The organism is Burkholderia sp. AU44665 (assembly GCF_030504405.1).
GTDB lineage: Bacteria > Pseudomonadota > Gammaproteobacteria > Burkholderiales > Burkholderiaceae > Burkholderia > Burkholderia semiarida.
On the sequence record NZ_JAUJRI010000001.1, the window covers coordinates 683,835 to 1,142,141 of the forward strand.

Annotated in this window: 395 protein-coding genes, 12 pseudogenes and 1 riboswitch (1 of these 408 cut by a window edge); of the genes and pseudogenes, 188 read left to right on the forward strand and 219 right to left on the reverse strand. The window is 67.6% G+C overall.

The genetic code is table 11. The features are described from left to right. Positions 1–1,059, forward strand: the 3' portion of a protein-coding gene (locus QZM15_RS03015; RefSeq protein ID WP_302105771.1) for an acid phosphatase. The gene continues 606 nt to the left of window position 1, outside the view; 1,059 of the gene's 1,665 nt are visible here — the last part of the coding sequence; the start codon falls outside the window, past its left edge; it ends in the stop codon at positions 1,057–1,059. Between the two features lie 96 nt (positions 1,060–1,155). On the opposite strand, the gene QZM15_RS03020 is transcribed toward QZM15_RS03015, so the two are convergent. Together QZM15_RS03020 and QZM15_RS03025 are read right to left on the reverse strand one after the other, a co-directional pair. Further along, positions 1,156–3,021, reverse strand: a complete 1,866-nt coding sequence (locus QZM15_RS03020) for a phosphoenolpyruvate carboxykinase (GTP) (RefSeq protein WP_302105772.1) — start codon at positions 3,019–3,021, stop codon at positions 1,156–1,158. Positions 3,022–3,643: 622 nt separating this feature from the next. Beyond that, the gene (locus QZM15_RS03025; protein WP_302105773.1) at positions 3,644–5,230 is read right to left on the reverse strand and encodes an isocitrate lyase; all 1,587 of its coding nucleotides are present in this window, start codon (positions 5,228–5,230) and stop codon (positions 3,644–3,646) included. Positions 5,231–5,633: 403 nt separating this feature from the next. Here QZM15_RS03025 and QZM15_RS03030 point away from each other — a divergent pair, with 403 nt between their 5' ends. From QZM15_RS03030 to QZM15_RS03055, 6 genes are all read left to right on the forward strand, one after another. Further along, positions 5,634–6,155, forward strand: coding sequence for a YbaK/prolyl-tRNA synthetase associated domain-containing protein (locus QZM15_RS03030; protein WP_059639510.1), 522 nt, complete (start codon positions 5,634–5,636; stop codon positions 6,153–6,155). Then, the gene (locus tag QZM15_RS03035; protein ID WP_059574349.1) at positions 6,152–6,790 is read left to right on the forward strand and encodes a transcriptional regulator; all 639 of its coding nucleotides are present in this window, start codon (positions 6,152–6,154) and stop codon (positions 6,788–6,790) included. The genes QZM15_RS03030 and QZM15_RS03035 overlap by 4 nt, the downstream gene beginning before the upstream one ends. A gap of 51 nt (positions 6,791–6,841) precedes the next feature. Beyond that, positions 6,842–7,816: a threo-3-hydroxy-L-aspartate ammonia-lyase gene (locus QZM15_RS03040; RefSeq protein WP_302105774.1), complete on the forward strand. Its 975-nt coding sequence runs from the start codon at positions 6,842–6,844 to the stop codon at positions 7,814–7,816. Positions 7,817–8,117: 301 nt separating this feature from the next. Next, positions 8,118–8,311: riboswitch (cobalamin riboswitch) on the forward strand. A gap of 214 nt (positions 8,312–8,525) precedes the next feature. Next, the gene (locus QZM15_RS03045) at positions 8,526–10,454 is read left to right on the forward strand and encodes a TonB-dependent receptor (protein ID WP_302105775.1); all 1,929 of its coding nucleotides are present in this window, start codon (positions 8,526–8,528) and stop codon (positions 10,452–10,454) included. Positions 10,455–10,582: 128 nt separating this feature from the next. Continuing rightward, on the forward strand, positions 10,583–11,134 hold the full coding sequence (locus QZM15_RS03050) for a TetR/AcrR family transcriptional regulator (protein WP_302105776.1): 552 nt from the start codon (positions 10,583–10,585) through the stop codon (positions 11,132–11,134). Between the two features lie 22 nt (positions 11,135–11,156). Beyond that, complete coding sequence (locus QZM15_RS03055) at positions 11,157–12,158, forward strand: alpha/beta hydrolase (RefSeq protein ID WP_302105777.1); 1,002 nt, start codon at positions 11,157–11,159, stop codon at positions 12,156–12,158. A gap of 125 nt (positions 12,159–12,283) precedes the next feature. Here the strand turns inward: QZM15_RS03055 and QZM15_RS03060 are convergent, their stop codons facing one another. Next, entirely contained in the window at positions 12,284–12,916 is a 633-nt protein-coding gene (locus tag QZM15_RS03060; RefSeq protein WP_060968881.1) for a LysE family translocator, read from the reverse strand. Between the two features lie 116 nt (positions 12,917–13,032). Here QZM15_RS03060 and QZM15_RS03065 point away from each other — a divergent pair, with 116 nt between their 5' ends. Further along, the gene (locus tag QZM15_RS03065) at positions 13,033–13,494 is read left to right on the forward strand and encodes an Lrp/AsnC family transcriptional regulator (protein ID WP_060968880.1); all 462 of its coding nucleotides are present in this window, start codon (positions 13,033–13,035) and stop codon (positions 13,492–13,494) included. A 173-nt stretch (positions 13,495–13,667) separates the two neighbouring features. Here QZM15_RS03065 and QZM15_RS03070 read toward each other — a convergent pair whose 3' ends face one another. The 5 genes from QZM15_RS03070 to QZM15_RS03090 form a co-directional block, all read right to left on the reverse strand. After that, positions 13,668–14,459 (reverse strand): DUF2182 domain-containing protein, encoded by a 792-nt coding sequence (locus QZM15_RS03070; protein WP_302105778.1) that lies wholly within the window; start codon positions 14,457–14,459, stop codon positions 13,668–13,670. Next, positions 14,456–15,100: a DUF1326 domain-containing protein gene (locus QZM15_RS03075; RefSeq protein ID WP_302105994.1), complete on the reverse strand. Its 645-nt coding sequence runs from the start codon at positions 15,098–15,100 to the stop codon at positions 14,456–14,458. The genes QZM15_RS03070 and QZM15_RS03075 overlap by 4 nt, the downstream gene beginning before the upstream one ends. Positions 15,101–15,267: 167 nt before the next feature. Next, a complete protein-coding gene (locus QZM15_RS03080; RefSeq protein ID WP_302105779.1) occupies positions 15,268–15,567 on the reverse strand; it encodes a hypothetical protein in 300 nt (99 codons plus the stop codon). 78 nt (positions 15,568–15,645) lie between these two features. Continuing rightward, complete coding sequence (locus QZM15_RS03085) at positions 15,646–15,780, reverse strand: hypothetical protein (RefSeq protein ID WP_257220614.1); 135 nt, start codon at positions 15,778–15,780, stop codon at positions 15,646–15,648. 7 nt (positions 15,781–15,787) lie between these two features. After that, positions 15,788–16,036: a hypothetical protein gene (locus QZM15_RS03090; protein WP_059585077.1), complete on the reverse strand. Its 249-nt coding sequence runs from the start codon at positions 16,034–16,036 to the stop codon at positions 15,788–15,790. Positions 16,037–16,139: 103 nt separating this feature from the next. Here QZM15_RS03090 and QZM15_RS33965 point away from each other — a divergent pair, with 103 nt between their 5' ends. Together QZM15_RS33965 and QZM15_RS03095 are read left to right on the forward strand one after the other, a co-directional pair. Further along, entirely contained in the window at positions 16,140–16,382 is a 243-nt protein-coding gene (locus QZM15_RS33965; RefSeq protein ID WP_367033534.1) for a hypothetical protein, read from the forward strand. A 151-nt stretch (positions 16,383–16,533) separates the two neighbouring features. After that, the gene (locus tag QZM15_RS03095) at positions 16,534–17,904 is read left to right on the forward strand and encodes an MFS transporter (RefSeq protein WP_302105780.1); all 1,371 of its coding nucleotides are present in this window, start codon (positions 16,534–16,536) and stop codon (positions 17,902–17,904) included. 195 nt (positions 17,905–18,099) lie between these two features. Here QZM15_RS03095 and infA read toward each other — a convergent pair whose 3' ends face one another. The 3 genes from infA to QZM15_RS03110 all read right to left on the reverse strand — a co-directional run bounded on the left by infA (position 18,100) and on the right by QZM15_RS03110 (position 19,667). Then, entirely contained in the window at positions 18,100–18,363 is a 264-nt protein-coding gene (gene infA, locus QZM15_RS03100) for a translation initiation factor IF-1 (RefSeq protein ID WP_006483034.1), read from the reverse strand. Between the two features lie 465 nt (positions 18,364–18,828). Then, on the reverse strand, positions 18,829–19,032 hold the full coding sequence (locus tag QZM15_RS03105) for a cold-shock protein (protein WP_006483056.1): 204 nt from the start codon (positions 19,030–19,032) through the stop codon (positions 18,829–18,831). Between the two features lie 281 nt (positions 19,033–19,313). Further along, positions 19,314–19,667: a type II toxin-antitoxin system VapC family toxin gene (locus QZM15_RS03110; protein ID WP_230943795.1), complete on the reverse strand. Its 354-nt coding sequence runs from the start codon at positions 19,665–19,667 to the stop codon at positions 19,314–19,316. 161 nt (positions 19,668–19,828) lie between these two features. On the opposite strand from QZM15_RS03110, the gene QZM15_RS03115 reads away from it, so the two are divergent. Then, on the forward strand, positions 19,829–20,869 hold the full coding sequence (locus QZM15_RS03115; RefSeq protein ID WP_302105781.1) for an acyltransferase: 1,041 nt from the start codon (positions 19,829–19,831) through the stop codon (positions 20,867–20,869). 318 nt (positions 20,870–21,187) lie between these two features. Here QZM15_RS03115 and QZM15_RS03120 read toward each other — a convergent pair whose 3' ends face one another. Next, entirely contained in the window at positions 21,188–21,604 is a 417-nt protein-coding gene (locus QZM15_RS03120; protein WP_179231777.1) for a type II toxin-antitoxin system VapC family toxin, read from the reverse strand. Then, positions 21,591–21,827 (reverse strand): hypothetical protein, encoded by a 237-nt coding sequence (locus tag QZM15_RS03125; protein WP_059585143.1) that lies wholly within the window; start codon positions 21,825–21,827, stop codon positions 21,591–21,593. Before QZM15_RS03125 ends, QZM15_RS03120 begins: the two co-directional genes overlap by 14 nt. A 491-nt stretch (positions 21,828–22,318) precedes the next feature. Here QZM15_RS03125 and QZM15_RS03130 point away from each other — a divergent pair, with 491 nt between their 5' ends. Together QZM15_RS03130 and QZM15_RS03135 are read left to right on the forward strand one after the other, a co-directional pair. Further along, entirely contained in the window at positions 22,319–23,596 is a 1,278-nt protein-coding gene (locus tag QZM15_RS03130; protein WP_367033536.1) for an acyltransferase, read from the forward strand. Between the two features lie 100 nt (positions 23,597–23,696). Continuing rightward, a complete protein-coding gene (locus QZM15_RS03135) occupies positions 23,697–25,085 on the forward strand; it encodes a DHA2 family efflux MFS transporter permease subunit (RefSeq protein WP_302105783.1) in 1,389 nt (462 codons plus the stop codon). Positions 25,086–25,094: 9 nt separating this feature from the next. On the opposite strand, the gene QZM15_RS03140 is transcribed toward QZM15_RS03135, so the two are convergent. Beyond that, positions 25,095–25,475, reverse strand: coding sequence for a DUF4377 domain-containing protein (locus QZM15_RS03140; protein ID WP_302105784.1), 381 nt, complete (start codon positions 25,473–25,475; stop codon positions 25,095–25,097). A 296-nt stretch (positions 25,476–25,771) separates the two neighbouring features. Between QZM15_RS03140 and QZM15_RS03145 the strand changes: the two genes are divergently transcribed. Continuing rightward, positions 25,772–26,968 carry a tyrosine-type recombinase/integrase gene (locus QZM15_RS03145; RefSeq protein WP_302105785.1) on the forward strand — a complete coding sequence of 399 codons (1,197 nt, stop codon included), beginning with the start codon at positions 25,772–25,774 and terminating at the stop codon, positions 26,966–26,968. 133 nt (positions 26,969–27,101) lie between these two features. Here the strand turns inward: QZM15_RS03145 and QZM15_RS03150 are convergent, their stop codons facing one another. The 7 genes from QZM15_RS03150 to QZM15_RS03180 form a co-directional block, all read right to left on the reverse strand. Next, a complete protein-coding gene (locus tag QZM15_RS03150; RefSeq protein ID WP_059585069.1) occupies positions 27,102–27,320 on the reverse strand; it encodes a YXWGXW repeat-containing protein in 219 nt (72 codons plus the stop codon). A gap of 58 nt (positions 27,321–27,378) precedes the next feature. Next, on the reverse strand, positions 27,379–28,542 hold the full coding sequence (locus QZM15_RS03155; RefSeq protein ID WP_302105786.1) for a DUF1501 domain-containing protein: 1,164 nt from the start codon (positions 28,540–28,542) through the stop codon (positions 27,379–27,381). Next, positions 28,539–29,933, reverse strand: coding sequence for a DUF1800 family protein (locus tag QZM15_RS03160; protein ID WP_302105787.1), 1,395 nt, complete (start codon positions 29,931–29,933; stop codon positions 28,539–28,541). The genes QZM15_RS03155 and QZM15_RS03160 overlap by 4 nt, the downstream gene beginning before the upstream one ends. 220 nt (positions 29,934–30,153) lie before the next feature. Further along, positions 30,154–30,657 carry a periplasmic heavy metal sensor gene (locus tag QZM15_RS03165; protein ID WP_060310889.1) on the reverse strand — a complete coding sequence of 168 codons (504 nt, stop codon included), beginning with the start codon at positions 30,655–30,657 and terminating at the stop codon, positions 30,154–30,156. After that, entirely contained in the window at positions 30,654–31,073 is a 420-nt protein-coding gene (locus tag QZM15_RS03170) for a hypothetical protein (RefSeq protein WP_060310888.1), read from the reverse strand. Before QZM15_RS03170 ends, QZM15_RS03165 begins: the two co-directional genes overlap by 4 nt. Next, the gene (locus QZM15_RS03175) at positions 31,070–31,855 is read right to left on the reverse strand and encodes an RNA polymerase sigma factor (protein ID WP_124862045.1); all 786 of its coding nucleotides are present in this window, start codon (positions 31,853–31,855) and stop codon (positions 31,070–31,072) included. Before QZM15_RS03175 ends, QZM15_RS03170 begins: the two co-directional genes overlap by 4 nt. Positions 31,856–32,081: 226 nt before the next feature. Then, entirely contained in the window at positions 32,082–32,381 is a 300-nt protein-coding gene (locus QZM15_RS03180; RefSeq protein WP_059639951.1) for a YXWGXW repeat-containing protein, read from the reverse strand. 321 nt (positions 32,382–32,702) lie between these two features. Here QZM15_RS03180 and QZM15_RS03185 point away from each other — a divergent pair, with 321 nt between their 5' ends. Then, complete coding sequence (locus tag QZM15_RS03185; protein WP_302105788.1) at positions 32,703–34,388, forward strand: metallophosphoesterase family protein; 1,686 nt, start codon at positions 32,703–32,705, stop codon at positions 34,386–34,388. A gap of 126 nt (positions 34,389–34,514) precedes the next feature. Here the strand turns inward: QZM15_RS03185 and QZM15_RS03190 are convergent, their stop codons facing one another. Further along, positions 34,515–34,799 (reverse strand): hypothetical protein, encoded by a 285-nt coding sequence (locus QZM15_RS03190; RefSeq protein ID WP_226222912.1) that lies wholly within the window; start codon positions 34,797–34,799, stop codon positions 34,515–34,517. A gap of 158 nt (positions 34,800–34,957) precedes the next feature. On the opposite strand from QZM15_RS03190, the gene yddG reads away from it, so the two are divergent. Beyond that, on the forward strand, positions 34,958–35,902 hold the full coding sequence (gene yddG, locus QZM15_RS03195; protein ID WP_226222914.1) for an aromatic amino acid DMT transporter YddG: 945 nt from the start codon (positions 34,958–34,960) through the stop codon (positions 35,900–35,902). Positions 35,903–35,968: 66 nt separating this feature from the next. Here the strand turns inward: yddG and QZM15_RS03200 are convergent, their stop codons facing one another. Beyond that, positions 35,969–36,601, reverse strand: a complete 633-nt coding sequence (locus QZM15_RS03200) for a LysE family translocator (protein WP_226222921.1) — start codon at positions 36,599–36,601, stop codon at positions 35,969–35,971. Between the two features lie 117 nt (positions 36,602–36,718). Then, entirely contained in the window at positions 36,719–37,615 is an 897-nt protein-coding gene (locus tag QZM15_RS03205) for a LysR family transcriptional regulator (protein ID WP_226222923.1), read from the reverse strand. Positions 37,616–37,836: 221 nt separating this feature from the next. On the opposite strand from QZM15_RS03205, the gene QZM15_RS03210 reads away from it, so the two are divergent. Together QZM15_RS03210 and QZM15_RS03215 are read left to right on the forward strand one after the other, a co-directional pair. Then, complete coding sequence (locus QZM15_RS03210; RefSeq protein ID WP_059585062.1) at positions 37,837–38,094, forward strand: hypothetical protein; 258 nt, start codon at positions 37,837–37,839, stop codon at positions 38,092–38,094. A gap of 288 nt (positions 38,095–38,382) precedes the next feature. Further along, the gene (locus QZM15_RS03215) at positions 38,383–38,682 is read left to right on the forward strand and encodes a DUF4148 domain-containing protein (protein ID WP_059585061.1); all 300 of its coding nucleotides are present in this window, start codon (positions 38,383–38,385) and stop codon (positions 38,680–38,682) included. A gap of 83 nt (positions 38,683–38,765) precedes the next feature. Here the strand turns inward: QZM15_RS03215 and QZM15_RS03220 are convergent, their stop codons facing one another. Both QZM15_RS03220 and QZM15_RS03225 read right to left on the reverse strand, forming a co-directional pair. Continuing rightward, entirely contained in the window at positions 38,766–40,535 is a 1,770-nt protein-coding gene (locus tag QZM15_RS03220) for a GGDEF domain-containing protein (RefSeq protein WP_059585060.1), read from the reverse strand. Beyond that, entirely contained in the window at positions 40,532–41,662 is a 1,131-nt protein-coding gene (locus tag QZM15_RS03225) for a PotD/PotF family extracellular solute-binding protein (RefSeq protein WP_302105789.1), read from the reverse strand. Before QZM15_RS03225 ends, QZM15_RS03220 begins: the two co-directional genes overlap by 4 nt. Before the next feature lie 239 nt (positions 41,663–41,901). Between QZM15_RS03225 and QZM15_RS03230 the strand changes: the two genes are divergently transcribed. The 3 genes from QZM15_RS03230 to QZM15_RS03240 all read left to right on the forward strand — a co-directional run bounded on the left by QZM15_RS03230 (position 41,902) and on the right by QZM15_RS03240 (position 44,073). Then, entirely contained in the window at positions 41,902–42,156 is a 255-nt protein-coding gene (locus QZM15_RS03230; protein ID WP_302105790.1) for a hypothetical protein, read from the forward strand. Next, positions 42,153–43,586, forward strand: a complete 1,434-nt coding sequence (locus QZM15_RS03235) for a PLP-dependent aminotransferase family protein (protein ID WP_302105791.1) — start codon at positions 42,153–42,155, stop codon at positions 43,584–43,586. Before QZM15_RS03230 ends, QZM15_RS03235 begins: the two co-directional genes overlap by 4 nt. Before the next feature lie 97 nt (positions 43,587–43,683). Further along, a complete protein-coding gene (locus QZM15_RS03240) occupies positions 43,684–44,073 on the forward strand; it encodes a hypothetical protein (protein WP_059585056.1) in 390 nt (129 codons plus the stop codon). Between the two features lie 67 nt (positions 44,074–44,140). Here the strand turns inward: QZM15_RS03240 and QZM15_RS03245 are convergent, their stop codons facing one another. The 4 genes from QZM15_RS03245 to QZM15_RS03260 all read right to left on the reverse strand — a co-directional run bounded on the left by QZM15_RS03245 (position 44,141) and on the right by QZM15_RS03260 (position 49,867). Further along, positions 44,141–45,421, reverse strand: a complete 1,281-nt coding sequence (locus tag QZM15_RS03245; RefSeq protein ID WP_302105792.1) for a virulence factor family protein — start codon at positions 45,419–45,421, stop codon at positions 44,141–44,143. Beyond that, positions 45,418–48,012, reverse strand: a complete 2,595-nt coding sequence (gene mprF / locus QZM15_RS03250; RefSeq protein WP_302105793.1) for a bifunctional lysylphosphatidylglycerol flippase/synthetase MprF — start codon at positions 48,010–48,012, stop codon at positions 45,418–45,420. The genes QZM15_RS03245 and mprF overlap by 4 nt, the downstream gene beginning before the upstream one ends. A 426-nt stretch (positions 48,013–48,438) precedes the next feature. Continuing rightward, complete coding sequence (locus tag QZM15_RS03255) at positions 48,439–48,873, reverse strand: hypothetical protein (RefSeq protein ID WP_302105794.1); 435 nt, start codon at positions 48,871–48,873, stop codon at positions 48,439–48,441. 79 nt (positions 48,874–48,952) lie between these two features. Further along, positions 48,953–49,867 (reverse strand): LysR family transcriptional regulator, encoded by a 915-nt coding sequence (locus tag QZM15_RS03260; RefSeq protein ID WP_302105795.1) that lies wholly within the window; start codon positions 49,865–49,867, stop codon positions 48,953–48,955. 109 nt (positions 49,868–49,976) lie between these two features. On the opposite strand from QZM15_RS03260, the gene QZM15_RS03265 reads away from it, so the two are divergent. Both QZM15_RS03265 and QZM15_RS03270 read left to right on the forward strand, forming a co-directional pair. After that, positions 49,977–50,414 (forward strand): heme-binding protein, encoded by a 438-nt coding sequence (locus tag QZM15_RS03265; protein ID WP_059585052.1) that lies wholly within the window; start codon positions 49,977–49,979, stop codon positions 50,412–50,414. Positions 50,415–50,418: 4 nt separating this feature from the next. Further along, positions 50,419–51,195 (forward strand): SDR family oxidoreductase, encoded by a 777-nt coding sequence (locus QZM15_RS03270; protein ID WP_059585051.1) that lies wholly within the window; start codon positions 50,419–50,421, stop codon positions 51,193–51,195. A 44-nt stretch (positions 51,196–51,239) separates the two neighbouring features. On the opposite strand, the gene QZM15_RS03275 is transcribed toward QZM15_RS03270, so the two are convergent. From QZM15_RS03275 to QZM15_RS03290, 4 genes are read right to left on the reverse strand one after another with little or no spacing between them, the layout of a single operon-like run. After that, positions 51,240–55,427 (reverse strand): bifunctional nitrate reductase/sulfite reductase flavoprotein subunit alpha, encoded by a 4,188-nt coding sequence (locus QZM15_RS03275; RefSeq protein WP_302105796.1) that lies wholly within the window; start codon positions 55,425–55,427, stop codon positions 51,240–51,242. Between the two features lie 16 nt (positions 55,428–55,443). Continuing rightward, positions 55,444–55,788 carry a nitrite reductase small subunit NirD gene (gene nirD / locus QZM15_RS03280; protein ID WP_059585049.1) on the reverse strand — a complete coding sequence of 115 codons (345 nt, stop codon included), beginning with the start codon at positions 55,786–55,788 and terminating at the stop codon, positions 55,444–55,446. 37 nt (positions 55,789–55,825) lie between these two features. Beyond that, a complete protein-coding gene (gene nirB, locus QZM15_RS03285; protein WP_302105797.1) occupies positions 55,826–58,399 on the reverse strand; it encodes a nitrite reductase large subunit NirB in 2,574 nt (857 codons plus the stop codon). Positions 58,400–58,420: 21 nt separating this feature from the next. Next, positions 58,421–59,749 carry an MFS transporter gene (locus QZM15_RS03290; RefSeq protein WP_302105798.1) on the reverse strand — a complete coding sequence of 443 codons (1,329 nt, stop codon included), beginning with the start codon at positions 59,747–59,749 and terminating at the stop codon, positions 58,421–58,423. Between the two features lie 655 nt (positions 59,750–60,404). On the opposite strand from QZM15_RS03290, the gene cobA reads away from it, so the two are divergent. The 6 genes from cobA to QZM15_RS03320 all read left to right on the forward strand — a co-directional run bounded on the left by cobA (position 60,405) and on the right by QZM15_RS03320 (position 65,508). Then, positions 60,405–61,166 carry a uroporphyrinogen-III C-methyltransferase gene (gene cobA / locus QZM15_RS03295; RefSeq protein WP_302105799.1) on the forward strand — a complete coding sequence of 254 codons (762 nt, stop codon included), beginning with the start codon at positions 60,405–60,407 and terminating at the stop codon, positions 61,164–61,166. 120 nt (positions 61,167–61,286) lie between these two features. Then, positions 61,287–61,883 carry an ANTAR domain-containing response regulator gene (locus QZM15_RS03300; RefSeq protein ID WP_124657819.1) on the forward strand — a complete coding sequence of 199 codons (597 nt, stop codon included), beginning with the start codon at positions 61,287–61,289 and terminating at the stop codon, positions 61,881–61,883. Positions 61,884–61,888: 5 nt separating this feature from the next. Next, positions 61,889–62,938, forward strand: a complete 1,050-nt coding sequence (locus QZM15_RS03305; RefSeq protein ID WP_059585044.1) for a CmpA/NrtA family ABC transporter substrate-binding protein — start codon at positions 61,889–61,891, stop codon at positions 62,936–62,938. Positions 62,939–63,071: 133 nt separating this feature from the next. Beyond that, positions 63,072–63,671: a uracil-DNA glycosylase family protein gene (locus QZM15_RS03310; RefSeq protein WP_302105800.1), complete on the forward strand. Its 600-nt coding sequence runs from the start codon at positions 63,072–63,074 to the stop codon at positions 63,669–63,671. A gap of 80 nt (positions 63,672–63,751) precedes the next feature. Continuing rightward, positions 63,752–64,693 carry a helix-turn-helix transcriptional regulator gene (locus tag QZM15_RS03315; protein ID WP_226222942.1) on the forward strand — a complete coding sequence of 314 codons (942 nt, stop codon included), beginning with the start codon at positions 63,752–63,754 and terminating at the stop codon, positions 64,691–64,693. Positions 64,694–64,809: 116 nt separating this feature from the next. Next, on the forward strand, positions 64,810–65,508 hold the full coding sequence (locus tag QZM15_RS03320) for a fumarylacetoacetate hydrolase family protein (protein WP_099317518.1): 699 nt from the start codon (positions 64,810–64,812) through the stop codon (positions 65,506–65,508). Positions 65,509–65,560: 52 nt separating this feature from the next. On the opposite strand, the gene QZM15_RS03325 is transcribed toward QZM15_RS03320, so the two are convergent. From QZM15_RS03325 to QZM15_RS03350, 6 genes are all read right to left on the reverse strand, one after another. Further along, entirely contained in the window at positions 65,561–66,100 is a 540-nt protein-coding gene (locus tag QZM15_RS03325; protein WP_302105801.1) for a DUF4303 domain-containing protein, read from the reverse strand. 126 nt (positions 66,101–66,226) lie between these two features. Then, positions 66,227–67,438, reverse strand: coding sequence for an MFS transporter (locus QZM15_RS03330; RefSeq protein ID WP_302105802.1), 1,212 nt, complete (start codon positions 67,436–67,438; stop codon positions 66,227–66,229). 241 nt (positions 67,439–67,679) lie between these two features. Further along, entirely contained in the window at positions 67,680–69,266 is a 1,587-nt protein-coding gene (locus QZM15_RS03335; RefSeq protein ID WP_302105803.1) for a trypsin-like peptidase domain-containing protein, read from the reverse strand. Positions 69,267–69,629: 363 nt separating this feature from the next. Next, positions 69,630–70,532 (reverse strand): hypothetical protein, encoded by a 903-nt coding sequence (locus tag QZM15_RS03340; protein WP_302105804.1) that lies wholly within the window; start codon positions 70,530–70,532, stop codon positions 69,630–69,632. 45 nt (positions 70,533–70,577) lie between these two features. After that, positions 70,578–71,423, reverse strand: a complete 846-nt coding sequence (locus QZM15_RS03345) for a CPBP family intramembrane glutamic endopeptidase (RefSeq protein WP_302105805.1) — start codon at positions 71,421–71,423, stop codon at positions 70,578–70,580. A 366-nt stretch (positions 71,424–71,789) separates the two neighbouring features. After that, positions 71,790–73,268, reverse strand: coding sequence for a PLP-dependent aminotransferase family protein (locus tag QZM15_RS03350; RefSeq protein WP_302105806.1), 1,479 nt, complete (start codon positions 73,266–73,268; stop codon positions 71,790–71,792). Between the two features lie 180 nt (positions 73,269–73,448). Here QZM15_RS03350 and QZM15_RS03355 point away from each other — a divergent pair, with 180 nt between their 5' ends. After that, the gene (locus QZM15_RS03355) at positions 73,449–74,651 is read left to right on the forward strand and encodes a GNAT family N-acetyltransferase (protein ID WP_302105807.1); all 1,203 of its coding nucleotides are present in this window, start codon (positions 73,449–73,451) and stop codon (positions 74,649–74,651) included. Between the two features lie 23 nt (positions 74,652–74,674). On the opposite strand, the gene QZM15_RS03360 is transcribed toward QZM15_RS03355, so the two are convergent. Then, positions 74,675–75,157, reverse strand: coding sequence for a DUF3331 domain-containing protein (locus tag QZM15_RS03360; RefSeq protein WP_099317524.1), 483 nt, complete (start codon positions 75,155–75,157; stop codon positions 74,675–74,677). Positions 75,158–75,358: 201 nt separating this feature from the next. Between QZM15_RS03360 and QZM15_RS03365 the strand changes: the two genes are divergently transcribed. The 4 genes from QZM15_RS03365 to QZM15_RS03380 all read left to right on the forward strand — a co-directional run bounded on the left by QZM15_RS03365 (position 75,359) and on the right by QZM15_RS03380 (position 79,465). After that, on the forward strand, positions 75,359–76,099 hold the full coding sequence (locus QZM15_RS03365) for a GNAT family N-acetyltransferase (protein ID WP_099317525.1): 741 nt from the start codon (positions 75,359–75,361) through the stop codon (positions 76,097–76,099). 345 nt (positions 76,100–76,444) lie between these two features. Further along, a complete protein-coding gene (locus QZM15_RS03370; RefSeq protein WP_059585032.1) occupies positions 76,445–77,509 on the forward strand; it encodes a 2,3-butanediol dehydrogenase in 1,065 nt (354 codons plus the stop codon). A gap of 333 nt (positions 77,510–77,842) precedes the next feature. Next, the gene (locus tag QZM15_RS03375; protein ID WP_059585133.1) at positions 77,843–78,499 is read left to right on the forward strand and encodes a VC0807 family protein; all 657 of its coding nucleotides are present in this window, start codon (positions 77,843–77,845) and stop codon (positions 78,497–78,499) included. 99 nt (positions 78,500–78,598) lie between these two features. Then, complete coding sequence (locus tag QZM15_RS03380; protein ID WP_302105808.1) at positions 78,599–79,465, forward strand: CPBP family intramembrane glutamic endopeptidase; 867 nt, start codon at positions 78,599–78,601, stop codon at positions 79,463–79,465. A 27-nt stretch (positions 79,466–79,492) separates the two neighbouring features. Here the strand turns inward: QZM15_RS03380 and QZM15_RS03385 are convergent, their stop codons facing one another. From QZM15_RS03385 to QZM15_RS03405, 5 genes are all read right to left on the reverse strand, one after another. Further along, positions 79,493–80,473, reverse strand: coding sequence for an aldo/keto reductase (locus QZM15_RS03385; protein ID WP_302105809.1), 981 nt, complete (start codon positions 80,471–80,473; stop codon positions 79,493–79,495). A 159-nt stretch (positions 80,474–80,632) separates the two neighbouring features. Next, positions 80,633–81,304, reverse strand: a complete 672-nt coding sequence (locus QZM15_RS03390; RefSeq protein ID WP_059639557.1) for a MarC family protein — start codon at positions 81,302–81,304, stop codon at positions 80,633–80,635. Between the two features lie 138 nt (positions 81,305–81,442). Further along, the gene (locus QZM15_RS03395) at positions 81,443–82,243 is read right to left on the reverse strand and encodes an enoyl-CoA hydratase-related protein (RefSeq protein ID WP_302105810.1); all 801 of its coding nucleotides are present in this window, start codon (positions 82,241–82,243) and stop codon (positions 81,443–81,445) included. A gap of 39 nt (positions 82,244–82,282) precedes the next feature. Beyond that, positions 82,283–83,605: a phenylacetate--CoA ligase PaaK gene (gene paaK / locus QZM15_RS03400; protein ID WP_059585028.1), complete on the reverse strand. Its 1,323-nt coding sequence runs from the start codon at positions 83,603–83,605 to the stop codon at positions 82,283–82,285. 54 nt (positions 83,606–83,659) lie between these two features. Then, the gene (locus QZM15_RS03405) at positions 83,660–85,216 is read right to left on the reverse strand and encodes a 3-hydroxyacyl-CoA dehydrogenase (protein WP_302105811.1); all 1,557 of its coding nucleotides are present in this window, start codon (positions 85,214–85,216) and stop codon (positions 83,660–83,662) included. A gap of 547 nt (positions 85,217–85,763) precedes the next feature. Between QZM15_RS03405 and QZM15_RS03410 the strand changes: the two genes are divergently transcribed. Next, positions 85,764–86,852 carry a calcium:proton antiporter gene (locus QZM15_RS03410; protein ID WP_059639561.1) on the forward strand — a complete coding sequence of 363 codons (1,089 nt, stop codon included), beginning with the start codon at positions 85,764–85,766 and terminating at the stop codon, positions 86,850–86,852. Positions 86,853–86,994: 142 nt separating this feature from the next. Here QZM15_RS03410 and QZM15_RS03415 read toward each other — a convergent pair whose 3' ends face one another. After that, entirely contained in the window at positions 86,995–87,903 is a 909-nt protein-coding gene (locus QZM15_RS03415; RefSeq protein WP_059585024.1) for a LysR substrate-binding domain-containing protein, read from the reverse strand. 113 nt (positions 87,904–88,016) lie between these two features. Between QZM15_RS03415 and QZM15_RS03420 the strand changes: the two genes are divergently transcribed. Together QZM15_RS03420 and QZM15_RS03425 are read left to right on the forward strand one after the other, a co-directional pair. Beyond that, positions 88,017–88,955, forward strand: a complete 939-nt coding sequence (locus tag QZM15_RS03420; protein ID WP_302105812.1) for a 2-hydroxyacid dehydrogenase — start codon at positions 88,017–88,019, stop codon at positions 88,953–88,955. 64 nt (positions 88,956–89,019) lie between these two features. Beyond that, positions 89,020–90,384, forward strand: a complete 1,365-nt coding sequence (locus QZM15_RS03425) for an MFS transporter (protein WP_302105813.1) — start codon at positions 89,020–89,022, stop codon at positions 90,382–90,384. Positions 90,385–90,409: 25 nt separating this feature from the next. Here the strand turns inward: QZM15_RS03425 and QZM15_RS03430 are convergent, their stop codons facing one another. Next, positions 90,410–91,378 (reverse strand): LysR family transcriptional regulator, encoded by a 969-nt coding sequence (locus tag QZM15_RS03430; protein ID WP_059585023.1) that lies wholly within the window; start codon positions 91,376–91,378, stop codon positions 90,410–90,412. A 364-nt stretch (positions 91,379–91,742) separates the two neighbouring features. On the opposite strand from QZM15_RS03430, the gene QZM15_RS03435 reads away from it, so the two are divergent. The 4 genes from QZM15_RS03435 (at position 91,743) to QZM15_RS03450 (ending at position 96,077) form a co-directional block, all read left to right on the forward strand. Then, positions 91,743–92,918, forward strand: coding sequence for an HPP family protein (locus QZM15_RS03435; RefSeq protein ID WP_099317532.1), 1,176 nt, complete (start codon positions 91,743–91,745; stop codon positions 92,916–92,918). Between the two features lie 125 nt (positions 92,919–93,043). Further along, on the forward strand, positions 93,044–93,457 hold the full coding sequence (locus QZM15_RS03440; RefSeq protein WP_059585021.1) for a MarR family winged helix-turn-helix transcriptional regulator: 414 nt from the start codon (positions 93,044–93,046) through the stop codon (positions 93,455–93,457). Between the two features lie 14 nt (positions 93,458–93,471). After that, the gene (locus QZM15_RS03445; RefSeq protein ID WP_059585020.1) at positions 93,472–95,259 is read left to right on the forward strand and encodes a chloride channel protein; all 1,788 of its coding nucleotides are present in this window, start codon (positions 93,472–93,474) and stop codon (positions 95,257–95,259) included. Between the two features lie 485 nt (positions 95,260–95,744). Next, on the forward strand, positions 95,745–96,077 hold the full coding sequence (locus tag QZM15_RS03450) for a hypothetical protein (protein ID WP_179231799.1): 333 nt from the start codon (positions 95,745–95,747) through the stop codon (positions 96,075–96,077). A 90-nt stretch (positions 96,078–96,167) separates the two neighbouring features. Here the strand turns inward: QZM15_RS03450 and QZM15_RS03455 are convergent, their stop codons facing one another. Both QZM15_RS03455 and QZM15_RS03460 read right to left on the reverse strand, forming a co-directional pair. Further along, entirely contained in the window at positions 96,168–96,488 is a 321-nt protein-coding gene (locus QZM15_RS03455) for a pyrimidine/purine nucleoside phosphorylase (protein ID WP_040140021.1), read from the reverse strand. A gap of 173 nt (positions 96,489–96,661) precedes the next feature. After that, a complete protein-coding gene (locus QZM15_RS03460) occupies positions 96,662–97,564 on the reverse strand; it encodes a LysR substrate-binding domain-containing protein (protein WP_059585018.1) in 903 nt (300 codons plus the stop codon). Positions 97,565–97,745: 181 nt separating this feature from the next. Here QZM15_RS03460 and QZM15_RS03465 point away from each other — a divergent pair, with 181 nt between their 5' ends. The 3 genes from QZM15_RS03465 to QZM15_RS03475 all read left to right on the forward strand — a co-directional run bounded on the left by QZM15_RS03465 (position 97,746) and on the right by QZM15_RS03475 (position 101,083). Beyond that, positions 97,746–98,930 (forward strand): M20 aminoacylase family protein, encoded by a 1,185-nt coding sequence (locus QZM15_RS03465; protein WP_124657836.1) that lies wholly within the window; start codon positions 97,746–97,748, stop codon positions 98,928–98,930. 42 nt (positions 98,931–98,972) lie between these two features. Further along, positions 98,973–100,301 (forward strand): MFS transporter, encoded by a 1,329-nt coding sequence (locus QZM15_RS03470; protein ID WP_059585016.1) that lies wholly within the window; start codon positions 98,973–98,975, stop codon positions 100,299–100,301. 239 nt (positions 100,302–100,540) lie between these two features. Continuing rightward, positions 100,541–101,083 (forward strand): cysteine hydrolase family protein, encoded by a 543-nt coding sequence (locus tag QZM15_RS03475; RefSeq protein ID WP_302105814.1) that lies wholly within the window; start codon positions 100,541–100,543, stop codon positions 101,081–101,083. A 29-nt stretch (positions 101,084–101,112) separates the two neighbouring features. Here QZM15_RS03475 and QZM15_RS03480 read toward each other — a convergent pair whose 3' ends face one another. The 7 genes from QZM15_RS03480 to QZM15_RS03510 form a co-directional block, all read right to left on the reverse strand. Then, positions 101,113–101,403 (reverse strand): hypothetical protein, encoded by a 291-nt coding sequence (locus QZM15_RS03480; RefSeq protein ID WP_180278242.1) that lies wholly within the window; start codon positions 101,401–101,403, stop codon positions 101,113–101,115. Further along, positions 101,400–103,433 (reverse strand): hypothetical protein, encoded by a 2,034-nt coding sequence (locus QZM15_RS03485; RefSeq protein ID WP_124862140.1) that lies wholly within the window; start codon positions 103,431–103,433, stop codon positions 101,400–101,402. The genes QZM15_RS03480 and QZM15_RS03485 overlap by 4 nt, the downstream gene beginning before the upstream one ends. Positions 103,434–104,109: 676 nt before the next feature. Continuing rightward, positions 104,110–105,216 carry a porin gene (locus QZM15_RS03490; RefSeq protein ID WP_099317540.1) on the reverse strand — a complete coding sequence of 369 codons (1,107 nt, stop codon included), beginning with the start codon at positions 105,214–105,216 and terminating at the stop codon, positions 104,110–104,112. A 63-nt stretch (positions 105,217–105,279) separates the two neighbouring features. Further along, on the reverse strand, positions 105,280–105,699 hold the full coding sequence (locus QZM15_RS03495; protein ID WP_060310849.1) for a DoxX family protein: 420 nt from the start codon (positions 105,697–105,699) through the stop codon (positions 105,280–105,282). 173 nt (positions 105,700–105,872) lie between these two features. Further along, positions 105,873–107,150: a cytochrome c gene (locus QZM15_RS03500; protein ID WP_059585013.1), complete on the reverse strand. Its 1,278-nt coding sequence runs from the start codon at positions 107,148–107,150 to the stop codon at positions 105,873–105,875. Positions 107,151–107,152: 2 nt separating this feature from the next. Continuing rightward, the gene (locus QZM15_RS03505) at positions 107,153–108,772 is read right to left on the reverse strand and encodes a GMC family oxidoreductase (protein WP_059585012.1); all 1,620 of its coding nucleotides are present in this window, start codon (positions 108,770–108,772) and stop codon (positions 107,153–107,155) included. Then, complete coding sequence (locus QZM15_RS03510; protein ID WP_059639572.1) at positions 108,772–109,275, reverse strand: sugar dehydrogenase complex small subunit; 504 nt, start codon at positions 109,273–109,275, stop codon at positions 108,772–108,774. Before QZM15_RS03510 ends, QZM15_RS03505 begins: the two co-directional genes overlap by 1 nt. Positions 109,276–109,585: 310 nt before the next feature. Between QZM15_RS03510 and QZM15_RS03515 the strand changes: the two genes are divergently transcribed. The 3 genes from QZM15_RS03515 to QZM15_RS03525 all read left to right on the forward strand — a co-directional run bounded on the left by QZM15_RS03515 (position 109,586) and on the right by QZM15_RS03525 (position 118,697). Then, positions 109,586–115,630 carry an alpha-2-macroglobulin gene (locus QZM15_RS03515; protein ID WP_302105815.1) on the forward strand — a complete coding sequence of 2,015 codons (6,045 nt, stop codon included), beginning with the start codon at positions 109,586–109,588 and terminating at the stop codon, positions 115,628–115,630. Positions 115,631–115,640: 10 nt separating this feature from the next. Beyond that, positions 115,641–117,884 carry a penicillin-binding protein 1C gene (gene pbpC / locus QZM15_RS03520; RefSeq protein WP_302105816.1) on the forward strand — a complete coding sequence of 748 codons (2,244 nt, stop codon included), beginning with the start codon at positions 115,641–115,643 and terminating at the stop codon, positions 117,882–117,884. A 123-nt stretch (positions 117,885–118,007) separates the two neighbouring features. Then, on the forward strand, positions 118,008–118,697 hold the full coding sequence (locus QZM15_RS03525; RefSeq protein WP_059585008.1) for a hypothetical protein: 690 nt from the start codon (positions 118,008–118,010) through the stop codon (positions 118,695–118,697). A 29-nt stretch (positions 118,698–118,726) separates the two neighbouring features. Here the strand turns inward: QZM15_RS03525 and QZM15_RS03530 are convergent, their stop codons facing one another. Together QZM15_RS03530 and QZM15_RS03535 are read right to left on the reverse strand one after the other, a co-directional pair. Beyond that, entirely contained in the window at positions 118,727–119,248 is a 522-nt protein-coding gene (locus QZM15_RS03530) for a GNAT family N-acetyltransferase (RefSeq protein ID WP_059585007.1), read from the reverse strand. 21 nt (positions 119,249–119,269) lie between these two features. Then, complete coding sequence (locus tag QZM15_RS03535) at positions 119,270–120,517, reverse strand: multidrug effflux MFS transporter (protein WP_059585006.1); 1,248 nt, start codon at positions 120,515–120,517, stop codon at positions 119,270–119,272. 294 nt (positions 120,518–120,811) lie between these two features. On the opposite strand from QZM15_RS03535, the gene QZM15_RS03540 reads away from it, so the two are divergent. Continuing rightward, positions 120,812–121,354 carry a hypothetical protein gene (locus QZM15_RS03540; RefSeq protein WP_124862158.1) on the forward strand — a complete coding sequence of 181 codons (543 nt, stop codon included), beginning with the start codon at positions 120,812–120,814 and terminating at the stop codon, positions 121,352–121,354. Positions 121,355–121,429: 75 nt separating this feature from the next. Here the strand turns inward: QZM15_RS03540 and QZM15_RS03545 are convergent, their stop codons facing one another. Then, positions 121,430–122,326, reverse strand: a complete 897-nt coding sequence (locus QZM15_RS03545) for a glutamate/aspartate ABC transporter substrate-binding protein (protein WP_059585004.1) — start codon at positions 122,324–122,326, stop codon at positions 121,430–121,432. A gap of 418 nt (positions 122,327–122,744) precedes the next feature. Between QZM15_RS03545 and QZM15_RS03550 the strand changes: the two genes are divergently transcribed. After that, positions 122,745–124,415: a S8 family peptidase gene (locus tag QZM15_RS03550; protein ID WP_302105817.1), complete on the forward strand. Its 1,671-nt coding sequence runs from the start codon at positions 122,745–122,747 to the stop codon at positions 124,413–124,415. Positions 124,416–125,130: 715 nt separating this feature from the next. Continuing rightward, positions 125,131–127,896, forward strand: coding sequence for a magnesium-translocating P-type ATPase (gene mgtA / locus QZM15_RS03555; RefSeq protein ID WP_302105818.1), 2,766 nt, complete (start codon positions 125,131–125,133; stop codon positions 127,894–127,896). Positions 127,897–128,005: 109 nt separating this feature from the next. On the opposite strand, the gene QZM15_RS03560 is transcribed toward mgtA, so the two are convergent. Both QZM15_RS03560 and QZM15_RS03565 read right to left on the reverse strand, forming a co-directional pair. Further along, positions 128,006–128,290 (reverse strand): transcriptional regulator, encoded by a 285-nt coding sequence (locus QZM15_RS03560; protein WP_124862172.1) that lies wholly within the window; start codon positions 128,288–128,290, stop codon positions 128,006–128,008. Positions 128,291–128,361: 71 nt separating this feature from the next. Further along, positions 128,362–129,237, reverse strand: coding sequence for a LysR family transcriptional regulator (locus QZM15_RS03565; RefSeq protein WP_059585000.1), 876 nt, complete (start codon positions 129,235–129,237; stop codon positions 128,362–128,364). Between the two features lie 51 nt (positions 129,238–129,288). Between QZM15_RS03565 and QZM15_RS03570 the strand changes: the two genes are divergently transcribed. From QZM15_RS03570 to QZM15_RS03595, 6 genes are all read left to right on the forward strand, one after another. Next, complete coding sequence (locus tag QZM15_RS03570) at positions 129,289–129,567, forward strand: hypothetical protein (RefSeq protein WP_302105819.1); 279 nt, start codon at positions 129,289–129,291, stop codon at positions 129,565–129,567. Positions 129,568–129,774: 207 nt separating this feature from the next. Further along, a complete protein-coding gene (locus QZM15_RS03575) occupies positions 129,775–130,857 on the forward strand; it encodes a serine hydrolase (protein WP_302105820.1) in 1,083 nt (360 codons plus the stop codon). Positions 130,858–130,901: 44 nt separating this feature from the next. Then, complete coding sequence (locus tag QZM15_RS03580; protein ID WP_301738346.1) at positions 130,902–131,135, forward strand: hypothetical protein; 234 nt, start codon at positions 130,902–130,904, stop codon at positions 131,133–131,135. Between the two features lie 84 nt (positions 131,136–131,219). Next, complete coding sequence (locus QZM15_RS03585) at positions 131,220–131,663, forward strand: MarR family winged helix-turn-helix transcriptional regulator (RefSeq protein WP_124862181.1); 444 nt, start codon at positions 131,220–131,222, stop codon at positions 131,661–131,663. 67 nt (positions 131,664–131,730) lie between these two features. After that, positions 131,731–132,294: an isochorismatase family protein gene (locus tag QZM15_RS03590; RefSeq protein ID WP_302105821.1), complete on the forward strand. Its 564-nt coding sequence runs from the start codon at positions 131,731–131,733 to the stop codon at positions 132,292–132,294. Further along, the gene (locus QZM15_RS03595) at positions 132,291–133,745 is read left to right on the forward strand and encodes a DHA2 family efflux MFS transporter permease subunit (RefSeq protein WP_302105822.1); all 1,455 of its coding nucleotides are present in this window, start codon (positions 132,291–132,293) and stop codon (positions 133,743–133,745) included. Before QZM15_RS03590 ends, QZM15_RS03595 begins: the two co-directional genes overlap by 4 nt. Before the next feature lie 37 nt (positions 133,746–133,782). On the opposite strand, the gene QZM15_RS03600 is transcribed toward QZM15_RS03595, so the two are convergent. Continuing rightward, the gene (locus tag QZM15_RS03600) at positions 133,783–134,382 is read right to left on the reverse strand and encodes a LysE family translocator (RefSeq protein WP_226223004.1); all 600 of its coding nucleotides are present in this window, start codon (positions 134,380–134,382) and stop codon (positions 133,783–133,785) included. A 96-nt stretch (positions 134,383–134,478) separates the two neighbouring features. Between QZM15_RS03600 and QZM15_RS03605 the strand changes: the two genes are divergently transcribed. Next, entirely contained in the window at positions 134,479–135,354 is an 876-nt protein-coding gene (locus tag QZM15_RS03605; RefSeq protein WP_302105823.1) for a LysR substrate-binding domain-containing protein, read from the forward strand. Between the two features lie 49 nt (positions 135,355–135,403). Here the strand turns inward: QZM15_RS03605 and QZM15_RS03610 are convergent, their stop codons facing one another. Then, entirely contained in the window at positions 135,404–137,122 is a 1,719-nt protein-coding gene (locus QZM15_RS03610) for a SulP family inorganic anion transporter (RefSeq protein ID WP_302105824.1), read from the reverse strand. 454 nt (positions 137,123–137,576) lie between these two features. Here QZM15_RS03610 and QZM15_RS03615 point away from each other — a divergent pair, with 454 nt between their 5' ends. Further along, the gene (locus QZM15_RS03615) at positions 137,577–138,818 is read left to right on the forward strand and encodes a mechanosensitive ion channel family protein (protein ID WP_302105825.1); all 1,242 of its coding nucleotides are present in this window, start codon (positions 137,577–137,579) and stop codon (positions 138,816–138,818) included. Between the two features lie 36 nt (positions 138,819–138,854). Here QZM15_RS03615 and QZM15_RS03620 read toward each other — a convergent pair whose 3' ends face one another. Both QZM15_RS03620 and QZM15_RS03625 read right to left on the reverse strand, forming a co-directional pair. After that, positions 138,855–140,276 (reverse strand): PLP-dependent aminotransferase family protein, encoded by a 1,422-nt coding sequence (locus QZM15_RS03620; protein ID WP_302105826.1) that lies wholly within the window; start codon positions 140,274–140,276, stop codon positions 138,855–138,857. A gap of 170 nt (positions 140,277–140,446) precedes the next feature. Continuing rightward, positions 140,447–141,499 (reverse strand): RNA-guided endonuclease TnpB family protein, encoded by a 1,053-nt coding sequence (locus QZM15_RS03625; RefSeq protein ID WP_124862198.1) that lies wholly within the window; start codon positions 141,497–141,499, stop codon positions 140,447–140,449. Between the two features lie 92 nt (positions 141,500–141,591). On the opposite strand from QZM15_RS03625, the gene QZM15_RS03630 reads away from it, so the two are divergent. Together QZM15_RS03630 and QZM15_RS03635 are read left to right on the forward strand one after the other, a co-directional pair. Further along, positions 141,592–143,916: an FdhF/YdeP family oxidoreductase gene (locus tag QZM15_RS03630; RefSeq protein WP_226223010.1), complete on the forward strand. Its 2,325-nt coding sequence runs from the start codon at positions 141,592–141,594 to the stop codon at positions 143,914–143,916. Positions 143,917–143,928: 12 nt separating this feature from the next. Next, positions 143,929–144,849 (forward strand): bestrophin family protein, encoded by a 921-nt coding sequence (locus QZM15_RS03635; RefSeq protein ID WP_302105827.1) that lies wholly within the window; start codon positions 143,929–143,931, stop codon positions 144,847–144,849. A gap of 24 nt (positions 144,850–144,873) precedes the next feature. On the opposite strand, the gene QZM15_RS03640 is transcribed toward QZM15_RS03635, so the two are convergent. Further along, positions 144,874–146,904, reverse strand: a complete 2,031-nt coding sequence (locus tag QZM15_RS03640; RefSeq protein WP_302105828.1) for an FUSC family protein — start codon at positions 146,902–146,904, stop codon at positions 144,874–144,876. Between the two features lie 146 nt (positions 146,905–147,050). On the opposite strand from QZM15_RS03640, the gene QZM15_RS03645 reads away from it, so the two are divergent. The 4 genes from QZM15_RS03645 (at position 147,051) to QZM15_RS03660 (ending at position 152,253) form a co-directional block, all read left to right on the forward strand. Then, positions 147,051–147,953 (forward strand): LysR family transcriptional regulator, encoded by a 903-nt coding sequence (locus QZM15_RS03645; protein ID WP_226223015.1) that lies wholly within the window; start codon positions 147,051–147,053, stop codon positions 147,951–147,953. Between the two features lie 400 nt (positions 147,954–148,353). Continuing rightward, entirely contained in the window at positions 148,354–149,913 is a 1,560-nt protein-coding gene (locus QZM15_RS03650) for a DHA2 family efflux MFS transporter permease subunit (protein WP_226223017.1), read from the forward strand. Positions 149,914–150,199: 286 nt separating this feature from the next. Next, positions 150,200–150,532 carry a sugar ABC transporter ATPase gene (locus QZM15_RS03655; RefSeq protein WP_226223019.1) on the forward strand — a complete coding sequence of 111 codons (333 nt, stop codon included), beginning with the start codon at positions 150,200–150,202 and terminating at the stop codon, positions 150,530–150,532. Between the two features lie 131 nt (positions 150,533–150,663). Then, entirely contained in the window at positions 150,664–152,253 is a 1,590-nt protein-coding gene (locus QZM15_RS03660; protein ID WP_302105829.1) for an ABC transporter substrate-binding protein, read from the forward strand. 112 nt (positions 152,254–152,365) lie between these two features. Here QZM15_RS03660 and QZM15_RS03665 read toward each other — a convergent pair whose 3' ends face one another. The 4 genes from QZM15_RS03665 to QZM15_RS03680 form a co-directional block, all read right to left on the reverse strand. After that, complete coding sequence (locus QZM15_RS03665; RefSeq protein ID WP_302105830.1) at positions 152,366–153,673, reverse strand: Nramp family divalent metal transporter; 1,308 nt, start codon at positions 153,671–153,673, stop codon at positions 152,366–152,368. Positions 153,674–153,770: 97 nt separating this feature from the next. Then, on the reverse strand, positions 153,771–155,027 hold the full coding sequence (locus tag QZM15_RS03670) for an oxalate decarboxylase family bicupin (protein WP_059639599.1): 1,257 nt from the start codon (positions 155,025–155,027) through the stop codon (positions 153,771–153,773). A gap of 337 nt (positions 155,028–155,364) precedes the next feature. Continuing rightward, a complete protein-coding gene (locus tag QZM15_RS03675; RefSeq protein ID WP_226223022.1) occupies positions 155,365–156,699 on the reverse strand; it encodes a type II toxin-antitoxin system HipA family toxin in 1,335 nt (444 codons plus the stop codon). A 3-nt stretch (positions 156,700–156,702) separates the two neighbouring features. Beyond that, on the reverse strand, positions 156,703–156,951 hold the full coding sequence (locus tag QZM15_RS03680) for a helix-turn-helix transcriptional regulator (RefSeq protein WP_226223024.1): 249 nt from the start codon (positions 156,949–156,951) through the stop codon (positions 156,703–156,705). A gap of 249 nt (positions 156,952–157,200) precedes the next feature. Here QZM15_RS03680 and sapR point away from each other — a divergent pair, with 249 nt between their 5' ends. The 13 genes from sapR to QZM15_RS03745 all read left to right on the forward strand — a co-directional run bounded on the left by sapR (position 157,201) and on the right by QZM15_RS03745 (position 170,800). After that, positions 157,201–158,088: a sap1 transcriptional regulator SapR gene (gene sapR, locus QZM15_RS03685; RefSeq protein ID WP_302105831.1), complete on the forward strand. Its 888-nt coding sequence runs from the start codon at positions 157,201–157,203 to the stop codon at positions 158,086–158,088. A 16-nt stretch (positions 158,089–158,104) separates the two neighbouring features. Continuing rightward, complete coding sequence (ddpX, locus tag QZM15_RS03690) at positions 158,105–158,668, forward strand: D-alanyl-D-alanine dipeptidase (RefSeq protein WP_226223028.1); 564 nt, start codon at positions 158,105–158,107, stop codon at positions 158,666–158,668. Positions 158,669–158,733: 65 nt separating this feature from the next. Then, on the forward strand, positions 158,734–160,335 hold the full coding sequence (locus QZM15_RS03695) for an ABC transporter substrate-binding protein (RefSeq protein WP_226223029.1): 1,602 nt from the start codon (positions 158,734–158,736) through the stop codon (positions 160,333–160,335). A gap of 10 nt (positions 160,336–160,345) precedes the next feature. Beyond that, positions 160,346–161,416 (forward strand): ABC transporter permease, encoded by a 1,071-nt coding sequence (locus QZM15_RS03700; protein ID WP_226223031.1) that lies wholly within the window; start codon positions 160,346–160,348, stop codon positions 161,414–161,416. A 66-nt stretch (positions 161,417–161,482) separates the two neighbouring features. Beyond that, positions 161,483–162,397 carry a nickel transporter permease gene (gene nikC / locus QZM15_RS03705; protein WP_302105832.1) on the forward strand — a complete coding sequence of 305 codons (915 nt, stop codon included), beginning with the start codon at positions 161,483–161,485 and terminating at the stop codon, positions 162,395–162,397. Position 162,398: 1 nt separating this feature from the next. Then, positions 162,399–163,313, forward strand: a complete 915-nt coding sequence (locus QZM15_RS03710) for an ABC transporter ATP-binding protein (protein WP_226223034.1) — start codon at positions 162,399–162,401, stop codon at positions 163,311–163,313. Then, positions 163,310–164,086, forward strand: coding sequence for an ABC transporter ATP-binding protein (locus QZM15_RS03715; protein WP_226223036.1), 777 nt, complete (start codon positions 163,310–163,312; stop codon positions 164,084–164,086). The genes QZM15_RS03710 and QZM15_RS03715 overlap by 4 nt, the downstream gene beginning before the upstream one ends. Before the next feature lie 409 nt (positions 164,087–164,495). After that, on the forward strand, positions 164,496–165,047 hold the full coding sequence (locus QZM15_RS03720) for a fimbrial protein (protein ID WP_226223038.1): 552 nt from the start codon (positions 164,496–164,498) through the stop codon (positions 165,045–165,047). A 112-nt stretch (positions 165,048–165,159) separates the two neighbouring features. Beyond that, positions 165,160–165,900: a molecular chaperone gene (locus tag QZM15_RS03725; RefSeq protein ID WP_226223040.1), complete on the forward strand. Its 741-nt coding sequence runs from the start codon at positions 165,160–165,162 to the stop codon at positions 165,898–165,900. A 186-nt stretch (positions 165,901–166,086) separates the two neighbouring features. Next, on the forward strand, positions 166,087–168,684 hold the full coding sequence (locus tag QZM15_RS03730; protein ID WP_226223042.1) for a fimbria/pilus outer membrane usher protein: 2,598 nt from the start codon (positions 166,087–166,089) through the stop codon (positions 168,682–168,684). 9 nt (positions 168,685–168,693) lie between these two features. Next, complete coding sequence (locus QZM15_RS03735) at positions 168,694–169,695, forward strand: fimbrial protein (RefSeq protein WP_226223044.1); 1,002 nt, start codon at positions 168,694–168,696, stop codon at positions 169,693–169,695. Positions 169,696–169,844: 149 nt separating this feature from the next. After that, positions 169,845–170,099, forward strand: a complete 255-nt coding sequence (locus tag QZM15_RS03740; RefSeq protein WP_006478831.1) for a GlsB/YeaQ/YmgE family stress response membrane protein — start codon at positions 169,845–169,847, stop codon at positions 170,097–170,099. Between the two features lie 365 nt (positions 170,100–170,464). Continuing rightward, entirely contained in the window at positions 170,465–170,800 is a 336-nt protein-coding gene (locus QZM15_RS03745) for a type 1 fimbrial protein (RefSeq protein ID WP_124657852.1), read from the forward strand. A gap of 25 nt (positions 170,801–170,825) precedes the next feature. Here the strand turns inward: QZM15_RS03745 and QZM15_RS03750 are convergent, their stop codons facing one another. The 3 genes from QZM15_RS03750 to QZM15_RS03760 form a co-directional block, all read right to left on the reverse strand. Continuing rightward, the gene (locus QZM15_RS03750; RefSeq protein ID WP_124657853.1) at positions 170,826–171,698 is read right to left on the reverse strand and encodes a LysR substrate-binding domain-containing protein; all 873 of its coding nucleotides are present in this window, start codon (positions 171,696–171,698) and stop codon (positions 170,826–170,828) included. A gap of 106 nt (positions 171,699–171,804) precedes the next feature. Beyond that, on the reverse strand, positions 171,805–172,704 hold the full coding sequence (gene bla, locus QZM15_RS03755; protein WP_124657854.1) for a class A beta-lactamase: 900 nt from the start codon (positions 172,702–172,704) through the stop codon (positions 171,805–171,807). A 208-nt stretch (positions 172,705–172,912) separates the two neighbouring features. Beyond that, positions 172,913–173,806, reverse strand: a complete 894-nt coding sequence (locus QZM15_RS03760; RefSeq protein ID WP_124657855.1) for a peptidoglycan DD-metalloendopeptidase family protein — start codon at positions 173,804–173,806, stop codon at positions 172,913–172,915. A 495-nt stretch (positions 173,807–174,301) separates the two neighbouring features. Here QZM15_RS03760 and QZM15_RS03765 point away from each other — a divergent pair, with 495 nt between their 5' ends. The 3 genes from QZM15_RS03765 (at position 174,302) to QZM15_RS03775 (ending at position 178,296) form a co-directional block, all read left to right on the forward strand. After that, positions 174,302–175,198, forward strand: a complete 897-nt coding sequence (locus QZM15_RS03765) for a LysR substrate-binding domain-containing protein (protein WP_059584965.1) — start codon at positions 174,302–174,304, stop codon at positions 175,196–175,198. Between the two features lie 46 nt (positions 175,199–175,244). Continuing rightward, entirely contained in the window at positions 175,245–175,631 is a 387-nt protein-coding gene (locus QZM15_RS03770; protein WP_060311673.1) for an ester cyclase, read from the forward strand. Between the two features lie 502 nt (positions 175,632–176,133). Continuing rightward, positions 176,134–178,296, forward strand: a complete 2,163-nt coding sequence (locus QZM15_RS03775) for a hypothetical protein (protein WP_302105833.1) — start codon at positions 176,134–176,136, stop codon at positions 178,294–178,296. Positions 178,297–178,379: 83 nt separating this feature from the next. On the opposite strand, the gene QZM15_RS03780 is transcribed toward QZM15_RS03775, so the two are convergent. Beyond that, a complete protein-coding gene (locus QZM15_RS03780; protein ID WP_302105834.1) occupies positions 178,380–179,120 on the reverse strand; it encodes a sulfite exporter TauE/SafE family protein in 741 nt (246 codons plus the stop codon). 131 nt (positions 179,121–179,251) lie between these two features. Then, complete coding sequence (locus tag QZM15_RS03785; protein ID WP_302105835.1) at positions 179,252–180,253, reverse strand: aldo/keto reductase; 1,002 nt, start codon at positions 180,251–180,253, stop codon at positions 179,252–179,254. A gap of 141 nt (positions 180,254–180,394) precedes the next feature. Here QZM15_RS03785 and QZM15_RS03790 point away from each other — a divergent pair, with 141 nt between their 5' ends. Continuing rightward, positions 180,395–181,306 carry a LysR family transcriptional regulator gene (locus tag QZM15_RS03790; RefSeq protein WP_089465608.1) on the forward strand — a complete coding sequence of 304 codons (912 nt, stop codon included), beginning with the start codon at positions 180,395–180,397 and terminating at the stop codon, positions 181,304–181,306. Between the two features lie 40 nt (positions 181,307–181,346). On the opposite strand, the gene QZM15_RS03795 is transcribed toward QZM15_RS03790, so the two are convergent. Next, entirely contained in the window at positions 181,347–182,501 is a 1,155-nt protein-coding gene (locus QZM15_RS03795) for a porin (protein ID WP_060310814.1), read from the reverse strand. A gap of 381 nt (positions 182,502–182,882) precedes the next feature. Between QZM15_RS03795 and QZM15_RS03800 the strand changes: the two genes are divergently transcribed. From QZM15_RS03800 to QZM15_RS03810, 3 genes are all read left to right on the forward strand, one after another. After that, the gene (locus tag QZM15_RS03800) at positions 182,883–183,980 is read left to right on the forward strand and encodes an OpgC domain-containing protein (protein WP_226223056.1); all 1,098 of its coding nucleotides are present in this window, start codon (positions 182,883–182,885) and stop codon (positions 183,978–183,980) included. A 61-nt stretch (positions 183,981–184,041) separates the two neighbouring features. Then, positions 184,042–184,977 (forward strand): esterase family protein, encoded by a 936-nt coding sequence (locus QZM15_RS03805; protein WP_059639615.1) that lies wholly within the window; start codon positions 184,042–184,044, stop codon positions 184,975–184,977. A gap of 187 nt (positions 184,978–185,164) precedes the next feature. Continuing rightward, positions 185,165–185,923: an SDR family oxidoreductase gene (locus QZM15_RS03810; protein ID WP_302105836.1), complete on the forward strand. Its 759-nt coding sequence runs from the start codon at positions 185,165–185,167 to the stop codon at positions 185,921–185,923. A gap of 106 nt (positions 185,924–186,029) precedes the next feature. Here QZM15_RS03810 and QZM15_RS03815 read toward each other — a convergent pair whose 3' ends face one another. Continuing rightward, a complete protein-coding gene (locus QZM15_RS03815; RefSeq protein WP_302105837.1) occupies positions 186,030–186,404 on the reverse strand; it encodes a hypothetical protein in 375 nt (124 codons plus the stop codon). Positions 186,405–186,721: 317 nt separating this feature from the next. Here QZM15_RS03815 and QZM15_RS03820 point away from each other — a divergent pair, with 317 nt between their 5' ends. The 5 genes from QZM15_RS03820 to QZM15_RS03840 all read left to right on the forward strand — a co-directional run bounded on the left by QZM15_RS03820 (position 186,722) and on the right by QZM15_RS03840 (position 194,398). Further along, positions 186,722–187,645, forward strand: coding sequence for a LysR family transcriptional regulator (locus QZM15_RS03820; protein WP_302105838.1), 924 nt, complete (start codon positions 186,722–186,724; stop codon positions 187,643–187,645). A gap of 21 nt (positions 187,646–187,666) precedes the next feature. Beyond that, entirely contained in the window at positions 187,667–188,341 is a 675-nt protein-coding gene (locus QZM15_RS03825) for a response regulator transcription factor (protein WP_302105839.1), read from the forward strand. 154 nt (positions 188,342–188,495) lie between these two features. Beyond that, complete coding sequence (locus tag QZM15_RS03830) at positions 188,496–191,750, forward strand: efflux RND transporter permease subunit (RefSeq protein WP_302105840.1); 3,255 nt, start codon at positions 188,496–188,498, stop codon at positions 191,748–191,750. Continuing rightward, on the forward strand, positions 191,740–192,945 hold the full coding sequence (locus QZM15_RS03835) for an efflux RND transporter periplasmic adaptor subunit (protein ID WP_059639622.1): 1,206 nt from the start codon (positions 191,740–191,742) through the stop codon (positions 192,943–192,945). Before QZM15_RS03830 ends, QZM15_RS03835 begins: the two co-directional genes overlap by 11 nt. Further along, positions 192,938–194,398, forward strand: coding sequence for an efflux transporter outer membrane subunit (locus QZM15_RS03840; protein ID WP_302105841.1), 1,461 nt, complete (start codon positions 192,938–192,940; stop codon positions 194,396–194,398). Before QZM15_RS03835 ends, QZM15_RS03840 begins: the two co-directional genes overlap by 8 nt. A 90-nt stretch (positions 194,399–194,488) precedes the next feature. Here the strand turns inward: QZM15_RS03840 and QZM15_RS03845 are convergent, their stop codons facing one another. After that, on the reverse strand, positions 194,489–195,664 hold the full coding sequence (locus QZM15_RS03845) for a porin (protein ID WP_302105842.1): 1,176 nt from the start codon (positions 195,662–195,664) through the stop codon (positions 194,489–194,491). A 323-nt stretch (positions 195,665–195,987) separates the two neighbouring features. Here QZM15_RS03845 and QZM15_RS03850 point away from each other — a divergent pair, with 323 nt between their 5' ends. Together QZM15_RS03850 and QZM15_RS03855 are read left to right on the forward strand one after the other, a co-directional pair. Further along, the gene (locus QZM15_RS03850) at positions 195,988–196,260 is read left to right on the forward strand and encodes a DUF4148 domain-containing protein (RefSeq protein WP_059584951.1); all 273 of its coding nucleotides are present in this window, start codon (positions 195,988–195,990) and stop codon (positions 196,258–196,260) included. Between the two features lie 108 nt (positions 196,261–196,368). Continuing rightward, positions 196,369–196,509 carry a hypothetical protein gene (locus QZM15_RS03855; RefSeq protein WP_302105843.1) on the forward strand — a complete coding sequence of 47 codons (141 nt, stop codon included), beginning with the start codon at positions 196,369–196,371 and terminating at the stop codon, positions 196,507–196,509. A gap of 75 nt (positions 196,510–196,584) precedes the next feature. On the opposite strand, the gene QZM15_RS03860 is transcribed toward QZM15_RS03855, so the two are convergent. The 4 genes from QZM15_RS03860 to QZM15_RS03875 all read right to left on the reverse strand — a co-directional run bounded on the left by QZM15_RS03860 (position 196,585) and on the right by QZM15_RS03875 (position 199,880). After that, on the reverse strand, positions 196,585–197,268 hold the full coding sequence (locus QZM15_RS03860) for a response regulator transcription factor (RefSeq protein WP_059639624.1): 684 nt from the start codon (positions 197,266–197,268) through the stop codon (positions 196,585–196,587). A 58-nt stretch (positions 197,269–197,326) separates the two neighbouring features. Continuing rightward, positions 197,327–198,658, reverse strand: coding sequence for a HAMP domain-containing sensor histidine kinase (locus tag QZM15_RS03865; RefSeq protein ID WP_226093950.1), 1,332 nt, complete (start codon positions 198,656–198,658; stop codon positions 197,327–197,329). A 79-nt stretch (positions 198,659–198,737) separates the two neighbouring features. Then, positions 198,738–199,415 (reverse strand): response regulator transcription factor, encoded by a 678-nt coding sequence (locus QZM15_RS03870; RefSeq protein WP_059639975.1) that lies wholly within the window; start codon positions 199,413–199,415, stop codon positions 198,738–198,740. Between the two features lie 255 nt (positions 199,416–199,670). After that, positions 199,671–199,880, reverse strand: a complete 210-nt coding sequence (locus tag QZM15_RS03875; protein WP_059639626.1) for a hypothetical protein — start codon at positions 199,878–199,880, stop codon at positions 199,671–199,673. Between the two features lie 265 nt (positions 199,881–200,145). Between QZM15_RS03875 and QZM15_RS03880 the strand changes: the two genes are divergently transcribed. Together QZM15_RS03880 and QZM15_RS03885 are read left to right on the forward strand one after the other, a co-directional pair. Then, positions 200,146–200,451 (forward strand): DUF4148 domain-containing protein, encoded by a 306-nt coding sequence (locus QZM15_RS03880; protein ID WP_302105844.1) that lies wholly within the window; start codon positions 200,146–200,148, stop codon positions 200,449–200,451. Positions 200,452–200,868: 417 nt separating this feature from the next. Continuing rightward, positions 200,869–202,038, forward strand: coding sequence for a porin (locus QZM15_RS03885; RefSeq protein WP_302105845.1), 1,170 nt, complete (start codon positions 200,869–200,871; stop codon positions 202,036–202,038). Between the two features lie 209 nt (positions 202,039–202,247). Here QZM15_RS03885 and QZM15_RS03890 read toward each other — a convergent pair whose 3' ends face one another. Then, positions 202,248–203,249, reverse strand: a complete 1,002-nt coding sequence (locus QZM15_RS03890) for a zinc-binding dehydrogenase (protein WP_302105846.1) — start codon at positions 203,247–203,249, stop codon at positions 202,248–202,250. Between the two features lie 135 nt (positions 203,250–203,384). On the opposite strand from QZM15_RS03890, the gene QZM15_RS03895 reads away from it, so the two are divergent. After that, entirely contained in the window at positions 203,385–204,269 is an 885-nt protein-coding gene (locus QZM15_RS03895; RefSeq protein ID WP_302105847.1) for a LysR family transcriptional regulator, read from the forward strand. A gap of 145 nt (positions 204,270–204,414) precedes the next feature. On the opposite strand, the gene QZM15_RS03900 is transcribed toward QZM15_RS03895, so the two are convergent. Further along, on the reverse strand, positions 204,415–205,332 hold the full coding sequence (locus QZM15_RS03900) for a LysR family transcriptional regulator (protein WP_302105848.1): 918 nt from the start codon (positions 205,330–205,332) through the stop codon (positions 204,415–204,417). 117 nt (positions 205,333–205,449) lie between these two features. On the opposite strand from QZM15_RS03900, the gene QZM15_RS03905 reads away from it, so the two are divergent. Next, positions 205,450–206,223, forward strand: coding sequence for an alpha/beta fold hydrolase (locus QZM15_RS03905; protein ID WP_059584943.1), 774 nt, complete (start codon positions 205,450–205,452; stop codon positions 206,221–206,223). Here QZM15_RS03905 and amiE read toward each other — a convergent pair. Beyond that, positions 206,213–206,332, reverse strand: a pseudogene (gene amiE, locus QZM15_RS03910) (aliphatic amidase); the annotation flags it as partial. The gene QZM15_RS03905 and the pseudogene amiE sit on opposite strands and share 11 nt — an antisense overlap. A 7-nt stretch (positions 206,333–206,339) precedes the next feature. Between amiE and QZM15_RS03915 the strand changes: the two are divergent. The 4 genes and pseudogenes from QZM15_RS03915 to QZM15_RS03930 all read left to right on the forward strand — a co-directional run. Then, positions 206,340–206,456, forward strand: a pseudogene (locus tag QZM15_RS03915) (LuxR C-terminal-related transcriptional regulator); the annotation flags it as partial. 650 nt (positions 206,457–207,106) lie between these two features. After that, positions 207,107–208,522 carry a sugar porter family MFS transporter gene (locus tag QZM15_RS03920; RefSeq protein ID WP_302105849.1) on the forward strand — a complete coding sequence of 472 codons (1,416 nt, stop codon included), beginning with the start codon at positions 207,107–207,109 and terminating at the stop codon, positions 208,520–208,522. A 55-nt stretch (positions 208,523–208,577) separates the two neighbouring features. After that, positions 208,578–209,306 carry an HAD family phosphatase gene (locus QZM15_RS03925; protein WP_302105850.1) on the forward strand — a complete coding sequence of 243 codons (729 nt, stop codon included), beginning with the start codon at positions 208,578–208,580 and terminating at the stop codon, positions 209,304–209,306. Positions 209,307–209,335: 29 nt separating this feature from the next. Next, the gene (locus tag QZM15_RS03930; protein WP_302105851.1) at positions 209,336–210,865 is read left to right on the forward strand and encodes a mannitol dehydrogenase family protein; all 1,530 of its coding nucleotides are present in this window, start codon (positions 209,336–209,338) and stop codon (positions 210,863–210,865) included. Here the strand turns inward: QZM15_RS03930 and QZM15_RS03935 are convergent. Together QZM15_RS03935 and QZM15_RS03940 are read right to left on the reverse strand one after the other, a co-directional pair. Further along, complete coding sequence (locus QZM15_RS03935; protein ID WP_302105852.1) at positions 210,854–212,806, reverse strand: FUSC family protein; 1,953 nt, start codon at positions 212,804–212,806, stop codon at positions 210,854–210,856. The two genes, QZM15_RS03930 and QZM15_RS03935, sit on opposite strands and share 12 nt — an antisense overlap. A 100-nt stretch (positions 212,807–212,906) precedes the next feature. Then, positions 212,907–214,004: a branched-chain amino acid aminotransferase gene (locus QZM15_RS03940; RefSeq protein WP_060310796.1), complete on the reverse strand. Its 1,098-nt coding sequence runs from the start codon at positions 214,002–214,004 to the stop codon at positions 212,907–212,909. A gap of 183 nt (positions 214,005–214,187) precedes the next feature. Between QZM15_RS03940 and QZM15_RS03945 the strand changes: the two genes are divergently transcribed. Then, positions 214,188–214,646, forward strand: coding sequence for an Lrp/AsnC family transcriptional regulator (locus tag QZM15_RS03945; protein WP_060311668.1), 459 nt, complete (start codon positions 214,188–214,190; stop codon positions 214,644–214,646). 205 nt (positions 214,647–214,851) lie between these two features. Here the strand turns inward: QZM15_RS03945 and QZM15_RS03950 are convergent. The 7 genes and pseudogenes from QZM15_RS03950 to QZM15_RS03980 form a co-directional block, all read right to left on the reverse strand. Next, positions 214,852–214,968 (reverse strand): annotated as a pseudogene (locus tag QZM15_RS03950) (porin); the annotation flags it as partial. Positions 214,969–215,254: 286 nt separating this feature from the next. Continuing rightward, positions 215,255–217,627, reverse strand: coding sequence for a dockerin (locus QZM15_RS03955; RefSeq protein WP_367033563.1), 2,373 nt, complete (start codon positions 217,625–217,627; stop codon positions 215,255–215,257). Continuing rightward, complete coding sequence (locus tag QZM15_RS03960) at positions 217,605–219,902, reverse strand: LamG-like jellyroll fold domain-containing protein (RefSeq protein ID WP_302105853.1); 2,298 nt, start codon at positions 219,900–219,902, stop codon at positions 217,605–217,607. Before QZM15_RS03960 ends, QZM15_RS03955 begins: the two co-directional genes overlap by 23 nt. 373 nt (positions 219,903–220,275) lie before the next feature. After that, a complete protein-coding gene (locus QZM15_RS03965; RefSeq protein ID WP_059639638.1) occupies positions 220,276–221,466 on the reverse strand; it encodes a M20 aminoacylase family protein in 1,191 nt (396 codons plus the stop codon). Between the two features lie 85 nt (positions 221,467–221,551). Further along, positions 221,552–222,886: a DUF3100 domain-containing protein gene (locus QZM15_RS03970; RefSeq protein ID WP_059584932.1), complete on the reverse strand. Its 1,335-nt coding sequence runs from the start codon at positions 222,884–222,886 to the stop codon at positions 221,552–221,554. A gap of 48 nt (positions 222,887–222,934) precedes the next feature. Continuing rightward, entirely contained in the window at positions 222,935–224,452 is a 1,518-nt protein-coding gene (locus QZM15_RS03975) for an aldehyde dehydrogenase (RefSeq protein WP_302105854.1), read from the reverse strand. Positions 224,453–224,506: 54 nt separating this feature from the next. Further along, complete coding sequence (locus tag QZM15_RS03980; RefSeq protein WP_302105855.1) at positions 224,507–225,379, reverse strand: NAD(P)-dependent oxidoreductase; 873 nt, start codon at positions 225,377–225,379, stop codon at positions 224,507–224,509. 143 nt (positions 225,380–225,522) lie between these two features. Here QZM15_RS03980 and QZM15_RS03985 point away from each other — a divergent pair, with 143 nt between their 5' ends. Further along, the gene (locus tag QZM15_RS03985; RefSeq protein ID WP_059584929.1) at positions 225,523–226,431 is read left to right on the forward strand and encodes a LysR family transcriptional regulator; all 909 of its coding nucleotides are present in this window, start codon (positions 225,523–225,525) and stop codon (positions 226,429–226,431) included. A 160-nt stretch (positions 226,432–226,591) separates the two neighbouring features. On the opposite strand, the gene QZM15_RS03990 is transcribed toward QZM15_RS03985, so the two are convergent. After that, entirely contained in the window at positions 226,592–227,686 is a 1,095-nt protein-coding gene (locus QZM15_RS03990; protein ID WP_059639641.1) for a TrkA family potassium uptake protein, read from the reverse strand. A gap of 60 nt (positions 227,687–227,746) precedes the next feature. Next, entirely contained in the window at positions 227,747–229,081 is a 1,335-nt protein-coding gene (locus QZM15_RS03995) for an FAD-binding oxidoreductase (RefSeq protein WP_302105856.1), read from the reverse strand. A gap of 212 nt (positions 229,082–229,293) precedes the next feature. On the opposite strand from QZM15_RS03995, the gene QZM15_RS04000 reads away from it, so the two are divergent. Further along, complete coding sequence (locus tag QZM15_RS04000; protein WP_059584926.1) at positions 229,294–229,941, forward strand: hypothetical protein; 648 nt, start codon at positions 229,294–229,296, stop codon at positions 229,939–229,941. Between the two features lie 175 nt (positions 229,942–230,116). Here QZM15_RS04000 and QZM15_RS04005 read toward each other — a convergent pair whose 3' ends face one another. Then, positions 230,117–230,326 (reverse strand): hypothetical protein, encoded by a 210-nt coding sequence (locus QZM15_RS04005; RefSeq protein WP_059584925.1) that lies wholly within the window; start codon positions 230,324–230,326, stop codon positions 230,117–230,119. Positions 230,327–230,801: 475 nt separating this feature from the next. Between QZM15_RS04005 and QZM15_RS04010 the strand changes: the two genes are divergently transcribed. Together QZM15_RS04010 and QZM15_RS04015 are read left to right on the forward strand one after the other, a co-directional pair. Continuing rightward, entirely contained in the window at positions 230,802–231,656 is an 855-nt protein-coding gene (locus QZM15_RS04010; protein ID WP_059584924.1) for a helix-turn-helix domain-containing protein, read from the forward strand. Between the two features lie 123 nt (positions 231,657–231,779). Continuing rightward, on the forward strand, positions 231,780–233,453 hold the full coding sequence (locus QZM15_RS04015) for an ATP-dependent helicase (protein WP_124657875.1): 1,674 nt from the start codon (positions 231,780–231,782) through the stop codon (positions 233,451–233,453). Between the two features lie 51 nt (positions 233,454–233,504). Here the strand turns inward: QZM15_RS04015 and QZM15_RS04020 are convergent, their stop codons facing one another. Beyond that, the gene (locus tag QZM15_RS04020) at positions 233,505–235,064 is read right to left on the reverse strand and encodes a methyl-accepting chemotaxis protein (protein WP_302105857.1); all 1,560 of its coding nucleotides are present in this window, start codon (positions 235,062–235,064) and stop codon (positions 233,505–233,507) included. A 146-nt stretch (positions 235,065–235,210) separates the two neighbouring features. Then, positions 235,211–236,209, reverse strand: coding sequence for a quinone oxidoreductase (locus tag QZM15_RS04025; RefSeq protein ID WP_302105858.1), 999 nt, complete (start codon positions 236,207–236,209; stop codon positions 235,211–235,213). Positions 236,210–236,340: 131 nt separating this feature from the next. Here QZM15_RS04025 and QZM15_RS04030 point away from each other — a divergent pair, with 131 nt between their 5' ends. The 4 genes from QZM15_RS04030 (at position 236,341) to QZM15_RS04045 (ending at position 239,816) form a co-directional block, all read left to right on the forward strand. Then, positions 236,341–237,213 (forward strand): LysR family transcriptional regulator, encoded by an 873-nt coding sequence (locus tag QZM15_RS04030; protein ID WP_099317919.1) that lies wholly within the window; start codon positions 236,341–236,343, stop codon positions 237,211–237,213. Positions 237,214–237,293: 80 nt separating this feature from the next. Then, positions 237,294–237,854 (forward strand): GNAT family N-acetyltransferase, encoded by a 561-nt coding sequence (locus QZM15_RS04035; RefSeq protein ID WP_060310781.1) that lies wholly within the window; start codon positions 237,294–237,296, stop codon positions 237,852–237,854. 9 nt (positions 237,855–237,863) lie between these two features. Then, positions 237,864–238,712, forward strand: a complete 849-nt coding sequence (locus QZM15_RS04040; protein ID WP_302105859.1) for a MerR family transcriptional regulator — start codon at positions 237,864–237,866, stop codon at positions 238,710–238,712. A 123-nt stretch (positions 238,713–238,835) separates the two neighbouring features. Continuing rightward, complete coding sequence (locus QZM15_RS04045; protein ID WP_059639649.1) at positions 238,836–239,816, forward strand: sulfonate ABC transporter substrate-binding protein; 981 nt, start codon at positions 238,836–238,838, stop codon at positions 239,814–239,816. Between the two features lie 79 nt (positions 239,817–239,895). On the opposite strand, the gene speB is transcribed toward QZM15_RS04045, so the two are convergent. Then, positions 239,896–240,864, reverse strand: coding sequence for an agmatinase (gene speB / locus QZM15_RS04050; RefSeq protein ID WP_226231317.1), 969 nt, complete (start codon positions 240,862–240,864; stop codon positions 239,896–239,898). A gap of 359 nt (positions 240,865–241,223) precedes the next feature. On the opposite strand from speB, the gene QZM15_RS04055 reads away from it, so the two are divergent. The 5 genes from QZM15_RS04055 (at position 241,224) to QZM15_RS04075 (ending at position 246,512) form a co-directional block, all read left to right on the forward strand. Beyond that, positions 241,224–241,895, forward strand: a complete 672-nt coding sequence (locus QZM15_RS04055; protein ID WP_302105860.1) for a lysoplasmalogenase — start codon at positions 241,224–241,226, stop codon at positions 241,893–241,895. 246 nt (positions 241,896–242,141) lie between these two features. Beyond that, positions 242,142–243,722 (forward strand): NAD(P)/FAD-dependent oxidoreductase, encoded by a 1,581-nt coding sequence (locus QZM15_RS04060; protein WP_302105861.1) that lies wholly within the window; start codon positions 242,142–242,144, stop codon positions 243,720–243,722. 21 nt (positions 243,723–243,743) lie between these two features. Beyond that, positions 243,744–244,667 (forward strand): SDR family oxidoreductase, encoded by a 924-nt coding sequence (locus QZM15_RS04065; RefSeq protein ID WP_059584915.1) that lies wholly within the window; start codon positions 243,744–243,746, stop codon positions 244,665–244,667. Further along, positions 244,664–245,569 carry a metal-dependent hydrolase gene (locus QZM15_RS04070; RefSeq protein ID WP_059584914.1) on the forward strand — a complete coding sequence of 302 codons (906 nt, stop codon included), beginning with the start codon at positions 244,664–244,666 and terminating at the stop codon, positions 245,567–245,569. Before QZM15_RS04065 ends, QZM15_RS04070 begins: the two co-directional genes overlap by 4 nt. 4 nt (positions 245,570–245,573) lie before the next feature. Beyond that, the gene (locus QZM15_RS04075; RefSeq protein ID WP_302105862.1) at positions 245,574–246,512 is read left to right on the forward strand and encodes an alpha/beta fold hydrolase; all 939 of its coding nucleotides are present in this window, start codon (positions 245,574–245,576) and stop codon (positions 246,510–246,512) included. Here the strand turns inward: QZM15_RS04075 and QZM15_RS04080 are convergent. The 3 genes from QZM15_RS04080 to QZM15_RS04090 form a co-directional block, all read right to left on the reverse strand. After that, positions 246,473–247,027, reverse strand: a complete 555-nt coding sequence (locus QZM15_RS04080) for a putative glycolipid-binding domain-containing protein (protein WP_275905782.1) — start codon at positions 247,025–247,027, stop codon at positions 246,473–246,475. The genes QZM15_RS04075 and QZM15_RS04080 overlap by 40 nt on opposite strands. 246 nt (positions 247,028–247,273) lie before the next feature. Further along, positions 247,274–247,690 carry a type II toxin-antitoxin system VapC family toxin gene (locus QZM15_RS04085; protein ID WP_302105863.1) on the reverse strand — a complete coding sequence of 139 codons (417 nt, stop codon included), beginning with the start codon at positions 247,688–247,690 and terminating at the stop codon, positions 247,274–247,276. Beyond that, positions 247,681–247,935 carry a type II toxin-antitoxin system Phd/YefM family antitoxin gene (locus QZM15_RS04090; RefSeq protein WP_302105864.1) on the reverse strand — a complete coding sequence of 85 codons (255 nt, stop codon included), beginning with the start codon at positions 247,933–247,935 and terminating at the stop codon, positions 247,681–247,683. The genes QZM15_RS04085 and QZM15_RS04090 overlap by 10 nt, the downstream gene beginning before the upstream one ends. A 457-nt stretch (positions 247,936–248,392) precedes the next feature. Here QZM15_RS04090 and QZM15_RS04095 point away from each other — a divergent pair, with 457 nt between their 5' ends. The 4 genes from QZM15_RS04095 to QZM15_RS04110 all read left to right on the forward strand — a co-directional run bounded on the left by QZM15_RS04095 (position 248,393) and on the right by QZM15_RS04110 (position 255,295). Continuing rightward, positions 248,393–249,283: an urea transporter gene (locus tag QZM15_RS04095; RefSeq protein WP_302105865.1), complete on the forward strand. Its 891-nt coding sequence runs from the start codon at positions 248,393–248,395 to the stop codon at positions 249,281–249,283. After that, positions 249,261–250,034, forward strand: coding sequence for a class II aldolase/adducin family protein (locus QZM15_RS04100; protein ID WP_302105866.1), 774 nt, complete (start codon positions 249,261–249,263; stop codon positions 250,032–250,034). The genes QZM15_RS04095 and QZM15_RS04100 overlap by 23 nt, the downstream gene beginning before the upstream one ends. A 65-nt stretch (positions 250,035–250,099) precedes the next feature. Continuing rightward, positions 250,100–250,288, forward strand: coding sequence for a 4-oxalocrotonate tautomerase (locus QZM15_RS04105; protein ID WP_011547447.1), 189 nt, complete (start codon positions 250,100–250,102; stop codon positions 250,286–250,288). A 165-nt stretch (positions 250,289–250,453) separates the two neighbouring features. Further along, on the forward strand, positions 250,454–255,295 hold the full coding sequence (locus QZM15_RS04110; RefSeq protein ID WP_302105867.1) for an NAD-glutamate dehydrogenase: 4,842 nt from the start codon (positions 250,454–250,456) through the stop codon (positions 255,293–255,295). Between the two features lie 22 nt (positions 255,296–255,317). Here QZM15_RS04110 and QZM15_RS04115 read toward each other — a convergent pair whose 3' ends face one another. The 6 genes from QZM15_RS04115 to QZM15_RS04140 all read right to left on the reverse strand — a co-directional run bounded on the left by QZM15_RS04115 (position 255,318) and on the right by QZM15_RS04140 (position 260,270). Continuing rightward, a complete protein-coding gene (locus QZM15_RS04115; protein WP_124657884.1) occupies positions 255,318–256,178 on the reverse strand; it encodes a class I SAM-dependent methyltransferase in 861 nt (286 codons plus the stop codon). Positions 256,179–256,185: 7 nt separating this feature from the next. Further along, positions 256,186–256,536: a glyoxalase/bleomycin resistance/extradiol dioxygenase family protein gene (locus tag QZM15_RS04120; protein ID WP_124657885.1), complete on the reverse strand. Its 351-nt coding sequence runs from the start codon at positions 256,534–256,536 to the stop codon at positions 256,186–256,188. 1 nt (position 256,537) lies between these two features. After that, on the reverse strand, positions 256,538–256,714 hold the full coding sequence (locus QZM15_RS04125; protein ID WP_124657886.1) for a ribbon-helix-helix domain-containing protein: 177 nt from the start codon (positions 256,712–256,714) through the stop codon (positions 256,538–256,540). A 100-nt stretch (positions 256,715–256,814) separates the two neighbouring features. Further along, positions 256,815–257,645 carry an arylamine N-acetyltransferase gene (locus tag QZM15_RS04130; RefSeq protein ID WP_302105868.1) on the reverse strand — a complete coding sequence of 277 codons (831 nt, stop codon included), beginning with the start codon at positions 257,643–257,645 and terminating at the stop codon, positions 256,815–256,817. 126 nt (positions 257,646–257,771) lie between these two features. After that, positions 257,772–258,458, reverse strand: a complete 687-nt coding sequence (locus tag QZM15_RS04135; RefSeq protein WP_059639661.1) for a hypothetical protein — start codon at positions 258,456–258,458, stop codon at positions 257,772–257,774. Between the two features lie 327 nt (positions 258,459–258,785). Next, complete coding sequence (locus QZM15_RS04140; protein ID WP_302105869.1) at positions 258,786–260,270, reverse strand: amidase; 1,485 nt, start codon at positions 260,268–260,270, stop codon at positions 258,786–258,788. Between the two features lie 360 nt (positions 260,271–260,630). Between QZM15_RS04140 and QZM15_RS04145 the strand changes: the two genes are divergently transcribed. The 3 genes from QZM15_RS04145 (at position 260,631) to QZM15_RS04155 (ending at position 262,415) form a co-directional block, all read left to right on the forward strand. After that, the gene (locus tag QZM15_RS04145) at positions 260,631–261,065 is read left to right on the forward strand and encodes a universal stress protein (RefSeq protein WP_060968762.1); all 435 of its coding nucleotides are present in this window, start codon (positions 260,631–260,633) and stop codon (positions 261,063–261,065) included. 476 nt (positions 261,066–261,541) lie between these two features. Beyond that, on the forward strand, positions 261,542–261,790 hold the full coding sequence (locus tag QZM15_RS04150) for an adhesin (RefSeq protein ID WP_302105870.1): 249 nt from the start codon (positions 261,542–261,544) through the stop codon (positions 261,788–261,790). 151 nt (positions 261,791–261,941) lie between these two features. Further along, a complete protein-coding gene (locus QZM15_RS04155) occupies positions 261,942–262,415 on the forward strand; it encodes a nuclear transport factor 2 family protein (RefSeq protein WP_059584899.1) in 474 nt (157 codons plus the stop codon). 24 nt (positions 262,416–262,439) lie between these two features. Here the strand turns inward: QZM15_RS04155 and QZM15_RS04160 are convergent, their stop codons facing one another. Next, positions 262,440–263,225 (reverse strand): BPL-N domain-containing protein, encoded by a 786-nt coding sequence (locus QZM15_RS04160; RefSeq protein ID WP_260427699.1) that lies wholly within the window; start codon positions 263,223–263,225, stop codon positions 262,440–262,442. A gap of 372 nt (positions 263,226–263,597) precedes the next feature. Here QZM15_RS04160 and acnB point away from each other — a divergent pair, with 372 nt between their 5' ends. Then, positions 263,598–266,183, forward strand: a complete 2,586-nt coding sequence (acnB, locus tag QZM15_RS04165) for a bifunctional aconitate hydratase 2/2-methylisocitrate dehydratase (RefSeq protein ID WP_124657890.1) — start codon at positions 263,598–263,600, stop codon at positions 266,181–266,183. Positions 266,184–266,329: 146 nt separating this feature from the next. Here acnB and QZM15_RS04170 read toward each other — a convergent pair whose 3' ends face one another. Then, positions 266,330–266,731, reverse strand: a complete 402-nt coding sequence (locus QZM15_RS04170) for a PPC domain-containing DNA-binding protein (protein ID WP_302105871.1) — start codon at positions 266,729–266,731, stop codon at positions 266,330–266,332. A gap of 316 nt (positions 266,732–267,047) precedes the next feature. Between QZM15_RS04170 and QZM15_RS04175 the strand changes: the two genes are divergently transcribed. Further along, on the forward strand, positions 267,048–267,950 hold the full coding sequence (locus QZM15_RS04175; RefSeq protein ID WP_302105872.1) for a hypothetical protein: 903 nt from the start codon (positions 267,048–267,050) through the stop codon (positions 267,948–267,950). Positions 267,951–268,119: 169 nt separating this feature from the next. Then, positions 268,120–269,046, forward strand: coding sequence for an ADP-ribosylglycohydrolase family protein (locus QZM15_RS04180; protein ID WP_302105873.1), 927 nt, complete (start codon positions 268,120–268,122; stop codon positions 269,044–269,046). 122 nt (positions 269,047–269,168) lie between these two features. Here the strand turns inward: QZM15_RS04180 and QZM15_RS04185 are convergent, their stop codons facing one another. From QZM15_RS04185 to QZM15_RS04255, 15 genes are all read right to left on the reverse strand, one after another. After that, positions 269,169–269,717, reverse strand: a complete 549-nt coding sequence (locus QZM15_RS04185; RefSeq protein ID WP_302105874.1) for a GNAT family N-acetyltransferase — start codon at positions 269,715–269,717, stop codon at positions 269,169–269,171. Positions 269,718–269,886: 169 nt separating this feature from the next. Beyond that, positions 269,887–271,287, reverse strand: coding sequence for an MFS transporter (locus tag QZM15_RS04190; protein WP_059639668.1), 1,401 nt, complete (start codon positions 271,285–271,287; stop codon positions 269,887–269,889). 38 nt (positions 271,288–271,325) lie between these two features. Then, positions 271,326–272,570 carry an NAD(P)/FAD-dependent oxidoreductase gene (locus tag QZM15_RS04195; protein ID WP_302105875.1) on the reverse strand — a complete coding sequence of 415 codons (1,245 nt, stop codon included), beginning with the start codon at positions 272,568–272,570 and terminating at the stop codon, positions 271,326–271,328. Continuing rightward, a complete protein-coding gene (locus QZM15_RS04200) occupies positions 272,567–273,529 on the reverse strand; it encodes a VOC family protein (protein WP_060968756.1) in 963 nt (320 codons plus the stop codon). Before QZM15_RS04200 ends, QZM15_RS04195 begins: the two co-directional genes overlap by 4 nt. Positions 273,530–273,547: 18 nt before the next feature. After that, complete coding sequence (locus QZM15_RS04205) at positions 273,548–275,038, reverse strand: aldehyde dehydrogenase (RefSeq protein ID WP_302105876.1); 1,491 nt, start codon at positions 275,036–275,038, stop codon at positions 273,548–273,550. A gap of 72 nt (positions 275,039–275,110) precedes the next feature. Continuing rightward, positions 275,111–275,938 (reverse strand): aspartate dehydrogenase, encoded by an 828-nt coding sequence (locus QZM15_RS04210; protein WP_302105877.1) that lies wholly within the window; start codon positions 275,936–275,938, stop codon positions 275,111–275,113. Further along, a complete protein-coding gene (locus QZM15_RS04215; protein WP_099317602.1) occupies positions 275,931–277,598 on the reverse strand; it encodes a thiamine pyrophosphate-binding protein in 1,668 nt (555 codons plus the stop codon). The genes QZM15_RS04210 and QZM15_RS04215 overlap by 8 nt, the downstream gene beginning before the upstream one ends. Beyond that, positions 277,591–278,388, reverse strand: a complete 798-nt coding sequence (locus QZM15_RS04220; RefSeq protein ID WP_059639673.1) for an SDR family oxidoreductase — start codon at positions 278,386–278,388, stop codon at positions 277,591–277,593. Before QZM15_RS04220 ends, QZM15_RS04215 begins: the two co-directional genes overlap by 8 nt. A 79-nt stretch (positions 278,389–278,467) precedes the next feature. Next, positions 278,468–279,325, reverse strand: a complete 858-nt coding sequence (locus QZM15_RS04225) for an IclR family transcriptional regulator (RefSeq protein WP_302105878.1) — start codon at positions 279,323–279,325, stop codon at positions 278,468–278,470. Beyond that, complete coding sequence (locus tag QZM15_RS04230; RefSeq protein WP_302105879.1) at positions 279,322–280,218, reverse strand: alpha/beta fold hydrolase; 897 nt, start codon at positions 280,216–280,218, stop codon at positions 279,322–279,324. Before QZM15_RS04230 ends, QZM15_RS04225 begins: the two co-directional genes overlap by 4 nt. Positions 280,219–280,236: 18 nt before the next feature. Beyond that, positions 280,237–280,764, reverse strand: coding sequence for a cupin domain-containing protein (locus QZM15_RS04235; RefSeq protein ID WP_034180369.1), 528 nt, complete (start codon positions 280,762–280,764; stop codon positions 280,237–280,239). 34 nt (positions 280,765–280,798) lie between these two features. Beyond that, complete coding sequence (locus tag QZM15_RS04240; protein WP_104012701.1) at positions 280,799–281,569, reverse strand: SDR family oxidoreductase; 771 nt, start codon at positions 281,567–281,569, stop codon at positions 280,799–280,801. Further along, complete coding sequence (locus tag QZM15_RS04245; protein WP_302105880.1) at positions 281,562–282,632, reverse strand: aromatic ring-hydroxylating dioxygenase subunit alpha; 1,071 nt, start codon at positions 282,630–282,632, stop codon at positions 281,562–281,564. Before QZM15_RS04245 ends, QZM15_RS04240 begins: the two co-directional genes overlap by 8 nt. A 60-nt stretch (positions 282,633–282,692) precedes the next feature. Then, positions 282,693–283,004 carry a recombinase-like helix-turn-helix domain-containing protein gene (locus tag QZM15_RS04250; protein WP_059584880.1) on the reverse strand — a complete coding sequence of 104 codons (312 nt, stop codon included), beginning with the start codon at positions 283,002–283,004 and terminating at the stop codon, positions 282,693–282,695. Between the two features lie 2 nt (positions 283,005–283,006). Next, entirely contained in the window at positions 283,007–283,324 is a 318-nt protein-coding gene (locus QZM15_RS04255; RefSeq protein WP_059584879.1) for a non-heme iron oxygenase ferredoxin subunit, read from the reverse strand. Positions 283,325–283,770: 446 nt separating this feature from the next. Here QZM15_RS04255 and QZM15_RS04260 point away from each other — a divergent pair, with 446 nt between their 5' ends. Beyond that, positions 283,771–284,850 (forward strand): porin, encoded by a 1,080-nt coding sequence (locus tag QZM15_RS04260; protein WP_059639679.1) that lies wholly within the window; start codon positions 283,771–283,773, stop codon positions 284,848–284,850. Positions 284,851–284,957: 107 nt separating this feature from the next. On the opposite strand, the gene QZM15_RS04265 is transcribed toward QZM15_RS04260, so the two are convergent. The 5 genes from QZM15_RS04265 to QZM15_RS04285 all read right to left on the reverse strand — a co-directional run bounded on the left by QZM15_RS04265 (position 284,958) and on the right by QZM15_RS04285 (position 289,391). Further along, a complete protein-coding gene (locus QZM15_RS04265) occupies positions 284,958–285,851 on the reverse strand; it encodes an IclR family transcriptional regulator (RefSeq protein ID WP_059584877.1) in 894 nt (297 codons plus the stop codon). A gap of 286 nt (positions 285,852–286,137) precedes the next feature. After that, on the reverse strand, positions 286,138–286,617 hold the full coding sequence (gene tecA, locus QZM15_RS04270; protein WP_059639681.1) for a type 6 secretion system effector deamidase TecA: 480 nt from the start codon (positions 286,615–286,617) through the stop codon (positions 286,138–286,140). A 365-nt stretch (positions 286,618–286,982) separates the two neighbouring features. Beyond that, the gene (locus tag QZM15_RS04275; protein WP_059585120.1) at positions 286,983–287,189 is read right to left on the reverse strand and encodes a hypothetical protein; all 207 of its coding nucleotides are present in this window, start codon (positions 287,187–287,189) and stop codon (positions 286,983–286,985) included. A 303-nt stretch (positions 287,190–287,492) separates the two neighbouring features. Then, a complete protein-coding gene (locus tag QZM15_RS04280) occupies positions 287,493–288,092 on the reverse strand; it encodes an alpha-ketoglutarate-dependent dioxygenase AlkB (RefSeq protein ID WP_060310749.1) in 600 nt (199 codons plus the stop codon). A gap of 153 nt (positions 288,093–288,245) precedes the next feature. Beyond that, on the reverse strand, positions 288,246–289,391 hold the full coding sequence (locus tag QZM15_RS04285) for a metallophosphoesterase (protein ID WP_302105881.1): 1,146 nt from the start codon (positions 289,389–289,391) through the stop codon (positions 288,246–288,248). A gap of 148 nt (positions 289,392–289,539) precedes the next feature. On the opposite strand from QZM15_RS04285, the pseudogene QZM15_RS04290 reads away from it, so the two are divergent. From QZM15_RS04290 to QZM15_RS04315, 6 genes and pseudogenes are all read left to right on the forward strand, one after another. Next, positions 289,540–289,908 (forward strand): annotated as a pseudogene (locus QZM15_RS04290) (LysR family transcriptional regulator); the annotation flags it as partial. Positions 289,909–290,284: 376 nt separating this feature from the next. After that, the gene (locus QZM15_RS04295; RefSeq protein WP_059584872.1) at positions 290,285–290,578 is read left to right on the forward strand and encodes a hypothetical protein; all 294 of its coding nucleotides are present in this window, start codon (positions 290,285–290,287) and stop codon (positions 290,576–290,578) included. After that, entirely contained in the window at positions 290,575–291,624 is a 1,050-nt protein-coding gene (gene mdtN, locus QZM15_RS04300; RefSeq protein WP_302105882.1) for a multidrug transporter subunit MdtN, read from the forward strand. The genes QZM15_RS04295 and mdtN overlap by 4 nt, the downstream gene beginning before the upstream one ends. Beyond that, positions 291,605–293,647 (forward strand): FUSC family protein, encoded by a 2,043-nt coding sequence (locus QZM15_RS04305; RefSeq protein WP_302105883.1) that lies wholly within the window; start codon positions 291,605–291,607, stop codon positions 293,645–293,647. The genes mdtN and QZM15_RS04305 overlap by 20 nt, the downstream gene beginning before the upstream one ends. Next, entirely contained in the window at positions 293,634–295,178 is a 1,545-nt protein-coding gene (locus QZM15_RS04310) for a TolC family protein (protein WP_124859968.1), read from the forward strand. Before QZM15_RS04305 ends, QZM15_RS04310 begins: the two co-directional genes overlap by 14 nt. Before the next feature lie 302 nt (positions 295,179–295,480). Further along, complete coding sequence (locus QZM15_RS04315; protein WP_059639689.1) at positions 295,481–296,188, forward strand: MgtC/SapB family protein; 708 nt, start codon at positions 295,481–295,483, stop codon at positions 296,186–296,188. Between the two features lie 48 nt (positions 296,189–296,236). Here QZM15_RS04315 and QZM15_RS04320 read toward each other — a convergent pair whose 3' ends face one another. Further along, positions 296,237–296,956 carry an autoinducer binding domain-containing protein gene (locus QZM15_RS04320; RefSeq protein WP_059584867.1) on the reverse strand — a complete coding sequence of 240 codons (720 nt, stop codon included), beginning with the start codon at positions 296,954–296,956 and terminating at the stop codon, positions 296,237–296,239. 73 nt (positions 296,957–297,029) lie between these two features. On the opposite strand from QZM15_RS04320, the gene QZM15_RS04325 reads away from it, so the two are divergent. From QZM15_RS04325 to QZM15_RS04335, 3 genes are all read left to right on the forward strand, one after another. Further along, a complete protein-coding gene (locus tag QZM15_RS04325; protein WP_059584866.1) occupies positions 297,030–297,473 on the forward strand; it encodes a DUF4902 domain-containing protein in 444 nt (147 codons plus the stop codon). A gap of 209 nt (positions 297,474–297,682) precedes the next feature. Next, a complete protein-coding gene (locus QZM15_RS04330; protein WP_059584865.1) occupies positions 297,683–298,291 on the forward strand; it encodes an acyl-homoserine-lactone synthase in 609 nt (202 codons plus the stop codon). Between the two features lie 51 nt (positions 298,292–298,342). Then, on the forward strand, positions 298,343–299,107 hold the full coding sequence (locus QZM15_RS04335) for a hypothetical protein (protein ID WP_059639691.1): 765 nt from the start codon (positions 298,343–298,345) through the stop codon (positions 299,105–299,107). A 205-nt stretch (positions 299,108–299,312) separates the two neighbouring features. Here QZM15_RS04335 and QZM15_RS04340 read toward each other — a convergent pair whose 3' ends face one another. Beyond that, entirely contained in the window at positions 299,313–299,603 is a 291-nt protein-coding gene (locus QZM15_RS04340) for a hypothetical protein (RefSeq protein ID WP_302105884.1), read from the reverse strand. A 299-nt stretch (positions 299,604–299,902) separates the two neighbouring features. Here QZM15_RS04340 and QZM15_RS04345 point away from each other — a divergent pair, with 299 nt between their 5' ends. Next, positions 299,903–300,289 (forward strand): VOC family protein, encoded by a 387-nt coding sequence (locus QZM15_RS04345; RefSeq protein ID WP_302105885.1) that lies wholly within the window; start codon positions 299,903–299,905, stop codon positions 300,287–300,289. A 280-nt stretch (positions 300,290–300,569) separates the two neighbouring features. Here the strand turns inward: QZM15_RS04345 and ribA are convergent, their stop codons facing one another. Beyond that, positions 300,570–301,220, reverse strand: coding sequence for a GTP cyclohydrolase II (ribA, locus tag QZM15_RS04350; RefSeq protein ID WP_059584856.1), 651 nt, complete (start codon positions 301,218–301,220; stop codon positions 300,570–300,572). Between the two features lie 177 nt (positions 301,221–301,397). On the opposite strand from ribA, the gene QZM15_RS04355 reads away from it, so the two are divergent. Next, a complete protein-coding gene (locus QZM15_RS04355; protein ID WP_012339746.1) occupies positions 301,398–301,859 on the forward strand; it encodes a CBS domain-containing protein in 462 nt (153 codons plus the stop codon). Positions 301,860–302,016: 157 nt separating this feature from the next. Here QZM15_RS04355 and QZM15_RS04360 read toward each other — a convergent pair whose 3' ends face one another. After that, entirely contained in the window at positions 302,017–302,346 is a 330-nt protein-coding gene (locus QZM15_RS04360; RefSeq protein ID WP_059584855.1) for a DUF4148 domain-containing protein, read from the reverse strand. Between the two features lie 514 nt (positions 302,347–302,860). Between QZM15_RS04360 and QZM15_RS04365 the strand changes: the two genes are divergently transcribed. Then, on the forward strand, positions 302,861–303,259 hold the full coding sequence (locus tag QZM15_RS04365; protein WP_027781009.1) for a GreA/GreB family elongation factor: 399 nt from the start codon (positions 302,861–302,863) through the stop codon (positions 303,257–303,259). Positions 303,260–303,434: 175 nt separating this feature from the next. Here QZM15_RS04365 and QZM15_RS04370 read toward each other — a convergent pair whose 3' ends face one another. Continuing rightward, a complete protein-coding gene (locus QZM15_RS04370; protein ID WP_059584854.1) occupies positions 303,435–304,517 on the reverse strand; it encodes a porin in 1,083 nt (360 codons plus the stop codon). Between the two features lie 581 nt (positions 304,518–305,098). Between QZM15_RS04370 and QZM15_RS04375 the strand changes: the two genes are divergently transcribed. Further along, positions 305,099–305,470, forward strand: a complete 372-nt coding sequence (locus QZM15_RS04375; protein WP_081103981.1) for a YXWGXW repeat-containing protein — start codon at positions 305,099–305,101, stop codon at positions 305,468–305,470. Between the two features lie 222 nt (positions 305,471–305,692). Here QZM15_RS04375 and QZM15_RS04380 read toward each other — a convergent pair whose 3' ends face one another. Then, positions 305,693–306,079, reverse strand: a complete 387-nt coding sequence (locus QZM15_RS04380; protein ID WP_060310718.1) for a helix-turn-helix domain-containing protein — start codon at positions 306,077–306,079, stop codon at positions 305,693–305,695. A gap of 324 nt (positions 306,080–306,403) precedes the next feature. Here QZM15_RS04380 and QZM15_RS04385 point away from each other — a divergent pair, with 324 nt between their 5' ends. Then, positions 306,404–306,880 carry a nuclear transport factor 2 family protein gene (locus tag QZM15_RS04385; RefSeq protein WP_059639697.1) on the forward strand — a complete coding sequence of 159 codons (477 nt, stop codon included), beginning with the start codon at positions 306,404–306,406 and terminating at the stop codon, positions 306,878–306,880. Between the two features lie 158 nt (positions 306,881–307,038). Here QZM15_RS04385 and QZM15_RS04390 read toward each other — a convergent pair whose 3' ends face one another. From QZM15_RS04390 to QZM15_RS04415, 6 genes are all read right to left on the reverse strand, one after another. Continuing rightward, entirely contained in the window at positions 307,039–308,289 is a 1,251-nt protein-coding gene (locus QZM15_RS04390) for an MFS transporter (RefSeq protein ID WP_059584851.1), read from the reverse strand. Between the two features lie 291 nt (positions 308,290–308,580). Continuing rightward, positions 308,581–309,228 (reverse strand): glutathione S-transferase family protein, encoded by a 648-nt coding sequence (locus QZM15_RS04395; protein WP_302105886.1) that lies wholly within the window; start codon positions 309,226–309,228, stop codon positions 308,581–308,583. A 264-nt stretch (positions 309,229–309,492) separates the two neighbouring features. Then, positions 309,493–309,948: a MarR family winged helix-turn-helix transcriptional regulator gene (locus QZM15_RS04400; RefSeq protein ID WP_059639700.1), complete on the reverse strand. Its 456-nt coding sequence runs from the start codon at positions 309,946–309,948 to the stop codon at positions 309,493–309,495. Between the two features lie 158 nt (positions 309,949–310,106). Beyond that, positions 310,107–311,630, reverse strand: a complete 1,524-nt coding sequence (locus tag QZM15_RS04405; protein WP_302105887.1) for an efflux transporter outer membrane subunit — start codon at positions 311,628–311,630, stop codon at positions 310,107–310,109. After that, positions 311,627–314,800 (reverse strand): efflux RND transporter permease subunit, encoded by a 3,174-nt coding sequence (locus QZM15_RS04410; RefSeq protein ID WP_302105888.1) that lies wholly within the window; start codon positions 314,798–314,800, stop codon positions 311,627–311,629. The genes QZM15_RS04405 and QZM15_RS04410 overlap by 4 nt, the downstream gene beginning before the upstream one ends. Before the next feature lie 13 nt (positions 314,801–314,813). After that, positions 314,814–315,980, reverse strand: a complete 1,167-nt coding sequence (locus QZM15_RS04415) for an efflux RND transporter periplasmic adaptor subunit (protein WP_124657907.1) — start codon at positions 315,978–315,980, stop codon at positions 314,814–314,816. 79 nt (positions 315,981–316,059) lie between these two features. Here QZM15_RS04415 and soxR point away from each other — a divergent pair, with 79 nt between their 5' ends. Next, entirely contained in the window at positions 316,060–316,539 is a 480-nt protein-coding gene (gene soxR / locus QZM15_RS04420; RefSeq protein WP_059639703.1) for a redox-sensitive transcriptional activator SoxR, read from the forward strand. A 24-nt stretch (positions 316,540–316,563) separates the two neighbouring features. Here soxR and QZM15_RS04425 read toward each other — a convergent pair whose 3' ends face one another. Next, complete coding sequence (locus QZM15_RS04425; RefSeq protein ID WP_302105889.1) at positions 316,564–317,325, reverse strand: SDR family NAD(P)-dependent oxidoreductase; 762 nt, start codon at positions 317,323–317,325, stop codon at positions 316,564–316,566. A gap of 108 nt (positions 317,326–317,433) precedes the next feature. Between QZM15_RS04425 and QZM15_RS04430 the strand changes: the two genes are divergently transcribed. Beyond that, on the forward strand, positions 317,434–318,345 hold the full coding sequence (locus QZM15_RS04430; RefSeq protein WP_302105890.1) for a LysR family transcriptional regulator: 912 nt from the start codon (positions 317,434–317,436) through the stop codon (positions 318,343–318,345). Positions 318,346–318,369: 24 nt separating this feature from the next. Here QZM15_RS04430 and QZM15_RS04435 read toward each other — a convergent pair whose 3' ends face one another. Continuing rightward, entirely contained in the window at positions 318,370–319,023 is a 654-nt protein-coding gene (locus QZM15_RS04435; RefSeq protein ID WP_059584843.1) for a TetR/AcrR family transcriptional regulator, read from the reverse strand. A gap of 146 nt (positions 319,024–319,169) precedes the next feature. On the opposite strand from QZM15_RS04435, the gene QZM15_RS04440 reads away from it, so the two are divergent. Together QZM15_RS04440 and QZM15_RS04445 are read left to right on the forward strand one after the other, a co-directional pair. Further along, positions 319,170–320,462 carry an NAD(P)/FAD-dependent oxidoreductase gene (locus QZM15_RS04440; RefSeq protein ID WP_226231269.1) on the forward strand — a complete coding sequence of 431 codons (1,293 nt, stop codon included), beginning with the start codon at positions 319,170–319,172 and terminating at the stop codon, positions 320,460–320,462. Between the two features lie 44 nt (positions 320,463–320,506). Continuing rightward, a complete protein-coding gene (locus QZM15_RS04445; RefSeq protein WP_059584841.1) occupies positions 320,507–320,896 on the forward strand; it encodes a DUF3331 domain-containing protein in 390 nt (129 codons plus the stop codon). Between the two features lie 3 nt (positions 320,897–320,899). Here QZM15_RS04445 and QZM15_RS04450 read toward each other — a convergent pair whose 3' ends face one another. Beyond that, positions 320,900–322,228 (reverse strand): dicarboxylate/amino acid:cation symporter, encoded by a 1,329-nt coding sequence (locus QZM15_RS04450; protein WP_059584840.1) that lies wholly within the window; start codon positions 322,226–322,228, stop codon positions 320,900–320,902. A gap of 153 nt (positions 322,229–322,381) precedes the next feature. Continuing rightward, positions 322,382–324,133 carry a gamma-glutamyltransferase gene (gene ggt, locus QZM15_RS04455; RefSeq protein WP_302105891.1) on the reverse strand — a complete coding sequence of 584 codons (1,752 nt, stop codon included), beginning with the start codon at positions 324,131–324,133 and terminating at the stop codon, positions 322,382–322,384. 373 nt (positions 324,134–324,506) lie between these two features. Here ggt and QZM15_RS04460 point away from each other — a divergent pair, with 373 nt between their 5' ends. Beyond that, a complete protein-coding gene (locus QZM15_RS04460) occupies positions 324,507–325,385 on the forward strand; it encodes a MurR/RpiR family transcriptional regulator (protein WP_089465643.1) in 879 nt (292 codons plus the stop codon). A gap of 121 nt (positions 325,386–325,506) precedes the next feature. On the opposite strand, the gene tssJ is transcribed toward QZM15_RS04460, so the two are convergent. The 8 genes and pseudogenes from tssJ to QZM15_RS04500 all read right to left on the reverse strand — a co-directional run bounded on the left by tssJ (position 325,507) and on the right by QZM15_RS04500 (position 334,863). Beyond that, a complete protein-coding gene (gene tssJ, locus QZM15_RS04465; protein ID WP_226225317.1) occupies positions 325,507–325,782 on the reverse strand; it encodes a type VI secretion system lipoprotein TssJ in 276 nt (91 codons plus the stop codon). 38 nt (positions 325,783–325,820) lie between these two features. Beyond that, positions 325,821–326,730, reverse strand: a pseudogene (locus QZM15_RS04470) (transposase). 282 nt (positions 326,731–327,012) lie between these two features. Next, complete coding sequence (locus QZM15_RS04475; protein ID WP_302105893.1) at positions 327,013–327,633, reverse strand: hypothetical protein; 621 nt, start codon at positions 327,631–327,633, stop codon at positions 327,013–327,015. An 11-nt stretch (positions 327,634–327,644) separates the two neighbouring features. After that, on the reverse strand, positions 327,645–329,990 hold the full coding sequence (locus tag QZM15_RS04480; protein ID WP_302105894.1) for a peptidase M23: 2,346 nt from the start codon (positions 329,988–329,990) through the stop codon (positions 327,645–327,647). A 4-nt stretch (positions 329,991–329,994) separates the two neighbouring features. Next, positions 329,995–332,345: pseudogene (locus QZM15_RS04485) on the reverse strand (type VI secretion system Vgr family protein). A gap of 536 nt (positions 332,346–332,881) precedes the next feature. Beyond that, a pseudogene (locus QZM15_RS04490) lies at positions 332,882–333,737 on the reverse strand (AAA-associated domain-containing protein); the annotation flags it as partial. Next, a pseudogene (locus QZM15_RS04495) lies at positions 333,731–334,573 on the reverse strand (ABC transporter permease subunit); the annotation flags it as partial. The pseudogenes QZM15_RS04495 and QZM15_RS04490, both read right to left, overlap by 7 nt. 80 nt (positions 334,574–334,653) lie before the next feature. Further along, on the reverse strand, positions 334,654–334,863 hold the full coding sequence (locus QZM15_RS04500) for a phosphate transporter (protein ID WP_302105895.1): 210 nt from the start codon (positions 334,861–334,863) through the stop codon (positions 334,654–334,656). A gap of 254 nt (positions 334,864–335,117) precedes the next feature. Here QZM15_RS04500 and QZM15_RS04505 point away from each other — a divergent pair, with 254 nt between their 5' ends. The 4 genes and pseudogenes from QZM15_RS04505 (at position 335,118) to QZM15_RS04520 (ending at position 337,927) form a co-directional block, all read left to right on the forward strand. Then, positions 335,118–336,062: a metallophosphoesterase gene (locus tag QZM15_RS04505; protein ID WP_302105896.1), complete on the forward strand. Its 945-nt coding sequence runs from the start codon at positions 335,118–335,120 to the stop codon at positions 336,060–336,062. A 19-nt stretch (positions 336,063–336,081) separates the two neighbouring features. Then, entirely contained in the window at positions 336,082–336,423 is a 342-nt protein-coding gene (locus tag QZM15_RS04510; RefSeq protein ID WP_302105897.1) for a cupredoxin family copper-binding protein, read from the forward strand. Positions 336,424–336,517: 94 nt separating this feature from the next. Then, a pseudogene (locus QZM15_RS04515) lies at positions 336,518–336,676 on the forward strand (transcriptional regulator); the annotation flags it as partial. 111 nt (positions 336,677–336,787) lie between these two features. Further along, positions 336,788–337,927: a patatin-like phospholipase family protein gene (locus tag QZM15_RS04520; protein ID WP_302105898.1), complete on the forward strand. Its 1,140-nt coding sequence runs from the start codon at positions 336,788–336,790 to the stop codon at positions 337,925–337,927. 40 nt (positions 337,928–337,967) lie between these two features. Here QZM15_RS04520 and QZM15_RS04525 read toward each other — a convergent pair whose 3' ends face one another. The 3 genes from QZM15_RS04525 to QZM15_RS04535 all read right to left on the reverse strand — a co-directional run bounded on the left by QZM15_RS04525 (position 337,968) and on the right by QZM15_RS04535 (position 340,353). Continuing rightward, positions 337,968–338,279, reverse strand: coding sequence for a 3-phosphoglycerate dehydrogenase (locus QZM15_RS04525; protein ID WP_302105899.1), 312 nt, complete (start codon positions 338,277–338,279; stop codon positions 337,968–337,970). Positions 338,280–338,337: 58 nt separating this feature from the next. After that, positions 338,338–339,543 carry an alpha/beta hydrolase gene (locus QZM15_RS04530; RefSeq protein ID WP_302105996.1) on the reverse strand — a complete coding sequence of 402 codons (1,206 nt, stop codon included), beginning with the start codon at positions 339,541–339,543 and terminating at the stop codon, positions 338,338–338,340. 99 nt (positions 339,544–339,642) lie between these two features. Beyond that, positions 339,643–340,353, reverse strand: coding sequence for an HAD family hydrolase (locus QZM15_RS04535; RefSeq protein WP_302105900.1), 711 nt, complete (start codon positions 340,351–340,353; stop codon positions 339,643–339,645). A gap of 503 nt (positions 340,354–340,856) precedes the next feature. On the opposite strand from QZM15_RS04535, the gene QZM15_RS04540 reads away from it, so the two are divergent. The 4 genes from QZM15_RS04540 (at position 340,857) to QZM15_RS04555 (ending at position 345,208) form a co-directional block, all read left to right on the forward strand. Next, positions 340,857–341,846, forward strand: coding sequence for a D-2-hydroxyacid dehydrogenase (locus QZM15_RS04540; RefSeq protein WP_302105902.1), 990 nt, complete (start codon positions 340,857–340,859; stop codon positions 341,844–341,846). Positions 341,847–341,922: 76 nt separating this feature from the next. Next, the gene (locus QZM15_RS04545) at positions 341,923–343,230 is read left to right on the forward strand and encodes an MFS transporter (RefSeq protein WP_302105903.1); all 1,308 of its coding nucleotides are present in this window, start codon (positions 341,923–341,925) and stop codon (positions 343,228–343,230) included. A gap of 48 nt (positions 343,231–343,278) precedes the next feature. Continuing rightward, positions 343,279–344,067: a class II aldolase/adducin family protein gene (locus QZM15_RS04550; RefSeq protein WP_302105905.1), complete on the forward strand. Its 789-nt coding sequence runs from the start codon at positions 343,279–343,281 to the stop codon at positions 344,065–344,067. A gap of 241 nt (positions 344,068–344,308) precedes the next feature. Next, on the forward strand, positions 344,309–345,208 hold the full coding sequence (locus QZM15_RS04555) for a LysR family transcriptional regulator (RefSeq protein WP_302105906.1): 900 nt from the start codon (positions 344,309–344,311) through the stop codon (positions 345,206–345,208). A 192-nt stretch (positions 345,209–345,400) separates the two neighbouring features. On the opposite strand, the gene QZM15_RS04560 is transcribed toward QZM15_RS04555, so the two are convergent. The 8 genes from QZM15_RS04560 to QZM15_RS04595 all read right to left on the reverse strand — a co-directional run bounded on the left by QZM15_RS04560 (position 345,401) and on the right by QZM15_RS04595 (position 355,346). Then, positions 345,401–346,402 (reverse strand): LysR substrate-binding domain-containing protein, encoded by a 1,002-nt coding sequence (locus QZM15_RS04560; protein ID WP_302105907.1) that lies wholly within the window; start codon positions 346,400–346,402, stop codon positions 345,401–345,403. Positions 346,403–346,840: 438 nt separating this feature from the next. Next, positions 346,841–348,334 (reverse strand): aldehyde dehydrogenase, encoded by a 1,494-nt coding sequence (locus tag QZM15_RS04565; RefSeq protein ID WP_302105908.1) that lies wholly within the window; start codon positions 348,332–348,334, stop codon positions 346,841–346,843. Positions 348,335–348,350: 16 nt separating this feature from the next. Then, positions 348,351–349,682, reverse strand: coding sequence for an FAD-binding oxidoreductase (locus QZM15_RS04570; protein ID WP_302105910.1), 1,332 nt, complete (start codon positions 349,680–349,682; stop codon positions 348,351–348,353). Between the two features lie 6 nt (positions 349,683–349,688). Beyond that, positions 349,689–350,576, reverse strand: coding sequence for a dihydrodipicolinate synthase family protein (locus QZM15_RS04575; protein WP_302105911.1), 888 nt, complete (start codon positions 350,574–350,576; stop codon positions 349,689–349,691). A 162-nt stretch (positions 350,577–350,738) separates the two neighbouring features. Then, positions 350,739–352,034: a serine hydroxymethyltransferase gene (glyA, locus tag QZM15_RS04580; protein WP_302105912.1), complete on the reverse strand. Its 1,296-nt coding sequence runs from the start codon at positions 352,032–352,034 to the stop codon at positions 350,739–350,741. 103 nt (positions 352,035–352,137) lie between these two features. After that, positions 352,138–353,019: a glycine betaine ABC transporter substrate-binding protein gene (locus QZM15_RS04585; RefSeq protein WP_302105913.1), complete on the reverse strand. Its 882-nt coding sequence runs from the start codon at positions 353,017–353,019 to the stop codon at positions 352,138–352,140. Between the two features lie 153 nt (positions 353,020–353,172). Further along, positions 353,173–354,060 (reverse strand): proline/glycine betaine ABC transporter permease, encoded by an 888-nt coding sequence (locus QZM15_RS04590; RefSeq protein WP_302105914.1) that lies wholly within the window; start codon positions 354,058–354,060, stop codon positions 353,173–353,175. After that, positions 354,057–355,346: a glycine betaine/L-proline ABC transporter ATP-binding protein gene (locus QZM15_RS04595; protein ID WP_302105915.1), complete on the reverse strand. Its 1,290-nt coding sequence runs from the start codon at positions 355,344–355,346 to the stop codon at positions 354,057–354,059. Before QZM15_RS04595 ends, QZM15_RS04590 begins: the two co-directional genes overlap by 4 nt. 609 nt (positions 355,347–355,955) lie before the next feature. Between QZM15_RS04595 and QZM15_RS04600 the strand changes: the two are divergent. Next, positions 355,956–356,545: pseudogene (locus QZM15_RS04600) on the forward strand (dimethylsulfonioproprionate lyase family protein). 126 nt (positions 356,546–356,671) lie between these two features. Here QZM15_RS04600 and QZM15_RS04605 read toward each other — a convergent pair. The 3 genes from QZM15_RS04605 to QZM15_RS04615 are packed head-to-tail and all read right to left on the reverse strand — an operon-like array spanning position 356,672 to position 360,202. Beyond that, on the reverse strand, positions 356,672–357,826 hold the full coding sequence (locus QZM15_RS04605) for a porin (RefSeq protein WP_302105916.1): 1,155 nt from the start codon (positions 357,824–357,826) through the stop codon (positions 356,672–356,674). Positions 357,827–357,860: 34 nt separating this feature from the next. After that, on the reverse strand, positions 357,861–358,832 hold the full coding sequence (locus QZM15_RS04610; protein ID WP_302105918.1) for an aliphatic sulfonate ABC transporter substrate-binding protein: 972 nt from the start codon (positions 358,830–358,832) through the stop codon (positions 357,861–357,863). Between the two features lie 47 nt (positions 358,833–358,879). Further along, on the reverse strand, positions 358,880–360,202 hold the full coding sequence (locus tag QZM15_RS04615) for an LLM class flavin-dependent oxidoreductase (RefSeq protein ID WP_302105919.1): 1,323 nt from the start codon (positions 360,200–360,202) through the stop codon (positions 358,880–358,882). Positions 360,203–360,344: 142 nt separating this feature from the next. Here QZM15_RS04615 and QZM15_RS04620 point away from each other — a divergent pair, with 142 nt between their 5' ends. The 3 genes from QZM15_RS04620 to QZM15_RS04630 all read left to right on the forward strand — a co-directional run bounded on the left by QZM15_RS04620 (position 360,345) and on the right by QZM15_RS04630 (position 363,132). Beyond that, a complete protein-coding gene (locus QZM15_RS04620) occupies positions 360,345–361,397 on the forward strand; it encodes a LacI family DNA-binding transcriptional regulator (protein ID WP_302105920.1) in 1,053 nt (350 codons plus the stop codon). 283 nt (positions 361,398–361,680) lie between these two features. Continuing rightward, entirely contained in the window at positions 361,681–361,989 is a 309-nt protein-coding gene (locus tag QZM15_RS04625; protein WP_302105921.1) for a helix-turn-helix transcriptional regulator, read from the forward strand. Positions 361,990–362,070: 81 nt separating this feature from the next. Next, positions 362,071–363,132 (forward strand): alkene reductase, encoded by a 1,062-nt coding sequence (locus QZM15_RS04630; protein WP_302105922.1) that lies wholly within the window; start codon positions 362,071–362,073, stop codon positions 363,130–363,132. Between the two features lie 18 nt (positions 363,133–363,150). Here QZM15_RS04630 and QZM15_RS04635 read toward each other — a convergent pair whose 3' ends face one another. Next, the gene (locus QZM15_RS04635; protein ID WP_302105923.1) at positions 363,151–363,675 is read right to left on the reverse strand and encodes a GNAT family N-acetyltransferase; all 525 of its coding nucleotides are present in this window, start codon (positions 363,673–363,675) and stop codon (positions 363,151–363,153) included. Positions 363,676–363,772: 97 nt separating this feature from the next. On the opposite strand from QZM15_RS04635, the gene QZM15_RS04640 reads away from it, so the two are divergent. Further along, positions 363,773–364,384, forward strand: coding sequence for a LysE family translocator (locus QZM15_RS04640; RefSeq protein ID WP_302105925.1), 612 nt, complete (start codon positions 363,773–363,775; stop codon positions 364,382–364,384). 21 nt (positions 364,385–364,405) lie between these two features. Here the strand turns inward: QZM15_RS04640 and QZM15_RS04645 are convergent, their stop codons facing one another. Further along, positions 364,406–365,326 (reverse strand): phosphatidylinositol-specific phospholipase C, encoded by a 921-nt coding sequence (locus QZM15_RS04645; RefSeq protein WP_155644486.1) that lies wholly within the window; start codon positions 365,324–365,326, stop codon positions 364,406–364,408. A 6-nt stretch (positions 365,327–365,332) separates the two neighbouring features. Between QZM15_RS04645 and QZM15_RS04650 the strand changes: the two genes are divergently transcribed. Continuing rightward, positions 365,333–366,364 (forward strand): LacI family DNA-binding transcriptional regulator, encoded by a 1,032-nt coding sequence (locus tag QZM15_RS04650; protein ID WP_302105926.1) that lies wholly within the window; start codon positions 365,333–365,335, stop codon positions 366,362–366,364. Positions 366,365–366,396: 32 nt separating this feature from the next. On the opposite strand, the gene QZM15_RS04655 is transcribed toward QZM15_RS04650, so the two are convergent. The 11 genes from QZM15_RS04655 to QZM15_RS04705 form a co-directional block, all read right to left on the reverse strand. Continuing rightward, a complete protein-coding gene (locus tag QZM15_RS04655; protein WP_302105927.1) occupies positions 366,397–367,257 on the reverse strand; it encodes a carbohydrate ABC transporter permease in 861 nt (286 codons plus the stop codon). Next, complete coding sequence (locus QZM15_RS04660) at positions 367,254–368,123, reverse strand: carbohydrate ABC transporter permease (RefSeq protein ID WP_302105928.1); 870 nt, start codon at positions 368,121–368,123, stop codon at positions 367,254–367,256. The genes QZM15_RS04655 and QZM15_RS04660 overlap by 4 nt, the downstream gene beginning before the upstream one ends. Before the next feature lie 40 nt (positions 368,124–368,163). Continuing rightward, positions 368,164–369,408: an ABC transporter substrate-binding protein gene (locus QZM15_RS04665; RefSeq protein ID WP_302105929.1), complete on the reverse strand. Its 1,245-nt coding sequence runs from the start codon at positions 369,406–369,408 to the stop codon at positions 368,164–368,166. Between the two features lie 302 nt (positions 369,409–369,710). Then, positions 369,711–370,919, reverse strand: coding sequence for a porin (locus QZM15_RS04670; RefSeq protein WP_302105930.1), 1,209 nt, complete (start codon positions 370,917–370,919; stop codon positions 369,711–369,713). Positions 370,920–371,090: 171 nt separating this feature from the next. Then, positions 371,091–372,029, reverse strand: coding sequence for a helix-turn-helix domain-containing protein (locus tag QZM15_RS04675; protein WP_059584816.1), 939 nt, complete (start codon positions 372,027–372,029; stop codon positions 371,091–371,093). Between the two features lie 69 nt (positions 372,030–372,098). Continuing rightward, on the reverse strand, positions 372,099–372,695 hold the full coding sequence (locus QZM15_RS04680) for a DUF3156 family protein (RefSeq protein ID WP_059584815.1): 597 nt from the start codon (positions 372,693–372,695) through the stop codon (positions 372,099–372,101). Further along, complete coding sequence (locus QZM15_RS04685) at positions 372,692–374,194, reverse strand: APC family permease (protein ID WP_302105932.1); 1,503 nt, start codon at positions 374,192–374,194, stop codon at positions 372,692–372,694. The genes QZM15_RS04680 and QZM15_RS04685 overlap by 4 nt, the downstream gene beginning before the upstream one ends. Before the next feature lie 230 nt (positions 374,195–374,424). Continuing rightward, positions 374,425–375,765, reverse strand: a complete 1,341-nt coding sequence (locus QZM15_RS04690) for an aspartate aminotransferase family protein (RefSeq protein ID WP_302105933.1) — start codon at positions 375,763–375,765, stop codon at positions 374,425–374,427. 70 nt (positions 375,766–375,835) lie between these two features. Then, on the reverse strand, positions 375,836–377,338 hold the full coding sequence (locus QZM15_RS04695; RefSeq protein WP_124859929.1) for an aldehyde dehydrogenase family protein: 1,503 nt from the start codon (positions 377,336–377,338) through the stop codon (positions 375,836–375,838). A 169-nt stretch (positions 377,339–377,507) separates the two neighbouring features. Then, positions 377,508–378,236, reverse strand: a complete 729-nt coding sequence (locus QZM15_RS04700; RefSeq protein ID WP_089465650.1) for a LuxR C-terminal-related transcriptional regulator — start codon at positions 378,234–378,236, stop codon at positions 377,508–377,510. 170 nt (positions 378,237–378,406) lie between these two features. Further along, positions 378,407–379,288, reverse strand: coding sequence for a neutral zinc metallopeptidase (locus QZM15_RS04705; protein WP_302105935.1), 882 nt, complete (start codon positions 379,286–379,288; stop codon positions 378,407–378,409). Between the two features lie 445 nt (positions 379,289–379,733). Between QZM15_RS04705 and QZM15_RS04710 the strand changes: the two genes are divergently transcribed. The 5 genes from QZM15_RS04710 to QZM15_RS04730 all read left to right on the forward strand — a co-directional run bounded on the left by QZM15_RS04710 (position 379,734) and on the right by QZM15_RS04730 (position 384,571). Beyond that, on the forward strand, positions 379,734–380,525 hold the full coding sequence (locus tag QZM15_RS04710) for an SDR family NAD(P)-dependent oxidoreductase (RefSeq protein WP_089465651.1): 792 nt from the start codon (positions 379,734–379,736) through the stop codon (positions 380,523–380,525). Between the two features lie 102 nt (positions 380,526–380,627). Beyond that, positions 380,628–381,653 (forward strand): LysR family transcriptional regulator, encoded by a 1,026-nt coding sequence (locus tag QZM15_RS04715; RefSeq protein WP_060310686.1) that lies wholly within the window; start codon positions 380,628–380,630, stop codon positions 381,651–381,653. Positions 381,654–381,752: 99 nt separating this feature from the next. Then, positions 381,753–382,442, forward strand: a complete 690-nt coding sequence (locus QZM15_RS04720; protein WP_302105936.1) for a DUF4286 family protein — start codon at positions 381,753–381,755, stop codon at positions 382,440–382,442. Between the two features lie 58 nt (positions 382,443–382,500). After that, positions 382,501–383,820, forward strand: a complete 1,320-nt coding sequence (locus QZM15_RS04725) for an MFS transporter (protein ID WP_059639725.1) — start codon at positions 382,501–382,503, stop codon at positions 383,818–383,820. A gap of 49 nt (positions 383,821–383,869) precedes the next feature. Continuing rightward, positions 383,870–384,571, forward strand: coding sequence for a DUF2848 domain-containing protein (locus QZM15_RS04730; protein ID WP_226225333.1), 702 nt, complete (start codon positions 383,870–383,872; stop codon positions 384,569–384,571). A gap of 365 nt (positions 384,572–384,936) precedes the next feature. Here QZM15_RS04730 and QZM15_RS04735 read toward each other — a convergent pair whose 3' ends face one another. Further along, complete coding sequence (locus QZM15_RS04735; RefSeq protein ID WP_302105938.1) at positions 384,937–385,914, reverse strand: NAD-dependent epimerase/dehydratase family protein; 978 nt, start codon at positions 385,912–385,914, stop codon at positions 384,937–384,939. Between the two features lie 99 nt (positions 385,915–386,013). On the opposite strand from QZM15_RS04735, the gene QZM15_RS04740 reads away from it, so the two are divergent. Next, complete coding sequence (locus QZM15_RS04740) at positions 386,014–386,916, forward strand: LysR family transcriptional regulator (protein ID WP_059584793.1); 903 nt, start codon at positions 386,014–386,016, stop codon at positions 386,914–386,916. 85 nt (positions 386,917–387,001) lie between these two features. Here the strand turns inward: QZM15_RS04740 and QZM15_RS04745 are convergent, their stop codons facing one another. After that, complete coding sequence (locus QZM15_RS04745; RefSeq protein ID WP_302105940.1) at positions 387,002–387,874, reverse strand: LysR family transcriptional regulator; 873 nt, start codon at positions 387,872–387,874, stop codon at positions 387,002–387,004. A 144-nt stretch (positions 387,875–388,018) separates the two neighbouring features. Between QZM15_RS04745 and QZM15_RS04750 the strand changes: the two genes are divergently transcribed. Further along, complete coding sequence (locus tag QZM15_RS04750; RefSeq protein ID WP_302105941.1) at positions 388,019–389,479, forward strand: MFS transporter; 1,461 nt, start codon at positions 388,019–388,021, stop codon at positions 389,477–389,479. A gap of 90 nt (positions 389,480–389,569) precedes the next feature. On the opposite strand, the gene QZM15_RS04755 is transcribed toward QZM15_RS04750, so the two are convergent. Further along, positions 389,570–389,767 (reverse strand): oxidoreductase-like domain-containing protein, encoded by a 198-nt coding sequence (locus QZM15_RS04755; protein WP_060310679.1) that lies wholly within the window; start codon positions 389,765–389,767, stop codon positions 389,570–389,572. 167 nt (positions 389,768–389,934) lie between these two features. On the opposite strand from QZM15_RS04755, the pseudogene QZM15_RS04760 reads away from it, so the two are divergent. Further along, a pseudogene (locus tag QZM15_RS04760) lies at positions 389,935–390,356 on the forward strand (RidA family protein). 77 nt (positions 390,357–390,433) lie between these two features. Here the strand turns inward: QZM15_RS04760 and creD are convergent. The 4 genes from creD to QZM15_RS04780 all read right to left on the reverse strand — a co-directional run bounded on the left by creD (position 390,434) and on the right by QZM15_RS04780 (position 394,995). Next, positions 390,434–391,828, reverse strand: a complete 1,395-nt coding sequence (gene creD, locus QZM15_RS04765) for a cell envelope integrity protein CreD (protein ID WP_124657917.1) — start codon at positions 391,826–391,828, stop codon at positions 390,434–390,436. A gap of 105 nt (positions 391,829–391,933) precedes the next feature. Further along, the gene (creC, locus tag QZM15_RS04770; protein WP_124859911.1) at positions 391,934–393,403 is read right to left on the reverse strand and encodes a two-component system sensor histidine kinase CreC; all 1,470 of its coding nucleotides are present in this window, start codon (positions 393,401–393,403) and stop codon (positions 391,934–391,936) included. Positions 393,404–393,418: 15 nt separating this feature from the next. Next, the gene (gene creB / locus QZM15_RS04775; RefSeq protein WP_059584780.1) at positions 393,419–394,132 is read right to left on the reverse strand and encodes a two-component system response regulator CreB; all 714 of its coding nucleotides are present in this window, start codon (positions 394,130–394,132) and stop codon (positions 393,419–393,421) included. Between the two features lie 149 nt (positions 394,133–394,281). Continuing rightward, complete coding sequence (locus tag QZM15_RS04780) at positions 394,282–394,995, reverse strand: SDR family NAD(P)-dependent oxidoreductase (RefSeq protein WP_059584778.1); 714 nt, start codon at positions 394,993–394,995, stop codon at positions 394,282–394,284. Between the two features lie 406 nt (positions 394,996–395,401). Here QZM15_RS04780 and QZM15_RS04785 point away from each other — a divergent pair, with 406 nt between their 5' ends. After that, positions 395,402–396,109, forward strand: coding sequence for a dihydrodipicolinate reductase (locus QZM15_RS04785; protein ID WP_302105943.1), 708 nt, complete (start codon positions 395,402–395,404; stop codon positions 396,107–396,109). Between the two features lie 95 nt (positions 396,110–396,204). Here the strand turns inward: QZM15_RS04785 and QZM15_RS04790 are convergent, their stop codons facing one another. Then, positions 396,205–397,014 carry an SDR family oxidoreductase gene (locus QZM15_RS04790; protein ID WP_302105945.1) on the reverse strand — a complete coding sequence of 270 codons (810 nt, stop codon included), beginning with the start codon at positions 397,012–397,014 and terminating at the stop codon, positions 396,205–396,207. Then, on the reverse strand, positions 397,011–397,844 hold the full coding sequence (locus tag QZM15_RS04795; protein WP_302105946.1) for a molybdenum cofactor biosynthesis F family protein: 834 nt from the start codon (positions 397,842–397,844) through the stop codon (positions 397,011–397,013). Before QZM15_RS04795 ends, QZM15_RS04790 begins: the two co-directional genes overlap by 4 nt. A gap of 170 nt (positions 397,845–398,014) precedes the next feature. Here QZM15_RS04795 and QZM15_RS04800 point away from each other — a divergent pair, with 170 nt between their 5' ends. The 3 genes from QZM15_RS04800 (at position 398,015) to QZM15_RS04810 (ending at position 400,677) form a co-directional block, all read left to right on the forward strand. Continuing rightward, the gene (locus QZM15_RS04800; protein WP_302105948.1) at positions 398,015–398,809 is read left to right on the forward strand and encodes an AraC family transcriptional regulator; all 795 of its coding nucleotides are present in this window, start codon (positions 398,015–398,017) and stop codon (positions 398,807–398,809) included. A 185-nt stretch (positions 398,810–398,994) separates the two neighbouring features. Then, positions 398,995–399,927 carry a DMT family transporter gene (locus QZM15_RS04805; RefSeq protein WP_302105949.1) on the forward strand — a complete coding sequence of 311 codons (933 nt, stop codon included), beginning with the start codon at positions 398,995–398,997 and terminating at the stop codon, positions 399,925–399,927. 201 nt (positions 399,928–400,128) lie between these two features. Beyond that, positions 400,129–400,677: a hypothetical protein gene (locus QZM15_RS04810; RefSeq protein WP_059584770.1), complete on the forward strand. Its 549-nt coding sequence runs from the start codon at positions 400,129–400,131 to the stop codon at positions 400,675–400,677. A gap of 93 nt (positions 400,678–400,770) precedes the next feature. Here the strand turns inward: QZM15_RS04810 and QZM15_RS04815 are convergent, their stop codons facing one another. Next, the gene (locus QZM15_RS04815) at positions 400,771–400,905 is read right to left on the reverse strand and encodes an entericidin A/B family lipoprotein (RefSeq protein ID WP_006485835.1); all 135 of its coding nucleotides are present in this window, start codon (positions 400,903–400,905) and stop codon (positions 400,771–400,773) included. A gap of 231 nt (positions 400,906–401,136) precedes the next feature. Between QZM15_RS04815 and QZM15_RS04820 the strand changes: the two genes are divergently transcribed. Continuing rightward, entirely contained in the window at positions 401,137–402,432 is a 1,296-nt protein-coding gene (locus QZM15_RS04820) for an aspartate carbamoyltransferase (protein WP_059584768.1), read from the forward strand. A gap of 71 nt (positions 402,433–402,503) precedes the next feature. Here the strand turns inward: QZM15_RS04820 and QZM15_RS04825 are convergent. Beyond that, positions 402,504–402,725 (reverse strand): annotated as a pseudogene (locus QZM15_RS04825) (hypothetical protein); the annotation flags it as partial. A 179-nt stretch (positions 402,726–402,904) separates the two neighbouring features. On the opposite strand from QZM15_RS04825, the gene QZM15_RS04830 reads away from it, so the two are divergent. From QZM15_RS04830 to QZM15_RS04865, 8 genes are all read left to right on the forward strand, one after another. Then, positions 402,905–405,148 (forward strand): TonB-dependent siderophore receptor, encoded by a 2,244-nt coding sequence (locus tag QZM15_RS04830; protein WP_302105951.1) that lies wholly within the window; start codon positions 402,905–402,907, stop codon positions 405,146–405,148. A 3-nt stretch (positions 405,149–405,151) separates the two neighbouring features. Continuing rightward, the gene (locus QZM15_RS04835; RefSeq protein ID WP_226225360.1) at positions 405,152–405,907 is read left to right on the forward strand and encodes a tetratricopeptide repeat protein; all 756 of its coding nucleotides are present in this window, start codon (positions 405,152–405,154) and stop codon (positions 405,905–405,907) included. After that, positions 405,904–406,587, forward strand: a complete 684-nt coding sequence (locus QZM15_RS04840; protein WP_089465666.1) for a Fe2+-dependent dioxygenase — start codon at positions 405,904–405,906, stop codon at positions 406,585–406,587. The genes QZM15_RS04835 and QZM15_RS04840 overlap by 4 nt, the downstream gene beginning before the upstream one ends. An 85-nt stretch (positions 406,588–406,672) precedes the next feature. Further along, complete coding sequence (locus QZM15_RS04845) at positions 406,673–406,912, forward strand: type II toxin-antitoxin system Phd/YefM family antitoxin (RefSeq protein ID WP_021158157.1); 240 nt, start codon at positions 406,673–406,675, stop codon at positions 406,910–406,912. Next, entirely contained in the window at positions 406,909–407,304 is a 396-nt protein-coding gene (locus QZM15_RS04850; RefSeq protein ID WP_059585115.1) for a type II toxin-antitoxin system VapC family toxin, read from the forward strand. Before QZM15_RS04845 ends, QZM15_RS04850 begins: the two co-directional genes overlap by 4 nt. A 133-nt stretch (positions 407,305–407,437) precedes the next feature. Next, the gene (locus tag QZM15_RS04855; protein WP_302105952.1) at positions 407,438–407,680 is read left to right on the forward strand and encodes a M15 family metallopeptidase; all 243 of its coding nucleotides are present in this window, start codon (positions 407,438–407,440) and stop codon (positions 407,678–407,680) included. 102 nt (positions 407,681–407,782) lie between these two features. Beyond that, a complete protein-coding gene (locus tag QZM15_RS04860) occupies positions 407,783–408,367 on the forward strand; it encodes an NTP transferase domain-containing protein (RefSeq protein WP_059584758.1) in 585 nt (194 codons plus the stop codon). A 171-nt stretch (positions 408,368–408,538) separates the two neighbouring features. Continuing rightward, the gene (locus QZM15_RS04865) at positions 408,539–408,679 is read left to right on the forward strand and encodes a hypothetical protein (protein ID WP_012339712.1); all 141 of its coding nucleotides are present in this window, start codon (positions 408,539–408,541) and stop codon (positions 408,677–408,679) included. Positions 408,680–408,730: 51 nt separating this feature from the next. Here QZM15_RS04865 and QZM15_RS04870 read toward each other — a convergent pair whose 3' ends face one another. The 8 genes from QZM15_RS04870 to panE all read right to left on the reverse strand — a co-directional run bounded on the left by QZM15_RS04870 (position 408,731) and on the right by panE (position 418,003). Next, positions 408,731–409,489, reverse strand: coding sequence for an SDR family oxidoreductase (locus tag QZM15_RS04870; RefSeq protein WP_302105953.1), 759 nt, complete (start codon positions 409,487–409,489; stop codon positions 408,731–408,733). Beyond that, positions 409,486–411,033, reverse strand: a complete 1,548-nt coding sequence (locus tag QZM15_RS04875) for an FGGY-family carbohydrate kinase (RefSeq protein ID WP_302105955.1) — start codon at positions 411,031–411,033, stop codon at positions 409,486–409,488. The genes QZM15_RS04870 and QZM15_RS04875 overlap by 4 nt, the downstream gene beginning before the upstream one ends. 29 nt (positions 411,034–411,062) lie before the next feature. After that, complete coding sequence (locus QZM15_RS04880) at positions 411,063–412,151, reverse strand: alcohol dehydrogenase catalytic domain-containing protein (protein ID WP_059639746.1); 1,089 nt, start codon at positions 412,149–412,151, stop codon at positions 411,063–411,065. Positions 412,152–412,197: 46 nt separating this feature from the next. Further along, entirely contained in the window at positions 412,198–413,211 is a 1,014-nt protein-coding gene (locus tag QZM15_RS04885; protein WP_059584751.1) for an ABC transporter permease, read from the reverse strand. After that, positions 413,198–414,718, reverse strand: a complete 1,521-nt coding sequence (locus QZM15_RS04890) for a sugar ABC transporter ATP-binding protein (RefSeq protein WP_302105956.1) — start codon at positions 414,716–414,718, stop codon at positions 413,198–413,200. The genes QZM15_RS04885 and QZM15_RS04890 overlap by 14 nt, the downstream gene beginning before the upstream one ends. Before the next feature lie 62 nt (positions 414,719–414,780). Then, positions 414,781–415,725, reverse strand: coding sequence for a substrate-binding domain-containing protein (locus QZM15_RS04895; protein WP_302105957.1), 945 nt, complete (start codon positions 415,723–415,725; stop codon positions 414,781–414,783). 120 nt (positions 415,726–415,845) lie between these two features. Further along, positions 415,846–416,805 (reverse strand): AraC family transcriptional regulator, encoded by a 960-nt coding sequence (locus QZM15_RS04900; protein WP_099317658.1) that lies wholly within the window; start codon positions 416,803–416,805, stop codon positions 415,846–415,848. Between the two features lie 250 nt (positions 416,806–417,055). Then, the gene (gene panE / locus QZM15_RS04905; protein WP_089465671.1) at positions 417,056–418,003 is read right to left on the reverse strand and encodes a 2-dehydropantoate 2-reductase; all 948 of its coding nucleotides are present in this window, start codon (positions 418,001–418,003) and stop codon (positions 417,056–417,058) included. Between the two features lie 247 nt (positions 418,004–418,250). Between panE and QZM15_RS04910 the strand changes: the two genes are divergently transcribed. After that, positions 418,251–419,804, forward strand: coding sequence for a methyl-accepting chemotaxis protein (locus tag QZM15_RS04910; protein ID WP_060310662.1), 1,554 nt, complete (start codon positions 418,251–418,253; stop codon positions 419,802–419,804). An 18-nt stretch (positions 419,805–419,822) separates the two neighbouring features. Here the strand turns inward: QZM15_RS04910 and QZM15_RS04915 are convergent, their stop codons facing one another. Then, complete coding sequence (locus QZM15_RS04915) at positions 419,823–420,500, reverse strand: response regulator transcription factor (RefSeq protein WP_060311651.1); 678 nt, start codon at positions 420,498–420,500, stop codon at positions 419,823–419,825. Positions 420,501–420,877: 377 nt separating this feature from the next. Here QZM15_RS04915 and QZM15_RS04920 point away from each other — a divergent pair, with 377 nt between their 5' ends. Further along, the gene (locus QZM15_RS04920; RefSeq protein WP_059584743.1) at positions 420,878–421,369 is read left to right on the forward strand and encodes a hypothetical protein; all 492 of its coding nucleotides are present in this window, start codon (positions 420,878–420,880) and stop codon (positions 421,367–421,369) included. A 27-nt stretch (positions 421,370–421,396) separates the two neighbouring features. Here the strand turns inward: QZM15_RS04920 and QZM15_RS04925 are convergent, their stop codons facing one another. From QZM15_RS04925 to QZM15_RS04940, 4 genes are all read right to left on the reverse strand, one after another. After that, on the reverse strand, positions 421,397–421,903 hold the full coding sequence (locus QZM15_RS04925; RefSeq protein WP_059639752.1) for a hypothetical protein: 507 nt from the start codon (positions 421,901–421,903) through the stop codon (positions 421,397–421,399). A gap of 126 nt (positions 421,904–422,029) precedes the next feature. Next, entirely contained in the window at positions 422,030–423,427 is a 1,398-nt protein-coding gene (locus tag QZM15_RS04930) for a sigma-54 dependent transcriptional regulator (RefSeq protein WP_060968693.1), read from the reverse strand. A 134-nt stretch (positions 423,428–423,561) separates the two neighbouring features. Further along, complete coding sequence (locus QZM15_RS04935) at positions 423,562–424,146, reverse strand: hypothetical protein (protein ID WP_302105958.1); 585 nt, start codon at positions 424,144–424,146, stop codon at positions 423,562–423,564. 155 nt (positions 424,147–424,301) lie between these two features. Then, positions 424,302–425,699, reverse strand: coding sequence for a chemotaxis protein CheA (locus tag QZM15_RS04940; protein ID WP_256940230.1), 1,398 nt, complete (start codon positions 425,697–425,699; stop codon positions 424,302–424,304). Here QZM15_RS04940 and QZM15_RS04945 point away from each other — a divergent pair. Further along, a complete protein-coding gene (locus tag QZM15_RS04945; RefSeq protein WP_226093905.1) occupies positions 425,689–426,000 on the forward strand; it encodes a hypothetical protein in 312 nt (103 codons plus the stop codon). The genes QZM15_RS04940 and QZM15_RS04945 overlap by 11 nt on opposite strands. On the opposite strand, the gene QZM15_RS04950 is transcribed toward QZM15_RS04945, so the two are convergent. The 5 genes from QZM15_RS04950 to QZM15_RS04970 all read right to left on the reverse strand — a co-directional run bounded on the left by QZM15_RS04950 (position 425,984) and on the right by QZM15_RS04970 (position 430,166). After that, positions 425,984–426,265, reverse strand: a complete 282-nt coding sequence (locus QZM15_RS04950; protein WP_089465675.1) for a hypothetical protein — start codon at positions 426,263–426,265, stop codon at positions 425,984–425,986. The two genes, QZM15_RS04945 and QZM15_RS04950, sit on opposite strands and share 17 nt — an antisense overlap. 71 nt (positions 426,266–426,336) lie before the next feature. After that, positions 426,337–426,927 (reverse strand): hypothetical protein, encoded by a 591-nt coding sequence (locus QZM15_RS04955; protein WP_089465676.1) that lies wholly within the window; start codon positions 426,925–426,927, stop codon positions 426,337–426,339. Positions 426,928–427,038: 111 nt separating this feature from the next. After that, entirely contained in the window at positions 427,039–427,362 is a 324-nt protein-coding gene (locus tag QZM15_RS04960; RefSeq protein ID WP_059585110.1) for a hypothetical protein, read from the reverse strand. Between the two features lie 363 nt (positions 427,363–427,725). Then, entirely contained in the window at positions 427,726–427,995 is a 270-nt protein-coding gene (locus QZM15_RS04965) for a hypothetical protein (RefSeq protein WP_179231784.1), read from the reverse strand. 1,247 nt (positions 427,996–429,242) lie between these two features. Next, positions 429,243–430,166: an AraC family transcriptional regulator gene (locus tag QZM15_RS04970; protein ID WP_059584731.1), complete on the reverse strand. Its 924-nt coding sequence runs from the start codon at positions 430,164–430,166 to the stop codon at positions 429,243–429,245. Between the two features lie 180 nt (positions 430,167–430,346). Here QZM15_RS04970 and QZM15_RS04975 point away from each other — a divergent pair, with 180 nt between their 5' ends. From QZM15_RS04975 to QZM15_RS05005, 7 genes are all read left to right on the forward strand, one after another. Continuing rightward, entirely contained in the window at positions 430,347–430,808 is a 462-nt protein-coding gene (locus QZM15_RS04975; RefSeq protein WP_006480868.1) for a (2Fe-2S)-binding protein, read from the forward strand. Positions 430,809–430,810: 2 nt separating this feature from the next. Beyond that, positions 430,811–433,021, forward strand: coding sequence for a xanthine dehydrogenase family protein molybdopterin-binding subunit (locus QZM15_RS04980; protein ID WP_060968688.1), 2,211 nt, complete (start codon positions 430,811–430,813; stop codon positions 433,019–433,021). 448 nt (positions 433,022–433,469) lie between these two features. Next, entirely contained in the window at positions 433,470–433,868 is a 399-nt protein-coding gene (locus QZM15_RS04985; RefSeq protein ID WP_089465678.1) for a winged helix-turn-helix domain-containing protein, read from the forward strand. A 391-nt stretch (positions 433,869–434,259) separates the two neighbouring features. Continuing rightward, a complete protein-coding gene (sctQ, locus tag QZM15_RS04990; RefSeq protein ID WP_302105962.1) occupies positions 434,260–435,417 on the forward strand; it encodes a type III secretion system cytoplasmic ring protein SctQ in 1,158 nt (385 codons plus the stop codon). 3 nt (positions 435,418–435,420) lie between these two features. Next, positions 435,421–436,095: a type III secretion system export apparatus subunit SctR gene (sctR, locus tag QZM15_RS04995; protein WP_302105963.1), complete on the forward strand. Its 675-nt coding sequence runs from the start codon at positions 435,421–435,423 to the stop codon at positions 436,093–436,095. Continuing rightward, positions 436,095–436,877: a lytic transglycosylase domain-containing protein gene (locus QZM15_RS05000; protein WP_302105964.1), complete on the forward strand. Its 783-nt coding sequence runs from the start codon at positions 436,095–436,097 to the stop codon at positions 436,875–436,877. Before sctR ends, QZM15_RS05000 begins: the two co-directional genes overlap by 1 nt. A gap of 276 nt (positions 436,878–437,153) precedes the next feature. Further along, positions 437,154–450,716, forward strand: coding sequence for an LWXIA domain-containing protein (locus QZM15_RS05005; protein WP_302105966.1), 13,563 nt, complete (start codon positions 437,154–437,156; stop codon positions 450,714–450,716). A gap of 66 nt (positions 450,717–450,782) precedes the next feature. Here the strand turns inward: QZM15_RS05005 and asnB are convergent, their stop codons facing one another. The 7 genes from asnB to QZM15_RS05040 all read right to left on the reverse strand — a co-directional run bounded on the left by asnB (position 450,783) and on the right by QZM15_RS05040 (position 458,277). Further along, entirely contained in the window at positions 450,783–452,750 is a 1,968-nt protein-coding gene (gene asnB / locus QZM15_RS05010) for an asparagine synthase (glutamine-hydrolyzing) (protein ID WP_099317667.1), read from the reverse strand. Positions 452,751–453,016: 266 nt separating this feature from the next. After that, positions 453,017–454,048: an EscU/YscU/HrcU family type III secretion system export apparatus switch protein gene (locus QZM15_RS05015; RefSeq protein ID WP_060310650.1), complete on the reverse strand. Its 1,032-nt coding sequence runs from the start codon at positions 454,046–454,048 to the stop codon at positions 453,017–453,019. A 16-nt stretch (positions 454,049–454,064) separates the two neighbouring features. Next, the gene (gene sctT, locus QZM15_RS05020) at positions 454,065–454,874 is read right to left on the reverse strand and encodes a type III secretion system export apparatus subunit SctT (protein ID WP_059584718.1); all 810 of its coding nucleotides are present in this window, start codon (positions 454,872–454,874) and stop codon (positions 454,065–454,067) included. Then, positions 454,868–455,554, reverse strand: coding sequence for a hypothetical protein (locus tag QZM15_RS05025; RefSeq protein WP_059639762.1), 687 nt, complete (start codon positions 455,552–455,554; stop codon positions 454,868–454,870). Before QZM15_RS05025 ends, sctT begins: the two co-directional genes overlap by 7 nt. Next, complete coding sequence (sctN, locus tag QZM15_RS05030) at positions 455,547–456,923, reverse strand: type III secretion system ATPase SctN (RefSeq protein WP_059584714.1); 1,377 nt, start codon at positions 456,921–456,923, stop codon at positions 455,547–455,549. The genes QZM15_RS05025 and sctN overlap by 8 nt, the downstream gene beginning before the upstream one ends. Next, positions 456,920–457,549 (reverse strand): type III secretion system stator protein SctL, encoded by a 630-nt coding sequence (sctL, locus tag QZM15_RS05035; RefSeq protein WP_059639764.1) that lies wholly within the window; start codon positions 457,547–457,549, stop codon positions 456,920–456,922. Before sctL ends, sctN begins: the two co-directional genes overlap by 4 nt. After that, on the reverse strand, positions 457,531–458,277 hold the full coding sequence (locus QZM15_RS05040; protein WP_302105997.1) for a SctK family type III secretion system sorting platform protein: 747 nt from the start codon (positions 458,275–458,277) through the stop codon (positions 457,531–457,533). The genes sctL and QZM15_RS05040 overlap by 19 nt, the downstream gene beginning before the upstream one ends. Positions 458,278–458,307 lie beyond the last annotated feature (30 nt).

Below are 458,307 nucleotides of genomic sequence, written 5' to 3' on the forward strand. Positions count from 1 at the left end.
CGGCTGTGGAATCTCGCACGGCAATACACGCTGTGCGACAACTTCTTCATGGCGGCCTTCGGCGGCTCGTGGATGAACCACATGTTCCTGATCTCCGCGCAGCCGCCGCTGTATCCGGACGCGCACAAGCATCCGCATGCGGCGAAGCTGTTGTCGAAGGTCGAAGGCGACGATCCGGCCGGCACGCGCCTGAAGCTCGCCGACGATTCGCCCGCGTCCGCGCTCGACGGCCCGCCGAAATTCGCGGTCGACGGCCCGCTGACGCCGGACGGGTACGGCGTGAACACGATGGCGCCGCCGTACCAGCCGAGCTACGTGCCGCCGCCCGATCCGGGCAACGCCGCGTATGCGGATCCGGCCGACCATCGCGTGATGCCGCCGCAGGGCTACGCGACGATCGGCGACCGCCTGTCGGAGAAGAACATCGACTGGGCGTGGTACAGCGGCGCGTGGCAGTACGCGCTCGATCATCGCGACACGGGCACGGTGCCCGACTTCCAGTATCACCACCAGCCGTTCAACTACTTCGCGAACTACGCGCCCGGCACCGAAGCCCGCCGCAAGCATTTGCGCGACGCGGGGCTCGGCGACGAACCGTCGACCAACCACTTCATCGCCGACATCGACGCGGGGCGCCTGCCTGCCGTCACGTTCTACAAGCCGCAGGGCAACCTGAACATGCACGCGGGCTATGCGGACATCGAATCGGGTGACCGCCACATCGCAACCGTGATCGACCATATCCGGCGCGGGCCGCAATGGGAACACACCGTGATCGTGATGACGCACGACGAGAACGGCGGCTGGTGGGATCACGTCGCGCCGCCGGTCGGCGATCGCTGGGGCCCCGGCTCACGGATCCCGGCGCTCGTGATCTCGCCGTTCGCGAAAAAGGGCTTCGTCGATCACACGCTGTACGACACGAACTCGATCCTGCGCTTCATCAGCCGCGTGCACGGCCTCGCGCCGCTCGACGGCGTGGTCCGGCGCGACAACGCGTTCGCCGCGCGCGGCGCGACGCCGCCGGGCGATCTGACGAACGCGCTCGATCTCGGCTGACAACCGGTCGATCGCGTGAAACGACGACGCCCCGGGCCACGCGACGGTGGCCCGGGGCGTTCATACCGCTTCCAGAGGTGGCGTCGATGCCGCTCGTCAGCCGCCGATTCGCTGCTCGATCTTCTTCATCGTGTCGCTCATCTCGGCGGGCAAGCGCAGCTTCAGCATGTCGAACAGCGCCGCGTGCAGCTTCAGTTCCTCGCGCCATTCGTCCGCGTTCATCGACGTCACCGCATCGAATTGCTCGCGCGTGAAATCGAGGCCGTCCCAGTGCAGGTCCTCATACGCAGGCGACACGCCGAACGCATGCTCGCCGCCGCCGCCGGTGCCTTCGAGACGATCGAGCATCCACTTCAGCACGCGCATGTTCTCGCCGAAGCCCGGCCACACGAACTTGCCATTCGCATCCTTGCGGAACCAGTTCACGCAATAGATCTTCGGCAGCGTCGCGCCGGCGGCCTCGAGCTGCTGGCCGAGTTTGAGCCAGTGCGCGAAATAATCGCTGACGTTGTAGCCGCAGAACGGCAGCATCGCGAACGGATCGCGGCGCACGACGCCCTGCTGGCCGACGGCCGCCGCGGTCGTCTCGGAGCCCATCGTCGCGGCCATGTACACGCCTTCGACCCAGTCGCGCGCTTCCGTGACGAGCGGCACCGTCGTCGAGCGGCGGCCGCCGAAGATGAACGCGTCGATCGGCACGCCGGCCGGGTTTTCCCAGTCGTCGTCGATCGACGGGCACTGCGCGGCCGGCGCGGTGAAGCGCGAATTCGGATGCGCGGCCTTGCGGCCGGTTTCCTTGCCAATCTCGGGCGTCCACGGATTGCCCTGCCAGTCGGTCAGCTTCGCGGGCGGCGTGTCGGTCAGCCCTTCCCACCACACGTCGCCGTCTTCCGTCAGCGCGACGTTCGTGAAGATCACGTTTTCCTTCAGCGTGGCGATCGCGTTCGGGTTGGTCTTTACGCCGGTACCCGGCGCCACGCCGAAGAAACCGGCTTCCGGGTTGATCGCATACAGGCGGCCGTCGCGGCCCGGCTTCAGCCACGCGATGTCGTCGCCGATCGTCGTGACCTTCCAGCCGTCGAAGCCCTGCGGCGGGATCAGCATCGCGAAGTTGGTCTTGCCGCACGCGGACGGGAACGCGGCCGCGACGTGATACTTCTTGCCGGCCGGCGACGTCACGCCGAGGATCAGCATGTGTTCCGCGAGCCAGCCCTGATCGCGGCCCATCGTCGACGCGATGCGCAGTGCGAAGCACTTCTTGCCGAGCAGCGCATTGCCGCCGTAGCCCGAGCCGAAGCTCCAGATCTCGCGCGTTTCGGGAAAGTGCACGATGTACTTCACCGGATTGCACGGCCACCGCACGTCCTGCTGGCCGGCTTCGAGCGGATGGCCGACGCTGTGCACGCACGGCACGAAATCGCCGTCCTCGCCGAGCACGTCGTACACGTCGCGCCCCATGCGCGTCATGATCCGCATGTTCACCGCGACGTACGGGCTGTCAGACAACTCGACGCCGACGTGCGCGATCGGCGAGCCGAGCGGGCCCATCGAGAACGGCACGACGTACAGCGTGCGGCCGCGCATCGCGCCGCGGAACAGACCGTTGAGCGTCTCGCGCATTTCGGCCGGATCGATCCAGTTGTTGGTCGGACCGACGTCGTCGCGCGAAGCCGCGCAGATGAACGTGCGATCCTCCACGCGCGCGACGTCAGACGGATCGGATTGCGCGAGATACGAGTTCGGGCGCTTCGCCGGGTTCAGGCGCGTGAGCGTGCCCTGGTCGACCATCGCCTGGCACAGCGCGTCGTATTCTTCCTGCGAACCGTCACACCACACGACGCGCTCGGGCTCCGTGAGCGCCGCGATGCGCGATACCCAGTCGATCAGCTCGCGATGCTTGACGAAGGCCGGCGGAGCGATCAGCGGGCCATGCGTTGCTTCGGCCAAAGTGTTTTGCGACATGGGGATGTCTCCAGATTATTGGGCGGGGGATGGGGGATGCGGGGTGAACCCGCGAGATGGGAATGCGTGCGGAGCGCAGGGAGCGGCAGCGCGCAGCAGAACGGGACGCGCGAGTGGAGCGCGCGTCGATGCCGCGATGCGGGCGAGAGAAGGTGATGTCTCGTATATAAGCGTGCGAACGCGAGTTTCGCCATGCAAGCAACCTGCCATACAACTCCATGTCGGCCAGCATACCATCGCCGTTATTGGGCGGGCGTTGCGTTGCAGCAAGAAACCCGCTGCGCCGGCTCGCCGGCATGCGCGTTGCAGGCAGGTTCTTTTTACGGCGTCGTCGCACACCCTTTGGGGACGAAACGCGTGTGACGACCGCCCTGCAAGGGTTTCGCACGAGCGGCAATTTCAACCTGCCGCTTGGGCAAACGAACAACGCGAACACACGCCGTGCGAATCAGCGTTTTCGCTACTCAGGCAAACCCTGAATCAGTTGCGTACACAAACATCCTGTTCGAATCGCGATAGACGCCCCCGCTCGAAACGAGGTGCCGGGCAATCACGCGCTCCACGCGTCGAATGAAAAAAAGCCAACCCGTCACGGATTGGCTTTCTGCCGCGGATATGACGATTACGCGAACTGGTTCATCGTGTTGTCCTTGCCCGCTGCCTTCAGCGCCGCTTCGCCGCTGAAGTATTCCTTGTGATCGTCGCCGATGTCCGAACCGGACATGTTCTGGTGCTTCACGCACGCGATGCCCTGACGGATTTCCTTGCGCTGCACGCCGGCCACGTAGCCGAGCATGCCCTGGTCGCCGAAGTATTCCTTGGCCAGGTTGTCGGTCGACAGCGCGGCCGTGTGGTACGTCGGCAGCGTGATCAGATGGTGGAAGATGCCTGCTTCACGCGATGCATCGGCCTGGAACGTACGGATCTTCTCGTCGGCGAGCTTGGCCAGTTCGGTGTCGTCGTATTCGACGCTCATCAGTTGCGCACGGTCGTAAGCCGACACGTCCTTGCCTTCGGCCTTCATCGCGTCGTAGGCCTGCTGACGGAAATTCAGCGTCCAGTTGAACGACGGGCTGTTGTTGTACACCAGCTTCGCGTTCGGGATCACCTTGCGGATCTCCCTGACCATGCCGCCGATCTGCGCGATATGCGGCTTTTCGGTTTCGATCCACAGCAGGTCGGCGCCGTTCTGCAGCGACGTGATGCAGTCGAGCACGCAACGCGCTTCGCCCGTGCCGGCGCGGAACTGGAACAGGTTGCTCGGCAGGCGCTTCGGACGCAGCAGCTTGCCGTCGCGCTTGATGACGACGTCACCGTTGCCCAGCTGATCGGCCGACAGCTCCTCGCAGTCGAGGAACGAGTTGTATTGATCGCCCAGGTCGCCCGGCTGGTTCGTCACGGCGATCTGCTTGGTCAGGCCGGCGCCCAGCGAATCGGTACGCGCGACGATGATGCCGTCGTCCACGCCCAGCTCCAGGAACGCGTAGCGAATCGCGCGGATCTTCGCGAGGAAGTCCTCGTGCGGCACCGTGACCTTGCCGTCCTGGTGGCCGCACTGCTTCTCGTCCGACACCTGGTTCTCGATCTGGATGCAGCACGCACCCGCTTCGATGAACTGCTTGGCCAGCAGGTAGGTCGCCTCCGCGTTGCCGAAGCCGGCGTCGATGTCGGCGATGATCGGCACGACGTGCGTGACGTGGTTGTCGATCTTTTCCTGGATCGCGGCCTTGGCAGCCGGGTCCTTCGCGGCATCCAGCTCGCGGAACAGGCCGCCCAGCTCACGGGCGTCGGCCTGGCGCAGGAACGTGTACAGCTCGCGGATCAGCGCGCTGACCGAGGTCTTTTCGTGCATCGACTGGTCCGGCAGCGGGCCGAACTCCGAGCGCAGCGCGGCGACCATCCAGCCCGACAGGTACAGGTAGCGGCGTTCGGTGCTGTTGAAGTGCTTCTTGATCGAGATCATCTTCTGCTGGCCGATGAAGCCGTGCCAGCACCCCAGCGACTGCGTGTACTTGGACGGATCGGCATCGTACGCGGCCATGTCGGCGCGCATGATCTTCGCGGTGTACTTCGCGATGTCCAGGCCGGTCTTGAACTTGTTCTGGGCACGCATGCGGGCCGCATACTCGGGGCTGATGGCGTTCCACGCGCTGCCGTGGTTTTCCTTCAAGCCAGCCACTGCCTTGATGTCGTCTTGATATTGGGACATGTCTATCTCCTGGGAACGAAGCGCATTTGAGTAAAGAGTTCAGCGTGCCCGCCGCGTGTGACGAAGCGAACTGCATGGACTCAATAGTAATCCCGCCCGGCAACATTTCGGTCAAGTCTTATATAAGACATAAGATATAAATTTTTGTTGTTTTTCAATGAGATAGCCACGCGTTTTTGCGATGCAAAACACGGTTTCAAGCGGCGGTAAAACGCCGCGGCGGGAAGCCGATGCGAATTCCGCGATATGAAATCTCCTTTCGGCTGCTGGAGAACGGGCCGCGCGGGCAAGGCCGGACAGCGACGACTGCTCTCCCCTTTGTCATGGCTGCGACAAAACGTCTATACTTGGACAATTCTTTGATCCACGCGCGTCTGCGCCTCTGCTTGCCTCCCGGAGCGCCATGAACGACTCTCCCGTTTTCGACACGCTTTGCGAACTGCTGACTACCTCCGGCGCGCGTTTCCGCGTGCTCGAGCATCCGGCGGAAGGCAAATCCGACGCGATCGCCGCGCTGCGCGGCACGCGCCCCGAACAGGGCGCGAAGGCGATGCTCTGCACGTTCAAGGACGGCGGCGACGCCACCGCGCTCGCGGTGATTCCCGGCCACCTGAAGATCGACTTCCGCAAGGTCGCCGATGCGGTCGGCCGGCGCAAGGCGACGCTCGCCTCGCCCGACCTCGCGGCCGCCGTCACGCGCTGCGTGATGGGCGCCGTGCCGCCGTTCGTATTCGATGCGAACGTGACGCTCGTCGTCGATCCGGCGCTGGTCGAGCGCAACGCCGAGATCGCGTTCAACGCGGGCCGCCTCGACCGCTCGGTCGTGCTCGACACGGCCGACTACGTCCGGATCGCGCGCCCGCTGCTGGCCGACATCACGCGCCCCGAGACGACGGACGCGCCCGCCCCGCAGGAGCACGCATGAGCACGAACCGCAAACCGCTGCTGTCGGAGCAGGCATCGCTGATCGAGCAGGTGCAGCGCATCGCCGAAGGGCTCGGCGAGATGTTCGCGCCGTTCACCGAGGTCGTCGTGCACGACCTGCGCACGCCCGAGCACGCGATCCTCGCGATTCACAACAACCTGTCCGGGCGCGCGGTCGGCGACCCGGCGACCGAACTCGGCCTCGCGCGCATCGCCGACGACGATTTCCCGCAGGTGCTCGCGAACTATCCGAACCGCTTCGCCGACGGCCGCACTGCGAAAAGCACGTCGATCGGCATCAAGGATTCGACCGGGCGCTACGTGGCCGCGCTGTGCCTGAATGCCGACGTCACGCTGTTCCGCGGCTTCCAGGGCATGCTGAGCCAGTTCTGCCGCACGGACGGCGAAGCCGTCGTCGAAACGCTCGACCCGGCCGGCGCGGACGCGATCCGGCAGCGCATCGACGCCTTCGCGACACGCCTCGCGACGACGCCGCGCGAGCTGAAGACCGACCAGCGCCGCGAGCTGATGCACACGCTGAAGGCGGACGGCTTCCTCGAGGTGCGCCGCGCGATGGAAATCGTGTCGCAGCATCTCGGCGTGTCGCGCGCCACCGTCTACAACGATGCGAAGTGACGCGGCGCGCCCCGCATTCCAATTGACTGACTTTTTCGACCCCGAGCGACCATGAATTCTCCGACTCTCCCCACGTACGACGACGTCGCCGCCGCCGCGGCCCGGCTCGAAGGCCATGCGCACCGCACGCCGGTGATGACGTCGCGGACGATCGACGACGCGCTCGGCGCGCAGGTGTTCTTCAAGTGCGAGAACCTGCAGCGCATGGGCGCGTTCAAGTTCCGCGGCGCGTTCAACGCGCTGTCGCGCTTCGACGCGGAACAGCGCCGCCACGGCGTCGTCGCGTTCTCGTCGGGCAACCATGCGCAGGCGATCGCGCTGTCGGCGCGCATCCTCGGCATTCCCGCGACGATCGTGATGCCGCAGGACGCGCCGGCCGCGAAGATGGCCGCGACGCGCGGCTACGGCGGCAACGTCATGACCTACGACCGCTACACCGAGGATCGCGAGCAGATCGGGCGCGAGCTCGCGGAAAAGCACGGGCTCACGCTGGTTCCGCCCTACGATCACCCGGACGTGATCGCCGGCCAGGGTACCGCGGCCAAGGAACTGTTCGACGAAGTCGGCCCGCTCGACGCGGTGTTCACGCCGCTCGGCGGCGGCGGGCTGCTGTCGGGCACCGCGCTCGCCACGCGCGCGCTGTCGGCGCAAGCGAAGCTGTACGGCGTCGAGCCCGAAGCCGGCAACGACGCGCAGCAATCGTTCCGGTCCGGCACGATCGTGCACATCGACACGCCGCGCACGATCGCCGACGGCGCGCAGACGCAGCACGTCGGCAACCTCACGTTCCCGATCCTGCGCCGCGACGTCGACGACATCCTGACCGCGACGGATGCGGAACTGGTCGACTGCATGCGCTTCTTCGCCACGCGCATGAAGCTCGTCGTCGAGCCGACCGGCTGCCTGGCGTTCGCCGCGGTGCGACGGATGAAGGACGCGCTGCAGGGCAAGCGCGTCGGCGTGGTGATCAGCGGCGGCAACGTCGATCTCGAGAACTTCTGCGCGCTGGTGTCGGCACCGGCCTGAGCGTCACGGCGCGCATGAAGATCCTGTCATGCGCGCACCGCCCCGCCTCCACGTCGCGCCAGGTTTCGCGCCGCGGACTGATTACGTCGTCGTCCCGAAGTCGGTCTGAAGGCGTCTTCATGAATACGCGCGCGATCGCCGCCGCCCGGGCGCGACGGCATGCGTTGGAACCCGACCATTTCTTCAGACCTGAAACGCCGCCCGGGCACCTCGAACGCAAGCATCCGGAAAGCCGACACCGGGTAATGACGTTTTTTCGCATCCGCGCGCCCGGACGATTGACGTGCCCGACCGCGCGCCATTACCCTTGCGCGCTGATGGTTCCCAGGGATGGGATCAAAAGGGAACGCAGGCGAGGCGACGTCTCGAATCTGCGGCTGCCCCCGCAACTGTGAGCGGCGAATCCGTGCCACCGCATGCCACTGGGAAACCGGGAAGGCCCGCACGGATGGCGACCCGCGAGCCAGGAGACCTGCCATCGACCCGAGGTCCAGCAGCCGCACCGGGCGGGGTGTCCCGATGTGCAAGCACCGCCGTTGGCGGCCGCCCGTTGCATGGACGACCCGACCTCAGGATCCGTCAGATGTCCATCGTTCCCGAATCCGCTTCCCGGCCGGAAGCGTCGCCCCGACGCGCCGTCGGCATGCATCCCCTGCCGGCCCCCGGCTCACGATCGCCGTACACGTCACACGCTTTGTCCCGCTGTCTCATGAACCTTCGTCACCTGCTTGCCACGTCCGCCGCCACCGCGCTGCTTTCCCCGCTCGCCCATGCGGCCGGCGACGCGGCGCCTGCGCAGCCCGCGGCACCGGCGTCAGCCGCGGACCTGCCCGCGATCAGCGTGACCGACACGCGGCACCTGCCCGAATCGTTCGACCGGCGCTATGCGTCGACGCAGGTGCTCACGCGCGAGGATCTCGACCGGCTGTCGCCGGCCGACCCGAGCATCACGCAGGCGCTCGCGACGCTGCCGGGCGTGACCGTCTCGCAAAACGGCGGGCCCGGCTCGTCCGCGTCGGTCAGCATCCGCGGCTCGTCGGCGAGCCAGGTCGCGGTGTTCATCGACGGCATCCGGATCGGCTCGCCGACCACCGGCATCGCGCCGTGGGCCGACCTGCCGACCGAAGCGTTCGAGCGCGTCGAGGTAATCTCCGGCCCGGCCGCCGCATCGTTCGGCAACAACGCGATGGGCGGCGTCGTGCAGCTCTTCACGCGCCGCGCCGCCGACCAGCCGAACCAGACCACCGTGTCGTTCGGCGGCGGTTCGAACAAGACGTTCGACACGCAGTTCCGCACGTCGGGCACGGTGCCGTCGACCGGGCCGCTGGCCGCGCTCGGCGGGCTCACCTATTCGCTCGGGCTGCACGACTACAACACGGCCGGCATCGATGCGACGCGGCCTTTCTTCTACGGCCACGAAGATGGCCGCAATCCGTATCACGCGCAGGATCTCGACGCGCGGCTCGGCTATGCGCGCGACAACTGGTCGATCTCGACGTTCGCGCTGTACCACCGCTCCGATCTGTCCTACGACAACAGCGGCTACGCGAATCGCGAACGCGATCACCAGTTGACGACCGGCGTCGCATTCCATCTCGACATCACGCCCGATACGCAGTTCGACCAGTCGTTCGGCTATGCGAACGATCGCCAGTTCATCTACGCGGACAACCCGGCCCTCGCGACGGACCAGATCAATTCGCAGCGCATCAGCACGTCGACGTCGCTGACCCATCAGGCGCACGGTTTCCACCTGTTCGGGCTGCCGCTGTCGGGCGAATCGAAGCTCGCGTACGACTTCACGCGCGAACAGGCGTTCCTGCCGGTCGACATTCCCGGCGGCGTGCCGACGCGCAACGATTCCGCGTTCTCGCTGCACCAGTCGGCGACGCTCGGCAACGTGACGATGTTCGTCGCCGGCCGTCACGAGATCATCGCCGGGCAAGCAGTGAACACCGGCAACGCCGCGCTGTCGTGGGCGATCACGCCGGTCTATACGGCGCGCATGTCGTACGGCAATGCGTTCCGCCTGCCGACGTTCAACGACCTGTACTACCCGGGCTACGGCAATCCGAGCCTCAGCCCGGAACGCAGCACGTCGGTCGAGGCCGCGCTCGACGCGAACACGGCGTACGGCACGTTCACCGCGGCGATCTACGACACGCGCGTCAACAACCTGATCGCGTACAACCCGGCGACGTTCTCGCCGATGAACATCGGCCGTTCGCACATTCGGGGCATCGACCTGTCGTACAAGGGAACGATCGGCCGCTCGACGCCGGTGAGCGTCGCGGTCGGCATCCTGAATCCGCAGGACGAGACCAACCAGACCTGGCTCAGCCGCCGGCCGCGCCAAACGGTCAGCCTGAACGTCGACCACACGTGGGACGAACTGAAGCTGCACGCGCTGAGCACAGGCGCGTCGCTGCTGTACGGCGGCTCGACGTTCGACGACCCGGCCAACCGGCAGTATCTGGCGTCGTACCTGACGGTGAGCCTGCGCGCGTCGTACCGGATCAACTCGCACCTGACGGTGTCGGCGTCGCTGTCGAACCTGTTCGACCGGCAGTACATGACCGCGTACGGCTACAACACGCTCGGGCGCACCGCGTTCGGCAAGGTCAGCTATACGTTCTGACGGCCCCACGCAGCGGAGCGGCGCGCCACACCGGCACGCGCGGAAAATTGACAGCACGGCAAAAGCTAATAAAATTAGTTTTTTGACTAACCCGCATAGCATTCGTCATGGCGCGTGCCGGCATTACCGTGGACAAGCTCGTCGAAGCCGGCGCGCAGCTCGCCGATGAAACCGGCTTCGAGCAACTCACCGGCGCAGCGCTCGCGCGGCATTTCGACGTCAAGCTGGCGAGCCTGTATTCCCATGTCGCGAGCTTCGACGATCTCAAGAGCCGGATCGCGCTGTTCGCGCTGCAGGAGCTGGCCGAGCGCGCCGCCGACGCGCTGGCCGGCCGCACCGGCAAGGACGCGCTGGCCGCGCTCGCCAATGTCTATCGCGACTACGCACGTGCGCATCCGGGCCGCTTCGCGGCCGCGCGCCATCCGGTGAGCGGCGGGCGCGCCGCCGCAAGCGCGGGCGGGCAACTCGTCAGGATGACGGCAGCGGTGCTGCGCAGCTACGGCTTGCCCGATAGCGAACAGGCGCATGCGATCCGCCTGCTCGGCGGTTTCTTCATGGGCTACGTGACGCTCGAAAGCGCCGGCGGCTTCTCGCACAGCGCGCCGGAATCGGACGTGTCGTGGGCACGCAGCCTCGATGCGCTCGACGTGATGCTGCGCCACTGGCCTTCGGCCGCATGACGTACCGAACGGAATCCAAGCAATGAAAGACAAACCCGACGGCGTCGTGCTGCCGAGCCGTGTCGTGCCCTTCCCGACCTCGATCAGCGACGAAGCACGCGCCGCGCTGCAACGCCTGACCGGCGACGACGGGGTGCCGCTGAATGCGTTGCACGTGATGCCGGCGCCGGACGACATCGACGCATGGATGCGCGTGAAGGCCGGTGCCGACGCGCATTACACGGCCGCGGTCGAGCAACTCGCCGGCTATTTGCGCTCGAGCGTCGAGACGATCCGCGTCGGCGATGCGGACCTGCATGTCGCGACACCCGACGCCGCGGCTTCCGGCGCCTGCGCCTACATCGATCTGCATGGCGGCGCGCTGGTCGTCGGCGGCGGCGCCGCGTGCCGCGCCGGCGCGCAGATGCAGGCCGACCGGCTCGGCATCCGCTGCTACGGCGTCGACTACCGGATGCCGCCGGAACACCCGTATCCGGCCGCGCTCGATGACTGCATCGCCGCCTATGCTTACGTGCTGGCGCATCACGCACCGGAAAACGTCGTCATCGGCGGCCGCTCCGCCGGCGGCAATCTCGCCGCCGCGATGGTGCTGCGTGCCCGCGACGAAGGCTTGCCGCTGCCTGCCGCCGTCGTGCTGCTGTCGCCGGAAGCCGACCTGACCGAATCCGGCGACAGCTTCGAGACCAACCGGCTCGTCGATGTCGTGCTGCCGGCGCCGCTGATGGCGAACAACCTGCTCTACGCGAACGGCGCCGATCTCGCGCATCCGTACCTGTCGCCGCTCTTCGGCGATTTCGCTGCCGGCTTCCCGCCGACCTTCATCCAGAGCGGCACGCGCGACCTGTTCCTGTCGAACGCCGTGCGCCTGCATCGCGCGTTGCGGCGCGCGCAGGTGCCGACGGAGCTGCACGTGTTCGAGGGCATGCCGCACGGCGGGTTCATGGGCGCGCCGGAGGACATCGAGCTGAGCCAGGAAATCGCGCGCTTCGTGCATGCGCACTTGAATCCGCACGGATCGAATTGAGCCGGCGATCGACGGACGAGCACACAAGGACGACAACGGCATCGGCCGGATCGCCGGCTCCCCGGATCGAATGCGGCAAATCCCGCGGGTGACGCGATCCGGTCGCCCCGCGCCGCGCCGTGCACCTAGATGAGCCCGCGCACGCCCGCGGCGAGCTGGATCGCGCCGAATACCGCGACGACGGCCGCCGACGCGCGCGACAGCCCGTGCATGAACGCGAACGACAGCTTCGTGCGCAGCGCGGCGGTCGCGCTGCTCAGGCACAGCCACCACGTGGCCGAGCCGACGAACACGCCGGCGACCATCCACGCCACTGTCGCCCACATCGCGCCTTCCCGTGCCCCCGGCAGCGGGCCGAGCGCCGCGAAGATCCCGACGAACGACACGATCGTCATCGGGTTCGACAGCGTGAGGCCGAACGTCGTCAGGAAATCGCGCAGGACGGTCGTCCGCGGCAAGTCGCGTGGCCCGGCCGGTGCGGCCGGCGCCTGGCGCGCGATGGTCCACGCGAGCCACACGAGAAACGCGCCGCCGCCGATTTTCAGGCCGACGGTCAGCATCGGAAATGCGGTGACGATGCCCGCGACGCCCAGCGCGCCGAGCAGGCCGTAAATCGCGTCGGCGCACGCGGCGCCGATGCCCGTCGCGAATCCCGCCTGGAAACCGCGGCTCAGGCTGCGCTGAATGCACAGCATGCCGATCGGGCCGACCGGCACCGCGATCGACAGCCCCATCACGACGGACTTGATGAACAGCATCGCCTGCTCCTTGCGACATTCGGTGGATCGAACAGGCATCGTAGGGAAAGTCCGGCCCTCGCTGAATGGGATTTTTAAGGAAGAATGGCGGCTCTACCTTAAAAACGCCCGCCGCGATGGACGATCTGGACTGGAAGATACTGGCGCTGTTGCAGGACAACGGGCGCATCAGCTATACGGAGCTCGCGCGCCGGGTTCACCTGTCGGTGCCGGCGGTGACGGAGCGCGTGAAGCGTCTTGAAGCAGCCGGCGTGGTCGAAGGCTATACGGCCCGGATCAATCCGTCCGCGGCCGGCTATCCGGTGAGCGCGCTGATCGGCATTACGGTGCCGCAACCGGCGAAAGCGAAGTTCCTCAAGCTGCTGGAGACGATTCCCGAAGTCGTCGAATGCCATCACGTGACGGGCGCGGATTCGTATGTGATGCGGTTCGTCGCCGTCAGCATGGCCCATCTCGAACAGTTGATCGAACGCATCAACCTGTACGGCGAAACGCGCACGTCGATCGTGATGTCGACGCCGCTGCCCGCGCGCGGGCTGGCACGGCCGGCGGCAAGGGCCGATATCGTCAGGAAATGAACGAGCGCGGGCCGCCCCGCCGCCCGCGGCGGCCCCACGACCGTTGACCACGGTCGCCGGTGTGGTACCGACGACACGGGCGACCATGCCGGAAATCGGCGCCGCGCGGGCCCTCGGTTACGTAGCACGTGCAGAGAAAAACCGACGGCGTCGCTCCGTGCACGCGCCGCACCTCACACGATCAACGTCACACCGGCCCACGCGATCAGCACGACACCCAGCACACGGCCGATACGATCGCCGCCGGGCAGGACCTTTTCCACGAACACGAACAGCGACAACGCGACGATCCACACGACGTTCATCACGCCGCCGACGAACAGCAGCGCCATCAGCAACCAGCAGCAGCCCACGCAAACCGCACCATGCCGCGCACCCAGCAGGAAACTGCCGGCAACGCCCGGACGCCAGTGCGCGACCAGGAACGCCGCCGGCGCGCGGCATTGCCGCAGACACGCGCGTTTCAGCGGCGAGAATTGATAGAACCCGGCCAGCGCCAGCACGAGGGCGGAAAGAAGCGCGCTCTTCGACCACAGCATCATCGCGGAGATCAGCCCGGCCGGCTGCAGCAGCGCCTGAAGCAGCGCGGCGCCGATCGAGAACGCCAGCCACGTCGTCAGATAGCCGGCCAGCAGCGCCACGGACGTGAACGCCGATCCCGCCGCTCCGTCGCCGTGCTGCCGCAGCACGCGCCGGTACAGCATCACGAGCGGGGCGGCGCCGGGCGTCATCATCGCGATCATCATCACCCACCACATCGCGATCACGGTCGGCAGCGACGGATCCATGCTGCCCATGCCGTCCGCCAGGCGATGCGGAAACAGCGCGACGGTCGTCATCTCCCGCGCCGACATGCCGGTTCCCGCACCCGTCCACAGATAGAACCAGCACAGGCCGACGAGCGCGGCCATGCCGAGCAGCGTGACGACTCGCTCGCGCGCGAGCCAGGTATCGACCGGCGTCATGCCGCGGCGCGATGCCGAACCAGCCCGTGGTTGTTCAGATGCAGCCGCGCGAATTGCGCATAGGTTCCGTCGAGATTCAGCGCGATGTTGCCCTGCGAGCGCCCCGTGCCCGAACCGATCTCGGCCAGCTCGTATTCGAAACCGTGCGGCAGGTCGATCCGCACGCGGTGCTCGTCACCGGTCACCGGATTGCGGATGGGTTCGCCGGCCGCGTCGAACACACCGTCCACGTGGATCCGGCCGCGCCGCGCATCGACATCGACGTCGAAATCGATCTTCGTGAAGATCGGCTCGAACGCGTGCTCGAGCGTCGACGCATACACGGAAAACATCGTCGCGAACGGATCGGTATCCTGACCGGTCATGATCTTCAATACGGCGTCGCGCTGCGCCGGACTGGCGCGCTCGTCGACGACCGGCTGGCAATTGCCGTGGCCTTCGTGAACGGCGCCCGGCCACTGGAACACCACCGCGATCCTGACGCCGTCGAGCACCACGTCGCCGTAATGTCCGCTGTCGATCGAAATCGCGCCCATCGCTTCGCAGTTGCCGTTGGTCGGCAGCGCATTGAACTGGCAAGGGCAACCGTATGAGCAATTGCAACTGATCATTTCGGTGCCCTGAATCTCCCACGGCGTCATGGCTCCACCTCGCGCTCTGAAACAAACGAACGCTTCGAATCTAGTGCACGCAATGGGGGAAAGCAACGCGGTCATGGCGGCGTGAAAACCCTGCGTTCCGGCCTCACGTAAGACGTTTCGGGAGGCGCTCGCCGGGCTGTTGCGAAAACCGTCGCGCCGCCCCGTTCTCACACGAACAGCGACGCGACGATCGCACACCACACCGCACCCGCGCCGCACAAAAACACGCGTCGCGCGACGAACATTCGCGACTCGTCGTCGGGCGTTTTCATTGGCGATGTTGCGAGAAACGGCACGCTGGCAAGGCACGCGAAACCCGCCAGCGCGGGCACGATCACGACGAAGTCGCCGTATCGCCAGGGCAGCGCTTCGTGCAATCCCCAGTAGCCGAGAAACAGCATGCCCATCGAGAACATCGTCGCCGCGGCCGAGCTGAGCGCGACCACCGATCCTGTCGGAAATTGCACGTGAACCTCCCCTCGCGCAGTGCGCGATGCGACGCCTGTCGCCGGAGATCGCCATGATGTCGCGCGCCGGCCGCGGAATCAGGCGTTCGTTTCGGGCCCGAATGCGTCGAGCGCGCCGGCTTCGCTCGCGAGCCCATGCGCGTTGTCACGAATTGACAGATTCGATCCGGTCGAGCGGGATGTCGAGCCTGCTTGATCGAGCAGCACGTGCATGACGTCGCTAACCCGGCTTCTTCGCGCCCTGCGCAACGGAAATCCACCCGACCACCGCCGCGGCGACCCAGCAACAGGTGATCATCAGGTCCAGATCCATCCAGCCCTCGAAATTCGTGCTGTTTTCGAAACTGCAGCGCTGATGGCCCCTGACCCACATGCAGCCGCTGATCAACTGCTGGATGTGCATGTAGACGCTGTACACGGCAACGGCCGAAGCGATGACGGCGACCCGCAGGCTTATGCTCTTTTTCATTGACGCTGAAGGCGTGGGATGATCTCGCGACGATCTTAAGCCAATGGCGAGGCGCGACGCAATCGATCCGGTATCGGCGCCGGTGGTGTACGCGGTGTCATGCATGCCATCGGCAGCGTACGGCGAAATCGTCGCCACCGAGTCGTTGCGCGCGATCGCGCCGGTCACGCTCGGAAACATCGACGCATTCGCTGAAGCACGGTTGCGCGCCCGACGGCAATCGCGCATCGGTGTTCATCAAAACCGATGGGCTCGGCGATTATCTTGCCTAAGTACGCGGACAACCATGCCGATGAAAACGCTCGTCGTGGTATGCGACCGGATGAGGGTAGACGCAGGCCGTTGACGCACTCGCGATCCTGAACGCGTGTGGCGACCGGAGCGCATGCGCAGGTGCGGGCATGGCGCTTGCACCGCGTGATGCCCTCGCCTGCTGACATGACGCTGGCAGCAGGCCGCGCTCAAGGTTGCACGAGCGCCTGCCGAGGAACGCCGCCATGACCGATACCGCCGCACTCGCCGACCACGCCCCCAAACGCCGCGGCGTGACGCTGCTCACGCTATGCATCGCCGTGCTCGTCGCCCAGGTCGATACGGCCGTCGTCAATCTCGCGACGCGCGCGATCGGCGCCTATTTCCATGCCGGTGTCGGCGCATTGCAGTGGGTCGTCGACAGCTACAACCTCACGTACGCGGTGTTGCTGCTGACGGGTGGCCTGCTCGCCGACCTGTACGGGCGCCGCCGCATCTTCATGGCCGGCACGACGATCTTCACGATCGCGTCGCTGCTGTGCGCGCTGGCGCCGTCGGTGTCGGTGCTGATCGCCGCACGCGCGCTGGCCGGCGTCGGCGCCGCGTTGTTGCTGCCGGCATCGCTTGCGATCGTGCGCGTCGTGTGGCGCGACCCGGTCGAACGCGGTCGAGCGCTCGGCATCTGGGCCGCATGCAATGGCGTCGCGATGGCGATCGGCCCGACGCTCGGTGGCGTGTTGATCCGGCACTTCGACTGGCGCAGCATCTTTTTCGTCGTCGTGCCGCTGAGCATCGCCGCGATGCTGCTCGCGGTCCCGGCCGTGCCCGAGTCGTCCGATCCGCACGGCCGGCATTTCGACGGCGCCGCGCAAGTCGCGGGCGCCCTCGCGCTCGGCGCGCTCGCGTATGCGGCGATCGTGTTCCGCGAAGCGCCGGCCGCATGCGCGATCGCCGGCTGCATCGCGATTGCGTCGTTCGTCGCGTTCGTGGCGATCGAGCGCCGCCACGGCGAAGCCGCCCTGGTACCGCTCGATATTTTCCGGATCGGCGCGTTTCGCGGCGCGATCGCCGCGACCACCGGCATGACGTTCGGAATGTACGGTGTGCTGTTTCTGCTGCCGCTGACGTGGCAGAGCGTCGGCCGCCTCGATTCGATCGGCGCGGGCCTTGCGCTGTTGCCGATGGCGCTCGTGTTCGTCGTCGTATCGCCGTGGTCGGGGCCGCTTTCCGAGCGCATCGGCACGCGCGCGACGACGGCCGGCGGTGTCGCGGTGATCGCAAGCGGACTCACTGCGATCGGCGCGTCGGCGGACGCGTCGAGCCTGTTCGGCGCAGAAATCGGCCTCGCGTTGACGGGGCTGGGGATGGGAATCGCGACGGGCCCGTTGATGACCGTTGCGGTCGGCGCCGTCGACGCGGCGCGCTCGGGCACCGCCAGCGCGCTCGTCAACGTCGCGCGGATGACTGGCGCGACGCTCGGGATCGCGGTGCTCGGCACGGCATTCGCCGCCATGCACGGCGGCGCGACCGGCCTGCGGGTGGCGATGTTCGCCGGCGCGGCGGTTCAATTGACGGGCGCGGCGGTGGCGGCAGTTGCCGTACAGCGGTCGGCATGACGCGTGACATGCGCGCTCGGCACACGCGGCGCCGGTAAAGGCGGGAGAAACAGAAGAAGCCGCGAGAAGAAGCCGCGGCGCGACAGCGCCGCCGACTACCGACGAACGGCACGCCGCGTGCCGTTCATCCGGTTCGTCCGGCCACGAGACCGGACGGGGAACGATAGGTGCGCGCTGCGCACCTATCGTGGCCGCTTAGCGGCGCGGCTGGCCGCTTCGCGGCGGACGCGGGGAATTCGCGTCCTTGTGCCGGAAGTTGATGCGGCCCTTGGTAAGGTCGTACACCGACAGTTCCAGCGTCACGCGATCGCCCGCGAGAATGCGGATGTGGTTCTTGCGCATGCGGCCCGACGCGTACGCGCCGACCACGACACCGTTTTCCAGCGTGACACGGTATTTGCTGTCCGGCAGCACTTCGTCGACGATTCCGTCCAGTTCCAGCAGTTCTTCTTTTGCCAAACCAATTCCTCCAGACAAGGTGATTGACCGCGGCCGCGGCGACTGCCCGGCGCCGGCTCCCGCAAACGGGACGGCGGCCGGCAAGCGGCCGGGATCGGTTCGTTCAGACGGGCCCTCGGGCCAGTCTTGCGATCGGTGCCCGGCGCGTTGCGACGTTCGGGCGGTCGGTGGCTGCGGCGCCAGCGGCGCCGCGCAAGTCGGGACCGCGCCAGCTACGGCATGGCGGCGGTCTGCTCGGGTTGATGCGTTCAAGCGGTGATGCGCTCGCGAAACGGCATGCATTTCACGAGGGCGTTGCGTCGCATGCGGTCAGGCATGCGATGAGGGAGGCGTCACGACCGATGCATCGTGAATGTCGCGATGCATCGGTCGTGCGCATCGGAACGCACAGGCTGCCGTCGAGCGGCGCCCGCGCGATACGCTATCCGGCAGCGGTCGCCGATGGGCGACCGATGCCGATGCGGCTTACTGCGGCGTGATGTTCGACGCTTGCAGACCCTTCGGGCCGCGCTTCACTTCGAAGCTGACCTTCTGGCCTTCGGCCAGGGTCTTGAAGCCCGTGCCGCGAATTTCCGAGAAATGGGCGAACAGATCGTCGCCGCCGTTGTCCGGGGAAATGAAACCAAAGCCCTTGGTTTCGTTGAACCACTTGACGGTACCGGTATCCACAAATACTTCCTTAATACAAATGACGAATGATGAAGATGCGCCCGTGACGGGCACAGAAAGAATCAAAGAGGGAGAGACCAACGACTGCCGCACGGTGTGCGGCCAATGATGAGCAATCGAACTTCTTGACGACTTCGGTCTCGGACACTACGCGGTCGCGGCCGTTTCGTCAAGTTCTTTTGGTGCAGCGCACAAGCGCGGACCCTCGGGCGCTGCGCCGGATGCCGGCCGGCCAAGGGCGCTACATCGTCTGTTGGGACGGGAGGACCGCCCCTGCGACGCTAGTCGAATGGATTCAGCAGCCGGACGCCGGTGCGCGCGAAATCGTCGACGTTGCGCGTGACGACCGTCAGATCGTTAATCAGCGCGGTGGCCGCGATCAGCTTGTCGAGCTCATGCGTCGGATCCGGCACGCGCAAATGCCCCCACATCTGGCTGGTCTCGACATCGACCGGCAGGATGTTCGGCGCATAGCCGGACAGGATCATCGCCACCCAGGCCTCGAGCGCCGACGCCTGACTGTGATCGCCGCGATGACGGATCAGGTCGACACCGCGCCGCAGCTCGGCCACCGTCACGACCGACAGGTAAAGCGGGCTCGCGTCGGCTTCGGCCTGCCTGAAGAACGCCCGCACGCCACGGTTGGTTCGCTTGCCCTTCCTGTGATGTCGTCTTGGCTCAAAAATTCCAGTCGGACACTGCGCCTTGCAGTCAGTAAAATCAAGCATTTGTCATATGCTTCTGAACGGCATGCCTGCTGGTTACCATATGTGCCGGAAAGACCGGAAACCTTACCATGACCTCCAATAACCAAAACGCCTTCACCTTCCTGCGTCTGTTGGCCGCATATGCAGTGATCGTCACCCACAGCTACGTCGTGCTCGGACTGCCGCATGACTGGCTTGAGGCGCATGGCTTCCCGCAGTTCAGTGAGTTCGGTGTGAGCGCGTTCTTCGCGATCAGCGGGTACCTTGTGTGTAAGTCGCTGCAACGGAACCCGAATTCGATCGTCTATCTGCGCAACCGCGCGCTGCGCATCTTCCCGGGCCTGGCGGTTTTGCTACTGCTGACGATCTTCGTCGCCGGCCCGATCATGACGCATACGTGGTTGCCTGAGTGGCTCGAATACATGACGAACCTGTCGATGTACCAGCTCGTCCCGACACTCCCCCACTTCTTCGCGACGAACCCGGTTCCCGTCATCAACGGCTCGCTCTGGACGTTGTCGCTCGAGGTAACGTGCTATCTGATGCTGCTTGGCGTATCGTGGGCCGGAGCATTGAACTGGAAGGGGCTATTGCTGATGCTGGTCGGCTGTTACGTGGCGCTGATGGGTGATTTGCTCTGGCAAGGGAACAATTTGATCGGCGTGAACACCTTCCAGCTTTCTCGCCTTGGCGTGTTCTTCTGGGGAGGAGCGTTTCTCGCGACCGTAACCTTGCCGCGTAGCTGGATCCTGTGGACAGCTTCGGTCTTGCTGGCCCTGCTGCCCTTCTATCTGTTCGCGTCCCATTCAGACTGGAAGATCAGGGCGTACGCCTTCAACCTGCTGCTGCCGTTCGTTGTCATTTTCGCGGCGGAACGCCTGCCCAGGCTGGCCTTCCTGAACCGCTTCGACATTTCGTACGGCGTTTATATCTACGCGTTCCTCGTGCAACAGATTCTGGTATGGCACTTCGGAACCGGCATCGGCCCGACCAAGCTATCTCTTTTCACCGTCGCGATCGTCACCCCACTCGCCGCTGCTTCGTGGTTCCTCGTAGAGAAGCCAGCGCTCGCGCTGAAAAGCAGATTCGCCGGCTTTCGGAGGAAAGACGTGCAAACGTCTTCTGCATAGCAGTGCCACGCATTGACGCGCGACACCTCGACGACATAACCCGCGCACGGACGTCGATCATGCCGGCCGCCTCCTGATTCATATCCGTTGTTCGTGAAGGATTCTGGCCGGGCCGATGTGGCGTTACATCGTCTGTCGGGGACGAGGAAAGCGAGCGCTAAAAGACGAGGATTGCTGCGCGAAAGGCACGCCGGAGGCGTTTCGATGCTCGGAGCGTGACATGTAGCTGCCGTGTTGGCCCTGCCACGGGAGCCGGCGTCGGGCGTGCCGACCGCCGCCCGTCCCGGCTTCTCGGGATGGTGGACCGCCCCTGCGACGCTAGTCGAATGGATTCAGCAGCCGGACGCCGGTGCGCGCGAAATCGTCGACGTTGCGCGTGACGACCGTCAGATCGTTAATCAGCGCGGTGGCCGCGATCAGCTTGTCGAGCTCATGCGTCGGATCCGGCACGCGCAAATGCCCCCACATCTGGCTGGTCTCGACATCGACCGGCAGGATGTTCGGCGCATAGCCGGACAGGATCATCGCCACCCAGGCCTCGAGCGCCGACGCCTGACTGTGATCGCCGCGATGACGGATCAGGTCGACACCGCGCCGCAGCTCGGCCACCGTCACGACCGACAGGTAAAGCGGGCTCGCGTCGGCTTCGGCCTGCCTGAAGAACGCCCGCACGCCACGGTTGGTTCGCTTGCCCTTCCTGATTTCGCTGATGACGTTCGTATCAATCAAAAACACGGCCGACCTCGCCTGAATCCTGAACACGTTGGAAATCCGCGTCTTCGCCAACCTCCGGCATGCTCATCAGCACCTGCGCGAATGTCCGCCGCTTCGGCCGACCGAGCGCTTCGGCCAGAATGGCTCGATGTTCGGCCTCGGCGCTCCTGCCGTTGGCCGCTGCCTGCTCACGCAGGCTTTGAACGATAGTGTCATCCACGTTACGCACCAGAAGATTTGCCATGAGTACCTCCATCCAGATTTGCTATCAATGATAGCGTCACGAGGGTAAATTGCAAGCGTTGCTATCACCCTTGTAACCGGATGGACACGGGAGTCGACGCGAACCCGCGGCAACGGACGGCGAGCATCCGCCCCCTTTCGCCGCTGGCCCGACGCATCGACCTGCTGTCGCTCAAGGTAAGCCGGAGCGGGACGATGTGGAAGCCGGCCGAACGGCCAGTGTGGCGCCCATCGATCACGATGCGCGTTGGCCCGCGAGGAACGCAATTTGCGGCGCAGCCCTCGTCGGCGACATGCGCGACGACCGCGGCCCGTCGCGTCGATTCGCGCTGAAACATCGTGTTGCATAACCGGCCGCGGGCATCGCTATCGTTTGATACCATCAGACCACAAGACCGGCGATCGAACGCCGTGCGAAGCGCGCAGAAGACCTTGCATCGACGCGGACCCTCCGTGCCTGAAATCCCGATCCAAGACACGAGACGCTCTTCAGTGGACCTTGTTACGCCAACGCTGGAAACCCTCTTCTCCCCGACACCCGACAAACTCTACTTCCCGGCCTGCCTTGCGGCCGTGGCGATCATCGCGTGGCTCGTCGCCCGACACGTGCCGTTCTACCGATCGGCCGTCGACAAGTCGCTGTCGATGCGCTATCGCAATCTCGACGGTTTCCGCGGCATCCTGGCCACCTCCGTGGTCTTTCATCACTTCGCGTGCAACCAGGCGTTGCTGTCGACCGGCGTCTGGGGCGCCGGCACCGAATTCCTGCGCAATCTCGGGACGATCCCCGTCGCGATGTTCTTCATGGTCACCGGGCTGCTGTTCTGGGAACGTGCATGCCGAGGCACGCTCGACGTGCGGACTTTCTTCGTCGGACGCGTGCGGCGCCTCGCGCCGCTCTATCTGTTTTACGCGGCCGTCATCGGCGCATGCACGCTTTACTGGTTTCCCCGCAACGCCGTCGGCGCACCGACGCAGTTGCTGGCCGACCTGCTCAAGACCGTTTCGCTCGGCTGGTTCGGCGCGTTCCCGATCAACGGAGCGGAGCGCACGCCCTATCTGAGCGGCGTCTGGTGGACCCTCGCCTACGAATGGCGGTTCTACGTCGCCGTTCCGTTTCTCGCGTGGTTCGTCGCCACGCGTGCGTGGCGCAAGCTGCTCGCGCTCGCGATCGTCACGGCCTGCGCCGCGCTGTACGGGCCGCCGGGCGGCATGGCGCTGCTGTTCGCGTTCGGCGCCGTGGCCTACGAGGTGTCGCGACATCCCGCGATCCGCGCGCGGCTGGCCACGAAACCGGCGGCAACCGTCGCGCTGCTGATCCTCGCGACGTCTCCGTCCCCGGCCGAACGCTATTCGATCGAAGGCGCGCTGCCGCTGCTTCCGGTGTTTCTCTGCATCGCCAGCGGAAACACGTTCTACGGCGTGCTCAAGACCCGGCCGCTCGCGCTGCTCGGCACCACCAGTTTCAGCATCTACATGATCCACATGGTGATCGTGTACATGATCATCCATGCGTTCAACAAGTTCGTTTTCCCGATCAATTCGGCCGGCGACTCGGGCATCTGGGCGCTCGCACTCGCATGCGCGCTGATTGCCGTCCTGTGTGCGCTGCTGACTTACCGCTACGTCGAGCATCCGTTCATCGCCACGCGCAACGACGCACGCCCGGCTCGCCGCGCGCCCGAGCGAACGCGCGTCCGCCGCATCGAGCACCGTCCGTCCGACGATGAACATGTCGTCGATGCGGTCGGCGAGACCGCTTCCCGATGACGAGCGGAATCGGTACCATCGGGCGACCGACGTCCGGCCGCCGCCGTCCGACCATGCAGCGGCGCCGCTCACGCCGGACTTCCGTACCATCGATTTCGCCATGTCCCGGGAACCCACACATTCCGCGCTGCTCTGGATCGTCGCCGCTGCCTTCTTCATGCAGTCGCTCGATACGACGATCGTCAACACGGCGCTGCCTTCGATCGCCCAAAGCCTGCATGCGTCGCCGCTCGCGATGCAGCCCGTCGTGGTCGTCTACACGCTGACGATGGCGATGCTCACGCCGGCATCCGGCTGGCTCGCCGACCGGTTCGGCACGCGCCGCGTGTTCTCGGTCGCGATCCTCGTGTTCGTGCTCGCGTCGATCGGCTGCGCGGCGTCGCACACGCTCGGCCAGCTCGTCGTCGCGCGCGCCGTGCAGGGCATCGGCGGGTCGATGCTGCTGCCGATCGGGCGGCTCGCCGTGCTGCGCCGCGTGCCGGGCGAACAGTACGTCGCGGCCATCGCGTTCGTGTCGATCGCCGGGCAGCTCGGCCCGATCGTCGGGCCGACGCTCGGCGGCTGGCTCACACAGGCGATTTCGTGGCACTGGGTGTTCATCGTCAACGTGCCGGTCGGTGTGGTCGGCTTCATCGCCGTGCAGCGCTACCTGCCGCACGACCAGGCGACGCAGCCGCCGCCGTTCGACTTCGTCGGCTGTGCGTTGCTGTCGGCCGCGATGATCGCGCTGTCGCTGGCGATCGACCCGCCGATGTCCGCGCATCGCGCCGCGTGGGCGGCCGCGCTCGCCGGGCTCGGGCTGGCGAGCGCGCTCGCGTACCTGCCTCACGCGCGACGACGCACGCAGCCGCTGTTCCGCCTCGGGCTGTTCCGCGAGCCGAACTTCGGGTCGGGGCTGCTGGGCAACCTGCTGTGCCGGATCGGCACGAGTTCGGTGCCGTTCATGCTGCCGCTGCTGATGCAGGTGCAGCTCGGCTATACGCCGCTGCGATCGGGGCTGATGATGCTGCCGGCCGCGATCGCGGGCGTCATCGCGAAGCGGTGGATCGCGCCGCTCGTGAAGCGCTTCGGCTATGCGGCGTTTCTGGTCGTGAATACGGGGATCGTCGGCTGCGCGATCGCGGGGTTCGCGCTGGTGTCGGCGCGGCCCGCGCCGATGCTGGAAGGTGCGCTGCTGATCGTGTTCGGCGCCGCGAATTCGATGCAGTTCGCGGCGATGAACGGCGTGACGCTCAAGGGGCTGTCGCATGCCGACGCCGGCAGCGGCAACAGCCTGTTCACGATGATGCAGATGCTCGCGATGGGTTTGGGCGTGTCGATCGGCGGCGGGCTCATCAACCTGTTCGCCGCTTATCGGGGCTCGACGGCGCACGGGTTCATGCTGTCGTTTGCCTGCATGGGTGCGGTGACGCTGCTGTCGTCCGTCGTGTTCCGGCGGATCGATACGGCCGCGCCGGCGGCCGGTACCGCGGCGCGCCCTTCCGCGTGATCGCGGCCGTCAGTTCACCTGGCGGCGCTCGACGACGCGCTTGAGCACCCAGCGGATCGACGAAGCGTCGGCCGGCGGCCGCGCGACGCGGTATTCGTCGACTTCGAGCGTGTACAGGTAGCCGGGCTGGTACGCAAACCCCTCGATTCCCGCGTACCACAGGCTCCATGGTTCGCCCGGGCTGCTGCGCACCTGCAGGCACTCCATCGGCGCGACGCCCGTGCAGCGCGCGGACTGCGGCGCGACGTAGACGGTTTTGGTCACCGGCTCGCCGTCGGCCGGGCGAGCGGCATTCGGCGCGGTGGCCGCCGCGTCGGTCTGGCATCCGGCGACGAGCATGCTGCCGGCAATGGCGGCCGCGCCAAGCAGCGTTCGGGTCTTGTGAATCATCGGGCATGCCTCTGGGAGCTTTGCAGGGCCAATTAGACGAGCCACCCGGCGAGAAGGTTCACCAACACCTTGCAGAACGCGTTCGGCCATTCCGGTTTGTCGGATGTCGCGTGCGAGCCGATACGTTACCGCCTCCCGGGCCCGCGGCGTGCATCGTCACCGGCCACGCGATCGCCATCGACGGCCGCTTCACCGGGTAGTGATCGTGTACCATCGACGCTTCCCGATACGCTTTGGCGCGCTGCCTTCGTTCGCCCGGCCACGCCCGCGCGGCTCGCGCGGCGCGTTTCCTTCGCATGACGTCATCCGCTTCGTCCGACACCGCGCTGCGCCCGCTGCCGATCGATACGCTCGCCGTGCCGGCCGCACTCGACGGACGCACGGGCACCAACCGCTCGGGCAGCGCGCATCCGCAGATCGCCGCGACCAACGACCTCGACGCCGTGCGCGCGTGGCTCGCCCGCTTCGTCGATACGCCGACCACCTTCCAGAACTACCGCAAGGAAGCCGAGCGCCTGCTGTTGTGGGCCGTGATCGCGTGCGGCAAGCCGCTGTCGTCGCTCACGCACGAGGATCTCGTCGTCTACCGGCAATTCCTGCTCGCGCCTGCGCCGGCCGACCTGTGGTGCGCGAACGGCGGCCGCAAGCATCCGCGCGACAATCCGCGCTGGCGGCCGTTTTACGGGCCGCTGTCGGCGGCCAGCCAGCGACAGGCGCTGGTGATCCTGAACGTGATGTTCTCGTGGCTCGTGCAGGCCGGCTATCTGGCCGGCAACCCGCTCGCGTTGTCGCGACAGCGGCAGCGCCGGCCCGCGCCGCGGGTCACGCGTCATCTCGGGCAGCCGCTGTGGCAATCGGTGAAGGACGCGATCGCCGCGATGCCGCGCGACGATGCCCGCGCATGCGTCCATGCGGATCGCGCACGGTGGCTCTTCACGCTGCTGTATCTCGGCGGGCTGCGCATCACCGAAGCAGCCGATACGACGATGGGGCAGTTCTTCTGCCGGCGCGACGCGAGCGGGCACGAGCGCTGGTGGCTCGACGTGACGGGCAAAGGCGGCCGGCAGCGGCTCGTGCCGGCCACCGACGAGATGATGGCCGAGCTGTCGCGCTACCGGCGCGCGCATGGCCTGCCCGCGCTGCCGCGTGCCGGCGAACCGACGCCGCTCGTGCTCCCGGTCGGCCAGACGCGCAAGCCGCTCACGCGCGCGGCGCTGCACCGGATCGTGAAGCAGGTGTTCCGGTACGCGGCCGATCGGCTGCGCGCGAACGGCGAAGCCGGCGAACAGGCGGCGCGCGTGCTCGAACAGGCGTCCGCGCACTGGCTACGCCACAGTGCAGGCTCGCACATGGCCGACGGCCGCGTCGACCTGCGGCTCGTGCGCGACAACCTCGGGCATGTGTCGCTCACGACGACGAGCCAGTATCTTCACGCGGACGACGACTGGCGGCATCGCGAGACGGAGGAAAAGCACCGGATCGGGTGGGACTGAACACCTGGCCGGCGCACCGCGACTCGGTGAACGAGGTCGAGCCCGCCCCAAACGCGTCGTGGTTGCACTTCGCACGATTGCTTGCCGCACGCATGTCGAGCTCGCCGCGCGACGCGTCGACACGCGTGCCGTGTCAGTACACGGCGACCCAGTGCCCCGGCACCCACGCCCAGTGATTGCCGGCCCACCGGTAATGCCCCTTCGCCCACCGATAGCCGGGCGCGGGCGGCGGCGGCGCCACCTCGACGACGGGCGCGGGCTGGGGTGGCCGCACGGGCTCGACCACGCAGGCGGACATCAGCGCGGCACTTGCGCTCACCAGCATGGCCAGCGAAACGGATCGGATCTTCATTGTCGATTTCTCCCTGTTGTGTAATGGGTTGATCGGGCCGCGCGCGGCATGCACCGCGTCACGCGCCCCCGCGAATCAGGCCGCTCATCGGCCGTGTCGCGCCGCTTTCCGCGAACAACGCGGACGCGGTGCGGCGCGGGTCGAGCCCAAGGCTGTCGGCGGCCGCGCCCGCGATCAGCGCGTCGAGCGACGCGGTCGGTTTCAGGTCGCGCCCTTCGTACAGGTCGCCGGGCCGCAGCCCCGGCCAGTCGGCGATCACACGCCCGCCTGCGACCGCGCCGCCCGCGAGCATCGCGACCGACGCCTGCCCGTGATCGGTGCCGCCCGTGCCGTTCGCCGCGGCCGTGCGGCCGAACTCGGTCGCGACCAGCACCGTGGTCTGCTGCCATGCCGGCCCGAGGCCGTCGCGCAGTGCGGCGAGCATCGTATCGAGCGCCTTCAACTGATTCGCGAGCCGCGCGTTCTGCGCGCTGTGCGTATCCCAACCGCCCGTCTCGATCATCGCGATCCGCGGCCCGTCGTCGCGCGCGAGAAACGTCGCGGCGAGCTTGCCGACGCCGGCCGGGTCCTGCCGCGCATGCGCATCGCCGGCGAGGCCGCGCGCTTCCATCGCCGACTGCCACAACGGGCCGAGCTGTGCGTCGGCTTCGTAGAGCGCCGACACGCGCGTGAGCAGATCGTCCGGCGCGGCCGGCAAACCGGACGGCGCATACGACGCGGCCTGCACCGTGCCGCGCAGCGCAAGCGGCACGGTCGGCGCGAACGCGATTGCGCTGTCGCGCGTCGCCGGCAGCAGCGCGGCGAGCCGGTTCAGCCAGCCGTCCTTCACCTGGTACGGCGCACGGCCGCCCGTTTCGAGCACGTTCTGGCCGTCGAAATGCGAGCGGTCGCGATACGGCGACGCGATCGCATGGACGAACAGCGCGTGGCCGTCGCGGTACAACTGCGCGGTCTGCGCGAGCGACGGATGCAGCGCGAACGTGCCGTCGAGCCGCGTCGCCGCCGCCGTGTCGATCGCGAGCGGGCCGCGCAGCGACGCATACGCGGGCTCCGCATACGGGACGACGATGTTCAGGCCGTCGGCCGCGCCGCGCTGGATCACGAACACGAAGCGCCGGTCGGTTTCGACATTCGCGAATACGATCCGCGGCGCGACGAGGATCGCGCCCGCGCCGGCGGCGGCAACGCTGAGGAATTGTCGGCGGGACAGTGCCATGGTCATCTCCGTTGGAAATCGGGCGACACGAGCAGCAGCGCGAGCGACGTCGTCGCGCTTTCGGCGCGCGCGAGCGCGGTCGCGGTCGGCGCGCTCATCGAACCGGCGAGCAGCGTGTCGCCGAGCGTGCGCGGGTCGAGCCGGTCGCCCGTACGCGCGGCGAGACGCTGCGCGATCTCGACGCGGCGCACGAGCGCGTCGGGCGCGGCCCAGCTCGCGGCGACGTCGTCGTAGCCGGCCGGCGAGCCCGGCCGCCACACCGGCTGGCCGAGCTGCGCGAGCAGCGGCGCGGCCTTGAGATCACCCGTGTCGCGCCAGCCGAGCCCGCGCAGCGACGATACGGCCCACTCCCACGGCGTCTTGAACTTGCGGTTGACCGGCGCCCACGAATCGGGCGCATCGACGAGCGCGCGATAGACGGTCGGCAGATCGCCGCCGCTCGCGGCGAATGCGCGCGCGAGCCGGTCGGTCAGCGCGGGCGGCGGGTTGTCGGCGACGAAATGACGAGCAAGCTGGAACGCGATGTGCCGGCCCGTCGCCTCCGAACGCGCGAGGTCATGCAGGATCGCGCGCGCCTGCGCTTCGCCCGGTTGATCGTAGGTGCGGCCCATCACCGTGCGCGTGCCCGGTTCGTGCAGATTCGGGCGAAACACGAATGCGCCGGGCGCCGCATCGCCCGGCTGCGGCCCGCGCCCGCCGGCGATGCTCCAGCCGGTCAACGCACGAGCGAATTCCGTCACGTCGGCTTGCGTGTAACCGGTACGCACGCCGAGCGTGTGCAGCTCCATGATTTCGCGCGCGAGGTTCTCGTTGAGCCCGCGCTTCGCCGACGGATTGCGTGCCTGCGCACGCAGCGCGGCCGGGCTGTCGGGGCCGACCGAGCGCGCCTGATCGAGGAACACCTGCATCGCGGGATGCTGCTCGACGGCGACGAGCATGTCCTCGAACCGGCCGAGCACGTGCGGACGGATCGCGTCGCGTTCGAACGCGCCCGCATACGCGGCCACCTGCCCCTTGTCGACCGATACCGCGAAATGGTTCGCCCAGAAATGCACGAGACGTTCGACGAACGGCGCGGACGTGGTCAGCGCGCTGTTCATGCGCGCGGCGACGGCGCTGCGATACGCATCGTAGCCGTCGCGGCGGATCGATTGCGCGGTCGCGCGCTTCGCGGCCGCGTCGTCGCCCGTCATCGCGTTGCGGATGTTCGCGAAGCGCGTGGCAAGCGTGACCGCGTCCGGCTCGCCGGCCCATGCGGCGGGCCGCGCGTCGTAGCGGTCGAATTGCGCGACGAGTGCCGCCTTCGGCTCGGCGGGCGGTGCTTCGTCGGCCCGTGCGCCGAGACCGAAACGGTTCAGCGCGATCGCGGCCGGCGTGGCGTCGTTCGGATGGTCCATGACGGGCTCTCTTGCGGTGCGTACTCACGTTCAACGCAAGCACACCGGGAAATCCGTCGCGGGGCGGGAAAATATTTTTCGTGATCGGGGAAACGCCGGGCGGAAATCTCGCCGCACGGCGGCGCACATCGTCGACGGACAACGCCCGGGCAATGCGCCGGAACCGGCACACGCATGACGCGCGAGCAATACGCGGAGTCGCGTGCCGCCCGCGCGCGGCTTACTCGCTCGCCGATGCGTCCGGCTTCTTCCGCAGCTTCGGCGGCAGACGCCAGTTGCCGCTGTGCTGCAACCCGTCGACGAACTTCACGCGCTCGTCGGGCGTCAGCGTTGCCGCGAAATCGACGACGCTGCGCTCGACCTGCGCACGCATCGCGGTGTCGGCCGCGCGCGTGCGCTCGAGCGCCGCATCGATCGCCGCGCGATCGAGTTGCGGCGCGGCGAGCAGGTCCAGCACGGTAATCCGGCCGTCGCGCCCTTCGCGCGCGAAATCGCGGCCGCTCTTGCGCGCCGCCTTCAGCGCGGCGGCGAACTCGCGCTGCCGCGCATCGGGCAATTCGTCCGCCGCGAAACGCAACGCCGTGCGCTGCGCGGGCGTGCCGCCCGCATGCAGGTCGCGATGCGTCGAGAACCATTGATATGCGCCGCCGCCGATCGCGCCGAGCATGAACACGTTCAGCACGACCGAGCCGACGAGGGTGAGTTTCCAGCCGCGTTCGGTCATTCGTCGCTCCCGTCCACGCTCGGGCTGCCGAACGTCGTCGTCAGATAGCCCGGCTCGTGCGGCGCCGGCGGCGCGCTGCCGAGCATCAGCATCGACACGGCCACCGCGCCCGCGAGCGCACCGGCCAGGCCAACGCCCGCGAACGCCGCGCCCGACCACCATACGGCGCCGCGCCGGCGTGCGCGCCGCGGCGCGGGCGCCGTCGCGACGATGCGCTCGACGAGCGACGGCGCCGGCGGCTCGACCGTATCGCACGCGAGCCACGCATCGAGGTCGGCCGCATCGTCGAGCGCCAGCAGCGCGTCGCGCGGGTTCGCGTGCGCCCACGCCTCGGCGGCCGCGCGCTCGGCGGCCGGCCAGCGCCGCGCGTCCGAGCCGTACGCGGCGACGATGGTGCGAAATCGTTCGGGTGTCATCGCTTGTCCTCGCTAGGTGGGTCGCCGGCCAGTTGCGCGCGCAGATTGCGCCGCGCACGGGCGAGCAGGCTTTCCAGCGCATCGACGGTGATGCCCATCAGGTTGGCCGCTTCCACGTTCGACATTTCCTGATAGTACTGGAGCACCAGCGCTTCCCGCTGCCTCGGCGGCAATGCGGCCAGCGCCTGCCGCACGCGCGCGTCGCGCGAACGCAGTTCCGCATGCGCGGCCGGCTCCGGTTGCGTGTCGGGCACGTCGGGCAGCGTATCGACGAGCTCCTCGCGCCGGCCGCGCAACCGGTCGTAGCACAGGTTCAGCACGACGCGATGCAGCCACGTGTCGAAGCGGGCTTCGCCTTCGCGCCAGCGCGGCGCCTGGTTCCAGATTCGCAAGAACGTCTCCTGCGCGACGTCCTCGGCTTCGTTCCGGTCGCCGAGCATGCGCGTCGCCAATGCGAGCAGCCGCGGCAGCTTGCGCGCGACGAGCACGCGCACCGCCGATGAATCGCGCGCGCCGACGCGCGCGACGAGTTCCGCGTCCGGATCGCGGTCGCCGCGATCGTTCAACGCCGCCGGCTCCGTCGAGCGGCGCGCGAGCGCTGCACTGTCACGGCAGAGGGAACCGCCGCCCGGCTGAAGCTCATCGTGGTGCTCTCCTTGCATGCGTCGGGCCGGCGCCGGACGGCGCCATGCCGCCCGTTCGTCAACGCCGCGCGCGTCGCGCCCGACATGGCACACGGTGTCGGCCATATCCGTTTCATCGACGTCCGGTTCGCGCCGCATGTCGATCCTGTCAGCCAGCCGCGCGAGCGTCGGCCGGCGCGATCAATATACGACGACCGGCGCGGGCCGGTAATACACCGACCGGGCCGGCACCACGACGCAGCCGGCCAGCACGATGGCTGCGGCCGCCACGATCACGATGGTTCGAAAAGGCATCGCTTCGGCTCACGATATTGCGTGGAAAATCCGCTGCGCCGGCATCGCATGCCGGGCGGCGGCCTGCGCGTCAGGCCCAGTGACCCGGCACCCAGCGCCAGGCCGGGCCGCGCGCGGCCCAGTGTCCGGGCACCCAGTGGTAACCGACCCGCACGACCTGCCAGTGGCCCGGAATCCATACGTAGCGGCCTTGCCGCCAGTGCCAGTGGCCCTGATCCCATACGTAACCCGCACGGGGCGCCGGCATCACTTCGACGCGCGGCGGTGGCGGCGCGTAAGGCGCGACGATGACGGCCTGCGCGAATGCCGCCGACGCCGCAAGCGCGGCCACGCATCCGGCAGCCAATCGCAACGGAACGGAAAGTTTCATGAAAGACTCCGAAATAACGGGCATCGACCAGAAGCGGTCGTTCATGCGTTAAACGGAGCAGGCAGGAGAAATCCGTCGCGGTGTCGGCAAATAATTTCGGAGACAGCGAACGGGCGCGGGAGCAGATCGGAGGCCGCGACACGCACCCTTGCACATCGACCGCCGCAGACGCCGGGTCGCGGTACTGTCACACCGCGGCAAAACTGCCCTTCGACAATGCATGCGACCGGGATCCCGCTCGTTTCCGGCCCAGGCCCCGGCCGTGCTCGCGCATGGCCGCACGGTTCCCCACCTCGCGCCCCATCAACGAAAACACCGACCATGTCGAACCAGGACACTCTCCCTGACCAGCCGAACGAGCCGGCCGCCTCCGTGTCGCGTCGCGGCTTCCTGAAACTCGCCGGCGTCTCCGGCCTCGCCACCGCCGCCGGCGGGCTCGCGGCTGCCCGCGCCGGCGCGTCGAACCCGGACGGCACGCCCGAACAGGTTCACCTGACGTGGGGCAACGACCCGACGTCCGAAGTCGTGATCTCGTGGGCGTCGCTCGCGCCGGCCGTGAACCCGCGCGCGCGCATCGTCGCCGACGGCGAGCCGGCGCGCACCGTGCACGGCGTCCAGCGCCTGTACACCGACGGCCTGAACGGCGAAACGGTGTTCACGTACCACGCGCGCGTGCACGGGCTGAAGCCGGATACGCGCTACCGCTACGAGATCACGGCCGACAACGACAGCCATGCCGCGCAGCCGTTCTCCGCGAATTTCTCGACCGCGCCGCGCGGCCGCGCACCGTTTCGTTTCACGAGCTACGGCGACCTCGCGACGCCGAACGGCGCGTGGGTGCTGTCGTCGCCGCAGAGCCGCTTCGCGGTGCAGGCGGTCGAGCAGTTCCAGCCGCTGTTTCACCTGCTGAACGGCGACCTCTGCTACGCGAACCTGAACCCCGCGCACCAGCCCGACGTCTGGCGCGATTTCGGCAACAACAACCAGACGTCGGCCGCGAATCGCCCGTGGATGCCGTGCCCCGGCAACCACGAGATCGAATTCAACAACGGTCCGCAGGGGATCGACTCGTACCTCGCCCGCTACACGCTGCCGGAGAACGGCACGCACTTCCCGGGCCGCTGGTACAGCTTCCGCGTGAGCTCGGTGCTGTTCGTGTCGCTCGACGCCGACGACGTCGTGTACCAGGATGCCGCCGCGTTCGTCGGCGGCCCGGCGCCGCTCGTGCCGGCCGCGAGCACCGGCCGCCCGCCGATCGAGCCCGGTACGTCGTTCTATGTGCGCGGCTACAGCAACGGCGAGCAGACACGCTGGCTCGAACGCACGCTGCGGCACGCCGCGCATGACGACGACATCGACTGGATCGTCGTGCAGATGCACCAGGACGCGCTCAGTTCGTCGAAGACGGGCAACGGGTCCGACAAGGGCATTCGCGAAGCGTGGCTGCCGCTGTTCGACCGCTACGGCGTCGATCTCGTACTGTGCGGCCACGATCACGACTACGAGCGCAGCTACCCGGTGCGCGGCTGCAATCACCGCGCGGGCGTCGACGCGAAGACCGGCGAAGTGGTCGAAACGCTGCAGCCGCGCCCGGTCGGCTCGAACGATCCCGACCGCACGACGTTCGACACGAGCCACGGCACGATCCACCTGATCCTCGGCGGCGGCGGCACCAGCGCGCCGCTCGACGTGTACGGCGAAAACCCGTCGACCGGCTTCGCGCAGGCGAAGGTGTTCACGAAGCCGAACCGGCCGGTGCCGGGCACCGCGCCGAACACGTTCGTGCGCCAGCCGGCCGATGCGCTCGAGGATGCGATCTGGTCCGCGCGCCGCGATACGGGCACCGGCTACGGCATCGCGGTGTTCGACCACGATCCGGGCAAGCCGGGCGGCCACACGACGATCACGATGCGCTACTACCATGCGCCGGGCGCCGATCAGCAGCCGACCGCGCAATACGAGCTGTTCGAGACGATCGAGCTGAGCAAGAAGCGGCACGAGCGGTGATCGCCGCGTCGGGCGCCCGCTGCGGCGGACGTCCGACGCGTTGCCGTCGAGAACGGAATACCCCGGCGCGAGTTAGACTGCCCGCCTCGCACACCGCCCCATGCAGATGAGTTTCGAATACCGCATTCACACGCCGCCTTCGGCCGCCGCATTCGATGCCATCGCCATGTGCCGCGACAAGCGCATGGCGACGTCGACGTCGATCCACACGAACGGCGGCTTGAAGTTCGCGATGCGGCCGGCGGCTGGCCGCTGATCGATCTGTCGATCGACGAAGCCGGTTTCCTCCTTGTCACCACGCTCGGCCCGATGCGAACGCGATGCTCGACTCGATCGACCCGCGTTGTCGGAAATTGGCGCACCGTGGCGCATCGACGACGCGTGATCGGTTCGCGCGACCGAATCCGTCATACATGCCCGTGCGGCTGCAACGCCGCAACGGCCGCGCCCCCGTAAAATGCGCGTTTCCGGCGGAACCTTCGCTTGGTACCGCTGCTCGCGACAACAGCACGCGCGAGCCGACCCGAATCATCCGAAATCGAATGGGCATGTTGAAACACGCAGCAAGCATGAAAGGCAAGAACCAGGCAACGCTCCTCGGGCTCGGCGCGGTGCTGTTATGGGCGTCGGTGGTCGCGCTCGTTCGCGGGGTCAGCGAAAGCCTCGGCGCGACCGGCGGCGCGGCGATGATCTATACGGTGGCGTCCGTGCTGCTGCTGTTCTCGATCGGCTTCCCCGACCTGAGCCGATTCCCGAAAAACTATCTGCTCTGGGGCGGGCTGCTGTTCGTGTCGTACGAGGTATGCCTGTCGCTGTCGATCGGCTATGCGCGCAACGGTCAGCAAGCGATCGAAGTCGCGATGGTCAACTATCTGTGGCCGAGCCTCACGCTGGTCGCCGCCATCGTGTTCAACAAGCAGCGCGCGAACCTGCTGGTCGTGCCGGGCGTCCTGCTGTCGATGCTCGGCATCTGCCGGGTGCTCGGCGGCGACCAGGGGCTCGATCCGGCCGGCATGCTGCGCAACGTCGCGGACAATCCGCTCAGCTACGGGCTGGCGTTCTTCGGCGCGCTGATCTGGGCCGGCTATTGCACGGTGACCGCGCGCCTCGCCGACGGCAGGAACGGCGTCACGCCATTCTTCATGCTGGTCGCCGCGGTGCTCTGGATCAAGTTCGCGATCGAAGGCGGCGGCGCCATGACGTTCAGCTGGCACGCGGTCGTGTATCTCGTGCTGGCCGCGTCGGCGCTCGGCTTCGGCTATGCGGCCTGGAACACCGGCATCATGCACGGCAACGTGACGATCATCGTCGGCGCATCGTACTTCACGCCGGTGCTCGCCGCTGCCCTCGCCGCGATGCTGCTCGATGCGCCGCTGTCCGCCGAATTCTGGCAAGGCGCGTCGATGGTGTGCGGCGGGTCGATCCTGTGCTGGCTCGCGACACGCGGCCGGCGTCGTGACAAGGCCAAGCCCGTGCGGACGAGCAAGCAGGCCGAGGGCAATTGCCACGGGTGACGATGGCCGGGGCATTGACGGCAGGCCGGATCGCGACCGGCCGTGCTCGGAGCCGCGTCCACCGCGCTAGCTTCGCGATTCGAGCGCGATCCGCATCGCCAGCCCGGCCAGCACCGTCCCCATCAGCCAGCGCTGAACCGCCGCCCAGAGCGGCCGCCCCGCGAGAAAGCCCGCGATCGAACCGGCCGCGCACGCGATCAGCGCGTTGACGCTGACGCTCACCGCGATCTGCACGCAGCCGAGCGCGAGCGATTGCGCGAGCACGCTGCCGTGCCCCGGCACGATGAACTGCGGCAGCAACGACAGGTACATCACCGCGATCTTCGGGTTCGCGAGGTTCGTGATGAAGCCCATCGCGAACAACCTGATGCGGCTGTCGTGCGGCAACTCCCTGACCTGAAACGCGGAGCGCCCGCCCGGCTTCAGCGCCTGCCACGCGAGGTAGGCGAGATACAGCGCGCCGGCAACGCGCAGCGCATCGTACGCATACGGCACGGTCATCACCAGCGCGGTGATGCCCACTGCCGCGCAGACCATGTAGAACACGAATCCCAGCGCGACGCCGCCGAGCGACACCAGCCCGGCGCGGCGGCCTTGGCAGATCGAGCGCGAAACCAGATAGATCATGTTCGGTCCGGGCGTCAGCACCATGCCGAGCGACACGAGTCCGAACGCAAACAGGGTGGGCAAGGCAGGCACGGCACGCTCCTTCAGGGCGACGATCACGAGGTGCGAACAATGTATTGCATCGCGGCCGTCGTCGGCATGAATAAACTGCAAGCGGCCCATGAGCGCCGTTCATCTTGCGGCCGGCCGCTACCTGCCCTTTTTCGCGCGCGTGCGAATCGTCTTTTCCGCTTTCGCACGTTGCGCGTCGACGAGCCGCACGAACGCGTCGGCGACCGCGTTGCCGGCGGTATTCCACGCCAGCCGCACGGACCGATGCAGCCGCGGCGACAGGGCCAGCACGCGGCCGCCGAACGGTGTGTACGTGAGCGTGATGCGCGGCACGATCGACACGCCCATGCCGGCTTCAGCCATCGACAGGATGGTGCGCATCTCGACCACGTTGAACGCCGCCCGAAGCGGCGCGCCGCCGCGCGCGAAGTAATCCGCGATCACCGGCCCGCACCCGGCCTTCGAGAAGATGAACGGCGCCGCGGCCAACTGCCTGGCCGACACGCTCTTGCGGCCGGCGAACATGTCGGCGGCCGCCACCGCGACGAAATCCTCGTCGAGCAGCGGCAGGTTGTGCGCGAACGTCTTCGTGCCGGCCACCACGCCGACGTCGGCCGTCCCGTCGTCGATCCACCCTTCGACTTCGCTGTCCGTGCCTTCGAGCAGCACCGCCGATACGCCCGGGTGCATCGCCTTCAACGCCTCGAGCGCGGGAACGACGAACGCCAGCGAGACGCTCGGCAGCGACGCGACCACCAGCTTTCCTTCGAGCTTGCCGCGCGCCAGGCTGAACTGCTGACGCAGCATCTGCGCTTCCCGCACCACGCTCTGCACATACGGCCACAGGCGTTCGCCGGCCGCCGTCAGGACGACCGGCTGCCGGTCGCGCCAGAGCAGCTTGATCTGCGTGATGTCCTCCAGCTCCGTCAGCGCGTGGCTGATCGCGGATTGGCTGCGGCTGAGCCGGTCTGCCGCGGCCGTCAGCGAGCCGAGCTCCACCACCGCAGCCAGGGCCTGCAACTGGGCAAGCGTCATCGGGTTTCCTTGTTCGAGGGCATGTATTCTGTGCATGGTATGCCGCGTTCTCTTGAATTATATTGAACCGGCCCTGCGGTCAGGCAGCGGACAGCCACGCGTCGCCACGCCGCACCATTCGATGATGCACTTCAATCCGACTGAACGACTGCCACGCCCGGCGCCGCCGGCGTCCGGCACCACGTCCTGCTTCATTCCCGAAGACGCGCTAGACTAGCCGGATGGAACAATGCCGTTATTGCCTGAGAATCCGCGATGAATGGGATTGCCACGGCGACGAATGCCGCCGGGCAATCGCCAAGGCGCTGCGCCGGCAGCGCGCGGGCCTGCCGATGGTCCCCGATCGCATCCGCAACGAGTTGCCGTCCGGCGCGCCGACCCAGCAAGTGATCGCGGTCCTGTCGCGCCAGCGGCTGCGCGCGCGTCGCGGCAACGAGGAGCGCCGCGAGCGCAAGGAAATCGACGACGACGGGGTCTGAGCCGGCACCCTGGCGCGAGCCGTGCCGCCGCGCGACGGTCGCCGGCCCTTCGACGCCCGGGCGCCCGCGCCCGCGCGACATCCCGCCCTTTCACTCTCCCGCCACTCCGTTCAATCCCCGTAATACAGCGTGGGGACAGAAGGGGTTCGGTCGCGGCATTGTTACCGCGAAAGCAACGATCTTTCACTCAAATTCACGTTTACCCTAGGTGACCCCGCGCCTACGATGTATTCAACCGCTGACGACATGGCGTCGAACGCGGAAAGCCAATAAACACCGGAGGTCATCATGAAATCGCTCGTTTCCGCAGTCGCAGCCGCCGTCGCCCTGTCCGCCTCGTTCGGCGCATTCGCACAAAGCACCGTGACCCGTGCCCAGGTGCGCAATGAACTGGTCCAGCTCGAAAACGCCGGCTACAAGCCGAGCCAGTCGAGCCCGTACTACCCGGCCGACGTCCAGGCCGCGGAAGCCCGCGTGCGCGGCGTCGACAACAGCGGCTTCGGTTCGCAACCGGCCGCGACCGGCGAGAGCGGCGCACCGGCCGTGCGGGTGCAAAGCCGGCACGACTCGGTCTACTTCGGCCATTAAGCGCGCCGCCGCGCGCCCTGCGCGCGCAGCCCGCACGGCGAAGAGCCCGTCCCGCGACGGGCTCTTCGCGTTTCGGCCCGCCGTCAGCGGCCGCCCGACGCGACGCGGCCGGTCTCGTCCGGCGCGCTGCCCCGAATCAGATCCTGGTAGCGCACGCATGCGCGCTGCGCGGACGCCTTGGCCGCGTACATCGCCGCGTCGGCCTTGACGAGCAGTTCCTCGGCCGACGCGCCGTCCGCGGGGAACTCGCTGACACCGATGCTCGCCCCGACGGCCACGCGCCGTTCGTCGAACTCCAGTTCCTCGGCCATCACGATCTGGATGCGCGTCGCGACATCGCCGATCACCGCCGGCGAATGCACGTCCGAGAGCAGCACGATGAATTCGTCGCCGCCCAGCCGGGCCACCATGTCGCCGCTGCGCAGCACGTGGGTCAACCGCTTCGCAACGGTGACCAGCGTGCGATCGCCGGCCGAGTGTCCGAGCTGGTCGTTGATCTGCTTGAACCCGTCCAGGTCGACGAACATGACGGCCAGCCCTTCGCGTACCGCGGCCGCGTGCCGGATCGCGGCGTCCAGATGCTCCATGAACAGCATACGGTTCGGCAGCGCGGTCAGCGGATCGTGGCCGGCGAGATGCGTGAGCTCCTGCTGCTTCGCGCGCAGCATCGCGACCTGCGTGCGGATCTCGACGCGCATGCTTTCGAAACAGCGCGCGAGCACGCCGATCTCGTCGGCACGCTCGACCGGCAGCCGCTCGGCGGCCGGATCGTCGAACACATGCGTCGCCGCGCGCGCAAGCGTCTGCAACGGCCGCGTGATCGCACGCGCGAACAGGATCGCAAGGATCACCGCGAGCATGCTCGATACGAGCACCATCCTGACGATCCGTTCGCCCAGCATGCCGGCCGGCGCGAGCACGTCGCCCAGCGGGCGGGCCATCCCGAGCACGACGAAGCGGTTGCCGTCGTCGTGCCCGAACGGCGTACGCACGAACGCGAACATCTGGCCCGGCGCCTCGTCGGGCTGCGCGAGGCCGTTGAGCGTCACGTTCGTGCGCGCACTGTCGAACAGCGCGCGCGTGGCCGCGAAGCGATCCTGCATCAGCACGCGCCGGCCGCGATCGAAGCCGAACGTCTGTGACGAATCGGGATGCACGAGAAAGTCGCCCCACTCGTTCGCGAGATAGACCCCGTAGTCTCGCGGCAAGTCGCGTTCGAGCCGGTCGAACACGCGCGACAGCTCGACGTCGACGACGAGCGCGCCGACCGTCTGGCCCGACGCGTCGACCACCGGCGTCCCCACGCGCAGGATCGGCAGCCCTTGCGCCGCATGCGCGCCCGTCTCGTGATTGATCGCGATCGGCGACAGGTAGATATGACCGGGCGCCATCGCGAGCGTATCGAATACGTAGGAAAACTGTCCTTTCTCCTGGAATACGCTTTCGGGCAGCACGACGATGCCGCGCGCATCACGATCGAGGCGAATGCGTTCGATCCCGAAATGCCCGCTCGCGATCAGGCGGATCTGCAGGTATTCCGGATGATTCCTCATGAAGCTGTAATACACCTGCTCGAGCCGCATGCGGCTCGCGTTGTCCGGGTGGTCGGTGCCCGCGACGAACGCGGACGACGGCAACTGCGCGAGCACGAGCGCATCGTCGGCCACGTCGGCGAGCGCGGTCGTGAAGCGCTGGCCGAGCAATTGCGTCGACATCAGCAGGCTGTGCTGCGCTTCCTGCACGAGCATCGCGCGGTTGGCGCGATACGCGTAGTAGCCGGTCGTGCCGGACGCGATCACGCCGATGCATGCGAACAGCACCGACAGCTTCGACGTGAGCCCGAGCCGGATCATTTTCCGAACTGCTCCGGCCGGTCGCCCGACACGATGCGGCTCCACAGCGATTCGCGGCGCGCGATGTCCTCCACGGGCTGAATCCAGACGAGATGCTGGCGCCCGGTCTCCACGCCGCGAGGCGGCTCGAGCGTGTTCGCGAGACCCTGGCGCTCGGTGAGCAGCGTGCCGATCGCCGGTTCGAGCATGTAGTTGATCCACGCGAACGCGAGCTGGGAACGTTGCGCGCCGCGCGTGACGGCCCAGCAGTCGAGCCATGCCAGCGCGCCTTCGTCCGGGATCACGTAGCCGACGTCCGCGCCGGCGCGACGCAACTGCTCGACCTGCTGCGTGCCGTAGTTGCCGAACATCAGCGCTGCGCGATGCTGGACAAAGAGCGCGGTCGCCTCCTCGGGCAGCGTGTAGTACGTCAGCAGGTTGCGGCGCAGGTCGATCAGCTTGCGGGCGACGGCAAGCGTCTGCGCAGGCGACAGGCGGAACGGGTCGGGATAGCCGAGCGCCAGCGCCGTAAACGAGAAATTGTGCTGCGCGCTGTTGAAGTCGAGCACCTTGCCGCGGTAACGCGGATTCCACAACTCGCGCATCGAGCGCGGCGCGGCCGGCACCTGCTTGCGGTCGTAGATCAGCCCCATCGACGAATACGTGAACGGAATCGCGTAGGACGCGCCGTCCTGCACGAGGCCGCCGATCGTCGCGAGCTGCTGGAAATTCGGCAACTGCCGCCGCCGGTTCGGGACGCGCGGCAGGTCGATCGGTGCGAGCAGGTGTTCGTGCGCATAGCGCTGGATCTCGGCCGTATTCGCGGCCAGCACGTCGTACGGGGGCGGCGATGCGCTGTGCATGCGCGCCCACAGCGCTTCGTCGGAATCGACCAGCGTCACCTCGACGCGCACATGAAACTGCGCCTCGAATGCGCTGACGATATCGCTGTCGGCATAACCGGGCCACGCCAGCACGCGCAGCACGTTGTCGTTGGCGGTTTCGGGAGAGGCGGCGAAGGTGGGCGGCACGGGCGCCAGCAAGCCCAGCGTCAATATGACGAGCAGCGCGCGCACGGCGCCGCGTGCGCGCCTGTGTGCGCCGATTCCCCTGATCAATCGGACCCCGCGTGACTCGCCCCGCTGCATTCGACTGTCCTTTTTCGGGTCGATGCGATATCCCGCAACGAGACCATAAAACGCAGGGGCACGCAATCGGAACAAGCCGCACATCGCGCACGCTCGCTGGCGTCACGGCTGAACGCAACCTAATTACACGGGCCCGCGCCGCGCCGCACCCCGACGCCCGCGGACGTCGCATCGCTCTTCGGTATCCAGAACTTCGCGGGCAATTTCGCGCGATCTCCATCACGGCCTGCATCTGCGTGATGAAGATCGCGAAAAGCACGTTCGTGGTGGCCGACGCGCTGCCGTATCGGCTCATCGTCGGCACGGTTGAACCGCCGCCGCGCGGCGGCGGCAAGCGACATGTCGAGCCGAAAGCGGCCCGACGCAGCAGGACGGCACGGCCGCCGCCCTGCGCTTTCCTTTTCGGGCCGCGCATCGGACAATGGGCCGCGCCCGCCGGCGCGGCGCCGCTGCGGCCCGCGTGCGGCGGCGACGCGCTCCGCCCACGCCGATGAAACGCTACGAAACCCTCGCCCACACGATCGCCGACGACATTCGCAACGGCAACCTTGCCGTCGGCACGCGCCTGCCGTCGCTGCGGCAGATCATCGCGCAGCATGGCGTGAGCCAGTCGACGGTGTTTCGCGCGTATTACCTGCTCGAACAGTGGGGGTTGATCCGCGCGCGCGAACGCTCCGGCTACTACGTCGCGCCGGGCGCGCAACCGGCCGCGAGCCCGGCGGCGAAGCGCCGTACGCGCCGCGTCGGCGCCACGCGCAAGGTCGACATCAGCAACCTCGTGTTCTCCGTGCTCGATGCGGCCACGCAGCCGGGCATCGTGCCGCTCGGGTCCGCGTTCCCGGCGCCGCAACTGTTTCCGCTGCCGCGTCTGGCGAAGTCGCTCGCGCAAGCTGCGCGGCTCGTGAGCCCGTGGAGCACCGTCGTCGACCTGCCGCCCGGCAGCGAAGCGCTGCGCCAACAGATCGCGCGGCGCTATCTCGCCACCGGCATCTCGCAGCCGATCGACGAAATCGTCGTCACGAACGGCGCACTCGAAGCACTGAACCTGTGCCTGATGGCCGTCACGCGGCCCGGCGACGTCGTCGCCGTCGAAGCGCCCGGCTTCTATGCGGCGCTGCAGGCGATCGAGCGGCTCGACCTGCGTGCGGTCGAGATTCCCGTCGATCCGCGCACGGGCCTCGATCTCGATGCGCTCGCGAACGCGCTCGACCGGCACGACATCCGCGCGTGCTGGTTCATGACCAATTTCCAGAATCCGACCGGCGTCACGCTGTCCGCCGAAAAAAAGCGCGCGCTCGTCGACCTGCTCGCGGCGCGCGTGGTGCCGCTGATCGAGGACGACGTGTACGGCGAGCTGCATTTCGGCCCGCACTACCCGCTGCCCGCGCGCGCGTTCGACCGTCATGGCCTCGTGATGCACTGCAGCTCGTTCTCGAAGACGCTCGCGCCCGGCTACCGGATCGGCTGGGCCGCCGCCGGCCGGTTCGCGGAGAAGGTGCAGCGGCTCAAGCTGATGACGACGCTGTCGGCCAGCATTCCGGCGCAGGCCGGCATCGCGAACTATCTCGAGCACGGCGGCTACGACCGGCACCTGCGCAAGCTGCGCGGCGCGCTGCACGCGCAGCTCGACCGGATGGACGACGCGCTGCGGCGCTGGCTGCCGGCCGGCGTCGAATGGGTACGGCCCGACGGCGGGTATTTTCTGTGGCTCGCGTTTCCCGACGCGATCGACGCGATGGAACTGCATCGCCAGGCGATCGCCCGCGGCATCAGCTTCGCGCCGGGGCCGCTCTTTTCGGCCGCGCACGGCTTCGAGCGCTGCGTGCGCGTGAACTTCGGCCATCCGTGGAGCGGCGACATCGAGCGCGCGATCCGCGTGCTCGGCGAACTGGTCGCGCAGCCGCCGGTCCGCAAGGCAGGCTGATCGCACACGATGCGCGCGGCGCGGGGCGCGTCACGGCCATGCAGCCAGGCCGCACGCGGGTTACATTGCAGGTCCTGCCGCCCTTTCCCGATTGCCCATGAGCCCACTGCCTTACGTCGATCACGACGCGCTGCTGAAACTGACGGCCGAAGCCGCGCATGTCACGCAGCCGTGCGCATGCACGAGGACCTCGCTCGCCGGCTGGACGACCCTGCCGCTGTCGCTGCCGGACACGCAACTGACCGAAGTGGCCACGCTCGTCGCGCCGGGCGAGGCCGAGCCGACCTATGCGGAATATCATCCGGCCGGCACGCGCTACGCATCGGACGACGCACCGATCGCGCCGCGCCATTTCCCGTACAACCGCTGCACCGTCAGCCGCTGCCGCACGTGCGGCCGCCTGTTCCTGCGCTACCAGGAAGGCGGCGGCTACTTCATCGACCAGCGCATCCGCGCACTCGATCCGGCGCTCGTCGTCGACGCTTGACCTCGGAACGCGATGAACCGCAAGCAAACCGGCGGGCGCCCGACGTCACGCGGGCGCCCGCCGGCGTTCAGCGCGCCGCCGTCGCCTTGCCGAACCCGCCGAGGATCTTCTTTTCGAGCGCGATGTAATCGCGGCCGAAGTGGTGATCGCCCTGCGTCTTGATCACGTCGGCGCCCGTGTTCGCGAGCGCCGGGCACATCGTGTCCGTCTCTTCCGCGCCATAGAAGCACTGCACGAGCGCCGGCGGCACCTTCGCGATCTCCGGCGCGACCTTCAGCGCGTTGTCGCTGGCGGGCATGCCGAGCCAGCCCGTCACGCGGATCTGGAAATCGGCGGACGGCGCGAAGCCGAGCAGCGACATCACCACGACCTTGTCGCGCAGGTCGGCCGGCAGCCGGTTGTACGCGAACGGCATCACGTCGGCGCCGAACGAGTAGCCGACCAGCGCCACGCGGCTCGCATGCCAGCGCGCCATGTAGGTGCGCATCACGCGAGCCAGATCGCGGCTCACCTGCGCGGGCGGCTTCTCGCTCCAGAAATAGCGCAGGCTGTCGATGCCGACCACCGACACGCCGTCGCGCCGCAACGCCTCGGCGATCGTCTTGTCGAGATCGCGCCAGCCGCCGTCGCCCGAGATCACGATCGCGAGCCGGTCGCTGCCGCCCTTGGCCGGCAGCTCGACGAGCGGCAGGTCCGATACGTCGAGCTCGTCGCTGCTGGTGGTGTCGCGCAGGTGCGACGTGACGAGCGACACGAGCTTCACGGTGTCGCCCGCCGCCGCCGTTTCGACGAAGCCCGGCATCGCGCGGCGCACGATCGTCGGATCGGGCGGACACGGCTTGAAGCGCGGATCGAGCTTCGCGGCCGGACCGACCGCGACGACACCGGCGATCGTGTTCTCCGGCGCCATCGACAGGATCTGCTTCGCGATCGCGCCGCCCTGGCCCACGCCCGCGACGATCGGCGTGAAATAGCGCGACGACTGCGCGAGACGTTCGAGCTGATGGCTGACCGCCTCGGCGTCGCCGTCGAGGTGGTGGCAGGCCTCCTGCTTCGCGGCGAGATTCGCCGCGTAACGCGCGGAATCGACGCCGACCGTCATCGCACCGGCTTTCGCGAGCGCGTCGGCCGCCTGCTGATCGGCGGCATGCCAGCCGGCCTCACGCGAGAACAGCACGACGAAACCACGCAGCGGCCCGCTTGGCTTCGTCACGATCACGGGCCCATAGCGGCCGCCGGACACGGTTTCGGCTTTCACTGCGGCCGGCTGCGCCGCGCAGGCGGCGCCGGCCAGCATCATTCCCGCGCAGGCGGCTGCCGCCCGCGCGATTCCCTTCGTCAACATCATGAACGCCGACCTCCAGCCAGCAATGACAGATCCGCGAGCGTGACGAACACGCCGACCGAGCCCGAGGCCGCGAGATAACGCGGCTCCCAGTGCGGTTCGAACTTGCTCTTGAAAGCGCGCAAGCCGCGGAAGTTGTAGAAGCGGCCGCCGAAGCGCCAGACCATCAGGCCGAGCCGGTGGAACGGCGACGGCATCTTCGCCGCGCCCATCCCCGAGAACGGCGCGATACCCAGGCTCAGCTTGCGGAACCCCGCTTCCTTCAGATGCAGCGCGAGCTGCGTAAACAGATACTCCATCGCGTACGGCGAAGCGTCCGGCAGATGGCGCATCACGCCGACCGTCGCCTCGGTGTTGAGGTCGGTCGTCATGAACGTGACGAACGCGATCGGCTTGTCGGCCTGCCGCACCAGCATCACCGATTGCGTCGCGAGATAGCCATCGTGGAACGCGGCCACCGAGAAGCTCTTCTCGCGCGCATCGCGGCTGTCGAGCCAGCCGTCGGAGATGTCGCGCAGCGCGGGCAGCGCGGCCGGCACGTCGTCCGGCGCGATCACCTCGACCGTCAGCGCATCCTTGTCGCCGCGGCGCAGCGCGTAGCGCAGGTGCGAGCGGTTCGATCCCTTCAGGTCGAACCGGTCGAGCGCGATATGCGCTTCCTCGCCCAGCTTCATCAGCGTGAGCCCCGCGTCGAGATACAGCGGCAGCGCGTTCGCGCGCACCTGGTAGAACGCCGCGCGACCGCTGTGCGCATGCGCGAGCGCGATGAACTTGCTGATCAGCGCCGGCCACTCTTCGCGCGGCCCGACAGGGTCGTGGAGCGCGGCCCACGTGCGGCCGTTCTTCGCGTACATCAGGAACGCGCGCCGCGACTCCGAGAACAGGAACGACTTGTCGCCCATCAGCGCGAGGCCCGCGTCGCTGCATTCCTGCGCGCGGATGATCTGCTCCGCGTCGACCAGATCCTGCGCCGCGGGCTTCACGAAACGCCCGGGCGCCGGGCGCAGCAGTTGCCACAGCGCGAACAAGGCAACGAACACGCCGGCGGCGAGCGTCGCGCGCAGCGCCCGCGGCGCGCGCGCATCGAACGAGAAATGCGACCACAGCTCGCGCGTGTACGGCACGTCGCGGAACGCGAAGAACAGCACCCACACGGCCAGCATCAGCACCAGCGCCACCGACACGAACCAGCTCACGGTGAAGCGCTCGGCGAGCAACGACGAATGACGGTTGAACCGGCGGCGGCTGACGAGCAGCAGCACGAGCAGCGTGCCGAGCACGCCGGCCTCGACGAACGCGAGGCCCTTGGCCAGCGACAGCGCGAGGCTCGCGAGCGTCAATGCGAAGGTCATCCACCACGCACCGTCGAGCCGGCGCAGCAGCCCGCGCGCGACGAACAGCAGCGCGACGCCGAGCACGCTGCAGATCACCTGCGAGCCTTCGAGCACCCACAGCGGCACGATGTGGCGCAGGATCGCGATCCGGTGCCAGAACGCGGGCGTCGCGCTCGAGATCACCAGCATCCCGCCGACCGCGAACGTCACGAGGCTCAGGAACACCGGCGCGAGCTGCGACACGCGCGCGGCCTGCCGCGTGACGAGCCGGCGCCGCAGCGCGCGGCCTTCGAAGCCGGCCAGCAGGCCGGCCGACAGCACGAGCGGCACGCCGAAATAGATCGCGCGATACGCGATCAGCGCGGCGACCATTTCGTGCGCGGGCACTTCGCGGCCGAGCGTGAAGACCATCGCCGCTTCGAACACGCCGATCCCGCCCGGCGTATGGCCGATCATCCCGAGCAGCAACGCGGCGGCATAGACGGTAATGAAGGTCGGGAAGCCGACGGGCGCCGCCGGCAGCAACACCCACAGCGTCAGGCCCGCGGCGACGATGTCGAGCACCGCGTAGACGACTTGCGCGACGAGATCGCGCCGCGCCGGCACGTCGAACGACAACCATTTGAAGCGCGTGACGACCGGGCGCGCGGCGCTGCCGCACAGCCCGACCAGCGCGGCGAGCACGACGAGCAACGCGGCCCCCGTCCACGTGAGCACGCCGGGCGCGACGTGCAGCATCGCGGCGAGCGCCTCCGGCACGCAGACCATGCCGACCGCCGTCATCAGCACCATCGCGAGCGCCAGCGTGCCGCTCGTGAACACCGTCATCCGGCCGATCTGGGCAGGCGTGACGCCCGACACGCCGTACACGCGGGCGCGCACCGCGCCGCCCGTCAGCGCGCCGAAGCCGGTCGCGTTGCCGAGCGCGGAGCCGGCGATCGCGCCGATCCACAGCGCGACGCGCGGCACCCTGGCCGCGACGTAGCGCAGGCCGACCGCATCGCGGGCGACGAGCGCGAGATAGCTGAGCGCCGTCGCGGCGAGCGACGCGCTCCACTCGCCGACGGACATGTGACGCAACTGGCGCATCACCGACCGGTAGTCGACGGATTCCGACAGGTGCTGGAAAACCACGATCAGCAGCAGGCCGATACCGAGCGCGAGCAGCGGCGACAGCACGCGCTCGTTGCGGATCAGCGCCCGGGCACGGGCGATCACCGCCGCGGCAGGGCCGGGCGAACCAGGGTGGCGGGAAGACATAACGTGTTCAGTGGTGGTGCATAGCGTGTCGCGGCGCGGGTGGGCCGGGCGGCGACGAAAATCTCGTTGTTCTGCGTGGGCGGCCGGCCAGGACGAGGGCGGGCGGCGCCGAAACCAGAATTTACGAGTATACGGAACTTATATTACAAAATCTTTCATGTTCGCTTTGTGCGAATTTGTGATGTCTTGCGCATCAAAACCGCATAGAAATACGGCGCTCCACGAACGCAGGTGCGCATCATACCGGGAACCGGGGCGGTTTTTTCATCGGATGAACGCGTTGTGATCCATTTCGGAGAAATCTGCCGCGCCAAGCGCGGACAGTGAGGACGAAAACGCGACGGCGCCGCGCGTTTCGGAATGGGAACGAGTCGATCCGGTGCGCCCGCGCGGCGCACCGTCGGTGCGGAACTACGCTCCCGTACGCTATTTCGCCCGCTCATGCTCGCCCAACCCGATCGCCTTGTAATCGTAGGTCGGGTAGAACTCCGTCCGGTACGCGCCCCAGGCCGTGTCCTCGAGCACGCGATTGACCTCGCGCAGCCGCGACGCCGGCAGCCGCAGCACGACGATCTGCCCGATGCCCATCGTGACCGTCCAGCTCACCACCTCGACGCCCGGCGGCGGGAATGCCTTGTAGAACCCCTGCTTCGCGAGTTGCGCATTCAACTCGGCAAGCGGGCGGGATTGGTCGTGTTTCAGGAACACCGTCAGCAGCACCGCATTGTCGGGCGTCGCGACAGCCGTGCCGGCCGGCACCGTCGACGTCTGGCCAATGGCCGGTGCGCCGGAAATCGCGACGGCCGCCACCGCCGCGGCAATCACGAGCGTTCGAATCGGAAAATGCGGAAATATGGTCATCGCGCGACTCCATGGCTTCGTGGCTGGAGCCGCCATCATGCGCCGCCGGATCCATTGCTGCAGCGAACGGCCGCTGCGCTTACGCCGCGCCCGCGCCGTCACGCTCGCGCAGCACGTCGATGAACGCGCGCAGCTTGGCCGGCACGTGCTTGCGGTTCACGTAATACAGCCACATCGGCGGCAGCGTCCGGCACGCACCGGGCAGCACCTCGACGAGCGTGCCGTCGCGCAGGTCCTGCTCGATCCGCTCGCGCACGAACGCGAACGCGATGCCGACCCCGGCGCGCGCCGCGTCGATCACCGCATCGTCGTCGTTCGTCACGAACACGCCGTCCGGATCGAGATCGACGTCGCGTCGCCCGTCGTGCAGCAGCCATTTGTGCAGGCGTCCGCTTTCCGAAAACCGGAAACGGATGCACGCATGCCGCGCGAGCGCGGCAATCGACTCGGGCGTGCCGTGCCGGGCAAGATAGGCCGGCGACGCGACCAGCGCACACGTCAGCGCAGGCGCGATCCGCACGCCGATCATGCCCGGCTGTAGCCGGTCGGCCAGGCGGATTCCCGCATCGAAGCCGTCCTTCGCGATGTCGACGAGTTCGTTCTCGTAGCGAATTTCGAGCCGGACTTTCGGATAGCGCTCGCGGAACGTCGCGAGCACCGGCGCGATCACGAGCAAGCGCGCGAGCGGCAGCGCGGTCACGCGCAGCAGCCCGTTCGGCTCGCTGCACGCATCCTTCAGTTCGTCGCGTGCCTGCATGACCTGCCGGTACGCGGGTTCGGTCTGCCGCCAGTAGCGCTGGCCGGCTTCCGTGAGACTCACGCCGCGCGTGCTGCGGTTGAACAGCTTCACGTTCAACTCGCCCTCGAGCTGCCCGATCGCAAGGCTGACGGCGGCCGGCGTCAGGCCCAGTGCGGCGGCGGCGCGCGTGAAGTTGCCGGCCGTCGCGACGGTCATGAACACGTGCAGCCCGCCCATCGGATCGCGTCTGCTCATCGCCTGCCCCATCATTAAAAAAACTTGAAACTGCTTCCAGCGGAATGCGGATTCTCCCATATACCGCAACTGCCTACACTGGCCCTGTCGTCTTATCGGAGCCCCTCGCATGAACCCGCTCACCGCCGCACTGCCGCTCGCCGTCGCCCGCCGCACGATCGACGCGGCGCTCGCGCATGCCGCATCGCTACAGATGGCCGGCGTCGCGATCGCCATCGTCGATGCCGGCGCGAACCTGCTCGCGTTCGTGCGCACCGACGGCTGTTTTCTCGGCGCGATCGATCTCGCGCAGCGCAAGGCGCTGACGGCGGTGCGCTTTCGCGCGTCGACCGGCGCGCTCGGCGCGATGTCGGGCGACGGCCCGCTGCGCGGCATCGAGCACAGTCACGGCGGGCTCGTCACGTTCGGCGGCGGCGAACCGCTCGTCGACGGCGACGGGCGCTGCGTCGGCGCGATCGGCGTGTCGGGCGGCAGCGTCGACGAAGACACCGCGATCGCACAGCACTGCCGCGACCTTTTTCAGGCAACCCTTCACACCACAAGGTAAGCAGATGGCACAGAAACGCATCCTCATCACCGGCGCGGGTACCGGCTTCGGCCGCGAAGTCGCGCTGCGGCTCGCCGCGCGCGGCCACGACGTGACGGCCGGCGTACGCACGGCCGTCGAGCTCGACGCACTGGCGGACGATGCCGCGCAGCGCGGCACCGCGTTGCGCGCGGTGAAGCTGGACGTCACGTCGGCCTACGATCGCGCCCGCGCCGCCGAATTCGACATCGACGTGCTCGTGAACAACGCGGGGGTGGGCGAAGCCGGCGCGCTAGTCGACCTGCCGGTCGAGATCGTTCGCGAGTTGTTCGACGTCAACGTGTTCGGGCCGCTCGAACTCACGCAGCAGATCGCACGCGGGATGCTCGCGCGCAAACACGGCAAGATCGTGTTCGTGTCGTCGATCGCCGGGCTGATCACTGGGCCGTTCACCGGCGCGTATTGCGCGTCGAAGCACGCTGTCGAATCCGTGGCCGAGGCGATGCATGCGGAACTCGCGCCGCACGGAATCCAGGTCGCGGTCGTGAACCCCGGCCCGTACCGCACCGGCTTCAACGACCGGATGATGGAAACGATACGTCGCTGGCACGATCCGGCCGCGCATACCGTGACGCCCGCGCGGCTGACGTTCCCGCTCGAACAGCACGACCCGGAGGAAATGATCGCGAAGATGGTCGACGTGATCGACGGCGACGGCGGCGCGTTCCGCAACCTGCTGCCGGCGGCGTCGGAAGCGTTCGTGCGCGCCGAGCAGGCGCGTGCGTGGGAGCGGCGGCAGTAAGCCGCCGGAGAAGCGGCGGCCCTCCCGCCCGCCGCTCGCGCGATTCAGTACACGTCGCGCATGTAGCGCCGCGCCTTCGAAAGCCGCGCGACGTAATCGTTCGCGGCTTCGTCCGACATGCCGCCATGCTCGGCGACGATCGCCTTCAGCGCCGTATCGACGTCCTTGGCCATGCGCGCGGCGTCGCCGCACACGTAGAAGTGCGCGCCCTCCTCCAGCCATGCGAACAGCTCGGCGCCCTGCTCGCGCATCCGGTCCTGCACGTAGACCTTGTCGGCCTGGTCGCGCGAAAACGCGAGATCGAGCCGCGTCAGGAAGCCGCTTTCGTGCATCTCGCTCAGCTCGTCGCCGTAGTAGAAATCGGTCCGCGCATGCTGCTCGCCGAAGAACAGCCAGTTGCGCCCGCGCGCGCCGCGCGCCCGCCGCTCGTGCAGGAAGCCGCGGAACGGCGCGACGCCGGTGCCCGGGCCGACCATCACGATCGGCACGTCGCCGTTCACCGGCGGCCGGAAATGCGCGGACTTCTGCACGAACACGGGCACGCGGCCGTCGTCCGCGCGATCGGCGAGGAACGTCGACGCGACGCCTTTGCGCGCACGCCGGCCGTTGTGATAGCGCACGGCCGACACGGTCAGGTGAATCTCGCCCGCGTGCGCGCTCGGGCTCGACGCGATCGAATAGAGGCGCGGCTGCATGCGCTTGAGCATGCCGACCAGCTCCGCGCCCGACAGTTCGACCGGGTATTCGTGCAGCACGTCCGCAAGCTGTTGCCCCCACAACCATTGCTTCAGGTCGCTCTTGCGATCGTCACCGAGCAGCGACTTCAGCGCGCCGTTCGCGCTGCGCGACGCGATGAAGGCCAGCGTGTCCGGATGCGGGCGCGTGATGTCGAAGTGGCGCGCGAGCGCATCGCCGAGCCGGATGTCGCCGACGCCCGGCACCGACACCGGCGCATCGGCCTTCAGCGCGGTGACGGACAGCAGTTCGTCGACCAGTTCGGGGCAGTTGGTCGGCCATACGCCGAGCGCGTCGCCGGTTTCGTATTCGAGATTCGCGCCCTGGGTCGACAGCGATACGTAGCGCGTGTCCTTCGCGGCGCCCGGGCGGTTCAGCCGCAGGTTCGCGACGAGCTTCGACGGCGCCGGATGCGCCTTCGTCGGCACCAGCCCCGACGGACTCATCCCGCCGGACGGCACCGCGTGCAGCGCGGCATCGGCCTCCTTGATGCGCGCGACGACGCGTTCGAGCCACTGATCGGCATCGTGCTGGAATTCGACGTCGCAATCGACCCGCGCGCACAGGCGCGCCGCGCCGAGTTCCGCGAGGCGCGCGTCGAGCCGGCGGCCGTGGCCGCAGAACTGGTCGTAGTTGCGGTCGCCGAACGCGAGCACCGCGAAATGCACGCCGTCGAGGCGAGCGGCGCCGCCGGCCTGCAACGCGTCCCAGAATTCGCTGCCGTTGTCGGGCGCATCGCCGTCGCCGAACGTGCTCGTCATCAGCAGCACGTATTGCGCACCGGCGAGCGACGCGACCGGATAGTCGGACATGCACGCCGTGCGGATCTCGAAGCCGGCGTTCATCAGCTTCGTCGCGTAATCCTCGGTCAGCGATTCGATGTTGCCGGTCTGCGACGCCCACAACAACGTGACCTTCGGGCGCGGGCGCACGATGCGCACGCCGCCGGCCGCGGCGGCGTCGGCCGGCAGCGCGGGCGCCGCCGCGCTCTGCGCGCCGGCAGGCAGCGCGCGGCTGAACAGGCCGGCGAGCATCCCGTCGAGCCAGAACCGCACGGGCGGCGTCAACGGCGCGCCGGCCGGCAGCACGGGCACGCCGCCGTCGCGACGGCCGACGCTCGCCTTCAGCCCGCCGACGAGGCCGGCCACGTACAGCCGCTCGGCGTCGGTCAGCGGCGGCGGCGCGAGATCGGCGACGCCGAGCGCGGCCGCGAAAGTGTCGATGTCTGCCATGTCGAATTCCTGTGAAGCCGTGATCGGCGAGATCGCAGGCGCGGGCGGTGCATCGTCCGCGCCTGCGTCGACGCGCGCCGTGTCGTCGTCGGCCGACGCGAACGCGTCCGTGTCGACGCGCGTGAGCGCGACCGCGCAGTATTTCAGTTCGGGTTGCTGCGATTCCGGGTCGATCGCGTCGTTCGTCACCGCGTTGATGCACAGGTCGTCGCCGTACACGTCGTTCCAGTGCATCGGCGCGAAGCAGTTGCCGCGCCGCACGCGCTCGGTCACGACGGCCGGCAACACCGCGCGGCCGCGCGCCGAACGGATCTCGACGCTGTCCTTCGCGGCGATGCCGAGCGCGCGCGCATCGTCCGGGTGCAGTTCGACGAATGGACGCGGGTTGAGCTTGTTCAGCATCGCGACCTTGCCCGTCTTCGTCATCGTGTGCCACTGATGCTGCAATCGCCCGGTGTTCAGCACGATCGGGAACGTGCCGTCGGGCAGTTCGGCCGGATCGACGTGCGGTCGCGCGAAAAAGCGCGCCTTGCCCGACGGCGTCGGGAACGCGAGGCGCGGCGCGGCGCGGCCGTCGGCCGCCGCGCGCGGCGTCTGGCTCACACCGTCGTTCAGGTAACGGATCGGGTGCCGCTCGCGCGCGGTGCCCGGCGCGACCGGCCATTGCACGGGCCCGTCGCGCAGCGCCGCATGGCTCGCGCCGCGCAGGTCGTAGCCGGTCGCCGGATTCGAGAAACGGACGATCTCGTCGAACACGTCGGCCGCCGACGCATAGTCGAACGCGTCGCCAAAGCCCATCGCGCGCGCGACTTCCGCGACGATGCGCCAGTCCGGCAGCGCATCGCCGGGCGGCGCGACCGCCGCGCGCATCAGCGTCATGTTGCGCTCGGAGTTGATCATCACGCCGTCACCCTCGGCCCACAGCGCGCCGGGCAGCAGGATGTCCGCATAGCGGTTGGTCTCGGTATCGAGGAACGCGTCCTGCGCGATCACGAGCTCCGCCGCCTGCAGCCCGGCGATCACGTTGCGCCGGTTCGGCACGGTCGCGACCGGGTTCGTGCAGACGATCCAGCATGCCTTGATGTCGCCGGCCGCCATCCGCTCGAACAGGTCGACCGTACCGTTGCCGGTGTCCTTGCGCAGCGTGCCGGCCGGCACGCGCCACAGGTTCTCGACGAAGCGGCGGTCGTCGTCGGACGCCACCGAGCGCTGGCCCGGCAGCCCCGCGCCCATGTAGCCCATCTCGCGCCCGCCCATCGCGTTCGGCTGGCCGGTCAGCGAGAACGGCCCGCTGCCCGGGCGGCAGATCTTGCCGGTCGCGAGGTGCAGGTTGCAGATCGCGTTGGTGTTCCACACGCCGTGCGTGCTCTGGTTGAGCCCCATCGTCCAGCAGCTCATCCATTCCTGCGCGTCGCCGATCCATTGCGCGGCCGTGCGGATGTCGGCCTCGGCAAGCCCCGTGATCGCAGCGACGCGCTCGGGCGTGTAGTCGGCGAGGAACGCGGGCATCGCGTCCCAGCCTTCGGTGTATGCGTCGATGAACGCGGCGTCGGTGCGCCCGTTCGCATGCAGCAGGTGCAGGAGCCCGTTGATCAGCGCGAGATCGGTGCCGGGCCGGATCTGCAGGAACAGGTCGGCCTTGTCGGCCGTGCCGGTGCGGCGCGGATCGACGACGACGAGCTTCGCGCCGGCCTTCACGCGATCCATCATCCGCAGGAACAGGATCGGGTGACAGTCGGCCATGTTCGCGCCGATCACGAAGAACAGGTTCGCGCGATCGAAATCGTCGTACGACCCGGGCGGGCCGTCCGCGCCGAGCGACTGCTTGTAGCCGGTGCTCGCGCTCGCCATGCACAGGCGCGAGTTCGACTCGATGTTGTTGGTGCCGACGAAGCCCTTCGCGAGCTTGTTGACGAGATACTGCGCCTCGATCGACATCTGCCCCGACACGTAGAACGACAGCGCATCGGGCCCATGCGCGTCGAGCACCGCGCGCAGGCGGCGCGCGGTCTCGGCGATCGCGTCGCGCGCCGGCAGCGGCACGAGGTCGTCCTCGCGCGCGCGGCGCACGAACGCACGGTCGAGCCGGCCCGAACGGCGCAGCGCGACGTGCGCCGACGAACCCTTCGTGCACAGCCGCCCGAAGTTGGTCGGATGGTCGGCGTCGCCGGATACCTTGACGACTTCGCCGTCCTCGACGTGCAGCACCATCCCGCAGCCGACGCCGCAGTACGGGCACACGCTCTTGACGGGGGTGGCGGTCATGCGTGCTCCGGCGGGCTCAGGCCGCGACCCACACGAAACCGTCCTCGACCCGCGACGGATACGCGCTCACCGACTGCTCGGGCGCTTCCAGGCATTCGCCGGTACGCAGGTCGAAGTGCTGCTTGTACAGCGGCGACGCGACCACGACGCGTTCGCCGAGGCTGCCGATCAGCCCGCGCGACATCACGGCGGCCTGCGACACGGGATCGACGTTGTCGATCGCGAACACGCCGCCGTCGGGATGCGCGACGTGAAACACCGCGACCTGCTCGCCGTTGACGAGCGCGCACACGCCGGTGTTCGGCACGATGTCGTCGAGCGGACACACGCGGGTCCAGGACAGCGGAAGACGGTCGTTCATGATGGGCTCCTTGCTCGGTTACGGATGTCGGTCGGGGTCAGACGGTCGCCGGCTCGGCGACGACCGGAATCGCCACGGGCTTGCCGCCCGCGCGCTCGGCGGGCGTCGCGGGCCGGATCTGGCCGCGCGTCTCGACGAATTCGATGGTCGTGTCCGGCGCGTCGCTGTTCACGAAGTGGCGGAAGCGCTTGCGCGTGTCCGGATCGGTGACGGCCCGCTTCCATTCGCACTCGTAGGTGTCGACCACGTGCTGCATGTCGGCCTCGAGCTCGGCCGCGATCGCGAGCTTGTCGTGCACGACGACGTCGATCAGGTAGTCGAGGCCGCCTTCGAGGTTGTCGCGCCACACGCTGGTGCGCTGCAGACGGTCGGCCGTGCGCACGTAGAACATCAGGAAGCGGTCGATGTAGCGGATCAGCGTCGCGCGATCGAGGTCGGACGCGAGCAGTTCCGCGTGGCGCGGCTTCATCCCGCCGTTGCCGCACACGTACAGGTTCCAGCCCTTCTCGGTCGCGATGATGCCGACGTCCTTGCCCTGCGCTTCCGCGCACTCGCGCGTGCAGCCGGACACGCCGAACTTGATCTTGTGCGGCGCGCGCAGCCCCTTGTAGCGATTCTCCAGGTCGATCGCGAGGCCGACCGAATCGTCGACGCCGTAGCGGCACCACGTCGACCCGACGCACGACTTCACGGTGCGCAGCGCCTTGCCGTACGCGTGCCCCGATTCGAAGCCGGCCGCGATCAGTTCCTCCCAGATCGACGGCAACTGCTCGACGCGCGCACCGAACAGGTCGACGCGCTGGCCGCCCGTGATCTTCGTGTACAGGCCGTATTTTTTCGCGACCTGGCCGACCGCGATCAGCCCTTCCGGCGTGACCTCGCCGCCCGGCATGCGCGGCACGACCGAGTACGTGCCGTCGCGCTGGATGTTCGCGAGGTAGTAGTCGTTCGAATCCTGCAGGCCCGCGTGCTCCTTCTTCAGCACGAACTCGTTGAAGCACGACGCCAGGATGCCCGCGACGGCCGGCTTGCACACGTCGCAGCCGAGCCCGCGGCCGTGCCTGGCGAGCAGTGCGTCGAACGTCGTGATGCGCTCGACGCGGATCAGGTGGAACAGCTCCTGCCGCGAATACGGAAAGTGCTCGCACAGATGGTTGTTGACCGCGAGGCCCTGCTTCTTCATCTCGGCCTTCATGATCTGCGTGACGAGCGGCACGCAGCCGCCGCACGACGTGCCGGCGCCCGTGCACGTCTTCAGCGCGCCGAGGCTCGTCGCGCCGTCGGCCACGGCCGCGCAGATCTGCGACTTCGACACGTTGTTGCACGAGCAGATCTGCGCACCTTCCGGCAGCGCGTCGACGCCGAGCGCCGGCTTCGCCGCGCCGTCCGACGACGGCAGGATCAGGAATTCCGGCGACTCGGGCAGCTCGATGCGGTTCAGCATCATCTGCAGCAGCGTGCCGTACTCGGCCGCGTCGCCGACCATCACCGCGCCGTGCAGGAACTTGCCGCAGTCGGACACCACGAGCTTCTTGTAGACCTGGCGGCGCTCGTCCGCGTACTGGTAGGTGCGGCTGCCGGCCGTCGTGCCGTGCGCGTCGCCGATGCTCGCGACGTCGACGCCCATCAGCTTCAGCTTCGTGCTCATGTCGGCGCCGGCGAACGCGGCGTCCGCCGCTTCGGCGGCGTCGCCCGCGAGCTGTTTCGCGACCACGCGCGCCATGTCGTAGCCGGGCGCGACGAGGCCGTACACCGTGCCGTTCCACGCCGCGCATTCGCCGATCGCGTAGATGTCGGCGTCGCTCGTGCGGCACGCGTCGTCGATCGCGACGCCGCCGCGCGGGCCGATCTCGAGCCCGCATGCGCGGGCCAGTTCGTCGCGCGGCCGGATGCCGGCCGAGAACACGATCATGTCGGTGTCGAGATGCGAGCCGTCGGCGAACACCATCCGGTGCGCGCCTTCGTCGCCGTCGACGATCTCGAGCGTGTTCTTGCCGGTATGCACGGTCACGCCGAGCGCCTCGATCTTCGCACGCAGCATCCGGCCGCCGCCGTCGTCGACCTGCACGGCCATCAGCCGCGGCGCGAATTCGACGACGTGCGTGTCGAGCCCCATGTCGCGCAGCGCCTTCGCGCATTCGAGGCCGAGCAGCCCGCCGCCGATCACGACGCCGCGCCGGGCCTGCGCGCCGCACGCCTGCATCGCTTCGAGATCCTCGATCGTCCGGTACACGAAGCAGCCCGCGCGATCGCGGCCCGGCACCGGCGGCACGAACGGACGCGAGCCGGTGGCGAGCACCAGCTTGTCGTACGCGAGCGTTTCGCCCGACGCGAGCGTGACGGTATGCGCGGCGCGGTCGATCGACGCGACTTGCGCGTTCAGGCGCAGGTCGAACCGCGGATGGCGCTCGAAGAAGCCGGGTTCGACGAGCGACAGGTCGTCCGCCGACTTGCCCGCGAAGAATTCGGACAGGTGCACGCGATCGTAGGCCGCGCGCGGCTCCTCGCCGAGCACGGTCACGTGCGGCGCGCCCGCCGTGCCGGCTTGCGCCGCGACGCATTCGAGGAGCTTGTGGCCGACCATGCCGTGGCCGATGACGATGAGTTTCATGATGACGGTTCCTTCGGTCGATCAGTTCGCGGCGTTGGCGGCGGCGGCCAGCGCGCGATCGCGCAGCTCGGCTTCGCGCGCCTTGTGTTCTTCGCTGAAGCGCACGGCCATCGCGCAGAGCGCGGTCGCGGTGACGGCGAGGCCGAGCAGGCTCAGCGTGTGCTGCACGTCGCCGACGCCCTTCAGCAGGAAAGCCGCGGCCACCGCGCCGACGTTGCCGCCCGCGCCGACGATCCCCGCGACGCCGCCGAGCGCCTTGCGGTCGATGAACGGCACCAGCGCGTAGGTCGCGCCGCAGGCCATGTGCGTGAAGAGGCCGAAGGTCAGCATCGCGACGAGTGCGATGCCGACGCTTTGCGCATGCGAGAACCAGATCAGCCCGAGCCCTTCGCCGACGATCAGCGCGCACAGCAGCGCCGCCCGCACGTCGAGGCTGCGGCGCGCCGCGATCTTGTCGGACAGCCAGCCGCCGAGCGCGCGGGCGAACAGCGCGAGCAGCCCGAACATGCCGGCCGCGAGGCCCGCGTCCTTCAGCGACAGGCTGAAGTGATCGACGTAGTACAGCGCGGCGATGTTGTGGATGAACACCTCGACGCCGAAGCACGCGCCGTACGTGACGAACAGCATCCACACGCGATAGTTGCCGCACGCGGCGAAGAAGCTCGCCCAGCCGCCCTTCTTGCCGCTGTCGACCGTCACGCCTTCCTTGCGCAGCTCGACGAAATCGCCTTGCGGGCAGTCCTGCGTGAAGCGCCAGTACGCCCAGGCCATCACGAGCATCGCCACGCCCGGCACGATCAGCGCGACGCGCCACGACGAATCCTCGCCGAAGCCGAGCATCAGGCCGGCGGCGACCAGCAGCGGCATCAGCGCCTGCGTCGCGCCCGCGCCGGCATTGCCCCAGCCGGCCGTCGTCGCGTTCGCGGTGCCGACCACGTTCGGCGCGAACATCACCGACGTGTGGTACTGCGTGATCACGAAGCCCGCGCCGATCGCACCGATGCCGAGCCGGCAGATCAGGAACCACAGGTAATCGTGCGTGAACGACACGGCGAACACGGGAATCGCGCCGAGCAGCAGCAGCCCGGCATACACGCGGCGCGGGCCGAAGCGGTCGCACAGCGGGCCGACCAGCAGCCGCACGGCGATCGTCGCGGCCACCGCGGCGATGTTGATGTTGGCGACTTGCGCCGCCGTGAGATGGAATTCGCGTGCGATCAGCGGCATCAGCGGCGCGCATGCGAACCACGCGAAGAAGCATACGAAGAACGCCATCCACGTCAGGTGGAACGCGCGCATCGGCGCGGTGCGGAGGCTGAAGAGATCGATACGGGTAGCTTTGTCGGTCATGTCATCCGCCAAACGAAAAACGGCGTCCTGCGCACCGGTCTCGTCGAGACCCGATGCGTAGGACGCCGTTGCCCATGAAGCCCGTTGCCGGGCGCGTCGGTATTCGGTGCTGCAAGCGAATCGCCGTTGATCCGCCCGAACCAGCTTACGCAAGCGACGTGCCATGTCGGCGTCAATCGCGCCGCGAGCCCCGCCGCACAAGGCGCACCGGGCATCGGGCGCGTCACCGCGGCGTGCGGCGCGCTCTCCGTCGCGATGCACCGAGGCACAGATGTGGTGCGCTGCAGCACTGTCGCCGTGCGGGACGCGGTGCGCGCTGACGGGGCACGATGCACGCCGATGCGGCATGGCGACTGCTCGCGCGCAGCGAGCGCATGCATGCCCGCGGCCATCGCACGGTGCGCCGCGCCGCGCAAAGGCCGCGTCGTCGCGCCGGCTGGCCCGGATATTGCTGAATCTTCGTCACACCGGCAACGGCGCCGGTGGGCAGTCCCCGCAAACCCGGCCCCCCGTTCACGGCGGGCCCGTCAGGACAACGGCGTCCCCTCCGTGCAAGGCACGGCCGGATGCCGGTGCGTTTCGACCGCCCGCCGCCGCCGAGCAACAACGCGACATCAGACCGCCGCAGCGATGCGATGCGGCACAGGAACACGACATGACGACAGGCAAAGTCACGCTGCTGGGCGCCGGGCCCGGCGATCCCGATCTCCTCACGCTGAAGGCGGTCAAGGCGCTGGCCGCCGCCGACGTGCTGCTGCTCGACGATCTCGTCGCGCCCGGCATCGTCGAACTCGCGCCGCACGCGCGCGTGATCCGCGTGGGCAAGCGCGGCGGCTGCCGCTCCACGCCGCAGGCGTTCATCGAGAAACTGATGCGCCGCTACGCGCTGCGCGGCGCGCACGTGGTGCGCGTGAAAGGCGGCGACGCGCTGCTGTTCGGGCGCGCCGGCGAAGAGCTCGCGACACTGCGCGCGGCCGCGATTCCGGTCGAGATCGTCAACGGCATCTCGTCGGGCTTCGCCGCCGCCGCGAGCCTCGGCATCTCGCTCACGCACCGCGAGCACTGCCAGGGCGTCACGTTCGTTACCGCGCACCGCCAGGACCACGGTGAACCCGACTGGGCACGGCTCGCGGCCACCGGCACCACGCTCGCGATCTACATGGGGATGAGCCGCGTCGACCGGATCGCGGCAGGCCTGCTCGCCGCGCTCCCCGCGTCGACGCCGGCGGCGGCCGTGCAATGGGCCGGCACGCCCGACGAACGCCGCTGGACCGGCACGCTCGGCACCCTCGCGCGCGGCGTCGAAGCCGCGCGGCTCGGCAGCCCGGCCGTGATCCTCGTCGGCGGCGCGATCGGCGAAGCGGCCGCGCAAGGTGCGGACGCGGCAGCCGGCGCGGCCCTTGCGCGGGCCGCCTGACATGCACGGCATCGCGCGGCTTCGGCCGCTCCCCGTTCCGTTCAACACCGGCCGCGCGCGCGGCCGGCATGCATCGTTCGCCCCTTGCGCCGACGCGTCACTGCTCCTGTTGCCCGCCTCATGAGTTCGTCCGCCCCGCCCGCCCGCCTGCGCGTGCTGCTCGTCACCGATACCGACAAGCCGATCGGCGAACTCGGCGACGCGCTCGCGCGCCTCGGCTACGAGATGCTGAACGACGTCGCGACGCCCGCGCGCCTGCCGGCGGCCGTCGAGGAGCAACGTCCCGACGTCGTGATCATCGATACCGATTCGCCGTCGCGCGATACGCTCGAGCAACTCGCGGTCATGCATGCGACCGCCCCGCGCCCCGTGCTGATGTTCAGTCACGACGCCGACCAGGCACTGATCCGCGCGGCGGTCGGCGCGGGCGTCAGCGCGTATCTCGTCGAAGGGTTGTCGGCCGAGCGTCTCGCGCCGATTCTGGAAGTCGCGCTCGCGCGCTTCTCGCACGACGATGCGCTGCGCCGCCGGCTGGCCGACGTCGAGCGCGAACTCGAGGAGCGCAAGCTGATCGACCGCGCGAAACGCGTGCTGATGGACCAGCGCAAGCTGTCCGAACACGATGCGTATGCGGCGCTGCGCAAGCGCGCGATGGATCAGGGCCTGCGCATCGTCGACGTCGCGCGACAACTGCTCGACGCGTCACCCCAGTCATGAGTGCCATGAATACCTCACCTCCCGCCGCGCCGGAACGCGCGCATCTTCGCCTCGGGTTCGTCGCGCTCAGCGACGCGGCCCCGCTGATCGTCGCGCAGCGCCTGAACCTCGGCGCGCGCCATGGCCTCACGCTCGAATTGAGTCGCCAGCCGTCGTGGGCGGCCGTGCGCGACAAGCTGCTCAGCGGCGAGCTCGACGCCGCGCATGCGCTGTACGGGCTCGTCTGCGGGCTGCAGCTCGGCATCGGCGGCCCGCAGGCCGACATGGCCGCGCTGATGGTGCTGAACCGCAACGGCCAGGCGATCACGCTGTCGCGCGGCCTCGCCGACGCTTACCGCGAAACCGCCAGCGTGCGCACCGCGTTCGCGACGCTCGGCCGCAAGCCGCTGCTTGCTCAGACTTTCCCGACCGGCACGCATGCGATGTGGCTGAACGCGTGGCTCGCGTCGCACGGCATCGATCCGCTGCGCGACGTGCGCAGCGTCGTGATTCCCCCGCCCGAGATGGTCGCGGCGCTCGCGGGCGGCGAGCTCGACGGCTTCTGCGCGGGCGAGCCGTGGCACGCGGTGGCCGAAGCATGCGGCGCGGGCCGCACCGTCGCCGTCACGAGCGAGATCTGGCCCGATCATCCGGAGAAGGTGCTCGCGACCCGGCGCGACTTCGTCGCGCTGTATCCGGCCACCGCGCGCGCACTGGTCCGCACGCTCGTCGATGCATGCGCGTGGCTCGACAGCGCCGCGCACCGCCGCGAGGCGGCCGACTGGCTCGCGTCGCCCGACGCGCTCGGCGTGCCGGCCCGGCTGATCGCGCCGCGCCTGCTCGGCGACTACGGCGCGGGGCCGTTCGCCACGCCGCCGCTGCCGATCCGCTTCCACGACGGCGGCACGGTGAACCGGCCCGATCCGCGCGAAGGCGTGTGGTTCCTGTCGCAATACCGGCGCTGGGGCATGCTCGACGGTTCGCACGACGACGCGCGTATCGCCGCGGCGATCGCGCAGACCGCGTTGTATGATGCTGCGGTCGCCGAAGGCGCGGCAGGCCCGTCGCGAGCGTGAGGTCCGAAGCCGGACGCACGAGGCGGGCGGCTCGCCCGCCCGGGCCGCTCCACGCCGGGCCGGCCGTCCGGCCGCTGCCTGCCCGTGCCGCGCGGCCGACACCGCGTTGCTACTCCGTCCCCGCTCCGAATCGATGCCGAAACCCACGCGCACGCCGCTCGACGTGCTGCTCACCGAAATCCGCGCGTGCCGTGCATGCGAGGCCGACCTGCCGCTCGGCCCGCGCCCGGTCGTGCGCGCTCATCGCGACGCACGCATCCTGATCGTCGGGCAGGCGCCGGGCGCGCGCGTCCATGCGAGCGGCATCCCGTGGGACGACGCGAGCGGCACGCGGCTGCGCGACTGGCTCGGCGTCGACACCGACACCTTCTACGACGAGACACGCTTCGCGATCGTGCCGATGGGCTTCTGCTACCCGGGCCGCGGCGCGAGCGGCGACAACCCGCCGCGCCCCGAATGCGCGCGACTGTGGATCGACCGGCTGCTGGCCGAACTGCCGTCGATCCGGCTCACGCTGCTGATCGGCCAGTACGCGCAGCGGCATTTCCTGCGCGACACGCGCAAGGCGACGCTGACCGACACCGTGCAGGCCTGGCGCGACTACGGCCCCGCCCTCCTGCCGCTGCCGCATCCGTCGCCGCGCAACCAGGCGTGGTTCAAGCACCATCCGTGGTTCGACGCCGAGGTCGTGCCCGAACTGCGGCGCCGGGTCGCGCGGCTCGCTGCGGGCTGACCGCGCGAGCGCCCGTGCCCGTCGCGCCCGGTTCGCTGTACCATCGCGGCTCAACCGCGTCACGAACAGCAGAATCCTTCATGCCCTCCACCGCCCCGCCGCGCCTGTACGGGATGCCCGAACGCAGCGACCGGCTCGATTTCTACATCCGCGACCAGGCGTCGCGCCAGGCGATCACCGAGCCGCACCGGCACGCGTATTTCCAGATCCAGTTCAACCTCGGCGGCGACACCGAGCAGCGCATCGGCGGCGTCACGCGGCCGTTTCCGCGCGGCGCGCTCGCGTTCGTGCTGCCGCACCGCGAGCACCTGATTCCGCATCCGGAAGGCGCGCACTTCATCGTGATCAACTTCAGCCAGGCGTTCCTGCGCGCCGATCTCGACGTCGATCCGCTCGATCTCGAGGACGTGCCCGCGCACCGCTTCCCCGAGCTGACGCCGTTCCGCTTCCAGGAGCACCTCGATTTCATCCTGACCGGCGACACGTACGACGAAGCGCGCCGCCTCGCGCTGTGCATGCTCGATGCCGATCGCGTGCGCACGTTCGGCTCGACCACGTTGCTGCGCGGCTACCTGCTGCAGCTGATCGGGCTCGTCTGCACGCAGTACGCGGGCGCGCTCGACAAGCTCGCGCAGCGCGGCGCCCAGCGCGCCGGCCGGCGCGACGCGCTGGCCCGCGTGCTGCGCCACGTGCGCGCGAACCTGACCCGCGAGGACCTCACGCTCGCGGCGACCGCCGAAGCCGCGTTTCTCTCCCCGAACTACCTCGCGCACCTGGTCCGCAAGGAAACCGGCAGCACCTTCACCGATCTCGTGACCGAGCGCCGGATCGCGCTCGCGCAATCGCTGCTGGCCCACACCAGCCGGCGCATCGCGGACATCGCGCGCTCGGTCGGCTTCCGCGACGAAGGGTATTTCGCGCGGCGTTTCCGCGCGCGGGTCGGCGTGTCGCCGAAGGCGTACCGCGACGCGAACGCCGCGCCGCCCGGCGGCGACGACACGCCGTCGGCCGCCGACGCGTAGTTTTGTCCCGGTAAAACGCAGTTGCGTCGCATCCGCACGCACGCGCGTCGGGTATCGTTGCACGCATGCCGGCCGGTGTGCCGGCCCTCCGTCTTCCTACCGAACGAGGCCCTCCAATGTCCGCCTATGTCATCGACGCCGCCGAGCGTCCTTCCGTCGAAGTCGAACAGTCGTCCGCGCGCTTTCCGGTGCGCCGCGTATTCTGCGTCGGCCGCAACTATGCCGACCATGCCCGCGAAATGGGCGCCGACCCCGACCGCGAACCGCCGTTCTTCTTCACGAAGCCGGCCGACGCGATCGTCCCGGCCAGCGGCACGGTCGCCTATCCGCCGCTGACGAACGATCTCCATCACGAAATCGAGCTGGTCGTCGCGATCGGCAAGGACGGCCGATCGATCGACCCGGCCGACGCGCTGTCGCACGTGTGGGGCTACGGCGTCGGCGTCGACCTCACGCGCCGCGACCTGCAGGCCGACGCGAAGAAGCTGAGCCGGCCGTGGGACTGGGCGAAGGGTTTCGACGCGTCGGGCCCCGTGACCGCGCTGCGGGCGGCGGCGGCCACCGGCCACCCGGCGACCGGCCGGATCTGGCTCGCGGTCAACGGCGACACGCGCCAGCAAGGCGACCTCGCCGACATGATCTGGCCCGTGCCCGACGTCATCGCGTACGTGTCGCGCTCGGTCGAGCTGAAGGCCGGCGACCTGATCTTCACCGGCACGCCGGCCGGCGTCGGCGCGCTGCAGCCGGGCGATCGCGTGACGGGCGGCGTCGACGGCGTCGCGACGTTCGAATTCGTGGTCGGCGCGAAGCCGTAATGCCGTTTGCGGGGCGGCCGGCCGGGGCCGCCCCGCGAGATCCCGATGCCGGTCAGTCGTAGCGGCGCAGGAAGGCGTCGGCGACGGCCGGCGGATTCAGCGCTTTCGCCGACGCGTTTTCCAGCGCCTCGGCCGCGTCGTCGTCGCTGATCGACACGAACAGCGTGAGGGCCGCCCTGGCGTCGCCCGTGCCGAACACGCCGTCGCGATCGAGCAGCCGCAATGCCGCGATCATGTCGGCGTGCAGTTGCCGGGAAAATTCCGTGAAGCGCGACTGGACGAACTGCGGGCTCAGCACTTCGTCGGCCAGCCTGCCGCAGATCGCGTTGAACGGCGACGCCTCGGCCGCCGCGTACGCCCACTCGGACACGCCCCACACGAACCGCGGATCGTCGTCCGCGACCGCCTGTTGCGCGCAAATCCGGCGCAGCCCTTCGACCGAATTGGCGGCCGGCACCACCGTCATCGCGCCGCTGTCGGTGTACAACGCAAACGCATAGAAATGCTCGTCCGGGTGCAACGCGCGGAGCGCCCTGAAGGTCGCCCTCGCGGCATCGGCAATGTCCCGCTGGAAATCAGAAAAGTCGCTCATCGCATCCTCGTCCAGTCGCCCTTCTCGCTCGCCGGGACACGCGGCGCGCCGATCGTGCGTCATCTCCCGGCATGCGGCGGATTGTCCGCCATTCGGCCGCGCGCCGGTACCGGGGCGCACCCGCGCTCACCGCGCGGCGTCCCGTCCGTCGAATGCGCGCACGCACACGGCGGCCGCCAGCGCGATCGCCGCCGACAGCAGCATCATCGCGAGCGGCAGGTAGCCCGCGTTGGCGGGGGTCAGCAGCGCGCCCGTCAGCGCCGACAGCGCGGCGCCGCCGCCGATCGTCATCGCGCCGGCCAGCCCCGACGCGCTGCCCACCAGCGCCGGGCGCACCGACACCGCGCCCGCATGCGCGCCGGGATTGCTCAGTCCGTTGCCGAAGCCGACCAGCACGCACGGCCCGAACCACGCAAGCGCGTGCGTCGCGCCGCCGATCATCAGCGCAAGCCCGATCAGCGGGCCCGCGCACGCGACGACCCGCCCGCACAGGATCGTCGTGGCCAGCGCATGGCGGCGCGCGACCCGCGCGGCCAGCAAGCTGCCGCCCACGAAACCGGCCGTCATCGTCCCCATATAGAAGCCGAGTTCCGCCGACGCGATGCCGAACCGCGTTTTCGCGGCGAGCGGCGCACCGGCCAGGAATGCATAGAACGCCCCCGTCGAAAACGCCATGCACAGCGCATAGGCCCAGAAACGGCGCGCACGTAGCAGCGCCGGATACGCGCGAAGCTGCTGCGCGAAGCTCGACGGCCGGCGCGTATGGGTTTCGACGAGATCGAACGTGCACCAGCCGAACAGCGCGATGCCGACTGCGCCGAGCAACCAGAAGCTCGCGCGCCAGCCGACCGTCTGGTCGAGCGCGCCGCCGAGCGTCGGGCCGAGCATCGGCGCGAACGCGGCGGCCATCGCCGCATAGCCGATCCGGCTCGCCGCGCGCGCGTCGCCGACGGTATCGCGGATCGCCGCCATCGACACGGGATAGACCGACGTGATCGCCGCCTGCATCAGCCGGCAGACGAGAAACACGCGGATATCGGCCGCCATCGCGCAACCGAGCGAACCAAGCGCGAACAGGGCGACGCTCGCCAGCACGACCGGCCGCCGCCCGAACCGGTCCGACAGCGGCCCCGTCACGAACTCGAGCGACGCGGCCACCGCCGCATACCCGCCGAGCGACAGCGCGACGAGCGCATAGTCGGTGCGCAGGTCGCGCACGATAGCCGTCAGCGACGGCAGGAACAGGCTCAGCGGCAGGACCGACAGCGCGCACAGCATGATCAGCGTGGCGTGCCGCGGCGACGCCGGGGCGGAAGCGGTCGACGGGTTCGATGGCAAGCGGATGCCCTCCCGCGCACGGGCCGCGCGGCCGTGCGCAACGCAAAAAAAAAGCCCCCGAACGAGTCGGGGGCGCATGGGTACCGGCGCGATCCCGCTACCGGGCCCTGCGCCTGTGGACTACTACGATCAAGCAAGCCGTTTTCATGCCGAATGGCTCCTGAATGTCATGAATGCGTGGCGGCGAACCGCCAGCGATATCGGCCGATGTTAGGCGGACCACACCAGCCGCGTCAACGCCCTAACGCGCGCGCACCGAGACGAACTTCCGCGCGTTGTTGCGCTGGATCAGCACGGCGATCACGCTGCCGCCGTTCGCTTCGAGCGACGGCACGTCGTCCGGCGTCTCGAGCAGCGTGTCGTTGAGCGCCAGCACGACGTCGCCCGGCTGGATGCCCGCGCGCGCGGCCGGGCCGTGCACCGCGTCCACCATCATTCCGACCGCGAGCCCCGTCGAACGGCGCTCGTCATCGCTCAACGCGTGCATCGTCAGCCCGAGGCGGTCGCCGTGGTCGCCTGCTTCGCCCGCGGCCGGCCCCGGCCCCAACCGTGCAGCGGCCTTCGGCGCGGCCGTGCCGATTGTCGCGGCCGGGCTGCCGGCCGCATCGTCGGCGCCGACGATCGTCAGCTTCACCGGCGCACGGTTGCGGATCACGCGCAGCGGCGCCTTCGCGCCGGGCGGCAGCGCGGCGGCCAGGTCGTCCAGTTCCGCCGAGCGGCCGATGGCCTTGTCGCCCATCTTCACGATCACGTCGCCGGGCTTCAGCCCGGCCGCGGCGGCCGGCGAGCCGGGCGCGACGCCGTTGACGAGCGCGCCGGCCGGACGCGGCAGCCCGAACGCCGCGGCCAGACCGACGCCGACGTCCTGCACGTCGACGCCGAACGCGTTGGCCGACGGCGGCGCGCCCGGGGCGGGCGCCTGAGCCGGCTGCGCCTGCATCTGCGCCTGCTGTTGCGCGCGCAACTGGGCGCGCACCTTGGCCGCGAATGCGATCGGGATGGCGAACGTCGTGCTCGCGTAGCGGTCGGCGCCCGTATAGACCTGCACCGCGATGCCGATCACGTCGCCCGCGCGATTGAACACGGGGCCGCCCGAGTTGTCCGGATTCGGCGCGATGTCGGTCTCGAAGAACGGAAACGCGCTGCCGTCCGGCAACCGGCGCGACGTCGCGCTGACGATGCCGGCCGTGACCGTGTTGCCCGATCCGTCCGGCGCGCCGATCGTCATCACCGGCTCGCCCGCGCGGACTTTCGACGAATCGCCGACGCGCACGAACGGCAGCTTCGTCGCGTCGACGTGCAGCACGGCGACATCGCTTTGCGGATCGACGGCCAGCACCGTCGCCTTGAATTCGCGGCGGTCGGTGAGGCGCACCGTCACGTCGGTCGCCTCGTCGACCACATGGGCGGACGTCAGGATCAGGCCATCGGCGCTGACGATGAAACCCGAGCCGCTGCCGGACACCGCGCGCGGCGCCGGATCGGGCGCCTGCGCCTGCGGCCCCTGCGCGGCCGGCGGCGCGCCATGTCGGAAGAACGCGGCGAGCGGATCGTCGGGATCGAGGGCGGCAAAGGCCGGGCCGCCGGTTTGCGGATCGGGGGTGGCGGCCATGACGGTCACGACCGCCGGGCCGTAGCGCTCGACGATCGCCGGGAAGTCGACCGGCATCGCATAAGGCGCGGCGGGCGGCCGCGCCTTCATCGCCGGCGGTGCGGCGTGCGGCGCGAGCGTGCCGGCAACGGCGGCGGGCGACGGCAGGATTCCGGCGAACACGCCCCCGATCAACGCGGTGCGAAGCACGGCGCGAGCAAGCGTCTGGCAAACCACGGCGCACCTCCCCCGGCAGCCGCGACGCCGCCCTGCGCGAGACGCGCAGGCGTCCGACAAGCACCGGTACACCCAACCATTTATAGCGCAAGCGCCGGTTGGGACATACGAATCGAAACCCGTATGCCGGAAGGTGTCGCGGTGGTGGAACCGCGACGGCGTTCGTTTCGAACAAACTGCGCGGTTCGTCAATCCGAATATTCACCACGCATCGCTCACTGTGCGCGTCGCCGCCACCTCATCGTCGCGGTCCGCGGCCACCCATTTGCCGGTCGCGCATTGCCGACAGACCGCATGCGGCGCACAAACAGCGAACGGTTCGTCATCGGCCTCCTTCCGTCGACGAACCGGCATCGACTCGAGTCAGTGACACGACAACACCACGACCCCGCCAACGCCTTGCGTGTTCGGCACCGCCGCCGTGTAGCCGACGGCAACGAGCGGCTGAGCCGCGTCATGTCCGACGACGATCGATTGAATCGTCGCGGGCCCGGCGGTCTTCAACACGCCGTTCAACGGCACCTGCGTGTACGTCAACCCGTATTGCGCGCTCCCGAGCTTGATCGACAAGTCCAGCGTGGTGAGCATGCGCGTGACCGGATCGAGCGTGGCCGAAGCCGACACGAGCGTCCCGTTCGTGCCGCCCTCGTTGCTCGCCACCGTGTCGGCGATCACCTGCGTACACGAAAGTGGGCCGCCCGTCGCGGGCAACGACAGCGGCGTGCCGACCGCGTAGTGCACGCCCTGCGTATCGGCATAGGTATTGCCGTCGGTATCCATCGCGCGATTCCACCGGCCGATCGCCACATCGGTGCCGACGCCCTGGATCTCGGTCACGGCCCCGTGGTCGAGTCCGAGGCAGTCGGTCGCCGCCGCCGACGACGCCAGCGTCGTAAACGCGCCGCTTCCCTGCTGAACCAGGCTCGTTGCCGGCACATCGGCCGCCGTCATGTTGCGATTCTTCGCCCACTCGCTCGGCAAATTCGGCACCACGAGCACCGCGAGCTGGCCGTTGTTCGCCGCGACCGGCGACGCAGCGCCCGAATAGCTGAAGCTGCCGTTCGGGCGGCAGGCCGTGGGGACGGACGGCTGGGCAGGCGCGCCCGGCGCCGGCGTTGCGGGCGACGGGACCGTCGGCGTTCCCGCCGTGTCGTTGTTCGACGCGTTGCTGCCCGTTTTGGCCGCGCCACCGTCATCGCCGCCACATGCCGTCAGCATCAACACAGTACTCGCCAGCCCCACCAGACAGACTTGCTTGCCCCGCATGCTTCACCTCGTTTGCTCGTTGTAGAAACCCGTCACCGCGCGCGTTCAGTTCGCGCCATCGTTGTTTGCCATACCGGCCGGCGCCATTCGCAGCGCATCGACCGACTTGACCAGCCCCCATGCGCCGACACCGCCCAACGCAAGCGCGCCGAACCACCAGGAAGCCGGCCAGATCTCGAGCAGGCTCTCCTTGGCAAGGACGAACGGCGATTTCAGCGCGACGATCACCACGGCCGTGTTGTAGCAGGCATGAATCAACATGCCCGGCAACAGCGATCGGGTAGCCGCATAGAGTTTTCCGATCAGCAAGCCGAGTCCGAATGCGAGCACGAACTGATAGACGTTCATATGCGCAAGACCGAACACCGCGGCCGAATGGGCGATAGCCGTTCCCTCCGGATACTGTCGCAGGAAGCTGCGCAGCATCACGCCGCGAAACAGCATCTCTTCGAGTAGCGGCGCAATCACGCAGGTCAATACGATCAGGCCGAGCCCGCCGTTGACATACACTTCCCGGGCTTCATCGCGGCTGCCGCTCCACGAGAAAAACTGCCCGATGCCGACTTCCAGCACGCTCATCGCCACCACCAATGCCGGCGTAATCAGCACGACGGGCACGAAAAATCGCCCGATCGTCGTTCGCCAGGAATCGACGCCATCGTGCAGCAAGCGACGGTAGGTGAATTTGCCGTGATGAAGCAGCACCGTAAATACGAGCCCATTCGCGAGCACGCGCCCGATACTGACGATCGCCATCGGTTGCAGGCCGGCGCCGCGACCGGCCGACCAGATGATCGAGTTCGTCACATACTCGACCATGTTCAGCACGACGACGATAAAAAACGCTTCCAGCAGATTCGGGAAGCAATAGCGGCTTGAATCCGATTTCATGTCGTTCTATACGGTTTCGCAGGCGGCATATGCGGTGGTCGCGCACTCGGATGCCTGCGGCCGATCTCGTCGCGATCGGCATTGTTATTTATTGGAGCACTCGGCCGACGCGACTCATCGCGGCCTGCGTTCTCCGATATCCAGTGACGGCACAAAAGTAACCGTTTGTTACGGAGCGAAATCGTCGCTCATCGCAGGAGCCGTGACAAGCGACATTGACCATTTTTTACGATGGAAAAGACAAAACTTTCGATTCAGGCTGCGCGATCGGAAATCGACAATATCGAGATATCGGCCGGATTTTTAAAATATTGAATGATTTGCGGCCCGCCATGGCCTTTAAAGCGCCGGTATTGAATCCACCCGTCACGCATGACTCGCGCCCACCCGCTCCGCGATCGCCGACACCACCCGCAACATCGGCTCGAACGCATCCGCGGACGTATTGCCGAAACCGAGCACGAGCCCGTTGCCGGCCCGCCCCGCATCGATCGCGAAACCCGACAGCGCAAACGGCCCGATGCCGTGCGCGCGCGCCGCTTCGACGATCGCGCGATCGCGATAACGCGCCGGCAGCCGCAGCGCGAGATGCAGCCCGCAGGGGCCGCCCTCGACCTGGTGCGGCACGCTCAGGCTGCTGTCGAGCGCGGCGAGCAGCTCACGCCGCCGGTCGCGATACAGCCGGCGCATCCGGCCGAGATGCCGGCCGTACTCGCCCGTCTCGATGAAATCGGCGAGCGCGAGCTGCACATGGCGCGTCCCGCCGCGCAGCATCTCCGGCAACGCCGGCCGCACGGCGGCCAGCAGCGTGTCGGGCAGCACGAGAAACCCGATCCGCAGCGCCGGAAACATCGTCTTGCTGAACGAGCCGAGATAGACCACCGGCGAATCGGCCGCGAGCCCCTGCATCGCGCCGATCGGCTCGCCGGTGTGACGGAATTCGCTGTCGTAGTCGTCCTCGATGATCCATGCGCGATGGCGGCGTGCCGCATCGATCAGCGCCAGCCGGCGCGAGATCGACAGCACCGCGCCGGTCGGGAACTGGTTCGACGGCGTCGTGTAGACGAGGCGCGGCGGCCGCTCGCGCCAGTCGTCCGGTTCCGCGCGCAGCCCTTCCGCGTCGACGGGCATCGGCACGACGTCGAGGTCGGCCGCCTGCATCGCGGAGCGCGCGCCGCGATAGCCGGGCTCCTCGACCCACACCGTATCGCCCGGATTCGTCAGCAACTGCGCGCACAGCGCGATCGCGCCCTGTGCGCCTTCGGTGATCGCGATCTGCTCGGGATCGCAGCGCACGCCGCGCGTGACGGCCAGGTGGCGCGCGATCGATTCGCGCAACGCGGGCTCGCCGAGCGGATCGCCGTACGCGAGCAGATCGCGGCCGGCGCGGCGCAATGCGCGATCGATTGCATGCCGCCACGCGTCCACCGGGAAATGCGACAGCGCGGGCACGCCCGGCCGGAAGCCCTCCGATTCGCCGGTGCCGACGAGGCTCGGGCGAATCCGGCCGAGCCGCTGCGCGACGGCTGGCGGCGCGGCACGCCGGCGCGGCGGCGCCGGCCGCGACAGCCCGACGACCCGCGTGCCGCGACGGTCCGACTGCAGGAAACCTTCGGCGACGAGCTGCTCGTATACGGCGGCCGTCGTATTGCGCGACACGCCGAGCGTGTCGGCCAACGCGCGCGTGCCGGGCAGCCGCGTGCCGGCCGGCATCGCGCCGCCGAGAATCGCGTCGCGCAAGCGGCGCAGCAGCTGGCGCTGCAGCGACGGGGCGCCGGGCGTACGCGCCAGCGGCGCATCGAGCGGCAGCGACGGCGTGTCGCCGGGAGGAAAGGCAGTCGTCATCGGAACATCGCGGCGTGAAGAGGTCGGAACGGGACGGATGGTGAGCGGCGTACGGCTGGCGGCCACCGACCGTGGCACCATAAATTTACCGCACGCTGGCGCTTCTCATGGTACCTCGCCGGGACTACGATCGTCTGCATGCCGGCATGTCGCCGGCCGCCAACCGAAGCGAGATCGACCTTGCCCACGCTCACCAACGCTTTCCAGCAGCCCATCGGCCAACCCGTTCCCGACTGGTCCGCGCGCCCGCGCCCCGAGCGCATCGCGCTCGAAGGCCGCTACTGCCGGCTCGAACCGCTCGACGCCGAACGCCACGCGGCCGATCTGTACGCCGCGTACGCGCAGGCGCCCGACGGCCGCGACTGGACCTATCTGGCGCACGGCCCGTACGCCGACGCGTCCAGCTACCGCGACTACGCGCGCGGCGCGCAGGCGAGCGCCGATCCGCTGCACTACACGGTGATCGATCGCGCCACGGGCCGCGCGGTCGGCACGCTCGCGCTGATGCGCATCGATCCGGCCAACGGCGTGATCGAGGTCGGTTCCGTCACGTTCTCGCCGCTGCTCAAGCGCACGCCGGTATCGACCGAAGCGCAGTTCCTGCTGATGAAGTATGCGTTCGATACGCTCGGCTACCGCCGCTACGAATGGAAGTGCGACGACCTGAACGCGCCGTCGCGCAAGGCGGCCGCGCGCCTCGGCTTCCGCTACGAGGGCACGTTCCGGCAGGCGATGGTCTACCGCGGCCGCAATCGCGACACCGCGTGGTTCTCGATCATCGACGGCGAATGGCCGGACGTCCGCGCCGCGTTCGAAGCCTGGCTCGCGCCGGAGAATTTCGACGCCGAAGGCAACCAGCGCCAGTCGCTCACCGCGATCCGCCACGCGCAGGCCAACGCGCGCGACGCGGCCAGCCGCGCGAACGACGCGACGCGCGTCACGGTGCGCCCGCTCGTCGCCGCCGACGAAGCCGCATGGCGGCCGCTGTGGCAGGGTTACCAGACGTTCTATGACACCGCGCTGAGCGACGCGGTGTTCGCGACCACATGGGCGCGCCTGATGGATCCGGACGAGCCGATGTTCGTGCTCGGCGCGTTCGATGCGTCGGGTGCGCTGGTCGGGATCGTGCACGCGATCTACCACCGCTCGTGCTGGACCGAAGCGCCGTACTGCTACCTGCAGGATCTGTACACGGCGCCCGACGCGCGCGGCCAGGGCGCGGGCGGCGCGCTGATCGAGGCCGTGTACGAACGGGCCCGGGAAGCCGGCGCGAGCCGCGTGTACTGGCTCACGCACGAGACCAACACGACCGCGCGCGCGCTGTACGACAAGCTCGCGAACAACGCCGGCTTCATCCAGTACCGGCACGATCTGAAGAAATGACGTCGCTCCCCGACGGCCGATGTTCAGCCATGAACATCGGCCGGATGGCGTGCGCCACCGTCTTCCGGCGCGCCATCGTGCGCCGCACCGGCCACGCCCGGCACCGCGGCCGGACAGATCATCTCGTCGCCATTGGCCGGCACGGGCCGCCGCACCGGCCGGAACACCGGCTCGCCCGGCTCGATCGGCTGCCCGGACAGCGCGCAGCGCCCGGGCTGCAACGCGACGCGCAGGCGCCAGCGCTGCTCGCCGTAATGACACCGGCCGCTCTCGACCCAGCGCACCAGCAGCGCGTCGTCGCCCGCCTCCAGCACCGTGACGAACAGTTGCGGGCGCAACGGCGACGCCGCGGCGGCCGCGTGCTCCGGAATCGGCGTACGGCCGATCGTCACGAGCGGATGCGCGACCGCGCCGCCGCGCGACGGCATCGCATCGTCTTCGTCCAACGCCGACGCGTCGCACGACAGGTCTTCTTCGCAGATCGGGCTTTCCATGGTGTTGAGCATGCTTGGCGGCCGCGTGCAACGGGATGCCGCACGCGAGCGCAATCGGACTGGCGCACATGATACAAATTGAAGTTAACTTCAAGTAAAGAGGTAGCCTGCGCAACGGTCCGTTTCGGCGATCGCGGCAATGGCCGGCGCGACACGCGACGGCATCCTGGTCTAAGCTGGCGCCTTCGCCCTGACAACGCCGCGCCCCTACGCATGCCGACCGCCTCCCCCGCCCCGGCCACGCTGTTCCCGCTCGACGAAGCCTGGTCCGATTTCCCCCGCCGCAAGGCGGCCGTACGCGCGTTCATCGCCGGGTACTGCGCCGCGCGCGACCGGCGCGACGCGCCGCTGCACGACGGCCCGGACGGCCATGTCGTGCAGTTCGACCGCGCGATGGGCCGGCCTTTCGAGCATTTCATGATCGAGGGTGCGCCCGAATCCGGCGCCGGCCCGTTTGCCGTCGGCGCGTGGATCACGCGCTACGGCGCGGCACCGCTGCCGCCCGCGCTGCGGGGCAGGACGCGCCGGCTGACCGACGAGCATTTCATGGCCGCCGATATCGACGGGCTGTCCGGCGACGACGCGCTCGCGCAAGCGCTGGCCTGCGACACGCCGGACGCGATCCAAGCGTTCAACACGAGCGGCGCCTTCCCGCCATTCCAGCCGAATCCCGCCGCGTTCCTGTTCGCGCACCGGCTCGACGGGCAGATCGCGGCCACCGCGCGCTACGGCTTCGCGTCGCCCCGCGATATCGTCGTCGACCGCGTCGGGACGGCGGACGCATACCGGCGCCGCGGCCTCGCAACGCAACTGCTCGCCGCGATCGTCGCGCACGCGCGGCACCGCGGTGCGCGCCGCGTGTGGCTCATCTCGACCGAAGCCGGTCAGCCGCTGTACCGCGCCGCCGGATTCACGTCGCTCGCCGCGGTTGCCGTGGACGAAGTGCTCGCCTGAACGCGAAGCGGGCAACGCCCCCGTCACGTTCGTCTCGCGATTCGTCTCATCACGGTGAGACGAACGTCCCGCCGTCTCACCCCGCCCGCCGTTTCGCTATCGCAGCAGAGCCGACGCTCCGTTTCTTCCGAATCGTTGCCGGCCGCCGGAAAGCGACATGGTGCAACGCACGCCACGCGTGCTTGCGCTTGCCATGCACAGCCCTGATTCACGCTGGCCCCGTTCCTGCATACCGGTCGATCGCGCAATCGCGCGACGGGCGCACCGGCAGCATTGCCGCGCACCCGACGACAACCCGACGGAGACAGCAACGTGAGTACACCGGCATCGATCACCCCGCCCAGCATGAAGGCCGCCGTCTGGCATGGCCGCCACGACATCCGCGTCGAAGAGGTTCCCGTTCCGCAGCGCCCGCCCGCGGGCTGGGTGACGATTCGCGTGCATTGGTGCGGCATCTGCGGCTCCGACCTGCACGAATACGTCGCCGGGCCCGTGTTCATCCCGGTCGACGCGCCGCACCCGCTGACCGGCCTGAAGGGCCAGTGCATCCTCGGCCACGAGTTCAGCGGCGAGATCGCCGAGTTGGGCGCGGGCGTGTCGGGCTTCGCGGTCGGTGACCGCGTGACGGCCGACGCGTGCCAGCATTGCGGCACCTGCTGGTACTGCCGGCACGGGCTGTACAACATCTGCGAGAACCTCGCGTTCACCGGGCTGATGAACAACGGCGCATTCGCCGAATACGTGAACGTGCCGGCCGAGCTGCTGTACAAGCTGCCCGACGATTTCCCGACCGAGGCCGGCGCGCTGATCGAACCGCTCGCGGTCGGGCTGCACGCGGTGAAGAAGGCCGGCAACATCGTCGGGCAGACCGTCGTCGTGGTCGGCGCGGGCACGATCGGCCTGTGCACGATCATGTGCGCGAAGGCCGCGGGCGCCGGGCGCGTGATCGCGCTGGAAATGTCGGCCGCGCGCAAGCAGAAGGCGCTGGAGGTGGGCGCGAGCGTCGTCATCGATCCGAAGACGTCCGATGCGATCGCCGAAGTCAGGGCGCTGACGGGCGGCTACGGCGCCGACGTGTCGTTCGAATGCATCGGGCACACGGCCACCGCGAAGCTCGCGATCGACGTGATCCGCAAGGCCGGCAAGTCGGTGATGGTCGGCATCTTCGAGGAACCGGCGCCGTTCAACTTCTTCGACATCGTGTCGACCGAGAAGGAAGTGATCGGCTCGCTCGCGTACAACGGCGAATTCGCGGACGTGATCCGCTTCATCGCGGACGGCCGCATCGACGTGCAGCCGCTCATCACCGGGCGCATCGCGCTCGGCGACATCGTCACGCGCGGCTTCGAGGAACTGGTGAACCACAAGGACCGCAACGTGAAGATCATCGTCCAGCCGGCCGTCTCCTGACCGCACGCGCGCGCCCGCGGCATCCGCGGCATCGATTCGCGCCGCGGCGCGCAGGCCGCCGCTATGCCGTCGTAGCGTCGCCCCTGCGCCGGCGGCGCGCGTGATTCCGCCTCCCTTTCCCGCGTGGCGTGGCGCGCAACCCTCATCACCCCGGTCCGGGGCAGCCGTCACGCCGCGTTCCATCCGGACGCGGCACGCGGAAACATTCACAACCCCGAGCCCCGCGCGATTCTTCGATATACTGGACCGAACCCTTTTCAGGGCATTGTCGAGGCAACCGGGGGCGACCACGCCTTTCGCGCGTTCGCCCCGACCTGCGTGGGATGGCGCACCGTGAAACCGCGAGCCGGACTGATACTCGAACTCTTCGTCAACCTCGTGCTGCCGTGGGTAGCCTATCGGGTCGCGCATCCGTATTTCGGCGAAACCGGCGCGCTGTACGCGTCCGCGGTTCCGCCGATCGTCTGGTCGATCGTCGAATTCATCCGCTCGCGCCGCATCGACGCGGTGGCGGCCATCGTGCTGCTCGGCATCACGCTGTCGATCGTCGGGATGGCGTTCGGCGGCAGCCCGCGCACGCTGCTGATGCGCGAATCGATCGGCTCGGGCACGATCGGCATCGTGTTCCTGCTGTCGCTGTTGCGCGAACGCCCGCTGATCTACTATCTGGCCCGCGCCACCGTGGCCCGCGAGATGGACGGCGGCGCCGCGCACTTCGAAGCCGTCTGGGACGCGCAGCCGGGCCTGCGGCAGATGCTGCGGCTGATGACGTTCGTGTGGGGCGCGATCATGACGCTCGAGATGCTGCTGCGCTGGTGGATGGTCGCCAACTGGCCGGTCGAACGCGTACTCGTCGTGTCGCCGGTGATGGGCTACACGGTGTTCGGCTGCCTGCTGCTGTGGACGTTCTGGTATCGGCGGCGGATGCGCGTGCGCAACAGCGTCGACATCCCGGGCCGCGGCGGCGTCACGGAAACCGCCGGCCGCTGACACGCGGTGCGCCGGCTGCCCGGCCGATGCCGCCCGGCCGCGTTTCACGGCGCCTGCTGTATGATGCGCGGCGTCTCGTCCGCCCATCCGTTTCCCGTCATGTCCCTTTCGCTCCTTCCGTGTGCCACGATCTGGATCGCCCTGTTCGCGGCCGCCGCATTCGCATGGCACCGCCCGCTGCACGGCCTGAGCATCGGCCTCGCCGTGCTCGGCTATGCGGGTGCGCTCGCATTCGGCCAGCTTGCGCCGATCACGCTGGCGCCGTTCGCGCTGCTGATCGCGGCCGCGTGGGGCGTGCTGCCCGAGCGCCCGCTCGCGGTGCGCATCGTGGCGCACCTCGTCTTCGCCGCGCTGGCGATCGCGCTGAGCCTGCACCTGATTCCGGGCTTCCACAATCCGCGCGTGATCGGGCCGATCCGCTTCACGCCGGACGCCGCGCCATTCACGATGTACCTGAACTTCGACAAGCCGCTCGTCGGGCTGTGGCTGTTGTGGGTGCTGCCGTGGGTCGCCCCCGGCGTCGCGCTGGCGCGCGCGCTGCGCACCGGCGTCGTGGCGGCCGTCGCCACGGCCGCCGCGTGCCTGGCCGGCGCGCTCGCGTTCGGGATGGTCGGCTGGGCGCCCAAATGGCCGCCGTCGGGCTGGCTGTGGCTCGTGAACAACCTGTTGCTGGTGACGCTCGCCGAGGAAGCGCTGTTTCGCGGCTACGTGCAAGGCGGGCTGACACGCATGTTCCGCGCGTACTCGTGGGGCCCGTGGGTCGCGCTCGCGGCCGGCGCGGTGCTGTTCGGCGCCGCGCACGCGGCGGGCGGCTGGCAATGGATCGTGCTCGGCACGGTGGCCGGCGTCGGCTACGGCCTCGCGTGGCGGCGGGGCGGACTGCTCGCCGCCGCGCTCGCGCACGCGGGGCTGAACGTCGTCCACTTCGGCCTGTTCACCTACCCGATGCTCGCCGCCGCGCACTGAACGCGGCGCAGGTACCGCCGCCGTCGCTCAGTTGAACCCGGCGACCGCGTGCGGCACGTACGGGCGTTCGAGCGTGGCGATTTCATCGTCGGTCAGCTTCAGCGCGAGCGCGCCGAGCGCATCGTCCAGTTGCCGCGGCTTCGAAATGCCGACGATCGGTGCGGTCACGCCGCGCTTTTGCGCGACCCACGCCAGCGCGACCTGCGCCCGCGGCACGTTGCGCGCGGCGGCGATCGCCGCGACGGCCTCGACGACCGCCTTGTCGGCGTCGGCCGTGGCGTCGTACAGCCGCTGGCCGACGTCGTCCTTCTGCTGCCGTTCCGACGATTCGTCCCAGTTGCGCGTCAGGCGCCCGCGCGCGAGCGGGCTCCACGGAATCACCGCGATGCCTTCGTCCGCGCACAGCGGCAGCATTTCGCGCTCTTCCTCGCGATACAGCAGGTTCAGGTGATTCTGCATGCTGACGAAGCGCGTCCAGCCGTTCTGCTTCGACGTGTGCAGCGCCTTCGCGAATTGCCACGCGAACATCGACGAGGCGCCGATATAGCGCGCCTTGCCGGCCTTCACGACATCGTGCAGCGCCTCGAGCGTCTCCTCGATCGGCGTGCCGTAGTCCCAGCGGTGAATCTGGTAGAGGTCGACGTAGTCGGTGCCGAGCCGCTTCAGGCTCTGATCGATGTCGGTCATGATCGCCTTGCGCGACAGGCCGGCGCCGTTCGGCCCCGGCCGCATCCGGTAGAACACCTTGGTCGCGATCACGACGTCGTCGCGCTTCGCGAAATCGCGCAGCGCGCGGCCGACGATCTCCTCGGACGTTCCGTCCGAATACATGTTCGCGGTGTCGAAGAAATTGATGCCGGCCTCGACCGCCTGCTGGATGATCGGGCGGCTTTCCGCTTCCGGCAGCGTCCACGGATGCGTGCCGCGCGACGGCTCGCCGAACGTCATGCAGCCCAGCACCAGCTTCGACACGTCCAGCCCGGTCGACCCGAATTTCACGTATTCCATTGCACGCCTCGCCAATCAGGTGGGGATTGCGGCCGGATGCGCGCCGCGCATCCGCCAGACGTCGCATGGTATCCCGCATGCCGCGAACGCGCATGACCGCGCGCCGCGTGCAGGCTGCGTGAAAGGAGGCCCCTTGAAGGATGAACCGGGTGGCCCCGGTTATCTGGCCTGGTCGGCGAGCGGTTGCAGGAACGCGGAGAAGCCGGTCAGCATGATCTGCACGCCGATGCACAGCAGCAGGAACGCCGACACGCGTTTCGCGACCTTCGTCCCTTCGCTGCCGAGGTAGCGCGCGAGCAGCGCGGAGCGGCTGTAGACCTGCCAGATCACGAGCGCGACGAGCACGGACACGGCGATCGACACGATGCTCGACAGCGCGAACTCCGACAGCTTGTGCGTGCGGTTCGCGTTCAGCGCGATCGCGGTCGCGATCGAGCCGGGGCCGACCGTCAGCGGCATGGTCAGCGGGAAGAACGCGCGCGTCATGATCGCGTTCGCGTCGATCGGCTTGACCGGCGTGTCGCCGCCGCCCGGCCCGTCCGGTTCGTTCAGCATCTGCCAGCCGGCCACGGCAACCGCGAAGCCGCCGCCGATCCGCAGCGCTTCCATCGAGATCCCGAAGAAATGCAGCACCGGCGTGCCGGCGAAGAAGGCGACCATCAGCACGACGAACGCATTGAACGCGACCTTCCGCGCGAGCAGATCGCGTTCATGCGCGGTGAGCGCCTCGGTCCGCTCGAGAAACAGGAACGCGATGCCGATCGGATTGATGATGCCGATCAGGCCGGTAAAGCCGAACAGGATCTCGGAGACAAGGCGGTTGACGATCATCGTGCGAAGCATCGGTCGGGACGGGGCCGGCAGCGCGCCGGGGGTCACGCATTGTAGTGCAAGCGCCCGTGCCCGAGACGCAAAATGCGGCAGCCCCCGGTTTCCGCGTCGATCGCCGTGGATGTTCGTCGCGCAGCCTTATTCGGCGCCCGTCTCCCACGCCGGCGGCCGCTTCGCGAAGAAGGCCGCGAAGCCTTCCTTCGCTTCCGGCGTCGCCCGCACGCGGGAGATCGTCTGCGCGGTGAACGCCGCGCGCTCATCCGACGGCGGGTACTCGCCGATCGCATCGAAAAAGCGCTTGATCTCCATCAGCGCGTGCGGGCCGTTGCGGCCCAGTTCCGCGAGCGTCCGCTCGAGCGTGTCGTCCAGCGCATCGAGCGGCACGGCCTGATGAATCAGCCCGATCGCGACGGCTTCGGCGGCCGCGAGCTGCGTCGCGGTCAGCGCGAGACGGCGCGCCTGGCGTTGCCCGACCGCCTCGACCAGATACGGGCCGATCACGGCCGGCAGGATCCCGAAGCGCGCCTCGCTGACCGAAAAGCGCGCGTGGTCGCTCGCAATCACGATGTCGCACGCGGCGCACAGGCCCACCCCGCCGCCGAACGCGTGGCCCTGCACGCGGGCGACCGTCGGTTTCGGACATTGCCGGATCGCGCGCATCATCGCGGCGAACCGCTCGGCGTCGCGCAGGTTCGCGGCCGCGTCGTTCGCGCTCGCACGCTGCATCCACTGCAGGTCGGCGCCCGCGCAAAATGCGCGGCCGTCCGAACGCAGCACGATCGCGCGTACGTCGTCGCGCCGGCCGAGCGTCGCGAACGCGTCGGTCAGCTCCGCGATCATCGTCTCGTCGAACGCGTTCAGCACGTCGCCGCGCTGCAGCGCGACGGTCGCGATACCGCGCGCATCGACCGTGACGGCCAGGGTCTTCAATCCATCCATCGAACAGGTTTCCTCGGGTAGAACGGCATCCATCGGCAATCAGGCGGCCTGGCGGCGATCGATCACGCGCCGCGCCTTGCCGGTCGCGCTCGCGGGAATGCCGCCGGCCGCGAGCACCGTCACGCCGGACGACACGCCGACCATCGTCTTGATCCGGTGCTGCAGCTCGCGCGCGAGCGCCGCGCGATCGGCGTCGGAAACGGACGCCGCCGCCTCGGAGCGCAACTCGACTGCGAGGTCGAGCCGGTCCATGTGACCGTCGCGCGACAGCGTGATCTGGAATTGGCCCGACAACTGCGGCAGCGCGACGACGATCTCCTCGATCTGGCTCGGGAACACGTTCACGCCGCGCACGATCAGCATGTCGTCGGAGCGGCCCGTGATCTTCGCGAGCCGGCGCATCGCGCGCGCGGTCGGCGGCAGCAGCGCGGTGAGGTCGCGCGTGCGGTAGCGGATCACCGGCATCGCCTCCTTCGTCAGCGACGTGAACACGAGCTCGCCCTGGCTGCCGTCGGGCAGCACTTCGCCGGTGACCGGGTCGATGATCTCGGGGTAAAAATGGTCCTCCCAGATCACCGGGCCGTCCTTCGTCTCGACGCATTCGCACGCGACGCCCGGGCCCATCACTTCCGACAGCCCGTAGATGTCGAGCGCGTCGATGCCCGCGCGCGTCTCCACTTCGTCGCGCAGCGCCTGCGTCCACGGTTCGGCGCCGAAAATGCCGATCTTCAGCGACGATTCGGCCGGGTCCATCCCCTGCCGCACCATCTCGTCGATCAGGTTCAGCATGTACGAAGGCGTGACGAGGATGATCTTCGGCTCGAAATCGCGAATCAGTTGCACCTGCTTCTCGGTCTGCCCGCCGGACATCGGCACGACCATGCAGCCGAGCCGCTCCGCGCCGTAGTGAATCCCGAGACCGCCGGTGAAAAGCCCGTAGCCGAACGCGTTGTGCAGCGTATCGCCCGGGCGGCCGCCGGCCGCGCGGATCGAGCGCGCGGTCACGTTCGCCCACGTATCGATGTCGCGCGCGGTGTAGCCGACGACCGTCGGCTTGCCGGTCGTGCCGCTCGACGCGTGCACGCGCACGACCTGCTCGCGCGGCACCGCGAAGAGGCCGAACGGATAGTTGTCGCGCAGATCGCTCTTGGTCGAGAACGGGAACTTCGCGAGATCGGCGAGCGACTTCAGATCGTCAGGATGCACGCCTGCCGCATCGAACGTGCGCCGATAGTGCGGGACGTTGTCGTACGCGTGGCGCAGCGACCACTTGAGGCGGTCGAGCTGCAGCGCCTGCAGTTCGTCGCGGCTGGCGGTCTCGATCGGCTCGAGGGCGGCGGCGGGGTGCGTCGGGTGAGTCATCGGGGGCTCCTCCAATGGAGTGATGTCGTTATCGTGTTCGAGGTGACGAGGCGGTCACGACCGGAACGTGCGGCCGGCCGCATGCAGCGCGGCGAGCCGCGGCGACACGCGATAGCGGTCCTCGCCGTAGCTCGCTGCCAGGTTCGACAGCACGCGGTGCACGCGGCCGATGCCGATCGCATCGGCCCACGCGAGCGGGCCGCACGGGTAGTTCACGCCCTTCTCCATCGCGAGGTCGAGATCGGCCGGCGAGCACACGCCCTGGTTCACCGTGTCGGCGGCTTCGTTCGCGAGCATCGCGACGGTGCGCATCGCGACCATGCCCGGCACGTCAGCCAAGCCGACGACGCGAAAGCCCGCCTGCTGAAAGAGCCCGACCGCATCGGCGTACGCGGCGTCGCCGCACTGGAGCGCGCGCGTCAGCGCGACGAGCCCGGCCTGAGCGTAATCGCGTGCGAGGTCGACGAGCACGAGATCGGCCACGCCGGTTTGCGCGGCGCGCGCCGTGGCCGTCCGGCCGTCGGTCAGCGCGATCGACGCGCGGCCGGCCGTTGCGAGCAGTTCGTCCGGCTGCACGCCGGCCTGCCGGACGCCGTCGATACGTTCGGCCAAGCGTGCGTGCAACGCGGCGGCCGGGCCGTCCTGCGCAAACAGCACGACGTCGGCCGGCGCGGCGCGCGGCGGTTCGAGATCGGGGGCGGGCGGCGGCGCGCCGTCCGCATACGAATAGAAACCGCGCCCGGACTTGCGCCCGAGAAAGCCCGCGTTCACGAGTTCCTGCTGGATCAGCGACGGCGTGTAGCGCGGGTCGTTGAAGTACGCGCGGAACACCGACTCGGTCACCGCGAAGTTCACGTCGTGGCCGATCAGGTCCATCAGCTCGAACGGCCCCATCCGGAAGCCGGCGGCTTCGCGCATCACCGCGTCGATCGTGGCCGGCGCGCCGCCCTGCTCGTTCAGCACGCGCAGCGCCTCCGCGTAATACGGCCGCGCGACGCGGTTCACGATGAAGCCCGGCGTCGATTTCGCCATCACCGGTTGCTTGCCCCATGCAGCGGCGGTCGCAACGAGCATCCGGGCGATATCGGGCGCGGTCGCGAGCCCGCTGACCACCTCGACGAGCGCCATCAGCGGCGCCGGATTGAAGAAATGCAGGCCGGCGACGCGCTGCGGCACGCGCAGCCCGGCCGCGATCGACGTGATCGAGATCGACGACGTGTTGGTCGCCAGCACGCACGCGTCGTCGACATGGCGCTCGAGGGTCGCGAAGATCTCGCGCTTCACGTCGAGCCGTTCGGCCGCCGCCTCGACGATCAGCGCGGCGCCCGCGAAATCGGCCAGCGCGTGCACCGCGCGGATCCGGTTGCCGGCCGCGTCGGCCTGCGCCGGTTCGAGCCGGCCCTTCTCCGCCAGCCGCGCGAACTGTGCACGGATGCCGGCCAGCGCCTTGTCGCAGGCCGCTTCGTTCAGGTCGTACAGCAACACCGGATGGCCGGCCGCCGCCGCGACCTGTGCAATGCCCGCGCCCATCGCGCCGGCCCCGATCACGCCGACGACGGCCGACGGCGCCAGCGCGCCCGAGTTCACCGAATGTGCAGAGGAAACAGCCATCGCTTGCGATCCGTCATGAAGTGGAAGTGCGAGCGATTATAAACCGACCGGTCGGTAGATTTATGTCAGGGTGCGCCCGAATGTGCCTTGCAAGAGACCATGACGAAAACCGCAACGACAAAAAAATCGAAAGAGCGCGGCACTTTTTGCAAACCGAAAGGTCAATGTAAGCGCTCGAATATGAGATAGCGACCCCGCAACGCCTGATAAAATTCGACAAATTGCCGGATTGAAGGGGGAAACGCGTGTCGCGCCGTCACCGCCGTCCATCGCCGGCCGTCCTTATGGGGGCGAATCGAGCCACCGGCCCGCGCGTCGCCACCTATGCTTGTCTCGCTGTCCGCAGGCAGCCGCATCGAACCGTTTCGTCCCGCGACGGGCCTCGGCCCGCCCGCGCCCCTCGCCGCGTCGCGGCAGCGAACCCGGGCAGCGCCATTGCGCGCTGCCGCCCTTCGGTTTCATCGTCCTCGTTCGGCGGATAGTACGGCCGGGCTTCATCAACCCGTGACGGCGCGTCGCGCGCCGCCACTCGCATAAGGAAACCCTCATGCCGCTCTCGTCCAACCAGCTCCCGCGCTGGACCCTCTGGGCCCCGCTTGCCGCCTGGCTGGTGCTCGCGCTGTCGCGCGTCGTGCCGGCCGAAGGCCTCGTCATCGCGGTGTTCGCGGCCGCGCTCGCCGGCGCCGTGTTCTCCGCCGTCCACCATGCGGAAGTCGTCGCGCACCGCGTCGGCGAACCGTTCGGCACGCTCGTGCTCGCGGTTGCCGTGACCGTCATCGAAGTCGCGCTGATCGTGTCGGTGATGCTCGGCGCGGGCCCCGAGAAATCGGGCCTTGCCCGCGACACCGTGTTCGCCGCCGTGATGATCATCTGTAACGGCATCGTCGGCATCTGCCTGCTGGTCGGCGCATGGAAGCACGGCGAACAGGATTTCCAGGGGCGCGGCGCGAGCAAGGCGCTCGCGGTGCTCGCGTCGCTGTCGGTGCTGTCGCTCGTGATGCCGAACTACCTGAACGCCGCGCCGGGCCCGTTCTTCTCGAAATCTCAGCTTGCGTTCGCCGGCGTCGCGTCGCTCGTGCTGTACGGCGCATTCGTGTTCGTGCAGACCGTGCGCCACCGCGACTACTTCCTCGCCGAGCACGACAGCGCCAACGAAGCGGTGCACGCGGCGGCGCCGAGCAACCGCACCGCGGCCATCAGCATGGTGCTGCTGTTCGCGAGCCTCGTCGCGGTCGTGCTGCTCGCGAAGCTGCTGTCGCCGGCCGTCGAGCACGCGGTGCTGAAGCTCGGCGCGCCCGAAGCCGCGGTCGGTATCGTGATCGCCGCGCTCGTGCTGCTGCCGGAAGGGCTCGCGGCCGTCACCGCCGCGCGTGCGAACCGGTTGCAGACCAGCATGAACCTCGCGCTCGGGTCGGCGCTCGCGAGCATCGGGCTCACGATTCCGACCGTCGCGGCCGTGTTCATCTGGGTCGGCCAGCCGCTCACGCTCGGGATCGGCGCGATGGAAACCGTCCTGCTCGCGCTCACGCTGCTGGTCAGCACGCTCACACTGAGCCAGGGGCGCACGACGGTGCTGCACGGCGTCGTGCACGTCGCGCTGTTCGCCGCGTACCTGTTCCTGTCGATCACCCACTGACGGGCCTGTGCCGCGGCCCGGCGGATGCGCTCCGCCGGGCCGCGTGCACGTCTTCGAGCCCCGCCCTCATCCCTCCCTTCACGCCGCCGTCAGCGGGCCGCCATCGCACGTCGCGCCACGCGGAACGGGCGAGCAAGCGCCGCTAGACGCCCGCGTCGTCCGTGCTTTCGGTCAGAAACCGCTCGACCATCGCGTTGAACACCGGCAGCGCCGGGTTGTCGTTGTCCGCGCGCCAAGCGAGATACAGCTCCGCCGCCACGTTGACGCCCGCGAGCGGCCGGAACACCACGCCGTCGACATGAAGCTCGCGCGCCGACGCCGGCACCAGCGCCGCGCCGAGCCCCGCGCGCACGAGGCCGAGGATCGTATGCGTCTGGCCGACGTAGTGCAGGTAGTTCGGCAGCCGCCCGGCGCCCGCGAACATCCCCGAGATCATGTCGTGGAAATACTTGCCCTCGTTCGGCGAATACGCGATGAACGGCTGCCGGTCGAGCTCGTCGGGGCCGATCTGCTCGTAGGCCGCGAGCGGCGCGCCTTCCGCGACCGCGACGAGCATCGGCTCGCGCTGCACGAGCCGGTATTCGAGCGGCTGGCGCGCGGCGCGCTGGCGCACGAAACCCGCGTCGAGCATCCGCGACGCGAGCGCGTCGATCTGCACGGTCGACACCATCTCCCGCAGTTCGACGTCGACGTCCGGCAGCGCGTGCGCCGCATGCGCGAGCAGCACCGGGATCATCCGGTACGCACTGACGGCCGTGAACCCCAGCGTGATGCGCCCGGCCCCGCCGTGCGCGACACGCTGCGCGGCCTGCTCGGCCCGCGCGGAGAATTCGAGGATGTGCCGCGCATCGCGCAGGAAGCGCTCGCCGGCCGCGGTCAGGCTGACCTGCCGGCTGCTGCGCTCGAGCAGCGCGATGCCGAGCGCGTGCTCGAGCAACTGAATCTGCCGGCTGAGCGGCGGCTGGGTCATGAAGAGCCGCCGGGCCGCGCGGCCGAAATGCAGCTCTTCGGCAACCGCGACGAAGCAGCGAAGTTGGTGCAGTTCAATCATTCAAATCTTGAATCAATCGATAGTCTTTTGATGTTAGACGCATATCGATGCGATTTCTATACTCGGTTCCACCTGATGCGCGGCCCGCGCCGCGCACGACGACCGAGACCTTCATGACCATCGACATCCTGCTGACCCAGCCGCTCCCCGACGCGATCGACGCCGAACTCGCCGCCCGCTACACCGTGCACCGGCTGTATGCGGCCGAGCAACCGGAAGCACTGCTCGATCGCGTGGCGCCGCGAATTCGCGGCGTCGTGACGGGCGGCGCGAACGGCCTGTCCGCCGCGCTGATGGAGCGGCTCGGCGCGCTCGAGATCGTCGCGATCAACGGCATCGGCACCGACGCGGTCGATCTCGATCGTGCCCGGGCGCGCGGCATCCACGTGACGACGACGCCCGACGTGCTGACCGACGACGTCGCCGACATGGCGCTGGGGCTGATCCTGATGACCCTGCGCGACCTCGGCGCCGGCGAGCGGATCGTGCGCGCCGGCCGCTGGGGCAAAACGACCCAGCCGCTCGCGACGCAGGTCACGGGCAAGCGGCTCGGCATCGTCGGGCTCGGCCGCGTCGGACGCGCGATCGCGCAGCGCGCGCGGGCGTTCCGGATGCCCGTCAGTTACTTCGGGCCGTGCGAGCATCGCGACAGCGGCTATCGCTTCGTGCCCGACCTCGCCGCGCTCGCGCATGACAGCGACGTGCTCGTGATCGCGGCCTCGGCCGATCACGGCAACGTGCTCGTGACGGCCGACGTGCTCGCCGCGCTCGGCCCCAAAGGATTCCTGATCAACGTCGCGCGCGGCAAGCTGGTCGACGAAGCCGCGCTCGTGCGCGCGCTGGCCGACGGCACGATCGCCGGCGCCGGTCTCGACGTGTTCGCGAACGAACCGCACGTGCCGGCCGCGCTGCTCGAACTCGACCGCGTCGTCGTGCAGCCGCACCGCGCGAGCGCCACGCATGAAACGCGCGAGGCAATGGGCCGCATCGTGCTCGCGAACCTCGCCGCGTGCTTCGCGGGCCAGCGCCCGCCGACCAGCGTCACGCACTGAGCGCGGCGCCGCCCCTTCCATTACGACACGGATGCCTCCGCACGACGGAGGCCAGGAGACACGCATGTCCAATCGATCCAGCGGCGCCGCCGTCGCCGCCTCGCCCGCCGCATCGCGCACGATCGGCCGCGTCCGTTATGCGGTCCTCGCGCTGATTTTCGCGGTTACCGTCGTCAACTACGCGGACCGCGCGACGATGTCGATCGCCGGCACCGGCGTCGCGCACGACCTCGGGCTCACGCCCGTGCAGCTCGGCGTCGTCTTTTCGGCGTTCGCCTGGGCCTATGCGATCGGCCAGATTCCGGGCGGCTGGCTGCTCGACCGCTTCGGCGCAAGGCGCGTGTACGGCCTGAGCCTGTTGCTGTGGTCGGTATTCACGATGCTGCAGGGCACGGTCGGCGCGTTCGCCGTGCACGGCGCGGCCGCGACGCTGGCGCTGTTCGTCATGCGCTTCATGCTCGGGCTCGTCGAATCGCCGGCGTTTCCGGCCAATTCGCGGATCGTCGCATGCTGGTTCCCGACGGCCGAACGCGGCACCGCGTCGGCCTTGTTCAATTCCGCGCAATACATGGCCGTCGTGCTGTTCACGCCGGCCATGGCATGGCTCACGCATGCGCTCGGCTGGGAACACGTGTTCCTGTGGATGGGGCTGCTCGGCATCGCGCTCGCCGCGCTGTGGTTCGCGTGGTATCGCGAGCCGCACGGCCACCCGCGCATGACGAACGCGGAGCGCGACTACCTGCGCGCCCACGGCGCGCTCGTCGATCTCGAGGCGAACCGTATGCGCGAGCGGCCGCGCGCGTCGTGGCACGACGTGTCGCAACTGTTCCGCCACCGGAACCTGTGGGCGATCTACATCGGCCAGTACTGCATCACGGCGCTCACCTACTTCTTCATCACGTGGTTTCCGATCTATCTGATCAAGGGGCGCGGAATGACGATCATGGAAGCCGGCTGGGTCGCCGCGCTGCCGGCGATCTGCGGCTTCACGGGCGGCGTGCTCGGCGGCGTGCTGTCGGACTGGCTGATCCGGCGCGGCATGCATCCGTCGAAGGCACGCAAGACGCCGTTCGTCGCGGGGATGGCGATGGCGACGCTGCTCGTGCTCGCGAACGGCGCATCGTCGAACGCGGCCGTGATCGCGCTGATGACGGTCGCGTTCTTCGGCAAGGGGCTCGCGGCGGTCGGGTGGGCCGTGCTCGCCGACACGGCGCCGGAAGGCATGGTCGGGCTGAGCGGCGGCGTCTTCAACGGCCTCGGCAACATCGCCGGGATCGTCACGCCGCTCGTGATCGGCTACTTCGTCGCCAGCACGGGTTCGTTCGCCGGTGCGCTGTGGTTCGTCGCCGCGCACGGGCTGATCGGCATGGCCGCGTACGGGTGGCTCGCGGGCCGCTTCGAGCGGATCCGCATCGCGCCAGCCGCATGAACGCCGCGGCGGCACACCGGCGCGGTCACGCGCGCAGGCGGCCGCCCGGCATGTGCTCCGTCGTCAGCCGGTCGAGCTCGCGCAGATCGTTTTCCAACGCGGGCGTGAGCGTCGTACGCAGGTGATCGAGGAAGGTCCGGATCTTCGCGTCGAGATAGCGGCGCGTCGCATAGACGGCATAGACGCTCACCGTCTGCAGCCGGTACGCCGGCAGCACGCGGATCAGGCGCCCTTCGCGGATATCGTCGAGCACCGTATACAGTGCCACGCACGCGATCCCCCGCCCGGCACGCACCGCGACGCACAGCGCGTCCGGCACGTTGACCTGGAACGGCGCCGGCTGCAGCTCGTAGACGGTTTCCTCGCCGTCGCCGCGCTCCAGGCGCCATTCGCTGGCCGGCGACGCGGGCGTGTCGAGGCGCAGGCACACGTGGTTCGGCAGGTCGTCGGGCGTCTGCGGCGTGCCGTGCCGCGCGAGGTATTCGCGCGATGCGACGAGCACGCTGCAGCTCGTGCCGCAGATCTGCGCGACATAACCCGAATCGGGCAACTGCGACGCCGTCACGATCGACACGTCGTAGCCCTCCTCGACCAGATTCGGCATCCGCTGCGCCAGCGTCAGCTCGACCGACACGTCGGGGTTGTCCTCCTGGTACCGGACGATCGACGACACGACATGACTCTTCCCGAGCCCCGTCATCGCATGAATGCGCATCTTGCCGCTCGGCCGCAGCAGCGCGTTGCGCGCCTCCGCGTTCGCGTAGTCGAGCTCCGCGAGGATCGATTTCGCGCGCTCGAAATAGCGCTCGCCGCTTTCGGTCAGGCCGAGATGGCGGGTCGTGCGATGCAGCAGGCGCGTCTGTACGTGGGCTTCGAGATTCGAGACCGCGCGCGACACCTGGGCGGTGGTCGCGTCGATTTCCTTCGCGACCGCGGTAAAACTGCCGGCTTCGACAACGCGCACGAACAGGCGCATGTTTTCGAGCATGTCCATTGAATTGGCTTGGGGAGAGTCAGTGGGGAGACGTCGGCGGCGCTCGCGTCAGGTGGGTAACGGAACGCGGGCGCGAAGAGCCACGTCGAATCGAGCGCCGTGCCGGGGAGAAGGCGGGAGAGCGGGCATCGAGGACAGGGTTCTGGCATGACGGGGGAATCGAGTGCGCCGAATTGTACGCCGCTGCGGACAAATTTGCGCGGTTACGCGGGCACAAGCTCCCATCCGATGAAAGGTTTTTGCAAGACTCATGCATCACGCGCGGCCAACGCGCCTGATGCGGCGCGACAATTTGTATCACAACGCGATATAATCCCGCGCTTGTCGCCGCGCCTCCGCGTTGCCGTTTTTACCGCTTACCCCCATGTCGCCAGGCTCCTACCCGTCGCGCCGCACGTTGCGGCAATGGCTGCACAGCTTCATTCCCCACCCGATGGCACTCGGCTGGCGCGAACGCCTGCGCTCGTGCACCGGCGCGCTCGTGGGCATTGCGACGGTCGGCGTCACGATGCGGCTATTGCCCGGCGTGCCGGGCCTCGTGCCGCTGCTCGTCGCGCCGATGGGCGCGTCGGCCGTACTGCTGTTCGCGGTGCCGGCAAGCCCGCTCGCGCAGCCGTGGTCGATCATCGGCGGCAATCTCGTCGCGGCGACGGTCGGCGTCGCGTGCGCGCAATGGATCGCCGATCCGGTCACGGCCGCCGCGGTCGCAATCGCCTGCGCGATCGGCGGGATGTTCGCGCTGCGCTGCGTGCACCCGCCGTCGGGCGCCGTCGCGCTCACGGCCGTGGTGGGCGGCCCCGCGATCCATGCGCTCGGCTTCGGCTTCGTCCTTCAGCCGATCGCGCTGCAATCGGCGATCCTGCTGTCGGCCGCGCTCGTCTATCACGCGCTGACCGGGCACCGCTACCCGCACGGCGGCGTGCGCCCCGAAGCGAAACCGCAGGCCGGCGCCGCCGCGCCGGCGCGCGGCGGCTTCACGCGCGGCGACCTCGACGCGGTGCTCAAGCGCCGCGGCGAATGGCTCGACGTCGATCCGGACGATCTCGAAACGCTGCTGCGCGAAACCGAAATGCAGGCTTATGCGCGCACGTTCGGCCAGTTGAAGTGCGCCGACCTGATGACGAAGAACGCGATCGAGGTCGCGCCGTCCACGTCGATCACGGCCGCGCTCGCGCTGCTCGACCGCCACCGCGTGAAGGCGCTGCCCGTGGTCGACGGCGAAGGCCGCCTGACCGGCATCGTCACGCGCGCCGACCTCACGCGCCCGTTGCGCCGTTCGACCCCGCTGTGGCAACGCCTGTCCGCACGATTGCCGCGATCGTTCGGCGGCCAGCCCGCGAGCGTCGCGTCCGTGATGACGCGCGACGTCGCGGCGGTGCCGGAAACGATGCCGATCACGGCGCTCGTGCCGTTGTTCACGCATTCGGGCCACCACCATATTCCGGTCGTCGATGCGTCGCGCCGGCTCGTCGGCATCATCACGCAGACGGATCTCGTCACGGGCCTTTATCGGCAGACCCAAATGCTCGAGGCCGCGTAGCGCACGCCCCGTCACTGTCCGCGGAACGCGAAACGTGAAACGCGCCCGTTCCGCCCGATTTCGTCCATTTATATCACGTTATGATATATTTACCGCCACCGTAACCGAATGCCCGACCGCCCCCGATGAACGATACCCGACGCGCACTGACGAAAAGCGATTTCCAGCAACTGTCCGAGTTCCGCTACCAGATGCGCCGCTTCGAGCGCTTCTCCGAACGTGCCGCGCAAAGCGAAGGCGTGACGCCGCTGCAATACCTGCTGCTGCTGCACATCAAGGGCTATCCGCATCGCGAATGGGCGACCATCGGCGAACTCGCGGAACGCCTGCAGGCGCACCACCACGGCGTCGTGGCGCTGGTGACGCGCTGCGAAGCGCTCGGACTCGTGAAGCGCAAGCCGAGCGAAGCCGACCGCCGCCAGGTCGAAGTCCATCTTGAAGCGGCCGGCGAAACGCTGCTCGCCCGTCTCGCGGCCATGCATCGTGCCGAGCTGAAGTCGCTCAAGGGCACGTTCCAGGTTCCCCAAATCGATTACTGACCCCTGCCACTCCGATGAACGCACCGCACAAACGCGATTTCTCGACCAACGAACGCCTGCCCAGGATCGCGTTGCTTGCCGCCGGGATCGGCCTGCTCAGCACGCTTGCCGCGTTCGTGCTGTTGAGCCTGATCCACCTGTTCACGAACCTGTTCTTCTTCCAGCAACTGTCGTTCGCCGACCGTTCGCCCGCGAACAACACGCTCGGCGCATGGGTGATCGCGGTGCCGGTGATCGGCGGGCTGATCGTCGGCTTGATGGCGCGTTTCGGTTCGGAAAAGATCCGCGGCCACGGCATTCCCGAGGCGATCGAGGCGATCCTGTTCGGCAAGAGCCGGATGTCGCCGAAGGTCGCGATCCTCAAGCCTCTGTCGTCCGGCGTCGTGATCGGCAGCGGCGGCCCGTTCGGCGCCGAAGGCCCGATCATCATGACGGGCGGCGCGCTCGGCTCGCTGATCGCGCAATGCGTGCACGTGACCGCCGCCGAGCGCAAGACGCTGCTCGTCGCCGGTGCGGCCGCCGGCATGACGGCCGTGTTCGGCACGCCGGTGGCCGCCGTGCTGCTCGCGGTCGAACTGCTGCTGTTCGAATGGCGTCCGCGCAGTTTCCTGCCGGTCGCGCTCGCGTGCGCGGTGGCCGGTTTCGCCCGTGCGGTGTTCTTCGGCGTCGATCCGCTGTTTCCGCTGACGACGGCCGCGCCGACGCCCGTCGCGCTGCTGTCGTGCATCGTCGCGGGCGTGCTGTCGGGCCTGCTCGCGTGCGGCTTGTCGGCCGCGCTCTACCGCGTCGAAGACGCCTTCGCGAAGCTGCCCGTGCACTGGATGTGGTGGCCGGCGATCGGCGCGATCGCGATCGGCGTCGGCGGCTGGCTCGAGCCGCGCGCGCTCGGCGTCGGCTACGACGTGATCGGCGACCTGCTGCACCAGCACATCGCGCTGAAGATCGCGCTCGCACTGCTGATCGTGAAGGCCGTGATGTGGGTGATCGCGCTCGGCTCGGGTACGTCGGGCGGCGTACTGGCCCCGCTGCTGATGCTCGGCGCCGGTCTCGGCACCGTGCTGTCGCCGGTACTGCCGGGTGGCGATCCCGCGCTGTGGCCGCTCGTGTGCATGGCCGCGACGCTCGGTGCGACGCTCGGCGCCCCGCTCACCGCGATCGTATTCGCCTTCGGTCTCACGCACGACACCAACGCGCTGCTGCCGCTGCTCGCGGCGACGCTCGTCGCGCACGGCTTCGCGACCATCGCGATGAAACGCTCGATCATGACGGAAAAGATCGCGCGCCGCGGCTACCACATCTATCGCGAATACGGTGTCGATCCGCTCGAGCGGCACGACATCGGCGAAGTGATGACGTCGGCCGACCGGCTCGTCGCGATCGACGGCGCGGCCACGCTCGATACCGTCGAAGCGCAATACTTCGGCGCGAAACAAACGCACCGTGCGTACCCGGTCGTGCAGCACGGCCGGCTGCTCGGCCTCGTCGATCGCGCGACGCTCGATGCACAGCGCGCGCAGGCCGGCGCCGACACGCCGATCTCGGCCGCGTTCGCCGAGCGCGCACCGGCCGTCGCGTTCGCGCACGAAACCTGCCGTGTCGTCGCGTCGCGCCTTGCGATGCTCGGCCTCGAACGCCTGCCGGTGGTCGCCGACGAGCAATCGCTGCGCATCACGGGCATCGTGTCGCGCAGCGACCTGATCAAGCCGGCGCTCCAGCACTTCGACGACGAACAGAAGCGCGAGCGCTTCCGCCCGGTCGTCCCGGCCAATCTGCGCGACGTCGGTTCGCGCAAGGCCGGCTGACATCACCCGCGTGCGCGGCGCTCTGCCGCGCGCATCGCTTCCTCGCCTCGCACTGCTCCACGATGCGGCGCGCCCGTGGCGCGCCGCATCGCCTCACTCCGTTGCTTTCGCCCGTTTAAAGTTGGTTAACAATCCGGCCGACGAAAGTTTGTCATCATCGTGCTCATGCGACGGGGCCATCCATCAGCCATTCCACTTCGTCATCCGATAAAGAGTCGCGGCGCGGCATGCGCACACATGCCGGCCGCCGCGGCCGTCACGTCACCACACCACGACCGGGCAGCGCGCCGACCGACGCATGACGTCGAGCCGTACACGACGCATGCCGCGCCGCAGCAACATGCGCAGCATTCGAGGCGCCGTTTGGCAAGCGCGTTAACAACTTGTTTCGGAATGACCGGAACCGTGCGTGCCCAACGCGATCTCACTTGCACGCAGCACTGCTGCGCATCCCACTCAATCAATCACGACTCGAGGGAGATAACGTGAACGTGAAATACTTACCGCTCATCGCATTGACCGTGGCAATTTCTGCTCATGCGGCCGAACCCGCCGTGCAGAACGTGGGACAAAGCCAGAAAGCAGCGCCGGACGTCTCGGCATGCATCGCCAAGACCTGGGCCGACAAGTCGCAACAACAGGTGATCTCGCAAAACGTGCTGGCCAACGGCCTCGCGACCGACGTGTACGCACCGGGCCAGCAGCCGCCGAACGGCGCCGCCGCGATGGTTCGTCCGTCGTGGAAGCCGGATGCGAAGACGTGGGTCGGCGTGCGCGGCGACGCAGCGGCCGCCGGCGACATCAGCGCCTGCCTGTAACGAAGGCTGGCGCACCGGATGGCCTTGCGCCATCCGCTTGCAACGGGCCCCGCTTCGGCGGGGCTTTTTCTTTGCCGCGCGAAAAGCGCGTTACAGGTAGCTGCACACGTAGTCGAGCGTCTCGATCACCTCGATGTCGAAGCGGCTTTTGCCCGGCACCGAGAACGATTCGCCGGCGCCGTAGGTCTGCCATTCGCTGCTGCCGTCGAGTTTCACGCGGCACTTGCCGGCCTGCACTTCCATCAATTCGGGCGCATCCGTGCCGAAGTTGAGCGCGCACGGCAGGATCACGCCGAGCGTCTTGCGCGTGCCGTCCGGGAAGAGCACGGTATGCGACACGCACTTGCCGTCGAAATAGACGTTCGCGCGCTTGACGACCGATACGTTGTCGAATTGGGTTGCACTGGTCATGTGATGCCTCTGATTGCTGGATGCCGGATGGCGATGGATTTGAAGGCCGGCCGAAGCGGCGGGCCGGCCGCTATGATACCGGCTCGCGCGGCGGGCGCCGCAATGGTACGCGGCCAGCGCGTGCCGGGCCCAGGATCGTCAGGATCACTACGCGATCCGCGCAAGGCGCCCTTTCATCGCAGCCCCTTGCGCCGCGCGGAATCGCGCAGGCAATCGAGCAGCATCGCCGCGGCCGGCGTCAGCGGGCTGTCGCGGCGCGTGACGACCTGCACCGATACGCCCGGCAAGCGCTCGCGAATCGGCAGCACCGCGAGCTGGTCGCGCGCCCATTCGCCTTGCAGCAATTGTTCCGGCATCGATGCGATCAGGTCGCAACCCGTCATCAGGCTGTGCGCGAGACCGAAGCTCGGGCATTCGACGACACGCGCCGGCACCGGCAGCCCGTACGCGACGAACGAGTTGAACAGCACCTGCGTCGAGCTTTCCGGCGACGGATTCATCAGCCAGTCGGCCTCGACGAGATCGGCGAGCGACGTGGCCGACGCGAGCGGATGCCCTTTGCGCGCGACGATCAGCGAACGGCTCGCATAGAGCTCCGCATGATCGAACTCGGCCGCCAGCAGTTCGGGCACGACGACCACCACCGCAAAATCGAGCGAACCGTCGTGCAGGCGCGGCAGCGCGACACCGGGAAACCCTTCGATCAGGTTGACGCGCGCCACTGGAAAGCGGCGCCGGAACGCACGAAACGCGTCGGGCAGGATCGTGACCGCCGCCGCCGGCGTGATCGCCGCCGAGACGGAACCCGTCATCGCCCCCTGCGCCTGCTCGATGTCGTCGCGGGCGCGCTGCATTTCGGCGACGATCAGCCGCGCGCGCACCTGCAACTGCTGGCCGAACGCGGTGAGTTGCACGCCGCGCGCGGTGCGCACGACGAGCGATACGCCGAGCGCGATCTCCAGTTCCTTGACCGCCTTCGTCAGCGCGGCCGGCGACACGTTCAGGCGCCGCGCGGCCGCGCGAATGCTCCCTTCCTCCGCGGCGGTGACGAACGCTTTCAGCTGATGGTATTTCATGGGGCGATGCGTGATCCGTGGAAACCCTGTGCGCCGTGCCGCGCAGGGGTTCAGGGTATTCCCGAGCGGCAACCGACGGTGTGCACCAAAGCAATTTAGCAGCTTCTGGTACGCAAAAGAAATTTATATGCTTGGTCGTCATATGCGCGTCAAATGCCCCACCAGCCCCACTGGAGAGACCATGCTGCAAGCCGTGAACCCCGTCATCCCCGGCATCGCCGCGATCGCCCCCGAGCTCGTCGAAGTACGCCGCCGCATCCACGCCCATCCCGAACTCGCATTCGAAGAGACGCTCACGAGCGACCTCGTCGCCGAGCTGCTCAGCGGCTGGGGTTACGACGTGCATCGCGGCATCGGCAAGACGGGCGTGGTCGGCGTGCTGCGCGAAGGGCAAGGCACGCGCACGGTCGGCCTGCGCGCCGACATGGACGCGCTGCCGCTCGCGGAAACCACGGGCCTGCCGTACGCCAGCCGCCATGCGAACAAGATGCATGCATGCGGCCATGACGGCCATACCGCGATGCTGCTGTGCGCGGCACGCCACCTCGCGGCCACGCGCCAGTTCTCCGGCACGCTGAACCTGATCTTCCAGCCGGCCGAGGAAAACTTCGGCGGCGCGAAGGCGATGATGGACGACGGCCTGTTCGACCGTTTCCCATGCGACGCGATTTTCGCGATCCACAACATGCCGGGCCGCGCGGCCGGTGACATGGCGTTCCGCACCGGCGCCGCGATGGCGTCGGCCGACCGCGTGACGATCACGCTGCGTGGCGTCGGCGGCCACGGCGCGATGCCGCATTTCGCGCGCGATCCGATGTCGGCCGCAGGCAGCATCATGGTCGCGCTGCAGACGATCGTCGCCCGCGAGGTCGATGCGCAGCATGCGGCCGTGATCACCGTCGGCAGCGTGCAGGCCGGCGAGACGTTCAACATCATTCCGGAAACCGTCGTGATGAAACTGTCGGTGCGCGCGCTGAACGCGGACGTGCGCGCCCTGCTCGCGCGCCGCATCGAAGCGCTTGCGAAAGGCCAGGCGGAAAGCTTCGGCGTCACCGCGGAAATCGACTACGACTACGGCTATCCGGTACTCGTCAATCACGCGGAACCGACCGCGTTCGCGGCCGGCATCGCGCGCCAGATGCTCGGCGCGGAACGCGTCGAAACCGAAGCGGCGCCGCTGATGGGCAGCGAGGACTTCGCATTCATGCTCGAGGCGCGCCCCGGCTGCTACGCGTTCATCGGCAACGGAGTCGGCAGCAAGGGCGGCTGCATGGTGCACAACCCCGGCTACGACTTCAACGACGACATCCTCGCGATCGGCGCGAGCTACTGGGTTCGCGTCGCCGAAGCCTGGCTCGCGGCCTGAACGCCCTTCACCACGCAGTTTCGCGCTAACCGGGGGAACCCCATGGAAACGTCCGCCCTTCCGTTCGCCGGCACGCCGGTCGATGCCCGCGCCGCCGCGAGAAAACGCCGGCTGATCGCGGCCGCCGCCGTCGGCAACGCGCTCGAGTTCTACGACTTCACCGTCTACAGCTTCTTCGCGATCCTGATCGGCAAGCTGTTCTTTCCGGTGCATTCGTCGTTCGGGCAACTGATGCTCGCGGTCGCGAGCTTCGGTGTCGGCTTCGTCACGCGTCCGCTCGGCGGGCTCGTGATCGGCATGTATGCGGACCGCGCCGGCCGCAAGAAGGCGATGATCCTCACGCTGCTGCTGATGGCGCTCGGCACCGCGACGATCGCGGTCGCGCCGACCTTCGCGCAGATCGGCATCGCCGCGCCGCTGCTGCTCGTGCTCGCCCGGTTGCTGCAGGGCTTCGCGTCGGGCGGCGAAGTCGGTGCGTCGACGACGTTGCTGCTCGAACAGGCGCCGCAGCATCGGCGCGGTTTCTATGCGTCGTTCCAGTTCTCGAGCCAGGGGCTCGCCGCGCTCGCGGGCGCGCTCACCGGCGTCGCGCTGACGTCGACGCTGACGGCCGCGCAACTCGAAAGCTGGGGCTGGCGCGTGCCGTTCATCATCGGCACGCTGTTCGTGCCGCTCGGCTACTGGCTGCGCAAGACCGTCGAGGAAGTGCCTGCGGCCGCGCCTGCTGCTGCCGCGCATGCATCCGGGGAAAAGGTCGCGTCGCTACCGCTCGCCGACGTGCTGCGTCATCACGGCAAGGCCGTGTTCGCAGGCCTCGGCGTGACGATCGGCGGCACGTCGATCCACTACATCATCGTGTTCTACATGGCGATCTACGGCGTGCAGGTGCTGCACCTGCCGACGTGGCTGTCGATGACGGCCGGCTGCGTCGCCGGGGCGATCCTGATGCTCGTGACGCCGATCGGCGGCCATCTGTCCGACGTGTACGGGCGCAACCGGATCGTCTGGTGGACGCGCATCGTGCTGATGGCCGCGATCTACCCCGCGTTCATCGCACTGAATCGCTGGCCGGGCGCCGCGTCGCTGCTGTCGATCATCGCCGCGCTGTCGATCGTGCATGCGATCAACATCGGCGCGACGGGGGCGATGCTCGGCGAGTTGTTTCCGCGAGCGGTGCGGGCGACCGGCGGTGCGCTCGTGTATAGCGTGGGCGTCGCGATCTTCGGCGGCTTCGCGCAGTTCTTCGTCACGTGGCTGATCGCGGCGACCGGCAATCCGAATGCGCCGGCGTGGTATGCGATCGGGTGTGGTGTCTTCACGCTGCTCGCGATTCGCTGCATGGACGAGAAGGCGGGGAAGGCGCTCGATTGAGCGTTGGGGGGATGCGCGATGTGCGAAGCGTCATTGACGTCGCGCGCGCCCATCGGGCATCATTGACCAATGCACAACGCCACGATCACCCTTTCGACGACCACGCGCACGACCGCCTTCGGCGGGCCCGTGCGGCGAGTGCGCACAGGATCGTAGCGTCACCGATTCCACAGGCCCCGCCGGTTCCGGACGGGGTCTTTTCGTTTCTCCGTCTGCATCGGCCACTCAGGAGAAACGCCATGTCCGAAGCCCCTTCCCCGAAACGCGCACTGCTCGTGATCGACATGCAGGTCGGGTTGTTCCACGGCCCCGATCGTCCGTATGACGGCGAACGCGTGCTGGCCAACATCAATCGGCTGATTCGCCGCGCGCATGAAGCCAGTGCGCCCGTGTTCGCCGTGCGCCACATCGGCCCGGCCGGCCCGCCGATCGCGCCCGATGCGCCGCTGGCCGCGCTGCTGCCGGAGCTCGCTATCGATACGGCGCGCGACATCGTGTTCGACAAGACCCGGCCGAGTTGCTTCGCAGGCACGCGGCTCGCCGAGTGGCTGCACGCGGCTGGTATCGGAGAAATCGTGATTGCCGGGATGAAGACGCAGTACTGCGTCGATACCGCGTGCCGTGCGGCCACCGATCTCGGGTTTCGCGCGGTGCTCGTTGCCGATGCGCATACCTGCATGGACACGCCCGCGCTGCCGGCCGAGCGGATCGTCGCGCATCACAATGCAACGCTTGGCGGGCCGTTCGCGGTGCTCACGCCGACTGAGGCCTGCCTGTTCTGAGGCAAGGCGCGAGACGAGCCGTAAAGGCCTCAGCAAAACCCCATCGCGCGCGTCGCCTTGATACACGACGATGCGTCGCGAACTGAAACAACTTTCCTCGAGAACGTCACGTCTCCGGACAGAAATTGGCTGAGCCGTTGGTCGAAGTGATATGAAAACTTGATCAGGTCGATGGTGTTCCGGAAGGTTTCCTTGGGCAGCTTGCCCTTCATCACCGAATGAATAAAGCGCTTGATCAGATGTAGCGCTCTCACGCGAAACGAAACCTCCACCCTCAAGATCAATGAACACTTGACGAGCAGCGTCCGCTCCGCTTTCACGCCGTTTGCCGATCGTTCCTCGATGTATATGCATCCAACTCGAGCGCGTACTCATATTCTGAGTAAAAATCCCGCAGAGGCGTCATCATACGTCGCGTGCGCTGTAGCTCTTTTGCGAAGTCCTCGTTGCTGCTCGTGCGTTCGAGAATGAGAAGCAGTTGAAATACCGAGAGACTCCAGGAAGTAGAGAAGGGAAACGGTGTGTCGAAGACAGACTCCTTCGCGCGACTCGCTGCATCTTTCAGCTTGCGAAACCAGTCATGCAGAGCATCGAACTCCTTTTGTCGCTTGGAGTTTATTGCGATGAATTGATTAACGCATCCCGCAAACAGGAACTTTTGCAAGAATGGCCGATCGTGAAGGCTTCCAAGATCGCCACGCGTTATTGATAATTTGAGAACTTCCCGTGATCCTAGGGTAAGCGGCGCTGCCGACGTCCCTTGATTCAACGTTATCGTGCCCTGCTCCAGAAGCACAGCGTGTCGCTCCATCGCTTGCGCTTGCGGTCGCACGACCGCCTGCCCGAGGTCTGACAGGGCCGCGACGTCATCGCCGGATCGTGCTTGTCGTCGCAACATCTTGCTCTTCAACTCGAAAACGATCACGTGGTTCGCCGTCTCTACAACCGCATCACATTCGCCTTTCGATCCGTTCGCCTGGTATTCGCCGTGCAGCACAGAGACGCCATGTTGCTCGAGTTTTACGCGAACGAAGTCCTCAAATAGCGGACCGACAACTTTCTCGTCAAAGCTGCCTTTCTTCCAATTTTTTCGACACCATTGCAGCGCCGCATTGACCGTGGCGCGAGCCGCGAGCGGCGGGATCTGCATGAAAAACGTACCGTTGTTCAGTAGCAGCGGGTGAAACGCCGCATCTACAGCGTTGTCCTCTGGCGGAAACGTCAGAGATTGGTTGGCGCCCGATACGTGCGTGAATACGTTGAGGAGCAGGTTCGCAGCGGGCGTAAGATCCAGATTTGTCGCAAACGCAATGCTTTCCGGCGGGACTCGGACAAACTCCTGCGTCACGCCATCTGCGCACGCCCGCTCGCATGCTCGCAAGATAACTCTGGCAGCCGCCAGTATCTGGGCCGACGTCGTGCCATGCTCGTCTTTCAGCTCGGCTAGTGGCTTCTGGGATATCGTCCATTCCAGATACTCACGCGCGTGGGCGGGTTTCGCTTGCGTCAAAAGAAACGTTGCATCGTATACGATTGACTTTTGCATGATGCGGACCATGTCCACATTTCTCGCAAACGCCAATTCGAAAGTTCCCACCGACAGGTCGAGCATCGCAGTTGCCCAAGTCACAAGGTCAACAAGCTCGGCAAGCATAGCTTCAGGAGAGGGCGCGGTCGGGGCCAGCGAAAAGTATCGCAAGCCGAGTTGGTACAAATACGCCAATGGCAGGTCGGGCTGCGCGTTCACTTGAATGGTTTGACCATTGCGCCCAAGCTTGTATCGACCTGTTACCGCACTATACGTACGCGCAATTGCGCCCGCTGCACTTGAAGCCAGAATGGCACCCAGAGAGGCCGATTTTCGCTCAATATCTTCTGCAAGCCGCCGCGTCTCGGCCGGGGATATGTGCATTCCTCCATCGACCGGCAGATCGATCTGATAGCCCGACTTCCTCAGTCCATTGATGGCTATCGAGAGGCAATTCACGCGCGCGTTTGACTGCCATACCAGATCGACTGGCAGTCCACTTTGGCTCGCCGCATACACTGCTGCGAGCTCCACGGCGCGCTCCCAGTTGCTAGTCACGTCAGGATAATCCCCTCGTTGACGAAGCGCCTGTTGGACTGCCTCAGCTACCCCGAGGTATGGATCTGCAGGTTCCTGCTCGCACAAAAATCGCACTCCGAGATCGTCGACGATGCGGACGAGCTCAGATAGCGCCTGATCACTCTCTTTCGCGGTAAAGCATGCGCGGATTTGTTCGAGCAGCTTGTCGCCTTGACTATTCACCGCACCCGACGACGTGGTGATGTGGGCGTCGACCAGCGACTTAAATGTCTTCAGATCCATAGCGTTGGAATTGTCCTGTCAGAGTCATTTGATTTGGATCAACGCAGCGACACCGTAGATCCTCCCTGATTGCTTTCGCGTCGGAGTAGCAACCGTCAGATTGTCTCGCCGATTTCGAGGAAACCAGATGATTATGGAGCAGATGCAACAGATCGCCCTGCGGCAACGGCGACCGTCCACGATATAGTCTGAATCAGACTGCGCTTTCATTAGGTCGGTAGTGCTGCTTTTGAGATACAAACCGGCCACTCAAATAACGACACTGTAGGATAGGCGTGTGCCCGTTATTGGCCGTTCTAAGACACCCCAGTAGCCGCTTGCACTGCAGCACCTTCTCAGCGTAGCCCTCTGCTAAATCAACCGCGGAGTGCAGATACCTGAATTTCAGCTTGCAAAAAACGTCAACGAATGTGAATCTACCAAGCGGTCTTTATCGGTATATCGGTAGTGGTGTGATACCCCGCAGCCGGTCATCCGGCCATCAGATCAGCTACAAAACGGCGGACGACCAACCTGCCGTTTCCATGCAGGATCAATTCCCCAAGTCCGCCCGCTGTCGGTCATGATGCGTCGACACCAGTACGCACGCACCTCAACGCCCCAACAAGCCCCCTAAACGCAAAAAGGCACGGACCTTCATCGCCCATGCCTTTTTCCCCTACACGAACCACCTCATTCAGAACGTGTGCATCATCCCCACATACGCGCCGGTCTGCGACTCGCCCGTCATCGGACTCGTCCCTGACGTCGCATCGCGCGGCGACGCAATCAGCGAAAAGTTCGAATTGCCGCCATTCCGCACATACGCGACCGTCCCATACAGGAACGTGCGTTTCGACAGGTTGTACGTGGTGCCGAGCACGTACATGATCGCGTGACCCGACGGATCGTGCGACGCATCGCCGCCGCCGTCGCCCACCTTCACGTAGTACCCGCCGCCCGTCACCGCCCATTGCGGCGTCGCCGTATACGTCGCACCGAGCCAGTAATGATCGGCACGATCGGCCACCCCCGCCGGGCTGTCCGGCGCCTGGTAGTGCGTATACGCCCCCTGGATCTTGAACTTCGACACCTTCACGTTCGCCCCGACGAAGTACTCGCGCGACGCGGTGAAGATGTTGCTGAACTTGCCGTTGTTGTCGCGCAGTTCGTCGTAGATGCCGCGCACGTCGAGCACCGGCGAGTGGTACGAGATCATGATCCCGTCCGAGCGGCCGAAATCGTCGGCCGCACCGTAGTTGAACCCGCGCGACTGGTTGCCGAACGCGTATTGCGCCTGCACGTCGAAGCCGCCGATCACCGGGCTGTGATATTCGATGTTGTTGCTGCTTTGCGGCCAGTTGCGGCCACGCACGAGCGACGCCGACGAAAACGCCTGCTGGACGAACGGATCGAATTCCCACACGCCGTCGCTGTCGATGAACAGGTTGCGGCCGGCCTGCAACTGGCCCCACGTGTCGCTCTTCAGCCCGACGTATGCGCGCCGTGACCACATGCGCCCGCCGCCCGTCTGGCCGTTCATCACCTGGAACGCGGTTTCCAGGTTGAAGACCGTCGACAGCCCGCCGCCGAGATCCTCGACGCCCTTCAGCCCGAACATGCTGGTGCCCCAGTCGCCGCTTTCCGCGCTCCAGCGCGTGCCGCTGCCGCCGTTCGGCTTCGCGATGTGGTTCAGGTATTCGACGCCGCCGTCGATCCGGCCGTACAGCGTGACGCTCGTCTGTGCAAACGTAACCGCCGGCGTGGCGGCCGCAATCAGCCATGCGAAGTATTTGAGTCGCAAAATGATGCCCCCTCGAAGTCTCGACCGTCCGACGCGCGCCCCATGCACGCGCCTCGGGTCTGCTTAGCCGCGATCGATCGAAAAACGTCCGGGGCCGGCCGCGCAGAGCGCGAGCAAGCCGCCCGAGATCGCGATGTTCTTGTAGAAGTGAATCATGTTGTTGATCTGCTCGCCGCCCGTCATCGTCCAGTAGTGATGGCCGATGATGCCGGTGCCGATCGTATACAGCGCAAGCAGCAGCGCGAGCGCGCGCGTCTGGAAACCGACGAGGATCGCGATCCCGACGAACAGCTCCATCACGACGGAGATCGCCGCCGAGATGATCGGCGCCGGTGCGCCCTCGCTGCCCATGAACGCGATCGTACCGGAGAAGTCGACAATCTTCTTCCAGCCGAACATCACGAACAGGATCACGAGCAGAATGCGGGACAGCAGCAGCAGCACATCGCGCTGGGACGCGAGAAACGGTTGATTCGGTGTCATGGTGTGATCAACGAAAACGATGCGCGCAACCGCACGCACCGGATTGCCTGTGAACCGGAGCGGGCGGCCACCCGCGCCGCCCGCTCCGCTCTGCAACAACCGGCATCGGGGCCCGCCCGATGTGCTGTGCTCCTCCTCTTTTATGTTGTCGCCCTGCTTCGTCGCGCGCCGCGTCAGCGCAGCTTCGCGACGTCCTGCTCGGTCACCTTCGCGGCCGGATTGCCGAACTGCCCGGTCAGGTAGTTCGTCAGCGCGGCGATCTGCGCGTCCGACAGCTCGTGGCGGAACGCCGGCATCCCGACGTCCTCGCTACCGGCCTTGCGCTGCACGCCGTTCAGGATCACCTGCACGAGGTTGGTCGGATTCGACGCGCCGACCGTCGAGTTGTGGAACAGCGGCGGGTAGTAACCGTCCGGCGTGCCCTTGCCCTGCATCTGGTGACAGGTCGCGCAGTTGCCGAGATACAGCCGCGCCGGGTCGATACCCGACGACGCGAGCGCGACGCCGCGCAGCTTCAGGCCGTCCTCGGCCGGCTTGCCCCACGACGAGCGCGACTGCTTCGCGTCGCCGCTGGCCACGGCCGGCACCGTACGGATGTACGTCGAGATCGCGCCGATGTCGGCTTCGGTCATCTTCGAGAAGCTGTGCTCGATCGCCTCCGCCATCGGGCCGGCTGCCTGCGCGAGGCCCGGCACGCTGCCGGTGCGCAGGTACTGGACGAGCTGCTGCTGCGTCCAGCCGCCGATCCCCGCGTTCGGGTCGGACGTGATGTTGTAGCCGTCCCAACCCGCGAGCACCGAGCCCGACAGGAAGCTCCCGCCCGTTTCGTCGAGCGACTTCTCCTGCATCGCGATGCCGCGCGGCGTGTGGCACGTGCTGCAGTGCGCGAGGCCCTGCACGAGATACGCGCCGCGGTTCCATTCGGCGCTCTGCTCGGGCTTCGGCTGGTACACGCCGTCCTTCAGGAACAGCCAGTTCCAGATCTTCAGCGGCCAGCGCATGCTCAGCAGCGCGGGGATCTCGTTCTTCGGCGGCGCCTGCTTGACCGGTTCGACGCCGTGCATGAAGTACGCGTACAGCGCCCGCACGTCGTCGTCGTTGATCTTCGCGTACGACACGTACGGCATCGCCGGATACAGGTTGTCGCCGTTCTTCGACACGCCGTGACGCACCGCGCGCTCGAAATCGTCGAACGTCCAGTTGCCGATACCCGTATCGGGATCGGGCGTGATGTTGCTCGTATAGATCTTGCCGAGCATCGGCACCGGCATGCCGAGACCGCCCGCGAACGGCTTGCCGCCTTTCGCGGTGTGGCAGGCCATGCAGTCGCCGGCGACCGCGAGGTATTCGCCGCGCTTGACCTGCGCCGGATCGGCCGAATCGGCCGCGCGTGCGAGGCCGGGCAACGCAAGGCAGCCGGCCAGGAGGAAGGTGAGAGTAGATTTCCGCACGGTCAGACTTCCTTCTTCAGCGTGTCCGACATCCGCAGCGCGAGCGCCGCGATCGTCAGCGTCACGTTCACCGTACCGACGGTCGGCATCGTCGAGCTGCTCGAGATGAACAGGTTCGGATGGTCGAACGTGCGGCAGTCCTTGTCGACGACCGAGTCGCGCGCATCCGCGCCCATGATCGTCGCGCCGGTGATGTGGTTGTTCGGCGCGAACTCGTCGTTGAAGACGACGTCGGTGCCGCCGAGCACCTTCGCGGCCGTCGCGTAGACCTCGCGCGTGTGCACGGCGCCGCGCTTCACGTAATCGTCGATCGCATACGTGATCTCCGGGCGCGGGATGCCGATCGCGTCGGTGGCCGTCTTGCTCGGCACGATGCGGTTCTCGGGCTGCGGCAGGATTTCGTGAAAGCAGTCGAACTGCACGTAGCGCGCGGAACGGTCGCGGATCTGCGCGTCGAGTTCCTCGTGCTTCATCAGCTTGCCGGCCTTGAAGATCTTCTGCGTCTCCTGATTGATGCGCGACATGTTCGACAGGTGGATCTTCTTCGCGGCTTCGGTCGCGCGGAACGGGCCGTCGCGGAAACCGATCAGCGACGTCATCTCCTGCGGGCCGCGGCCCGGCCACAGCTTCTCGCTCGCGTAGAACGACACGCCGGTGCCGGGGTGGTCCATCAGGTTGCGGCCGACCATGTCGGAGCTGTTCGCGACGCCGTTCGGGAAATCGCGGTTCGCGGACATCAGCAGGATCTTCGGCGTCTCGATGCCATTCGCGGCGAGCACGAAGTACTTGCCCTCGACGCGATGGTCGGCGCCCGTCTTGTCCTTGTAGATCGCGGCGACGATGCGCTTGTCCGGCCCGGTCTCGAGCTTGTAGACCACCGCGCTGTCGATCAGCTTCGCGCCGGCCTGCTCGGCCTTCTCGACGTGGACGATGCCGTTGTACATCGCGCCGATCGGGCAGATCGGCATGCAGTTGTTGTTCCCGCAACAAGTCGGCCGGCCGTCGTACGGGCGGCTGTTGCGCGCGACGGGCTCGGTCACCACGTGGAACTTCGGGTCGTAGCCGTTCAGCGCGCTCTTGATGGTCTGCTCGTTGAACGACAACGGCAGCGGCGGCATCGGGTACGCCTGCTTGCGCGGCGAGTACAAATCTTCCTCGGGGCCCGGGCCCCACACGCCGAGCTCTTCCTCGGCACGCTGATAGTAATGCTCGAGATCGTCGTACTGGATCGGCCAGTCGCGGCCGACGCCGTACACCGTCTTCATCTTGAAGTCGTTCGGGATGAAGCGCCACGCCGACGCGGCCCAGTGCCACGTCGTGCCGCCCACCGCGCGGATGTACTGCGAGTTGAACTTGTGCTCGCCCTTCAGGATCAGGTAGTCGTTCGGCGGGCCGTATTCCGGATGCGGGGCCCACGGGCTCGACGGGTACGGCGCCATGAAATCGGTCTTGTCGGGCTGGTTGCGAAAGCGCTCGACGATTTCCCAGCGCGGCATGCGCGGGCCGGCTTCCAGCAGGATCACGGACTTGCCCGCCATCGCGAGCTGGTGCGCGACGATCGCGCCGGCGACACCGGACCCGACGACGACGATGTCGGCCTTTTGCGTATCGGTATCGGCCATCAGGCTTGCCTCTCGATCGGTTTTTCGGCCCAGAAGCCGGGTTTGTTGGGGCAATACGAAGGGATCACGAGGGTATCGGACACCACGCTGAACATTAATGCTTCTTCGTAGGTAATCACGACGTCGTCGACGATGCCGAGATACCACGCGCCGAGAATCGTCAATGCGAGCGATTCCTGGTCGGGATTCAGCGAGCCGGATGCGAGCGCGCCGGCAAGTTGCGGCAGGCTGTCGGCCGTCTTGAACGAGCCCTTCTGCAAGGCCTGCAGATAGCGCTGACCGGTCACGCGGCTCAGCCCTTTCTTGCCGGTCAATGCTTCGGAAAGCGTCATGAACGTATCGAGCGGCGCGGTGCCGGGATCGTCGGCCAGGGCCCGCAACGCCAGCGAGCCGGTGAGGCCCGCCGCCGTCAGCGCCAGTGCGCCCTGCAGCCATTGACGCCGCGTGATGCCGGTTGCGGCTGCGTCGTCACGACGCGATTGGGGGGTGTTGTCGTTGTGCATGTTTCCTTCTCTCGAACACCGGATTCGGGAAAACCACGCTTGATATTTCTCAAACATTGGCGCGGACCTGAAATGTACGCGCACAAATCGAATCGAACAATCTTTTTATAGTTCATTAAATGTTCCGCAATCCGGCGTAATCGACATTTCGCTGCATTTTTGTGTCGTCGACGCGACAAATCTGCGGCACGCCTGCCCGTGTCGCGCGCCGACCACACACTGCCCCTGCACGCCGCGCTGCGCGCGCACGGCGGTCGGTTAGAATCCCGTGCAATCAAACAGAAAGCTTCCCTCCGAGGGCAATCGAGCGATGAAGCAACGCGACAAGCACAACAAAGAAATCGACCAGACCAACCACACGGCCCGCCTGCTCTGGCGCATCGGCGCCGTCGCGGCGCTCGGCGGCGCCACGGCGCTGTCGCTGCATGCGGGCGCGGCGCGCACAGTGAGCGTGTCGCCGCAAGGCACCGTCACCGAAGTCCGGCAGAGCGTCGTCAAGTTCGACGAACCGATGGTCGCCTTCGGCTCGGCCTCCGCGCCGAATCCGGCGCGCATGACCTGCAACGATTCGACGGCCGCGCGCGGCCAGGGCCACTGGCTCGACGACAAGACGTGGGTTTACGATTTCGAAAGCGACCTGCCGCCCGGCGTGCGCTGCTCGGTCGCGCTCAACGACACGCTGCGCTCGGTCGCCGGCAACGCGGTCAGCGGCCCCCGTCGCTTCACGTTCCAGACGGGCGGCCCGTTTCCGGTATCGGTGCGCCCCGGCTCGCGCGAGATCGAGGAGCGGCAGGTCTTCGTGATGAAGCTGAACGGCCCGGCCGAGCCGCGCTCGGCGCTCGCGAACATCTGGTGCGAAGCGGCCGGCATCGGCAACCGCATTCCCGTCATGGCGGCCGACGACGAGACGCGCAACGCGCTGCTCGATCACTTCGGCTGGAAGAAGGAGGCGGCGCGCGTGCTGACGCTGTCGTGCTCGCAGGCGCTGCCCGCGAGCGCGAAGATGCAGCTCGTGTACGGCAAGGGCGTCGCGAGCCCGAGCGGCATCGCGAACGACACCGAACGGCGCTTCGATTTCACCGTGCGCGCACCGTTCGCCGCGAGCTTCTCGTGCGAACGCGAGAACGCGAAGGCGCCCTGCACGCCGCTGCGCCCGCTCACGCTGTCGTTCAACGCACCGATCTCGCGCAAGCAGGCCGAAGCGATCAAGCTGCGCGGCCCCGACGGCTCGCTGTCGCCCACCTTCGCGGCCGACGATCGCAGCGAGGAAGTGACGACCGTCACGTTCAACCCGCCGCTGCCCGCGCAGGCCGGCCTGACCGTCGAGCTGCCGTCCGGCCTGCACGACGTGACCGACCGGCCGCTGTCCAATGCCGACCTGTTCCCGCTCGCGACGCGCACCGCGCCGATGCCGCCGCTCGCCAAATTCTCGTCGGGCACCTTCGGGATCGTCGAGCGCTTCGCCGAACCCGATACGCCCGCGCTGGTGCCCGTCACGTTGCGCAACGTCGAGGCCGACCTGCATATCGCCGGCCTCAATGCAGGCGGCGCGCAATTCGCGAACCTGAAGGTCGAGAACGACACCGCGATCCGCCAATGGATGCGCACCGTCGATCGCTTCGACAACTGGTCGATGACGGCCGGCTCGATCGACGACCAGATTCCCGGCCTGCTGGAACGCAAGGGCCAACACCCCGTGTACGTGCCGCTCGAGGCCGGCGAAAAGCAGCCCGCGCCGAAGAACCGCCGCATCGACGTGCGCTCGCTGTCGCTGCTGACGGGCGAGCCCGGCGCGCAGGTGCTGACGCTGCCGAAGGCCGACCCGAAGACGCTGCGCCCGTTCGAGGTGGTCGGCGTGCCGATCGACAAGCCCGGCTTCTACGTGCTCGAACTCGCGTCGCCCGCGCTCGGCCGCTCGCTGCTCGCGAAGCCGTCGAGCATGTACGTGCGCACCACCGTGCTCGTCACGAACCTCGGCGTGCACCTGAAACAGGGCCGCGAGAACAACCTCGTGTGGGTCACGACGCTGGACAAGGGCAAGCCGGTGCCGAACGCGCAGATCCGCGTGTCGGACTGCAACGGCGACGAAATCGCGGCCGGCAAGACCGACGCGCAGGGCCTGCTGAAGATCGACGGGCCGTTCGAGCCGAAGCGCGCGTGCAACGCGTCGGAAACCTTCAACGACTATTTCGTATCGGCGCGCGTCGACGATCCGAAGACGGGCCCCGACATGGCGTTCGTCAGCTCGGGCTGGAACCGCGGGATCGAATCGTGGCGCTTCAACGTGCCGACCGACACCGACAGCGCGCCGACCGTGCGCGCGCATACGGTGTTCGACCGCACGCTGCTGCGCGCCGGCGAAACCGTGTCGATGAAGCATTTCATCCGCACCGAGACGCTGCAGAGCCTCGCGTTCCCGTCGCAATACCCGACGCGCGTGACGATCCGCCATCTCGGCACGGGCCAGACCTACAAGCTGCCGCTCACGTGGGCGGCCGACCACAGCGCGGACTCGCAGTTCACGCTGCCGGCGGCCGCGAAGCTCGGCGAATACGGCGTCGAGCTCGAAGGCGGCCCGGAAGATGCGCCGACCGCCACTTACTACAGCGGCAGCTTCCGCGTCGAGGCGTTCCGCCTGCCGGTGCTGAAAGGCTCGATCGGCGCGCGCGACGCGCAGAAGAGCCCGCTCGTCGCCGTGAAGGAAGCGCCGCTCGCGGTGCAGATCGACTACGTGTCGGGCGGCGGCGCATCGAACCTGCCGGTGCAGGTGTCGGCGCTGATGAAGTGGGCATCGCCGCCGTTCGCCGATCGTTTCGAGGATTTCAGCTTCACGCCGTATCGTCCGGACACGAACGACGGCAACGCCGACGACGATGCGCAGGACGGCGACAACACGTCGTCGGCATCGAGCAACGATCCCGACGCGACGAAACTGATCGCCGACAAGCTGCCGCTGACGCTCGACCGCAACGGTGCGGGCACGGTCACGCTCAAGGGCCTGCCCGACGTCGACGCACCGAAGCGCATCGCGCTGGAGGCGACGTTCGCCGACCCGAACGGCGAAGTGCAGACGATCCGCGGCGACACGATCCTGTGGCCGGCCGCGGTGGTGGCCGGCATCAAGGCCGGCCGCTGGGTGTCGGTCGGCCAGCGCGTGCCGGTGCAGGCGCTGGCGGTCGACCTGCAGGGCAAGCCGCGTGCGTCGGTGCCGATCGAGATCAAGGGCGTGGCTCGCATCACGACGTCGTCGCGCAAGCGCATGGTCGGCGGCTTCTATGCGTACGACAACAAGAGCGATACGCGCGACCTCGGCGTGCTGTGCTCGGGCAAGACCGACGACAAGGGCCGCATGGCCTGCGACGCGACGCTCGGGCAGGCCGGCAACGTGCAACTGATCGCGGTCGCGAAGGACGGCGACGGCCGCACGTCGAATGCGTCGACGTCGGTATGGGTCACGCGCGAGGACGAACTCTGGTTCGGTGGCGACAACACCGACCGGATCGACGTGATCCCCGAGAAAACGTCGTACGAACCGGGCGAAACGGCCCGCTTCCAGGTGCGCATGCCGTTCCGCTACGCAACCGCGCTCGTCGCGGTGGAGCGCGGCGGCGTGATGGAAACGCACATCGTCGAGCTGAACGGCAAGAACCCGACCGTCGACCTGAAGGTCGGCGAATCGTGGGGGCCGAACGTCTACGTATCGGTGCTCGCGCTGCGCGGGCGGATTCGCGAGGTGCCGTGGTACTCGTTCTTCACGTGGGGCTGGAAGGCGCCGGTCGAATGGGCGCGCGCGTTCTGGCGCGAAGGCCGGCACTATGAGGCGCCGACCGCGTTCGTCGACCTGTCGAAGCCCGCGTTCCGCTACGGGCTCGGCGAGATCAAGGTCGGCACCGGCGTGCATCGCCTCGGCGTGACCGTGACGACCGACGCAACGCGCTACACGGTACGCGGCAAGGCGCAGGCGCACGTGAAGGTCACGCTGCCGAACGGCCAGCCCGCACCGGCCGGCACGCAGATCGCCATCGCGGCCGTCGACGAGGCGCTGCTCGAACTGATGCCGAACAACAGCTGGGACCTGCTCGATGCGATGCTGCGCCGGCGCGCATACGGCGTCGAGACGGCCACCGCGCAGATGGAGATCGTCGGCCGCCGCCACTTCGGCCGCAAGGCCGTGCCGGCCGGCGGCGGGGGCGGCAGCGCGCCGACCCGCGAGCTGTTCGACACGCTGCTGCTGTGGAACCCGCGCGTGACGCTGGATGCCAACGGCAGCGCAACCGTCGAGGTGCCGCTGAACGACGCGCTCACGCGCTTCCGGATCGTCGCGATCGCGGCGGTCGGCCCCGACCGTTTCGGCACGGGCAGCACGTCGATCCGCAGCACGCAGGATCTGCAACTGATCTCCGGCCTGCCGCCGCTCGTACGCGAAGGCGACGCGTTCCGCGCGCAGGTCACGCTGCGCAACACGACCGACCGCGCGATGCAGGTCGTCGTGACGCCGCGCGTGACGGGCCTCGACGTCGCGCCGCAGACCGTGTCGCTGGCGGCGAATGCGGCGACCGAGGTCGCGTGGACGGTCACCGTGCCCGAGCAGGCGCTCGATGCGGCCGGTGCGCTGAACTGGCGCATCGAGGCGGCCGAGCAAGGCGGCAAGCGCGCGTCCGATGCACTGGCTGTCGCGCAGAAGGTGGTGCCCGCGCTGCCGGTCACGGTGCAGCAGGCGACGCTCGCACAGGTCGACGGCACGTTGACGGTGCCCGTCGCGGCCCCGGCCGGCGCGGTCGGCAACGCGCAAGGCATACCGCGCGGCGGCATCGCCGTATCGCTGCAGTCGAAGCTCGCCGACGGCCTGCCCGGCGTGCGGCGCTGGTTCGAGCGCTATCCGTACCGCTGCCTCGAACAGCAGACGTCGCGCGCGATCGGGCTGCGCGACCCCGCGCAATGGCAGGCGCTGATCGCACGCATGCCCGTCTACCTCGACAGCGACGGCCTGGCGAGCTACTTCCCGCCGTCGTCCGACGATTCGCACCACGGCAGCCCGACGCTGTCGTCGTACCTGCTCGTGGTGTCCGACGAAGCCAGCCGCCTCGATCCGCGCTTCGCGCTGCCGGAAGACCTGCGCACGCAGCTCGAGGCCGGGCTCGCGCGCTTCGTCGACGGCCGCATCGAGCGCAACGCGTGGGCGCCGCGCCAGGATCGCGACCTGCGCAAGCTCGCCGCGATCGAGGCGCTGTCGCGCTACGGCGCCGCACAGGGCCGCATGCTCGGTTCGATCGAGATCGCGCCGAACCAGTGGCCGACGTCGGCGGTGATCGACTATCACGCGATCCTGACGCGCGTGAAGGACATCCCGCAACGCGACGAGAAACGCGCGCAGGTCGACCAGATCCTGCGGGCGCGCCTCACGTACCAGGGCACGCAGCTCGTGTTCTCGACCGCACGCGACGACGACCTGTGGTGGCTGATGACCAGCAACGAGACCAATGCCGCACGTCTCGCGCTGGAATTCGCGGGCGACCCGGCATGGAAGGATGAAATGCCGCGCGTGACCGCCGGCCTGCTCGCGCTGCAACGCCAGGGCGCGTGGCAGACGACGACGTCGAACGCGCTCGGCCTGCTCGCGGTCGAGCGCTTCTCGCGTACCTACGAGAGCACGCCGGTCGCCGGCGCGACGAAGGTGGCGCTCGGCGGCGACGCGCGCTCGATCTCGTGGTCGCAGCCGGCATCGGCCGCGCCCGCCGATACGCCCGCGTCGGCCACGCCCGCGACCCGCGCGGCCGCCGCGCGCAGCGTGCTGATGCCGTGGCCGCGTGCGTCGCAGGGGCCGGCCACGCTGTCGGTCACGCAGGACGGCACCGGCCGCCCGTGGGCGACCGTCGAGAGCCTCGCGGCCGTGCCGCTGCGCGCGCCGTTCGCGGCCGGCTACCGGATCACGAAGACCGTCACGCCCGTGTCGCCGGCCGTCAACGGCGTGCTGACGCGCGGCGACGTCGTGCGCGTGCATCTCGACATCGATGCGCAGAGCGACATGACGTGGGTCGCCGTCAACGATCCGATCCCGGCCGGCGCGACGATCCTCGGGTCGGGCCTCGGCCGCGATTCCGAAGCCGCGACGCAGGGCGAGAAAACGCCCGACGGCGCATGGCCGACGTTCATCGAGCGCGACTTCGACGGCTACCGCGCGTATTACGACTATTTGCCGAAGGGCAAATTCTCGGTCGAGTACACGGTGCGGCTGAACAACGTCGGCACGTTCGGGCTGCCGCCGACACGTGTCGAGGCACTGTATGCGCCGTCCGTGTACGGCCTGTGGCCGAACCCGCCGATGACCGTGAAGCCGGCCGACGCGGGCAAGTAACGAGACCGCGATGATCGATCTGGCTTTGCCGCGGCCGGCGCGTTTCGCCGGCCGCGTATTCGTCGCCGTCGTGCTGGCCGCCCCGCTCGTCGCGCATGCGCTGCCCGGCTACGACGACGTGCGCCGCACCTGGCGCAGCTCCGACTGGGTGCTGCTCGCGCGCGACGGCACGCCGCTGCAGCGCACGCGCGTCGACCTCACCGAGCGGCGCGGCGACTGGGTATCGCTCGCCGACGTATCGCCCGCGTTCCGCGAGGCGATCGTCGTGTCCGAGGACAAGCGCTTCTACGAACACAGCGGCGTCGACTGGCGCGGCATTGCCGGCGCCGCGTGGGGCAACCTGTGGAACGAGCGCACGCGCGGCGCGTCGACCGTCACGATGCAGCTCGCGGGGCTGCTCGGCGATTCGCCGCGCCGCTCGGGCCAGCGCTCGCTGCCGCAGAAGGCCACGCAGGCCGTGAACGCGCTGTGGCTCGAACGCAGTTGGCGCAAGGACCAGATCCTCGAGGCCTACCTGAACCTGGTGCCGTTCCGCGGCGAGACGATCGGGCTCGGCGCGCTGTCGCAGGTGCTGTTCGGCAAGGCGCCGTCGGGCCTCGACGCGCGCGAGGCCGCGATCGCCGCCGCACTCGTGCGTGCGCCCAATGCGGCGCCGGCGAAGCTCGCCGAGCGCGCATGCCGGATCCTTCGCGACATGCAGGCCGGGCAGGCATGCGCGTCGCTCGACGGCTACGTGCAGCTCGTCACCGCACGCCCGGCCAATGCCGTACGCGACGAGGGCGCCGCCCTCGCCCCGCACTTCGCGCGGCGCATCGCGGCCGAGGTCAGGCCGGCGGCCGGCGCGCAGGTCCGCACGACGCTCGACGCGCCGTTGCAGCGCTTCGCGCGCGACACGCTGATGCGCGCGCTGACCGAACTGAACGCACCCGCGCACCGGCGCAACGTGCAGGACGGCGCGGTCGTCGTGATCGACAACGCGACCGGCGAGATCCGCGCGTGGGTCGGCTCGTCGGGGGCGCTGTCGAGCGCGCGCGACGTCGATGCCGTGCTCGCGCCGCGCCAGGCCGGCTCGACGCTCAAGCCGTTCCTCTACGCGCAGGCGATCGACGAAAAACGACTGACCGCCGCGTCGCTGCTCGACGATGCGCCGATCAACCTTGCCGCCGGCGGCGGCCTGTACATTCCGCAGAACTACGACAAGGATTTCAAGGGCTGGGTGAGCGTGCGCAGCGCGCTCGGCGGCTCGCTGAACGTACCGGCCGTGCGCGCGCTGGTGCTCGTCACGCCGCACCGCTTCGCGCGCACGCTGACCGCGCTTGGCCTGCCGCTCGCGCAGGAAGGCGATTACTACGGCTTCAGCCTCGCGCTCGGCAGTGCGGACGTCACGCTGCTGTCGCTGACCAACGCCTACCGCGCGCTCGCGAACGGCGGCGTCGCGCGCAAGGTCGTCGACCTGCCGGCCGCCGCACCCGCGCCGGCATCCGGCGCATCGGCGCCTGCGCGGCCGGACGCCGGTACGCGCGTGTTCAGCGAGGCGGCCAGCTTCGTCGTGACCGACATCCTGTCCGACAACAACGCGCGCGTGCGCACGTTCGGCTTCGACAACCCGCTCGCGACGCGCTTCTTCTCGGCGGTCAAGACCGGCACGAGCAAGGACATGCGCGACAACTGGACGATCGGTTTCACGTCGCGCTATACGGTCGGCGTGTGGGTCGGCAATGCGGACGGCTCGCCGATGTGGGACGTGTCGGGCGTCACGGGCGCGTCGCCCGTGTGGTCGGCCGTCGTCGGCTACCTGCACCGCGACCTGCCGAGCCGTGCGCCGCGTGCGCCGGCCGGCGTGGAGACGCGCCGGATCGCGTTCGAGCGCGACATCGAGCCGGCCCGCAACGAATGGTTCGTCGCGGGCACGGCGGTGGACACGATCCGGCTCGCGGCGCCCGCCACGCCGAGCAAGGACGGCGCGCGGGCGCCGCTGACGATCGGCGCGCCGACCGACGGCACGATCTTCGCGATCGATCCGGACATTCCGCCGAAGAACCAGCGGATCTGGTTCGAACGCTCGGCCGGGCGCGCGACGAAGTTCGCGTGGCGGCTCGACGACAAGGTGATCGGGCACGCAGACCGCGTCGCGTGGCTGCCGTGGCCCGGCAGGCACCGGCTCGAACTCGTCGATGCGCGCGGCAACGTCGCCGATGCGATCGGCTTCGAGGTGCGCGGCGCGTTCGCGAAGCCGGCCGCGCGCAAGCCGTGAGGCGGCGGGCCGGTCTTGCTGGCCGGCTGCATTCGCTTTTACGCCGGTTCACGACATAGAATTACAGTAGCGCCGCATTCCCGATGCGCACCGGTTGCCTCATTCTCTCGATCGCCCGCGACCATGAACCTTCGCCTTACGCGCTTCACCCGCCCCGCGCTGGGCGCATTGTGCGTCGCAACACTCGCCGCCCTCCAGGCCTGCAACGGCGAAGCCTGCTTCGGCGTCGACGCGTGCTTCAACGACAACACGCAAACCGTCTCGCTGTCAGGCACGGCCGCGACGGGCGACGCGCTCGCGAGCGCGCAGGTGGCCGTCAATTGCGCGGCGGGGTCGGCCACGACGCTGACGGACGGCGGCGGCAACTACCGGGTGACGCTCAACGCCGCGCTGCCATGCGTCATCACCGTGGCGGCGGGCGGCGCGAGCCTGCATTCGCTCGCCTACGCGGGCGGCACCTTCAATACGACGCCCGAGACCGAGCTGATGCTCGTCTATCTCGCGGCGCAACTCGGAACGAACACGGCCGGGCTGATCGGCAATTTCCAGGGCACCCTGCGCTACCAGCGGGCGATGAACAGCCCGGACACCGTGCAGGCCGCGCAATCGGCCGTGGTGACGAACCTGCAGCAACGCTATGCGGTCACGCTGGCCGCACCGGCGTTCCTGACCACGTCGTTCGTGGTCGGCCAACCGGGCGTCGACAGCGATCTCGTCGCGCTGGCCAAGGCTGGGGCGATCGATTCGAACGGACTGCCGGATCCGGTTGCCGTGTCGCTGTTGCAGCAGGCCGGCGCCGCGCATCCGCTGTAAGGAACACGAGACGGGGCAGGAATCGACCGTCAGGCGTTCGCTTCGCGCGCGTCGTCGGCCAGCAGCGCCCAACGCTCGTGGTCGCGCCATTCGCCGCCGATGCGCAGATAGCGCGGCGAAAACCCCTCTTGCCTGAACCCGAGCCGCCGAACCAGCGCGATCGACGCATGGTTGCCGGGCTGGATATTCGCTTCGAGCCGGTGCAGCCCGAGTTCGCGGAACGCGACGTCGACCGCCGCGCGCACCGCGTCCGTCATCAGCCCCTGGCGGCTGAGATTCGCCATCCCGTAGTACCCGAGATAAGCGCTCTGAAACACCCCGCCGACGATCTCGTTGAGATTCACCACGCCGACCACCGCGCCCGACGCCCGCTCGCGCGCGACCAATCCGACGTTCGGCCCCGTCAGGCAGCGGGCGAACCATTGATCGAACCCGGTCTGGTCGATGAACGAATCGACCCACGGCAAATGGTGGCTCCGGCTCGCGCGGTTGGCGGCGATGAGGTCGGCGGCGTCGGACCGGGCGACGCGATTCAGCAGGATCCGGTTCATCAGTCGGTCGCGAGCCGGCGCTTACGCCGCCTCGCCGCTCCCGCACACGACCGGCGCCACCTGCTGCCGCGACAGATGGCGCAGCAGCTTCGTCACCATCCATACGACGATGAACGACAACGCGACGAAGAACACCGCAAGCGGCGTCAGCACGTGAATCGACACGAAACCGGCCAGGCCCATCATCGCGGACGACACGAGCAGCAGCGCGCAGCCGAGAATCGCGCTCGTCAGGCCGGCGATATGCGGAAACAGCGAATTGCCCTTGGCCATCAGCGTCGGATACATCGCGCCCGCGCAGAAACCCATCACGAGCACCGGCGTCGCGAGCGTCCACACGCGCAGGCCGACGCTCAGCGCCAGCACCAGCATCGCGATCGACGCGCCCGCCATCACGCGCGCGCCGATGCGCAGCCGCTGCTCGGCGCTCGGCAGCCCGCGGCCGTGGATCCGGTTCGACAGGCCGCCCAGGAAATACATGAGGCCGATGCCGAGCGCGAGGTAGCCGAAGAAGGTCGGCGGCTTGTGCAGCGTGGTCTGCACCATGAACGGCCCGACGATGTTGAACACCAGCAGGATGCTGTAGCACAGCCCCTGTGCGAGGAAGCAGCTCTGGAACACGGGGCTCGCCAGCACCTTGCCGGTGTTCGCCATCAGCGTGCGCGGCTCGAGATGCACCGGCTTCGGCAAGGTTTCGCGGTAGCGCCACAGCAGCGCCCACATCGCCAGCGAGTAGACCAGCAGGAACACGAGGCACGCGCGCCAGCCGAACCATTCCTGCAGGTGCGCACCGATCACCGGCGCGATGATCGGCGCCAGCCCCCATGCGATCGACATGTACGTGAACGCATGCATCAACGCCTGGCCGGAGAACGAATCGGTGATGATCGCCTTCGCCAGCAGGTTGGTGGTCGCGATCCCGAAGCCCTGCAGGCAGCGCGCGAGCACGAACGTCTCCAGGTTCGGCGCGCCGAGCGACAGCAGGCAGCCGATCGTGTAGATCACGAGCCCGAACGCGAGCACGCGCTTGCGTCCGTACGCATCGGCAATCGGCCCGAAGATCAGTTGGCCGAGCGCGTAAGCGGCCATGTAGCCGGAAACGCTCGACTGGATCGCCTGCGGCGTGGTCGCGAACGAACGTGCCATGTCGGGCAGCGCGGGCACGTAGATGTCGATCGCGAGTTGGCCGGCGGACGCGAACAGGCAGATCAGGAACAGCAGGAAGCGCGGCGAATTCGACTCGCGCGCCGGAGTGAGCGTGGCGTTCATGACTGGGAAAGAGGTCGGGCAGCAGTGCCGCGACGTCAATGTTCGCGTGGCGAACATGCGTGCGGGGGTGGCGAATTCCGTATTGTGCCTGTTGTTGCACCGGGCGACAGGATTCCCCCTGGCGCGGGCGAGGTTGAATGCCGATCGCGGCACGTCCCGACATGCGCCGATCGGGCCGGCGGGCGGCGATTTTAATGTTGATTTAAGCCGACGGCCGCATTGTTTCGGGTGGCTCACTCCGTGAGCCGTACGTCATTGTTGATTCGATCAGTCTCGTTCGATGGAGATACGAAGATGCGATTCCGTTCGTATATGGCGGCGGGCGCGCTGGCGCTGGTGCCCGTGTTCGCGCTGGCCGGGCAAGCCGGCGCGGCGGCCGCCGCCCAACCGATGTTCGTCAATGTCAACGGGCAGGCCGTGCCCGTGAAGGCCGAAACGCGGGTCGTCCAGACGGCCGTCGGCCCGATGAAGGTCAGCACGTGGAGCTGGCACAGCCCGCAAGGCGGCGCGAGCTTCGAGATGCAGACGGCGTCGTCGGGCGCCATGCCGTCCGCGGCGGCGTTGCGGCAAATCCAGGCCGCGCAGTACCGGATGCAGGCGGCGCAAGCGCAGATGGTCGCGATGCAGCAGCAGATGATGGCGCTCCAGCACATCGCGCTCGCCAACGCGTTCGCGATGCCGATGCCGCAGCCCGTCGGGTTCGCGATACCGGCGTGGGCCGCGCCTCAACCGGTGCTCGTCATCGTCCCGGCGCAGCCGCCGATGCCGTCGGCGGCCCCGGCAACGCCGGCCGCTCCCGTCGCACCGGCCGCACGCGGCCCGGAAATCAAGGCCTGACGCGGTTCGCGCCACTCGGCGCGCCGCGCCCGAACCGCCGGCACGTGCCGGCGGTTTTTCTTTGAGACGGCCGGATCAATACTGCGCCTGATCCGTCGGATTCTTGAACAGCTGCTTCATCTCCGGCGACAGCGGATAGTTGAGGCTCACGCCCTTCGGCGGAATCGGCCGCATGAACCACTGATCGTAGAGCTTCTCGGCCGCGCCCGAAGTCTGCATCTTCGCGATCACGCCGTCGACGACGCGCTTGAACGCCGGATCGTCCCTGCGCATCATGCATGCGTAGTTTTCGTGAACGAGCGGCGTGCCCGCGACCGTATACGCGCCCGGGTTGCGGTCCTTCGCGATCTCGCCGTACAGCAGCGGCTCATCCATCACGAACGCCACCGCGCGGCCCGTCGTGACGTTCATGAACGCTTCGGCGTGATCCTTCGCGCTGATGATCGTCATGTTCATCGCCTTCTCTTCGTTGAGCTTGCGCAGCAGGCGCTCGTCCGACGTGCCGGCCGTCGTCGCGACCGTCTTGCCGGCCAGGTCCGCGAAGTCCTTCACGCCCGAATCCTTGCGCGTGCTGAAGCGAATGCCGTACAGAAAGATGCTGTTCGAGAACGCGGCCTGCTTTTGCCGTTCGAGCGTGTTCGTCGTCGATCCGCATTCGAAGTCGATCGTCCCGTTCTGCAGCAGCGGAATGCGGTTCTGCGACGTGATCGGGATTTCCTTCACCGCGAGGTTCGGCAGGTTCAGATCCGTCTTCAACTGGTCGATGATGCGCGACGCGATGTCCCGCGAGTAGCCGATGTTCTTCTGCTGATTGTCCGAATACGAGAACGGCACCGACGACTCGCGAATGCCCAGCGACACGACGCCCGTGTCCTTGATCTTCTTCAGCGTACCGGTAAGGGCCTGCGCGTGCGCGGCGCCGGCCAGCGCACAGGCCAGCGCGACAGCCAGCCAACGGAAGCGGTGATCCATGCTTTTCTCCTGAAGAAACCTTGATCGAATCGCGATCCTACGCCCGACAAAATTCGCCCCGCATCGGGGAAAGCGTCAAGCGCCCTCAGTCGCGCGCCTCACCGTGAGGCATCGTTTCCGCGACGCGCAAAAGCGCCTGCGGCGCACGTTTCGCCGGGCCCGCTGCCTGCAATCTTGCACCCCATGAACAGGTCGCCCGTTCCAAACGCGCGTTCATGCTGCAAGACAGCATCGCAACCGTTTGCGTGTCGCGCCTTTTTCGCACAAAACATACTCAAGAAGCCGCCTCATCAGCCGTTACCCAATGCATGGCGCGTCGCAGCAGCGCTGCGTGCGCCCGACAAGAACAAGGTCCGGTTTATGCCGGACCAGGCACCACCGCCGGCACGACGGTTATCTACGAGGATCGACTTTCAACATGAAAGCCAAACGCTTCAATTTCGCGCTGGCCCGTTCGGCCCATGCGCGCATGCTCGCCGGTATGCTGTCCGCCGCCGCGCTCCTGCCCCTCGCCGGTTGCGGCGGAGGCGGCGGCGGCGGCAGCGACCCGTCTCCGTCCAACGCGTCACCTGCACCGGCGCCCACGCCGACGCCCGCTCCCACGCCGGCACCCGCGCCCGCCCCGACCAACCCGCCGGCGTCGTCCGGCGGCAATGCGTGCTCGTCGCAGCAGGCCGCGGTGCAGATGGCCGCGCAGACGGCGCCGGTCGAGCCGCCGGTCGATCACCTCATCGTCAAGCTGAAAACGCTGACGGCCACGCGTGCGATGGCGGCCGTCGACGACGGTTCGCGACTCGACGCGGTGATCCAGCGCGCGATGACGCGCTGGACGGCGCCGGTGACCAGCAGCGCACGCGCGTACGCGAGCAGCATCGCGCAAACGCCGGTGAACGTGCAGGTCGAGCGAACGATCTCGAACGGCGCGGCCGTGCTGTCGCTCGGCCAGCGCATGGCCGCCACCGATGCCGCCGCGCTCGCACAGGCGTTCGCGGCCGACAGCGACGTCGACTACGCGGAACCGGATCACCCGATGCAGATCCGCGACACGCCGAGCGACCCGCTCTACAACCAGCAGTGGTACCTGTCCGATCCGACCGCCGGCATCAACCTGCCGCCCGCATGGAACGTGACCAAGGGTTCGCCGACCGTCGTCACGGCCGTGCTCGATACCGGCTACCGGCCGCACGGCGACCTCGTCGGCAATCTGATACAGCAAGGCTACAACTTCATCAGCAACATCAATACCAGCAACAACGGCTCGAGGCGCGGCCCGGACGCAACCGATCCGGGCGACTGGGTCACGCAGCAGGAACTCGACGACGTCAACGGCCCGTTCTATCACTGCGCGAGCCAGCCGAGCAACAGCAGCTGGCACGGCACGCGCGTGATGGGCGTGATCGGCGCGACCGCCAACAACGGCACCGGCGTCGCCGGCGTGTCGTGGCTCGGCCAGATCCTGCCGGTGCGCGTACTCGGCAAGTGCGGCGGCGTGACGAGCGACATCGCCGACGGCATGCGCTGGGCAGCCGGCATTCCGGTGTCCGGCGTACCGACGAACCCGCGCCCGGCGAAGATCATCAACCTGAGCCTCGGCGGGGTCGGCGCGTGCAGCACGACGTTCCAGCGGGCGATCGACGACGTGACCGCGAAAGGCGTGACCGTGATCGTCGCGGCCGGCAACGACGGCCTGTCGACCGGGCTCGACCAGCCCGCGAACTGCCGCGGCGTGATCACCGTCGGCGCGACCGACGCGACGGGTCGACGCGCATCGTTCAGCAACTTCGGCGCCGACGTCGCGCTGAGCGCACCGGGCGTCAACATCCTGTCGACGTCGAACGCCGGCACGACGACGCCGGGCTCGGACACCTATGGCCCCGCGACCGGCACCAGCCTCGCGACGCCGCAGGTGACGGGGGTTGCCGCGCTGATGCTGTCGGTGAACGGCAACCTCACGCCCGCGCAGATCATGCAGAAGCTGCAAGGCGGCACGCGCGCGGCGAAGCTCTCGGCCGGCACGTCGTGCACCGCGATGCCGGCAGGCTCGGGCATCCTCGATGCAGCGGCCGCCGTCGCGACCGCGAACCAGTAACCGGCATCTCGTTCGACGCGGCCGCGCGCATGCCGACAAGGTGTGCGCGCGGCTGTTTCATTGCGGGTTGTCGGGCGCGACCGCGAACATGCACCCACGCGATCAAGCATCTCGAAATAACGCTCGACAAAAGGGTTGACGCTTCGCACGACGAGCCATTACCATCGCCCCCGTCTAGTTACATGGAGTGTTCTGTGAACACCGATGCGAGTTGTAGTTGGTGCATGACCAACTTGACTGCTGCCTGAGGAAAACGCGCAGAGCCTCGTCTTCTGCCGCATCCCGGGAAGCAGGATGCGGCGCCCTTCCGGCCTGACTACCGGCCCGATCTCCCGCCGAATTTTCGATGTTGTCGAATGCACGCGACGCGCCGTCGCGCGTGTGCGTTCGTGCCGCGCGCGGCGCCAGCCGCGTGCGCCCTCCGTTCGCGTGCCGTCCGGCCGCGCGCCTCGTTGCGCGCGCCGCTGCCGATCGCCCGTGCCGACCATTCGCAACCGACAGGAGTGCAGATGAACTCAGACGACAGTAGTCGATTACCGCTCGCCGGTGCGACGCCGCGCATCGACACGCCGTGCGCCTCGCGCGCGCCGGCGAGCGTTCCCGCCTTTACCGATCCACAGCCGATCGCGCCTGACGCGACGCGGCGGGGAGCGTTCGTGCGTCGATAACGTCACGGCCGCTCCCCGCCCGCCGCCTCGTGCGCAAGGAGCGACTCATGACGACACGACACAACACCTCGCACAACAAACAGCGCGGCTTCATCAAGGCCGGCGCCGGCCAGCAGAACGAACCGCGCATCATGCGCGCCGCGCGGGAAGCGGCCCGCCCGCTCGAAGACACGCTGAAGTCGCTGCGCACCAGCACGCGCGGCCTCACCTACGACCAGGCCGCCGACCGCCTGCAGCATGACGGCCCGAACGAAATCGCGCACGACAAGCCGCCGCACTGGACCCGCCAGTTGCTGCTCTCGTTCCACAACCCGTTCGTCTACGTGCTGCTGGTGCTGGCCGCGATCAGCTTCTTTACCGACGTCTACTTCGCGGCGCCCGACGATCGCGATTACGTCGGCATGACGATCCTGCTGACGATGGTCACGATCAGCGCGCTGCTGCGCTTCGTGCAGGAATTCCGTTCGCTGCGCGCGGCCGAGAAGCTCAAGGCGATGGTCCGCACGACGGCCACCGTGCAGCGCGCGGTGACCGATGCGGCCGAGCCGTCGCGCCGCGAAGTGCCGATGCGCGAGGTCGTCGTCGGCGACATCGTGCATCTGTCCGCCGGCGACATGATCCCCGCCGACGTGCGCCTGCTCGCGTCGCGCGACCTGTTCATCAGCCAGGCCGTGCTGACCGGCGAGGCGCTGCCGGTCGAGAAGTACGACACGCTCGGCGCGGTGGCCGGCAAATCCGCGGGCGCGCCCGCGGCCGGCGCGGCCAACGACGCACCGGCGTCGCTGCTCGATCTCGAGAACGTCTGCTTCATGGGCACCAACGTCGTCAGCGGCACGGCGACGGCGGTCGTCGTCGCGACCGGCGAGGACACGTACTTCGGCTCGCTCGCGCGCAACGTCGTGAGCCACAAGCGCATCGAGACGAGCTTCGACCGCGGGGTGGCGAGCGTGAGCTGGCTGCTGATCAAGTTCATGTTCGTGATGGTGCCGATCGTGTTCATGATCAACGGCCTGACCAAGGGCGACTGGCTGAGCGCGCTCACGTTCGCGCTCGCGGTGGCCGTGGGCCTCACGCCCGAGATGCTGCCGATGATCGTCAGCGCGAACCTCGCGCGCGGCGCGGTCGCGATGGCGCGCCGCAAGGTCGTCGTCAAGCGGCTGAACTCGGTGCAGAACTTCGGCGCGATGGACGTACTCTGTACCGACAAGACCGGCACGCTCACGCAGGACAAGATCATCCTCGAACACCACCTCGATCTGTCCGGTCACAAGAACGAGGACATCCTGCGGCTCGGCTGGCTGAACAGCTTCCACCAGAGCGGCCAGAAGAACCTGATCGACATCGCGGTCGTCGCGCGCGCCGACGAGATCGGCGAACGCGTGAAGCCGCAGGGTTACAAGAAGATCGACGAACTGCCGTTCGATTTCGTGCGGCGCCGCCTGTCGGTCGTCGTCGAGGACACGCGCGGCACGCATCTGCTGATCTGCAAGGGCGCGGTCGAGGAAATGCTGGCGGTCTCCACGCACGTGCAGGACGAAGATGGCGTGCGCCCGCTCGACTTCGTCGCGCGCAAGCGATTGCTCGAACAAGCCACCGCGTACAACGAGGACGGCTTCCGCGTGCTCGTGCTTGCGACGCGCACGATCCCGCGCGGCGACGAACGCGCGCAATACCGCACCGCCGACGAACGTGATCTCGTCGTGCGCGGCTTCCTGACCTTCCTCGATCCGCCGAAGGAATCGGCCGCGCCGGCGCTCGCCGCGCTGCGCGAGAACGGCGTCGCGGTGAAGGTGCTGACGGGCGACAACGCGACCGTCACGATGAAGGTGTGCCGCCAGGTTGGCCTCGCCCCGGGCAAGCCGATGCTCGGTACGGAAATCGACGCGCTCGACGATGCGACGCTCGCGCAGGCGGTCGAACGCACGACCGTGTTCGCGAAGCTCACGCCGCTGCAGAAGGCGCGCATCGTCAAGGCGCTGCAGGCAAACGGCCACACGGTCGGCTTCCTCGGCGACGGGATCAACGATGCGCCCGCGCTGCGCGACGCGGACGTCGGCATCTCGGTCGACAGCGGCGCCGACATCGCGAAGGAAACCGCCGACATCATCCTGCTCGAAAAGAGCCTGATGGTGCTGGAGGAAGGCGTGATCAAGGGCCGCGAGACGTTCGGCAACATCCTGAAGTACCTGAACATGACGGCCAGCTCGAACTTCGGCAACGTGTTCTCGGTGCTCGTCGCCAGCGCGTTCCTGCCGTGGGAGCCGATGCTCGCGACGCAACTGCTCGTGCTGAACCTGATCTACGACACGTCGCAGATGCTGCTGCCGTGGGACAGGATGGACCCCGAGTTCCTGAAGAAGCCGCGCAAGTGGGAAGCCGGCAACATCGGCCGCTTCATGCTGTGGGTCGGGCCCACGTCGTCGGTGTTCGACATCACGACGTACATCCTGATGTGGACCGTGTTCGGCGCGGGCGCGCTGTATCACCTGAACGGCGGCGCGAGCGGCCAGATCGTGATGAATTCGGGCTGGTTCATCGAGAGTCTCGTGTCGCAGACGCTCGTCGTGCATCTGCTGCGCACGCAGAAGATCCCGTTCCTGCAAAGCACGGCGTCGCTGCCGGTGCTGCTGTCGACCTTCACCGCGATCGCGATCGGCTGCTGGCTGCCGTTCTCGCCGTTCGCGGAGGCGATCGGCTTCATGCACCTGCCGGGCACCTACTGGCTGTGGCTCGCCGCGACGATGGTCGGCTACATCGTGCTCGCGCAGATCGTCAAGACGATCTACGTGCGCCGCTACAAGCAGTGGTTCTGATGTCGCACCGATGACGGCGTGCCGGCCCGTGCACTACCCGCGCGGGCCGCACGACCCGACCTGCCGTCGTTCGGTGACGAACGGGCCGCCTCAGCGGCCCGTTTTTCATTCATTGGGCGTCGTTCGCGCCGAACAGTTGCGCGCACACCGCGCGCCCTTCGTCGGTCAGCGCCGCGCTGCCGGTACCGTCCTCGTTCAACGTCGTCGCGCTCAGGCCTGCTGCGTCCAACTGCGTGAGCACGCGCCGCAGCGTGCTCATCGGCAGTTGCGTGCGCTTCGCGATCTTCGGCAGCGACCACGTCTTGCCGGCCGGATCGTTCGCGGCTTCGTTCAGCGTCGCGAGCGTGGCGACGAGGGCGGGATCGAGCGGGGATTCGTCGGATTCTGAAGTCATCGGTTCGGGTTCGTCGGCCGGCGTCGGGCCGGCATGCATGGAGAAAACGATCGCGGACACTATACGCCGCGTCACGCGCCCTTGAGCGCCGCGCGCATGAACGACACGAAACGCGCGGTGACGGGATCGTCGCGCTCGGACCGCCATGCGAGCCCCACGCGCCACTTCGCGTCCCGGCCGTCGAGCGGCAGCACCGTCGCGTCGCGCAGCAGATACCGCGCGCTCGACGGGATGAACGCGACGCCAACGCCGGCCGCGACCGACGTCAGCACCGACTGCACGTCTTCCGCCTGCTGCATCACGTGCGGCACGAAGCGGCGCTCGACGCACCACCGGTCGATCTGCGCGGCCAGCCCCGGGCCGCGCGCACGCTGCAGCGCGATGAAGCCGATTTCATTGAGCACGTCGAGGTTGGCCGGCACGCGCTTGAAGCCGAGATGCGGCGGCACCGCGAGCGCGAGCGCCTCGTCGGTCACCTTGAACGACGACAAGCCTTCGTCGGAAGGCAGGCGCAGGAAACCGGCGTCGAGCTTGCCGGCGCGCAGCCGGCGCGTCTGTTCGGACGACGACAGGTCGCTCAGCGTCACCGCGATACCCGGATTGCAGCGACGGAATTCGGCGATCAGTTTCGGCACGAGCGTCAGCACCGACAGGCAGATGCCGAGCCGCAAATGTCCGCGCTGCCCGCTCGTCGCTTCCCGCGCACGCGCCAGGATTTCGTCGGCATCGCGCACGAGCGCCTGCGCGTCGGGCAGGAAGCGTTCGCCGAACGGCGTGAGTTCCGCGCCATGCCGGCCGCGCTCGAACAGCTTGCCGCCGAGGCTCGCCTCGAGTGCGCCGATCTGCTTGCTGAGCGCGGGCTGGCTCATGTGCAGTGCATCGGCCGCACGGCTGAAATGGCACAGCTCGGTGACCGTCAGGAACGTGCGCAGCAGTTTCAGTTCCATTCTTTCGTGGAATCATAACGATTGAAATATTCATTTTACCGATCGAACGCAATGGCGTTCAATACGGACATGCCCTTCCCGGAACCCACTTTCATGTCCGTCGATCAAGCTGCCGACTGTGTAGCCGAGCCACCATGCGAGGTCGCGGACGCAAACGCATGCGTCGTCGCCGCCGATACGCGCGCACCGAAACGCCGTACCGAACCCACCGACGGGCGCAGCCGCCGCTTTCGCTTCGGCGATGCGCTGGACGACATGCCGCCGCGCGCGGTGACGGGTTCGATCGCGGTCACTTTTGCGGTCGTGTCGCGGCGAAACTGGCCGCGCTGACCCGCACATCTGCTCGCCTTCTGTTCGCGTTCTGTCCCACGCGCACCGCTGCCCGACAATTCGAAAACGATCGGAATCCTCCCGTATCGCGCGTCATTGCGCGTCATCGAATCGTCATCGCTCCGCGATCGACCGTATAATTTCCCGCACCCGCCGACCGCCCATGCATCCGCGCAGCCGCATCGCGCGTGAAAAGGAGACTTTCGCTTGACCGGCCTCATCGCGCGCGTGCCTCGCGCCCGGATCACCCTGATCCTCGCCCTGCCGTTCCTGCTGCTGGCATTCGCCACGAATGCGTCCGCGCAGCGCGTGCAGCCGCATCGCACCGCGCATGCGCAGCCGCATGCACACACGAAGGTCGTCAAGAGGCAACCCCATCGCAAGAAAAAGGCCGTCAAGCATCGCCGCTCGCGCGTGACGCATCAGGCGGCCAAACGCCACGCGGCACCCGCGCCGCAGCAGCGGCGCGCGAAACGCACGACCGCCGTGCGGCCGCGCCCGGCCGCGAAACCGACATTGCTCGCCAGCTGCGGCTACACCCCGCGCGCGGTCGGGACGCTGCATTCCCGCGCGGCCTACGTGCTCGACGTCGATTCCGGCACGCCGCTGCTGGCGCGCAACGCACGCACCGTGCGGCCGATCGCGTCGATCTCGAAACTGATGACGGCCGTCGTCGCGCGCGACGCCGATCGGCCGCTGAACGGCGTGCTGCGCGTGACCGCACGCGACCGCGACACGATCAAGTTCACCGGTTCGCGCCTGCAGGTCGGCTCGGAACTGTCGCGCCGCGAGATGTTCCATATCGCGCTGATGTCGTCGGAGAACCGCGCGGCCGCCGCGCTGAGCCGCGACTACCCGGGCGGGCGCGCGGCGTTCGTCAAGGCGATGAACCGGAAAGCGCGCCAGCTCGGCATGCGGCATACGCACTTCCGCGAGCCGACCGGCCTGTCGCCGCACAACGTGTCGACGGCGGAAGACCTCGCGCGGCTCGTCGGCGCGGCCGCGCGGGATCCGCTGATCCGCTATTTCTCGACCGATCTGTCGACCACCGTGCGCCCCGGCGACGGCGAACTCGTGTACGTGAATTCCGACCCGCTCGTGCGCTACCGCCGCCTGCCGATCCGGCTGCAGAAAACCGGCTTCATCAACGAATCGGGGCACGGGGTCGTGATGCGCATGCGCGTGAAAGGCCGCCGCGAAACGGTCGTGCTGCTCGGCGCACCGACGCGTGCCGGCGTTTCGAGCGACGCAATCAGGATCCATCGCTGGCTGTCCTGTTCGATCCAGTAAACGCGTACGGGCAGCCGGCGCGTTCACGCCACGGGAGCGACGCCATGCAGCACGAATACCGCTTCAACGCATTCGGCCGGCTGCTCGCCGTCGTGCGCACGGACGGCCGCTGGGCCGTATTCGATCTCGGCGCCGAAGGCAAACGGCGCCCGGCCAATCTGCAGATTCCATCCGCGCTCGCCGCGGACGAACTCGGCCAGTACCTCGGCGATCTGCTGCACGAAAACGCGACCCCGCGATACAGCGAAGTCGTGCCGGTCGTGCATCGGCGCACGTAATCGCGTGCTGACGGTGTCGCCAGCCGGCGATCAATTCGACAGCTAAACTTGCAAGTTTAGCTGTCGTGTCCTAAGATTCGCCGCATGAACCCGCCACGCAAACCCGGCGTTTCCGCCGAAACCGTCGCCGCCGACCTGACCCTCGCGGTCGGCCAGCTCATCCGCCGGCTGCGCTCCGAGGTCGATTCCGGAGGGCTCGGCATGTCGCAGACGAGCGCGCTCGCGCGGCTCGATCGGCACGGGCCGATGACGACCGCCGATCTCGCGCGCGCCGAAGCGATGAAGCCGCAGTCGATGAAGGCGATCCTCGCGAGCCTCGAGGAAGACGCGCTCGTCGAGCGCGAGCCGCATCCGACCGACGGACGCCAGATCCTGTTCAAACTCACCGCGGCCGGCCTCGACGCGCGGCGCAAGCGCAATGCCGCGAAACACAAGTGGCTCGGCGCGGCGATCGAACAACTCGATCCGCAAGACATCGACACGCTCGCCGCGGCCATCCCGCTGATCCGCCGCATCGGTGAGCAATGAACCCGGCCGGTGCGCCGCTCGGCATGCGCGCGCCCGGCTTTCTTCGCCCTTTCCCCGGAGCCCCATCATGAGCGCAACCCGTCTCGACACGAACACGGCGCTGGTCGTCATCGACCTGCAGAAAGGCATCGTCGCCCTCCCCACCGCGCACCCGGTCGCACCGGTGATCGCGCACGCCCGCGAACTGCTCGACGCATTCCGCAGCCGTGGCCTGCCGGTCGTGCTGGTCAACGTCGCGGGCGGCGCGCCGGGCCGCACCGAGCAACCGCCGCGCACGGCGCAACTTCCCGCCGACTGGACCGAACTCGTACCCGAACTGAACCACCAGCCAGGCGACCACGTGGTGACGAAGCACACCTGGGGCGCCTTCACCGGCACCGGTCTCGACGCGCATCTGAAGGCAGCCGGCGTCACGCAGATCGTGCTGGCCGGCGTCGCGACGAGCATCGGCGTCGAATCGACCGCGCGGCAGGCGCACGAACTCGGCTATCACGTGACGCTCGCCGTCGACGCGATGACCGACCTCAATGCCGACGCGCACGTCAACAGCGTCGAGCGGCTGTTCCCGCGCCTCGGCGAGACGGGCACGACGCAGGACATCGTCGCGCTGCTCGACCGGCGCGGCGCGTGAGCGCCCCACGCATCCGGCCGGCACCGGGCCGCGCGCCCGGCCGGCTCGATCCGTCGATCTGGAAAGTCAGCGCGGTCGCGACGCTCGGTTCGCTGCTGTCGCAGCTCGATGCGACGATCGTCAACGTGTCGCTGTCGAGCCTGGCGACCGACCTGCATGCGAGCCTGTCGACGATCCAGTGGGTGACGAGCGGCTACCTGCTCGCGCTGACGCTGGTGCTGCCGCTGAGCGGCTGGCTCGTCGACCGCATCGGCGCGAAGGCGCTGTACCTGTGGTGCTTCTCGGCGTTCACGCTGACGTCGGCGCTGTGCGGGCTCGCGTGGTCGGCGCCGTCGCTGATCGCGTTTCGCGTGCTGCAAGGCGTCAGCGGCGGCTTGCTCGCGCCGATGGCGCAGATGATGATCGCGCGCGTCGCCGGCCAGCAGATGGCGCGCGTGATCGGCTACGCGGCGGTGCCGGTGCTGCTCGCGCCGATCCTTGGCCCGGTCGTGGCCGGCGCGATCCTGCAACACACGTCGTGGCGCTGGCTGTTTCTGGTGAACCTGCCCGTCGGCGCGCTCGCGCTCGCACTGGCAGTACGGTTCCTGCCCGGCGACCGGGACCATGCGCCGCGGCGCGAACTCGACTGGATCGGCCTCGCGTTGCTGTCGCCGGGCCTCGTGCTGTTCCTGTACGGCGTCGAGCGGATCGGCTCGATGCCCGGCATCGCGGCGGTCGCAGGCTCGGCGCTCTTGCTCGTCGCGTTCGTGCGCTTCGCGCGCCGCCAGGGCGAGCGTGCGCTGATCGATCTCGCGCTGTTTCGCTCGCGCGTGTTCGGCGCGGCAGCCGGCACGCAGTTCCTGTCCAACGGCGCGCTGTATGCAGGCCAGATGCTGATCCCCGTGTTCCTGATCCAGGCGTGCGGGCGCTCGCCGGGCGAAATGGGCTGGCTGCTCGCGCCGCTCGGGCTCGGCATGCTCGTCACCTATCCGTCGATGGGCGCGCTGACGAGCCGGTTCGGCGTCCGCCGGCTCGCCGCCGGCGGCGCCTTGCTCGCACTCGTCGCCACGCTGCCGCTCGTGTTCCTCGCGCTGACCGGCTACGATCCGCTCGTGCTCGTACCGGCGCTGTTTCTGCGCGGCATGGGCCAGAGTGCGATCGGCGCACCGTCGATCGCCGCCGCGTATGCGTCGGTCGAGCGCCGCAACCTGCCGATGGCGACCACGTCGCTCAATATCGTGCAGCGGCTCGGCGGCCCGACGTTCACGACGCTATGCACGCTGTTTCTCGCGTGGCGGCTGCAGGCCGAATCGGTCGCGGCGGGCGGCACGCAGGCCGTCGCGTATGCGTGGGCGTTCGGCCTGCTGTGCGCGCTGCATGCGGCGAGCTTCGTGACGACGCTGCGGCTGCCGTTGCGCTCGGCCGGTGCGGGCGCCGGCAACCGACGGGCCCGCAACGCATCGGCCAGGTGACGCTGAACACGGGCCGTGCCGCGTGCGCGGCCTTTCGCTACGGCAGCCACATCGGCACGATCGACGCCGCGAGCAGCACGCCGAGCCCTGCATTCAGCCAACGCCACTGCCGCTCCGTGCGCAACACGCGCGCGAACAGCAGCCCGGCAAAACACCACAGCGACAACGACACCATCGCGGCCACGCCGAATGCAAGGCCGAGCAGCACGCCGAGCCGCGCCGGCCCCGACGCGAGCGCCGCGAACGACGCGGCCGCGCCGAGCGTCATCGCCCAGCCTTTCGGGTTGTGCCACAGCATCCACACGCCGCTGACGAACCCTTGCGGCCGGTGCACGTCGGCATCGAGCCGCGGCTTGCCGCCACGTCCGATGCGCACGGCGAGCCACATCAGGTACGCCGAACCGGCCGCCCTCATCGCGAGCTGCAACGCCGGCAGCGCGAGCAGCACACTGCCGAGCCCGGCGGCGGCCGCCGCCGCCATCGACGCGAGGCCCGCCGCGATGCCCGCCATCAGCGGCAGCGAACGCCGATAGCCGAAATGCGCGCCCGATGCGGTCGCGAGCGTCGTCGCGCCGCCCGGCGTCACGGTGGACACGATCACGAACAGCACCAGCGGCAGATAGTCGTGAAGCGGCACGAAGGCTCCCGGTCGTCGTTATTGATGCCCCTTTTTTACCTGTGATTCCGGCATTACGACAGCGAAAGCTTTTTATGCCTTGCATTAGCATTCATAATGCGACGCATGGCACGCAATCTCGACCTCGCGCTGCTACGCGCATTCGTCTCGGTGGCCGATCATCGCAGCATGACGGCGGCCGGCCACGCGCCGCACCTGACGCAGGGCGCGATCAGCCAGCAGGTCGCGCGGCTCGAAATGCTGTCGGGCCCGCTGTTCGTCCGCGAGCATCGCAATCTGCTGCTGACGGCGGCCGGCGAGCGGCTGCTCGAACAGGCGCGCCGGCTGCTCGCCGTCCACGATGCGCTGCTCGCCGACCTGAGCGCCGGTGCGGTGGAAGGCGCGGTGCGTCTCGGTGCGCCGCAGGACCTGGTCGGCACCTGTCTCGCGCCGATCCTGAGAAGCTATGCCCACGCGCATCCGCAGGTCGCGCTCACGCTCGTGTGCGCGGCATCGCCGGAGCTGCGGCGCGGGCTCACGCACGGTGACCTCGACGTCGCACTGATCGAGGCGCCGGTCGGATCGTCGAGCGGCGAGTGCATCGCCGTCGACCGGCTGGTGTGGGTCGGCGCGAAAGGCGGCACCGCGCACCGGCACTCGCCGCTGCCGGTATCGATGGTCGCGCAGACCTGCGCATTCCGCCCGACGGTGCTCGATGCACTGCGCGGCTGCGATCGCCCGTGGCGCACCGTGTTCGAGAACGGCAGCTTCGATGCCACGGCCGCGACCGTGCGCGCCGATCTGGCCGTGACCGTCTGGCTCGCGTCCACCGTGCCGCCCGATCTCGACATCCTGCCGGCCGGCAGCGGCCTGCCCGCCCTGCCGAATTTCTCGATCAACCTGCACGTGCCGCGCGGCCAGCACACACCGGCCGCGACGGAACTGGCCCGCTGCCTGCGCAACGGTTTCGCACGGCTGCGCGCGCTCGCGTAGCGTCGCCGCGCCAGGGCCTGTCCATGCCAATGACAGGCTTGCGCAGGCCCTACACCGTGCCCGGCTCCTGCGGCGCGGGCGTCGTGCCCGCCGCCTCCAGCGCCTGATGCAGCGTGGCAAAGATGCACGACGCGCCGACCACGTCGGTGATCCCGTGACGATCCATGTCCGCGCGCAGATAGCGGCTCACGCGCCCGAACAGCACGCCGACGCCGCGCGCATGCAGCGTCGCGACGAGATCGATCAAGGTCCGCGCGGCCGAATAGTCGATATCGGTGATCGCGCCCGCATCGACGACGAACCAGCGCGGCGGCACCGGCGCCGCGTCGACGAGCGCGGTCACTTCGGCAGCGAACAAGTGATCGTTCGCGAAGAACAGGTCGGAGCCGAACCGGTAGACGATCAGCCCGGGCGCCGTCATCGCGCCGCGCCGTGCGGGCACCGGCTGCCACCGCCCGTTGCCGGCGACGGGTTCGAGCACCATCGTATGCGGCTGGTAGCTGTGACGCACGTGCCGCATCAGCGACAACGCGACGGCCAGCAGGATGCCCTGCTCGACGCCGACGGTCACGACGGCCGCGGCCGTGATCAGCGCGAGCGTGAATTCGCCGGGACTTTCCTGGCGGATTGCCGTGAGGCTGCGCACGTTGATCAGCCCGAGCGCGATCGTGAACACGATGCCCGCCAGCACCGCGTGCGGCAGGTACTGCAGCGTCGGGCTGAAGAACAGCAGCACGACGGCGACGACCGCGGCGAACGCGAGATGCCCGATCTGGCTGCGCACGCCCGCGCCGTCGGCCATCGCCGTCTGCGTCGGGCTGCCGTTGACGACGAACGCACCGCCGAGCGCCGCCGCCGCGTTCGCGGCCGCGAGCCCGAGGATGTCGGCATTGGTGTCGACGTCCTCGCCATACTGCTGCGCGAACACGCGCGCGGCGGCCGCGCTCTGCGCGATGATCATCACGAAGCACGAAGCGGCGACCGGCACGAGGTCGAGGCACTGCTGCCACGTGACGGACGGCCAGCGCAGCGGCGGCAGCCCGCCCGCCACGGGCCCGATCACCGCGATGCCGTGCGCGGCGAAGCCGAACGCGGCGCTCGCGGCGATGCTGCCGGCGACCGCGATCATCGGCATCGGCACGCGCGGCAGGAACCGCTTGCACACGAGAATCGCGACGACGACGAGCGCCGCGAGCGCGAGCGTCGGCCGGTGCGCGTGAACGAGGTGTGTGACGACGTAGTCGAGTTGCGCGAGGCTGCGCGACGCCGGGTACGGCACGGACAGGCCGAGCATGTCGCCGAGCATCGCGATCGACACCTGCACGCCGACGCCGGCGAGGAAGCCGACCAGCACCGTGCGCGACAGGAAATCGGCGAGAAAGCCGAGCTTGAAGATGCGCGCGAGCAGCAGCATCGCGGCGGTCAGCAACGCGACCATGCCGGCCAGCGCCGCATAGTCGGCGCTGCCGGCCGGCGCCATCGACGACAGCCGGCTCGCGAAAATCGTCGCGGTCGCGGAATCGGCGGCGACGACGAGATGGCGTGATGCGCCGAAGCACGCGAACGCAACGAGCGGCAGGAACACCGTATAGAGCCCCGTGACGGCCGGCATGCCGGCGATGCGCGCGTAGCCGAGCACCTGGGGGATGTCCATCGACGCGAGCGACATGCCCGCGAAGATGTCGCGGATGGCGCCCCCGCGACGGACCGGGAGGATGCCTTTCAGCAGCCGCACGCGCGACGGACGGCTTTCGTTGGAATCTTGCATGCGTGAAATGCGTCAGGTCGAAGTGACGGGAGCCACGAACGGGTGCGCGACGGTGTTGCCTGTCGCTCACCGTCGCCGGACGGACTGCGCGCCAATGCGAACGGCATGCCGGCAGCGCCTGCGACGTTCGCATGATTGCATGGATCGCCCATCGAGCGCATCGACGCGCGAAGGCCTGCGTCATGACGTCCAGCCGATCGCCCTCCTGCGTCCGCCATGCCGGGCAAGCGGCTCGCACGTCAGCGTGCGGTGATGCGGATTGCCTCCTCCTTCACGTCGATGCAGAGGATACCTGCGCAATGGTGAGCCGATACGGGAGCCGCTCGACATGTATTTGCGATACGCATCCGGAACCCGATGGCACAATCACGGTTCCTTTTTCATATGCCCTTCACCGGGCGCGCGCCGCGTCGCGGCGCCGATTCAACGCACAAGAAGGACCCAGCCTGCCCCTATGACCCTGAACGAATTCTGGCTTTCGCCGCTCGTCGGCATCGTCGTCCTGCTCGCCGCCGCCGGTGCAATCACCGCCGTCGTCCATTTCCTGCTGTTTCGCGTGGTCGCGCGGCTCGCGCGGCTGTCCGCCACGCGCGTCGACAACGCGCTGTTCGAATTCGGTGCCTTCAAATGGTTGAACCGCATCGTCCCGTTCGTCGTGATCAAGCTCGGGCTCGGCGCGGTGCCCGGCGTTCCCGGCTTCGTCGTGCAGGTCGTCGACAAGGTGCTGTTCGCGTTGATCGTGTTCCTCGTGACGATGACCATCAGCGCGACGCTGTCCGCACTCGAACATACGCACCGCACGTCCCGACGCGACCAGCCGCGGCTGTCGCTGAAAGGCGCGATGCAGCTCGTCAAGCTCGTGATGTTCATCACGGCCGCGCTCGTCGTGATCGGCGACGCGACCGGCAAGCAGATCGGCCTGCTGCTGTCCGGCATCGGCGCGATGTCCGCGGTGCTGATGCTGATCTTCAAGGACACGCTGCTCGGCCTCGTCGCCGGCGTGCAGCTGTCGTCGAACGACATGCTGCGGATCGGCGACTGGATCACGATGCCGTCGGCCGGCGCGGACGGCACGGTCATCGACATCACGCTGAACACCGTCAAGGTCGCGAACTTCGATCACACGATCATCACGGTGCCGACCTGGAAACTGATCACCGAGAGCTACCAGAACTGGCGCGGGATGACCGAAGCGGGCGGTCGCCGCATCAAGCGCGCGCTGTTCGTCGATGCGACGAGCGTGCGCTTTCTCACGAACGACGAGATCGAACGGCTCGAACGCCTGACGCTGCTGAAGGACTATCTGGCGGACAAGGTCGATGCGATCGAGCAATGGAACGGCACGCTCGGCGCGGCCGGCGAGTGCCCGGCGAACCGCCGCCAGCTGACGAATCTCGGCACGTTCCGCGCATACGTCGCGAACTACCTGAAGGGCCATCCGCGCATCCGCCGCGACATGATGAACATGGCGCGACAGTTGCCGCTCACGGCCGAAGGCATCCCGCTCGAGCTGTACTGCTTCACCGATACGACGACATGGGTCGACTACGAGACCATCCAGGCCGACCTGTTCGACCACCTGATCGCGGTGCTGCCCGAGTTCGGGCTGCGCGTGTATCAGCATCCGTCGGGCTTCGACATGCGGCAGATGGTCGACGCCGCGCAAGCCGGGCCGCACACGCGGCGCGCGGCCTGATACCGGCGGCGGCGGCCGGCCGCCGCGCGGCAACGCTCAGCGCGCCGCGCACTCCGACGCGAGCCGCCCCAGCACCTTCAGCGCGTCCTCGATCTGCCGCGACCACGGGTAGCTGTAGTTGAGCCGGATGAAGTGCCGGTAATCGGTGCCGGCCGAGAACATGTGCCCGGGCCCGACCGTGATCCGCTGCGCGAGCGCGAGCGTGTACAGCTTCATCGCATCGACCCGCGGCGGCAGCTCGACCCACAGCACGTACCCGCCCTGCGGCTGCGACAGCCGCGTGCCTTCCGGGAAGAAACGCCGCACCATCGCGCTCATCAGGCTTGCCTGCTGCGCATACAGCTTGCGCATGCGCCGCAGATGAAAATCGTAGCCGTCGTGTTTCAGATACTCGGCGATCGCGAGCTGCTCGATCGCGGGCGTCGCGAGCGTGTTCAGGAATTTCAGCTTCTCGACCTGGTCCCGGTAACGGCCCGGCATCGCCCAGCCGATCCGGTAGCGCGGCGACAGGCTCTTCGTGAACGACGCGCAATGCAGCACGAGCCCGTCGCGGTCGAACGACTTCAGCGCGCTCGGCGCCGTGTCGCCGAAGTGCAGCTCGTGATAGACGTCGCTCTCGATCGCCGGCACGTCGTGCTTCGCGAGCAGCTCGACGAGCGCGCGCTTGCGCGCATCGGGCATCTGGAAGCCGAGCGGATTCTGGAAATTCGGCATCACCATGCATGCGGCGATGCGCTCGCGCGCGAGGACCCGCTCCAGCGCGTCGAGATCGATGCCGTCGCCCGGGTGCGTCGCGACTTCCAGCGCGCGCATGCCCATCCGCTCGATCGCGTGCAGCATCGCGTAGAACGTCGGCGACTCCACCGCGATCGTGTCGCCCGGTTTCGCGACCGCCTGCAGGCACAGGTTGATCGCCTCGGTCGCGCCGATCGTCATCACGATCTCGCCCGGCTCGACCGCGACCCCGCGCTCCGCATAGCGCCGCGCGATCTGGCGAATCAGCTCCTGGTTGCCCGGCGGCAGATCGTCGATCACGCCCCAGCGCGTGCGGCGCCGCCCGATCGCCTGCGCATAGCGCGCGAGGCGCTGCACCGGAAATTGCGATGCGTCGGGGTACGGCGAGCCGAGCGGCACCGCGTCGTCGCGCGCGATCGAGCGCAGCGTCGACAGCACGAGCCGGCTCACGTCCACGGCCGACGGCTCGGCGGCCGGCGCGGAGACATGCAGCTCGGCCTCGGCCGGCGCCGCCGTGCGCGCCCGCACGAAATAGCCCGACTGCGGCCGGCTCTCGATCAGGCCGCGGCTTTCCAGCACGAGGTACGCGCGCAGCACGGTCGTGACGCTGAGCTGCTGCTGCCGGCTCGCGTGCCTCACCGACGGAATCCGCTCGCCGGGCCGGTACACGCCCCGCTCGATCTGCGCCTGGAGATCGTCGGCCAGTTGTTCGTAACGCTTCACGCGCCTCCCTTTCAACTTCCCTTCAGCAACACAGTTGCGATCCGCACGGGATGAATGGCCGAAACTGTACTCTTTTTTGAAGTGAACAGGTGTACACACAGCCGCACGGGCGCCGCGCGTACTCTGCACGCATCGACCCCGACACCCGGCATCTTGACGTCGTCCACCGCCTAAAGGCTGTGGATTCCCACACCTGGCGATGCACGCCCGCATCGGAGAATGTTCAGCGCAGCGTTGGTATCCCGATCATGCAAGACACCACAGCCACCACAAGCCCACTCTCTTATTCGCAGTCCCGCGATACCTTTCGGCCGCGTCGTGCTGTCTTTCGACCCGCACGACGAACAGGACTGGGTAGAACCGCTTTCGTCGACTTCCTCGAACGTGGCCCCGTGCGCGATCGCTTTGTAGCGGAGCTTGTTCCGGAAGGACGACCAGGATGCGTCGTAGACGCTCTTCGCCATCCTGGTTCTGGCGAGTTTGACGGCAGATACGTTGCCGACCGCGATGTAATCGAAGCGCCGCACCAGATCGAGCGCAAGCTTATGTTGGAAATCAGCACGCGCATTCGCGACCTTGGCGTGCAGCTTCGCGATATGCCTTTTGTGCTTTCGCGCCCGTTGCGCTTTCGCCAGCTTTTCCGCCGCTCGTCGACCGAACCGGTCATTGGGCAGTTTCTCGCCGGTCGAAAGTGTGGCGAAGTCTTTCAGGCCGAGATCGATGCCCACACCGGAACGGATCGGTCGAGCCTGAACATCGGACATCTCGATCGCGATGTTGAGAAACCAGTTGCCGCGCGCATCCTGCGCAAAGTTGGTTCCATCCTTGATCTTGCCTTCAGGAAGCGGTCGGCTGTTGAATACGCGGAAGGTGTTGCCGGCGAAACGAAACGCGTCGCCTTCACGCTTCAGGTCGCGGCCTTTCAGCGGCACCCAGCCGAGCGATTTCCTGCCGCGATAGCGCAGGTAGGGCCGACGGTGCTGACTGCGCGACTTCGCATATTGCTCGCACGTCGCGTTGATCGTGCCGGAATGAATACCAAGTTCCTTGCTACTCCCGGTCGTCAGCACGTTCAGGTCAAAACCGGTCGGCCACTTCTTGCTCCACTTGAGCGCGTGCTTCTGCGTGTCGTTGCAGAAGTTCCAGACGTAATTCACCGCACGGCTCTGCTTGTTGAGCAGTCCGTTGAGCGACTTCACGCGGTAACGGTAGACGAGGACCATACCGGTGATCCTATCCCGTGGAAGAAGCTGCCTGTCAACCGCACGCCTTTCCTTCCCGCCATCAATGGCCGGGTTTCTCTGAGCAAATTCTGATGAAAAAGAAATCCGCCACCGCGCGCATCGAACCGTACACCCACCCGGCCGCCGGCTGGGGCGCGCTGAAAGCCGTCACGATCAACCTGATCAAGGAAAAGGTCGCCGGCGGCAACTACCGGACGCTGCTGCGCCAGAACCAGCCGGACGGCTTCGACTGCCCCGGCTGTGCGTGGCCGGACCGCCAGCACGCCTCGACGTTCGAATTCTGCGAGAACGGCGTGAAGGCCGTGGCCGCGGAAGCGACGAGCAAGCGCGTGACGCCCGAATTCTTCGCCGCGCACACGGTGACCGAACTGCTCGAACAGTCGGATTTCGAGCTCGAACAGCACGGCCGGCTCACCGATCCGATGGTGTACGACGCGCGGACCGACCGCTACGTGCCGATCGCGTGGGACGACGCGTTCGCGCTGATCGCGCGCCACCTGCGCGCGCTGCCCGACCCGAACCAGGCCGCGTTCTATACGTCCGGCCGCGCCAGCAACGAGGCCGCGTTCCTCTATCAGTTGTTCGTGCGCCTGTACGGCACCAACAACTTCCCCGACTGCTCGAACATGTGCCACGAGGCGACGAGCCGCGGGCTGCCGGCGTCGGTCGGCGTCGGCAAGGGCACGGTCACGCTCGACGATTTCGAGCATGCGGACATGCTGCTGATCTTCGGCCAGAACCCCGCGACCAACCACCCGCGGATGATGGGCGAGCTGCGCGAGTGCGCGAAGCGCGGCGCGACGATCGTGTCGATCAACCCGCTGAAGGAGCGCGGGCTCGAACGCTTCGCCGATCCGCAAAGCCCGCTGGAGATGCTGACGATGTCGGGCACGAAGATCGCATCGACGTTCATCCAGCCGACGATCGGCGGCGATTTCGCGCTGATCAAGGGAATGGCCAAGCGCGTGCTCGAACTCGACGACGCCGCGCGCGCGGCCGGTGCGCCGCGCGTCATCGACACCGCATTCATCGACGAGCACACGGCCGGTTTCGACGCGTTCGCCGACGATCTGCGCGCCGAAAGCTGGTCCGCGCTGACCGCCGAAAGCGGCGTGCCGTACGAGCAGATCGACGCGCTTGCGCAGCGCTATGCGCGCAGCGAACGCGTGATCGCGACGTGGGGGATGGGCATCACGCAGCACAAGCATTCGGTCGCGACCGTGCAGATGCTGACCAACCTGATGCTGATGCGCGGCAATATCGGTCGCCCCGGCGCGGGCCTGTGCCCGGTGCGCGGCCACTCGAACGTGCAGGGCAACCGCACGGTCGGCATCGAGGAAAAGCCGTCGCAGGCGTTCCTCGACCGGCTCGGCCACGTGTTCGATTTCGAACCGCCGCGCCACCACGGCTACGACGTCGTCGAGACGATCGAAGGGATGCTCGACGGCCGCGTGAAGGTGCTGATCGGTCTCGGCGGCAACTTCGCGATGGCGACGCCCGACACGCCGCGCACGTGGGAAGGCATGCGCCGCTGCGAACTGTCCGTGCACATCACGACGAAGCTGAACCGCAGCCACCTGATCCACGGCCGCGACGCGCTGATCCTGCCGACGCTCGGCCGCACCGAGATCGACCTGCAGGACAACGTCGCGCAGGGCGTGACGGTCGAGGATTCGATGAGCATGGTCCACGTGTCGTACGGGATGAACAAGCCGGCGTCGCCGAACCTGATGTCGGAGCCCGCGATCGTCGCGCACATGGCGCACGCGCTGTTCGGCAGCGGCAAGATCGACTGGCTCGCATACAAGGACGACTACGCGAAGATCCGCGATGCGATCGAGGCGACGCTCGACGGCTTCTACGACTACAACACGCGCATCGCACGGCCGGGCGGCTTCCACCTGCGTGTGGCGTCGCGCGACCGCGAGTGGCTGACGCCGACGGGCAAGGCGAACTTCATCGCGCATGCGCTGCCGACCGACACGCCGATCCAGCGCGCCCGCGCGCTGCACGGCGAGCGGCTGATGACGCTGATGACGACGCGCTCGCACGACCAGTACAACACGACCGTGTACGGGCTCGACGACCGCTATCGCGGCGTGTTCGGCCAGCGCCGCGTGGTGTTCGTCAACCGCGACGATCTCGCGATGCTGGGCCTTGCGGCCGGCGACTGGGTCGACATGGAAACCGTGTGGCACGACGGCATCGAGCGGCGCGCGGCGGGCTTCCTGCTCGTCGAATACGACATCCCGCGCGGCTGCATCGGCGCGTACTACCCGGAAACCAACCCGCTCGTGCCGCTCGACAGCGTCGGCGACGTATGCAACACGCCGACGTCGAAGTCGGTGCCCGTGCTGCTGCATCGCGTGGCCGCGCCGGCCTCGATCGTCGCCTGACGGAGCGCGACGATGATCGTTCGTCCGCGCGAGCACTGGCTGCGGATGCTGCTCGTCTGGAACGGCTCGGTGCTGCCGACCATCCTGCCGCAGCTCGTGCTGACGCTCGCGATCAGCCTCGTCGCCGTGTGGGGCGGCGGCCGCGTGCTCGGCGAGAAGGTGCCGCTGAACCCGACGCCGTTCACGCTGATCGGCCTGACGCTCGCGATCTTCGCCGGGTTTCGCAACAATGCCAGCTACGAACGCTATCGCGAGGGTCGGCAGTTGTGGGGCGGCGTGCTGACCGCCACGCGCACGCTGGTGTCGCAGGCGCTCTGCTACGGCGCGCTCGACCGTGACGACGCATCGCGCCGCGCGTTCGTGCGCACGGTCGTCGCGTTCGTCTACGCGCTCAAGCATCAACTGCGCGGCACCGATCCGGCCGCGGACCTGCGCGCGCTGCTCGACGGCGCCACCCATGCGCGCATCGAAGCTTCCCGGTTTCGTCCGGTCGTCATCGTGCATGCGCTGCGCGAAGCGTTCGCCGCGCGCGCCGATGCGGGCCAGCTCGCCGACACGCGGCTGTGGATGCTCGATGCGCGCCTCGACGAGCTCGTCGCGATGGTGAGCGGCTGCGAGCGCATCGCGTCGACGCCGATTCCGTTTTCATACGACGTGCTGCTGCACCGGACCATCTACGCGTATTGCGTGCTGCTGCCGTTCGGTCTCGTCGATTCGATCGGGGCGGCGACACCCTTCGTCACGGTTTTCGTCGCCTATACGCTGATCGCGCTCGACGCCATTGCGCATGCGATCGCCGAGCCGTTCGGCGACGGGCCGAACCATCTCGCGCTCGATGCGATGACGCGGCAGATCGAGCGCACGCTGCTCGAACTGAACCGCGAGCCGCTGCCGGCCGAAGTGACGCCCGGCCCGTCGTACCGCCTCACCTGACCCGCCTCGCCTGATTCGCGCCGCTCAATCGCGGTGGCCACGCAGGAAGCCGCCGTGCTCGGCGGCCGCGTCCGCGATCCGTCGCAGCAGGACCACGCCGTTCAGCAACGCATGCGCGGTGTCGCCGTCGCGCGCGGCCACGCGACGGCGCAACAGGCGGGCCGCGGCGTCGCAGGTCTGTTCGAGCCGCGCGAAATCCGCCCGTGCGAAGCGAGCGCGCACCGCCGCCGCCGCGCGGCGCACGGCCGGTTCGCGCGTGGCCAGTTCGGCGAGCGACAGCAGGCTGTCGCCGAGCCCCCAGATCGCGAGCAAGTCGCGCATGTCGCGCTCGATCAGCGTCTGCGGCAGGCTGCCCGAGAAACCGAGCTCGCGCGCGAGACGGTCGGCCGTGCGGCTCAGCCATGCGCTGGCGGGCCACGCACGCGGATCGCGCGCGATGGCGGCCAGATCGCGGCGCACCGCGCGATGCAGGCGGCGCCGGCTCGTGCCCGGATCGCCGGGAAACACCAGCGCGAAGATCAGCGCACCGAACGCGATGCCGAGCAGCGTCGCGAGCGCGCTGTTCAGGAACGCGGCGTCGCCGATGCGCGTCGTGTTGTCCGGCGACGTGAAATTCCAGAAGAAGATCGAGAACGCGCTGCCCATTGCAGCCGTGCGCGGATGACGCATTACGATCCCGGTGCCGATCAGGAACACGCCGAGGATGTAGGCGAGCATTTCGAAGCCCGATACCGCCGGCAGCAGAATGAAGTTGCAGACGACGCCCGCGATCGCCGCGCACGCGGTGCCTTTCAGGAAACCGACGGCCGCGCGCACCGAGTTCGGACGGGTCGAGAACAGCGCGCCGACCACGGCCGTGATCGCGACGAAGCCGCCGCCTGACGGCCACGCCGTGAAAATCCAGATCGCCGACGCGGCCAGCACCGCGATGAACGCCCGGATGCCGTTGTGCCACGCGAGCACCGGATCGCGGTGGAACGCGTAGCGCACCCGCGAAGGCGGCAGCTCGGGCTGGTCGAGCAGCGCCCGGCTCGCAAAGGCGCGCTCGAACCCGCCGAGCAGCGCCGCCAGCCGGTCGAGCGTGAGCAGGCGCGACGTGTCCGGCGCAGCCGGCGCGGCGGCCTCGGCGCGCAGCGCGTGGTCCACGCGTGCGCGCAGTGCGGCCATCCGCGGCTCCCTGTCGCCCGATGCGGCGATTCCGTCGAGCACGCGCGCGGCCTCGTCGACCAGCGGCTCCGGCGCATCGTGCGCGCGCGCCGCGTGCTCGCGGATCGCCTGCGCCGCCGCCTGCGCCGTCAGCACGCCGAGCGCCGCCGCGCGCAAATGGCCGATCGCGCCGCGCACCGGCGGTGCGCCGGCCGCCGCATATTCCGCCGCGGTGTCGAGTTCGAGCGCGTCCGCGAACAGCCGGTGCACGGCCGCGTCGTTCGGCTCGCGGCGCAGCGCGCCCGCGCCAACCGCCACCGCGTGCTCGAGATAGCGCGCGAGCCGCGTCCGGACATCCTGCAGCGGCGCGCCCGGCGCGAACACCGTGTCGAACAGCGCAGCGCACAGGATGCCGACCACCACGTACAGGAACCGCGCGACCGCGATATCGAATGCGTGCAGCGGCGCCGATACCGCGTCCATCGCGATGATCGCGGCCGTATAGCCGGCGAGCACCGCCGCATACGCGCGGAAATTCCGCTGGAACGTCGCGACGCCCGCGCACAGGCCGATCCACGCGGCAAGCGCCGGCAGGAACAGCTCGGGGGTCTGCGCGAACGCGCCGGTCAGCGCGAGCGCGACGGCCGCCCCGATCGCGGTGCCGAGAATCCGGTACTGACTCTTCGACAGCCCCATCCCGCGGCTGCCCTGCGCGACGATCCACACGGTCGACGCAGCCCATTTCGGATCGTCCAGATTCATCCGGAACGCGATATAGAGCGCGAGCAGCGACGCGGCCGTATTGCGGAGTGCGAAGGCAAGCGCGCCGGGCGGCAGCGTCGGCCGCGCGTCGCGCAGCGCGGCCCGGACGGCCGCGAGCGGCGGCATGCTGGGGAAGGCGAATTTCATGCGGCGAGCATACGGTCGCGCGCCGGCCGCCACTACGGGGCAGCGGCGGGATGCGTTATTGCGCCGGGCGGGATAATCGGCTCGACCTGCAGCGATCCGGCCCGCGACGGTAAGATGCGCGCAGGCCGAACACTGAAACGAATCGCATGGACCTCGAGAGCATCCGGATATTCCTGCGCGTGGTGGAACGCGGCAGCTTCACCGCCGCCGCCACGCAACTCGACATGCCGCTCAGCCGCGTGAGCCGCAAGGTCAGGCAGCTCGAGGACGACCTCGGCGTCCAGCTGCTGTACCGCACGACGCGCCGCGTGTCCGTCACCGAAGCCGGGCGCGACTATTACGAACGCTGCCTGCGCGCCGAGGAGATCCTGCTCGACGCGGACCGTCAGGTGCGCGCGCTGCGCACGGAACCCGAAGGCACGCTACGCGTGCTGGTGCCCTACGCGATCGGCCTGTTCGAACTGGAACCGGCGCTCGCCGAGTTTCGCCGGCGCTACCCGCTGGTCCAGCTCGTGCTGATCTACGACAACAGCGCGCTCGATCTCGTCGAACACGGCTTCGACGTCGCGCTGCGCACCGGCGTGCTGACGGATTCCGGCTATGTCGCGCGCTCGCTCGGCTGGTCGCACGCGAAGTTCGCGGCCAGCCCGCACTATCTCGACCGCGCCGGCCGGCCGCATACGCCGCAGGATCTCGCCGATCACGACATCCTGTTCGTCGGCCGCGACACGCCCGGCCTGACGCTACGCCTCACCAACGCGGCCGGCGACGTCGCCGACGTGCCGGTGCGGCCCGTGCTGATCTCGAACGAATCGGTCACGGTGCTGCACCAGGCCGCGAGCGGCGGCGGCATCGCGCTGATTTCGACCCACTTCACCACAGGGCGGATCGCGAGCAACGAACTCGAAATCGTGCTGCCCGACTGGCATCGCACCGACGACGTCGAGCTGCACGCGCTCTACCCGAAGCGCGCGACGCTCGACAGCAAGGTGCGCGCGTTCGTCGAGTTCCTGACGGAAGTCTTCACCGCGTGGCGAACCGCGCCGTAGGCGCCCGTCATCGATGCACGGCCATGACATTATTGCGGCGCAGGAAAGGAATTAATGAGCACGCGAGCGTTGATCGCCGCTCACCGCATCGGTAGCCTGTGGCGATGAAAAACCATCACACACGCTACGGCAGCCACGTGAGCGCTGCCCGCCGACGCGTCACGCGCGTCGCGCCCTCCTGACCGGCCTGCCTGCTTGCCGAAGCCGTCACGGCTTCGCCGATCCGATTGAACGCCTGAACCGCAACGCTGCGCGCGAGCGGCCCTCCGCTTGCCGGGCCGCTCGCATGCCGTGCGTGTCGCCCGCATCGCGGCTCGCCCGCGCAGGCGCCGCACGCGCGTGCGCGGCAGCCGCCGGCACGTGCGCCCCGCCGGGCCACCTTTCATCACGCAGGAACACCATGTCATCTCCGTCACCCCAGGCGCCGCTGTCGGGCGGCAAGCTCGTCATCGGCACGATCGCGGTATCGCTCGCCATGTTCATGAACGTGCTCGATTCGTCGATCGCGAACGTCGCGATCCCGACGATCTCGGGCGACCTCGGCGTATCGGTCGACGAAGGCACGTGGGTGATCACGATCTTCGCGGCCGCGAACGCGGTGTCGATTCCGCTGACCGGCTGGCTGACGCAGCGCTTCGGCCAGGTACGCCTGTTCGTCATGTCGATCCTGCTGTTCGTGTTCGCGTCGTGGCTGTGCGGGATCGCGCCGAACCTGCCGACGCTGCTCGCCGCGCGGATCCTGCAAGGGGCGGTCGCGGGGCCGCTCGCGCCGCTGTCGCAGGCGCTGCTGCTCGGCGCGTGGCCGCGGCAGAAGTCGTCGACGGCGCTCGCGCTGTGGTCGATGACGGCGCTCGTCGGCCCGATCGCGGGGCCGTCGCTCGGCGGCTGGATCACCTACGACTACAACTGGTCGTGGATCTTCTACATCAACATTCCGGTCGGCTTCTTCGCGGCGGCCGTCACGTGGTTCGTGTTCCGCGATCGCGAATCGGCCACGCGCCGCCTGCCGATCGATACGGTCGGCCTGCTCCTGCTCGTGCTGTGGGTCGCCTCGCTGCAGATCATGCTCGACAAGGGCAAGGATCTCGACTGGTTCAATTCGCCCGTCGTCGTGGCGCTGGGCATCGTCGCGCTGATCGGCTTCGCGTTCTTCCTCGTATGGGAGCTGAACGAGGCCAACCCGATCGTCGACCTGCGGCTCTTCACGCAGCGCAACTTCGCGGGCGGCACGATCGCGATCTCCGTCGCGTACGGGATGTTCTTCGGCACGCTCGTGCTGCTGCCGCAATGGATGCAGGGCTATCTCGGCTACCGCGCGGTCGATTCGGGGCTCGCCACCGCGCCGCTCGGGGTGTTCGCGATCCTGCTCACGCCGGTCATGGGGCGGCTGCTGCCGCGCACCGATCCACGCTATCTCGCGACGCTCGCATTCGTCGGCTTCGCGGTCGTGTTCATGATGCGCACGACGTTCTACACCGACGTGTCGCGCTGGGATCTGGTGCTGCCGACGCTGCTGCAAGGCATTCCGATGGCGATGTTCTTCGTGCCGCTGACGTCGATCATCCTGTCCGGGCTGCCGCCGGACAAGATTCCGGCCGCGGCCGGCCTGTCGAATTTCGGCCGCACGTTCTGCGGCGCGGTGGGCACGTCGCTGATCAGCAATGCGTGGAACGACCGCACGATCCTGCACCACGTGCGGCTCACCGAACAGGCGAGCGTCACCAATCCGGTCTTCACGCAACAGCTCGACACATCCCGTTCGCTGCTGCACCTGAGCCCGGATTCGGCACTCGCGTTCTTCAATGCGTCGGTCGATTCGCAGGCAGCCGTGATGGGATTGAACGACATCTTCTACGTGTCGGCGATCATCTTCATCGCGATCATCCCGCTGATCTGGATCACGAAACCGGCGCGCTCGGGCGGCGGCGATGCCGATGCGGCGGCGGCCGGCGCGCATTGATCCGCAGGCGCGGCGGCGCCGGCCCCCACGCCGGCAGCGCGACGACCTGGCGATCCGCCGGTCACGACGACAACGGAAGCAAGCGCCCGTCCGGCAGCGGGCGCGGGTTGTATCGAATCGTTTCAACGCGCCAACGGCGTCAAATGCTGCGGGTATACTCCGTCGTCAGCCGCCTGTTGCATCGTCGTCCGTCAAAAGCGGCCGGATTCCGGGCGGTTTCGTCGCGAAGCTTCGCGTTTCGCCACCCCGCGCCCCAGCCTCGATACGAGACACCCGACGACCGACCATGAAACGATTCCTGCTGCTCCTTCCCGCCGCCCTGCTCGCCGCCTGCGGTTCCGCGCCCTCGTCCGATTCGGCCGGCTCGGGTGCCGCGCCGATGATTTACGTGTCGTCGCAACGTCCCGCCTACGCGATCGCCAACTGCCTCGACAGCCGCCTGTCGGGCACCGAACAATCGCAGCACAACGGCGTGACCGACATCGCCGTCGGCTCGAATTCGTACTTCGTCACGCTGACGCCGTCGGGCAACGGCTCGGTGATCAAGGTCGTGCGCGGCTCGGGCAACGAACCGGCCGAGGAAGCGATGCGCTTCGCGGTCGCGCGCTGCGCGATCTGACGCCCTTCGGCGCCGGGCGCCCGCCCGGCCTGCCTGCCGCTGCGCGCCCACCGGCGCACCCGCCGAATATTTTCATCCGGGTGCCCGTCGATGAGAGAATCGCACCACGATTCCCTTTCGATGGAGCCCGCATGAAGCACCTGCTGTCCCGGCTGTTCGTCAGCGCCGCGCTCGTCGCGCTTGTTCCGGCGCTGCCGGCGCAGGCAGCCACGCCGCCCGGCATCTTCGTCGTCGCCACGCAGCTCGGCGAATTCACGACCCTGGATCCGAGCGGGATCTACGAGCTGGTGCCGTCCGAATACGTCGCGAACACCTACGAACGGCTGGTGCGCGTCGACCTGAAGAACCCGACGCGCTTCGACGGACAGATCGCGCAGTCGTGGACGGTCGGCGCCGACGGCGTGACCTACACGTTCAAGCTGCGCCCGGGCCTCACGTTCCATTCCGGCAACCCGGTCACCGCCGACGACGTCGCGTGGTCGCTGCAGCGCACCATCCTGCTGGACAAGGGGCCGGCCGGCGTACTCGCCGATCTCGGCCTCACGAAGGCGAACGTGACGCAAAAGGTGCGCGTAGTCGATCCGCAAACCGTCGTGCTCGAAACCGACCGCAAGTACGCGCCGAGCTTCGTGCTCAACGTGTTGAGCGCGTGCCCGGCCTCGGTCTTCGACAAGAAGCTGCTGCTGTCGCACCAGCAAGGCAACGATTTCGGCAGCGGCTGGCTGCGCACCAACGACGCGGGCTCGGGCCCGTACCAGCTCGTCAAGTGGACGCCGAACGAGAGCATCGTGCTGCAGCGCTTCGACACATACCGCACGCCGTACGCGATGAAGCGCGTGGTGCTGCGCCACGTGCCGGAAGCGTCCGCGCAACGGCTGCTGCTGGAGAACGGCGACGCCGACGCCGCGCGCAACCTGAGCCCCGACAGCCTCGCCGCGCTGTCGAAGGCCGGCAAGATCAAGATCGCGTCGTGGCCGGTGTCGGCCCTGCTGTACCTGAGCCTGAACACGAAGAACCCGAACCTCGCGAAGCCCGAGGTGCAGCAGGCGATGAAGTGGCTCGTCGATTACGACGGCATCCAGCGCAACATCGTCAGCACGACCTACAAGGTGCATCAGACCTTCCTGCCCGAAGGCTTCCTGGGCACGCTGAACGCGCGGCCGTACAAGCAGGACGTCGCCAAGGCGAAGGCGCTGCTCGCGAAGGCCGGCTTGCCGAACGGTTTCGACGTGACGATGGACATGCCGAACGACTATCCGTACCTCGAGATCGCGCAGGCGCTGCAAGCGAACTTCGCACAAGGGGGCATCCGCGTGAAGCTGATCCCGGGTGACGCCAAACAGGCGATCGGCAAGTACCGCGCACGCCAGCACGACATCTTCGTCGGCGAATGGTCGCCCGACTACATGGACCCGAACAGCAATGCGCGCGGTTTCGCGTGGAATCCGGACAACTCGGACCAGTCGCCGACCAAGATGCTCGCGTGGCGCAACAGCTGGGACATTCCGCAACTGACGAAGGACACCGAGGCCGCGCTCATCGAGCCGTCGCCCGCGAAGCGCGCGCAGCGTTACGAAGCGCTGCAGAAGGCCGTGCTCGCGAACTCGCCGTTCATCATCATGTTCGAGAAGGTCGTGCAGGTCGCCACACGCCCGGGCGCGACCGGGCCGGAAATCGGGCCGATCAACGACCTCGTGTCATACCGGACGCTCGCGAAGTAATCGCGGCCGCCCGCGCTGGCCGCGACGCGCGTCGGCGGCCGGCAGTGCCACGCGATCCGGCGGCCGCGCGAGGCGCCGGACATGCGGCCGCAGGCGGCCGGCCCGCACCCGTTCAATTGAATGCCGCCCATACCAGGTACGCATTCAGCCCGACGATCACGACCGTCGCCGCGCCGGCGACGATCCGCAGCGGCATCCGCATCGCGTAAGCGCCCATCACGTCCGTGCGCGCCGACAGCAGAAGCAGCGCGATCATCGGCATCGGCAGCACGAAGCTCAGCACGACCTGGCTGGCCACCATCGCGCGCGTGACGTCGCAGCCCAATGCCACCACCACGAACGCGGGCGCGATCGTCACCGCGCGCCGCACCCAGATCGACATGCGGCGGTGGATGAAGCCCTGCATCACGACCTGCCCCGCCATCGTGCCGACCACCGAGCTCGACACGCCCGACGTCAGCAACGCGACGAGAAACAGCGCGCCGGCCGCCGGCCCGAGCACCGGGATCAGCGTGTGATAGGCGTCGCCGATGTCGGTCATGCCCGGCGCGGCCGCATGAAACGCGGACGACGCCATCATCACCATCGCGAGATTGACGAACCCGGCGAGCCCGAGCGCGACCACGACCTCGCGGTTCGAGAAACGCACGAGCCGCCGCCGCTCGCCGTCGTCGCGCGGCGCGGTGCGATCCTGCGTGAGGCCCGAATGCAGATACAGCGTGTGCGGCATGATCGTCGCGCCGATGATGCCGACCGCGATCGTCAGCGCCGCATGATCCGGAATCTGCGGGACCACCAGATGGAACGCGGCCGCATGCCAGTCCTGCGGCGCGATCAGCAGTTCGCCGAGATAGCACGCGCCGATCACGCCGACCAACGCTGCGATCGCCGCCTCCAGCGGCCGGAAGCCGCGTTTTTCGAGCGCGAGGATCGCGCAGGTCGCGAACGCGGTCGCGATCATCCCCGCGAACAGCGACAGATGGCACAACAACCCGAACGCGAGCGCGCCGCCGAGGAATTCGGCGAGATCGGTCGCCATCGCGGCGATCTCCGACGCCACCCACATGCCCCACACGACCGGCGCGGGGAAGCGGTCGCGGCACAGCTCGGCGAGATTGCGGCCGGTCACGATGCCGAGCTTCGCCGACATCGCCTGGAACAGCATCGCGATCGCGTTCGCGGCCAGCACGACCCACAGCAGCCGGTAGCCGTACGCGGCGCCGGCCTGGATGTTGGTCGCGAAGTTGCCGGGATCCATGTAGCCGATCGATGCGATCACGGCCGGGCCGACGAACGGCAGCAACGCGGCGACGCCGGTGCGGCGCCCTTCCAGCGCGGCACGCGCCGCGCCGTCGGTCTGCTCGGTGGACAGTCCCGGCAGCGCAAAGCCGCCGGCAGGTTTGCTCGGGACGGGAATCATGGCAAGTATTCCGTTCGAATGAGGACGGCTGATTCAGGGATCGCGCCCCGCCACAACCAGCATGCCGCGTGCCGGCCATGGCAGGACGCCGGCGGCGTCACAGCGGCACGACGTCGGGACGGTTGCGCGGAAACCGTGCGATCACGTCCGGCGCGATGTTCAGGTGCGCTTCGACGAGCTTCGGCGGCGTGTGCGCGAGCCAGTCGGACAGCGACACCTCCGCATAGCGGTCGGTCTTGAAGATCTCGAGGAATACGAGGTCGGTCTTGCCGGTGTTCTGCACGTAGTGCCCGAGGCTCTTCTTCACGTAGCCGACGTCGCCCGCGCGGAAGTCGGCCGTCTGCGCCTTCGGCCCCGTGTCGAACACGGTCATCCGCGCCTCGCCTTGCAGGTAGTACTGCCATTCGTCGGCGTTCGGGTGCCAGTGCAACTCGCGCATGCCGCCCGGGTGCACGGTGACGAGCGCCGCCGCGACGGTCGTGGACACGTTGAAGTTGGTGCTGTCCGCGATCCGCACCTCGCCGCCGCGCGTCTTCCTGACCGGTTTCATGTCGCCGAGCGAAAAGACGAACGGATGCGGCGGCGCGCCCGCCGACGCGGCCGACGCACGCTGCGCGTCCGCAAGCGGGCCCGGTTCGTCGCCCTGGAAGATCCACAGGTTGTCGAGCGGCACGTTCCGGAACGCATCGGCCGGCACGCCGAAGTTCAGCGCGAGCACGTCGGGCGGCGTATGCGCGATCCAGTCGGTCAGCAACAGCGTGTTGAATTCCGATGCGCGGCCGTTATCGAATGCGAGCAGGAATTCGGCGCCGTCGCTGCCGATGCCCTGCAGCGAATGCGGCAGGCCGGGCGGGAAATACCAGAGGTCGCCGGTCTTGACGTCCTGCACCGACGGCCGCCCGAGTTCGTCCAGCACCGTGATCCGGCAGCGGCCGTCGAGCATGATCGCCCACTCGGCCTGCTGGTGCCAATGCATCTCGCGAATGCCGCCGCGCGTCAGGCGCATGTTGACGCCGGAAATGGTTTCGGAAATCGCGAAATCGTCCTGTGTGACTTCGCGCGCCCATCCTCCATTCTGAATGCGTTTATGCGCATTATTGAAAGACGCCCAGAATAACGGCATCCCGTTGATATCGGTGGCCGGCGGATCCTGAAAAGACGGGAATTGATTGGCGATGGCCGGATTTTTAGGCCCCGGGTCGGTCAGGCTCTGGCGGTTGCGCGCATTCACCGCGCCTTCCGGCGGGCTGTCAGGGTTACCGAACGAGGCGGCCTTGGCCGTTACCGCGATGCCCGCGGCGGCAATCGCGCCGGCCGTACTCGTCAACATCTTGCGTCGAGAAAGATTCGTCATGATTTCCTCTTCATTCGTGCAATCGAGATAATTTCCATTACGGAATACTTGCCGCTTTTTCGAATTACCGAAAATCAAACATCCCGTGACGCAAGTTAAATACAAAACGACCTAAAAATTAAATGAATTATTGAGCTTGATTGATGATTTAAACTGATCGACTTTAATTTTGTAATTATTGCGATGCAGCAGAGGATAAATGGAGGCAAACAGCGCTCGATATGCGCGCCGCGCGATTGCCGCCCGATGCCATCGATTCGGGTTTCCTGGCGCGCAAACCGGAACGGAAAATGCGGATGCGCCGGCTTTCACCGGCCCGGAGCGGAACCGGGACCGGTCACTCCCGCGGCATGTCGGCGAGTCGTTGCGCGGCGAAGCGCAATCCGCCGAGAATGCGTTCGGCGATCCTCGCCGGAAATCCGGCCGGCAACGTCGCGCCGACCGATTCGATCACCTGCGGCGTCATCGCAACGAGCCGTTCGACGATCGGTGTCGCGATATCGCCAAGCAGGCAATGCTCCGCCATCGCAGTGAAGTGCCGGCGCGTGATATCGCGCATCGCGTAGTGCTTGCGCTTGCCGTGCATCGCCATCGCGAGCTTCGCCTTGTGCCACGACCACTGGTTCGCGCCATCTCCCTCGACCGGCCAGATCGACATCACGTCGTAGAGCGGTGTCAGACGGAAGCGGCCGCCCGGCAGCAGGCGCAGACTGAAGTTCTTCGCATGCCCGTCCGGTGCGGCAAGCATCCAGAACACCACCAACGCGGTGAACAACGTGTCGAGGTCGGCCTGCGCCGTTTCCGACCGGCGCAGGATGCCGGCCAGATCGGGCACCCCGGGGCCACCCTGCGATTCGTATTTCAGATGCGGCGGCACGCCGAGCGCCTGACAGAAATCTTCTTGCGGCAAGCGCAACAGCCAGCCGCCGTCACGATGCAGCGCGCGATCGAAGCGCGCGACCGACAGCACCTTGTGTTCGCCGAAACGCACGATGTCGGCCTCCGCCGTCGGCAGGCCGAACGCACGCAGGATCGCGAGGCACAGCCATTCGTTTTCGACGGATGTCGTCAGATCCGCACGCTTGTTGCCGACCAGCCCGAGCGGCAACTTGAGAATATGCGTCGTCGGGGTCGCGCCATGCGGACGCATCCATCGCCCGTCGTGAAACAGCAGCGCGGTCTTTTCCTGCGCGCCAGCCAGCGACAGGCGAAAATCGTCGTCGTCCTGCGCGCCGCCCGCCGCCCCGCTCGCCTGATCGAGCACGCGCGCCACGTCGTCGTCGGACAACGACGTGCCGTCGATCCGGTCATGGCCGGCCGGGGTTTCATCCTCGCCGAGCAACTGCACCGCGCCGACGCAGTCCCGGCCGAGCGCGGCGAGCAGATCGAACGGCTCGATCGTCGCCGTGCCGAACCGGGATGCAAGCCGGCGCCGGATCGCGTCACTGTCGGGCAGCAGATTGTCGAAGTAGTGATTGACGCGCGCGCCGCGCAACGGCGCATCGCCGACGCCGAACGGCAGCGACAACGACAGCGGGCGGCCGACGTCCGACTGTTTCCAGCCGGCGTCGTACAGCAGTTCCATGTCGCCGCGTGCGGGAATCCGCCAGATTCCCACCCGCAAGCCGTTGGCCCAGATCGATAGCGCGCGGCCGTGCGATTTGCGTCCCATCGATTACCACTCGACATTGGCAGCGTCGCGCCCGTCCTTCGTGCGGATGCTGAGCTCGAGACCATACAGCGCGGTCAATTCGAGCAACTGCTTGAGCGACAGGCTTTCGGTGCGGGTCGTTTCGAGCGACGACAGGCGCGATTGGCCGACGCCGATGCGCGCCGCCGCTTCGGCTTGCGTCAGCCCCTTGGCCTGACGCGCGGACGACAGGATTTCACCCAGTTGCACGGGGGTATTGACGATGAGATTCACGGGGTGGGCTCGGTATGCAATCAATGCAGTATATCTCTGTCAGGCATAACCGCAAATTATTTCTGCCAGGAATAAATGCACGATAGGCCTATCAGCAATAACAGCGATCCAGCCCTGTTTCTCCGGTCGATGTCGTTGCCTGCCCCTATCATCGTGAGCCAGCCATAGTTTTTATTCGCTGGCGCCAATGATTTTGGTTTTGTCAGATAGATGACATCGAATCATCAAATGACAACGATCTAACAACCGATGACCTGCGCCTTCGCCCACACCGTCGAATCCCGCTTCGCCGAGCTGACGCCGACCGCCAAGCGCATCGCGAGCTACATGCTCGCGAACCTCGATCGGCTCGGGCTCGAGACGGCCGATCAGATCGCGCAGCAGACTGGTACCAGCGGCATTTCGGTCGGGCGTTTCCTGCGCAGTGTCGGTTATCGGAATCTCGACGACCTGAAACGCGAACTGCGCGGCGGCGGCGATCGCCCATGGATGATCACCGACCGGCTCGACGAATACCGTCGCGTCACCGGCACGCAGCCGGCCGAACGCAACGACAGCGACGACGGCCGCGACGGCACGCTCGCGTCGTCGCTCGAGCGCGAGCTCGACGCGATCCGCCACGTGTACCGCCTGGCCGAAGGCCCGGTGTTCGCGCAGGTGGCCGACCGGATCGCCGATGCAGACGCCGTATTCATCCTCGGCATCCAGTCGACGCGCGGCATCAGCAACGCATTCAGCAGCTACCTCGAATACCTGCGTCCGCGCGTGTTCTATTCCGACGGCCAGTCGGGCTCGTACGTCGATTCGCTGAACTCCGAATTCGAGCGGCCGTACTGCATCGTCACCGACACGCGCGCCTATTCGCGCAGCGCGCGCCGCTATTGTCAGGCGGCCGCCGAGCGCGGGCAGCCGTTCGCGCTCGTCACCGATCTGTATTGCCCGTGGGCGCGCGAATGGCCGGCCGATCTGCTGCAGGTGAAAACCGACGTCGGCCAGTTCTGGGATTCGCTCGCGCCGCTCACCTGCCTGTTCAACCTGCTGATCACCGCCGTGGTCGACCGCCTCGGTCCCGCGATCGACCGGCGCGTCGCGCGCAACCGCGAACTGCAGCGCACATTCGACCAATTCGAATCCTGAGCGAACCGGACCGCCGATGAACCCTCACCGCCTCGTCGAAATCACGCCCGCCACGCATCGCGTCGACATCGATCTCGTTTACGCGACCGAGCGCAACCTGACCGGCAAGCCGATCTACCGCCACGCGCACTGTCTGCTGCTCGAGCCGGCCGAAGCCGCGCTGCGCCGCGCGGTCGACGTCGCCGCGCAGGCCGGCTTCACGCTGCGCATCTACGACGCCTACCGGCCGCCGCAGGCGCAGCAGGTGCTGTGGGATTTCCTGCCCGACCCGAACTTCGTCGCCGATCTCGGGCGCGGGTCGAACCACAGCCGCGGCACCGCGCTCGACCTGACGCTCGTCGGCGCGAACGGCGAGCCGCTCGACATGGGCACCGGCTTCGACGAGATGGTGGCCGCGTCGGGTCACTTTCACGCGGGGTTGCCCGAGCCCGTGCAACGCAACCGGCTGCTGCTGCTCGGCGTGATGCACGCGGCCGGCTTCGCGCACATCGACAGCGAGTGGTGGCACTACGAGCTGCCGGGTTCGCACGCGTTGCCGCCGATCGACAATGCGGCGAGCGGCCCATGGCGCCTGATGTGACGACGCCGCACGCCCCCTTTTTCCTGCACGTTCAACGACTCAAACGACAGATGGAGAAGCGCCCCATGAAATTCCCGACCTCCCGGCTCGTCGCGGCGCTGGCCGCCGCGTCCCTGCTCGCCGCCGTTCCGCTTTCCGCCGCCCGCGCGGAAACGCCGAAGGACATGTTCGTGATGGCCACGCTGCTCGACGAATTCACGACGCTCGATCCCGGCGAAATCTACGAGCTGGTGCCGGAGGAATACGTCGCGAACACGTACGACCGGCTCGTGCGCGTCGACCTGCGCGATCCGTCGAAATTCAACGGCGACGTCGCGCAGTCGTGGACCGTGAGCCCCGACGGGCTGACCTATACGTTCAAGCTGCGCTCGGGCCTCAAGTTCCACTCGGGCAACCCGCTGACGGCCGACGACGTCGCGTGGTCGATCCAGCGCGCGGTGCTGCTCGACAAGGGCCCGGCCGCGGTGCTGACCGGCATCGGGCTCACGAAGGCGAACGTCGCGGCGAACGTGAAGAAGATTGACGACCAGACGGTGTCGATCACGACCGACCACAAATACGCGCCGACCTTCGTACTGAACGTGCTCGGCTCGTGGCCCGCTTCGGTTGTCGACAAGAAATTGTTGCTGTCGCACCAGCAGGGCAACGACTTCGGCAACGCGTGGCTGAAGACCAACGAGGCCGGCTCCGGCGGCTACAAGCTCGTCAAATGGTCGCCCAGCGACAGCATCGTGCTGCAACGCTTCGACGGCTACCGGCTGCCGCTCGCGATGAAGCGCATCGTGCTGCGCCACGTGCCTGAAGCCGCGAGCCAGCGCCTGCTGCTGGAAAACGGCGACGTCGACGCGGCGCGTGACCTGAGCCCGGACGATCTCGCGTCGGTCGTGAAATCGGGCAAGGCGAAGGTATCGGCCTCGCCGCAGGCGACGCTGCTGTATCTCGGCCTGAACACGAAGAACGCGACGCTCGCGAAGCCCGACGTGCAGGAAGCGCTGAAGTGGCTGGTCGACTACGCGGGCATCCAGGCCAACGTCGTGAAGACGACCTACAAGGTGCACCAGACCTTCCTGCCCGAAGGCTTCCTCGGCACGCTGAATTCGAACCCGTACAAGCTCGACGTCGCGAAGGCGAAGGCGCTGCTCGCGAAGGCCGGCGTGCCGAACGGCTTCTCGGTGACGATGGACGTGCGCAACGACTATCCGTACACGGAAATCGCGCAGGCCGTGCAGGCGAACTTCGCACAGGCGGGCGTCAAGGTGCAGTTGATCCCCGGCGACAACAAGCAGACGCTCGCGAAATACCGCGCACGCCAGCACGACATCTACATCGGCGAATGGTCGGCCGACTACATCGACCCGCACAGCAACGCGCAGGGTTTCGCATGGAATCCGGACAACGGCGACAAGTCGAGCTATAAGATGCTGGCCTGGCGCAACACCTGGGACATTCCGCAACTGACGAAGGAAACCGACGCCGCGCTCGCCGAGCCGACCGCCGCGCAACGCGCGCAGCGGTACCAGGCGATGCAGAAGGAGATGCTCGCGCGCTCGCCGTTCGTGATCATGTTCGAGAAGGTCGCGCAGGTCGCGACGCGGCCCGGCGTGAGCGGGCTCGAAGTCGGGCCGATCAACGATCTCGTGTCGTACCGTAACCTGAAGAAGCAATAAGATTCGCCGCATGTCGACTCCCGCCTCCTCCCTCGAAGCACTGCGCACGCTGCCCGCGCGGCGCCCGGCCGTACGCTGGGCGCTGCGCGTGCTGCGCTGGGCGCTCACGCTCGCCGTCACGTTCGCGGGGCTGCTCGCGCTGACGTTCGTGATCGGCCGCAAGGTGCCGATCGATCCCGTGCTCGCGATCCTCGGCGATCGCGCGTCCGCCGACGCGTACGCGGCCGAACGCATCGCACTCGGCCTCGACAAGCCGCTCGTCACGCAGTTCCTGATCTACGCGCGCGACGTGCTGCACGGCAATCTCGGCATGTCGCTGCTGACCGCGAACCCGGTGCTCGACGACATCAAGCGCGTGTTTCCGGCCACGCTCGAACTCGCGACGATCGCGACGCTGATCGGCATCGCGATCGGCGTGCCGCTCGGCGTCGCGGCCGCGGTGAAGCACAACCGCGCGATCGACCACGTCGCGCGCTTCGTCGGGCTGATCGGCAATTCCGTGCCGGTGTTCTGGCTCGGGTTGATGGGGCTGCTGCTGTTCTATGCGCGGCTGCACTGGGTCGGCGGCCCCGGCCGGCTCGACCCGGTGTACGACGGCATGGTCGATCCGCGCACCGGCAGCCTGCTGCTGGATGCGGCGCTCGCGGGCGAGTGGGACGTGTTCCGCAACGCGGTATCGCACATCGCGCTGCCGGCCGCGATCCTCGGCTACTACTCGGTCGCGTATCTGAGCCGCATGACGCGCTCGTTCATGCTCGACCAGCTGAGCCAGGAATACATCGTCACCGCGCGCGCGAAGGGCCTGTCCGAGCGCCGCGTGATCTGGCGGCATGCGTTCGGCAACATCATGGTGCCGTTGCTCACCGTGATCGCGCTCACGTACAGCAACCTGCTCGAAGGCTCGGTGCTGACCGAGATCGTGTTCGCGTGGCCGGGGCTCGGCTCGTACCTGACCGGCGCGCTGCTGAACGCCGACATGAACGCGGTGCTCGGCGCGACGCTCGTGATCGGCGCGATGTTCATCACCGTCAACCTGCTGACCGACGCGCTGTACCGCGTGTTCGATCCGCGTGCGCGCTGAGGGCCGCTTCGACATGACCGTTTCCATCCTGCTTGTTGCTCCACCCATGCCGAAGGCCACCCGACCATGAATGCCGAGCGTCTCACCCTGCGCGCGTGGCTGCTTTCCGATGCGCCCGCGTCGCGTTCGCAGGCCGCGTTCGGCCTCGCGTACCGACGCTGGCGCCGGTTCGCCACGAATCCGCTCAACCTGTTCGGGCTCGCGATCCTGCTTGCGCTGATCGTCGTCGCGATCGTCGGCCCGCTGATCATGCCGCACGATCCGCTGCGCCAGGTGCTGTCCGACCGGCTGCTGGCGCCCGGCTCGCCGTCGCACTGGTTCGGCACCGACCAGCTCGGCCGCGACATCCTCTCGCGGCTGATCGCCGGGTCGCGCCTGACGCTCGGCATCGCGCTGCTCGTCGTCGTGATCGTCGTACCGATCGGCCTGCTGATCGGCACGACGGCCGGCTATTGCGGCGGCTTCGTCGACAGCGTGCTGATGCGCATCACCGACATCGCGCTCGCGTTCCCGAAGATCGTGCTCGCGCTCGCGTTCGCGGCCGCGCTCGGGCCCGGTGTGATCAACGCGGTGGTCGCGATCTCGATCACCGCGTGGCCCGCGTATGCGCGGCTCGCGCGCGCGGAGACGATCCGCATCGCGCAGGCCGACTACATTCACGCCGCGCGGCTGCAAGGCGCATCGGGCCCGCGCATCCTGCTGCGCTACATCATGCCGCTGTGCATGTCGTCGGTGATCGTGCGCGCGACGCTCGACATGGCCGGCATCATCCTGACCGTCGCGGGCCTCGGCTTTCTCGGCCTGGGTGCGCAACCGCCGAGCCCGGAATGGGGCTTCATGGTCGCGTCGGGCCGCAACGTGCTGCTCGACGCATGGTGGGTCGCGACGCTGCCCGGCATCGCGATCCTGCTCGTGAGCCTCGCGTTCAACCTGCTCGGCGACGGGCTGCGCGACGTCTTCGATCCCCGCCATGGAGCGTGACATGCCGATGAACTCCACCACCGCACCCGCGCCGCTCTGCGAGATCGACGGCCTGAAGATCGGCTTTCGCGGGCACGACGGCGTCGTCACCGACGCGGTGCGCGACCTGTCGCTGACGCTCGCGCCGGGCGAACGGCTCGGCATCGTCGGCGAATCGGGTTCCGGCAAATCGCTGACGGGCCGCGCGCTGCTCGGCCTGCTGCCCGACGCCGCGCGCTGCTCGGCCCGCACGATGCGCTTCGCGGGCCACGACCTGCTCGCGATGTCGCCGCGCGAACGCCGGCGCCTGTGCGGCAGCCAGATGGGGATGATCCTGCAGGACCCGAAGTATTCGCTGAACCCGGTGATGACGGTCGCGAAGCAGATGGGCGAAGCGTTCCGGCGGCACGAGCCGGGCTTGCGCGGCCGTGCGCTGCGCGAGCGGATCGTCGACGCGCTCGCGGCCGTGCAGATCCGCGACCCGGCGCGCGTCGCCGATGCGTATCCGCACGAGTTGTCGGGCGGCATGGGCCAGCGCGTGATGATCGCGATGATGGTGTCGACCGGCCCGCGCCTCTTGATCGCCGACGAGCCGACCTCCGCGCTCGACGTCGCGGTGTCGATGCAAGTGCTCGCGGTGCTCGACGCGATGATCGCGCGGCACGGCACGGGCCTGATGTTCATCAGCCACGACCTGCCGCTCGTGATGTCGTTCTGCGATCGCGTTGCGGTGATGTATGCGGGCCGCGTGGTCGAAACCTGCGCCGCGCGCGACCTGCGCGACGCATCTCATCCCTATACGCGCGGGCTGCTCGCGGCGAACCCGCCGCTCGCGAACCCGCCCGATGAATTGCCCGTGCTGCGGCGCGATCCGGCGTGGCTCGACGCCGCACCGCCGGCCATCGCGCCCGCCAATCGACAGGAGCCCACACGATGATCGACGTCGATCACGCATCGATTCGTTTCCCGACCCGCACGGGTCACGTCGACGCCGTCCGCGACGCAAGCTTCGCGGTGCGCGACGGCGAGGTGTTCGGCCTGGTCGGCGAATCGGGTTCCGGCAAGTCGACACTGCTGCGTGCGCTGACGGGCCTCGTGCCGCTCGCGTCCGGCAGCCTGTCGATCGACGGCCGCCCGGTGGGCGGCACGCCCGATCGCGCGTTCCGCCGCCACGTGCAAATGGTGTTCCAGGATCCGTATGCGTCGCTGCATCCGCGTTTCACGGTCGACCAGACGCTGCGCGAGCCGCTGTCGATCCATGGGATCGACGACGCCGATGCACGGATCGCCCGCGCGCTCGCCGAGGTCGGCCTCGGCCCGACGTTCCGCTTCCGCTATCCGCACCAGTTGTCGGGCGGCCAGCGCCAGCGTGTCGCGATCGCGCGCGCGCTGATCGTCGAGCCGCGCGTGCTGCTGCTCGACGAACCGACGTCCGCGCTCGACGTATCGGTGCAGGCCGAGATCCTCAACCTGCTGCGCCGCCTGCATCGCGAACGCAACCTGACGATGATCCTCGTCAGCCACAACCTCGCGGTGATCGGCTTCCTGTGTCAGTGCGTCGCGGTGATGCAGCACGGCGAGATCGTCGAACAGCTGCGGATCGACGACGTGCGGGCCGGGCAGGTCGCACGCGACTACACGCGCACGCTGCTGCGCGCGACCGAAGGCTATCGCCGCCTGGATCCGGCAATCGACGCGCCGGCAGCCTGACACGCGGCGCGCGACGATGGTACGACGCTGCGCGCGCCCGTGCGCGCAGCGCGTGACATGACCCGAGCGCAATACGATATGCCGGCCGCTCTCATGCTCCGCCGGCCGGTTATTCCAATTCCAGTCCGCTTCGAATAGCGCGACCGCCGAAATCGGCCCGTCGACCGCTTTGCGGCATCGGCATGCTCCCACGCACGCCCCTCCTCCCGCCGGCGCTCCCGCCCCTCCGCCTGCTACCGACTCCGGAAAATTAATTTAGTACGAGTACGAGGCGAAATCCCTATAGATTAGTACCAGTCAAATTACAATTTCCTTTCATAAAACTCATAATTTCATCCGAAACGCGCCATTGGGAGATTTAAATTCAATCCGCGCTTTCTGAAACCGACGTTTATTTGGAGATTTAAATATGCAAATCATCAAGCGCTGCGCAATCCCGTTTCTGCTCGTCGCCGCCGGCACGGCCTTTTCGTCCGCGGCCCACGCGGCGGACGGCAGCGTCACCTTCCGCGGCAACATCATCGCGTCGACCTGCAGCGTCGAGGGGGGGCAGGACCTCACCGTCCCGCTGCCGCCGGTCAGCACCAGCGCGCTCGCCAATGTCGGCTCTGTCGCCGGCCGCAGCGGGTTCTCGCTTGCGCTGACGGGCTGCACGGTCGGCGACAACAACCCGGTGAAGGTCGGCGTCGTGTTCGAGAACGGCTCGAACGTCGATCAGTCGACCGGCCGGCTGACGGTCGACCCGGGCACCGAGGCCGCCGAAGGCGTCCAGATCAACGTACTGGATTCGCAGCAGAAGCCCATCCCCATCGGCGCGCAAACCGGCGCGAGCACCGAGAGCGTCGACATCGGTGCCGACGGCAAGGCGAAGCTGAACTACTTCGCCGAGTACTACGCCGCAGGCGCCGTGAAGGCCGGCGACGTCACTTCGCGTGTCGAGTACTCGCTGATCTATCAGTAAGGACACGTGCGTGGAGATCGCCGCTCCGGCGATCTCCGCCCGTCACGCCGCGCGACGCGGAAACCGCGGTTTCCGCCCGTTTCCCGTCCCAACGATCCGAGTCCACACGCCCATGAAATTGTTGAAGCTCTTCCGCACGCTGACCCTCGCCGTCGCCGCATTCGCGTCGCACGCCGACGCGAGTGTCGTGATCGCCGGCACGCGCGTGATCTTCCCGTCCAGCGAGCGCGAAGTCACGATCCAGCTCACGAACGACAACAAGCGTCCGGCGCTGGTGCAGGCATGGCTCGACGATGGCGACAGCCGCGCATTGCCGGAGAACATCGACGTGCCGTTCACGCTGACGCCGGCGATCTTCCGGATGGAAGCCGGCAACGGGCAGACGCTGCGTCTCGTGCATACCGGCGAACCGCTTCCCGCCGACCGGGAATCGCTGTTCTGGCTGAACGTGCTCGAAGTGCCGCCGAAGGCGGCCGCGACCGAGGCCTCCAATCGCATCCAGCTAGCGTTCCGCTCCCGCATCAAGATCATGTATCGCCCAGCCGGGCTGGCCGGCAACGTGGACGATGCGCCCATGCAGGTCGACTGGCGCGTGGTTCGCGTCGACGGCGGCTATGCGCTCGAGGCCAGCAATCCGACGCCGTTCGTCGTCAATTTCGCCAACGTGCTGCTGAAGTCGGCCGGGCGCAAGCACGACGCCGGCATGGGCTACGTGCTGCCGCGCAGCACCCAACTGTTCCCGATCAAGGATCTCGCCGCCGCTCCCACCGCAGGCGCGACGGTCGAATTCGGCAGCATCAACGACTGGGGCCGGGCAACCGACCTCGAACGTCCGGTCAGCGTCGCACCGTAACGCGACCGAGGCTGTCACCGCGCACCCACCGCGGTGCAGACCGCTTCACGTCTTTTCGTCCGCCGTCGTTTCGACTGTCCCGACGACCGGCACGGACATCCCGGACTTGTCATTGGCCGCCGCAGCGCCGCGCAACGCGCCTGCCGAACGCGCCCTCTCGATCCGAAAACTTGTGGAGTACTACACATGACCCCGACCCGACCGTCGCGCCGCGGCGCGGCCGATATGCCACGCGTCAAGCCGATCCATCTGCTGGTGGCGGCCTGCGTCGCCGCGTGGTCCGCCGATGGCCGCGCGACGACGCGGGCCGCGGCCGAAGCCACGCTCGCGCACGTCGAGTTCGACGGCGCGTTCCTGCAAAACCGCCTGGGCAAGCATTTCGACGTGTCGCGTTTCGAACAGCGCAACGTGACGGCCCCTGGCGTGTACACCGTCGACGTTCATGTCGGGCCCGACTGGATCGGCCGCCACGACGTGCGCTTCGTGGCGGTGCCGGATTCGGGCGATGCCCGGCCGTGCTTCGGGCGCGCGCTGCTCGAGCGCGTCGGCGTCGACTTCGGCAAGCTCGGACCGGACGTCGTCGCACAGCTGGCCGATGGCGGCGCCTGCCTGCGACTCGAACAAGTCGTGCCCGGCGCCAGCACCGCATTCGACTTCGAGCGACAGACACTGCGGTTGTCGATCCCGCAGGCGTCGCTCGTGCGCAAGGCACGCGGCTACGTGAGCCCCGATCAATGGACCGCCGGCGAAACCGTCGGCCTGCTCGGCTACAACTTCAATCTCTATACGTCGAAAGTCAGCGGCCATACCGCGCAGACGCAAGGCTATCTCGGCCTGAACGGCGGCGTGAACCTCGGCAACTGGCGCTTTCGCCACGAAGGCTCCTATTCGTGGTCGTCGCGCGGCGAGAGCCGGTATCAGGGCCTCGCGACCTATCTCCAGCGCGACCTGCCGTCGCTGTCGTCGCAACTCCTCATCGGCGAAAGCTACACGTCGGGCGAATTGTTCGATTCGACGCAGTTCCGCGGCGTGCGCCTGTCGACCGACGACCGGATGCTGCCCGACTCGCTGCGCGGCTATGCGCCCGTGGTACGCGGCATCGCGAACAGCAACGCGAAAGTGACGATCCGCCAGAACGACGTAACGATCTACGAGACGACGGTCGCGCCCGGCAATTTCGAAATCGACGACCTGTACCCGACCGGATATGGCGGCGACCTGCAGGTATCGGTCGAGGAGGCCGATGGCTCCGTGCACGCGTTCTCGGTGCCCTACGCCGCCGTGCCGATGTCGCTGCGGCCGGGGATCGGCCGCTACAGCTTCGTCGCGGGCACGCTGCGCAATCCCCGCGGCTCGAGCCAGCCGGTGTTCGCGCAGGCCACGTACCAGCGCGGCCTGACCAATCTGCTGACGGCCTACGGCGGCGTCACGCTCGCCGGCGGTTATGCGTCGGCGATGCTGGGCGGCGCGTTCAATACGTCGTTCGGCGCGTTCGGCGCGGACGTCACGCATGCGCTGACCACGATTCCCGGCGCGAAGCGCTACAGCGGGTCGAGCGTGCGCGTCAGCTATGCGAAGTCGATCGATGCGACCGGCACCGATATCGCACTCGCCGCGTATCGCTATTCGACGGACGGCTATTTCGGCCTCAACGATGCGATGCAGGCGCGCGACGCCGCGCGCGACGGCACCTCGGCCTGGTCGGTCTGGCGCCAGCGCCATCGCGCGTCGCTCGTGCTCACGCAGCGCCTGGGCACGAACGGTGGGCGCATCGATGCCACGGCATCGACCGTCAACTACTGGAACCGCTCCGGATCGGACGTCAACTACTCGGTCGGCTATACGAACCAGTTCCGCAACGTGTCGTACAGCCTGACGGCCACGCGGCAGCGCAATGCCGGCGGCGACATGGGCACGCTCTATTACGCCAGCGTCACGATCCCGTTCGGTCGCGAGCGTCCGATGACCGTTTCGGGCAACGTATCGCGCGACACGCTCGGCCGCACGCGGTTGCAGTCGACGCTGTCCGGTTCGCTCGGCGACGACCACGCGCTGTCGTACAGCGTCAGCGCGAACCACGCGTCCGGAACGAATTCGACCACGGACGGCAGCGCCAACGTCACCTACCGCACGCGCCTGGCGGAACTCAGCGCGAGTGCGGGCGCGAGCACGGACTTCCAGCAGGGCTCGCTCGGCGTGCGCGGCGCACTGGTCGCGCACCGCGGCGGCATCACGTTCTCGCAGCCGGTATCCGAGACCTTCGCGATCGTCGAGGCGCCCGGTGCGGCCGGCGCGCGCGTCACGAACGCAGCGGGCGTCAAGGTCGACGGCAACGGCTACGCGGTCGTGCCGTACCTCACGCCATACAGCCTCAATACGATCGCGCTCGACCCGAAGGGCATCCCGATGGATGTCGAGTTGAAGGAAACCAGCCGGCAGATCGCGCCGCGCGCCGGTGCGGTCCCGCTGATCCGGTTTGCGACCGACACCGGCCGCGCGGCGCTCGTTCAGGCGCGCCAGGCCGACGGCAAGCCGCTGCCATTCGGCGCTGCGGTGCATGACGAGACCGGCAAGGAGGTCGGCGTCGTCGGCCAGGCGAGCAAGATCTTCGCGCGCGGGCTCGCCGACAGCGGTTCGCTGACCGTTCGGTGGGGCGCCGATTCCCGCTCGGTCTGCCGGATCGCATACGACCTTCCCGTCGCGAAACAGCGCCGGCAAGCGTCGGGCATCCAGACCGTGAAGAGCATTTGCCAGCCCGATTCGACGACCGCCGACACTCAGTAAGGAATCCCTATGTCCCACTTCCGTCAAGCGTCCGCAGTGACCCGATTCACGATCCCGTCAGGCATGGTTCGCACGCGCAAGGCGTGTGCCGGCGTTGCGCGACGCGCATCCCGCATGGTCGCTGTCGCCGCGACGCTTCTCCTTGCCTCCGCGGCATTCGCGACCGATGCGGCCGCCGGCCTCTATGCATTCGGGCAGGCAACCGTTTCCAGCCCTGGAAACGCCGCGCCAGGCGCGGTCGTCGCGCGTCATTACTTCACGCCGCAAGACGTTTGCGGCGCGAGCACCTGCCAAATTACGAGCACCAAGATGTATCCCAAAGGCAATGCATCGGAGTCCAACGGCCCCGATCTGGAAACCAACGTGTCCGGCCTGTCGACACGCATGATCATCGACGGCAACGTCGCCGTCTCGTCGACGAAGGCGACGTTGCGCAACACGCTCGAAATCGTGCTGTTTCGCGACAGCCGGCAACCGCAGAACGGGTCGCTCAATTCCGGCTTCATCAGCAACTATTACACGATCAATTACAAGGCCGGCTTGCTCGGCGCGTCGAACCCGGTCTACCTCGCCGCCAAGGTCGACTTCATCGACGGAACCTGCTCGATTCCCGACCAGACCGTCACGCTGCCGCCCGTGCAGCACCACGTGTTCAACGGCGTGGGTTCTACCGCTGGCGCGACGGATTTTCAGGTGCAGTTGAACAACTGCCCGGCCGGCTATAACCGGATCGGCTACCAGTTGGCCCCGCTGGACGACGTGGTCGCCGGTACGCCCGGCGGGATGCAGTTGCGCCCGGATGCCACAGCCAGTGGCGTCGGCATCCAGATCGCCGACGCCTCGACGGGCCAACCGCTGGCGCTGAGGAAATCGCACACCGTGACGGGCTACAACCGGGCCACCGGCGGATCATCGTCGATCCAGCTGCGCGCGTCCTACCTGCAAACGGGCGCGAAGGTCGGCGGCGGTTCGGTTCACGCCGCGGCGCAGGTTCTGCTCGACTACCAATGACCGATGCGCCGCCGCCGTGACATCCCCGCGACGCGGCGGCATGCGATACTCGGCACGCCACGCGCGGATTCGCCGCCGCAGGGAACCCCGGTGCGCCAGGCGAGTCCATTTCCTTTCGTCAACAACTCAACAGCAATAGGGAGGCGTTCATGCTGCAATTCATCGAAACCCTGGTGGTCGGGCTCATCGTCGGCCTCCTCGCCCGCGCGCTCAAGCCCGGCGACGACAAGATGGGCATCCTGATGACCGTCGTGCTCGGCGTCGTCGGCTCGCTGGTGGCCGGCTATGTCGGCCGCGCGGCCGGCTGGTATGCGCCGGGCCAGGGCGCCGGCTGGATCGCGTCGATCATCGGTGCGATCGTGCTGCTCGTGGTCGTGGGTGCGATCCGCAAGCGCGCAGGCTGAACACCGCGCACGCCGCTTCAGGGCAAAACGGCCGCTCGTCACACACGAGCGGCCGTTTTCCTTTGGTGAATCGTCATCCCCGGGATTGGGCGAATCGTTGAGCCCTCAACGATTTACCCGCGAATGCCGCATTCATTGACGTGCCTCACTCGAGCTTACGTCATCGGCAATACCCCGACTTGCGGCCGCACAATTTTGAGATAAATTGATTGAAGGAACACGGCGTCGTTTGTTCGTCGTCGTTATTTCCGGTTTCTCACTCAAGAGGTTCGATGAAATTGCCGTTTACGCATACAGCATCGCAGCGTTGACGGACTGCCATTCGAGCGGCCTCGCTGCGACGCGCTTCCTCTCTGGAGCCTGTCATGAAGCATCGCCTGTTTGCCGCCTCGGTTGCCCTGGCTGCCTCGCTTCTGGCCTCGTCCTCGTCATTTGCCGCCGGCACGGGCGGCATCATCCACTTCACCGGCATGATCGTCGAGCCGCCCTGCTCGTTCGCGCTCGACACGGCCAACGCCGCGCATGCGCAGGTGCGGCCCGACTGCCCGCGCCCGGCGAGCGGCCAAGTCGCGTTCGTCGACGCGGCCAGCCTGCGCACGATCAAGACCACGACCTTTACGCAGACCTCGCGCGCAATCGTTTTACCTGATCGTCCGGGCAACGCGCAGGCGCCGATGATCGCCGTCGTGACTTACCAGTAGAAGCCACCGCTGGAACCGCCGCGCGTCAGTCGCGATGGCGCGCGATCCAGTCGCTGAACGCGCGAATCTTCTGCTGGCTGCCGAGGTTCTCGGGGTAGACGAAGAAATAGCGCGCGCCCGTCTCGAGCACGATGTCGAATGGCCGTTCGAGCCGGCGCGCGCTGACGTCGTCGTCGACGAGCGTCACGTCGCCGATCGCGACGCCGAAGCCCTGCATCGCCGCGTTCGTCGCGAGATCGAGCGTGTCGAACGTCGGCCCGCGCGCGGGATCGACGCCACGCTCGCCCGCATGGTCGAGCCATGCACGCCAGTCGCGGTGGTCGCGCGTCGGATGCAGCAGCGTATGGCGCGCGAGATCGCCGACCGCTTCGAGCGGCGACGTCTGCCGCAACTCGGGCGCGCAAACGGGTGTCAGCCGCTCGTCGAACAGCGGCAACGCGACGACGCCCGGGCCGGGCGAGGTCCCGTAGACGATCGCCGCATCGAACGGTTCGCTCGAGAAATCGACGACGTGCTGCCACGCGGTCGTGATCTGCACGTGGAGATCGGGATGTTCGCCCTGGAAGCGCATGATGCGCGGCAGCATCCAGCGCATCACGCAGGTCGGCACCTTCAGCGCGAGATCGGTGCGCTGCCGCGTGAGCTTCATCGAGATGTCCTCGATCCGCGCGAAGCTCTCGTCGACCACCGGCAACAACTGCTCGCCCTCCGCCGTCAGCGTGAGGCCCTTCGCATGCCGCCTGAACAGCGGAAAACCGTAATGCGCCTCGAGCGTCTGGATTTGCCGGCTCACCGCGCCCTGCGTGATGCACAGCTGCTCGGCCGCGCGCGTGAAGCTGCGGTGGCGAGCCACCGTCGAGAAGATCTGCAGCGCGTGCAGGGGCGGAAGTCGGCGCATGGCGAACGGGAAACAGGAAACGGCGCGGATGGACCGCGCGCCGACGCCGGCGCGCGCTGACCGACACGATAAGCCAAACGCCGGCTTTGCGCGAGACGCCGGACGCTCAGGCCGTCGCGGTGAGCGCGCCCGCCGCGAGGCGCGCCGCCGATGCGACGACGTCCGCGCGCGCCGCGGCAGTCGCCTCCGGCTGCGTAAACGACACGGCCATCACGATCGGCGCGCGCGACGGCGGCCACAGCACCGCGATGTCGGTCGTCGTACCGTAGCCGCCGGTGCCGGCCTTGTCGGCGACGCGCCAGCCGGGCGGCACGCCCGCCGCGATGCCGGTCGCGCCGCGTGCGCCGCCGACCATCCATTCCGTCAGTTGCGCGCGCTGCGGTTCGCGCAGCGTGTCGCCGAGCAGCAGCCGCTGCAGCGTGTCGACCATCGCGACCGGCGTCGACGTGTCGCGCTCGTCGCCGGGCGCGGCCTGGTTCAGCTCGGGTTCCCAGTGATCGAGGCGGAAGGTGGTGTCGCCGCTCTCGCGCGCGAACGCCGTGACGGCCTGCGGGCCGCCGAGCACGCCCATCAGCAGGTTGCCCGCGCCCTTGTCGCCCGACTGCAGCATCGCCGCGCACAGCTGCGCGATCGTCATGCCTGTGTCGACGTGGCTTTCCGTAATCGGCGAGCCGGACACGATTTCATAGCGGCGGTACAGAATGCGGCGCGGCAGCAGCGATGCGTCGAGCGAGCCGCGCGCGAGCATCGCGGCGGCCGCCATGACCGCATACGTGCCGCACAGCGGGAAACGCTCGCGCGCGTGGTGCGCGATACGCACGCCGTTCGACGTATCGAGCGCGGCGACGCCGAGCCGCCCGTTCGAGGCTTTTTCGAGCGCGGCGAGTTCGGCTTGTGCGGTGTGGGCGCGCCCCTGGTCGGCGACCGGCGCGGACGTGCACGCGGCGACGAACGGCGCGGCAACGGCGGCAAGCAACAGCGAGCGGCGTGTCGGAGAGTGTTCCATGGATGAGATCTGTTCTGTCGGAAACGGTGGCGCGAAGCGACGCGGCCGCGCATCGGCGACGCGAGGCCGTTCACGCCGACGGCCGGCTCGCGACGGCATTCGCCGCGCATCCCCGAAAGACGCCCGTCGGCCCGCGGTGGCGGGATTCGCATGAACAAACCCTAGCGTAGCAGCGACCGCCGTCGCGTTCCAGCGCGACGGCCCCGCTTCACCCTTGCGACGAAGGCAGGTACGGCATCGGATTCACCGGCTTGCCGTCGCGTCGCACCTCGAACAGCAGCGCGACGCGCGAGTTGTCGAGGTCGCCCATCTCGGCGATCGCGTCGCCCTGGTGCACGATGTCGCCGGTCTTCACGAGCAGCTTGCGGTTGTGTGCGTAGGCGGTCAGGAAATCCGCGTTGTGCTGGACGATGATCAGGCTGCCGTAATCGTTCAGGCCCGTGCCCGCATACATCACGCGGCCGTCGGCCGCGGCGCGGACCGGGTCGCCCGGCCGGCCGGCGATCTGGATGCCGCGGTTCTGCCCGGGCCGGAACCCTTCGACGATCTTGCCGTTCGCGGGCCACTTGAGCGCGACGCCGCCCGCATGGCGCTTCGTTTCCTTGACGACCTGACGGTCGTTCGCAGTCGACGCGCCGGCTGGCGAAGTGGCCTGCGAAGTGGTCTGCGAAGTGGCCTGTGCAGTTGCCTGCGAAGTGGCCTGACTACCCGCCGCACCATTGCTCGCGACGGCCTGCGTGCCAGCCCCGCCCGCGGGCGGCAGCGGCTGCTGCTTGACGATGCGCAGCACCTGCCCGATGCGCAGCCTGCCGTTCGCGGCCATCTTGTTCCAGGTGCGCAAGTCGGCCACGCTGCAATCGTTCGCGGATGCGATGCCCGTCAGCGTGTCGCCGCGCTTCACGACGTACTTCCGTGCGACGAGAATCGGCGCGGGCGGCATCGTGGCGGCCACCGGCGCGGCGGGCGGGCTCGAATCGGAAGGCTGCCCCGCCAGCGTGTCGCTCGGCGCAACGGACTGCGTACTTGCACAACCGGCCATGACGAGCACGGCGGCCAGGCCCGACAGCCACGCCGCCTTGCGGTGAATCTCGCGCGTTTTCATGGACGATCCGACTCCGGTTTGACAATCTTTCAAGCATCTCAAAAACGGAACGGCCGACGTGTAACCGGATGCAAACAATGATGACAAACGATCACGGAGCGGATGCCGGCCGGCATGCGTTACCGGTAATACGGTCCGATCCGGAAAAACTTGATGGTCCTTTCGGAGAAAAACGGAAGAATTTTCGTCGCAAAAAACTATGGCAACTCCATTTTCATAGACAAACGCGCGACGTTCATCGCAACCATGCGACGAATTGGGCCCCGGCCCACGCGACGCCGACGCACAGGAACAGCAGATGCAGCGCGATCTTGAACGACACGCCCCATGACGAATCGATCCGCATGACGGGCTCCCCGGTTGATGTGCGTTCATGATCGGCCATCGATCGCGCCCCGGAAATGCGGAAGCGGCGAACCGGGTCTCAGGCCAACCCTGAGACCGCCGCCGCGGTTCCTGCTAACTTATCGGCCATTCCCCCATCGCCTTGCCATCATGCGCTTCGACCTGACCGACCTGCGGCTCTTCCTGAACATCTGCGAGGCCGGCACGATCACGAGCGGCGCCGAACGCACGCACATCACGCTGCAGGCGGCGAGCGAGCGCATTCGCGGGATGGAGGACGAACTGGGCGTGCCGCTGCTGCACCGGACCAAGTCGGGCGCGCAGGCGACCGATGCGGGCCGCGCGCTCGAACACCACGCGCGCACCGTGCTGCAGCAGATCGATCACATGCGCGGCGAACTGCAGCAATACGGCCAGGGGCTGCGCGGCCATATCCGGCTGCTGTGCAACACCGCATCGCTGAGCGAATACCTGCCCGACGCACTGGCCGATTACCTGCCGCGCCATCCGAAGCTGTCGATCAGCGTCGAGGAGCGCTCGAGCCAGGAGATCGTGCATGCGATCCGCAACAAGACGGCCGAGATCGGCATCGTCGCCGATTCGGTCGGCCTCGGCGGGCTCGAACAAAAGCCGTTCCGCGAAGACTGGCTGATCGTCGTCGTGCCGGCCGCGCATCCGCTCGCGTCGCACGACAAGATCGCGTTCGACGACATCGCGGGCGAAGACTTCATCGGCCTCACCGACGGCAGCGCGCTGCAGGTGCATCTCGCCGACCAGGCGCGCGCGCTCGGCAAGCGGATCCGCTATCGCGTGCAATTGAAGAGCTTCGACGCGATCTGCCGCGTGATCGCGAGCGGCGTGGGCATCGGCATCGTGTCGCGGCATGCGGCCGAGCGCGCGATGCAGACGATGGACGTGCGGCTCGTCGAGTTGTCCGATCCGTGGAGCCATCGGAAACTGACGCTCTGCGCGCGGTCGTTCGACGCGCTGCCGAAGTACACGCGCGAGTTCGTCGCGTTTTTGTCGGGCGCCACGCCGCCGCGGTAACGCGCACCACATTCGACTCACCCGATCGACATACGGAGACATGGCCATGACCGACACCGATCTCGCCACCCGCTATCGCGCGTATATCGACTGCCTGAACCGGCAGGACTGGCCGTCGCTCGGCGAATACGTATCCGACGACGTGATTCACAACGACCGGCCGCTCGGCCTCGCCGGTTATCGCGCGATGCTGGAACAGGACTTCCGCGACATCCCCGATCTGCGTTTCGAGATCCGGCTGCTCGCGTGCGAGCCGCCGCGCGTCGCATGCCGCCTTCGCTTCACGTGTTCGCCGAAAGGGACGTTCATGGGGCTCGCCATCGACGGCCGCAAGGTCACGTTCGCGGAGAACGTGTTCTACGAATTTCACGAAGGCAAGATCCGCCAGGTGTGGTCGGTGATCGACAAGGCGGCGATCGAAAAGCAGCTTTGACGTCGTCGGAACGGCAGGCCGTCGCGCGCGACGGGCGGTGGCCGACGGCCGCTCATACGCATTGCGATTCTTACGGATAACGTTTTCTCTCTTCACACATCGGGAATCCGTTTCCACGCGTTGCGGCCGCGCGCCGCTTCCAGGCCGTTGTCGCGTCCAATGTCCGCTGGATCAGCGACGAGAATCCCGGCGTTTTTCCCGTAATCCGACTCCCCCCTTCCGCACCATTCCTCTCGGCCATTCGGGTTTCTACCGGCGCATCCGACGTGAAAGTTCATTGACATCACGTCGTTCGATGCCTAAATTTGGAAAACGTTTTCCACCGATCGAGCGCGACGCCAGTCACGGCCCGCGCCGGGGGAACGCTCGCCCGCTCGATGTGTGATTCAGGCCATCCGTCTTCAGGGAATCAGGATTGCAAGGCGGAAGCCGGGTACGGGCCCCGAGTGCGGCAACGGCGACCCGTGCCCGTCCTTCATCACTATTCGAAACTGGAGACACCATGCATCCGCGCAGCAGATTCGCGCTCGGCGCCGCGCTCAGCGCCCTTTCCGTCGTGCTCGTCACCGCGTGCGGCGGAAACGACGTAACGGACACGCCGGCGCCGCCCCCTTCGTCCACCCCGCCCGCGCTCGCGCCAAACTCGCTGCAGGCGCTCGTCTATGGCGCGCCCGACACCAGCGTGCCGGCCGGCACGAACGTTCCGGCCACGATGATGGGCCAGATGCGCGCGCTGTTCGACCTGATCCGGAAATCGCCCGACTTCACGCAGGTCGTGATGGATCTCGGCGACGGCACGCCCGTCCACGTGCTCGACACGAACACCGGCGACAAATTCCTGCCCGGCAAGCTCGCGCTCGGCCTGTCGTACATCCTGATCGACATGAAGGCGAAGAACGACCCGCAATACGCGAGCTACCTCGCGACGTACCAGACGATCACGACCGCGATGATGGCGCAGTCGGGCGGCAACTACGCGTATGCGAACACGTCGTGGGGCGAGTACTACTACCTCGTCGCGCTGAACAACCTGAAGGCCCACGGGATGCTCAACGAAGTCTTCAGCGACGCGATGCTCGCGACGCTGCAGCAGCGGCTTACCTTCTGCGACATGTTCGGCCCCGATGCGAGCGGCAAGACCAGTACGTGCCCGGCCGCCGGCACGCCGATCGACATCGCGTCGCTCAACACCGCGCAGAACTACTATGCGGTGTCCTACGGCATCGCCGGGCTGCGCCAGAAGCTCGGCTGGAGCAGCCCGTCGTTCGCGTCGAAGACGGATCCGGCCGTCGCGACGATGAGCGCGCGCGATGCGCTGCTGTACACGCTGACGAACCACATCCGCAACGACTCGTCGGGCGGGTTCTCCGACGAAGCGTCGAACACGCACACGACCTACTACGACCAGGCGCGCTTCGACCGCTACAGCACGCTGCTGATCGGCGAAGTGGTCGAGCGCACGTTCGAGATGGGCAACGAAGCGAACCTCACGCCGGAGCTGAAGGGCTATCTGCGCAAGTCGGTCGATCTGATCCTGCCGCAGTTGAACACCGACGGCCAGGGCTTCAACTACGGCCGCTCGATCGGCCCGTACGGCGATTCCGCGTTCATGGAAGTGCTGACGGCCGCGGCCAATGCCGGCGTGCTGACCGATCGCGAGAAACAGGTCGCGTATGCATTCATCTACCAGGCCGCGCGCCGATTCGACACGTACTGGTACGACCCGGCGCTGCCGACGCCGTCGGTGAACATGTGGGTCAAGGGCCGCGGCACCGATACGTATCGCGGCAAGCCGCGCGTGATGGGCGAGAACTTCAGCCTGCTGCACCAGTATCTGTACGTGAACGCGTGGTGGAACAAGCTCGGCTTCGGCGGCCAGCCGCCGATGGCCGATGCGGACTACCGCGCGTGGCTCGACGCGCTGCCGCGCTACACGCTCACCTGGTACAACCAGCCGGGCGACGCCGCGCATCCGTACAGCGCGGCGCTGCTCACCGTGCGCGACGGCCGGCGCGTGATCAACCTGAATCTCAGCCAGGCGCCCGACTACAACGCGTACACGCCGTATTACCCGGTGCCGTTCTCCGACAAGCTGATCTATGGCACGACCGACCTCGGCTATGCGCTGCTGCTGCCACAGGTGACGTACAACGCGAAAACCTACATTCCCGTCACGTACTACAAGAACCTGAACGTGCAGCAGAGCAACGGCCAGGTGATCGTGTCGTTCGATACGACGAAGTTCCGGCTCGCGTCGAAGAACGCGGCCTACACGACGGATCTCGACCTGCAGGTGCACACGGTGCTGACGTTCGCGCACGGCATGATTTCGCGCACCGATACGCTGAGTTCGGGCACGCTCGCCGGCAACCTCGCGGTGGAGACGGACTTCACGTCGTTTGCGGATTTCGCGTCGACGCAGGCCAATGGCGACGGGATGTCGGTGACGTACGCGAACAGCGCGGCGACCGGCTATGCGACGTCCGGCTTCGACAGCTGCGCGCTGTCCGCCTTCGACACGGCGAACGGCACGACGAATCCGCTGTCGACGACGCCGATCGGGCAACTGCATTCGAACTTCGCGTGCACGACGAAGCCGTTCGCGCTCGGCGCGGGCGCGTCCCGCACCGTCGGGTGGACGCTGAGGTACGCCGATCCGGCGTAAGCGGCACGACCACCACCTCGTGACCGTTCCCAAAGCCGGTTGCCGAAACCGGCTTCGGGATCATTCAGCGTTCGGGCGCACGTTCACCCCCACCCCGACCCCGCCATATACGCGCCGAGCATGATCAGCCCGACGAAGAAGCAACGCTTGAACATCTTCTCGCTCATCACGCGCCGCGCATATTGGCCGCCGGCCATTCCCGCCAGCGCGGGCACGAGCGCGAGCGCCGACACGCCGAGATCGACCGTCTGCAATGCGCCCGTCACACGCAACTGCAGGCCGAGCACGATCGTCGACGCGGTAAACGACAGCCCGAGCGCCTGGATCAGATCGTCCTTGGACAGCCGCAGCGCCTGCAGGTACGGCACGGCCGGCACGACGAACACGCCGGTCGCGGCCGTCACGACGCCCGTCAGGTAGCCGACCACGGCCGACAGCCATTTTTCGTGGCGCCCCGGCGCGGGCAGCCGTGCGGCCGCCAGCCCCCATAGCCCGTAAAGCACCAGTACCACGCCGAGCGCCGCGTGCGTCCAAGTGCTGCCGGCCGCAAGCGCCGGCAACCCGCCCGTCAGCGTGCCGACCGTCAGGCCGGCGAGCAGCGGCCACAGCCGGCGCAGCAGCGCGCCGAACGACGGGCCGAGCCACAGCTGCCACACGTTGGTGATGAACGACGGGACGAGCAGCAGACTTGCCGCGGCCGACGGCGGCATCGCGAGCGTCAGCAGCCCCATCGCGATCGTCGGCAGCCCGAGCCCGATCATGCCCTTCACCGCGCCGGCCAGCAGGAAAACCAGCACGACGATCGTCAGCGTATGCATTTGCATGGAGGCATTCCGTCCGTTGAGTACGGCGCCGATGGTGCCTGCCTGCCATGCCGCCCGCCATCTGGTTTTGCCTGAGGCTGGCTCGGGCTCGCCGGACGGAGCGCTCAGGCGCGTCGATCCGGCCCCGTGAATCACCCCCGGCCCTGCTCGCTGTCGAGGTGCGCCATCTGCGCGGCCGGATAACGCTCGCCGGCAGCCGCCCCGGCGGGGACCGCCGCTTCGATACGCGTGAGATCTTCGACCGTTAGTTGCAATTCAGTCGCCAGCAAACCGTCCTGCAATTGCGTGCGTTTGCGGGCGCCGACCAGCGGCACGATGTCGGCGCCGCGCGACAGTACCCACGCGATCGCGACCTGCGCCGGATTGCTGCCCTTCTCGTCGGCGATCGCGCGCAGCGCGTCGACGAGCGCGAGGTTGTGCGCGAGATTCTCGCCCTGGAAGCGCGGGCTCGCCGCGCGGAAATCGCGCTCGCCCTGCCGCGCCGCCGTCCAGCGCCCGCCGAGCAGCCCGCGCGACAGCACGCCGTAGGCCGTCACGCCAATGCCGAGCGCGCGGCACACGGGCAGGATCTCGGCCTCGATCCCGCGCGACAGCAACGAGTACTCGATCTGCAGATCGGCGATCGGCGCGACGGCGGCCGCGCGGCGGATCGTGTCCGCGCCGGCTTCGGACAGCCCGATATGGCGCACGTACCCGGCCTTCACGAGATCGGCGATCGCGCCGACCGTTTCCTCGATCGGCACCGCCGGATCGACGCGGGCCGGGCGATAGATGTCGAGGTAATCGGTGCCGAGCCGCTTCAGCGAATACGCGACGAAGTTCCGGATCGCCGCGGGCCGCGCGTCGTAGCCGGCAAACCCGCCGGCCGGATCGCGAAGCGCGCCGAATTTCACGCTGATCCGCACCTGGTCGCGCGTACGGCCGCGCAGTGCGTCGCGAATCAGCATCTCGTTGTCGCCCATCCCGTAGAAATCGCCGGTGTCAAGCATCGTGATACCGTGGTCGAGCGCCGCGTGCAGCGTCGCGATGCTTTCGTCGCGATCGGCCGGCCCGTAGAAATCCGACATCCCCATGCAGCCGAGCGCGATCGCCGATACCTGCGGGCCCGTGCGGCCCAGTTGACGCATGTCCATGTCCGTTTCCTTCAAATGGTGAGTGGATGGAACGGATTCTGGCCGCGTGACGCCGCGCGATAAACGCGAAACGCTCCACCAAACCATTCGACGCTGATTAACAATGGAGCCTGTTCCTTTCCCGCCAAGGTTCTCGCCCGCATGGACCATCTGCAAGCAATGCGCATCTTCGCGCGCGTCGCCCATCTCGGCAGCTTCACGAAAGCGGCCGAGCAACTCCAGCTGCCGCGCCCGACGGTCAGCAACGCCGTCCAGTATCTGGAAAAGCACCTGAAGGTCCGGCTGCTGCAGCGCACGACGCGGCGCGTCGCGCTGACCGCCGAGGGCGCGACCTACTACGAGCGCTGCGTGCGGTTGCTGGCCGATCTCGACGACGCGGAAACGCTGTTCGAGGACGCCGGCGCGTCGCCGCGCGGCGTGATCCGCGTCGACCTGCCCGAACGTTTCGCGCTGAATCACGTGATTCCGGCGCTGCCGGATTTCCACGCGCGCTACCCCGACCTGCGCATCGTGATCAGCACGACCGACCGCTTCGTCGATCTCGTCGCGGACGGCATCGACTGCGCGGTGCGGGTCGGCGTGCTGTCCGACACGTCGCTCGTCGCGCGGCGCGTCGGCGAGATGGCCCAGATCAACTGCGCGTCGCCCGCCTATCTCGCGCGCCACGGCACGCCGCGCTCGCCGGACGATTTGCCGGACCACGTCGCGGTCGGTTATTTTTCGAGCCGCACGGGCCGCGAACTGGACTGGGAATATGCGGACATGGATTCGGGCGAGATGCGCACCGTCAAAATGCACAGCGTCGTGTCGGTCAACAGCTCGCAGGCGTATCTCGCGTGCTGCGTCGCGGGCCTCGGGCTGATCCAGGCGCCGCGCGACGGGCTCGCGCCGCTGCTCGCCGACGGTTCGCTGGTCGAGGTGCTGCCGGAATGGAATGCGGCGCCGCTGCCCGTGGCGGTGGTGTTCCCGACCGGCCGGCACCTGGCGCCGCGCGTGCGGATCTTCGTCGACTGGCTCGCGCAAACGCTCGGCGGCACGCACCGGGCGGACTGACGGCGGCCGTGCCGGGACATGCGCGCCGACGGCGGCGCACTCAGAACTTGTGGCGGATCGCGGCGCGCACCGAGAACTGGTTCGACGACGACGACGGGCCGTCCGTCCCGACGACGTAGCCGCCGTCGGCCGCCGTGCCCGTCTTGTCGCCGGCCACCTTCTGCCACGCGCCCTGCAGGTACACGTCGGTGCGTTTCGACAGGCTGTAGTCGGCCATCAGGCCGACCGTGTGGTACTTCGGCTTGAACGAGCCGGCCGCGGCGTCGTACTTGCCGTCCGTGTACACGTACTGCGCGCCGAGGTAGAAATCGGGCGTGAGCTGGTACTTGCCGTTGACCTCGAAGTTCTGGAACTTCGTCGCGGTCAGCCCGAGGCCGGCGAACGTCGACGCCGGCAGGTAGACCGTCGATACCGGGTTCTTCACGTCGGTCTTCGTATAGACGAAGCCGACCGTGGCCGGGCCGAACGTATAGTTGACGCCGCCGCCGAAGATGCGCAGCCGATCGGCGACGAAGTTCGCGTCGTCGGCCGCGATCGCGCCCGCGTTGCCGATGCCCGGATTGTTCGCCTGCAGGTAGGCGGCGGCGACCTGCAGCCCGGCGAGCGAATACTGCGCGCCGATGCTGTACTGGCGGTTGTTCGAGAAGCCCGTGCTGTTGCTGAAGCTGTACGTGCCGCCCAGCGTCAGGCCGTTCCAGTCGGGGCTTGCGTACTTGACCGTGTTGTTGACGCGAAACGAGTTGTCCGTGTTGTCGTTGTCGAACGGGTGCGAGAACAGCGTGCCGCCCCAGTTGCCGTTCGCGGTCAGCGGCGCGAGATAGTCGACGACGGAATCGTACTGGCGGCCGAAGGTCAGCGTGCCGAAGCGCGACTCCGACAGCCCGACGAACGCCTGACGGCCGAACATGCGGCCGCCCTGGCCGAGCCGGCCGTTATTCACGTCGAAACCGTTTTCCAGCGTGAAGATCGCCTTCAGCCCGCCGCCGAGATCCTCGCTGCCCTTCAGGCCCCACCGGCTACCCTGCGCATAGCCGCTCGCGAGCTGGTAGTTGGTCTTTCCGACCCCATTGACGTTGACGTTGTTCGTGTAATTGAAGCCTTCGTCGATCAGGCCGTACAGCGTCACGCTGTTCTCGGCAAAGGCCGGCGCGGCGCAAGCGGCGAGCGCGGCGGCAAAAATGGCGTGCTTCTTCATGACGAATCTCCGGAGCCGGGGGCCGGGCGGGCCAAACGCCCGGCGCATGTTCGATCTGTTGTATGTGTGGCCCGCAGGGCGGACGACGCGGTGTGCGGCCGCGTGAGGACAAAATGGTGTCACGTCGGAAATCGTCCGTCCATCGGGTACCGGTCATCGCGCGCAAAGCGTTGCGCTCGTCCAACTGCCGGGTTGCGCGCACGGCCCGACCGCGCTTGTCGGCGGCGGCAGGCCGGCCCGCCATCCGCGTAAACCCGATGGGCGCCGCATCGGTGGCACAATGCGCATCCGTTCGCCATTTCTTCACGAAGTCATGCTTGACCCCGATTCATGCGCGGCGCGTGCCGGCCGTGCCCGCGGCTCGCGCCGAAAGGCGCTCCGATGACCGCGCCGGCCCGGGCCGGCCGCTACGCCGAGCTCGATTTCTTCCGCGGCCTCGTGCTGCTCGTCATCGTCGTCGACCACATCGGCGGCAGCATCCTGTCGCGCGTGACGCTGCACGCGTACGCGCTGTGCGACGCGGCCGAGGTGTTCGTGTTCCTCGGCGGCTTCGCGACCGCCATTGCGTACAACTCGCTCGCCGAGCGGCACGACGAAGCCGCCGCGCGCCAGCGCTTCATCCGGCGTGCGTTCGAGATCTACCGCGCGTTCCTCGTGACGGCCGGCCTGATGCTGCTGATCACCGCCGCGCTGAATGCGCTGGCGATCGACGGCCCGAACATGCCGACCAACGATCTCGACGGGCTGCTGCACAAGCCGCTCGCCGCGCTGCGCGACATCCTGCTGTTCCGCCGCCAGCCGTACCTCGCGTCGGTGCTGCCGATGTACGCGTTCTTTGCGCTGCTCGTCCCGCTCGCGCTGCCGCTCGCGCGCACGCAGCCGTGGCTGATGCTCGCGTTCAGCGCATCGCTGTGGTACGCGGCGCCGCACGTCGCGCGCTTCTTGCCGACCGTCGAAGGCGCGCCGTGGGATTTCAACCCGTTCGCGTGGCAGTTCCTGTTCGTGCTCGGCGTGATCGCGCGCTGCCAGCCCGTCTACCAGACCCTCGCGCCCAGGCCGCAGGGCTGGCTGCTGACGGCCGCGTCGCTCGCGGTCGTCGCGGCCGGCGCATACTACCGGCTGCGCATCGAGCCGTTCCCGACCGATCCGTCGATCAAGCAGAACCTCGGCGCGCTGCGACTCGTGAACTTCCTCGCGATCGCGTGGCTCGCCGCCAAGCTCGTGCACCTCGGCTGGATGAAGAAGGTCGCGCACGCGATGCCGTGGATCGGCACGATCGGCCGGCAGGGACTGCTGTGCTTCGTCGCGGGCACCGGCATCTCGCTCGCGGTCGATTCGCTGCTCTACCAGGCGACCGAAGGCTATCTCGACGTGCCGCTCGGGCTGGCCGCCGACGCCGTCGCGATCGGGCTGCTGTATCTCGTCGCCAAACTCTACGGGCCGCTCGTCGCGCGGCTGCCGTTCCGTTCGCGGCCATGACGCGCCGCGCCGTCATGCGCCGCTGCGACGATAGCCGGCGCCTCTCCTGAAACGATTCGCCATGCGCCGACTCGCCCTTCCGTTCGCCCTCGCCCTGATCGCCGGCGCCATCGCCACCGCCCATGCCACGCCGCCCACGCCCGGGCCCTCGGTATCGCCCGCGCCGCCGGCCGTGCAGACCGCGACGACGCCGTCGGCCGCGCAGGAGCCATCCGTCAATCCGGGCAGCAGCGTCGTGCTGCGCACGTTCCGCTCCCCGTCGCTGAAACGCGACTGGTCGTACACGGTCTACCTGCCGCCCGGCTACAACCCGGAAGGCGCGCGCTACCCGGTGATGTACCTGCTGCACGGCAACGCGGGCAACGCCAACGACTGGGTCACGCAGGGCCGGCTGCAGGCCACCGCCGACACGCTGATCGAACGCCACGACATCCCGCCCGTCGTGATCGTGATGCCGCAGGGCGGCACCGACTGGTACGTCGACCGCAAGGAGAAGATGCAGAGCGCGTTCCTCAACGACCTGCTGCCGGAAGTCGAAGCGCACTTCGCGGTGTCGAACCAGCGCGCGGGGCGCGCGATCGGCGGCGTGTCGATGGGCGGCTTCGGCGCGCTGCGCTTCTCGCTGCTCGAGCCGGGGCTGTTCTGCGGCGCGATGCTGCTGAGCCCCGCGATCTATGCGAACGAGCCGCCGCTCAATTCCGCCGCGCGCTACGTCGGCGTGTTCGGCGACCGGCAGTTCGATCCGCGCGTATGGCACGAGCTCAACTACCCGGCGCTGCTGCGCGGCTATTTCGCGCGCAACTGGCGCGTGCCGATGTTCATCGCGGCCGGCGACGACGACCTGACGATCCAGGCGGAATCGAGCGTGCTGTACACACAGCTGCGCCGGGCGCAGAACCCGGCCGAGCTGCGCATCGTCGACGGCGGGCATATGTGGGACGTGTGGCGCGGGTTGCTCGGGCCGGGGTTGAAGTATGCGCTGGAGTGTGTGAAGTGACGGCCGGCGGGGCGTTGCTCCGCCCTGCCGCTCGCTCGGCTCCCCGTTGAGCGAAAGCCACGGTATCCAGCGTGCGTTTCACGATGTCGCTTGAATCCGTACCCGCCGCATTTCGACTACATTGCCAAAGTGGCGATGCCATCGGTCGTCGCCTGCCTCCCCTACTCGACCCGCAGGAAATCAAGCCATGTCTGACTCGAAGAAATTCGCCGCCGTCACGGGCGCCGGCTCCGGCATCGGTCGCGCAGCGGCCGTCGCGCTCTCCCAGGCCGGTTTCACCGTCGCGCTGCTCGGACGCACGGAGGCGTCGTTACGCGAAACGCGGGACGCCATCCGCACCGCCGGCGGCGACGCGCAGGTATTTCCCGCCGACGTGACCGACGAAGCATCGGTCGACCACGCGTTCGCGCAGATCGCACGGCAATTCGGCCGGCTCGACGTCCTGTTCAACAACGCCGGCCGCAACGCCCCGGTCGTTTCCCTCGGCGACTACGAACTCGACGTATGGAACAGCGTCGTCGCGACGAACCTGACCGGCGTCTTTCTGTGCGCGCGGGCCGCGTGGCGGCTGATGAAGGCGCAAACGCCGCAGGGTGGCCGAATCATCAACAACGGCTCGATCTCGGCGCACGCGCCGCGCCCCGACACGATCGCGTACACGGCGACCAAGCACGCGGTGACCGGGATCACCAGGTCGCTCGCGCTGGACGGTCGCCGGTACAACATCGCGTGCGGCCAGATCGACATCGGCAACGCGGCCACGTCGCTCACGGAACGGATGACGCAAGGCGTCCCGCAAGCGGACGGCAGCCTGGCGCCGGAAGCGCGAATGGACGTCGCGCATGTCGCGAACGCGATCGTCCAGATGGCGAATCTGCCGCTCGATACGAACATCCTGAACATGACGATCATGGCGACCGCGATGCCGTTCGTCGGTCGCGGGTAACACGCGCCGCGGTCCGCGCCGGAAGGCAGCGTTCACGTACGGGCGGCGACCGCACCGCGCCGTCGCGACGTCGCTGAAGGCCAGCCCGTCGCGACGCAGATTGGTTTCAGTGAGGCAGGCCGATCGCCTGCCGCTCGTCCTCGAGCAGTTGCGTCAACGAACCGTGCAACCGCTCAACGCTGTGCGGCGGTAGCGCGAAGCTTGCCCAACCGAGCCCGCTGTGACGCAGCAACAGCACCGCGCCGCCCTGCAGCGGATGGCGTTCGGCATACCAGCAGGGGTCCATTTCGGTCACGAATGGCTGCTCGTGCGGCGGACGTTCCGGCACCGCGGGCCGCATCGACGCGCGCAGCAGGCTCAAGTACTGGATGACTGCGTCCACGTCTTCCGGATCGAGTACTGCCGCGCCACGCTCGATCGACATCAGCACGACGAGCTTGCCGTGCTCCTCGATCATCTTGATGCTCAACGGTTGTGCCATCTTCGTCGTCCTTGCCGCGGTTACGAGATCTCATTATCGACCTCGGTACAGGCTGGCCGCCTGAAGATTTGTGATCCATGCATGAATCTTTTTTTAGAAATCTTCAGAAAGCGCGTCGCGCTGTCGTCCATCCGACTCCACCGCTTTCTAAACGAAATTTCATCCGGCCAGCACCGTTTTTTTAGCGTCCCGCCCCCGCGTGCCTTCCATAATGGATTCGCTGCCCGCCCCCGCAGGCGCAGCGCGATGCGTCGACGCAGCCCGCCGAAGACGGACGCGCCGCCCCGTATTTCCGGCAAATCCACTCCTCGCCGATCATGAACCAACTGCAAGCGATGCGTGTCTTCACGCGTGTGGTCGAGTTGTCGAGCTTCAGTCTCGCCGCACGTCAGCTCGGCATGTCGGCCGCCGCGGTCACGCGCAGCGTCGGCATGCTCGAGGCCCATCTGAACATGCGCCTGTTGAACCGGACCACGCGCAGCCTGTCGCTCACCGAGCCGGGCCGCGAATATCTCGACGGCTGCCGCGCGATCATCGAGAAGCTCGACGAGATCGAATCGAACCTCGCGCAGGTCAATCGCGATCCGCACGGTACGCTGCGCATCGCCGCGTCGGCCACCTCGGTTGCGGCCGGGCTGTGCACGCTGCTGTCCACGTATCGCATCGCGCATCCGCGCGTGCGATTCGACGTGACGACGTTCGATATCCAGGTCGACATGGTGGAAGGCGGCTACGACGTGTGCTTCTGTGACGATCACCGCCTCGTCAACTCGACCTTCGTGTCGCGGACGTTGACGAGCGTGCGCGACGTGGTCGTCGCATCCCCCGACTACCTCGCGCGGCACGGCACGCCTGTCGAGCCGGTCGAACTGAATACGCACAGCCTGCTGACCGTGTCGAACGGCGCCGCGCGCAACTGGGAGTTCTCGGCTACCGACGGCGCCTGCCGCATCTATACCGGCAATGCGCTGGCATCGACCAGCAACACGATGGTGCGGATCGCGGCACTCAATCACATGGGTATCGCGCAATTGCCGCATCCGCTCGTGGCCGACGATCTCGCACGCGGCACGTTGGTGCCGATTCTCGAACGCTACGAAGCGAACGGCGGCCGGCGCCGCATCTCGATGCTCTACCCGAGCCGCAATTATCTGTCCACGAAAGTGCGCAGCTTCATCGACTACGTGGTCGACCACTATCGCACGCCCGGGCGCATCGCCATGCAGCTTGCCGCTGCGTGACTTCGTCGGGTCGCGCACGCCATGGCACATATCCTGACGATCGAAGACGATCCGCTGACCGCGGATCGCATCGCGCACTCGCTGCGTGCCGAAGGCCACCAGATCGACGTCGCGCGCACCGGCCGAGACGGCATGGCCCGCGCGATGAGCGCGCACTACGACGTCGTGACGCTCGATCGCATGTTGCCCGACCTCGACGGGCTGACGATCCTCGCGACGATGCGCGGCGTCGGCCTCGATACGCCGGTGCTCGTGATGAGTGCGATGTCCGACGTCGATCAGCGTATCCAGGGGCTGCGCGCCGGCGGCGACGACTACCTCGTCAAGCCGTTCTCGCTCGAAGAAATGTGCGCGCGCATCGACGTGCTGATTCGCCGGCGGCCGCGCGGCACGCACGTCGACACGGTGCTGCGCGCCGGCGAGCTGGAACTCGACCTGGTGCGGCGACGCGCGACGCTCGGCGTGCACGAGCTCGCGCTGTTGCCGACCGAATGCCGCGTGCTCGAATTCATGATGCGCAACGCCGGCCGCGTGCTCACGCGCACGATGATCTTCGAAGCCGTGTGGGGGTGCCGTTTCGATCCCGGCACGAACCTGATCGACGTGCACGTCGGCCGCCTGCGCAAGAAGGTGAACCGGCCAGGCGCGGCGCCGCTGATCCGCACGATCCGCGGCTCGGGCTACCTGCTCGGTTGAGTCCGTCCGCCACTTAAAACTTGTTTCATCTTTTTAGCGACCCGCTGTTAGGGGCTGCTCCGCAGAATGCGGTCATCGGATACGCATCGGTATTTTCCCGAAGACGCGCACGTCCGGCTCTTCTTCACGACGCTTTTGAACGGAGCAGCACCTCATGCTGAAAATTGTCCGGCTCGCGCTCACGCGGCCCTATACGTTCGTCGTACTGGCGCTGCTGATCCTGATCGCGGGCCCGCTCGCGGCGATCCGAACGCCCATCGACATCTTTCCGGACATCCGCATTCCGGTGATCAGCGTCGTGTGGAACTACGCCGGCCTGCAGCCGGATGACATGTCCGGACGCGTGATCACGTACTACGAGCGCACGCTCGGCACGACGGTGAACGACGTCCAGCATATCGAGTCGCAATCGTTCCGCGGCTACGGCATCGTGAAGATCTTCTTCCAGCCGACCGTCGATATCCGCACGGCGACCGCGCAGGTCACGTCGATCTCGCAGACCGTGCTCAAGCAGATGCCGCCCGGCACCACGCCGCCGCAGATCCTCAACTACAACGCGTCGACCGTGCCCGTGCTGCAGATCGCGCTGACCAGCAACACGCTCGACGAACAGAAGCTGGGAGATTACGCGGTCAACTTCATTCGGCCGCAGTTGCTGTCGGTGCCCGGCGTCGCGATTCCGACGCCGTACGGCGGCAAGACACGCGAAGTACAGATCGACCTCGACCCGCAGGCGCTGCAGTCGAAAGGGCTGTCGGCGCAGGACGTCGCGCACGCGCTCGCGCAGCAGAACCAGATCATCCCGGCCGGCACGCAGAAGATCGGCCGCTTCGAATACAACATCAAGCTCAACAACAGCCCGCTCTCGCTCGACGCGTTGAACGACCTGCCGATCAAGTCGGTCGGCGGCACGACGATTTATATCCGCGACGTCGCCCACGTGCGCGACGGCTACCCGCCCCAAGGCAACATCGTGCGCGTGGACGGCCGCCGCGCGGTGCTGATGAGTATCCTGAAGAACGGCTCCGCATCGACGCTCGACATCATCGCCGGCGTGAAGGCGAAGCTGCCGCTGGTCGAACAGACGCTGCCGCCGGGCCTGAAGCTCGTCACGATGGGCGACCAGTCGACCTTCGTGAACGGCGCCGTGAGCGGCGTGGCGCGCGAAGGCATTATCGCCGCCGCGCTGACCTCGCTGATGATCCTGCTGTTCCTCGGCTCGTGGCGCTCGACGCTGATCATCGCCGCGTCGATCCCGCTGGCCGTGCTGTCGGCAATCGCGCTGCTCGCGGCCACCGGCGAGACGCTCAACGTGATGACGCTCGGCGGCCTCGCGCTCGCGGTCGGGATCCTCGTCGACGATGCGACGGTGACGATCGAGAACGTGAACTGGCACCTCGAACAGGGCAAGGACACGCGCACCGCGATCGTCGACGGCGCGAAACAGATCGTGATGCCGGCACTCGTCTCGCTGCTGTGCATCTGCATCGTGTTCGTGCCGATGCTGATGCTCGACGGCATCTCGCGCTTTCTGTTCGTGCCGATGGCCAAGGCGGTGATCTTCTCGATGGTGTCGTCGTTCGTGCTGTCGCGCACCTTCGTGCCGATGCTCGCGCAATACCTGCTCAAGCCGCACGCATCGGCCGGCCACGCGTCGGGCGAACTGGCCGCGGTGATGGATCCGCACGCGGGCCATGCCGGCGCGCACGAGGTCCCGCCGTCGCGCAATCCGCTGGTGCGCTTCCAGCGTGCATTCGAGCGCCGCTTCGAAGCCGTGCGCGCGTCGTACCGGATCCTGCTGGGCCTCGCGCTCACGCGCCGCAAGCCGTTCGTCGTCGCCTTCCTCTGCATCGTGGCCGCGTCCTTCCTGCTCGCACCGTCGCTCGGTCGCAACTTCTTCCCGACCATCGACTCCGGCGAGATCGCGCTGCACGTGCGCGCGCCGGTCGGCACGCGTGTCGAGGAAACCGCCGCCGAACTCGATCGCATCGAAAACACGATCCGCGGCGTGATTCCGCCCGCGCAGTTGCGCGAAGTGATCGACAACATCGGCCTGCCGAACAGCGGGATCAACCTGACCTACAACAACAGCGGCACGCTCGGGCCGCAGGACGGCGACATCCTGATCTCGCTGTCGCGCGATCACGCGCCGACCGCCGACTACGTGCGCACGCTGCGCGAACGCCTGCCGCGCGCCTATCCGGGCACCACGTTCTCGTTCCTGCCCGCCGACATCGTCAGCCAGATCCTCAACTTCGGCGCACCGGCCCCGGTCGACCTGCAGGTGGCCGGCCCCAACCAGCAGGCCAATCTCGCCTATGCGCGCGAGCTGTACCGCAAGCTGCGCCTGATCGCGGGTGTCGCCGACCCGCGCATCCAGCAGGCCAGCACCTATCCGCAATTCACGGTGACGGTCGACCGCACGCGCGCCGACCAGCTCGGCATCACCGAGCAGGACGTGACGAACTCGGTGGTCGCGACGCTGGCCGGCACCAGCCAGGTCGACCCGACCTACTGGCTCAACCCGCGCAACGGCGTGTCCTATCCGATCGTCGCGCAAACGCCGCAGTACCGGATGACCACGCTGTCGGCACTGAAGAACCTGCCGGTCACCGGCGCGAACGGCCAGTCCCAGTTGCTGGGCGGTCTGGCCACGATCACGCGCGGAGTCGGCAACGCGGTGGTGTCGCACTACAACATCGAGCCGCTGTTCGACATCTACGCGACCACCCAGGGGCGCGACCTCGGCGCGGTCGCGGCCGACATCGACGATATCGTCAAGGCCACCGCGAAGGACGTGCCCAAGGGCTCGACCGTCACGCTGCGCGGCCAGGTGCAGACCATGAACGGCGCGTTCGCCGGCCTGCTGCTCGGCCTCGTGGGCGCGATCGTGCTGATCTACCTGCTGATCGTCGTGAACTTCCACTCGTGGGCCGACGCATTCGTGATCGTCTCGGCGCTGCCGGCGGCGCTGGCCGGCATCGTCTGGATGCTGTTCACCACGCATACGCCGCTGTCGGTGCCGGCGCTGACCGGCGCGATCCTGTGCATGGGTGTCGCCACCGCCAACTCGATCCTCGTCGTCAGTTTCGCGCGTGAGCGCCTGGCCGAAACCGGCAACGCGCTGGCCTCCGCGCTCGAAGCCGGGTTCACGCGCTTCCGCCCGGTGCTGATGACCGCGCTCGCGATGATCATCGGCATGGCGCCGATGGCGCTCGGCCTCGGCGACGGCGGCGAGCAGAACGCGCCGCTCGGCCGCGCGGTGATCGGCGGCCTCGCATGCGCGACGATCGCGACGCTGTTCTTCGTTCCCGTCGTGTTCAGCCTCGTGCATCGGCGCGATGCGCTCAAGCACGACGGTTCCCGCGCTTACTCCCCTTCCGCGTCCGGAGCTTCCCATGTCCACTGAGATCGATATCAAGTCGCCGAAACGGCTGCCCAACCTCAAGCTCGTCGCCACGCTCACCGCGTTGATCGCGGTCGGCATCGTGGCGACCGGCATCATCGGCCGCGCGCACGCGAAACAGGAAATGACGACCTGGTCCGCCGAGCAAGCGGTGCCGACCGTGGTCGCGTACACGCCGTCGACCGGCGGCGACGGCGCCACGCTCGTGCTGCCCGGCCATTTGTCCGCATTCGAGAGCGCGCCGATCCATGCGCAGGTGTCGGGCTACCTGCATGCGTGGTACACCGATATCGGCGCGCACGTGAAGTCGGGGCAACTGCTCGGGCTGATCGATACGCCCGAGCTCGACCAGCAACTGCTGCAGGCGCGCGCCGATCTGCAGAGCTCGCTCGCCAACGAGAAGCTTGCCGCTTCCACGGCCGCGCGCTGGACGAGGATGCTCGCGCAGGATTCGGTGTCGCAGCAGGAAACCGACGAGAAGACCAGCGACCTCGCGGCCAAGCAGGCTATCGTCGCCGCCAACGAGGCCAACGTGCGGCGCCTCGAGGCGCTGGAGGCGTTCAAGCGCATCGTCGCGCCGTTCGACGGCGTCGTCACCGCGCGCAAGACCGACATCGGCCAGTTGATCTCGGCCGGCGGCGGCGCCGGCCCGGAGCTGTTTGCCGTGTCCGACGTGCACCGGATGCGCGTCTACGTGAGCGTGCCGCAGAACGAGGCCGCCGCGATCCGGCCCGGCATGACGGCCACACTGACCGTGCCGGAGCATCCGGGCGAGACCTTCCGGGCGACGCTCGCCGACACCGACGACTCGATCGCCGATTCGACCGGCACGCTGCTCGTCCAGTTGATGGTCGACAACCCCGACGGCAAGCTGATTCCCGGCGAATACACCGAGGTGCATTTCGCGCTGCCGGCCGGCAGCAGCCACGTGCTGACGATTCCGGCCAGTTCGTTGATCTTCCGGCAGGCCGGCCTGCAGGTCGCCGTGGTCGGCAAGGACGATCGCGCGGTATTCAAGCCCGTGACGATCGCGACCGACCTCGGCACGCACGTGCAGATCGCGACCGGCCTCGCGCCGGACGATCGCGTGATCGACAACCCGCCCGACTCGCTCGCCGCCGGCGATCCGGTCAGGCTCGCGGCGCCGGCTCGCACCGTCGCGTCGGCCGCGCGCGATACGGAGCGTGCGCATGGCTAACCGGCTTCGGCTTTGCGCGACGCTCGCCGGCGTCGCGTTCCTCTGCGCGTGCTCGTTCGCACCTGCCTATCATGCGCCGCACCCCGCGCTGCCGGCCAGCTTCAAGGAAGCGGGCGGCTGGCAGCCCGCGAAGCCGGCCGACCGCATCGCGCGCGACGGCTGGTGGAAGGCGTTCCGCGATCCCGTGCTCGACCGGCTCGAAGCACGGGTGGCCGCGGCCAACCCCGACGTGGCCGCGGCCGTGGCCCGCCACGACGAGGCAACCGCGCTGTTCGATCAGGCGCGCTCGGGCCTGTTCCCGACCATCGGCCTCGGCGCGCAGGTCTCGAGCAACCGTCAGTCGGCCATGCGGCCGTTGCGCGGCTCGAACCAGCCGAACGTCTATGGCGACAACACGCTCGACGCCGGCTTCGACTACGACCTCGACCTGTGGGGCAAAGTCCGCAACGAAGTCGCGGCCGGGCGCGCCGACGCACAGGCCAGCGCCGACGATCTCGCGTCGGTCCGACTGAGCTTGCAGGCCAGCCTCGCGAGCGCGTACTTCAGCCTGCGCGGGCTCGATCAGCAGCAACAGCTGCTGGCCGACACGATCGACACGTATCAGCGCGCGCTGCGCCTGACGATGAGCCGGCACGCAGGCGGCATCGCGTCCGATCTCGACGTGTCGCGCGCGCGGACGCAGCTCGATTCGGCCCGCGCGTCGGCCGAGGACGTACGGGCGCGGCGCGCGCTCTACGAGCACGCGATCGCGACGCTCACGGGCGTACCGGCATCGTCGTTCTCTCTGGCGCCGGCCCTGAACGCGGCTTATCTGCCGACGATCCCGACCGGCATTCCCGCGACGCTGCTGCAGCGGCGTCCCGACGTCGCGGCCGCCGAGCGCCACATGGCCGCCGCCAACGCGAAGATCGGCGTGGTGCGCGCGGCGTTCTTCCCCGACGTCACGCTCGGGCTGGTCGGTGGCTACCAGAGTTCGGGCCTCGGCCACTGGCTCCGCGCGCCGAACGAGATCTGGTCGATCGGGCCGAGCCTCGCGCTGACGCTGTTCGACGGCGGCCGGCGCCAGGCGCTCACCGACCAGGCGCGCGCGCAGCTGGCCGAGAACGGCGCGAAATACCGCGCAGTGGTGCTCGACGCGTGCCAGCAGGTAGAAGACAACCTCGCCCTCACGCACCACCTGGGCGACGAAGCCGAGCGCGAGCAGGCGGCCCTCGACGCGGCCGAGCGCACGTTGCAACTGTCGATGTCGCGGTATCGGGACGGCGTCGTCAGCTATCTCGACGTGGTGACGGCGCAGACCACCGAACTCGATACGAAGATCGCGATGCTGGAGCTGGACACGCGCCGGCAACTGGCGGCGGTGGGATTGATCGCCGCGCTGGGCGGCGGGTGGTCGACCGATGAAGCCGCATCCGGTGCGCAGGCGCCGGCCGCGACGCCGCCCCTTCAATGAACTGAATCCCTTGCGGCATGAACGAGGCGTGTCGCATTTCAAGGCACCCGTCGCGATGACGGGTGCCGTTTTTTACGTCGGCCCGACCGCTCAGAACTTGTGACGGATACCGGCCGCGACCACCGCCTGACGATCGTTGCCCGATGCCGCCAGGTTGAAGATCCCCGCGTGGCCGAGCACCGCGACACCGTCCGCCCCCGTCACGCGCTGGTACACGCCTTCCAGATAGAGGTCGGTGCGGCGCGACAGCGCATAGTCGGCCTGCAGCATGAACTGGTTCCACTTCGGCGCGATGCTGCGGCCCGCCTCGTCGAAGCGGCCTTGCGTGAACGTATAGGCGCCGCCCAGCGAGAAAGCCGGCGTGAGGCAATAGCGCGCATTCAGTTCGTAGTTGCTGAAGGTCAGCAACTGGCCGTTCACCGTGCCGTACGACCCGCCTTGCGACAGTTCTCGCGGGTCGTTCAGGATCGTTCTCGTATAGACCAGGCCGACCGTCGCATGGTCGAACGCATAGTGCGCACCAGCGCCGAACGTGCGCCAGCGGCCACCGGCCAGCATCGCATCGCCATCCGAGCTGCTCAGCGAACCGCCGGTGTTCCGCGGCTTGTTCACGCCGCCCGGCTGGTCCGACTGCAGGTACGCGACGGCGACGGCGACCGGACCGTTCGCATACTGCGCGCCGACGCTGTACGCGTTGTCGTTGCTGAACCCGCCACCCTGATTGCTGAATCCGTAAGCGCCGCCGAACGTGAAGCCGCCATGGTTCGCACTGCGGAACTTCACCGCGTTGTTCATGCGCGTGTCGTTGGCGAGGTTGTCGTTGTCGTACGGATGATCGGCGAGGTTGCCGCCGAATCCCGACCCGGTCGCCGACAGCGGCGCGACGAAGTCGACCAGGAAATCGTACTGGCGGCCGAGCGTCACCGTGCCCCACTGGCGGCTCGCGAGGCCGACCCACGCCTGGCGGCCGAACACGTCGCCGCCGTTGCCGAACTTGCCGTTCGCGACGTTGAAGCCGTTCTCGACGGTGAACACGGCCGCCAGGCCGCCGCCGAGATCCTCGTTGCCGCGCAGCCCCCAGCGCGACGTGCTGACGTTGCCGCTCTGCACGCCATAAGCGGGCCCCGCGCCCGCGGCCGATTTCTGGTTGCTGATGTAGTCCAGGCCCGCGTCGATCGTGCCGTACAGCGTCACGCTGCTCTGCGCATGCGCCGCGCTCGCAAGCAGGCATGCGACCGCCGCCGGAATTGCCAGATATGTCTTCATGATGGTTTCGTTGGAGTGGATCGGTCCGATCGCATCGCCGCCGCGGGCGGCGTGGCCGCTCGTGCGCGATGCGATGGCGCCCAATTTAGGCAGCGGGCATGACAGCGCCGTTATCGAAACGGCCCGCAAAATGAAACCCGCTTCATCTTCACGACATACCTGCTTCATGTCTGCGCGAACGCGCGCCGGTGCATGAATTTCTTTTCACGTTGTGCATGCCGATCCGCTAACGTCCCTCCTCTATGCTTGTCCTCAACCCGCGCGCGGCACCCGCACGCCGCGCGGGGGGATGAACCCAGTCAATCATCATGAGGACTCCCGACATGAAAACCGCCAACATCGTCGCCGCCGCCATGCTCGCCGCGATCGGCACGCTGTCCGCTCCCGCGTTTGCACTGACCGGCAGCCAGCCGATCCACATGTCCCCGGCCGCCACCAAGGACGGCGCGCCCGGCGCTCAGGCTGCCGGCCAGTGGGTGCCGCCTTACGGCCAGCCGATCCACGAGAAGACGCGCGCCGAAGTCCATGCCGAGCTCGTGCAGGCCGAACAGGACGGGCAGCTCAAGTACCTGAACTCCACGCTCTATGCGCATTGAGACGCGTGACGGTGCGGCCGGGCGCGGCGCCCCGCTCATGCGGCCCGCGCCGCGAGCGGCGACACCGCGCGTCCTCCCGATTGCTCGCCATCCATGAAGCTTCGTTCGTTGTTCGCTCGTTCTGCCCGTCTCGCGCTCCTCGCGATGGCTGCCTGCGTCGTGTTGTCCGGCTGTGCGTCCGCGCGGCCCGACGGCCCCGGCGATTGCGTCGGCCCGGCCGATTTCTGCGTGCCGTTCTTCGGCTCGTAAACGAACGAGACGGGCGCGCTGCCGGTGGCAGGGCGCCCGTCAGGTCATGTTCGTCGCGCGGCCGGAACCGCGCGCTCAGGCGTCCGGCAGCGTTACCTGATAGCCGTAGCGGCTCACCGTATCGATGCGGACGTCGGGCAGATGCCGCGCGAGCTTGCGGCGCAGCCGCGACACCACGAGATTGACGCTCGATGGATCGACATCCTCCTTGTCCTGCCAGACATACCGGATCAACTGGTCGCGCGGCACCGGCGCGTTCGGATGGCGCATCAGGCATTCGAGCAGCAGGAATTCCCGGCGCGTCACGGCCACGCGCAGCTTGCCGTCCTTGAGTTCGCGCGCCAGTGTCTCGACCGCGGACGCACGCGCGACCGGCCGGTCCGCATCGCGCGGCCCCGCGAGCCGCTGCAGCGCCTGCATGCGTTCGTGCAGTTCGATGAACGAATACGGCGCGCAGAAACACGCATCGGCGCCCGCGCGCAGCACATGAATGCGTTCGCGCGCCGACGCCTCGCCGATCAGCACCACGAGCGCGGCGCCGCCGCCGTCGGCAACGAAACGCGGCAGCATCGCGATCAGCGCGGCATCGCTGCCGGGTTCGAACGCGGTCGCGACGATCGCGTCGAACGCCTCCTGCGAGGCGAGGAACAGGCCGTCGCGCGGATCGTCGGCGCGCTGCACGCTGTGCCCGCTTTCCTGCAACGCCTTGTGCAGCCACGACGCTTCCGGATGCGGCGAAGTCACGAGCAGGACACGCATCGTCAACCGGCCTCGCGGCTGGAATACGCAGGCACATGCGGCCTCGTCCGGACGGCCGTCATCCCAGCGACCTCGGCCAGCATTCGATCGTCACGCGCGTGCCGGGCTCGGCATTGCCTATGCGCAACGTGAAATCGTGCACGTTGACGACCGTCGACACGATGCTCAGGCCGAGCCCGGCCCCGGCGAGATGCCCGGTACGGCGGCTGCGGTACCGATACCGCAGCACCGCCTCGCGCTCGTCGGCCGCGATGCCCGGGCCATTGTCGATCACGTCGATGCGCGGACCGCACGGCGTGTCGTGAAGTTCGAGGCGTACCGTATCGCCCGACGTCGTGTACTTGAGCGCGTTGTCGAGCAGATTGCTCAGTGCCTCGAACAAGAGGGCGCGATCGCCGTGTATCCGCGCGACCGGCTCGACGGCCTGCACGAAGCGGATCGCGCGACTGTCCGCGAGCGGTTCGAACAACTGCCCGACGTCCAGCACCAGATCCTCCAGCGACAGCGCCGCGAATCCGCCTCGCCGCTGCAACGAGCCGATTTCGGCGATACGCAGCATCGCGCGGAAACGGCCGAGCAACACGTCGGTCTCGTTGCGCGCACGCGAAACGAGATTCGCCAGCACGGCATCGTCGAACCGCGCCGCGCGCTGCGCCGCCTGCGCGAGCAGCGTGTGCACGTGCGCGAGCGGGGTTCGCAAGTCATGCGCGATACCGTCGCAGACACCCTTGACCTCGTTCATCAGGCGCTCGATCTCCTCGAGCATGTGGTTGACGAGATGGGACAGCAGATCGATCTCGTCGTGTCCGCCGACCGGCAGCCGCTGGCCGAGGTCGCCCTGCGCAATGCCCTGCGTGATGCGCCGGACCTCTTTCAGACGCCGCATTTGCCGCACGCTCAGCATCAAGCCGCCCACGACGCCCGCGCCCAGGCAAAGCAGCCCGCCGCCGACCAGCGCCTGGATGATCGCCGCGCGGATCCGCAGGATATGCGTGAGGTCGCGACCGAGCACCAGCACGTCGCCGTTCGCACGCCGCTCCGCCATCGCGCGCACGACCGGCGGCACCTGGTCTCCCGAGATCGGCATCGTATGATCGAGCGTCACGCCGTTGCGGGTCGGCCGCATGCCCGCGGGCAACGCCAGCACATCGCCGGCAATATGCCTGCCGTCCGCGGTAAAGAGTCCGTAGTAGTTGGTGTGCATTCGCTCGTGCTCGATCCGATGCTGGATCGCGGCGGGAAGCTGGCCGTCCTGTATCGAATCGAAGTAGATCATCTGCCAGTCGATCACCGTATCGGTTTCCCGCTCCATGTCGTGCGTGATCACCGATGCGATGAAACCGAGCAGCAGCATGACCGACACCGAGAACGTGACCGCATAGACCGACACGAGCCGAAACGTACTCGAATACCAGCGTCGCGCGGGTGCCGGGTGGACGTGATGCGCGACGGACGCCACGGGAGCCGGCTCAGCCAAGGCGATACCCTGCACCGCGTACCGTCTGGATCATCTGCTTCGCATCGGGTGGATCGATCTTCCGGCGCAACCGGCCCATGTGCACTTCGATCAGGTTCGTGCCGGGATCGAAGTGATAGCCCCATACGGCCTCGAACAGCATCGTCCGCGTGATGGTCTGCCCGGCATTGCGCATCATGTATTCGAGCACGCGATATTCGGTCGGCAGCAACACGATTTCTTCGCCGTCGCGAAACACCTTGCGCGAGATCAGGTCGAGCTTGAGCGGACCCACGACCAGCGTCGTGTCGAGCGCGGCCGGCGCGGCGTGGCTGCGCCGCAGCAGCACCTCCAGGCGAGCGGCCATTTCCTCGGGATCGAACGGTTTGGTCAGGTAGTCGTCGCCGCCCGCGCGCAACCCGCGAACCCGCTCGTCGACATCGCCGAGCGCACTCAGCATCAGCACGGGGGTGCGCACGCCGACGCTGCGCATCGTGGTCAGGATCGTGAGACCGTCGACGACCGGGAGCATCCGATCGAGCGTGATCACGTCGAACTCGTTGCCGAGCGCGCGGGCCATGCCGTCGCGCCCGTTCGCCACCCATTCGACCGTAAAGCCACGCCTCTCCAGCTCCCCGACTATTTCGTTCGCGGTGATTTCGTCGTCTTCGATCGCGAGTACGTGTGCTATGGCCGCTCGGCCCTCGGCCGGCTCGTCAGGCAGCGCGGGCTCGTTGACCGGGAAAGCTGATGATGCCATGTACGATTCTCGTCTTCGTCGAAAGGGAGTTGCGTGTCGATATCCGACGGTCGAACGCGCTCGAGTCGAGCTTATACGCGCACGCGTAAAAGATGCGCATCCGCTTCATGAAGAAAGTTTCATGTCCGGCAACATCGTGCGCCGGCCGTCGTGGACACGCGCCGTACGAAGCGCCGCAACGCGACATCAGCCCTGGTGCGATCGTGTGCCCGATTTGTCCGCGCGATGCGATGCGAGATCACGTGCGGCATCGCTTGCACGATCCCGCTGCTCGGCTTTCGCGTGCGCGAGCGTCACATCGGCGACCGCGAGCCCGGTGCCCTGCACCTTCGCGAACGCCGGTAGCGACGCACACGCCAGCGCGACGAGTCCAGCCATCATGACGATTGACTTCATTGCATTCCCTCCTTGTGCGCGGCATCGATCGATTCGTTGCTCGACGATACGCCGCTGTTCCTAACCATCCGGAAACACGCGCATGAAGGATTCTTTAACTTCCCGTGCATCGGGCAGCCCGTGCATGGCACGATCCGGGCTTGCCTAAAACATGTTTCATCATCGCGCTGCGGTTTAGATAGCCCTCCCTCCGTAATCTTCGTCCTGCGGCCGCCGCAGGCTCCCTGCCGTGCGGCCTCGACCCAACGCTATCCAGGAGCCGAAGATGAATCACCCCGTCCGTTACCTCGCTTGCGCCGCGATGCTCGCATTGAGCGTCTTCGCACATGCCGAGACGAAACTCACGTCGGCGCAATGCCACGACTATCCGTTCGTGCACGCGAAAGGCCCGGTCTCGCACCGGCAGCTCGTCAATGAACTGAACGAGCTGGAGTCGGTCGGCTACAACCCGTCGTCCGGCGACGAAAGCAGCTATCCCGACGATATCGATTCGGCGCAGGCGCGCCTGATGCAGAAGTACCGGCAGGATTGCGTCGGGGCCGCCAATACCGTCGCGTCGAGCGGTAACTGAATCCTCTCCGGCAACCGTTCTCCGAGTTTGCGCGCGAGCCTCGCGGCCGCGCGCTTTTTTTGAATTGATCCGCCTCGATCGTCGACGGTGATCGGCAGATCGCCACGTGGATCGACTTTTCCGACATGCCGACGTTTCACCCGAATAAAATCTCGATGTCAACCGGAGGAAAATTTAAAACAACACGTCGCCAAGCGTGTGAGCGCCATCGAGCGCTTCACGACACTCCATCTTTTCGCACGACATTTAGCGGTACATGACACTTTCGAATACTGAAAGATTGTCTTTCCGTGCACGTTGCGGCGACCGCTTTTCCTCTGCCTACACTGCCTCGTCCGCCGAAATCGCATCTCGGGACGACATCGACGTCAGCGCTATCCGGTGCCGACTATCCAACCACACCATCAGAGCAACTAAATGAAACGTCAATCGATGAAATTGCGCTGGCTCGCATTCGCGCCGGCACTCCTGCTCGCCGGTGCGGCGCACGCACAGCAGAGCATCACGCTATACGGGCTGATAGACGAAGGCCTCAACTTCACGACCAACGCAGGCGGTCATCGCGCATGGCAGCTGTCGAGCGGAGACACCTTCGGCAGCCGCTGGGGCTTGAAAGGCAGTGAAGATCTCGGCGGCGGCGACAAGGCCATCTTTCAGCTCGAAAACGGCTTCAACGTGAACAGCGGCAAGCTGGGTCAGGATTCGAGCATGTTCGGCCGTCAGGCGTTCGTGGGCCTGTCGTCTTCACGCTATGGCACGCTCACGCTCGGACGCCAGTACGACACCAGCGTCGACGCGCTCGGCTTCGGCGGCATCACGGCGGCCGGCAACTGGGCGGGCGACATCGCGACCCACCCGTTCGACAACGACAATACGGACTGGGATTTCCGCGTCGACAATGCCGTCAAGTATGTGACCCCGACATACCGTGGACTCACCGCGGAAGCGATGTACGGCTTCAGCAACCAGCCCGGCGGATTCTCGAACAATCGCGTGTGGGGCGCCACGCTGAACTACCAGAACGGCAACCTGACTGCGGCTGCGTCCTATCTGAAGCTCGACAATCCGGGGCTCACGGCGGGTGGCGCGGTCACCGGTGGCGATCTCTTCAACGGGTCGTCGCAGCAGGACATCGGCGTGGCGGCTTCCTACCAGTTTACCCACGTACTCGTCGGCGCCGCGTGGTCCCATGTCGATGTCTACAACCCCGTCGGCAATGCATGGATCGACAATACCGCCCTGCGCAATGGCGCGACGTGGAATGCATGGAAATTCGACAACTTCGAACTCAACACGCAGTACTACTTCACGCATGCCATGTGGCTGGGAGCGGCCTACACGTTCACCATGGCGCATCTGTACACGTCCGACACGAAATATGTGCCCAAGTGGCACCAGATCGCCCTGATGCTCGACTATGACCTGAGCAAACGCACGTCGCTGTATCTGCAAGGTGCGTGGCAGCATGTCGTCAGCGCGCGTACCGGGACCAGCTTCGACGAGGCACAGATCGTGGATGCGTCGGCTGGCGCGTCGTCAGGGCCGAACCAGATGGTCTATCGCATGGGCATGTTGCATCGTTTCTAGCCGCCGGACGCCCGCATCGGAACTTGCGCAGCGCGGCGCCGGTGCGGGCGCCGGCGGGTCAATCAAAATCGATGCGAATCGGCATCCCGGCCACGATATCAAGCAAGCTCGGCCGGACTTGCCGCCGCCATGAAACACCGGCTTCCCGACTATCGCGTGGCAGGCGCATCGACGGGCGAACCCGAAACCGATACGCCCCATCGATGGCTTCATGATCGGCTTGTCAGTACCGCCTTTCGACCGTCGATCGATTCGTACGCCATGGCGTCGTCAATCCGATCAAGGCTGAATTCCTGGCCGACGCGCGTCCTGAACACCGGGTCGCCGATCATGCCCTCGAGCGCACTCAGAGCAGCCACCAACCTGTCGTGCTCTCGCACCGTCCGGCTTTCGAAATTGCTGAAACGCCGCATCGACAGATCCTTCGTCATGAAAAGCGGCGCCGACACGGGAAACGGAACGGGGCCGGCCATCGTGCCGTAGAAATATATCGACGAGCGCATCGGCAAACAGGTTGCCATCTGGCCGGTCAGCACACCGCCCACGCCATCGAATACAGCCGTCGTTCCAAGCTCGGAGGACAGCTTTCCGAGCGTGTCGACAAAGTCTTCACCGGTGCGCACGACATGCTCGATACCGCAGCGTTGCAGCGTTTCCTGCGCCGCCCGCCCCCTCACCATGGAGATCGTCGGCATGTTTCTCCGACGGGCGAGTGCCGCGAGCGCCAGCCCGGTTGCCGAGTTCCCCGCCGTGGCGATCACGCCCCGGTGCCCGGCCTCGGCAATCGTTTCGAGAAACGCGTAGGCCGTCATCACGTTCACGAGCGACCCGCAGTAGTCGCGTGCGCTGACGTGTTCGGGCAAGATCAGGCAGCTCGTGTACGGCACCTGCGCTTTTTCGCACCACAGCCCGATGTTGTACGCGCTACGGTTCAGCGAGCGATAGATCGCGACGCGTCTACCCATATAACGCGCGGGAACGCCGGCCCCCGTCGCCACCACCGTCCCGGCGCCGGAAGCGCCCCACACGCCGTACTGGCTCGCCGCGAGCGCGTTGCTACCGTCGGCACGCGCACGCAAAAACAACTTGTCGCCATGGTTGATCGCAGATGCCTCCATGTCGATCAGCAGATGGCCTGCTTCCGGCCGGCTCGGCGGCCGGATATCCCGTACTTCCAACGAGCGTTCAGCGGTAACGCAGATAGCTTTCATGACGCGTTTCTCCAGCGGCAAACAGTGATGGCGGTAACTGCACAGGCCGTAAGTTAAACAAGTGCGCCTGTTGCCGAAACGCAGCCGCCCGGCATACCATCGATTCCAGTACAGAATGGATCGATACGAATACTCATGGATCGCCTGAATGCAATTCGCCTGTTCGTTCGACTGGTCGAATGCGGCAGTTTTTCCGCTGTAGGGCGAGAGGAAGGCATTGGACAACCGACCGTAAGCAAGCAGATTGCCGCGCTGGAGGAGTATCTCGGCGCTCAGTTGGTGTTGCGAACGTCGCGTCAGGTAGTGATCACCGCGGCAGGCCACGCGTTCTATGAATCGGCCAAGCCCTTGATGGAGGGCTTCGATTCGCTGGAATCATCGGTCGGGACGCGGCAGCAATCTCCACAAGGCCTGGTTAAATTGACGACGGCGCCCGCCTACGGCCGCCTATGCGTGACGCCACTGCTTCCCGGTTTTTTTCGACAATATCCGCACGTTGCGCTCGAATTATCCGTATCCGAGCGACAGGTCGATCTGGTCGGCGAAGGATTGGATCTGGCGATCCGCCATGGGCCACTGATGGATTCCTCGCTGACAGCGAGAAAACTATCGGAGACGGAATCGCTGCTCGTCGCCAGTCCGGGCTATCTCGCGGCCAAAGGCAGGCCTACCCGGCTGGCCGATCTGGACGGACATACAGGCGTGGTCTTCGCTCGAAACCACGAGCGCCGACCTTGGCGCTTCAAGGTCGGAAGGGAAACCGTTCATCGGGTTCCGCACGGATCGTTTTTGACCGGCGACGCAGAGCAGGTGCGCGCAGCGGTCCTGCACGGGCTCGGCATTGCGCAGGCCCCACGATGGCTCTTCGGAGCCGAAATCGATGCCGGACAAGTCGAAGTCCTCCTGCCTGAATTTCAGCCGGAACGCATGGCAACCCACCTCGTCTATCCAGCCGGTCGACGCGTACCGGCGCGAGTCAGGGTGGTGATCGATTATTTGATGTCGACGCTCGGAACGTGACGGTGGTACTTGCAAGCGCAAGGCGTCGGCAACCGGGGACGACAAACCCCGCTTCGTCCTCGTATCGAACCACGTCGGGCCGCACACGAAACGGCTTGTATACGATAGGGGTTACACGCCCTTGTACCGATCGCCGGAAACAAGACTACTCTTTCATACTTCGATCCCAAGGTGGCTCGTTGCCGAACGCTGCGGTCAGGTAGTCAACGAACCGTCGAACCTTGAGCGGTATGCGCCGCGCACTCGGGTAGACCGCCTGTATCGCCAACTCGGTCGCTCGGTAGTTCGGCAGCAGGGCGACGAGCTCGCCTCGCCGCAGATGCTCCCCGAAGACGAAGGTGGGGCCGTACGCGACGCCAGCGCCCGCCAACGCGGCAGACATGAGCATTTGGGTGTTGTTGGCGGCGACTCGACAGGGCCCTTCGATCACATGCGCCCGGTTTTTCGCATCGAATAGCGTCCAATCTCCGGCCGAGACGGCTTCGCTGAAGACGAGCCGCTGCGCATGACGTAAATCACTTGGCCTACGCGGTGTTCCATGCCGCTCGATGTACGCGGGGGACGCGCACATAACCATTCGACATGGCGCGATGCGACTTGTAACGAGCCCGTTGCCCTGAAGCTTCCCGATCCGGATGGCGACGTCGATACCGGCCTCCAGGAGGTCGACATAACGGTCGCCGAGCAGCACTTCCACGTTGACCTGCGGGTGGTCCTCGAGATAGCGGGCAGTGACCTCGCCCAAGTGCATCGCACCGAACGTGACAGGCGCCGCGATTCGCAACACGCCGCGCGCCGTGCGTTGCGAATCGTGCGCTTCCCGGCCGGCGTCTTCAAACGCTTCCAGAATTTGCTTGCTGCGAACGTAGTATGTCTGACCGATATCGGTCAGACTCAAGCGCCGCGTGGTTCGTTGTAGAAGCCGCGCATTCAGTTGGGCTTCGATCGCACTCACATGTTTTCCCGCCATGGCCGGCGACAACCCGAAACGCCGCGCGGCCGCAGCCAGACTGCCCTCTTCGACCGCAGCGACGAACACGCCAAGGCTGGTCAATCGGTCCATTTTTGCATCAAGCTGATTCGATCACGCCATTATCGACTGCCGCTATCCCGCGCGCAATTATCAAGTTGCAGGCTCGACGCTACGATTGCCTCATCCAACCGAGAAGAGGTAGCGCAAATGGAAATCGAAGTGAATGGCACGCGAATCCACGTCACTCAAGCCGGCCACGGCGATCCTGCCCTGGTGTTCCTGCATTACTACGGCGGCTCGTCGCGGACATGGCAACGTGTGACAGACCGGTTATCGAGCCGATATCGCACCGTTGCCACCGATCATCGGGGCTGGGGCAAGTCCGCTGCACCAGCGGATGGCTATGGCATTGCCGATCTCGCGGCAGACGCCGAGGGCATCATCGAGACATTGGATTTGCAACGCTACGTACTCGTCGGTCATTCCATGGGCGGCAAGGTCGCGCAGTTCATCGCGTCGCGACGGCCGAACGGGCTTCAAGGCCTCGTGCTCGTCGCGCCATCCCCCCCGTCGCCGATGCTGCTTTCCGCTGACGAACGTGCGACGCTGACGGGCGCCTATCGATCGCGCGAGTCGGTCGAATTCGTCATCGACCACGTACTCACCGCCAAACCGCTCGACGCCGCCTGTCGTGAAATGATCATCGAGGATAGCCTGAACGCTGCGCCGCAAGCTAAAGCCGCTTGGCCGGAGGTGGCAATGCGCGAGGATATCCGTGCTGCAGTAGCTTCGATCGACGTTCCGACGATCGTCATCTCCGGCGAACTGGACCAGGTGGATCGCGTGGTCACGTTACGGACGGAACTGTTGCCGCGCATTCCGCAGGCGACCATGCACGTTCTTCCCGGTGTCGGCCATTTGGCGCCGCTAGAGGCACCGGCCGAAGTTGCGCGAATCATTGAAAACTTTCTTGCTGCATGATCTCGCCGCGATTGTCGATCAGCACGAGCGGGTTGTACGGTACCTCGCGTGGGGGCACTTCGTGGCGCTCGCCCGTGATCGAGAACACACCCGACACGTTGGCACGCCGCCGCGATCTCGGCATCGCCCCGCGCACGGTGAACAAGCATCTCGAACACCTGTTCCGCAAGTTGCATGTCGAGGCCCGTGCGGGGGCGGCCGCCGCGGCGCTCAAGATGCTCGAGCGCACGTGAAAGGATCGGATCGCGGAATTGCCCCGCTCCCTGCCCCGGGCTGCTCGCTCGACATGATTTTGTAGACTTGATCTTTTGCTCCGTTTCTGGATAATTGTTCATGCCTCGCGCGACATGCTCCTTTGCATCGCTCGGCACGAGACCCTAGCCCGCCAGCCCCTCCCGGCTGGCATCCCCCGTTTCGGCGCCTGACCGACCGGTCCGCCGAAATACCGACACGATTCCATCCGGCAACGGCGGAATCGTTCGCCTGCAACGCAGGCCGTGAAGCGCCAGAGGAGACACTGGCGCCTTGCTCCAAGTGCGGCTTCAGATCGTGCTCAACCAGAGGAATCGTCGCGCCCTCGACCCAAACCGGTTTGGATGGGCCGTGAGCGATTTCCCCACTCGGTGACCGACATGACCAGGCAATCACCCCCCGTACAAACCGGAAGTCCTTCTCATCGGCGCTTGCCATTTGCCCGACGCGGCGGCATGCCGTCCTGCGACGTCCACGCGCTCGCCTGAGCGTCCGTCCGCGCCGTCCCGCTGCGCGACTCGATCGAAGCGCCGCCGCACATGCGGTGGCGACTGTTGCCGCAGCGGACACATGCCATCACGTCACGCGTTCGTTCGCGCGTGCGACGAACCGCATCACAAGGAAAACCGTCATGGCTTCTGATTCCGCCCTTCCCGACACACCCGCGGCCCGCCCCCGGCCCACGCCGTCCGCTTACATGCGTACGGTCGCATCGATCGCGGCGATCGCCGGCGGGCTCTATGGATACGACACCGGCATCATTTCGGGCGCGCTGCCCCTCATCGCGCGAGACTTCGGCCTCGATTACCGCGCGCAGGAGCTCGTCGCCGCGGCGATCCTGCTCGGCGCGGTGATCGGTGCGCTGGCCGGCACCCGCATGTCGGCCGCGCTCGGACGCCGCAAGACCATCACGATCGTCTCGGCGATCTATGCGGCCGGCGTGCTGGCTGCCGCGCTCTCGCCCGACGTGTGGTCCCTTGCCGCTGCCCGGCTCGTGCTCGGATTCGCGGTCGGAGGCTCGACGCAGATCGTGCCGACCTACATCGCCGAACTCGCGGAGCCGGACAAGCGCGGCCGCCTGGTCACCTACTTCAACGTGTCGATCGGCATCGGCATCCTGCTCGCGGCATTGATCGGCGTCGCGGGTAACGACCTGTTTTCCTGGCGGGCGATGATCGGCATCGCGGTCGTCCCGTCAGTGATCCTGATGATCGGCATGACGCGGCTGCCGCGCAGCCCGCGCTGGCTCGTGGAGCAGGATCGCATCGCCGACGCGCATGGCGAGTTGTCGAAGGTGCGGGAATCTCGAGCTGCCGTCCGGCACGAGATTGCCGATATTCGGGATGTGGTCGAGCGACAGCAGAACAGCGCGACATCGGGCTGGCGCACGATGCGCGAGCCCTGGGTGCGCCCCGCCCTCGTTGCGGGCCTCGGCGTCGCCGCGTTCACCCAGCTCAGCGGCATCGAGATGATGATCTATTACACGCCGACGTTCCTTCGCGACGCGGGGTTCGGCGCGTCGGCATCGCTCTGGGCCGCGCTCGGCGTCGCCATGACGTATCTCGTGATGACCTTCATCGGCAAGCTGATCGTCGACCATGTCGGCCGCCGCACGCTCAGCCTGGCGACGCTGCCCGTCGCGGCAGCCAGCCTCGTGCTGCTTGGCTGCCTGCTGCGCGGCGACGTCGCCTTGCCCATGCAGCAACTGTGGATCGTCATCTGCCTGATCGCGTTCATGGTGTTCAACGCCGGCGGTATCCAGGTCATCGGCTGGCTGACGGGCGCCGAAATCTACCCCGTCGCCATCCGCAACCAGGCCACCGGCGCGCACGCCGCGATGCTATGGGGCTCGAACCTGCTGCTGACCGGCACGGCATTGACCGTGACCCAATGGCTCGGTGTCGGCGGGGCGATGTGGGCGTACGCGTGCCTCAACGCGCTCGCATGGGTGTTCATCTACTCGATGGTGCCGGAAACGCGCGGGCGCAGCCTCGAGGACATCGAACGCGCATTGAAGCGCGGAACGTTCGGGCCGCGCCATTCATGAGCGAGCCGGATCAAGCGAGCCGCGTCTTTCCCGCCTTCTCGTCACGGAAACCAACATGAACGAACGCATTGCCACACGCCAACTTTCGGATCATGCGCTGATCAGCGATTGCGACGGCGTGCTCGTCGATAGCGAGGCCATCGCCGCACGCATCATCGTGACGCGCCTCGAGCATCTCTGGGGCCTCGCCGGCCTTCGCGACGTCGTGCGCCCCCTGCTCGGCATGCGAGCCGAGCAACTGCTGCGCACGGTCGCAACCATCGTCGATCGGCCGCTCGACGACGACACGGTCGACGCGATCCGCATGGACGTGCATGCAAACGCGGTGAATGCGCCGGCCATCGACGGCGTGCGCGACGCGTTCGCCGCCATCCCGCTCGTCAAGGCGTGCGCGAGCAACAGCGATCTTGCCTACGTGCGCAGCGTGGTCGACCGGATCGGCCTGGCCGACATGTTCGGCGAACGCCTGTTCACGGCCGACCAGGTGCCGTCGCCCAAGCCCGCACCCGACGTCTATCTGGCCGCCGCCCGTCGCATGCATGTCGCGCCCGAACGGTGCGTCGTCGTCGAAGACAGCGCGACGGGGACGGCCGCCGCGATCGCCGCCGGCATGACCGTGCTCGGCTTCGTGGGCGCCGCGCACGCGGCACGAACGCAAACGGACAAGTTGCACGCCGCGGGTGCATACGTCGTATTCAACGACATGGCCGCGCTGCCGTCGCTCGTCGAACGCTGGCTGCGGCGCATGCACGACACGACGCCCGCGTTGCGCGAACGCGCCTGACCTTCCTCATCGAGAAACACCTCGCGATCATGAACGACAACGCATCCCCTCCGGCGCGCGAAGACGGCCCGCTCCATCCGCTCTCCAACGCAACCCTCGGACGCGCGGCGCCGCACGTCGCCGTTCCCGCGTACGACCGTCGTCGCCTGACCGCAGGCATCGCGCATATCGGCGTCGGCAATTTCCATCGCGCCCATCAGGCGCGCTACATCGACCATGTGCTGCATCTGCCCGGTCACGCAAACTGGGCAATATGCGGAATCGGCCTCGGTAACGGCCCGGCCTCGGTCGCAAAGGCCGACGCGCTTCGCGCGCAGGATGGCCTCTATACGCTGACGGAATTCTCGAGCGACGGCGCGGCAGCCGTGCGCGTCATCGGTGCGATGATCGAGTATCTGCACGCACCGGCCGATCCGGAAGTCGTACTGACCCGGCTTGCCGATCCGGCGATCCGGATCGTATCGCTGACCATCACGGAAGGCGGTTACAACCTCGACGAGACGACCGGCGCATTTCGGTTCGATACGCCCGACGTCGCGCACGATCTTCTGGGAGGACCACCGCGTACCGCGTTCGGGTTCATCGTCGAAGCGCTCAGACGGCGCCGGGCCGCCAACGTGCTGCCGTTCACCGTGATGTCCTGCGACAATCTGCGCGGCAACGGCGATACCGCGCGACGCGCGGTGCTCGATTTCGCGCGGGCGGTCGACGTCGATCTCGCTGCCTGGATCGAGCGTTACGTCGCGTTCCCGAACAGCATGGTCGACCGGATCGCGCCGCAGGTGACGGACGCGGTCCGCCTGCACGTCAACCGGTTGTCAGGCATCGACGACACGGCGCCCGTCGTTGCCGAAGCATTCTCGCAATGGGTGGTCGAGGACAGTTTCAGCGCCGGACGCCCGGCCTTCGACGCGGCGGGCGTCGAATTGCGCGACGACGTCCATGCGTACGAAGCCATGAAGGGGCGCATGCTGAACGCTTCCCACATGTTGCTCGCTTACCCGGCGATTCTGCTGGGACATCGCTTCGTCCACGACGCCATGGCCGATCGCGATCTCGCCGCGCTGCTCGACACCTTCCTTGCCCGGGACGTCGCCCCGATCCTCACGCTGCCGCACGGCGTGTCCGCGGCCGCCTATGCGGGAAATACGCTCGCGCGCTTTCGCAACGCCGCACTGGGCGACCAGTTGCTGCGCGTCGCGCACGACGGCGCGTCGAAGATCCCGGTGTTTCATGAAAAGACCATCGGGGCACTGCTCGCGCGCAACGGCGACATGCGCCGTGAAGCCCTGCTGCTGGCCTGCTTCCAGCATTACCTGCAGGGTGTCGGCGATCTCGGCAACGCGTTCGTCGTCAGTGAACCGCAATTCGATGCAGCGGATCTCGAGCGCGTGCGAAGCGGCGACCCGCTCGCGATCCTCGACTCAAAGCCGTTCGCCACACTCGGGCTCAATGCCAACGCGGGATTCGTCGGGCTATTCCGCACGATGCAGACAGCCGTGGCAACGCGCAGGTCGCGCGATGCGATCCGGCTGGCGCTCGATTCTTCAGACGCCTGAACAACGTATCGCTTCCCGAACATCGGTGGCGCGAACGCTGCTGTCAGACCCATGCGGCCGTGCCTCTCCGGTATTTCGTCCGAACAGCGCATCCTCGAATGCCCGGTTGAGTTCGCTCAACTTCGCGTCGAGCCGAGCCAGTTCCCGATGGGCCGGTAACGGAGGATCACCGGCTATCGCGCGCGTTGCGTGCCCGACGTTCGCATCCGCGTCGCGTCGCACCGGGCTGCTGCGATCCAGATCGCTCATCAACGTATCGATTCGCGTGGCGAGGGCGGCGCGCGCACGCCGCTCGACGGCGGCCACCGCGCCACCGGCTTCAACAGGCAGAAGCGTCGCCACGATTCGGCCATGAAGCCAGCAGACCAGCAGCGTGTCCGACAACCGTCGGGCATCGCCGGATACGCGGAGCATGCGCCACGCGGCCAGCGGCCTGATCGCCATGCGCACGTCGTGAAAACGGCGATCGGCCGCGCGCGTGTGCGCGGCCCCCGGCCGCGTGCCGTCGTCGTGTTCGTGCACGAGTTCGCGCAGCGCCGCCAACAGGCCGTGCGAGCGCGTCGCGATGTGGCGCGACGCCGCCAGCGGCATCACCAGCATCGCCGCCGCGAGCGAAACCGCGCAGCCGATCAACACCTCCCCGATCCGCAGTTCCGCCAGCGCGCCGATCTCGAACCCGAGTTGCGCATAGACGAGGCCGATCAGCACCGTGAGAAAGAAAACGCCGCGCCCATAGGCGTGCAGGATGTGGTACGCCCAGGCGAACACGCACACGCCCATGACGACCGCCACGAGCGCATTCGCATGATGAACGGCTCCGACGACGAGTACGCTCGCGAGCGCGCCGGCGAGCGTGCCAGCGACGCGTTGCGCGCCGCGATAGATCGTGTCCGCGCACGAATACGTGCCAAAGAACACGACGAACGTGCTGAGCACCGCCCACATCCATCGCTCCGACGACAGCGTCTCGCCGATCAGCATGGCGGCACACGCAGCTGCCGCGGCGCGGAACGCCGGCAACCATGCAAGCGTGCGCCAGCCGGCGCTCCACCGCACCGCACGCGCGGGCCGCGGCATCGCGGGCGGACGGGCGGCGGCCATGCGCGCCGCCACTGCGTCGGCGACGCAATCGAAGCGGACGATCGCGGCGCGTAGCGCCGAGGCGGCGGCATCGGTCCGATCGTGCTTCAGCACGCGCCGGGCCGACGCGATCTCCAATGCGACGAGCGCGGTGTGCAATGCATGCGCGTCGTGTTCATCGAGTGTCGATGCATGATGCTCGAGCGCGATGGCGGCTTCGTTCAGCGCCAGAAGATGTGCAATCGCATTCAGTGAGCCGGCGTGCGACACGTCGCTGCGTGCGATGCACGCCGCCTGCAGCGATACCGAGCGCGCGATGCGCCGGGGCGTGGGCGCCGCGTGCACCGGCAACAGCATCCGGCACACGAGCACGACGCTTGCGGGGCCCGCGATCGACATTGCCAGCATGCGGCTCGCCTGTAACGCGGTCGGATGCAGATAAAGGCCGAGGTAGTACATCGCGATCGCGAGAAACGCACACCCGATCGCGCGCGGCCCGCGGGTCTGGCACAGCATCGAACAGAACAGCACGGTCACGAAACCCGCCTTGCCGACGGCGGGCCACGCGCTCACGACGGCGGCCGCGGCGAAACTCGTGCATGCGACGCCGTACTGCCACGCAAGCGATTCATACCAGTCCAGCCGATGAGCATCGCGCAGAAAGAGCGGCGCGATCATCGCGAAAAGTATGCCCACGGCGCCGGTGGTGATCGCCAAACCGAGGTGCAGCGCCGACGCAATGCCGAGCGCGCCGGCAAGCATGCTCGCCAGTGCGGCGCGCGCCCCGCCCAGCAGCCGATGAAGACCGGGATCGACGATAAGCAGGCGGTCAATGGCCCGCGACAACGAAACAACCGACATGATCGAAGCATTCCAGGAGGCAGCGCGGCGACTTCCGGCCGGGATACCGGCCGAGCTTTCATGGCGGCCATCGCGGGTCGCGCGGGCTGCCTTGCCGAATTCAAAACACGCGGTCCACCCAGCCGTGGCGATCGGCTTCGCGCCCGTTCTGGATATCGAGCAGCGCCGCCTTCAGGCGCGATGTGACCGGTCCCGCGCCACCTTCGCCGATCGTGAAGTCGTACGCGCGGCCCTTCACCCGGCCGATCGCCGTCACGACCGCCGCCGTGCCGCACGCGAACGCCTCGACCAGCCGACCGCTGCGCGCATCCGCCTGCCACTGCTCGATCGTGTAGCCTTCCTCCCGCACCGTGTAATTCAGTTCCCGGGCCAGCGTGATCAACGACGCGCGCGTGATGCCCGGCAGAATCGTCCCGTTCAGCGGCGGCGTCTGGATCGACCCGTCGTCGAACACGAAGAACACGTTCATCCCGCCCAGCTCCTCGATCCAGCGGCGTTCGACCGCATCGAGAAACACCACCTGCTCGCAGCCTTCGCGGATCGCCTCCGCCTGTGCGGCCAGGCTCGCCGCGTAGTTGCCGCCGCATTTCGCGTCGCCCGTGCCGCCCGGCGCCGCCCGCGTGTAGTGCTCGGACACCCACAGCGTCACGCCCGACGCGCCGCTCTTGAAGTACGCGCCGACCGGCGTCGCGATCACGCAGTACAGATACTCCGGCGACGGCTTCACACCGAGCACCGCCTCCGTCGCGATCATGAACGGACGCAAATACAGCGCCGCGCCGTCGAACGCCGGAATCCAGTCGCGATCGGCCCGGACCAGCGCACGCACCGATTCGACGAACATCGCCTCCGGCAACGGCGTCATCGACAGCCGCTCGGCCGAATGGCGAAAGCGCCGTGCATTCGCATCGGGACGGAACAGCGCCGCGCCGCCGTCCGGTAGCCGATAGGCTTTCAAGCCCTCGAAGATTTCCTGCGCGTAGTGCAGCACGAGCGTCGCCGGATCGAATCGGAACGGTTCGCGCGGCCCGATTTTCGCTTGATGCCACCCTTGTTCCGCCGAATACCGGATCGTCACCATGTGATCCGTGAAGACCCGGCCGAAACCGGGATTGGCGAGCAGCGCGGCGCGCTCCGCCGCCGCGACAGGGTGAGGATTTTGTTCGAATTCGAAATGCTGGACGGAATCGGTGCTCATCGTTTGCCCCTTGATCGGCAGCGGGACCGTCCCGGCTGCTACGGGCAAAAATTTATCGCAGAAAAAATAATTTCAGGTTGCGTGTTCGACTTAAGATGGGCGCGATTTGGCAATTCCGTGCCTCAAGAAGCGAACATTCGGGCACCGCGTGCCTCAACCCAATCTGTCGGATCAATGGCGATGATCGAGCTGGACGAAATGGACCGCCGCATTCTGCGCGTGCTCCAGGAAGATGGGCGAATCCAGAACGTGGAACTGGCGCAGAAAGTGGGCTTGTCGCCGTCGCCGTGCCTGCGTCGCGTCAGGCAGCTGGAACAGGCCGGCGTCATCGAGCGCTATGCGGCGCTGCTCGACGCATCGAAGATCGGCGCGGGGTTGACCGTCTTCGTCCGCATCTGGCTGACGAGCCAGGACGCGAAAACCGTCGACCGTTTCACGGAGGCGGTTCAACGTCTTCCGCAGGTTCTCGAGTGCCACCTGATGGCGGGCGATTGCGATTGCCTGCTGCGCGTCGTGACGGCCGACATCGACGCCTATCGGAAACTCCAGATCGACCACTTGACCCGGATCGACGGCGTGCAGAGCGTGAAGACCGAGATTCCGATGCAGAGGATCAAGCAGACTTCCGTGCTTCCGCTTTGATCGCGCATGCGGTGCAGCGCTCCGCGGATCGCGGGGTGTCGCCGACGACGGCGGGTCGGTCACCCGCCGCAGCGCGATCGATCGGTTCCTGTCGAACCGGAACGCGTGTCGGCGACCGAGCGGCATGTATCGAATCATCACGCGCGACCGGATGAATGCGCGTATCGTTCGCGAAGCCGCGCAGCTTACGCGAACGGCATGGGCGTCAGAAATGATGCAGCAGCGCGATACGCGCGACATATTGATTCGGGCCCGACGAAATGTCGGCCGCGCCCGGAATGTACGCGTAGTCGAAGTCGGTTCCCGTGTGCGCGTTCATCGAAATGGGGGGTATGTGTCAGCGCGGAAAACGGCTAGCCGGCCGTTGAAATCGGCCCGAGGCCGCTCGGCGCACCCCGGATCGGGAAGGCAACGAATCGCGGACACGTTTCGATGAAAAACGTGAGCCCGGATCACATCGCTTTCCGGATGACCCGAAAGACGACGAGCGGTACCAGAAAGAACGGCATCCGGTCTGCCCGCCGCGACAGCAAGAGAGAACCCGGAAAGGCCGGCCGATCTCCGTCCGGTTGCAAACCGCAACCGGACGATCGACAGGCCGATCAACCTCAATTGCTGAAGATCAGACCGCGAGCGGCGCCATTGACGTAAATCCGGCCGTATGTGTTCCAGTCGCCGGCCATCACGCCGGAGTCGCCGAACTGGTGCGCGTCATCGTTGAAGCGCGCCCACGTCGCGCCACCGTCGTCGGAATGGTAAATGCCCCAGACGCCGTTCAACGTGCCTTCCACATAGACCGCGGCCGAGTACGGCGAACCGGTCGGCGCCTTGCCCAACGCGATCACGGTGGCGCCCGGCGTGTCGTTGGTCGACGCGAAGGCGCCGAGCTTCGTCCACGTCGCCCCCGAGTCCACCGAGTGGTACACGGCCGTGCCGTCGGCCAGCCAGAGATCGCCCTCCGCGTTCGGATTGACCGCCATCGACGTATCCCGCCACGCATTCCAGGCCAGGTTCGCGTTCACCGAGCCCTGGCTCAACGTGAACGTGTGGCCGCCGTCGTTCGACACATAGACCTTCCCGCGCTGCCAGCTCCACGGTGCGCCGCCGGAGTCGTAGGCATAGACCTTGTTCGGGTTCTTGCGGTCCGCGGCCAGGCGGTAGGCACGCGAGAAGCCGTTCCAGGTGGCACTGAACGCCGGCAGGTTGGTCGCCGTCCAGCTTGCGCCATTGTTTGTCGTGAACGACGGGACCGAGTCCGGCGGCGCCCAGGTCACGTTGTTGCGGGACGGGACGACCAGATTGCCCACGTGGCTCTGGCTTGCCGCGGCACCGTTGGGCAGCGACGCGAACGTCGCCCAGCTATTGCCGCCGTCGCCCGACCAGAAGCCCCTGATCGCATGGCCGTTGGCGTTGTCGACGCCCGCGGCCGCGATGTACGTCGGATCGGACCACGACATGTCGGCCGAATTGCCGTTGCTCCACGTGTTCAACGGGCCTTTCGTCGGCCTCGTCGAGAGATCCGTATTGACCCACGTGCCGATGTCGCCGGCGCTGTTGATGAAGTTGTACGACGCACCGGGCGGCGCCGTGACGAGGGCCAGCGTCACGGTTTCCTCGAGGTTGTCGACCTTGGGGCTCCAGGTTGGCGTGGGCGACGAGGCGTTCATGGTTTCACAGATGCCGCCGCCGTGGACGTGCATGATGTGATCGCGATTGGCGGGGTCGATGGTGACGCTTTCCACCCAGCCGGCGCAGCCATCCGGGGCAATGCCGGTATGCGGCATGCCGGCCTCGATTTCGCGCCACGTGCTGCCGCCGTCATCGGATAGCTGAATGGTCTTGCTGGTGTCGCTCCAGCCCGTCATGCCCAGTGCGATGCGGGCGGACGCGCCCAGACCGGAAACGGACAGGCCGCCAAAGCCGTTGCCGGTGGAGCGGTTGAGCAGCGTCCAGTTGCCGTTGTTGCTGCCGCCGAACCTGTAGAGATAGCTCGGTCCGCCGATGCCCTGGCCGACGCTCGCGTTGAACACCACGTAAAAGTTGCCGTCGGAAGTGCGCACGACGTGCGGGATGTAGTAGCCGGACACCGTCGGCGGGGCGGGCACCGGCGTCCACGAGAACCCGCCGTTGGTGGACTTGTACAGGGTCGACGTCAGGCCCGCCGCGTTCGCGTAGTCGGGGGCGACGGTGGCCCACATGATCCAGGTCGGCTGGCCACTGCCCTTGCCCGACGTATCGAAGATCACCTGTTCGACGCCGAGCGGGGAACCGCCGCCGCTGATCGTGGCGGAGGACAGGCCCGAGACCTGCGCCCAGGTGCGGCCCGAATCGGCACTCTTCCACAGGCCGGCCGTGCGCGATCCGTAGAACAGCGTCGACGGATGGTTCGGATCGACCTGCAGGCGCTCGCCGGTGGCTCGGCCGTTGTCGTTGCCGCCTACCGGGAACGGCACGTCGTAGTGCGTCCAGGTGTTGCCACGATCGCTCGAGATGTAGATGCGGCCGTTATGACCCTGCGTCACGGTAATGCCGGTCATCATGTAGACGAGCTGGTCGTTGTTCGGATCGAGCGCGAGACTTTCGACGCCGTGGAAATCGCCCTCGCCTGCGCCGAAACCGATGCCGTCGGTGATGGGCGTCCACGTCGAGTTGGTCGCGTTCCAGCGGTACGCGCCGCCGACGTCGGTGCGTGCGTACAGCAGGCTCGCGTTGGCTGGATGGTAGATCAGACCGGTGACGTAGCCGCCCCCGCCCCACTTGACGCTGGTCCAGCTGGCCGCCGGCAGGTTGCTGCCGCCGCCATTTGCGCCGGTCTGGCTGCGATTGGCGGCAAAATTGGTCACGCCTGTCGTGCTATCGGCCCCGCCCCCGCAGCCCCATAGCGTACACGCCATCGCCGCGGCGGCAATCCATCGTTGTGAAAACACGGTCATCGGAGAAATCCTTGAAGGAAGATGATCAATTCGCCATGAGCGATGCAATCTGCGCAGCGCTGAGCGCACCGCGATAGAGGCGGAAATCGTCGATCAAACCGTTGAACGTGGCGTCGGCACCGTATTGCGATTTGCCCAGCCAGTTCTGCGTGGTGCGGCCAAGACGGAACGGCGCCTGGAACATCGCCGTGTTGGTGCTGACGGGCGTGCCGTCCACGTACATCGTGCCGGTCGAACCCGATAGCGTGACGGCCACATGCACCCATCGCTTGCTCGGCAGCGCGGTGGGGGCGTCGATGATCTGTTCCGGAGGGCCGTCGCCGGGGCCGTTGGCCGTCATGGCGAAGCGCATGCCGGCCCAGCCGGTGCGCGACTGCCCGCGCGGCGTGAACATCATGTAGCGGTGAAAACCGGTGCCGAAGTCGAACAGGCGTGCCCACGTTTGCGAACCGTTCCAGAACACCCAGCTCGCGATGGTGAAGTCCGACACATCGGCCAGCAGATCGTCGGGCAACGCCACATACGCGCCCGAGCCGTTGAGCGAGACCGCGTTGCCGCTGCGCCCCACGGCCCACGTTGCGCCGTTGAGCGTGCCATTGCGCCCGTTGCCCGAGCTGTCGGCGGCCGTGACGCCGCCGCCTTCATCGAAGGCGAGGTGCGCGAGCAGTTGCTGCGCCGTGATCACTTTCACTTCGTTGGAGAGCGCCGATTCGCCCGCAATCGTTTGCGCCGTCACGACATAAAAATACGTGCCGGCGCCGGCGGGCATATCCGTATAGGTCAGCAGGTCGGTGATGCCGCTCTGGATGGTGCTGTACGGTCCGCCGGCCATGGTGGCGCGCTTGACGGTGTAGCTGACGGCGTTGCTGCTGCCCCACCACGACAGCACTACCTTGCCCGCGCTGGCGTAGCCGGTCAGGCCGGTCGGCGTTGGGGCCGGGGCGCCGGGGTCGAGCGTGCAGGTGAGCGTGCCGTAGCCGAGCTGGTCGAAGCCGCCACTGTTGGGGCCGTAGTTGCCGCCGCCGCCTTCCGGCGCCACCAGCTCGGCGGCGCGCCTGGTGTAAGGCGCCGCCAGACCTTTGCGGTTGATGTAATGGTTGGCCACCAGCGCCCAGCAGGGCCGCCCAAGGGCGCCGCCTTGCCCGCCGGTGGAGAACTGCGTCTGGATGACGCCGGCGCTGTTCTGGTACGTGACGAAAGGCACCGTGTAGAACGCGCCGTCCGCCTGCTTCAGGTTGGCCTTGGCCACGTATTCCGCGCCCGCCAGAAAGCGATTGTTGTCATAGCCGTACAGGTCGATGCCCTGGTTCCACGCCATCTCGCAAATGGCGCCCGTCAATGCAATGCCGAGCGTGCTGTGGCCCTGGTCCCGGCCGGCTTCCTGCCATTGCCCGAGGTTGCCGGGGTGCAGGTAGTACACGGCTTGCCGGATACAGCCATTACTGCCACCGGACTTGAAATGGGTAACGGCCTCGTCGACGAGTTCGGCATCGTCGCACAGCACACCGATGGCCAGGACACACGCGATGTTGGCCAGGCCCCAGTTGGCCCAGTAGTGCGTGTCCATCGCGGTGTCGATACGGGTCAGGAAAGCGTGGCTGACCGGGTAGAAGACATTGCGCATCATGGCCTGAAACGCGGCGAGTCCGGCCGGACTCCAGCCGCTGTAGCCGCGCATGATTTCGGCTGCGTTGGCGAACTCGTAGCCGTAGATGCCTGCGGCGAGCGCCACGTCGCTGCCGCCAAGCGTCGTCAGCGTCGACGCCCATTGGTCCAGATACTCCACGGCCTTGTCGGCATAGCGTGTGTCGTTCGACACCTTCCAGCGCAACGCGTCGCCATAGGCGGCGGCGATGTCGTTGTAGAGGGCGCCGTAGTTCTGACCATGCGTCGGATCATTGCCGCGATAGATGCCGACCTGCGGGTTCGGCTTGTTCGTCAGGCGCGTGTGACCGTTGGCGACGAGCACGTTCCAGCTATCGATCCACGGGGAAGCCTGCGCGGCGACTTTAGCGCGCATGCGTTCGAAATCAGCGTCGGTATGCAGCAAGCCAGGATGCGTGAAGGTGCGGGTTTGGGCGGTGCCTGCCGCCTTCGCCCCTGCGCCGCTACCGTCCGAAGCCGGAGCAACTCCGGACGCCTGGCCGCTGCTGGTTGCCGATGTACGCTCGCCGTCTGTAACCGCGCTACCTCCGTCGCCGCCGCATCCGGCCACAAGCGTTGCACCGAGCCCCATCACGAAATGGCGTCGTGCAATATTCTCGATGCCGCCGAGTGGAACGATTTCCTCGGACAGCAGCGTCGCTGCTCCCTTGTCTCGCATGTCTGGATCCTCTGTTTTTTTGCTATGGTCGAAGCGACAAAAATGTACTAACCATTCCGTATTTATCGGAACGGGTAGCATTCTATCCAGTGCGACCGGGATCCAATCAAGCGAAAAAAAACAAATTCATCAATGACACGAACGTGTCACATCGGTGATGCAGGGATCGAGGGATGCGCGAAGTGGTTGGGCAGAACCAAGCAAAGGTCGTCACCGTTTGCGGAGTAAAAATGTCACTTCATCGGTCGACACCGACGCGGAATCGGTAAACTCTCCCGGAATCGTGTCTTTTCGTTGGACGAAATAAAATCGTCAGCGACCGCGGTGTCGCGAAGAGCGGTGTCATCTCCGCTGCCGTGCCTGCATCACCGCCCTACCGCCCCAGAACCCGCTCCACCAACTTCACGAAGTAACTTGCCCCCACCGGCAGCAACGCATCGTTGAAGTCGTAACTGGCGTTATGCAGCAGGCACGGCCCGCCGCCGTGCCCATGCACGCGATGATCGCCCGCCCCATTCCCAAGGAATGCATAACAACCCGGCTTCTCGCGCAGCATGAACGAGAAATCCTCCGCCGCCATGGTCGGATCGACGGCTGCGTTCACATGCGCGTCGCCCACCAGCTCGCGCATTACCGCCACCGCCACCGCCGTCTGCTCGGCGTCGTTCACGGTGGCCGGATACTGGCGCTGGAAATCCACCTCGCTCTCGCAATCGAAGGCCGCGGCCGTCGCGGCCACCACGGCGCGCATGCGCGTCTCGATCAGGTCGAGCGTCGCATCGGAGAAGGTCCGCACCGTGCCGCCGAGCCAGGCATCGGTCGGCACCACGTTCATCGCCTCGCCTGCATGCACCTGCGTGACCGACAGCACCGCGCCGTCGATCGGATTGCGGTTGCGCGTGACGATTCCCTGCAGGGCGCTCAGCACCTGCCCCGCCGCGAACACCGGATCGCGGCCCAGGTGCGGCATGGCCGCATGGCAGCCGGCACCGCGCAAGTCGATCCGGAACAGGCTGGTCGACGCCATCAACGGCCCCGGCCGCACCGCGAAATCGCCGGCCGCGATGCCGGGCCAGTTGTGCAGCCCGAACACGGCATCCACGGGGAAACGCTCGAACAGGCCGTCCTCGATCATCGCGCGCGCGCCGCCGCCCGCTTCCTCGGCCGGCTGAAAGAACAGCTGCACGGTGCCGTCGAACTCGCCATGCCGCGCCAGATGGCGCGCGGCCCCCAGCAGCATGGCGGTATGCCCGTCGTGGCCGCAGGCATGCATCGCGCCGGGCACCGTCGACCGATGCGCGAAGGTGTTGGCCTCCTGCACGGGCAGCGCATCCATGTCGGCGCGCAGGCCGATCGCACGCGCACTGTCGCCGCGCTTCAAGGTGCCGACCACGCCGGTGCGGCCGACGCCGCGCGTAACGGCGTAGCCCCATTGCTCGAGCCGCCCGGCAACGAGTTCGGCGGTGCGGAACACGTCGTAGCCCACCTCGGGATGGGCATGGATATCGCGGCGTAGCGCCGTCAGTTCGTCGGCGTGCGCGACGATGGAATCGATCAGTTTCATGCGGATGGGAGCGCTTTTGTCAGGTCGTCGCGGCGCGGCGGCGGGCCGGCCCATGCCGCCCGCCGCCGTGCCGCGAGGCATCGGATCAGATATGGAACAGTTGCGCCACCAGGGTCGCGCCGATGAAGGTGCCGGCATTGGCCACGAAGGACACCAGCACGATGCGCCAGCCGAGCCGGCGGAAGGCCGGGATGTCCTTGGCGATCGACAGCCCCGCGAACACCAGCATCGGCGTGGTCACCCCGAGGAAATCGTTGTGCGAGCTGAGCGCGGCGATCTGCGATGCCCACGGGGACCACGGCGAGGTCAGGAACATCGCCACCACCGACACCCAGCAGACCGCCGGAATCCGCCGCCCCGTCACGCGCGCCAGCGCATCGCCGACGATCGTCGCGCCCACCATGATCGCGATTCCCGGCAGTCCCGCCAGCGGTGTGGTGCCGTGGGCGATCCAGTCGCACACCAGCGCCATCGCGGCCGTCACGATCCAGGCGAGCAGCTTGCCGCCGTAGCCGAGCGCGGGCGCCTCGGTCCGCACCTCGCCCAGCGACGGGCTGGCCGCCTCGGGCTGCGCCGAGGCCTTGGTGGTGCGGCCGATCAGCGGCTCCAGCACGCGATAGCCCCAGACCGCCAGCGGCAGCGAGATGAACAGCGTGAAGTACGTGCCGATGGTGGTGGTGATCAGGTTGCTGGCCGCGGCGAACGCGAGCACCGATTTCGCCGTCTCCGGGTCCTGCTGCGCGGCGATCGCGCCCGAGGCGGCCGCCATCATGCTGCCCGAGCCGACGCCCGAGCCCATCGCCAGCGCGAGCGGATCGAAGATGCCGAGGCTGGTCACGAAACCCGCGAACACGGCGATGAACACCGCACCGAACACGGTGCCCGTCAGGTACTCGGCCAGCACGCCGCGGCCCTCGGCCGAATCCATGCCGTACTTCTCGCCGATGATCGCCAGGCTCGGCTCGCGGCCCACCGAGAACGTCGCGCCAATCGCCTCGCGCTTGATGCCGAGCAGCAACGCGAGCGGCAGGCCGAGCAGGATGGTGCCGACGAAGTGGCCGAATTCCTGGAAGGCCAGCGCCCAGCCCGCCGACGCCAGCTTGGGCAGCGCGCTGCCCACCATCAGCCCGAGCTTGGAAACGAACAGCAGCAGCGCCGGCTGCAGGATCGCCGCCGCGAAGAACTGGTCGGGCACGCTCAGGCGCGCGCTGCCGTTCCAGCGCGCGCTGGCGAGCCCCACCGCGGCGCCGAGCAGCAGCGCCCAGATCATCGGCAGCAGCACGACCTTGCCTGGGCCGAGCTTGAACGTGAACGAGCCGATCCATTCGGCGACCAGCAGGATGCCGGCCGCGTAAAGCAGGACCTTGGCGGTGGCCGCGCCGCCCAGCTCGCGGCGCTCGATACCCAGTGCGTGTTCCATGACGAGTCTCCCCTTGAAGCCCGGCTGCCGTCGAATGCGGGCCGGTGGTTACAGATAACCGAACGCGGTGGGCGGCGCTTCGGCCGTCTCGACCCACACGCTCTTGGTCTGCGTGTATTCGTACAGCGCCTCGACCCCGCTCGAGCGGCCGTAGCCGCTCATGCCGTAGCCGCCGAACGGCGACGCCACGTTGATGGTCTTGTAGCCGTTGACCCAGAAGGTGCCGGCATTCACCTGCGCGGCCACGCGATGCGCGCGCGCCACGTCGGTGGTCCAGGCCGCGCCGGCCAGGCCGAAGTCGGTGTCGTTGGCGATCGCTATCGCCTCGTCCTCGGTGTCGAACGGGATGGCGGCCACCACCGGCCCGAAGATCTCGGTGCGCGCCACCTCCATCGCGTTCGACGCGCCGGCCAGCACGGTGGGCGCCACGAAGTAGCCGCCGCGGCCCTCCGCGACGCGCTCGGCCGAGCCGCTGGCGAGCGTGGCGCCAGCGGCCACACCGCGCTCGATCATCGACATCACGTGGTCGTACTGCTTGCGATTGTTGATCGGGCCCACTTCGGTCGCCTCGTCGAGCGGCGCGCCGACACGGATCTTCTTCGCGCCGGCCGCCACCATCGCGACGAATTCTTCGTAGACGGCGCGCTGCACCAGCAGGCGCGAGCCGGCCACGCAGCTCTGGCCCGCGCCGGCGAAGATCGCCGCCTGGGCGGTCAGCGCGGCGCGCTTGAGGTCGGCGTCGGCGAACACGATATTGGCCGACTTGCCGCCCAGTTCCAGCACGCAGGGCAGCACGCGCCGCGCGGCGGCCTCGGCAATGCGCGCGCCGGTGGCCGGCGAGCCGACGAACACCACCTTGCCGACCACGCGATGCGCGATCGCGGCCTGCCCGGCGGTGTGACCGAAGCCGGCCAGCACGTTGACGAGGCCGCGCGGCAGCCCGGCCCGCTCGCCGAGCCGGGCGACCGCGAGCGACGTGAAGGGCGTCAGCTCCGAGGGCTTGAGCAGCACGCCGTTGCCCATCGCCACCGCGGGCGCCACCTGCCAGCCGCAGGTGAATACCGGCGCATTCCAGGGCGTGATCTGCAGCACCACGCCGGCCGGCTCGCGGCGCGTGTAGTTGAGGTGCGAGGTCGGCACCGGAATCACGCTGCCGTAGAACTTGTCGGTCCAGCCCGCGTAGTACTCGAACATTTCGGCGACCTTGCCCACCTCGCCGCGGCAGTCGCGAATCGGCTTGCCCGAGCCCAACGCCTCCAGCCGCGCGATCGCCTCGGCCTCGGCACGGATCGCGCGCGCCACCTCCTGCATCACGCGGCCGCGCGCGGCATGCGTGAGCGCCCACCATTCGCGCTGCGCGCGGCGCGCGCTTTCTGCGGCATGGTCGATCACGGCTGCGCCGGCGTCGCGATAGGCGAGCGTTTCGTCGCCCGTCGCCGCATCGTAAAGCTGGATCGTGTCGCCCTGGCCGGCAACGAGTTCGCCGTCGATATACGAGCCGATCGTGGCGGCACCGGGGAAGAAATGCGCGAAGGCGGCGAGCAACTGGTCTGCGTGCTGGGTCATGTCGGGTTTCCGTACAGGTGAATCGAGCGGGATCGTGGCGCGGGCGGCCCGGCCTCAGGCCGGGTCGAGGAAGTCGACGATGCGGTTGAAGTCCTCGCCGTCGGCGACGGATGCCTCGCTGGCGGCCCACACGCGCGCCGCCTCGCGCGCCACCGGCGCGACGCTGTCGAACTGGTCGAGCAGGCCCAGCGCGAGCCGCACGTCCTTGCGCATCAGCTTCATCGTGAAACCGGAATCGAATTTGCCGTTAAAGACCCAGGTCGGGTAGTTGGTCAGCGTCGCGCTGTTGCGGCCGGAGCCGCCGTTGAGCGCCTCGACCAGCTTTTCCGGATCGACGCCGGCCGCGCGCGCGGTGCGCACCGCCTCGCTGGCGGCCAGCAGGTGCACGCCGGTCAGCAGGTTGTTGAGCAGCTTGGTGACGTGGCCGGCGCCCACCGGGCCCACATGCACGCGCTTGGCGCTGATCGTCGCGAGGATCGGCTCGATGGCCGCGATATCGCTGTCCGAGCCGCCCAGCACCATCGTCATGGTGGCGGTGGCCGCGCCCTTCGGGCCGCCGCTCACCGGGCCGTCGACGAAGCCGATGCCGCGCTCGGCCAGGGCCGCCGCCACGCGCCGCGTGCTGTCCGGATCGGCCGTGGTGGTGTCGATCACGATGGTGCCCGGTCTCGCGTTCTCGAGCACGCCGCCCGCGCCCAGCACCACCGCCTCGACCACCGCCGAGGTCGGCAGCGACAGCAGCAGCACGTCGGCGTCGCGTGCGATCCCGGCCACCGAATCGCGCGCCGACAGTACCGCCTGTTCGGCCAGCGCGAGCGCCACGCCGGGCGCCGCGTCGTAGCCGAGCACCGTGTAGCCGCCGCGCCGCAGCGAGCCCGCCATGCCGCGCCCCATGTTGCCCAGACCGATCACGCCCACCGTTTTCATCCGACGACTCCCGATAGCTGTTGGTTCGAGGCCGGCGCGCCAGCTTGCGCCCGCCTTGCATGACCACGATGTTCGTCCCGGCGATCCGTATAATCAATCAACGCCAATATTGAGATTGTTCTCTTTTTTAGAACGGCAGGATCATGAGCGAGACCCTTACGGACAGCCGCATCGTCTATTTCTACGAGGCCGTGCGCTGCGGCACGATCCGCGCCGCGGCCGACTGGCTCGACGTGGCGCCCTCGGCGGTGAGCCGCCAGATCGGGTTGCTGGAGAAGGAGCTCGACGCCACCCTGGTGGAGCGCCACGCGCGCGGCGTGACGCCCACCGAAGCGGGACGCTGCGTGATCGAGTATTTCCGCGAGCAGCTCGCGCACCGCGACGACCTGATCTCGCGTCTGCAGGAACTGCGCGGGCTCAAGACCGGCGAGGTCAGCCTGGTGCTCGGCGAGGGCTTCGTCTCGGATCTGCTGGCCGGGCCGATGCAGCAGTTCTGCCGGCAGTTCCCGGGGATCCGCGTCAACCTCGACGTGGGCAGCACCAACGACGTGATCCGCAAGATCTCGAACGACGAGGGCGAGATCGGCCTGGTGTACAACCCGCCGGCCGAGCCCAAGGTGGTGTCGCGCGCGTCGAAGCGGCAGCCGATGATGGCGATCGTCGGCCCCGATTTCCCGCGCCGCACCCACAAGGTGCTGACGGTGCAGCAGCTCGCCACCTACCCGCTGGCGGCCACTCACCCGTCCTACGGTACGCGGCAGATGATGGAGGCCGTCGAATACGCCGAGCGTGTGCGGCTCACGCCGGTCGTCACCACGAATTCCTTCGCGATCCTGAAGGAGTTCGTGAAATCCGGGCTCGGTATCTCGGTGATGCCGGCCTTCGCGGTGACGGCCGAACTGCAGGCCAAGGAGTTGTTCGCGATCGAGATCGCGCATCCGATCCTCGAGAACGCCGAAGCGCACATGGTCACGCGCGTGGGCCGCAAGCTCTCGGTGGCCGCCAACAAGATGCTGCAGATGATGACGGGGCAGATGCGGGCGTTTCGTTAGCGGGGGCGGCTCGTACGCCGTCCGGCGACGCGAGGCCGGGCTTGGAGACGGTTTGCCCAAGACCGCTGATTCCGCTGCAAGGTGTTCCGGCAGATCACAGCTGCAGCCGAATTCGAGAAAAGCTTCATGGTCATGGGCACATGACCAAAGTCAAACGCCGTCAAACATCCGGATCCTGAATCCGCGCCGACTGAATCACCACCAGCGTATCGCCCGCCTCGATCCTGCACGGCGGATCCTCGTAAAACGAATAGATCTTCCCGCAGCGATCGAGCCCGACCACGATCGCGCCCGGCACCACGTTCGTCAGGCAGCCGATCTCATGCGGCAACGCCTCGCGCTCCAGCAGCGTCGCGCGCCCGCGCGTCGACAGCATGTCGTTCACGAACGGCACGATGTAGCGGCTGTGGACCGCATCCGCGAGCAACAGCGCGCCGATCTTCGTCGACGACACGATCACGTCCGCGCCGGCCTGCCGCAATTGCCGCTGGTACAGGTTCTCCTGGATCCGCACGACGATCTTCGTATCGGGCGCGATGCTGCGCACCGACAGCGTCAGCAGGATCGCGGTCGGATCGTCGGTCACCGAAATGATCACGGCCTTCGCCGCGCGCACCTGCGCCTGCTGCAGCAGATCCTCGTGCGCCGGATCGCCGAGCAAGCCGGTCACGCCGAGCGACGTCGCCGCCTCGAGAGCCTGCTGCTGCGAATCGATCACGATGATCGTCGCCGGATCGACGCCGCTTTCCAGCAACTCGCGCACCGCGATCGATCCCGACAGGCCATAGCCGCACACGACGATGTGATCGGACAGTTGCTTCTGCAGGCGTTTCATGCGGAATTCCTCGATGACGCGCTGGATCACGAACTGATACGCCGTGCCCAGGAAAATGAACCAGATGCCGATACGGATCGGCACGATGAAGAACGCATCGAGCAGGCGCGCGCGCGCCGTGACGGGCACGATATCGCCGTAGCCGACCGTCGCGACCGTGACCATCGTGAAGTACACGAGATCGGCCACCGTCATCGGCGTGCTCTTGGTCGAATCGCGCAGGCCGTCGCGATCGAGATACAGCACGAGGAACGCAAGCGTGCACAACAGCACGACCGCGCCGAGACGGAACAGCAGCGTGCGCCGCGGCGACGTCGCGGGGCGCGTGAACAGCGTGCGCGCACGCGGCGCCTGCCACGGGTTGCGGGCGCGACGCAGGCGCATGCGCAACGAGCGGCGCTGATCGGATGGCGTGGCCAACGGGGAATCTCCTGAAGGATGCGGGCTCGATTCTACGACGGGAACGCACGCGCGCAGCCGTCACAGCATGCTGCGCGGCCGCACCATCGTCCCGTCGACGAAACGCCGCGCGCGAAACGCCGACAGGTCGAGCGACGGCGCGCCCGTGTCGATCCATTCGGCGAGCAGCCGGCCGACGATCGGCCCCATCGCGAAACCGTGCCCGCAGAACCCCGTCGCGATCGCGAGCCCCGACGGTGTACCCGGTGCATCGATCACCGGAATGCCGTCGGGCAGCACGTCGATCAGGCCGGCCCACGCCTCGACGATCTGCGCATCCTTCAGCGCGGGAAAAATCGCCTTGAGCTTCGCGAGCGCGCGCGGCGCATGCGCGCGATTCGGCTGCGGCTGCGGATCGCGCGGCTCGATCGGCCCCGTCGCGCCGCCGATGCGCGCGAGCACGTCGCGCCATGCGGACGCATTCAGGTGCAGCCGGAATTTGTCGCGCTGCGACCAGAATTGCGGCCAGAAGAGGCTCAACCCGCGCAGGTGGCCGAGCGTCAGATCGACGTCGACCTGCATGTCGTCGGCGAGATTGATCGCGCCGTTCGTGCGCTGCCGGATGCCGAGACCATGGCCCCACATCGTCGCCGCCGACACCGGCGGAACCACGTTGGTGCGCATGCAGGTGCCGCGCACGGCCTGCTGCGGCAGCCGGATGCCGACGCCGTCGAGCAGCCGAAAGCTGGTTGCGCCCGCCGCGCAGATCACGCGCCGCGTGCGGATCGCGCCGCGCTCGGTCGCGACGCCGACGACCGCGCCGCCGGCCGTCTCGATCGCCGTCACGCCGCAGCCTTCGAAGAAACGCGCGCCGGCCTCGATCGCGCGCGCCGCGAATGCGGCGGCCACGCGACGCGGCTCGGCCTGCCCGTCGGTCGCCGTATACAAGCCGCCGAGGGTACGCGCGTGCGTCGACAGCCCGCTCACGCGTTCGTCGATCTGGGCGCGCGTCAGCGCGCGCGTGTCGAGCCCGTGTTCGCGCGCCACGGTGAGCCACGCCTGGAACGACGCCCAGTCGTCTTCGTTGTCCGCCATGTAGAGGCAGCCGCCCTGCCGCCATTCGAGATCGAAACCGAGCGCCTGCTCCAGGCCTTCCCAGATCCGCATGCCGGCCATCATCAGCGGCACTTCGGCGGACTCGCGCCCCTGCTGCCGCACGAAGCCCCACGCGCGCGTCGATTGCTGGCCGGCGATGCGCGACTTGTCGAGCACGACGGCTTGCAGGCCGCGCAGGCCGAGGTAGTAAGCGGCCGCGCAGCCCATGATGCCGGCGCCGGCGATCACGACGTCGGCTTCGGTCGGAAACGCCGTTTCGGCGTGAGTCAATGCGTCGTGCAGCGGATAGGTGGTGGTCATTGTTTTCTGTTGGTAATCGGTGCATGGCCGGCAAAGCTTATCGCGGCAACGCCATCCGATGAAGCGAGCGTCGCGCAACGATCCCGGGCGCCTTGCGCATCCGCACACGACAGCCCGCTCGCGTCTTTCCGGCCGTCCCCGTTTTTTCGGCTTGACGCCCCCGGATCGTCACGCGACGATACTGGATATCCATACAGTATCGTCGCAGCAAAATGATCCTCCCCCCATTCGATCCGCCCAAGCTGAACGACCTCACCGAATGGTGGACGCAGTGCACCTACGCGGACGTCCAGCGTCTGATACTCGAAGTGCAGCACCTCCGCCTGACGCTGTGGGAGTTGAAAGCCCACGTCGCGGACGCATCGCGCCGCATCCGCGTGCTCGATCCGGACATGCTCGCGCATGGGTCCGCGCTTCGGCGGCTCGGCTACCTGCTCGACAAGGAGATCGAGCGCGCCAATCCGATCGGACGCACGCGCGACGTGTATGCGCCGTTTTCGGACGAGTGGCGGGCTCGCGCGGCACTGCGCTGCGCATTGCGCGGGCAGCCCGAGCCGGCCGACGCAGGCACGCTGCCGCGCGCGATTCCGGAATTTCAGCGCATCACCTGGGCCGAGCTACGCGATCGCTGGCGTCACCTGAGCGACAGGAAATCGAATCGGCAGAACGTCGAGCAACGGATGGTGCTCGAGATCGCCCGTCAGCGAACCGTGATCCTCGCGCGGGCGCGCAAGCTGGTCGACGCCGCGATCGCCGAGGCGGCGGCGGAGGGAAACCGGTTATTCGCGCTGGATCAGCTCCAGCGGCTCCTGGCGGTCGAGCGGGAGGACGGCGAGCCGTTCATGTACATGCCGCCGTAGCGCGAACGCCGTGAACGACGGTCTGCATGCACAAAGTGGACATTCGCAGCCTCCAATCGCGTTGCCTTCGGACGATCGATATCTCACAACGGGAGCCGTCAATCTACGAATTTCCGGGGGCATTCGCAATATTCAGGCAGGAATTCCGGCCGTTCGGGGCGCCGCACGCGCTGCACTACGCATAGCGGCTCAGCCATTCTTCGGAGAATCGTTTCGCGTACGCGACGGCCTCGGCTTCGGTGTCGAATTCACCCAGCTTGCGGAACGCGGCTTCACGGCTGAAACCCACCTTCGTGACCTCGACCTGCGCGGCGTATTTGCCGGCCTCCGTCACGCGCGGCTCGCAGTTCATTTCGTAGCCGCGCATCAAGAATTTCTTCTGCATCGGTTCAACACTTTTTTGAGACGGCGAAATCGTAGCACGCAGCGTGACGGGTGCCAAAAAATGTATCCGCGCTGGTTTCACTAGAAGAAACCATCGATTGTTCGTCCTGCAACTGCTTCGGCCGTTCGCCGCGCGATATCCTCCGAACATCCCGGCCGGGCGTGATCACGCCCTGCGTTGGTGCGTCGCGTTGCGATTACCTGCCGCCTCGTGGGGAATCACGCGACGGCCCATGGGAATGCAGCCCAAAGGTGCCGAACGCACCGTCGCGCGCACGCGCCGACGCAGGCCCGGCGTAACTTCATGACACACCTTTCACACAAACGCACCTTTCACCACACTGAATGACGACCATTTTGCGGTAAAGTTATCTTTTCCGTGCGTGGCCGGTCGGCTCGCCATTGGACGTCATGAAGACTGTCCGCCGAGACTGCCGCAAGGCGTCGTTCTGAACGTCACGATCCGTTCCCGTAGCATGACCACTGAAGCAATCACCACGGATTCCCTCGCGGTTGCCGAGCGCGTGCGCGAGCTGATGACCCGCAACGGCATCGGCAAGCGCCAGCAGACTACCGAGCTGTGCCGCATCCTCGATCTGAGTTTCTCCCAAGGCCACCGCAAACTGCGCGGCAGCAGCCCCTGGACGCTCGCGCAGATCAAGAAAGTCGCCGAAGCGTACGGCGAACCCGCCGCCCAGCTGTTCGGCGCGCAAACGCTCGACCCGGGCATGGTCGGCGCCTATAGCCAGGAAGCCGTCCTGTATGCGGGCGTCGCCGAGATTCCATGCACCGCCTGGATCGGCGCGCCGCTCGAAGCCGGCGCGCGCCCCGAGTTCGTCGCGTACGAACAGAACGGCCGCTGGCGCGTGCTGCGCCATACCGGCGTGCTGTACCAGAACGCATACGACGTGCACAAGATCGAGATCTATCCGCGCCGCGCGGAAAGCGACAAGCTCGTCGTCGCGGTAATCGACCCCGATCGTGTCAGCGCAACCGAGCTGTGCCGCTATCTCGAACGGCAGGGTTTCGCGACGGCCGCGTTCGACGGTCTCGCGGCATTCGTCGACGCGCTGCAGGGCCAGGCTTTCGACGCAGTCCTGACCGAATGGCTGTTCGACGACGGCACGGCCGCCACCGCGATCAAGGCCGTGCGCACGTCCGACAACCCGGGCGCGCCGGTTTTCGTGCTGACGGGCGCCCTGCTCACCGGCCGCGCGAGCGAAGCCGACATCAGCGAAGTGATCCGCGCGTTCGATGTGGTGTGCTACGAAAAGCCCGCGCGCATGGCGATCCTCAGCGCCGATCTCGCGAAGCGGCTCGCGCGCGGCTGACGTTCGCCGGGCCGGCCGCCCGTCGAACGGCCAACGCCCGCGCGGCGCCGTGGGCATGAACCGGTTCCTCAGTACAATAGCCGCACCCGTTCACGCCCACGCCGGCATCCGCCGCCCGACGCCATGGCCCGCCTCATCCCCGACGACTGGAAAAGCCTCGCCGCGACCGGCGCGGCCGAACGCGAGCGCGAAACGCTCGCCGCGCTCGAACACGCGCTGCCCGACAGCTACACCGTGTATCACGGCGTCCACTGGACGCGCGCCGATCAGGCGTTTTCGGTATTCGGCGAAGCCGCGTTCGTCGTCGTGAGCCCGGCCGGCCGCGTGCTGCTGATCGAGCAGAAGGCCGGCTTCCTGCGCGAGACCCCGAAAGGGCTCGTGAAGGTCTACCTGCAAAAGGAGCGCAACGTCCCGATCCAGCTCGCACGCACGCAGGAGACGCTGCACCGGCGCCTGACGGCCGCGCTCGGCGCGGGCGTCTACGGCGTCGAGGCGCTGCTGTACTGCCCCGACTACTCGATCCGCGACGCGTCGATCGCCGGCGTCGCGCCCGAGCGCATCGTCGATGCGTCGCGCAAGGCGCAGCTCGCGCAAGTGATCCTGCAGATCCTGCCCGAGGACGACGAACACTTTCCGAACGCGCCGAAGCTCCACCATTTCCTCGCGGACGAGCTCGCGCTCACGCCCGACACGAGCGCGCTCGTCGGGCAGGCCGGCACGCTCGTCACCCGGCTGTCGGGCGGGCTCGCCGCATGGGCGCGCCAGCTCGACTTCGCGCCGTTCCGGCTGCGCGTGACCGGCACGGCCGGCTCGGGCAAGACCCAGCTCGCGGTCCAGGTGATGCGCGACGCCGTCGCGGCCGGCAAGCGCGTGCTGTATGTGTGCTTCAACCGGCCGCTCGCCGACTACATCGCGCGCATCGCGCCGCCCGGCGCGAAGATCGCGAACTATCATCAGCTGTGCGACTGGGTCGCGCGCGATGGCGGCTATACGCCCGACTTCCAGGCGCCCGGCGAATTCGAACGGCTCGAGGCGCGTTTCGCGCAAGCGCCGATCCCCGAGCGCTGGCGCTTCGACGTGCTGGTCGTCGACGAAGGGCAGGATTTCCACGCACCGTGGGCGGCCGCGCTGGAGCGCCTGCTGGCGCCGGACGGCGCATGGTGGTGGCTGGAAGATCCGCTGCAGAACCTGTACATGCGCGAACCCGTCGCGCTGCCTGGCTGGGTCACGCTGAAGGCGCTCACGAATTACCGCAGCCCGCGCGACCTGCTCGAATTCGTGCGCGACGTCGTCGGCCGCGTCGAGCCGCTCGCGGCCGAACTGCGCTCGGGCAGCCCGTTCGACGGCTCCGAACCGTCGGTGTCGGCCTACGGCGAAGACGGCGCGTCGGACGACGCATTGGCGCAAGCCTGCATCGATGCGACCAAGCGCGCGATCACGCATGCGTTGTCGCTCGGCTTCCGCAAGCAGGACATCGCGGTGCTGTCGTACCGCGGCCGCGAAGGCTCGGTGCTTGCGCCGCTCGACCAGCTCGGCCCGCACCGGCTCAAGCGCTTCACCGGCAAGTACGACTTGTTCGGCAATCCCGAGTATCGCGAAGGCGACGTGCTGCTCGATTCGATCTACCGCTTCAAGGGTCAGTCGGCGCCGTGCGTGATCCTCACGGAAGTCGACTTCGACGCGCTCGACGCGCGTGCCGCGCGCAAGCTGTTCGTCGGCGCGACGCGCGCGACGATGAAGCTGCTGATCGTCGCGTCGTCGCGCGCGGCCGCGCAACTCGCGGACGCGGCGGGTTGACGCGGCGGGCGGGCGAACGCCTGTCCGTTACCGTGCCGCCGTCATTTCGATTCAAGCCACCCGGAACGCCCCCACCGCACGCCGCAACCCATCCGCCTGCTCCTCGAGCGACGCGGCCGCGGCCGCCGCCTGCTCGACGAGCGCCGCGTTCTGCTGCGACACCTGATCCATCTGCGACACCGCGCGGTTCACCTGCTCGATCCCGTCGCGCTGCTCGCTCGAGGCGGCCGCGATCTCCGTCATGATGCCCGTCACGCGGCCGATCGCCTGCTGGATGTCCTGCATCGTCGCGCCGGCCGTACTGACGAGCCGCGAGCCCGTCGCGACACGCTCGACCGATTCGCCGATCAGCGTACGGATTTCCTTCGCCGCGGACGCCGAGCGCTGCGCCAGCGTACGCACCTCGCCCGCGACCACCGCGAAGCCGCGGCCCTGCTCGCCCGCCCGCGCGGCTTCGACCGCCGCATTCAGCGCGAGGATGTTGGTCTGGAACGCGATTCCCTCGATCGTGCCGATGATGTCGGCGACCTTCTGCGAGCTCTGGTCGATCTCGTTCATCGTGCCGATCACCTCGCCGACGACCGTCGCGCCGCGCGTCGCGATCTCGCTCGCACTGTCCGCGCAGGCCTGCGCCTCGAGCGCGTGGTCGGCATTCTGCTTCACGGTCGCCGTCAGTTGCTCCATGCTCGCGGCCGTCTGCTGCAGCGCCGACGCCTGTTCCTCCGTGCGCTGCGACAGGTCGGTGTTGCCGGCCGCGATCTGGTGCGTCGCCGTCGAAATCGCCTCGGAACCCTGGCTGACCTGGCGCACCGTGTCCGCGAGGCTGCGCTGCATGCCCGTCACGCCCTTGACCAGTTCGGCCATTTCGTCGTGCGACGACCAGCGCAGTTCCGACGTGAGATCGCCGTCCGACAGCCGGCGGAAATGCGACAGCAGGCGATTCACCGGTTGCGTGATCGCGAAATGCAGGCCGATCGCGCAGCCGAGGCATGCGGCCAGCCCGAATGCGATGCCCGCGATCGCGCCGATGCGCATCCAGCCGTAATAGGTCTGCGCGGTGTCGTACACGTCCTTGCCGCGTGCGGCCTGGTACGCATCCAGCGCGTCGGTCGCCTGCGTGAGCGCGACCGACAGCGGCGGCGCGACCGTCATCAGCAACCGGTCGGCTTCGTCGCGCCGCCCTTCGCGGATCGCATCGATCATCGGCTTCAGCGCCTGCCCGATCAGCGCCTGGCGCGCGGCATCGAGGCGGCTCGCGAGCGGGCCCTCGTCGCCGTCGTGCAGCATCGCCGCGTAGTTGCGCCATGCCGTGTCGGCCTTCGCGAGATAGCCCTCGGCCTTCTTCACGAGATCGGGAACCTCCGCCGCGTCCGGATGCAGCAGCGCACGGTCGAGCGTCGTGCGCACGATCGTCAGGTTCAGGCTCGCCGCGGACAGCGCGGTCTTCGCCGCCAGTTGCCGCGTATAGGCCTCGTCGAGGGCGCGATTGGAACTCTGCATGCCCGCGAGGCCGATCAGCCCCGACACGACGAGCAGCGCGGCGACGAGGCCGAGCGTGGAGAAAATCCGCGTACGGATCGAGAAACGGGAAAACAGGGCGTTCAGGTTCATGACGGCACGTGAGCGATGAAAAATGCCGCGGCAATCGGTCCGCGGCCCTCTGTATTACGGTTTGCCTGCACAAAACTTGAGTCCGTCCCTGCTTCGCGGCTGATCGTCGTCAATTTTTCGGGCGGGCAAGCCGCCCGCGCCCGCCGTCACGCCAGCAGCACGACGCCGCCCGTGGTCGCGCGCGACTCCAGCAACCGGTGTGCATCGGCCGCTTGCTCCAAGGGCAGCCGCGCGCCGATCTCGACGTGCATCCCGCCCGCCAGCCGGTCGAGCGTCGCGCGCGCGGCGTCGCGATACGCGCCGGGGTCGCGCGCGATGAAACCGAGCACGCTCGGCCGCGCGAGCGCGATCGAACGCGCCGGGCCCAACTCGTCGAGATCGAACGTCTGTCGCGCGCCGATCGCGGCCACCTGCCCGATGCTCGCGACCATCCCGAACGGACGAATCGCCCCGAGCGTGCGGGTCAGCACGTCGCCGCCGATGCCGTCGATCGCGTAGTCGACGCCCGCACCGCCGCCGAACGCACGCGCCGCCGCGACGAAATCCTCCTCTCGATAATCGACCACCGCTTCGGCGCCGTGCGTGCGCACGAGCGCGGCCTTCGCCGCCGAACCGACGGTGCCGATCACCCGCGCGCCGAGCGCACGCGCCCATTGCGTCGCCAGCAGGCCGACGCCGCCGGCCGCCGCATGCACGAGCACCGTATCGCCGGCGCCGACCTGCCGCACGCGATGCAGCAGCATGTACACGGTGATCCCCTTCAGCAGCCCGGCGGCAGCGGCTTCGTCGCTCAGGCCGTCGGGAATCGGCAGTACGCGCTCGGCCGGCATCGTGCGCAGGCTCGCATAGCTGCCGGTCGGCATGCCGGCATAGGCGACGCGCCGACCGGGCACGAGATCCGGCACGCCCGGCCCGACCGCGTCGATCACGCCGGCCGCCTCGACGCCGAGCGCCGCCGGCAGCGCAGGCAATGCATGCGCGCCCGTTCTGAAATAGATGTCGACGAAATTCACGCCGATGGCGGTCTGGCGAATCCGCACTTCGCCGGCGCCGGGCGGCGCGACGGGCGCATCGACGCGGCGCAGCACGCCGGCGTCGCCGTAACGATCGATCCCGATCCGGATGGCGTGGGTGGTTTCGGTCATGACGTTCCTCGTTATCGAATGAAGTGACACGATCATCCCATCGTGCATAATCGAACGGAATTCACGTTGAACGCCCACCTATTGTGCAAAATTCGACCGACCGCGATCCTGTTACCTCGCCCGCATTGCCGATGAGCTGGGACGACATCCGCTACTTTCTGGCGGTGATGCGCGGCGGCAGCCTGTCGGCCGCCGCCCGCGTGCTACAGGTCCAGCATTCGACGGTCGCGCGGCGCATCGACGCGCTGGAATCGGCGCTCGGGATCCGGCTGTTCGATCGGCTGCCGCGCGGATGGCCGCCGACCGACGAAGGGCTGCACCTCGCCGAGCACGCCGCCCGCCTCGAAGCCGACGCGCATGCGTTCGCGCGCGCCGCGCAGGGCGCGGCCTCGCTCGACGGCGTGGTACGCGTATCGGCGTCGCCGGTGTTCGCGAGCCACTTCCTCGCGCCGCGCCTCGCCCGTGCGCAGCGCGCGTGGCCGGCGCTGCGGATCGACCTGATGGGCGAGATGCATGCGGCGAACCTGTATGCGCGCGAAGCCGATCTCGCGGTGCGGCTGTCGCGGCCGAGCGAGCCGGGGCTCGCCGCGCGCCGGCTCGGTACGATGCGCTTCGCGCTGTGCGCGGCACCGGAATGGGCGGATGCGCCGCCCGACACCTGGCCGTTCGTCGGCTACGACGACGCGCTCGCGCAAACGCCGCAGCAGCAGTGGCTCGAACGCTTCGCGGCCGGGCGCCGCTTCGCGTTCATCGCCAACGACCTGGCCGCGCAACATCGCGCGTGCGCAGCCGGGGCCGGTGTCGCGCTGCTGCCGCGCTTTCTCGTCGACGATCCAACGGCGCACGCCGGCGCGCCGCTCGTCGAGCTGACGGCCGCCCCGCGTTGCGACATCGAGCGCGAGATCTGGCTCGTGGTTCATCCGGACGTGCGCCGATCGCCGCGCGTGCAGCGCGTCGCCGACGCGATCGCCGACGCGGTGCATGCGGCGGACGGCCGCCTGTAAGCCGCCGAAACCGCAAACGGCTTTGCCACGCGCGTCGGCGGCCGGCATAGTAGCGCTTTCACTTCATTCGCCCCGCCGCCATGTCCACCGCCTCCGCCTGCGTCGTGCGTGACGCGACCGACGCCGACCTCGATGCCATCCATGCGATCTATGCGCACCACGTTCGCCACAGCGTCGCGTCGTTCGAGGAAACGCCGCCCGACGTCGCCGAACTGCGCGCACGCCGCGATGCGGTGCTGAACCACGGGCTGCCGTACCTCGTCGCCGAATGCGACGGCCGCGTGGCCGGCTACGCGTACGCGACGCCGTACCGCACGCGCAGCGCGTACCGCTTCACGATCGAGGATTCGATCTACATCGACGATGCGCAACGCGGGCGCGGAATCGGCCGCGCGTTGCTCGCGGCGCTGATCGCGCGCTGCGAAGGCGGCCCGTGGCGGCAGATGATCGCGGTGATCGCCGACGGCGGCACCGGCGGCTCGACGTCGCTGCATCGCGCGTTCGGTTTCGAGCCGGCCGGCCTGTTGAAAGCGGTCGGCTTCAAGCACGGCCGCTGGATCGACACGGCGCTGCTGCAGCGCCCGCTCGGCGACGGCGCGAACACGCGCCCCGCCTCGCCCGAGCCTGCCCCGGCGCGCTAGAATGGCCGCATGTCAAAACAGACTCATTCCACGCCCGACGAGGCCGCGCCGGATTCCCGCAACGAATACACGGTCGACGAGCTCGCGCGCGTGTCCGACACCACCGTGCGCAACGTCCGCGCCTACCAGGATCGCGGGCTGCTCGCGCCGCCGGAGAAACGCGGGCGCGTCGGCATCTACGACGACACGCACGTCGCGCGCCTGAAGCTGATCAACCATCTGCTCGCGCGCGGCTACACGCTGTCGAACATCCAGGATCTGATCAAGGCGATCGACGAAGGCCACGATCTGCGCTCGATCCTCGGCCTCGAGAACGCGATCGGCGGCCGCTGGTCGCACGAGTTGCCGAAAACCTACTCGCTCGCGCAACTCGCGCAGATGTTCGGCCCGCAGGCGACCACGCAACTGTCGCGCGTGACCGAGCTCGGGCTGCTCGAACGGCGCGGCCTGTCGTTCGTCGCGAAGAGCCCCGCGCTGCTCGAGGCGGCGGCCGCGATGACGAAGGAAGGGATTCCGCCGCGCGAGCTGCTCGACGTGATCAGCCTCGCGCGGCCGCATTTCGACGCGATCGCGCGCCTGCTCGTCGACCTCGTCGTGAAGCGGCTCGACCGCTACGACGCCGGCACGCTGCCGCCGGCCACCGACGTGCCCCAACTGGTCGACGCGATCTGGCGCCTGCGCCCGCTCGCGGCCGTGTTCGTCGAAGGCGAGACGAACCGCGCGCTCGAAACCGCGGCCGGCGCATATCTCGGCGGGCGGGTCGCGACGATCCTCGACAAGAAGCTCAGCGAGGAAGCAGCGCGGCAGTCCGGCACGACGGACACGCCCGATCCGGCGGGCGGCGGCGACAAAGCATAGGCCCGACGCCGTCATATCCATATCGGCAATGCTTCGTTTGCGGGCGCGATCGCCCATGCGACGATTCTTCCAACCGAGCGGCGCCGGCCGCTCCCCGAAGATGCCTCGCATGGAGTTCGTTCGATGATTCGTTTCACCCGCTGGATCACCCGCGCCGCCGCCGTCTCGCTCGTTGCCCTGTCCGCCGCGTCGGCGTTCGCGCAAGGCGGCGCCGACAAGATCGTGCGCATCGGTTATCAAAAGGCCGGCCTGCTGTCGGTCGTCAAGGCGCAGGGCGCGCTCGAAGCGCGGCTCAAGCCGCTCGGCTATGGCGTTCAATGGTTCGAATTCCCGGCCGGCCCGCAACTGCTCGAGGCGCTGAACGCGAACAGCATCGACTTCGGCTACACGGGCGCGCCGCCGCCCGTGTTCGCGCAGGCGGCCGGCGTGCAGTTCGTCTATGTCGGCGCGGAACCGCCGGCGCCGCACAACGAAGCGGTGTTCGTGAAGGCCGATTCGCCGATCCGGACGGTGGCCGGCCTGCGCGGCAAGAAGGTCGCATTGCAGAAAGGCTCGAGCGCGAACTACCTGCTGCTCGAGGCGCTGAAGAAAGCCGGCGTGCGCTATGACGAAATCCAGCCGGTGTATCTCCCGCCGGCCGATGCGCGCGCCGCGTTCGAAAGCGGCAACGTCGATGCGTGGGCCGTGTGGGATCCGTACTACGCGGCCGCGCAAAGCGCGCTGAAGGTGCGCACGCTGTCCGACTACACGGGGCTCGCCGCGACCAACAATTTCTACGAGGCGACGCGGAGTTTCGCGCAACAGCATCCCGACGTGGTCGGCGCGATCCTGAAACAGGCGCGGGAAACGGGCCAGTGGGTCAACGCGCATCCGGCCGACACGGCGGCGCTGCTTGCGCCGAAGGTCGGGTTGCCGCAGGCGCTCGTCGAGACGTGGATCAAGCGCGTGCCGTTCGGTGCGGTGCCGATCGACGAACGCATCGTCGCCGCGCAGCAAGGTGTGGCCGATGCGTTCCACGCGGCGAAGCTGATTCCGCAGAAACTGAGCGTGGCCGAAAACGCCTGGGTCGACAAAAGCGTGGCGGGTGCGCTGGCGGCGAAGTAACGCGCGCGGCCCCCTCCATCGGCAGGCCGGCCGGGAGCGCTGCCCCGCCGGCCGCTGTCGCGTGCCGCGCGCCACGCGCTCAACGCAACGCCCCCGCCACCTTCTTCTGCCGCCACAGACACAGCAGATCGCACGCCACATGCGCGGCCGCGATCGCCGTGATGTCCGCGTGATCGTACGCCGGCGCCACCTCCACGACGTCCGCCCCGACCAGATTCACCGCCCCGAGCGCGCGCACGATCGCCAGCGCCTGCGCGGACGACAACCCGCCCGCGACCGGCGTCCCCGTTCCTGGCGCGAACGCCGGATCGAGGCAATCGATATCGAACGTCAGGTATGCAGGCCGCGTACCGACGATCTCGACGATGCGCTCGACCGCCGCCCGCGCACCCTGGTCATGCACCCACGCGGCATCGAGCCGCTCGATCCCGAGAAAATCGTCGTTCCACGTACGAATGCCGACCTGCACCGACGTCGCGGGATCGATCAGCCCTTCCTTCACGGCCTTGTAGAACATCGTCCCGTGATTGAGGCTGTCCGGGTCGTCGTCGGCCCACGTATCGCAATGCGCGTCGAAATGGATCAGCGACAGCGGCTTGCCGTGGCGCTCCGCGTGCGCGACCAGCAGCGGATACGTGATGTAGTGGTCGCCGCCGAGCGTCAGCATCTTCGCGCCCGAGCGCAGGATCGTGCGTGCATGCTCGACGATCGCCGGCTTGATCGACAGCGGATTGTGCGCGTCGAACCAGCAGTCGCCGTAGTCGACCGCCGCGAGGTCGTCGAACGGATCGAAGCCCCACGGATACGGGTTGAGCTCCGCGAGCTGCACGCTCGCCGCGCGGATCGCGGCCGGCCCGAGCCGCGCACCGGAGCGATACGTCGTCGCGAGATCGAGCGGCACGCCGGAAATCGCGACGTCGACGCCGTCGAGCGCGCGCGAGTAATTGCGGCGCATGAACGACAGCACGCCCCCATAGGTGTTTTCGATCGAGGAACCGTACGGCGTCGTGCGACGGATCGCGCCGTCGCCGTGGAGAAGTTCGGTCATGGTCGGACCTGTTTTCGTGGCGGCCGCGCCGCCCCGCTTCGAACGAGCGCGCGGGCCGGGCACGGCGGGGATTCATCGGGCATGCATCGGCTCGCGCATTCAGTCGAGAGGCGACGCGGGACATCGACAGCGACAACGGCAATACCGCGGCGATCATAGCAAGCCGAATCGCAGCCGTTGCCCCGGTTCCGCCGGGGCAACGCGCGGAAAAATCCGGTGCCGCAGCGCAGGCCGCCGTCGTCGTTTCCTAGAAGGATTCGCCGGTTTTGGCGTGCTCGTTCTTCCGGATAATGGCCGGCAGCCGCGCCCCCGACGGCGCGTCGTCCACCGCAGACGACAACAAACCGGAGACACCCGCCTTGATCGCCACGCTTCCCGCCACCTACCGCCGGCTCTGGCCGCTCGCCATCGCTGCGGCGCTGCTGTACGGGCTGTCGCTCGCCGCCGCCCCCTATCCGGGCCAGGCCGCCGCGAAAGCCGCGATGGGCATCCTGCTGCTCGCGGCGGGCAGCACCTGCGGCGCGGCGCGCGAACGCGCATGGCTGTGCGCGGCGCTCGCGACCGCCGTGCTCGGCGACGTGCTGCTCGCGCTGCCCGACTGGCCGCTGTCGTTCGTCCTCGGCCTCGGCGCATTCCTGCTCACGCACGTGTGTTATTGCGCGATCTTCTTCCGATGGCGCGCGCGGCCGCACGGCTGGCGCATCGTTGCGCTCGTCGGGCTGTGGATCGCCGCGCCGGCGTTCTACGCGGCGTTCTTCCCGCACCTCGGCGAGCTGCTGGCGCCGGTCGCCGTCTACATGCTCGTGCTGTGCATGATGGCGAGCTTCGCGCTCGCCGCCCGCACGCGCGGCCCGCTGGTCGCCATCGGCAGCCTGATCTTCGTCGGCTCCGACACGCTGATCGGCGTCGGCCGCTTCCTCGGCGTTTTTCCGGGCATCGACTATCTGATCTGGGGCCTCTATGCGCTCGCGCAGGTCACGATCGTGGCCGGGGTTTTCCATGAGATCGCCGGCCGGTCGATCAGCCCCTGATACCGTTTCAAACGGGCCGCCGCGCGCGGGCGGCCCCGGTTTTCCCCTGTCTTGCCCTGCCGACGGCCTCTTCCGCTCATCCCGCATTGCGGAAACCGGACCGTTCCAAACCCCGCTCAGCCTTTTCCCGTCTAGCTTCCGGCCCTTAGAGCGCCACCTCTAGCCTCTTGCGGTTTCGGGGTTCACCCACTATCGTTACATCAACCAATGTAACATTAAAAAATGAGCCAGATCGGAGACACCCGGATGAATGCTCGCACGTTGCCTTTCGGTCCACCCGGCCACGACGGCCTGGACGAAACCATCGACATCGCCATCATCGGCACCGGCTTTGCCGGCCTCGGGATGGCGATCCGCCTGAAGCAAACGGGCGTGACCGACTTCGTCGTCCTCGAGAAGGCCGCGTCGGTCGGCGGCACATGGCGCGACAATCATTACCCCGGGTGCGCATGCGACGTGCAATCGCACGTGTATTCGTTCTCGTTCGCGCCGAACCCGCGCTGGACGCGCATGTTCGCGCCGCAGCCGGAGATCCGCGCGTATCTGGAAGACTGCGTGCAGCGCTTCGGCATCGGCCCGTACCTGCGGCTGAATCACGAGTTGCAGCGCGCCGAGTACGACGAAGCCGCGCAACGCTGGCGCCTCACGTTCGCGAACGGCAAGCGGCTGTCCGCGCGCGTGCTGGTGTCGGGAATGGGCGGGCTGTCGCGCGCCGCGCTGCCGGCGATCCCCGGTGTCGAAACCTTCCAGGGCCGCGCGTTCCATTCGCAGCAGTGGGATCACGACTATCCGCTCGAAGGCAAGCGCGTCGCGGTGATCGGCACCGGCGCGAGCGCGATCCAGTTCGTGCCGCGGATCGCGCCGCGCGTGAAGTCGCTCGCGCTGTTCCAGCGCACGCCGCCGTGGATCATGCCGAAGCCCGACCGCAACCTCACCGGCTTCGAGAAATGGCTGTTCCGCACGCTACCGTTCACGCAGAAGGTCGTGCGCAGCGGCATCTACTGGATGCTCGAATCGCGCGTGCTCGGCTTCGCGATCCATCCGTCGCTGATGAAGAACGTGCAGAAGCTCGCGCTGCGCCACATCCGCAAGCAGATTCCCGATCCGGAACTGCGCAAGGTGGTGACGCCGAACTACACGCTCGGCTGCAAGCGCGTGCTGATCTCGAACGACTACTATCCGGCGCTGTCGCGCAAGAACGTCGACGTGATCACGACCGGCATCGACCATATCGAAGCCGACGCGGTCGTGACGACCGACGGAAAGCGCCATGAAGTCGATTGCCTGATCTACGGCACCGGCTTCCAGGTGGCCGACCCGTATCCGCGCGGCGCGATCGTCGGCCGCGGCGGCCTCGACATCGTCGACGCCTGGCGCGACGGCGCGCACGCGTATCTCGGCACGACGCTGCCCGGCTACCCGAACTTCTTCATGATCGTCGGCCCGAACACGGGCCTCGGCCACAACTCGATGGTGTTCATGATCGAGTCGCAGATCGAATACATCCTCGGTGCGTTGCAGGCGATGCGCCGCGAGCACGCGGACGCGATCGAGGTGCGCCCGCTCGTCGAGGCCCAGTTCAACAACGATCTGCAGGGCAAGCTGAAAAAGGCGATCTGGTCGACGGGCGGCTGCAAGAGCTGGTACCTCGACCAGCGCACCGGCAAGAACACGACGCTGTGGCCGGGCTTCACGTGGCGCTTCCGCCAGGCGACCGCGCGCTTCTCGATCGCCGATTACCACGCGTATCGCGCACCGCACGACACGACCGCGCGGCCCGCCGCCGCGCCGGCCGCTTCCGCTTCCACGTCCGCCGAAGCGGCCTGAGCCAGACAAGGAGCCACCGACATGAGAGATTTCGCCAACAAGGTCGCCGCGATCACGGGCGCCGGCTCGGGCATGGGCCGCGCGCTCGCGATCCAGCTCGCGCAGGCCGGCTGCCACGTGTCGCTCGCCGACAAGAACGGCGTCGGCCTCGCGGAAACCGAACGGATCGTCCGCGCGATCGCGCCGAACGTGCGCGTGTCGACGCGCGTGCTCGACGTCGGCGATCGCGACGCGATGTTCGCGTGGGCCGACGACACCGCGCGGGAGCACGGCAAGGTCAACCTGATCTTCAACAATGCGGGCGTCGCGCTGTCCAGCACGATCGAAGGCATGGACTACGGCGATCTCGAGTGGATCGTGAACATCAACTTCTGGGGCGTCGTGCACGGCACGAAGGCGTTCCTGCCGCACCTGAAGGCGTCGGGCGAAGGCCACGTGATCAACACGTCGAGCATCTTCGGGATCTTCGCGCAGCCGGGCATGAGCGGCTACAACGCGACCAAGTTCGCGGTGCGCGGCTTCACCGAATCGCTGCGCCAGGAACTCGACATGATGAAGTGCGGCGTGTCGGCCACGTGCGTGCATCCGGGCGGCATCCGCACGAACATCGCGCAGTCGAGCCGCGTCGCGAAAAACATGGTCGGCTTCATCGTCGAGAGCGAACAGCAAGGCAAGGACAGCTTCGAGAAGTTCTTCATCACGAGCGCCGACGACGCCGCGCGCACGATCCTCGCCGGCGTGCGCAAGAACAAGCGCCGCGTGCTGATCGGCCGCGACGCGAAGGGCGCGGACTGGATGGCGCGCATCCTGCCCGCCGCCTACCAGGCGCTCGTCGTGCTCGCGACGCGCCGCGAGGCCGCGAAGGCCCGCCGCGCCGCACGCGGCACGCCGGCGCCGGTGCACGCCACCTACAACAATGCAGGCAATCAGGGAGAACAATCATGACGACACCGAACATGATGCCCGTGCGGCGCGACATCCGTTTCGCGCTGCCGCCCGAACGCGCGAAGGACTGGCATGTGCAGGGCGTACCCGTCACGCACTTCATGAATGCGCTGTCGCTGCTGTTTCCGGCCGGCGAACGCTTCTTCATGGACTCGGTGCGCAATTACCGCGACCGGATCGAGGATCCCGAGCTGAAGAAGCAGGTGCTCGGCTTCATCGGCCAGGAAGCGATGCACACGCGCGAGCACATCGAGTACAACGACCTGCTGCAGGCGTCCGGCCTGCCCGCGCACAAGCTCGACAAGCGGCTGTGGACGATCCTCGGCTTCTTCAAGAAGACGCTGCCGCATTCGATGCAGCTCGCGATCACGATCGCGCTCGAGCACTACACGGCGATCCTCGCGAACCAGTTGCTGTCGGGCCACGAGCACCGGATCGACGGGTCGGTCGAAGGCTATCAGCAGATGTGGATGTGGCACGCGATGGAGGAAACCGAGCACAAGGCGGTGTCGTACGACGTGTGGAACGTCGTGATGAAGCCGGGCCTCGGCAGCTACCTGCTGCGCACCGGCACGATGCTGCTTACGACCGTGATGTTCTGGACGATCGTGTTCGACTTCCACGTGCGGCTGATGCTGTCGCACCGCCGCAAGCATGGCAAGTTCGGCGGCATGTGGCGCCTCGTGAAGTATCTGTACAGCCCGAGGAATGGCGTGTTCCCGAGCATCGCGCGAGAATGGCTCGACTATTTCCGGCCGGGCTTCCATCCGTGGGACCACGACAACCATCAGTATCTGCAGGGGCTCGACACGCTGCTCGCCAACATCGACGCGACCAACGCGCGTTATGCGGCGCAGGCTGCGCCGCGCCGCGTGCCGCTGCATCCGGTTGCGCAGGCATGACGCGATGGCGCGCGCTCACGAGATGCTGACCGTCCCGTCCGGCGACGTGAAACTCGCCGTCTACGTCAGCGGGCCGCGTCGCGCGCCGCCGCTGATCCTCGTGCATGGCTACCCCGACTCGGCGGCCGTGTGGGCGCCGATCCGCGCGCGGCTCGCGAAGCGCTACCGCGTGATCGCGTACGACGTGCGCGGTGCCGGCGCATCCGATGCGCCGCGCCGCCGCGCCGACTACACGCTCGAGCGGCTCGCCGGCGACCTGAAGGCGGTGGCCGACGCAACCTGCGGCGGCCGGCCGTTCCACCTCGTCGGCCACGACTGGGGCTCGATCCAGTGCTGGGAGGCCGTGACCGACCCTGCGTTGCGCGGCCGCATCGCGTCGTACACGTCGATCTCGGGCCCGTGCCTCGATCACGTGTTCCGCGCGAAGATGCGGCTCAAGCAGAGCCTGAAATCGTGGTACATCGCGTTCTTCCATCTGCCGCTCGTACCGTCGCTGGTGTGGCGGCTCGGCGGCGCCGCGCTGTGGCCGCGCTGGCTGCAGATCACGGAGCGCGTGCGCGCCGAGCGCGATCCCGCGCAACTGAAGAACGCGCTGAACGGAATGCAGATGTACCGCGCGAACTTCATCGCGCGGGCCCGCAAGCCGCGTGAACGGTATGCGCAGGCGCCGGTGCAGATCCTGGTGCCCGTGCGCGACCGCTACGTGTCGCCCGAGATGTCGGCCGACCTCGACCGCTGGCTCGGCGAGCACGTGCGCGAGGAAATCGACGGCACGCACTGGATCGTGCTGCGCCATCCGGACCTGATCGCGTCGCGGATCGACCGGTTCGCGTCCGCGCATGAAGGGGCCGCGGTCGCGGCAGTACCGGCGGCGACGCCGGCCATGCGGACGGGAGCGGCCATTCAGCGCAGCGGCGGCAAACGCTTGAACAGCGTTTCGTAGTCGATCACGAGCCCGTCGTCGTCGATGTCCATCTCCGCCGTGAAATTCCGGAAGATGCCTTCGTATCGGTAGCGGCGGCCCGGTTCGATGCACGCATAAGCCTGCTTGACCGGCGTGACCTTCAGATCCGGCGTCGAGATGTACGCGACGTCGATCGGCTGTCGCTCGCCGCGCGCGAGGCCGAGGCGGCCGATCGGCAGCGAATTCGTGAACGGCGTCGCCGCGATGTCGATGTCGATGCAGCCGTCGAGCTCGTGCAGTTCGCGGCCTGAACCGTCGCGCCAGTGCCCGGCCCCGTCGCCGCGCAGTTCGAGCGTGCCGCCGCCCATCACCTTGAGCACCGCGTAGGTCACGCGCCATTGCGCATCGCACTCGACGCGATACGCCAGCCCGTATGCACGGCCGTACCGCTGGCCGACCACCGCGCTTTCGACGACGATGCCGGAATCATTCCGGTCAAACGTCAGATGTTCGATTCCGTCGCCCTCGAGCGACGCCCACCGCAGTTCGCGCATTCTGCCGCCTCCTTGTTACCGCACATCGAGGCATCGTCACACAAATCCCGGCTGTCGAGAATGCCGCCGTCGACGAGTCCAGCGCGCGTCATTCGTGTTCGGCGGCTATTGCCAGCCCCTCGAACGCCGATCGGATAGCTTCCACGACTCGAGCCGCTCCGCGCTCATCCTCGAACGGCGAACTCGGTCCACCCGGTGGCTGGCGCACCGTCCAAGGTTAAGTCCAGATTCACGCTCGCCACTCGTTCACGTTGAAGCATGTGGCACGCGCACGGTTAGCCCTGGCAAATCAGCGAAATCCGCGACGTTCAGCGTCATCAGCGCATAGCCGTGCTCAATCGCCTGCGCTGCAATCCACAGATCGTTGTAGCGCGGCCGCGGCGAGCGGCCCGCCTGCTTGACAGCAGCAGCCAGCACCCCGAAAGCGGCCGCAGTGTGGCGCGTGACTTCAAGCACAGGTCGGCGCTCAAGTTGGCGCAAATGGGCGGCGCGCCGCGCGCGTTCGGCAGCGTCCGCGCAAGCCTGCACGCCGAATGCCAGTTCGCCCAACGAAATCGTCGAGATGAACACAGGCGCATCGCCCGCCGTGTCGATCACGGCACGCGATTCGATCGTGCCGCCGGCCAGCCCCACCCACACGCAACTGTCGATGATCATGCCCACGGATCACGAACTCCGTCTTCGAAGCCGCTGCGACTATCTCGCAGCCAACGGGCTGCGTCCTCGGCGTCGAAACTTGCAGACAGGCCTTCGAGCGCTTGTGCGGCGTCCATAACGGGCTCGGCCGGGACCAGCCGCGCGATCACGGTCTGGTTGCGTTCGACCACGATCGTCTCACGGCGTTGGGCGACCTGATCGAGGATCTGGCGAGTATGGCGGGCCAGTTCAGTTGCGGTAATGGTGACCATGGCGTCTCCGGGACGAGCAATACGTATTGTACGTATTATACGCATTCAATGCCCGGTGCGAGAACGAATGGCTGAACGTGGTGGGCTTCGTGGGCGAGTCGAGACCAGAGTCCCCTTGCCGCACGGTTCTACAACAGCGCATTCGCCAGAGCAGACCTCGCTATTGAGCTTCGGTCCGCGTCCGGCGAGCGTGGTCGAACCGCAACCATATCGCCTTGAGATCACAGCCTGGTCGGGCTCTCGGAGCGATACGCGATTTCGTCCAACGTTGGGTCGTCGTGGTCAACATGACCGGGGCGCCGAGCCGCTCGGCAAAGTCGACTACACCCGCGCCGAATACACACCGACCATGCCCCACATCAGGGCATTCGCCACAAATCCTGACTATCCAGAATTCCCTATTCCGGTGCATCGAAACGTGCCCTATGCTCGCGGCTTGTCCTGCTCCGCCGCCATCATGCCTACCGCCCGTCCCGCCTCGCCGTCGATCGACCTGCGCATTCTGCTGCGCGGCATTGGGCAAATCGTGCTGCAGGCGAACGCGCTCACCGGTACGCTGCTGCTCGCCGCGCTGGCGCTGACCGACCTGTGGCTCGCATGCGCGGCGCTGGTCGGCTCGGCTGCCGCCAGCATGGCGGCCGTGCTGACGGGCGCCGAGCGCCGCGACGTCGAACAGGGGCTGCACGGCTTCAACGGCGCGCTGGCCGCGCTGATCGCCGTCCTGTTCGCGCCCGGTCAACTCGCCGCCGTCGCGCTGGTGCCCCTGGTCGCGATCGGCGCGGCGCTCGTGCAACGCGCGATGCGGGCGCCGCTCGCCCGCTGGCGCCAGTGCCCGTATTCGAGCCCGTGCCTGGCCGTCACCGCGCTGTGGCTGCCGTTTGTCGCGTCGCAGCATGCGGACGGCGCGAGCGCCGATCCCGTGCCGACGCTCGCTTCCGCAACCGACGCGCTGCTGTCGGGCGTCGCTCAGACCACCTTCGCGCAAGGCGCATGGGCCGGCGCGCTGGTCGTCGCCGCTCTGGCCGTCGCGTCGCGCCGCGCGGCCGCGTTCGCGCTCGGCGGTGCGATCGCGTCGACCGTGCTGCTCATCGCGCTCGGCGCGAGCGACGCCTCGCTCGCCGATGGCCTGCTCGGCTTCAATGGCGCGCTCGCCGCGCTCGCGCTGATGTCGCGCGGGCCGCGTGCGGCGCTCGCGGCCGCCGCCCTCGCCGCGCTGATCCAGTGGCTCGCGATGCGCGCAGGCATTACCGTGTTCACGGCGCCGTTCGCGCTCGCGTCATGGGTGACCGTAGCCGTCGCGCGCCGCCTCACCCTCGGAGAACCCGATGTCATTCGCACACCGTCCTGATGCCGTGAAGCCCGGCGGCCCGATCTCGGACGCCGAACGCAAGCTGCGCGTCGACCTCGCCGCCGCGTACCGGCTCGTCGCGCTGAACGGCTGGGACGATCTGATCTACACGCATCTGTCCGCAACCGTGCCGAGCGAGCCGGGCCACTTCCTGATCAACCCGTTCGGCCTGACCTTCGACGAGGTCCGCGCATCGAACCTCGTGAAGATCGATCTGGCCGGCAACCGGATCGGCGACGGCGAGCACGCGGTCAACGTGACCGGCTTCGCGCTGCATGCGGCCGTGCACGCCGCGCGCGCGGACGCCGTCTGCGTGATGCACCTGCACAATACGGCCGGCGTTGCCGTGTCGATCCAGCGCGACGGGCTGTTGCCGGCGTCGCAGCACGCGCTGCGCTTTCATGGCGATCTCGCGTACCACGACTACGAGGCGCTCGCGTTCTCGCCGGCCGAAGGCGCGCGGCTGACCGCGAGCCTCGGCGCGAAATCCGCGATGCTGCTGCGCAATCACGGCACGCTGACGGTCGGCCGGACCGTCGCCGAAGCGTACGTGCTGATGGATACGCTGATCAAGGCGTGCGACATCCAGTTGCGCGCGCAAGCAGGCGGCGGGCCCCTCGTGCTGCCGGAACCGGCCATCGCCGAGCGCACCGCCGAACAACTGCGCGACGGCGGCGCGATCGAGGGTGAACTGGAATGGCCGGCGCTGCTGCGCCGGCTCGACCGGATCGATCCGTCGTATCGCGACTGACGCCGCATCCGCACCGTATCGAATCGCTCGTCGTCACTCGTTCAATCCCAACCGGAGCATGTGTCATGCCGACTTTCAATATCCAGCTGTTCGAAGGCCGCACCGTCGAGCAAAAGCGCGCATTCGTCGAAGCAATCACGCGCGTCACGTGCGAGACGCTCGGCTGCGCGCCGGGCTCGGTCGATATCATTCTCACCGACGTGAAGAAGGAGAACTGGGCGACGGCCGGGAAGCTGTGGAGCGATGAGGGTTGAGCGACACGGGCGGCGTCGCTTCGGCGTCGTCTGCCCGGTGCCGCACCCTAACCCTACCCCGCGGCGCCTGCCGTCGTTGTGCGCCCGCACATCGCTTCGTCACGCAATCGGCGCATAATGCGGGGCAGACGCAGCAGCCGATGGCCACCCGACGAGGAGACCGCCATGGAAGCGAAGAACGAGGAAGTCGTCGCACACCTGCTCTCCGATGTCGTCGAATTCGCGCGCGCTCGCCTGCCCGACGCCACGTTCCGGATCGTCGAACCCTTCCTGCGTCATTACTACGATTTCGTCGATGCGGACGATCTGCAGAGCCGCGGCATCGCCGACCTGTACGGCGCCGCGATGGCGCACTGGCAGACCGCCCAGAAATTCGTGCCCGGCAGCGAACGCCTGCGCGTGTACAACCCGATCCTCGAGCAGCACGGCTGGCATTCCGACCACACGGTGATCGAGATCGTCAACGACGACATGCCGTTCCTCGTCGACTCGGTGACGATGGCCATCAACCGTCTCGGGCTCGCGCTGCATTCGGCGCTGCATCCGGTGTTCCGCATCTGGCGCGGCGCCGGCGGCGGTATCGAGCGGGTCGACGCGGGCGGCGCGACGTCCGGCGACGGCCAGTCGCAACTCGCGTCGTTCATCCATTTCGAAGTCGACCGCTGCGGCGACGCCGCGTTGCTCGACACGCTGCGCGAGGACATCGCGCGCGTGCTCGGCGACGTGCGCGCGTCGGTGGAAGACTGGCCGAAGATCGTCGACATCGCCCGCGCGACGATCAAGGAGATGAAGGCGCGCGAATCGACCGCGGAGGACATCGAGGCACGCGCGTTCCTCGAATGGATGGCCGCCGATCACTTCACGTTCCTCGGCCAGCGCGACTACGCGCTCGTATCGGACGGCACGGGTTTCGGCCTGCGCGGCATCGAGGGCTCGGGCTTCGGCATCCTGCGCGAATCGTTGCGCACGTCCGGCGCGCCCGACGTGACGCCGCTGCCGCCGGCCGCCGCCGAGATCATCACCGGCCCCTGGCCGATCTTCCTGACCAAGGCGAATTCGCGCGCGACCGTGCACCGGCCCGGCTACCTCGACTACGTCGGCGTGAAGCTCGTCGGTGCGGACGGCAAGGTCACCGGCGAGCGCCGCTTCATCGGCCTCTACACGTCGACCGCCTATTTCGGTTCGTTCACCGAGATCCCGATCGTGCGCCGCAAGTGCGCGAACATCGTGCGACGTGCGGGCTTCCTGCCGAAGGGGCATCTCGGCAAATCGCTCGTGACGGTGCTCGAAACCTATCCGCGCGACGAACTGTTCCAGGCCGACGAAGACCGGCTCTACGACATCGCGCTCGGCATCCTGCGCCTGCAGGAACACCAGCGCACGCGGCTGTTCGTGCGCCGCGACCGCTTCGACCGCTTCGTGTCGTGTCTCGTGTTCGTGCCGCGCGACAAGTACAACACCGATCTGCGCCGCCGCATCGCGAAGCTGCTGGTCGATGCGTACAACGGTGTGAACGTCGAGTTCACGCCGCTGCTGTCGGAATCGGCGCTCGCGCGCATTCATTTCGTCGTGCATGCGGAACCGGGCACGATGCCCGACGTCGACACGCGCGAGCTCGAAACGCGGCTCGTGCAGGTCACGCGCCGGTGGCAGGACGATCTCGCCGACGCGCTGCTCGACACATTCGGCGAAGAGCAAGGCAACCGCCTGCTGCAGCGCTATGCCGATTCGTTCCCCGCCGGCTATCGCGACGACTACCCGGCGCGCACGGCCGTGCGCGACATCGAGCTGATCGAGCGCGTGAAGGACTCGGGCCAGCTCGCGATGAACCTGTACCGCCCGATCGAGGCCGAGCCGCGCGCGTTCCGCTTCAAGGTGTATCGCGCGGGCGACCCGATCGCGCTGTCGCGCAGCCTGCCGATGCTCGAACATCTCGGCGTGCGCGTCGACGAGGAGCGGCCGTACCGGATCCAGACGCAGGACGCCGCGCATGCATGGGTACACGATTTCGGCCTCGAGCTCGCCGACGATACCGAGTTCGACATCGAGCGCGTGAAAGGCCTGTTCGAGGACGCGTTCGACCGGATCTGGAGCGGCCGGATCGAAAACGACGACTTCAACCGTCTCGTGCTGGGCGCGCACCTGAGCGCACGCGAAGTGACGATCCTGCGCGCGTATGCGAAATACCTGCGTCAGGTCGGCTCGACCTTCAGCGACGCGTATATCGAACGCGCGCTGACCGGCAATCCGGCGATCGCGCGGCAACTCGTCGAGCTGTTCCTGCTGCGCTTCGACCCGCGCATCGGCGACACGCGCGACGTGCAGGCCGAACGGCTGCTGAAGGCGATCGAAGGCGCGCTCGACCAGGTGCCGAACCTCGACGAGGACCGCATCCTGCGCCAGTTCCTCGGCGTGATCAACGCCACCGAGCGCACGAACTATTTCCTCGCCGACGCGAACGGCGAATCGAAGCCGTACCTGTCGTTCAAGTTCAACCCGGCGAAGGTGCCCGGCCTGCCCGAACCGAAGCCGATGTTCGAGATCTGGGTGTATTCGCCGCGCGTCGAGGGCGTGCACCTGCGCGGCGGACGCGTCGCGCGCGGCGGCCTGCGCTGGTCGGACCGCCGCGAGGATTTCCGCACCGAGGTGCTCGGGCTGATGAAGGCGCAGATGGTGAAGAACGTCGTGATCGTGCCGGTCGGCTCGAAAGGCGGCTTCGTCGTGAAGAACCCGCCGCCGCAGACCGATCGCGAAGCCTGGATGCGCGAAGGCATCGCGTGCTACCAGACGTTCCTGCGCGGGCTGCTCGACCTCACCGACAACCTCGCCGGCAACGCGATCGTGCCGCCGCCCGACGTCGTGCGCCACGACCCCGACGATCCGTACCTGGTCGTCGCCGCCGACAAGGGCACGGCCACCTTCTCCGACTACGCGAACGCGATCTCGCACGAATACGGCTTCTGGCTCGACGATGCGTTCGCGTCCGGCGGCTCGGTCGGCTACGACCACAAGAAGATGGCGATCACCGCGCGCGGCGCGTGGGAATCGGTGAAGCGGCACTTCCGGGAGATGGGCATCGACACGCAGACGACCGACTTCACCGTGGTCGGCGTCGGCGACATGTCGGGCGACGTGTTCGGCAACGGGATGCTGCTGTCGCCGCATATCCGGCTCGTCGCCGCGTTCGATCACCGGCACATCTTCCTCGACCCGAACCCCGACCCGGCGACGAGCTTCGCGGAGCGCCAGCGCATGTTCGCGCTCGAACGCTCGAGCTGGGCCGACTACGACGCGGCCGCGATTTCACCGGGCGGCGGCGTGTATCCGCGCACCGCGAAGACGATCCCGCTGTCGCCGGCGGTACAGGCCGCGCTCGGCATCGACGCGCACGCGCTGCCGCCGACCGAGCTGATCCGCGCGATCCTGCAGGCGCCGGTCGACCTGCTGTACAACGGCGGCATCGGCACCTACGTGAAGGCCGCGCGCGAAACCCACGCGCAGGTCGGCGACCGCGCGAACGACGCGGTGCGCGTGAACGGCGCGGACCTGCGCTGCAAGGTCGTCGGCGAAGGCGGCAATCTCGGCTGCACGCAGTTCGGCCGCATCGAGTTCGCGCAGCGCGGCGGCCGCATCAACACCGATGCGATCGACAACTCGGCCGGCGTCGATTGTTCGGATCACGAAGTCAACATCAAGATCCTGCTCGGGCTCGTCGTGTCCGACGGCGAGATGACCGAGAAGCAGCGCAACGCGCTGCTCGCCGAGATGACCGACGAAGTCGGGCTGCTCGTGCTGCGCGACAACTACTACCAGACGCAGGCGCTGTCGATCGCGGGCCGCTATGCGGTCGAGCTGCTCGACGCCGAGGCGCGCCTGATGCGCTGGCTCGAACGCGCGGGCCGCCTGAACCGCGTGATCGAATTCCTGCCGACCGACGACGAAGTCGCCGAGCGGCAGGCCGCGAAGCTCGGCCTCACGTCGCCGGAGCGCGCGGTGCTGCTCGCGTACAGCAAGATGTGGCTCTACGACGCGCTGCTCGAATCCGACGTGCCCGAGGATCCGCTGGTAGCGGCGATGCTCGTCGACTACTTCCCGAAGCCGCTGCAGCAGCGCTTCAGCGAGCCAATGCGCCGCCATCCGCTGCGCCGCGAGATTCTCGCGACGCACCTGACCAACGCGCTCGTGAATCGCGGCGGCTGCGCATTCGTGCACCGGCTGATGGAGGAAACCGACGCGAAGCCCGGCGACATCGTGCGCGCGTGCATCATGGCGCGCGACGTGTTCGACCTCGATGCGGTGTGGCGCGACATCGACGCGCTCGACAACCGCGTCGCCGACGACGTGCAGGCGCGCATGTTCGTCGACGTCGCGCGGCTGCTGGAGCGCGCGGCGCTGTGGTTCCTGCGTCACCTGCAAGCGGGCGCGGTGGCCGACGGCGGCGTCGCCGAGCTGATCGCGCGTTGCCGCGACGCGGCACAGCGGCTCGCGCCGCAACTGCCGTCGCTGCTGCCGGCGGACGATCTCGATGCGCTGTCCGAGCGGCAGCGCGTGCTCGTGGATGCCGGCGTCGACAGCGCGCTCGCGGTACGCGTCGCGAGCGGCGACATCTCGGCCGCGCTGCTCGACATCGCCGAAGTGGCCGCGACCAGCAACCGCAGTCTCGAACTCGTCGCGGGCGTCTATTTCTCGCTCGGCACGCTGCTCAATTACGGGTGGATCGGCGAACGCGCGGCGACCCTGCCGACACCGACGCACTGGGACATGCTCGCGCGCGCCGCCGCACTCGCGGAAGTCGCGCGGCTCAAGCGCACGCTCGCGACGAGCGCGCTCGCGGAATCGCCGGACTCGACCACGCCGGACACGATCGTCGGTGCGTGGCGCGCGCGCCGCGAGGCCGCGCTCGCGCGTTACGAGCATCTACTCGCGGATCTGCGTGCGTCCGGCGGCGCGAGCCTCGCGGTGCTGCTCGTGGTCGTGCGGGAAATGGCCGTGCTCGAACGCGCGTGACGGGAACGACGGGCGCGACGGGTCAAACCGTCGCGACGAGCAATTCTTCCGCGCGGTTCGGCGGCCGCAGGCCGTCCGTGCGCGCGGCGAAATAACGCCGCGTCAGCTCGGCGGCCGACACGTGTTCCGCCTTTGCGAAGCCGGCCTCCAGGGCGAGCGCCTGGATCTCGTCCGGCATGAAGAAGCTGATGAACGGCGTGCCGCTCGCGTGCGCGCCCTTCGCGGCCATTTCCATCCCCGGGCGCACGTCCGGATCCGCATTGTCCAGCGGCAACAGGAACGTCATCGCGAACGTCGAACCGGGCGCGAGCGATGCGACTTCGCGCAGCGCGGCCGCATTCGCTTCGCGCGTCAGGTACATGCTGACGCCGGTGGACACCACGACCGCCGGTTTGCCCGCATCGAAGCCCGCGCCGACGAGCGCGTCGCGCCACGACTGCTTCGCTTCGAAATCGACCGGCACGAAGCGCAGCCAGTCGGGCACGCCGAAGCCGAGTTCGACGAGGCGCCGCTGCTTCCAGCGCTGCGGCGCCGGCTGGTCGACTTCGAATACGGTCACGCGCGACGCCATGTCCGGCCGGCGCTGCACGAAGCTGTCGAGCCCCGCGCCGAGGATCACGTACTGGCGCACGCCGCGCGCGGCCTGCTCGGCAACGAGATCCTCGATGAAGCGCGCCCGCCCGACGATCGATGCGCGAAACGGCCGCGTGAACTGGGGATCCATGTCGCCGCGCCGCTGCCAGCCCGGTTCCGGCGCGAGCAGTTGCAACCCGATCTCGTCGGCGAGCACATGCGGCGGCGCATCGAGCTCAACGTGCAGCGCGCGCCACAGCGCGACGCGCGCGGCCGTGCTGTCGGGGGCGTCTTCGCGGATAGCGGTCATGTCGGCCTCACTCCGGCTGCTTGCCCGGCGCCTGCAGACGCCACACGCGGCCGTCCGGATCGCGCACGGTCATGTCGCGCGTGCCCCAGTGCGTGTCCTCGAACGGCGTGACGACATCGACGATCGGCTGAGGCTGCACCGCCTGCTCGTCGGGCACCTTGAGCACGACCTGCATGTCGGGCTTTTCGGTCGGCGGCACTTCGGCGATGAACAGGAACGGACCATCGCCGCTGCGCAGCTGGCCCGAGTGGTGATCGGTTTCGAACTCCAGCTTGAAGCCGAGCGCCTGGAAGAACTTCGCCGACTTGCCCCAGTTGTGCGTGGTCAGGTACACGGCTTCGATCCGTTCGGACGACATGTCACTCCTCCTTGTTGGACGGCTCCGCGCCGGGCGGCGGCGCGGCCAGATACGCGCGCAACGCGTCGGCCACCAGCGCGGACAGCGATTGCTCCGTCTCGATGGCGCGATGCTTGACCTGCCGGATCAGGCTGAGCGGCAGGTACACGTTGAATTGCTTCACTTCTTCGTCGGTCATGGGTACTAGTATGCTAGCAATCTAGCAAAAGTCAACGGAGGACGATGGCGGGATGATCGCGGCCCATGTGCCGAGCCGCCGTCGGATGCCCTGCGTCGCGTTACCGCGCAGCGCGCGCCGCAAGCCGCACGAACAGCGCGTCGAGATCGAATCCCGCCGTATCGATGCCGATCGTGTCGCGCAGGCACGCGGCCCAGTCGGCTGCATTGTCGAACGCGATCGTGCGCCCGGCCCCCGCCGCGTCGCGCAGCGTCAGCACGGTATTGAGCAGCGCCGCGCGGCCGTCCGGCAGCACGCGGCACGCGATCAGGTCGTTCACGAAGATCGAATCGGGATACGTCGACGTGAACCAGTTCGCGGCTTCGTAATCGATCCATTCGGCCGGCTTCAGCGAGAAGCGGTAAGTCGTCTGCCAGCCGTCGGGAATTTCGAACTGCATGTCGAATTCGCCGTCGACCGGTGCGTCGATCACGCGGAACGCGCCGTGCGGCGTCAGTTGCCGCTCGCCCGGCACGAAGCGCAGCGGCGCGGTCAGCGTCGCGCTGCCGAAGCCGATGTCCGCGAGCCACACCGCGCCGTCGAGGTCGATGCGCAGCAGCATGTGCGTCTGCGCGGTGACGATCTCGGGCGGCCGCATCCAGCGCACGCGCGCGATCAGCGGCGTCACGCGAAAGCCGATCGTCGTGAGCGCGGTGTAGAACAACTTGTTGAGTTCGAAGCAGTAGCCGCCGCGGCGGCGCTCGATCAACTTGTCGACGATCGCGGGCAGGTCGAGCGCGACGCGCGCGCCGGTCAACGGATTGAGGTTTTCGAATGGAATCGCCTGCGGATGCAGCAGGTGCAGGCGGCGCAGCACGTCGAGCGTCGGCTCGGCCGGGCCGTCGTAGCCGATGCGGGAGAAATAGCGCGAGAGGTCGAACGAGTCAGTCATGAACCGGCACCGATAAAAGGAACACGCCACGATAGCATCGCGCGAAATCCCCGTGGTGTGCGGGACTATCGTTCGTGGCCGGCGCGCGCGATGCCGGTCGCGCATCGCACGCGTACCCGCACTACGTTACGGCAGCAGCTTCAGCGCGGACGACGCAACCGACGGCACCGAAATGCCCTGGCTCGTCGCGAACTGCACGGCCTGGCTGAGCGTCGCCGCGAGCGATTGCAACTGGCTCGGCGCGCTTTGCGCGATATACGACGCGGCCTGCATGTTCTGCGGATTCAGGCCCGATTGCAGCAGCGACGCGGCGCTCGTCGAGCCGAGATTGCCGAGCCCCGACTGCAGTTGCGAATACTGCGTGAGCCCCTGCCCGAGCGATGCAAGCCCGTTGCTGAACGCCTGCTTGTCGATCGGGCCGTGCGTGGCGCCGCCGCTCGCGAACGCCTGGCCGAGCGCCTGAGACACCGATTGCTGCGCACCGCCCATCTGCGACAGCACGGCCGGCGACAGCGCGTCGCCGCCGGACAACTGGCTCGCGGCCTGCTGCGCCTGTCCGGCCGCCCCCGTCAGCCCCATCGCCGACGCGAGCGACGACTGGCCGTTCAGCACCTGCTGGTTCGCGCCGACATAGGCCTGCAGCAACTGCGCGACACCGCCCTGCGCGGGCGCGGCCTGCTGCTGCCCGCCGCCGAGCAGCGACGCGCCGATCGACTGCAGGTCGAGCTGCGCGTGGGCGGCGCCGCTCACCAGGATGCCGAATGCGATGCCTGCCGAGGCCAGATGCCGGCCTGTCGCGCGAATGTGCTTCATGTGTTTCCCTCGTGCCCGAATGATCGAGGCAATATTGTCGAAGCGCGTCGCGCGCCGCCGCAACGACTGAAACACATCGAAACGAAATCACGCCGCGCCGCCGCTTGCAATTCGGCAACCGACGGGCCCCGTCGCGCGGATTCGCGTACGTTTGCCGCGCGATGCCGTGCACGCGTTGCGATTCTTTCTCCGGTTGCATCAATGAATGCCGGCTCCGGCCTGCGCCGGCGCGCTTCACGTCGAACGATGCAAAACGAAACGGGCAGCTCGCCGCCGCCCGTTTCGTCACCCGCCTACCCGGCTACCGGCTGCCTGCCGCCCGCGGTGTCACGCCGCCATCCATGCCGGCACGCGCCGCGCCACCCAGTCGGCCGCCTGCTCGTAGCCGCGCGCAAGCTGCAGCACCGCGAGATCGGCGCGCGGACGCCCGATCAGCTGCATCCCCATCGGCAATCCCGCGTCGTTGAAGCCGACCGGCACGTTGATCACCGGGCAGCCGGCGAGCGTCCACGGCACGACCGTTTCCATCCAGCGGTGGTACGTGTCCATCGCGCGCCCCGCGATCTCCTGCGGCCAGCGCTGTTCGACGTCGAACGGAAATACCTGCGCGGTCGGCGCCGCGATGAAGTCGTAACGATCGAAGAAGCTCAGCACCGCCTGATGCCACGCGGTGCGTTCGACGCTCGCGTCGAATACCGCCGCGCCCTGCATCGCGAGCAGCCCTTCGACCTCGTAGATCGCCTCGGGCTTCAGCAGCGCGCGGCGCGCCGGGTCGCGATAGTGCGCAAGCAGCCCGCCGCCCGACAGCAAGTGCCGGTGCGTGAGCCACAGGCGCCAGATCCGGTCGGGCGCGAACGCCGGCAGCGCGGCATCGACGTCGCAGCCGATCTCGCGCAGCGCCGCCAGCCCGCGCTGGCACTGCGCGAGCACGCCTGCCTCGGTCGCGAGATAGCCGTTCCAGTCGCCCACCCACGCGATGCGCTTGCCGCGCAGATCCGCGTCGAGCGGCTGCGCGAACACGGCCGGATCCTCCGCGAGCGACAGCGGATCGTTGCGGTCGTAGCCGGCCTGGATCGCGAGCAGTTGCGCGACGTCGCCGACGGTGCGGCCCATCGGCCCTTCGATGCCGAGCTGCTGCATGAACACGTCGACGCCCGGCCAGCGCGGCACGCGGCCCTGCGACGGACGGAAGCCGTAGACGTTGCAGAACGCGGCCGGATTGCGCAGCGATCCGCCGAAATCGCTGCCGTCCGCCACCGGCAGCATCCGCGACGCGAGCGCGGCCGCTGTGCCGCCGCTGCTGCCGCCCGCGCTCTTCGTCAGGTCGTACGGGTTGCGCGTCGCGCCGTAGACCTCGTTGAACGTGTGCGAACCGAGGCCAAACTCCGGCGTATTGGTCTTGCCGATGAAGATCGCACCCGCCGCCCGCATTCGCGCGACGCCGACGGAATCGGCCTGCGGCACGTTCTCGCGGAAGATCGGCGAGCCGTAGGTCGTCCGCAGCCCCTTCGTCATCGCCAGATCCTTCGGCGCCTGCGGTATCCCGTGCAGCCAGCCGCGGTACTCGCCGCGCGCCAGCGCCGCATCCTTTTCCGCGGCTTCGGCCAGCAGCGCATCGGGCTCGCGCAGCGCGACGATCGCGTTGACCGCGCCGTTCACACGCTCGATGTGATCGAGATACGCACGCATCGTCTCGACGCACGAAACCGCCTTGCTGCGGATCGCCGCCGCGAGCTCGCCGGCCGACAGGCGCACGATCGGATCGACGGAAATGGAAGCGGGAGCGAGAAACTGCGGGGCGCCGTGCGGCATGCGAGGTCTCCTGGAATCGGAATGGAAGGCTCGACGGCGCTCGCTCCCATGCCCGCCGGGAGACGGTCGCGCCGCGGCCGATGCTCTACTCTACGTGACGCCGGATGCTCGACCTCCGATATTTTCCGTCGCGATTCATTGAGGATTCGACTAAATCCGGGCGCCCGACGCCGCGCTGCCCTGGCCGCCACGGCCGATGAAATCGTTTATGCGCATAAATTTAAATTTCTTATATTTCTAATAGACGCGTCATGTGCCGGCGCCCGTTAACGACATTTTTACGCGGCCGCGCGATCTCTTTAGACGGCCCGGCCTGGCGGCGCGCTACGCTGGAAGCATCCCGTTTCCTGGATATCGCCCATGCTCAAGCTGCTGGTTCCGGTCGGCCATTCGCCGCGCTCGCTTCAGGCGGTTCGCCACGCGACATTCCTGTATCGCGAGCGCTGCGCATCGGAGGTCGTGCTCATCAACGTGCAGGCGCCGCTCGAATCCACGCGGCTCGAGGCCTATCACCCGCTGTCGCGGTTGCGCGCGATCGAAGAAAAATTCGCGGCCGGCGATCTGGCGATGGCAGAGCGGATTCTGAAGGAGGCCGGCGTCAAATACACCGTCGAGGTGAAGGTCGGCCCGGTGGCCGACACGATCGCGGCCGTGGCGGCCGAGACCGGTTGCGACGAGATCGTGGTGGTCGCGCCGCGGCACGATCCGCTGCACGCGCTGATGTCGGTGTTTCGGCGCAGCGTGATGGGCCGGCTGATGCGGATTTCGAATGTGCCGGTGACGGCGGTGCAATGACGGCAACGGCGCGTCACGCGTGCGCCCCGGGCGCACGCTGTCGCGCAGCGTTTATTTGATGGCCTTGCGCCAGAACACGAAATAGGCTGCCGCCGAAGAAGCCAGCAGCAGGATGGCCCACATCGGGGCAAGACTGATCAGGACGGAAGAGACGTTCAACATTTGGATTCCTCACTATTTCGACAGCGATATTCAACATTTGCCTGCTTGCCGGACCCGATGGGTCGACCCCGCATCGCGTTCCGTCAAATCATGCATTCATGCTATCGCTTTGAACGGCCGCGCGACCGCCGTCGCCCGCCCGCCCCCTGACATTCGTCAAACTCGCGCGCATTGCCCGCCTCTCCAGCAACGGCGGAAAAACAGGACGGGATCGCCCTGCCCCGCCACCGCTTTCAGCAGACGTTTACCGGGGGAAGCCCCAAGTGCTTCGTCGGACGTGTCCGCGTTACGCTTGAGCGACGAGGAGACGAACCATGAGACGAGCCGTACATATCGCCGTTTTCGCGCTGCTGGCCTATCTCATCGGCGATCGCGCGATCCTGCACGCGCAGGGCCGCGACGCCAGCCCGCTCGCATGCCAGCAAGGCGCCGCGCAAGTGAAGGCCGATGCGCTCGGCCGCGGCTTCGGCGAAGCCGCCGCCGGCAGCCAGAGCGAGGCCTTCATGTCGGGCTGCCTGGTGACGGGACGCAGCAGCCAGGACGTTGCGATGGCGGCCCGCTGACGCGTATCATCCGGCGGCAAACCAGCCGCGCCCGAGCCGGCCGCGCCCGACATGGCTCGCGCGGGTGTCGGCTCGCGCTGCCCGCCGCCGCTTTTCCGTTCGACGTTTCGCCGAACGTCACCACCCGCCTCCCTGCGCACTCATACCCGACATGACCGATCCGAACACCGCGTTGATCCAGCGCTTCTACACGGCCTTTCAGCAGCGCGACATCGATGCGATGCTCGCGTGCTATGCCGACGACATCGTGTTCAGCGATCCCGCGTTCGGCGAACTGCGCGGCGAACTCGCGCGCGACATGTGGCGGATGCTGGTCGCGCGGGCGCAGGAATTCTCGCTGACGTTCGGCGAAGTCGCCGCGGACGGCCAGGCCGGGCGCGCGCAGTGGAGCGCGCATTACCGGTTCGCCGCGACCGGCCGAATGGTGGTCAACCGGATCGATGCGCGCTTCCGGTTTCGCGACGGACGCATCGTCGAGCATCGCGACCATTTCGACCTGTGGCGCTGGGCGCGTCAGGCGCTCGGGATGAAAGGCGCGCTGCTCGGCTGGACGCCTTTCATGCAGCGCGCGATCCGCGCGCAGGCGCGGAAGAATCTCGACGCGTATCGCGCCAAACGGCGATAAACCGCGCGCGCCGCGGCTCCTCCGCTAAGGCTTCATCGTCGCGTTGATCAGGTCGTAGGCCATGTCCGGCACCACGCCGTCCGGGTTCGCGAGACCATTCTGGCGATACCAGCTTTCATCGGCCTCCGGATGCGGACCGGCAAGGCCGACGCGCCCTTTGCCGTAGCGGTACGTGGCAGCCGCGATGTCCTTGTTCGGGTAGATCGCCAGCACGGTCCCGCCGGAGCCGATCGGCGCGACCGGGAGCCTCGCGCCGTCCTGAAAGTAGATCCAGCGCTTTTTCCCGCGCCAGACGACCGGCGTCACCGTGTCGGCGATGCCGTGAAGCGTCGAACCCGGCCGGCCGACCTCGGCGTCGATATCGCCGGCAACCAGCCCGAAACCCTGCGCGCCGGCCAGGTAGGCGCCCATGCACAGTCCGAGATATCGGCCGCCGTTCGCTACGTATCGCCGCACGGCCCGCATTTCGTTTCGGCCGATGCTGGCTGCCGCGCCGGGAATGTCCTGCCCGCCGCCGGGCTGCACGTAGAGCGCCGCACCGGCCAGCGCCGCGGGCGTGATCTTGAGCTTTTCCGCCGGCCCCACGTAGATCACCCGGAACCGGTGGGCCGATTCCCGCAGGCGTCTGGCGATGGTTTCGGCGCACCCTTCGCACGCGGCAGGACCGCGATAGACCAGCGCGACCGGCCGGCTCGCCGGATCCCGCGTTTCGTCGCCGGGCGCGGCCGCGTGAACGGCCGGCGACGCGACGAGCGCCATCATCAGGAAAATCGCGTCTCTGGAGCGCATGTGGTGGATCGCCGGAGTCAAGGGAATCGCTGCCGCCCGGGGCGAATCGACAGGCGCGCGACGACCCCCGCCTCCCGTTCCGACACTCGATGCAAGCCGCGTGACAGCAAGCGTAGCGGCCCGAACGCGCCCGGTGTGTACCGTTTCCTGCGCGCTTGTGCAGATATGTGCGACACCGGCGGACCTGAACCGACACCCCAGCATCCGCCCGACAAGGCCGGCTGCGCCATACGGCCGCGCCCCGTCTTTCCCCACCCCTAAGTCTTATATAAGACATAAGACATTTGACGTTCCAGACCATTGAGACTAGAATCCCGCTCAAAGCAGTGCCTGGAATAGCCCCGGAGTGCCGGCAAGGCCTTCCCCTCCAACGCAATATCAGCAGGTCTCCCCATGCTTGAAAACTTTCGTGCTCACGTGGCCGCCCGCGCCGCGCTCGGTATTCCTCCCCTGCCGCTGACGGCTCAGCAAACCGCCGAACTGGTCGAATTGCTGACGAACCCGCCCGCCGGCGAAGAGCAGACACTGCTCGACCTGATCACCCATCGCGTGCCGGCCGGCGTCGACGAAGCCGCCCGCGTGAAGGCCGGCTTCCTGGCCGCCGTGGCCAAGGGCGAGACCGCCTGCCCGCTGATCTCGCGGGCGCGCGCGACCGAACTCCTCGGCACGATGCTCGGCGGCTACAACATCCAGCCGCTGATCGAGCTGCTGTCCGACGAAGCCGTCGCCGCGGTCGCCGCCGACGCGCTGAAGAAAACCCTGCTGATGTTCGACCAGTTCCATGACGTGAAGGAACTCGCCGACAAGGGCAACGCGCACGCGAAGGCCGTGCTGCAAAGCTGGGCCGATGCCGAATGGTTCACGAGCCGTCCGGAAGTGCCGCAAAGCCTGACCATCACCGTGTTCAAGGTCACGGGCGAAACCAACACCGACGACCTGTCGCCGGCGCCGGACGCCACCACCCGCCCGGACATCCCGATGCACGCGCTGGCGATGCTGAAAAACGCGCGCCCGGGCATCACGCCGGAAGAAGACGGCAAGCGCGGCCCGGTCAAGTTCATCGAATCGCTGAAGGAAAAGGGTCACCTGGTCGCGTACGTCGGCGACGTGGTCGGCACGGGCTCCTCGCGCAAGTCGGCCACCAACTCGGTGCTGTGGTTCACCGGCGAGGACATCCCGTTCGTGCCGAACAAGCGCTTCGGCGGCGTGTGCCTCGGCGGCAAGATCGCCCCGATCTTCTACAACACGATGGAAGACGCCGGCGCGCTGCCGATCGAGCTCGACGTGTCGCAGATGAACATGGGCGACGTGGTCGAACTGCGCCCGTACGAAGGCAAGGCGCTGAAGGACGGCAAGGTCATCGCCGAATTCCAGGTGAAGTCCGACGTGCTGTTCGACGAAGTGCGCGCCGGCGGCCGCATTCCGCTGATCATCGGCCGCGGCCTGACCGCGAAGGCGCGTGAAGCGCTGGGCCTGCCGCCGTCGACGCTGTTCCGCCTGCCGCACCAGCCGGCCGACAGCGGCAAGGGCTTCTCGCTCGCGCAGAAGATGGTCGGCCGCGCGTGCGGCCTGCCGGAAGGCCAGGGCGTGCGCCCGGGCACGTACTGCGAACCGAAGATGACGTCGGTCGGCTCGCAGGACACCACCGGCCCGATGACCCGCGACGAACTGAAGGACCTCGCGTGCCTCGGCTTCTCGGCCGACCTCGTGATGCAGTCGTTCTGCCACACCGCCGCATACCCGAAGCCGGTCGACGTGAAGACGCACCAGACGCTGCCGAACTTCATCAGCACGCGCGGCGGCATCGCGCTGCGCCCGGGCGACGGCGTGATCCACTCGTGGCTGAACCGCATGCTGCTGCCCGACACCGTCGGCACCGGCGGCGATTCGCACACGCGCTTCCCGATCGGCATCAGCTTCCCGGCGGGCTCGGGCCTCGTCGCATTCGCGGCCGCCACCGGCACGATGCCGCTCGACATGCCGGAATCGGTGCTGGTCCGCTTCAAGGGCAAGATGCAGCCTGGCGTCACGCTGCGTGACCTCGTCAACGCGATTCCGCTGTACGCGATCAAGCAAGGCATGCTGACGGTCGCGAAGCAAGGCAAGAAGAACATCTTCTCGGGCCGCATTCTCGAGATCGAAGGCCTGCCCGACCTCAAGGTCGAGCAAGCGTTCGAGCTGTCGGACGCGTCCGCCGAACGTTCGGCTGCCGGCTGCACGGTGCGCCTGAACAAGGAGCCGATCATCGAATACCTGAACAGCAACATCACGCTGCTCAAGTGGATGATCGCGCAGGGCTACCAGGATCCGCGCAGCCTGCAGCGCCGGATCGCGGCGATGGAACAGTGGCTGGCCGACCCGCAACTGCTCGCGCCGGACGCCGACGCCGAATACGCGGCCGTCATCGAAATCGACCTCGCCGACATCCACGAGCCGATCGTCGCGTGCCCGAACGATCCGGACGACGTGAAGACGCTGTCCGACGTCGCCGGTGCGAAGATCGACGAAGTGTTCATCGGCTCGTGCATGACCAATATCGGTCACTTCCGCGCCGCGTCGAAGCTGCTGGAAGGCAAGCGCGACATTCCGGTCAAGCTGTGGGTCGCGCCGCCGACCAAGATGGACCAGAAGCAATTGACGGAAGAAGGCCACTACGGCGTGTTCGGCACGGCGGGCGCACGCACCGAAATGCCGGGCTGCTCGCTGTGCATGGGTAACCAGGCGCAGGTGCGCGAAGGCGCGACGGTGATGTCGACGTCGACCCGCAACTTCCCGAACCGCCTCGGCAAGAACACGAACGTGTACCTCGGCTCGGCGGAACTGGCGGCGATCTGCTCGCGTCTGGGCAAGATCCCGACCAAGGAAGAGTACATGGCCGACATGGGCGTGCTCACCGCGAACGGCGACAAGATCTATCAGTACATGAACTTCGACCAGATCGAGGACTTCAAGGAAGTCGCCGACACCGTGCAGATCTAAGCGCGCAACCGGGCGGCGGCGGGTGGTCGACGTCGCCGCCCACCGCAAGGCGCCGCGGGCCGAATGGCCGCGGCGCCTTTTTTATGCGGGCGGAACGGACGCAGCGATCGGCGCATCGCGGTGTCGATGCGGCGTTGCCGCCCTGCTCACGAAGGCGCGCTCCGAATCACCAGTTCGTTGAAACCGGTGTCCGCATCGGGCTCGCGCGAAAAACGATGCGCGGGCAGCAGCGCGAGCAGGATCTCGGCCGTCGTGCGCACCACGCAGCCGCTCACAACGTGGCCGCCCGTCACGCGGCCGGCTGCATCCGAGATCGACATATGCAGATGCGCGCCGTCCGGCGACACCGAGCCGGCCAGCGTCAGGATTTCGAGGTCGCCGCGCAGCTCGGCCGGCTGATCGGCGCCGGCGAAACGCAACTGCGCGACGCTCAGGCTGCCGATGCCCTGGATCACGAAGGCCGCGTGCGAATCGTGGCGGCGCAACGCCAGCTCGATCGCGCCGCGCAGATCGTCGCCGGGGGAAAGACGCAGAGGACGAGCTTGCATGGTCGAGAACCTGTGGGTGGACCGTGATATCGACCAAGCGTACGTTCGCCCGGTGAATCCGGCAAGTCATCCGCTCGCGACAATCCCAGCGCGTCGTTGTCTTCACGGCGTCGTTTCATCCGCTACCGTTCGACTTTGGGCCACCTGCGCATACGGGCCCCTGCCGCATGGTTTCGCACCGACCGCAGCGCATCGGTCTTGTTTTTCGTACGGAACGCACATGCGTCCGTCTGAGAACCGACCCTGACGTATGCAAGAATCAGTTCCTCGAGGAAATCCCTGCTATATCGCCCTCTTTCAGCGAACGCCCCGTCGAATGCCCAAATGCCAGAATACGTATGAGCGGTTCCACACCCCGAGCGACGACATTCCCGCGCGGGAAGTCGCGGCGATGAGCGATGAGGAGCGTGCGCGCGCCAAGTCGGCGGCGATCGTGCATGTCCGAAGCTGGCTCGCCATTCTAGTGGTGCCGGTCGTAGTTGGGCCTGCGATCCCGATACTCGCGTATCTGCTGGGTATGCTTGCATACCGCGGAATGGTCGATCCGGCCTTTGATATGGATCGTGCGGTTGGCGAAACAGCCGTCACCGTCATATGGGTCACGGCGCTCTTCATCGCAGCGTGGATCGGCCTGAACTGGTGCGTCGCGACGTACGGTACCCGACAGCGGTACTGGCGCGAAATGCCGTCCAACGGGCATGTCGAATTGGAGCGCCATACGCTAAGTTCGGCAATCGTCGTGTGGTCGGACGACTACGATCCGGAACCCGCCTACGTCGAGGAATGGATCGACGGCAAGCTCAAACCCGGCAGGGCCCGAGTAAGGCAGTGGATCCTGGCCCGAACGTCCGTCGGCCATTGGCTGGTGCTGGATCATCGAATTGCGGCAGACAATTGGTACGGACCGCCAACGCTCCCCTCGGAGACGAAACGATTGATCCCGCGGCGAGAATTGGCAATCGCATTTGCACCACGCACCCATATCCGCATCGGATTGAGATGGAGTGGACCGGCGGCGCCATTGACCGTGACGTCCTGTCTGCTGTCTCACGCCGAATGTGAGCGCCTGGCTGCGGCGGCTCACCACCATGCTTTTTTTCCGCCGGACCAATATGGCGTCGTCGATCCTACCGATGCGGATTGGGTCGGGGAACTCGCCGCCAAGGCACTGGAGCGCGAAGTGCCTGCCGACGTGGCGGCCGGACGAGTATTGACGTAATCGTCGCGGGTCGTTTCAACGACGACTGCGGCCGCCACCGCGCGAAGGCGCCCGGCGAACAGTCCGAAAGGGACACCAATTGGCGGCGACGGCATAATGACGGGGCTCAGTTCGAGGTCTTGTGCACGGTCTTCCGCGACGCAAGCCGCCCCAACCCGAATTCGCCTTGATGACAACGATTCCGAACCGACGATCCCGCCTGCGCGGCGGCCTGCTGGGCCTGCTGATCGGCGACGCGCTCGGCGTGCCGTATGAATTCCACGACGCCGCGTCGATCCCGCCGCCTGCCGCGATCGACATGACCCCGCCGCCGGGCTTCGCTCGCGCGCACGGCGGCGTACCGCCCGGCACCTGGAGCGACGACGGTGCGCAGGCGCTCGCGCTGCTCGACGCACTGCTGCGCGAGCACGACCTGAATCTCGATACGTTCGCCGGCAACCTGCTGGACTGGTTTCATCGCGGCGCATTTACGCCCGACGGCCGCGTATTCGACGTCGGCCTGCAGACGCAACGCGCGTTCCATGCGCTGGTGGCCGGCGCCGCGCCCGCGGAGGCCGGGCCCCGCGAGGAGCGCGACAACGGCAACGGCTCGCTGATGCGCTGCTTCCCCGTCGCGATGGTCGCCGCGTCGCGCGACGACGCGATCCGGCTCGCGTACAAGCAGAGCGTCGTCACGCACGGTCACATGCGTTCGCAGCTTTGCTGCGCGCTCTATTGCCTGACGGCGCTGAGGATCGTCGATGGCCAGCCCGCACCCGATGCGGTGCACGCAGCGGAGAACGAACTGCTCGCGCGCTACGAAGGCACGGCTGACGAAATCGAACTGAAGATCGTGCTCGACGGCCGCTTCGACGCGCCGCAAGGATCGGGTTATGTGGTCGACAGTTTCTGGTCGGCGATCCATTGCCTGCTGTCGACGGGCAGCTATGAGGACTGCGTGAAGCGCGCGATCGCGCTCGGAAACGACACGGATACGACGGCGGCCATCGCCGGCGGCCTCGCCGGCGCGCTGTACGGCGAACAGGCGTTGCCCGACCGATGGGTTGCAACGCTGCGCGGGAAAGACAAGGTCGAGGGCTGGCTCGCGCAGTTGTGAATGCAACCTTACCGGCCGGCCGTCGAATCGCACCTGGCGGCCCGAACCCGATGACCCCGCGTCGTTGCATCGACGCGTGCGCGATCGCTCCTGCCGCGAAGTAATCCGCTGCCGCCACAGCATCAGCGTCGATCGCGCGCCAGCAACCCGTACAGCGCACTGTCCGACACTTCGTCGCCGACGATCCAGCGTTCGCGCAGCAGCCCTTCCCGCACGAAGCCGAGCCGTTCGAGCAGCCGCGCCGACGCGGTATTGCGCGGATCGATATCGGCTTCGAGGCGGTTCAGTCGCAGCGTGGCGAAGGCATGATCGATCACGGCCGTCGCCGCTTCGCACATGTATCCGCCGCCCCAGAACCTGCGCCGCAGGCTGAAGCCGATCTCCGCGCGCCGGCACTGCGCGTTCGCATGGAACAGCGCGCATTCGCCGAGCGCTTCGCCAGTCTCCCGCAGTTCGAGCACGCAGGTCTGGCTCTCCCCGCTCGCGGCGGTCTGCACGTTGCGCGCGATGCGCTCCTCGGCCTGTTCGAGCTGCGTCATCGGCGAGAACGAGAAGTAGCGCATCGCCTCCGCATCGGACCAGATCTCGAAGAAAGCGTGTGCGTCGGCGTCGCGAAGCGGCCGCAGGACGAGGCGGGAGGTATTCAGCGTGACGGGTTCGAACAGGGGCATGGCGACGGTCTGATGAAAATCGGGACCGTGAATTAGAACACGTGAGCCGTGCGGCAACCATGGCGCCCGTTGGCAGCGCTCCACATGGAACGACGGACCGCGGCGAAATAAAAGGGCCCGGGGAACATCTCCCGGGCCCGAGTACCTGGACCGTGACTGCCGGCCACGCTTACGCCTCGAGCGCCTCCAGCACCTTCCCCTTCGTCTCGATCCCGACGAAGTGCACGGTCGCCGCCGCGATCAGCGGCACGATGCCGATCAGGTAGAACGCCGGCGCGAGGTTCCCGCCGATGATCGCGTGCGGCACGATCATCGGCGCCGCGAACGACGCGATCTTCAGCCACGCGCTGCCGAGCCCGCAGCCCGACGCGCGGATGCTCGTCGGATACTGCTCCGGCGTATAGACGTACGCGGTAATGAAGCCCGACGCCATCAGCCCGAGCGACAGCGAGCAGAAAGTCGCGACCACATACACCGACGACGCGTGATAGATGCCCGCGAACGCCAGCGACAGCGCGCACAGCACGAACGACCACACGATCACCGGCTTGCGGCCGAGCTTGTCGACCAGCAGCGCGGAGGCCAGCGACCCGAGCACACCCATCACCGAACCGATCACCGCGAGGTTCAGCGCGAGCTGCAGCGGCGCGTGATAGAAGTTCTTGTAGATCGTCGGCAGCCATGTCGACAGCCCGTACTGGATGAACCCGCAGGTCGCCCACAGCGTCGCCACCGCGAGCGTGCGCTTGCGATACGCGGCGCTGAACAGGTCGCTCATCCTGCGCTTCGGATGCTGACGCACCATCTCGTCGAACGCGGCCGCCTGCGTGGCCGGCGGCAGCTCGCCGCGCACCGATTCCTCGAACGCGCCGACCGCGCGTCCGGCTTCCGCGAGCCGCCCGCGCGACGCGAGCCAGCGCGGCGATTCCGGCACGAGATGCGTGAGCACGAGCGACAGAAGCAGCGGCAGCCCGCCGACGAAGTACATGATCTCCCAGCCGAAGCGCGGCACGAGCCACGCGCCGAGCGCCATCGACACGAGCAGGCCGATCGGGAACACGATCTCGTACAGCAGCACGAAGCGGCCGCGGCCATGCGCGCGCGTGATCTCGTTGATGTACGTCGCGGCGACCGGCAATTCGCCGCCGAGCCCGAGCCCCTGAAGGATCCGCAGCAGCACGAACACCTCGAACGTCGGCGCGAAGCCGCACGCGATGCTCGTGATCCCGATCACCGCCGAACTCCACGCAATCGCCTTCACGCGGCCGTGCTTTTCGGCGAGCGCGGGAAACAGGAATGCGCCGATCAGCTGACCGATCGCGCCGGACGCGATCAGCATGCCGATCTGCGTCGGCGACAGCCCCCACTTGTGAATCAGCAGCGGCAGCGTCGCCGCGATCGTGATCACGTCGAAGCCGTCGAAGAACGTCGCGGTGCCGATCAGCACGCGCGCCCGGATCTGCATCGCGTTGGCCGGCAGCCGCTCGAGCCGCGCGATGATCGCACCGGGCGTGGCGGCGGCAGCTTCCATCGTGGCCCTGCCGGCCACGACGTTGTCGAAAGTGCTCATGCGGGGTATCTCCTGGATCTCTTTCCGGGTTGGGCCGGTCAGGCAAGCGCCTGGGTCGTGTCTGCCAGAGCTTCCGTATCCACCGCCCGGCCCTGGTTCATCCACTTGCGCGCGAGCTTCAACTCACGCGCGTTGTTCACCGCGACGACACCTCTCACATGCCCGTCGCCAACGAAAAACAGCGTCGCACGGCGCGCGGCGAGATCGCCGCGCACGACGAGCTGCGCATCGGCCGGCAGATCGCCGAGGATCTGCAGGTTCACGTCGTACTGATCGGACCAGAACCACGGAATCTCCGCATACGGCGCGCGTACGCCGAGCACGGCCTTCGCCGCCGCGATCGCCTGGTTCTGCGCGTTGGCCCACGATTCGAGCCGCACGCGCCGCTTCAGCCAGCCGTTGTGATGGTTCGCGACGTCGCCGCACGCGAAGATCGCCGGATCGCTGGTCGCGCCGTATTCGTCGACGACGATGCCGTCGTCGATCGCGAGCCCCGCGTCGCTCGCGAGCGACACGTTCAGCGCGAGGCCGATGCCGGCCACCGCGAAATCGGCGTCGATCGTCGTGCCGTCGGCAAGCGTCGCGCGTACCTTCGACGCGTCATCCGGCAGCGGGTCGAGCGACGCGAGCGCCGCGCCCGTCCGCACCTCGACACCGTTCGAACGATGCAGGTCGAGCAGGAAGTCCGACACGATCTGCGGCACCGAACGGCCGCACAGGCGCGGCGCACCTTCGACCACGATCGCATCGACGCCGAGCTTGCGCGCCGTTGCCGCGACTTCGAGGCCGATCCAGCCGCCGCCGATCACGAGCACGCGCCGGCTCGCGCGCAGCTTCTCGCCGAGCGCGGCCGCTTCGTCGAGCGTGCGCAGATAATGCAGGTTCGGCGTGTTGACGAGCGCATCGGGCAAGCGGCGCGACGTGCCGCCGGTCGCGATCACGAGCCGGTCGTATGCGATCTCGCGGCCGCTTTCGGTCTTCACCACGCGGCGCGCGCGATCGATCGACGCCGCGCGTTCCGGCTGCCACGCTTCGACGTTCAGCGCATCGAATTCGTCGGGGCGCACGACGCGCACGGTTTCGATGTCGGCGTCGCCGGCCAGCACGGCCTTCGACAGCGGCGGGCGCTCGTACGGCAAGTGCGGCTCGTCGGCGATCATCACCAGGCGGCCCGCGAAGCCTTCCGCGCGCAGCGTCTTCAGCACCCAGCCTGCGGCCTGGCCGCCGCCGATCACGACGACCGTGCCCGGCGCGGCCGATTCCTGCGAGTTCGTTTCGCTCACGATTTCCGCTCCGTCATGAACTTGCCTTCCGGCGCCTTCGCGTTCTTCTGCCGGCGCGTGTTGCCGTCGAGGCCGCCGTCGACGGCCCATTCGGCGAACACGGTCGGGCCCGGCTCGAATTCGCGCGGCTGCCACTCGGGCGTGAGCACGTCCTCGTCCGCGTAGTACTCGATCAATGCGCCGGCCGGGTTCTGGAAGTACCAGAAGTACGCGGACGACACCGGATGACGCCCCGGGCCGAGCTGCGTTTGCCAGCCGCAGCGGTCGATGTGCATGCCGCCGCCGAACACTTCGTGGATGTCGCGCACGGTGAACGCGACGTGGTTCAGGCCGCGTTTTCCATTCGGCAGCGCGAGCAGGAACAGGTCGTGATGGCCGCCGTGCGGCGCGCAGCGCATGAACGCGCCGCGGCCCGGGTAACGGTCCGACGTCTCGAAGCCGAGCAGTTCGTGATAGAACGTTTCCTGCGCGTCGAGGCAGTTCGTGAAGAACACGACGTGCCCGACCTCGACCGGCTCCGCGCGCGCATAGATCGGGCTCGGCTGGTCGACGCGCAGCGTCTGGCCCCACACGTTCGACGGCGAGCCCGTGATGTCGAGTGCGCGCTTGCGCGTGACTTCGACGCGGATCGCCATCCCGTTCGGATCGATGCAGCCGACCGCATCCTCCTGCGCGTAGTAGCCGGGCTGGCCGGCGAGCTTCGTGCGCAGCGCGTCGAGTTCCTGCCGCGTCGCGACACCCCACGTGACTTCACGCAGCGTCGGGCCGGCTTCGAATGCGGGCGGCAGCGACGGATCGTCGGCCCGCACGACCAGCACGGTGCAACCGTTCAGCGTTTCGAAACGGGCGCGGGTGTCGTCGTGCGCGACTTCCTTCAAGCCCCAGTCGGCGAAAAAGCGCCGGCAGGTGGCGAGGTCGTCGACACCGTACGTGATCTGCTCGATTCCCAAGATGCTCATTGCGTCATTCCCCTTCGCTCAGTTCGCCCACGGCAGCGGCGCGTCGTTCAAGCCCCAGTAGAGGCTCTTCTGCTGCATGTATTCGCGGATGCCGAGACGCCCCTTCTCGCGCCCCATCCCGCTCTCCTTCCAGCCCGAGAACGGCGTGGAGATCGAGAACAGCTTGTACGTATTGATCCACACGGTGCCCGTCTCCAGCGCCCGCGCGATGCGCCACGCACGCTTGTAGTCGCGCGTCCAGATGCCGGCCGCGAGGCCGAACACGCTGTCGTTCGCCTGTGCGATCAGCGACGCTTCGTCGTCGAACGGCATCGCGACCAGCACCGGCCCGAAGATTTCCTCCTGGCAGATGCGTGCGCTGTTCGGCAAGCCTTCGAGAATCGTCGGCTGATAGAAGAAGCCTTGCTCGCGCCCGTCGCCCGTCGGCCGCTCGCCGCCGCACAGCAGGCGGCCGCCTTCTTCTAGCCCGAGCGCGACGTAGCGTTCCACCGACTCGCGATGCTTCGCGGTGATCAGCGGGCCCATCTGCGTGTCGGGCCGCGTCGGGTCGCCCACGCGCAGCTTGCGCGCGCCGGCCACCAGGCGCTGCATGAATGCGTCGTACACCGCGTGCTGCACGAACAACCGCGACCCGGCGATGCACGCCTCGCCCGACGAGCTGAAGATCCCGTACAGCACGCCGTTGACCGCGTGATCGAGATCGGCGTCGTCGCACACGATCGTCGGCGACTTGCCGCCCAGTTCGAGCGACACGGGCATCAGCTTCTCGGCCGCGATGCGCGCGATGCCGCGGCCTACCTCGGTACCGCCGGTGAACGACACCTTCTTCACCAGCGGATGGCGCACGAGCACGTCGCCGATCACCGAACCCTTGCCCGGCAGCACGCTCAGCACGCCCTTCGGCACGCCGGCTTCCTCGCAGATGCGCGCCAGCGCGAGCGATACGAGCGGCGTGACCTCGGCCGGCTTGAGCACCACCGCGTTGCCGCCGGCCAGCGCCGGCGCAAGCTTCTGCGCGTCGGACGCGATCGGCGAATTCCACGGCGTGATCGCCGCGATCACGCCGATCGGCTCGTACACGCTCATCGTCAGGTAATCGCCGCGCGACGGCGTCAGTTCTTCGTCGAGCGTTTCGAGGCAGGCCGCGAAATAGCGGAACGTGTTCGCGGCGCTGGCCACCAGCACGCGCGTCTCGCCGATCGGCTTGCCGTTGTCGCGGCGCTGCAGGTGCGCGAGCGCTTCGTGGCGCTGCATGATCAGGTCGGCGACGCGGTACAGCACCTGCGCGCGCTGATGCGGTTTGAGCCCGGCCCAGTCGGCGCGGCGCCATGCGGCGTCGGCGGCCGCGACGGCGTCGGCCGCGTCTTCCGCGTTCGCCATCGACACTTCCATGTTCACCGTCTGGTCGGCCGGATAGATGCTCGTGTAAGGCGCGCCACGGCCGCGCCGCCACTCGCCGCCGATCAGGATGTTGCCGTCGGGCACGAGGCTCGTATCGAAAGAAGTCATGTCACCTATCCCACAAATCTGTCTCTGCGCATCCGCCCTCGCCGTGGCGCGGGCGGACGCTCGATGGTCCGGTCAGATCACGCAGCGGGCCGCGCGGTTGCGCAGCGCGCGGATCGCGCTGTACGCCGTCAGCGCGGACGTCTTCGGGTTGTCGGGCAGCGGCTTGCCGCTCATTTCCAGCGACATCTCGCCGAACGCGCCGCGCGCGGTGATGCGGTGCACGTTGCGCGCGACCGCCGGATCGGCGATCAGGCGCACGTGGGTCGCGTCGAGCCCGAGGCCCGCGAGCGCGACCGTCGCCGCGACGTTCGCGTTCTTCGGATAGAGCCGCGCGGCGTCGCGCGCGGTGCCTTCGAAGATCACCTTCTCTTCGGTCATCGCGTGCAGGTCGCACAGTGCCTCGGCCGGCGTGCCGAGCCAGCCGAGCGGCGGTTTGCGGCCGACGTACAGCACTTCGTCGAGGCCGCCCTGCTTCGCGGACGCCAGCGCGTCGATGCCGCCGATCGCACCCGACAGCAGCGTCACCGTCGTGCCGCCTTCGTCGGCGGCCTGCGACAGCACGTCGAGCAGCGCGAGATCGGACAGCGCGCCGATCGACGCGACCGCGCAGTCGGTGCCGGCCTTCAGCAGCGGCACGACGTGATCGACGAGCGCGCTGTGGCCCGCGCATTCGAGCGCGAACTCGGGGCGGCGGGCCAGCGCGTCGACCGACGACACGACCTCCACCGCGCCGCCGAGATCACGCTGCACCGCGTCGCGCTGGTGTTCCGGCACGATCACGTGCGCGACGCGCAGCGACGCATCGTGCTCGACCGCGTGGTACACGGCCGCGCCGATCGCGCCGAAGCCGATCATCGCGATGTCGACCGGGGCGTGCGCCCGCTTTTGCCCGTTATGCATACTGGCGCTCCGTCGGCGCTTCCTGCTTCACCGGCGGGCCCGCGAAGGCGGACGCGAACGAGCCGACCGACAGCATGTCGACCTCGACCATCACCGGCCCTTCCTTCGCGATCCCTTCGCGCACGATCGCCTCGGCCTGGTCGAGCGACGTGATCCGGTAGTGCGTGAGGCCGAAGCTCGCGCAGAACTGCGCGAAATCCGGCTGGTGCAGTTGCACGAAGCAGCGGCGGCCGCCGTAGTGCGCGTCCTGGATGTTGCGGATCACGCCGTAGCACTGGTCGTTCATCAGCACGATCATCACGTTCGCGTTTTCCTGCACGGCCGTGACCAGTTCGCCGACGTTGACCATCAGGCCGCCGTCGCCGACGAGGCAGACCGTCTTCGCCGCGGCGCCCGCGAGCGCCGCGCCGATGCCCATCTGGATGCCCTGGCCGATGCCGCCGCCGAGCGCATGCACGCCCGAGCGCGGCTCGAAGATCTTCAGCAGGCGGTTGCCCCACGTGCTGTTCGAGATCGTCACGTCGCGCACCCAGTTGTAGTCGCGGCCGACGGCGCCCTGCAGCGTATCGACGAGCTTCTTGTACGGCCCGAGGCCCTTCGCCACGTCGGCCACCGCGTCTTCGCGGGCCGCCGCGAGATCGGCCGCGAATTGCGGATCGACGGACAGCCGGCCTTCGAGGCGGTCGGCCAGTTCAGCCAGCACGCGCTTCGAATCGCCATGCACGAACAGTTCGTTGCGATAGCCGCGGTTGTCGGCGAGCGCGTCGGCATCGACGCGGAACAGCGGCTGCGGCAGCGCGAGCTTGTACTTCAGCGTCTCGTTGCCGCGCAGGCGCGAGCCGACCACGACGAGCGCGTCGCAGGTCTTGTAGAACGCTTCGACCGACGCATGCACGTTGAACGCGCCGAGCGTCGCCGGGTGATCTTCCGGCAGCACGCCGCGGCCCTGCACGCTCGTCACGACACCGAAGCCGAGCTTCACGAGGCGTTCGACTTCCTCGCGTGCATGGCGCGCGCCGCCGCCGAGCCACAGCAGCGGGCGGCGCTTGGCCGCGAGTGCGTCGGCAAGCTTCGCGACGCGCGCGGTGTCGTGCTCGCGCACCGCGACGTGGGCGGGTGCGAGGTCTTCCGGCCATTCGATTTCGGCCGCCTGGATGTCGATCGGAATCTCGACGGACACGGGGCCCGTCGGCGCGGTCTGCGCGATGCGCACGGCTTCGCGGATCGTCGGCAGCACGGTTTCGACGGTGCGCACGCGGAACGCGGCCTTCGAGATCGAGTCGAGCATCGACAACTGGTCGGGCGCTTCGTGGATGTACGCGAGATCGCGGTCGAGATACGGCGTCTCGATCTGCCCGGTCACGTGCAGGAGCGCGGTGCCGGCCGTCAGTGCCTCGACCATCGCGCCGGCCGCATTGCCGGCCGCCGTGCCCGTGCTCGTGAACGCGACGCCGAGCCCGCCCGACACGCGGGCCAGCCCGTCGGCCATGTTCAGCGCGCCGGCTTCACCGCGCGCCCCGACATAGCGGATGTTGCCGCGCGAGTTGATCGCGTCGAGGATCGGCATGTTGTGGATCGAGATGACGCCGAACGCGGTTTTCACGCCGCACTGCTCGAGAAAGGCGGCAATCAGCTCGCCAACCGTGGTTTTTTTAGACATGGCGTGCAAAGCCTCCAGAAACGTCGATATGGCTGCCCGTCGTGTAGGACGACAGATGCGTTGCGAGATAAAAAAGTGCCCAGGCGGCCTCGTCGGGCTTGCCGAAGCGATTCAGCGGGATGTTCTTCTTGCGGGCGAGCGCGCCCGTCCAGTCTTCCCAGCTTTCGCCGGGCTGCGCCTGCGTGTCGTAGCGGCGGCGCCACTGCCCCGACTCGACGATGCCGATCAGGATCGAGTTCACGCGGATGCGCTGCGGCGCCAGTTCGGTCGCGAGCGATTTCACGAGGCTCAGCACGCCGGCGCGCGCCGACGACGTCGCGACCATGTGCGGCTCCGGCTGCAGCGCGAGCAGCGAGTTCACGCAGGTGATCGTCGGCGCGGCCGCATCGCGCAGCAGCGGCAGGAAGGCGCGCGTCGGACGGATGATGCTGAAGTACTTCAATTCGAGTTCTTCGCGCCAGGCGTCGTCGGTCGTATCGGCGAAAGTCGACACGCGGCCCTGGCCTGCATTGTTGACCAGCATGTCGGCACGGCCGAAACGCGTGGACACCGCTTGCGCGAATGCGGTCACGTCGGCTTCGTCGAGCACGTCGCAGCGCGCGGCCAGCAGTCGTGCGCCTGCGTACTTGTCGCGCAGCATCGCTTCGGCGCGGGCGAGGCGTTCGCCGTCGCGGCCGCAGATCGCGACCGACGCGCCGGCCTGCAGGAACCGTTCGGCGGTCGCGAGGCCGATGCCGGACGAACCGCCCGTCACCACCGCCACCTGCCCGGTCAGATCGATCTCGATCATGTCGTCGGTCCTCGCCGGGCCGCCCCAAGAAGATTGACCGCCCCGTCGGGGGGCAGCGTGCGAAGCATGCGTGGGGGTCTCATTTCAGTCCTAAAGCTTTCATGAACGTGTGCTCGTCATCCGAGCGGTAATTGAGCCGCCGCGACAATTCCGCCGCCGCGCGCTGCACCTTGTCGATCAGACCGTCCGCGATCAGCGCCGCGTCGATCTCCGGCCTCGGCACCGTCACCGTGATGCACGCGACGATCTTCTGCGTCTCGTTGCGCACCGGCGCCGTGACGACCGAGATCCCGCGTTCGAACGACGAATTGCTGACGCCGTAGCCGCGCAGTGCGTCCTCGCGGATCACGTCGTACAGCGCGTCGACCGTTTCCGGCGTCGCGCTCGTCATCCGGTTCAGCACGCGTTCCGGATATAGCGCATGCAGTTCCTTCATCGACAGGTCGCCCATCAGCACGTGGCCGTGCGTCGTCGCATGCGCGGGCAGCCGCGTGCCGACGTTCACGCGGATCGAGCTGAACACCGGCGACTGACTCTGCGCCTTCGCGACGAACACCACGTCGCGGCCGTCGCGGATCACGATGTGCGTCGTGAAGCCGGTCGCATCGCGCAGGCTCTCGATCACCGGCAGGCCGAGATCGGTCAGCTCCAGCGAGCTCAGGTATTCGAAGCCGAGCCGCAGCACCGCGATGCCGAGCTTGTAGTTGCGATCCTTGTCCGCGCGTTCGAGAAAGCCGAGCGATTCGAGTGTCTGCAGCAGACGGAACACCGTCGTGCGCGGAATGCCGAGCCGTTTCGACAACTCGGGCGCGCCGAGCACGGGCTCGCGCGGCGAGAATTCGGCGAGAATCCGCAGCCCGCGTTCGAGGCCCGGCACCACGTAGCTGGCTTCGGCCTTCGCGTTGTCGGATTCGTTTTGTTGCAGCGGTTCGCTCATGCCAGCCCCCACTGCGCATCGCACTGCCGGCAGAAACCTTCGATCAATGCGGAATAGACGGCCGGCGCTTCCACATAACCGGCATGCCCGGCCTGCGGAATCACCTGCAGCCCGACACGCGCGGCCGCGGCGATCCGCTCGCACGCGGCGGGCGGCGTGATCGCATCGTGCGCGCCGACGGCCACGGCCGTGCGGCCGCGAAAGCCGGCGAGATCGGCCGCGAGATCGGCGTTCGCAAGCAGATGCGTGGCCTGCGCATAGCCGGCCGGCACGATGCGCGCCATGTTCCAGCGCACCCACGCCCGCGCCTCCTCGTTCGCGAAACCGGACACCATGTTGCCGCTGCGCTGCTCGGCGAGCCCGGCCGGGCCGAGTTCCGCGAGCATCGCGAGCCGCGCGTCGCGGCGCGATTCGCGGGTGTCGGCCGGTGCGCTGCCGTAGCCGCCGGCGGGCGACACCAGCAGCAGGCCGGCGATCCGCGCGGGCATCATACGGGCGAGACCGCCCGCGATGATCGCGCCGAGCGAATGACCGACCAGCACGCAGCGTTCGATGCCGAGTGCCTCGAGCCACGCGTTCAGCGATGCCGCGTAATCGGCGGCGGCGGGCGACGCGCCGTGCACGGGCGTCGACACGCCGTAACCCGGCGCATCCCACGCGAGCACGCGGCGCGATGCGCCGAGCGTATCGAGCTGGCACACCCACGATGCGGCGCCCGAGCCGATCCCGTGCAGCAGCACGGCGGGCAGCGCGCGGCCCGCATGCCGCGCGCCGGCCTCACGGTAGCCGATCGTGCCCGCCGCGCCGGCTACGCAACGCTGTTCGGGAAACTGCCCGAGCAGCGCGGCGAACGCCGCGGTGCGGTCGCGTTCACGTTTGTCGATGACACTCATTGCTTCGCCCGCCCCGCCTCAGCGCTTGATCTTCGCGAGCGGCGAATCGGGCGGATACGTCGGCGTGATCGGCTTCGGCGAACCGAGCATCACGCACATCAGCGCATCTTCCTCGCCGATGTTGATTTCCGTGCGATACACGCCCGGCGGCACCGAGATCAGGTCGCGCTCGCCGAGGATCGCTTCCCACGTCTCGCCGTCGCGCTCGCAGATCACCTTCATCTTGCCGCGCAGCACGAAGAAGATTTCCTCGACGTCGATATGGATGTGGCTCGGGCCGATGTTGCCGGCCGGGATGACCATCGTCGAGAACGTGAAGTTGCCGGCCGGCACCGTGTTGACGTCCTTCGCGACGCCCGTGCCGCCCGTGCCGACGTAGCGCATCTGCGCGCGGCGGTACTTCGGGTCGTAGTCGGCCTGGAACTTCAGCGCGTCCCAGTCGTAGCGCCGCGTCGCGTAGCGCGCGACGCGCCCTTCCATCCAGTCGTTGAAGCTTGCGCCTTCCGGCTGGTCCCACGACTTGCGTTCGAGATCGGCGTCCGCCATCGTCCTCTCCTTCATTCCGAGTGAAAACTTCAATTCAGTTCATTACGAAGCCGCCGTTGACCGGCAGCAGTTGACCCGTGACGAAGCGCGCGCCGTCCGACAGCAGGAACAGCACGGGGCCCGTCACGTCGCCGGGCACCTGCGCGCGCGTCAGCGCACGGCCCTGCAGGTAGAACGCATGGCGCTCGGCCGGTACGTAGGCGGTCGCCTCGACTTCGGTGAGCCCCGGCGCGATCGCGTTGACCGTTACGCCGTGCGCGCCGAACTCGCGTGCCTGCGCATGCGTCATCGCGATCACCGCGCCCTTGCTCGCGACGTACGCGAGCAGCTTCGGCGCGCCCCACAGCGCGGTATCCGATGCGAGGTTCACGATCGCACCGCGTCCCGACTGAGCGAGATAGGGCAGCGCTGCATTGCTGACGAGCCATACGCCGCGCACGTTCACGTTCATCACGGCGTCCCACGTCGCCACGTCGAGCTCGGTGGAAAGCTTCCCGCCCGAGTTCGTGATCGCCGCGTTGTTGATCAGCGCGTCGATGCCGCCGAGCGCCGCCGCGCCCTGCGCGACGAAAGCGTCGATGCTGGCCGGATCGGCAAGGTCGAGTGCAAAGAAATGCGCGGCGTGGCCGGCTTGCGTGAGCTGCGCGGCGAGCGAGCGCCCCTCTTCCGCGAGCACGTCGCCGAACGCGACCTGCGCGCCGGCTTCGACGAGCGCCTTCACGAACGCCGCGCCGAGACCGCGCGCCCCGCCCGTGACGAGCACGCGGCGACCGGGCAGCGCCACGACCGGTGCGAGCTCAGCCATTCGCGGGCTCCGCGGCGGCGTGCGCCGCACGATGCACGTCGAGCGCGGACAGGTGTTCCTGCGCCCGCTGGCGCAGCATCCGGCGCACACGTGTGATGCCGACGTCGTGCTGGTACAGGTATTCGTGATCGCGCGCATGCGGCGCGAGGCTTTCGAGGACGTAGCGGTCCTGCTCGAGCACGTCCCAGTGCAGGCCTTCGAGGCGGTTGCGGTACATGAAGCGCCACACGTCGCGCTGCCAGCCGCCGACCTTGCGGGTACGCCAGAAATAGACCTGGCAGTGGTCGCCGTCGACCGGCGTCGCGAAGCCGATGATCCCGAAGTTGCCGCCCGGGCCGAATTTCTGCTTGTACGGAATCGCGAGGCGCATCCACAGGCAGCCGGTTTCGCCGAGTTCGACCCAGTCGAAGTTCACGTCGCGCTGGCCGATCTTCTCGAACATCAGGCCCGTTTCCGTCTTGCGCACGCGCATGTCGGCCTGCTTGTCGCCTTCGGCCATCGAGTGCGACGTCGCGTGCAGATACGCGCCGTGCATCGGGTCCATCACGTTGTCGATCGCGTACTGGTAATTGCACTTCCAGTTCGATACGCACAGAAAGTGGCCGTACTCGTCGGCGACCAGTTCTTCCGGCAGGTTCAGCGGCGCCGGCTCGCCGTGCGCTTCGTCGCCGAACCACAGGAAGATCGCGCCGGCCTTCTCCTCGACCGGATACGACTTCACGCACTTCGTGCCTTCGAGCGGACAGTTCGATACCGCCGGCACGCGGTTGACCGTGCCGCCGCCGTCGACTTCGATGCCGTGATACCAGCACGCGATGTTGCCGCCAAGGTTCCAGCCGAGCGACAGGCGCGCGCCGCGGTGCGGGCAGCGATCTTCCAGCGCATGGACCTTGCCGTCGTGATCGCGCCACAGCGCGATCTGCTCGGACAGGCGCGTGACGCCGACGGGCGCGTTCGACACCTGCCAGCTCGGCGCGACGGGATACCAGTAGTTCTTGATGCCGCGATCGAGGTAGTCGCGGACCGGGTCGTGTTGGGTTTCGTGTTGGTCGGGGGACGTCATCAGTGTGCTCCGGATGCGGTTGTCGGGTCGGCGCTCAGGCGCGCGGCGCGGTCGGCGCGTTCATTCCGCCAGCGAGGCCATTTCGGCGCGGAAGCGCTCCACGGTCCATGCGGTGCCGTCCGGCGCGCGAAAGCCGATGCGGTTCAGCCCCGCGACGACATCGTCCAGTTCGGTCGCGCCGCTCTCGAACACGCGTTCGAGCGCATCGCCGAGGTCGTTCTCGTACTGGGTGGGTTCCGCCTTGCGGTTCTGCCAGACCAGGTTCTCGACCTGGCCGGGGATCTCGATCTGCCCCTTGCCCGCGACGTTGTTCGGCTGCGGCGCCACCCACGGCTTCAGGAAGGGATTGAAGTTGACGGTCGCTTCTTTCATGTTCAGTCCACCTTGATCTGGATTTCCTCGCCGGCGAGGCGCACCGCGTACTGCTTCAGCGCGCGCCCGCCCGGGCCCTTCAGGCATTCGCCCGTCTTGATGTCGAACACGGCCTCGTGCAGCGGGCATTCGACCGTGCCTTCGTCGACGAACCCCTGCGTCAGCAGCGCGTACGCATGCGGGCATACGTTCTCGAGCGCATACACGTCGTCGCCGACGCGGTAGATCCCGATTTCCACGCCGTCGGTCCGCTTGAACTCGATCGGCGTGTCTTCCGACAGCGCGCCGGCGTGACCGGCGCAAATCCATTGTTCAGACATCTCGCACCCTTCCTTCTGATCGACTCTCGGTTTGTTCCGTTTTGTTCCATATCAGGAACATCAGTTTATGGATGGTGATTATAGGAGCGACTTTCCGCGAGCAAAATAAAAAGCTGCATGTCCTAGGGAAAACACCGACGCGCAGTTCGACCGCCCCCTTCGCCTACCTTATCGAATGTAATTTTTTGTTGTTTGACGCGGGTTTATCGGTTTTTCAAAGGCATCAGGCCTTGCTGTACGGCCTCACGGGAGCACTCATCCGTCCCGAAAAATTTATTTTTGATCGAACGCTCCGCGCCCCTATACTCCATTCCATCAGAGGCACGATGTTCCTTATATGGAACATACAAATGCCCGCTCGACGATATGCACCCGCGCGACGGCCGGCCGTCCCCGCGCAGGCCGTCGCAACACGTTTTCATCAGGTTGGAGAGTCAGGAGATCAAATGGTCAAGCATGCGGTAGCAGCGGCAGTCATCGGAATGGGTGCCGCGTCGGGCGCGTGGGCGCAGAGCAGCGTGGTGCTGTACGGCAGCATGGACGCGGGTGTCGCGTACGTGAACAACGTCGGCGGCCACGCGAAGTGGGCGATGATCCAGGGCAATACGCAGCCCGACCGGTGGGGCCTGAAAGGCAAGGAAGATCTCGGCGGCGGGCTGTCGGCGATCTTCCAGCTGGAAAACGGCTTCTATACGAACAACGGCCAGTTCGCGACCGCGAACACGATCTGGAATCGCGCGGCGTTCGTCGGCCTCGGCGCCGAGCGCTACGGCACGCTGACGCTCGGCCGCCAGACGCCGCTGGCGTTCGACTATCTCGACCCGCTCAGCACCGCGTACCTCGCGATGAGCTGGTACGCGTTCCATCCGGGCAACATCGACGGGCTCGCCGCGACCGGCAACGTGCCGTACAACAATTCGATCAAATATCGTTCACCGACCTTCGCGGGCTTTTCGGCCGCGGCGACCCTCGCGCTCGGCAACACGACGAACTTCTCGACCGGCAAATCGGTCGGCGTCGCACTGAACTATGCGAACGGGCCGTTCAAGGCGTCGGCCGTCTACTCGAACGAGCACGATCGCTCGCTCCTGATCGGCCAGACAGGCATCACGTCGTTCCAGGGGCAGAACACCGCGAACGGTTATCTCGCCAGCAAGGTCGAGAACATCGGCGCGGGCGCGTCCTACCAGATCGGCGACTTTCTCGTGCACGGTCTCTACACGCGCGTGAAGATGCAGTCGAACGGGTTTTCCGACACGTTCCAGAGCTACGACGCGGGTGTGAATTACCGCAGCAGCGCGTTCAACACGATCGCGGGCGGCGCGGCAACCACGACGCTGGCCGGCCGCCGCTGGACGCAGGTCGAACTCGGCGACATCTACGCGCTGTCCAAGCGCACGCAGTTGTATGCGAACGTGCTTTATGAACACGCTTCCGGCGGCGCGAAGGCCGCGTTCTTCACGGCCGGCGTGTCGAGCACCGCGAACCAGGTGATCGTGCTGACCGGGATTCATCATTCGTTCTGAACGCGTTCGGGCACCGGGCTTCGGCGCCCAAAAACGACAAGAGCGGCCCGCGGGCCGCTCTTGTCGTCTGCAATGCCGCGCGCCGCGGCCGGATCGATACGCGAGCGTCAGAACATCGCGACCTTGTGGCGCGCATGCGCGAACGTCGGGTCGCTTTCGAGCGGACGATAGTTCAGCCGTTGCGACAGGTCGACCGCCGCACCGCACACGGCCTCGACGAGCCGCTCCTTCTCGCCGGCCTCGCCGATCTCCGAGCGCGGCACCGTCGCGGTGATCGCCGCGACGATCGAGCCCGAATGATCGCGCACGGGTGCGGTCACGGCCGAAATGCCGCTCTCGAACGCCGCCTCGCTGACCGCATAGCCGAGCCGAGCGTAGTGACGCACGCGTTCGTACAGTTCGTCGACGGTGCCGGGCGTGCGCTCGGTGAACTGTTCGAGTTTCTTCTCCGGATAGAGCTGCCGCATCGCATCGCGCGTCAGGTCCCCCATCAGCACGTGGCCGTGCACGGTCGCATGCGCGGGCAGGCGCGTGCCGACGTGCACCTTCACCGAACCGAACATCGACGCATTGCTCTGCGCCTTCGCGACGAACACCACGTCGCGCTGGTCGCGGATCAGCAGGTGCGTCGACAGGCCGGTCGAATCGCGCAGCCGTTCGAGCACGGGCGTGCCGAGATCGGTCAGTTCGAGCGAATTCAGGTATTCGAAGCCGAGCCGCAGCACGCCGACGCCGAGCCGGAAATAGCGATCGCCGTTCACGCGTTCGAGAAAACCAAGCGCCTCGAGCGTCTGAAGCAGGCGGAACGTCGTGGTGCGCGGAATGCCGATGCGCTTCGACAGTTCCGGCGCACCGAGCACCGGCTCGCGCGCGGAGAATTCGGCGAGGATCCGCAACCCGCGTTCGAGCCCCGGCACCAGATAGGACGAAGCGCCGCCCGACGATTCTTCGTCGCCGGGCGCCGCCGGATCGGGTGCACCGCTCATCGTTGTCTTGACCATGTGGACATGGACGGAAGGAAATCGGTCACGAAACAGGTCATCGATCGTCGTGGATAGTGAGTCATGCTACCTCAGTGCGCGCGTGGGCTCGCACCGGCGCGCGGCGCCGCGACGCAGCATGCGCGTCCACGCCACCATGACGCGTCATTCAAGGTCGAGAGGATAGCAGCGTTGGACCGCGCGACGCCATGCAGAAATCGCCGGACGCCAGCGCGCTGACCGCACGGCGCCCGCCCACGGCGCGGTCGGACGACGGCCAGCAGCACGGAACTTGACGTCGGACCGCCTACAGGCGCGACAGATAGACACGAATGGTCGTGCGGTCGTACGTAAAACCGCCGGCCGGATCCGGCTGCAGCACGCGTGCCAGATCGACCGGATGCAGCCAGCCGGCGCCCAGCAGGCCGCCGTTGATCCCGCGGATCCGGGTGCCGCCGACGGCAATCGCCGCGTGAAAGACATTCGCGCCGCGAGCGAAGCCGACCGCGGTGCCCGCCGGAATGCTCGCGCGCCCGTCCCATTGAGTGCCGGTCTCGAAGTTGAAGCGCGTCCTCCACGACTGGCCGATCGTGTCGAGCAGCGCCGCGGGCGTGATCATCGCGTCCGCGCGCAGCAGATACCGGACGTAGGCCGCGGCGTCGTAGCAGACGCCGCCGGACATGTACTCGTCGATGTTCGCCATCCCGAACATCAGCGCCTGCGCGTGTTTTTGCCGTTCGGCGATGCCGGATTGGGCGACATGCCCGCCTAACTGGGTCAGTTGCACGGATAGCTCCTTTCAGGAAAGCGGGACGTCATTGTCTCGCCGATGCAATAACCTCATATCTTATTACGATATGAATCGGCGTTTTCCACGCTCCCTCGTGCGATACGTGGTTCGCACCTGCTCGGGAGGTCATGAGCCTGCGTGCAGACTTTCGCCACGCGTGTCGCATCGTCGACGCGATGCCCGCGCATCGAAGGCGGCATAGGCATGCCTGTGTCGAACGGCACGGACCATTTGGCACAGCGAATGCCGGCAAACGGTCGCATTTCGCGCCTGGAGAAAAAACGGAAGCAGTCGGAAAAGCGCCGTCCGGCAACGGACGGCACAGAGGAAGGCGATCCCCGCGCCGGATCGCCGCGACGACGTCAGGCCGTCACGGCGGCGTCATATTCGGCGCGGGCAAGCTGGCCAGCGGCGTATGCCTCGGCTTCGCCGCGAAAGCCTTCGCGGCTGAACGCCACGACTTTCACGCCGACGCCGGTCGCCCGCTTCACCGTCAGCGCCCATTGCCATCCGCCGTCTTGCTCGAAGACGTGCAGCGAGGGTTCGAAGGAAGGGTCGAATACGGTCACGCGTTGTGCTCCTGCCCCGTTGCGCGCTGCATCGGCAACGCACGGAGGCATGTCGAAAAGGGGGCGCGCCGGTGTGCCGACGCGCTTCTGCCATTCCACAGTCTAATCAGCGATTGTTGCGACGCACCATCAGAGGTTTCACTCATCTATCGGAACCGCCCGTTCGATCGAATCTGACTCAAAGCCTTGCGGGACGGGGCTGAGCGACACGTCGGCCGGCCCGCCATCGCGTTCGTGCGGCAACGTGCCGCACGCGCGATGGCTTGCATTGGCCTTTCGCGAATCACGGAAACGGGGTGCGACCTATTCGGCCGCCATCGACACGCGCCGGAAGGTCAGGTTGACGCGTTCGCCCTGTACGCTGGGCGCCTTCGGCACGCGGTGCTGCCATTCGGCCTGCGTGCGTCCGCGCATCACGAGCAGGCTGCCATGCACGAGGCGGTATGCATGCGTGACGCCGGTCGCGCGATGGCGAAGATCGAACACTCGCATCGCGCCGAGGCTCACCGACGCGATCACCGGCGCATCGCCGAGTTCGGGTTCGTTGTCCGCATGCCAGCCGAGGCTGTCCAGCCCGTTGCGATAGCGATTGAGCAGCACGCTGTTGAAACGCACGCCGCACGTCGCCTCGACCGCACGCTTGAGGGCGAGCACGGCCGGCGTCCACGGCTCCGGCACGTTGCGGATTCCGGAGTACACGTACACGGCATCCGGTTCGCCCTGCCACGCGGTGAGCCTCGGCAACGGAATGCGTCCGCGCGGCGTACGGATCGTGTCCTGCCGCCACGCGACCTCGTCGATCAGCGCGGCCAGCGCGCGATCGGCGTCGGGCGGCGCCAGCCAGTCCGGGTACCAGTCCACGTCGGGCACGGGCGTATCAGCGAAGAGATCGGGCGTCGACATGTCGGCAGGACCGGGCAAGGAACGGAGCGAACGCATGTCTGCATACTAGCCAACGGCGCCGCACGCCGCCATGCGCTGCCATTCCCGACGAAAGGAAACCGGGGGGCGCGCGATGCGCGTTCGCGTCGCGTAACGGCCGTCCTCGGCCACCGGCTACCCGCGTGTCAGCCGAATCAGCGTGATCTCGGACGGCACGCCGAAGCGGTTCGGCGGCCCCCAGTACCCAGTGCCGCGGCTCGTATACAGCCACATGTCGCCGATGCGGTTCAGCCCGCCGATCACCGGCTGCTGCAGACGCACGAACGGCGGCCACGGCAGGAACTGGCCGCCATGCGTGTGCCCCGACAACTGCACGGTAAAGCCCGCGCGGTTCGCCGCTTCCGCGCTGCGCGGCTGGTGCGCGAGCAGGATCTTCGTGCCGACGTCGGGCGGCGCACCGGCCAACGCCCGCTCCGGATCGCTGCGATGGGCGGGATCGAAGCCGCCGGCCGTGAAGTCGGTCACGCCCGCGAGCACCGCCCGCGCGCCGCCGCGCTCGATCAGCACGTGCTCGTTCAGCAGCACGGTCAGCCCGATTCGCCGAAATTCATCGATCCACGCATGCGCACCCGCGTAGTACTCGTGGTTGCCCGTCACGAGGAAGGTGCCGTGCCGCGAGCGCATCTCGCCGAGCGGCGCCGTGTGTTCGCGCAGGCGCTTGACCGAACCGTCCACCACGTCGCCCGTCACGACCACCAGGTCGGAGTCGAGCGCATTGACCGCGCGCACGATCCGTTCGATGTAGGGCCGCTTGATCGTCGGGCCGACGTGGATGTCGGATAGTTGCACGATCGTCAGCCCGTCGAGCGCGGCCGGCAGGCCGGCGACCGGAATCGACACGCGCTTGACCGCCGCCGTGCGGCGCGCGCCGACGAACCCGATCGCCGTCACGAGCACCGCGGCCGCCAGCACGCCGAGCGCCGTGTCGGGCGCCGCGCCGCTCCATGCGCCGTCATGCCCGAGATGTCGCCACGCGAGCACGCCGAGCAGCACGATGTCGCGCAGGAACGTCAGCACCAGCAGCGACGAGAAGAAGCCCATCGCGAGCGCGCCCGCCCAGCCGACCAGCGTCGCCGCCCACCCTTCGTCGAAGCGGCGCGAGAACATCCCGACCGGAATCAAGACGACGAAACTCGCCAGCACGAGCGCCGCGATCGTGCGCGCGAGCGGCGACACGAACGCATCGGGAATGATCCGCATCCCGACGTACAGATGGAACAGCACGCCGATCGCAATGAACCGGACAAAGAAACTTCGCATGGAACGCTCACCTTCGTTGCACGACCGCTTCCGCGACGCGCGCCGCATCGGGCCGCCATGCCCGGTGCCGCGCGTCGCACCCTACGCACGATGGTACACAGATCCCGGCCGCGACGACGGGTCGCGGCCGGCGGTGCGGCGCCGCTGTCTCGTCGATCATCCGCACGTGACGATCGACATGCAGGAACGGGTGAGCCCCGACATCGTGCGCGCTGCGCAGGCAGGCTTGATCGACGTCGGCATCGTCGCCGGCGGGGTGCTGCTCACGCTGCGCAGGCGCATCCAGGTCGGCAACTTCGAGACGGCCTGCCGGATGATCGAAGCAAACGTCGGCGTGCTGCCCGAAGGCACCGCGCGCCGTCATGCGAAGACGATGGCGCCGCGTCTCGTCGCGCTCGAAGACGACTGGGCCGAGCGCCGGTTGCAGATCTGCGTCGCCGATCTCGATGCGCCTCCGCGTTTCGCGCGCGATTTCGCCGACCTGCTCGTCGAGGACGCACGCGTCCAGCCGGACTAATTCGCATGCGTTCGAGCGGCAATCGGCGGTTTGCGCGCCGATTGCCGCTGCGTCGACATGGCAAATCCCGCTGCACGATTTCGTCTGACGATCCTTGACAGTCCATTCGCAACCCTGCACGAGCGGGTGCTGGCAGAATCGCGGCGGTCCGATCATCGCTGCCGACACGCACTGCCGGACCGTCCGGCATGACCGATGGCGCGGCCACGGTCAACCTCGCCCCTGCCGTGGACGCGCGCCGGATCGCTGGCGATCCGCATTACGCTGATTTATGATCGGCCCCGTATCCTGAAATCGTCGTCGCGGCCCGGCCGGTTGCGACGATCCGCATTGCGCCGCGCCCGGCATCCACCCCCAACGTCGAGCTCGTCACACCATGAGAACAACAACGCCGCGCGCGCCGCTGCGTATCGCCGCCGTCCTCGCGCCCGCCCTGCCGCTCGCGGGCTGTGCATCGCGCGGCGCGCCGTCCTACGTGCTGTTCGGCGCGTACTTCCCGTTGTGGCTCGTCAGCGCGATCGTCGGCATCGTCGGCGCGATCGTCGCACACCGCGTGTTCGTCGCGACCGGCTGGGCCGCGACGGTGCCCTACCAACTCGCCGTCTGCACCGCGATCGGGCTCGTGGTCGCCGTGCTCGTCTGGCTCACCGGCACGGGACCGTTCGCATGAAGGCCGCCGGCATCGCCCGCCCCTCCGTCAAAGGCCGCGTCATCGCGCTCGCGATCGTCGCGCTCGGCATCGCGGCGCTCGCGTACGCGTACCACCGCACGACGGCCTACCCGTCCACCGACGACGCGTCGATCGACGCGGACGTCGTGCACGTCGCGTCGCCGGTCGGCGGCCGCATCGTGCAGCTCGCGGTGCATGAAAACCAGCGCGTCGCGAAAGGCGACCTGCTGTACGTGATCGATCCCGTACCGTACCGGCTGACCGTCGCGCAGGCGCAGGCCGATCTCGAACTCGCGCGCGCGTCGCTCGACACACGCCGCCGTTCGCTGATCGGCGAGCGTTCGAACGCGTCCGTCGCCGCCGAGCAGGTCAAGCGCGCGACGCAGAACTACGATCTCGCGACGCGCGACGTGAACCGGCTCGCGCCGCTCGCCGCGCAGGGCTACGTCAGCGTGCAGCAGTTCGACCAGGCGAAGGTGCGCCAGCGCGACGCGTCCGTCTCGCTCGCACAGGCGCGAGAACAGCAGCGCGCGTCCGCGCAGACGATCGGCGACGACGCCGACGCGATCGCGACGCTGCACGCGCGCGAAGCGGCGCTGGCCCGCGCACGGCATGCGCTCGACGATACGGTCGTGCGCGCGCCGCACGACGGGCTCGTGACGGGCCTGAGCGTGCTCCCCGGTGAAACGCTTGCGCCGAACCAGTCGATCTTCACGCTGATCGACGCGAGCGAATGGTTCGCGGTCGGCAATTTCCGCGAAACGTCACTCAATCGCATCGCGGTGGGCGACTGCGCGACCGTCTATTCGATGATCGACCGCGACCGCCCGATGACGGGCAAGGTCGTCGGCATCGGCGCGGGCATCGCGGACAGCGACCGCATCAACCTGCCGCGCTCGCTGCCGATCGTGCAGCGCTCGGTGAACTGGGTGCACGTCGCGCAGCGCTTCCCCGTGCGCGTGAAGCTCGACGAACCCGACGGCAAGCTCGTACGTGTCGGCGCGAGCGCGATCGTCGAGGTCCGGCATGGCTCAGCCTGCCGCTGACGTCCGCTCGCCGGGCCCGCGCGAAGTCCTGCGACTGCTCGCGCCGTTTCCGGGGCGCGCGGCCATGGCCGTGCGCGTCGCGCTAATCTGTGCGCTCGTCGTGCTCGTGACGAGCGGATACGGCACGCCCGAAGCCGCGATTTCCGCGTATGTCGTGTTCTTCCTGAACCGCGCCGATCGCGTGACGAGCGCCGTGCTCGCGGTCGCGATGCTGCTGCTCGTCACGCTCGTGATCGCGCTCGTGATCGGCGTCGCGATCTTCAGCATCGAGTATTCGGTGCTGCGCGTCGCGTGCATGGCCGTGCTGTCAGTCGGCCTGCTCTACCTGACGTCCGCCAGCAAGCTGCGCCCGGTCGGCGCGATTCTCGCGATGATCGTCGGCTTCGGGCTCGACGAGCTGGGCCTGGCGCCGGTCGGCGAAGCCGCGACGCGCGCGCTGCTCTATGCGTGGCTGATGGTCGCGATCCCCGTCGGCGTCGCGATCGTCGTCAACCTGCTGATCGCGCCGTCGCCGCGCAAGCTCGCGCACGCGCAGCTCGCGAAACGGCTGCGGCTCGCCGCGCGGCGGCTGCGCGGCGACGGCGGCGCGCGCGACGCGTTCGATGCCAGCCTGCGCGAAGGCGACAAGCAGCTGCTCACGTGGCTGAAGCTGTCGAAGTTCGAAGGTTCGTCGTCCGGTGCCGATGTCGTCGCGTTGCGGCAGGCCGTCGCGTCGAGCACCGCGCTGCTCGTCGCGGTCGCGCTTGCGGATCGTGAACCGGCGGCGCGGCTGCCCGACGCATTCGCCACGCCGATCGCGGCGACGCTCGACGAGATGGCCGCGATCCTCGAACAGGGCGGCTATCCGGTCGACGTGACGCTCGCGCTGCCGGCGCCCGATGCGCTGCCGCCGCTCGCACGCGTCGTCGCGGCGGACCTGCACATCGCGATCACGCAGTTCGCGCAGCCGCCCGCAACCGACGCACCGGCCGTATCGGCCTCATCAACCGATACCGCCGCCGACAAACCGGCGGAACCCGCCGCACCACCCGCCCCGCGCGGCGGCTTCTTCCTGCCCGACGCGCGCACCAATCCCGACCACGTCCGCTATGCGCTGAAAACGACGGCAGCGGCAATGTTCTGCTACCTGCTGTATTCGCAACTCGACTGGTCGGGCATCCATACCTGCTTCATCACCTGCTACATGGTGTCGCTCGGCTCGACCGCGGAAACGGTCGAGAAACTCACGCTGCGCATCGCCGGCTGCATCGTCGGCGCGCTGATCGGCACCGCCGCGCTCGTGTTCGTCGTCCCGTCGCTGTCGTCGATCGGCGAACTGATGGCGCTCGTCTTCGCCGGCGCGTGGCTGTCCGCGTGGGTCGCATTCGGCTCGCCGCGCATCGCGTACGCGGGTTTCCAGGTCGCGTTCGCGTTCTTCCTGTGCGTGATCCAGGGCGCCGGCCCCGGCTTCGACCTGACGCTCGCGCGCGATCGCACGATCGGCATCCTGCTCGGCAACGTCGTCGTGTATCTCGTATTCACGCGCATCTGGCCCGTCAGCATCGGCAAGCAGATCGACTCCGCGTTCGCCGCGCTGCTCGACCAGTGGCGACGCATCGCGCAGATCGCCCAGCCGGCCGAACGACGCGCGCTCGCGTCCGACGCGTTCGCGCGTCACGGGGCGATCTCGCAAGAACTCGGCCTGGTCCATTACGAACCGTCGTGGGTGCGGCCGGCCGCGACGTGGCTCGCCACGCGACGGCGAGCACTCGCGGAACTCGATGCGCTCGAAGTCCCGCTGTTCCTGCTCGCCGAACGCAAACCCGGCGACGCGGCGATCGGCGCACAGCTTGCGCGCGCGGCTGCGCCGGGCGATGACGAAACCACGCCCCGCGCGAATGCCCCGGCGCCACCTTCGAGCACCACCCCCACCGACCCCGCACGCGACGCGCTGCTGAACCTGATCGACACACGGCTCGCGCACATCGCCGACGCCGCCCGTCAAGCCACACCGAAGGAGCCTGCCCCTCATGCGCGTACCTGAACCGCCGGCCGCCCCGATCGCCGCCGCCGCGCTCGCGACCGCCGTCGCGCTGGCCGGCTGCGCGACGTCGTCGATCGATCTGGCGCCGGAGGCATCCGACCGCCCGTGGCAGCCGCAAACGTCGGCCGCGGGCGACATCGTGGCGGCGCCGCCGCGCGCCGCCGTGCAAGGTGTGCACGACTACACGCTGCCCGCGTCGCCGGCGCTCGCGTCGGTGCCGCCGCCGGCCGCGCTCGATGCCGCGCATGCGTACACGCTGCCGGAACTGATCGATCTCGCCGAATCGGCCAATCCGCTGACCCGCATCGCATGGAACGACGCGCGCAACGCGGCGCTGGCGGTCGGCCTCGCCAAGTCCGCATACCTGCCGCGCCTGTCGGCGACGGCGATGGGCGCGTACCAGGCGAACCACGGCTCGACGTCGACGATCCTCGGCGATTCGTCGAGCAACACCACCGTGCACGGGACGATTTCGGCGCTGTCGCTGCAATGGCTGCTGTTCGATTTCGGCGGCCGCGCGGCGCGCGTCGAAGCGGCCGAACAGGCGTCGATCGCATCGAACGTCGCGTTCACGGCCGTGCACCAGCAGGTGATCCACGACGTGACGGTCTCGTACTACCGCTACGAAGCCGCTCGCTCGCGCGCCCTGAGCGCGCAACAGGGCCTCGCGAACGCGGATGCGATTCTCGCGGCGTCCCGTGCACGGCTCAAGCACGGCGTCGGCACGGTCGTCGAGCTCGCGCAGGCGACGCAGAACCGCGCGCAGGCGAACCTCGCGCTCGTGCAAGCCAACGGCGCCGAGAGCGACGGTTACCTCGCGCTCGTCTCCGCGCTCGGCATCTCGCCGCTGTCGAAGCCGACGATCGCCGCGTTGCCGCAGCGGCCGCTGCCGCCTGCGCTCGGTTCGTCCGTCGACGCGATCGTGTCGGACGCGATCGCGCGCCGCCCCGACCTGCAGGGTGCGTTCGCGCTAGAAAAGGCCAATCGCGCGAAGATCAAGGCGGCGCAAGCCGCGTTCATGCCGAAGATCTTCCTGTCCGCGTCGACGTCGTATGCCAGCGGCGGCACGGCCATTTCCGCGCTGCCCGCGATCGGCGACCAGGCGCCCACCGTCAACCTGAACGGCAGCCGCTACGGCGGCGGCGTGTTCCTCGGCGTGACGATCCCGCTGTACGACGGCGGCCTGCGCTCGGCCGTGCTGATGCAGGCGCGCAACGACGCGGAAAGCGCATCCGCGCGCCTCACGCGGACCAAGGAGGAAGCGGTGCGCCAGGTCGTCGCCGCGCAGAACGCGGTGCAGACGAGCCTCGCGTCGCACGACGCCGCGAAGGCGCTCGTCGATGCCGCGCAAACGAGCTACGACGCAGCGCTGACCGCGTACCGGAACGGCGTCGGCTCGGTCACCGACGCGACGATCGCGCAAAGCCAGTTGCTCGCCGCGCGCAACGCGGAAGTCGACAGCTATGCCGGCGCCTTGTCGGCCGCCGCCGCGCTCGCGCTCGCGACGGGCACGATCGGCTCGGCGCAGTAGCACCGCCCAGGCGGTTGACGCGGCCGCGCGCCGCCTACTAGAATGCCGCCCATTCTTCCTTCAGGAACCATCGTGGACAGTTGCAGCACTCCGTTGCGTGCGCCGCTTGCCGCCTGAACGCCTGTCCGCCGCAGTTCTCCTGCCCCGGCTCGCGTTCCGCGAGCCGCACGCCATCCGTTTCACATTTGAATGACGCATTCGCGCGGTACAGTACCGCGCGATGACGGCTGACGCCGCGTCGCCTTCGGCCTTGCGCCGCGGCGACGCGAGCCGGCACGCGCTTCTTGCACGGCAGGACAACCATGACTTTCGATTTCGCACTCCGTCTTTTCACCGCGTTCGCCTGCGGCGTCGCCATCGGCCTCGAGCGCCAGATGCGCCAGCGCACGGCCGGCCTGCGCACCATCACGCTCGTCGCGAGCGGCGCATGCCTGTTCGTCACGCTGGGCGTGCTGACCGGCAACGGCGTGGCGGGCGTCACGCAGATCGCCGCCTACGTCGTGTCCGGCGTCGGCTTTCTCGGCGGCGGCGTGATCATGCGCGACAAGGGCTCGATCCAGGGCATCAACACGGCCGCGACGCTGTGGTGCTCGGCCGCCGTCGGCGTGCTGGCCGGCTCCGGCCACTACGTGCCCGCGCTTGCCGGCACGGGCGTCGTGCTGCTCACCAATACGGTGTTGCGCGGCGTCAGCCAGGCGATCAACGCGACGCCCGTCTCGAACGCCGACCTCGTGCGCGAATACCAGATTACCGTGATCTGCCTCGCTGCCGACGAAGTCCACATCCGCACGCTGCTGTCGAACGCGATGTATGCGAAGCCGCTGTCGTTCCAGAGCCTCACGAGCGAAGACGTGCCCGACCAGCCGGACCGGCTGAAGGTCACCGCGACGCTGAAGCTGCATCCGAAGGATCAGCAGAAACTCGAGCAGATCGCGAGCCGGATGAGCATGGAGAAAAGCATTTCCAGCGTGAGCTGGACGGCGAAGGAAGTGGAACCGATGATGGAGTGAGCCGCGTGGCGGCAGCCGCCTCCGGCGGCGCCGTCGCGCAACGTCACGTCACGGTGCTTCGATGAGCCCGGCCGAGATCGCCTTGACGACCGCCTGGACCTTGTTGGTCGCGCCGAGCTTCTCGAGGATGTTGTTCACGTGGAAGTTCACAGTCCGCTCCGAGATGCTGAGGATCTGGCCGATTTCGCACGCGGTCTTGCCCTCGGCCGTCCAGCACAGCACCTCGCGCTCGCGCGCGGTCAGCGTGACGCCCGCCGCGGGCGACAGCTTCGGCACCATGAAGCGGCTCATCAGCGAATGCGACAGGTTCGCGAGCCAGTTGGTCTGCAGCGTCAGCATGTTGATCTCGGCCGGCGTCAGCCGGTCGGCATGACGGGCGATGCTCAGCAGACCGAACGCACCGCGCGCCGCCCAGCTCGACTGCGCGACGCCCACCGACAGCCCGAAATCGCGCGCGTCCTGCCACAGCGGGCACGGGTCGATGTTGTCGACGTCCGGCCAGACGATCATGTTGGTGCTGAGTGCGCCGTCGCGAACCGTCGAATCGATCTCGATATAGTTCCGCGCCTGGTAGTGCGCCATCCAGCCGTCCGGATAGGTATTGAAGATGGCGACCGCCGGCTTCGAAACGGGCAGCGGTACGCGAATGCCGTAACAGCAGTATTCGAACCCCAACCGCTTGGAATAGGCAGCAATCCGCTGGAAGAGCTGCTGCTCGTCTTCCGCGGCGCTGAATTGTTGGTAGGCATCCTGCCAGCGCAGTTCCATTCTTTCTCCGACAACGTCACGCTGTCATACTTGTCAGGTTCCAGCACCCTTTCGAGGCTGATACATTCCGCGCATGACTTCACCCTTGCTGCACCCTGTCGCCGGCCCGTCCCCGGACGGCTACGTACGCCTGTCAGAAAGCGCACTGGCCGCCCTCGTGCTCGACCATGTCGAGAGCGGCCTCGACCCGTCGCTGCTGGCCGAACTGCGCGACAACGCGATCGACGCGCGCCTCGCCGGCTATACCGAATGGCATCGCGCGGCCGGTGCCGGCGTCGCGTACGTGACGGTCGGCTGGGACTGGTATCTCGAACGCGCGACGGGCACGTTCATGATCGCGGGCGGCGATGTCCGCAGCAACGTGATGGCCATCGACGCCAAGGGTGCCGACATCGGCATGTTCCGCACGGCCGCCGCGCTCGCCGCAAGGCTCGCCGCCATCGACTGGCCCGCCGCGGTCGCGTCGGCCCTCCTCGGGCACAACGACGCCTATCATGCCGGTCCGACGCTCCAGTGACAACTGGCTGCGCATTCCTCTGACGATATTGCAAGACTGGCGCTCTTTATAAGCAAAAGCGGCCCGGTTTTCAATCCCGTCGATCAAGAAACCGTTACCACGTCCCGGATGGCGTCCATCGACGCCACCCTGTAAGAGTTACCAGTTACAGGCAACTCGTGCCGCGCGCTGTAATGCACGCATACAAAAGCACAGATCCGAGGACATCCATGCAGACCTTCGTTCACGAAGAAGGGCGGTTGCCACACGAACTCGCGGCGGATCTAGGGCGCTATCGGCGCCGTGTGTTCGTCGAACAGCTCGGCTGGGCGCTCCCGTCGGCGAACGAAAGTTTCGAGCGCGACCAGTTCGATCGCGACGATACCGTCTACGTGTTTGCGCGAAACGCCGCCGGCGACATGTGCGGATGCGCGCGCCTGCTGCCGACGACGCGCCCGTACCTGCTGAAGTCGCTGTTCGCCGACCTGGTCGCCGAGGACATGCCGCTGCCGCAATCGGCCGCCGTCTGGGAACTGTCCCGATTCGCGGCGACCGACGACGAAGGCGGGCCCGGCAACGCCGAATGGGCCGTACGCCCGATGCTCGCGGCGGTCGTCGAGTGCGCGGCGCAGCTCGGCGCGCGGCAGTTGATCGGCGTGACGTTCGCGAGCATGGAGCGGCTGTTCCGCCGGATCGGCATCCACGCGCACCGCGCAGGCCCGCCGAAGCAGGTGGACGGGCGTCTGGTGGTCGCGTGCTGGATCGACATCGATCCGCAAACGTTTGCCGCACTGGGCATCGAGCCCGGGCAGGTCGCCCGGCAAGCTATCGCCGCCTGAGCCGGAACGCGCGTTTCCGTCCAGGCGGCATCGTAACGAAGGAGAACCAACGTGGACCAGTCTCAGGTCTTTCGCGCGATGATGCCCGGGTTGACGGGCGCCGGCGGCGCCCGCATCACGGTCGCCTATCCGTCGTTTCCGAGGCCGTTGCCGCTCGTGCGGCTCGACCGCCGCGGGCTCGTGTTTCGCGCCGCCGGCGCCGCGCCGCTCGTGTGCGGGCTGCCGCGCCCGGCAACCCTGCTGGTCGCGGACGAGCCGCTGTGCTCGCTGCGCCTCGTGATCCGCGACATCGCCGCGACCGGCGACGGCCGGCACGACCTGACGATGCAGCCGTCCGGCGCCGCCGGCGACGAACTGCTGTGGCATGCATTGCGCGATCGGGCGCCGTACCGGCGGATCCGGCACCCGCTCGCGCCGGTCGATCGGCCGGTCGCCGTCGACGGCGAACCGCATGCGGCGGCCGGCGAAATCGCGTCACGCCCGTCGCGCAGCGCGGCTTTTCGCCTGCCCTGCCACAGCGACGCGCTGTTCTTCGCCGACTGGCTCGAATATCACTTCGACGAACTTCGCGCGCTGTCGCAACAGCACGGGCCGCAACTGCAGCTCAATCAGCTCGAACGACAGGTTGGCGAGGACGAGGTTGGCGTGCGTTTCGTCTACGACATCGACGGGCATGCGACGCGGAACGCACTGACTGACTGTGCGCGCGAGGCGTGTGCATGGATCGAAACGGAGATGCGCAGCAAATATGCGTTGCCCGTCGCGCAACGGCGGTTCGGCGCGTTTGCGGCGCATGCACGAGCCGGCGGCGTGTGAATGAAGCCGTGCCGCGCGCCGCCACCGGGCGGGCTGGGGCGGCGGCAGGTTGTGCGGATACAACAAGCGCTTGCAAACGTCCGGGTTTTCCCTTAAATTTACGTCTGTCTCCTCCATGTCTCCAAACATGGATTCGGCCCGCTCAAGCAGCGGGCTTTTTTATTGCCTGAACGGTTTTCGGGGCCATATCCAGCCCCACGTCAGGCTAGCCCGCTGGACGCACGCTGGCCGGGCGTAGCCAGTAGTGATGCACCGCAAATATCAGCGCGACCATCACGACCAGTATCAGCAGCAGGTACAACCAGCCCTTTCTGGTCGTCGGCAGGTCCGTCACGGCGCCGACGTCGCCCGTCAGCGCCGCCAATGCGACCATCGTCAGGCCGGCCAGTACGAACGTCCCCTTTGCCACCCATCCGAAGGCATCCTCCAGTCCGGCCGCCCATCGCGACTGGCGATAAGGTCCGGCAACCGGCCGGCGAAGATCGGGCTTACCCATTCGTCACCTCCGGTCTGGTATACGCATATCCGCACGTCGTGCGGCAGGCGCAGCCGAACGCATGCCTTCGAAGGTCTTGCTGACGAGTGGCCACTGCAATGCGGTGTGCACACACTGGATCGAGAAGCGTCATGTTTTTTCTTGCGCGAAACGTGGCTCAACAATTCAATCCGTTTGGCCGCGTCGAATCGATATCGTTCGATACGGCAAGTATCGCCCGAAGCGCGGTTCGCTCGCCTCGCGCAATCGCGATCGGCCGCTTATCATCGAGCGGCCCGCCACTTCCCGCCGAGGCCATCTTGCACGCCCATCTGCGCATTGCCCGCCCGGTCAGCAACCTCGCCCGCACCGAGCGCATGTATCGCGACGCCCTCGATCTGTCGGTACTGGCGCGCTTCGAGGATCACGACGGCTTTTCCGGCGTGATGCTCGGACGCGAAGGCCTCGACTACCATTTCGAGTTCACGCACTGCCCCGATCATCCGATCGCGCCGTCGCCGACGCCCGAGGACCTGATCGTGTTCTACCTGCCCGATCGTCCGGAATGGGAAGCCGCCTGCGAGCGCGCGACCGAACACGGCTTCATGCCGGTGACGTCATTGAATCCATACTGGGAAATATCAGGTCAAACCTTCGAGGATGCCGACGGCTACCGGATCGTGTTGCAGAACGGGACGTGGCGTTGACGGGCTGACGCGCGTGAGCCGTTACACGCCGACGTGGCCGTCGTCGCGGTCGCGTCTCCGCGTCGGCCGGTTGCGAGCGACGCAGCGTCAGGCATTCGGTTTCGATTCGGCGGCGTGATCATGACGGGAGTACGGAGCGGACGGACGCCGCGCACAACGTAGCCGACGTCACATGCCCGGTACTGGAACGCATGAGGGAAGAGATCGCGATCGTCGCGTGTACCGGCAACGATCGGAAGAACAGATGACGAGAAACGGGGCGCTGGCGCGCCCCGCCCGGTTACTCGTTTTCTTCGAAGTAATGCCCGAACTTCGTTTGCTTCGTGCGGATATAACGTTCGTTTTCCTCGCGCACAGGCACCGCGAGCGCCACGCGCTCGCAGACGGGAATACCGTGCTTCACGAGCGTGTCGAACTTCTTCGGGTTGTTGCTCATCAGCCGCACCGACGTCACGCCGAGGATGCGCAGGATCGCGGCGGCCGAGTCGTATTCGCGGGCGTCGTCGGGGAGACCGAGATCGAGGTTCGCCTCGACGGTATCGCGCCCCTGCTCCTGCAGCGCGTACGCGCGGATCTTGTTGCTCAGGCCGATGCCGCGGCCTTCATGACCGCGCAGATACAGCAGCACGCCGCGGTTTTCGGCGGCGATGTAGCGCAACGCGAGATCGAGTTGCTCGCCGCAATCGCAGCGGTACGAGCCGAACACGTCACCGGTCAGGCATTCGGAATGCAGACGGGTGAGCACGGACTGCTCGCCGGTCACGTCGCCCATCACGAGCGCGAGATGTTCGGCATCGCTGCCCGATACGCGAAACGCGTATGACGTGAACGTACCGTAGCGCGTAGGCAGCGACGCGGTGGCGACGAGCGTCACGCACTCGTCGGCCTGGCCATTGCCCGGCGAGGGCGATTGGGGACGCGAAGACATCATGAATTCAATCGAAACGTTCAGGAATGTAGGAGTTGTGTGGATGGTGCGTGACGGGAGTTTACCGCTAATCTGGAAACGTCACGCGACTGCCGCCACCCGCCCGGCTATACTGGGCTCACCGGGTGACGAGCATCACGTCCCGCCTGCCCTGCATCGACCTGCATACGGAGAAAGCGAATGAGCACGACTGTCGCGCAGATTCTCAAGGCCAAGCCGGATTCGGGCCGTACCATCTACACCGTCACGAAGACCGATCTCGTCTACGACGCCATCAAGCTGATGGCCGAAAAGGGTATCGGTGCACTGCTGGTCGTGGACGGCGACGACATCGCGGGCATCGTCACCGAGCGCGACTACGCGCGCAAGATCGTCCTGCAGGACCGCTCGTCGAAAGCCACCCGCGTCGAGGAAATCATGACGGCGAAGGTGCGCTACGTCGAACCGTCACAATCCACAGACGAGTGCATGGCGCTGATGACCGAGCACCGGATGCGCCACCTGCCCGTGCTCGACGGCGGCAAGCTGGTCGGCCTCATCTCGATCGGCGACCTCGTGAAGAGCGTGATTGCCGATCAGCAGTTCACGATCAGCCAACTCGAACACTATATCCACGGCACACCTACCGTCACGTCGGCCTGATTCGCGTCAGCAAAAAAGGCCCAAACGCGTCAGCGTCTGGGCTCAAAGCCGCCGGCATGCGGCGACGGAGGTTCTGCTCCTGCGGGCGAACGACGCGCGGTCAGCGCGCGTCTCGTCGATTCAGCGGTGCGCTCGGGCAGACCCGGGAAACGTTCAATTAGTTACCGAAGTAGACCGAATTCACGGGATTCGGCGCTTCCCGCGTCACACGGCGGCCGGATTGTGCGGCACCCGTCGCCACGGCACCGTAGCCGCTCGTATCGGCCTGCGCGAGCGCAGGCTGGTTCGGCTGGATACGCTGTTCAGCAGCCTGGATGTCGCTCGGATATTGCGAATCGCTCGCCACCGGCTTGTAGCCGTTCTGCTCGAGTTGCACGAGTTCGGCCTTGACCTGAGCGCGGGTCAACCCCTGCTCGGACTGCGCGAACGATGCAATCGGAGCGGCAAGGACGGATGCGGCGATGGCTGCGTAGACGATCGACTTCATGATTTACCTCCGGAATATGTTGTCTTTTGACGTCGCCTCGACGGGGACTGTCTGAAGCGATTGAGTCCAGTGTAGTGCTCGCCGAACCAAGGGGAAACCCTTAGTTTGAATATACAGCGTTGCGTTTCTGGAAAAAATCGCCGATGGTTTTCAGACAGAGGCGTTGCAACTTGCTTCATCCGCACAACAATCGCTGACGAAACGCCAACAATCGAATCACTTGCCCGGAAGGTTGTGTTGTAGAATCGTAAGGTTTTATTCGCCAGTCGATATTCCGTCCACCATGTACGCGCTCACGCCCCTTTCGGTTTCGCCGTCCGGCCCGGCCGGCGTGCGCGCGTGCGCCGGCCAGCCGGCGCATCCCCTCGCTCGACGCACGGCCCAGGCGCCGCTCGCCCCTGCCCGGCGCCTGATCTGACCGCTCGGTCTCCACCCCGGAGCCAGGTCAGACAGGCTCCGGGCGATCCTCATAGGCACGCCACGCCTGCCCCTGCCGATCATTTGGAGAACTCCCATGAAACAACGCCTTTACCAGCTGACCGAACTCGACGTCGCTCGCCTCGAAAAGCACGCCGAGCACAACCCGCGCTTCCAGACGATGCTCGACACGCTGCTCGAACGCGCCGATATCGTCCAGCCCGACGCCATCAAGGCGAACGTCGTCACGATGAACTCGCAGATCACGCTACTCGACGAAGCGACCCAGGAACAGGCCACCTGGACGATCGTTTATCCGGACGCCGCCAACCTCGAACTCGGCCGCTTGAACGTCTTCTCGCCCGTCGGCATGGCGCTGCTGGGCACGCAACGCGGCCAGATGGTCAAGGTGATGCAGCCGAGCGGTGCCGAAAAGCTGATGAAGGTCGCCGAGATCGTGTTCCAGCCGGAAGCCAACGGCGAATACACGCGCTGAGCCACCGGTCGACCCGCACCGCGCCATACGGGCGCAGAACGAAAAAGCGAGGCACGAGCCTCGCTTTTTTGCATTCGGACGCTCCCGATTATCGTCATCGCTTTCTGCGGACGAAAAAAAGGCGCCCGAAGGCGCCTTTTCGATGCTGCGAAGCGGGTTGCCCCGCCCGTCACGCTTAGAAGCGGTGACGCAGACCAACCGTTGCTGCGGTTTGGTTGATCGACGAGCTCGGAGCCGTCGTGTTGTCGCCGTTGTAGATCGACGTGCCAAACGCGTTGTTCTTCGCACCGCGCTGGTACACAGCTTGTGCGTACACGTCCGTGCGCTTCGACAGCGAGTAGTCAGCTTGCAGGCCGAACTGGTTCCAGTGCGAGCTGCCACCGTTAACCTTCGCGTTCGTGTACGTGTATGCTGCGCCGAGGCCGAGAGCCGGCGTCAGGTTGTACTTTGCGTTGACTTCGTAGTTGTCAGCGCGCAGCGACGGAACGCCGACAGCTTGGTTGTCGATACGCGACTGCGTCCATGCAGCGCCGACTTGCGCCGGGCCGAATGCGTAACCAGCAGCAGCACCGTACGTGCGGACACGGCCTTGTGCAGCGATGTTCGTCGCGCCGTTGGCGTTGGTACCGTCGCCGAGGTTCGCTTGCGAGTATGCTGCACCCAGCTTCAGGCCTTGGAACTGGTACGACAGACCGCCGCTGTATGCACGGTTGTTGCCGAAGTTCTGGTTGTTCGAGAACGAGTACGTGCCGCCGAATTGCAGGCCAGCGTAGTTAGCGCTCGTGTACTTGATCGAGTTGTTCAGCGCGACGTCACCGTTCGTGCTCAGACGGTCGTTGTTCAGCGGGTGAGCGAAGTACGTGCCGCCCCACGAACCCGTTGCCGTCAGCGGCGCCAGGTAGTCTTGCGTTGCGTCGTATTGCTTACCCAGCGTGACCGTACCGTACTGGCTCGACAGACCGACGAACGCTTGACGGTTGAACATGCCACCGTTGTTGCCCAGACGGCCGTTACCGATGTTGAAGCCGCTTTCCAACGTGAAGATTGCCTTCAGGCCGCCACCGAGGTCTTCCGAACCACGCAGGCCGAAACGGCTCTGGTCGATACCCGAGCCCATCGACCACAGCGACTTGCTGGCGACGTTGCTTTGGTAGGTGATGCCTGCGTCCAGCACGCCGTACAGCGTGACGCTGCTTTGTGCGTGAGCGACGGTAGCGAACGATGCTGCAGCTGCTGCAACGATCAGAGTCTTGTTCATTCGTGGAGCTCCCTTCTAAAAAGAGGCAGGTCTCGCGACCTTGTTCATAAACGGTCTCAACCGCCCGGGAGCGCCATCGGTCCTGCTGGCGGCGCCCGGATAGTTGCCCGTTTGGGAACCGTGAGTTTAGGGGTGTACCCTAGGGGAGCGATCCGCAAATAAAGAAATAACCTTTTCCAGAACTAGAAATAATGAAAGTGCGGAAGCGTCATAAGTATTTGTTTTAACGTTTGTTTTTGACTTCTTGACGCGTGCTTTTTGGAGCCTTTCATCGCACCATTCTTACATGTCAGCGTCTTGACGGTTGCATAGAAACAACAAGCGGATTCGGTTCGGCACCCCAAAATCGGTAATTGTTACCCGACTCAATCTCAAATATTGGCCAGCCGGCATCTCGGACGGTCCCCTCCACCCCACAAACCGCAGCGACGCCCATAGCCACGACGAGATCCCGTCAGCCGTCGGAAAGGGAAAGAGCGGCGTTTCGTGACACTCGGTAACAGCCTTGACCGCCCGTGTAACCCTCCGGGCGCATCGGCAGGCTAATGTAAGGCGACCTCGAATACTGAACAGGAATCGCCATGAATCGACGCTCGCTGCTGCGCGCCATCGGATTGACCGCTGCCTTCGCGGGTACCGGCTGGCTGCGCGCCGCCTCGGCCCAGCCCGCCCCGCCCGTGTACCGTCCATCCGGCCCGAACCGCGTACCGGGCGGCCCGCCCCATGCGGATCGCCCGACCTTCGCGCCGCCGGCCGCGCGGCGCGACCGCCGCCCACCGCCGCCACGGCCGCATGGCTATATATGGACGGACGGCTACTGGCGCTGGCAACGCGGCCGCTATATATGGGTGCCCGGTCGCTGGGTCGCCCGGCGCCCCGGGCGCCGCTGGGTGCCCGGCTACTGGCGCCGCCAGGGGCCCGTGTGGGTCTACGTCGACGGTTCGTGGCGGTAAACAGCAGCCCGGCTCCGGCCGATGAAGGTTCCGAGCGGAACGGCGCGCGCGAGCCGGCGCCGTCCGCGCCACGGAATCATGCGCGACGGCAGCGGGTGCCCGGCAACATATCGTCGGGCTATCCATTTCGACGACCTCTCTTGGATCGCGAAGTGATTTCATGGCGATGCAAGTGCATCCGCCACGCTTCACCGCGCCCTGCTCGTTCGCAACGTATCACGCTCAACTCACGCCCTCTTCCGACTCGCGCGCACGACGGCGCGACGCGCAGATCGCACGATGATGTTCATCGGCCCACCGGATCATCGCGTGCATCGGTGTCAGGAACGAACGCCCGAGGTCGGTCAACGCATATTCGACCCGCGGCGGCACTTCGGCGAACAGCGTGCGGCTGACGAAGCCATCCTGCTCGAGCCGCTTCAGCGTACGCGACAGCATCTGGTTCGACACATCGCCGATCGTACGGCCGAGTTCGTTGAAGCGCATCGTTCCGCCCGACAGCGCCTCGAGCACGAGCAGGCTCCACTGGTCGCCGATGCGGTCCAGCACATCGCGGATCGGGCACGGCTGATCGAGATCGACGGATTCGTCGGCGGACGGCAGCGGCATGACGGAATTCTCTTTCACGGGCGGTACACAGTCACCGCGGCGTGACCTGTTCACACCGCGGTGACTTCTTGTGACGGGTTCGCGGCAACTGTACCATTCGATCGGCCCGACAGCCGCCTGCCCGTCGTCCGGATTCGCCAGTTCAACGAAGCATGACGATATCGCGCACTATCGGCAGCGGCATCTCGTGGTCTTGCCGGCGAATCGCTCATGCCGATACGGGATGCATCGCGCGGCCACGGCTCGATCGCTCGCCGGCGAGCGCGTTCAGCGCCACCCGAGTCGCGCATCCCTCCACGCATCGTCAGACCAGGAAAACGCTACATGTCATCGTTTCGCTCCCCCGTTCACGCCGTTGCCGCAGTCGTTCTGCTGGCCGCATCGACGGCCGCGCTGGCCACCGGCCCGGCCACGCGCGACCTGGCGGCCGAGGAAGCCAACCGCCAGCTCGTGCTGACGTTCTACGACCGCTTCTTCAACCGGCACGAAGCGCTCGAGGCCGCCGCCGTCGTCGCGGACGACTACAAACAGCACAACCCGCACGTGCCGGACGGCAAGAAGCCGTTCGTGTCGTACTTCGTCGGCGCGTTCCAGAAGAATCCGGCGTCACGCGCACGCATCGTCCGCAGCGCGGCCGACGGGGATCTGGTGTACCTGCACGTGCATGCGACCGAGCGCCCGGGCGATCGCGGCGAAGCGGTGGTCGACATCTTCCGCGTGAAGGACGGCAAGATCGTCGAACATTGGGACGTGATCCAGCCGGTGCCGGAAACGTCGGCGAACCGGAACACCATGTTCTGACGCATCGCGCCGGCGCGTCGCGATGCCAGGCGGCTGGGACGCGGCCCGGACCGCGTCCGCCGCGCCGGTGTCGGGCCGTGCGAAGTTGCGCGACGACCACGCACGGGGCCCCGTTCGACAGGAGCGGGCCAACGTCGCGCGGCCCACGACAGCCCCCCCTACGACAACACGGCCGTTCGCGCGCCCGGCCGCGTACGGCCGTACGCCACCATCATCGCGAAGCTGAGCAGGAAACCCGCGCCGCCGATCAGCAGCAATCCGATTTCGCCGAATACCGGCAGCAGATTCGTCAGCGCGCCCGTCACGACCCACGCGACCGCCATCACCGAGCCCGCGACGCCGAGCGCCCAGCCCTGCCGATCGTCGCTGACGGCGTCGGAAAACGCCGTATACATCGTCGTGTACGCAACCATGTCGAAGCAGCCGACGACCATCGCGAGCGTCCACAGCACCGGTTCATTCGGGAATAGCGCGGACAGGATCTGGCCAAGGCCGGCCACGAGCAGGCCCGTCTTCGCGATATCGATCACGCGCCACACGCGCAGCATCAGCCGCACGACGCACAACAGGCCGAACACGAAGCAGATGCCGATCACGCCGCTGAACAACCCGAGCCGCGCGCTCGTGTAACCGAATTTCGCCTGCAACAGCAGCATGACGGTCTGCAGGTAGAGCCCGTAGCCGACCTGCATCAGGAAGAACACCACCGACAGGAATGCGACGTCGCGCTGCCGCGCGGCTTCCCGGATGATCCGCAGCGGCAACAGCGGATCGATGCGCGTATCGCCGCGCGGCGCCGCGGAATCGCGATACGACGCCCAGGTCCAGCACGCGCAGATCAGCGACAACGCGGCGACCAGCGCGAACGGCGTGCCGTAGTCGAACACCGGCGAGATCGTGCGATCGGACGTCACGCCGCCGAGCACCGGGCCGACGATCACGCCCGCGCTGAACGCGAGCGACATAATGCTCATGTTGTACGCCTTCGTCTCGGGCGTGCTGAGATCGGTGATGGCCGCCTGCGCGATGCCCTGGCAGCCGGCCATCAAGCCCGTGAGCCCGCGCCCGGCCAGCAGCAGCGCGACGCCGGCATGCGACGCACCGGCCGCCATCATCGCGTAGCCGGCCGCGAGGCCGAACACGCACAGCAGCAGGATCCGGCGGCGGCCGTAGCGATCGGACAGCTCGCCCATCAGCGACGAGCCGAAGAACATGCACAGCGGATAGATCCCGTAGCCGAGGCCGAGATAGAAATTGCGCACGTGCGCGCTGGCGTCGGCCGGCAGGATGCCCGCGTGCGGATCGCTGAAAATGGCGGACATCATCGGATAAACGAGGCCGAACCCCATCGCGTCGAGCGCGATGGCGAGCAAGCAGGGGCCGAGCAGCTTGTAATCGAGCCGGGACATGACGACCTTCCGGACAGAGTGGATGATCGCGCCAGCGTAAACACCGGGCAACGGCCGCGGTAGGCCGCCGGACGCGATGCTGATCATCGGCTCGCCCGATACCCGCGATACCGCCTGCGCCGATGGGTCGCCGTCCCGCCCGGGCGGCCGCTACATCGGGCGCGCATCGCGTCGGGCCGCCGCACCACACGGCTCTGCCCGTCGCCCGCACGCGACGTGCTGATCCATTTGGACCACACGAAGCGCACGCCTTGTTGCGATCATGGCCCAGGCAGCGCCGGCGATGCGACGTCAGTGCGCCGCCTCGGCCGTCGGCACCCGGCATGCGCTCAGGCCGCGCTGAACGGCCGGCCGCGCGGCGATCTCGGCAAGCCAGCGCTCGACGTGAGGAAAGCCGGCAAGGTCGAGATCGAGCTCGGCCGCCGTGCGCAGCCACGGGAACGCGGCAATGTCGGCGATCGAATACCGCGACGACGCGAGATACGCCGATTCCGACAAGCGGCCGTTCACGACGCCGTAGAGACGCAGCGCCTCCTTCCGGTAGCGGTCGATCGCTTCCGCATTGCCCGTCTTCGAGGCGTGCAGGAACCACCACAGCTGACCGAGCATCGGCCCGATCCCGCCGATCTGGACATGCAGCCATTGCTGGACCGCCGTGCGCTCGGCCAGCGTTTCAGGCTGCAGGCAGCCCGTCTTCTCGGCGAGATAGCCGAGAATCGCGCCGGATTCGAATACGGCCAGCCCCGTGTCGTGGTCGACGATGGCCGGGATCTTGCCGTTCGGATTGGTCGCGAGATACGCCGCGCTGCGCTGCTCGCCGGCGGACAGGTTCACCTGCACGCGGTCGTGGGCAAGCCCGGCCTCTTCCAGGTAGATCGCGATCTTGTGCCCGTTCGGCGTGTCGGCCGTATAGAACGTGAGGGAGTGCGTCGAGGTCATGTCGGTCCTTGTCATCGGTTATCATTGCAACTGCAATCGTTGCAATTGCAATCCTATGCCGAAACCGGCGATGCCGGCGACATGCCAGTACTCGAAGGAGGGACATGCAGATGGCGCGGCCTGGTCCGCCCGTGCGGCGCCCGACACCTGCCGCGCCGCGTCAGCCCGCCTCGAACGGCTGACGACGCGGCGGCTCGTGCCGCATGGCCGGCCGGCGGCCGCGCTCGATGGGCGGCACACGGCCGCTCCGTGTGCCGGATACCGTTACTTCACTCCGGCTGCCGCGTCGCGCGCGGCAGCGGCCGCGCGATCGAGCGCAACGGCCATCGCCGCCCGCTCCTTGCCGGTGAACTGGTCGAGAAAAAGCTCGGCGACCGTCGACTGGTAGACCTTCCACATCTTTTTGCGCAGCGTCCGCCCCTTGGCGGTGATGCTCGCGAACGCGGCGCGGCCGTCGTCCGCCGAACGCGTGCGCGTGACGAGCCCCTCCTGTTCGAGCCGATCGATGAGCCGCGTCAGGTTGTAGCGCTCGATCGCCAGCACATCGGCCAGTTCGTGCATGCGGCGCGTGCCGTCGGGCCCGCTTTCGAGCCCCCACAGTGCGTCGTACCACGCGTATGCGGGCAGGGACGCCGCCGCGAGGCGACGCTCGATCTCGCGAATCATCGTCCGGTGCGCGCGGACGAACGAGAACCACAGATCGGGTTCGGTTGCGCTCATGTCAGGTCGTTCCTCTCTCTTAATTGCATTTGCAATCAAATTTTACCGCGAGAACGATGATCCTTTCATGCGATTGCCATTGCCGCCTTGCTCGCCGATCGCCGCGCGTTGCTTCGCGCGGAGCGACGCGACGCCACGATCGCCGCGCACTGTTCGCGCTACTTCTCCGACTGAGCAAGCGGGCCTTGTGCGCCCCGCCCCGTACCCGACGGCCAGCCGCCCGCGAGCGCCTTGTACAGCGCGACCGTCGATGCCGCGCTGCGCATCCGCCCGTCGGCCGCCGCGTCCTGCGCCTGCAGCAGCGTCCGTTGCGCGTCGAGCACTTCGTAGTAGTCGATCGCGCCCGCCGAGAAGCGCGCCTGCGCAAGTTGCGCGGCGCGCGCGCTGTCGTCGGCCGCGCGCACGAGATGAGCAGTCTCGTCACGCGTGCGCGCGACGCGCAGCAGTGCATTCTCGGTTTCCTCCAGCGCGCCGAGCACGGTCTGCCGGTACTGCGCAAGCTGGCCGGCGGCCTCCGCGTCGCTCGCGGCGATCCGCGCGCGCACGCGGCCGACGTCGAGGAACGACCAGTCGATGCCGAGCGCGATCAGGTTCGTGTCGCTGCCCGCGCGGAAGAACCCGTAGCTGCTCGTCGCGCTGCCGAGCAGCCCCGACAGCGTGAAGCGCGGAAACAGGTCGGCCGTCGCGACGCCGACGCGTGCGGTCGCCGCATGCAGTCGCGCCTCGGCGGCCGCGACATCGGGGCGGCGGCGCAGCAAGTCGCCCGGCGTGCCGGGATCGATGTCGGCCGCGAGCGCCGGCAGCGGCACCGGTGCGGCCGTCTTCGGCGGGTCGAACCGGCCGATCAACGCATCCGGCGTCTGCCCGGTCAGCACCGCGAGCCGATGCTCGTCGACGCCGATCGCGGCTTCGTACACGGCGATCCGCGACGTCGTCGATTCGTACTGCGCACGCGCTCGCGCCGCATCGAGTTCGGAGCCGCGTCCCGCGCCGACGCGCGCATTGATCAGCGCAAGCGTCTGCTTCTGGTTGTCGGCGTTCTCGCGCGCGATCCGCAATCGTTCCTGCGAGCCTCGCAGATCGACGTACGTGCTCGCGACCTCTCCCGCGATCGCGACGCGCACCGCGCGCACGTCGGCCGCGCTGGCCGCCGTTTCCGCGCGCTGCGATTCGATCGAGCGCCGCACGCGGCCGAACAGGTCGAGTTCCCACGCGGCATCGACGCCCACGCTCGACGTCGGCGCATCGCGCTGGCTGCGCGGCGCGCCGAACGCCTGGTCCTTGCTCATCAACTGATGGCCGATCCGGCCGCTCGCGGTGATTGTCGGATAGCGGTCGAACGTCGCCTGCGACAGCAGCGCATTCGCCGCGTCGTAGCGCGATACGGCCACCTGCAGATCCTGGTTCGCCGCGAGCGCCGCGTCGATCAACTGCGTCAGCGCCGGATCGCCGAAACCGCGCCAGAACGCGGCATCGGCCGCCGCCGATGCGTCGGGCGGCATATCGGGCCGTGTATCGGACCATGTATCGGCCGGCGCCGCATCGCGCTGCGTCGCCGGATGCGCATCGCGCGCGAACCGCGCGGCCGTGGCCGTATCCGGTCGTTTGAAATCGGGGCCGACCGCGCATGCGGCAAGCGTCACCGACATCGCGAGCGCGGAAAGACGGAAAGCGGCGCTCATCGGTTTTCTCCTTCGAGGGTGCCATGCTGTTCGCTCCAGACGGCCGGCGTGCCGCCCGCGAGCTTGCGGATCGTCACGTAGAACACGGGCGTCAGGAACAGCCCGAACAACGTGACGCCCAGCATCCCCGCGAACACGGTGACGCCGGTGGCCGCCCGCACCTCGCTGCCCGCGCCGCTGCCGATCAGCAGCGGCACCGAGCCCGCGATGAACGCGACCGACGTCATCACGATCGGACGCAACCGCAGCTTGCACGCTTCGAGCGCCGCCTCGACCACACCCTTGCCCTGGATCTCGAGCTCGCGCGCGAATTCGACGATCAGGATCGCGTTTTTGCACGCCAGCCCCATCAGCACGACGAGACCGACCTGCACGAACACGTTGTTGTCGCCGCCGGACAGCCACACGCCGAACAGCGCCGCGCACATGCACACGGGCACGATCAGGATCACCGCGAGCGGCAGCGTCCAGCTCTCGTACAGCGACGCGAGCACCAGGAACACGAGCATCACGGCCAGCGGGAACACGACGATCGCCGCGTTGCTCTGCGTGACCTGCTGGTAGCTGAGGTCGGTCCATTCGAGCGTGATGCCCGGCGGCAGCACGTCCTTCGCGATCTGCTGCAGCTTCGCGATGGCCTGCGACGACGACATCGTCTTCGGGTCGGCATCGCCGATCAGGTCGGCGGCCGGATAGCCGTTGTAGCGCACGACCGGATCGGGGCCGTACGCGGGCCCGACCGTCACCATCGAGCCGATCGGCACCATCTCGCCCTTCGCGTTGCGCGTGCGCAGGTTCGCGATGTCGGCGGCCGTCTGGCGGTGGCCGGCATCCGCCTGCGCCATCACGCGATATACGCGGCCGAACACGTTGAAGTCGTTCACGTACATCGAGCCGAGATACACCTGCAACGTATTGAACAGATCGGTCAGCGCGACGCCCTGCGCCTTCGCCTTCAGCCGGTCGACCTTCACCTCGAGCTGCGGGATGTTCGCCTGGTACGAGCTGACGGGATAGCTCATCCCCGGCGTCTTCGCGACCGCGGCCTGGAACGCGGCGAGCGCCTTCTGCAATTCGCCGTAGCCGAGGCCGCCGCGATCCTCCAGATACAGCGCGTACCCGGAGCCGTTGCCCAGGCCCTGGATTGGCGGCGGCATCAGGGCATACGTGATGCCGCCGCCGATCGCCGCGAAGCGCGCGTTCAGGTCCGCGTTGATCTGCGCGGCGCTGCGATGACGCTGGTCGAACGGCTTGAGGATCACGTACGAGTTCGTGATGTTCGGCGTGTTCACGCCCTGCAGCGCATTCAGCCCGGCGAACGCCGGCACCATCTCGACGCCGTCGGTACCGAGCGCGATCTTCGTCATCTGCTCGGTCACCGCGCTCGTGCGCGCGAGCGAAGCGCCTTCCGGCAGCTTCGCGCCCGCGAACAGGTACAGCTTGTCCTGCACCGGGATGAAACCGCCCGGCACCGCGTCGAACAGCAGCGCGGTCGCCGCGAGCAGCGCCGCATAAACCGCGAACACCATGCCGCGCCGCTTCAGCGTGCGCGCGACGACGCCGTGATAGCGATCGGCGCCGCGCTCGAAGAAGCGGTTGAACGGATGAAACAACCAGCCGAATGCGCGGTCGAGCGCGCGCGTCAGTGCATCCTTCGGCGCGCCGTGCGGACGCAGCAGCTTCGCGGCGAGCGCGGGCGACAGCGTCAGCGAGTTGATCGCGGAGATCACCGTCGAGATCGCGATCGTCACCGCGAACTGCTTGTAGAACTGGCCGGTGACGCCCGACATGAACGCCATCGGCACGAACACCGCGCACAGCACGAGCGCGATCGCGACGATCGGCCCCGACACCTCGCGCATCGCCTGGTGCGCGGCATCGCGCGGGCTCAACCCTTGCGCGATGTTGCGCTCGACGTTCTCGACCACGACGATCGCATCGTCGACGACGATCCCGATCGCGAGCACGAGCCCGAACAGCGTCAGCGTGTTGATCGAATAGCCGAGCAGATAGAGCCATGCGAACGTGCCGACCACCGATACCGGCACCGCGACGAGCGGAATGATCGACGCACGCCACGTCTGCAGGAACAGGATCACGACGAGCACGACCAGCACCACGGCCTCGATCAGCGTGTGCTGCACCGCGCGGATCGATTCGCGCACGAACACCGTCGGGTCCCACACCGGGCGGTACGCGACGCCGGGCGGGAAGCGCTTCGACAGCTCGTCGAGCTTCGCATACACGGCCTTCGCGACGTCGAGCGCGTTCGCGCCCGGCGACAGGAAGATGCCGACCACGGCCGAATGCTTGTCGTTGAAATACGAGCGGAGCGTGTAGTTGCCCGCGCCGAGCTCGATGCGCGCGACGTCGGACAGCTTCACGACCTGCCCGTCGTCGCCGTTGCGCAGCACGATGTCGCTGAATTCCTGAACCGTGCGCAGGCGGCCGCGCACGTTGATCGACACGAGAAAGTCGTTCTTCTTCGGCGACGGCTCCGCGCCGAGCTGGCCGGCCGACACCTGCACGTTCTGCTCGCGCACGGCCGCGATCACGTCGCTCGCGGTCAGGCCGCGCGATGCGAGCCGGTTCGGGTCGAGCCACAGCCGCATCGCGTAATCGCCCGAGCCGTACACGCCGACGTCGCCGATGCCGGTCAGCCGCGACAGCTCGTCCTTCACGTTCAGCGTCAGGTAGTTGCGCAGGTACAGCGAATCGCGGCTATTGTCGGGCGAATAGAGGCTCACGTACATCAGCGGCGTGGGCGACTGCTTCTGCGTGGTCACGCCGTACTGGCGGACCTCGTCGGGCAGGCGCGACAGCGCCTGGCTCACGCGGTTCTGCACGCGCACGGCGGCCGTGTCGGGATCGACGCCCTGCAGGAACGTGACGACGACCTGCAGGCTGCCGTCCGACCCGGCGACCGACTTCATGTACATGATGCCTTCGACGCCGTTGATCGCCTCTTCCAGCGGTTCGGCGACCGACTCGGCGATTTCCTTCGGGTTCGCGCCCGGGTACGTCGCACGCACGACGACGCTCGGCGGCACGACTTCGGGATATTCGCCGGCCGGCAGCATCGGAATCGAGATCAGGCCGATCGCGAAAATGACGATCGACAGCACGACCGCGAAAATCGGGCGGTCGATGAAGAAGCGGGAGAAATCCATCGTATCGCTCCCGTCATTGCGCGGCAGGCGCGCCGGCATCGGCGCGCGCGGGCAGCGCCTTCGGCTTCACCTGCGCGCCCGGATAGTAGATGCGCTGCACGCCGTCGACCACCACGCGGTCGCCCGCCTGCAACCCCTTCTCGACGATCCGCTCGCCGTCGAGTTCGCGGCCGATCGTCACGTCGCGGCGCAACGCCTTGTCGCCGGGGCCGATCACGTACACGTACTTGCGGTCCTGGTCGGTCAGCACGGCCTTGTCGTCGACCAGCAATGCATCCTGGTCGCGGCCGCTCACGAGCTGCACGCGCGCATACAGACCCGGCGTAAACGTATGGTCCGCATTCGGCAGCCGCACGCGGGCGCGGATCGTGCCGGTTTGCGGATCGAGCCGGTTGTCGAGGAAATCGACGGTGCCCGCATGCGGGAAGCCCGTCTCGTTCGCGAGGCCGACGCGCACCGGATCGGCACCGATCGCGCGATGCGCCGGATCGGCACGCCGCGCGTTGTAGCGCAGGTAGCTCTGCTCGTCGCAATCGAAATACACGTAGACCGGATCCTGCGACACGACGGTCGTCAGCAGCGTGTCGTCCGCGCGCGCGAGGTTGCCGACGGTCGCGACCGCGCGGCCGACGCGGCCCGCGATCGGCGCGCGCACTTCGGTGAAGCCGAGATTGAGCTTCGCGTCGGCCACCGCCGCGTCGGCTGCCTGCAGGTCGGCGCGCGCCTGCTCGGCGGTGGCGCGCGCGTTGTCGAGTTCCTCCTGCGACGTCGCGTGCGCATCGATCAGCGTCTGCACGCGCTTGAGCTGCACGTTCGCGAGGCTCGCGGCCGCACGCGCGCGCTGCTGCTGCGCATTCGCACGGTCGAGCGCGATCCGGTACGGGCGCGGATCGATCTCGAACAGCAGCGCGCCCTGCGCGACCACGTCGCCCTCCTTGTACGCGACACGCTGCAGATAGCCGCTCACGCGCGGCCGCAACTCGACCGCGTCGACCGCTTCGACGCGTCCGTTGAATTCGTCCGCGAGGCGAACGGTACGCGGCGCGACGGTGGCGACGCCGACTTCGGGCAGCGGCTGGGCCGACGACGTGCCTTTGCCGTCGTGACAGCCCGACAACGCCAGCAACAGGGCGCAGGCCACGCCCAAAGGCGACGTCCTGCGTAGGGAAAAGGAGCGCATGATGCCTCGCGACGGGTTAAACTGCCGCGTAGCATAAAAGTTGAAGTTAACTTCAAGTCAAGCTTTCCCGGAGGGCGTCATGGGTATCCCGGAAACCCCGCAATGGCCGCTGATGTCGATCCGCGAAGTGGCCGCGCGCAGCGGCGTGCCGGCGTCGACGCTGCGTTTCTACGAAATGCGCGGGCTGATCAAGTCGCACCGCAACGGCTCGAGCCATCGCCACTATTCGCGTGCCGTGCTGCGGCTGATCGCGTTCATCGTGTTCGCGCAGAAGATCGGCTATTCGCTCGACGAAATCGCCGAGCAGCTCGTCAGCCTGCCCGAGGACACCGCGCCGACCAACAAGGACTGGCAGCGGCTGTCGCGCGGCTGGAAGCAGCGCGTCGCGAGCCGGATCGAGGAATTGCAGCGGCTCTACATCAACCTCGACGAATGCATCGGCTGCGGCTGCCTGTCGCTGAAACGCTGCAAGCTGACCAACCCGGAAGACCGCGCAGGCCGCAACGGGCCCGGCGCGCGACGCTGGCTCGGCGACAAGCCGCCGACGGATTGCGAATGACGCGCCGATCGTGGATGCCGTGCGTCACCCGACGCGCCAGCCGCCGTTCACCGCGATCGTCGCGCCGGTGACGAACGACGCGCGCGGCCCGGCGAGCCAGGCAACCGCATCAGCGACGTCGTCCGGCTGCCCCGCGCGGCCGGCCGGCGTCTGCGCGCGGATCATCGCCGCGACCGCCGGCGCGACCCCGCCGTCCCCGAAGAAACGCGTGCCGGCGATATAGCCGGGCGCGACCGTATTGACCGTCGCGCCGCGCGGCCCGAGTTCGCGTGCCAGCGCGACGGTGAAACCTTCGACGCCGGCCTTCGCGGCCGCATAGGCGAGGCCGCCCGGCAACAGGCTGCCGGCGCGCGCCGCGATCGAACCGATATTGACGATTCGCGCGGCGCGATCGGCGAGATGCGGCAGCACGGCCATCGTCGTCAGGAACAGGCTCTTGAGGTTTGCGTCGAGCACGGTATCCCACACGGCCTCGGCCTCGCTCGCCTCGGTATTCGCACTGACGCGGGCGGTCCGCCCCGCGTTGTTGACGAGGACGTCGATACGCGGCCATCTTGCGACGATCGCCGCCACCACCGCCTCCGCATCGCGTCGCACGCTCAGATCGCCGGCCTCCCCGACTGCCGCTCCGCCCAGACGCGCGACAGCCGCCTCCAGCCGCGCCGCATCGCGCCCGACGAGCGCGACGCGATACCCGTCCTGCACCAGCCGGCTCGCGATCGCGAAGCCGATCCCGCTCGACCCGCCCGTGACGATGGCCGTGCGCTGCTGTTCATTGCCCGTCATGATCTGTCCTCCCGAGTATCGACGGTTGACGACAAGGACATTCTGGGCAGCGCAGGGTGATAGGTAAAATACGAATTCTATGACCTACTGATACATGGAAGGTATCGCATGATCGATCTGCGCCAGTTCCGGCAATTCATCGCGGTCGCCGAAACGCTCAGCTTCCGGCGCGCGGCCGAGCGACTGCACATGGCTCAGCCGCCGCTCAGCGCGGCGATCCGCAAGCTCGAGGACGAACTGGGCGTCGCATTGCTCGAGCGCGACAACCGCGGCTCGCGGCTCACGCCGGCCGGCGAAGCGTTCCTGCTCGAAGCGCGGCGCGCGCTCGAACAGGCCGAGCGCGCGGTGGGCGTGGCGCGCCGCGCGGGCGCCGGCCTCGGCGGCACGCTGCGGCTGCGCTTCGTCGACAGCACGGTCAACGCGCTGTTGCCGCTGATCCTGCGCGCGTTCCAGCAGCGCCATCCGGACGTCGATTTCCAGCTCGAGGAAGGTACGACCGCCGAGCAGATGCTCGCGCTGCGTCAGGACCGCACGGACGTCGGCATCGTCGTGCTGCCGGTGGCCGATGCCGGCGACGTGCATGTCGAGCCGCTGCTGCGCGACCGGATGGTGGCCGCGCTGCCCGATGGCCACCGGCTCGCGCGGCGCCGCCGCATCGCGCTGGCCGAGCTGGCGGATGAACCGTGGGTCATGTTTGCCGCGCACCACGGGCCCGGCATGCACGCGCTGATCGTGACGGCGTGCGCGCAGGCGGGCTTCGCGCCGCGCGTGGTCCAGCAGCCGCGCCAGATGCAGACGACGGCCGGGCTCGTCGCGGGCGGCATCGGCGTCGCGCTGATGCCGCGCCTGTTCGTGCCGATGCAGCCGCGAGGCATTACGTTCTGCGAACTGAAGGGCGCGGGCAGCCCGCTCGCGTACGAGCTGGCGATCGCATACCGCGCGCCGTCGCCGCTCGTCGATGCGCTGCGCGAGAGCGCGCGGAACGCGGTGCGCGAGCTGGGGCTGATCGCGGCGACGTGACCGCGCGCATCGCGCGCGCGGCGCTCAGTCGCCGAGAATGTTCAGCGCGACCGCGAGCACGGCCTGCCTGAATTCGTGCTGCCGCGTGGGCAGCGACGTGAACTCCAGCATCATGTGGCTGTACGACACGGTCGTACCCACGGCGCTCGCGATCATGAAGAACAGCACGTTCGGATCGACCGGACGAATCGCGCCGGCCTCGACCGCGTCCGCCAGCAGCGGAAACATCGCGTCGTGGTACGGGCGCACGAGCCGCTCCCGCAGCCGGTCGAGCCGCGCGCCCTCCTCGGTCGCCGCCGTCGAGAAGAACATGCCGATATCCGGCTCCGCGAATTCGTGATCGACGCACAGCTCGAGCGCGCGCCGCACGCGCTCGCGATGCGGCAGCGGCGACGCGCGCAACGCACGCAGCGCGTCGAACATCGGTTCGGCCAGCTCGACGATCTGCTCGACGACCGCCAGCCACAACGTTTCCTTCGTGCCGAAGTGATGGGCGATCAGCGCCGCGTCGATGCCCAGCTCGCGCGCGACTTCACGCACGCTCGTCGCGTCGTAGCCGCGCTTCGCGAACGTGCGGCGCGCGGCCCGCAATATCACGTCCGGACCGACGGACGCATCCGCCAGCGGCCGTCCGCGCGTCCGCCGCTTCGACGGCGCGCGCTCAGTGACTTCTGCCACGTTTTTCCTGCTCCTTGAACGATTCGAATGCCCGTGTCCAGCCCCCGCTTCGACGTGCCGGAATCGGGCGGTCCACCCCGCTCCGTTGACACGCGGAGCCGGGAAGCGCTAGGATCATACCTTATTCATCACGTGATGATTTATCCATGACAACCCCTACACGCATCGTCATCGTCGGCGGCGGGATCGCCGGGCTGCAGCTCGCGACCCGCCTGGGCGAGCGTCTCGGCCGGTCCGGGCGGGCACGGATCACGGTCGTCGATCGCAGCCCGACGCACATCTGGAAGCCGATGCTGCACACGATCGCGGCCGGCACGCGCGACGTCCAGCAGCAACAGGTGATCTTCCTCGCCCATGCGCGCGACCACGGCTATACGTACCAGCCCGGCGAACTGAAGGGGCTCGATCGCGCGCGCCGCCGCGTGCAGCTCGGCGCGATCCGCTCGCGGGACGGCGACGTGGTGATCGGCGCACGCGAACTCGAATACGACGTGCTGATCCTCGCGCTCGGCAGCCAGGCCAACGATTTCGGCGTACCCGGCGTGCGCGAGCACTGCTACTTCATCGACAGCCAGCAGCAAGCCGAGACCTTCAACGAAGCGTTGCGGATGCGCGTGTTCCGCAGCATCGCGCGCGACGAGCCGTTTCGCGTCGCGATCGTCGGCGCGGGCGCGACGGGCGTGGAACTCGCGGCGGAGCTGAGCCGCTTGCTGGAAGTGGCGCAGGCGTACGGCGACGAGACGGTACGCGAGCGGCTGCAGCTCACGCTGCTCGAAAGCGGCCCGCGCATCCTCAACGCGTTTCCGCCGCGGATTTCCGCGTCGGCCCAGCGGCGGCTCGAACAGATCGGCTTTCGCGTGCTGACGTCGACGCGCGTCACGTCGGCCGACGCGAACGGTTTCCACTACGGCGACGGGTCGTTCGCCGAAGCCGATCTGATGGTCTGGGCGGCCGGCGTGAAGGCGCCCGATTTCATGCAGGCGCTGGGCGGGCTCGACACGAACCGCGCGAACCAGATCGTCGTCGGCCCCACGCTGCAGGCGAATGGCGACGACTGCGTGTTCGCGATCGGCGATTGCGGCAGCCTGCTGCCCGACGGCCACGAACGGCCGCTGCCGCCAACCGCGCAGGTCGCGACGCAACAGGCCGAGCACCTCGCGAAGCATCTGCCCGCATGGCTCGACGGCACGCCGATTCCGCCGTTCGCATTCCACGATTTCGGCGCGCTGGTGTCGATCAGCGATTACGACGCATTCGGCACGCTGGGGCAGTTCGGGTTCTTCCGCGGCGGCTTCATCCAGGGGCGCTTCGCGCAGTTCAGCCACCTGATGCTCTACCGGCGGCACCAGCAGGCGCTGCACGGCTTTTCCAAGGCGACCCTGCTGTGGATCGCCGAACGGATCAACGGCTGGGTGCAGCCGCGCATCCGCCTGTCGTGATGCCGCGCGTCGCGGCACCGCGTAACGTTTCGAGGAACAGAGACATGAACAACCGTGCAGCGCCCTGGCTCATGACCGTCGCCGCAATCGGCAGCTTCGACATGCCGTCCGTCTCGTGGGGTGCGCCGCGGCGGCGCAGCGTCACGCGCGACCGGCTGCCGTCGTGGGACGCGACGAGCAAGCCGACCATCGACGTGCTCGAACGGCCCACGGCCGACACCGTGATGATTTCGTGGTGCGACGCGTGCACCGGACACTACGGCTACCAGAAGTGGCGCCTGTTCACGACGCGCAAACGCGGCGTGTGCGCGCTGTCGGGGCGGCCGATCGAGATCGGCGACAGCGTCTATGCGCCGCAACTGCTCGGCTCGACGCCGGGCAACGCCGCCGCGATGGTGCTCGCGGCGTGCATCGACGACGCGCTGGCGGCCTGAGCGTCAGGTCGCCGTGGTCTGACCGGCGCCATAGGCCGGATCGCCGTTCTGCCGTTCGAGTTCGGCATCGAGATGCGCGGCATGCGCGCGTGCTTCGGACTCCGACATCAGCTCGCCCTCCCACTTCGCGACTACCGCGCTCGCGATCGAGTTACCGACCGCATTGGTGGCCGAGCGGCCCATGTCGAGGAACGTGTCGACCCCGAGAATCAGCAGCAGCCCGGCTTCCGGGATGTTGAACTGGTGCAGCGTCGCCGCGATCACGACGAGCGACGCGCGCGGCACACCGGCCATTCCCTTCGACGTGAGCATCAGCACCAGCAGCATCGTGATCTGCGTGCCGAGCGACAGGTGGATGTTGTACGCCTGCGCGATGAACAGCGACGCGAACGTGCAGTACATCATCGAGCCGTCGAGATTGAACGAATAACCCATCGGCATCACGAAACTGGAGATCTTGCGCTTCACGCCGAAGCGGTCGAGCGCGTCGAGAATCTTCGGATACGCGGCTTCGGAACTGGCCGTCGCGAACGACAGCATGAACGCTTCCTTGATCAACGCGAGCAGCTTGAACACGCGGCGGCCGAGGAACAGCAGCCCGGCCGCGACGAGTGCGGCCCACAGCAGCACGAGGCTCGCGTAGAAGTCGCCCATGAACACCGCGAACTTCAGCAGGATCGACAGCCCGTTGACCGCGACGGTCGACGCCATCGCTGCCATCACCGCGAGCGGCGCGAGCTTCATCACGTAGCCGGTGATCTTCAGCATCACGTGCGCGAGCTGGTCGATCGCGGCGACGAGAATCTTGCCGCGCTCGCCGAGCGCGGCAAGCGCCACGCCGAAGAACAGCGAGAACACGACGATCTGCAGGATTTCGTTGTTCGCCATCGCCTCGGCGATCGACTTCGGCACCATATGGCCGACGAAATCCTTCAGCGTGAACTTGGACGTCGCCAGATGCGCGGACGCGCCGATGTCCGGCAGCGGCAGGCCGAGGTTCTCGCCGGGCCGCAACAGGTTCGCCATCAGCAGGCCCAGCAGCAGCGAGACGAGCGACGCGGTGACGAACCAGCCGAACGCTTTCGCGAACACGCGCCCGACCGACGCCGCGTCGCCCATGTGCGCGATGCCGACGACCAGCGTCGAGAACACCAGCGGCCCGATCACCATCTTGATCAGCCGCAGGAACACGTCGGACACGAGCGAGATGTAGCCGGCGATTTCCGCGGCCGATTGCTTGTCCGGAAGCTGCGTGTAGATCAGGTAGCCGATCAGGATGCCGGCTGCCATGGCGAGCAGGATCCAGCCTGCCGCAGACATTCGTTTGTTCATGACGGAATTCGCCGAGTGGCGATGGAGTTGGCGGAAAAGAGGCGCGCGCGCCGATCGGGCTGGCGGATGTCCGCCGCCGGACGCGCTGCCGCCGCACCGGCATTCGCGGCAACGCGAACGCCGGCGGCAGCGATTCGGGATGAAACGGTCGGGTCAGTAGCCGATCGCCGAGCCGGCCGGACGGCGCGGGTCGTTGTAGCCGTAGATGAAGCCGACACGCACGTTGCCGGACACGGACGAATCGTTCCCGGAACTCTGACGGCTCGCCGCTTCGGTGCCCGGCAGGCCGACCATGATCAGCTCGGCGGCGCCCCACGGCGTCTGCTCGACCATCTTGTAGCCCATGTTGCGCAGGATCGCGAGCGTGTCGGGCGACAGGCCGTAGGTTTCGTAATAGACCGCGTCGGGCAGCCACTGGTGATGGATGCGCGGCGCGGCGACCGCGTCCTGCGGCGTCATCCCGTAGTCGATCACGTTCAGCACGGTCTGCAGCGTGATCGTGATGATGCGCGAGCCGCCCGGCGAGCCGACCACCATGAACACCTTGCCGTCCTTCTTCACGATGGTCGGCGCCATCGACGACAGCGGGCGCTTGCCCGGCGCGATCGAGTTGCGCGTGCCCTGCACGAGGCCGAACAGGTTCTGCGCGCCGACCTTCACGGTGAAGTCGTCCATCTCGTCGTTCAGGAAGAAACCCGTGCCGGGCGCGATGACCACGGCGCCGAAGCGGCCGTTGACCGTATAGGTCGTCGACACCGCATTGCCGTCATGGTCGACGATCGAGTAATGCGTCGTTTCTGGCTTCTCGTGCACGCCGACACCGGGCTGCACGTCGACCGACGGCGTGGCCGTGTCGGCATGGATGCTCTTGCGGATCTGTGCCGCGTATTCCTTGCTCGTCAGCTTCGCGATCGGGTTGTCGATGAAGTCCGGATCGCCGAGCAGCGTGTTGCGGTCTTCGTACGCGTGGCGCATCGCTTCGGTCATGTAGTGGACTGCCGCGGCCGAGTGGTAGCCAAGCTTGCGCAGGTCATACCCTTCGAGGATGTTCAGCGTCTCGCACATCGTCACGCCGCCCGAGCTCGGCGGCGGCGCCGACACGAACTCGTAGCCGCGATACGTGCACGTCAGCGGCGCCATGTCCTGCGCGCGATAGGACGCGAAATCGGCCGCCGTGATCACGCCGCCGCCGCGCTTCGCCGCCGCCTCGACGATCTTCGGGATCTCGCCGTGATAGAACGCGTCGGGCCCCTGCTCCGCGATGCGCTCGAGCGTGCGCGCCAGATCCTTCTGCACCAGGCGGTCGCCCGGCTGCAGCGCCGAGCCGTCCGGGCGCAGGAAGATGCGCGCGGCTTCCGGATCCTTCCTGAAGCGCTCGACCGTCGTATCGAGAATGTCGGTGTCGCCGCGCGTCAGCACGAAGCCGTCGCGCGCGAGCCGGATCGCCGGCTCCATCACCTGCCGGCGCGTCAGCTTCCCGTATTTGCGCTGCGCGAGATCGAGGCCGGCCACCGTGCCCGGCACGCCGACCGCGCGATAGCCGTACAGGCTCTGCTCCGGAATGACGTTGCCCGACGCATCGAGATACATGTTCGCGGACGCCGCGGCCGGCGCCGTCTCGCGGAAATTGATGAAGCGGTCGCGACCGTCGGCCAGATGGATCGTCATGAAACCGCCGCCGCCGATGTTGCCGCAGCACGAATTGGTCACCGCCTGCGCATAGCCGACGGCGACCGCCGCGTCCACCGCGTTGCCGCCTGCCTTCAGGATGTCGACGCCGATCTGCGACGCGAAGTGCTGCGACGACACGACCATGCCGTTCTTCGCTTCGACCGCCGGGTCCGACGCGGCGAACGCGCACACGCTCATCGCCGACAACAGGGTGAGTATTACGAGCCGCCTCATGACGGGATCCTCCAGACGAATAAACCGGGCCATGCGGGAATGCACCGGTGCGCAACTACGTGTCGACGCTGCCAATCCGACATGTAATAAACGATACATTCCAGTGAGGCCGCGATCATAGCACTCGGTTTTTTGGGCCAAAACCTAGGGTAAGCCCTGAATTTGACGCGAAAGCACGTCGATAAGACTGACAATGAATGTTCGATTTATTACACATATGAACGTATTCGTTGAGAAGGGTGATGCGTCCCTCTAATTTCAGGCCGTACGCGGCCTGCGGCACGTCGATCGGCTAACATGCGTGCAGTTGGCGGCAGACGCCCGTCTGCCGTTTGGTCGTTCAGTTCAATTCAGATAGAAAGCCGGAGTACCGATGGGGACGAGCATCAGGGCGTTGTTGTTATCCCAGATGGATAGCTTCACGCCGTCGGAACAGAAGGTCGCGCAGGCGTTGCTGGAGCGCTATCCCAGTCTCGGGCTGGGCCCCATCGCGCAGTTTGCGAAGCAGGCGGAAGTCAGCGACCCGACCGTGTTCCGCTTCGTCGTCCGGATCGGTTTCCCGAACTACTCGTCGTTCCAGCAGGCGCTGCACGACGAGATCGACACCGCGATGAATTCGCCGCTCGCGCGAATGGATGCGTTCCACTCGGAAACCGGCATGCGCGACAGTCATGCGGCGATCTTCCAGCGGCTGTCCGAATCGCTCGCGGCGACGATCGAAGGGCTCGACGCGGCCGCGTTCGACGCGGCCGTGGCGGTGCTGGCCGATCCGGACGTACGCATTTTCTGCGGCGGCGGGCGGTATACGGCGCCGCTCGCGTCGCTGTTCTCGTTCACGCTCGCCTATGCGCGGCCGCGTGTGCAGTACGTCGAGCCGAACGTGAATCTCGCGTCCGTCGCGCTGGTCGACATGGGGCGCAACGACGTGCTCGTGATCTTCGACTTTCGCCGTTACCAGAAGGACAGCATCCGCTTCGCGCAGGCCGCGCACCGGCTCGGCGCGCGGATCCTGCTGGTCACCGACGAATGGCGCTCGCCGATCGCCGCGTTCGCGGAAATCGTGCTGCGGATCCAGGGGCGCCCGTTCGCGATGCTGCAGACCAACGTGCCGGCGCTGGCGCTCACCGAGGCGCTCGTGATCGCCGTGACGAACCGGCTGCCGGAGTTCGCGCGGCAGCGGATGGAAAAGATCGAGCGGCTCAATGCCGGCGGGATCGAGTGGGATACCAACCAGCGCGACCTGCCGGAGTGATCGCGTGTGGCCATTCGGGCTTGGGCGTCAGCGCTCGGCCTCGTGGCGTGTGCAATTCGAATCCCGAACTGCAAATCCGCACATGTCACGCGTCGTGCCAACCACCGTCGCATTCCCTCGTTCAGGGCGCCAGCTCCATCCGGTTGCCCGTCACGACCAACTTGACGGGATCCGTCTTCTTCGACTGCGACTTCGGAATCACTCGTTGCCACTCGGCGCCACGCTGATCACGAAAGAACCCCACCACGCCCACGGCTTGCGTGTCGGCTGCCATCGGCGTGGACAGTTTCACCGTAGCACCATGCACGATCGTAGTCTCCATGCTGCCGAGCAGATCGGCCTTCAGTAGTCGCCCCTGAACAATTCGTTTTGCTCTGGGGAGAGCGTCACATCGCATCTAGGCAGCAGTCCCGCGCTCAATCAGTAGCGCAAGAATCAAGACGTAAAAAGCCGCAGCCTGCGAAGGATCATCTGCAGATTGTGGCCGGCGCCACACAGCACCGCATGAATCGCATCGCCCAACGCGCCCTTGAGCCAGTTTCGATCGAGCCTGCCGTCCGCTTTCATATGCCCAATGGCCGGCTCGATTGCACTGCGACGTCGGATCATCGCGCGCAGGCCGCGTGCGATGCCGCGTCGCAACCCGGGGTGATAGACCTTCACGCCGTCCACGGCGACGCCCTTGTAGCCGCGATCAACGACAGCGATCTCCGGTTGAACATCACTTAGGATCGCCGCCTGTTCCAACGCTTCGGCCAGCGTGTGCCCGTCGTATGGGTTCCTGGCATCGAGCGCGCCCCAACCACCAAGCCTTCCTTGTGCGTCGTCGTGGTCGACACCTTCACGCCGAACTCGTACGGTCTGCGGGCTTTGCCCTTCGAGATACTTCCATCACCGTTGTATCGACGATCACTCGTTTCAGGCTCGACGTCTTGATGACGTCGGCACGCTTGGCCGCCTCAATCGTCTCGGCCAACAGTTCCTCAACGCCAGCTTCGCCCAGCCGCTTGCTCCAGCGCGTCAGGCTCGACGGATCGATCGGCGGCCTCGTCTGCAAGTACGTCTCGCCGGTGAAGACCTGCCAATACGGGTTCTCTAGCCATTGCCAGACCACGTCTTCGTCCGATAGGTCGAACGCGTGCAGCAAGTACAGCAGCCCGCCAATCAGACGCGGCGAGCTCGCCGGCCGGCCCCGGTGCGACACGAAGCTCTCGCTCATCGTCTTGTTCAACCGATCCCAATCAATCAGATCAGCCAAGCGCACCAGCGGATGCTTCAAGTTGATCTGCTCGCGCAGCCGTTGGCGGAAGAAATCTCCCTCGGTCGTCGGCGTCTTCGGGCCCATCCAAACCTCGGCAGAATTTGCAGGAATCTCGCGTCAATATGCCTGCGCCTTGCAAATCTCACAACACCGGTTCAGCTATCGAGCCTTGCTGCACAAGCCTTTACGAATTGTTCAAGGCCGACTACTGATTTTCAGTCAACATTTGACGCCATCCCATCAATGATCCCGCACTAATTTTAAATAAATCAACAGCCAATCATTCCGATGCCACAGATTAAGGCACACTCGAATCGGGACCATACAGCAAGCATCACGCAAAAACTGTAACCAATCCATTTCTCTTTATTTTTTAAAGAGCCCAACACAGACACCACTCGCCATCACAACACGACGATTATTTTTTATATCCCATACCCCCGGATAAGATGTTTTAGAGCAATCCATTTCACCAGCTGGCGCCACATAGCGTCCATCGGGAGAAATAATCGATGCCCCCGCCTCACCACTACTGTTAAAAGCCGTGCCCCTAAGCTCACCGATTTTTTTACCAGCAACATACGCCCCCTTCAGAGACACAATATTTTTTGAAGTCCCGACGCGAGCCACTGTAGCCAAATATAAAAATGGGCGTACATTAACAAAATCAAGCGCAACGTAAATCCCCTTCGAGATATTTATATCCGACAGCACACCAACGCGCGTCGGAATCGAAAGAACGTGAATCGCCACCCCAGGTTGGCACTGATCCAGCTGATGCTTATCGACATATGTTGTCTCGGAAAGCATGACAGCGGATTTATCGAAGCTCTCAATCGCGTAGCGCGCCTCCTTATCAAGCAAACAAATTTTTGAACCACCGATTTTCAATGATGTTCCAATCACCTCATAAGCGCCACCCGCATAGACACGAATAGCAGTAGATGCCAGCATTAGCGCAAACAAGCCCCTCCAAAATTTATACATATATTTTCCCATTACAAAATCACATTCTTTACAAAACGCGTGTACTCTAAACGTCGCTCCCAATCCGTATAGCCCCCGTTAATGGCATACGTAACATCGCGCGATATCGCCCGCTCCCTTTGTTGATCGGCTTCCGAAATTGCTACCCCCGAGGAATCGCGATCGATATTCCTAGCCACCTGTGACCGCTCGAATCTCATGTAAAACCCTCCACTGTCCATACTGTTGTCAGGAAGAGCAACATCATGAGGTCTATCAATTACTGCAGGAATCTTCGTCATACCACCGCGATTTCGCGCACGAAATGCTGAGTCGATCCACCACGATTCGGTAAAGGACGAGTTCGAAATCCACCCCCTGAATACCCAGTAGCTGGCATAATTACTTCGCCCTGTCAATTGCTTGAAACCTCTCCCACGGAACTTCTGTGAATCGCCCCGATCACAGTTACCATTCCGCCAGTCGTACGAGCTCGCGATGCGTGCACCTTTGCTGTTAAATTTTTCCGACCGATACCAAGCATCATCCTCACCAGAACTCTGACCATACCAATGTCCCAATGTAGACTCCGGCACTTTCGATATCGGATTGATAACTTGACCGTAGAACTTTCCATCCTTAATTTTTCCGAGCATGCTTGTTTCCTGCATAGTTGCCAAGCAATTACTCTCAATAGCGCCTTGACCAATAAAATGGGATAACCTGATTGGCGATGTCAGCCCATACTTTCTAGTCGTCTTATTTAACGGCCCCAAATAATTATCACGCAATTGATTCGGAGCTGGCAGCTGATCACGACTATAGCGGCTATCTGGGTAGATATTTTTTAACTCATCCCTATCAATCCACCCACACTTCCTGAAATGCCGAATAAATTCAAGCGGATGAAAAAACCAAAGCTTCTGCCCCGCTGGAAGCCCCGTTTTGTCCCAAAACTGAACCTCCTTCAGATACGTCATGAAATCGTTGTAGCCTTTGTCATTTCCGTGATAGTAGCCACCCTCGTCAAGCAGGCTCGCATAGCGCTCCTCGTTGTTCGTGCTGTCCCATTCACTCGGTGCGTTGCAGATGAACCCGCGCAATTGCTTCCGTACCTGGGCGTTGCCTCGCACATACCCTGAAAGTGCTCTCGCCTTGTGAGCTTCCGGCGTTTCATCTTTCACGGCTGGTACCTCGTGCGGAGCGGCATCGTCCAGTATTTCCTTCAACGCTGCCACATCGCACATTCCGTCACTGTCGAACGGAGTGTTCCCTTCACTGATTTTCTGCCAGCCCATAAATGACAGGAAATCCGCATCGGAGAACTTCTGGATACTCGGGTCATTGATATCGATGTAGCCTGCCTTGTCCGCCGTCCATTTGACCTGCATCCACGTCGCGCGCGCCTCTGCCGCCAGTGTTTGAGTCGGCGACAGGATGCGACCGAAGCGCAGCAACTCGTAGCCGTCGCTCGGGCATGACGAATAAAGCGCCGTCGCACGCTTGTACAGGTCGTATTCGTAGTCCTTTTCCTCGACCGGTTGCGGCGTAAGCAACGTTCGGGTGCCGTCTTGCGCCATACTCCAAACATTGGTGTATTTCGAGCCGACGCTGAAGTAGGTCTCGACAAGCAACGGCAAGGTATTCGAGCCCTCGTGGCCCGGCTTGAATTCAATCCCGTGCAACTTGTTTCGAGCATCGGCCTTCTCAGGCAAACGGCGAAAGTTCCTGCCTGCCGGAATGACGAAATACGCGTGCCCCCACCAGTCGGCTCCATCCGGCGAAGTAGGCGTGCTGTTACCCAGCTGTGTGCTCCCGAAGTAGGCGTCAAAGTCTTCCAGCAACATGAAGATTTCGAAATGCAAATGCGGCATGCCCTCGTACTGGCCGAGCCATCCGAGCACATCTTTGCGCCGAACCTTGTTGCCCTCTCCCGAGACAGCCGGCGTCACCTGCCCCTTGCTCACCGGGCCAGTCGGCGTGCGCAGGAATTCCGGCAAACGCTCTTTGTCCGCACCGTGCTTCATATATTCCACCAGCGGCAGCAGATGCATATAAAGTGAGTAGAAGATCAGCGTACGACCTTCACCCGTCTCGGTCGTATGCTTGAGCAACACGAAGCCGATATGGCTCGCGCCGCTGTCAAACGCATGCTGGCAGACCCGATAGGCGACGACTTCTCCGTCGGCGATCGCGTACACCTCGCCCTTCTCAGTGGGCTGAAGATGCATGCCGCAATGCCAGCGCCGATCGAAGGCGATCGGATAGACGCCGTGATCGCATTCGAGCTCGTCTATAACGTCCATCATCGGATCGGGGCTCGTCCCCGTCGGGGCCGCAAGGCCGGCTTTGGGCAAAAAAGGCGGACTGATGATCATCTCGTTACCGTGTGTGGCCGTATCTTGAGCTGGGCGAGTAGTCGCTCACCGGCAGTTGCGGCAAGTTGACGGACGTATGGCGCGGCCCTTCGAACACGAATGAGGCGGCCCTGATGCGAAATTCACCCGGACAATTGAAGACGACATTGCCGTTCTCGATGGTCATCGACGCGCCGCCACACGCGACCATCGCCCTCGTCTTGGCGCTCACGAGCACATTCGCGCCAGCGCTCGACACGTGCAATTGCTCGTCGGAGAAGAGATCCATCGAAGCGCCTTGCGCCTGAAGCTCGATTTTTCCTTTCGAAAAAATCTTGATCCCGAGCTTGTGCGCACACAGCGAGATCAGGTCACCCGCCACCATGCGCAATCGCTTCACGATGCTCACGTCCATGTCCCGGCCTGCGGTGACGATCACGTTCTCGCCCGTCGATTGCTGCAGTGATTTCGCTGTCACGAATGCGATGCCGCCGGGAGCACTCGCAAGCAACCCCGCGTCGCGAAGCTGATCGAGGCCGTCGAGCAGCGCCGCCTGCGTCGTACGGTCCGCACGGTCGGCCCTGGCTTGTGTCGTCGCGGCCGCAAGGTCCGTTACGCGCTGCAATGCAGCCTTAAGTTGCGCGATAGCGGCGGGCATGTCGAGATGAGGCGTCTCGGATCCACCTGGTGCGTCTGCCGAAACGAAGAGCCCCTTTGGCGCGCGCAACGTGCCCCATTTCTGCGTGGTCAATTCGAAGCCCTGGCCGCGCTTGTTCTTGTCCCTGTCGACCAGATGGCCCATATTGAGCGACGACTGCCCGAACACCGTCGCCAACCGGATGCCCTCGTGGTCTCTGAGATCCTCGAAACGCAACTTGTTGCCGAGCAATGGCGAGCGAAACACGGCGCGGCTATACCAGCCCTCCTTGCCGTGGACGAGGTCGCGACGCGCATGGTCATGCAGGGCCCCGCGATCAGCAGACGGTCGCAATTTCCCTGGGTCGCGACGACGCGTACTTCGGACCGCGGCAGCAAGGGGATGTGCAGGCCGCCCTGGTACGACGCGGATGTACGCAGCACGCGCAATGGCATGCTGTTCGTGCCACGCTTGCCGCTGTGCCGGGTGAACAGGAGCCTGACGCGATAGCGGCCATACTCGTCCACCCAAGCGTACGGCTCGTCATCGCCGGACTCGACCACACCGATCAGCATGCCGGCGATCCATCGCCAATGCTTTTCAGGAACGTATTCAGGCCGGTAGGTCTGATGTGCGGGGATCGCTTCGAAGGTGTTGACCACCGACTGGCTCCGGCTGCCGGTCGTGACGAGCTTCGTGATCACCATCCCGTGCGGCGCCTCCTGCACCTCGTCATTGGTGATCCGCACCACCATGCCAGGCGTCATGCCGATGACGTTACTCGTGCCCGTGAGCCGAATCTGCCGCGTGAGCAGTTCGTCACGCCGCGCGTCAGCCAGCGCCTGTCCTTCCTCGACCGAATGGAAGTGCTCGATGCTGCGGTTGACGCTCCCATAGACCGAGCGGTCGTCATGGGCCACGAGCGATTCGACTTGCAGCGGATCGTCGGGTATGCGGTAGTTGCGATCCCATTCGCGCACCGTCTGCGGCACCAGCGCGCGCGTGACTTCCAGCGTCAGAATCGCCTCGTGCCAGCTCGTCAGACCGAAATGCGGCATCAACGGCACCTCGAGCGCTCGCATATAGCCCCGCGGCGTATTGCCGAACACCAACGTGTCGCGTTGCGGGCCATCTTCCTTCTTCGCCTGCTTGAAGTAGTAATAGACACCCGCGCGCCGGCAGTGCCGGTCGATAAAGTTCGCGACCGTCTCTTCGTACATCACGGTTTGCTCGAGCTTCCCGTTGAGCCCTTCCAGCTCGAACTCGACGTCGAAGGATTGGAACAAGTCACGATCGACGATCATGTCGCTCAGCAACTCGCGAAACGACCTGTCCAGCAATACGGCCGAATCGTGCACCTCTTCAAGCAGCGCGAAACGCGGCTTCAGATGGACTTGGTAGCTCGCTTCGTCGCGAGACGTTTTGATGCGAGTCCATTGCGTTACGACGCCGTGCACGGTACGCACCGCATGCCGAACCGGATCGATCACGGCCGCCATCGACGGCACGGAAGCGTGTTCCTCGATCGTGAAGACTGCCGGCTGGCCCACAATCATCGCACCATCGATCCGCTTGTCCCGCGAGGTCACGATGATGTCCGCGAGGAATCGCGTATTCATTTCCTCGGTAAGAACGAATGACAGAACGGAGACCGGCACATCGAGCGCCGCGATCTCGATATGCAGTGGTTGGGTAACGACCGAATTGGGGTGTTTCAGTACATCCTGAATGGTTCGCATGGTTGCCGTTGAACGAGAGGTTTTACACCGGCACGTTCGCCCATTCACGCATTCAGGGACGCAGTGCCACAACGCTCTCGCCAGTGAAGCATGTGTTCACGAAGATGAACACATACCGGTCACATATCCGGCAATTCGGAATCTTTACATAATCTGCAAAATCACTTATTTATTTTATGAATTTTTATTTACTTTTAATACAATTTCTATTTTTCCTTATCTCTCATTACCTCAAACAACGATCTCCACAAGCACTGCCAAAATCGAGCCAATGAAGAGGAAAGATACACTTTCATGCTGCTACAACGAGGGCTTCCCGCCACCACCGGAGAAATCCGACCCTTTCGAAATTCAAGTAGATTTTATACAGAACAATATCCAAAAAATCCCATGTGAATCCTCGACATGTCGAACGGCATCAATCCATTGACCTGATAAATAACCGAATTTTTAAATGTAGAAAATTGTCACGCCCCGACGTCGACGCGACATCGGTGACGGAGGAATGTCGCGCCCTACATATCTACTTTCCGACTTTACGAGTCGACATCCTCGAGACTGAACGCTTCCGTCTTGTCGTTGTACGAAAAGACCTCCCCGTACCGCCGCCAGTCGATCACCGCATCGAGCGTTTCCTCCGCCGCTTCGTCGGACAGGAAATCCTCCAGCTCCTGTTCGAAGCGCACGCGCGGCGCACGATGGCCCGGACGCTCGTTCAGCACCTTCCGGATCCGGGCAGCGAGCGGCACGTGCTTCAGCAAGTGATCCGGCGAACATCAGCTTGCGTTCCTGCGTGCCGAATTCCGCGAACACGCGCGCGGGCGGCGTCAGGAACACGTCGCCTTCGCGCACGTCCGCGAAACAGAGGTGCTGCAGCACTTCCGCGATCGGAAACAGTTCGTCGACCTCCAGATGCAGCGAGCGCGCGATTTCCGGCATGTCGGCGCGCCCGTGGTACGGCGCCATCGCGAGCGTCTCGATCAGGCCGGCCATCAGGTTCGTCGACACGCGCGGCATCCAGCTGCCAAGTTCGAGCCCCTTCTTCGTCGCCTCGCCGGTCTGACGCGCGGCCATCTTTGCGTAGATATCGTCGACCAGCTTGCGGAAATCGGTGTCGAGCCGGTTGCGCGGATGCCTGAACGGCACCTTGATCTCGGCGATCACGCGGCCCGGATTCGACGACAGCACGAGAATGCGGTCGCACATGAACACCGCTTCCTCGATGTTGTGCGTGACGATCAGCACCGACTTGATCGGCATGCGGCCTTGCGTCCACAGATCAAGCAGGTCGGTACGCAGCGTTTCGGCGCTCAGCACGTCGAGTGCGGAAAACGGCTCGTCCATCAGCAGGATCGTCGGATCGACGACGAGCGCACGCGCGAAACCGACGCGGTGTTCTCCATCCGGAACTTGTCGGCCCACGCGACGAGCGGGCGGAACAGGAACTGGTCGTAGGCGAGGATCACGACCGACATCGCGACGATCACCCACCCGACCGCGCCGAGATTCTTGTCGGAGATCGCCTGCGCGAGATACGCGCCGATGCCCGGCAGCGTGATCGTCTGGTTGCCGACGGTGATCGCTTCCGATGCGACGACGAAGAACCAGCCGCCCGACATCGACATCATCATGTTCCAGATCAGGCCCGGCATCGAGAACGGCACTTCCAGCTTCCAAAAGCGCTGCCACGGCGTCAGGTGAAAGCCGCGCGACACTTCGCTCAGGTCGCGCGGCACCGTGCGCAGCGACTGGTAGAAGCTGAACGTCATGTTCCATGCCTGGCTCGTGAAGATCGCGAAGATCGCGGCCAGCTCGGCGCCGAGCACGCGGCCCGGAAACAGCGCGAGAAAGAACGTGACGGTAAACGAGATGTAGCCGAGCACCGGCACCGACTGCAGGATGTCGAGGATCGGGATCAGCACCATGCCCGCGCGGCGACTTTTCGCGGCGAGCGTGCCGTAGACGAGCGTGAACGCGAGCGACGCGATCATCGCGGCGAGCATCCGCAGCGTGGTGCGCAACGCGTATTCGGGCAGGTTCGACGGATCGAGCGAGATCTTCTGCGTCTGCAGCACGCCGATCGGCGCCATCGTCTGGTGAAAACCGACGATCGCCATCGCGAGTATGCCGATGATCAGCGGAAACGCGACCGCGTCCCAGCGGTTGGGCAGCACGCGCCACGCGGACGCGTTGGCGGTGCGATTCGGATCGAAGAAACTGATATCCATCGGTAGCGTCTTGTGTTGAATTGAAAATCGATGGGTCCGGCCGCATGCCGCGCAGCCAGGCGTCGCAGCCGCGGTGCGAATCAGGACAGCCCGTGCGGTGCGCGGTACGGGATGGCCGACGGCGCGATCGGCAGCACGGAGCCTTCCTTGACGAGGCGGAGATCGACACCGGGGCGGATGCCGACAAGGGCGATGCCGCCGGCAATGACCAGAGAAAACAGCGCGAGGCTGAGGGTGCGCAGGCGGTGACCGACCGCACCGCCCGTATCCGTTGCCGCGAGGTTCGGCATGAAGGGCTCCGGAGAGGTGATTCGGAGTGGGAGGCTATCGGGCGGTCGTGACGCAAATGTGACGTGTCACTTACAGGACATTGACAGGCCATCCGGCGGGAATCGCGCATCGTGCCGCCAGCCGCCAACCCGGGTGTTCGACTTCGCAACGGTCGGGAATAAATTCGCCGCTTCGCCGGTATCGCATGGGAAGGCGCCGGCTTATTCCTGGACGATCCGGCCGTCCGGTTTCGTCACACGAATGCGAGGCTTCCATGTCTTCATCGACCCCCACCCGCCCGTCGCGTCGCAAGGCCCTGCAATGCATGGCCTTCGGCGGGCTCGGCACGCTGTTCACGCTGTCGGGCGGCATCCTCACGCCGTTCGACCTCGCGCTCGCGCAGACCGGCGACGCGCGCCCGGCCGATGCGGGCCGGCCGCTGTTCGTGCAGATCAGCGATACGCACATCGGCTTCAACAAGGACGCGAATCCCGACGTGTCGGCCACGCTGAAACAGACGATCGACCTCGTCAACGGGATGCCTGCACTGCCCGCGCTGGCGATCCACACCGGCGACATCACGCATTTGTCCAAGCCCGAGGAATTCGACCACGCGTCGCAGTTGCTGTCCGCGCTGCGCGTGCCGGAACTGCATACGGTGCCCGGCGAACACGACGTCACCGACGGTTCGGGCGCCGAATATTTCGGCCGGTTCGGCAAGGCGTCGGACAACCGCGGCTATTACGGCTTCGATCACGCGGGCGTGCACTTCATTGCCCTCGTCAACGTGATGCACTTCAAGCCGAACGGGCTCGGCAGCTTCGGCGACGAGCAGCTCGCGTGGCTCGCGCAGGACCTGAAAGGTCGCTCGTCGAGCACGCCGATCGTCGTGTTCTCGCACATGCCGATGTGGACCATCTACGAACCGTGGGGCTGGGGCACCGGCGACGCGCCTCAGACGATGGCGCTGCTGCGCCGCTTCGGCTCGGTCACCGTGCTGAACGGGCATATCCATCAGATCGTGTCGAAGGTCGAGGGCAACGTGACATTCCATACCGCCCGCTCGACCGCGTTCCCGCAGCCGACGGCCGGCAACGGGCCGGGCCCCGTGCCGCTCACGGTGCCGCACGACCGGCTGCCGTCGATGCTCGGCGTGACGACCGTCGAATTCGCCGGCCATCCGGTTGCGTCGTCGCTGCACGATGCGACGCTCGCCTGACAAATATAAGGAGACCGACATGATCCGCTTCAAGCCGTCTCGAATCATCGCAATGCTGATGCTGTGCGGCGCGGCCGCCGGCACGCCGCCCGCCGCGTTCGCGCAGGGCCCGACCGGCCCGCTCGTGACGATCCGCAATTTCATGTTTTCGCCGATGTCGACCACGATCAAGGCCGGCACGACGATCACGTGGAAGAACCTCGACGCGGAGCCGCACACCGTCGTCAACGACGCCGGCATCTTTCATTCGAAGGCGCTCGACCAGGACGAAACGTACGCATTCCGCTTCGACAAACCGGGCGTCTACAAGGTGTTCTGCGGCATTCATCCGTACATGAAGGAGACGATCACCGTCGAATGACGCGGCCCGCCACGAAACGCGCGGGCGAACGGCGGGCGGCAGCTGCCTGCAATGACCGTCGCCCCTTTCGCCCGCGACGCACACGGAGCCGCCCATGCCCCGAATCGATCTCGGTACGGTGCCCGAACGCCGCGGCAGCGGCTACCCGCGGCCGTTCGATGCGCCGCGCGCGCAGCGCATCCGCCAGCGTCTCGGCGACGCCGGCAGCCTGCGCGATTTCGGCGTCAACCTGATGCGCGTGCCGCCGGGCGGCAGCAAGAAACGCAAGCCGCCATTGCGCAGCGGGCGCCCCCGTGCCGTCGATCGCCTAAACTGAATCGAACTGTTCGGTTCCGATCCACCGTCACACGCAGCGAGGCAAGCCATGACCGTGAGCCAGCCGGCACGAATGGACCTCCCCGGGCAAGTCGTGCTCGTGCTTCAGGGCGGCGGCGCACTGGGCGCGTTCCAGCTTGGTGTCTTCCAGGCGATGGACGAAGCCGGGATCCGGCCCGACTGGGTGGTCGGCACGTCGATCGGCGCGATCAACGCGGCGCTGATCGCGGGGAATCCGCCGGAACGGCGCTACGACCAGCTATCGGCATTCTGGCATCGCGTGACGGAGCGGACCCGCTTCGACGTCCCGCCGCTGCTGCCCGGCTGGGACCGGGCGCTGGCCGAGCTGATGATCATCGGCGGCGGCATCTCTGGATTCTTCCAGCCCAATCCGGCGTCGTGGCTCGGGCCGATGGTGCGGCTCGGCGTCGATCGCGCGTCGTACTACCGGATCGCGCCGCTGCGCGACACGCTGGCGTCGCTGATCGATTCCGACTTGCTGAACGCCGGCCATCCGCGCCTGACCGTCAGCGCGGTCAATGCGTGTACGGGCACGATGCGCTATTTCGATTCGCGCGACACGCGGCTCGGGGTCGAGCACATCATCAGCTCGGGCGCGCTGCCGCCCGCGTTCCCGGCGATACGGATCGACGGCGCGCCGTATTGGGACGGCGGCGTGTATTCGAATACGCCGGTCGAGGTCGTGCTCGACGACAACCCGCGCCGCAGCTCGGTCATCTTCTCCGTCCAGATGTGGAATCCGGCCGGCCCGGAGCCCGAGAGCATCTGGCAGGTGTCGGAACGACAGAAGGACATCCAGTACGCGAGCCGCACCGACAGCCACATCGCGCGTCAGCAGCAGATCCACCGGCTGCGCCACGTGATCCGCGAACTGGTCCGGCACGTGCCGGAAGCCGAACGCGCGTCGCCGGCCGTGCGACGGCTCGCCGCGTGGGGATGCGAAACCACGATGCACCTGATCAAGCTCGCCGCGCCGCGGCTCGACGGCGACAATCAGTGGAAGGACATCGATTTCACGCCTGCCGGCATCGCGGCCCGCCGGCAGGCTGGCTACGACGCGGCGAAACGGGCCATCGCCGCCCGGCCGTGGGACCTGCCGACCGACCCGACGGAAGGCTTGACGGTGTTCGATCCGGACGCCGCGCCGGTCACGGAAAAAACGGCATGACGCGCGGGAGACACCGCCGCGCGCCGCCTGCCCGGCACGGTCAGGCGCGCGCGGCCCGGATATGCGCGCGGCCGGCTTCGCTCACTTCCACCTCGGCCACGCCGCCCGGCACATGATGGCGGACCAGGTAGCCGCGCGCGCACGCCTCCTCCCACACCGGCAGGCGCGGGCACGACGTGCGCCACGCGTCGATCACCTCGTCGTACGGCCGCGCGCCGGGGCCGATCCATTCGAGCAGATCGAGAATCAACGGCTCGATAGATGCCGTTTCACGCTCGGAGACGTCCGGGGGGACTGCGTGGATCGGCTGCCCATCCGGCTTGCGAGAATCGTCGAAGATCGTGATGTTCATGGGGAGCGCCTGGGAACGCCATCATCCTGAACCGCAAAGGCCGCGCGGGGAAATGAATTTATCTTGCCGATTCCTGCATTTTTCTGATCGATCGATTTTCGTCGGGCGCACGCCAGTCCGCCGCGGTGCCCGCCACGACCGGACACGACTGCGGCAATGCCTGCCCGAACAGCACGGCCATCCCGCAAGCAGACGTGAACATGCCGAGGCCGTCATGCCCGACGCCCGGTACTTCGACGACCTGCTGCGCGAGATCGTCCGGATGCCGTTTCTTCAGGTAATCGAAATAGGCGAGCCCGCGCGCGAGCCGGTACGGGCCTTGCGCCATGGCCGCGCACGAACGGTCGATGAAGTGCGTGGTCGGGTTCGTGTCGGCCTGGCCGAGCAGGTACACGACATGGCGCGCGACGTAGCGGGCTTCGAGTTCGCGCACGTCCTGCGACGCAACGTAAGGCGGCGCCGACTTCAGCCCGTATTTCCATTCCGTCGCGCGCGGGCAGGTATCGCCCGCGATCGCGCCGGCATTCGGACGTTCGTCGTCGAAATACAGGTAACTCGACGGGTTCGCGACCACGTAGCGCACGGCGATGCCGGCTCGCGAGAGCGCGTCGCCTTCGCGCCCGGCCACTGCGTAACGCTGCAGCAACTGCGCGCCGGCGGAGTGGCCGATCACGACGACCGTTGTCAGCGACGGGTACAGGCTGCGGTCGGCGAAATGCGCGAGCAGCGCGTCGAGCGCGGCAAACGAGCTGATCGGGCCCGGTTGGCGCGCGGGTTCGCCGCCCTTCCATCCTTCCTGGGTCCACGCGAGCGTCGATGCGGGCAACGAGAACGCGCGCGTATCGGCCGGTGTCAGGAACTGCGGCGCGACGACCATTGTGCCGTTGCCTGCCGCGCCGGCCTTCTCGACGACCTTGCGTCCCGATGCGTAATACGTATCGGCGTTGCGCAGCGTGCCGTGAATCACGATGAACACGCGCGTGACGTCGGGCGCCGCCTGGTCGACCGGATGGTCGGCGTACACGGGCAGCATCGCGCTGCCCTGCGGCGTGTCGACGGCCACGCGCTGGTCGGCGACGACCTTCACCGGCGCTTCGAGACGCGCACGCTGCGCGGGTGTGACGACTTCGGCCGGACGCGCGCCGCCCGACAGGCCGACGGCAGCGCAGGCTATCGCGAGCGGAAGCGCGTATGACCGCGCTCGAGCGGCCGAGTGCACACACGCGAGCCGGATACGGGCAAACACGACGAAAATGCGGGACATGACGGACATGGCACGGGCTCGCGGTCGGGGTCGGGATATGACTTGAACGGCGATCGTCGCAGAATCCGTCGCGCGCAGCCGTCTCGTCGCGCAAACCGGTCAGCTGGCTGGCTGCATCCCGCGCCCGGCGTCGACCCGCGTCTGCGCGGCCGGATCCCGCATCTGCAGCACGATGCCGGCCAGTTCGCCGATATGCGTCTGCACCGCGTGCTTGCCGGCACGCGCCCACGCGTCGAATGGCGTCATGCCGCTCACCGCGCCGACGAACGGCACGCCGGCGCGCTCGGCCGCTTGCGCGTCCACCGCATGGTCGCCGACGTAGAGCGCCGCGGCGGCAGGCAGCCCGAGCCGCGCCAGCGCCTGCACGAGCCCTTCAGGGTCCGGCTTGTGGCGCTGCACGTCTTCCCCGCCGACCAGCACGTCCACCAGCGGCTGCAAGCCGTTGCGTTCGAGAATCGCTTCGATCCGGTAACGAAACTTGGAAGATACGATCGCCACCGCGAGCCCCTGCTCGCGCAACGCCGCGAGCAGCGCCGGCACTTCCGGATAGATGCGGGTGCCGGGCACCATGATCTCGTCGGCGCGCGCAACGAAGTGCCGCGCGAACGCGTCGGCGCGCGTCGAGTCGGCTTCACCGGTCAGCGAACGGAACATCTGCGGCAGCGGCAGCCCGATTACGGCGCCGATCTGCGCGGGCGTCGGGCCGGCCGCGCCAAGCAGCTGCAGCGCGTACTCGGTGCACTCGACGATCGCAGCCGACGAATACGCCAGAGTGAGGTCGAAATCGAATATGACGGCCCGAACAGACATGAAATGACCCCGTAATCAAAGCACGATGCCACGTATGTTACGCGTTCGGCGGTAGACGATCGTCGGTGGATCGTGGCTTCGCGACATTTCCGTCGCCCGTGCCTCGTTACTACGCTCCTTGGATTTCGCCCGATTTTTCGACACGCCGAGGTTGACGGGAGCTTGCACGCCGCCCTGTTGCGCACAATCGAACATCCGGCTGTTCCAAATCGTCATTGCAGCGCCTGGTCGGGCTTCGTCAGCCGCATCAGCAGAATCGAAGGACAGCCAACCACGTCGGCAAGAAGCGGGCAGCGGCCCGAGGCAGGACGCGCCGTGAACGAATGTCGCCCTGGCTATCCGATGACACATGCGAGTTCACGCAGATGCCGGAGCTTTCCCGTTTTGGAAACGATGCATACACCAAAACGCTCAGCACGCGCCTTCTCCTTGATCACAATGATGTCGTGGCGCACCCGCCTTGCTTATTCCAGATATCCGGGCGCGCCGTATCGATAACGGGAATGAGCGTGATGGAGACAATGCAGGCCCTGAATATCCTTCTCTCCGATGTGGCCGCGCGCCACTTCGACGGCGAGATCGCGCGAACGCTTGGCGCAACGCCTTTCCGCCGGCTGTCGCCTGCCGACGCATCGAGCGCCGACGCGCATATCGCGTTCGTGAGCCGGGACGTGACGGGCCGCTCGACCAAGCACGATTTGACGCAGGAAACCCGCCACTTCTACGACGCGCTGCGCGCTGCGCCGAACCTGCGCTGGGTGCATGCTCATTCCGCGGGGGTCGATCGCCCGATCTTCGTCGAAATGTTGCAACGCGGCGTACAGGTGACGTCGTCTTCCGGCGCAAACGCCCGCACGGTCGCCCATGCGACGCTCGCCGGTCTACTGGCGCTTGCACGCCGCCTGCCGCTGCTGCACGAAGCTCAGCGCGAACACGCATGGCGTCCGTTGCTGCTCGATGCCGCCCCGCGCGATCTCGCCGGTCAGACCGCGGTGATCGTGGGCTACGGCGCAATCGGTCAACGGCTCGCCCGCTTGCTCGAGGCGCTCGACATGACCGTCATCGTCGTACGCCGCGTGGCACAGGGCGAAAGCTTCGTCGATTTCTCGATGCTTGATGACGTGCTGCCGCGCGCCGACTGGCTTGTACTCGCCTGCCCGCTCACGCCGCAGACGACGAAGCTGATCGACGCAAGCCGTCTCGCGCTTCTCCCGAAGCAGGCACATCTGGTCAACGTCGCGCGCGGCGAGGTCGTGGTCGAAGCGGATCTGATCGCCGCGCTGCGTAGCGGTGCACTGGCGGGCGCCTATCTCGACGTGTTCGAGCACGAACCACTGAGTGCGGCATCGCCCTTGTGGGATATGCCGAACGTGATTCTCACGCCGCATATGGCGGGACAGGCAGATAGCCAGTATGCAGCCGTCGGCCGCATCTGGCTCGACAACCTCGCGCGCTGGCATCGAGGCGAACCGCTGCTGAACCTCGCGCGCTGAAGCAGCGACCGCACGACGGCGCGCCGTTGGCGTGGATCTGACGCATACGCCGTTCCCACAATACAAGGAGACAACCATGCACGAACCGATACCTGCGGATCTCGACGCCGCAACGCGTCCGCTACGTCGCCACAGCGCGCTGCGCTCGATTGCGGGCGGTTCCATCGGCAATCTCATCGAGTGGTACGACTTTCACGTTTATACGACCTTCTCCATCTTCTTCGCCGCGTCGTTTTTTCCCCGCGAGAACCGCACCATTCAGTTGCTTTCGACGGCGGCGATCTTCGCGATCGGCTTTCTGCTGCGGCCGGTCGGAAGCTGGCTGATCGGCCTGTATGCCGACCGGCGCGGACGCCGCTCCGCGCTCACGCTATCCGTCATCCTGATGTGCGCGGGCTCGCTCGCCATCGGCCTGTGTCCGACCTATCCGCAGATTGGCATGGCCGCGCCGCTCGTCTTGCTGCTCGCGCGGCTCGTGCAGGGCTTTTCCCTCGGCGGCGAGTACGGCGCGAGTTCGGTGTACCTGAGCGAGATCGCGAAGCCCGGCCATCGTGGCTTCTACAGCAGCTTTCACTACGTCACGCTGATTCTCGGCCAGTTGCTCGCGACGCTCGTGCAGGTCGTGTTGCAGGCGCTGATTCCGCGTGCGGAACTGATTGACTGGGGCTGGCGCGTGCCCTTCATCACCGGCGCGGCGCTCGCGCTGGTGGCGTGGTGGGTGCGCCGAAATATCGATGAAACCCCGGACTTCCGCGCGCTCGGCGAGAAAGACAAGCGCGGCGTGTCGCTGTCGGCACTGCGCGAGCACTGGCGGCCCGTTTTGCTCGTGTTCGGGCTGACCACGGGCGGCACGCTCGCATTCTTCACCTACACGGTTTATATGCACAACTACCTCGTCAATACGGTCGGACTGAGCGCGCAGACGAGCGCGTGGCTTTCGCTGTCCACGCTGACGCTGTTCATGGTCATGCAGCCGCTCTTCGGCGCGCTGTCGGATCGTATCGGGCGACGCGCGCTGTTGTTGTGGTTCGGCATGGGCGGCACGTTCGCCACCTGGCCGCTGCTCACGGCGCTTGCGCGCACACACAGCACAACAACCGCGTTCCTGCTGCTCACGCTCGCTCTGATGATCGTGTCCGGCTACACGTCCGTATGCTCCGTCATGAAAGCCGAACTGTTTCCCGCGCGGTTGCGGGCGCTGGGCGTGGGCGTGCCGTATGCCATCGCGACGGCCGTATTCGGCGGCACGGCCGGTTACGTCGGGCTCTGGTTCAAGAGCATCGGCCATGAAAGCGGTTTCTACCTGTATGCGTCGGCATGCATCGGCTGCACGCTGATCGCCACCTTGAGCCTGCGCCGCAGCGACATGCAAATGCAATCGTGAGCAACGCACGGCCTGCTCTTTCCGATCACCTTCGATGAGGAATCTCGAATGACCAAGCTCCCCGAATTCTCCATTCCATCGATGCGCGAGCAATGCTCCGAAGCCGAATGGAAAATGCGCGTCGATCTGGCCGCCTGCTACCGGCTGACCGAGCTGTACGGCATGTCGGACATGGCCGCGAACCACATCTCAGCGCGCGTGCCGGGCGAGGAAGGCGCGTATCTGATCAACGCCTACGGCATGCTGTACGAGGAAGTCACGGCGTCGAGCCTGATCAAGATCGACATCGATGGAAATATTCTAAGCAAGCCCGCGTTCGTTGGCGCGGACTACGGCATCAATCGCGCGGGATACGTGATCCACGGCGCAATCCACGAAGCGAACCCCGAACTCGAATGCGTGATTCATACGCATAGCTGGCCGGGCATGGCCGTGTCGGCGCTCAAGTGCGGGCTGCTGCCGCTCACGCAGACTGCCATGCGCTTCTACAAGATCGGCTATCACGATTACCGCGGCGTGGTGCTGGATGTCTCGGAGCGTGAATCGCTGGTGCGCGATCTCGGCGAGAACAATGCGCTCATTCTGCGCAATCACGGCCTGCTCACCGTCGGCAAGACCATTCCCGAAGCGTTCAACGCCATGCATCGGCTGGAGTTGTCGTGCAAGACGCAGCTCGCGGCCATGGCGTGCAATACCGAACTGAACCAGGTTCCCCACGACGTGCTCGAAGAGACGTACATGAACTATCAGCCGCAGACACGCCGCCCTTATGGCCTGATGGAATGGCCCGCGCTGCTGCGCAAGCTGGATCGCATCGACCCTTCCTATCGACGATGAAAACGACGAAGCCCGGCGCAAGGCCGGGCTTCCGTTACGACGCATCTAAACAACGTCGATCAGGCCGACGACACCGCCGAAGCATGATGTCTCGCGCTGCACCGATATGTGCATGCCACGAGCAGCGCTACCATCATTGTTATAGTGCGGGGTCGGCAACGGAGCGATTCAACGGCGCTGAAAAAAGATACCGCGCCCCCCCCCGCCAGACGGCCTCCGATCAACAGTCTCGCGACCGAACATGATGAAACTTGATCTTCAGAGTCTTCGCATCTTTGTTTCGGCAATCGAGTCAAAGAGTCTGACCAAGGCGGCCGAAGAGAATGCCCTCGTCACTTCGGGAGCCAGCAAGCGAATCGCGGACCTCGAGAGCCGGCTTGGAGTGGATCTTCTGATCCGCCATGCGCGCGGCGTCGAGGGTACGCCTGCGGGTTTGTCGCTGTATCATCATGCAAAAGCAATCTTGCGCCGCGTCGAGATAGCGCAAGACGTCGTTGCCGAATTTGGAAAGGCAGGAAATCCAAAAGTCAGACTGGCCGCAAATCCATCATCGATCATCGCGTATATACCTCCGATAACGCGGAGATATCTTGCGGAATCTCCTGCCGCCCGGATTGATCTGCAAGAGCGCTACAGCTACGACATTCCGCGGTTGGTCGCGGAAAATGAAGCGGACGTCGGGATTTATCACGCATTGTCGCCGGCGCCGGGCGTGACGTCGTATCCATTCCAGCGGGACCGTATTGTTCTTGTTACGCGTCGAGATCATCCGCTGGCGCGATTTGACGAACTGTTCCTGGAAGATGCCAATTCCTATCCGTTCGTGGGCTATTTCCCTCGGCACACCTATGACGCATTCTCGTCGTTTGCCGGACGAAGCTTGTCGCGTCCGCTCGATGTCAAAATCGAAGTCGGAAACTACGAGGCGAGATGCCGCCTCATCCAGGAAGGAATAGGAATCGGTGTGATTCCGGAACCGAACGCCTCCCCCTATTTAAGTCTTTATAATCTAAAGTCGATAAAACTGCTGGACGAGTGGGCGGAACGACAACTTTACGTTTGCGTTTCGAATGATCGGGATTTATCCGATTATCCAGAGACGAAACGCCTCCTTGACTGCTTACTGGCTAAGCATGATTAGATCTTGAAACGCGGGCCAGACCGTTTCGGCGAAGGTGAAGCTTGACCGTGATCGACGTGATGAACTGGCCGTGCTCGAAGCCGAATGGTCGCCCGACCGACGCGCAACGCCGGCTCTTGTCACGACCGACTTTGCTCATTCCGTCGCTCATGAACCACTCGCCCGCGTTGACAAAGGTGCCGGGGCAGCGTGTTATCGACCGATCTCGACGCCGGCATCGAGCCATCCGTGCATCATGATACCGACCTCGTCACGCAGCCACTGACGGAACAGCCGGTACTCCGGACGCGCGTGCGCATTCCGGTGCGTGATCAGGTAATGATGGCGGTCACGAAACACGAGGACGTCCTGCACCGGGCGCACCAGCACACCCGAGTCGATCTGCCGGTGCACGAGGTGGTGCCAGCCCAGCAGCGTGCCCTCGCCGGCCTCGGCCTGCGCGACGAGCAGCCGGTAGTCGTTGCTTTCCAGATACTTGTTCTCGGTCAACGTATCGGTGCCGTCGCTCTGCTGGAACCAGTTGCGCCAAACGCGCCAATCGACGTGCTCGCACACCTGAGCACGGCCGAGCATCGACAGGTTCAGCGTCGGGCACGACAGCAGGTCCAGCGGCTTCAGCGACCGGCCATGAAAATGCCGCTCGCGAAACGACGGGCTGCACACCGGATACACGATGTCGTGAAACAGCGGTTCGGCTTCGAACTCCGGCTCGCGTGGCGGGTTCTTCGTGATGATCACGTCAGGCTCGATGAGGCCGTCGAGCTCCATGAAATGCTCGGTGACGATCACGTGTAGCTGGATATCGGGAAACCGCTCGCGAAACGCGGGCAGTCGCGACGACAGCCACAGTGCGGAAAACGTATGCGATGCGCAGACCATCAGCGCGTGCTTGTCGGTCCGGCGCACGGCCTCCGCCGCCTCGGCGATGTTCATGATCGACAGGTACGACGCGTTGTACAGGACCCGCCCGGCATCCGTCAGCGCGATATGCCTGCCCGTGCGCTCGAACAGCGCGACGTCGAGCGAATCCTCGAGCTCCTTGATCTGCCGGCTGATCGCGGCCTGCGTCACGCACAGCACCTCGGCTGCCTGAGTGAAGCTCTCGTAGCGCGCCGCCGTCACGAAGCAGCGCAGCGCGCGAAGCGACGGCATCTGCGCGAGAAGTCGGTCGGCAAACAATTGCTTCTTCAACATGGATTCCACTCTCAAAACGGAGGTCGGACGCTGCGCCGACGAACGCGTCGACGGCAGTCCCGCCGGCTGCCCTCAGTCAGTCTCGTCGCAAACCTTTCAATTAGCCGATATTGCAGCTTGCGCATCGGCCGGGCGGCTCGCAAGAGCGGCTCGGCCGCGGAAACGGCGTCACGACGACGCCATTTTCGATCGATTGTGCAGCGCATCGCTATTATCGGAAGCGATGATGGGGACGGCAACACGCCCGTCCGTCAGACACCTCCGCTCCATGCCTGGCCGATGCGCGGCGCGGTGGCGCGGCTCACCGCGCGGTACCGTCGCGATGTCGCGGCACGCCGCCGGCTGCAGATCGCTCTTCCCTTCGCGCGCCGCCGAAACCGCTCCGCCAACCGGCATCGCGGGCCGCGCGGGCCTGCGATGCCGCGTGCTCGGCACCACTCACTCGAGCTTCAGCCAAGTGGTCTTCAGTTCGCAATATTGATCGTGCGCGTACACGGATTTGTCGCGGCCGCCGAACCCCGACTGCCTGAATCCGCCGAACGGCGTCGACAGGTCGCCTTCGCCGAAGCAGTTCACCGTGACCGTTCCCGCGCGAATGCGCGCGGCGACCTTGTGCGCACTGTTCACGTTGTCGGTCCACAGCGACGCAGCGAGCCCGTAGCACGTATCGTTCGCGATCCGCACCGCGTCGTCGACGTCGTCGTACTCGATGAAGCAGACGACCGGCCCGAACACCTCGTCGCGCGCGATGCTCATCTCGGGCGTCACCTGGTCAAAGATCGTCGGTTCGACGAACCAGCCGCCGGTTTCGGCGAGAATTGCCTGCCCGCCGCACACCACGTGCGCGCCTTCCGCCTTCGCCTTCTCGATATGGCCGAGCACCTTGTCGTAATGCTTCTGCTCGATCAACGCGCCGAGCTTCACGTCCGGGTCGAGCGGGTCGCCGGTTTTCCAGCCATCGAGCACCGCCTGAACCTTCTCCAGCAGTTCCGCCTTGAGGCTCGACGGCACGAGGATCCGCGAGCCGGCGCTGCAGTTCTCGCCCATGTTCCAGAACGCGGCCGCGACCGCCTGTTCGGCGACCGCGTCGAGATTCGCGACGTCCGGCAGGATCACCTGCGGGTTCTTGCCGCCGCATTCGAGCACGATGCGCTTCAGGTTCGTATCGGCCGCGTAGTGCAGGAAGCGCTTGCCGGTTGCAGTCGAGCCGGTGAACGCGACGAGATCGACGTCCGGATGGCGGCCGATCGCCTCGCCTGCCTCGCCGCCGAACCCTGTGACGACGCTGAACACGCCCGGCGGCACGCCGGCTTCCCGTGCGAGATCGGCGATGCGCAGCGTCGACAGCGATGTCTGCTCGGCCGGCTTCACGACAACGCTGTTGCCCACCGACAGGGCGGGGCCGATTTTCCACGCGAGCATCAGCGCCGGGAAATTCCACGGCAGCACGGCGCCGACGACACCGATCGGCTCGCGCGTGATCATGCTGACGACACTGCTGCCGGACGGCGACAACGCGTCGTAGCGCTTGTCCGTCACCTCCGCGTGCCAGCGGATGCACGCAGCCGACTCGGGAATGTCGAGCCCCAGGCACTCGCCGATCGGCTTGCCGGCTTCGAGCGCCTCGAGCAGTGCGAGTTCCTCCGCATGCTCGTCGATCAACTGCGCGACGCGCAGCAGCACCGCCTTGCGATGCGCGGGCGCGGCCTTCGACCAAACGCCCGACTCGAACGCGTCGCGCGCGGCCACGACCGCGCGATCGACGTCGCGCTCGTTACAGCGCGCCACGTCGGCAAGCACCTTGCCCGACGCCGGGTTGAGCGTCGCGAACGTCTCGCCCGACGCGGCCGCACTGCGCTCGCCCGCGATGAACGCGCGGCCGTCGAGCGACAACGCATTCGCCTTCTGCTTCCAATCCTGATGAGTCGTCATGTCGTTTCCTCAATAATCAAAGCTCGGCACCGGCCGAGAACTCCTTTGCCCAGATCGTCGCCGACACGGCCAGGTCGACGAGCGGCCGAACCGGCAGCGGGCGCGGATGCGGCTGCTTCAGCACCTGCTGCACGAGACTGTTCGATTCGCCGAGCGCGTATTCGGCGATCAGCTTGCCGGACGACGATCCGCGGCTCAGCCCGAGACCATTGCAGCCGATCGCCTCGTAGAGACGGTCGTCGCGCTTGCCGAATAGCGCGCCGTTGTTCGCGGACAGGCACAGCGGCCCGCCCCACGTATATTCGAATTCGACGCCACCGAGCATCGGGAAGCGGCGCTCGAACGAGCGCTGATGTAGATGCCGCGCCTTCGCGAGGTCCGCAGGCGACACCCTCACGTCCGGCCTGAACGCGAAATGGTTGCGCACGCAAATGCGATCGGTGATCAGGCGCCGCACCGTCGTGCCCATCGGATCGGCCGGAATCACCGCCCACGACCGCGTTCCGCCGAGCTTCGCGACTTCGTCGGCATTCATCGGCCGCGTGAGCGACGCGAACGTATAGACCGGCAGCAATCCGTTCGAATGGATGCCGAAGGTCGCCGCATACGCGTTCGTGCACAGGATTACCTGCTTTGCGACGATCGTGCCGCCGGCGAAGCGCAGCGCGCGCGCGTCGCCGCGCGGCTCGATCCGCATGACCGGGCTAAGTTCGAACACCGTCACGTTGTCCGGCTGCGTGGCCGCGAGGCCGCGCATCAGCGCGGCCGGTTGCACGGTGCTGCAGCCCGGCGTGAACAGCGCGCCCGTGTAGAAGTCGGTGCCGGTCACGGCCCGGATGGCCGGCTGGTCGAGCCACTCGAACGCTTCGCCGAGGCGCGACAGGCCGTCCGCGAAATGCGCGAGCGCGGCGGCGCCCTTGCTGTTGACCGATGCGTGGTATTTACCGTCGTCGCGCCAGTCGCAATCGATGCCGAAGCGCCGCACGATGTCGCGCACATAGTCGATGCCGTGCCGCTGGAACCGCACGTCGGCGCGGTCCTCGTCGATGCTGCGCGAGTAGCTTTCGCTGCTGATGTCGTGCGGCAGGTCGACGAAGAATCCGGAATTGCGCCCGGCGGTCGTACGGCCGATCCGGTCGGCCTCCACGAGCGCGATCGACGCGCCGGGCGCGAGTTCCGCGAGCCGGCGCGCCGCGCACAGCCCCGTGATGCCGCCGCCGACGACGACCCAGTCGAACCGGCCGTCGGACGTGACGGTGCGCGCGTCCGGTGCGGGCGGCAGGCTCTCCCACCAGCCGTTCATTCCGTCCGGCGCCGGAAACCGCGCGAATTCCAGATTCGAACGCATGATGAATTACCGGCTGTCGCGCAGCAGCGGCTTCACGAGCTTCGCGAACGCGTCACGCTCGTCGCCCGACAGCGCACCGAGCGGTGCGCGTGCGACGCCGACCGGCAAACCGGCCAGCTCGCACCCGTAACGCACGTACTGAATGAACTTGCCGCTGCGCTCGAGCAGTTCGAGCACCGGCAGCAATTGCGCCATTAGCTTGCGGCCGGTCGCGAAATCGCCGCGCGTCACGCACGCGTCGAACAGGTCGGTGTGGGCTTCCGGCAGGAAATTCGACGCGCCGCCGACCCAGCTGCGCGCGCCCCATGCGAAGAACTCGAGCGCCTGGTCATCCATTCCGCAGCTCAGCACGAGCCGGCCGCTGAAATGCGTGGACAGGTGATGCAGATGCGCGATGTCGCCGGTGCTTTCCTTCATCGCGACGAAATTCTTGCGCTCGAGCAGCGTCTCGAGAATGCCGTCGCCGATTTCGGTGCCGGTGCGAGCCGGAAAGTTGTACAGCATGATCGGCATGTCGAGCGCGTCGTCGATCGTGAGCAGGTGCGCGAGCAGTTCCTGCTGCGTCGGCTGCGCGTAGTACGGCGCCGCCACCAGCAGCGCATCGAGCCCCGCGCGTTTCGCTTCGCGGCCGAGGCGCAGCACTTCCTTCGTCGTCGTCGCGTTGATGCCTGCGGTCAGGAACGTCTTGCCGCCGGCGGCGGCCGCGACCGTGTCGAACGTGCGCACGCGCTCGTCGAAGCTCAACGCGTAGTATTCGCCCGTCGTGCCCCCGATGCCGAGGCCGGACACGCAGCCGGCGAGATCGGCCGCATGCCGGCCCAGCAGTTCGTGATCGATTTCGCCGTCCGCGTCGAACGGGGTGACCAGCGGTGTGTGTACGCCCTCGAAGCTCATTTCAATTCCTCATTCAGGTGAGTGGGTGCCCAGTTCCCGCCGTCACGCAGGAGCCTGGCACTGGATAAGACGTCGGCGCGCGCCGCACGTGTTCCGCGCAGCCACGCCGATCGATTCGTCATGGGGTTCGAACCATGCGTCCGCCCGATCCGGTTCCGGCGATCAGGCAAACGCGTCCGCGTGCGCATAGATCGGAAACTGGTTGCACAGATCGCGCACGCGAGTCCGGACCGCGCGCTCGACGCCCTCATCCCCGTCCGGATTGCGCTCGAGCGCCGCTAGGACCGCGAGGATCATGTCGCCGATCTGCTCGAACTGCGCGGGCCCGAAGCCGCGTGTCGTGCCGGCGGGCGTGCCGAGCCGGATCCCGGACGTGACGGTCGGGTTTTCCGTATCGAACGGAATCCCGTTCTTGTTGCAGGTGATGCCGGCACGCTCCAGCGCCTTCTCGGCCTGCATGCCGGTGATGCGCCGCGCGCGCAGGTCGACCAGCAGCAGGTGGTTGTCGGTGCCACCGGTGACGAGCGTCAGGCCGCCGGCCGTCAGCACCTGCGCGAGCGTTTGCGCGTTGCGCAGCATCTGGTCGATATAGCGCGTGAACTCCGGGCGCAGTGCTTCCGCGAAGGCCACCGCCTTGCCCGCGACGACGTGCATCAGCGGGCCGCCCTGCAGCCCCGGAAAAACCGCCGAGTTGATCTGCTTCGCGACGTCTGCGTGGTTCGTCAGGATGAAGCCGCCGCGCGGGCCGCGCAGCGTCTTGTGCGTGGTCGACGTCACGACGTCGGCGAACGGCACCGGGTTCTGGTGGCGGGCGGCCGCGACGATACCGGCGATATGCGCCATGTCGACCATCAGCTTCGCGTCGACGCTGTCCGCGATCTCGCGGAACGCGGCGAAGTCGAGCGCACGCGGATACGCGGAATAGCCCGCGATGATCAGCTTCGGCCGATGGCGCTGCGCGAGCCGGCGCACGTCGTCGTAATCGATGCGGAGCGTATCCGGGCTCACGCCGTACTGCACCGCGTTGAACCACTTGCCCGACAGCGCGGGGCGCGCGCCATACGTCAGATGGCCGCCCGCATCGAGCGACATCCCCATCACCGTGTCGCCCGGCTTGACGAGCGCGAGCATCACCGCGCCGTTGGCCTGCGCGCCCGAGTGCGGCTGCACGTTTGCGTGGTTCGCGTCGAACAGCGCGCACGCGCGGTCGATCGCGAGCGCCTCGATCCGGTCGACATGGTCGCAACCGCCGTAGTACCGGCGCGACGGATAGCCTTCCGCGTATTTGTTCGTCAACACGGTGCCCTGCGCTTCCAGCACCGCCGCGGACGCAATGTTTTCGGATGCGATCAGTTCGATCTGCGTCTGCTGGCGACGCAACTCCAATGCGATTTCCGATGCGATCACCGGATCGCGGCTCTGGAGCGTTTCGGCAAAAAAGCGGGCGTTCTCGTTCACTTGGTGACTCCGCGACGCGATTCGTTACGTGCTGCTTGGATTCCATGCACCGCACACTGCAAGGCCGGCGCCGTCGTGACGGCCCCGGGGCCGGCGCGCGGCCTTACTGCTGCAGCCAGGCCTTCAGCTTGTCCGGATGGGCGTCGACGAACTTCTTCGCGGCGCTCGCGTAGTCGTTCGTGCTGTTGCCTTCGAACTCGATCGCCTCGACGTCGGCCAGCGTCAGCTTCAGGTGCTTGAAGAACACGTCGGCACGCGGAAACTTGCCCGCGAACTTCTTCGATGCGAACGCGTGGATCTGCTCTTCACCGCCCAGCGTGCCCTTCGGATCCTTCAGGTACCGCATCTGCCACTTCTGGAACAGCCAGTGCGGGCTCCAGACAGTCGCGACGATCCACTGCTTCGACTGGTACGCACGCGACACGCTGGCCAGCATCCCGGCCTCGCTCGACGCCTGGAGGTTGTAGCCGTCCAGGCCGTAGCCCTTGATCGTCCTCTCCGACGCCTGCATCAGGCCGCCGCCCGGTTCGATGCCCTGGATCGTGCCGTTCAGCTTGCTCTTGACCTCCGGCTTGTTCAGGTCGGCGATCGACGACAGCGCCGATTCCGGAACGTAGGCCGGCACGGCCCAGCCGTTCTTGCCGCCGGTGTAGATAATGCCCACATCATCCAGGTCGTTCTTGTACTTCGCGTAGTACGCGCCGTGCGTGACCGGCAGCCAGCCGCCGACCATGATGTCGAGGTCGCCGCGCGCGACGCCCTGATACTGGATGCCGATGTCCGCCTGCACGAACTGCACCGGCTGCTTCAGCTGCGTCTCGAGCACGTACTTCGCGACGTTGGCCACCGCGAGCACGTCCGCCCAGTTGGTGACCGCGATCTTGACCGGCTCGGCCGCCGACGCGGCGCCCACACCTGCGCTGCAGGCGACCACCGTCGATATTGCAAGTTTCGCCAGAAGCGACTTGAACGTATGGGAATTCATCTAGTACTCCTTTTTAATCACGCGATTCTTTAAAAGGTGAGGAACGCCTTCGATCGGCGTTTCCGGTCTCCACGCACTGCTACACCGGTTCCGCCGCGGCACCGCGGCCACGGCGCTTCATCGTCCTTCAATGATCTTCGACTGCCGTGTCCGTCAGGTCCGTGCCGCGCCGCGCGGCCCCGCCTTGCCGGCACGCGCGATCGGCCGCTTCACCTTCTTCTTCGCCTTCACGCCGAAGCTCTCGGTCAGGCGATCCAGCACGATCGCGAGCAGCACGACGCCGAGCCCGCCTTCGAAGCCGATCCCGATGTCGAGACGCTGGATCCCGCTCAACACGTATTCGCCGAGGCCACCCGCGCCGATCATCGAGGCGACCACCACCATCGACAGCGCCATCATGATCGTCTGGTTCACACCGGCCATGATCGACGGCAACGCGTTCGGCAGCTGGATCTTCCACAGCAGCTGCCAGTCGGTGCTGCCGAACGAACGGCCTGCTTCGATCAGTTCCTCGCGGACCTGCCTGATGCCGAGCGTCGTCAGCCTCACGACGGGCGGCATCGCGAACACGATCGTCGCGATCACCGCCGGCACGCGTCCGAGCCCGAACAGGATTACGGCCGGAATCAGGTACACGAACGCGGGCATCGTCTGCATGAAGTCGAGCAGCGAGCGCAGGATCATGCCGATCCGGTTGTTGCGCGCACCCCAGATGCCGAGCGGCACACCGATCACGAGGCTGAAGAACGTCGCCGCGGTGACGAGCGCGAGGGTCGACACCGTCTGCGCCCATAGGCCCATGTAATGGATGACGAGCAGCGCGCAACCGACGAAGATCGAAAACACGACGCCCCGGCGCCACAGTGCGAGGCCCACCAGGATCACGACCATCGCGATGAACGGCACGGCGGCGAGACCGTCCTCGAGCAGCTTCACGACCGCGCCGAGGCCCGCCGAGAACGTGTCGAAGCCGCCACGGAAATGCAGAAACAGAAAGTTGACGACATTCTCCGCAAACTTCCCGATCACCGACGCATTCATGCTGCCCTCCGTTGCATCATCTGCTTGAGTATCGTCCGGCAGGACACGACGCCCGCCAGTCGTCCCACTCCGTCCGTCACCGGCACGTCGTGCTGCTGCGTCAGCGCGATCGACGCGAGCCGATGCAGGTCCGTATCGATCGACACCGCGTTGAAGTCGTTCAGGAACGCGTCGCGAATCGGCTTCGTGCCGGACCGGTGCAGCGTAGCGGGCGTGACGCAGCCAAGGTAACGGCCGGATTCGTCGCACACGTAGCCGCATTCCGCGCCGCTGTCGATCAACTGGTTCAGATAGCGGTGGGAAGGCGTGCCCGCATCGCAACGAAGCAGCCCGCGCTCCACCGGAGTCATCATGCTCGACGCCTTCAGGAAGCGCGACACGTCGACGTTACGGAAGAAGTCCTGCACGTACGCGTCGGCCGGCGTCTGGATCAGTTCGGCGGGCGTGCCGACCTGGATCAGGCAACCGTCCTTCATGATGCCGATGCGGCCGCCGATCTTGACGGCTTCCTCGATATCGTGGGAGATGAACACGATCGTGCGCTGCTCTTCCTTCTGCAGGCGCAGCAGCTCGTGCTGCATTTCGAAGCGGATCAGCGGATCGAGCGCGGAGAATGCCTCGTCCATCAGCAGCACCGACGGATTCACCGCCAGTGCGCGGGCGAGGCCCACACGCTGCTGCATGCCGCCGGACAACTCGCTCGGCAGCAGTTTCTCGTACGAGCCGAGGCCGACGCGCTCCAGCGCCGCGCGCGCGACCTCGTAGCGCTGCGCCTTCCCGATCCCCGCGACTTCGAGCCCGTACGCGATGTTGTCGAGCACGGTGCGGTTCGGCAGCAGCGCGAACGACTGGAACACCATTGCCATCTTCTGGCGCCGGACGTCGCGCAGTTCCGGCATCGACATCGGTGCGATGTCGCGGCCTTCGAGCACGACCTGTCCGGCCGTCGGCTCGATCAGCCGGTTCAGCAAACGTACGAGCGTCGACTTCCCCGAACCCGACAGCCCCATGATCACGAAGATCTCGCCGGCGCGCACGCTCAGGCTCACGTCGTTGACCGCGACCATGTTGCCGGTTTCCGCGAAGATCTCGTTGCGGCCGACGCCGCGCTTCATCATTTCGATCGCACGCTCGGGCTTCGGACCGAAAATCTTCGACAGGTGCTTGACGGTCAGGATGTCCGTTCCGGTTGCGATGCTTGACCGGGCGATCGACGGCGAACCGCCAGTGTGGATTGCCCCGGGGGGAAGTACGTCGCCCGGCGCAAACGTCAGATTTGGAGCCATTCTGTCATCCCGACTAACAGGTAAGGGAAGCCGCGAACTTCGTCTGAGCCGTCATCGATCGCCGCCATGGCATAGGCCGATGCCGCTCCTGCGTGGTTGACGGCGCTGATGCAGTGAATGCAGCGTATCAATCCAATTTCGTCGCTCCAGATACATTTTCTGTGCGCTTTTCCATACCTTTGGTAATGCATCGCTTCGGGGCGAAAAGGCGTGATCGCCGCAAAACGGTGCGAAATAGGCGAAACGCAACACCGGCGCGGCTGTGCGGAATTTTGCGGGGACGGCGGCCCAGTAGCGCGTGCAGCGCGCGGAAGCGTCCGGCAGGGGAAAATCCCGACACGGGGAATTAAGGGAAACTACCGAGAAATCATGCCCGTGACGGCGCGAGCGGCTTTGGACGTGATGATTGCGGCCCGCCGCGTCGGCGCGGGCGGAGCAGTGCCCGTGAAAACCGTGCGGTTCGCGGGCAGGCCACGAGCCGAACGGCTACCGCGGCACGCAGATGGCGGCCTATGTCAAGCCGGTCACCCTTTTTCGCTGCCCGGATCGGCACGTTTCTGCCTAGACTTTCGCTGATTGGCCCACATCACTCAGGGAGCAGCAGACAACATGCATGAACGTCCGAAGCACATCGCGGATTTCGTCCGGATCACCGGCGAACTGTTCCAGTCGGAAAAGCTGCCCGCCGCCGCGCGCGCGTTCGCACCGCAAGTATTCGCACGGTTGCAGCAGCCGTCTGACAACGGCTTGCGCAACGCAGTGCGCTACCCCGCATACGAATGGCTTGGCCCGGCGCTCCAGGCCGTCGCACGCGTGAACCCGACGTTCGCCACCGTCGCGCGGCTGATCGCGTCGCTGGAGCCGGTAGTCGGCTGGACGCGCCGTACATCCGGAAAGGACGGTAGTCGAACTACATCGATGGGCACGTGAACGGAATGGTCTGCGGGCCCGGCGGCGCCGAAAGCCGCGACGACATTCAACTCGGCTTCTCGCTGATGATGCCCGGCGTGCGATACCCCGATCACGGCCACGCGCCGGAGGAAGCCTACGTGCTGATGACCGCCGGTGAATTCCGGCAGCAGAACGGCGAATGGTTCGATCCCGGGGTCGGCGGCGGCATCCACAACCCGCGCGGCGCGCTGCATGCGATGCGCTCCGGCGACGCGCCGTTCCTCGCGATCTGGTGTCTGCTGAATTGATCCGGCGATCGAACAGATACTACGGGAAGACGAGCTTCGCAGCGAATTCTCGATTGAAGGCCTGTGCTGCGGCTTCGCAGTCGCAGAAACGATTACATCGTGTTGCTTGAAGTAAAGATTTCTCAATCAGAATGACGTTCTAATTCCAGCCGTCACCGCCCATGGGTCAAATCCCGGCGTCACCGTCGCCGCCGAGTTGTTCAGAAGTGCGAATCCTTGTGTCGAATGACTGTTGTTCAGGATCGTCGTCGCGAAGCCATACAGCTGCGTACGCTTCGACAGGTAGTACACGTAGCCGACATCGCAAGCGATCGCGCGCGCATCGCCATTCCCGATACGCCGCGACACGCCGACGTTGATGTCCCCGAACCCGACGCGCACGCGCGCGTTGAGCAACGCGGCGGACGCGAACCATCCAGTGCCGTCGGTGCGCTTCGAATACACGTAATTCCCGCCCACCACCATGCGACCGAAATCGTATGTGGCGGTCAGTACATGCGTGAGCTGCGACGACGCGTCGGATGCCGTCGCGCTCGCGTAGTACTGGTAGCGGTTGAAGCCATAGCCGACCAGCACGTCGTTCTTCGCGTACTGGAGGTTCACTCCGATGTTGCGCGCGTTCAGCGTCTGCCCGGCAGGATCCTGCGCACCGAACGAGTAGCCGATCTCGCTCGACCAGCCGCCGAGCGCTTCCGGCGTCCGGTAGCGCACCGCGTTCCGGTAGAACCCGCCTGTGCCGCTCGAACCGAGCGTCGTCGTGTGTTCGAGCGACATGATCGCGGCTGGATTCGCAAGCCCGTACGTGCCGACGTCGGAGGCAAGAAACACCCAGTAGATCGGCAGGTACAGATAGCCAGCGTCGACGCTGCCGAACGGCCCCGACAGCCCGACCGATGCGCCGCGATTGAACTCCGTCGCGCCGCCACCCATCCCCGAGTAGATATTGAAGCCCGTCTCAAGCCGGAAATTCGCGCGATAGCCGCCGCCGAGATCTTCCTTGCCGAGCAGCCCGAAGCGCGATGCCTGCAGGTTGCCGCTGGCCGCCGACGCGGTCGTTCCAGTCGTGCTGTTGAAGCGGCCGTACTGCACGGCTGCATCGACGATGCCGTACATGACCAGCGTCGACTGCGCGTGCCCGGTGTGGCTGGCGCAGGCGAGCGCGACGGCACCCGCCGTGCGCAACCCGGTTTTCAGCCGGGGCGTGAAGCGAAGGCGCCAGCGCAATGCGGCGGCGCGGCGAACGGGACGGATGGCGGCAGTACGGGAAGCGAGTCGGTTCATGACAGCGGCTCTGCGAGGCGAGTGGAGTATGGATTCAGCGGGTGAAGGAAACCGGGCGCGCGATGTCGGCGACCTGGATCGCCCGCGGAATGACGTTCGCGCGCCAGAACGTGTCGGCAACGCGTTGCTGCGCGCCGAGTACGGTCGAATTGACGGGCAGCAGCCCGAACGCGGAACGCGCGAGATAGCGCTCGACGACGGTTTGCGGCACGCCGATCTCGCGAGCGATCATCTGAGCGGCGTCGCTGCGATGGGCGGCCGTCCACGCATCGCCGCGCGCGACCGCCGACAGCACATCCGACAACACCTCGGGGTGGGCCTTCGCGAAATCCGGCGCACCGAGAAAGAAGCTGTACGGCTGCACGATGCCCGACGCATAGTCGGCGATCGTGCGCACGCCGAGTGTCTGCTGGACGACCGCGAGATACGGATCCCAGATGACCCACGCGTCGACCTTGCCGCCTTCGAAGGCCGCGCGTGCGTCGGCGGGCGACAGAAAGGCGGGCTTGATGTCCGCATAGGTCAGGCCGGCTTTTTCGAGCGCGGCGACGATCAGGTAGTTCGAACTCGATCCGCGTGCGAATGCAACCGTCCGCCCCTTCAGGTCGGCGACCGATTTCAGCGGCGAGCCGTCGAGCACGATGATGGCCTCGTTGTGCGGGCCGGCCGGTTCGGCCGCCAAGTAGACGATCCGGCTGCCCGCCGCCTGCGCGAATATCGGCGGCGGCGAGCCCGTATAGCCGAGATCGATCGAGCCGGCATTCATCGCCTCGAGCAGCGGCGGCCCGGCCGGGAATTCGGTCCATGCGATGTCGAAGCCGCGCGCGGCGAGTGGCTTGTCGAGCGAGCGCTGCGCCTTCAGCAGTGTGAGCGGCGTGCCCTTCTGGTAGCCGATGCGCAGCGTGCGGCCCGTGTCGGCATGCGCGCCGCCGGCGAATGGCGCAGCGAACGCGGCCACGGCTGCAGCCTGTGCGGTGCGGAGAAACGAACGTCGGGAAAACTTCATGATCGGAGATTCCTTATCGGATGGATTCGACGGGACGAATGCGTGCACTACGCACGCACCGGTCGCTGCAGCCCAAGATGCTCGCGCAACGTGCGGCCGGCGTAGGCCGTGCGGAACAGCCCGCGCCGCTGCAACTCGGGCACGACGAGCGAACAGAACGCATCGAGGCCGCCCGGCAGTTCGGCCGGCATCACGTTGAAGCCGTCCGCCGCGTCGCGCTCGAACCACGTCTGCATCAGGTCGGCCACGGTTGCCGCACTGCCGACCACCGTCACGTGCCCGCGCCCGGCCGCGATGCGCAGCACCAGTTCGCGGATCGTCAGGCGCTCGTCGCCGGCCAGCGCGGTCAGGAGTGCCTGGCGGCTGCGCTGGCCGCTGTCCGTGAGCGGCAAATCGGGCAAGGGGCCGTCGAGCGGATAGCCGGACAGGTCGAAGTTGCCGAGCATCCGCGCAAGCATCGCGACGCCCGCGACCGGATCGACGAGCGCCTGCAGCGCGTCGAAGCGCTCGCGCGCCTCGCCGTCGGTACGCGCGACGACGACCGACAGGCCCGGCATGATCTTCAGGTCGCCCGGCGCACGGCCCGCAGCCGCCGCACGCGCCTTCATGTCGCGGTAGAACGCCTGCGCGGCATCCAGCCGTGCGTGCGCGGTGAACACGACGTCGGCCGTCTGCGCAGCGAGGTCGCGCCCCGCCTCCGATGCGCCCGCCTGCACGACGACGGGCCATCCCTGCACCGGGCGCGGCACGTTGAGCGGACCCGACACGGAGAAATGCGGGCCTCGATGATCGAGCACGCGCAGCGTGGACGCGTCGTAGTACGCGCCGCTCGCCTTGTCGCGCACGAAGCTGTCGTCGGCCCAGCTGTCCCACAGGCCCGTCACGACGCGATGGAATTCCCGGGCGCGCGCATAGCGCTCGTCGTGACCGACGTGTTCTGCGCGGCCGAAATTGCGCGCCTCCGCCGCGTTGTCGGACGTCACGAGATTCCAGCCGGCCCGCCCGCCGCTGATGTGGTCGAGCGACGCGAACTTGCGCGCGATGTGATACGGCTCGTTGTAGGTCGTCGTCGCCGTCGCGATCAGGCCGATGCGTTCCGTGACCGCCGCGAGCGCGGGCAGCAGCGTCAGCGGATCGAGCCGGTCGGAACGTGCCGAGCGCGCGGCGCCATCACCCGCGTTCGCGGCGACGCTGTCCGCGACGAAAATCGCGTCAAAGCACGCGCGCTCGGCCATGCTGGCCAGCGCCGCATACGCACGAAAATCCGTGCCGCCATCGGCCTGCACGTCCGGATGCCGCCACGCGGCTGCATGGTGTCCGGTCTCCATCAGAAAGGCCCCGAGGTGCATGAGGCGGGAAGCTGTCGTCATCCGCTATCCTGTCGTGAAAGCAGCGCCCCACCACCGAGCCACACATCGTTTCGTGCTGGCGACCTCGCATGGTTAGCGCTAACATGACAGGCAGTTTCCCGTGGCGAATTTGCCGCGTCAAATAACGAAATCAGCGGAACATATGTCCGATTCGACTAAAAGCGATGCGCGCTCACGCCGCACGTCGGGACGCTTGACACTGCGCGACGTGGCCGAGCACGTCGGCGTATCGCAGATCAGCGTGTCGCGCTATTTCCAGGATCCGGCGCGACTGTCCGAGCCACTGCGCGAGCGGATCGCCGATGCGGTCTCTGAACTCGGTTACGTGCCGAATCTCGTCGCCGGCGGGCTCGCCTCGGCGCGCAGCCGTGTCATCGGCATGGTCATTCCAAACATCTCGGGGCCTATCTTTGCGAACACGATCCAGAGCTTCAGCGACGAGGTCACAGCACACGGTTACCAGTTGCTGCTCGCATCGAGCTACTTCTCGACGGATCTCGAGGAGAACGCGGTGCGCGGATTGCTCGGGTGGTCGCCGGCGGCGCTCGTGCTCACGTCGCACTTCCATTCCCCGGGAACCGAGGAACTGATCGAACAAACGCAGGTGCCCGTGCTCGAAACGTGGGACTTCCAGCCGCGGCGCAAGCCGCTGCAGATCGGTTTCGTGCACCAGGAAGCCGGACGCATCGCGGCGCGTCATCTGGTCGAACGCGGCTATCGACGCATCGCGTTCGTGCTGAACAGCGCGGCGGGCGACGCAAGCGCGCTCGAGCGGCGCGATGGTTATACCGAGATCATGCGCGAGCATGGGCGTCAGCCGATCGTGTTTGCACCGACCGAAGCGCAGCCGATGCACGCAGGACGCGAGGCGCTGCTCGCGCTGTGTTCCGCACGCCGCACGGCCGACGCGATCATCTTCGCGAACGACAACCTTGCCTTTGGTGCACTGCTGTCCGCGGGCGGCGCAGGCATCCGCGTGCCGGAACAATGCGCGATCGTCGGCTTCGGCGACTACCCGATGGCGGAGATGCTGGCGCCTAGCTTGACGACCGTGCGGCCACCTGCGCGTGAAATCGGCATCACGGCCGCCGCGCGGATCTTCCAGCTGCTGCAGGAGGATCCGCCCGCGTTCGACGCCCTTCGCAAAGGCCAACAACCGATGTCGTGCCAACTGATTGTTCGCGCGAGCAGTTGACCGTTGAGGGTGACAAACCGGCTCAGCCAGAAGCGCTATCGATTTAGCGGAACGATGCCCCATAAGCGCCCGGGGCAGAAAGTCCCCGCCTCCGCTCAATCGCGATCGGAACGTGCCGGAAGGCTGCGCCGTCCGATACAGCCCTCTCCCAAGTGCGATCTTTTTGTATGTCGACAGCTATCAACCCCATTGCCAGTAATGCTTTCAAACATATCGTCAAATTCCGATATAAGATTCGCCCATCGACGATACTTCATTGCCCGACCGAAACACCCACCCATCCATGCCGACCGAACTCGACATCGACGCGATCCTCAAAGCGCTCTCGAACCCCGTGCGCCGGGAGATCCTCGTCTGGCTCAAAACGCCCGGCGAGCATTTCCCGCAACAGACGCTGCCGTACGAACACGGCGTCTGCGCGGGCCAGATCGACGCGCGCTGCGGGCTGTCGCAGTCGACCGTCTCCGCGCACCTCGCCACGTTGCAGCGCGCGGGGCTCGTGACGTCGACGCGGATCGGCCAGTGGGCGTTCTTCCAGCGCAACGAGGCTGTCATCGACGCATTTCTCGAGGCCCTGCGCCGCGAACTCTAACCAACGGCCGAACCGGCCATGCGGGGCGCCATCGCACATGACGCGCCGGCTTCCCTGCCTTTCGTGAAGAGGTTATCTGCCATGCCCACGCTGTTCGATCCCGTTACCCTCGGCGACCTGACCCTGCCGAACCGCATCGTGATGGCGCCGCTCACCCGCGCCCGTGCGGGCACGGCGCGCGTGCCGAACGCGCTGATGGCGCGCTACTACGCCGAGCGCGCATCGGCCGGCCTGATCATCACCGAAGCGACGTCGGTCACGCCGCAAGGCGTCGGCTATGCCGACACGCCCGGCATCTGGTCCGACGAGCAGGTCGAAGGCTGGAAGCAGATCACGCAGGCCGTGCACGCGGCCGGCGGGCGCATCGTGCTGCAACTCTGGCACGTCGGCCGGATCTCCGATCCGATGTTCCTGAACGGCGACCTGCCGGTCGCGCCAAGCGCGATCGCCGCGGGCGGCAACGTGAGCCTGGTGCGTCCGCCACGTCCGTTCGTGACGCCGCGCGCACTCGAACTCGACGAGATTCCGTGCATCGTCGCCGCGTATCGCAAGGGTGCCGAGAACGCGAAGGCGGCGGGCTTCGACGGCGTGGAGATTCACGGCGCGAACGGCTACCTGCTCGACCAGTTCCTGCAGGACAGCACCAATCGCCGCACCGATGCGTACGGCGGCCCGATCGAGAATCGCGCGCGCCTGCTGCTCGAAGTGGTCGACGCGGCGATCAACGTGTGGGGCGCGGGCCGGGTCGGTGTGCACCTTGCGCCGCGCGGCGACGCGCATACGATGGGCGATTCCGATCCGGCGGCAACCTTCGGTTATGTCGCGCGCGAACTCGGCCGCCGCAAGATCGCGTTCATCTTCACGCGCGAATCGTATTCGGGCGACCAGTTGAGCCCGCGCCTGAAGGAAGCGTTCGGCGGCCCGCTGATCGCGAACGAGCAGTTCACGCTCGACACCGCGCAGGCCGCGCTCGCGAACGGCACCGCCGACGCGATCGCGTGGGGCAAGCTGTTCATCGCGAACCCGGACCTGCCGCGCCGTCTCGAACTCGGCGCGCCGCTCAACCAGCCGGTGCCGGAGACGTTCTACGCGGAAGGCGAAACCGGCTACACCGACTACCCGGCGCTGAGCGACGCGGCCTGACGGCACAACGGCGCGGGTTCAGATGCGCACGTCCGCGCGCATGAACACGCGCCGTGTTTCGTCGAGACCGAGCGCGACGTGGTGCGCACGGATCGCGCGCAGCGCGTCGTCGAGTGCTGCATCGTCGATGATCCGGAAACCGAGGCGCGCGTAGTACGGCGCATTCCACGGCGCGTCGCGGAACGTCGACAGCACGATCTCCGTGATCCCTTCCCGCGCCGCGCGCGCCGTCACCTGTTCGATCAGGCGCGCGCCGATACGCTGCCCCGCATGCGACGGCGCGACATCCAGTTCCTCCAGATACAACCGCTGCGCATCGAGCAGCCGGTAGAACGCGAACCCCACGCACGCGCCTTGCGGATCGACCGCGACATACGCACGTCCGTCGTCGATCCGCACGAGCACGGCGGCCGCATCGGTCGGTTCGCCGTCGGCGATGTCGGCCATGCCGATCGCGCGAAACCGTTGCGCGGCGGCAACTTCCACGGCGGCCATCGCGGCCGCGTCTTCCCGCGTGGCGGGACGAATCAGGATCGAAGGCATCACGGCGATTCAGGCGGGCAGTCTGGAACGGCCGTCACTATAATCGAAACTTCATACGTATCGTTTCGTTTCGAATGCCCGATCCACGAGGTCCGTCATGACGTTGTCCGCACTCGCCGTCTTCGCCTTTGCCCTGCTCGTCACCGCCGGCACGCCCGGCCCGAGCGTCGCCGCGCTCGTCGCGCGCGTGCTGACCAACGGCGTGCGCGACGTGCTGCCGTTCCTCGCGGCCATGTGGCTCGGCGAAGCGCTGTGGCTCACGCTCGCGGTCGCGGGGCTGTCGGCGTTCGCGCACACGTTCGCGACGGGCCTGATCGGGCTGAAGCTGCTCGGCGTCGCATACCTGCTGTTCCTCGCATGGAAGATGTGGACCGCGCCGACCGGCACGGATGCCGACGACCTGCCGCGCGGCCAGTCGCCTTGGCGCATGTTCGTCGCGGGCATGCTGGTCACGCTCGGCAACCCGAAAATCATGCTGTTCTATCTCGCACTGCTGCCGACCATCGTCGACCTCACCCACGTCGGCGTCGCCGCGTGGGCCGAGCTGGTCGGCACGATGTTCGCGGTGTTGATCCTGGCCGACTGCTTCTGGTCGCTGCTCGCGTCGCGTGCACGCGCCTTGCTGACGTCGGCGCGCGCGAAGCGGATCGCGAACCGCACGAGCGCAACCGCAATGGCCGGCGCGGCGGTGGCGATCGCGACGCGGTAGTCCGCGGCGACGCTCCACCCACTAACAGCGAAACGCCTTGCGCCAGGCGCCCCGTTCCGGCATGTAGTCATTGCATTCGATCAGCGCACGCACGAGCGCCCAGTCGTCGTCATCGCAGAAATCGAGCAGCATCGCGCCGTACGGGCCGGGCTGCTCGCGCAAGCGCTCGGCCAGTCGCGCATGAATGCCCTGCACGCGGCCATCGCCGTGTGCGACCACCGACGGATTCGCGCCCATCCCCGTGCCGCTGCAGAAACTGATCGCCCAGCGGCCGCTGTCCGGCAGCGGCAGATGCGTCAGCAGCGCATCGATCGCACGCCACTTCCACGCGATCGATGCTGCCACCGGCACGCGATATTCGTCCTGGATCACGAACCCGCCGTCCGGATGATCGATCGTAAACGTCGCGTTGTCAGGCCACGCGGTCAGGTCGATGCCGAGCGGCCGGCCGCTGCGAAAGCGCCGCAACAGCACGACCGCGCCGCGCACGTCGCCGAGCGCAGGCAGCGTGCCGCCGGCATGCCAGCGCAATCGCGGATGCCGCGCGCGATGCGCGTCGAACGTCGCATCGAAACCGCGCGTGCACGCCTGCGCCGGCCACTCGTCCTTCACCGACATCACGATGCATTCGCGCGGATGCGCATCGAGAAAGCGCGTACAGGTGGCCAGCACGTCGTCGAACGTCATGCCGAGCGCGATGCCGCCGTGATGGATGTCGAACGCATCGCGCACGTGCCGGCAGCGGATGTCGAGCAGCCGCACGCCATGCGCGAGCTGCGCATCGAGCGGCGCACGCTGCGTGCGCACCAGCGAATCGTCGACCGTATACGCACAGGTGTCATGGCTGCCCGGTAGGGTCAGCGTATGCAGCGGCCGCGCGTCGTCGAGCGCGGACATCCAGTCGGCAGGCGGCATGCCCGTATCGTGGCGCGAAGGAATCATGAATCGATGAATGACAAGGAAAGAAAACCGTGGGTCACGGCGTCGGATGTCGCGGCGCGGGCCGGCGTCTCGCGCTCGGCAGTGTCGCGCGCGTTCTCGCCGACGGCAAGCATTGCGCCGCAAACGCGCGAGCGCGTGATGGTCGCCGCGCGCGCGCTGGGCTACCAGGTCAACCTGATCGCGCGCGACATGATCACGCAGCGCAGCAGCATGATCGGCGTCGTGACGGCCGGGTTCGAGAACCCGTTCCGCGCGCGGCTGCTGTCGGACCTGATGGCCGCGCTCGGGCAGCGCGCGCTTACGCCGCTCGTGACCAATGCGGAAGATCCGCGCCAGATCCGGCAATCGCTCGAACAACTGCTCAGCTACCGCATCGCGGGCCTCGTGATGACGTCCGCGTCGCCGCCGCTGTCGGTCGCGCGGCAATATCTCGAACACCGGATTCCGGTCGTGATGATCAACCGCGAAGCGAACCTGCCGGGCGCGGATGTGGTCGTCAGCGACAACGCGGCGGGCGCCGCCCACGCCGCGCAGCGGCTCGTGCGGGCCGGCGCGCGCCGGCTCGCGTTCGTCGGGCCGCGCGGCACGAGCTACAGCGCGCGCTCGCGCGCCGCGGCGTTCGAACAGGCGCTCGGGCCACGCAACGCGTTCGGCGCGTTCGACGCGACGCTCGTACGCGCGCTCGACACGCCGTCCGACACCCATGCCAGCGGGATCGACGCCGCGCGGCACCTGTTCGCGACCGCCGAGCGGCCCGACGGCGTGTTCTGCTCGTCCGACCTGCTCGCGCTCGGTGTGATCGACGCCGCGCGCCGCGAATTCGGCTTGCGCGTGCCGGACGACCTGCGCGTGATCGGCTTCGACGATATTCCCGCCGCCGAATACGATGCGTATCGGCTGACGACGCTGCGGCAGGACACGCGCGGCCTCGCGCATGCGGCGATCGACCTGCTCGCCGACCGGATGCAGGCGTTCGACGGCCCGTCGCGCACGCGGGTCGTGCCGGTCACGCCGGTGGTGCGCGATAGCTGCGCATGACGACGTGAGACCGGGCGCGGCCACGCCGCGCGTCACTTCAGCCCACCCGCGAACCCGCGCAACAGGTAGCGCTGCACGTAGCTGGCCACGGCCAGCGTCGGCAGCGACGCCATCAATCCCGCGCTCATCAGGTCGCCCCAGTCGATGCCGTTCTCCGTCACATAGCCGGCAATCGCGAGCGGCAGCGTGAAGCGGCTTGGCGTCGACACGAACAGCAGCGCGATCAGGAATTCGTTCCACGCCGCGATGAACACGAAGATCGCGGTCGCGATCAGCCCCGGCGCGCACAGCGGCAGCACGATCTGCACGAGCCGCCGCGCGAGCCCCGCGCCATCGATGCACGCCGCTTCCTCGTATTCGATCGGGACGTCGCGCACGAACGCGAGCAGCATCCAGATTGCCATCGGCAACGCGTAGATCTGGGACGCGAGCATCAGGCCGAGCGTCGAATCGAGCAGGTGCAGCCGCTTCGCGAGCGCGAACAGCGGCACCGCGATCGTGATCGGCGGCATCAGCTTCAACGCCAGCACGAGCACCAGGAACAGCAGGTCGAGCCGCGCCGGAAACCGCAGCCGCACGAGCGCGTATGCAGCCGGAAACGCGAGCGCCAGCGCGAGTAGCGTCGTGCCGAAGCCGACCAGCAGCGAATTGAACAGCGGCGCGCCGATGCCGTTCGCCCACACCGACGCAAAATGCGCGACGGTCGGCGCGGCCGGCCAGATCCGCAACGGATGATCGAGGCGTTCGAGCGTCGGCATGAAGGCCGCGCCGGCCATCCACAGGCACGGCAGCAGCAACAGCGCGAGCGCGACGACGCGCAGCGCCCACGGCATCGCGTGACCGAATGCAGCGCTCGCTCGTGCGCGCGGGATACCCGCCGATCGCGTCGTCATGCGCGCCGCTTGCGAACCGTCTGCCATACGTACCCCGAGACCAGCAGCGCGGACGCCGCAAGCATCAGCACCGACGCGGCGCTCGCCGGCCCGACGTTAAAGAAGCGGAAGCCCGTGTCGTAGATGTAGGTCGACAGCGTCTGCGTCGCGTTGCCGGGGCCGCCGCCCGTCAGCGCATAGACCTTGTCGAACAGCTTGAACGTGTCGATCGAGCGCAGCAGCAACGCGAGGCCGATCTGCGGCGCCGCGAGCGGCAGCGTGATGTCGCGCAGGCACTGCCATTCGCTCGCGCCGTCGGTGCGCGCGGCTTCGTACAGCTCCTGCGGGATCGACTGCAGCCCGGCCAGCACGATCAGGAACGCCATCGGCGTCCACTGCCACACGTCGACGAGCGCGAGCGACCACAGCGCGAGATGCGGGTCGGACAGCCAGCGCACGCCTTCGACGCCGAACACGGCGAGCAGCGCGTTCAGGAAGCCGTCGAAGTTCAGCCAGTTGCGCCAGATCGCCGAGCACACGAGCGTGGACAGCATCATCGGCAGGATCGCGAGCGGCAGCGCGATGCGCCGGCCAGGGAACGCGCGCACGAACAGCAGCGCGAGGCCGAAGCCAAGCGCCACTTCGGCCAGCGACGCGACGATCGTGAAGCGCAGCGTGTTGCCGAAGCCGGCCGTAAATGCGTCGTCGCCGAGCACCGCGCGATAGTTCGCGAGCCCCACGAACGCGCGGCGGCCGGACGAGTAATCGACCCGGCAGAACGAGTCGATCAGCACCTGCGCGACCGGATACAGCGCGAGCGCGGCGAGCACCAGCAGCGCGGGCCCGATCAGCGCGACGAACGGCAGGCCGCGGCCGAACGCTTTCATGCGCGACCTCCGGCCGACGGATTGACGTTGACGCGCGCGGTCACTTGCCAGCCGCGGCCGCAGCCGTCGCCTGCGCGATCTTCTGCTGCGCCTGGCGCAGCGCGGCGTCGGGCGCGGCCTGCCCCGTCAGCGCGAGCTGCAACTGGTCGCCGAGAATGCTCTCCACCTGCTGCCAGTCCGTCACGCGCGGCCGCGCACGGCCGGCCTCGAGCGCCTTCAGTTGATCGGGATACCAGCGGTACTGGCGCACCAGCGCCGGATCGTTGAACACGCTGCGGCGGGTCGGCGGAATGCCGATGCCGGCGAGGCGCGTCTGCGTATCGCGCGCGGTCAGGTAGGCGAGGAAGTCCTGCGCGAGCTTCGCGTGCGGCGCGTCCTTCGGAATGCCCATCTGCCAGATGCCGAGCATCGGCGCCGGGCCCGCGGTCTGCCCCGGCGGCGGCTGCAGCGCGATCTGCCCGACCACGCGCGACTGCTTCGGATCGTCGAGGGCCGGCACCCATGCCGGCCATACCTCGATCGACTGCGCGGCCGTGCCGCGCTGCAATGCGTCGCGCACTTCGGCCGCGCCGTACACGTCGACGTCCTTCGGCGCGAATGCCTTCAGCGCGAGGAAAGTCTTCAGCGCGGCCTGCGCTTCGCGGGAATCGATCGTCACGTTGCCGGCCCGGTCGAACACGTCGCCGCCGTACGCCCACAGGATCGGCAGAAAGCCCGTGACGACCGGGTTGCCCTTCGTGCCGCGGAACACGACGCCCGACACGCTCTTGTCCGCGCCGCCGACGGTCTGTGCGATCTTCAGCACGTCGTCCCAGTTGCGCGGCGGTTGCAGCTTGTACTTCGCGAGCAGATCCTTGCGGTACGCGAACATCTCGACGTTGCCGACGATCGGCAGCGCGTACAGCGCGCCCGCCGCGTTGCGGCCGAGCGCGACGGCGGACGGCACGAGATCGGCGTCCGCGAGCGACGCGGGCAGCGGCTTCAGCCAGCCGTTGCCGATGAATTCGGGCGCCCACGTGTCGTCCATCATCACGAGGTCGTACGCGCCGGTGCCTTCGCGCATCGACAGCTTGAGCTTCTGGTACAGGTTCGCGTTCGGCAGCTTGAGCAGCTCGACGTCGGTGCCCGGATGCAGCTTGGTGAAGCCGGCGACGGCATCGGCCAGCCCCTTGCCGTAGATGTCGTCGCGGCCTGCGATGACGAGATCGGCGGCCACGGCGTGCGTGGCGGCGAAGGACAGCGCAAGGGCGGCGGACAGCGCGCGCAGGCGGCTCAGCAAGGTCATGAGGTCTCTCTCGATCGGCGTATGGAGCGGAACGGTCATGCGTTGCACACGTGTGCAACGCCGGCGACACGTCGGGTCGCATGAAGCGTCGTCATTGTTCACGCAGACCGTGAAGGTATTGTGGCAACCCGCAAAGCCGGGCAACCTGACGCCCGCATTCCGTCCAGCCGGGCCCGTTCAGTTAAGCATACGGACGGCTTTTTTCAAGCATCGCTTTCCATCACTCGACCGGCGCAGGACCATACGCGTGGAGGCAGCACGGCGGCATGCGACCGACGTGCCGCCGCCAGCCGCATTCAGCGTCAAAAGTTCACACGAATCCCGGCCATGACCGCCAGTTGCCGGCTCGAATTGCTGTTCGCGAGCACCGGAATCTGCGCATAGTTCGCCGCGTTGCCGTCCGCATCGGTGCCGAGCCCCGTGCCGCTCGCGATCTGGCCGATCGCGACCGCATACAGCGCAGTGCGCTTCGACAGGCTGTAGTTCGTGCCGACGTTCACCTGGTGGAATCGCGTCGTGCCGCGCCCGTCCGTATGCGCGGCATTGAAAATGTACGCAACGCCGCCTTGCAGCGCCGGCGTGAACATGTACGTGACGTTCAGCTCGCCGATGTCGAACGTGAACGCCTGCGTGCGCGGCTGCGCGGCGGTCGAGAAATAGCGGCTGTCGCCGAGACGCGTATGCGTATAGGTCAGCGCGACCGTCGCCGCGCCGAACGTGACCGACCCACCCGCGCCGAACGCACGCATCGAGCCCGCATCCTGCAGCAGACAGTACATCGCGCCCGGGTTGCTGCACGCGAAATCGCCGATATAGCCGCTCGCGCCGCCGAGCGCCGCGTCGAGCGGCTGATGCAGGTCGAGGTAGCCGACCGAGAAGGCCACCGGCGAGCGCGTGTACGTCGCGGCTACCGCATAGCCACGCTTCGCGGAAAAATCGCCGGCCTGGCCGCCGAAGCTGAACGTGCCGCCGAACGTGAGGCCGTTGAAATCGGCACTGGTGAACTTTACCGCGTTGTTGAAGTTGAACGCGGCATTCAGGTTGTCGACGTCGCCGAGATGCGAGCCATACGGCGTCGCCCAGTTGTTGCTCGACACGTACGCGCCGAGCATGTCCGTGTACGAATCGTATTGGCGGCCGAGGCCGAGCGTGCCGATCGAATCCTGGCGCAGCCCGACCCACGCCTGCCGGCTGAACGCGGTGCCGCCCTGCAGCGCCTGCCCGCTCGCGGACAGGAACTGCTGCTCGAGCGTGAACACCGCACTCAGGCCGCCGCCGAGCGGCTCGGCGCCCTGGAAGCCGAAGCGGGACGGCACGAGGTTGCCGCCGCCCATCTGCCATGCATGGCCGCCGCCCGTGCTGCCGTCGGCGCGCGTGAACTGCTGGTTCGTCGAATAGATGATGCCGGTGTCCACGGTGCCGTACAGCGTCACGCTTCCCGAAGTCTGCGCGTGCGCGTGCAGGCAACCCAGCATGGCCGCGGCTGCGGTCAGTCGTCGTCCGTTCTTCATGTCCCGCCCCTCAATGGTCATCGGTTCGCAGTACAAACCGATGGTGTTGTCGATATGGGTGGCAGGACTGTATCCAGCGAAAATTCCAGACCTCTATCCCAAATCAGCAAACGGTGATGAGGACGGGCGACACATGACGATACTCGGCGGCGCGGCCGCGGCGGGAAGGCGTCATTCGGGACGCAAGGTTTGCGACGGCAGCTCGCCGAACAGGTCGCGATACTCGCGCGCGAAATAGCCGAGATGCGTGAAGCCCCAGCTCGCGGCGGCTTCGCCGACGCCGAGTTGCCGCACCGACGTCGTGCGCAGCAGGCGACGCACCGCATTCAGCCGGATCGTGCGCAGGTAGCCGACCGGCGTGACGTCGGCCACGCGCTGGAAGCTCGTTTGCAGCGTACGGCGGCTGCAACGCAGCGCGCGGCAGAGTTCGAGCACGGTGACGGGTTCCTCGGGCCGGTCGCGCAGATGCTTCTCGCAGCGGCTCACGATGTCGCTGTAGGTGGCGTGCGTGATGTCGCGGCGCTCGACGCCGATCCCCTGTTCGAGCGCGTCGAGGAACATGCCGAGCATCGCGTCGCGAAACATCTTGCGGGTGGCCGCGTATTCGAGGCAGCCCGGATTGCGCTGCGCGTCGTCGATCAGCGACGACAGCCGCACGCCGAGCGCGACGCCCTGCGCGTCGGACAGCCGCGTCACGTGCCGCAGCCGGCGCGCGCCGGCCGCGCCGAATTCGGCCTCGCACAGCTCGTCGACCATGTCGGACGCCGCGCTGATCCCGACGAGCCCCATCCCTTCCGGCGTGTGGAATTCGAAATCCTCGCCGGCGCGCAGCGCGAGCAGCGCATAGCCGTCGACCGGCTGGCCCTGGAACGTGCCCGCGAGCGGCACGGACAACGGCACCGCGAGCGACGTGCGCCCGGCCGGCGCGAGCCCGGTTTGCGCGACGCGCCGGTTGGTCGTTTCCCGGAAGAAGTGGAAATCGTCGTACAGCACCTGCGTGACGGTGCCCTTGAAACGGCCCGGCGTCATCTGACGGTACACCTGATGCCAGCCCGCGATCGCGAGCCCGTGATCGTGCACGTCTTCGTGTGAGCGTGACTGGAACAGCATCGGCACCTCCGGTAAAACCCTGATTTCTCGATGCGACCGCCGGGTTCACGCGGCACGCATCGCCACAGCTTACCCTCGCAAAATCCCGCGCAGTGCGGCTTCGAACGCAAGACAGGCCGCCGACAGCGCGGCGGCCTGCTCGTCGATCAGCCTGACATAGCGGCGAAACGACGGCATCCGGTTCACGACCTCGCTACCGCCGAACGGCACGATCGCGAGCGTCCAGCGGCCATCGCGCGCGGCGATCGCGCAGTCGGTCAGGTGCAGCCCGCGCAGCGCGTCGGCCAGCGACGGCCCGGCAAGCAGCGCGGCCAGCGTGTCGATGAAGACGGGGTCGCATCCGGGCGCGGGCACGGCTTCGATACCCGTACGGCGCAGCCAGCCGGTCTGCCGCACGCATGCGCTGCCCTGCGCGGCCGGGCCGTCGGCGGCGGCCGTCACCGTCACGCTGACCGTATGCATCAGGAACTGGCGCTCGACGCGCTCGTCGATGCCCACGCGCACGCCGTTCGGCAGCCGTGCCGAGACGCCGCCGACGCCACCGACCGCGTCGGCGTCGCGCACGGCCCGCAGGTCGGCGAGCACGCGCGCGGCGATCGCGCCGGGCCGATGGCCGGGCGGCGGCGCATCGAGCGCCGCACGCCGCGAGCCAAGCGCGGCCTTCACGACGCGACGTGCTCGTTGCGCAGCACGTCCTCGACCGGCACCGGCCTGAACGGATGCCGGCGCTGCACGACGAGCGTCCAGAACAGCGCATACAGCGCGGTGAGCCCGAGCATCGCGCCGAACGGCACGTAGATGTCGCGCGCGTTCATGCCGGGCGGCGTGATGTACCAGATCGCGAGCACGATGCCGACGCTCGACACGATCTGCGGCAGCGGGAACAGCGGCGAGCGGTACGGGCGCGGCAAGTCAGGCCGGCGGATGCGCAGCATCACGACCGACGCGGTGACGAGCAGGTACGCGGTGCCCCACGCGCAGGTGGCGGCGAGCACGAGGTGGAGGATGCTGTCGAGGTTGCCGTTGATCAGCCACGCATGAACGATCGGCACGATCGCCGACGCGACGATGCCGACCACCGGCGTCTTGAAGCGCGGATGCAGGTACGCGAAGCAGCGCGGCAGCGCGCCGTCGATCGCCATCCCGTACAGGATGCGCGGCAGCCCGGCCATCAGCGTGTTGATCGTCGCGGCGCCCGCGCACAGGAACGCGATGCCGAACCAGATCCGCCCGAACGGCCCGAGCACCTGCAGCGCGAACGCGGGGATCGCGCCCGGCGTGTCGAGCAGATGCGTGAGGCCGTCGGGGCTCACCGGCACGTTCGCGACCTGGCGGCGGATCGCCGCGCCGTACAGGAACATGCAGATCGCGACGCCGACGAGGCCGAGCGCCATCGCGCGCGGAATCGTGCGCCCCGGCGCCTTCATTTCCGGCGCGAGCGGCGTGACGAACTCGCAGCCGACGAACATGAACATCGCCATCCCGACGAGCGACAGCACGGACGAGATCGACGTACCGACTTCCGAGCCGCCGAACCAGCCGTCCAGATGCACGGCCGGCGCGGCCGCGAGCCCGAGAATCCCGAAGATCATCAGCGACAGCCACATGCCGGCCGTCAGCACGATCTCGAGCTTACTGAACACCTTGATGCCGATGATGTTGGTGATCGCGAACGTGACCACGAGGCCGACGCCGACGAGCCACGAACTATTGTGCTTCTCGAACGCGGCGTTCAGCGATTCGAAGTTCACGAGCGCCATGATGCCGCTCAGGATCGTCTCCGCGGTGCCGGCGAACACGTGCACGAGGAAATACGCGGAAATCGTGCCGGTGATCGCCCAGAAGCGGCCGAGCCCGCACGACAGGTAATCGTAAACCGAGCCGGCCGTCGGCAGCATCGCGGCGGCTTCGGAGAAGGTCGTGGCCTGCGCCTGCATCATCACGAACGCGACGATCATCGCGACCGCGAACGCCCAGCCGCCCATCCCGAAGCCCGACGTCGCGGTGAGGATCACCGGGCTCGCCATGATGAGGCCGACCGCGCTCGCCAGCGCGGTCGGGAAACCGACCGCGCCGGCCTTCAATGCGGCGCCGCCGCCTGCTTCAGCCGGCGAGCCGGCGGACGTATCGCCCGCGGCGCCGGTCATTCCCGACCATCCCGACATCGTTGTCTCCTTCGTGGGTTGGCCCGAACCGGCGCTTCGTCAGCGGCCGGGGCCAGATGCTTTGCGGTCGGCCCCGGGCGGTGCGTCAGCGCGTCGATGCCCCGGGCCCCTGTCGATCACGGCGTGATCCGATGTCGAAAAAATACGCAGGCAAAATAATCCGGTCATAGCGCAAATCGGCAAACCCGCGATGGCGTTTACCCTCCGCCGCGGGTTTGCCGGTCACGCCGTCATGCGAACGGCACGGCCTCGAAGCCGGCCGCGAGCGCGTCGACGATCCGGTCGAGCTGTTCGCGCTGGATCACGAGCGGCGGCGACAGGATGATCTTCGTGCCGACCGGACGCACCAGCACGCCGTTCTCGCGCGCGACTTCCGCGACCGCGTTCGCGTAGCCGGACAGCGGATCGATCGGCTCGCGCGTGTCTTTGTTCGCGACGAGGTCGAGCGCGAGCATCAGCCCCTTGCCGCGCACCTCGCCGACCGCCGCGAAGCGTTCCGCGAACGGCCGCAGCGCCTCGAGCAGATACGCGCCCTGCTTCGCCGCATTCGCCGGCAGATCCTCCTTCACGACGATGTCGAGGCTCGTGATCGCGGCCGCGCACGCGACCGGGTGGCCGGCGTACGTGTAGCCGTGCATGATCGCGCCGCCGAAATCGGCGTTCGCGGCGAACGCGTCCTCGATCCGCGCGTTCACGACCGTCGCGCCGAGCGGCACGTAGCCCGACGAAATCCCCTTCGCGAGACACATGATGTCCGGGCGCACGCCCCACCCGCGGCTGCCGAACATACTGCCGCTGCGGCCGAAGCCCGTCACGACTTCGTCGGCGATCAGCAGCACGCCGTAGCGGTCGCACACCTCGCGCACGAGCGGCCAGTAGTTGGCCGGCGGCACGATCACGCCGCCCGCGCCCTGGATCGGCTCCGCGATGAACGCGGCGATGGTGTCCGGGCTCTGGAACTCGATCTCGCGCGCCAGCATTTCCGCGCAGATCCGGCCGAGTTCCTCCGGGTCCTGCGTAAACGGATTGCGGTACAGCCACGGCGTCTCGACGTGGAAGCAGCCGGGCAAATTCGGCTCGTAGTTGCGGCGGAACACCGTGTTGCCGTTCACCGACGCGCCGCCGAAATGCGTGCCGTGATAACCCTGCTTCAGCGAGATGAACTTCGTGCGATCGGCCTGGCCGCGCACCTTCCAGTACTGGCGCGCGATCTTCAGCGCGGTCTCGATCGAATCGGAGCCGCCCGAGCTGTACAGCACGCGGCGCATCCCTTCCGGTTCGAGCATGTCGATCACCTTCTTCGACAGCTCCTCGGCGCGCGGATGCGAGATGCCGTCGAACAGCTGGAAGTATTCGAGCTCGTCGAGCTGGCGCACGATCGCGTCCTTCACTTCCTGGCGGTTGTGGCCGACGTTCACGTTCCACAGACCCGCGACGCCGTCGACGAGCTTGCGCCCCTGTTCGTCGAACACGTAACAGCCGTCGCCGCGCACGATGCGGATCGGCTTGCGCTGTTTCATTTCGTTCGGGTGCAGCATCGGGTGCCAGAACTTCGCTTCGTTGTAGCTCATTGCAGTCTCCACTTTCGGATCGGTTGTTGCGGTTTTTGCGGTTTTTGCGGTGGTCGGATCGGCCCGCGCGTCAGTGCGCGATGCACACGGATTTGGTTTCGGTGAAGCCTTCGATCGCGTACTGCCCGAATTCGCGGCCGATGCCCGATTGCTTGTAGCCGCCGAACGGCATCGACGGATCGAGCGGGATATGGCAGTTCACCCACACGGTGCCGGCCTCGATTCGCGGCACGAGATTCATCACGCGCTTCAGGTCGTTGCTCCAGATGCTCGCGGCGAGGCCGTACGGCGACGCGTTCGCGAGGCGTATCGCGTCGGCCGCGTCGTCGAACGGCACGACGACGATCACCGGGCCGAACACCTCGTCGCGCACGATCGCGCTGTCCGGATGCGGATCGGCGATCACGGCCGGCTTCACGTAATAGCCGGGCAGATCGTCGGCCGGCGTGCCGCCCGCGAGGAACGTGAGGCCCGCGCGGCGCGCGCCTTCGATGTGCTCGACCACCTTGTCGCGATGGTGCGCGGACACGAGCGGGTTGATCTGCGCGGTGGTGTCGAGCCCCGCGCCGAGCTTCATCGACCGCGCGACGCCCGCGAGGCCGTCCGCGAGCTGCGCGAACCTGCTGCGATGCACATAAAGGCGCGACGCGGCCGCGCACACCTGCCCCTGGTTGAAGAACGCGCCGGCGGCGACGCCGTCGAGCGCCTGCGCGACGTCGACGTCGTCGAGCATCACGATCGGGTTCTTGCCGCCGAGCTCCAGCGAGAAGCGCGTCATGTTCTGCACGGCCGCCGCGCCGACCAGCTTGCCGGTCGCGGTCGAGCCGGTGAACGAGATCTTCGCGATCGACGGGTGGCTCGCGAGCGCCGCGCCGCAAACGCGCCCGCCCGTGACGACGTTGAACACGCCGGGCGGCACGCCGGCTTCGCGTGCGAGCTCGGCCAAGCGCAGCGCGGTGAGCGGCGTTTCCGGCGACGGCTTCAGCACGATCGTGCAGCCGGCCGCGAGCGCCGGAATCAGCTTCCACACCGCGATCATCAGCGGGAAATTCCACGGCACGATCGCGGCGACCACGCCGACCGGCTCCTTGCGCGTATAGGCCGTATAGCGCGCGCCGGGCGGGAACGGAATCGACACGTCGAGCGTCTGGCCGGTGATCTTGGTCGCCCAGCCGGCCATGTAGCGCACATATTCGACGCTCGCGCCGACCTCGATCGCGCGCGACACGTGAATCGACTTGCCCTGGTTCAGCGTTTCGAGCTGCGCGAGCGTTTCGGCGTCGGCTTCGATCAGGTCCGCGAGTTTCAGCAGGATGCGCTCGCGCTCGGCCGGCCGCAGCCCGCTCCACACGCGCGCGTCGAACGCGTGTTTCGCGCTGGCGACCGCGCGGTCGACGTCGTGTGCGTCGGCGTCCGCGACGGTGGCGAGCCGCTCGCCCGTGGCCGGGTTGTACACGTCGAGGCGTGCCGCCGCATGCGCGGGCTGCATGGCGCCGTCGACGAAGAGGCCGAAATCGCGCGCGACGAAGGTGCGCACGGTGTCGCTGACGGCGACGAAGTTCGTGTTGCTCATGGGCGTCTCGTTGATTGTCGTGGCTGGGCCGCGTGCCGGTAAGGCACGCGGGCGTCGGACCACTGTATCGACGAGGGATCGCGCCCGGTGAGCGCAAATTGGCAGCGCGTCATCGGCAAGACGATCGCGCATCGAATTGCACGATCTCGCGGGCCGGCCGGCAGCGCGATTACAGGAACAATGCGCCGACCAGCTCCGTGCGATTCGACACGCCGAGCTTGCGGTACATGCGCATCAGGTGGGTCTTGATCGTCGGTTGCGCGAGCGCGAGATCGCGCGCGATCTCCTTGTTCGAGCGGCCGTCGCGCACGAGCCGTGCGATCTGCTCCTCGCGGTAGGTCAGCCGTTCCTCGCAACCGATCCGGTGGATTCCGCGCCGTGCACGCAGCAGCGGGCTCAGCGCGGCTTCGGCGACAGGTTGCAGCCGCGCGAGCGCGTCGATCTCGCCGGGTGCGAACCGTCCTGCCGTGCCGTTGCCGTTCGCGTCGCCCATGCCGAAGCGCAGCAGCGAGAACGCGCCGACCGTGCGGCCCGCGTCGCGCAGCCAGATCTCGACGACGTCGGCCACGTCGTGCCGCCGCAGAAACCGGGTCCAGTACGCGGACGCGGCGCGTCTTTCGTCAGGCAGTTGGGATGCGAGCGTGACGACCGCGCATTCGCCCGACGCGCAGCGCGACGGATGCAGTGGATCGAGCATCCGGTAGCGGGCGACATAGGTGCGATGCATCGATTCCGGCATCCCGAACAGCTCGAAATCGGCCGGCTCGCCGCTGTGGTCGAGCCGATAGAACACGATCGCCGACGGGCTCGCGAATGCGTCGAACGCGTCCACGCACGCGCGCAGCGTGCGTCGCCAGTCGGCGGCGTCGTGGTCGGCGGAAACGAATGAGGTCGGCATCGGGAATCGGCTGGCGGATGGACGACAACGAATGTCGACGTCCGGGCCAGCCTACCGGCGCCGAAAAAGCGCCGGTGAGCACAAATCGGCAAATCGTCCCGGGCCGGCCAGCGGCCAGTGGCCGGTTCAGCCGAGACGATATCGGCGCGCGACCGTGCGCGCGCCTCGTTTCAGCGTGCGTTCGCGGCGAACGTGTCGCAGGCGCTCACCGCGCCCGACTCCATCCCGCGCCGCAGCCAGTACACGCGCTGTTCGCTGGTGCCGTGCGTGAAGCTTTCGGGCACGACGTAGCCCTGCCCTTGCTGCTGCAGCCGATCGTCGCCGATCGCTGCAGCCGCCTTCAGCCCCTGCTCGAAATCGCCCGGCTCCATCAGCCGCTGGTTCGCGCGCTGCGCGTTGTTCGCCCACACGCCGGCGAAGCAGTCGGCCTGCAACTCCATCCGCACCGACAGCGCATTCGCGCGCGCCTGGCTCGACCGCCGGCGCGCGGCATCGACCTTGTCGGCGATGCCGAGCAGGTTCTGCACGTGATGGCCGACTTCGTGCGCGATCACGTAGGCCTGCGCGAAATCGCCGCCCGCGCCGAAACGCTTGCGCAGCTCGTCGTAGAAGCCGAGATCGATGTACACGTTGCGGTCGCCCGGGCAGTAGAACGGCCCCATCGCGGTCTGGCCGGTGCCGCACGCAGTCGGCGTCGAGTTCGTGAACATCACGAGCTTCGGCGGTTCGTATTGCGCGTGCAATTGCGTGTTGAACACGCCCGTCCACGTGCGTTCGATATTGCCGAGCACCTTGCGCGTGAACACCGCGCCCGGATCGTTCGCCGGCGCGCCCTGGCGCTGGGTCGGCGCGGGCTGCGCCTGCTGCTGGCGGCCCTGCAGCGCCGACGCGCCTTCGAGCACGACGCGCGGGTCGATCCCGAAGAAATACGATGCGGCCAGCGCGACTACGATCGTGCCGATGCCGATCGTCGCGCCGCGCCCGCCGCCGAAACCGCCGGCGCCACGGCGATCCTCGACGTTCATGCTTTCTCTTTCGTCGTCCAGCCTCATTGCCGGCCCCTCCCTGTTCTTGTCGATGGTCCGCCCGCGCCAGCGCGCGACCGGGCGATACGCCGTGGCGACACGATCCGTCGGCGGACGCGATGCTTGCGCATCGGATGTCCGCTCGCGCCGCTCCCGCCTGCCGCGCATTTGCCGGCCGCGCCTTCGCCGGCCGCGCCCTTGCGGGTCGCACCATTCGTACGACGGAATCGGACGGCCGACGCGCCGCGCGCCGCTGCGCGCCCGCCCACGCTATTTTGCCGGGCTTTCGTGGCTTATCGCAAAAATGTGGAGGATAGAGCGATTCGGCGCCGGACATCGTCAGCCTTTGCAAAATGGGCGCCGGCCGCCGCGCTTGGCCATCCGGACGGCCCGCGTTCATCCTTTCGGCGGATACCGGCGCGCGCCGGCGCCGCCTAAAGTGGCCGGAACACCCCCCTTTCCGGAGAACGACATGACGCACCCGCCACCCCGCACGATCGCGATCACCGGCGCAGGCACCGGCATCGGCGCTGCGTGCGCGCGCCGCTTCGCCCGTCGCGGCGACCGCGTCGTACTGATCGGGCGCCGCCCGGCGCCGCTCGCTGCACTCGCGGCCGAAACCGGCGGCCTCGCGCTTGCCGGCGACGCCGCCAGCGCAGCCGACTGGGCCGCTTTCCTGCCGCGCATCGCCGACCGCTTCGGCCGCGTCGACGCACTCGTCGCGTGCGCGGGCGGCCACGGCGTCGGCCGCGCGGACGAAACCGGCGACGCGCAATGGCGCGACGCGATGCACGCGAACCTCGATACCGCGTTCGTCAGTGCGCGCGCATGCCTGCCCGACCTGATCGCGCAGCGCGGCAATATCGTGCTGGTCGCGTCGATCGCGGCGCTCGCGGCCGGGCCCGGCGTATGCGGCTATACGGTCGGCAAGCACGCGCTGCTCGGGCTGGCGCGATCGCTCGCACGCGACTACGGCCCGCACGGCGTGCGGGCGAACGCCGTCTGCCCGGGCTGGGTCCGCACGCCGATGGCCGATGCGGAAATGGCACCGCTGATGGCCGCGCACGGCGATTCGCTCGACGCCGCGTACACCCGCGTGAGCGCCGACGTGCCGCTGCGGCGCGCGGCCGATCCCGACGAGATCGCGGCCGTCTGCGCGTTCCTGGCGTCGCCCGACGCGTCGTTCGTGACCGGCGCGACGCTCGTCGCGGACGGCGGCGCGCTGGCCGTCGACGTGCCGACGCTCGCGTTCGACCGGCTTTGACGCCCACAAGAAGGCGTCGCGCGTGCCCGCCCGCTGCCGAATCCGTTAACATCGTCCCGATCCGCCGCCCGGGCGCGGCACCGCCTCACCGTTCGGAACGCGATGAACATCCGGTTTCTGGAAACCTTCGTCTGGCTCGCGAAGCTGGAAAACTTCCGGCTCACGGCCGAGAAACTGCACACCACGCAGGCCGCCGTGTCGAGCCGCATCGCATCGCTCGAGGAAGCGTTCGACGTGCGCCTGTTCGACCGCAACACGCGCTCGGCCACGCTCACGCCCGCGGGCCGGCGCATGCTGGCCTACGCGGAGCGGATCGTGCGGCTCGACGGAGAAATGCGGCGCGACATCGACGCGGCGAGCGATGCGGGCCTGATCCGGATCGGCGTGATCGAATCGATCGTGCACAGCTGGTTTCCCGCGCTGATGGCGCAACTGCGCGAGCGCTACCCGCGCCTCGACGTCGAGATCACCAGCGACACGACGCTGCATCTGACGCGCCTGCTCAGCACCGACGGCGTCGACCTGATCCTGCAGACCGATCCGGTGCCGGGCCCGGACTTCACGAACCTGCCGCTGTGCGAATTCCCGGTGCGCTGGGCCGCGAGCCCGCGCCTCGGGCTCGGCGGCCAGCCGCTGGACGTCGCGCGCCTGGCCGGGTTTCCGATCATCAGCTTCTCGCGCCATTCGGGGCCGCACGCGACGATCGAGCGGCTGTTCGCTGCCGTCGAACGGCCGGCCAGCATCAACTGCATCACGTCGGTCGCCGCGATGATCCGCCTCGTCGCCGACGGCTTCGGCGTGGCCGCGCTGCCGCCTGCGATCATCGGGCGCGAGCTGCACGAAGGCACGCTCGAACTGCTCGACGTCGAGCCCGAATTCCCGGCGCTGCCGCTCGTCGCGACGTACCGCAGCCAGGGGTTGCCGGTGGCCGCGCGCATCGCGGAACTCGCGAGCGAAGTGGCGCGTGCGACGGGAGCCGCCGATCGCGTCGACGCAACGGCCGCCGACTCAATGCCCACCCGCAACGCGACCGCGACAACGACGCGCCCCCCGGCGAAAGCGAAGCGCACGACGAAAGCCGCGTCGCCTGCCGCGCCCACCGCCAAACGCCGCCCGCGCCGCTCATAAGAAAACCTGTTCACCGCGAATTTGTTTTCTTGTTGGACTGGCGCGGCCGGTCTTCGGGACACTGAGGTTCCTGACATCCCCGTCACGAGGAACCCCGCGATGACCCGCTTTTCCCTTCCGCACGGCCAGCTTTGCGTCTGGACGGATATCGACCCCGCGCATGAGGCCGATTTCAACGCGTGGTACGACCGCGAGCACATGCAGGAGCGGGTCGCGATTCCCGGCTTCACGCATGCGCGGCGGTTTCGCGCGACCGACGGCGGCCCGCGCCGATACCTCGCGCTGTACGTGACGGATTCGCTCGACGTGTTCCGCGGCGACGCGTACCGGCGGGCGTTCACGCAGCAGACCGCATGGTCGCTCGCGAACTTCGCGCGCATGACGGGTACGCAGCGGCGTGTCGGCGAGCTGACGATCGAGGCCGGCGACGGCGAAGGCGCGCATCTCGCGCTGTTCGTGCTGCCGCCCGACCGCATCGATGTGCCCCGCCTGCGCGAGCGCTTCGACACGGCCCTGGAAGAACCGGGCATCCACGCCGCGCGACTCTTCCGCACGTCGCCGGACCTGTCCGCGCCGATCGGCGCCGCCGCGGCCGCCTGCCCGGCCGCCGATGCACTGGTGCTGATCGAAGGCAGCGACGCAGCGGGCACGCGCCGCGTGTCCGCCTCGCTCGCCGGACACGACGACGTGCGCACCTTCGGCCTGCTGTGGCGCGCCGCTTCGCCGCTGCCTGCCCGGCGCCGCGACGCCGAAACGGAACCGGCCGCCGCTGCCGCGCTGTCTGCCTGAAACGCCCGACGCCGACGCCAACACCGGCCCCACGCTTCATCCCGTCACCCGTCACGATCTGCCCGATACCATGAACACGCTCGCCCAGCCCGCCGCCCACGCGCCCCGCCGTGTCCGCAACAGCCGACTCGCGACCGCGAGCATGATCGGCACGTCGCTCGAGTGGTATGACTTCACGATCTACAACACGCTCGCCGCGCTCGTTTTCAACCATCTGTTCTTCCCGTCGGTCGATCCGCTGGCCGGCACGATCCTCGCGTTCTCGACCTATGCGGTCGGCTACGTGTCACGCCCGCTCGGCGGCTTCGTGTTCGGCAACCTCGGCGACCGCATCGGCCGCCGCGCGGTGCTGATGCTCACGCTCGTGCTGATGGGCGTGACGACCGCGTTGATGGGCGCGCTGCCGACCTACGCGCAGGCCGGCATCCTGAGCCCGATCCTGCTCGTCGCGCTGCGTTTCGTGCAAGGCGTCGCGCTCGGCGGCGAATGGGCCGGCGCGGTACTGCTGTCGGTCGAGCATGGCGACCAGAAGCGGCGCGGGCTGTCCGCGTCGTGGACGCAGATCGGCCCGTCGTTCGGCACGCTGCTCGGCACCGGCTGCATCGCGCTCGTCACGCTGTCGACCACCTCGGACAACTTCCTGTCGTGGGGCTGGCGCGTGCCGTTCGCGGCCAGCGCGTTGCTCGTCGCGTTCGGCTTCTGGGTACGGCGCGGCGTCGACGAAACGCCGCAGTTCGAGCAACTCGCCGAATCGCACGCGACCGCCGAAGTGCCCGTCGCCGACGTGCTGAAGTACCACTGGAAGCGCCTGCTGATCGCGGGCGGCTCGCGAATCGGCTCGGACGTGCTGTACGCGCTGATCGTCGTATTCACGCTGACCTACGTGACGACCGTGCTGCACCTGTCGCGCCCCGTCGCGCTGACGGCCGTGATGATCGGCACGGCCTGCAACGCGCTCGCGGTGCCGTTCTTCGGCGCGCTGTCGGACCGTTTCGGCCGTCGGCCCGTGTATCTCGCCGGCGCAATGGCCGGCATCGTATGGGCGTTCGTGTTCTTCGCGCTGCTCGATTCGGCGCGCCCCGCGGCGATCGTCGCGGCCGTCGCGATCGGCCTCGTGATCCATGCGGTGATGTATGGCCCGCAGGGCGCGTTCGTGACCGAGCAATTCCCGACGCGCGTGCGCTATGCGGGCTCGTCGCTTGCGTACACGCTCGCCGGCATCGTCGGCGGCGGCTTCGCGCCGCTCGTGATCGCCGCGCTGTTCCGGCAAACGGGCACGACGACGGCCGTGTCGCTGTACGTCACCGCCGCGCTCGTCGTCACGTCGATCGCGCTCGTCGCCGCGCGCGAGACCGCGCACCGGCCGCTCGAGGGCTGAGCGTCGCCGCCGGCCGAATCATTCCTTCGCACTTCAAACGGATAGCCGCATGCCAACCCTGTCGTTCAACGTGATTTCCCTGCAACACGCGCCGGCCGCCGTCGACGTCGACATCGAGCGCGTCGTGATCGCCGGCTGGGCCGGACGCGACCCGGCCGCGATCCACGCGCATATCGACGAACTCGCGGCGCTCGGCGTCGCGCCGCCGTCGACCACGCCGTGCTTCTATCGCGTGTCGGCCGCGCTGCTTACGCAGGCACCGTCGATCGGCGTGCTCGGCGCGCGCTCGGGCGGCGAGATCGAATGTGTGCTGGTCGACAGTCCGGCCGGCACGCTTGTCACGGTCGGCTCCGATCACACGGATCGCGAAGTGGAGGCGTACGGCGTGGCCGTGTCGAAGCAGGTGTGCGCGAAGCCGCTCGGCCGCGACGCGTGGCGTCATGCGGATGTCGCCGATCACTGGGATGCGCTCGAGATGCGTTCGTGGCTGATCGCGCGCGACGGCGAGCGGACGGCGTACCAGCACGGCGCGGTCAGCGGCCTGCTCGCGCCCGACGTGCTGTGGCAGCGGTTCGACGGTTGCCGCACGATGCCCGCGCGCTGCGCGATGTATGGCGGGACGGTCGCCGTACATGGCGCGATCGCGGCAATGGGCGACGGCGATGCGTTCGAAATGGAACTGCACGATCCGGTGCTCGGGCGCAGTCTCACGCATCGCTATGCAGTCGAGGTGTTGCCGGTCGTCGCGTAACGGCAAGCCGTGACGGCAAGCGGAAAACCGCACGGGGCACGGGCACGACGGCATTCAGGCGTCGCGCCTGTTCCTACCTGTACGACTCAAAGCAGTGGTAGTCCGGAAAGTTGAACTGCGAGTTGCCGCAATACAGCACGCCGGCCAGGTTCGTACATCCACTCAATGTGAACATGATTGCTCCCGCAACCGACATTTTCCACCCGAAGTACCCCATCGCGCCCCCGTTTTCGCGTTATCGGCATTGCCCGACATGATGCGCATCGGACGCACGCGGGTATGTGGAGAATTGTGGTCCCGCTGCTTCTTCGGTTCGGCACGACGCGTTTCCGTGCGGGGGCGCAGCCTGTACTGCCTGCCGTTGCTCACCCGAGACAACCGAGCCCCGCCAGCGTCGCCTCCACCGCCGTATCGAGCGGCGTCACCGGCTCGCGGCCGAGCACCGCGGTCACGCGCGCGTTGTCCATCCTGATCGGTTCGCGCCACAGGTAGCGCATCTCGAGCAATTCGCGCAGCGTCGTCACGAACGGCGCGGCAACCCACACGAGCCACCACGGAAAATCGCGCAGCGCCGGCCGCATGCCGTGCCGCTGCGCGACGCGTTGCACGGCCCGCGCCATCTGCATGCCGTCCTCATCCCAATGCCCGTCCAGATGGAAACGCGCGAACGGCTCCAGCGTCTCGCGCCGCTCGATCAGCTCGACCATCGTGCGGGCCACGTCCGGCACATACGCCCATTGATGGCCAACGCCGCGGCTCGGCACGCTGATGGCCGCGACGGGCCGCCCCGGCTTGACCAGCCCCTGCGAGAACCAGCTGTTGCCGAGTTGCGGCCCGAAGAAATCGCCGGCGCGCACGACGATCGTCCGCACGCCGTGCGCGCTGGCGTCCTGCAGCCGCCGCTCTAGTTCGACCCGGATCGCGCCCTTGCGGGTCGCCGGATGCTGCGGCGCATCTTCCCGTAGCACCGGAAATGCATCGGCGCCGAAGTTGTAGACCGTGCCCGGCAGCACGACGGTCGCCTGCGCGGCCCGCGCCGCCGCGATCGTGTTGTCGATCATCGGCAGCACCTGCGTGGCCCAGTTCCGGTATCCGGGCGGGTTCACCGCATGCACGATCACGCTGCAGCCGCGGGCGGCGCGCACCACTGCATCGCGATCCAGCACGTCTCCGCGCACCCAGGCGATGCCGTCGCGCTCCACGCCCTCGGCATCGAGCCCGCGCTTGAGCGCACGCACCTGCCAGCCCGCATCGCGCAACTGCCGCGCGACTTCCCCGCCGATCCCGCCGCTCGCGCCGAGCACGAGCGCCTGCCGTTGCATCCCGCCTGCGTTTGCCGTCATTGCCGCTCTCCTTGAATGAAGCCATCACGACACGCATTCTGCGGCACCGCCTGCTATCAAGGAATTGCCGAACCCAGTCGATCAGCTATACATTTATGCATGACCACCGATCTGAACTGGGAACGCTACCGCACCTTCCTCGCGGTGCTGACGGAAGGCTCGCTGTCCGGCGCGGCCCGCGCGCTCGGCATCACGCAGCCGACGGCCGGCCGCCATGTCGCGGCGCTCGAAGCCGCGTTCGGCCAGACGCTGTTCACGCGGTCGCCGTCGGGCCTGCTGCCGACCGAGGCGGCGCTCGCGCTGCGCGGCCATGCGGAGGCGCTGCGCAGCGCGGCGGCCGCGTTCGAGCGCGCGGCGGCCAGCCACGGCGCCGGCGTGCGCGGCATCGTGCGGATCTCGGCCAGCGACGTGATCGCCGTCGAGGTGCTGCCGCCGATGCTCGCGCAATTGCGGCGCGACCATCCGGGGCTCGTGATCGAACTGGTGCCGACCGACCGCATCCAGGACGTGCTCAAGCGCGAGGCCGACATCGCGGTCCGGATGGCGCGGCCCGCGCAGGACGCGCTCGTCGCGCGGCGTGTCGGCGAAATCGAGGTCGGACTGTATGCGCGCGACGATTACCTGGCGCACCACGGCGCGCCCGCGACGATCGACGCGCTCGCCCATCACGCGCTGATCGGCTTCGACACGGTCACGCCGTTCATCCGCTCGGCGGGGCGAGGCATGCCGCAGTGGCAGCGCGACGCGTTCGCGCTGCGCACCGACAGCAACCTCGCGCAGCTTGCGCTGATCCGCGCCGGCTACGGGATCGGCTTCTGCCAGACGGCGCTCGCGAAACGCGACGCGCGGCTCGTGCGCGTGCTGCCCGACGGGCCCGCGATGCGGCTGGAAACCTGGGTCGTGATGCACGAGGATCTGCGGACGAGCCCGCGCTGCCGGGCCGTGTTCGATGCACTGGCCAACGGGCTGCGTACGTATGCGGACGGTGAGCTCGCCGAGTAGAAAGCGGCGTGCGTGAATCGCGGGGCCGCGCCATTCGTGGATTTTTCCCGGCGAACAGGATGTCCGCGATGCACGCGGCACGGTTTTACATCAGCAATTGACGCGACAGCACCTCGCGCGCCTGGGTGACGGTCTCGCGCTCGCCCGGCAGCGGCGGTGTCAGCGAAAACACCGCGTCGGGCAGCGGCGGCAGCCGGTATTTCGTGCCGAGCCGCATCAGGCCGTCGCCGATCGCCGACGCACACAGGCAGCCGACCCCGAGCCCCGCCGCGAGCATAGACTGCAACCCCGCGACGCCCGACGCGCTGTGCACGAGCACGTACGGCGTGTGCCGCTCGTCGAGCGAGCGCACCGCGACCTGATGCATCATGCAGTCGTCCGGCAGCAACACGAGCGGCAGCGGTTCGGGCAACTGCTCGGCGAGCGCGGGCGACGCGACCCACGACAGCGGTTCGCGCCGCAGCACCCAGCGCGTATCGGCCGACACCGGCCGGAACGGCCCGCTCGACATGTTCATCACGACGCCCAGATCGATCTGCCCGCGCGCATGCGCCGCTTCGATATCCGCGCTCTTCATCGCGCTCACGTGCAGGCTCAACTGCGGATAGCACTCGCGCAGCCGCGCCAGCATGCCCGCCACTTCGTTCGTGCGGTAGTAGTCGGTGATCGCGACGCGCAACTCGCCCTTGATCGCCTGCCCGCGCAGTTCGTCGAACGCGGCCTCGTTCAGCGCGACGATGCGCCGCGCGTGCTGCAACAGCCGCGAGCCGGCCGGCGTCGGCTCGACACCGCGCTTGCTGCGCACGAACAACGGCACGCCGGCGCGCGATTCGAGCTTGCGCACCTGCTCGCTGACCGTCGATTGCGACAGGTGCAGCAGCGGCGCGGCGGCCGTCAGGCTGCCGGCCTCCGCGACCGCCGCGAACGTGCGCAACTGGTCCAGATCGAAACCGCGCATCGCCTTCCTCCATCCATCGAATAACCCGATGGATGCTACCACTCTTTCCCGCTTTTCCGAACCATGAGCGATGACCAGAATATGGGTCAACGGCCTGCTCGCGTCCATCGCTTATCGGGCCCTCTTTTTTTCGGATCTGCTTTCATGACGAACAACACCCTTGCCCCCTGCGCGTCGGCCGGCGCGGCTGCCGCGGCGACGCCCCGCAGCCATCACGGCTGGGCGCTCGTGGTCCTGCTGGTCGGCGCCATTCTGCCGCCGCTCGACTACTTCATCGTGAATCTCGCGCTGCCGGCCATTCGCGACGGCATCGGCGCGCGCCAGGCCGAGTTGCAGCTCGTCGTGTCGGCCTATGCATGCGCGAACGCGGTCGCCCAGATCACCGGCGGGCGGCTCGGCGACCTGTACGGACGCAAACGCATGTTCATGGTCGGCATGGCCGGCTTCGTGCTCGCGTCGACGCTGTGCGGGCTCGCCGACAACGGCACCGTGCTCGTCGGCGGGCGCGTGCTGCAAGGCCTGTTCGCCGCGATCCTCGCGCCGCAGGTGCTCGCGACGATCCGCAGCGTGTTCAGCCCGCACGAACAGGTGCGCGTGATGGGCTTCTACGGGTTCGCGTTCGGCCTGGCGGCCGTGATCGGCCAGCTCGGCGGCGGCGCGCTGATCAGCCTGCATCCGTTCGGGCTCGGCTGGCGCGCGATCTTCCTCGTCAATCTGCCGATCGGCATCCTGGCGCTGATCGGCAGCTGGCGCTTCATCCCGGAAAACCGCCCGCCGCGCGGCCAGCGCATCGACGTGTCGGGCACGGTGCTGCTGTCGCTGTTCCTGCTGATGCTCGTGTATCCGCTCACGCACGGCCGCGAAGCCGGCTGGCCGCTATGGATGATCGCGTGCGCCGTCGGCGCGCTGCCGATGCTCGGCGCGCTGCTGACGGTCGAATCGCGCCGGCTCGCGCGCGGCCGCGATCCGCTGCTCGACGTGCGCCTGTTCCGCAACCCGGTCGTCGCGCTCGGGCTCCTGCTCGCGTTCCTGTTCTACATGCTGAGCGCGTTCTTCCTGAGCTACGGGATCTATCTGCAGGGCTGCCTGAACTGGTCGCCGCTCGCGTCCGGGTTCGCGATCCTGCCGCTCGGGCTCGGTTTTCTCGCGAGCCCGCTGCTGATGCCGCGCCTCGTCGCCCGGTTCGGCGCGTATCGCGTGCTCACGCTCGGCTTCGCGATGCTCGCGGCCGGCGTCGCGACCGCCGCCACGCTCGCCCGCGACGGCGCGCCCGGGCCCGGCTTCTATGCGGGCATCGCGGCGATCGGCATCGGACAAGGGCTCGTGCTGCCGTCGGTCGTGCGGATCGTGCTGGCGGAAGTCGACGCGGCCCGCGCGGGCGTGGCGTCGGGAATGGTCAGCGCGATGCTGCAGATCGGCGCGGCGGTCGGCGCCGCGACGATCGGCGGCGTGTTCTTCGCGCGGCTCGGCGTGCATCCGGCCGCACTCGATTACGTGCAGGGGTTCAGGGTGTCGATGTTCACGCTGACGGCCGTGTTGCTCGGCTGCATCGCGCTGTCGATGGCGCTCGGGCCGCTGCATCGGCGGCTGCATGCGGATGCGTGACGCCTGACGCGCGACGGAAATGGCCTCGTCAGTCCAACGCCGGCAACCGATGCGGTGCATGCAACGCATGGCCGCTCGCAGGCACCCGGTTTATTTGCGATGCTCGCGCTGCGCTTGCCGCGCCTCCCATTCGGCCAGCTCGACGCGATAGCGCGCGAGCGCTTCGTCGTACAGGTCGAAGACGCACGGCGAGCAGCCGCTGTTGCAGCAGTCTTCCAGTTCGGGTTGGATAGGCGGGATCGGACGGGGATCGTCGATGGACGGATCTCCGGAAGCTTGGTTCGGCACGGCGTGGTCCGGTAATGTGGAGAGGCGAGTATAGGGCGATCCGGGCCGCCGCCGCTTTCGGCAGGGCTGGCCGTCGACGATGAACGCGTCCACGTTCATCATGGCGCGATCGCCGAACGCGGCACGCCGCTGCGTTACCCCGTTTCCGCCCCCACAGGAGCTGCGCGATGGCCGAAGCCGTGAATCCGCCGGAAGTCTGGGCGCCGTTCGGCGCATTCTCGATGGCCGTGATCCAGGGCGACGGCCGGGTCGTGCATCTGAAGGGTCAGGTCGCGCTCGACCGCGCCGGGCAGGTCGTCGGCGCCGGCGACATGCGCGCCCAGGTCCGGCAAACGCTCGACAACATCCGCGACGTGCTGGCCGCACTGGGCGGGCAAATGCGCGACGTGATCTCGCTCGTCCATTACGCCATCGGCATCGACGCATTCATGCACGCCGGCGACATCCGCAACGCTTATTTCGCCGAACCTACCCGGTGACGACGACCGTCCAGGTCGAGCGTCTCTACCGTCCCGACCTGCTGATCGAGATCGCGGCCATCGCCGAGATTCCGCTGGCGCGGTTTCGTCGTCCCGGGACGGCCGCATGAAGGGCGTCCTGCCCGCCTGAAACCGCGCGCCGGTCGCGACATTCGCGACCGGCGCGCACTTGCTCGCACCCGCTCGCCTACTTCGCGGGCGTGCCCGGCTTCACCGCGTCCGGTTTGTCGGCCAGCGGCTGCCACGCGGCGCCGAGCGAATACCAGTCGACGCGGCGCGTGAGCGTCATGATGCCGGCGAGGATCGCGAACAGCAGCAGCGAGCCGAGCATCAGCGCATTGTCTTCCGACAGCAGCAGCCCGTAGAGCGCCGCGTACAGCATCGCGAGCAGCGCCGTGAACGTCGCGCCGCGCTTCACGCTGTGCAGCACGAACGACAGGTAGAAGCCGAGCAGCCCGATGCATGCGCCGCTCGCCACGAGATACGCATAGCCGAACGCAATGTGTTCGGACAGGCTCAGCAGCAGCAGGAAGAACAGCGCGAGCGACAGGCCGACCAGCGTGTACTGGATCGGGTGAATGCGCAACCGCTTCACGAGTTCGTACATGAAGAAGCTCGCGAACGTGAGCATCACGAACAGCGCACCGTACTTCGTCGCGCGTTCGGCCTGCAGATAGACGTTCACGGGTTCGATCACCGACACCGATGCCCTCTCGATCCCACCGTCGCCGTTGCCGTTGCCGGACGCCACTTGCTCGCGCGCCTTCGTGTTGAACGACGTCACGCGCCAGTTGCTGACGAAGCCGCGCGCATCGACCGTGCGCTCGGCCGGCAGGAATTCGCCGCCGAAGCTCGGGTGCGGCCACGTCGATTTCAGCGAGAAGTCGTTCTGGTCGCCCACCGGCGCGAACGCGACCGACTCCGCACCGGCCAGCGGCAGCGCGATGCTGAACGGCACGACCGTCGCCCCCGCGTTTGCGTCCGCCAGCGCCGCGAGATCGACGTTCGCATGCACGCCCTGGCGCAGGCTGTCGAGCCGCGTGCCCTGCTCCACGTCGATCCGCGTGCCGCCGATGCGCAGGTCGGGCTGCGCCTTCAGCCCGCGAAGATCGCCGATGCCGAGCGCGACGTACGCGCCGTCGACCTTGAAGCTCACGTGGCCGTCGGCCTGCGGCAGCTTCTTCAGGTCCGGCAGCGGCAGCGTGCCGGTCATCCGGCTGTCGAGCGCGTACACGAGCGCCTTGTGAATGCCGCGATAGCGCGTGCTGACCGACAGCGTGCCGTCGACGTTCAACGTCTTCGGGAACACGAGCAGCCGTTTCGCCTCGCTTTTCAGGCTGGTTTTCGCCTTGCCGCCGGCCCGCACGTCGTCGCTCACGCGCGTGACTTCCGTGTAACGGACGACGAGCACCGGCCCCGTCACCGTCTGCGGCCCCGCATAGCTCGCCCAGATGCTTTCCAGCGCACTTTGCCGATAGTCGGCGCGTTCCCGCACGATGCTCTGGACCATCTGCAGCGGGATCAGGATCGCCAGCGCGAGAAACGCGGTAATCATGGACTTGAACAACAGGACTCGATTCATTGCTGACAGGTACGGGAGTGGAAGGTACGGTCAGCATGAGCGGCCCCGGTGAAGGGCGATTGAAGCCGATGTGAAGCGAATGTGTGGCGGGCGTGAAGCGCGCGATCAGCCCGCCGACGGCAGCGTGAGCGTCGCGCATGCGCCACCTTCCGCGCGGTTCGCGAGCGCGACCTGGCCGCGGTGCAGCATCGCGACCTCGCGGACGAAACACAGCCCGAGGCCCGTGCTGCGATCCTGCCCGTCGGGCCTCGGCAGCGAATAGAAGCGTTCGAACACGCGCGACAATGCGTAGTCGGGCACGCCGGGGCCGTCGTCCGCGACGCGCACGACCGCGACGTGCGCCCTGCCCGCCGGCTGCCGCTCGAGCGCGATCCGGATGGTGCTGCCCGGCGGCGCGAAATCCAGCGCGTTGTCGAGCAGGTTGCCGAGCGCCTGCCGCAGCAGGAACGGATCGCCGTCGACGACCACCGCATCGGCTCCATCGGCCGCATCCGCCGCACCATTCGCGTCGATCCGCAAGCTCACGCCGCGCTGCCGCGCGCGCGGCTCGATATCGTCGACGAGCTGTTCGAGCACCGGCCGCAGCGCGACCGGTTCGTGCACCGACAGGCGCTGCTTCTGCTCGACCTCGGCCAGCGCGAGCAGCTTGCGGATCATCTGTTCCAAGCGGCCGGCCTGGCGGCGGATGTTCTCGGTGAAGCGCCGGCGGTTCGCGACCGGCATGTCCTCCTGCAACAGCTCGGCCGCGCCGCTGATCGCGGCCAGCGGGCTCTTCATCTCGTGCGTGAGCGTGTGGATGTAGGTTTCGACGTATTGCCGGTCTTCCAGCCGCCGATGCATGCTTTCCACCGCGCGCCCGAGCTCGGCCAGCTCGTTCGCGCCCTGCAGCGGCATCGACGCGCGCTCGCCGGCCGCGATCGCCCGCGCATAGCGCTGGAGGCGCCGCAGCCCGAGCACCAGCCACCCCGTGCACGCGACGCCGATCAGCATCGCGCCGCCCATCAGCAACGCACCGTACAGCATGATCTTGCGCTGGCTGCGCGCGATGAACGGCGCGACCGTCTGGTTCGGTTTCGCGATCGTCAGCACGCCGATGATCTCGTCGCCCCGCCGGATCGGCGCCGCCACGTGCATCACGGTGCTGCCGTCGTCGTTCGGATCGCTGCGCGTGCTGCGCGCGCCGTATTCGCCGCGCAGCGTCCGGTACACGTCGTTCCAGCGCGAATAGTCCTGCCCGACCGCGCTGCCGGACGAGTCGTAGCGCACGATGCCGTGCGCGTCGGTGATGTAGAGGCGGTAGCCGATCGCGTTCTTCTGGATGCCCCACACGTTCGCGCTGACGGGGCGCTCGTGCAGTTTCCCGAGCTGCCGCGCGAACGCGCCGTCGGCGATATGCCCGTTCGCCATGTCGTCGGCGGCCAGCGTCGCCAGCACCTGCGCGGTGTCGACGAGCGTGTCCTCCATCGCTTCGCGCACGCCGGGCTTCACCTCCTGCACGAACACGCGCAGCGTGATCAGCGCGGCCAGGCCGACGATCAGGAAAAAGCCAAAGAAGATGCGCAGGCCGATATGCATGGGCGGAGCCGGTCGTTACGGTTGCAGCGAATAACCCATCCCGCGATGCGTGCGGATCGGGTCGCGCTCGGGATCGATCGCGCGCAGCTTGGCGCGCAGCGTCTTGACGTGCGTGTCGACCGTGCGGTCGGCCGAATCGAGCGCTTCGTGCCACACGAGATCCATCAGTTGCTCGCGCGAGTAGATGCGCCCCGGATGCCGGACCAGCAGCGCGAGCAGCCCGAATTCGTACCGCGTGAGGTCCAGCGCGTGGCCGAGCCACGACACGCGCGCGCCATCGATGTCGAGCGTGAAGCCGGAGGCAACCGGTGCGCACGCATCGGCCGGCGCGGGCGCGGGCACCGGTTCCGGCGCGGCCGCGCGGTGGAAGCGGCGCAGGATCACGCGCACCCGCGCCGCCAGCTCGCGCGGCGAAAACGGCTTGACGACGTAATCGTCGGCGCCGATCTCGAGCCCGACGATCCGGTCGATCTCGTCGTGCCGCGCGGTCAGGAAAATTACCGGAATATCGGTGAACGTGCGCAGCCGCCGGCATACCTCGAAGCCGCTGAGGTCCGGCAGGCCGACGTCGAGCACCACGAGATCGACACGCGTAGCGCGCAGCTGATCGAGCGCCGCCTGTCCGAGCGTGCAGTGCATGGTCTGCATGCCGTCGGTGCCGAGGGCATAGACGATCGTGTCCGCGATCGCCTGTTCGTCTTCGACGATCAGGATGGTGGGCTGGGTCATGGCCTCGGATTCGGGTCTCGGATTCGGTCTCGGATTCGGTCTCGGATTCGGTCTCGGATTCGGTCTCGGATTCGGGTCTCGGGTTCGGGTCGCGCGATCCGGTGCGACATTGTACGCACGGCCGGACCCGGCACGCCCTCCCCGGTGCACTACGCGACTCGCCCGCTCACCGGAATCGACGCACCGGTGATCGCCTGCGCGTCGGGCGACAGCAGGAATCCGATCGTCGCCGCGAGCTGTTCCGGGCGGACCCAGCGCGAGAAGTCGGCGTCGGGCATGTCCTTGCGGTTCGGCGGCGTGTCGATGATGCTCGGCAACAGCGCGTTCACGGTCACGCCGCGATCGAGCAGCTCCGCCGCGAGCGCCTCGGTGAGCCGCGCGACACCCGCCTTCGCGGCCGCATACGCGCCCATCCCCGCGCCGGCCTTGAACGCCGCGCCCGCGCCGATGTTGACGATGCGGCCGGCCTGGCTCGCCACCAGGTATGGCAGCGCGGCCTTCGACGCATTCAGCGCCGTCTTCACGTTCAGTTCGTACATGCGGTCCCACGTGGCGGCATCGCCGTCAGCGATCGTCTGCCACACGAATGCGCCGGCGATGTTCAGCAGCGCGTCGACCCGGCCGAATTCGCGGTTGACCGTTTCAAGCGCCTGCACGGCGGCCCGCGGATCGACGAGATCGATGCCGCCGATGCGCAACGCATCGGCCGGCACGCCGGGCAGCGCCTGCGCCGCCGGAGCCGTGCCGCGGCCGATCAGCGCGACGCGGGCGCCGCGCTCGCCGAGCCACGCGGCCGTCGCGACGCCCAGATGACCGAAGCCGCCGGTGATCGCGACTGCCTTGCCTTTCAGGTGGTGTTCCATCGATGTGTTCTCCTGGATCGAGGGTGATGGGTTGAAATGCCGACAGCGTAGCGCCGTTCACGCGTTCGTGCGCACGGCGATGAGGGTGCCGTAATGCGGTTTCGGCCGTTTCGCTTTGGTTGCGCGGGAGCCCGCCCGGCGGCGTCAGGAAGCGGATCGCGGCCCACACGCCGCGGGGCATCGCAACATCGCGGGAGAGATCGGTTGCCGAGGATTGCCGAGGGTTGGACGTCGGCGAGCCTATGCGCCGCGGCACCCCATGCCCGGCCCGACAAGCGCGCCAACGGACAGCCGGGCATAATGCGCGATGTCCGCCAGGCGCGGCGCGCGGCACGACAACCAAGCCCGCCTGCCCGACGGCATGTACCACCGCCGACTCGCCTCCCCAATCTCAACCGTCAATCCCATGCAAGTACTCGTCATCGGAACCGGCAAGCTCGCCAACGAGTTGCTCGGCTCGCACACGCTCGACCCGGCCGCCTGCCGCGTGATGCCGTGGCCGGACAGCGCGCGAGCCGACGCCCGACGTAGCGACGCCCGACATACCGACGCCCGAACGATCGTCGTCCATGCCGGCTCGGGCCGCGAACTCCCCGACGCGATCGCATTCTGCCAGGCCACCGCGTCGCCGCTCGTCGAGTTGTCGACCGGCTCCGACCTCGAAACGGGGACGTACGGCTTTCCGGTCGTGCTGTGCCCGAACACGAACATCCTGATGCTGAAGTTCATGTGCATGCTGGAAGCCAGCGGCCACCTGTTTCGCGACTGCGAGATCGGCGTGACGGAGTCGCATCAGGCCGGCAAGACGTCCGTCCCCGGCACGGCCGTCGGTATCGCCCAATCGCTCGGCGTACGGCCGGAAGACATCCGCTCCGTGCGCGACCCGGCCGTGCAGCGCACCGAATTCGGCATCCCCGACGATCAGCTCGGCCGCCATGCGGTTCACCGGATACGCATCGACGACGGCGCATGCAGCCTGCAGTTCGAATCGCGCGTATCCGGCGCGACACCCTATGCGGATGGCGTATCGCGCATCGTCGAAGCCGTCCGGCAGCACGATCTCGAGCATCGCCGCTATTCGATCGTCGAGTTCATCCGCAACGGCTGGCTGTAGTCATGGCACGGCGTGCGGCACGTGCCCTCATGATGCGGGCCGTCCGCGGATGCCCGCACGGCCTCGCCGAAACCGATGCCCGCGCTGGCTCACCGCTACCCGTTGCCCAGCACCGCCCCGCTCTCCGGCAAGGTCGCGCCGCCGTCGACGACGATCGTCTGCCCGGTGATGTACGCCGCGTCGGCCGATGCAAGAAACAGCATCGCGTTCGCGATGTCCTCGGGCTCGCCCATCCGCGCGAGCGGAATGTCGCGCGAGATCTGCGCCGTGACGGACGCGTCGCCGAGATTGCCGGCCGCCGGCGTGCGGATCATCCCCGGTTCGACGCCGTTGACCGTCACGTTGCGGCGCGCCAACTCCAGCGCCGCCGCCCGAATGAAGCCGTTCACGCCGGCCTTCGACGCCGCGTAATGCGCGAGCCCCGGATAGACGACGCGCGGCCCCGTCACCGACGACGTGACGAGCAGCCGCCCGGCCCCCGCGCGCTCGAAGGCCGGCAACGCGGCCTGCGCAAGCCAGAACAGCGCCGACAAGTTGACCGACAGCGTGCGCTCGAGCGTCGGCTCGTCGATCCGCGTGAACGGCGTCAATGGAAAATACGCGGCATTGTGGACGACGACATCGAGCCGGCCGCCGTCGTGCTCGACCGCCGCGACGAGCGCATCCAGTTCGTCCCGGCTCGCGGCGTCGACCCGATACGCGCGCGCTTCGCCGCCCGCGCTCGCCAGCGCGCCGGCCTGCACGGCCGCCGCGTCGCCGTTCAGGTCGGCCACGGCGACGAATGCGCCGGATTCCGCGAAACGGCGCGCGATCGCCGCGCCGATTCCTTGCGCGGCGCCCGTGACGAGCACGACGCGCCCGCTGAAATCCGCATGCAGGCGGCCGCTGCCCCGCACGGCAGTCATCGCTGCGCCTCGTCGCCGACCGGATGCACGGTTTCGTTCAGTACCTGCGCGTAAGCACCGACCGGGAAATTCGACAGCGTGCCGAAATCGCCGCCCTGATAGCCGAAGATCTTGCCGTCGGTCTTGCGTTGCGCGAGGTCGATCAGCACGACGCCGAGCGTCGGCACCACCTTTTCGCGCCACACGAACAGATACAGCGCGTCCGCAATCTTGAAGTAATGACAGCGGTCGACATCGGCCAGCCCGCCTTCGACGCCCTGCAGGCACTGCCATGCGTAGAAATTCTCGTTCAGGTAGATGTGCTCGTAGCATTCGGTCGGGCTGTAGCGGTACATCGTCCGTTTGCCGATCAGCTCGCGCGTGGGCGCGTGAAGCGGGCCCGGCTCGGCGTGGCCGCCGAGCGTGCCGTGCCGGAATTGCGCGTCGACGGCCGTCAGCGGCAGCCCACGCGCGACGCGCGTGAACGCATCGATGCGCGTGTCGGCTTCCGTCGGCAACGTACCGACGACCGACGTCCACACGCCGTTGTCGAGATCGATCACGAGGCTGACCGATGTCGCCCGAGCGGTGGCATCGATGTAGTCGACGAAGTACAGCCCGTCGCGCAGCCGCGTCACGCGGCATGGCGCGCGGCCGCCCGTATCGGCCACCGCGTCGCGCCACTGCAGCGCACCCGGCTCGAACGTATGGACGCGCCATGCGCCCGATGCGTCGACGAGCGTCAGCGTCCGCCCGACGAGCGCGTCGACGGATGCGAGGATGTTCGCCTCGGGCGCGAAGCCGTCCGCGAGCGCACCTACCTGAATGAATACCGGATCCTGTCGTTCCACCTGCCGCCTCCCGCGCAGCCTCAGGCCCGGCGGGCCGTGTACGCTGCTCATGCGCACATGGTGCGGGCTGCGCGCGCCGCGCGGTATCGGCCAAAAGGATGAAGGGCGCGCGGCGCCGGAACACGCTAAAGTGCACGTGATCCGCGCCGCCCCCGGCACGAGGAGCGCACATGCACCGTGTCATCCATTACCGACGCACCGGCGAAGGCATCGAGGCAATCAGCCTCGAGTCCGACCGCGCGTTTCCGCGCCACGCGCACGACGAATTCGGGGTCGGCGTGATCGTCAGCGGTGCGCACCGGTCGTGGAGCGGCCGAGGTCAGGTCGACGCGCTCGCAGGCGACGCAATCATGGTCAACCCGGGCGAGATGCACGACGGCTCGCCGCTCGAGGCCGGCACCGGGCGGCGCTGGCGGATGCTCTATCTCGCCCCCGCGCTGGTCGCGGGCGTCGCGGCGGAAGAAGGCCTCGGCGGCGTCGAGCTTGCGCATCCGGCCGTGCGTGACACGCGGCTTGCGGCCGCCGTCGGCAGGCTGCATGCGCGCATCGTGGCAGGCGAAACCCAGCCGCTGGCCCGCGACGAAGCGCTCGTCATGCTCGTCGCCGGGTTGCTCGCCCGGCACGCAAGCCGCACGCTGCCGGCGGCCGGCGTCGCGCCGGCGGTCCACGTCGCGCGGGAGCGGCTCGACGCGGCGCCGGCCGCACCCGTGTCGCTCGCCGAGCTGGCGGACCTGAGCGGCGTGAGCCGCTTCCAGTTGCTGCGCGGCTTTGCGCGCGAGCTCGGCATCACGCCGCATGCATACCTGGTTCAGTCGCGCACGCGGCTGGCGCGCGCGCTGCTGGCCAGCGGCCTGCCGATCGCCGATGCCGCGGCCGCAGCCGGCTTCGCCGATCAGAGCCACCTGACCCGCGCATTCGCGCGCCAGTTCGGCATCACGCCGGGGCGGTTCACGCACGCGGGTTGAGTAACGCCGTCGGCCGCGCAACGCCGGGGCGCGCCGGACGCACTGCGTTCGAAGACGATTGCCCCCTCCACGGCCACCGCGACCTGTTGCGTCAGCGCAAGCCGACGGTTCACCACCTTCAGTCCCGTCCCTGGCTGCAATTTCGTTCAAGACGCACGTTGCCGCCATACACGACGATGCAGCGCATGAAGACACGACTGATCGGCTATCTCTATCTCGCCGCCGCGATGGCGGGCGTCGGCAGCACCGTCATCGCGAGCCGTCTCGCGGCCGGCGGCCTGCCGCCGTTCGCGGCCACCGCGCTGCGCTTCCTGATCGCGACCCCGTTGCTGTTCGCGATGATGCGCGCGCAGCGCATGCGCTGGCCACGCATTTGCGCACGCGATGCCGTGCTGCTCGTCATTCAGGCGGCGGCGGGTGGCGTCGGCTATACGGTGCTGCTGATCAGCGGCACGAAACTGTCGTCGCCGCTCGATGCCGGCGTAATGCTCGGCACGTTGCCGGCCATGTCGACGCTGATCGCGGCCGTCGTGCTGCGCGAGCGGCAGACGCCGCGCGACTGGCTGGCCGCCGCGCTCGCCACGGCCGGCGTGCTGTTCGTCACGTTCGCGCCGGGCCATGCGATGCCGTCGCTGCAAACGCTCGTTGGCGATGCGCTGGTGCTGGCGGCCGTCGCATGCGAAGCGGTCTTCATCCTGCTCAACCGTCGGCTTGCCGCGCCGTTGCCGCCGCTTGCGCTATCCACCGCGATGTCGGGCCTCGGCTTCGTGCTCGCACTCGTGCCGGCCGCGTTCGAATGGCATGCGGTGGCGAGCGGCTGGACCGTCGGCGCCGTGTCGGCGATCGTCTACTACGCATTGATTCCGACCGTGCTGGGTTACCTGTGCTGGTATGCGGGCTCGGCGCGCACGAGCGGCACCGAGGCGGCCCTGTTCACCGCGGTCGCGCCGGTTTCGGCCGTGCTGTTCGCGGTCGCGCTGTTCGGCGAAACGCTGACCGGCACACGTGTCGCCGGCATCGCGCTCGTCGTCGCCGGCATGCTCGTCGGCGCGACGCGACGGCGCGAGCCGCCCGTCGAATCGCGCGCCGCGCTCGCCGCGCAGGCCGCCGCCGACTGACTCGCGTTCGTCGCGTCCCCGCGGAGACGGCGGCGCCTCCGTCGACGTCGCAGCGCTCGTCGATCCAGCCTTTCCGTCACATGGTCGACCGACTGTAGGAATGTGTCCGCGCACCGCAAAACCGTTGCGCACGACTGCGCAAGATGCAATATTCGCGTGGCCGGCCCCTTTGACCACCATCGAACAACACTCCGCCACGCAATGAACAGGAAGGAAGCCAAAACAAGAATCGCGGTGCTGCTGTCCGCGGGAACGAGGAAGGCCGACGCACTGGCCGAGCTATCCGGGCAAGGGCTCAAGGATCGCGTGCTCGCGCACCTGATCGCGTCGCGCCCCGACCCTGAACGCTGCCGCAAGAACAAGATACACATCCGGATCCTGATCGCGCTCGGCATCGCGCAGTTGGTCATCAGCCTGATGCTTGCGTACTACTTCCTCGCGTCCGGCGCCGGCGGCGTCCTGGTCACCGCCTTCCTGGCGTTGACCGTGCCGCTGTCGCTGCTGTTCATCTGGGGCTTCGCGACCCATCGTGTCGGCGCATATCACGCGTTCATCCTGCTGTCGCTGCTGCAGATGCCGAAGACCGTCGCCGATCTCGGGCGGGATCCGTCCGCCGCGCTGCCGAGCCTCGCGATCACGGTCGCGCTGGTCGGTTATGTCTGGTTCGTCCGCAACCGGTTGTTCCCCGACTACGGCTGGTTCACGCCGCGCAAGGTCGAGGGCCGCTACGCGTTCGTGGAACGCGCCTGACGCCGCGGCATCGATTCGTACGCAAAAAAGGCGCCGGGCCGCCCCGCCATCGCGGGAAGACCCGGCGCCTTCTGCATGCCGGAACCGGTCGGCTTACTTGGCCTTTTCAGCCGAATCGCTGATCGCCTGGCCGCCCTTCGAAATGTCCTGGCCCACGCCGGCGACGGTATTGCAACCGGCGAGCGCGGCGGTCACCACCAGCAGCATTGCAGCAATCGTACGCGTCATTCTCATTCTCCTTCGAATCAACAAGCCCGACCGGGCGAATCGTGTGCGGCGCGGCGCCCGGCACGCTGCCGGACACGGGGCCTGACCTGATTATACGGAGACGCGCGCCGCGCGCCAGTACGGCCCCGCGAGTGTCATACGCGCCACCCCTGCGCGCACAGATTTTTCTTGACTTCATCGCGGCAGAAACTAATATACGCACCGCGTATATTTTCCGCCCAGGAGCCGCCGATGACCGTTCCCCAGCAAGCCTTCCTCCGCGACGCGATGCGCCGCCTCAACATGACCCGCGAGGCATTCGCGAATCGCATCGGCGTCAGCCGCCGCGCGCTGGATACGTGGCTGCTTCCGGACGATTCGCAGGAATCGCGCGGGATGCCCGAGATCGTCGAGCGCTTCGTGTCGGAAATCGTCGAGCGTTCGGCGCCGGATGGCGAGAACTATACGCAAAGCGTAGACAAGCAAGGGCTCGCGAAGCAATTCCTGTTCGAAGGCAAGCCGCAGTTGATCTCGGTCGACCAGTTTTCGCGGGATTCGGTCGAGGCGCTGTTCCGCGTGGCCGACGTCATGCAGCCGATCGCGCGGCGTCACAAGATTTCACGCGTGCTCGAAGGCGCCGTGCTCGGCAACCTGTTCTTCGAGGCCAGCACGCGCACGCGCGTGTCGTTCGGCGCGGCCTTCTGCCGGCTCGGCGGCTCGGTGTGCGACACGACGGGCTTCACGTTCTCGTCGATGGCGAAGGGCGAATCGATCTACGACACGAGCCGCGTGATGGCCGGCTACGTCGACGCGCTCGTGATCCGCCATCCGGAAAAAGGCTCGGTGGCCGAATTCGCACGGGCGACCAACCTGCCGGTGATCAACGGCGGCGACGGCCCCGGCGAGCACCCGAGCCAGGCGCTGCTCGACCTCTACACGATCCAGCGCGAGTTTTCGCGGCTCGGCAAGATCGTCGACGGCGCGCACATCGCGCTGGTCGGCGACCTGAAGTACGGCCGCACCGTGCACTCGCTCGTCAAGCTGCTCGCGCTGTACCGCGGGCTGAAGTTCACGCTCGTGTCGCCGCCGACGCTCGAGATGCCGGCGTACATCGTCGACCAGATCTCGACGAACGGCCACGCGGTCGAGCAGACGAACGATCTCGCGGCGGGCTTGCGCGGCGCGGACGTGGTCTACGCGACGCGGATCCAGAAGGAGCGCTTCACCGACGAGTCGTTCGAAGGCTATACGCCGGATTTCCAGATCAACCAGGCGCTCGTCGACTCGGTGTGCAAGCCCGACACGCTGATCATGCACCCGCTGCCGCGCGACAGCCGGCCCGGCGCGAACGACCTGTCGGTCGACCTGAACCGCGACCCGCGTCTCGCGATCTTCCGGCAGACCGACAACGGTATTCCGGTGCGGATGGCGATCTTCGCGGTGCTGCTGGGCGTCGAGAATCTCGTCCAGCATTCGATGCGCGACGCGACGTGGCGCCCGCCGGCATACCTGGGGCCGGAGGATGCGGTGTTTCACGGAATCGACTGATCTGCGGCCGGTGGCGCGCGCCCGAACGGGAATTTGCTGCAGTTCAAGGGCCGCGCGCAGACGTAACGCATTCAACGCGCCGACTTGCACGGCGCGTTGTCATTTTCGGCGCCGGTGACGCGACGGCCGCCGACCCGGCGCCGGCGGAACCAAGAGTCGATCACACGCAGGCCTGCTGCTTCGAACGGCGCGACGTCGCGCGTGGCCACGATCGAACCGTTCGAGGCGGCGATTGCAGCGACGAAGCCATCGGCAGACGCCATTGCGTTGCCTGTCGCTCCCCGGCCACGAGCCTTCGCCCCCTCCGCAACATTCGTCAACAATTCCCCGACAAATGAGAACAAGAACGCTTCTCATTCGTAAAGAAATTACATAGAATGCCGTCTGAAAACAAATTGTAATAATCCCCGCCGGCATGCACATTTCCGTAGCGCACTGCCCCGGGAGCCACACCGCGAGGTCGAAGCGCACCATGAAGTCCCGTCCCGACGAGCTGAAGCTCGGCAAGTTCACCACCCTCTGCAGCGTGCTGGCCGCGAGCCCCGCGTTCGCCGACGGCACACCGCCCGCGGCGCCCGCCGGCACCGACGGCCATCTCGCGCCGATCGAGATCCAGGGCAAGACCGAGCACAGCTACAAGGCCGACTTTTCCGCTTCCGCGAAATTCACCGCGCCGCTCGTCGACACGCCGAAATCCGTCACCGTGATCCCGCAGGAACTGATCCAGAACAGCGGCGCGACCACGCTGACCGAAGCGCTGCGTACCGTGCCCGGCATCACGTTCGGCGCCGGCGAGGGCGGCAACCCGCTCGGCGACCGTCCGTTCATCCGCGGCTACGACACGCAGGGCAGCATGTTCGTCGACGGCATGCGCGACACGGGCGCCACCACGCGCGAAATCTTCAACACCGAGCGCGTCGAGATCACCAAGGGTTCCGACGGCGCGTACGGCGGCCGCGGCGGCGCGGGCGGCAGCATCAACCTGATCACGAAGGCCCCGCACCTCGGCACGACGGCCGCCGCGAGCGCGGGCCTCGGCACCGACCGCTATCGCCGCTTCACCGCCGACGGCAACTGGCAGTTCGCCGATCACGCCGCGTTCCGCCTGAACCTGATGAGCCACAACAACGACGTGGCCGGCCGCGACGCCGTCAACAACGAGCGCTGGGGCGTCGCGCCGTCGATCGCGTTCGGTCTCGGCACGCCGACGCGCGTGACCGCGAGCTACTACCACCTGCAGACGGACGACATGCCCGACGGCGGCATCCCGTACTTCTACACGACGTCGAACAAGCCCGCGAACGTCGGCACGATCTATCCGGCGCCCGTCGATCGCCACAACTTCTACGGCCTGATCGACCGCGACTTCCGCAAAACCACGTCGGACATCAGCACGATCAGGATCGAGCACGACATCACGCCGAACCTCACGGTGCGCAACACCGCGCGCTACACGGAATCGACGCAGGACTACATCTGGACGCAGCCGGACGACAGCCAGGGCAACGTGGTGAACGGCAAGGTCTGGCGCCGCAACAACAACCGCAACAGCGCGATCAACAGCCTCGCGAACCTGACCGAGCTGTTCGGCGAATTCCGCACGGGCCCGTTCAAGCACAGCTTCAACACCGGCATCGAGCTGTCGCGCGAATGGGGCAAGCGCGACTCGTACACGGTCGCGACCGACACCGGCAAGATCTGCCAGAAAGGCATCGGCGCCGCGTCCGGCTACAACTGCACGAGCCTGTGGTCGCCAAACCCGAGCGATCCGTGGGCCGGCTCGATCTCGCGCAACAACGACTACGCGCATGCGCGCACCACCACGAAGTCGATCTACGGCTTCGACACGATCGAGATCACGCCGCGCTGGCAGGTCAACGCCGGCGTGCGCGTCGACGACTACTCGACCCGCTTCACCGATACCAAGGCGAATGGCGGCAAGACCTACACGCGCGACGACACGCTGTTCAACTGGCAGGCAGGCCTCGTGTTCAAGCCCGCGCGCAACGGCAGCATCTATGCGTCGTATGCGACGTCGTCGACGCCCGCCGGCATGCTGCTCGGCGAAGGCAGCGAAACGCAGTCGCTCACGCCGGGCCGCGGCGGCGTCGGCCCGAATGCCGATCAGCTTTCTCCGGAAAAGAACCGCAGCATCGAACTCGGCACGAAATGGAACGTGCTGAACGACAAGCTGTCGCTGACGGCCGCGCTGTTCCAGATCGACACGACGAACGCGCGCGTGACGCTGCCGAACAACCAGTACGCGATGGTCGGCAACAAGCGCGTGCAAGGCCTCGAGCTCGGCGTCGCGGGCCAGATCACGAAGCAGTGGCAGGTGTTCGGCGGCTACACGTACATGAAGAGCGAACTGCGCGACAACGGCAAGGACACCGCGAACAACGGCAACCGCTTCCCGAACACGCCGAAGCACAGCCTCACGATGTGGTCGAACTACGACATCACGCCGAAGTTCACGGTCGGCGGCGGCGCGTTCTACATGTCGGAAGTGTTCGGCGATCCCGCGAACCTGCGCGCCGTGCCGTCGTACTGGCGCTTCGACGCGATGGCGCAGTACCGGATCAACAAGAAGCTCGATCTGCAACTGAACGTGAACAACCTGTTCAACCGCACCTACTTCGATCAGGCGTATCCGGCGCACTATGCGTCGATCGCGCCGGGCCGCTCGGCGTTCGTCACGCTGAACGCGCGCTACTGATCTATGGAGGCCGTGTCGCTGAAGGCGCTCGCGTCGGTCTCGCCGCGCGAGTTCGCCGACATCCTGGCCGGGCCGCCCGAGCGCGCCGCCGCGTGGGTCGCGGCGGCGGCCGAGCACGGCATCGTCGATGCACAGGCCGTGTACGGGCAGTACCTGCTCGACGGCCACGGCGTGCCGCGCGATCCCGCGGCCGCGCTCACGTGGTTCCGGCATGCCGCGCAGGCGAATCATCCGATGGCGATGAACATGCTCGGCCGCTGCTACGAGTTCGGCTGGGGCACGGCCGCGTGCGCGCCGGTCGCCGTGTACTGGTACCGGCTCGCCGCGCAGGCGGGCCTCGACTGGGGCATGTACAACTACGCGACCGCACTCGCCCTCGGCAACGGCGTCGACGAGAACCGCGCCGACGCGCTCGAGTGGCTCCGCCGCGCGGCCGCGCTCGGCCATGCGAAATCGATCAACCTGATCGGCGGCTTCTACGAGGACGGCTGGGTCGTACCGGTCGATATCGACGCCGCGTTCGACCACTATCGCCGTGCCGCCGTTGCCGGCGATTTTCGCGGCCAGTTCAACTACGCGCGGCTGCTCGCCGAGCGCGGGCGCGTCGACGAAGCGCTCGTGTGGCTCGCGCGGGTGCCGGCCACCGCGACACCCGCGTTCATCGCGAAGATGCGCGCGTATCTCGTGTCGTCGCCGCTCGACGCGTTTCGGTCGGCGGCGATGCAACTGGCGCCGCACGCAATGGAATCCGTATCATGATGCTTCACATCCCCGGCGTACTGACGAAAGCGCAGGTCGCGCAATGCCGCGAACTTCTCGATCGCGCCGAATGGATCGACGGCAACGCGACGTCCGGCGCGCAGTCGGCGCTCGCGAAACGCAACCGGCAATTGCCGGAAGGCTCGCCGGCCGCACGCGCGGTGGGCGACGCGATCCAGGATGCGCTCGCCCGCCATCCGCTGTTCTTTTCCGCGGCGCTGCCGCTCAAGGTGTTTCCGCCGCTGTTCAATCGCTATGCAGGCGGCGAGACGTTCGGCACGCACGTCGACAACGCGATCCGGCTGCTGCGCGGCACGGATTTCCGCGTGCGCAGCGACCTGTCGGCGACGCTGTTCCTCGAGGAACCCGATGCGTACGAGGGCGGCGAGCTGTGCGTCGAAGATACGTACGGCGTGCATCGCGCGAAGCTGCCGGCGGGCGACCTCGTGCTGTATCCGGCATCGAGCCTGCATCACGTCACACCGGTGACGCGCGGCGAGCGCGTGGCGTCGTTCTTCTGGATTCAGAGCATGGTGCGCGACGACGGCGACCGCACGCTGCTGTTCCAGCTCGATACGCAGATTCAGGCGCTTTCCGCGGAAAAAGGCGCGAAGGATCCGATGGTCATTTCGCTGACCGGGATTTATCACAATCTTTTGAGGAAGTGGGCGGATGCGTAGCGCGAGCCGGTCACGGCCCACGGCGCTTGCGCCGCATCGAAATGCGAGGCTAAAATGACCATAGTCTGATGACCATGACCATATCATGATGCCGCACGCTCCCGTATCGAAATCCGAATTCAAGGCTCGCGCGCTCGAATACTTCCGGCTCGTCGAGGCGTCGGGCGAAAGCCTGATCGTCACCGACCACGGCAAACCGACGCTCGAGATCCGCCCGTATCGCTCGCGCGAAGCTCAGCCGTTGGACATATTGCGCGGGTCGGTCATGCGCTACGACAATCCTCTCGATCCGATTGCGGAAGATGATTGGGAGGCGTCGCGGTGATCGTGCTGGATACGCATGCATTGGTGTGGTGGGTAGCGGGCGACCCCGCGCTCAGCAAGAAGGCGCGGAGCGCGATCGATCGCGCGCGGAGCGAAGGTGCGCTCGCCGCATCGGCGATCTCCGCGTGGGAAATCGCGATGCTGGTGCGCAACGATCGCCTCGCATTGACGATGGATGTCGACGCGTGGCTCGCCACCGTCGCGCAGATCGACGGCATGCGTTTCGTGCCGGTCGATGCCGACATCGCCGCGAAATCCACCGACCTGCCCGGCACGTTCCACAAGGATCCGGCCGATCGCATGATCGTCGCGACCGCGCGGCGTCTCGGCGCGCCGCTCGTCACGCGCGACGAAAAAATCCGCGCGTACGCGCACGTCAAGACGCTCTGGTAAGCGTCGCCCGCGCTCGGGTCATATCGCGGCGCATTGTCCACGAGACTCTGGCATATTGGCGATTCGTCTGACCAAAACGACCGCGGCCACCCTGCTCGACATCGGCCGACGGCCTGCAACCGGCCTCGCCATCATGAACGCCACCGACCACGAATCGTCCGGCACGTGCTACACGCACAACGTGTTCATCAGCCGCGCGGCCGCGCGAAACCGCCAAATCCTCATCGACGCGCTGACCCGCACCGGCTTCACGAATTACCCGTCCGAATGGTGGCACTGGTCGTTCGGCGATCGCTATTGGGCCGTGATCCAGAACGAATCGCACGCAATTTACGGTCCTGTCGACGACGGCATGCTGGACGAAGCGGCGCGATGACAGTTTTCCCGATCCGGCAGGCGTGATTCGGTAACATCCTCACTTGCCGATCCCCGTGTGCTCCCGCACAATCGCAGCACCTGCCTCACTCCCCTCGCGCCGATGTCCTATGCGTCACTCGCCACCGGCGTCCTGCTCGCCGGCGGCCTTGGTCAACGCTTCGACCCGAGCGGCCTGCACAGCAAGCTGCTCGCCCGGCTCCCCGACGGCACGCCGGTTGCGGTGGCCGCCGCCCGCCGTCTCGCGGCAGCCACCGCCGACGTGATCGCCGTCGTGCGTCCCGGCGCCGAAACGCTTGCGATTCTGCTGAACGAAGCCGGCTGCCAGGTCGTCTATGCACCCGACGCGTTGCGGGGCATGGGCGCGAGCCTCGCGGCCGGCGTCCGGACGACGCCCGACGCGAGCGGCTGGCTCGTCGCGCTCGGCGACATGCCGTGGATCGCCGCTTCCACCTACGAAACGGTCGCACGCGCGCTCGAAGCCGACAACGCATCGATCGTCGCGCCCGCGCATCGCGGCGTGCGCGGGCATCCAGTCGGTTTCGCCGCACACCACTTCGAAGCACTTGCCGCCCTCGACGGCGACACGGGCGCCCGCGCGCTGTTCGCCAGCGCACCGGTGCAACTGCTCGACATCGACGATCCCGGCATCCTGCGCGACGTCGATACACCGGCGGACTTGCGCTGACTTCGATTGCGCGACCTCGCGAGATCCCGCACGAACACCGTCAATAGGCGGATTTCGCCGACGATCGGCAGCCTGCCGCAAGAACCCGCTGCAAACGCGCGCTCGATTGGCTATAACCAAGACGAGGCGCGTCCACCGCGCCACCGCCGTCACGCACCGCACGAGTTCCCCATGAGCGACCACACGACCCCGACGCCCGAGCCACCGGCCGACCCGAACCGCGACCCGGAAGACGACCCGTTCTCGTCGCCGCCCGGCCATCACGACAACCCGCAGCAGCCGGACGGACCGCCGAGCAAAGATCCCGTCTAGCCGCGCGCCGGCCGCTCCACGAATGCCGCCCGCCATGTCCGTGGCGAAGGCCTAGCGCGCCGTATATCCACCGTCGATCGGCAACGATACGCCGCTGATCATCGACGCCGCATCGCTCAGCAAAAACAGGATCGGCTCGACGACTTCGTCCGGCTGCGCGAACCGGCCGAGCGGAATCGCGGCGAGCATCGGCTCGCGCTTGTCCGGTGCGCTCCACGCGAACTGCGCCATCGGCGTGAGCGTGACGGTGGGATTCACGCTGTTCACACGAATGCCGTGCGGGCCGAGCTCGATGCACAGCACGCGCGTGATCGCGTCCATCGCCGCCTTCGACGCGCAATAGCTCAGATGCGCGGGCAGCCCGACGAGCGACGCCTGGCTCGACACGTTGACGATGCTGCCCCGCGCGTGCGCGTCACCGCGTCCGTCGCGCTCGATCATCCTTCGCGCGACGGCCCGCGCGACGAGCGCCGCACCGCGCGCATTGACGGCCATCACGCGATCGAAATGCGCGGCTTCGACGTCGAGCGCAGGCTCGAGCGACGCGATCCCCGCGCAATTGACGAGGCCGTCGAACGCATCGTACGCGGCGAGTGCGGCATCGATCGCGTGTTCGTCGCCGCCGACATCCATGCGCAACGTCTCGCACGCAATCTCCGCGGCGAGCGTGTCGAGCGCGGCCATGTCGCGCGCCGCCGCGACGACGCGCGCGCCTGCATGCGCCAGCGCGACCGCGCACGCACGGCCGATTCCGCTCGAGGCGCCCGTGACGAGCACCGTCGACCCACTGAAATCGAATCGTGTGTTCATGATGATGTCCCGAGCCTGTGCATGATCGGCTTGAGTGCCGGATACAGCGCCGTGTAGAGCGAAAAACGCGCGTCGTACGTTTTCGCGCGGTCGGCGTCGGGCCGTGCGCGCTCGACGAGCGTGACCCAGCCGCCCTGTGCGTCGTCGCGCGACACGAGCCCTGCGCCGACGCCCGCGAGCAGCGCGGCGCCCATTGCGGCTTCGACGTCCTGCTCGATCGTCCACACCGGAAAACCCGTCACGTCGGCGATGATCTGCATCCACAGCGCCGAATGCGCGGCGCCGCCGACGACGATCAATCGATCGTCCAGCGCCGCCGCGCCACGGCGGCCGGCCTCGATGTTGTGGCGCAACGCGAACGCGACGCCTTCGAGTACCGCACGATAAAGATGCGCACGCGTATGCGCGAGACTCAGCCCGACGAACGCGCCGCTCGCCTTCGCATCCCACACCGGGCTGCGCTCGCCCATCAGGTACGGCAGAAACAGCACGCCGCCGGCGCCGGCCGGCACGCGCTCGGCCGCCTCCTCGAGCAACATGTGCGGATCGCCGTGCGGCAGCAGGCGCGCCGCGTCGATTTCCGCGTGACAGAACTGGTCGCGAAACCATGCGACCGATGCGCCGGCCGTGATCGCTCCGCCGAACACGTAGAGGTCGCGCTGCCCGTCGAACACGTGCGGCATGCTGACGAGACCGTGGCGCGCATCGACGTGCCGGTTCACGTAGCCCCAGCACATGCTCGTGCCGATCATCGCGACGTGCTGCCCGGTGCGCGTGGCACCGGCCGCGAAGGTCGCCACCGACGCATCGACGCCGCCTGCCACGACGGGCGTGCCGGCCGGCAGGCCGAGTTGGGCGGTCCATTGTGACAGCAGGCCGCCGACGACGTCCGTCGAATCAACCAGCCGCTCGGGCATCATCGTCGCCGGAATGCCGAGCATGTCGAGCGCGTCGTCCGACCACTCGCGGCGCGCGACGTCGTACACGCCGCCGATATTGCCGGCCGAACTGTGGTCGACCGCGACTTCGCCGGTCAGCAGATAGATCACGTACGCGTTCGGCGGCAGGAAATAGCGCACGTTCGCCCACACGTCCGGCCGCTGGTCGCGCAGCCACAGCATCTTGGTGAACCCGTAGTAGCTGTCGACGCCGTTGCCGGTAATCACGCGCAGCCGCTCGACGTTCACGTGTTCGTTGACCCAGTCGACTTGCGCGGTCGCGCGCCGGTCCATCCAGATCAGGCACGGATGCAGCGGCCGCATGTCGATGTCGACCGGGATGCCCGAGCCGCCGTACAGGCTGCTCACGCATACCGCGCGAATCGCATCGGCCGGCACGCCCTGCGCGCGCGCGTCGCTCACGCAGCCCGCGATGCAGTCGAGCACCGCGTCGAACCACACCTTCGGCCACTGCTCGGCCCACAGCGGGCGCGGCGTATCGGGCTGGTAGCCGGCCGAGCGCCGCGCGACGATCGTGCCGTGCCGGTCGACGAGCAGCGCCTTGGTGCTCTGCGTGCCGATGTCGACGCCTATGACGTATTCCATGATGTCTCCGGTGAGGCGCGCGCCGGCCGTCAGCGGGCCGGCTTCAGCAGCACCTTGATCGATTCGGGCGATTTCGCGACGCGGATCGCGTCGTCCCATTCCTCGAGCGCGAAACCGTGCGTGACGATGCCCTTCGACGTGACGAGCCCGCGCGCGAGCAGGTCGATCGCGACCGGATAGCAGTATGGCCCGAGGTGCGCGCCGCGTACGTCGAGCTCCTTGCGGTCGCCGATGATCGACCAGTCGACGGTCGCATCCTCGCCGAACACGCTGAATTCGACGAAGCGGCCGAGCTTGCGGATCAGGTCGAGCCCCTGGTTCACGCCGACCGGCGCACCGGTCGTCTCGATGTACACGTCGCAGCCATAGCCGTCGGTGAGCGCACGGACGATCTCGCGCGCGTCGTCGCGCTTCGGGTTGATCGTCACGTCGGCGCCGTACTGCCGCGCGAGTTCGAGCCGTTCGTCGATCAGGTCGATCACGACGAGTTTCTTCGGCGTCTTCAGGTGCGCGACCTGCGTCATCATCAGCCCGAGCGGGCCCGCGCCCGCGATCACGACGACGTCGTCGAGCTGGACGTCGCCGCGGTTCACCGTGTGGATCGCGCACGACAGCGGCTCGATGATCGCGGCATCCTCGAGCGATATGCCGAGCGGGATCTTGTGGACGATCGCGGTCGGCGGAATGCGCATGTACTCGGCCATCCCGCCGTCGGCGACCTCGCGCTGGAAGCCGAAGATGTTGTGCACCTCGCACATCCAGTACTGGCCCGACCTGCAATAGCGGCACTTCCCGCACGGCACGATCTGCTCGGCGATCACGCGCTCGCCCAGCGCGACGCCGAAATGCTCGGCCGCGCCGTCGCCGAGCGCTTCGACATAGCCGAAGAATTCGTGGCCGGGAATCACCGGCGCCTTCACCCATGGGCTCGGGCCGCCCCAGAACATCTTGGCGCCGGTGTAGCACTTGCAGTCGCTCGCGCAGATGCCGCATGCGGCGATGCGGATCACGAGCTCGTTCGTACCGGGGCGCGGCATCGCGACCTGTTCGACGCGATAGTCCTCGGGGCCGTGGCAGACGACCGCGGTCATGCGCGGTTGGGCTTCGGGTGTCGTCATGAGTTGTCTCTTTTCTGAATGATTCGGATAACCGATATTTCCGTCGTTACCGCGATCGCTCGCGGCTGATGTAGATCGCGAGCAGGATGATTCCGCCCTTGATCACGTTCTGCACATACGGGTTCACGCCGATCATGTTGAGCCCGTTGTTGAGCACGCCGAGCAACAGTGCGCCGACCAGCGTGCCGAGAATCGCGCCGCGCCCGCCGGAGATCGACGTGCCGCCCATCACGACGGCCGCGATCGCGTCGAGCTCGAAGCCCACGCCCGCGTTCGGCTGCCCGCTCATCAGGCGCCCGGTCAGCACGATCGCGGCAAGCGCGGACGTGAGCCCGGCCAGCGTGTAGACGATCAGCTTCACGCGCGCGACGCGCACGCCGGTGAGCCGCGTCGCCTGCTCGTTGCCGCCGATCGCATACACGTAGCGGCCGAACGGCATCCGGTCGAGCAGCAGCCACGCGATCGCATAGACCACCAGCATGATCAGCACCGGCGCCTGGATGCCGAGCACCTTGCCGCTGCCGAAGAACGCGACCCAGTCGGGCAGCCCATCGATCGGATAGCCGCCCGTGTAGATCAGCGCGAGGCCGCGCGCGATGCCCATCGTCGCGAGCGTGACGATGATCGGCGGCATTCCCGCGAACGCGACGAACACACCGTTCAGGACACCGAAGCCGAGGCCGACCGCGATGCCGATCGCCAGCGCGGCGACCGCGTTGACGCCCGCGACCATCAGCCCGGCCGCGAGCGTGCCCGACAGCGCCATCACCGAGCCGACCGACAGGTCGATCCCGCCCGTCAGGATCACGCAGGTCATGCCGACCGCGATGATCGCGTTGATCGACACCTGGCGCAGCACGTTCTCGAGGTTCGCGGCGGACAGGAAGCTCGGGCTCGCGATCATCATCGCGATGCAGACGACGACGAGGCCGACGAGCGGATAGAACAGCGTCGAGCGGCGCAGTTGCGCCCACATCGCGCGCGGCGGCGGCGCGTCGCCGTTTCCGGCCGTGGCCGCGAGCGTCGTCGAACGCGTGGAAGAAGAATCAGGCAGGTTCATGGGTCGCTCCTCGTGTGCCGGCCGTGGCATAGGTCATGACCGTGTCGGGATCGATCTCGTCGCCGGCGAGCGTCGCCTCGATGCGGCCTTGCCGGAACACGGCGACGCGATCGCACATGCCGACGATTTCCGGCAATTCGGACGAGATCATGATGATGGCGTAGCCGCGCGCGGTGAGTTCGCGCATCAGCCCGTAGATTTCGGCTTTCGCGCCGACGTCGATGCCGCGCGTCGGCTCGTCGAAGATCAGCACCGACGTGTGATGGTTCAGCCAGCGCGCGATCACGACCTTCTGCTGGTTGCCGCCGGACAGCGTCGCGACCTCGGTGTGGATCGACGGCGCCTTGACACCGACGCGCCGCATCACGTCGTGCGTGGTGCGCGCCTCGCTTCGCCGGTCGATCAGCCAGCGCATCGACCGGTACTTGCCGAGGTTGTTCAGCGAGATGTTGTCGCGAATCGAGAACGACGTGACGAGCCCTTCCGTCTTGCGGCTTTCCGGCAGGATGCCGATGCCCGCGCGCAGCGCGTCGGCCGGATCGGCGAGCTTCGCCGCCGCGCCGCGCACGCGCAGCGCCTTGCGATGAGCACGCGTCGCGCCGATCACCGCGAGCGCGGTCTCGGTACGCCCCGAGCCGACCAGCCCCGCGAAACCGAGGATCTCGCCTTCATGCAGCGCAAAGCGGTTCACCGGGCCGTCGCGCGCGATCTGCAGCGCATCGACCTCGAGCACGGTCGGCGCGTCGGCCGGCCGCGCCGGCTTCGGCGGAAAGCTGCTTTCGATCCGGCGGCCGACCATCATCCGCACCAGTTGCTCGACGTCGGTATGCGCGACGTCGGTCGTCGCGACGTACTGGCCGTCTCGCAGCACCGTGATGCGGTCGCACACCGCGAAGATCTCGTCGAGGTGATGCGAGATGAAGATCATCGCGACGCCCTGCCGCTTCAACTCGCGCATGATCGCGAACAGGTGCTCGGCCTCGGCCGGCGTGAGCGTGGCGGTCGGCTCGTCCAGGATCAGGATGCGCGCGTCGAGCGACAGCGCCTTGCCGATCTCGACGAACTGCTGTTGCGCGACCGACAGCGCGCGGATCGGCGCATCGAGATCGATCGCCACGCCCAGGCGCGCGAAGATGGCGGCCGCCGCGGCGCGCATCCGCTTGCGGTCGCGCGCGCCCCAGCGGTTGCGCAGCTCGCGGCCGAGGAACAGGTTGTCGACGGCATCGAGGTGCGGAATCAGGCTGAATTCCTGGAACACGATGCCGACGCCGGCCGCGACCGCGTCGTGATAGTCGGCGAAATGACGCGCGGCGCCGTCGATCTCGATCGTGCCGGCATCCGGCTGGTGGATGCCGCACAGGATCGTCATCAGCGTCGACTTGCCCGCGCCGTTCTCGCCGAGCAGCGCATGAATCTCGCCGCGCGAGATCTCCAGATGAATGTCGGACAGCGCCTTCACGCCGGGAAAGCTTTTCGTGATGTGGCTGAGCCTGAGTATCGTGTCCATCGGCTTCTCCGTGCGAAGGGCGTCGGCCGCGCCGCCGCCCTTCGCGTCGCGTCGCACGTCGTTCACCAGCTGAAACCCTTCGCGTTGCCGCGATCGACGACCTTCACGTCGACAGGGATCGCCTTGGGCACCGTCGCGCCCCACTTGCGCGCGATCGCGATGCCGAGCGCGATGCGCACCTGGTCGGCCGGGAACTGCGCGGTCGTCTCGATGAACTTCGAGTTCGGCTTCTGGATCGCGGCGATCGCCTCGGGCGCGCCGTCGACGCTCGTCAGCTTGATGTCCTTGCCGGAACCCTCGATCGCGGCGAGCGCGCCCATCGAGCCGCCGTCGTTCACGCTGAAGATGCCCTTCAGGTTCGGATGCGCGGAGATCATGTTCTCGGTCACCGACAGCGCGGCGGCGCGCTCCTGCTTGCCGTTCTGCGTATCGACGAGCTTCACGTTCGGGAATTTCGCGAGCCCGGCCTTGCAGCCGCGCACGCGTTCGAGAATCGGCACGACCGGAATGCCGTCGAGGATCGCGACCTCGCCGCTGCCGCCGATCGCCTTCGCGAGGTATTCGCACGACATCACGCCCGCGTCGTAATTCTTCGAGCCGACGAACGAATCGACCGGCCCGTTCGCGTTCGCATCGACGGCCACGACCACCGCGCCGGCCTTCTTCGCCTGCGTGATCGCCGACTGGATGCCGGTCGAATCGGTCGGGTTCACGAGCAGGATGTCGATCTTCTTCTGCAGCATGTCCTCGACGTCGCTCACCTGCTTGCTGACGTCGTGATGCGCGTCGGTGACGACGACCTGCGCGCCGATCGACGCGGCCGCTTCGTTCAGCGCCTTCTGCATCGTCACGAAGTACGGGTTGTTCAGTTCCTGGAACGTCATGCCGATCCGCAGCGGCGCGGCGTGCGCGGCGGCGGCGGGCAACAGGGCCGCGGTGGCGAGCGCGGCAACGGCCGCCAGGCGGGCGGCGCGACGGGAAGAAGAAGCGGGCGATGCGTGCGTCATGACGGTGTCTCCAGATTGTGTGCGGCTTTTTCGTGGGTGAATGCGCCCCTCGCGGCGCAAGCGACGCGATTCGGCTGGGTAAAACGGTTGGGAAAACTCGGGCGGGCAACGGCCCGGCGATCATCCGGGCTGCGGCATGAGTTCAGGCGCGCCGGGCGTCAGCACGCGCGGCGGAAGCGGGTTACCGGTGGGCGCCGCATGCAGCGCCAGTTCGCGGCTGCGCGCGTTCAGGCGCTGCAGCGCGCGGAATTCGGACGGCGCCATCCCCTTCACCGCGCGGAACTGGCGGTTGAAGTTCGACACGTTGTTGAAGCCGGCCTGAAAGCAGATGTCGGTGATGCTCGCGTCGTCGGCGAGCAGCATCTGGCACGCGGATTCGATCCGCAGACGATTCACGTACTGGACGAACGGCATGCCCGTATGGCGATGGAACGCGCGCGAGAACGCGCTGACGCTCTGCCCGGTCAGTTGCGCGAGATCGGATTCGCGCAGCTCGGACGCGAGGTTCTTGCCGATATACGACAGCGCGTGGCTGAGCCGCGTCGGCGTGACGTCGGCCTGGTCGTAGGCGGGGCTCGCGAGCAGCGTGCGTTCGGCCGCGCCGCACAGCCGTTCGAGAATCGTCATGAACAGCGCGATGCGGCGCATCCCGCGCGCGGTCAGCAGCTCGTCGAACAACGGCGCGATCGCGGCGCTCGTCGCGGCGTCGAAGCCGACCCCGCGCCGCGCATCGTCGAGCAGCGCCTGCGCGTCGCGGCATTCGGGGAATGCGTCCATGCAGCGCCGCACGAACGATGGATCGAACTGGATCACGAGATTGCGGCGCTCGACGGTTTCGCCTGCGGCCATGTCGCTGACCCAGTTGTGCGGCAGGTTCGGCCCGAGCAGCACGAGATGGCCGGGGCCGAACGAGCCGATGTGATCGCCGACGAAATACTTGCCGTGCGTCGCGACGATCAGGTGCAGCTCGAATTCGGGATGGAAATGCCAGCGGATCGTGCGATACGGATAGCCGTGCGACCAGACCTTGAACGACTCGTCGCGTCGCACGTCGACCACTTCGAGATCGGGGTGCATCATGTTGGCGTCTCCATTCCCTTGGTTCGCTGGCCGGCCTGTTCGGCTGTGCGCGCGTGCGCCGCGTGTCTCGCGCGGCGCCGCGACCGGTCGCATGGGAAGCAATGTAGGTCGATCGCGCGCGCGGCTCCACCAACTTTACGCCTGATTTTCGATACTTTTTTGCCGCCTGCGGGCGGAAATGGCGCCAGAAGGCAAATTTGTTGCGGTGCGGAACGGTGCGGCGGCCGCCGCGCCCGTCGCCCGCGCCGGCTTACGCCGCCGCTTGCTCGCGCGCCGTGCGCGCCTCGTACGCCTTCAGGTGGTTGTACGCGATCCGCAGCAGCGACAGCGTATCGGCCGCCTGCGGGTCGCGCCGCGCGAGCAGGTCGCCGATCACGTGATCGGCCTCGACGCGCGCATGGTTCTCGACGTCGCGCAGCATCGACGCGGTCAGCGGCGACGGCGTCAGCACCATCCGCTGCATCCGCTCGCTGGCCGCCGGGTCGGGCCGATGGCCGTTGTATTCGGCGATCGCGCTGCATTCGGCGAGCATCGTCTCGAGCAGGCGGCGGCCGTCCGGCGCGGCGAGAATGTCGCCGATCGACCCGCGAAACAGCGACGTGCTCGCGGCGAGCGTTGCCAGAAACACCCACTTGTCCCACATCCGCGCGGCGATGTCGTCGCTGAGCGTCGCGTCGAAGCCCGCGCCGCCGAGCACGTCGGCCACCGCGCGCACGCGCGGCGATTCGCCGCCGGCCAGCTCGCCGAACGACACGCCGTGCGTGTCGTTCAGATGCACGATGCGCTGCTCGCGATCGAGCGTCGCCGCGATCACGCACAGGCCGCCGAGCACCTGCGCGGCGCCGAAGCGCTCGCGCAGCACGTCGAGGTGGCGCATCCCGTTGAGCATCGGCAGGATCAGCGTCCGCGGCCCGACGAACGGTGCGAACGACGCAATCGCGTCGTCGAGGCTGTACGCCTTGCAGCTCAGCAGCACGAGATCGAACGGCGCGACGCCGGCGCCCGCGTCGCCCGCGCGCACGGTCTGCACGTTCGCAAGCGTCAGGTCGCCGCGCGGGCTGCGGATCAGCAGCCCGTCGCGCGCGAGCGCGGCAGCGCGGCCCTCGCGCACCAGGAACGTCACGTCGCGCCCCGCCGCGGCCAGCCGGCCGCCGAAGTATCCGCCGACCGCGCCGGCCCCTACCACCAGAATCCGCATCGTTGCCTCCTTTCGGTTTCGTTCGGTGCCCACGCGCTGCCCGTGCGGGCGCGACGCAGACCGTCGCCCGACAGTATAGCGGCCGCTGTTATGCATATGCATAGATGCCCGCGCCCGCGTCGCGGACATCGGGAAATGACCGCTTCTAAGGGATTTCCCGTCTACGGCGACACGCATGGCGCGCCGTCAAGAGACTTATCCCGTCACGCCGTTCCGGCAAGCGTTCTCGACTGACCAACCTCACACCATGCGCAATCTTTCCCTGAATCAAAAACTCGCGTCGATGATCGTCATCCTGTGGCTCGGCCTGCTCGTGATCGCCGGGCTCGGCGCATGGCAGACCCGCGCGTCGATGATCGCGGACCGCCGCGACCAGCTTGCGTCGCTGGTCGCGCAGGCCGCGAGCGTGACCGATCACTACTACAAGCTGTCGCAGCAGAACGCGCTGCCGGAAGCCGATGCGAAGCAGAAGGCGCTCGAGGCGATCGCCGCGATGCGCCACGGCGCCGACGGCTATATCTCGGTCAACGATTCGAAGCCGGTGATCGTGATGCATCCGATCAAGGCCGAGCTCAACGGCAAGGACGTGTCGAATTTCACCGATCCGAACGGCCAGCACCTGTTCGTCGAGATCGTGAAGGCCGGCAACGCGGAAGGCGGCAAGGGCTTCGTCGAATATCTGTGGCCGAAGCCGGGCGCGGACAAGCCGCAGGAGAAGACCAGCGCCGTGCAGCGCTTCGCGCCGTGGGACTGGTATCTGGTGACCGGCATGTACATGGACGACGTGCGCACGGCGGTGCTCGCAAGCGTCGGCCGCTGGTTCGCGATGACGGCCGTGCTCGGCGCGATCGCGACCGCCGTGATGGTGATGGTACTGAAAAGCGTGCGCGCGAACCTCGGCGGCGAGCTCGAAGTGGCGCTCGACGCCGCGCAACGCATCGCGCAGGGCGACCTGACCGCGCGCGTGGCCGTGAAGCAGGACGATCGCGGCAGCCTGCTGCATGCGCTGCACACGATGCAGGGCGGGCTGATCGACATGGTGTCGCGCGTCCGCACCGGCACAGAGAACATCAACGTCGGCGCGAGCGAGATCGCCTCCGGCAACACGGACCTGTCGCAGCGCACCGAGGAACAGGCGGCCGCGCTCGTGCAGACCGCGTCGAGCATGGACCAGATGACCGCGAACGTGAAGCAGAACGCGGACAGCGCCGCGCAGGCCGCGTCGCTTGCCGGCCAGGCCGCGCAGGTCGCGACGCGCGGCAGCGCGGTGGTCGACGACGTCGTGCGCACGATGAACGAGATCACCGACCGTTCGCACAAGATCGGCGACATCATCGGCGTGATCGACGGGATCGCGTTCCAGACCAACATCCTCGCGCTGAACGCGGCCGTCGAAGCGGCGCGGGCGGGCGAACAGGGCCGCGGCTTCGCGGTGGTCGCGGCCGAAGTGCGCTCGCTCGCGCAACGCTCGGCGACGGCGGCCAAGGAAATCAAGTCGCTGATCGTGTCGTCGAACGAGACGGTGCAGCACGGCGCGACGCTCGTCACGCACGCGGGCGAGACGATGGCCGAGATCGTGCAATCGGTGCGGCGCGTGAACGAGATCCTCGACGAAATCAGCCACGCATCGCGCGAGCAGAGCGCCGGGATCGAGCAGGTCAACCGCGCGGTGGGCGAGATGGATCAGGTCACGCAGCAGAACGCGGCGCTCGTCGAGCAGGCCGCGGCGGCCGCGCATTCGCTGCGCGATCAGGCCGAGGCGCTGCGCGACGCAGTGACGCGGTTCGCGTTGCCGGCCTGACGGCGCCCTGCCCCGCACTCACACCGCGCTGCCCGCCCGCCGCGCGGCCTCGGCGCTGCCGAGCCCCAGCCCCGCCGCCCGCTGGATCAGCTCGACGTCGTTGTTCGCGCCGAGCTTCTTCATCGCGCTGATCTTCTGCGCGCTGACCGTCTGCTTGCCCTTGCTCAGGCGCTGCGCGATCGTCTTGATCGGTACGCCCGCCAGATACAGGCGAATCACCTCGATCTCGCGCGCCGACAGCTTCACGGGCGCGTCGCCGCGCGTGCCGAGCGCATCGACCGCGCGCCGCACGGACGGCGACAGGTAGGCGCCGCCGCTGTAGCTCGAATGGATCGCCGTGACGATGTGGCCGACCTCGTCGAGCTTGCTGACGATGCTCACGCCGCCGTTCGCGAGGATCGACCGGAAGATCAGCGGGTTCTCGTTCGCGACCAGCGCGACGATGCCGACGTTCGGCCGCGTGCGGCGCAGCCAGTCGAACAGCGCGAGGCCGTCCATCTGCTCGTCGCCGCGAATCGCATAGTCGACCAGCACGATGTCGCAATCGACGCCGCCGAGCGACGCGACCAGTTCGGCCGCGCTCCGGTAGACCGCGACGAGCTCGATCGCGCAGCTGCTGTCTGCGATCTGCTCGATACCGGCCAGCGTCAGCGGCCAGTCGTATGCGACGACGATGCGAACGTTGAATTTCCTCATGCGCAGTTCCTGGTGGTTCACCGGCCCCGCCACGCGAAGCGCACGCGACCGGTTGGGCGTTGAAATGACGTTCAGGCTATTTTTAGCCTGAACGCCGATTCTATGAATGTCCGCCCGGGCGCGATATCGGACGGCGTACGAATTGGCCGCCGAAAACGTAATACAGGTTTGATATTTGCGGCGTTCGACGCGCGACGGTCGGCAGACGGCCCGCCGCGGCATCGGCCGGATGGCCGGCCGCACGCACCGCGCGGCCGGCCAGCGGGTAAAATTGCGCGTTTGCATGCCACCCCGGCCCGCCGGCGGCGAGCGACGCGCCGTCACCGGCCGCGCGCGCCCGCGCCTTCGCCGGCTTGCCCGTACTGCCCGCTTTCCTCATGACCGATTCCGACCTGCAATCCGACGACACCTCCATCCACGAAGACGGCCTCTGGCGCGACAACGGCTGGACGGCCCGCATCATCAAGAACGAAGACGACGACGGCTGGGCCGTCGAAATGGTCAAGGACGGCGAGTCCGAGCCCGCGCTCGTCGGGCCGTGGACCATGGGCCGCGACAAGAAGAACCCGAAACCGATGGACGCGAACGCGTTCCGCACGCTCGTGAAGACCGCGACCGAAGTGCTGATGCGCCACGAACAGCAGCGGCGCGCGATGCTGCACAAGGAAGTGACGGTGCAGGACGAAGCCGGGCAGGATGTGTCGGTGACGCTCGACATCGTGCCGGACGAGTTCGAACCGTATGCGCAGCTCAAGGCATGCGATCCGTATGGCGAACTGCTGGCCGAAGCGAAGGTGTCGGCCGGGTTCAAGCTCAACAAGGCCAGCGCCGAACGCTGGGTCGCATCGGGTTTCGACCGGCCGGCCTGAGCGCGCGCGGCGCGCCGAAGCGCGCGGTCAGGCGCCAGCGCCCCGCTGCGCGCGTGCGAGCCGGCGGGCGGCCAGCTTGCGCCGCACCAGTTCCTCGAATTGCGGCGTCGCGGCCTCCGGGTCGCGCGCGGCCAGGCCGAGCACGTTGCGTGCGAGCTGGATCGGCGTCAGCACGATGCCCCACGGCAGCCCCCACCAGCCGAGCGCGGCCGACGCGAGCAGCGCGAGCGCCTGCTTCCTGCGGCCGCAGCGGCGGCAGCACACGTGGCGCCGCGTCGCCCAGCGCGTCACGAACACGAGCGACACGACGCGATGCGACGCGTGAATATCGACCGGCTGCCCTTCGCGCAGGCAGATCGGGCATGGCCCGTAGCGCCAGTCGTCCACATACTGCCGAACCTTCGCGTCGGGCACCCGTTCGGCCTCGACGACGACCGGATGCGCCTGCGCGCATGCCGGGCCGCAATAGCGGCGGCCGTCGATCGACTGCCCGCCGACCAGGAACGTCCTGCCGCACTGACTGCACTCTGCCACGATGACCTCGGATAAGCGTGATGCGCCGCGTGCCGGTTGCGCGCCCATCGATGCGCGTTCCGGCCGGGCCGTTTCCTGTTTTAACGGCTGCCGCCGCGCGGTCTTGAGCGGCGCCGCCGCGGCGCGTCAGCCATGCAGCCCGTGCGCGGTCATCAGACGGTACAGCGTCGCCCGCGAGATTCCCAGCTCCGACGCGGCGTTCGCATGCTGCTGGCGGTGACGCAGCAGCGTTTCCTCGATCGCGTGCCGCTCGGCCTGCCGGCGCGCCTGCGCGAGCGTCGGCGGGCGCAGCGACGTGTACGCGTGCAGTTCGAGATCGGCGGCGGAGATCAGCGGGCCGTTCGTCATCACGACCGCGAAGCGGATCCGGTTGATCAGTTCGCGGACGTTGCCGGGCCACGGATAGTTGTGGATCGCTTCGATCGCGCACGGCGTGAAGCCGCGAATCCGGTACGAGCCGTCGCCGCGATAGCGCCGCAGCACGTCGTCGGCCAGCAGCATGATGTCGCGGCCGCGCATGCGTAGCGGCGGCTCGTCGATCCGCAGCACGCACAGGCGGTAGTACAGGTCGGCGCGGAACCGCCCGGCCCGCATCGCGGCTTCGAGATCGACGTGGGTCGCCGACACGATCCGCACGTCGACCGGAATCGACGCATGCCCGCCGAGCCGCTCGATCTTCCCTTCCTGCAGGAACCGCAGCAGGCTCGCCTGGCTCTCGAACGGCATGTCACCGATTTCGTCGAGAAACAGCGTGCCGCCGTGCGCGGCCTCGATGCGGCCGATCTTGCGCTGGTGCGCGCCCGTGAACGCGCCGCGCTCGTGCCCGAACAGTTCGGCCTGCAGCAGCGACGTCGGGATGGCCGCGCAGTTCACGGCGACGAACGGTGCGTCGGCGCGCGACGACTGCCGGTGGATCGCCGCGGCCGTCAGCTCCTTGCCGGTGCCGGATTCGCCGGCGATGAACACGGTCGCGTCGGTGTTCGCGACCTTGCGGATCGTCGCGAACAGCCGGCGCATCGCGCCGCACGCGCCGATCATCTCGCCGCCGGGCGGCGGCGCCTCCGCGGCCGGGTCGCCGTCCGCGAGCTTCAGCATCCCGTATGCATGGCCGACGAGATAGCCGATCGTCGTGTACGCCGCCGGGTTGCGCACGTAGTCGAAGCAGCAGCGGCGGATCAGGCGCGCGATCGCGAGGTTGCGCAACCGCTCGCCGCCGGCGAACGCGAGCCAGCCGACACGCGGGTCGCGCAGCAGCGCCTCGAACGACGCGACGTCCGGCGACGCGAAACTGTCGAAATCGACGATGCCCGCATGCGGACGGTTCGCCCTGACGAGATTCAGCGCATCGGCCACGGTTTTGGCGCGCCGCACGTCCCAGCCGCGCGACGCGAGCATATCGACGAGCGCGGCATCGTGTCGCTGCGACAGGTAAACGAGCGGGCGCGACGGCGCGACGGGGTCGTGCCGGACCGCGATGAACGGCAGCGCGCTCATCTGCCGTTCGACCTCTCGCGGGCCTGACATGCTCGGTTGACAACAATGGTTCACGATCGCCTCGCCGCATAAGGGTGGGTATCGGAGCGGCCGTTGCCCGATCGCGCCGGCGGGGCCTGCGGCCCTGCGGCGCGGCGCCGCTCCGTCCTCGAATCGATGCCGTGTCATCGGCAGAACACGACGCGCTGCGTGTAGACCTGCGGCTCGACGACGGGCTTCGCCGATCCGTCGAGATCGTCGCGATAGGCGCGGTAGGTCTTGCCGTTTACCGTCACGTCCGACGCGCGGGCCGTCTCGATCCGGTCGAGCCCGGTGTGCCGCCATGCGTTCACCCGGTCCGCCGCCGTGACGGCCGGCTCGCCCGCGATCCTCTGCGTGAGCGCGCTGCCGTCGCTCCACGGTTGCGTCCGCATGTCCTCGGCGTGCTGCATCGCGCCGACCGTCTTGCCGGTCGGCCTCGGCCCGCTCTGTGCGTCGAACGGCGCGCCTCGGCCGTACACCGGCGATTGCCACGATGGCGCGTGGCCCGCTTCCGGCATCATGTAGATCATCTGCGGATCGCCGATCATCATCATCGGTGCGCATGCCGCATTGTCGGGACGGCCGAGGGTCGACAGCGCCTGCTGCACGCTCGCGGCGTTCGCAAGCGTCTGCTCGCTCAGAATGACGAAGACCGCGGGATTCTGGAAAACCGACTGCGCAGCGGCTTGCACGCTGGTCAGCAGCAAAGCGACCAAAAAGATCCTCATGATTGAGGCCTCCTTGCATCCTCGTCACGCAAAAAGAGGTGTTGACCTCGGGGATCGGAACAACACCCGTCAAACAGGAAACGACCATCGGGCATCGGGCCGAACGCCTGCCGTGCGGCCGGCGCGCCGGTCGCACGGCAAACCGGTCCGCATGCTTACGACGAGGTACTCGTCGAGACGACGGTCGGCGCCGGCGCGACCGGCGCAGCGGGTGCGGCCTGCTGGTCGACCGTGGCCGGCGACAACGCTTGCGCCGGATCGGTCAACGCCGATGCGGCGGCGGGCGGCGCGGCGGCGGCTACTGCGGGTTCGACCGCGTCCGGCACTTTCGCGACGGGGGCCGGCACGTCGGCCGGTGCCGCGGCGACGGCCGGCGGCGCGGCCTCCGGGGCAGGCGATTCGGCCGATGCCTGCGGCGCCGGTTCGACAGCCTTCACATCGACAGCCTTCGCATCGGCTGCCGGCGCCGCGACGACGGCAGCCGCCGGCATCGGTTCGGCCACCATCTCGCCCGCAGCCCGCGCCGTGTCGGTCGCGGCCGGCATCGGCTCCGGTACTTTGTCGGCGACGGGCTGTGCTGGCTCGGGAGCCGTGTCGGCGACGGCCGGAGCAGGCCCGGGCGTCTTGTCGGCAACCGCCGGCGCGGGTTCGGAGGCTTTGTCGGCGACCGGCTGCGCGGGTTCCGGCGCCTTCGTATCGGCAACCGGTGCGGCCGGCGCTGGCGTGGCCTTGTCGGCCGCGACCGGAGCGGCAATGACCGCTGCAGCCGGCACGGCGGCCATTGCGGCGGCCGGTACGACCGACGCAGCGGGCGCGGCGACGGCCGCAGGCGCGGCTGTCGCCACGGGTGCCGCGGCCGAGGGGACTGCCGCGGCAACGGCCGGCGCTGCAACGACCGGAGCGGCTGTGGTAACGGCCGGCGTCGCGACGGCAGGCGCGGCGGCGACGGGCGCCATCGTCGGGACAGGAACCGGCACCGAAACAGGCGCGGCGCGCATCGACGCCGTCTCGATCGGGCGCGTCGCCGCGGGCGCCGGCGAGGCCGAGCCGAGCGGCGGCAGGCCCATCCGGTCGCGCACGATCGGATCGCGATACTTGATGTCGTCCGCGACGGTCGCTTCGACGCTGGGCGCCACGTTCGAACGCGCGAGCGGCGCGGTCGTGCCCGGACACAGGTGCCCGGTCGCCTCCACCGCGCGCCGGTTCGCGTCGCTCTGGCACAGCAGCGCGAGCGCCACGTCGGTCAACCCCATCGCACGGAATTCGCGCGCATCGAGACGCCGCACGCAGGCCTGGTCGACCAGCGTCGTGCCGCCCGTCGCGCCGAACCCCGGGAACGACACGCCGACGCTCACCGAGCCCATGCAGGTATCGGACAGCGTGGTCGTGAGGCCGGGCGCCTGGATCGACGGGTTCGTCTTGATCGTCTGCGTACCCGAGTAATTGACGTTTTCCGTCGCCTGCGTGTTGTACGGGCTGGAGCCCGGCGCGCCGGTCGCGAGTGCGTTCGTGCTCTGCGGCGCCACGTTGCCGCCGGCCGTAGTGGACGGCATCGTCACGTTCACGTTCACGCTCGAATTGCCGCTGCCGCGTACCCCGCTGCTGCTCGTGGCATTGCCGCCGCGCGAACTCGTGGTGTTCGTGTTCATGCTCGAACCACCGCCCTGGCTGATCGCGGTCGACGACGTCGTCGACTGCGCGCTCGACGTCGAATCGGCGGTTTGCGCCTGGGCGCCGATCGTGGTCATCGCGAACATCGCCGCGCATGCCACCTTGATCCTGTTGCTGTTCATTTCACTCTCCGGACGAGGTTGGACCTCCGACCCAGGCAACCGTACTAATTCCCCTGAATGACTTCAGATTTCCCTGCTTCCCCGAACTGCTTCCAGCCGCTGCCCAGCTGGGACCACGAGCCGGCCGACATGCCCTGCCATTGCCGGGTGTCAGGTCCGCCGATCGCGCTGCCCGACGAAAGCGTTTGTTGTTCTGACGGTTTGGTTGTCTGGTCACGGTTGTTTGACGTCTGCATAGTCGATTGCCCGCCATCGGCGGCACGGTCGGCGCCATACGCCGTCAGCGACGCGAGCATCAGCGCGGCGGCAATCAGGTTCTGCTTCATGCCAACTCCTTACGTGACAACACGGTGGAAAAGAGACCAGCGTCGCTGGGAAACTGGCCCCCCACACCTGACTAATGACTGCTCCCGGTCGCGCTCGAGTCGGCCTGGCTTCCGCCCGATGCGGACGGCGAACCGGCCGGACCGGTACTCCACGCGGTCGACGCGTTGGTGTGATTCGAGCCCGCGATTGCGCCCGACCCGCCCATGCCCGTCCAACCCGCGGCGCCGGCGTTGGCCATGCCGTGGTCGTTCGCGCCCGTGGCCGTGTAGCGGTTCGCGCCGAGTACGATCGTGGCGGTCACCCCTCCCGAAAGCGCATTCGCGTTCTCGTTCGTGCTGCCGTTTCCGGCGAACGAGCCTGCGGCACCGATACCGCCGCCTGCCGCGAACGCGCCCCCGTTCGTGCCCCAACCGCTGGCCGTCGAAGTCGAGTTGTGATACGCGGACGCCGTGCCGGCGGAGCCAGCGGGCGTCACGGTACTGCCTGCATTCGCGCCGGCCGTCGAAGTCGAATTGCTGGTATAGCTGCCGGAGCCGACCAGCACCGAACCGGAAACACCCGCCGCAACGGATTGCGTCTGGTTGGTCGTGGACGATCCGGCCGCCAATGCAGCGGACGAAATGACGGTGAGCGCGGTCGCTAAAATGACTTTGGCTTTCATAGCAATCCCTTGCCGTGAGGAAGTTCGACGGTGGCGGAGCCGAGCCTGCCCGCACGCGGCAAGGCCCGGCCTCCGCACCGCCAGCCAATGACGAACGCTACGCGTCGCGGCTTAGTGGTGATACGTCCAGCCGGTCGAGCCCGCGTTCGCGCCGCTGCTGCCGCCTGCTTGTGCGCCGCCGAAGCCGAAGCCGCCGACCGTCGACGTTTGCGTGTGGTTCGTGTACGAGATCGAGCCGCTGCCGCCGTAGCCCGCCGTTGCACCGGCTGCACCGAGTGCGGAGCCGGAATCGGTCGCGGTGAAGTGGCCGAACCCGGTGACCCCTGCCATCGTCTGGCCACCGCTCGTCGAAGTGGTGCTCGACACCGTGCCGCTGCCAGCAAACGCTGCACCCGAAACCACCAGAACTGCTGCTGCAATCAGAAGCTTCTTCATGGTCGACTCCATAACGGCGTGGAGAGAATGAGCATGGAAGATCGCACGCCATCGATCCTCCTGCCTCGAGCAATCCTCAAAAAATAAGGATTGCTATCAAATCGGGAAATAATTATCGAATTGCAAACCTTCTAATTTATTTTTAGCCAGCCGAAGTCTAGTTTTATGTTTTCAATTTTTCCAAAATTTATGCGTAGGTGTTTTCTATTATTTTTATGAGCATTGATACGCTCTTGAAACACCCATGATTACATCAACCGGAACGACGCGCACATCCTTCCGGCTCGCGATTTTCAATACCCCATCCAAAAGCGACGCGCAAACCAGGCACCCGCTTTCCGAATTGAAAATTCGCGAATGTATTTAATACTGCAAAATGCGGCACGCGTTCCGCATATGCCCTTTAGCCGGGCGATAACGGGCATGCATTGCAGCCAGACGACATGTCTGCTCCCTGAGCTGACGGAGAAAGGCCTTCCGGATAATCCGGCCGACGCGCGTTCGATCTAGTCCGGCCGGCGCCGGCACTGGCCCGGCGCGATCGAAACGGCTCTGCACGGTTGAAGTGGAATCGGCGCGCTGTCCGGCATGAACAGCGTGGCCCATCCGGGAACGCTCGATGAAGTCGAGCATCGCTGTCGCCGGGTTGCGGCGCGCAACGGCAACCGCTCCAGCACGCGGCGCGCGCGGAGGGCGCGAAATCGGCAAGGCGCGACCGGCGACGCTGGCACTGCGTCGCAAGCGCTACCCCGATCAATCGGACTACCCCTATGGTGCGCAAGAAACGCGCGGATCAAGCCACTGCTTATAGTGTTCATCGCCGCTTCCCCGACTGGCTTATGACGAACTGGCCGCCCCCACATCGTTGTTGCATCGTGTCGACCGCTCGCCGGTGCGTCCTGTGTCGCAAACCGCATGCCATGCGATATTCCACCGAGCATTGCGCGCCGAAAACAGCCGCCAGGCCTGATCATTTCGCCGGGAATGGCATTTTTTGTTTCACGAATGTATCGCGATAACGGGACGTTCGCGGCAGTGATCCTCTAACAATGCGACGCAATGCGCTGATTTGACGGACGAATTCGGCGCGACAAGGCACGCCGGACACCCCTGCGAACGGTTGTTTCATAGTTGAGAAGCGTTTCGCGACAGGGCCGCTGGTTCACGCGCTTGCGCCGGCAAACCGCGTGTTGCAGCATGCCGGCAAACCTTCCATGACGCAGGACAACGCGGATCCAGTCGCTCGATGCCCGACGCCGAATGGCCGCCGATACGGCCGGAACGCCGATTCACTCTGAATTGGGAAACGGATTTGATTCATCCGTGAGAATAGCCACATGATCATGCAGCGAGAATGCTGCCGTCCGGCGCGTTGCGGCCGTAAAAATTTAAAAGGAAAAACATGCGATCCTGGCAAAAACGGGCGCATCATTTTTTCATTTCCATTCGATTCGCCTTTCATCCATAGCGCACCGACGAGTCATTCATTGAAGCGACATACTCGACCCACCATCCGCCTGATTCTCATCACTGAAACGTGCCGATTCAAAACGGCGCTCAGGTCGCCAATCTCGCGACAGCCTGGTTTATCGCGCACCTCGTCGTTCGTATCGGACCGCATCGATCCTGCGACCGACACGGACGCGTCACTGCCCCACCATGCACGCGCGAAACACGAACGTACATACCGAACGGTCAATGCGCGGCAGCGGCCGCACGCCAATCGGCGTGTCGGTGAAAAGGCGATGAAGATCACCACCGATCGATGCTCGCGTCGTTCAGGCATCGACGGGGTTGTCAGTGAAACCGGAGCGCCGCGCCGGCATTCCGCCAGGCGGCAGTCGTCGCGAATCGACAAGCGGCAACGGGCCGGCCGCCCGTCAGCCGAGCAGCTCCTTCTTCCGCAGATGCACGACGTCGCGCATCGGCGGCGCGCCGAACAGCCGGCTATATTCGCGGCTGAACTGCGACGCGCTTTCGTAGCCGACGACGGCCGCCACCGACCCGACGTCGCCGCCCTGCCGCAGCAGCAGCCGCCGCGCCTCGTGCAGCCGCAGCTGCTTCTGGTACTGCAGCGGGCTCAGCGTCGTCACGTGCTTGAAATGATGGTGCAGCGACGACACGCTCATGTTGACCGCCTGCGCGAGCGACTCGACGCGCATCGGCTCCGCGAAGTGATCGCGGATCCATTCGATCGCACGCGCGATCCGGTGCGTCTGGCTGCCGGCGATCGCCATGTGCCGCAGCCGCGTGCCCTGCCCGCTCGTCATCAGCCGGTACAGCACTTCCTTCTCGATCAGCGGCGCGACGACCGCGATGTCGGCCGGCGTATCGAGCAGCCGCAGCAGTCTCAACGCCGCATCGAGCAGCGGCGGCGTCAGCTCGGCGAGCGCGATCCCCTCGCCTTCCGGGCCGGCTTCGGGCTCGGGCAGCCGCATCTCGGCCGCGAGCTCGACGATGCGCTGCGGATCGAGCGTCAGCGACAGGCACAGGTACGGCGCCTCCGGCGTTGCACGCGTCACGCGCGACAGGATCGGCAAGTCGATCGACGTAATCAGGCAATTCTGGGTGTCGTATTCGTATGCCTGGCCGGCCACGATCACGCGCTTCGCGCCCTGCGCGGCGATCACCAGCGCGGCGCGCGACACGCCGCAGCCGAGGTCGACCGGCCGCGTGTGCCGATGCAGCATCAGGCCCGGCACGGCCGTCGAATGCGAGCCGTCGGCCGGCGCGAAGCGGCCGATCAGCGACGCCAGTTCGCGCCGGCCGGATTCGCGCGACGCGACGATATCGGTCATGTCCATGACGCATCCTCGAATGATTTCCCGTGTCGCGCGAGCATAGCGAAACGGCTCGCGGCGTGGCGGGGATTTGCAGGATTGTTCAATAAATTTGCAGGATTGGGTAGACGCAAAAAGCGGCTGCTCGCGCACACTCCCGGCTAACCTGCCCGTAAGGCGGGTTTTCCCCATGGAGACATAAAAATGCCTACCTCGTTTGTCCTGAACGGCAAGAACGTCACGCTCGACGCCGATCCGTCGATGCCCGTCCTCTGGGCGATTCGCGAACACGCGGGACTGACCGGCACGAAATTCGGCTGCGGCATGGCGCAGTGCGGCGCATGCACGGTGCATCTCGAAGGCCAGGCCGTCCGCTCGTGCGTGCTGCCGCTCGCCGGCATCGCGGGCAAGCACGTCACGACGATCGAAGGCCTGCAAAGCAAGCCCGCGCAGGCCGTGCAGGCCGCGTGGGTCAAGCTCCAGGTGCCGCAGTGCGGCTATTGCCAGTCCGGCCAGATCATGTCGGCCACCGCCTTGCTCGAACAGAACCCGAAGCCGACCGACGCGGACATCGACGCCGCGATGAACGGCAACCTCTGCCGCTGTGCCACCTACGCCCGCATCCGGGCCGCAATCCACGACGCGGCCGCGACGCTGGGAGCCTGACCATGACGATCGAACTCGACAATACCGGTTCGGTGCGCCCGTCGCGCCGCACGTTCCTGAAAGCCGCGGGGGCAACCGCCGCCGTCAGCCTGACGATCGGCTTCGACTGGGCCGGCCTCGGCCGCCGCGCGCTCGCCGCCACCGCCCCGGCCGGCGAATTCGCGCCGAATGCATTCCTGCGCATAACGCCCGACGGCGCCGTCACGGTCATCGCGAAGCACGTCGAAATGGGCCAGGGCGCGTATACAGGCATCGCGACGATCGTCGCCGAGGAGCTCGACGCCGACTGGTCGAGCGTGCGCGTCGAAAGCGCGCCGGCCGATGCGAAGCGCTATGCGAACCTTGCGTTCGGCACGATGCAGGGCACGGGCGGCAGCTCGGCCATGGCGAACTCGTGGCAGCAACTGCGCGAAGCGGGCGGCAAGGCGCGCGCGATGCTCGTGTCGGCCGCGGCGGCCCGCTGGAAGGTGCCGGCCGGCGAGCTGACCACCGCCAACGGCGTCGTCACGCACGCGAAGAGCGGCAAGACGGCCACGTACGGCGCGCTCGTCGCCGATGCGTCGAAGCTGCCCGTGCCGGACAAGGTCACGCTGAAGCAGCCGGCCGATTTCAAGCTGATCGGCCATCGCATTCCGCGCGTCGACGGGTCGGCCAAATCGAACGGCACCGCGCAATTCACGCTCGACACGACGTTCCCCGGCATGCGCGTCGCGCTGCTGCAGCGGCCGCCGCGCTTCGGCGCGACGGTGAAATCGTTCGACGCGACAGCCGCGAAGGCCGTGCCGGGCGTCGTCTCGGTCGTGCAGGTGCCGGGCGGCGTCGCGGTCGTCGCGACGGGCTTCTGGGCCGCGAAACAAGGCCGCGACGCGCTGAAGGTCGACTGGGACGAAACGAAGGCGGAAAAGCGCGGCTCGGACGAGATCATGCGCGAATACCGGCAACTCGCGGAGAGGCCGGGCGCGTCCGCGCGCAAGGACGGCGATGCCGATGCGGCGATCGCCGGCGCGGCGCGCAAGATCAGCGCGACGTACGAATTCCCGTATCTCGCGCATGCGCCGATGGAGCCGCTCGATGCGGTCGTCAAGCTGACGGCGAACAGTTGCGAGATCTGGGCCGGCGACCAGTTCCAGACGGTCGACCAGGGCAACGCGGCCAAGGTCGCCGGACTGAAGCCCGAGCAGGTGAAGATCCACACGCTGTATGCGGGCGGCAGCTTCGGCCGGCGCGCGAACGCGTGGTCGGATTACGTGGTCGAGGCCGTGTCGATCGCGAAGGCGCTCGGCGCGGACGGCAAGCCCGTCAAGCTGCAATGGACGCGCGAGGACGACATCCAGGGCGGCTTCTACCGGCCGATGTACTTCCACAAGCTCGACGCGGGCCTGACCGCGGACGGCCGGCTGGTGGGCTGGCGTCACCGGATCGTCGGCCAGTCGATCCTCGCCGGCACGCCGTTCGAGGCGTTCATGGTCAAGAACGGGATCGATGCGACGTCGGTAGAGGGCGCGGCGAACCTGCCGTACGCGGTGCCGAACGTGTCGGTCGAACTCACCACCGCGAAGACGGGCGTGCCCGTGCTGTGGTGGCGCGTGGTCGGCAGCTCGCACACGGCCTACGCGGTCGAGGCGTTCATCGACGAAGCCGCGCACGCGGCCGGCAAGGACCCGTACGCGTTCCGCCGCGACCTGCTCGCGAAGGAGCCGCGCATGCGCGCGGTGCTGGAGCTGGCCGCGCAGAAGGCCGGCTGGGATCCGGCCAAGCCGCTGCCGAAGGGGCGCGGGCGCGGGATCGCGGTGGCCGAGGCGTTCAAGAGCTATGTCGCGCAGGTGGCCGAGGTGTCGGTCGACGCGGACGGCAAGGTGAAGGTCGAGCGCGTGGTGTGCGCGGTCGACTGCGGAATCGCGATCAATCCCGACATCGTCGCCGCGCAGATGGAGGGCGGCATCGGGTTCGGACTCGGCGCGGCGATGCACAGCGCGATCACGCTGAAGGACGGCCAGGTCGAGCAGCGCAACTTCGACGGCTACCACGTGCTGCGGATGGCCGAGATGCCGAAGGTCGAGGTGCATATCGTGCCGTCGGCCGAGGCGCCCACCGGGGTCGGCGAGCCGGGCGTCGCGCCGGTCGGGCCGGCCGTCGCGAACGCGATCTTCGCGGCGACGGGCAAGCGGCATTACGTGCTGCCGTTCGATTCGGCGGATGGCGCGAAGGCTTGATCCCGATGCGATAGCGCGCCGGCCGCGGGCGGGGCATGCCCCGTGGCCGGCGCCGCTGTCGATGCAGGGTTCGATGTCGGCGGGAAGTTCATACAACCCATTGATTTAAAAACAAAATAAGGCAAACCCGGTAGAGTTCGATGTAGGGTTCGTTATCTGGCTGAACCATCATCCAGCCCGCCCCCGTAAACCATCCCCTCTCCCACGTTACGTCAGACGTAACGCCCGTAACGTCGGCGCGCCGATGCTACGTAACAATCCTTCACCGTCGATCCGGCCCTTTCACCGCCTGCCCGACGCTTCCCGTTAAAAATTCTTTTGAATTCAAGGCTGCCGGCCCCCTCTGCGCCGCTCCGCGCGGCCGCCACCACGTGACGATCCCGCTCCTGGCCCGGAAGTTGCAGCACAGGACCCGCAAACACTCCTTTACGGACATGCGAGGGCCACCATGGATTGCAAATACCTGTACATCGACAACATAAAAATCAACTTCGTCCGCCGCACGATCGAAATCGACAACAAGATCGTCGACGTGACGCCGCGCGAATTCGACGTCGTCGAATTCCTGCTCGACAACATGAACAAGATCGTGCCGCGGCAGGCAATCCAGGAAGCCGTGTGGGGCCGCGAGCTCGGCGTGTCGTCGCGCACGCTCGACACGCATATCTCGCGAATCCGTTCGAAGCTGCAGCTCGAACACGACAAGAATCTGCGGATCATCCCGATCTACGCGGTCGGTTATCGCCTCGTGCTGTTCGGTGCGGCGATGACGCACGTCGAGCGCCACGACGCGGCGCCGATCGTACGCGCGGCGCCGCAACCCGCGATGGCCGCCGACTACGCGTAACGCTTCGCCCGCGCGCCGCGCGTTCGCGGCACGCCGGCAACGCTTCCCTCACCGCGCTGCGCGGATTCACATTACCTCGCGGCTTGCCAGCCGGCCGCGGCCTGCACCCCGCCCGGCCCACCAGCCAGTCGCGCCCCGACCGCCGCCTCCGGGCGGCGGTTGCCTTTGATCGCCGGCCGTCGCGTCGCCCCTTCACCGCCCTCCGCCGCACTTCGTCACGCTTCGTAGCGTCCCGCTCCCGCCGTCTCCGCGCGATGGACGCGACTACGGATTCCGGCACGGCACGCGGCCATCGCCGTCCCTACAATCGACGCAGCAGCCGCGCGCCCCTCGGCGCCGCCGGCCCCAGAACAACCCGTCGAACCAACGCCGAATCCGCCCCGATCCCGCCGTGCCTGCGCTGTTCCTGACGAATGCCGACGCCGGCGACGCCGCGAACCGGGCCATGCCCGCCGCCTCCGAACTGCCCGCGGCCGCCGCGCCGGCCGCGGGCGCGCTCGACGCGTCGCCCTACCTGCCGCGCCTGTCCGCCGCCGCCGCGCGCGGGCTGTCGCACGCGTACTGCGCGACCGGCGCCGTTCCGGTCACGCTCGGCGAGCACGCATACGAGGTGCGCTGGCGCGTCGACGCCGAGCCGGCCGCCGACGCGCACGCGTACCGCTTCGTCGTCGGCCCGGCCGCCGGCACGCTGTGGATCGACCCCGTCGCGGAAACCGAATGGCTCGGCGAGGCGGCCGACCCGGCCGTGCCGGCCGTGATCCGCGCGGCGCTGCTCGCCGACCTCGCCGCGCCGCTCACGGCCGTGCTGCAGGCGGCGACACGGCAGCGCGTGGAGCTGCTGCCGCCGCCCGATCACGCGCCGGCCTGGCGCGCTTCGCCGGCCGCGCTGCGGTTCGAGCTGCGGCGCGCCGACGCCGCGTGGCGCTGCCACGGCGCGCTGCTGTTCGATGCGCCGGATGCGCTGGCCGTGTTCTTCGCGGCCGCGCCCGCCGCGCGCACGTCGGCAAGCGCGGCCTACGCGAGCCTGCCCGTGCCGCTCGTGTTCGAGATCGGCCGCACCGAGCTGACGACGGCCGAGCTGGCCGACGTCGTCAGCGGCGACATCATCGCGATCGAGCGCTGGCAGGCGCACGAGCAGAACCTGCTGTGCGTCGCGCGGCTGCCGGCCGCGCCGGCATGGGAAATCACCGGACGGCCGTCGGGCAACCGGCTGACCGTCGAACGAATCAGGGAGATGCCTTTGGAACCGACCCGCACCGACTCCGCGCCGCCGACGACGCACGACGCGCCGCCCGCCGACGCGCCGCGCTCGCTCGACGGCCTCGCTGTCGACCTGCGCTTCGAGCTGCCGCCCACGTCGATGCCGCTCGGCGAGCTGAGCGCGCTGCAGCCGGGCGCCGTGATCGAGCTGCAGCAAGGCATCAACCAGAGCGTGATCCATCTCGTCGCGAACGGGATGCTGATCGGCACCGGCCATCTGATCGCGGTCGGCCAGAAGCTCGGCGTGCGCGTGGTCACGCTGACGCAGCCCGCGCCGCGCGAGCGCTGAACGATGGGCAACCTGCCGAATCCGGTCGCGCTGATCGCGGTGATCGCCGCGCTCGGCATCGCGCCGTTCGCGGCGCTGATGGTGACGAGCTACACGAAGCTGGTGGTCGTGCTCGGCCTGCTGCGCTCCGCGCTCGGGATCCAGCAGGTGCCGCCGAACCTCGTGCTGAACGGCATCGCGCTGATCCTGTCGCTGTTCATCATGGCGCCCGTCGGGATGTCGATCCGCGACGCGCTGCAGGCGCGCCACTTCGATGCGTCGGGGCAGTTGTCGACTTCGGACATCGGCGCGCTCGCCGATGCCGCGCTGCCGCCGATCAAGGATTTCCTCGTGTCGCATACACGGCAGCGCGACCGCGAATTCTTCGTGCGCACGGCCACCTCGGTATGGCCGAAGCACCGCGCGGACGGCATCAAGGACGACGACCTGCTCGTGCTGGTGCCGAGCTTCACGCTCGCCGAGCTGACGAAGGCGTTCCAGATCGGCTTCGTGATCTATATCGTGTTCATCGTCGTCGACCTGCTGGTCGCGAACATCCTGCTCGCGCTCGGGATGCAGATGATCTCGCCGACGACGATCTCGGTGCCGTTCAAGCTGCTCTTGTTCGTCGCGCTCGACGGCTGGGCGCTGCTCGTGCACGGGCTCGTGCTGTCGTATCGGGTCGCCGGAGCCGGATGATGCGCGCACGCGCCCTGCGAACCGCCGCCGCATGCGTTTGCGTATTGATCGCGCTCGCGTGCGGGCAGCACGGCGTCGCGCATGCGGCCGGCAGCGCCGCCGGCTTCGCGCAACTGGCGCGCGCGTGCGCGCCGAACGTCGACCCCGATACGCTCGCCGCGCTGGTGCGCACCGAGTCCGGCTTCAATCCGTATGCGATCGGCGTGGTGGGCGGCCACCTGGCGCGCCAGCCGGCGTCGCTCGACGAGGCGCGCGCCACCGCGCGTGAACTCGCGGCGCGCGGCTTCAGCTACAGCGTCGGGCTCGCGCAGGTGAACGAGCGCAATTTCGTGAAATACGGGCTCGATGAAACGACGATGTTCGAGCCGTGCCGCAACCTGCGGGCCGGCGGCGCGATCCTCACCGAATGCTTCGCCCGCTCGTCGAATACCGGCCGCCCGGCGCAGGCCGCATTGCGCGCGGCGCTGTCGTGCTACTACAGCGGCAACTTCACGACCGGCTTCTCGAGCGGCTACGTGAGCCGCGTCGTCGCGAGCGCGCAGCGCAACGCGCACGAAGGCGGCGTCGAACCGATCCCGGTCGTGCGCGACGTGCCGCCGCCGGCGCGGCAGCGGCGCATGGACGCGGCCGCGACCACGCCGCCCGAACGCGCGCGCAGGCTGCCGTTGCCGGCCGCGTCCGCCGATGCGCCGTCGTGCCATGCGCGCCCGGTCGTGATGATGTGCCGCGGCTTGCCGGCGAGCCAGGCGAAGCGGCTGTGCGTGCAGTGTCTCGACCCGTGATCGCTTGATCGCGCGCGGCTCCGTGCGCTCGCACCCGCGCCGCTTTCAGGGGTCCGAACGACGGTGCGCGGCATGGCGGCCGCACGCCGGGCCGGCCTCGTAGTCCGCCTCGTAGTCCACCTCGTAGCCCGCGCGGCGCGCAGGCGCCGGCCGCTTCCCGCCGCTACGAAACTGCGGTGTTCCCGCTGCCGGGTGCATCCGTACACTCGAACGATCACGTCGCGGCGTGCAGGGCGCCGCGCGTGCCGCGCGTCGCGCGGTTCAACGGAGACGAGCATGCTGTTGATCGACGGATTGGGACTGGGTGTGAACTGGCAGCGCTTCCTGTCGGAAACGCTGAATCCGGTCGTGGCGCCGCCGCCCCCGCCGCCTCCGCCGCCGAAGAAGGACGATCCGGCGGCCGGGCCCGCGAATCCGAGCGCCACCCCGCCGATTCCCGTCACCGCGTCGCTGGCCACCGATCCGTCGAAGCCGACCAACGCCGAGATCCAGTCCGCGACGTCGCTGATCCAGAACATGGCCGCGCAATATACGGCGCCGCCGCCCGACATCACCGTCGAGAACGACAAGACGCGCGCGGTGCAGAAAGCGATCCAGGACGCGCAGACGAAGTACGACAACGCGTCGCAGACGCTACAGGGCGCGCAGAACGTGCTGCATCTGGTCAACCGCGATCCCGAGTCGACGGCCGACGACCGCAAGACCGCGCAGGCCGACTACGCGAAGGCGCGCACGGCGGCCGACACCGCGCAGCGCGAGCTGAACGTGACGACCGACGCCGGCTACATGATCCTGTACGGCGAACAGGCAAACGCCGACATGCCGGCCGGAATGAAGATCGACGACTCCGGCAAGGTGACGGACCCCGGCGACGCGCAGCACGCGGCCGACCAGCAGTTCAAGACGCTGCTGGCCGCCTTCCCCGACCATGCGAACGATCCGAACTGGGTACCGCAGCCGGGCGACTGCAAGAATCCGCTGCAGATCCGGCTCTACGACGATTGGCAGACCGCGAGCGCGAAGGCGGCCGTGGGCGCGTCGAAATACTTCGCGGACGTCGCGAATTCCAACCTCGCCTATACGCAGTTCCAGTCGTACCTCGCCGATCCGGACTACAAGGCCGCGCTCGATGCGGGCGTCGGGCGGTTGAACGACGCGCTGCAGCCGCTGGAGCTGCGCGTCACGATGCCCGACGCCCCCGCTTCGCAGGACGCCGCGCAGCAGGCCGTCACGGCCGCCGCGAAGGATGCGAACTACGCGAACGCCGCGTACGGCGCGGCCAACGACAGCCTGGCGCTCACGAACGCGCAGCAGCGCTACGATTCGGCCAGCGGCAAGGAAGGGCCGACCGTGATCGTCCCGAACGAGGTGTCGAACGCGAAGACCGCGCTCGCCCGCGCGCAGACGGCCGCGAACACGAGCGGCGGCTATCTGCAGATGCTGTCCGCGCAGCGGCAGGTCGACACGCTGCAGGCCGACTATACGAAGAAGCTGGACGCATCCAACGCGTGGCACAAGGACAATCCGCACGCGATGATCAAGGATCCGCAGGTCGATCTGGACCTCGGCGATGCGTATGCGAAGCTCGATCAGGCGAAGCAGCAGGCGAGCATCGCGCACGACGGCTTCGTCGTCGCGTACGGCGCGACGCTCGCGCAGCAGTACGACGATCAGGCCTCGCAGATCAAGGCGAAGGTCAACCCGCCATCGATATTCACGAAACCCGCGCTCCAGTCGCCGCTGCTGACGCCGTCGCTGTCGACCGCGAACGGCCTGCCCGGCCTGCCCGCGTCGTCGTTGTCGACGGCCGCGTCGGCAGCCCCCACCGGCACGCCGTCGCTGCCGAGCGCGTCGCCGCTGGCCTCGCCGACGTTGCCGGGGTCCAACGACGCGTCGTCGCTGCCCGCGTCGCCGCTGCTCGACCGCCCGTTCCTGCTGCCGCAATCGTCTGGCCCGTCCGCCGTGCAGGCGGGCCCGACGATGCTCGACGTGAAGCGCATGCAGACCGTCGCGGGCGCGATCCGCGCGGCCGACAGCCGGATGTCGGATTCGGTCAACGAGCGCGCGACCCAGCTCGCGCTGTCGCAGGCGCGCATCAAGCAGACGCAGGCGAAGAGCACGCTCGAGTCGGTACAGAAACAGTACGACGACTGGGCCGCCGCGAATCCGCCGCCCATGCGTTTTCGCGCCGTCGCGGGCGACGACATGATCCCGGCGCCGTCGGCGCCGCGCCCGAACCTGTATCAGGACCAGCTCGACAAGGCGAAGGCGGCCGTCACGCAGGCCGACAACGCGGTGCAGCGCCTGCAGCTGCTGAGCGAGACGTCGCATCAGCAGGTGCTGATGGACCGGTTCGACGCCGGCCTCGACGAACGGCTGCGCTACGCGGCGCCCGGCTCGGACGAGGAGAACGACTACAAGAAGGCGCTGCACGATTTCTACGAAGCACATCGCGGCGAATTGTCGAACTCGCTGCTCGACGCGGCCAGCGCGAGCACCAACAACGGCGGCACGATCGCGTTCGGCAAGCTGACCGACAACGAACAGCGCAACCTGATCGGCGTCGCGCTCGGCATGCAGCCGGACGTCCGGAACGATGCGGCGTCGGGCGACGGTTCGGACCCCGTATCGCCGACGAAGGACGACGTCGCGCGCTACACCGACAAGGAAAAGCTCAAGACGATCAACAGCGTGCGCGACAAGCTGCTGGAGATCGGCGGCGGCGCGACGACGCAGGTCAGCGTGTTGCCGATGGTCTACGCCGCCAAGGAGGCCGGCATGACCACCAGCGCGCTGTTCAAGGTCAGCGGCAAGGACGGCACGCAGTACGTCGACGAGACGGCGAGCAACTACGACGACATCAACGACTACATCGACAACAACGAGCTGTCGACGGACGGCACGGTCGACATCGCGACCGGCCACAACGCGGACGGCACGCTGCAGCTCGTGTCGAAGGCCGCGCATCACGAAAGCGGCTTCGACAGTTTTCTGAACACGCTGACCAGCACCGGCCTGAACATCGGCATGATGGTCGGCGGGATGGCGCTCGAAGGCCTCGGCACGCTGCTCGACGGCACCGGCATCGGCGCGATCGTCGGCGTGCCGCTGAACATCCTCGGCGCGGGGATGATGTACACGGCGATCGGCGCGACGATGACGAGCGCCGGCCTCGATCTGGCCAACCGCGCCGACCACGGGCGCAGCCTCAATCCGTTTACCGACCCGGGCGCACGGGCCGACTTCATCAATCTCGTGCCGATGGGCGCGGCGGGCGCCGCGAAGCTCGCCGGCAGCAAGCTGTTCACGCGCGCGGTCACGACGCTCACGCGCACGCCGAAGGTCGCGTCGGTGCTCGCCACCGGCGCGCGGACCACTGCGGTCGTGACGGGCGTGGGCGGTGCGCTCGAGGCGTTCGGCGAAGCCGGCTACGACTATTTCGTCACGGGCGACAAGAAGGCGGCCGGCGAGCAGCTCAAGTCCGGGATCACCAACGTCGCGCTGATGGCGGCCGGCGGCCTCAAGGAACGCGCGGTGACGTCGGTGCGCACGCGCACCGGCCGGCCGGTGCCGATTCGCGGGGCCGACGGCAAGACCGTCGCCGTCGACAGCCAGACGATCGGCCGGATACTCGAGAGCGGCGACGCGTCGTCGCTCGCGGCCGGCCGCACGCGCGTGACGCTCGACGGCGAAGCCGTCAAGGTGTCGCCGGACGGCACGCTGCGCGTGGGCGACAAGGTGCTCACCTACGACAACACGCCGATTCGCGTGCTCGACCGCGCATCCGCGAAGCGCCTGCCGCCGGGCAAATCGGTGGTGCTCGGCGAAGACGGCACGCTGTCCGTCGTATCGGTGTCGCCGAAGGCATGGACCAACGGCACGCGCGTCGACGACGTGACGGGCACCGGCGAGCGCATGTCGTTCGGCCCCGACGGCGAGATGAGCGTGACGCCGAAGATCGTCGCGAAGACGCCGCTCGACGTGCTGCAACACGTGCTCGACCAGGCGAGCGACGCCTACCGGCAGACGGCCGCCGGCGCGCAGGCGCCGCGCCGCCTCGCGCAGACGGCGGCCGAAGGCGAAGCCGCGAGCGTGTCTGCCGATGCGCGCAGCACGCGACGCACCAGCGAGGAACGCGCCCGCGTGCAGCAGCAGCGCGACCAGACCGATGCCGAACGCAGCACGACCGCGAGCACCAACCGGCGCAGCGCCGATACGCAATCGATGCGCTGGCGGCCGGTCGCGGCCGACGAGCCGGCCGGCCCGGGCACGCGCGCGAAGCCGGACGGCGCGCCGCCGCGCGTCAACGCGAAGGTCGTCGATCTGACGGAGGACGCGCCCATCACGCGCGCGGCGACGTCCGATCCGGCCGGCATCGCCGTACCGCGCGGGCCGCGCGCCGAGGCGATGGAGCTGGGCGATCGCACGGTCTACGTGGTGCGCAGCGGCGCGACTCCCGACGCGCCCGGGGCGCGGCCATCGTCGCCGCGCCCGCAGGATCTCGAGGAACCGGTGATCGTCGTCGCCGGCGAACACGACGCGGCGCTCGCACCCGAGCTCGCGAACCGCTGGCAGAAGCCCGTCTATGCGGCCGCGCCCGACGCATTCGGTGCGGACGGCCAACTGCGCGCGGACGCGCGCGTGCTGCGCTTCGATCCCGCGCCGGAGACGGCCGCGGCCCCTGAAGCCGGCCTGCCGGACGGCATCGCGCCCGACGAAGCGCCGCCCACGTCGCCCCGCGCGGCCGCCGACGACACGGTGATCGTGCTGGCCGGCAAGCGCGGCCCGAACGAACCGGCGATGCCGCGGACGGCCGCGCCGCCCGAGCCGGTCCATGCGCTCGACGGCGTGTTCAGCGCGCCGAACCGCGTGCTCGTGCTCGTCCAGCCGGAACGCGCCGGCGCGCCCGAGCGAATGGCGGAGCACGACACGGCCGCGGCGGACCGCGGCGCACGCGCGCTCGACGACGCGCACGGCCAGGCCGCCCGCGCGCCGGCGGGCGGCGAACGTCGCACCGCGGCGAACGACGACGTCGGCCTCGCCGCCGCGCACCCCGAAACGACCGAGACGGCCCCGCCCGACCACGGCGCATCGAAGCCGGGCTGGGTCACGCGGATGCAGATGCGCTTCGGCGGCGCGGCGCTGCCCGAAGCCGCGCAGGCGCTCGCGATGCAGTCGGGCACGCTCGCCACGCAACTGCGCATGCTGCAGGACGCCGGCTGGCGCGTGACGCTCGGCAAGCGCGGCGGCGGCGGCCGCATCGACCCGCGCAAGCGCCGCGTGACGATCGACGGCGCGCTCCAGCATCCGGGCAGCATCACGTACACGCTCGCGCACGAGGCGCGCCATGCGGTCGAGGCGATGGCCGGCGTGCTGAACCTCGACTACGGCAACCGCAGCCGCTTCACGCGCAAGGCGCTCGAAGCCGAGGCCCGCGCGCAGATCAACGCGTTCGAGGCACGCTACGAAATCGAGCTCGCGGGCGGCGGCGACATTGCCGCGCACGTGCGCCTGCCCGATGCGATCGAACGCGAAGGCGCCGCGTGGCGCGCGCCGTCGCACGACTATGCGGGCACGGTCGGACGCCTCGTCGACGCATTCGCCGATGCGCCCGTGTCGGGCCGCGACGGCGAGACCTACCGCGACTTCTACGACGACGTCTGGTCACGCCAGAAGCGCCGCGGCGGCATCCCGCGCCGGATGCCCGCGCCGCAGACGCACGAGATCGGCGACGCGCCGCGCGGCGTGCGCGGCTTCGACGAACGCGTGGCATGGAGCCGCGCGCATGCCGAATATGCGTCGCCGTTCGGCGACGGGCCCGTGCCGGCGGTGGCCGACCTGCAGGCGGCGCGCAGCCGCCACTTCACGATGCTGCAGGACCAAGGCGTGCTGATGCTGCACGCCGATACGCTGGCGGACGGCTCGCTGCTCTCGGGCGGCCGGCCGGCCGGCGTGCATGAATACGCGCTCGACCAGGCGCCGTCGTTCCTGGTCAAGGACGGCTATTCGATCGTGCTGTCTGCGAAGCACGGTGGCGATGCAGCGGCCGCCGGGCTCGCGAATCTGTGGCAGCGGCCGGTATATGCGCCGCCCCCGCACGCGGTCGGCGAACGCGCGGCGCTGCTCGACACCGGCGTGTTCCGCCGCTACGACCCGGCACCCGCGGCGCCGCACGATCTCGGGCCGCTCGCGGCCGATGCCGAAGGCGTGCACGTCGAAGGCAATCCGGCCGCGCGGATCGACGTCGAGCGTCACGTCGGCGAACTGCTCGGCGCCGGCGCCGAGAAAACCGTGTTCGCGCTCGGCCACGATGCCGCGCTCGCGGTGTACGACACCGGCCCGCATACGTCGGAAGCCCGCCAGATCGACGCGGCGATCGACGAGAGCATCGCACTCGACGATCTCGCCTCGTACGGCCTGAAGACCGTGACGATGGATGGGCCGTTCTCCGCGCTGAACCGCGTCGCCGTGCTGTACCGGCCGCTCGGCGTGTTCCACAGCTTCGGCTTCGAGACGGGCGCGCTGCCGCGCGTGGTGTCGCGCGCGGCGCTGGAGCACATCCAGCGGATTCGCGACGTCGTCGAACGCACGGGCATCGGCTTCGACCTGCAAGGCCTCTTCACGCGCGGCGGCGATTTCCTGCTGAGCGACCCCGGTGCGATCGGCATGGGCGCGAGCGAGCACTTCGCCGCGCTGGAGCGGCTCGCGGTGATCGAGCGCGCGCTGACGCAAGGCCTCGAGCGCGGCAATATCGAACTCGCGCATCCGCGGCTGGCGGAAACGCCGCCGCCCGATGCGTTCGTGCAGAAGCCGTCGGTCATCACGCGCGTGCGGATGCGCTTCGGCGGCGCGCCGCTGCCGAAGGAAGCGTACCGGCTGATCGACGCATCGAGCCTGCTGTCGCAGCAGCTTCGGCTCGGCGCCGACGCAGGCTGGAAGGTCGTGCGCGGCAAGCCCGGCGGCGGCAGCAAGATCGACACGCGGCGGCGGCGCGTCACGATCGACGGCGGCCTGCAGTCGGCCGGATCGATGGTCTACGTGCTCGCGCACGAAGCCCGCCATGCGCTCGAGGCCGCGACCGGCACGCTCGGGCTCGACTACGGCTCGACGCAGCGCTACGTGCGCAGCGCGCTGCTCGCCGAGGCGCGCGCGCAGGTCAATGCATTCGCGGTGCGCGACGAGATCCGCGCGAACCTCGGCGTCGACATCGGCCGCCACGTCGCGCTGCCCGAGGCAATCGCCAACGAATACGGCCGCGCGCGGGCCGGCGACGCCGCGTCGCTCGCGCGCCTCGCCGACGCGTTCGAGCACAGCCCGACGTCGCTCGACGGCGGCGTGACCTACGGCGAGCTGTATCGGCGCCATGCGCAGGCCGCGCGGCGCACCGGCGTCACGATGCCGGCGCCGCGCGACACGGCCGCGACGCTCGCCGAAGAAACGGCATGGTCGCGCGCACGTCCGGTGAAGGCATCGCCGTTCGACGGCAAGCCGGTCGCCGGCGTCGACGCGCTGACGCTCGACCGCTCGGGCCCGCTGTCGTACGACCGCGACGGCCGCATCGTGATCGTGCATGGCGTCACCGATGCGCAAGGCCGCCTCGTCGATCCGCACGGCCGGCCCTACACGCCGGTCGAGGTCACGCTCGCGCACCGCTCGGTGCTCGGCCTGCCCGGCTCGTCGGTGATTCTGTCGGCCCGCAACGGCCGCGACGCCGCCGCATGGCTCGCGAACGTCTGGCAGCGCCCCGTCTACGCACCGCCGACGATCGCGGTCGGGTTCGGCGCCGAGGCGCGGCTCGGCCACACGAACGCGTGGCTGCGCTACGATCCCGCGCCGCACCAGCGCCCGGAGCTGGGCGCGCTCGACGTGGACGGCAACGGCGTCCACGTGAGCGGCGATCCGGCCGCGCGCGTGCCGGTCGAGCGCTTCACCGGCGCGGCGACCGGCGCCGGCATCGAGAAGACCGTGTTCGAACTGGGTCGCCGCAATGCGATCGGCCTCTACGAAGGCACGGACAATCGCGCGATTCTCGACCACATCGAATCGATCCGCCTCGAACAGGAAGGCCTCGCGGCGCTGCGCGCGCACGGGCTGCGCACGCTCACGGTCGGCGGCCCGTTCTCGGCATTCGATCGCGTGGCCGTGATGTACGCGCCGTTCGCGTCGCTGAGCAGCCACGACGTGATGGCCGGCGTGCTGCCGGCGCGCGTCACTCGCGACGCATTCGCGCAGCTCGACCGCGCGCGCGACGTCACCGCGCGGCACCGCCTGTACTACGACTTCGAAGGCGTGTTCGACGCGCACGGCGACTTCTACCTGAGCGACCCGTCGACGGTCATGACCGATGCGCCGAAGCTGAACGTCGAAGGCATCGTCCGCGAGATCGGCGCGCTGCGCGCGACGCTCGAGGACGGCATCGCGCGCGGTGCGATCGAGCTCGCGCATCCCGGCATCACCGAACACCTGCCGCCCGACGCGTTCGTGCAGAAGCCGTCCGTCATCACGCGCGTGCGCATGCGCTTCGGCGGCGCGCCGCTGCCCAAGGCCGCCCATGCGCTGATCGACCGCTCGAGCCTGTTGCGCCAGCAGGTCGCGCTGGCCGGCGAGGCCGGGTGGAAAATCGTGGTGGGCCGGCCCGGGCGCGGCAGCCGGATCGATACCGCGAAGCAGCGGATCGTGCTCGACGGGCAGTTCCACGGCAGCGGCACGCTCGTCTACACGCTCGCGCACGAAGCGCAGCACGCGGTCGAGACGATCACGCGCCGCCTCGCGCTCGACCGCTCGTCGCCGGAGGCGCTGACCGACAGCGCGCTGATGGCCGAGGCGCGCGCGCAGGCGAACGCGTTCGCGGTGCGCCGCGAAATCCTCGACGATGGCGGCATCGACATCGCGCGGGACGCCCGCCTGCCCGACGCGATCGCACGCGAAGCCGACCACGTGCTGCCCGGCGACGAAGCCGGGCTGCGCCGGCTCGCGGCCGCATTCGGCGACGCCGCGCCGTCCGTGCCGGGCCACGCGACCTATCGCGCGTACTACGCGAGCCAGGCCGACGCGATGCAGGCGCTCGGCATGCCGCGCGAGATGCCCGCGCCCGCGCCGCAGCCGGCGTCGAACGCGCCCGTGCCCGCGGCGACGGCGGACGCCGCAAGCCGCCAGCATGCGCTCGATCACCTCGCGTCGCACGGCAAGCGCGACCTGATCCGCATCGACGGTTCGCAACTCGCGTCGCTCCAGCAGATGAAGGATGCGTTCGGCACGAATGCGCACGTGCTGATCGCGGAGCACGAACCGCGGCCGGAGGCCTCCATCGACGCGCGCCACGCGCAGCCGAAGTTCGTCGCGAGCATGCGCACCGACGAGAACGGTACGTTCGTCGACAAGGCGTCCGCCGATCCGGCCGTACCGATCCGCGACGCGGTCTATCGCGCGCTGAAGGACAACGGCCAAGCGGAACGCGCGGACGTCGATTTCTACGTGTCGCCCGTGTCGCTCGCGGAACTGCGCGAGTACGGCGGCGCCGCGCGGATCACCGCGCGCAGCGACGGGCGCGCGTGGGAAGCCGAACAGGCAGGCGCGACGCCCGGCGCGAACGTCGTCACGACGCTGAAGTCGCTCGCCGACGCGCCGCGCTTTCGCCGGCCGAAACAGGCAGCGAAAGCGGCCGGCGACGGCGCGACGCTTTACGCGATCGACAAGGAAACCGGCACGGTGCTCGGCTACGCGACGCGCAACGCCGCGCACGACTGGACCTATCACGAATCGACCTCGCTCGGCGACGCGACGATCGCGCCGCGCGATCTCGGCGCCGCGTTCCGCCGGCGCGCGCGCAACCTGTCCGGCGGCCGGCGCGGCGTGCGATTCGTCGTGACGGACGTCGCGCACGACACGGTCGAGCGCTACGGCGGCTTCGCGCCGGCGGAGCTGCGCAAGGCGCTCGGCGACGAGAAGCCGCCGATGCAGAAACTCGGCACGCGCGTGCAGCGCGGCCTCGCGAAAGCCGATCCCGGCGTGCGCCGCAAGATCGCGGAAATCGAGGGCGCCGACAGTCCGTTCCTGCCGCCGAAGCTCGTACCGGACAGCGAGCAGCTCGCGATCGACTTCAGCGGCGCGAACACGCTGCACCTGATGCGCGCGCTGGAGCTGAAGGCTCTTCGCGGCGATCACTACGTGTACGTGTACGAGACCGATCATCCGGTCGCCGAATCGCTGCACACGCGCCGCGGCATCATCGCGATCCACGACGGCAACGCGCGCTGGTACGACGACGCCGAGCAATTGCGCGACCGGCCGGACGCGGGCCGCCCGCTCGACGAGATGCCGCTCGGGCGCGGCCCGTTCGGCGCGAACCAGCACTTCCTGCTGTCGACGCTCGCGCCCGATGCGTTCGACCCGCGCGCGACCGCCACGCAGAAAGCCGCGCTCGCGCAACGGCTCACGCAGTTGCTCGACGAGAAGTCGTATTTCGATGCGCTGCCGCAGAAGTTCGACCTCGCGACGCGCTGGATCCGCACGCAGATCGCCGGCCAGATCGATCGCGTGAAAGCCGCGCAGGCCGACCTCGCCGCCGCCCAGCAAGCCGCGCGGCAGGCCGCGCAGCAGGCGGGCGGCGCGACGGGCCCCACCGGCCCCGCCAGCCGGGTGCGCAATGCGCTGCGCGGCAAGGGCCGCCGGCGCAACCGCCGCGCCGCGAATGCGTCGAACGCGTCGAACACGCCGGCCGCGCCCAAGCCGCCGAAAACGCCGGCGGCCAAGCCGCTGACGCTGCGGCCCTACCAGCCGAGCCTCGGTTCGAGCACGGTCGCGGAATGGGTGATGCGCTACGGCGCGGCCAAGGTGGCCGACTGGTTCCCGACGGTCGACCGCGTGAAGGCGCTCGCCGCGCGCAGGCACCTGCCCGATGCCGGCGGTCTCGCGCTGACCGACGAACCGCAGACGATCCTGGCCGACGCACCGATGCTGAAAGCGCTCGGCATCCCCATCGGTCTCGCGCGCGAGGTGTCGAGCATGCCGTCGCGCGGGCCGGTGGCCGATCCCGGCGGCGATCACAACCGGTTCGTGAAGTGGATGCAGGCGTACGCCACGCGCCACAGCGCGGCCCGCATGATCGACAAGCGCGCGATCCAGGCGTTCGTGCGCGCGCCGGCCGAGATCCAGGACCGCGTCGCGCCGATGGCGCGCGCGTTCAACCTGCGCGACGATCCCGCGCTCGCGGTGCGCTACGTCGAGCAATACGGCGGCGCGATGCCGGTGGTGTCGATTCCGGTCGATCCGCACACGCTCGCGGCCGCGCGCGGCGGCAAGCACGATCCGGCGTTCATCCGGCGCGCCCGCCAGTTCGGCTCCCCGATCGGCGCGCGCTACAACGAGGCCGACGCGACGATCACGCGCGAGGCGCCGGACGGCACCACGCGCACGCTCGAGCTCGACGACATCGCGCATCTGCACAAATGGCTCACCGCGGCGTCGCGCCATGGCTTCCAGCTTCGTCTCGAAGCGGCGTCGGGCCGCCCGCTCGTCTCCGCGGACGACCGCCGCACGATCGCCGGCACCAACGACAGCTACGCCGAATACACGCGGCTCATGACGTCGTTCGAGACGTGGTCGCACGATCATGCCGGCGAGCCCGCGCCGAACGTGATGCTGAGCTTTCACGGGTGGGACGCCGTGCTCGAACCGGTGCCGGGCGCCGGCCACGTCGAGCTGCTCGATGCGCTGCTCGACCGCAAGGCGATCGACTGGCTGCACGTCGGGTTGTCGTACGGCACGCACGGCGCCGACTTCATCGCGAACCAGGACCTGACGCGGGCGCTGGCGGAACGGATCGTCGACTATTACCAGACCGACCGTCACGGCAAATTCGCGCGGCTGCACGGCGCCGATGCGCTCACGCGCGTATTCGAACCGGTGAGCCCCGAGACGTTCGCGAACCAGCAGCAGGTGCTGTTCGCGGAAATCGCGCGCATCGGCAAGTCGAAAGGCCTGTCCGACGACGCGCTCGCGACGCTGCGCGGCGAACTGTACGAACGCAACACGACCGCGCTCGTCAACCAGGCGCGCAAGGCGACCATCGAGCATGCGATGACGCAGTGGGCGTCGGCCGATCATCCGCCCGCCACGCGCACCGAAAAGCTCGCGCGCCGCTTCGGCGAACGCTGGCTCGCGGAAACCGGCAGCCGCGCGCCGGCGCGCGGCACCGTCGTGTCGACCGCCGATCCCGCGGGGCCGCTGCCCGACAGTCGCGCGTACTGGCAATCGGTGGTCGAGCGCGAAGCGCTGAAGAACGATCCGTCGAAGCCGATCAGCGTCGGCCGGCAGATCGCGGCGAACCCGAAACAGGCCAAGATGATCGAGGAGCTGCAGGCGCTCGCGCAGATCAACGCGCTGCGCGTGCATCGGCCGTCGTTCCGCAAGGCGGAGCTGTGGAAGTCGATCGGCTTCAGCTCGCTCGTCACCGGCGCGGGCGCGCTCGTGATCGCCGATACGCTCGGCGCGACGCACGTGCTGCGGCAGGACATGCTGGGCAGCGCGACGTCGTCGTTCCTGCTGGGCTCGCGTCTGGGCCGCGTGTTCCAGGTCATGCACCAGGGTGCGGTGCGCAGCCTGCAGGCCGGCGATCCGAAGGCCGCGCAGGCGGTGCTCACGCGGCTCGAAGTGACGCTGTCGCGGCAGTTGCGCTCGGGCGCGCACGATTACGGGCAGAACCGGCGCGCCCAGCTCGAACAGATCTCGAACGAAGCGCGGACGCTGGCCGCGCAGTATGTCGAACTGAACCGCGTCGGGCTGATGAGCTTCGACGACGCGACCACCCACATCAAGGCGCTCGCCGCGGACGTGCTCGCGCAGATGCAGGGCACCGTCGGCGGCACGTCGCTGCAGCAGCTCCATACCGGCAACCCGCGTCACCTGTTCGGGATCGCGGGCCGCGCGGGCGCCGCGATCACGTCGACCGCGACGCTCGCGGTCGGCATCAGCGGCGTCGTGCACGCGCACGGGGCGTTCGATCTCGCCTACGGGTCGGCCGCCATCGCGAGCGGCGCGTTCGGCGCCACGTATGCGGGGCTCGTCTATACGATCGGCGCGCACCGCGTGAATGCCGACAAGCGCAGCCGCATCGTGCGCTTTACCGATTCGGCGAGCGACTTCATGGCCGTCGCGTACGGCGGCCTCGGCACCGGCGTGCAGTGGAGCGGCGGCCATTACGACCTCGCGATCGCGACCGGCGTGTCCACCGCGCTGCTGCTCGGCGGGCGTCTGAACACGCATTTCCCGAACGCGACGCCGCTGATCAACAAGATCCCGACGGCCGTCGTCCTGATTCCGGTCGGCGCGTTCGCGTACAAGCTGATCGAAGGGCTGTGGACGACGTTCTTCGGCTCGGGGTCCGGTTCGTCGAATCAGTCGAATCAGTCGAATTCGTCGCAATCGAATCTCGCGCCCGGTGCGTCGGCGAGCGCGTCGCCGAGCGCTTCGGCCAGTCCTTCGGCGAGCGCTTCGCCAAGCGCGACGCCAAGCGCTTCGGCGAGCGCTTCGGCGAGCGCATCACCCGGTACGCCGCCTGCCGCGCCGGCTTCGCCGTCGGCCAGCGCCACGCCGTCGACCGCGCAGCCGTCCGGGTCGCCGCAGCCCTACATCGTCGTCGCCGGCGATTCGCTGTGGGTCGTCGCCGACCGGCATCGCCAGTCGCTGCTCGACGCCGCACACGTGTCGCGCGCCGATCAGCAGGCGATGACGCGCGGCGAGCAGGACAGGCTCGCGCTCAACGAGATCCTGCAGCTCAATCCGTCGGTGTCAGGCGATCCGAACCGCCTGGCGGTCGGCACGCCGCTGATCGTGGGCTGATATCGGCGCGCGGGCCGCGTGGCGCCGCGCGCGCCGGTCGCGCGCGGCACCCCGCATCACGCGACATCACGCCGCCCGCTGATGTTCCAGCCACGCCTGGAACATCAGCACCGTCCACAACTGATGCTGCCAGTTCATCCGGCCCGTCTGGTGCTGGCGCCACAGCCGCTCGACCGCCGCCGCATCGAAGAAGCCTTCCTCGCGCAAGCGCGACGGCCGCAGCAGCGCGTCGGCCCAGTCGCGCAGCGCGCCGCGCAGCCAGTGGTCGACCGGCGCGCAGAAGCCCTGCTTCGGCCGGTCGATCAGCGCGGCCGGCACGTAGCGGTCGAGCAGCCGGCGCAGCAGCGCCTTTGACTGACCTTCCGGCAAGCGCACCGACGCCGGCACGCGCCACGCGAATTCGACGACGTGATGATCGAGGAACGGCATGCGCGTCTCGAGGCTCACGGCCATCGCCGCGCGATCGACCTTCGCGAGGATGTCGGTCGGCAGGTACGTGAGCGTGTCGATCGCCATCGCCTGCTCGGCGAAACTCAGGTGCGCGGGCCACGCGGACACCGTGTCGAGCGGCGTCGGCGGCTCCTGCCCCGACAGCGCGATGCGCTCCGGATGATGCACCGACGACATCAGCAGCCGGTACAGCCCGATGCGGCTCTCGGCCGTCATCACATGGCCGAGCTTGTGCAGCCGATCGCCGATGCGCGACGACGATTCGCGCGCCTCCACGCCGCCCCACGCGCCCTGCGCGACGGCCGCGAGCTGGTCCGCGTGATCGGGCCGCAACGCGTGCAGCGCGGCAGCGATCCGCGCGCGCACGGCGGCCGGCACGCGATGCAGCTTGCGCCACAGGCGCGGCGTCAGGAAATAGCGTGTGTAGCCGCCGAACAACTCGTCGCCGCCGTCGCCGGACAGGCTCACCTTCACGTGCCGGCGCGTCAGTTCGGAGACGAGAAAGGTCGGGATCTGCGACGCGTCGGAGAACGGCTCGTCGTAGATCGACGGCAGCTTCGGCACGACGCCGAGCGCATGGTCGGCCGTCACGTAAAGCTCGGTATGGCGCGTACCGAGATGGCGCGCGACCGCCTTCGCGTAACCGGCCTCGTCGTAGCCGGCCTCGTGAAAGCCGATCGTAAACGTGTCGACCGGCGTCGCCGATTGCGCCTGCATCAACGCGACGATCGTCGACGAATCGATGCCGCCCGACAGGAACGCGCCGAGCGGCACGTCGGCTTCCATCTGCCGCGCGACGGCCTGGCGCAGGACCGTGTCGAGCTGGTCGACGGCTTCGTCGGCGCTGCCCTCGAACGGCTGCGCGCGGCCCGCCTCGATCGCCTGTTCAAGCGCCCAGTAGGTGCGCAGGCGCGGCGTGTCGCGCGCATGTTCGAACTGGACGTACGTGCCGGGCGGCAGCTTGCGGATGCCGCGATAGATCGTGTAAGGCGCGGGCACGCTCGACTGGCGCAGGTACAGGCACAGCGCGTCGCGATCGATCGCGCCGTCGAAGCCCGGATAGCCGCGCAGCGCCTTCAGCTCGGACGCGAACACGAGCGCGTCGCCGATCCGCCCGTAGTAGAGCGGCTTTTCGCCGATCCGGTCGCGCGCGAGCGTCAGCACCCGCGACGCGCGGTTCCACAGCGCGAACGCGAACATGCCGGTCGCCCGGCGCAACGCGGCCTCGACGCCCCACGCGACGATCGCCGCGATCAGCACCTCGCTGTCGGAGTGGCCGCGCCACGCCGGTGCGCGCCCCGCGCGCTCGAGCTCGGCGCGCAGTTCGCGATGGTTGTAGATTTCGCCGTTGAAGACGAGAACGTAGCGGCCGCACGCGGAAGCCATCGGCTGCCGGCCGTGCACCGACAGGTCCACGATCGCGAGCCGCCGGTGGCCGAGCGCGATGCCGGCCTCCGGGTCGACCCAGATCCCCTGTCCGTCGGGCCCGCGGTGCGCAAGGCTCGCCGTCATTCGCGCGAGCGTGCCGCGCGCTGTCTCCTCATCGAAGGCGACGCTATTCAGAAAGCCGTCGATTCCGCACATTGATTTGTCCGCCCCTGTTGACCTGTTCCGTCACGGACGGCACGACCTCGCGGCCGCCGTCGGGCGTGACGGTCGAGCCATATTACGAAGAAATAAATCAGCAATAATTCACCAGTGAATGTCGGCGGCGTCCGGAAAAAAATGGACGTCAAGTGCCGCGTGCGGATGGTCGCGCAACGGGGCCATATCGAATCGGATGAGTTGGCCGGCAAACGTGGCGGACAAAAAAAGGGGGCCGCATGCCGATGCGACGCCGCCACGCCACGTCACGCGGCGCCGGTCGCCCATTTCAGCAACTGCGCGACCTCGCGGAAATGCTGCGGCTGGATCGTGCCGTTCTCGGGCGTCGTCTCGTACAGCGCCTGCGCGAGCCCGACGTTCGCGAGCGTCGGGCGCAGCGCGTCGCGGGCCAGCCGCACGATCCGCTCGGCCGCGTCGCCCTCGCCGCGCGCGAGCACCCACGGCAGCGAGCCCATCCCGCCGTAATAGAGCGCGACCGCGACGCGCGGCGAATAGACGACCACCGACGCATAGCCGATCCGGTCGGGCAGCGACGCGAACTGCACTTCGCGCGCGAGCTGGCGGCGCTTCGCCTGGATGTGCGGATCGCCTTCGTCCTCCTTGTGCTCGCGCCGCACTTCGTCGATCGACATCTTCATTTTCTGGTTGAACTCGTGCCGCTGGTGCACGATGTCGATCAGCGCCATCACGATATAGATCAGCGCGGCCCAGCCGAACAGCAGCATCAGCAGCTTCACGATCAGCGCGAGGATCGAGACCGGCCGCGTGAAGCCCGACTGCACGGACGGATCGAGCGACTCGACGATCAGCCAGCCGAGCGTCGCGACGAGCAGCGCCGTCTTCAGCAGCATCTTCGCGAGGTTGACGAGGTTGCGCAGCGACCACAGGTTCTTCATCCCCTCGGCCGGGTTGAGCCGCGACAGTTGCGGCACGAGGCGGCTCCACGCCATCACGCCGCCCACCTGCACGAAGCCCGCGAGCAGCCCCGCCAGCAGCCCGGCCGCGACGATCTGCGCGGACTGCGTGGCCCAGTCGCGCGCGGCGCCGTCGATCAGCACCGCGAGCCGCGCGGCGGGGTCGGCCGCGCCGACCGCGTCGAACACGAGCCGGAACAGCGCCTGCAAGCGCGCGAACAGCGAACCGATGCCCACCGCGAGCGCCACGCACACGCCGACGAAGAACGCCGACGACACCGTTTCCGCGCTCTTCGGCACGTCGCCTTTCTCGCGCGCCTCGCGCAGGCGCTTCGCGGTCGGCTTCTGGTCCTTTTCGGCCATCGCGGCTCCCGCGCGCTCAGCCGCCGCCGTGCGCGGCGAACAGCGCGCGCAGCAGCGCCACGAGCCCGCTGTCGGGGCTCAGCAGCGCGTGCAGCGACGCGTACACCACCGGCAGGAACAGGATCATCATCAGCATCGCGAGCGCGCTTTTCAGCGGCTGCGAGAACACGAAGACGTTGAGCTGCGGCACCGCGCGCCCGACCAGGCCGATGCCGAGCTCGACGAGCACCAGCACGATCGTGACCGGCGCGGCGAGCTTCACCATCCATTCGAAGATCGTGTCGGTCTGGCGCACGATGAAGGTCTGCAGCATCGACGAGAAATCGGGGCCGAGCGAGCCGATCGGCCACCATGCGTACGACTGCGCGAACAGTTGCACGAGCACCTGCAGCCCGCCTGCCGTGACGAACAGAGCGATCGCGACGAAATTCAGGAATCCCGAGGTCGGTCCGCCCTCGTGCCCGCCCATCGGATCGAAGAACGCGGCGCTGCCGCTGCCGGTCTGGAAGTCGATCAGGTAGCCGACGCCCTGGATCGCGAACAGCACCGCGCTGAACGCGCCGGCGAGCAGCATGCCGACCATCGCCTCCTTCGCGACCAGCAGGCACCACATCAGGAACGGCAGCGCGGCCACCTGCGCGGCATCGATCGCCGGCGCGACGAACGCGGCGATCACGACCGCGATTCCGTTGCGCACGAGGCCCGTGATGATCTGCTCGTTGAATACCGGCACGACCAGCATGATCGGCAACAGGCGCGGCATCACGTAGAGCAGCGGCCGCAGCATGCCGGCGACGTCGTTGAAACCCGCGGCCTGGTCTAGCATCGGCGCTCCGCGGCGGCGGGCGGGGCGGGATCGCCAGCCGCGTCAGGCACCTCGGGCACGTCGGACAGCACGGTTTCAGCGGCGATGTCGGCGCCCGCCTCCGTTTCGGTCATGGCCGCATCGAACGCGGCCGCGGCCGCCGGCGGCGTGGACGCATGACCTGCCGCGTCGCCCGCGCCGGCCACCCAGGTGCCGCCCGTCGCGAAGCGCCGCACCGCGTAGCCGTCCGCGACGTCGTCGGCGTCGCGCTCGACCCGCGCGGCGCGCGCGTGCAGCGCCTTCTCGCCGGCCTTCTCCAGCTTGTCCTCGGCGGCCTTCGCCTTGCGCGCGGCGCGCTGCAGGTCGGCGAGCGTCGCTTCGTGGCCGCGATGCACGTGCGCGGCCTCGCTCACCGACGCGTTCGCGTCGCCGATATGCCGGTCGAACGTGCGCGTATCGGCCGCCGCGTCCTGCAATGCGCGCGCTTCGCGCACGTCGTCGGCCAGCCGCGTCTGGATCGCAGCCTTCGCGGCGACCTGCTGCGCGAGCTGCGCCTGCGCGGCCGCGAGCGCCCGCCGGCTCTGCGCGGCGATGCCTTGCTGGCGCGCGGCCGCGACGCGCGCGATCTGGCTGCGCATCTCGCGTACGCGCTTCAGGCGGGCGAGCGTCGCGAGCACGAGGCGGTCGTCGGCTTCAGACATGATCGTTCGCCAGCTTCGTCAGCTTCGCGAGCAGCGCGTCGAAGCGCACGTCCTCGTCCGACGCCTGCGCGCAGAACGCGCCGATCGCGTCGCGCGCGCGCAGCGCGAGATCGCCGAGCCGGTCGCTGCCTTCGCGATACTCGCCGATCTGCACGAGCAGCTCGATCTCCTGGTACTTCGCGATCAGCTCGCGCACGCGCGCGGCCGCATGCTGGTGCGCACGGCTCGCGACGAGCGGCATCACGCGCGACAGGCTCGCGAGCACGTCGATCGCCGGATAGCGGTTCGCGAGCGCGATCTTGCGCGACAGCACGATATGGCCGTCGAGGATCGAGCGCACCTCCTCGGCGATCGGGTCCGATTCCTCGTCGCCTTCGACGAGCACCGTGTAGAGCGCGGTGATCGACCCGTGCGCGCCTTGCCCCGCGCGTTCGAGCAGGCGCGGCAATACCGCGAACGTCGATGGCGGGAAGCTGCGTCGCGTCGGCGGCTCGCCGCTCGCGAGGCCGACCTCGCGCTGCGCGCGTGCGAAGCGCGTCAGCGAATCGACCAGCAACAGCACGCGCTTGCCCGCATCGCGGAAGTGCTCGGCGATCGCGGTCGCGACCAGCGCGGATTTCACGCGCTCCATCGCGGGGCGGTCGGACGTCGACACGACGACGATCGAACGCGCGCGCACCTCGGGCGACAGGCTGTGCTCGATGAATTCGCGCACCTCGCGGCCGCGTTCGCCCACCAGCGCGATCACGTTCACGTCGGCCTGCGCGCCGCGCGCGATCATCCCGAGCAGCGTGCTCTTGCCGACGCCCGAAGGCGCGAAGATGCCCACGCGCTGCCCGACGCCGAGCGTCATCAGGCCGTCGATCACGCGCACGCCGGTCGCAAACGGCGTGTCGATCATCTTGCGCGCGAGCGGGTTCGGCGGGTCCTGCTGCGTCGAAACCCACGCGGCGCCCGTCACCGGCCCGCGATCGTCGAGCGGCCGGCCGAGCCCGTCGAGCACGCGACCGAACAGCCCCTCGCCCACCGGAAACACATGCTCGCGCCCGGACGGCACGACGGTCGTCTCCGGCGACAGCCCGGCCACGTCGCCGAGCGGCGTGAGCAGCGTCGTCTGGCGCGAGAAGCCGACCACCTCGGCAAGCAGCGTCGGCTGGTTCGGCGTGCGCAATTCGCAGATCTCGCCGAGCCGCGCGCGGATGCCGGTCGCATTCAATATCTGCCCGACCGCATGATTGACGCGGCCCTGCACCGATACCGGCGAGAAGAACGCGAGCCCCGCGTCGAGCTCGCCGACGAGGCGGCCGCGATCGAACGGCGCGCCGTCGTCGTCGCCGAACGTTTGCCGATCGTCGAGCGGCGCGTTCATCGCGCGGCGCCCTTCAGCGCGTCGCGGCGGATCGCCTGGCGCAACGCGTCGATCTGCAGGTCGAGGCTCGCGTCGATGCGCCCGGACGGCGTCTCGACCGTGCACGCGTGGCGTTCGAGCTGCGCGTCCTCGACGATGCGGATCTTCTGCCGGTTCGACTGCCCCGCGAACGCGCCGTCGAGCGCGTCGCGCATCTCGTCCGTGCGCCCGGGCGCGACGCGCACGATCAGGAACGCCTCGTCGCGCACGAGCGGCGCGATCCGCGCGAGCGCGGCCTCGTACAGCTTCTGCGTGCTCATCTCGCCGACGATCGCGCGCACGGCCTTCACGACGATCTCGGCCATCGCATCCTTCATCGTCTCCATCGTGCGCGTGGCGGCGAGCGCCTGCGTGTACGCCTGCGCGGCCTGCTCTCGCTGCGCGCGGCGCATGCCTTCGTCGTAGCCGGCCGCCTGGCGCTTGTCGAATTCGCGCTGTGCGTCGGCGACGATGCGCGCGGCCTCTTCATGCGCGGTCGCGATCACCGCGGACGCGTCGAGCAGCGCCGCGTATTCGCGCTCCTTGAGCACCTTGCGCTCCGACAGCAATTGCAGGTTGTCGCTCGTGATCAGAAAAGCCAGTCCCATGACGCAAGCCTCTCGGGAATCAGAAACAGGAACATTAGTTCGCCGAATTGATCGCGCTGCGCGCGGTTCAGCCAGTACGGCGCTTCGTCGTCGATCGCGCGGTTGAATTTCAGGCGCACGCGCCGCGCCACCGCGTCGCCGGCCACGCCAATGAAATCCGCGAGCAAGCGCCCGCCGCGCGCGCGAATCACGACCGGCAGCGCGGCGGGATCGGCGCGCCACGGTTCGAGCGTTTCGGCGAGCGCGCCGAATTCCGGCGCGCGTTCGAGCGCGAGTTCGAGCGCATCGCCGCCGAGCCGCGCCGCCACTTCCGCGCGGATGCGCCGCCCGGCCAGCGCGTCGCGCAGCCACGCGCGATGCAGCAGCAGCCCCGCATACGCGGCCAGTTGCTCGAGCGCCGCGCCCGGCAGCAGCGCGAGCCGCGCGCACGGATTCGCCACGTCGAAGTCGTGCCGGTCGGCCACGCCGTTCAGCGCGAGCAGGTGCCGCGCCAGCAGCTTGCGGCCGGCCGCGCCGAACGCATCCGGCGAACGGTAGCGCGCGGGCCACTCGGCCGGCACGCGCGTCACGTGCAGATAGCGATCGGGCCGCAGGTTGAAGTCGCACACGAGCGCATGAAACGCGGCGGCACGCGCGGCAGGCGGCGGCGCAAGCGGGTGCAGCCACGGCAGCCGCGCCGCGTCGGACCCGGCCGCTTCGCCCGGCGGCAGCGCGCGCGGATCGCTCATGCGCCGTCGCGCGCGCCGTCCGGCGTACGC

Coding starts and splice junctions, on each gene's coding strand:
- QZM15_RS03615 (WP_302105825.1), top strand. CDS start 137,577: ATGACCCTGAACGAATTCTGGCTTTCGCCGCTCGTCGGCATCGTCGTC.
- QZM15_RS03530 (WP_059585007.1), bottom strand. CDS start 119,248: ATGAACCGGATCCTGCTGAATCGCGTCGCCCGGTCCGACGCCGCCGAC.
- QZM15_RS04970 (WP_059584731.1), bottom strand. CDS start 430,166: ATGGACATGACCGATATCGTCGCGTCGCGCGAATCCGGCCGGCGCGAA.
- QZM15_RS04820 (WP_059584768.1), top strand. CDS start 401,137: ATGACCGTTCCCCAGCAAGCCTTCCTCCGCGACGCGATGCGCCGCCTC.
- QZM15_RS04380 (WP_060310718.1), bottom strand. CDS start 306,079: ATGCCGCTGCCGTCCGCCGACGAATCCGTCGATCTCGATCAGCCGTGC.
- QZM15_RS04640 (WP_302105925.1), top strand. CDS start 363,773: ATGACGTTGTCCGCACTCGCCGTCTTCGCCTTTGCCCTGCTCGTCACC.
- QZM15_RS03210 (WP_059585062.1), top strand. CDS start 37,837: ATGGAACAATGCCGTTATTGCCTGAGAATCCGCGATGAATGGGATTGC.
- QZM15_RS03455 (WP_040140021.1), bottom strand. CDS start 96,488: ATGACCAGTGCAACCCAATTCGACAACGTATCGGTCGTCAAGCGCGCG.
- QZM15_RS03845 (WP_302105842.1), bottom strand. CDS start 195,664: ATGAAGACATATCTGGCAATTCCGGCGGCGGTCGCATGCCTGCTTGCG.
- QZM15_RS03800 (WP_226223056.1), top strand. CDS start 182,883: ATGACCGCGCCGGCCCGGGCCGGCCGCTACGCCGAGCTCGATTTCTTC.
- QZM15_RS04615 (WP_302105919.1), bottom strand. CDS start 360,202: ATGACGACAGCTTCCCGCCTCATGCACCTCGGGGCCTTTCTGATGGAG.
- QZM15_RS03445 (WP_059585020.1), top strand. CDS start 93,472: ATGAACGCACCGCACAAACGCGATTTCTCGACCAACGAACGCCTGCCC.
- QZM15_RS04630 (WP_302105922.1), top strand. CDS start 362,071: ATGCCCACGCTGTTCGATCCCGTTACCCTCGGCGACCTGACCCTGCCG.
- nirD (WP_059585049.1), bottom strand. CDS start 55,788: ATGAACGACCGTCTTCCGCTGTCCTGGACCCGCGTGTGTCCGCTCGAC.
- QZM15_RS04940 (WP_256940230.1), bottom strand. CDS start 425,699: ATGCCGTCCACTACGGCCGGCGGCAACGTGGCGCCGCAGAGCACGAAC.
- QZM15_RS04930 (WP_060968693.1), bottom strand. CDS start 423,427: ATGTCAGGCCCGCGAGAGGTCGAACGGCAGATGAGCGCGCTGCCGTTC.
- QZM15_RS04320 (WP_059584867.1), bottom strand. CDS start 296,956: ATGGAACTGCGCTGGCAGGATGCCTACCAACAATTCAGCGCCGCGGAA.
- QZM15_RS03925 (WP_302105850.1), top strand. CDS start 208,578: ATGAACGAACGCATTGCCACACGCCAACTTTCGGATCATGCGCTGATC.
- QZM15_RS04520 (WP_302105898.1), top strand. CDS start 336,788: ATGACCGTGAGCCAGCCGGCACGAATGGACCTCCCCGGGCAAGTCGTG.
- QZM15_RS04385 (WP_059639697.1), top strand. CDS start 306,404: ATGTCATCGTTTCGCTCCCCCGTTCACGCCGTTGCCGCAGTCGTTCTG.
- QZM15_RS03880 (WP_302105844.1), top strand. CDS start 200,146: ATGAATCACCCCGTCCGTTACCTCGCTTGCGCCGCGATGCTCGCATTG.
- QZM15_RS03860 (WP_059639624.1), bottom strand. CDS start 197,268: ATGCGTGTCCTGCTCGTGACTTCGCCGCATCCGGAAGCGTCGTGGCTG.
- QZM15_RS04605 (WP_302105916.1), bottom strand. CDS start 357,826: ATGAACCGACTCGCTTCCCGTACTGCCGCCATCCGTCCCGTTCGCCGC.
- QZM15_RS05025 (WP_059639762.1), bottom strand. CDS start 455,554: ATGTCTGAAGCCGACGACCGCCTCGTGCTCGCGACGCTCGCCCGCCTG.
- QZM15_RS04260 (WP_059639679.1), top strand. CDS start 283,771: ATGGTCAAGCATGCGGTAGCAGCGGCAGTCATCGGAATGGGTGCCGCG.
- QZM15_RS04265 (WP_059584877.1), bottom strand. CDS start 285,851: ATGGTCAAGACAACGATGAGCGGTGCACCCGATCCGGCGGCGCCCGGC.
- QZM15_RS04365 (WP_027781009.1), top strand. CDS start 302,861: ATGAAACAACGCCTTTACCAGCTGACCGAACTCGACGTCGCTCGCCTC.
- QZM15_RS03535 (WP_059585006.1), bottom strand. CDS start 120,517: ATGAACGCCACGCTCACTCCGGCGCGCGAGTCGAATTCGCCGCGCTTC.
- QZM15_RS05015 (WP_060310650.1), bottom strand. CDS start 454,048: ATGGCCGAAAAGGACCAGAAGCCGACCGCGAAGCGCCTGCGCGAGGCG.
- QZM15_RS04410 (WP_302105888.1), bottom strand. CDS start 314,800: ATGGATTTCTCCCGCTTCTTCATCGACCGCCCGATTTTCGCGGTCGTG.
- QZM15_RS04535 (WP_302105900.1), bottom strand. CDS start 340,353: ATGTCTGTTCGGGCCGTCATATTCGATTTCGACCTCACTCTGGCGTAT.
- panE (WP_089465671.1), bottom strand. CDS start 418,003: ATGCGGATTCTGGTGGTAGGGGCCGGCGCGGTCGGCGGATACTTCGGC.
- QZM15_RS03030 (WP_059639510.1), top strand. CDS start 5,634: ATGAACGACTCTCCCGTTTTCGACACGCTTTGCGAACTGCTGACTACC.
- acnB (WP_124657890.1), top strand. CDS start 263,598: ATGCTTGAAAACTTTCGTGCTCACGTGGCCGCCCGCGCCGCGCTCGGT.
- QZM15_RS03815 (WP_302105837.1), bottom strand. CDS start 186,404: ATGGCACAACCGTTGAGCATCAAGATGATCGAGGAGCACGGCAAGCTC.
- QZM15_RS04400 (WP_059639700.1), bottom strand. CDS start 309,948: ATGAGCGCAACCGAACCCGATCTGTGGTTCTCGTTCGTCCGCGCGCAC.
- QZM15_RS04450 (WP_059584840.1), bottom strand. CDS start 322,228: ATGAACAAACGAATGTCTGCGGCAGGCTGGATCCTGCTCGCCATGGCA.
- QZM15_RS04950 (WP_089465675.1), bottom strand. CDS start 426,265: ATGAAGCAGAACCTGATTGCCGCCGCGCTGATGCTCGCGTCGCTGACG.
- QZM15_RS03790 (WP_089465608.1), top strand. CDS start 180,395: ATGGACCATCTGCAAGCAATGCGCATCTTCGCGCGCGTCGCCCATCTC.
- QZM15_RS04125 (WP_124657886.1), bottom strand. CDS start 256,714: ATGACCGACGAAGAAGTGAAGCAATTCAACGTGTACCTGCCGCTCAGC.
- QZM15_RS03460 (WP_059585018.1), bottom strand. CDS start 97,564: ATGAAATACCATCAGCTGAAAGCGTTCGTCACCGCCGCGGAGGAAGGG.
- QZM15_RS03270 (WP_059585051.1), top strand. CDS start 50,419: ATGGCACAGAAACGCATCCTCATCACCGGCGCGGGTACCGGCTTCGGC.
- QZM15_RS04130 (WP_302105868.1), bottom strand. CDS start 257,645: ATGACTGACTCGTTCGACCTCTCGCGCTATTTCTCCCGCATCGGCTAC.
- QZM15_RS04000 (WP_059584926.1), top strand. CDS start 229,294: ATGATCCTCCCCCCATTCGATCCGCCCAAGCTGAACGACCTCACCGAA.
- QZM15_RS03545 (WP_059585004.1), bottom strand. CDS start 122,326: ATGGATCACCGCTTCCGTTGGCTGGCTGTCGCGCTGGCCTGTGCGCTG.
- QZM15_RS04860 (WP_059584758.1), top strand. CDS start 407,783: ATGTCCTATGCGTCACTCGCCACCGGCGTCCTGCTCGCCGGCGGCCTT.
- QZM15_RS04120 (WP_124657885.1), bottom strand. CDS start 256,536: ATGTCGTCCGAACGGATCGAAGCCGTGTACCTGACCACGCACAACTGG.
- QZM15_RS03640 (WP_302105828.1), bottom strand. CDS start 146,904: ATGAAATTCGCCTTCCCCAGCATGCCGCCGCTCGCGGCCGTCCGGGCC.
- QZM15_RS03345 (WP_302105805.1), bottom strand. CDS start 71,423: ATGAAATCGGATTCAAGCCGCTATTGCTTCCCGAATCTGCTGGAAGCG.
- QZM15_RS04550 (WP_302105905.1), top strand. CDS start 343,279: ATGACCAAGCTCCCCGAATTCTCCATTCCATCGATGCGCGAGCAATGC.
- QZM15_RS04895 (WP_302105957.1), bottom strand. CDS start 415,725: ATGACGCACGCATCGCCCGCTTCTTCTTCCCGTCGCGCCGCCCGCCTG.
- QZM15_RS03820 (WP_302105838.1), top strand. CDS start 186,722: ATGAACCAACTGCAAGCGATGCGTGTCTTCACGCGTGTGGTCGAGTTG.
- QZM15_RS03070 (WP_302105778.1), bottom strand. CDS start 14,459: ATGACGCCGGTCGATACCTGGCTCGCGCGCGAGCGAGTCGTCACGCTG.
- QZM15_RS03260 (WP_302105795.1), bottom strand. CDS start 49,867: ATGAGCAGACGCGATCCGATGGGCGGGCTGCACGTGTTCATGACCGTC.
- QZM15_RS04720 (WP_302105936.1), top strand. CDS start 381,753: ATGACCCGCTTTTCCCTTCCGCACGGCCAGCTTTGCGTCTGGACGGAT.
- QZM15_RS03695 (WP_226223029.1), top strand. CDS start 158,734: ATGAAATTCCCGACCTCCCGGCTCGTCGCGGCGCTGGCCGCCGCGTCC.
- QZM15_RS03715 (WP_226223036.1), top strand. CDS start 163,310: ATGATCGACGTCGATCACGCATCGATTCGTTTCCCGACCCGCACGGGT.
- QZM15_RS03895 (WP_302105847.1), top strand. CDS start 203,385: ATGGATCGCCTGAATGCAATTCGCCTGTTCGTTCGACTGGTCGAATGC.
- QZM15_RS03440 (WP_059585021.1), top strand. CDS start 93,044: ATGAACGATACCCGACGCGCACTGACGAAAAGCGATTTCCAGCAACTG.
- QZM15_RS04855 (WP_302105952.1), top strand. CDS start 407,438: ATGAACGCCACCGACCACGAATCGTCCGGCACGTGCTACACGCACAAC.
- QZM15_RS03310 (WP_302105800.1), top strand. CDS start 63,072: ATGCCGAAACCCACGCGCACGCCGCTCGACGTGCTGCTCACCGAAATC.
- QZM15_RS04080 (WP_275905782.1), bottom strand. CDS start 247,027: ATGCGCGAACTGCGGTGGGCGTCGCTCGAGGGCGACGGAATCGAACAT.
- QZM15_RS04090 (WP_302105864.1), bottom strand. CDS start 247,935: ATGGTCACCATTACCGCAACTGAACTGGCCCGCCATACTCGCCAGATC.
- QZM15_RS03465 (WP_124657836.1), top strand. CDS start 97,746: ATGCTGCAAGCCGTGAACCCCGTCATCCCCGGCATCGCCGCGATCGCC.
- QZM15_RS03065 (WP_060968880.1), top strand. CDS start 13,033: ATGGACGATCTGGACTGGAAGATACTGGCGCTGTTGCAGGACAACGGG.
- QZM15_RS04500 (WP_302105895.1), bottom strand. CDS start 334,863: ATGCCGAACCTCGCGGCAACGGATACGGGCGGTGCGGTCGGTCACCGC.
- QZM15_RS04215 (WP_099317602.1), bottom strand. CDS start 277,598: ATGTCTAAAAAAACCACGGTTGGCGAGCTGATTGCCGCCTTTCTCGAG.
- sctN (WP_059584714.1), bottom strand. CDS start 456,923: ATGAACGCGCCGCTCGACGATCGGCAAACGTTCGGCGACGACGACGGC.
- QZM15_RS03275 (WP_302105796.1), bottom strand. CDS start 55,427: ATGACCGCCACCCCCGTCAAGAGCGTGTGCCCGTACTGCGGCGTCGGC.
- soxR (WP_059639703.1), top strand. CDS start 316,060: ATGGGTATCCCGGAAACCCCGCAATGGCCGCTGATGTCGATCCGCGAA.
- QZM15_RS03995 (WP_302105856.1), bottom strand. CDS start 229,081: ATGACCACCACCTATCCGCTGCACGACGCATTGACTCACGCCGAAACG.
- QZM15_RS03830 (WP_302105840.1), top strand. CDS start 188,496: ATGCTGAAAATTGTCCGGCTCGCGCTCACGCGGCCCTATACGTTCGTC.
- QZM15_RS04915 (WP_060311651.1), bottom strand. CDS start 420,500: ATGAGGAAATTCAACGTTCGCATCGTCGTCGCATACGACTGGCCGCTG.
- QZM15_RS03560 (WP_124862172.1), bottom strand. CDS start 128,290: ATGACTTCAGAATCCGACGAATCCCCGCTCGATCCCGCCCTCGTCGCC.
- ggt (WP_302105891.1), bottom strand. CDS start 324,133: ATGAGGCGGCTCGTAATACTCACCCTGTTGTCGGCGATGAGCGTGTGC.
- QZM15_RS03725 (WP_226223040.1), top strand. CDS start 165,160: ATGAAATTGTTGAAGCTCTTCCGCACGCTGACCCTCGCCGTCGCCGCA.
- QZM15_RS03215 (WP_059585061.1), top strand. CDS start 38,383: ATGAAATCGCTCGTTTCCGCAGTCGCAGCCGCCGTCGCCCTGTCCGCC.
- cobA (WP_302105799.1), top strand. CDS start 60,405: ATGACGACAGGCAAAGTCACGCTGCTGGGCGCCGGGCCCGGCGATCCC.
- QZM15_RS04975 (WP_006480868.1), top strand. CDS start 430,347: ATGCCTACCTCGTTTGTCCTGAACGGCAAGAACGTCACGCTCGACGCC.
- QZM15_RS04115 (WP_124657884.1), bottom strand. CDS start 256,178: ATGACCGCTATCCGCGAAGACGCCCCCGACAGCACGGCCGCGCGCGTC.
- QZM15_RS04585 (WP_302105913.1), bottom strand. CDS start 353,019: ATGAATTCCCATACGTTCAAGTCGCTTCTGGCGAAACTTGCAATATCG.
- QZM15_RS03585 (WP_124862181.1), top strand. CDS start 131,220: ATGAACCCGCCACGCAAACCCGGCGTTTCCGCCGAAACCGTCGCCGCC.
- QZM15_RS04890 (WP_302105956.1), bottom strand. CDS start 414,718: ATGGACACGATACTCAGGCTCAGCCACATCACGAAAAGCTTTCCCGGC.
- QZM15_RS03265 (WP_059585052.1), top strand. CDS start 49,977: ATGAACCCGCTCACCGCCGCACTGCCGCTCGCCGTCGCCCGCCGCACG.
- QZM15_RS03305 (WP_059585044.1), top strand. CDS start 61,889: ATGAATACCTCACCTCCCGCCGCGCCGGAACGCGCGCATCTTCGCCTC.
- asnB (WP_099317667.1), bottom strand. CDS start 452,750: ATGTGCGGAATCGACGGCTTTCTGAATAGCGTCGCCTTCGATGAGGAG.
- QZM15_RS03425 (WP_302105813.1), top strand. CDS start 89,020: ATGTCCAATCGATCCAGCGGCGCCGCCGTCGCCGCCTCGCCCGCCGCA.
- QZM15_RS04035 (WP_060310781.1), top strand. CDS start 237,294: ATGTCCACCGCCTCCGCCTGCGTCGTGCGTGACGCGACCGACGCCGAC.
- nikC (WP_302105832.1), top strand. CDS start 161,483: ATGAATGCCGAGCGTCTCACCCTGCGCGCGTGGCTGCTTTCCGATGCG.
- QZM15_RS03245 (WP_302105792.1), bottom strand. CDS start 45,421: ATGATGTTGACGAAGGGAATCGCGCGGGCGGCAGCCGCCTGCGCGGGA.
- QZM15_RS03350 (WP_302105806.1), bottom strand. CDS start 73,268: ATGACGACTGCCTTTCCTCCCGGCGACACGCCGTCGCTGCCGCTCGAT.
- QZM15_RS04295 (WP_059584872.1), top strand. CDS start 290,285: ATGAGAACAACAACGCCGCGCGCGCCGCTGCGTATCGCCGCCGTCCTC.
- QZM15_RS04750 (WP_302105941.1), top strand. CDS start 388,019: ATGACGAACAACACCCTTGCCCCCTGCGCGTCGGCCGGCGCGGCTGCC.
- QZM15_RS04665 (WP_302105929.1), bottom strand. CDS start 369,408: ATGACCTTGCTGAGCCGCCTGCGCGCGCTGTCCGCCGCCCTTGCGCTG.
- QZM15_RS03040 (WP_302105774.1), top strand. CDS start 6,842: ATGAATTCTCCGACTCTCCCCACGTACGACGACGTCGCCGCCGCCGCG.
- QZM15_RS04845 (WP_021158157.1), top strand. CDS start 406,673: ATGATGCCGCACGCTCCCGTATCGAAATCCGAATTCAAGGCTCGCGCG.
- creD (WP_124657917.1), bottom strand. CDS start 391,828: ATGAATCGAGTCCTGTTGTTCAAGTCCATGATTACCGCGTTTCTCGCG.
- QZM15_RS04095 (WP_302105865.1), top strand. CDS start 248,393: ATGCCTACCGCCCGTCCCGCCTCGCCGTCGATCGACCTGCGCATTCTG.
- QZM15_RS04280 (WP_060310749.1), bottom strand. CDS start 288,092: ATGTCGACGCCCGATCTCTTCGCTGATACGCCCGTGCCCGACGTGGAC.
- QZM15_RS04830 (WP_302105951.1), top strand. CDS start 402,905: ATGAAGTCCCGTCCCGACGAGCTGAAGCTCGGCAAGTTCACCACCCTC.
- QZM15_RS03115 (WP_302105781.1), top strand. CDS start 19,829: ATGACCTCCAATAACCAAAACGCCTTCACCTTCCTGCGTCTGTTGGCC.
- QZM15_RS03700 (WP_226223031.1), top strand. CDS start 160,346: ATGTCGACTCCCGCCTCCTCCCTCGAAGCACTGCGCACGCTGCCCGCG.
- ddpX (WP_226223028.1), top strand. CDS start 158,105: ATGAACCCTCACCGCCTCGTCGAAATCACGCCCGCCACGCATCGCGTC.
- QZM15_RS04060 (WP_302105861.1), top strand. CDS start 242,142: ATGAATGCTCGCACGTTGCCTTTCGGTCCACCCGGCCACGACGGCCTG.
- QZM15_RS03510 (WP_059639572.1), bottom strand. CDS start 109,275: ATGCACAACGACAACACCCCCCAATCGCGTCGTGACGACGCAGCCGCA.
- QZM15_RS04230 (WP_302105879.1), bottom strand. CDS start 280,218: ATGAGTGTCATCGACAAACGTGAACGCGACCGCACCGCGGCGTTCGCC.
- QZM15_RS04355 (WP_012339746.1), top strand. CDS start 301,398: ATGAGCACGACTGTCGCGCAGATTCTCAAGGCCAAGCCGGATTCGGGC.
- QZM15_RS03975 (WP_302105854.1), bottom strand. CDS start 224,452: ATGACCCAGCACGCAGACCAGTTGCTCGCCGCCTTCGCGCATTTCTTC.
- QZM15_RS04425 (WP_302105889.1), bottom strand. CDS start 317,325: ATGACGGGCAATGAACAGCAGCGCACGGCCATCGTCACGGGCGGGTCG.
- QZM15_RS03035 (WP_059574349.1), top strand. CDS start 6,152: ATGAGCACGAACCGCAAACCGCTGCTGTCGGAGCAGGCATCGCTGATC.
- paaK (WP_059585028.1), bottom strand. CDS start 83,605: ATGACTCACCCGACGCACCCCGCCGCCGCCCTCGAGCCGATCGAGACC.
- QZM15_RS03340 (WP_302105804.1), bottom strand. CDS start 70,532: ATGCGGGGCAAGCAAGTCTGTCTGGTGGGGCTGGCGAGTACTGTGTTG.
- QZM15_RS03370 (WP_059585032.1), top strand. CDS start 76,445: ATGAAGGCCGCCGTCTGGCATGGCCGCCACGACATCCGCGTCGAAGAG.
- QZM15_RS04545 (WP_302105903.1), top strand. CDS start 341,923: ATGCACGAACCGATACCTGCGGATCTCGACGCCGCAACGCGTCCGCTA.
- ribA (WP_059584856.1), bottom strand. CDS start 301,220: ATGATGTCTTCGCGTCCCCAATCGCCCTCGCCGGGCAATGGCCAGGCC.
- QZM15_RS04875 (WP_302105955.1), bottom strand. CDS start 411,033: ATGGAATACGTCATAGGCGTCGACATCGGCACGCAGAGCACCAAGGCG.
- QZM15_RS04560 (WP_302105907.1), bottom strand. CDS start 346,402: ATGTTGAAGAAGCAATTGTTTGCCGACCGACTTCTCGCGCAGATGCCG.
- QZM15_RS03240 (WP_059585056.1), top strand. CDS start 43,684: ATGAGCCCACTGCCTTACGTCGATCACGACGCGCTGCTGAAACTGACG.
- QZM15_RS04285 (WP_302105881.1), bottom strand. CDS start 289,391: ATGCGAAGTTTCTTTGTCCGGTTCATTGCGATCGGCGTGCTGTTCCAT.
- QZM15_RS03390 (WP_059639557.1), bottom strand. CDS start 81,304: ATGATCGTCAACCGCCTTGTCTCCGAGATCCTGTTCGGCTTTACCGGC.
- QZM15_RS04610 (WP_302105918.1), bottom strand. CDS start 358,832: ATGAAGTTTTCCCGACGTTCGTTTCTCCGCACCGCACAGGCTGCAGCC.
- QZM15_RS03290 (WP_302105798.1), bottom strand. CDS start 59,749: ATGACCGACAAAGCTACCCGTATCGATCTCTTCAGCCTCCGCACCGCG.
- QZM15_RS03185 (WP_302105788.1), top strand. CDS start 32,703: ATGTCGAACCAGGACACTCTCCCTGACCAGCCGAACGAGCCGGCCGCC.
- QZM15_RS03655 (WP_226223019.1), top strand. CDS start 150,200: ATGAAACGATTCCTGCTGCTCCTTCCCGCCGCCCTGCTCGCCGCCTGC.
- QZM15_RS03670 (WP_059639599.1), bottom strand. CDS start 155,027: ATGACGAATCTTTCTCGACGCAAGATGTTGACGAGTACGGCCGGCGCG.
- QZM15_RS04710 (WP_089465651.1), top strand. CDS start 379,734: ATGACGCACCCGCCACCCCGCACGATCGCGATCACCGGCGCAGGCACC.
- QZM15_RS04505 (WP_302105896.1), top strand. CDS start 335,118: ATGTCTTCATCGACCCCCACCCGCCCGTCGCGTCGCAAGGCCCTGCAA.
- QZM15_RS04390 (WP_059584851.1), bottom strand. CDS start 308,289: ATGTCCCGGCTCGATTACAAGCTGCTCGGCCCCTGCTTGCTCGCCATC.
- QZM15_RS03380 (WP_302105808.1), top strand. CDS start 78,599: ATGTCCCTTTCGCTCCTTCCGTGTGCCACGATCTGGATCGCCCTGTTC.
- QZM15_RS04880 (WP_059639746.1), bottom strand. CDS start 412,151: ATGACGACACCCGAAGCCCAACCGCGCATGACCGCGGTCGTCTGCCAC.
- sctL (WP_059639764.1), bottom strand. CDS start 457,549: ATGGGACTGGCTTTTCTGATCACGAGCGACAACCTGCAATTGCTGTCG.
- QZM15_RS03470 (WP_059585016.1), top strand. CDS start 98,973: ATGGAAACGTCCGCCCTTCCGTTCGCCGGCACGCCGGTCGATGCCCGC.
- QZM15_RS04210 (WP_302105877.1), bottom strand. CDS start 275,938: ATGCATAACGGGCAAAAGCGGGCGCACGCCCCGGTCGACATCGCGATG.
- QZM15_RS04715 (WP_060310686.1), top strand. CDS start 380,628: ATGAACATCCGGTTTCTGGAAACCTTCGTCTGGCTCGCGAAGCTGGAA.
- QZM15_RS04145 (WP_060968762.1), top strand. CDS start 260,631: ATGCTCAAGCTGCTGGTTCCGGTCGGCCATTCGCCGCGCTCGCTTCAG.
- QZM15_RS04705 (WP_302105935.1), bottom strand. CDS start 379,288: ATGAGGCTGGACGACGAAAGAGAAAGCATGAACGTCGAGGATCGCCGT.
- QZM15_RS04220 (WP_059639673.1), bottom strand. CDS start 278,388: ATGATCGAGATCGATCTGACCGGGCAGGTGGCGGTGGTGACGGGCGGT.
- QZM15_RS03650 (WP_226223017.1), top strand. CDS start 148,354: ATGTCATCTCCGTCACCCCAGGCGCCGCTGTCGGGCGGCAAGCTCGTC.
- creB (WP_059584780.1), bottom strand. CDS start 394,132: ATGACCCAGCCCACCATCCTGATCGTCGAAGACGAACAGGCGATCGCG.
- QZM15_RS04045 (WP_059639649.1), top strand. CDS start 238,836: ATGATTCGTTTCACCCGCTGGATCACCCGCGCCGCCGCCGTCTCGCTC.
- QZM15_RS05005 (WP_302105966.1), top strand. CDS start 437,154: ATGCTGTTGATCGACGGATTGGGACTGGGTGTGAACTGGCAGCGCTTC.
- QZM15_RS03825 (WP_302105839.1), top strand. CDS start 187,667: ATGGCACATATCCTGACGATCGAAGACGATCCGCTGACCGCGGATCGC.
- QZM15_RS04780 (WP_059584778.1), bottom strand. CDS start 394,995: ATGGAACACCACCTGAAAGGCAAGGCAGTCGCGATCACCGGCGGCTTC.
- QZM15_RS03175 (WP_124862045.1), bottom strand. CDS start 31,855: ATGCGGCGCGAACCGGACGTCGATGAAACGGATATGGCCGACACCGTG.
- QZM15_RS03225 (WP_302105789.1), bottom strand. CDS start 41,662: ATGCAGCGGGGCGAGTCACGCGGGGTCCGATTGATCAGGGGAATCGGC.
- QZM15_RS04105 (WP_011547447.1), top strand. CDS start 250,100: ATGCCGACTTTCAATATCCAGCTGTTCGAAGGCCGCACCGTCGAGCAA.
- QZM15_RS04360 (WP_059584855.1), bottom strand. CDS start 302,346: ATGAAGTCGATCGTCTACGCAGCCATCGCCGCATCCGTCCTTGCCGCT.
- QZM15_RS03435 (WP_099317532.1), top strand. CDS start 91,743: ATGTCGCCAGGCTCCTACCCGTCGCGCCGCACGTTGCGGCAATGGCTG.
- QZM15_RS04685 (WP_302105932.1), bottom strand. CDS start 374,194: ATGTCGGGATGGTCGGGAATGACCGGCGCCGCGGGCGATACGTCCGCC.
- QZM15_RS03150 (WP_059585069.1), bottom strand. CDS start 27,320: ATGAAGATCCGATCCGTTTCGCTGGCCATGCTGGTGAGCGCAAGTGCC.
- QZM15_RS03645 (WP_226223015.1), top strand. CDS start 147,051: ATGGACCTCGAGAGCATCCGGATATTCCTGCGCGTGGTGGAACGCGGC.
- QZM15_RS04175 (WP_302105872.1), top strand. CDS start 267,048: ATGCCCAAATGCCAGAATACGTATGAGCGGTTCCACACCCCGAGCGAC.
- QZM15_RS03610 (WP_302105824.1), bottom strand. CDS start 137,122: ATGCAAGATTCCAACGAAAGCCGTCCGTCGCGCGTGCGGCTGCTGAAA.
- QZM15_RS03320 (WP_099317518.1), top strand. CDS start 64,810: ATGTCCGCCTATGTCATCGACGCCGCCGAGCGTCCTTCCGTCGAAGTC.
- QZM15_RS04480 (WP_302105894.1), bottom strand. CDS start 329,990: ATGATCATCAGTCCGCCTTTTTTGCCCAAAGCCGGCCTTGCGGCCCCG.
- QZM15_RS04460 (WP_089465643.1), top strand. CDS start 324,507: ATGGGGACGAGCATCAGGGCGTTGTTGTTATCCCAGATGGATAGCTTC.
- QZM15_RS04010 (WP_059584924.1), top strand. CDS start 230,802: ATGACCACTGAAGCAATCACCACGGATTCCCTCGCGGTTGCCGAGCGC.
- QZM15_RS03540 (WP_124862158.1), top strand. CDS start 120,812: ATGCGATTCCGTTCGTATATGGCGGCGGGCGCGCTGGCGCTGGTGCCC.
- QZM15_RS04650 (WP_302105926.1), top strand. CDS start 365,333: ATGAATGACAAGGAAAGAAAACCGTGGGTCACGGCGTCGGATGTCGCG.
- QZM15_RS03090 (WP_059585077.1), bottom strand. CDS start 16,036: ATGAAAAAGAGCATAAGCCTGCGGGTCGCCGTCATCGCTTCGGCCGTT.
- QZM15_RS03935 (WP_302105852.1), bottom strand. CDS start 212,806: ATGTCGGTTGTTTCGTTGTCGCGGGCCATTGACCGCCTGCTTATCGTC.
- QZM15_RS04405 (WP_302105887.1), bottom strand. CDS start 311,630: ATGAGCGCCGCTTTCCGTCTTTCCGCGCTCGCGATGTCGGTGACGCTT.
- QZM15_RS03160 (WP_302105787.1), bottom strand. CDS start 29,933: ATGGACCATCCGAACGACGCCACGCCGGCCGCGATCGCGCTGAACCGT.
- QZM15_RS03660 (WP_302105829.1), top strand. CDS start 150,664: ATGAAGCACCTGCTGTCCCGGCTGTTCGTCAGCGCCGCGCTCGTCGCG.
- QZM15_RS04170 (WP_302105871.1), bottom strand. CDS start 266,731: ATGCAAGCTCGTCCTCTGCGTCTTTCCCCCGGCGACGATCTGCGCGGC.
- QZM15_RS04020 (WP_302105857.1), bottom strand. CDS start 235,064: ATGAACCTGAACGCCCTGTTTTCCCGTTTCTCGATCCGTACGCGGATT.
- QZM15_RS04575 (WP_302105911.1), bottom strand. CDS start 350,576: ATGAGCTTCGAGGGCGTACACACACCGCTGGTCACCCCGTTCGACGCG.
- QZM15_RS04065 (WP_059584915.1), top strand. CDS start 243,744: ATGAGAGATTTCGCCAACAAGGTCGCCGCGATCACGGGCGCCGGCTCG.
- QZM15_RS04810 (WP_059584770.1), top strand. CDS start 400,129: ATGAACAGGAAGGAAGCCAAAACAAGAATCGCGGTGCTGCTGTCCGCG.
- QZM15_RS03805 (WP_059639615.1), top strand. CDS start 184,042: ATGCGCCGACTCGCCCTTCCGTTCGCCCTCGCCCTGATCGCCGGCGCC.
- QZM15_RS04590 (WP_302105914.1), bottom strand. CDS start 354,060: ATGAATGCGTCGGTGATCGGGAAGTTTGCGGAGAATGTCGTCAACTTT.
- QZM15_RS03605 (WP_302105823.1), top strand. CDS start 134,479: ATGCGACGCATGGCACGCAATCTCGACCTCGCGCTGCTACGCGCATTC.
- QZM15_RS03180 (WP_059639951.1), bottom strand. CDS start 32,381: ATGAAACTTTCCGTTCCGTTGCGATTGGCTGCCGGATGCGTGGCCGCG.
- QZM15_RS04620 (WP_302105920.1), top strand. CDS start 360,345: ATGTCCGATTCGACTAAAAGCGATGCGCGCTCACGCCGCACGTCGGGA.
- QZM15_RS03025 (WP_302105773.1), bottom strand. CDS start 5,230: ATGTCCCAATATCAAGACGACATCAAGGCAGTGGCTGGCTTGAAGGAA.
- QZM15_RS03835 (WP_059639622.1), top strand. CDS start 191,740: ATGTCCACTGAGATCGATATCAAGTCGCCGAAACGGCTGCCCAACCTC.
- QZM15_RS04370 (WP_059584854.1), bottom strand. CDS start 304,517: ATGAACAAGACTCTGATCGTTGCAGCAGCTGCAGCATCGTTCGCTACC.
- QZM15_RS04695 (WP_124859929.1), bottom strand. CDS start 377,338: ATGAGCAACACGAACTTCGTCGCCGTCAGCGACACCGTGCGCACCTTC.
- QZM15_RS03135 (WP_302105783.1), top strand. CDS start 23,697: ATGTCCCGGGAACCCACACATTCCGCGCTGCTCTGGATCGTCGCCGCT.
- QZM15_RS04965 (WP_179231784.1), bottom strand. CDS start 427,995: ATGCTCGACTTCATCGAGCGTTCCCGGATGGGCCACGCTGTTCATGCC.
- QZM15_RS03420 (WP_302105812.1), top strand. CDS start 88,017: ATGACCATCGACATCCTGCTGACCCAGCCGCTCCCCGACGCGATCGAC.
- QZM15_RS03760 (WP_124657855.1), bottom strand. CDS start 173,806: ATGAAAACGCGCGAGATTCACCGCAAGGCGGCGTGGCTGTCGGGCCTG.
- QZM15_RS03745 (WP_124657852.1), top strand. CDS start 170,465: ATGAAGCATCGCCTGTTTGCCGCCTCGGTTGCCCTGGCTGCCTCGCTT.
- QZM15_RS04075 (WP_302105862.1), top strand. CDS start 245,574: ATGGCGCGCGCTCACGAGATGCTGACCGTCCCGTCCGGCGACGTGAAA.
- QZM15_RS04315 (WP_059639689.1), top strand. CDS start 295,481: ATGACTTTCGATTTCGCACTCCGTCTTTTCACCGCGTTCGCCTGCGGC.
- QZM15_RS04305 (WP_302105883.1), top strand. CDS start 291,605: ATGGCTCAGCCTGCCGCTGACGTCCGCTCGCCGGGCCCGCGCGAAGTC.
- pbpC (WP_302105816.1), top strand. CDS start 115,641: ATGATCGATCTGGCTTTGCCGCGGCCGGCGCGTTTCGCCGGCCGCGTA.
- QZM15_RS03765 (WP_059584965.1), top strand. CDS start 174,302: ATGCGCTTCGACCTGACCGACCTGCGGCTCTTCCTGAACATCTGCGAG.
- QZM15_RS03255 (WP_302105794.1), bottom strand. CDS start 48,873: ATGACCATATTTCCGCATTTTCCGATTCGAACGCTCGTGATTGCCGCG.
- QZM15_RS04255 (WP_059584879.1), bottom strand. CDS start 283,324: ATGTCTGAACAATGGATTTGCGCCGGTCACGCCGGCGCGCTGTCGGAA.
- QZM15_RS03205 (WP_226222923.1), bottom strand. CDS start 37,615: ATGACGCTTGCCCAGTTGCAGGCCCTGGCTGCGGTGGTGGAGCTCGGC.
- QZM15_RS03885 (WP_302105845.1), top strand. CDS start 200,869: ATGAAACGTCAATCGATGAAATTGCGCTGGCTCGCATTCGCGCCGGCA.
- QZM15_RS03730 (WP_226223042.1), top strand. CDS start 166,087: ATGACCCCGACCCGACCGTCGCGCCGCGGCGCGGCCGATATGCCACGC.
- mdtN (WP_302105882.1), top strand. CDS start 290,575: ATGAAGGCCGCCGGCATCGCCCGCCCCTCCGTCAAAGGCCGCGTCATC.
- QZM15_RS03055 (WP_302105777.1), top strand. CDS start 11,157: ATGAAAGACAAACCCGACGGCGTCGTGCTGCCGAGCCGTGTCGTGCCC.
- tssJ (WP_226225317.1), bottom strand. CDS start 325,782: ATGCGATGTGACGCTCTCCCCAGAGCAAAACGAATTGTTCAGGGGCGA.
- QZM15_RS04375 (WP_081103981.1), top strand. CDS start 305,099: ATGAATCGACGCTCGCTGCTGCGCGCCATCGGATTGACCGCTGCCTTC.
- QZM15_RS03750 (WP_124657853.1), bottom strand. CDS start 171,698: ATGCGCCGACTTCCGCCCCTGCACGCGCTGCAGATCTTCTCGACGGTG.
- QZM15_RS03485 (WP_124862140.1), bottom strand. CDS start 103,433: ATGGATCTGAAGACATTTAAGTCGCTGGTCGACGCCCACATCACCACG.
- QZM15_RS04100 (WP_302105866.1), top strand. CDS start 249,261: ATGTCATTCGCACACCGTCCTGATGCCGTGAAGCCCGGCGGCCCGATC.
- QZM15_RS04800 (WP_302105948.1), top strand. CDS start 398,015: ATGCACCGTGTCATCCATTACCGACGCACCGGCGAAGGCATCGAGGCA.
- QZM15_RS04445 (WP_059584841.1), top strand. CDS start 320,507: ATGAACAACCGTGCAGCGCCCTGGCTCATGACCGTCGCCGCAATCGGC.
- QZM15_RS03405 (WP_302105811.1), bottom strand. CDS start 85,216: ATGGCTGTTTCCTCTGCACATTCGGTGAACTCGGGCGCGCTGGCGCCG.
- QZM15_RS04235 (WP_034180369.1), bottom strand. CDS start 280,764: ATGGCGGACGCCGATCTCGAACGCAAGTCGTGGGACCAGCCGGAAGGC.
- QZM15_RS04690 (WP_302105933.1), bottom strand. CDS start 375,765: ATGAGCTACAACGAAGCGAAGTTCTGGCACCCGATGCTGCACCCGAAC.
- QZM15_RS03920 (WP_302105849.1), top strand. CDS start 207,107: ATGGCTTCTGATTCCGCCCTTCCCGACACACCCGCGGCCCGCCCCCGG.
- QZM15_RS04555 (WP_302105906.1), top strand. CDS start 344,309: ATGATGAAACTTGATCTTCAGAGTCTTCGCATCTTTGTTTCGGCAATC.
- QZM15_RS03165 (WP_060310889.1), bottom strand. CDS start 30,657: ATGACCGAACGCGGCTGGAAACTCACCCTCGTCGGCTCGGTCGTGCTG.
- QZM15_RS03230 (WP_302105790.1), top strand. CDS start 41,902: ATGAAGATCGCGAAAAGCACGTTCGTGGTGGCCGACGCGCTGCCGTAT.
- QZM15_RS04790 (WP_302105945.1), bottom strand. CDS start 397,014: ATGACTGCCGTGCGGGGCAGCGGCCGCCTGCATGCGGATTTCAGCGGG.
- QZM15_RS04935 (WP_302105958.1), bottom strand. CDS start 424,146: ATGAGGATCTTTTTGGTCGCTTTGCTGCTGACCAGCGTGCAAGCCGCT.
- QZM15_RS03385 (WP_302105809.1), bottom strand. CDS start 80,473: ATGGAATACGTGAAATTCGGGTCGACCGGGCTGGACGTGTCGAAGCTG.
- QZM15_RS03235 (WP_302105791.1), top strand. CDS start 42,153: ATGAAACGCTACGAAACCCTCGCCCACACGATCGCCGACGACATTCGC.
- QZM15_RS04110 (WP_302105867.1), top strand. CDS start 250,454: ATGGAAGCGAAGAACGAGGAAGTCGTCGCACACCTGCTCTCCGATGTC.
- QZM15_RS03430 (WP_059585023.1), bottom strand. CDS start 91,378: ATGGACATGCTCGAAAACATGCGCCTGTTCGTGCGCGTTGTCGAAGCC.
- QZM15_RS03570 (WP_302105819.1), top strand. CDS start 129,289: ATGGCGTTCAATACGGACATGCCCTTCCCGGAACCCACTTTCATGTCC.
- QZM15_RS03300 (WP_124657819.1), top strand. CDS start 61,287: ATGAGTTCGTCCGCCCCGCCCGCCCGCCTGCGCGTGCTGCTCGTCACC.
- QZM15_RS04730 (WP_226225333.1), top strand. CDS start 383,870: ATGCCAACCCTGTCGTTCAACGTGATTTCCCTGCAACACGCGCCGGCC.
- QZM15_RS03020 (WP_302105772.1), bottom strand. CDS start 3,021: ATGTCGCAAAACACTTTGGCCGAAGCAACGCATGGCCCGCTGATCGCT.
- QZM15_RS04025 (WP_302105858.1), bottom strand. CDS start 236,209: ATGACCGAAACCACCCACGCCATCCGGATCGGGATCGATCGTTACGGC.
- QZM15_RS04785 (WP_302105943.1), top strand. CDS start 395,402: ATGCAAGTACTCGTCATCGGAACCGGCAAGCTCGCCAACGAGTTGCTC.
- QZM15_RS03190 (WP_226222912.1), bottom strand. CDS start 34,799: ATGACGGATTCGGTCGCGCGAACCGATCACGCGTCGTCGATGCGCCAC.
- QZM15_RS03550 (WP_302105817.1), top strand. CDS start 122,745: ATGAAAGCCAAACGCTTCAATTTCGCGCTGGCCCGTTCGGCCCATGCG.
- QZM15_RS04190 (WP_059639668.1), bottom strand. CDS start 271,287: ATGAGCACTTTCGACAACGTCGTGGCCGGCAGGGCCACGATGGAAGCT.
- QZM15_RS05040 (WP_302105997.1), bottom strand. CDS start 458,277: ATGAGCGATCCGCGCGCGCTGCCGCCGGGCGAAGCGGCCGGGTCCGAC.
- mprF (WP_302105793.1), bottom strand. CDS start 48,012: ATGTCTTCCCGCCACCCTGGTTCGCCCGGCCCTGCCGCGGCGGTGATC.
- QZM15_RS04960 (WP_059585110.1), bottom strand. CDS start 427,362: ATGAAGAAGCTTCTGATTGCAGCAGCAGTTCTGGTGGTTTCGGGTGCA.
- QZM15_RS03960 (WP_302105853.1), bottom strand. CDS start 219,902: ATGCGAGACAAGGGAGCAGCGACGCTGCTGTCCGAGGAAATCGTTCCA.
- QZM15_RS04595 (WP_302105915.1), bottom strand. CDS start 355,346: ATGGCTCCAAATCTGACGTTTGCGCCGGGCGACGTACTTCCCCCCGGG.
- QZM15_RS04700 (WP_089465650.1), bottom strand. CDS start 378,236: ATGCCGACCTCATTCGTTTCCGCCGACCACGACGCCGCCGACTGGCGA.
- nirB (WP_302105797.1), bottom strand. CDS start 58,399: ATGAAACTCATCGTCATCGGCCACGGCATGGTCGGCCACAAGCTCCTC.
- QZM15_RS03905 (WP_059584943.1), top strand. CDS start 205,450: ATGGAAATCGAAGTGAATGGCACGCGAATCCACGTCACTCAAGCCGGC.
- QZM15_RS04250 (WP_059584880.1), bottom strand. CDS start 283,004: ATGAAAGAAGCGACCGTCAACTTCAATCCCTTCCTGAAGCCGTGGGTG.
- QZM15_RS04430 (WP_302105890.1), top strand. CDS start 317,434: ATGATCGATCTGCGCCAGTTCCGGCAATTCATCGCGGTCGCCGAAACG.
- QZM15_RS04955 (WP_089465676.1), bottom strand. CDS start 426,927: ATGAAAGCCAAAGTCATTTTAGCGACCGCGCTCACCGTCATTTCGTCC.
- QZM15_RS03410 (WP_059639561.1), top strand. CDS start 85,764: ATGCCGCTCTCGTCCAACCAGCTCCCGCGCTGGACCCTCTGGGCCCCG.
- QZM15_RS04670 (WP_302105930.1), bottom strand. CDS start 370,919: ATGAAGAACGGACGACGACTGACCGCAGCCGCGGCCATGCTGGGTTGC.
- QZM15_RS04885 (WP_059584751.1), bottom strand. CDS start 413,211: ATGAACCTGCCTGATTCTTCTTCCACGCGTTCGACGACGCTCGCGGCC.
- QZM15_RS03775 (WP_302105833.1), top strand. CDS start 176,134: ATGCATCCGCGCAGCAGATTCGCGCTCGGCGCCGCGCTCAGCGCCCTT.
- speB (WP_226231317.1), bottom strand. CDS start 240,864: ATGACCGAACTTCTCCACGGCGACGGCGCGATCCGTCGCACGACGCCG.
- QZM15_RS04910 (WP_060310662.1), top strand. CDS start 418,251: ATGCGCAATCTTTCCCTGAATCAAAAACTCGCGTCGATGATCGTCATC.
- QZM15_RS04740 (WP_059584793.1), top strand. CDS start 386,014: ATGACCACCGATCTGAACTGGGAACGCTACCGCACCTTCCTCGCGGTG.
- QZM15_RS03875 (WP_059639626.1), bottom strand. CDS start 199,880: ATGAAGTCAATCGTCATGATGGCTGGACTCGTCGCGCTGGCGTGTGCG.
- QZM15_RS03475 (WP_302105814.1), top strand. CDS start 100,541: ATGTCCGAAGCCCCTTCCCCGAAACGCGCACTGCTCGTGATCGACATG.
- QZM15_RS03505 (WP_059585012.1), bottom strand. CDS start 108,772: ATGGCCGATACCGATACGCAAAAGGCCGACATCGTCGTCGTCGGGTCC.
- QZM15_RS04200 (WP_060968756.1), bottom strand. CDS start 273,529: ATGAGCATCTTGGGAATCGAGCAGATCACGTACGGTGTCGACGACCTC.
- QZM15_RS04180 (WP_302105873.1), top strand. CDS start 268,120: ATGACAACGATTCCGAACCGACGATCCCGCCTGCGCGGCGGCCTGCTG.
- QZM15_RS04865 (WP_012339712.1), top strand. CDS start 408,539: ATGAGCGACCACACGACCCCGACGCCCGAGCCACCGGCCGACCCGAAC.
- QZM15_RS03125 (WP_059585143.1), bottom strand. CDS start 21,827: ATGGCAAATCTTCTGGTGCGTAACGTGGATGACACTATCGTTCAAAGC.
- QZM15_RS03735 (WP_226223044.1), top strand. CDS start 168,694: ATGTCCCACTTCCGTCAAGCGTCCGCAGTGACCCGATTCACGATCCCG.
- QZM15_RS03395 (WP_302105810.1), bottom strand. CDS start 82,243: ATGGATGGATTGAAGACCCTGGCCGTCACGGTCGATGCGCGCGGTATC.
- QZM15_RS04070 (WP_059584914.1), top strand. CDS start 244,664: ATGACGACACCGAACATGATGCCCGTGCGGCGCGACATCCGTTTCGCG.
- QZM15_RS04325 (WP_059584866.1), top strand. CDS start 297,030: ATGACTTCACCCTTGCTGCACCCTGTCGCCGGCCCGTCCCCGGACGGC.
- QZM15_RS03795 (WP_060310814.1), bottom strand. CDS start 182,501: ATGAAGAAGCACGCCATTTTTGCCGCCGCGCTCGCCGCTTGCGCCGCG.
- QZM15_RS03060 (WP_060968881.1), bottom strand. CDS start 12,916: ATGCTGTTCATCAAGTCCGTCGTGATGGGGCTGTCGATCGCGGTGCCG.
- QZM15_RS04805 (WP_302105949.1), top strand. CDS start 398,995: ATGAAGACACGACTGATCGGCTATCTCTATCTCGCCGCCGCGATGGCG.
- QZM15_RS04540 (WP_302105902.1), top strand. CDS start 340,857: ATGAGCGTGATGGAGACAATGCAGGCCCTGAATATCCTTCTCTCCGAT.
- QZM15_RS03515 (WP_302105815.1), top strand. CDS start 109,586: ATGAAGCAACGCGACAAGCACAACAAAGAAATCGACCAGACCAACCAC.
- QZM15_RS04870 (WP_302105953.1), bottom strand. CDS start 409,489: ATGAACACACGATTCGATTTCAGTGGGTCGACGGTGCTCGTCACGGGC.
- QZM15_RS03495 (WP_060310849.1), bottom strand. CDS start 105,699: ATGACACCGAATCAACCGTTTCTCGCGTCCCAGCGCGATGTGCTGCTG.
- QZM15_RS03980 (WP_302105855.1), bottom strand. CDS start 225,379: ATGAAAACGGTGGGCGTGATCGGTCTGGGCAACATGGGGCGCGGCATG.
- QZM15_RS04645 (WP_155644486.1), bottom strand. CDS start 365,326: ATGATTCCTTCGCGCCACGATACGGGCATGCCGCCTGCCGACTGGATG.
- QZM15_RS04240 (WP_104012701.1), bottom strand. CDS start 281,569: ATGGCTGAGCTCGCACCGGTCGTGGCGCTGCCCGGTCGCCGCGTGCTC.
- QZM15_RS03325 (WP_302105801.1), bottom strand. CDS start 66,100: ATGAGCGACTTTTCTGATTTCCAGCGGGACATTGCCGATGCCGCGAGG.
- QZM15_RS04660 (WP_302105928.1), bottom strand. CDS start 368,123: ATGAAAGCGTTCGGCCGCGGCCTGCCGTTCGTCGCGCTGATCGGGCCC.
- QZM15_RS03970 (WP_059584932.1), bottom strand. CDS start 222,886: ATGGAACACGCACTGGGTATCGAGCGCCGCGAGCTGGGCGGCGCGGCC.
- QZM15_RS04735 (WP_302105938.1), bottom strand. CDS start 385,914: ATGACGGCAAACGCAGGCGGGATGCAACGGCAGGCGCTCGTGCTCGGC.
- QZM15_RS03710 (WP_226223034.1), top strand. CDS start 162,399: ATGCCGATGAACTCCACCACCGCACCCGCGCCGCTCTGCGAGATCGAC.
- QZM15_RS03360 (WP_099317524.1), bottom strand. CDS start 75,157: ATGCTCAACACCATGGAAAGCCCGATCTGCGAAGAAGACCTGTCGTGC.
- QZM15_RS04150 (WP_302105870.1), top strand. CDS start 261,542: ATGAGACGAGCCGTACATATCGCCGTTTTCGCGCTGCTGGCCTATCTC.
- QZM15_RS03565 (WP_059585000.1), bottom strand. CDS start 129,237: ATGGAACTGAAACTGCTGCGCACGTTCCTGACGGTCACCGAGCTGTGC.
- QZM15_RS03625 (WP_124862198.1), bottom strand. CDS start 141,499: ATGGTCCTCGTCTACCGTTACCGCGTGAAGTCGCTCAACGGACTGCTC.
- QZM15_RS04635 (WP_302105923.1), bottom strand. CDS start 363,675: ATGCCTTCGATCCTGATTCGTCCCGCCACGCGGGAAGACGCGGCCGCG.
- QZM15_RS03095 (WP_302105780.1), top strand. CDS start 16,534: ATGACCGATACCGCCGCACTCGCCGACCACGCCCCCAAACGCCGCGGC.
- QZM15_RS03940 (WP_060310796.1), bottom strand. CDS start 214,004: ATGAGCACCGATTCCGTCCAGCATTTCGAATTCGAACAAAATCCTCAC.
- QZM15_RS04835 (WP_226225360.1), top strand. CDS start 405,152: ATGGAGGCCGTGTCGCTGAAGGCGCTCGCGTCGGTCTCGCCGCGCGAG.
- QZM15_RS03140 (WP_302105784.1), bottom strand. CDS start 25,475: ATGATTCACAAGACCCGAACGCTGCTTGGCGCGGCCGCCATTGCCGGC.
- QZM15_RS04530 (WP_302105996.1), bottom strand. CDS start 339,543: ATGTCCCGCATTTTCGTCGTGTTTGCCCGTATCCGGCTCGCGTGTGTG.
- QZM15_RS03075 (WP_302105994.1), bottom strand. CDS start 15,100: ATGACGCCGTGGGAGATTCAGGGCACCGAAATGATCAGTTGCAATTGC.
- yddG (WP_226222914.1), top strand. CDS start 34,958: ATGAAAGGCAAGAACCAGGCAACGCTCCTCGGGCTCGGCGCGGTGCTG.
- QZM15_RS04155 (WP_059584899.1), top strand. CDS start 261,942: ATGACCGATCCGAACACCGCGTTGATCCAGCGCTTCTACACGGCCTTT.
- QZM15_RS04245 (WP_302105880.1), bottom strand. CDS start 282,632: ATGACGTCCCCCGACCAACACGAAACCCAACACGACCCGGTCCGCGAC.
- QZM15_RS04040 (WP_302105859.1), top strand. CDS start 237,864: ATGTCAAAACAGACTCATTCCACGCCCGACGAGGCCGCGCCGGATTCC.
- QZM15_RS33965 (WP_367033534.1), top strand. CDS start 16,140: ATGCCATCGGCAGCGTACGGCGAAATCGTCGCCACCGAGTCGTTGCGC.
- QZM15_RS03985 (WP_059584929.1), top strand. CDS start 225,523: ATGAGCGAGACCCTTACGGACAGCCGCATCGTCTATTTCTACGAGGCC.
- sctT (WP_059584718.1), bottom strand. CDS start 454,874: ATGCTAGACCAGGCCGCGGGTTTCAACGACGTCGCCGGCATGCTGCGG.
- QZM15_RS04920 (WP_059584743.1), top strand. CDS start 420,878: ATGACCGATTCCGACCTGCAATCCGACGACACCTCCATCCACGAAGAC.
- QZM15_RS04185 (WP_302105874.1), bottom strand. CDS start 269,717: ATGCCCCTGTTCGAACCCGTCACGCTGAATACCTCCCGCCTCGTCCTG.
- QZM15_RS03630 (WP_226223010.1), top strand. CDS start 141,592: ATGAAAAAGAAATCCGCCACCGCGCGCATCGAACCGTACACCCACCCG.
- QZM15_RS03665 (WP_302105830.1), bottom strand. CDS start 153,673: ATGATTCCCGTCCCGAGCAAACCTGCCGGCGGCTTTGCGCTGCCGGGA.
- QZM15_RS04225 (WP_302105878.1), bottom strand. CDS start 279,325: ATGAGCGAACCGCTGCAACAAAACGAATCCGACAACGCGAAGGCCGAA.
- QZM15_RS04015 (WP_124657875.1), top strand. CDS start 231,780: ATGGCCCGCCTCATCCCCGACGACTGGAAAAGCCTCGCCGCGACCGGC.
- QZM15_RS03890 (WP_302105846.1), bottom strand. CDS start 203,249: ATGAAAGCTATCTGCGTTACCGCTGAACGCTCGTTGGAAGTACGGGAT.
- QZM15_RS03785 (WP_302105835.1), bottom strand. CDS start 180,253: ATGGACATGCGTCAACTGGGCCGCACGGGCCCGCAGGTATCGGCGATC.
- QZM15_RS04525 (WP_302105899.1), bottom strand. CDS start 338,279: ATGAACATCACGATCTTCGACGATTCTCGCAAGCCGGATGGGCAGCCG.
- bla (WP_124657854.1), bottom strand. CDS start 172,704: ATGGAACACTCTCCGACACGCCGCTCGCTGTTGCTTGCCGCCGTTGCC.
- QZM15_RS03590 (WP_302105821.1), top strand. CDS start 131,731: ATGAGCGCAACCCGTCTCGACACGAACACGGCGCTGGTCGTCATCGAC.
- QZM15_RS04415 (WP_124657907.1), bottom strand. CDS start 315,980: ATGCGCTCCTTTTCCCTACGCAGGACGTCGCCTTTGGGCGTGGCCTGC.
- QZM15_RS04475 (WP_302105893.1), bottom strand. CDS start 327,633: ATGTATAAATTTTGGAGGGGCTTGTTTGCGCTAATGCTGGCATCTACT.
- QZM15_RS03720 (WP_226223038.1), top strand. CDS start 164,496: ATGCAAATCATCAAGCGCTGCGCAATCCCGTTTCTGCTCGTCGCCGCC.
- QZM15_RS03580 (WP_301738346.1), top strand. CDS start 130,902: ATGCAGCACGAATACCGCTTCAACGCATTCGGCCGGCTGCTCGCCGTC.
- QZM15_RS03675 (WP_226223022.1), bottom strand. CDS start 156,699: ATGGGACGCAAATCGCACGGCCGCGCGCTATCGATCTGGGCCAACGGC.
- QZM15_RS04030 (WP_099317919.1), top strand. CDS start 236,341: ATGAGCTGGGACGACATCCGCTACTTTCTGGCGGTGATGCGCGGCGGC.
- QZM15_RS04510 (WP_302105897.1), top strand. CDS start 336,082: ATGATCCGCTTCAAGCCGTCTCGAATCATCGCAATGCTGATGCTGTGC.
- QZM15_RS03045 (WP_302105775.1), top strand. CDS start 8,526: ATGAACCTTCGTCACCTGCTTGCCACGTCCGCCGCCACCGCGCTGCTT.
- QZM15_RS04625 (WP_302105921.1), top strand. CDS start 361,681: ATGCCGACCGAACTCGACATCGACGCGATCCTCAAAGCGCTCTCGAAC.
- QZM15_RS03930 (WP_302105851.1), top strand. CDS start 209,336: ATGAACGACAACGCATCCCCTCCGGCGCGCGAAGACGGCCCGCTCCAT.
- QZM15_RS04205 (WP_302105876.1), bottom strand. CDS start 275,038: ATGACTTCTTTCGATACGAGCCTCGTGCCCGACGGCAACATCCTGATC.
- sctR (WP_302105963.1), top strand. CDS start 435,421: ATGGGCAACCTGCCGAATCCGGTCGCGCTGATCGCGGTGATCGCCGCG.
- QZM15_RS03635 (WP_302105827.1), top strand. CDS start 143,929: ATGATCGTTCGTCCGCGCGAGCACTGGCTGCGGATGCTGCTCGTCTGG.
- QZM15_RS04570 (WP_302105910.1), bottom strand. CDS start 349,682: ATGCGTTCGAATCTGGAATTCGCGCGGTTTCCGGCGCCGGACGGAATG.
- QZM15_RS03155 (WP_302105786.1), bottom strand. CDS start 28,542: ATGACCATGGCACTGTCCCGCCGACAATTCCTCAGCGTTGCCGCCGCC.
- QZM15_RS03770 (WP_060311673.1), top strand. CDS start 175,245: ATGACCGACACCGATCTCGCCACCCGCTATCGCGCGTATATCGACTGC.
- QZM15_RS03170 (WP_060310888.1), bottom strand. CDS start 31,073: ATGACACCCGAACGATTTCGCACCATCGTCGCCGCGTACGGCTCGGAC.
- creC (WP_124859911.1), bottom strand. CDS start 393,403: ATGCATATCGGCCTGCGCATCTTCTTTGGCTTTTTCCTGATCGTCGGC.
- QZM15_RS04985 (WP_089465678.1), top strand. CDS start 433,470: ATGGATTGCAAATACCTGTACATCGACAACATAAAAATCAACTTCGTC.
- QZM15_RS03840 (WP_302105841.1), top strand. CDS start 192,938: ATGGCTAACCGGCTTCGGCTTTGCGCGACGCTCGCCGGCGTCGCGTTC.
- QZM15_RS03415 (WP_059585024.1), bottom strand. CDS start 87,903: ATGATTGAACTGCACCAACTTCGCTGCTTCGTCGCGGTTGCCGAAGAG.
- QZM15_RS03965 (WP_059639638.1), bottom strand. CDS start 221,466: ATGAAACTGATCGATTCCATCGTCGCGCACGCCGACGAACTGACGGCG.
- QZM15_RS04440 (WP_226231269.1), top strand. CDS start 319,170: ATGACAACCCCTACACGCATCGTCATCGTCGGCGGCGGGATCGCCGGG.
- QZM15_RS04310 (WP_124859968.1), top strand. CDS start 293,634: ATGCGCGTACCTGAACCGCCGGCCGCCCCGATCGCCGCCGCCGCGCTC.
- QZM15_RS04330 (WP_059584865.1), top strand. CDS start 297,683: ATGCAGACCTTCGTTCACGAAGAAGGGCGGTTGCCACACGAACTCGCG.
- QZM15_RS04565 (WP_302105908.1), bottom strand. CDS start 348,334: ATGACGACTCATCAGGATTGGAAGCAGAAGGCGAATGCGTTGTCGCTC.
- QZM15_RS04745 (WP_302105940.1), bottom strand. CDS start 387,874: ATGCGCGGTTTCGATCTGGACCAGTTGCGCACGTTCGCGGCGGTCGCG.
- QZM15_RS03085 (WP_257220614.1), bottom strand. CDS start 15,780: ATGCACGTGCTGCTCGATCAAGCAGGCTCGACATCCCGCTCGACCGGA.
- QZM15_RS04005 (WP_059584925.1), bottom strand. CDS start 230,326: ATGCAGAAGAAATTCTTGATGCGCGGCTACGAAATGAACTGCGAGCCG.
- QZM15_RS05000 (WP_302105964.1), top strand. CDS start 436,095: ATGCGCGCACGCGCCCTGCGAACCGCCGCCGCATGCGTTTGCGTATTG.
- QZM15_RS03365 (WP_099317525.1), top strand. CDS start 75,359: ATGCCGACCGCCTCCCCCGCCCCGGCCACGCTGTTCCCGCTCGACGAA.
- QZM15_RS04815 (WP_006485835.1), bottom strand. CDS start 400,905: ATGACGCGTACGATTGCTGCAATGCTGCTGGTGGTGACCGCCGCGCTC.
- QZM15_RS04840 (WP_089465666.1), top strand. CDS start 405,904: ATGATGCTTCACATCCCCGGCGTACTGACGAAAGCGCAGGTCGCGCAA.
- QZM15_RS03145 (WP_302105785.1), top strand. CDS start 25,772: ATGACGTCATCCGCTTCGTCCGACACCGCGCTGCGCCCGCTGCCGATC.
- QZM15_RS04395 (WP_302105886.1), bottom strand. CDS start 309,228: ATGACCTCGACGCACTCCCTCACGTTCTATACGGCCGACACGCCGAAC.
- QZM15_RS03810 (WP_302105836.1), top strand. CDS start 185,165: ATGTCTGACTCGAAGAAATTCGCCGCCGTCACGGGCGCCGGCTCCGGC.
- QZM15_RS04140 (WP_302105869.1), bottom strand. CDS start 260,270: ATGCCGCACGGCGCCCCGCAGTTTCTCGCTCCCGCTTCCATTTCCGTC.
- QZM15_RS03900 (WP_302105848.1), bottom strand. CDS start 205,332: ATGGACCGATTGACCAGCCTTGGCGTGTTCGTCGCTGCGGTCGAAGAG.
- QZM15_RS03525 (WP_059585008.1), top strand. CDS start 118,008: ATGAACCTTCGCCTTACGCGCTTCACCCGCCCCGCGCTGGGCGCATTG.
- QZM15_RS04135 (WP_059639661.1), bottom strand. CDS start 258,458: ATGAAGCACATTCGCGCGACAGGCCGGCATCTGGCCTCGGCAGGCATC.
- mgtA (WP_302105818.1), top strand. CDS start 125,131: ATGACGACACGACACAACACCTCGCACAACAAACAGCGCGGCTTCATC.
- QZM15_RS04900 (WP_099317658.1), bottom strand. CDS start 416,805: ATGATGCACCCCGATCTCGAAGTGGTCGACGTGCGACGCGACGAGTCG.
- QZM15_RS03780 (WP_302105834.1), bottom strand. CDS start 179,120: ATGCAAATGCATACGCTGACGATCGTCGTGCTGGTTTTCCTGCTGGCC.
- QZM15_RS03740 (WP_006478831.1), top strand. CDS start 169,845: ATGCTGCAATTCATCGAAACCCTGGTGGTCGGGCTCATCGTCGGCCTC.
- QZM15_RS04340 (WP_302105884.1), bottom strand. CDS start 299,603: ATGGGTAAGCCCGATCTTCGCCGGCCGGTTGCCGGACCTTATCGCCAG.
- QZM15_RS03315 (WP_226222942.1), top strand. CDS start 63,752: ATGCCCTCCACCGCCCCGCCGCGCCTGTACGGGATGCCCGAACGCAGC.
- QZM15_RS04675 (WP_059584816.1), bottom strand. CDS start 372,029: ATGCTGTTCCAGTCACGCTCACACGAAGACGTGCACGATCACGGGCTC.
- sapR (WP_302105831.1), top strand. CDS start 157,201: ATGACCTGCGCCTTCGCCCACACCGTCGAATCCCGCTTCGCCGAGCTG.
- QZM15_RS03220 (WP_059585060.1), bottom strand. CDS start 40,535: ATGATCCGGCTCGGGCTCACGTCGAAGCTGTCGGTGCTGTTCGCATGC.
- QZM15_RS03850 (WP_059584951.1), top strand. CDS start 195,988: ATGAAAACCGCCAACATCGTCGCCGCCGCCATGCTCGCCGCGATCGGC.
- QZM15_RS04980 (WP_060968688.1), top strand. CDS start 430,811: ATGACGATCGAACTCGACAATACCGGTTCGGTGCGCCCGTCGCGCCGC.
- QZM15_RS04655 (WP_302105927.1), bottom strand. CDS start 367,257: ATGACGACGCGATCGGCGGGTATCCCGCGCGCACGAGCGAGCGCTGCA.